Origin of the sequence: Planococcus versutus (assembly GCF_001186155.3) — a bacterium.
Taxonomy (GTDB): domain Bacteria; phylum Bacillota; class Bacilli; order Bacillales_A; family Planococcaceae; genus Planococcus; species Planococcus versutus.
In genome coordinates, this window is sequence record NZ_CP016540.2 from 1,085,343 (window position 1) to 1,546,715 (window position 461,373).

Genomic DNA, 461,373 nt, shown 5'->3' on the forward strand with positions numbered 1-461,373 from the left:
CAAATTGAAGAACAACTGAAGATGCAAAAAGAAGGCGAAGCCACACAAACCTTAATTGCTAAGCTACGTGAAAAAGCAGAAGTAACCATTAACTTATAACATCCAAAAGCCAGGTTCTTTGTGAATCTGGCTTTTTGTGTTCTTGCATTTCCAGACTCGAAGGTGATGAGAAGTCAGTTCTTATCGCATGCTACCAGTGAATAGAAGACACAGCAATCTAACGTTACTTCATGTGGAATAGTTTTCTTAGAGCGATAAAACCACGTGTTTCAAAGCCTTTTCCAAACTAGCCGTTTGACAAATAGACGGTTTTTCCGTATCCTTTACAATTGTGATAAGGATAAACTTCAATCAGCGGGGGTCTTCATCCTCTGCTGTTTTTTAGTTTATCAAATCGGACTTTGACGGATCAGCGGACTCTTACTTATAAAAGTGAGAGCTTACTGACCGTTGACACGCAAAAAAATAGAAGAGGAGAGAGGCTATATGAAAAAAGTAACCAATGTTTTTTGGATTGCACTTGCACTCGTATTAGTAGCGATTGGCTATGGCGCATTTGCACCCGATAATTTTGCAGAAGTTACAGGGAATATAGAATCATTCCTGACAACTTCATTTGGATGGTATTATTTATTGATTGTGTCTATCATCGTTTTATTTTGTTTGTTTTTCCTAATCAGTCCTGTGGGACAAATTAAATTAGGTAAAGACTCAGACAAGCCCGAATTTTCGTTTGGGACTTGGATTGCGATGCTGTTTTCAGCAGGAATGGGCATCGGTTTAGTATTCTGGGGAGCGGCAGAACCGCTATCGCATTTTGCGATTGATCCGGCAACGGCTGAACCTGGAACTGCTGAAGCGATGCGCGAGTCAATGCGTTTCAGCTTTTTCCACTGGGGAATTCATGCTTGGGCTATTTATGCAGTAGTGGCATTAGCGCTTGCATATGCTCAGTTCCGAAAAGGGGAGCCTGGATTGATCTCTGCAACGCTAAAGCCGATATTCGGAGATAAAATGAAAGGGCCGTGGGGAGTACTTGTAGACGTTATCGCTGTATTTGCTACAGTGGTCGGCGTTGCAACAACTCTTGGATTTGGAGCTATACAAATTAACGGCGGTTTGGCTTTCTTATTTGATGGAGTACCGGCAGACAATTTTACCGTCCAGTTGATCATCATTGGGATTGTTACGGTATTATTTATGATTTCTGCTTGGTCTGGACTAAGCAAAGGAATTAAATATCTGTCGAACACCAATATGGTATTAGCTGTCGTATTATTAGCAGCAGTTATTATTCTGGGTCCAACATTACTAATTATGAACATGTTCACTGATACAATCGGTACGTATTTCCAAAATATAATTGAAATGAGTTTCCGTGCAGGACCGATAGATGGTGAAAATCGTTCTTGGATCGATGGTTGGACTATCTTTTATTGGGCATGGTGGATTTCGTGGTCTCCATTTGTTGGGATCTTTATCGCACGTGTATCAAAAGGACGCACAATCCGTCAGTTCCTACTTGGTGTATTGATGATTCCAACGTTTATCAGTTTCCTATGGTTCGCGGCTTTCGGTACAACAGCAATTGATGTTCAACAAAGTGGAGTCGATTTAACCGGATTATTGACAGAAGAGAGACTGTTTGCTGTTTTCGGTGAATTGCCTCTTGGTGTTTTACTATCAGTTATAGCGGTCTTCTTGATTACGACATTCTTTGTTACATCTGCCGATTCGGCCACATTTGTGCTTGGTATGCAAACAACAGGTGGTTCGTTGTATCCGCAAAACACAGTGAAATTAACTTGGGGTGTTGCGCAATCTGCCATTGCTGTAATCTTGCTATCTACAGGTGGACTGGATACATTGCAGACGGTTCTAATCATTGCGGCGTTCCCGTTCTCGATTATTATTCTGCTCATGATGACGTCCTTCTATAAAGCAGTGACAATTGAATACAAAGCAATTAAACGCAAACGTTAAAACCGCCGCTTCGGCGGTTTTTTCAATACATACAGGCTATAATAAATACAACGCAAACAAAGATGGAGGATTTTTAGCATGGAAAAACCACATGTATTATTAATTGATGGAATGGCTCTTTTGTTCCGGTCGTTTTTTGCAACTTCAGCAGTCAACCAATATTTCCGAACAACAGAAGGACTAGCAACAAATGGCGTTCAAGGATTCACGCGACACGTGCTAGCGGCCAAAACAATGATGAAACCAACACATATGGCTGTGTGTTGGGATATGGGATCTAAAACTTTCCGAACCGATCTTTTTGATGGCTATAAAGCCAATCGACCGGCTCCACCAGAAGACATGGTGCATCAATTTGATTGGGCTCAAGAAGTATCTAAACAATTAGGATGGAAGAATTACGGAGAAGTCGGCATTGAAGCAGATGATTTTATCGGGTCATTTACGAAGCAATGGCAAGACCAAGTGGATTTCACCATTATCACCGGTGATAAAGACATGCTCCAACTGTTAAGCCCTTCTGTGAAAATTGCTTTTATGAAAAAAGGCTTTCACGTTTATGATGTGTATACAGAATCGCGTTTTATTGAAGAATACGGCATTCAGCCTTCACAGTTTGCTGACGTAAAAGCATTTATGGGCGACCCAAGCGATGGCTATCCAGGAGTTAAAGGCATTGGGCCAAAAACAGCACTACAGCTGATTCAAGCCTATGGTTCAACAGATGGAGTATTAGATGCTATTGATAAATTAAAGCCAGCGCAGAAAAAGAAAATTGAAGAACATAAGGACATGTTGCTGCTATCAAAAAAACTGGCTGTCATCAAATGTGACATCCAGTTAGACGTGTCGTTAGAAGAACTAATCGTTCCAACGTATACGAGTGATCATATTCAGTTATGTCGCGATCAACAGCTATCATTACTAGCTAAGCAGCTCGAAAAAAATGTAGAGCTTACAAATGATCCTTGGGCATAATTTGAACAAACGTTAACACATTTCGATTTTCAAGATAAGAAGCCGTCTCTATTTTACTGGGACGGTTTTTTTGTCCGTTATCATGAAAATAAAGAACCACATCATCTTCCGTTTGTTCAAAACCAATTAACGGAACCCAGTGGTAGCTATAACGGGGGGTTGAAAACCAGTGAAATGTAAAATAACGATCAAATTTCATGGCAAGTGGCCGGTCTGCCAACAGTTCTTTTTTAACTTCTTCAATCGCGTGGATTTTTTTTATGTCGTATCGTGGACCCGTCACTTTTCGGAAATTTCTCAGCAGTCTCCATGTAAACAACCCAATGCGTGTAGCCCCCAACAATCGGTATAGCTGATTGCTGCCAATTTCGAGTTTTTCGTGAAACTGGAGTATGGAAGATACGGTGACAGGACCACAGGCAGAAGCTCTGTATTTTTCTTGGATGTTGGAGTCGTATTGTGACAATCCTTGAAAAGTGATTATTTTTTTCATGGCAATGACCTCCACGTACTTACTCGTCAGCTAGACTTTTAAAATTTAATGGATGCATGTTTGTTTTCAATAAGCAAATGCTCTAAAGCGATTTTAAAGGTGGTGTAAACTTCTAATTCGACTTGAATGCCGGCGTGAACAATTTGACGTACGAACATGGGATTAAATCCTACGTATATGGCACGTAAGCCCATTAAGCCAAGTGCTGAGTTCAATTGACTCAATTCACTAGCCAAGCCGTTGTAGTCAAATTCCATTAAATTATCTGTCGTGACACCGGTAAAATCAAAGATGACGCGCTCTGTGTCCCGATGCTTTTCTGCATATTGTAAAACGGTTGTGCGGATCATGTCAAAGCGATCTGTAAAAATAAATCCAGCGATCGGTACTAAAATTGTTTTTGGCACGACTGAAGGAATGATAGGGGCTGACATATTTCGAACCAATTTTTTATAATAAATAAGTTGTTCTTGTAAGTCTTTGATTTCTTGCTGTGAATCCATCTAGTACCCTCCGTAATTTCGTAATGTGGTTTTGTATAGAAAAGTATTGCTGAGTTAAAAGTTAGCACTCTCTACAGTATAGCGAAAAAAAGAGTAGGCGTACGCCTACTCTTTTTGGTCTTCTAAAAAGTTTGTTACCGATTCAGGTGATTTCGCGTTCGCGCTATGAAGATGAGCTGTTTTTTCTCCGCCTTTAAACACCAGTAGGCTTGGTATGCCCATTACGTCATATTTTTCAGCAAGTTCTGGAAGCTCGTCACGGTTTACATCCACCCATTGATATTGATTGTATTCTTCAACGATCGGATCAATAAACATATCCATGCGTCTGCAGTCCGGACACCATCCTGCTTGGAATTTTACGATTACTGGTTGTTCACCATTAATCACTTCATTAAATTGTTCGGTTGTAGTCACTGATTTCATGTTAAGTAGCCTCCTTATAGGTTCTCTTTTAAGTTTAGCGTGCTTTAAGTAAATCGCAAATTATTTGTTTCTAAAAAAAAGAATGTTTAAACGATTAAATATTGCGAAAATAAGAAATGTAATTTACACTAAGAAGTAGAGGAGAACGTTTTATTTTTTTATTCTAAAAATGAATGAGTATTCATTCAAACATTCAAGGAGGGTTTATTAGTGGCTTATCAAATTAGAAAAGCGGCTGTACTCGGTTCAGGTGTTATGGGTTCTGGGATTGCAGCACATCTCGCAAATATAGGGATTCCGGTTGTATTACTTGATATCGTCCCGCGCGAATTGTTGAAAGAAGAACAAACAAAAGGATTAACGCTTGAAGATAAATCAGTACGCAATCGAATGGCAACAGGTTCTATTCAAAAATTACTTAAACAAAAACCAGCTCCATTAACAGCTAAAAAGAATTTACAATTGATCACACCAGGAAATCTAGAAGATGATTTAGAATCATTAAAAGACGTCGATTGGATTATCGAAGTCATTGTTGAAAATCTTGATGTGAAAAAATCCTTATACGAAAAAATTGACAAGGTTCGAAAAGAAGGCACAATTGTTTCGTCTAACACTTCGGGTATTAGCATTAATGCAATGGTCGAAGGACGTTCAGAAGACTTCGGAAAACATTTCTTAGGAACGCATTTTTTTAATCCACCGCGTTACTTAAAACTGCTTGAAATTATTCCGGCTAAAACAACTGCTTCAGAAGTATTGGAATTCATGACGGCTTTTGGGGAAGACCAATTAGGTAAAGGTGTTGTTATTGCCAAAGATACACCAAACTTTATTGCAAACCGAATCGGTACGTATGGATTGCTTGTTACGTTACGTGAAATGATGGCGGGAGGCTATTCTATCGGTGAAGTAGACTCTGTCACGGGACCGTTAATCGGTCGACCAAAATCAGCTACATTTAGGACCTTAGATGTTGTAGGACTAGATACATTTATGCACGTTTCGAAAAATGTTTACGATCAAACAACTGGAGAAGAACAGAATGTTTTTGACGCACCTGAATTTATGAAAAAAATGGTGGAAAACGGTTGGCTAGGAGCAAAAACTAGTCAAGGCTTTTTCTTGAAAAAAGACAAAGAGATTTTAGAACTAAATCCCGAAACGTTGGAATACCGTCTAGCTGGAAAACTAAAAACACCTTCACAAGAAACCGCCAAGCAACAAAAAGGCCTCGCTGCAAAAATGAAAACACTCGTTTATGCAGATGATCGCACAGGTCAATTATTATGGAAAATTCTTTCACCAACATTGCTTTATTCTGCAGAGTTGACCGGTGAAATTGCAGACGACATTGTAGCGATTGACAATGCAATGAAATGGGGCTTTGGTTGGGAACAAGGACCATTTGAAACGTGGGACGCAATTGGCGTTCAACAATCAGTTGAAAAAATGAGACAAGAAGGTCATCCGATTCCAGCATTTGTACAAGCGTTGCTAGATAGTGGAAACGATACCTTCTATAAAGAAGAAAATGGCGATCTTTATTTCTTTGATGGCACAGAGTACCAACCGGTTCCGGTTAATGAAAAAGTCATTGACTTGAAACGCTATAAGAAAAAACACGGAGTTATTAAATCAAATTCAGGCGCGAGCTTAATCGATTTAGGAGATGGCATTGCGCTACTTGAATTCCATTCACGCTCAAACGCAATTGGCTTAGACATTATGCAAATGATCAATTACGCGGTGGACGAAGTCGATAAAAATTTCAAAGGACTTGTTATCGGCAACCAAGGTAAAAACTTTTGCGTGGGTGCAAATCTAGGTATGATCTTGATGGAAGCGCAAGACGACAATATTTTTGAACTTGATTTCACAGTAAAAACATTCCAAGACGCTATGATGAAAATCAAATACAGCAATAAACCTGTTGTCGCAGCACCATTCGGCATGTCACTAGGTGGCGGTGCCGAAGTTACTTTACCTGCTGCTCATATTCAAGCATCAATGGAAACGTATATGGGACTTGTCGAAGTCGGTGTTGGGTTAATTCCTGGCGGTGGTGGAAACAAAGAACTTTACATGAAACAGTTGAAAGGATTGCCAAATGGCGTAACGATCGATTACCAAAATATCGCGACAAAAGTATTTGAATCCATTGCGATGGCAAAAGTGTCAACGTCCGCAGCAGAAGCGCGCGAAAACAACTTCTTAAATTTTGTAGATGGCATTAGTGTCAACAGTGATCATTTAATTTATGATGCTAAACAAGTTGCTTTGTCACTGTTTGAAAATAGCTATCAAGCACCCATTCGCGAAAAAATTCCTGTAGTAGGTGAGCCAGGCTATGCAACGCTTTTGTTAGGTGCAGAAGGCATGTTCAATTCGGGCTTTATCAGCGAACATGATTTAAAAATCGCAAAAAAATTAGCATTTGTTCTAGCAGGTGGCAAAGTTCCATATGGCACAAAAGTGGATGAGCAGTATTTGCTTGATCTTGAGCGTCAAGCTTTTTTAAGCCTAGTCGCAGAGCCAAAAACTCAGCAACGTATGCAACACATGCTGGTTAAAGGAAAACCATTACGAAATTAATCGTTGATCATAAAAGGAGGAACTGTACATGCGTGAAGCAGTAATTGTGGCCAGTGCTCGCACACCGGTCGGAAAAGCGGGAAAAGGTTCTTTAGTAACTGTGCGTCCAGACGATTTTGGCGCCTTGGTTGTCAAAGAAACATTACAACGGGCAGATGGCTATGATGGTCCGATAGACGATTTGATTATGGGCTGTGCAATGCCAGAAGCGGAACAAGGCATGAACATTGCACGCAACATTGGAGCACTTGCAGGACTGCCAGATACGGTATCTGCTGTAACGGTAAATCGATTTTGTTCATCAGGTCTTCAATCGATCGCTTATGCAGCAGAACGCATCATGGTCGGATCAGCTGAAGCGATTATCGCTGGCGGTGTCGAATCTATGAGCATGGTACCGATGATGGGGAACGTCATTCGACCTAACGCAAAACTGGCGGAAACAGCTCCTCAGTATTACATGAGCATGGGACATACAGCTGAGCAAGTTGCGACGAAATACGGTGTGAGCCGTGAAGACCAAGATGCATTTGCTGTTCGTTCACATGAAAAAGCTGCTGCTGCCATTGCAGCTGGACACTTTGATGAGGAAATTGTACCGGTCGAAGTAACAAAGCGTTATGTCGATGAAAACAATAAATACCAAGAGAACACCTCAATGTTTGAAATGGACGAAGGCGTTCGTCACGGGACCAATACTGTAGGACTCAGCAAATTACGTGCAGCGTTTTCAGCACGGGGCTCTGTGACAGCTGGAAACTCATCGCAAACTTCAGATGGTGCAGGTGCATTACTTGTTATGGATCGTGAAAAAGCGGAAGCACTTGGTCTCAAGCCCATCGCCAAATTCCGCTCATTTGCAACAGGAGGCGTGCCACCAGAAATTATGGGGATTGGCCCAGTGGTGGCAATTCCAAAAGCATTAAAACTAGCTGGACTGACTATTGATGACATTGATGTATGGGAACTAAACGAAGCCTTCGCTTCGCAATCACTTGGAGTTATCCGTGAACTGGGTCTTGATATCGACAAGGTCAACTTTAACGGGGGTGCCATCGCACTCGGTCACCCACTTGGTGCAACAGGCTCCATTTTAACCATTCGCATGATGAGTGAGTTAAAACGACAAGGCAAACAATTTGGTGTTGTAACCATGTGTATCGGCGGAGGAATGGGCGCAGCAGGCGTCTTTGAAATGCTATAGAGATTAGTAAAGTAAGAAATCGCTTCAGGCGGACGCTTTCCGCGGGCGAAGCGCTGAGCCTCCTCGTCGCAAGCTCCTGCGGGGTCTCATCACTCCGCTTTCCCGCTGGAGTCGCCGCCTTACGCTCTTTCTTCATGGTTATCTATTTGAAAATAAGATGAATGATATAAGCCATTCACTAAGATGTGAAGCAAATCAACGGAGACTCCCGCAGGAAAGCGTAGTTAGTTTGCGTAACATCTGAGTAAAAAACAACTCAACCTATAATACATTCTATATAAGCAAGTAAAAACTAGGAGGAATTTAACATGGAACAAGAAAAAACATTGATCAAAGGCGGAAGCTTTTTAATCGAAGATGCAGATTTATCACGTGTTTTCACGCCTGAAGATTTTACAGAAGAACAAAAGATGATCGCTAAATCTACAGAAGACTACGTGAACAATGAAGTCATGCCGGTAGTGGAGAAATTAGAAAATCACGAATTTGAGCATTCAGTACGGTTACTGAAAAAAGCTGGTGAATTAGGATTGCTGGGCGCAGATGTTCCAGAACAATACGGTGGTCTTGGGTTAGACAAAGTCGCCTCGGCATTAATAGCTGAAAAAATGTCTAAAGCAGGCGGTTTCTCCATCACTCATGGAGCTCACGTAGGAATCGGTTCATTGCCAATCGTTCTTTTTGGTAACGATGAACAAAAACAAAGCTATTTGCCACGTTTGGCAACAGGTGAAATGATCGCAGCTTACGCGTTAACTGAGCCGAGTTCAGGATCTGACGCATTGGGTGCAAAAACTGTAGCACTACTAAATGAAGCAGGTACGCATTATGTCTTAAATGGTGAAAAACAATGGATTACTAACGCTGGATTTGCAGATGTTTTCATTGTATATGCAAAAATTGATGGCGATAAATTCTCTGCCTTTATCGTTGAACGTGAATTCCCAGGTGTTTCAGTTGGGCCAGAAGAAAAGAAAATGGGCATTAAATCGTCTTCTACGCGAACATTAATTTTGCAAGACGCAGAAGTTCCTGTTGAGAATTTGTTGGGTGAAGCAGGACGCGGACATATTATTGCGTTTAACATTTTGAACATTGGTCGTTACAAATTAGGAGTAGGTACAATTGGGGCTTCTAAACGTGTAATGGAATTGACGATTCCTTACACAAACCAACGTCAGCAGTTTAAAACGCCAATTTCGTCATTCAACTTAACGCGCGAAAAATTAGCGACGATGGCTTCGAAACTGTATGCAGTTGAAAGTTCTGTGTACCGGACAGTTGGGTTGTTTGAAGATCGCATGAGTGGATTTACAGATGAGCAACAAGCAGATGGCAAATTAGTTGCGGATTCTATTGCCGAATTCGCAGTAGAGTGTTCGTTGAACAAATTCTTTGGTACAGAAACATTGGATTACATTGTAGACGAAGGTGTTCAATTGCACGGAGGCTACGGCTTTATGCAAGAATATGAAATCGAACGCATTTACCGTGATTCACGTATCAACCGTATTTTCGAAGGCACGAACGAAATCAATCGCTTGCTTGTACCCGGAACATTATTACGCAAAGCCATGAAAGGTGAATTGCCTTTATTGCAGCACGCAGAGAAACTCCAAGAAGAGCTGTTGATGATGATGCCGGAAGAAGTCGGTACAGAAGCCTTAGATCAAGAAAAATACTTGGTGAAAAATGCTAAAAAAATTGCGTTATTAGCTGCTGGATTGGCTGCACAAACATACGGTACAAAACTGGAAGCTGAGCAAGAAGTTCTTGTTAACATTGCAGACATTGTTAGTAACGTCTTCGCAATGGAATCAGTCGTTCTTCGTACGGAAAAAGCGATTGCTGCTTCAGGACAAGAAAAAGCCCACCAGAAACTTCTATATACACAAATATACTGTCAAGAAGCGTTTGACCAAATTGAAAGAGATGCAAAAGAAACATTAGTCGCTGCAATCGAAGGTGATAATCAGCGCATGATGCTTTCAGCTTTACGCAAATTAACTCGTTCAACTCCTTATAACGTGATTGCGAAAAAACGCGAAGCAGCAGTTAAACTAATTGATGTTGAGAAATACATCGTCTAAAGAAATGCGTAACTCGGCAACTCCATATATAGTGGGGTTGCTTGTTTTTTCATCGACCAAAAGAGATCGTTTTGGTAAGCTAAGAAAAACAGGAGGTTTTACTTTGATTACTTATTACGCATATCCAAAATGCACCACTTGCCGTAAAGCGAAAAGCTGGCTAGAGAAAAACAGTGTAGATTTTCAAGAAATTCACATTGCTGATAATCCACCAACAAAAGAACAACTAGCAGAAATTCATAAAGCGAGCGGTTTGGAACTAAAAAAATTTTTCAATACGAGTGGCTTAGTTTATCGCTCACTTAGTTTAAAAGACAAATTGTCGACGATGAGTGAAGATCAACAACTAGAACTGCTTTCTTCTAATGGTATGCTGATTAAACGCCCGTTAGCGTGGGATGGCAAGAAGGTCTTACTTGGCTTTAAAGAAGCCGATTATCAAAACAACTGGCTATAAGCGAATGGCGTCATCTTGTATTTCATCGCTGTTTATGTCAAACTGAATGTGAGTAGACTACATAATTTGGAGGGGTCAAGATGAGTACACCAGCAGAACTTCGTTATTCTAAAGAACACGAGTGGGTTAAAGTTGAAGGCAGCAACGCACGTATCGGTATTACTCATTTCGCACAAGCAGAACTAGGAGATATTGTTTTCGTAGAACTTCCACAAGTTGGAGATGAATTGAAAAAAGATCAACCTTTCGGCAGTGTAGAGTCTGTTAAAACAGTATCCGAATTATATGCACCAATTAGTGGAAAAGTGGTGGAGGTTAACTCTGAACTTGAAGATAGTCCAGAATTTGTTAATGAGTCTCCTTACGAACAGGCTTGGATGGTTGTCATCGAAGCTCCTTCTGAAACAGACATTAACGACTTAATGACTGCAGATCAATACAAAGAAATGACAAACGAATAGTTGTCTTAAAGCGCCAGCAACAAAGGCGCTTTTTTATTTGGAAAATTAAAGTGCACATGAAAAGTCATGACAATGGACGCCAGCCAAATTCATTGGTAGTTTAAAAGTAAGATGGCAAAAAACATATATATTAACGGCTAGTTGGATGTCTGATACTAATCTTGTGGGGTGAAGTGTATGAAAGTAATTGTTGTAGAAGGGCTAAGCGATAAGACACGTATAGCGCCACTCATTGCAGAACCCGTGACGATTCTTTGCACAAATGGTACAGTAAGTGCAACCAGACTTGAAGAGCTCTTACTGCCTTATGAACATCAAGACATCATCATATTGGTTGACGCAGACGCTTCAGGAGAAAAGCTTCGTAAGTTGATCAAGCGCGAATTTCCAGAAGCTCGCCATTTTTATATTAACCGAATTTATAAAGAAGTTGCCACAACGCCACTTAAATTATTAACGGATGTATTGATCACAGCAAATATTCAAGTTAAAAAGCTATTAATCGAGGGATGAAAAAATGAACGAATGGACACATAAAGAATGGACCAAAGAAAAAAATACACAAGAAGTTACAGCTTTTTACTTGTATACGCCGATGTGTGGAACGTGTCAAGTGGCTTCTAAAATGCTAACAGTGATTACTGAATTATTGCCGACTTTGCAAATAGGAAAAGCGAATTTGAATTATGTTCAAGAAATTGCCGATCTTTATGAAGTAGAAAGTGTACCTTGTCTATTAATTACAGAAAACGGAAAAGTTAAAGAAAAAATTTATGCTTTTCATTCCGTGCCTTATTTATACGATAAACTAAAAGCTGTTGACGAATATAGTCAGTCATGGTAAATTAGTTTTCTGATAAGAAAGCATAAGCGCTGATTACAGAAAGTAACTGGTTATTAATTTCATATCGAACTCTTATTAAGAGTGGTGGAGGGAAGTGCCCTATGAAGCCCGGCAACCGTCATGAAAATGAAATGGTGCCAAATCACACAGAGCGAAAGCTTTGGAAGATGAGAGATTGGTTTCCGTATATTATTGTACGTTTGCCCTTCTGCTTATTTATGCGCAGAAGGGTTTTTTGATTTTAAAATTTAGGGGTGCTTAACGGATGATTGAATTAAAGAAAGTAACAAAAAAATTCGATATTGGAAAATCGGTGTTAATAGCCGTCGACGAAGTCGATTTATCCATTTCAACCGGTGAAATATTTGGCATTATCGGCTATAGCGGAGCGGGGAAAAGTACGTTAATTCGTTTGTTAAACGGCTTGGAACAACCGACTTCTGGAACCGTCGAAATAAACGGCCAAGTAATTACAGCAATCAAAGGTGCAGAATTGCGTAAAGCTCGTCAAAAAGTCAGTATGATTTTCCAGCATTTTAACCTGCTTTGGTCTCGTACAGTAAAAGAAAACATCGAGTTTCCACTAGAAATTGCAGGAGTGGCCAAAGCTCAACGGGGAAAACGTGTACAGGAACTAATTGAACTCGTTGGGCTTGCAGGTCGTGAAAATGCGTATCCATCAGAGCTATCAGGCGGACAAAAGCAACGTGTTGGTATTGCTCGCGCATTAGCAAACGACCCCGAAGTCTTATTATGCGATGAAGCAACTTCAGCGCTCGATCCCGAAACAACAGATGCCATTCTCGAATTACTGGTAGATATCAACAAACGATTAGGACTCACAATTGTATTGATCACGCATGAAATGCATGTTATTCGTAAAATTTGTCATCGCGTCGCAGTAATGGAAAGTGGACGAGTAGTGGAACTTGGTGACGTTTTGCAAGTGTTCCAATCACCTAAAGAAGACATTACAAAACGTTTTGTTGAACAAGTAGCAGATAGCGGAGATACGCAGGAAACCATTAAAAAGCTTCGAGAGTTGTACCCGACAGGTGAATTGGTGAAATTGGTTTTTCTAGGTGAACAAACAGAAAAACCTGTTTTGACGAAATTGATTCGAAGCCATGCAGTAGAAGTGAATATTGTTCAAGGAGATATTTCACATACACAACGTGGCGCTTATGGAACATTGATTTTGCAACTTAAAGGTTCTGAAGAAGAAAGAGCACAAGCCTTAGCATTTCTTCGTACAGAAGATATTCAAGCGGAGGTGATGCAAAATGATTGAATCCTTATTTCCAAACGTAGATTGGGATAGCATGTTAGAAGCTACGCTAGAAACACTTTATATGACAACTTTATCAACTTTGTTTACGTTTATTCTCGGCTTGGCATTAGGCATAGTTTTGTTTCTAACGGCACCAAAGCAATTATGGGCAAACAAAATTGTTAACTGGTTAACGGGGGCATTTGTTAACATCTTCCGTTCGATTCCGTTTATCATTTTAATTATTTTGTTGATTCCATTCACGCTATTCTTAATGGGATCGATTCGTGGACCAAACGCGGCTCTACCGGCATTGATTATTGGTTCAGCTCCTTTTTATGCACGTATGGTGTTGATTGCATTAAAAGAAATTGATAAAGGCGTAATCGAAGCTGCTCGTTCAATGGGAGCGACGACAAGCACAATTATTTGGAAAGTGTTATTGCCAGAGTCAAAACCTGCATTGATATCTGGAATTACGGTTACAGCTATCGCGCTGGTCGGCTATACAGCTATGGCAGGTATCATTGGTGCGGGCGGTCTTGGAACGCTCGCTTTCCTCGACGGCTTTCAGCGCAGTCGTGAGGATGTTACATTAATGGCAACAATCTTAATTTTAATTATTGTGTTTATTATTCAGTACATTGGTGATTGGGTCACGATAAAAGCAGACAAACGATAAAAACGGATTTTCCGTTCTATAAAACAACACATAAGGGAGAGATTGAGATGAAGAAATTTGTAGTAGGAACAGCGTTAACGGCACTGGTACTCGCAGGATGTGGAAACGACGGAGCAAGCGAAGAAGAGTCTAAGACATTACGCGTAGGTGCTTCTAACGTACCGCATGCTGAAATTTTAGAACAGGCGAAGCCACTTTTAGAAGAGCAAGAAATTGAACTTGAAATTGAAACGTATCAAGATTATATTTTGCCAAACAAAGATTTAGAGTCTGGTGAAATTGATGCAAACTATTTCCAAACTATTCCTTACTTAGAGACCCAAGTAGCTGATAATGGTTATGAGTTTGAAAATGCTGGAGGAATTCACATCGAACCAATCGGTGTTTATTCACAAAAATTTGCTTCTCTTGATGAACTACCACAAGATGCAACCATTTTGATGAGCAACTCGGTATCGGAGCAAGGTCGTGTTTTATCGCTGCTTGAGGTAGAAGGCTTGATCACATTGGCGGAAGGCGTAGATAAAACATCGGCTGAAGTGAGCGATATCGTTGAAAATCCGAAAAATTTACAGCTTGAGCCAGACTATGAAGCAGCTTTACTTGTTCAATTATATGAATCAGGCGAGGGAGATGCGGTCTTGATCAACTCCAACTATGCGATTGATGCTGGCATCAGCCCTCTAGAAGATTCAATTGCAATAGAGTCATCTGATTCGCCATACGTAAATATTATTACCGTGCGTGCAGGTGATGAAGATAACGAAAATGTGAAAGCTTTAGTTGAAGCATTAAAATCTCAGGAAATTCAAGACTTTATTTTAGAAGAGTGGGGCGGCTCAGTAGTACCCGTAGATTGATCGATAAAAAGCATCCTGCGGGGTGCTTTTTTTTGTCTAAATACTTCAAATTTTTCGCGTTTTCTTATAGTGCTTACAATGTTAGAAAGTCTGTGCTATTTTTGAATAATAAAAAAGATACATATGTTCATACAAGGGGGACAGGTTCATGAAGTTCAAGTTTGGTTTATTGCCTCGTATTATTGTGGCAATTATTTTAGGTGTGCTAATTGGTTTAGTAGCACCAGAGAAAATCGTGCGTGTTTTCGCTACATTCACTTCAATTTTTGGCAATTTCTTAAACTTTGTTGTGCCACTAATTATTCTTGGATTTATCGCACCAGGGATTGCAAAACTAGGAAAAGGCTCTGGTAAGCTACTAGCTATTGCAACCGGTATTGCTTACGCCTCTACGATTGTCGCTGGTGTCTTAGCATTTTTTATAGGGATAACCGTTTTGCCTAATTTTATGGAACCGGGATCTTTAAGCAGTATGACCGATCCGGAAAAAGCATTAGCATCGTCGTTTATCAAACTTGAAATGATACCTGTTTTTGGTGTAATGTCAGCTTTGATCTTGGCATTTTTATTAGGTATTGGAATGGCATCTACAGGAGCAAAAACAATGGTGTCGTTTTTTGAAGAGTTTCAAGCAATTATCGAGAAGACAATAACGTATATCATTATTCCGTTACTGCCATTCTACATTTTTGGGATTTTTGCCAATATGGCATATGGCGGAGCAGTATTTGAAATTTTATCGTTGTTTGCGATTGTTTTTGTGATGATTATCGTTCTTCATTGGGTCATGCTTTTGCTGCAATATTCAGCGGCTGGCGCATTAAAAGGGATAAACCCTTTATCGATTTTGAAAACAATGATGCCTGCATATTTTACAGCATTAGGAACACAGTCTTCCGCAGCAACCATTCCAGTCACATTACGACAAGCGCGTAAATCAGGCGCGAATGAACGCGTCGCGGATTTTACTGTTCCATTGTTTGCAACCATTCATTTATCAGGAAGTACCATCACACTGGTATCTTGTGCAATTGGTGTCGTGTTGTTAACTGGTGGCGTACCATCATTTAGTAGTTTCTTTCCTTTCATTTTAATGTTAGGTGTGACAATGATTGCAGCGCCAGGAGTTCCTGGCGGAGCAGTTATGGCAGCGATTGGTTTACTTCAAAGTATGCTCGGATTTGATGCGACAATGGTTGCATTAATGATCGCACTTTACATGGCACAAGATAGTTTCGGTACCGCAGCAAACGTTACGGGTGATGGAGCGTTAGCACATATTGTTGACCGGTTTACAAATGGCCGTAAAAGTTTGCAATAGTTAAGAAATTCAAGCAATTATGACTATTTTTAAAGCTCTATTTTATTGGTGATTTCTATGCTACTATAACGAAGATATTATACATTAGGGGGAGCCATCATGAAGAAATTATGGGCAATCGGGTTATCAGCAGCTTTTTTATTAACTGCTTGCACAGAAGAAGAAACCACTGATTCAAAAGAATCTACGACAAGCAATGCAAGTTCTGACGACAGCCAAGATGTGAAAAAAGAGTTGATGAAGTTTTACATATCAATTCCAAATACCATCAATGCTGTTGATACAGACTTAAATACGTTTGAAATGAATCAAGCTGAAGAAACGTTGCCAGAAGGTAAAGAGTTGCAAGCGATGAAAGATGCAGCACTTGCTTCTGCAAACGAAGCAACAAAAGCAGTTGATTCATTAGAGGTTCCTGAAGTATTAAAAGAGCATGAAGAAAAAATCAAATCAGCGTTTACAGCTATGCGTGAATCGTATGACATAAAAGCTGAAGAGTTAACAAAAGAAACACCCACATTTGAAGCGGCTAATGAAAAATTTAGCGAAGCTGATGCTCAGTTAAACGAACTACTCGAAGAACAAGGTTTAGCTGCTTCAAGTATTTATAACGAAGTATCTCAATAAAAAACAAACCCCCCTGACAAACACTTGTCAGGGGGTTTCAAAATTTATATGGATAAGAAAATAGTTCTATTTTTAGATTAATTAGTTTACTTGAGTGTTTATTTTGTTTTATATGGGGTATACTTTTAAGTGTAATCTTAGAAAACACAAAGATTGAAAGGAATGGTTCATTATTGAATCGAACGGAATAGACAAGACGGAGAAAATGGAACAAGCATTTAGAAGTGCCCATGGCTTCGGAATTGATGAATACCAGCATGACACAGACAAAATTGTTGAAGTAGAACAACGCCGTGAGCAAGATTATCAACTAGGCCAAAAAGTAGCCAGTCAAATCGAGCGGCAAGTTCATAGAGATTAACTTGAGTATATAGATACTAAAAGCCAACATCCGTGGATGTTGGCTTTTTTAATGATAGAAATTCTCAATTACCATTCTTTTATTGAAAATGTAAAAGCATGACAGTTATCATGTTACGCTTTTGTAAAAAAGTTAGAAATGCAGTGTTCTAAAAAGATTTTCTCTATTTTGATAAGTAGTTTAATGATTTGCTAGTAAGGTGAATATGAGTTAAGATTAGAATGATACTAATTAAGGATGGTTCGCCATTCAACATTAACTTTATGGAGGTATATACATGTCAACTTTGGTCATTAAAGATTTACACGTTAAAATCGAAGACAAAGAGATTTTAAAGGGTGTAGACTTAACAATTAATACAGGTGAAATTCACGCAATCATGGGACCTAACGGTACTGGTAAATCTACTTTAGCATCAGCTATTATGGGTCATCCTAAATATGTAGTCACACAAGGAACAATTACGCTTGACGGCGAAGATGTTTTAGAAATGGAAGTAGACGAACGCGCACGCGCAGGTCTTTTCCTTGGTATGCAATACCCAAGTGAAATTTCTGGCGTAACGAATGCCGACTTTATGCGTTCTGCAATGAACGCACGTCGCGAAGAAGGTTCTGAAATTTCATTGATGAAATTTATTCGTGAACTGGATAGCAAAATGGAAGTTCTGGATATGGAACAAGAAATGGCGCAACGTTACTTGAACGAAGGTTTCTCAGGTGGAGAAAAGAAACGTAACGAAATTTTACAACTTATGATGATCAAACCAAAAATCGCTGTTCTAGACGAAATTGACTCTGGACTTGATATTGATGCCTTGAAAGTTGTTTCAGATGGTATTAACCAAATGAGAAGCGAAAACTTCGGTTGCTTAATTATTACGCATTACCAACGCTTACTAAACTACATTACGCCTGATCACGTTCACGTTATGATGCAAGGCCGCGTTGTGAAATCAGGTGGAGAAGAACTTTCTCTTAAACTCGAGTCTGAAGGATACGACTGGATCAAAGCTGAACTTGGGATTGAAGACGAGACTGTAGGACAAGCATAATTGAAGGGAGAGACTAGCATGACGGTTGAAACAAACTTAAAAATGACCGAGCAGGACGTGCGCTCTTTTTCAGAAATGAATGGTGAACCTTCGTGGTTTACTGAGCTTCGTCTTCGTTCGTTTAATGAAGCGCAAAACTTGCCGCTTCCAAAACCAGACAAAACAAAAATTCTAAGCTGGAACTTTACAGATTTTCCAGTACACACGGTTGAAAGTGCTAAGTTCGAATCACTTGAAGATTTAACAGAAGATGTTAAAGCTATCGTGGATTTAGAGCAAAAAAACCTTTATATCCAACACAACAACACACCCGCATTTTCACGTGTTTCTGATGAACTTGCAGCACAAGGTGTTATTTTGACGGATATTTTTACCGCTCTTCGTGAACACGGCGATTTGGTTAAGAAATACTTTATGACAAATGGCGTGAAAACGGACGAGCATAAATTGACGGCGTTAAATGCTGCATTGATGAACGGCGGAGCATTCCTTTATGTTCCTAAAAACGTTGTTGTAGACGAGCCTGTACAAGTGGTCTTTTATCACGACGATGCTGATGCATCCCTGTTTAACCACGTTATCGTTGTTGCGGACACTAGCAGTAAAGTAACTTATGTGGAAAACTATTACTCAACAGTTTCACATGCAAACGGGTTAGCAAACATCGTGTCAGAAGTGTTTGCTGAAGACAACGCGCAAATTACTTACGGTGCAGTTGATACGTTGGCAGAAGGATTTGTTACGTATGTCAATCGTCGCGGGGTTGTAGCACGTGATGCACGTATTGAATGGGCTTTAGGCATGATGAATGATAGTGATACAATTTCTGAAAACACAACGCATTTAATTGGCGATAATTCTTATGGCGATACGAAAAGTGTAGTCGTTGGGCGTGGTTCACAAAAACAGAACTTTACTACTCAAGTTGTTCATTGGGGCAAAGATTCAGAAGGCTTTATTCTGAAGCATGGTGTTATGAAAGATTCGTCTTCTGCTATCTTTAACGGCATTGGTAAAATTGAACACGGCGCAACTAGATCGAACGCGGTACAAGAATCACGTGTACTGATGTTAAGTGAAAAAGCGCGTGGCGATGCAAACCCAATCCTATTAATTGATGAAGATGATGTAACGGCGGGACATGCGGCATCAGTTGGTCGCGTAGATCCACTTCAATTGTATTACTTGATGAGTCGCGGTATCACAAAACAGGAAGCTGAACGTCTTGTTATTCACGGTTTCTTGGCACCGGTAGTACGCGTATTGCCAATCGAAGGCGTTAAAAGACAATTGACGGAGGTTATCGAAAGGAAAGTCCGCTAATGATCAGTAAAGAGATAAAAAGCTATTTTCCAATACTCAATCAAGAAATAAATGGGCACCCACTAATTTATTTGGATAGTGCTGCTACTTCACAAAAGCCGGTACAAGTAATTGAGGCATTAAAAGATTATTACGAAAAAGACAATGCAAACGTACACCGAGGCGTTCACACACTCGGAAACCGCGCTACTGAAAAGTATGAAGGTGCACGTGACAAAGTCCGTAAATTTATTCATGCAAATTCAATGGAAGAAATTATTTTCTTACGGGGAACGACAACTGCCATGAACCTCGTTGCACAAAGCTACGGTAGAGCCAATGTGCAAGAAGGCGATGAAATTGTCATTACCTATATGGAGCATCATTCTAATATTATTCCATGGCAACAATTAGCTAAAGAACGTGGAGCCATTTTAAAATATGTTGAGCTTGAAAAAGACGGCACGATTTCGTTAGAACAAGTCCGCGCAGTCGTGACGGAGCGAACTAAAATCGTTTCAATGGTTTATGTCTCAAATGTTCTTGGCACGATGAACCCGGTAAAAGAAGTTGCGCAAATTGCTCATGAAAATGGTGCAATTATGGTTGTTGACGGAGCGCAAGCAGCTCCGCATCTGAAAATAGATGTTCAAGAGTTAGACTGTGATTTCTTTGCGTTTTCAGGCCATAAAATGTGTGGCCCCACTGGAATTGGCGTTCTTTACGGTAAAAAAGCATTACTAAATAACATGGAACCTGTAGAATTTGGTGGAGAAATGATCGATTTTGTTGGATTGTACGATTCGACGTGGAAAGAACTGCCTTGGAAATTTGAAGGTGGTACACCTATTATTGCAGGCGCTATAGGATTAGGTGCGGCTATCGATTTTCTTAACGAGATCGGTTTAGATGAGATTGAAAAACATGAACATCAAATGGCTGCTTACGCAATGGAAAAAATGAACTTGATTGAAGGATTAACTATTTATGGACCAACCGATCCACAAAAACGTGCGGGTATCGTCACGTTCAACTTGAACGATGTTCATCCGCATGATGTCGCAACTGTTCTTGATATGAGCGGCATCGCGGTTCGTGCAGGTCATCACTGTGCGCAGCCTTTAATGAAATGGCTGGAAGTTTCAGCTACAGCACGCGCTAGCTTCTACTTATACAACGAAGAGTCAGACGTTGATCGTTTAGTAGAAGGGCTGCGTTCGGCAAAGGAGTATTTCAACGATGTCTTCTAATAACTTAGACCAATTATATAGACGCGTAATTATGGATCATTACAAAACGCCTCGCAATAAAGGGGCACTCGAAAATAACAGTGTTACTATTGAGATGAACAATCCGACCTGCGGAGACCGCATCCAACTGACTTTACAGGTCGAAGACGGCATCGTCAAAGATGCGAAGTTTGATGGTGAAGGATGTTCGATTTCAATGGCTTCTGCTTCTATGATGACACAAGCTGTCAAAGGACAGGAAATTGATACGGCATTAAAGCTTTCCGGCATCTTTTCTGATATGATGCTTGGTAAAGAGTACGATGATTCGATTGACCTTGGTGACATTGAAGCATTACAAGGCGTCTCTCAGTTCCCGGCCCGTATCAAATGTGCGACTCTAGCGTGGAAAGCCATGGAAAAAGGCGTACAAAACGAAGAAAAATCGTAATAGAGAACGGAGGAACGACGATGGCGAAAAAAATGCCGGAAATCGGTGATTATAAATATGGGTTCCATGACAAGGATGTTTCAGTTTTTAGATCGAAAAGAGGATTAACTGAAGATATCGTAAGAGAAATTTCAAAAATTAAAGAAGAGCCAGAATGGATGTTGAAATCCCGTCTGAAAGCATTAAAATTGTTTTACTCAATGCCAATGCCACAATGGGGCGGCGACTTGGCTTCATTAAACTTTGATGAAATTACGTACTACGTAAAACCATCAGAAGCAAGCCAAACTTCATGGGATGAAGTACCTGAAGAAATCAAACGTACGTTTGACAAATTAGGAATTCCAGAAGCAGAGCAAAAATATTTGGCGGGTGTATCTGCTCAATATGAATCTGAAGTTGTTTACCACAACATGAAAGTTGAATTGGAAGACATGGGGATCGTTTTTAAAGATACCGGTTCTGCACTTCGTGAAAACGAAGACCTGTTCAAAGAATACTGGCAGTCTGTTATTCCAGCAGCAGACAACAAGTTTGCGGCGTTGAATACAGCTGTTTGGTCTGGTGGGTCGTTCATCTATGTGCCTAAAGGCATTAAAGTGGAATCACCACTTCAAGCATACTTCCGTATCAACTCGGAAAACATGGGCCAATTTGAGCGTACGTTAATTATTGTGGATGAAGGCGCAAGCGTTCATTACGTAGAAGGCTGTACAGCTCCTGTTTACACAACGAACTCACTTCACTCAGCTGTTGTTGAAATTATTGTGAAAAAAGATGCATATTGCCGCTATACAACGATTCAAAACTGGGCAAATAACGTCTTTAACCTTGTAACGAAACGTGCATTTGTGTACGAAAACGGGACAATGGAATGGATTGATGGCAACATTGGTTCGAAATTGACGATGAAATACCCAGCGGTTTACTTAAAAGGCGAAGGCGCACGTGGCATGACTTTGTCAATCGCAATTGCTGGTAAAGGACAACACCAAGATGCTGGAGCCAAAATGATTCACTTAGCTCCAAACACTTCTTCTTCTATTGTTTCGAAATCAATTTCAAAACAAGGCGGAAAAGTTTCATACCGTGGAATCGTTCATTTTGGACGTAAAGCGGACGGTGCACGTTCAAACATTGAATGTGATACATTAATTATGGACAACCAGTCTACTTCTGATACAATTCCATACAACGAAATCTTAAACGATAACGTTTCTTTGGAACACGAAGCGAAAGTTTCGAAAGTATCTGAAGAGCAGTTATTCTACTTGATGAGCCGTGGCGTTTCTGAACAAGAAGCAACAGAAATGATCGTAATGGGCTTTATCGAGCCGTTTACAAAAGAACTTCCAATGGAATATGCGGTAGAAATGAACCGTTTAATCAAGTTTGAAATGGAAGGCTCAATCGGTTAAAATGATTTACACAAAACCTTTGGTATGGCATAACTCATATCAAAGGTTTTTTTATATGCTTAATGAGTTTAACTTAATTTTAAACGTGTATAGTAATAAAGAAGTTAATTATATAAGGAGGAATGCTAAACATGAGCCAGAAATTCGATGCACTAAAAGAAAAACTAAAAAATGCAGACTTAAGTCAAGCAAAAGAAATTATGGGACAAGCAAAAGAAGCTTACGACGATGGACAAATCGATGAAGCAGAAAAAAATGAACTAATGGAATCTGCAAAATCAATGATCGGGAGTAAAGGGTTAGGCGGATTATTCTAAAATACTGATTAGACTTTTTAAGTAAATCCAAATAAGCTTTGGCATACAACACGTATGCCAAAGCTTATTTTTTAGTTATTAGTTAGTTTTTAATTAGTGAAAAGGAGCTATAGTAGCTTCCTCTCTTTTAGCTGAGGAATGATTGTTTTTTGACTTATATGTAGTGGAACTTATAGAGGATTTTTTCTTTAAAAAAGACGTTCTATTTTTTCTATGTTATCATAAAATAATAAAGAGTAATGGAGGCGGGACAATGATCTATGTAGGATTAACGGGTTGGGGAGATCATCCGGATGTCTATAGCCCAGGCTCAAAAAAAACAGAAAAGTTAGCTGATTACAGTGCTCACTTTCCGATTGTTGAATTGGATTCATCTTTTTACGCGATTCAACCAGAACGAAATATTCGAAAGTGGATAAGTGAAACGCCTTCACAGTTTCAATTTGTGGTTAAAGCCTATCAAGGAATGACAGGTCACTTACGTGGTGAAAACCCATTTGAGACACGTGAGGATATGTTTGAGGCGTTTTGTAAATCAGTACAACCTTTAAAAGAAGAAGGCAAGCTCGCGATGGTATTGTTGCAATTTCCTCCGTGGTTTGATTGTCAGAAAGAAAATGTAGATCAGCTCCGCGATATTACGGGGAGGCTAACAGAATTCGAGTTGGCTATCGAGTTTCGTCACCAATCTTGGTATGCTGGAGATATGCGTGAAAAAACTTTGCGTTTTTTGCGTGACAACAATTTGATTCATTCGGTTTGTGACGAACCACAAGCAGGAGACGGTTCGATTCCACTCGTACCGATTTCTTCTAATCAACACAAAGTTCTATTCCGCATTCATGGACGTAACGTCCACGGTTGGTTAAATCCCGGACAAGCACAAAACTGGCGAGAAGTTCGTTACTTATATGACTATACGAAAGAAGAACTCGATGAAATTAGTCAAGCTGTAAACTCTATGGCCGGCACTACTGAGAACATCTATGTTGTTTTTAATAATAATTCGGGTGGGCATGCAGCAAGAAATGCTAAGCAGTTTCAGCAAATGAATAAGTTATCATTTGATGGACTTTCGCCAAAGCAGTTGGATTTATTTGAAGGAGGATTTTAATGGTTTTTGTCATTATGGCCCTTGTTGGCGTGATGTCTGGCATCATGGGTGCTTTAATAGGTTTAGGGGGAGGAGTCATATTAGTCCCAGCTATGCTTTTTCTTGGAACCAGTTTTGCATTTTTCCCCGAGCTTTCACCTCAAAAAATTGTGGGATTATCTGTTATTATGATGATTTTTACTGGCCTTTCTTCTACTTTAGCTTATATGAAAGTCCGGACTGTCGATTATAAAAGTGGACTTATATTCTTTGTAGGAAGTGCACCGGGGACAATTATCGGTGCTTTTGTTAATAAAAATTTGGATTTGCCTTCATTTAATTTATATTTTGGGATTCTCCTTGTTTTTCTATCATTGCTTTTGCTGATGCGTGATCATCTCAAGGCAGTGCACTGGTTTGTGGATAACGGACGCAAAACGACGTTTGTAGACAAAGAAAATAAGCAATACGTCTATGGTTATCCGATTTGGTTTGCTTTATTGCTAACATTTTTTGTTGGATTTGCTTCAGGGTTATTTGGCATAGGGGGCGGATCGATCATTGTACCAGCGATGATTTTATTGTTCTTATTTCCACCCCATGTGGCAGTTGGAACATCAATGTTTATGGTTTTTCTCTCTGCGTTAGTTAACTCAGTTACGCACATTTCTTTAGGAAATGTGCCATGGATTTATACAGTAGCTGTAGTACCTGGAGCATATATTGGAGCGCAAATAGGTGCTAAATTAAATAAGCGTCTCAATTCAGAAATGCTGGTAACAATTTTGCGAATTGTGCTTTTGGTATTAGGAGTACGTTCGATTTACGAAGGAATACTGAGTCTTTAAAGAGGTGTTTTCATGAGCGAAACCATTCATATTTATCATACTAATGATGTACACAGTCACTTTACAAACTGGCCGCGTATTAAAGCGTTTTTAGCAGAGCATAAAAGATGGCATGAAGAAGAAGGTGACGTCTGTCTGATTTTAGATATCGGTGATCATGTTGATCGTTCTCATCCATTTTCAGAAGGGACAGCTGGAAAAGGAAATGTCCAATTGTTAAATGAAGCACAATACGATGCTGTGACGATTGGCAACAACGAAGGCATTACATTGTCAAAAGATGAGCTAACTGAATTGTATGTGCAAGCTGACTTTAACGTAGTGGTGTCGAATTTGTTCGATTTGCAAGGACAGCGACCAGATTGGGCAGAACCTTATCATATCTTTCTTACAGCGAGTGGCAAGCGTATTGGGTTAGTAGGAGCTACAGCAGAGTTTACACCATTTTATCGCAAGCTAGGTTGGCAAGTTACGAATGCGAAAGAATCGATTGTTGAAGCGGTAGATCAAATAAAAAATAAGACGGATTTGATTATTTGCTTGTCACATTTAGGCATTAAAGAAGACGAGTTATTGGCAACACTTTGTCCAGATATTGATATTATTCTAGGGGCTCATACACATCATGTTTTCCATGAAGGAAAATGGCAAGACGATACATTGCTTGGTGCTGCTGGGAAATTTGGGATGTTTATTGGTCACATAACTGTAGACACTGTTTTCGGAAAATCCTCTGCACAGTTGGTTGAAGTTTCTCAATTACCTGAGATCGAATATAGGTTTGATGAGTGGCTAGTTGAACAAGGCAAACTACAAATGAACGAGTTGATTTTTACTAGTGACAAAACATTAAAAGCGGAATGGTTTAAAGATTCTACGCTTGCGACTTTATTTGGTCAAGCGCTAATAGATTTTTCAGAAGCAGATTGTGCGTTATTCAATGCAGGGATTTTTATGGAAGATATGCAACAAGGAGCTATGACACGCTATGATTTTCACAAAATGTTGCCTCATCCGATCAATCCCTGTTTAATTGAGTTGAGTGGTGCGGAGTTAAAAGAAATTTACTTGCAATCTTTAAATTCAGAATGGCCACAACTTGAACTAAAAGGGATGGGTTTTAGAGGAGTAGTATTTGGTAAGATGATTCATTTAAATATGAAAATTGTGGATCATCGGTTTTATATCAATGAACAACTTGCTGTAGCTGACCACACGTATCGACTAATAACGTTGGATATGCTAACATTCGGTTATTTTTTCCCTAGTTTAAAGAGAGCATCAAAAACATATTTTATGCCAGAATTTCTTCGTGATGTATTCAGTCAATTTTTTTATAGCAAAGCTGTTAAATAGATAGATTATTCAAGATATATAGGCTGTTGATTTTAGAGTTATTTTAGGCTATGCTAGTAAAGAATTAGATATTGATGGGTAGAGGCTGCAAGACTAATCAGTAAGGTGTGCGAGTTTGACCGCGTTGAACACATCTGAAAGGAAGTTTTGCCGAAGTTCATTTTCTGTGGTCTAAGAAAACGAATTGGGGTCATTCTGAAAAAGAATGTCACTGTCATTTAAGTAACAGCTTAAATGGAGAGCTACAGGGTTGTTTGATGTTTTAGCGCACAGACGAATTGTAGAAGGCTGACTTTATCCAACTGGAGAGGTCAGCTTTTTTGTCTCATTTTTCACCCATCAAAAATGAGGAGGAGCTTTTATGGAGAACACAATTTATTCGATTTTACCACCAATTATTGCAATCGTCATGGTGCTATTAACACGCCGTGTCTTATTGTCTCTCGGTGCAGGTATTGTAGCTGCTGCCATTATTTTAACTTGGTTTGCACCGCTTGATGCGCTGCAAGAAGTCTATACATCATTTGCAATTATTTTTTGGGCTGATGGATTCAACGCTTACAACGTTTTTATTATTCTTTTTCTTTTATTGCTGGGCATTATTACAGCATTTGTTAGTTTATCAGGGGGCAGTCATGCTTTTGCAGAATGGGCTTCTCAACACATCAAATCTCGAAGAGGAGCTAAGATTTTAACTGTCGTACTCGGGATGGTAATTTTCATTGACGACTATTTTAATGCACTAGCAGTTGGACAAGTGGCACGTCCGATAACAGACAAATACAAAGTATCGCGTGCAAAGCTTGCTTATTTTATTGATTCGACAGCTGCACCGGTTTGTGTGATTTCTCCCGTATCAAGCTGGGGTGCCGCCATTATTGGCATCATTGCAACCATTTTAGCAGGTCAAAAATTCGTTGAATATTCTGCACTTGAAGCATTTCTATGGATGGCGCCCATGAACTTCTATGTAGTAGCATCACTCGCAATCGTCTTTTTTGTTGCTGTCCGTGATGTCGATTTCGGTGAAATGAAAAAACACGAAGTACTAGCAATTACAAAAGGTCAGCTTTTTGACTCAAATAAAACCATTCCTGGTGAAATGAAAGAAGAGTTTCCAACACATTCACACGGACATGTTAGAGATTTGTTGTTGCCGATTCTACTACTGATTGTGGGTACAATTACAGCCATGATTTGGACAGGTTATCAAAATGCTGATCAAGTTTTTGACATCTGGCTGATTTTTGAAAACACAGATGTCCCTGCTTCGCTAGTGACAGGTGGATTATTAGGTGCTCTGACATCAATTGTTTTGTATATGATGCAAATGAATAAAAACAAAACAGCGACTATGGGCTGGGTAGGAAAAGGTATTTGGGCCGGCATCAAATCTATGATGGGCGCAGTCTTGATTTTAATTTTTGCTTGGTCGCTAACATCATTGATTGGCTTACTAGAAACAGGTGCTTATTTAGCAGGTGTCGTATCTGATGGGAATATTCCGACTGCTGTGTTACCCGTGCTGTTATTTATTCTTGCTGGTGTTATGGCTTTTTCTACAGGAACCTCATGGGGCTCATTTGGTATTTTGTTACCGATTGCTGGAACAATCATGATCGAAGCAGATCCTTCACTATTATTACCGGCATTATCAGCTGTTTTAGCAGGTGCAGTATTTGGAGACCATTGTTCACCTATTTCTGACACCACTATTTTGTCTTCGACAGGGGCAGGAAGTAATCACATGGATCACGTGTTGACACAAATTCCATATGCATTGACTGCTGCCGGTATTGCGGCGATAGGGTATTTAGTCATAGGTTTTACAGGATCATTAGTCATTTCATTAGTTGTCGTCTTAGTAGTACTAGCAGTACTATTTATAGTTTGGTCACAACGAACAACTATTATTGAAAAACAACAAAATAATTAATAGAAACCTGGCAGAGAAGCTCCTTCTTTGCCTTTTTACTTTTGTAGCAATAGTTTTTTGAATTATCTTTTGAAATTATCTTTACATTAAAGCAGGCTCTCGGTATACTAATTTTAGATTAACAAATAATCTGAATACATTCAAAATTCCTATTTTTATGTAAAAAGAATGGGAAAACAAAGGGGGAAGAGAGATGGAACGTTCGCAATGGGGTACACGTGCCGGCTTTATCATGGCAGCCGTCGGCTCTGCAGTAGGTCTTGGTAACATTTGGCGTTTTCCATATGTTGCCTTTGAAAATGGTGGGGGTGCCTTTTTCATACCATATTTATTTGCTCTACTAACGGCTGGTATACCAATTTTAATTTTAGAATTTACCATCGGCCATAAGTACCGAGGATCTGCACCATTATCATTTTTCAGAATGGGTGGTAAAAAATTAGAATGGCTTGGTTGGTGGGCAGTATTTGTGTCTTTTGTTATCTCTGTGTATTATGCCGTTATTATCGCTTGGGCAATGCGCTATACTATTTTTTCTTTCAATCAGGCATGGGGCGAAGATACACAAGATTTCTTATTCAATGAATTTTTACAACTTACAGTGAGTCCAGGACAAACAGGTGGAATTGTTTGGGGCGTCTTTATTCCTTTAGTACTAGTCTGGGTCATTACACTCGGAATTTTACTTGCTGGAGTTAAAAAAGGAATTGAACTGGCTAACCGGATTTTTATCCCAACACTAGTTGTTATTTTCTTAGCAGTCGTAATTCGTGCTGTAACATTAGATGGAGCATTAGTAGGTTTGGAAGCATTTTTCCAACCTGATTTTGGAGCCATTATGGATCCGTCAGTTTGGGTTGCAGCTTACGGACATATATTCTTTAGTTTATCTGTTGCATTTGCCATTATGATCACCTATTCAAGTTATCTTCCGAAAAAGTCGGATATTACAAATAATGCTTTTATCACAGGATTCGCTAACTCAAGCTTTGAGTTATTAGCGGGTATCGGTGTTTTCGCAGCACTTGGTTTTATGGCATCACAGCAAGGTGTTGAAGTGAGTGAAGTGGCTACAGCAGGCGTTGGATTGGCATTTGTGGTATTCCCACAAATTATCAATGAATTCCCAGGGTTCAACGGATTGTTCGGCGCATTGTTCTTCTTATCGTTAACACTCGCTGGATTGACATCTTTAATGTCAATTACTGAAACGTATGTCGCTGGGTTTTCTGAGAAATTTGGAATTTCCCGTGTGAAATCAGTTGTTTTTGGTGGCGGTGCAGCCGCTTTGATTTCGATCTTGTTTGCAACTCAAGGCGGTTTGTTCTTCTTAGACCTTGCAGATTACTTTATCAACCAATTTGGTGTTGCAGCAATTGGTCTAGTAGAAGTCGTACTAATCGTTTGGGTATTCCGTAAAGCAGATACACTTAAAGCTCACGCCAATGAAATTTCAGATATTCAACTAGGTGGTTGGTGGAAATTCAGCCTTGGCATCATCACACCAATCGTATTAGGTTATATGATGTTCGGTCTACTGAAGTTGAATATTTTGCAAGAGTTTGAAACTGAAACTGGAAACTACGAAGGGTATTCGAACATGTTTACTCTCTCAGGTGGTGTAGCAGTAGCTGCAGCCGCAATCATCTTTGGTATTCTGTTCTCTGCTGCAAAATGGCATAAAGAACAGGGAGAGTATGACGAGCGCAATTAAAAGGAGGAGCATAATATGTCTACAGGCTCAATTGTAGTTATGATTATTGGTATCGTTATTATTTGGGGCGGCTTAGCAGCTAGCATTATGCACGCTGTCATGAGTAGCAAAAAGAATAAAGCAAGAGACGCTGCAAATAACATTTAAAAAAAAGCCCGGAAACAAAAAGTTTCCGGGCTTTTTTGTGTTGGAGTAATATGGAAACTTGTGAGCGGATAAGCTTTATGATACATTTGGAAAGGAATTAGATTCTCATTCAGATTAACTAGATAGGAGACGACATAGAAAATAGCGATTTCGCTGTTTTTATAGAAACAATTAGAGCAATAAAACATACAATTCTTTTTACGTTAACTGACCTATGTAAAGTCTATGGAAATTTCGATATTTTGAATGGCAATATTTAAGCTTTAAGTCGTTTAATGCTAAAATTTTGCGTACCTGCTAAATGTGACCGTTCTTTGAAAGCAGTAAAAAGGTCAAAAAAATGCATCCCAATATTTCGACAAAATTTTCTTTGATGATTAGTTTAAGCGACACGAAAGAAAAAATTATTAAAGTAATGTATGATTCGCTAAAGGATTTAACGAATTCCCAACTTGTGATAACTAAAGGATTCTCAATTACCCAATCAGTCAAAAGTTATCATACGGATGAAACAATTCAATGCAGCTGCTAAAGAGCGTCACTGCCTCGGAGAAGAGCAAGCAGCTGCTATACACAGCTAATGGATGGTGAAAAACATGATTGTTTTGGATCAATGTAAGTATGATGTACTAATCGATCACCGCGAAGGATTTCAAGAAGAAGCTATTGCAGGTCGGTTTAGCGAAATTCTATCAAAATACGATTACATTTTAGGCGACTGGGGATATGGTCAACTACGCTTAAAAGGTTTTTTTGAAGATACAAACCATAAAGCAACTTACGATACAAAAATAAGTACCTTACAAGACTATCTATATGAGTATTGTAACTTTGGCTGTGCTCATTTTGTTATTAAAAAAGTTGAAAAAATTGCGCTACCAGTAGAAGAAATAGAACAGGAAACTCTCGAAGCGGATGCGTAATCTGCTAGAGGGTTTTTTTTTTACAATATGATATGATAAATGAGAGAAGAGAGATTTTCAAACGCCTATTGGAGGGTAATTTTATGTATTTTATTGATCGTAACAAAATAACTGAAACAGTTCGGTACATGAATTCATTGTTAGCATTTTACGAAAAACAACAGGAGTGGACATCATTTGGTGATCAGTTGGCGCTGGAGCGTATAGGTGCAAACGTCATTGAGTCTATCATTGATATTGGGAATTCGATGATTGATGGCTTTATTATGCGTGATCCAGGTAGTTACGATGATATTATCGACATTTTAGTAGATGAAAAAGTAATCACCAAAGAAATGGATCAACCTTTAAAACGTGTTGTGGCTTTACGTAAAATGCTCGTTCGTGAATTTATGAAAGTAGACAAGCAAGCGATTATAGTCGCATTCAACGAAAATTTAGTTGCGCTAAAAGCATTTGGACCAAAAGTTGAGCATTATTTAGTTCATGAACTCGGAGCAGTTTCAGCATTTATTCCGGAGAAAACAGATGATAAATAAAAAAACCTATAAAGCGTATTGTCTCGATTTGGACGGCACAATTTATCGTGGAAAAGATGCAGTTGAAGAAGCAGCTGAATTTGTTTCGCGATTGCAACAACAAAACATCGAACCGTTTTTTGTTACGAACAACGCTTCTATGACGCAACAACAATTAAAAGAAAAAATGACAGGTTTTGGCATAACGGCTAAAAAAGAACGGATCATTTCTTCAGCAATTGCAGCCGCAAAATACATTAAACATTGGTACCCAGGAAAAACCGTTTACATGATCGGTTCAGAAGGCTTAGACCAAGCGTTGAGACAAGAAGGACTTGTGCGAGTAGAAGAATCAGCAGATATTGTATTAATCGGACTTGACCGGGCGATTACTTATGACAAACTAGCGACTGCTTGTTTAGAAATTCGTAAAGGAGCGGTTTTTCTATCGACCAATAAAGATCTAGCTTTTCCTTCTGAAAGAGGGTTTTTACCTGCCAATGGAGCTATAACCAAGCTAGTATCTGCTTCAACAGGTATCGAGCCTGTTTTTATAGGCAAGCCAGAGATTCATATGCTCGAAGCTATTCAACTGGAGTTGGGTTTTAGCAAAAGTGAGATGGTCATGATTGGCGATAATTACGATACCGACATCCAGGCCGGAATCCGCTTTGGTATCGACACGATTCATGTAAATACCGGAATTAGTTCAACTGCGACAGTTCTCGAAAAAAAAGAACAACCCACCTTCCTTATTGAAAACTTGGGATATTGGAAGATTTAGCTACTATAAGTGAGAAAATAAGCCCAGCAATGAGACGTTGAGTCACAATGCTGGGCTGAAGTATACGTTTGTGCAGTTCTTTAAGGAAAAAGTCGCTTTTACGTACTTAAAATAGCGGGTTTTCTTCTATAAACTCATAAACTTTTTTGGTTAATTCATCTGGAGTTTCTGCTTCTACGATTTCACCGTTGACAAGGGCATATAAAGACTCGGAACATTTTGTGCAATAGCTTAAGCAACCATATTCCAACACATCGAGATTGGGATCCCGTTCAAGTTTTTCAAAAGAGTCTTGTGCGCCATTGGCGATATTACTAATGCAAAATTCAACAATTGGATTCATTCTAAGTCACCTCACTACAATAAAATCCTACCTTTTTTAGCGACTAGAGTCAATTAATTGATTTACACTGAAAGCATTGTGAAAGTTATCACAATCAGCTATACTCATATGTGAGAAATTGATCTGACAGACGACAAATAAAGGAGATTTTTATGCGAAAATTAGTCTTACTTGGAGGAGGTTATGGCAATATGCGAATTTTGCTTCGTTTATTGCCAACTAGCTTGCCACCAGATACCGAAATCATTTTGATTGACCGCACTCCGTTTCATAGCATGAAGACGGAATTTTATGCATTGGCTGCAGGAACAGAGTCCGATCATGAAGTTCGTGTGCCTTTTCCAGAGCACGAGCGCTTAATACTTGTAAATGGGGAGATAGCCGAAATCGCACTCGAGGAAAAATGTGTGATTATGGAGAATGGAAAACGAGTTGCTTATGATGACTTAGTCATTGGATTAGGCTGCGAAGATAAATATCATGACGTGCCAGGTGCTGCTGAATACACACACAGTATCCAAACTATTGGAAAGTCGCGCGCCACGTACCAAACCTTGCTTGGTTTGCCAGCAGGTGCAGTAGTGGGGGTAGTAGGTGCAGGACTAAGTGGAATTGAATTGGCCAGTGAACTTCGTGAAAGTCGAAAAGACTTAAATATTAAATTATTTGATCGAAGTCCACGAATTTTGCGTGACTTTCCTGAGCGATTGAGTAATTTTGTGAAAAAATGGTTTGACAATCACAATGTTGACGTTGTTTCAAATTCAAATATTACACAAGTGGAACCCACTTTACTTCACAACCATGAAGAAACGATTCCAGTAGATGCCGTTGTGTGGACAGCGGGCATTCAACCGGTTAAACCTGTTCGAAATCTAGGATTAGAAAGTGATGCGAGCGGACGAGTCGTGATTAACCAATATCATCAATTGCCAAATGACGAGCATGTTTACGTAGTGGGAGATTGTGCGGCCTTGCCAATGGCTCCTTCTGCACAATTAGCAGAAGAACAAGCAGAACAAATTGTCAAAGTGTTGAAATCCACATGGAAAGGAGAAGCTTTGCCAGAAACAATGCCTGAGATTAAACTGAAAGGTTTCCTTGGCTCGTTAGGAAAAAAACAAGGATTCGCTTATTTAGCAGATCGTACGGTTACTGGTCGTATTGCTCGTTTAATGAAGTCAGGTGTACTGTGGATGTACAAATGGCATAACGGGTAATTGAGAAAACGTTAGAGCCTGACCGGCACTGACCAACTTACATTCTAAAAAGCTAGACACTGAAGTTTAGACAAAGAAAAGCGCTCAGTTTTGAGCGCTTTTTTCATTTTGCTTCAGAAAATCCATGTTTTTCAAGTTCGCGGTAAACAGGTTTTAATTGGATATAACCTTCCCCTACAACTTCTCCTTCAACCAAGACCAATGGATAAAAAAATTCATCTTCCAGAATACGCTGTGCATAACTTTTTTGATGGTCGAGTAACGCCTGTTTCTCAATATCAATATAAGTAATTGAAAATGGCTGACCTTTGTACTTTCTTGAGATGGCGGCTTCTAACCATTCGTACGTATCGACCGACGAAGGTGCATTCACACAACTTGCGCAGATTACATCAGTCCCATAGACTTCAACAGATATCTTTTTTTCCATAAATTTTAGTCCTCCTATGAATTCATTAGTGGCTTTTTCCTGCTAATCACATTATAATGATTATAATGAAAGGAGTCGATATAAATGACTGAAGCTTTGCTAGAAGATCAAGTAATGGAAGTCTTAGATAAATTACGTCCATTCCTTTTGCGTGACGGTGGAGACTGTGAACTTGTTGATATAGAGGAAGGCATTGTAAAACTTCGTCTGCTCGGTGCATGCGGAAGCTGCCCAAGTTCGACAATTACATTGAAAGCAGGGATTGAACGCGCGTTAGTGGAAGAAGTTCCTGGAATAGTAGAAGTAGAACAAGTATTTTAATGACAAGGGACCTTTTGAGGTCTCTTTTTCTTTACAACTAACGATTTTCGTTTATTTTTTATAATGCTATAATGTAAGGTGAACGACTTGAAAAATGATGGAAATTATTGCTATGATATGACTAAAGGAAGGTGAATGAATTGGCAGAAGTAGTTGAAATTACAGAAGCAGCCTCATTCCAAGTAAAAGAAATGATGCGTCATAACGAAGAAGAAGGATCCTTTTTGCGTGTTGCTGTTAAAGGTGGCGGATGCAGTGGATTAACATATGGTATGGGATTTGAACAAATCCAAAGTGAAAAAGATGATCTTTATGAGCAATTTGGAATCCCGATTTTAATTGCTAAAGATGATGCACCTATTTTACAAGGTACCGTTGTTGATTATAAGCAGTCATTGATGGGTGGCGGATTCACTATAGAAAATCCTAACGCAATTGCATCATGCGGATGTGGAACTTCATTCCGTACAGCAAAAAAAGCAGGCACTCCAGAGAATTGTTAAAAGTCGGTGACAAACCGGCTTTTTTATTATGGATACGTTTAGCATAAACGCATTATTCAGTTGAAATCAGAAGGGTTTAGGTCTAGTATAGAGGATAGATGTTTATCGGTGCGCCAAGGTTTGACCACTTTGACGATATTCGATTAAAAAATGACTTGAAGGTGGTTGCGATTGTGTTGAAAAGACCGTCAATATTAGTATTAGGAGCAGGTTACGGTGGGTTAACGACTGTTGTAAACTTGCAAAAAGTTCTGGGCACAGATGCTGCAGACATTACATTAATCAACAAGAACGAATATCATTATGAAAGTACATGGCTTCATGAAGCAGCTGCGGGAACATTACTTCCAGAGCAAGTACGCTATGACATTAAAGACGTAATTGACGGTGTCAAAGTTAAATTTGTACAAGCAACTGTAGAAGCAATCGATGTAGTGGGCAAAAAAGTAAGTACAGACAATGGCGAATTTACATATGACTACATTGTTATCGCTCTTGGCTTTGAAGGAGAGACATTCGGAATCGAAGGTCTTGATAAATATGCGTTGTCAATTGCTAACGTAAAAGCTGCACGTTATATTCGTGAGCATATTGAATTCCAATTTGCTAGCTGGTCTACAGACGCTGTTAAAGACGATAGTCGTTTAACAATTATCGTTGGAGGAGCTGGGTTTACAGGAATTGAATTCCTTGGTGAATTAGCTAATCGCGTACCTGAACTTTGCAAAGAATATGATGTACCACGTGAAAAAGTCCGTGTTGTCTGTGTAGAAGCAGCTCCAATGGTATTGCCTGGTTTTGATCCAGAGCTTGTTAATTATGCTGTTGGTCATTTAGAGTCTAAAGGAATTGAATTCTCTATCGGTACACCGGTGGTAGAAGCAACTCCAGAAGGCGTTAAAATCAAAAAAGGTGATGAAGAGTTCGAATTCATTAAAGCTGGCACGGTAGTTTGGGCCGCAGGTATTCGTGGAAACAGATTAATTGAATCTACGCCAATCGAAAATATGCGCGCTCGTGTGAAAGTTGAAAAAGATCTACGTGCTCCAGGTTACGATGATGTATTCATTATCGGTGACTGTGCATTGATGATTAACCCAGAAACAAATCGTCCGTTCCCACCAACAGCGCAAATTGCGATGCAACAAGGTGAGAGCGTTGCGAAAAACTTAAAAGCATTAATGAACAATGAAACAACGATTGAATTCACTCCAGATTTAAAAGGAACAGTTTGTTCACTTGGCGATGCCGATGCAATTGGCGTGGTCTTCGGTAAAAAAGTAACAGGTAAAAGAGCTTCATTTATGAAGAAAATGATTGATAACCGTGCGTTATTAATGATTGGTGGACCAATGCTTGTTATGAAAAAAGGCAAATTTAACGTTTTGAAATAAGTAATGCAAAAGCTCTCTTAACCGAGAGCTTTTTTATTTTGTTCAAAGAAGATAAAACTTAGAAATAAATTGAATTTGCAGTTGCGCTCTGTTTTGTTCTATGTTATATTATCTGAATATTAAAAAATTATCATGAAAAGAGGAGTTTCGGATGCCCATTTTCAAAAAAATTCTCAATGTCAATCAATGTCTATATTGTTCAGGAAAAGGTTATTTTCAATTGCGACTGGGAGGTTCAGAAACGTGCTCCTGCTGTTCGGGTTCAGGTAAGAAATAATAAGGCAACAAATAGCAATAAATAGTGAATAGCTGAAAAGCTGTTCACTATTTTGAATTCTAGCGATTTTGTAAATCAGACGGCTTTTGTATAGTGTCATAAGTGACAAAGCAATGAACTCTGTCCTGCTGGATTGAAAGCCTTTGTTTTTTCGGGTAAACTGAGGAAAGGAATAACGGAGGTTAGAGTTTATGAACAGTTCATTTACAATCGTGCAATTGATTATTTCGATGTTGCTATTCTATGTTATGTTTTTCGGAATCGGCTTTTTATTAAATATGTTGCTTCGGATGACGTGGCTAATGGCTGTAGTTTATCCGGTCGTCATTTTATTAGTGGTGGATGATGTTGGCATATTTGATTATTTCACGAATCCAGGAGAGTCTTTCTCTATGCTTGGAGATACAATTAGTTCTATGACAGCCAGTGATATTGCTGTGTTGTTAGCCGGCTGGGCTGGTGCTATTACTTCTGGTTTTATTATGAAGATCTTACGCAAGATGGGGTATCAAATGTTTTAAAAAATCGCCGATCCGGGTAACGGAGTCGGCGATTTTTTATGGGGATCAATTGAGTATTCCGTAATAGACAAAAGAAATAGTGACGCCTGTTAGTGCACCCATGAATACTTCACTTGGTTTATGTCCAAGCAATGTTTAGAGTTCGTGTATTTTTTCTTCTTCTTTTTTCTGCGGCCATTTTCTTGTTTCTTCCATAAAAACGTAAATGTCTTGTCGCATTTTATTGATAGTTAAAGCTTGTTGGCCCGCTTGGAAACGAACGCCGGTGGCATCGTACATTGTGATAACAGCAAATAGTGCAGACACTGCGAAAATTGTAGAAGAAACACCGTGTTCAAAAGCGACAGCAGTGGTTAAAGATGTTACCGTAGCTGAATGTGAACTGGGCATCCCACCCGTTGACGAAAAAAACTTCCAGTCTAGTTCTCGTGTCACGGCATAGTGAATTGGAATTTTGACAAATTGAGCAAATACGATAGCGAACAACGCAATCATAAGAGGAGAATTGGAGAAAATTCCCATTTGGTGTCGCAGCCTTTCTATTCAAATATATTTTTCAAGTATAGCATAGCCAAAAAATGTGGAAATCAGTTTTTTCCTTCGTTGCCCGAACTACTCGAAATTCGAATTAAATGCTACACTTGAAAAGAACATATAAGAGGAGGAGTTTTATGCAAATCAACTTACAACAACATTCACAAGATAGCAAAGCTGAAATCCTTATTGTCGGTTTGAGTCGACATCCTGAAAACAGTAAAGGGTGGGAAGAATTTACTAAGCGTTTTGATGGTAAGTTAGAAGGATGGATTAAAGAAGATTTGTCATACGATTTAAAGTCTTTAATTACATATCCAACGCTTTCTGGAGCGATTCCACGCGTCTTGTTTGTCGGGTTGAATAATCGTAAAAAATTGACTGAAGAACAGATGCGTTCTAGCTTTGGGTTAGTTGGAAAAGAACTAGCAAAGAAAAAAATACAGCATGCTGCTATTTATACAGAGTCTTTTGAAAACGATCACATTAGCGCTGAAGATGTTGCGTTTTTAGCAGCAGAATCCATCACGATGGGTGGCTATCGTTTTGACGATTACAAAACTTCATCGAACGAAACACGAGTGGAATTAGAATCTATAACGTTCTTAGCCGAACAATTAGAAGAAGATACTGAAGCAGCTGCAACTGTGGGCGCGATTTTCGGACAGTCAGTAAATGACGCGCGGACACTCGTGAACATGCCGGCAAATATTTTGACGGCTACAGCAATGGGAGAATACGCAAGAGAACTTGGCGACGCTTATGGCTTTGAAACAGACATTTTAGGGAAAGCTGAACTAGAAGAGCTAGGCATGGGAGCAATTCTTGCAGTTAACCAAGGTTCGATTGAAGAGCCGCGTTTAATTGTCTTGAAGTACAAAGCAACAGAAGGGTTTGAAGATCCGTTAGCGCTTGTTGGAAAAGGGATTACTTTTGATACGGGTGGCTACTCAATCAAGCCGAAAGACGGTATTGTGGGAATGAAAGGCGACATGGGTGGAGCTGCTGCAGTACTCGGCGCGATGAAAATTATTGGCGAGTTACAGCCTAAACAAAATGTGATCGCAGTAATCGCTTCAACAGACAATATGATTTCTGGAAATGCTTTTAAACCTGATGATGTAATCACTTCGATGAGCGGCAAAACAATTGAAATTCTAAATACGGATGCGGAAGGTCGTTTAGTATTAGCTGATTCTGTAAGCTATGCAAAACAATTAGGAGCAACTAAAATTGTGGATGTTGCAACATTAACAGGAGGCGTTGTCGTTGCATTAGGCAAAGACAAAACGGGTGCTTTGACGAACGACGAAGCATTTTTTGAAACGTTCTTAGAAGCTTCTATGGAGAGTGGTGAATTTGTTTGGCGCTTGCCGTTAACAGAAAGCGACAAAAAGCGCATACGGACAAGTAATGTTGCAGATTTGAACAATTCACCAGGACGTGATGGCCACATGATTTTTGGTGGCGGATTTGTGGGAGAATTTGCAGGAGACACGCCGTGGATTCATTTAGATATTGCTGGCACTTCAGATGCAGACGCTGCACATGATCTTGGACCTAAAGGTGGAACAGGTGCTATGGTGCGGACACTTGCTATGCTAGTTGAAAAAATGGCAGACGAACAATAAGCAAAGATCTATACAATAAAAAAGCTGTCTTCAAACGTCATTTTCATGACAATGGAGACAGCTTTTTTTATTCTTCAGGTGCTTTACGATTTAAAATATCTTCCTTTTTCTCTTTTATTGCAGACTCCATGTCATCACGCACTGTTTCAGCAGCAACTTTAATCCCGGACATGTAGGCTGCTCGTCCAATCAAATGACCACCTACAGGAGCTGTGATAAACAAGAACACAATTGCGATAATGAGCTGCGTATTGAATATGTCTTCAATTAACCAGAAGTGGATAAAGGTTGCGAGCAATATACAAAGAACACCAAGTGTAGAGCTCTTAGAAGCTGCGTGTGTACGCGTATAGACATCTGGCAAACGAATAAGCCCGAGTGCTGTTACTAAGCTAAATAAGACGCCTGTAACCATTAATACAATAATGAGGATATTAATGATGATTGTTTCGATCGAAAATCTCTCCTCTCTCAAGGAATTTCGCAAAAGCAGTCGTTCCGATAAAAGATAAAATACTTAACAAGACAATGACCTCGAGGAAAAACTCTGTCCCAATGATCAATGACAGTAAAGCAATGATAGATACCAACGATATACCAATCGCATCTAATGCCACAACGCGATCAGCAATCGTCGGTCCTTTAACAAGTCGGAAGAGCAGTCCCGTAAATCCAGTGCTCACAAGAATTAGTGAAATCCAGTAAAACAGCATCATGGGCGGCTCACCTCCAATATAGCCCGTTCAAATGTCTCTTTTATTGAATTGACCGCATCGTCAATATCATCAAAATCGAGCGCATGAATATAAAGCCGCTTTTGATCATCAGATATACCTACAACCAATGTTCCGGGAGTTAGTGTAATTAGCGCTGATAATAGTGTGATTTCCCAATCTGCTTTTAATTCGGTCTCCATTTCAAAAATCGCAGGCTTTAAATTCATATTAGGTTTGATTACAATTAGTAAAACTTGCACACTCGACTTAAAGAGTTCTCTGAAAAACAACAAAAACAGAGAAGCAATTGCCCAGATTCTTGATGTATAAAGTCGGTGTGAAAAAAAACGGCGCATCAAGATAATAATTCCAAGTCCAACTAAAAAACCGATTGCGAATCCTGAAGGACTAAAGGAAACAGTCATGAACATCCACACAAGAGCTAAGAAGAAATTTAACAAGATTTGTAAAGCCATATGTCACCTACTCCTTTAATACCGCATCAATGTAGATGGATGGATTCAGCAGCACTTCACCCGCTCCTGAAATAAGAGGCATGAAGAGTTCCGCGCCGACCCCGAATACCACTGTAATGGCAACAAGGATGACCGTTGGGATAAACATTTGATTATAAACAGATTTTTTTAATGGAATGGTTTTAACCGGTTCACCCCAAAAAGCATAAACGAAAATACGCACAACGCTAAGTAGCACGATCAAGCTAGTAGCCAAAACAACAATGCTGCCCCAAAATTGAGGACCTTCAAAGCCACCTTGAACAATTAGTAGTTTACCAGGGAATCCGCTAAGTGGTGGAATACCAGCTAAACCAAATGCTGTTATGAGATAAACCCAACCAAGTACCGGATAGGTTTGGATCAATCCTCCCATTTTTCGAAGGTCTGTCGTACCAAATAGCACTGCAACAATTCCAACTAAGAAAAACAAAGCGGCTTTAATTAACATATCATGGATCAAGTAAAAGATGGATCCATCAATACCCGGTTGATTAAGCTGAGCTACACCAAACAAAATAACCCCAACTGCAATAATAATGTTGTAAATAATAATTTTTTTAACATCAAAATAAGCGAGAGCGCCAATACAACCGGCAAGAATGGTTAGAATAGCAATAATTCCAAGCAATTCGTGAGTAAATCCAACATTCATCGTAAAGAACAATGTGTATGTACGCATAATTGCATAAACCCCAACTTTGGTTAGCAAAGCTCCGAATAGAGCAAGAATCGGAATCGGAGGTGCGTAATAAGATCCCGGCAACCAGAAATACAATGGAAATATAGCAGCTTTAAAGCCAAAGACCATTAAAAACAGGACCGCGATAACGGTTAGAATACCGGTTTCTTTGATTTGGGGAATCTTCACTGCCAAATCTGCCATGTTCAATGTGCCTGTAACTGAATAGAGAAAGGCAACGGCAGCTACGAACAAAGCCGATGAAATAATATTCACTAACAAGTACTTAATCGACTCGCGAAGCTGTGGCTTTTCGCCTCCATGGACAATTAACGCATATGAAGCCATAAGCAGCACTTCAACAAAAACGAATAAGTTAAAGATATCACCTGTCGTAAAGGCACCATTAACACCAACCATTAAAAACAGTACAGCAGGATAATAAAACGATTGTTCGCGTTTAATGCCAATCGTTGGAAAACTATAAAAAACAACAAGTAATACAAGCGTAGAAGATGTGACCACTAGCAAAGCAGACAAAGGATCAGACACCATCGAAATGCCAAATGGCGCAGGCCAACTTCCAAGCGTGACAGCTTGAATACCATCTGTATTAACTTTAGCGAGTAGTACCACTGCAGATATTAACGCAGTTCCCGCACCAATGGCTGCTAATATGCGTTGAAGCTTTATATTTTTTGGGAAAATCATCAGGAGAGCAGCAAAAAATAACGGAATGATAATTGGGAACAACAGTAAATTACTCATAGTCTTCAGTTCCTCTCAGCAAATCCATATTGTCGGTACCGAGCTCCTGATAAGAACGGTAAGCGAGCACTAGGAAAAAAGATGTGACAGCAAACGAAATGACAATAGCTGTCAATATTAACGCTTGTGGCAATGGATCAGCATAATCGCTAATTTTTACACCGTCAGCCACAACAGGGGGCGAGTTTCCGCCAAGTCCACCCATTGTCAATAACAAAAGGTGAGCACCGTGGCTTAACAAACCAGTACCAATAATAATACGAATCAAACTTTTCGAAAGCATTAAGTACACAGCTGCCATAAAGAGAAATCCAATGGCAACCGACATAATTATTTCCATTATTCATCCTCTCCAATCGTTTGAATAATGGTCATCGTTACACCGACAACAACCAAGTAAACTCCGGCATCAAACAACATCGCTGAATGCAGAGACGTTTTGCCGAAAAGCGGTAAATCAAAATAACCAAAAGCGTGGGTGAAAAATGGAACATCAAAGATGATCGCAGCAGAAGCTGTAGCTAGTGCCAGTAACAAACCCGTTGCCGTCATCGTAACGTAATTTATCGGCAATATTTTTTTTACGGTTTCAATATCGAACGCTAGCATTAATAAAACAATTGCACTAGTCGTCAATAAACCGCCTACAAATCCGCCACCAGGTGTGTAATGTCCTGCAAAGAAGATGTGGACAGCAAACATCAAAATGATGAAGGTCACAACTTTTGTGGCCGTTTGAAGCATAACATCATTTGTTCTCATGCCGCTCCTCCTTTTTCGTTAAGCGCAGTTTAATCATTGTGATAATCCCAATGCCAGCAATTCCGAGCACAGCAATTTCGAACAAAGTATCAAATCCACGGTAATCAACCAAAATCACGTTGACAATATTTCCACCGCCTGCTTCTGAGTAGACAGTTTCTTTATAAAATTCGGAAATAGAAGGCAACGCTTTTTGCGAGTGAGAAGCAAGCGCAACCAATGTCACCATAACACCGACACCTATTGCAACAAGTGCATTTCCAAGTTTGAAACGCATACGTTCTTCTTTTCGGCTGATCTGTGGTAAGTGGTAAAACGCTAACAAGAACAAAGCAACCGAAATGGTTTCGATCACGAGTTGTGTTAATGCTAAGTCAGGCGCACGGAAAATAACAAAAAACAAGGCGACTGAATAGCCAACTGCCCCTAGTGCAATAATACCTGTAAGTCTTGACTTTGAAAGAAGAATTGTTAATGTCGAGCCGACCAAAGCGATTAAAATAACTATTTCATAAAATCCAACAGGTGCTAAATTCGTTAAATCAATAGCGAATGCATCTGTTAAAAAAAGTGTCCCAATTACGATAAAAATAACGAAACTAAACATGTACACTAAATAAGACCGAATAAAGCCAGTCATGTATATTCCAGAAAACCGATTCGCGCCCGTATCACTTAAAAACACAATATTATTATAAAGTGCATTTAACGTATCCGGGAAGCGGTCGTAACTCTTTTGCCATTTACGGAGTGTCCAAAACAACAGAAAACCAATTCCGAAAATGCCGAGTGTCATAAAGAACTCGGGTTTAAACCCATGCCACGCTTCTACGTGAATTTTAATATCATCTGGTGAGTTATATAAGAAAGGCTGCATAGCTAAGACAGCCGGTTTCACGAGCCAGTCACCAACAAGATTTGGGATAAAGAAAATCACGATTACAAGAAGTGACATAAAAACCGGCGAAATCAACATGCCAAGAGGTGCTTCGTGAGCCGGTTTTGGCAATTCTTCTGGTTGGTGTTTTCCTGCAAATGTGTGAAACACAAAATAAAAACTATAGATAAACGTAAATACCGATCCAAGCCAGGCGACGATAGGAAACAGAATGCCCCAAACATCCATCGAGAACAAATCAAACTCCATTAACGACAGCATCGCGGTCAAAAACATTTCCTTACTTAGGAATCCACCAAACGGTGGCAAGCCGGCCATTGAAAAAGCCCCAATCATTGCGACGGTAAAACTAATAGGCATCAAGCTCATTAGACCACCCAATTTACGGATGTCTCGTGTACCGGTTTCGTGATCCACAATACCTGCGATCATGAACAAACTGCCTTTAAAAACAGCATGATTAATCAAATGAAAAATCGCAGCAAATCCAGCATACTTAAATGTAGTTTCTGCAATATTGTCGATGTGGTAGCCAGCAGCTGAAGCACCAAGCAAAGACATAATCAACCCAAGTTGTGAAACGGTTGAAAACGCTAAAATTCCTTTTAAATCCTTTTGCTTTAAAGCGAAAAACGAACCCCAAAACATCGTGAACAAACCGACACCTGCGACTAGCCACATCCACGTTCCTGAAATCGCGAAAATAGGTGTCAGTCGTGCAACCAAATACAGTCCGGCTTTGACCATTGTCGCCGAGTGCAAGTAGGCACTAACAGGAGTTGGTGCTTCCATTGCATCTGGCAGCCAGATGTAAAACGGAAACTGTGCGGACTTTGTGAACGCACCGAATAATACTAATACAAGCGCCCAAATAAAAAAGTCATGTGTTACAAGTTCAGTTGCTTGTGGGATTAACTCGCGTATGGAATATGTATCTCCCATAATACTTAGTAGGATAAATCCTCCAAGCATCATCAATCCGCCGAATACCGTAATCATCATTGATTTTAATGCACCAAAACGAGAACGGTCGCGTGTATACCAATAACCAATTAACAAAAACGATGAAATCGATGTCAATTCCCAGAAAAGGTAAAGGGTGATTAAATGGTCACTTTGAACAATACCGAGCATTGCTGTCATAAACATCAATAAATATACGTAAAAATTATGTAATTGTTCACGATGCTTATCTAAATAGAAAATAGAGTAGAGGACAACTAACGCCCCAATCCCTGTAATTAGCAAAGTGAACAAAAGACTCAATCCATCGATATAAGATACGAATGAGATATCGAGCGAAGGAATCCATTGGAATTCAGAAACTAAAGTGCCACCAGTGACTGTGGTTGGCAACAACGAAACGTAGTAAATGAATAAAATAACGGGAACCACTAAAACAAACCAGCCCGTATGGATTTTTCCGAACTTCTTAAATAACAACGGAACGAACAAGGCTGCAAGTAACGGTAAAAAAATTAAAAACACAAGTGACAAATGAATCCTCCTTCCAGCATAAACGTGATGAGTTTCTAATTAGAAATTATAACTCAAATCTGATGGATTTGCACCGTCAGCCCATCAACAGCATGCAGACTGTTCTGTTTTTTATGATCTTTACAAATAGGAAGAAACACGTTTAAAATTATTTTGTAATTTTGATAATAAATATAAAAAATAGGCTTCCTAGAAAGGAAACCTACTTTCTTACGTATTTTTCAGTTCCTGCTCAAGTAGTACATCTTCAAAATCTTGTTGCGGTTTGGCCAATGTGGACCGGAGAAAGACAAAGGCGAAAATAAATAACAAGCCAGTTACGATAAAGACAGAAGAGATGCCAATAACGCCACTAATAATACCACCAAACACAGGACCTATGATGTTTCCAAGAAAGCGGAAACTGGTGTTGTAACCCATAATTTCTCCTTGAATTTCGATTGGAGCTTCACGTCGCATTAAAGCAGTTGTCGTTGGGATCATTCCGCCGACTGCCATTCCAAAGAACAAACGCAAAATAATCAATTGCCAAAGTTCAGTGACAAAGGCTTGAGGAATGATAAAGACAAAAGACAGCAACAAAAGAAAGCCGAGCACTTTTTCGTAGCCAATCGAATCGCCCAAGCGCCCCCAACGCCGAGCAAACAAGATATTCCCTACTCCAGTAGCACTGAAAGTAATACCGGCAAGAAAGGCGACTTGCACGCTACCTTCAGTTAGTTCTGCCACATACAGTGACAGTAGAGGCTGAATGCTAAAGTTACCAATTTGAATCAATGCTGTAATGATCATCACATTGAGCATTAAACGATGATTTAAAATGCCATTAATAATTGTTTTGGGAGCATACACATGTCCATCTTTTGCTTTAACTCGTTTGATTTCATGCAAACCAAAAACAACAAACAATGCTGCAATTGTGATCACAATTGCAGTGATGAGAAAAGTGTATTTAAAACCAAACGCATCTGCCATCAAACCACCAAGAACCGGACCGAATAATGTACCTGAAACACTGCCCATTTGAAGCGTTCCGAGCGTTTTACCAGCTGATTCTTTAGAGGTTTGAGAACTAACAAAAGCTAAAGAAGTAGGGATAAAACCAGTTACCACACCCATAAACAAACGAATCATAAATAATTCCGATACAGAATCAGCAGTTCCCATAAGAAAAATGCTAATAGCAATACCGAAACCATTAATAATCAAAATGGGCTTAAACCCATATTTATCAGCAATACGTCCCCAGATAGGGGACATAATTAAAGCTGCAACAAAAGTGACACCAAAAACCAGTCCAGACCAGCGTTGGACATACTCATCCGAGAAGTTACCGAGCGATTCTATATAAAGTGATAAGAATGGCATAATCATGGTGGTGCTCCCGGCAACAAGGAAGTTGGTGAACATAATAATGAAGAAATTCTTTTTTTGAGTATCCATGTGGAACCCTTCTTTCTGAAAGGAGCATCTATTGATAGTATATAATATTTCGGTATGCGAAGAAAGCAATGAAACTTATTGATTTTTTCTGAAAAAGTAAGCACTAACGATTAAAAATAACTGGTACTAAGCAATAAATTTTACATGAAGATTTTTAGTTTAGATGATGTGTGCTAAAATAAAACGGGGTGAAAAAAGATGAAAAAAACAATGATAACGTCAATTTTAATGGCATTGCTACTGGGTGCGTGCTCAGAACAAACAGAGAGCAAAACTGAAACAGAAGTAATTACAACAACGGATAGCAACGCAGTCGCAGTAGACGGGTATCCGCAATTATCTACAAAAGTCGCGGACAACGAAGCGCTTGTGGAACTCACAACTTCTATGGGCGTTATGAAAATCAAGCTGTTTCCTGACATTGCACCTAAAGCAGTAGAAAACTTTATGACTCACGCAAAAGATGGTTATTATGATGGTTTAACGTTCCACCGAGTGATGAATGATTTCATGTTGCAAACAGGTGATCCAACAGGAACTGGCGGAGGGGGAGAAAGCATTTACGGCGCTCCATTTGAAGATGAATTTAATGATCATCTTGTGAATATTCGTGGCGCATTATCGATGGCAAATGCAGGTCCTGGAACTAACGGCAGCCAATTTTTCATCGTTCAAGCACCAGAAGCAACAGCGGATATGTTTGCAACAGAATATCCTCAAGAAGTTAAAGACGCATACTTAGAACAAGGAGGCACACCATGGCTTGATGGCAAACATACGGTGTTTGGTCAAGTCATCGAAGGATTAGACGTTGTAGATGCGATTGCGGCAGTTGAAACTGAAAACGATAAGCCAGTAGAAGACGTGACAATCGACGCCATTAAAATACTGGAAGAGTAACAAAATGCAGAAATAGTGGTCACTAGCTTTCATTTCTTTGTTTATGTGCTATTATATCCCTTAATGATAGAGAAATGTTAGGTGAAACTAGATGGATCTGAACAAGATGAATAAGAATGCGAGTGCCATTATGAGACATTGGGATCCTTTTTCCATTGGCTCAGAACTTTACGGTCGAGAAGTTCTTGAAGTTGTTGCGCAATTAGAGGTGTTAGATCATCCTTCTGAACTCGCAAAAGTAATTCAGACGAGTTATGAGTGTTCATTTGGAAAATGGATTCCGTTAGAACAATGTGTAGACATTTCGTATAAGTTACTAGCTCTCAAATTTGAAGCAAAGCACATTATCTGAAACGACAAAAAGAGCCTTCGGCATGGCGCCGAGGGCTCTTTTTGCATTGTGATGGCTTATTTAGATCCTAACCCATCTACTAAGTTAGAAGCAGGTACTTCTAGAGCATTAGAAAGAATCAAAATTGTTTGATTTGATGGAACTTCTTCGCCAGTTTCAAACGCTTGCAGTTTGCCAACACCAATTCGTGTTTTCAAAGCCAGTTCGTCTAATGAGAGATTGCGCTCTTCACGAAGTAACTTTAATTGAGCGTGTAGATTATTTTTCATATTCATGCACTCCTTCTTATATATGGAACATATTCCTATCTCTATGGTATCATGCACAGAAATATTTCGATAGGATTAAGTTGTGGCGTTTTGTGGACTAATCGGATTAAAAAATCGCAATGATCCCTTGAATAAAGACAACAATTATGGCAATCGGTGCCACAAAACGTACAATAAAGCGCCACACATCCACCCATATCGTTTGTTGAGACAATTCGTTATGTGCATCTTCTTTTGTTAAGACATAGCCTGCGAACAAGGCGGTAAACAATGCGCCAAGAGGCAATCCGATTCTACTCGTTAATGTATCAACAAAGTCAAAAAACGTAAATCCAAAGAAAATCTTTTCAGGCATAACACCGAAAGACAAGGCGCTTGGAATGCCGACAATGAAAATCATTAAGCCGAAAATCAATGCAACACGACGACGTCGATCGTATTTGTTTTTGACACCAATCGAAACGGTGATTTCCAACATGGAAATAGAAGAGGTCAACGTAGCAAACAATAATAAAATAAAGAAAATAATCATCAAAAATTGACCCATGAATAATTGATCAAAAATAGCAGGTAAAATAATAAATACTAAACCTGGACCTTGGTCAGGGGTATAGCCTAAAGCAAAGACAGCGGGGAAAATAATCAATCCGGCCATAATTGAAATCACAATGTTTAAAGACACAACGCTAACAGATGAACGCGTTAAGTTTTCTGATTTTGATAAATAAGATGCATACGTCATCATGCCGGCAACACCCACGCTTAATGAGAAGAAAGCTTGTCCCAGTGCAACTAGTGCAGTTTTAAAATTAAAGTAAGACCAGTCTGGAATAAACATAAAACGAACGCCTTCCATTGCGCCATCAAGTGTTAACGAACGAATCATTAACACAACAAAGAAGATCAATAAGGCGGGCATCATAATTTTGCTTGCACGTTCAATGCCACCTTTAATTCCTCCTGCTACAATCCACACCGTGAGGCCCATGAAAGCGGCTTGCGCAATTAAAACTTCCCAAGGATTTGTAATAATGTCAACGAACAAATCGGCAAACTCATTATCCGCTAGACCTGATAATTGAAACAAAATAGAGCGTCCCAAATAAGACAACACCCACCCGCCAACAACACTGTAAAAAGACAAAATTAGAAAAGAAAAGATAAATCCAGACCATCCAATCAAATACCATGGCTTCCCAGGCGCTTGTTTTTTTAATCCACTCACAGCATCAGCTTGACCGCGACGACCGATAACAAATTCCGCAAGTAAAACCGGTAACCCAATTAATACAGTGCTAATAATAAATAGTAAGATAAAAACACTGCCACCGTTTGCCCCAGTTTCGTATGGGAATTTCCAAATGGCGCCTAAACCGATAGCACTTCCGGCTGCTGCAAGAACGAAGCCTAATTTAGAGCTCCATTGATCACGTTTTTTCAAATTCATCACTCCTCTTCCCTATAGATTTCCTCATTTTACACGACAGACACGAAAAAAAATAGCTGTATTTGAAACCTTGTTTCGTTCTAATCGTATAATAAATGAATAAACAGAATAGAAAGAGTATTCAGGCTCGAAAAGGAGTGAAACAATGTCTTCCGGAAAGGATGATTCTAGTCGAGCATCAACAAGTGATAACCCTGCATTTAAATTGTGGGTGGAAGATAAAGTTCCTAATATAGGACGCTTTGCCTATCAATTAGGTATTTCTATAAAAAAGCTTCCAAGTTTTCAACGTGCTTGTTTAGTAAAGCTCGAACAGGAACTGCATCAATGGACAACAGATCAAGCTGAAGTTCGACTATATCAAGTCGTACTCGAACAATTAACAATTCAATCACTCGAAACCACAAACCTAGATGAGCAAAATTACCTTGGTTTTCACGAAGACCAAGAACTGCATCACGCACTACAAAAATTAGAACGAGATCAACGAATTGCTGTTGTGTTGCATTATTTTCATGAGCAGTTAACAACAAGCACTACGAATATTACAGGGAAAAGTGAGTCGGAATTTATTAATTCGATGGATAAGGGATTGCGTAAACTCGAACACGACTTGCAATTGAATGAACAGCAACTTACGCAACGTTTACAGCTGCTTCATAAATCGTATCAACGACTAGTGCCACCTTCACCCATTGAAGAATATCTCGAACAAAAGAATAAAATGATTAACGAGCGTTCGATAACCTTACTAGAAACTCAACAAAGCCATAAAAAAACAATAATTGTACTAGTCGCGACAAGTATTTTCTTAGCAACAGTCATCGGTGTTAGTTTTTTGTTTAATACACATTCGACAGAAACCGCAGAACAAACACAAAAACAGCAATCAGAACTAGGAACAACTGAACAAATAGAAGAATGGCGCAATCAATACAAAAAAATAAAAGAAACCTCACCAAAACGATTAGGAATGTCTAAGCAAGAATATGAAAAGCTTTCCTATGTCAAAGAAGCAGATGCAGAAATGGAGCAATGGATTAACGATAAATCGTTGCAGTCCACAGCGACTTCTGTTATCAGTTTACAAGACGCAATGAGCCGTATTTTACAAAAAATTGAAACACCACAAGGGATGGTGGATTCACTAAGTGGAGCCGCCCCTATGCTTAGCGAAGATGTAGAAGATTTTTTGTTAAATTATGCAGCAAAGACAGATGAGCTACGCGTATTTGCTGATCGCGTATTTCAGAAATACGCCGAAGAAGTAAAGTCAACGATTGTAATGGGACAATTGTCTCCAGAAAAATTACTAGCAGAAGCTAAAAACTATCCCCAAGAACTACGTTTAGTAATAGAGGCGTTACCAGAGTACAATTTATTCGCCGTTGCGCATCCACAAAAACAACATTTCCGAACAGTTCGAAATACTACCGAGCTGTCTCAACAAAGTATAATCAATGGAAGTTGGGAAGCATTTCAATACTTAGACTTTATAACGAAAGAACCTTTTTTTGACGAGTACGGATTTTTATTTCCTCTCGAAGAAGTTCCTGACCACTTAACCATGATTGAACAGTCCTTGTTAGAAGAACGTGAAGACACGGATTTACTAGATGAGGTAGAAGTCGCTTATCATCAATTCTTTTGGCAATTGCTAAAAGGCAATGAAATAAATCCCGTTTTTAATGAACAAGGTCAAGTCAAACTAGAATATCGTAGCGTTTGGAACAATATTGCTGTCTCTAATCCTTTGGCGTATATTATGTTGCCTATATTAAAGGAAATGGAGGCAAGTGATTGGACCGACTCAAAAGCTTATGATGATTTAGAATTTCATGATCTTCAAGAGGCTGTGGCGTTGGAAAAATCAGCAAAGCTAGCTGATAAACTCCCTAATGGAAATTTAATGTTTGAAGATGAAGTGGTGGATCTAACGGACTTTGATTATAGTCGTATTCAAGATTTGTACAAATCATTTTCAGTCCGTCACGATTTACAACTGTTAGCAGGTGTGTCGCCTTTAGATGTAATGTTTATGTATCATTATGCAAATAAACTGGAAGATCCTGAGACGCAATGGCATTTGCTAGCAGAAAGCTCCTTAAAACCAACTCTTTCAGTATATAAACAACAATGGCAAAAGATTCCCGAGTTAACGGAAAAAGCGAAATGGGTAGAGATTTTTAATCAAGCGAATAAACAACGCGTAAAAGAGAAAATTTACATCAACCCGCAACTTGAAATGAATAATGTAGAAGAATTAGACGGTCGTTACGACTTGTGGTTAGTTACAGAAAAAGACGCAATTTGGCAAATAGATTATCAACTTTATCAAACTCAAGATTTATCTTTAGACGGCCAACAGTTTATCAACGCAATAGAAATCTTGTATGCGAAATTTGCTAGCGATCATCAACCACAACAGTTGAAAAAAGCGAGTCCGATTGAAATAGTGGCCGTGTTTTTCAAAGCGGTAGAAGAAAAAGACACAGAAACGATGAAAAAGTTAATGGCCAATGAAAAAGATATCAATTACGAAGTATCTTTTGACATGTTTGAGTTCGGATCGTTTTCTGACATCACACAACTGACATTCAGAACGTATTTTTCCCCAGAAGAAAGAAATGAAAATGCAGGGTCTGTAGAAATTGTGTACGAAGGCAACTCAAATAAAGGCAGTGTGAATACTCATTTTTTCTTGGATAAAACTCCTCAGGGATGGCGCTTATCCGAACTATTTTACTAGTAATTTTACTCCAGCCCCATAGTTGTGCTATAATATACAGATGCCAATAGGTGTACAGGATAATTAGATATGACTAGGAGCGGGTAAACATGACAAAAACATACCAAACAGGTGATACGGTTTCGGGTAAAGTTACAGGAATCCAGCCGTACGGTGCATTCGTAGCGTTAGATGATCAAACACAAGGATTAGTTCACATCTCAGAAATCACTCACGGGTACGTAAAAGAAGTTAGTGAGTATTTGGCAGTAGGACAAGAAGTTGACGTAAAAGTATTGGAAGTTGATACAAAATCTAAAAAAATCAGCTTATCCATTCGCGCACTTCAAGAGCAACCAGTAGCAGCTCAGAAAACTGAAAAACCAAAACAATCTCTTCAGTCACATGTAAATGAAAATGATTCTGAAGGATTTAACTCATTGAAAGAAAAAATGGAAGAGTGGATCAAGCGCTCTGGCCAACAGTAAACATGCAAAAACGTAGCGTAGACATTATGTCTGCGCTACGTTTTTTTTGATTTTTCGTAAACGGTATTGAAGATTTTGGCGACTCATACCAAGAGCAGAAGCTGCTTTTGTAACATTGTTATTATGCAAATCCATTGCTTTTTGCAAATAATACATTTCAGCTTCAAACAAATAATCCTCCAGTGGCAAAAGTTCTGACGTAGATTGAACGATAAAATCTTCAGGCTGTTGCGTTCCTTTTATATTGCTTTTCAGCTTAAAGTGATTAGGTAACATACCAACCGTAATAATTTCTTGTGTCGTTAGCATCGACGTTACTTCATCAAGCAACAATTCAAGTTCCTTTAAATTTCCTGGCCAGTCGTAAGTGTGTAGCAACTCCCTTACTTCTTGGTCCATAGCGTGAACAACTGATCCCACCATCATTCGATGACGCGAAAAATAGTCATGTACAAACGGCAAGATGTCTTCTTTTCGTGAGCGAAGCGGCTCTACTTTAATGGTCATCGATGAAAAAAAATAAAAAAGATCTTTGAGTAATTTATGAGATGTGATTAATTCGACAGGATCATCTCCTACGCTGGCTATAAAATACGTATTCCCTCTTGAACGCTCCTCCACCATCTCAAGTAATTGTTGTTGCAGCGCCAAAGGCAATAAGTCAATTCGCTCACAATAAATCGTTCCTTCATCAATTTGTTGAATGACCTCACTTAGTTGGTCAATAATTGAGCCATCAGTGCCATGACAGTACAAGGTATGCATTGATCTATCAGAAGATTTTGCCCAGTGAATGGCTTCTGCAATCAATTCTTTGCCTGTCCCCGATTCTCCGACTAACAGCACAGGTAGTTTTGCCGTTGCTGCTTTTTCGGCTGTCTCAATAACTTTTTTCATACTTTTAGAAACAGCGGAAATTGCTGAGAATGTAATGGGTTCATCGTATTTTTTTAAAGGTTGATAAATCACTTTTTCAAGCGTCGTCACATCGCGCGACAGTTCGATTGCACCAATGAGTTTGTTTTCAGCAACCACCGGATAAGTATCGTTAATCGTTGTGATTTCTTGCCCTTTTCTGTTCCAATACGTTTGTTTAACATTGTAAACAGCTGTACCGCTTTGCAGTACTTGCAATAAAGTACTTTCGTGTTGATCGAAACGAAACATCTCAAGCAGCGAATGATCTGCAAGTTCTTCAAAATCAAAACCTTCAATTTCTCGCATTTTTTTATTGTATAAAACGGTTTTTCCTTTTATATCAATGGCATGAATCCCTATAGCCACGTGCTCTCCTGCGAATTTATAGAATGGGGATAAGTCGATAGTTGGCGATTTCAAAACACTCACTCCAAAATTATTTTGATTTTTTAAACGAAAACACTTGAATTATGCAACAATCTTTTGCATTATTATAAGTGGAAACAGTTTAAAAGTGCAAATTTTTTTTGCGCTTACTTAAAACTCGAGGAGGATTTACATGATTCCCTACAAACACGAACCATTCACAGATTTTTCGCTTGAGAAAAACCGCACAGACTATCTAGAAGGCTTGAAAACGGTTGAAGCTTACCTTGGACAAGACTATCCGCTAATTATTGGTGGAGAACGTATTACTACTGAAGAAAAAATTATTTCATTCAACCCTTCAAACAAAGAAGAGTTGATTGGTCGAGTATCTAAATCAAACAAAGACCTAGCCGAGAAAGCAATGCAAGCAGCTGACGAAGCTTTTAAAACATGGAAAAAAGTAAAACCAGAAATTCGCGCTGATGTTTTGATGAGAGCAGCTGCAATTGTGCGTCGTCGCAAACACGAATTCTCAGCACTTCTAACAAAAGAAGCCGGTAAGCCTTGGAACGAAGCAGATGCTGATACAGCTGAAGCAATTGATTTCATGGAATACTATGCGCGTCAAATGCTACGTCTGAAAGACGGTATGCATGTAGAAAGTCGTCCAGGTGAAGACAACCGTTATGATTACATTCCTTTAGGTGTAGGCGTTGTTATCTCTCCTTGGAACTTTGCTTTTGCAATTATGGCCGGAACAGCTGTTGCAGCGATGGTAGCAGGTAACACGGTACTATTGAAGCCAGCATCAACAACTCCAGTGGTTGCTTACAAATTCATTGAAGTTCTTGAAGAAGCAGGCATGCCAACTGGTGTTGTTAACTTTATTCCTGGACCGGGATCTGAAGTTGGCGATTATTTAGTTGATCATCCCAACACTCGTTTTATCTCATTCACAGGTTCAAAAGAAGTGGGCCTTCGCATCGCAGAACGTTCTGCTAAAGTGAACGAAGGACAAATTTGGATGAAACGTTTGATCGCTGAAATGGGCGGAAAAAACACAATGGTTGTAGACAAAGAAGCTGATCTTGAACTTGCTGCACAATCAATTGTGAAATCAGCATTCGGCTTTAGTGGACAGAAATGTTCAGCTGGATCACGTGCAGTTATCGTAGAAGACGTTTACGATACAGTACTTGAACGCGTTATTGAATTGACGAAAGAATTGACGATTGGTGACCCAACCGATCAAACAAACTACATGGGGCCAGTTATCGACGGCAATTCGTATGATAAAATCATGAGCTATATCGAAATTGGGAAAAAAGAAGGACGTCTTGTAGCTGGTGGAGATGGAGACAATTCTAAAGGTTTCTTCGTAAATCCAACTGTCTTTGCTGACCTTGATCCACAAGCACGTATCATGCAAGAAGAAATCTTTGGCCCAGTTGTGGGTCTAACAAAAGCAAAAGATTTTGATCATGCAATTGAAATTGCAAACAACACAGAATACGGCTTGACGGGCGCAGTAATTACAAACAACCGTGCTAACCTTGAAAAAGCGCGTGAAGATTTCCATGTGGGTAACTTATACTTTAACCGCGGCTGTACAGGTGCAATCGTTGGCTATCAGTCATTTGGAGGATTCAACATGTCTGGTACTGACTCAAAAGCAGGCGGACCCGATTATATCGGTCTTCACATGCAAGCTAAAACAACTTCTGAAATGTATTAAGCCATTTTTGAATGGTACGATAATTTATCAAAAAGGCAGACATAAGTCTGTCTTTTTTTAAAAAAAGGAGGAAAAAACATGACACAAACACAAACAATTATTGAACAAACTGAAAAATTCGGTGCCAATAACTACCATCCATTGCCAATCGTTATTACAGAAGCAGAAGGGGTATGGGTAAAAGATCCAGAAGGCAATAAGTTTATGGATATGCTGTCAGCGTATTCAGCGGTAAACCAAGGTCACCGTCATCCAAAAATTATTCAAGCGTTAAAAGATCAAGCAGACCGTGTAACATTAACTTCGCGTGCATTCCATAACGACAAATTAGCCCCTTGGTACGAAATGATTTGCGATATTTCTGGTAAAGAAATGGCCTTGCCAATGAACACTGGTGCTGAAGCAGTTGAAACCGCTTTCAAAGCTGCGCGTCGATGGGCGTATGATGTAAAAGGCGTTGCAGAAAATCAAGCAGAAGTTATTGCATGCGACGGAAACTTCCATGGCCGCACAATGACAGCTGTTTCATTATCTTCAGATCCTGAATACCGTAAAGGCTTTGGACCAATGCTTCCGGGTATCAACTTAATTCCTTTTGGTGATTTGGAAGCATTGAAAAATGCCATTACACCAAACACAGCGGCTTTCTTAATTGAACCCATTCAAGGTGAAGCAGGAATTATTATGCCACCAGAAGGCTTCTTAAAAGCTGCAAGAGAACTTTGCCGAGAAAACAATGTGCTGTTTATCGCTGACGAAATTCAGTGTGGACTTGCTCGTACAGGTAAAATGTTTGCTTGTGAATGGGAAGATGTAAACCCAGACATGTATATCTTAGGCAAAGCACTAGGCGGCGGAGTGTTCCCGATTTCTTGTGTGGTTGCTGACAAAGAGATTCTTGGTGTATTCAATCCAGGATCACACGGCTCTACTTTTGGTGGGAATCCGCTTGCGTGTGCAGTTTCAGTAGCTTCTTTAGAAGTATTGCTGGATGAAAAACTTTCTGAACGTTCTCAAGAATTAGGTGAATATTTCATGGGCAAATTACGTGAAATTAAACACCCTTCTGTGAAAGAAGTTAGAGGTCGCGGATTGTTTATCGGTATGGAATTAACAGAGGCAGCAAGACCATATTGCGAACAATTAAAAGAATTAGGTCTTTTATGTAAAGAAACGCATGATACGGTTATTCGTTTTGCACCACCATTAATTATTTCAAAAGAAGAATTGGATTGGGCAATTGAACGCATCCAAAAAGTATTCGCAAATTAACTTCCGCATGCCAAAAGAATCTTGACATGTGTTACACTAGGTGCAGAGTAAATATTAAATATAAAGAGGCGAACTAATACAATGGCTGAAAATTTGAACTTGTTGACGTCTACACAAAGCGTTATTAAAACTGCATTAGATAAACTTGGATACGAGGATGCGATGTACGAGCTTCTAAAAGAACCAATGAGAATGTTAGAAGTACGCATTCCTGTACGTATGGATGATGGTAAAACGAAAGTTTTTACAGGTTTCCGTGCACAGCATAGTGATGCTGTCGGACCAACAAAAGGTGGAGTACGTTTTCACCCAGATGTAAATCGTGAAGAAGTAGTCGCTTTATCTATGTGGATGACATTAAAATGTGGGATTGTAGAACTACCTTATGGCGGAGCTAAGGGTGGCATTATTTGCGACCCACGTGAAATGTCTATGCATGAGATTGAGAAATTGAGTCGTGGCTATGTGCGCGCTATCAGTCAAATTGTTGGACCAAACAAAGACATTCCGGCACCAGACGTATTCACGAACTCACAAATTATGGCTTGGATGTACGATGAATACAGTAAAATTGATGAATACAACTCTCCTGGTTTTATTACTGGAAAGCCTATTGTTCTTGGTGGATCTCAAGGTCGCGATAAAGCAACTGCACAAGGTGTCACTATCTGCATTAATGAAGCTGCAAAAAAACGTGGAATGGATATGCAAGGAGCGCGCGTTGTCATACAAGGTTTCGGTAACGCAGGAAGCTTCCTAGCGAAATTCCTTCATGATGCTGGTGCTAAAGTAATTGGAATTTCTGATGCTTATGGTGCTCTTCACGATCCAGACGGCTTAGATATCGATTATTTATTAGACCGTCGCGATAGTTTTGGAACAGTTACTACCTTGTTCGATAACACGATTACAAACAAAGAATTATTTGAACTGGATTGTGATATTTTAGTACCTGCAGCTATCGCCAATCAAATCACAGCTGAAAACGCTAACGACATCAAAGCTTCAATCGTTGTCGAAGCAGCAAATGGTCCGACAACTGCCGAAGCTACTAAGATACTCACTGAACGTGGCATCCTTTTGGTACCTGATGTTCTAGCAAGTTCCGGTGGGGTGACGGTTTCTTACTTTGAATGGGTTCAGAATAATCAAGGTTATTATTGGACACAAGAAGAAGTGGACGAAAAACTTAACAAGAAATTAATTGATGCATTTGAAAATGTTTATAACGTTGCTACTACTCGCAATATCGACATGCGTTTGGCAGCATACATGGTCGGCGCTCGCAGAACGGCAGAAGCTTCACGCTTCCGTGGCTGGGTTTAAGACAAATGAACCGCCTGGAGAATTCCAGGCGGTTTTTCTGTCTCAATCTTTTGCTTTTTAATGTAAAAAACGACATACTATGAGTTGACTAGAGGAGGATGATTGGATGAACGCATTTTCATTTTACAACCCAGTAAAACTTATTTTTGGTAAAGAACAGCTACAAGCTGTTAAAGAAGAATTGCCGAAATTCGGTAAAAAAGTTTTACTTGTATACGGTGGAGGAAGCATTAAAAAGAATGGCCTTTATGACGAAGTCACTCAAGTGTTATCAGAAGCAGGACTTGAAGTTTTTGAATTAGCTGGAGTAGAACCAAATCCGCGAATTTCAACTGCTAGAAAAGGGATTGAAATTTGTAAAAAAGAAGGCATTGATATGCTTTTAGCAGTAGGTGGAGGTTCGGTCATTGACTGTACAAAACTGATTGCGTGTGGCGCGAAATACGATGGAGACGCATGGGACCTTGTTTCTCGTAAAGCACAGCCACAAGAAGCTCTACCATTCGGGACCGTTTTGACAATTGCAGCGACTGGATCAGAAATGAATGCAGGATCTGTTATTACAAATGAAGAAACACAAGAAAAATACGGTTGGGGAAGTCCCTTATCGTTTCCTCAATTCTCTATTTTAGATCCAACTTATACATTATCGGTTCCAGAAAATCACACGGTTTATGGAATTGTGGATATGATGTCCCACATTTTTGAACAATACTTTAACGATGCAACGAGCACACCGGTCCAAGATCGCATGTGCGAAGGCGTTTTAAAAGCTGTAATTGAAACAGCTCCAAAATTAATGGGAGATCTTGGAAGCTACGAGCACCGAGAAACCATCATGTTCGCAGGGACAATGGCGCTTAACAAATTCTTAGAGATGGGTTATAGAGGAGACTGGGGTTCACATAATATCGAACATGCAGTATCTGCAGTCTACGACATTCCTCATGCTGGAGGATTAGCCATTCTTTTCCCGCAATGGATGCGTCATAACGTAAAAGTAAATCCAACTCGTTTTGCTCAAATGGCCGTTCGTGTCTTTGATGTGAATCCAGAAGGAAAATCAGAAAACGATGTTGCTAACGAAGGTATCGATCGTTTAGTTGCTTTCTGGACTTCGTTAGGAGCGCCAACTCAATTAGCGTATTACGACATCGATAATTCAAAAATCGATGCTATGGTTGAAAAAGCAATGGTCTATGGTGAGTTTGGTAACTTTGCCAAACTAAAAAGCGAAGACGTAAAAGAAATTCTTCAAGCTTCATTATAAGAAAAAAAGGCTCAGCGCTATGCGCTGAGCCTTTTTTATGTTGCATCAGGTTGTTCTGGGCGTTTACTTAAATGCTTCCAATGTGTTTCGCCGTCGTCTGCATCGAGAGAAATAATAACATCATCAACGCTTGGTTGACTGAGGATGATTTCTGCTAAACGGTCTTGTAAGTGATCAGCTTGTGTTACGTTCAGTTGAGGATCCACTTCAATCTTCGCTTCGACATGAAGAAACTCGCCTTCTTTAACAACTTCTAATTCTCGGATGTCTCGAACATCTGGATGATCACTTAAAATATGAGCGATGTGATTAACCATTTGCTCATCGGTTTCGCCAATCGCGCCTCGTGCATTGTCTAGGAAAACCTTTCCGACTACGTACAACATCATAAAGCCAATTGCGATAGATGCAGCACCTTCAACTTGTAGAAATCCTGTGTAATGTGCGATTAAGACAGCGGCTAAAGCTAATACACCACCTGCTGTTGCGACTAAATCTTCTAAGAATACTAATTTTGTTGCAGGCTTAGCTCGATTTAGGTGAGCAAAACTAGTTGTTAAAGGTGCAAAAGCATTGCCAGTAACTCCTGCTTCATGAAGAATTTCTTTCCCTGCTTTATAGAGAACAAAAAACTCAAGAAGAATTGCAATAGCTAACACAGCAACACTAATGACGAATCCTTCTGCTTTTACTGGAGAAGCTAATTGATGCCAGCCTTCGACAATCGTTTCATAAGCCATAACTCCAACGATTAAGACTGCGCCTAGGAGGACAATATTTAGTAAGCGACCAAAACCATTTGGGAATCGCTTTGTTGGTGCTTTTTTAGAAAGTGCAGAACCGATAAAAACAAAATATTGATTTGCTGCATCTCCAATAGAGTGCATCGTTTCAGCGAACATCGCTACATTTCCTGTAAAAAAGAACGCTACGCCTTTCATTATTGCGATAAATGTATTAATGATTGCAGCCGTCAGCGACGGTTTGTTTCCTTTCTTCAATAAGGTAAAAAATTCTTTCACCTTAACTCCTCCTTCGTTAAATCATGTCGAGTTCAACTTGAGTTACATTTTCAATGCTTGAAATTTCTTGATACAAATCAAGTGTATCCGTTTCATAGGAAAAAGATACACGAATTGTTAGCTGGTGAAAAGCAGAAGTTTCATCTGTATCTGAATGAGTGACAGAAATACTCTCAACAATCGGACCTCGAGCCTTTAGCTTATTCAACACATCGCGGATCGAAGCTTGTTCAGTAACAACCACTTTCAAATTTGCTTCGACCATCTTTAATCGTTTGGGTCCAATTTTGAAAAGAAGAGGAGGGAGCAATTCAATCCCAATCAAGACAATCAAGACAGCAGTAATTGCTTCTATATAAAAACCGGCGGCTACTGCAATGCCAATTCCACCAGCTCCCCATATCATAGCTGCAGTCGTTAAGCCCGAAATAGAATCGTTGCCACGTTTTAAAATTACGCCAGCCCCTAAAAATCCAATGCCTGAAACAATTTGTGCTGCTAGACGAAGTGGATCCATCGTAATATTAACATTATCATATTCACTACCTTGAGCGATATAGGCAGATTCAATTGAAATGATGGTCAACAAACAACTAAATGTAGAAATCACAATACTAGTTTTAAACCCGACAGGCTTTCTTTTTAATTCTCGTTCAAGTCCGATTACCATACTTAAAGTAGCTGCAATTAAAAGTTTTAAAAAAGTTTCAAGTGAAGAGATTTGTAAGGCGCTGAAAAACTCCATAAAGAAAACCTCCTTTTTTTATCTTACATTGCTTCTGTATGTGGAAAGTGAGAAACTTATGAGTATGTTATTGAACAAAATTACTTAGAAGAGGAGGTGTAGGAATGGAAAAACCATCTATTCATCCGTACATCCCTATCATTATAGGAGTTTTCTCCGTAGCGTTGTCAGCTATTTTTGTGAAAATGACATCTGCAGATTCTGGGGTAACTGCTTTTTATCGTATGTTGTTTTCAGTTGTCATAATGAGTCCGATCTTCTTCTTAAAATATACCCACGAAATCAAGAAACTAAGCAAAAGAGATTGGCTCTTCGCGTCGATAGCTGGTATATTTTTAGCATTTCATTTTATATTATGGTTTGAGTCGCTCAATTATACTTCCGTAGCTAGTTCGACAGTGCTTGTAACACTCCAACCTTTGTTTGCTTTTGCGGGTACATACTTTTTCTTTAAAGAGAAACTTTCTATTAAGACGTTACTTTCCGGAGCTATTGCAATTTTAGGAAGTGTATTAATCGGGTATGGTGATTTTAAAGTAAGTGGAAATGCATTGTATGGAGATTTGCTAGCTTTAATTGCTTGTGCATTGATTACGACATATTTATTATTCGGCCAAGATGTAAGAAAGCGATTATCGTTAGTTACTTATACTTTTGTGGTATACGGTGTTAGCACAATAACATTATTCTTCTATATTTTAGTTAAAGGAGAGTCTTTTGGACCTTATCCAGCGTCCGAGTGGATGTGGTTTTTGTTATTGGCCATCATTCCAAACTTGCTTGGTCACACTTTATTTAACTGGGCTCTAAAGTGGGTAAGCACCAATGTCATATCAATTGCAATTCTTTTTGAGCCTATCGGAGCTGCTGTACTGGCGTATTTCATACTAGGTGAATATTTAAGTGCATCTCAAATTATAGGCGGAAGTGTAGTGTTGGCGGGGATTACCTTGTTTGTTGTAGACTATCAAAAAATAAAAAAATACTTTTTAAGAATAAAGGCTTGATTTTTCGCGCGTGGCGGTTTATATTTATATATGTCCTTAAGACAACTCGGAAAAATATTTTGAAATAGTATTGACATCGAGATTGAAACAAGGTATATTGATTGAGTCGCCAATGAGCGTGGCAAACAAATGAAAACAACTTGAACCTTGAAAACTGAACAGCAAAACGTCAACGAAAGACGTCACGAGCACCTCGGTGCGAGCACGGCTTTTGCGCAGGTTGCCTTTGGCAATCAGAGCAAAGTTGTTTTTCATCTCGGTGTGCGTGACGAAAATTTACTGATCAGCATTTTGTAGATCAAGCCATCTTCGGATGGTGCCAGCAACAACTAGAGCAGTCAAATGTTCTCTATAATGGAGAGTTTGATCCTGGCTCAGGACGAACGCTGGCGGCGTGCCTAATACATGCAAGTCGAGCGGAACCATTGGAGCTTGCTCCTTTGGTTTAGCGGCGGACGGGTGAGTAACACGTGGGCAACCTGCCCTGCAGATCGGGATAACTCCGGGAAACCGGTGCTAATACCGAATAGTTTGCGGCCTCTCCTGAGGCTGCACGGAAAGACGGTCTCGGCTGTCACTGCAGGATGGGCCCGCGGCGCATTAGCTAGTTGGTGGGGTAATGGCCTACCAAGGCAACGATGCGTAGCCGACCTGAGAGGGTGATCGGCCACACTGGGACTGAGACACGGCCCAGACTCCTACGGGAGGCAGCAGTAGGGAATCTTCCGCAATGGACGAAAGTCTGACGGAGCAACGCCGCGTGAGTGACGAAGGTTTTCGGATCGTAAAACTCTGTTGTGAGGGAAGAACAAGTGCCAAGTAACTACTGGCACCTTGACGGTACCTCACCAGAAAGCCACGGCTAACTACGTGCCAGCAGCCGCGGTAATACGTAGGTGGCAAGCGTTGTCCGGAATTATTGGGCGTAAAGCGCGCGCAGGCGGTTCTTTAAGTCTGATGTGAAAGCCCACGGCTCAACCGTGGAGGGTCATTGGAAACTGGAGAACTTGAGTACAGAAGAGGAAAGTGGAATTCCATGTGTAGCGGTGAAATGCGTAGAGATGTGGAGGAACACCAGTGGCGAAGGCGACTTTCTGGTCTGTAACTGACGCTGAGGCGCGAAAGCGTGGGGAGCAAACAGGATTAGATACCCTGGTAGTCCACGCCGTAAACGATGAGTGCTAAGTGTTAGGGGTTTCCGCCCCTTAGTGCTGCAGCTAACGCATTAAGCACTCCGCCTGGGGAGTACGGCCGCAAGGCTGAAACTCAAAGGAATTGACGGGGGCCCGCACAAGCGGTGGAGCATGTGGTTTAATTCGAAGCAACGCGAAGAACCTTACCAGGTCTTGACATCCCACTGCCCGGTGTAGAGATACACTTTTCCCTTCGGGGACAGTGGTGACAGGTGGTGCATGGTTGTCGTCAGCTCGTGTCGTGAGATGTTGGGTTAAGTCCCGCAACGAGCGCAACCCTTGATCTTAGTTGCCAGCATTTAGTTGGGCACTCTAAGGTGACTGCCGGTGACAAACCGGAGGAAGGTGGGGATGACGTCAAATCATCATGCCCCTTATGACCTGGGCTACACACGTGCTACAATGGACGGTACAAAGGGTTGCCAACCCGCGAGGGGGAGCTAATCCCAGAAAACCGTTCTCAGTTCGGATTGTAGGCTGCAACTCGCCTGCATGAAGCCGGAATCGCTAGTAATCGTGGATCAGCATGCCACGGTGAATACGTTCCCGGGCCTTGTACACACCGCCCGTCACACCACGAGAGTTTGTAACACCCGAAGTCGGTGAGGTAACCCTTGTGGAGCCAGCCGCCGAAGGTGGGACGGATGATTGGGGTGAAGTCGTAACAAGGTAGCCGTATCGGAAGGTGCGGCTGGATCACCTCCTTTCTAAGGATAAATTCGGAACCGGGCGCCTTAGGCGCTCCGGGGTTGACGTTTTGCGTTCAGTTTTGAAGGTTCATCTTCAGGCGGCAACGCCTTTTTTTGTGACTTTCAGACTTGTTCTTTGAAAACTGGATAAAACGACATTGAAACAAATGAAACATGGATTCAAAGTACGCGTGGCACATGTTGCCACAACTTTTTAATTAACCAGTGGTTAAGTTAGAAAGGGCGCACGGTGGATGCCTTGGCACTAGGAGCCGAAGAAGGACGGCACTAACACCGATATGCTTCGGGGAGCTGTAAGTGAGCGATGATCCGGAGATTTCCGAATGGGGGAACCCCCTGTCTTTAATGGGACAGGATCCATGTGTGAATCTATAGCACATGAGAAGGCAGACCCAGGGAACTGAAACATCTAAGTACCTGGAGGAAGAGAAAGCAAATGCGATTCCCTGAGTAGCGGCGAGCGAAACGGGATCAGCCCAAACCAAGAGGCTTGCCTCTTGGGGTTGTAGGACACTCTATACGGAGTTACAAAAGGAAGGATTAGGCGAAGCGACCTGGAACGGTCCGCCACAGCGGGTAACAGCCCCGTAGCCGAAAACCCTTCCCCTCCAGAGTGGATCCTGAGTACGGCGGAACACGTGAAATTCCGTCGGAATCTGGGAGGACCATCTCCCAAGGCTAAATACTTCCTAGTGACCGATAGTGAACCAGTACCGTGAGGGAAAGGTGAAAAGCACCCCGGAAGGGGAGTGAAATAGATCCTGAAACCGTGTGCCTACAAGTAGTCAAAGCCCGTTAATGGGTGATGGCGTGCCTTTTGTAGAATGAACCGGCGAGTTACGATTACATGCAAGGTTAAGCTGAGAAGGCGGAGCCGCAGCGAAAGCGAGTCTGAATAGGGCGATAGAGTATGTAGTTGTAGACCCGAAACCAGGTGATCTACCCATGTCCAGGGTGAAGGTAAGGTAACACTTACTGGAGGCCCGAACCCACGCACGTTGAAAAGTGCGGGGATGAGGTGTGGGTAGCGGAGAAATTCCAATCGAACCTGGAGATAGCTGGTTCTCTCCGAAATAGCTTTAGGGCTAGCCTCAAGATAGAGAATCCTGGAGGTAGAGCACTGTTTGGACTAGGGGCCCATCCCGGGTTACCGAATTCAGACAAACTCCGAATGCCAGTGATTTATGCTTGGGAGTCAGACTGCGAGTGATAAGATCCGTAGTCAAGAGGGAAACAGCCCAGACCACCAGCTAAGGTCCCCAAATATCCGTTAAGTGGAAAAGGATGTGGCGTTGCTTAGACAACCAGGATGTTGGCTTAGAAGCAGCCATCATTTAAAGAGTGCGTAATAGCTCACTGGTCGAGTGACACTGCGCCGAAAATGTACCGGGGCTAAACGGATTACCGAAGCTGTGGATGGATCTCTTCGGAGATCCGTGGTAGGAGAGCGTTCTAAGGGCGTTGAAGTCAGACCGGAAGGACTGGTGGAGCGCTTAGAAGTGAGAATGCCGGTATGAGTAACGAAAGACGGGTGAGAATCCCGTCCACCGAATGCCTAAGGTTTCCTGAGGAAGGCTCGTCCGCTCAGGGTTAGTCGGGACCTAAGTCGAGGCCGATAGGCGTAGACGATGGACAACAGGTTGATATTCCTGTACCACCTCCCCGCCGTTTGAGCAATGGGGGGACGCAGAAGGATAAGGAGAGCGTGCCGTTGGTTGTGCACGTCCAAGCAGTGAGGCGTGGAATGAGGCAAATCCCATTCCTGATACGTTGAGCTGTGATGGCAAGAGGTTTACCTCAGAGTCCCTGATTTCACACTGCCAAGAAAAGCCTCTAGCGAGGCGGGAGGTGCCCGTACCGCAAACCGACACAGGTAGGCGAGAAGAGAATTCTAAGGTGAGCGAGTGAACTCTCGTTAAGGAACTCGGCAAAATGACCCCGTAACTTCGGGAGAAGGGGTGCTCTGGTAGGGTGAATAGCCCGAGAGAGCCGCAGTGAATAGGCCCAGGCGACTGTTTAGCAAAAACACAGGTCTCTGCAAAACCGTAAGGTGACGTATAGGGGCTGACGCCTGCCCGGTGCTGGAAGGTTAAGAGGAGTGCTTAGCGCAAGCGAAGGTGCGAATTGAAGCCCCAGTAAACGGCGGCCGTAACTATAACGGTCCTAAGGTAGCGAAATTCCTTGTCGGGTAAGTTCCGACCCGCACGAAAGGCGTAACGATCTGGGCACTGTCTCAACGAGAGACTCGGTGAAATTATAGTACCTGTGAAGATGCAGGTTACCCGCGACAGGACGGAAAGACCCCGTGGAGCTTTACTGTAGCCTGATATTGAATTTTGGTGCAACTTGTACAGAATAGGTAGGAGCCTTAGATTCCGGAGCGCCAGCTTCGGCGGAGGCGTCAGTGGGATACTACCCTGGTTGTATTGAAATTCTAACCCACAAGCCTGATCGGCTTGGGAGACAGTGTCAGGCGGGCAGTTTGACTGGGGCGGTCGCCTCCTAAAGAGTAACGGAGGCGCCCAAAGGTTCCCTCAGAATGGTTGGAAATCATTCGCAGAGTGTAAAGGCAGAAGGGAGCTTGACTGCGAGACGTACATGTCGAGCAGGGTCGAAAGACGGGCTTAGTGATCCGGTGGTTCCGCATGGAAGGGCCATCGCTCAACGGATAAAAGCTACCCCGGGGATAACAGGCTTATCTCCCCCAAGAGTCCACATCGACGGGGAGGTTTGGCACCTCGATGTCGGCTCATCGCATCCTGGGGCTGTAGTCGGTCCCAAGGGTTGGGCTGTTCGCCCATTAAAGCGGTACGCGAGCTGGGTTCAGAACGTCGTGAGACAGTTCGGTCCCTATCCGTCGCGGGCGCAGGAAATTTGAGAGGAGCTGTCCTTAGTACGAGAGGACCGGGATGGACACACCGCTGGTGTACCAGTTGTTCTGCCAAGGGCATCGCTGGGTAGCTATGTGTGGCCGGGATAAGTGCTGAAAGCATCTAAGCACGAAGCCCCCCTCAAGATGAGATTTCCCATTGCGCAAGCAAGTAAGATCCCTCAAAGACGATGAGGTAGATAGGTTCGAGGTGGAAGCGTGGCGACACGTGCAGCTGACGAATACTAATCGATCGAGGACTTAACCAACAAACTGTACGCGAATCATGCACGATTTGTTTCACCTGTCGTTTATCCAGTTTTGAAAGAATAAGTACAAGTTTTTGAAAAAAAGCTTGAAAATACCAGGAGTACTGGTATACTAAACCTTGTCTTTCAAAAAAATAGTCCAGTGATGATGGCAAAGAGGCCACACCCGTTCCCATCTCGAACACGGCAGTTAAGCTCTTTTGCGCCGATGGTAGTTGGGGGTTTCCCCCTGTGAGAGTAGGACGTCGCTGGGCAATACATATTGGAGGATTAGCTCAGCTGGGAGAGCATCTGCCTTACAAGCAGAGGGTCGGCGGTTCGATCCCGTCATCCTCCACCATTTTTTTGCCGGAGTAGCTCAGTTGGTAGAGCAACTGACTTGTAATCAGTAGGTCGAGGGTTCGACTCCTTTCTCCGGCACCACTCATGTAAATGAGCCATTAGCTCAGCTGGTAGAGCATCTGACTTTTAATCAGAGGGTCGAAGGTTCGAATCCTTCATGGCTCACCATTTTAATTTAATAATTGCCACGCGGGTGTGGCGGAACTGGCAGACGCACTAGACTTAGGATCTAGCGCCTTCGGGCGTGGGGGTTCGACTCCCTTCACCCGCACCATTTTTGCGGAAGTAGTTCAGTGGTAGAACGCCACCTTGCCAAGGTGGAGGTCGCGAGTTCGAACCTCGTCTTCCGCTCCAATTTTTAATCTTTATCGACCCTAAGCCGGGGTGGCGGAACTGGCAGACGCACAGGACTTAAAATCCTGCGGTAGGTGACTACCGTACCGGTTCGATTCCGGTCCTCGGCACCATCTTTTCACAAAACAGTGAATAGCATCATATGCGCCCGTAGCTCAATTGGATAGAGTACTTGACTACGAATCAAGCGGTTAGAGGTTCGAGTCCTCTCGGGCGCACCATAATTTTTACATCCAGCATCTCAAGTTCGGGAAGTAGCTCAGCTTGGTAGAGCACTTGGTTTGGGACCAAGGGGTCGCAGGTTCGAATCCTGTCTTCCCGACCAAACAATGGGGCCTTAGCTCAGCTGGGAGAGCGCCTGCCTTGCACGCAGGAGGTCAGCGGTTCGATCCCGCTAGGCTCCACCAATTTTTTACAGTAAAGATCCCGGCGGCGTAGCTCAGCTGGCTAGAGCGTACGGTTCATACCCGTGAGGTCGGGGGTTCGATCCCCTCTGCCGCCACTTTTTTAGGACCTTTAGCTCAGTTGGTTAGAGCAGACGGCTCATAACCGTCCGGTCGCAGGTTCGAGTCCTGCAAGGTCCACCATATGTATTTTATCTCGGAGGAATACCCAAGTTTGGCTGAAGGGATCGGTCTTGAAAACCGACAGGGGAGTCAAATCCCGCGGGGGTTCGAATCCCTCTTCCTCCTCCATATTTTTAAAATGTGTGGACGATTTTCTTTAACATTATAATATTGTCGCGGGGTGGAGCAGTTCGGTAGCTCGTTGGGCTCATAACCCAAAGGTCGCAGGTTCAAATCCTGCCCCCGCAACCAATTGGTCCCGTGGTGTAGCGGTTAACATGCCTGCCTGTCACGCAGGAGATCGCCGGTTCGATCCCGGTCGGGACCGCCATTTTTAATAAATAAAGTGGGTCAGTAGCTCAGTCGGTAGAGCATTAGATTGAAGCTCTAAGTGTCGGCGGTTCGATTCCGTCCTGACCCACCATTTTATGCGGGTGTAGTTTAGTGGTAAAACCTCAGCCTTCCAAGCTGATGATGGGGTTCGATTCCCCCCACCCGCTCCATTATATACATATGGGCCTATAGCTCAGCTGGTTAGAGCGCACGCCTGATAAGCGTGAGGTCGATGGTTCGAGTCCATTTAGGCCCACCATTCCGAAGTAGCTCAGTGGTAGAGCACCGCACTGTTAATGCGATGGTCGTAGGTTCGAGTCCTACCTTCGGAGCCATACTGGGGAAGTACTCAAGTGGCTGAAGAGGCGCCCCTGCTAAGGGTGTAGGTCGGGCAACCGGCGCGAGGGTTCAAATCCCTCCTTCTCCGCCAGTATTTGGCCCCTTGGTCAAGCGGTTAAGACACCGCCCTTTCACGGCGGTAACACGGGTTCGAATCCCGTAGGGGTCATTATAAAAAGTGTTATGCATTTAATTGCATAACACTTTTTTTCGTTTTACTAGAATTAAAACTGTGAAGAATCATGCCAAGCATTACAATGAAAATCCCGATTATTGCTAGACTTGAAGGCAAGACAATTGACAAGAAAAGGACTTCTCCTGCTAATGCAAATAAAACCTCCATTGATTGGGTCGCTTCCACCGCTCCTAGTTTCTGCATGTCTTCTCTGACTAGATCAGTAGCTTTAAAGAAGAGTACTGTTGCAATTACACCGGAACTGATCGCTACAATTAAAGTTTGTAAGCTTTGTGAAGCAGTAGGTCCACCTACAGTAACAAGCCCGTATAATGATAGTACGAACCAAAAAGGTAGACTAGCTAATGTCATGCCCAAAACCCTCCGATAAGCATCTAACCTACCTCCACATATATCCATCATTTTTCTATTTCCTAATGGATATGCAAAAGCCGCGAGAATCACAGAGATAAAACCAAACCAAAGCGTTGAAGAAGAAACAGTTGCTACGTGTTCAAGTTGCATTAAACTGACACCTGTTAATATGATAAAAGAAATCATCAAGCTTTTAACAGGAATCTTTCCTCTTAGTTGAGTAGTTCCTTTATTACTATGTATGGTAATGAGAAATAAGGGAGCCAGTAATGTACCAGCGACTATGGTAATTTGCCATGTTCCTGCAATGAGCCAGCCAGGGGAATAGGCTGCTGCAAAACATAGTGGAGCATAGAATAAACCAAATCCAATAAAACTCCATAAGGTCCATGCTCTTTTGTTTTTGTTCATTTCTTGTAACAGGGGTTTTAAGTTCTTTCTTGAAATAACAATCAAAAGTAAAAAAGGAATCATGAAGAGGTATCGAAGAGAAGCACTCCAAATCCAACTTCCGCCGCCAGCTTCCATCGTGGCGTTGAGTACAAAAGTGAATGCGAAGAAAAAAGCTGCGATAATGCCAATGATGATCGGTTTCACAATATATCCTCCTCGATTGAAAATTTAGAATTGTTCATTTACTATAACTTGTAATTAACTGTTCTTCAAAGTATTATTTTAGACAAACAAAAAAGGATTTCACTTGAAATCCTTTTTTGTTTGTCTCTATTATAGAAGGTAATCAATCAGTAACCCAATTCCAAGTAAAAAAGCCACGAATGTATTTGTTTTACCAGTGTCTTTCATCGCAGGCATTACTTTTAAAGGTTCTGTAAAACGTTTAAAGATTTGAACGACTTTAATAGGTTTAATGACACTAATCAAGACTAATAAAGCCCACGGTGTCAACATCCCTACTATGATAAGAATAACAATCCATGCGTAGGATAGAATGAAAAACCACATAAGAATATTGACAGCTGCTGGTCGTTTGACCAAAATGGCAAGTGTTTTGCGTCCGCTTTCTTCGTCGCCCACAATATCGCGAATGTTATTAGCCAGCATGATAGCGGCTACTAGTAAGGTACTTGGAACTGCAAGCATCGAAGCTTCAAGTGTAACCACACCTGTTTGAATATAGAAAGCAATAATTACAATTAAATAGCCCATGACTACGCCAGAGAAAAGTTCGCCAAAAGGTGTGTAGGCAATGGGATAAGGTCCACCGGTATAAAAGTAGCCGATCCCCATTGCAACAGCACCTACAACTAGTAGCCACCAGCTTGTTTGTGAACAAATATAGATTCCGATAACTGCGGCAACTCCGTAAAACACTAACGCTAATGCTAAGACAGTTTTAGGTTTGACTCCGTTTCGTACGATAGCGCCTCCAATTCCGATAGAGTTCTCGTTGTCTAGACCTCTAGCGAAATCGTAATACTCATTGAACATATTTGTCGCTGCTTGGATTAATAAGCTTGCCACCAACATTGCTAAGAATAAAATCCAGTCAATTACGGCATAATGTAAAGCAATCATTGTTCCTAGGAATACGGGGGCAAAAGATGCCGTCAGTGTATGAGGGCGAGTTAATTGCCACCAAACTCGCCATCCGCTATCTGCTTGTAATGAATGTGTCATATCTCTCTCTCCTTTAATTCTTTCCACTCTTCATTGTACTTTAAAATAGTCTGGAATACAGCAAATGATGTGCTGATTTTAGTAGAAAAGAGTATGATAGAAGGTAGGGATGAAAAAGTGAGACAGTTGCAGCACCAAATAAAACTATTGTCATAAAACGGAGGTAATTAGGTGAATTCAGAATCGTCTTCATCGATCCAGCAATTTGCGGCAACCCAGTTTGAAGGGTATCGCTTTTATACTGAAACAATTGAAGTTACACATATGTCTGCATTAGCATTTTTTGAAGCTGGTGGAAATGACTATACAGGTAAACGTATGTTTTGGAAAAATCGTGAAAAGACATTTACACTCGTTGGAATTGGGCATGCACATGTGCTATCAACAAATGAGACAACAGGAAGATTCGATAAAATAAAAAAAGATTGGAAAAATTTGAGTCGTCAAATCGTCAATGAAGAGCAATCAGTACATCCTGTTTTATTTGGTGGATTTTCATTTGATCCATTGAATACCAAACCTAGCGAGTGGAGAAGATTTCCACAAGCTTATTTTGCAGTGCCTACTTTTCAGTTGGTTTTAAAAGGGGAACAAGCATTTATTAGTATCCACTTGATCACTAAAGCGCAAGAGAGTTTTAAAGAGTTTGACGTGTTGCGCAAAAAAAGAGATAAATTGATTCATGCTGCGCAAGTTTTAGAAGTAGATCAATACGACAAACCAGTAGTGACTGAACGGATCGAGCTGAGAAAACAAGAGTACATGGATTCGATTGAGCGCATCACCACTATTATTAACGCTAAAGAAGTTGAAAAAGTAGTCATTGCACGCACGGTGAAGCTAGGATTTGAAGAAAAATTTTCGCCAACTTCAGCTTTGTATCAAGTATCAAATGAACAGCCAGAAAGCTTTTTATTTGGGCTGGAAGCACAAGAACAATTTTTCTTTGGTGCAACACCTGAAAGACTTGTTAAAGTAGAAAACGATAGAGCCTTGTCTACTTGTTTGGCTGGGTCTACGCCTCGTGGAAAAACCATTGAAAAGGATACAGAGCTAGGCGAAGCTTTGCTGCAAGATCCTAAAAATCGAGCTGAACATCAATATGTGGTTAGTATGATTAGTGAAGTTTTCAAAGCAACTTGTAGCCAATTAATCGTGCCCAAAGTGCCAAAATTAATGAAAATAAGAGATATCCAGCATTTGTATACACCGGTTGAAGGAAATTTAAATGTCAGTTCTACCTTGTTTGATTTGGTGGAATTACTTCACCCGACGCCGGCACTTGGAGGTGAGCCGAAGTTAGAAGCTTTGGCGTTGATTCGTGAGTACGAAGCAATGAACCGAGGCTATTATGCGGCACCAATCGGGTGGATTGACACAGAAGGTAATGGGGAGTTTGCTGTGGCCATTCGTTCCGCTTTACTAGATGATGAAAAAGCATATTTATATGCAGGTGGTGGAATTGTAGCCGATTCAACACCTGAATCAGAGTATGACGAGACATGGGTTAAATTTAGACCGATGCTCCGGGCATTGGGAGGTCAATTGAGTGACGAATCTTGAAGTATTAACTGAATACGTCTCTGCATTTACTCATTCATTAGTTGAGCAAGGAGTTAAAGATGTTGTCATTAGTCCAGGTTCGCGTTCTACACCGCTTGCTTATGCTTGTATGAAGCAAGAAGGTTTAACAACTTATCGTCAAATTGATGAACGTTCAGCTGCTTATTTTGCGCTCGGCTTAACTAAAGCTTCTGGAAAACCTGTTATGCTTCTTTGCACATCAGGAACAGCCGCCGCTAATTATTTCCCGGCAATTGTTGAAGCATATTACGCACGCATGCCTTTGTTCGTTGTTACAGCGGATCGTCCACATGAGTTACGAGAAGTTGGAGCTCCCCAAGCTATCGACCAAGTCCATTTATTTGGTGGGCATGTCAAATGGTCAACGGATTTGCCAATGCCGGAAACGGAAAATCAGTTGGCATTTTTAACACGCCATTTGCATCGCGCTTTGCAAAATGCACTGACTAATCCGAAAGGACCGGTTCATGTAAACGTGCCATTTCGAGAGCCACTGCGTATTGATTTTGAACAACACTACGAAAGTAATCGAGAAATTTCTCATTTTGGGGGAGAGCTCACTTTAAGTGATGACAGTAGCTTGTTTTTACAACAACTTTTTAAAAAAGAAAAAGGGTTGTTGATTGTTGGAGAACAAACTCAAAAGTTGCCCGATGAATTCTGGACTTTTGTTGAGAAATTAGATTGGCCAGTTTTGGCAGATCCACTATCTAACTTACGCGGGAATGTGCCACAGTCAGCCAAAAAGTTCATTATCGATTCCTATGATGCATTGCTAAAAAGCACACAGTTTAAAGAAAACGTGACGCCGGATGTAGTGATACGCGTTGGTCCACAACCGGTTTCGAAACCTTTGAGTTTGTTTTTAGCAGCTATTCAACCAGAAACCTATGTGGTGTTTGACGAAAGCCCCATGTTACGTGACCCGCAATCGGTCGCAACTCATCATATCCAAGCAACTGAACATGGGTTATGGCAAGTGCCACTAGAATCAAAACCACCAAATGCATACCGCAAAAAGTGGACACAAGCATCTCGGTTATATTGGCAAGTGGTAGCGAAGCATTGCCAAAATGAACTAGATGAAGGGGTATTGGCAAAAGTCCTTTTCGACCGATTGGATCAATGTGATTTAATCGTGGGAAGCAGTATGCCAATCCGTGATGTAGATACGTATTTCCAAGCGACCGAGCGGGATATTATGCTTTATGCGAACCGTGGAGCTAATGGCATTGACGGGGTTGTCTCAACGGCGTTTGGCGTGCAAGCAGCAAAACAGCGTCCAGCTTATTTGTATATTGGCGATTTGTCATTTTTGCATGATATGAACGGATTGATTGCGTCCAAAATGCAAGAGACGGATTTGACAATTGTCATTATGAATAATGATGGTGGCGGCATCTTCTCTTATTTGCCACAGTCTCAAGAAGAACGCTATTTTGAAGAATTGTTTGGTACACCCACAGGTTTGACATTTAGCAATGCTGCGAAAATGTACGACGCGCAATATTTGGTTGCTGAAACGGTAGAACAATTTGCCTCCGCATTAGATGAACCAAAAACAGCATCAGTGAAGATAGTTGAAGTGTTCACCGATCGTAAAAACAACGTCACGACGCACCGTAAATTGTGGAGCTGTTTTGATGAGGAGCTGGCTAAGCAGTGAAACTAGAAGTCGATGGCATTTTTTATCATATCGAAGTAGAGAATCCTGAAAAAACAGAAACGGTTGTGTTTTTGCATGGCTTTACTGGAAGTACGAAAACGTGGCATTCAGTTATCGAAAAGTGGTCAGATGTAAAAATCATTTTGATTGATTTAATTGGTCACGGTAAGTCATCCAGTCCAGAAGAGTTTGAGGCTTATTCAATGGAGCGTCAGCTAAAAGATTTGAATGCATTGTTTAAGCAATTAGCATTGGATCGTTTTACGCTTGTTGGGTATTCAATGGGCGGGCGTATAGCTCTTGCTTTTGCTTGTCATTACCCAGAGCGCTTGACGAGCCTTGTGCTTGAAAGTGCGTCGCCTGGACTTGAAAATGAACAAGCAAGACAAGACCGCCGAATAAATGATGCAAGTCTTGCCAAGCGGATTGTGGCAAATGGACTCGTTCATTTCGTGGATGCTTGGGAAAACAACGCGTTGTTTGTGAGTCAAAAATCGTTGCCTGAAAGAGTGCAACAAGCCGTACGTGAAGAACGATTGGCGCAGCATCCAGTCGGACTTGCGAATAGCTTGCTCGGTATGGGGACAGGTACCCAACAGTCTTATTGGCAAAAGCTAGAAGAGTTGCCTATACCGGTTTTATTAATAACGGGGCGTTTGGATGTAAAGTTTGAAGCAATTGCACAAAAGATGTTAACGCATTTGCCTCATGCAATACATAAAACAATTGATGCGGGCCATGCAATACATGTGGAAAAATCTGCTGAGTTTGCTACAATAGTAAGAGAGTACTTAACTTTGAACTATCAAGGAGGAAAATCATGACACGCGAGTGGATTACAGAACGTACATATGAAGACATTAAGTATGAAATTTTTGACGGTATTGCTAAAATTACTATCAATCGTCCGGAAGTGCGCAACGCATTCCGTCCGAAAACGGTACACGAATTAATCGATGCATTTTCACGTGCACGCGATAATGCAGATGTTGGCGTTATTGTTTTAACGGGTGAAGGCGAAAAAGCTTTTTGTTCAGGTGGCGACCAATCTGTACGTGGACATGGCGGATATGTTGGAGAAGATGACATTCCACGTTTGAACGTTTTAGATCTACAACGTTTAATCCGTGTTATTCCAAAACCAGTTGTCGCAATGGTTGCAGGTTATGCAATTGGCGGCGGACACGTCTTGCACGTTGTTTGTGACTTGACGATTGCAGCAGACAACGCGCGCTTTGGTCAGACAGGTCCACGTGTTGGATCGTTTGACGCTGGCTACGGTTCTGGTTACTTGGCACGTATTATTGGTCACAAGAAAGCACGTGAAATTTGGTACTTATGCCGTCAATACGACGCACAAGAAGCACTTGACATGGGCTTAGTGAACACAGTAGTACCTCTTGAACAGTTAGAAGACGAAACGGTTCAATGGTGTCAGGAAATGCTTGAAATGAGCCCGACTGCACTTCGTTTTGTAAAAGCAGCGATGAATGCTGATACAGACGGTCTTGCTGGATTGCAGCAAATGGCTGGAGACGCAACGCTATTGTATTACACAACAGACGAAGCAAAAGAAGGACGCGATGCATTTAAAGAAAAACGCAAACCGGACTTTGGTCAATTCCCACGTTTTCCATGATTATAGAATAATTGAAAGCTGTCCTCTCTGGGGACAGCTTTTTTTGAAGAAAGGATTTTTAACATGACGTATCCGAATTGGTTGAGTCAGCGAAGTTATTTGAGTGGGGACCGTATGGCCTTGTCGTTTGAGCAGCAACAATGGACTTTTTCTGAGATCAACAAAATTGCACTCGATTATGCAAGTAAACTTAGCACGCTTGGCGTGAAAGAACATTCACGTGTCGCAATATTAGCAAAATCTACTCCAGAATTTGTTTTTGTCTTGTATGGCTGTATGCACCTAGGCTGTGAAATGGTCATGCTCAATGAACGCTTATCAAGCAATGAATTGACTTACCAACTAAACGATGCTGAAGTAGCGTTTATACTTGTCGCTGATGTGCTAAAAATAAAAGTAGACGATTCGCGCGTGGTTTTATTTAGTGAAATAGAAGATGTAACATCCGTTCAATTCCAACCACAGCAGCAATGGGCAAAAGACCGGACCCTTTCGATTATGTATACGTCAGGTACGACCGGACATCCAAAAGGCGTTCGTCAAACAGCGGAAAATCATTTTTCAAGTGCTGTATCTTCTGCACTTAATATTGGCATTGCACCGGAAGATGTTTGGTTGTGTGCTGTGCCATTGTTCCATATTAGCGGATTTTCAATATTGATGAGATCGTTAATTTATGGTATGGGCGTCCGATTATATGAGAAATTTGACGCAGAACGTAGTGCAGAAGAAATTTGTGACGGCAGCGTGACGCATATGTCGGTTGTGGGTGTGACGTTAGAACGCATACTAACGAGTGTCGAAAGAGGTTCCATGCAAGCTTCTGATCGTTTTAAAGCGGTTCTTGCTGGAGGTGGACCGATTCCCATTGCTTATATGAAACGTGCTGAAAAGTGTGGGATACCGGTGTTGCAAACATACGGCATGACGGAAACATCATCACAAACGACAACCTTACAAGTGACGGACGCAGAGCGGAAAATCGGATCAGCGGGTAAGCCATTATTTTTATATGAAGTCAAAACAGAACAACCTGGTGAAGTGGGAGAAATTCTAATTCGCGGTCCTCAAGTAACACCCGGCTATATCGGGGAATTTGCGGAGCGGAATGTGCTGCAAGATGGCTGGCTTCATACAGGAGACATGGGCTATATAGATAACGAAGGATTTTTATTTGTAGTGGATCGTCGTTCAGATTTAATCGTCTCTGGCGGAGAAAATGTGTATCCTGCTGAAATCGAAAAAGTGTTGTTGGGTCATTCAGCTGTTCGAGAAGTTGGTGTTTGCGGTGCACTGAGTGAACAATGGGGAGAAGTTCCTATAGCATTTGTGGTACTTCAAGATGAAGTGACTGTGGCTGAATTACTGGTATATTGTCGCGAACAATTGGCTGCTTATAAAGTACCAAAAAAAGTAACAATCGTGGAATCTTTGCCACGTAACGCTTCTAATAAGTTGCTAAGAAGAGAGCTGAGAACATGGCTATAACGATAAAGGACATTCAGTTGACAACAATACGAAGATCGCTTAAGAGCCCGTTTAAATCAGTATTGCAACAAGTGAACGAGCGAGAAGTGATTATCGTTACTGTAACTGGAGATTCAGGAATTTATGGATACGGGGAATGCGTGGCATTTGAAACACCGTGGTACACAGAAGAAACAATTAGCAGCTGTTACTTTGTTATTAAGACAGTGTTAGTACCGCTCTTAACAAAAAAAATCATTCAGCGACCAGAAGAAGTTTGGGAGTTATTTCAAGTTGTCAAAGGTAACCGAATGGCGAAGGCCGCAGTTGAAATGGCTGTTTGGGATTTGTTTGCGAAACAACAGCAACAACCTCTTTGGAAATTTGTTGGTGGGACTTCACAACCAGTGCCTGCCGGTATTGTCATAGCAGCAGATCATTCTCATATAAAAGAACTAGTAGCCCAAGCAAGCAAAGTAGGTTACCAGCGAATCAAAATTAAAATTCATCCCAATATAGATTTGTCAATGTTAAAATCGATCATTCGTGATTATCCGAGGATACAGTTTTTTGCAGATGCCAATGGCAGTTTTCACGCTGGCAATTTCAACCGACTTAAAGACTTTGATGATGTTGGATTCACATTAATCGAACAACCATTTGGCGAGAAAGAGTGGATTTTACATGCGCAAGCGAAAAGTGAACTCACTACAAAAATATGTTTGGACGAAAGTATTTCGTCTTTAGAGGATGCCCAGCAAATGATCGACAGGAAAGCTGGAGATATCGTCGTTTTAAAAATAAGTCGACTTGGTGGTTGGACAGAAACCTTGAAAGTAGTTGAGCTGTGTCACAATCATTCGATTGGTATGTGGGTCGGTGGCATGATTGAGTTTGGCGTGTCGAAAGCACATAATTTAGCGTTAGCGTCTTTGCCAGATATTCATTACACAGGTGATTTTTCTGCGTCTACTCATTTTTGGAAAAAAGATATAATTGAGCCTGAAATCATTGTGGAATACGGAAAGGTCCGGTTAAGCACTCAAATAGGAATTGGCTATGCGGTGAGTTTGAACGAGTAAAAATAGAGAGGAGGCATGTAAATGTTTTTAAAAAGAATAAGTTTATTAAAAGAAACGGTTGAAAATTTTGAACAATATCCTTTTTCGGTGCCGTCGATAAACAGTTTCGAGCAATTAGAGTTGAATAACGCAATCACTTTTTTTGTCGGAGAGAATGGTTCGGGTAAATCGACTTTACTCGAAGCCGTCGCAGATAAATGTGACTTTCATACAGCAGGTGGTAGCCGTAACAATAGTTATGAAGTACATGCATCCGAATCTGTGCTAGGTGATTATATTCGTCTTTCTTGGATGCCCAAAATAACAAATGGTTTTTTCATGCGAGCCGAATCATTTTATCATTTTGCGACGCATATAGAAGAAGTAGATGAAGATGGATTTCAGTCTTACGGAGGTCGTTCTTTGCACAAACAATCACATGGTGAGTCATTTTTGTCTTTATTTTCGAATCGTTTTAACGGTCGTGCTTTGTATTTGTTGGATGAGCCAGAAGCGGCTTTGTCTCCACAGCGACAATTGACATTTTTAAAAATCTTAAAAGACTTATCAACACAGGAAAATTGCCAATTTATCATTGCGACGCATTCACCCATTTTGCTCGGCTATCCGGATGCCCAAATTTTAAGTTTTGATGGAGGAACCATTGAAGAAATCGAGTATGAAATGACCGACCATTACCGCATTACAAAATATTTTTTGGATTATCGAGAAGAGTTTTTGAAAAAAATTTTGGAAGATTGACTAGCTGTTGTATAATACAGAAAAGTAAATTAGAGTCGGTGAACTGACTGAGCATGAGGCGGGGGACGTATGAGAAATGTTGAGAAAGCCGTTATTAAAAACTTGGCGATTGGCTTGCCTGAGAAAATAACTTATGGAAATGGCGAAGAAATGATAACAGCTATTCGAAAGCAACACGTACAAGAGGTATTGTTATCAAGGGATGGATTTCAAGGAGACGGAGTAGCTGATGTAAAGCACCATGGTGGACCAGATCGAGCCGTTTGCATATATTCGCAAGAACATTATGCGTACTGGAACGATTATTTTGATATGGTATTACCCTCTACAGCGTTTGGAGAAAATTTAACGGTGACGAATATGCTGGAGCGGGATATTTTTATTGGTGATATTTTTCAAATAGGCGAAGCTGTTGTTCAAGTAACACAAGGAAGAGTTCCTTGTAATACAATCGACAGACGACTAGAGATGAAGCCATTATTAAAAGCGATGGTTAAATCCGGCTATACGGGCTATCTTTGCCGTGTGTTAGAAGAAGGGATTGTCCGGGCCGATTCAACAATTCGTTTAGTCGCCAAAAGTCCGGAACAAGTATCTGTTCTTTATGCCAATACCGTTAATTTTCATAGGCCGAAAGATATTGATGGCATTATGAAAGTAATTGAAGTAGAAGGTTTGGCAAGTGAATGGCGACAGTTTTTGACAAAACGATTAATTAAGTTAACATCTGGCCAATAGAACAGCTATGGAAATCAATCTATAAGAAAAGCCAGAGAAAGTATACTTACTTTCTCTGGCTTTTCTTTCAGTCATTTCTATTTTGTTAGTTCAAGATTTTTTCAAGTACTTGCAAATTTTTTTCCATTAAAGTGAAGTACGTTTCTTTGTTGTCGATGTTTTCTTGAGTTAGCACACCTAGATTGTGCATTTCAATTGCTTCAGCGCCAACTTCTTTCTGAATCACTTTTGTCAAATTAGAAGAGACGTTTTGCTCAAAGACAATGTACTGTAAATCATTTTCTTTAGCCAAATCAACCATCTCTGTCAATTCTTTCTGTGACGGTTCATTTTGACTATTTAAACCGGCAATAGCCATTTGCTTAAAGCCATATGGTTCTGAAAGATAACCAAAAGCAGCGTGAGAAACAAAGAAAGTGTCTTTGCTGACACGTTCCGATAAACTAGCAAACGATTGATTTAATGTTTCTAAGTCAACAATAAGTTCTGCATAATTGCTTTCGTAAAGCTCAGTGTTCTTGGGATCAGCTTTTGTTAAAGAATCTTTGATCGACTCGGCTAATTGTTCGCTTAGTACAGGAGACATCCAGACATGCGGATCGGTAGAACCATGAGCGTGACCGTCATGGCTTTCGGTTTCTTCCGCAGGTTCTTCTTCATGATCGCCTTCGGTGTGACCAAGCGCTGCTTCCAATTCTGTATCTGAAATTCGATCGGCAGTCGCGACAAATTCAACGTTTTCATCTTTTAACGTTTTTTTTGCACTATCAATAAATCCTTCTAAACCTAGTCCGATAGAGAACAGTATATTGGCATCAGCAAGTTTGATCATGTCTTGTTGAGAAGGTTCGAAAGTATGTTCATTCGAACCCGCAGGATAAATAGATTGGACATCAACTAAATCGCCAGCAATCCGTTCAGTAAAATAAGTTAATGGGTAAACGGTAGTGTATACTTGTAGCTTAGAGCTGCTATTATCGGTGCCTTGTTCTTTCTGACTTGTTTGTCCACAAGCCGTTAACAGTAAAATAAAAGCGAAAAATAAGAATGTTTTTTTCATAATAACCTCCAAATAGTAACGATTACGTTTTGTTCACTAATAGAATATTACAGCATGCTTTTTAAAAACACAAGAAAAACCACCAATTATTTTTTTGGTGGCCATTTCTCGGGGACAAAATCAATTCCGCCTTTATGGAAAGGGTGGCAACTTAAAATTCGTTTTGTTGCTAAATATCCTCCTTTTAAAGCACCGTGCTTTTCGACCGCTTCAATGCCATAATGGGAACAAGTTGGGTAAAAGCGACAGCTTGGCGGAGACAAAGGAGAAATAAAGCGCTGATAAAAGCGAAAAATTCGTATAAGTAAAGTCTTCATAACGGTTCAACTCTTTTCATGTATTACTTCATATGTTTATTGTAAAGTCATTAGAGGTATAGTTAAAGTATAAAGAACTTATCATACGAATTGGAGAGTGGATGGAAATGTCACAAGAATTAAACCAAGAATTAAATGTACAAGTTGCTACATGGTCAGTTGCTTACACCAAGTTACATAACTTCCATTGGTATGTAAAAGGGCCGTCTTTCTTTACCTTACATGTGAAATTTGAAGAATTATACAACGAAGCTACTCTACACATGGATGAAGTTGCTGAGCGTTTGCTAGCACTTGGAGGAAAACCAGTAGCTACAATGAGAGAGCAATTAGAACTGTCAGTAATTGAAGAAGCAAGTAAAAAAGAATCTGCTGAAGACATGGTTGACGCAATTGTTAATGACTACGATAAAATTATGAAGTCACTTAAAAAAGGAATGCATTTAGCTGCAGCAGTTGATGATGACATGACAGAAGATATGTTAAATGCGATTCATCAAAATCTTGAAAAGCATTCGTGGATGTTATCAGCATTCTTAGGTGAAAAGAAGTAAAATAAGACTATACGAGCGTACACTGAAAAAAGTGTACGCTTTTTTATATATCGAGGTGAAAAAATGAAGTACTTAGATTTAAATGGAGATCACTGTGAATTGTCATTCGAAAAAAATGCATTTCCGTTCGAAAGTAAACATGTGCTTGTTATTTGTCGATATCATAAAGACTGGGTTTTGACAAGACACAACGAACGCGGATTAGAATTTCCTGGAGGCAAAGTTGAAGCAGATGAAAAGTTACAAGATGCTGCGAAACGGGAAGTATATGAAGAAACAGGTGTGGTAGTGAGTCAGTTGGAGTGGTTTGCGGAATACCTAGTTTATACGCAAAACCCATTTTGTAAAACGGTTTTTATTGGAATCGCAGATCGAGTAGATAATATTTCACTTATGGAAACACAAGGCATCGTCTTGCGAGAAAAAATAGAAGTTAATAGTGATTTTAGTTTTTTAATGAAGGACGATGGAATGAGAAAGATAATAGAGAAGGTGAAGCAACTTGAAAAATGGAACCATTAGTTTGAAAAAACATTATCCTTCTCCAAATCCACATGTTCAATTGTCGGAAATCATATATTGGTCAGAAGGACTGAGAGTAAAAGGAATGTTGGCGGAACCGAAAAAACAAGGGAACTATAGCGGTATTTTGTATTTAAGAGGAGGCATTCAATCGATTGGCATGGTACGTCCTGCAAGGATTGCTCAATTTGCAGCACAAGGATTTATTGTGTTTGCACCTTATTACAGAGGCAATCGTGGTGGTGAAGGGCGTGATGAATTTGCTGGAAGGGATCGTTGGGATGCTGTTCACGGAGTAGACGTGTTAAAAAAATTCAGCAACAAACATGTTCATTTACTCGCTTTTTCTAGAGGTGGTATTATGGCATTATGGACGACAATTTTGCGTCAAGATATAACTTCGATCGTTACATGGGCAGGTGTTACAGATACGGTATTAACGTATAAAGAACGTCCTGATATGCGTCGTATGATGAAACGACTCTATGGTGGCACACCCAATACAGCATTGATGAATTTTGAAGAACGAAATCCATTATTGCGCATCGAAGAAAATACAGCACCCGTTTTGATTATTCACGGCCTGCAGGATGTACATGTGTCTCCAAGTCAAGCTTATTTGCTAGAAGAAGCATTAAATCTAAATCGGCAAGCACATGAAACATGGTACTTTCCAGACTATACACATTTTTTTCCACCCGCAGCCAATCGAAAAACAGTAAAGGCGATTTGTCATTGGATAAAAGATAAAGAGATGTAGAAAAGCAGAAGTATTTGTGTAACTCCTAAAGCATTAGACCACTCGGCAGTGCGGTGTGTTTTGCTGTACAATTGAGATGGCTATGACCCAAAGAGCTTAAACTTTTCTATTTACGCTTTATCCTTAACAAAACCCGCTCGGATTTTACTCCGAACGGGTTTTGTGTATTTCTTATTTTTGGGCTGGACCGCCTAGCACACTGATCTCAGGTGCAACAGTACCAAACTTCTTAAAGTTTTCTTGGAATTCTTGTGATAATTCCATTGCTTTTTGGTCGTATGCGTCTTTGTCAGCCCATGCATTGCGTGGGTTTAATACTTCGCTTGGCACTCCAGGAACTTCAGTTGGAACTTCAAAGCCGAAAATAGCTTCTTTTTCAGTTGCCGTATTATTCAAATCGCCTCTAATCGCAGCGCGAACCATCGTACGTGTGTAAGAAAGCTTCATGCGACTTCCAACACCATATACTCCACCAGTCCAACCTGTGTTAACAAGAAAAACTTGAACGTCGTGCTCGTCGATTTTTTTGCCAAGCATTTCTGCGTATACCGTTGCGTGTAATGGCAAGAAAGGCGAACCAAAGCAAGTTGAGAAAGTTGCTTCAGGCGTTGTAATGCCGCGTTCTGTACCAGCCAATTTCGAAGTGTAACCACTTAGAAAATGATACATCGCTTGTTCTTTTGTTAACTTACTGATTGGAGGCAATACGCCAAACGCATCAGCTGTTAAAAAGACAATCGTCTTTGGATGTCCAGCTACTGAAGGATCAACGATGTTGTCAATCGCTTGCATCGGGTAAGCTGCACGCGTATTTTCAGTTAATGATCCATCATTATAGTCAGGAATACGTGTATCAGGATCTACCACAACGTTTTCAAGAACCGAACCGAAACGAATTGCGTCGTAAATTTGTGGTTCATTTTCACGAGACAAATTAATGGTTTTTGCGTAACAGCCACCTTCGATATTAAAGACGCCGTTATCCGACCAACCATGCTCATCATCACCAATTAGTTTGCGATCGCCATCAGCGGATAAAGTTGTTTTCCCTGTACCAGATAAGCCGAAGAACAATGTAACATCACCAGCTTGTCCAACGTTGGCTGAACAATGCATTGGCAAAATTCCTTTTTCAGGAAGTAAGTAGTTCATGATAGAGAAAATAGATTTTTTCATTTCGCCGGCGTACTCAGTTCCACCGATTAAAATAATGCCTTGTTCCATCGACACAATAATGAAGGTTTCAGAATCTGTAGCATCCACTGCAGGATCTGCTTTGAATGTCGGTGCGTAGACAACTGTGAATTCAGCTTCATGTGCATCTAGTTCTTGCGTTGTTGGACGAATAAACAATTGATGAGCAAATAGGTTATGCCAAGCGTATTCATTGATCGTTTGGATGGGTACACGTGATTCGTGATCAGCTCCAGCAAATCCTTTGAATACAAAAAGTGCATCTTTTTCTTTTAAATGCATAAGCACTTTTGCGTATAGATTTTCAAAAATTTCACTTGAAATAGGACGGTTCACATTGCCCCAGTCGACTTTGTTTTTAGAACTTTCTTCTTCCACCATGTATTTGTCTTTCGGTGAGCGGCCAGTGTATTTTCCTGTTTCCGCCGTTACAGCGCCTTCCCGAGTCAATACCGCTTCTTTGCGGGATGTTGCTGCTTCCACTAATTGTGGCACTGATAATTGAACATGCACATTTTGGCCAGCCAAAAGATTCTTCAAGTCGTTCGCAAAGTTCACTGAAGTCATATATATGTACCTTCCTTTTCTGTTATTCCCGTAATGGGGAGGATGTATATTCGTTCATTAGTATAACACATTAGGCTGATTAGTCTACACTAATCCGCTGTGGATAGTAAAAAATATTGAATTTATTGGTTGGAATAATTGAAACGGTTATTTCTTTATTTATCAAAGAGGTACTTATTATGACGATTATCCACAGTCAGATATTATTTTGTGTTCAGAGCATCATTTTTTATATGTAAACTTGTAGTTATTTTGTTCAGTAGTCGTGTATTTAAAAGATTTAGGAGGAAACAATAGAATGTTAACTCATAAAATCAATTTTTGTCTTGAAGTTGTTGACATTGCTATGCTATTTCCGTATGATGAAAAATTGAACGGATACTCTTATTCCGAGCTGGTGGAGGGGACAGGCCCTATGAAACCCGGCAACCTGCTGCTGTTGCAGTGATGGTGCCAAACCTGAACAAGGTGAACAGTCCTTGGATGATAAGAGTGAAAGGTGCGTAGGATGATTTTCCCTTTCCTCATGATGAATGAGAAAAGGGATTTTTTTGTGAAATGCCCTTAATCCTCGTGTGCAAAGGCCACATACGGCTTGAAGTTCAATCCAGATTGTCTGGAACGGACTTGACATGGGAAACGAGTACCGTATCAATTTCGAGAGCAATCTCGCAGGATATAAGGAGGAACATTTTTTGAAAAACCGTCGATTATTTACTTCAGAATCAGTAACAGAAGGACATCCAGATAAAATTTGTGACCAAATCTCAGATGCGATTTTGGATGCTATTTTAACAGAAGATCCAAACGCGCGTGTCGCTTGTGAAACAACAGTCACAACAGGACTGGTTTTAGTAGCTGGAGAAATCACTACGTCTACGTATGTGGATATTCCAAAAGTTGTCCGACAAACAGTAAGAGAGATTGGATATACGCGAGCTAAGTATGGTTTTGACTCCGAAACAAGTGCAGTTTTGACAGCAATCGATGAGCAATCACCGGATATCGCTGCCGGAGTTAATGTAGCACTTGAATCACGCGAAGGCCAAATGACAGATAAAGAGCTAGACGATATTGGAGCAGGCGACCAAGGGTTAATGTTTGGATACGCGAATAATGAAACAGAAGAATTGATGCCATTGCCAATTTCGTTGGCACATAAATTGGCACGTCGTTTAGCTGAAGTGCGTAAAGAAGATATTCTTCCATACTTGCGTCCAGACGGCAAAACACAAGTTACGGTGGAATACGATGAAAATCACAAACCTGTTCGTGTGGATACAATTGTTATCTCAACGCAGCATCATCCCGAAGTAACGTTAGAGCAAATTCAACGTAATATTAAAGAGTACGTCATTAATGAAGTGGTGCCAGCGAAATGGATCGATGAAGATACCAAGTACTTTATTAACCCCACTGGACGTTTTGTTATTGGAGGACCTCAAGGAGATGCAGGCTTGACTGGTCGTAAAATCATCGTAGATACATATGGTGGTTATGCTCGTCACGGCGGTGGAGCATTTTCAGGAAAAGACGCCACAAAAGTAGATCGTTCTGCTGCATATGCCGCTCGATATGTCGCGAAAAACATTGTAGCTGCAGGTCTTGCCGAAAAATGTGAAGTGCAATTAGCATATGCAATTGGTGTGGCTCAGCCTGTATCGATCGCTTTTGATTTGTTTGGTACTGGAGTTGTCGATGAAGATACATTAGATGATTTAGTACGTGCGAATTTCGATTTACGTCCGGCTGGTATCATTAAAATGCTTGATCTGCGCCGCCCTATTTACAAGCAAACTGCAGCATACGGACATTTCGGTCGTACGGATGTAGATTTGTCTTGGGAACGTACAGATAAAGCAGCAATATTAAAAGAACAAGCAGGCATTTAATACAGTAAGACAGCAAAAGGACGATCAGGCATTGCTTCCTGATCGTCCTTTTTTGTTAGTCTTTTTGAAGGGATTTATAGTAAGTGCCTTTTTCTGCATATTCGCGAACAATTCGTTTCATGTCTTTTTTGTCGTCTTCGCGTAGTTCGCGAACGACTTTTGCAGGCCTTCCAAGAGCTAACATGCCGGGAGGAATAACTTTGCCTGGGGGCACAAGACTGCCAGCTCCAATAAACGCACCTTCCCCGATTTCAGCTCCGTCAAGAATAATAGAACCCATGCCAACTAATGCACCTTTTCGCACCGTGCAGCTATGAAGCGTTACTTGGTGACCAATTGTTACTTCGTCTTCAAGTAACAATTTTTTTCCAGGACTTTGATGAAGCATGCAAAGATCTTGGATATTGACTTTTTTGCCAATAATAGTTGGTGAAACGTCTCCACGGATAACGGTATTAAACCATATAGAAGAATCTGCGCCAATTGTTACATCACCAGAAATCGTGACATAATCTGCGATAAATACGGATGAGTCGATTTGAGGTAATTTGTCTTTATATGGATAAATCATAGCAAAGCTCCTTTAAACAAGATAAGATATTCTATAATCGTATCAAAACAAATCGAAACGTCAAATAAGAACATGACTTAAGAAGTGATAAAGCAAGAAAGGAAGTTGAACGATGTGGAAATGGCAAGCTGAAGGAACAGCAAAAGCAGTAGTTGTTCTAGTCCATAGTGCATATGAACAACATTTGCGCTATGTGTGGCAAATTGAAAAATGGCGTTTGGCAGGATTTCATGTGTATACAGGAGACCTACCAGGACATGGCATAAATGCCAGCGGAGATAAAGTTCACAGGGAGTCATTTGAAGAATACGAACAAGCAGTAAATGAAATGCTTAACCTTGCATCGAAAAATGAATTGCCTGTATTTGTGATTGCTCACGGATTGGGAGCTACTATTGCGATGAGTGTTTTGGGTAAACGTAAATTGAATGTAGCAGGAGCCATTTTTACTTCACCGTGGTTAAAACTAAAAAAATTCCCATTAAAATCTCCACATCTGTTTTCAGGCATCACACAATGGGTTGGGCCCAAAAAAATAGAGCATGGCATCGAGCTGCGTCATCTTATGCGAGACCCACTTTCGTATAGTCATGAAACCGAAAGTAAAATCTATCATTCAGTTATGACAGCAAGATGGTTTAAGGAATTACAGAGGTATATAAAAGAAACTGCTGTGGCTGTGGAAGTTTATCCACAGATTCCAACGTGTCTATATACAGCGGAACGAGACTTGATTACAGAAAAAGAAATTGCTCGACAATGGTTATTAAAGCAACAACTAAATGAGTTTAGCTATAAAGAATGGACATGTTGTTATCATGATCTTTTTCAAGAACCGGAAAAAGAAGATATTTTTCTAGCTGGACAAGCATTTATTCATAACATCTTACGTTCACAGTAGGTAGTTCGTAAAAGAAAAAGTAAAAGGGGAGAATTTGGATGGCTTTACATTATAGCGTATTGGATCAGTCACCGATTTCAGAAGGCAGTTCGGCCGAAGAAGCGTTAAAGCAAACAGCTACGCTCGCACAACAAGCTGAAAAATGGGGATACACACGATTTTGGGTATCTGAGCATCATGATGCTCTAACGCTTGCTGGCTCATCACCTGAAGTATTAATTGCACATCTTGGCGCTGTAACAAATACCATCCGTCTTGGTTCTGGTGGCGTGATGTTGCCACACTACGCTTCTTTTAAAGTCGCAGAGAATTTCAAATTGCTCGAAGCGCTATATCCTGGCAGAATTGATGCAGGTATGGGGCGTGCACCTGGTGGGATGCCACGTGCTTCATATGCATTAAACGAAGGTAAAAAGCGAGATACCAGTCAATTTTCAACTCAAATCGACGATCTTCGCATGTATTTGACAGATTCTATTCCAGAAGATCATCCATATCATGGTATGAAAGCAACTCCGATTACCGCGAACTATCCCACCATTTGGATTTTAGGATCCAGTATAAATTCAGCATGGCTCGCTGCAGAAAAAGGGCTGCCTTATTTGTTTGCTCACTTTATCAATGGACAAGGTGGGCAAGTATTTGCTCAGGATTACCGAAAGCAATTTGTAGCCTCCGATGAGGGTAATCCCTACGTCGGCTTTGCCATTTTCGCAGTTTGCCAAGAAACACAAGAACAAGCAGAGCGAGTAGCATCATCTATAGATTTAGCCTTGTCTATGGGAGCGCAAGGAATACCTTCAAAAGGCACACCTTCACCTGACAAGGCATTTGAGTATCCGTATTCCAAGTTCGAAAAATTACTAGTCGCTGAAAATCGTCGCCGTATGGTCGTTGGAACACCGCAACAAGTGGTAGACCAATTAGAAGCACTAGCTTCTGAATACGGAGCAGACGAAGTGATGTTGGTTTCTCCTGCTTATGATTTTAAGGACAAACTAAAAACCTTAGAGTTGATTGCAAAAGAACTGCAGAAGCGTAGATAGACTGAAACTGTTCTGAAAGAGTGTTCGTAAAAGTATCGGCATTTTCGCGAACGTTCGTAAAATATTTACCCATATTTGCGAACGACTTCTTCATGTGTTTTTAATCCTTTTGAGAGTGTTCGTAAACGTGTACTTTTACGAACGCTTTTATTTCCAGAATTATCTAGCTATTCATTTGGAATTTAAGTATATTAAACCAAGGGGTTCCATTTTAGTCTTAAAGGTATTAAAAAAAGAAAGCTTTAAAAAAAGTCCGATGAAATTTTTGATGCAAAGATTAGAATTTGTATGTAACTTAAGTACAATTAAATAAAATTTAGAATCACACCATCGTCAACTAGATAAAACTTTCTGTCATTAAGGGGACTTAGAATATGAAAATGTATTTAAGGTATATTTTTTTAATAGTAGTAATTTCTATTGCTGCCATAGACACTTGGGGAGAAACAAGTAAAACTATTATGTATGTAATAGCCCTTATAAGTACACTTGCCCTAATTATTATGGAAGTAAGAGAGAAAAGTGAAAGTTAAAAGGAGGGAGGGAAGATGCGAACACTATCACATTTTTTCTCATCTTTAGTATAGGTGTGTGTTTTCGAACACTTTTATTCGAGAAAGCAATGCTGATTATTCCATCTCCATATTATGGGGATTGATGTTAATCTAAATGTAGAGAATGTTTGAAACTGAATGTAACTTAAGTGCAGTTAAGTTACATTCAGTTTAGAGAAAAACAGGAGCAACCAGAGGAGGAGCAATGATGTCTAAAATAAAAACTACTTTAGAAATCTTAAGGAAGCGCCTGGATTCAAATGGCCTGCTAGAAGTTCAACAGGAAGACGGCTATATCGGAAAAGCAGAAATGATTTTTAATCCTCCAGCAACTGAAGAAGAGTTGCAAAAGTTGCCATTTACTGTGCCGGAAGACTATAAAGAGTTTCTGCGGCTTCACCATGGTGGACTCATTTTTAACGATCCTAAATATGGAGGAGGATTTGAACTCTTCACCATAGATGAAATTTTAGAATTTAGAGCTATTCCTGGCTATGATTTTCCAGATAATTGGTTTCCAATCGCCTATGGATACGATAGTTGCTGCTTGATTATTACGGACAAAACGGTAGGCAATGGTTATCTGTATGTCATGGAGACCGGCGTTAACTTTGAAGAAGATGATATGTATATCGGTATGACCTTTGAAGACTGGCTTGAAAAGTTTATTGTGGCGCAAGGTTCGAAGTTTTGGGAATGGGGTTTCAGAATTCCACCTATGCTAAGTTTTTAAATTGACCATGTTTAGTAAACTGAATGTAACTTATTGTAAATTAAGTTACATTCAAAACCCCAATACCATTGCAACCATAAAGAAGACCCTGATACTCCAGTCGATTTTTTTGTGTTGATTATTTACATGGTTATGTAAAACGCTTTTGGTTTTTCGACTCTTAACCACCTTCGTAAGATAGCATTAAATAAAGCCATTAACACGAATAAAATGATCAGTAAGAGAAATAAATGTAACCAGAACGATGGTTCAACTCCATACATGAAATGTCCTACCTTTAAGTTTTCAATGAAATTAAAAAGCGCTGACAGTTTTCAATGGGAAGCTGTCAGCGCTTTTTAATTTTAATTAGGTTTATTCATAATTTGTTCTGTCATATCTTCATTTACATCGAAAGAGATTTTGCCAATTTTGCCCTCTTCTGGACAAATAGCTGATCCAGTAATTTCGTATTCTTTAGTTTCACTATCGTTTTGATAATTAACTTGAACGACAAAACTATAATAATCTTTATTAGTTGAGCTCTGATCAATCTCTATATTTTCAGTTTTCATCTTATAATCATTTGTTGAATGGTAATAGAAAGCAAAAGGTTTAAAACTAGAGTAACCATTTTCTGTGAAATACTCTCCATAAGTCATTTCTAGATAATCCTCATATACTGCTAATTCAGGCGCCCCATCTTCATAAGTTTGGACATCGTCTTTTATCATATTCTCTTCAATATCGTTAGTGATTCGAAGATATTCCTTATCTGGACCATTAAATTCTTTTTCAAGTACAGCGGTAATTGCAGATAAGTTTCCATCACCAGTGCTTATTTCATTTAATGTATTACTTTCTTTTTCTGAAGTTTTATTTGTACATGCAGCAAGTACAAAGCAAAGAACAAGTAAACTCAATATAGGAAATAGGCTTTTTCCTTTTAAGTTAATAATTTGGTCCATCCCCCTTTTTTATTTTATTGATAAAAAAATTATTATTTCTGATATCAGTAATAAATGTAACTTAATTAACAAATTATGTATATACTTATTTTAGAAAAAATAACAAATATTTTATAAATGCCCTATTTCAGACTCTCTACTTCCAAAACAAAGAAAACTACTGGTTGACCATATCAACTGACTTCAATTAAAGTTTTAATTTACTAGAAAATAGAAATTCAATGAAATTTTTTATTCTTTCTGAATGTAACTTAATAGCAATTAAGTTACATTCAGTTCCTTGTCTCTTTGCCTATTTTAAAAGTTTTAAAATAGACAAAGAAATAACGTATCCCACTAAAAAACCAATGTTGTATAAGAAAATATCCGAGACATCAAAAAGGCCGAAATTAAATTGGAACTGTAAATACTCAATTAAAAGAATAAATAGTTCAAAAATGAGAAGCCTGGACCAAAACCCTTTGAGAATATTAGCGTATGCTAACAAGAAATAAAAAGGGACAAAAATTGCTAGATTGATGGCCATGACGTAAAAAGAAGCCTCATCGCCTGATATATCTGAAATAAAACCAAGTGGATTTAATCCGATCTCTCCAGTGGCGTATCGGTGCTGTGGGTCAAGGCGCAATAACCCTAAAATTAAGACCAATAAATAAAGACCTAAAAGAACATATCTTTCTTTTTTGCTGTCGATTCTAAGTAAAATCAGCAGCAATATGTAGGTAGTAATAACAATGATCAAAACGGCTAAAACGTTCTTTTCGATATTTTCCATATTGCCGAAAAAACGAGGCAATAAGTTCATAAAAAAGCTTACATACAACCAGCTTCCGATTAACAAACTCACCAAAAATAATAAGATTTTTACTAACTTCTTAGATTTCAATGTCTTGAACACGATTTCCCTCTCTCTTAGTGTTTTCACACCTCTTTTTTATCTACTAACGATCTCAGATGATTATACCAATATTTTTCCAGTCAAGTTCCATTTTTTTATTAGATGCGAATGTAACATAACTCTAATTAAGTTACATTCAGTCTCCCTATTTCATTCGCTTTGCTATAAAATCCATCAAAACCAACTTCAAATGAAAATATGATACATTCAAAAATCGGTGCCATGAAGTTAAAAATTCGAATTTCGATAGGATCCAGGTTTAGCTATCAAGCATTATGAAAAGAAAAAAGCTTGTAAATACGGTATTGGAATTATTGAAATCTTTAGTAACCAGCTTTGTATTTGCTACGAATCGATTGCTGCTTATGAGATGATTTCACGGACACCACATGGTCGTGGCAGGATGTAGATAGTAGATATCACTCAAGACCATAAGGAGGAGATTATTGAATGTTATTTAGAGGCTTTAATTTTCAAGATCGTTCACCACAACATCATAAACCTAAACAAAGTCAATTTTATGTGGAAACCAACTGCATTGTTTATCTCTTTGAACAGTTCTTACCTAAACTTCATTTTGATGATGTAAGTAGTGTCCAATTTGAGTGTTATCCAAATGCTGAATTGACTTGTCAACCCGTCATCATGGACGGGTTATTGCCTGTAACGATCCCCTATGATGTAAGTAATTTTTACCAGCTATCCGATTTAGAGAAAAAGAAAAAGACACTTGACCTAATGATGGATGGATTACGGGTTATTTGTAAAGACAAGGGTTGGGATGAAGAGCCATTTTTATATGCGTATCAAAAGGTAGTAGGAAAAAAATATACATTTAAAAAAACGTATAAAAAGCCAAAATCAAGTCCCAATCGTAAATTGAAAGCGAAAATTGAAATAGAGATTGGGATATATAATTGTACGGCTTCACTAGTAGTTGAAGATAAAGAACAAAAGCACATCTATTCAGAAGTCCTTTATCAAACAGAGCCAATATTCGAATTGCTCTATCCATTATTGGGAGATATTAAATGGGTAGGTAATGATGAAGTCAGGGTTCATGAAAGAAAACCATGTGAACATCAGTTTAAAACAGTTTATTTACAGTAAAAAAAGCGCAAATTCATATGTCAGAACTTCTAGAATAATATTTTACCGATGATCGATAGAGTTCTTAATCACCAAAAGGAAAAAAGCTCAACTATGAGCTCTTTGCCTTTTTGGTTTGTCAAAGTGTACTTTTACGAACGGTTTTTTAGCGAGAAATAATTTATCAACTTCTATCTATAAAACTTAAGAATAGTAAAATAAGTATTATAGAGAAGAGACACAAAAATGAAAGTAAAGGTAAATAGCATAATGACACATCCATATGGAAAATATGAAAATACAGAGCTATGGAAAAAAGTAGATCAGGTACTAGATGAGTTAGTTGAAAATCAGGACATTGAAGAAATAACATAAGTATCGAGGAATTGAATGTAACTTATGTGCAATTAAATTACATTCGTAAAGTGAAGGATAAAGGTGGGATGAAATGAACAGAGAAAATAAAAACTTTGCAGAGAGAGCTTTAAAACAATTGCTCATTGGAAGTCAGATTGATGGGTTTCAGTTTGGCAGTAGTCCTGGGATAGTGCGCGTCTATTTTACACATTTCTCTGAACAAGAGCCGGACATGTTGTGGTTAAGCATCGAGATAAGGAAAATCGCTATCATTACCAATTATGAGAGATTAATAACGATTTCTAAAGAAAACTTAGAAGAACTAGATGATGAAGAATCTTTTCAACTGCTTTTAAGAAACAGACGAGAAAAAGTTAAAGATGTTTGGTTGGGAGACGATTCGCCACATCTGTATATTTCGCTTGAGTCCGGAAAAGTATTGTATGTGAATGGGCATGATGAAAACTATGAATGCTGGCAAGTTGGAGATAGAGACGGATATGGGGGTGGCGACTGGTTAATTGTGGCTGTTCCAGAAAATGAAATAGCAACATGGAGTCCTGAAGAATTTAAATAAGGTTACTTATTTAGAGAAACTGAATGTAACTTATTGTGAATTAAGTTACATTCAAAACATTAGAAAATGAGTATTCACACGGTAATTAATCATGCTGCTAAAAAGGATGGGATGTAGTGAATTGGAATAAGGTTAATAGCTCTACAGACATTGAAAATTTCATGTATCTCTTCGGAGGATTTCACGACAGCTGTTTGAAAGAACTTTATATGTCGACGGAGACTTTCGTTGATGAAGACCTCTCCGTGAGTATGTCAGTCAATCTAGATACATGCGTCCGTATTTTATTCCAAAGACAATACCGAGATCCCTCGGCCATCGAATTGCTCTTTAAAGGGGTCACTCACTTTCATATACAACCACGTTCAGAAGACCAGGACTCAATTATCTATGGAGCAAAACTAGTACTAGAAGAAGGACAATTCTATTGGGCAGAGGATGAAGAATGGCAAATTAATCACCCGTTTCTTCATCCTGTAAGCTGGATCTCCGCTAAAGAGCTAAAATGGCGTGATGTTAGCCAATGGATGGGCAAAGAGCAACGATATGGCGTAATTAGCAATGAAGAAAACCTGTAAGTAATGTGAATTCTGAATGTAACAGAATTATGAAATTAACTCACTTAATGATTAAAAAAGTGAACGTATATTTTTGCTCTGCAATTGGAATAGGAGAATAGAAAATGGCTAAAGAAAGAATGGACTACTACTTTGAAAATAATAAATTGAAATTAGTACCTTTGGATTTAAAGCAACAGTTTATAAGAGAAGAATGGATTAGAAATAATGAGGATAAGAATAAATGGCAAGAATTAACTATTCCTGATATTACTTTTATAGAGTTTGTTGGAAATGGAGCAAATGGTATTGTTTTAAAAGCTAGAGAAGATATAACAGACAGATTATGTGCAGTAAAAATATGGTTACCAAATGTAAAATCTAGACATTACAACATTTATTTTGAGAAGTATCAAGAAGAAATAAAAAAAATAGCTCATTTAAATAATCCCTCTATTATAGCAATCTATAAAGCAGGTATTTCTAAAAAAGGTTATTGTTATTCAATTATGGAATGGGTGGAAGGTGTAACTTTAAAAAAACATTTAGCTGCTAACAAAAGTATAGCAGCTAATATTAGATTTAAAATCTTGAATGATGTGTTACAAACTGTTAATGAGTGTCATAGAATTAATGTGTTACATGGAGACCTGCATTCAGAAAATATTTTATTAAAGGAAATGGATAATCAAAAAGGAAATTATGAAGTTAAGATTTTAGATTTTGGAACAAGTCTTTTGAATAGATCGACGTCCGAGAAATATAATAAACAACGTGAATCTGCTTTGTTACTGGAAACAGTTTTAAAGTTGCTTCCAGAAGAGAATAAGTACGGCTTATTGAATTTTAAGTATTATAGCTCGTTAAATCCTAGAAGACATAGTATTAGAAATCTTGACGATGTTAGATGTGTTGAACCTATTATTGTAAGTTCTACTTTAAAAAATATAGTTAAGATATATGAATTAGTAGGAGCTAATTATTTTAACGATGCAGTCTTAAATGATATGCTAGATTTTTTATTAGCTTCAACGTATTTAGATGTTCAGAGTATTTCAGAGTTTATTTCTCTTAAAGGAAGAAAAATGGAAAAGAAATTATTGATGACCATACTAACCACTAAAATATATGATTATCTATTCGAAACAAAACAACATGATTTAGAATTAAGGTCATTTGAGTTGACTTTAAGTTATTATGAACTTTTGAAAAAAAATGTAAACTTAACTATATTAAAAAATAATGATATTTTTAAGGATTTTAATATAATTGATTTTAATTTCGAAGAGATTCTAGAATTAAAATCTTTAGAAGATGTATTAAAATTTATTAAACTTGCTAACAAGAGTTTAGAAGAGAATGAGTATATAAGATTTTTGAATCAACTATTTACTACATTAGGTGAGAAATTCGAGAAAGAATACTCCTCTCATAATGGGTTGAAAAGGGATTTGGATTTAGTATTTAAACTTAATGAATTAAGACTAAAAAGAAACTACCTTATTGAAGAAATAATAAAATGGGAATATCGTTAAATAAATATTTTTCACCCCTTATTATTATAGTATTTAGTGGGAAGTGGTGAAGCCTTTCCAAAAGAACGGGTAACTAAAAGTGAGGAATTAGTGCTGGTGAATTTCGAAAAAACGGTCAGCTAGGAAAAGATTTAGAAGGCTGATACAAAAACGAGAGGGGGCCACTCATAACCAGATATTTTTTAAATTTTTAGTGCTTGATTAATTGATTCTATAAATAATTTTTAATATTAAAGGAAATTATAACTAAAAGAGGAGTTTTAATAATGGCTATATTTGAGGACAAGAAAATTACAATGTTAAAGGAAAAATACTTGGAGGAACAACATTATGAAGTCGATCATCATAAGTTTTCTTTAACACTCGATCCTATCGTTTGCTATTCTTCGCGTATAGTTGATTATAATTGGATTGTCAAACTGGATGATGGAAAATTTTTCAATGCTAAAATGACTCCTACTTTACTTGGCTATCCAGATACACGAGTAGCTAATATAATTCAAGATCTTAAAAAAATTGATAAGTATGAAGATGATTATTTAGCAAACGCAATAAACGATAAAATAGATGAAATATATCGAGAAAGTCTATAATAATCCAGAGCATAAGAAACAAGGGATTTTTCCAATGTACAAAATGTAGTTAACATATGACCCATTATCGGAAGAAACTCAGCAATGAGTTTCTTCTTTTTCTTTTGTTCGCGGAAGTGTATTCTTACGAACGCTTAATTGTGGGGACTATAGAGTAGGTTATTTCGTTGAGTAGTAATGAATGTTAATATGGTAGTCAATATAAAAATTTCATTTACATAGATTAAAGCCTATGGAATCAAAAAAATTAGTCCAAAAAATTTTGAGTTAAGAGACTTTAAAGACAAAGAAGATAGCTGGGAGGAATTTCACTCATGCCAATTATCACACATGAAATTTATATCCAAGCTCCAATCAGAGTTTGTTTCGATCTTGCCAGAAATGTTGATATACATACCGAAACTACTGCTAAGACAAAAGAATGAGCTATTGCAGGAGTGACTACAGGGTTAATGGAAGAAGGAGACAGCGTAACTTGGGAAGCTATTCATTTTGGTGTGAAGCAAAAACTCACAGCTAGAATCGTCGAAATGGAAAAACCTTATCGATTTACAGATCAAATGGTGAAAGGAGCATTCTATTCTTTTACTCATACGCATGAATTTATCGAAAAAGACAGTGGAACAATCATGAAAGACAGATTTGTTTATCGTTCTCCTCTTGGCCTTTTGGGAAAAATAGCCGACAAATTATTTTTAGAAAAATATATGAAACAATTTATTGTGGACCGGGCAATTGAACTAAAGAAAATAGCAGAATATTAGAAGATATAGAGTTTACATATCGCAGCTTATCGGAAGCTACTTATATTGCAAAGGAGAGAAGAGGCTGTAACCAATACATCTTTTCTCCTTTTTGTTCGTGAAAATGTACTTTTACGAATGCGTGGCTACACTTTACGTATATCTTACAGATGGAAATTAATGTTATTATAAGAATAGTAAATACTTTGCTTAAATAACAGTGCTTTTAGAAGACCCAATATATTTTATAGGGGGCCAAAATGAATAAAAAGTTAAAAGATTGGAAAGATCCAGCCATACTGCTGACTTCACTTGGCATTGCTGGCATCGGTGACTTTATTTACCTGGTCGCCATCAATATCATTGTTTATCAAATGACTGGTTCTGCTGCAGCAGTAGCCGGACTTTGGATCATTGGACCGATTGTCAACATCTTGACGAAGTTTTGGACTGGAAGCTTTATCGATTACCGCAGCAAGAGGAAAGTCATTATCGCGACTTATCTTTTGCGGGCAGGATTTATCGCATTGATTCCCTATGCTCCCAATATCGTTGGCATTTACGTGATTCTCGTTTTCCTGAGTATCGCTAAGTCTTTTTTTGGTCCTTCTTCGACCACCTATACAACCATGCTAGTGCCGAAATTAAAGAGAAAACGTTTCAACTCCATTCGTTCGGTTACTTCTTCCGGTGCATTTATCATCGGTCCCGCCATCGGCGGTACGTTAATTCTGCTTAGCTCGATTCAGGCCACCCTTTGGATCAATGCAATTTTCTTTGTGATTGCAGCACTTCTGCTTTTGGGACTTCCAGAGCAAGAAGAGATTGACCGTGAGACGATTCCTAAGATGACCGTTGCTCAAGTATGGAGTGATTTTACAGTGGTTAAGCAATTCCTTTCTGAAAACAAATACATCGCTATTATTTACCTGAGTTTTATTCTGGTCATGATTTTTTCGTTCGCCATGGATGCCCAGGAAGTCGTGTTTACCCAACAGGTAATTGGGCTTTCCGAAGTAGACTACAGCTTGTTAATCAGTATCACCGGCATTGGTTCAGTTAGTGGCGGCGTTCTGCTTACCATCTTTTCGTCAAAGTTCTCTTTACGGTTTATGATTGTGCTCGGTCTGGTGATGACGGCGGTCGGCTATGTCCTGTATGCTTTTTCTTGGTCGTTCCTCACCATTACAATCGGCTTCCTGATTTTAGGTTTTTTCAATGTCTTCATGAATACTGGCATGGCTACATTTTACCAAAACAACATTCCAGTTGCGCTGATGGGAAGAGTCACCAGCATTTTTCAATTGGTTCAAAGTGTCGTACAAGTCCTGTTCATCTTAGGAATCGGTATCTTAGCAGATGTGATTTCCTTGCGAGTTACCATTGTTGGAATGGCTAGCATTATGTTGCTGGCATCAATCGTCTTTTCCTATTTTGTATTGAAATCACAAAAAGCTGCATTTTACCAAGAAGAGGAGGAAGAGGTCAGATGAGCAAATATGATTCGAACCCACGAAATGATTTAATTGGAGACATTTTAAAGGAATATACTAAAATAGGTGGAATGGATGATTTGCCCGGTGCCGGAAAGCCTTTGTCAGCGGAATATTTTTCAGGAGATCTTTTTCAGCATTTTCAGCGCGTGGCAAATGAGGCAGGGCATAAACCCCATTGGCTAAAGCTCCAGCATGACATTCGGGATGGGATTCAAGATGCGATTCTTCAACTAAGCAAAGGAAAGAGAAGCGATGTGCAATTAAGGGTTGCGTTACTCAACGATAAAATTCATGAATTTAACCAAATTTGTCCGATACCTCTTCAAAAAGGATCAGTGAGGATAGAAAATTTGGATGCGGCCATGGAACGTTGGAGATAATGATTTAATTTTATATCTTAGGAATTATGAGGAGATGCAAAAATAAAAAGAGAGTGAAGAGGTGAACTGAACACCAGGTGATAGACATTTAAAAAAGTGATACATTTGTGGCTCAGTTCAAATTATAAGTTCCTTGTCTTTTTAATTTGCAAAAGTGTACTTTTACGAACGGGTTAGTTAAATGTGGAATTATTTGTGGTATTCACTAAGTATTAAAATGATAAAATTGATGAAAGAGAGAACGGCAAGATTTTTCTATTCATAGAAATTATTTTGACTTTTTAAATTCAGAAGGAATTAGGTGGAATATGGTTATCAATAAAAAAATCGATTCATCATTTGAAACCGTTATCGAACATGTTAAAAATACTGCTAACGTAGTGGACTGCACAGGATCTGCACTTTTAATCATGCAAAATGATGAAGTTGTAGTAGAAAAGTATTGGGGTACGCATTCTAAAGAAGAAAATGCAAAAGAAATTCAGGAAACAACTCAATTTCATATTGCTTCAGTCAGAAAGAACTACATTGGTTTTACCGCGGCATATGCTGTTAAAGAAGGATTTATAAAGTCTATAAATGATTTAGTCACGAAATACTATCAGGCAAATGAGCCTGAACTTTTCGAAGGAGTCACCATTAGGCATCTCTTAACTCATACGCATGGATTAAAAAATAATGGAGAGGAAACTCAAAGAGAATTCTTACCAGGAGAAAGTTGGGCATATAGGGGTGTAGGGATCGATACGTTAACCAAGGTCATTGAAAATGCCACTGGAAAGAGTATTGCAGAAATCTTAGCTGAACAGGTGTTTAACAAATTGAACTTTGCAGAAACTGGATGGTACACAGAAGTAAATGAAAATCTGGTAGAGGTTATAAGAGATCCGGATGATTTGAGCTGGTACAACGGAAAAAGCATTTCTGGAAATGAAAGAAATATGTATGCCTCTGTAAGAGAGTTAGCCACATGGGGAGGGCTTCATCTTAATAAGGGTCTGGTAGGGGACGAACAGGTTGTTCCGAGTGAAATTATTGAGTTAGCTACTTCCATTCACAGTCCGGAAACGATTGATGCTGATTTCCCTCAGAACGGGTTTTTATGGTTTGTCAAAGACTTGCCCGCTAAAAAGTCGGAAATAGGGGAGCTAGTTCCAAAGGGATCTTTTCAGATACTAGGTTATACAGGAGTCACACTACTTGTAATTCCTCAATTTAATCTAGTAGCCGTGAGGGCTTTTAATAGTTTTGGATCTCCTGCAGGATATGATTATTTAGAGGATGTGAGGACATTTGGAGACACAATAATCCGTTGCTTATAAAACCTCTTTATCCTATTAATAGGAATAATTTTACGAAGTATAATAGTTTACATATCATGAGTTATCGGAAGGCAAGAAGTGATTGATTTAACTTCTTGCCTTCTTTTATTCATTTAAGTGTCCTTTTGCGATTGTTTTCTAGTTATTAGACTTTCTATGAATGAAAAAACTGGTGATAAAAATTAACTCTTACCAAGAAACAAGGTGGTCAGAATGACTTTCTTATAATAAATCAACTCTAAAAGATCAACAAAAAAAGTGCCTTTTAGAAAGACACTACAAATAATATCAGTGGTTGCGCGCGGCTTTGGAGACGTAACCGATATACAAAAAGACGAATCCGGTAATTGATGTTGCAACTGCGAATAATAATCCTGCGGCACTTGCACCCATCCCAGCACCAGTAATAGCGCCTACAATATTAAGAATAAGAAAATGAACTACAAGAGGGAGTACAAAAGCGGTAAGATAGCCAGCATTGATCCATCTCTCCTTATCGTCTCCAGCAATTTTGTGAACAGCAAAGCTTAGCAAAGCGATGTAAGCAGCTAAAATTAAAATCATACTAATCCTCCTATCTCACTTTTTAGATAAATTAACAATAATTTTTCTTATAAATGATTTACTAAATATAATACTACCATATATTAGGGGGAGTGTATGGAGGCTTAAAAACTAAGACTTATGTATAACTGGAGAAGAACAGAGTTCCTGTCAGTGCTTAGTTTACATATGACACATTATCGGAAGTTACTTATAGTGAAAAGGAGAGAAGGGGCTGTACGTAGCGCATCTTTTCTCCTTTTTGTTTGTGAATTGTATTTTTACAAACAGTTGATATTCATCTTGAATTATTTTTTGATTTTAAAGCTGTTAGGATCTGATAACCATCAGAAGGACGTCCAGCATAAGGTTTCGGTTTCCACCAATTAGGATAAGTTATAGGGATGCTTGTGAAAATAAATAAGATGAGATTAAAGTATATAATTCCATTTAAAAAATTTTTGGTTCCATAATGCGTTAGATCAGCTGAAACGAGATAAGCAGCAATACATAGCAGCAAAGAGATAATTGGACCTCCTGCTGAAAACATAATACTTTTAAAGCTTGTGAAATCGCTTCTGTTTTTAACAAAACAAAAACCAAAGAATGCCCATTTGATATGAAAGTGCATTCTTCCAATTCGAAAATTTTCTTCGTTATTATCGTTTGCTGGGCCAAGATAAACATGTGCCTTTTCTTTTGTAAATAGCGTGATTCCTAAAGCATGCCCTACTTCATGCAATAGTATAGAAACGGGCACTCCTATTAAATAAAAAATAAAAAATGAAATCATTTTAATTCACCTCTGGAAATACTTACGTAATAAATCGTTGATAGTTTCAAATAACTTGGTTTACATATTCCGGATTATCGGAAGAGAAGGAGCTCAAGCGTGAGCTTCTTCTTTTTTGCTCTGAAAATTGTACTTTACAAAATTTTAAAATTGAAGTCATTAAAATTTAAAATCGGAATATAAAAAGGATTAATTAAAACGCTTTACATTCTACCTACCAGTAGGTAGAATGTAAAAGTAAGCACTCAAGCAAATAGAAAGCACAATTTAAAGGAGGAAAAATAAATGTTATTTAATGATAAAGTGGTTATTGTTACAGGAGGAGGATCAGGAATTGGGAAAGCGGCAGCTAAACGGTTCCTTGAAGAAGGCGCTAAAGTAGTTATCAACGGCAGAAGAGAAAACGTGTTGAAAGAAACTATGAAAGAGCTTGATCCATCAGGAGAAAAAGTTGATTATGTAGCTGGAGATATTAGTGTTAAAGCAACTGGGGCTGCATTGGTACAAAAAGCAGTAGATACGTTTGGCGGCGTGGATGTATTGGTCTGCAATACCGGCATTTTCAATCCTACCGGCTTTTTGGAACACGGTGAAGATGATTTGAACAATTACTTGGATGCAATTGTAAAAGGAACATTCTTTCCAGCGCAAGCAGCGATTCCGGAAATGCAGAAAAGAGGAGGAGGTGCAATCGTCAGCACAGGATCTATGTGGGCGATTCAATCAGTTGAAGCGACTCCTTCCGCTGCCTATTCGGCAGCAATGGCCGGCAGACATACGTTGACCCGAAACCTTGCAGTAGAGTTTGCCAAGGATAACATCCGCGTGAATGCTGTTGCACCTGCTGTTATCGAAACGCCGATCTACAACACCTTTATGTCTGAAGAACAAGTGGCCGAAGTGCTTCCTACGTTCAACGAGTTCCATCCGCTCGGAAGAAACGGACAGCCTGTGGATGTCGCTGAAGCGATTTTGTACTTAGCGAGCGACAAAGCTTCCTTTATCACTGGCGTGATATTGCCAGTAGACGGTGGCGTAACAGCAAGATTGAGATAATACGCTTGGCTTACCCTTTCTTTATCTTTCCAACGTACAGGTACATCTGCTGTTTTTCTGAATGAACGTCATTTTTTTCTGCAGCTGCCTATGGTATATTAGCAATCGAAGTCCCTATCCGAAACCGGTAGGGGCTTCAATTCAATTTAGCAGGTTCTTTATCGAAACAGCAGAACCTTGCTATTTGCTGGTAATATGATTAAGGATATAAGTGGAATTTATTTTAGATGGAAGGTTGAGTATATGAAAAAAAATATAGATACCATGCAGCAGATTCTGGATACTGGACAAAACCTGATTCAAGAACGCGGGTATAATGCCATTAGCTATGCGGATGTGGCGGAACAAATCGGCATCAAAAAAGCCAGCATTCATTATTACTTTCCGGCCAAGCAGGACCTTGTCCAAGCAATTCTTAAAAGATACCGGACAGAATTCATGACAGGGCTGAATCAGATTGGCCGATCCTCTGATAGTCCTGAAGAAAATCTTTATCGGTTTTTTCAATATTACCGTGACCCACTGGTAGAGAATGCCAAACTTTGCCTTTGTTCCATGATGGCAGCTGAACTTGTTTCTTTTCCAATGGAAATCCGTGATGAAATCAATGGGTTCTTTCGGGATAATGAAACCTGGCTAGAAAACGTCATCGAACAAGGAAGGGAGATGGGTATCTTGGATTCTCAAATTAGCTCAAAAGAACAGTCGCAGATCATCATGGCATTTGTACAGGGCGCCCAATTATTAGCGCGATCTTCAGGAGACCTTCAGTATTATGACATGATGGTCCGAAATCTGCTGAAAAACTTGAACATCTTAACAAGCCCATAATTCGAGTGCTAAATGCAGAAGAGCAGCAAAAATAGAAAAACGCTTTAAAATCTATAATTAATAATAAATGCACAGTCGGAAGGAGTAACGAATGTGAATCATCCTGTAGTCATTATCGGCGCTGGTTTAAGCGGCCTCTATGCAGCCTCTTTACTTGTAGAACACGGTATCAATTGCCGAGTTCTTGAAGCAAGAGATCGAATCGGGGGTAGAGTGTTGAGTATTGCCGTCTCCGACAGAGCAGAATCGAAACAATTTGATTTAGGGCCGACTTGGTTTTGGCCACAGTATGAGAAGGTGATTGCTGGGCTTGCCAGCCGCCTGAATCTGGGTACGTTTGAACAATATACTGAAGGTGCCATGGTTTCAGAGCGGAGCCTGAATGGTCCGCCACAACGTCTTGTTCTGCCGGAAGGCTCTATGGAAAAGTCCATGCGATTCACAGGAGGTGTCCAATCCCTGATTGCTGGAGTTGAGAAGACGCTTCCGCTAGGTACAGTCGAATTAGGGAAGCGAGTTACGTCAATTCGATTTGATCGAATTGGCGCTATTACCATTAAAACAAAGTTTGCGAATGGCAAAAAAGAAGAAGTTCAGGCAAGTGCTGTCATCCTAGCATTACCCCCTCGGATTATAGCCCAGCACATTGAATTCTCACCTTCGCTACCTACAGATGTGATGACGGATCTACTCAACAAGCCTACTTGGATGGCTGGTCAGGCAAAAGTAGTTGCAGTTTACGATCATCCGTTTTGGAGGGATGCAGGACTGGCGGGGTATGCTACAAGCTGGGTTGGTCCTTTGCAGGAAATTCACGATGCTTCTCCAGTGCAAGGCCCCGGTGCGCTTTTCGGTTTTTTTGGAATGCCCGCAGCAGTACGACAAGAACTGGGAGAGGACCAATTAAAAGAAATGGTAATTGACCAATTGGTTCGGCTTTTTGGACCCGAGGCAAAAAATGTGCGTTCCATCTTTTATAAGGATTGGTCCAACGATGCTGAGACCGCTGTAGAGGACGACTCCATTCCACTAATGGATTTTCCGGCATACGGCAAGCCGCCGCAGTGGGAGGAATGGCAGGACAAAATTCTCTTTGCCGGTACTGAAACGAGTACGCAGTTCGGGGGGCATCTTGAAGGCGCCCTTCAGTCAGCAGAACAAGCGGTAGCTGAAGTCGTCAACCTAAAGAACAACTTCTATAGGAAAGAAAGTGATTCAAGTGGCTGAGAAAACTGAGGTTTTTATTCAGCCTTACATAGATTCACCCGAAAAGTTGAAGGAAATATACCGACGCGTCATTTTTGTGGCAAGCCTCTCTCCAATTTTTGGCGGCGCCGGTCTTGCAGCTAAAAGTTAGTTTACATTTGACACATTACCAGAAGGAAAATAAACAGCTAGATTGATTAAAAGAGTTTATTTCGAATGTTGCCTACTTTTTAATCGAGTTCCATTATAGAAGAATCTTAAAAGAGCTATTGCATGCTGAATGTAGATACATTGTAGATGCATTGTATATACTTGTTATATAAATAGCACTCTGAGGAGTTGATTCACATGCCGCAAATCAAGCAGAAAGTTAGTCACCGAGAGGCTAAACTTCAGAATTGGGGTAACAGTAAAGCAGTTCGGCTTACAAGAGATATCCTTGAGGAAGCCGGATTCAATGCAACTGATGATGCTGTATTTGATGTAGAGGTTGAACCAAATCGAATTTCATTAGTTCGAAAAAGCCAGTTAACTCCGTTTCAAAAGTTATTTGTTGGTTATAATGGTGAAAAACCTGAGTCTGAAGCATTTTGGGATGAAGTAGAACCAGTCGGAAAAGAATATTGGTAAGCAATTAATAGGCTCAAAAATCGTTTGCCTGTACTTAATCCTCAATGGAAAAGTACAGGCACTATTTAATTGGGGGAGTAGTGATGACAAGATTTTTTAAAGTTGGGGATATTATTAAGATCGATATGTCGCCGGCAAAAGGTTATCGTCCAGCCATCGTTGTTTCAGAAGAAAATGTACATAAAGAGACCGACTTAATTTGGGTTTTGCTAATCCCCAATACGAATAAAGGTTACCCGACTCATGTACCGGTAAATGGAAGAACCAAGAATAACAAGAACAGCGTAGTAAACAATCAGACAACTGGGTATGTATTGTGTGAAAAGATAAAGGTAATTGATCCATTAGCTAGCGCTGCAAGATTAACAGACGAGGCCGATCAAGAGTTGATTGAAGATGCAAGGCTATCATCGATGCCATTACTTTTATAGGGTAAAGAAAATAAGGCCAATCATTATGATTGGTCTTTTTGAGTACTAGACTCATTTTTTGTCTGTAAACCTGTACTTTTACGAACGCTTTTTTCACGAGAAATAATTTATTGACTCTATCTATAAAAATCAAGAATGGTAAAATAAGTATTATAGAGAAGAGATACAAAAATAAAAGTGGAGGTACTAGTAGAATGACACATCCATATGAAAGATATGAAAATACAAAGCTATGGAAAAAGTTAGATCAGGTACTAGATGAGTTAGTGGAGATCAGGATATTGAAGAAATAACAAAGAGGGAATACATTGTCGGATATATCTGCAAGAAGCTCATAAAAACAGAAGAACCAAAATAACATAGAATATCAAGAAATTGAATATAACTTATGTGCAGTTAAGTTGCATTCAAATGTGCTAGAAAAGTTGATTACTAAAAGAAAGAGGTTCATTGATGAGAAACTTTTATGTGATTCTGATTAGCATCTTCTTACTAGGTACCGTTTTTTGTGTATTTGGGCAAGGACTGGCTTACTTTTTGAGTGAATACTTCGTAATGATCTACCCAGTCTATTACTTGACTGGCCTGACGGTTCTTGGCATTTTTTTATATTTGGTGGCAGGTTTTTTGGTATTTCTCCTATTTAAAAAACAAGAATTCGCTTCAAATAATAGAGAATTCTATTTGTTGATTTTATTTACAGTCGCGCCTAGCGCAACCATCTGGTCATTTTTTGTAACAGTTATGTGGTGGGGTTAGAAGTATGAGAAGCGTATGCGGTAAAATTACAAAGAGAAGTAAATGTAACTTATTGTGAATTAAGTTACATTCAAAATCCTAACAAAATCAATCTAGGAGGGATAAATTTGCATCCAGTATTTCTAGGAATTATTCTATTTTCTTTACTTGTTTCTTCTCTGGCAGCTCTTTGGATGATAAAAACAAAAGCAAATAAATGGACAAGAATTTTGGCAGTCTTTTTTGTAAATGCACTTATTCTTTCAATTGCTTCGGCTTATCTTTACAAATTGGACGTTCAAACTTTTCATAAACAGACAGAAGGTTTATTTGATTCAATGGGTATAGTGACATTACTATTTTTCATTCCGATAAACGCATTCATAAATATTCTTGTGATGGAGTTCTTTAAAAATAAAAGAGGTCGTACAGGTAATGAAGGACAAATCTGAATGTAACTTAATAGCAAATAAGTTACATTCACTTTTCTTTTTTTACAGTCTTCAGCAAGTCGTTAAAAGCCGGAATCTTATAGTACTTTGAACGTTCATTCCTTCTAAGAAAGTGATATTATTTAAAATAAAGAAATAAATAATTTTATTTTAAAGTTAGGAGTGAAACTAATGAGTGCTCCTATACCGAAAAACAGAGCGTCTGAACACGGACTGAAGCCCGGAAAAAAAGCCAAAAGACGGGTACGTGTTTCGCAGCAACGACAATTGAGCATCCCCAAAGATTTTTACTTGGCTCTTGGACTTACCGATGAAGCCGTCATGGAATTTACGGGGACGGAGATCATCATCCGACCTGCCACATTCGAAGAAGTCGATTTTTCCGCAGATATTTTGCAGGACTTAATCGCTCAAGGTTTTTCCGGACAAGAGTTGTTACAAGAATTCAAGGAAATCAAAGCAGACATTCCAGCAGCCCTTCAAACATTGGAACAGGAAACGATGGCTCAGCCTGTCATCCAGGGAAGTTTAGACGACTATTTAGACGCCCTGGAAGATGAGTGAAGACTTGTTGCCGGTTCAGCTCAGCAAATGAGCTGGAAAAGAGTTAAAAAAGATCAAGAAGTCCGACCAAGTCCTCTATCGGAAAATGGACGAAACCATTACGAGCATCCGTAAGGATCCGGCCATTGGCGAAGCGAAAAAAGGGGATTTAAAAGGCTATTCCTGTTTGAACCTTCATCAGAGATGCATCAATTATGAGCTGTGTTATGCTCTACAAGAAAATGAAGAGGGCGAACTGGTTCTGGTTGTATTGCTTGTGACACGCGAAAATTTTTATTTGGAATTAAAACGGTATCTAGGCAACTGATAAAAGCCATCCTAAGCAAAGGATGGCTTTTTGTTGGATTTTATTCAGCTTCAAAATAATTTTTTGAATGTAACTTAATACTAATTAAGTTACATTTAAAACCCAACTGCAGTAGCGAAGAGTGTCCATTAAAGATTAAGAAATAGATGAGCTCTTTGAAATATATCGGATTACATGGTACTTGAATACAAAAGGAGAGAAGAGGATCATCAACTGATCCTCTTCTCTCCTTTTGTATTCATAAACGTGTCTTTTTCCTGCTAAATTCACGTAGAAGGAATCAGTTTCGATTCCAACTTTTGGTTGTTGATTTGGTACACCTGGTCGCATAACAAGTCAATGTCTTCGCTGTTGTGACTGGTCATGATGATGGTTTTTCCGTTTTCCTTGAATTTCAACAATAACTGGCGGATGTTTTGGACACTTTCCGAATCCAACGCGTTGAAAGGCTCATCCAGTATAAGGACTTCCTGCTTTTCCATGATCGCTTGGGCCAAGGCAAGCTTTTGCTTCATTCCCAGAGAATAGTTTTTCACTTTCTGCGACGCATCTGCCTTTAATCCCACCGTTTCCATGGCTTCTTTTATTTCTGTTTCTCCGATCAGATTCTGAATGGCAGCCAATCTTTTCAGGTTTTCAAACCCCGTCTTATTCGCCAAATAGCCGGGGCGATCGATGACAATCCCAAAACCCTTGGGGAAATCAACGTTTTCAGTTCTGTACTCAGAATCAATTACGATGGTTCCGCTATCCGGTTTCAAAAATCCACAGATCAGTTTAAACAAAACCGATTTCCCGGAACCGTTCGGTCCGACAATTCCATGGATTTTCCCTTTGGCAAATGCCGCATTCGCGTTCTCAAACAAGGGAACGCCTTTAAAAGACTTGCTGATGTTCTTGACTTCAACGATCGACATGGCACTCAAACTCCTCAGTAAAATATATTTTTTCTCTTGTTGAAAATACATGCAATGATGCCAGCTCACCCAGAAGATAGACCCCTAAGATTCCCGTCCGGTAATAGATTTCGTTGGCTTCCCCAGTCAAACTTCCTAACGCATTCAACCCAAAAGGAACAGGGACCCCCTTGATGAATAAACGGAAGTCCACCTAAGATGAAAACAGCCAGGATAAGCACGCTATAAATGGGTTCTTTCCAGATGCACCTCACGATAAACGCCAAAAGGATGTAATTAAAAATCTGTAAAAATCCATTTACAAAATAGTGGTAACTCATCTCGATGACCGTAATCGGCACGTCGATGGAAAAGGTCATATTGACAGATTTCCCTTGTAAAACGCCAATGGCCAGAACGAGGGCAAAGAGGAAGAACAGGAATTTAAGCACCTTGCCGGCCATTCCCTTGAGCAGGTTCAGAAACCAGACGTTCATCGATTTATAACGGATGAGGAGATAATAAGCCTGACTGCTCAACTGTTGATTCATGAAATCTTGAAAGTAGAAAACAATCCCTAAGAAAACGAGACAAAAGAATAAATAACTCAGAAGAGTATACCCGGTTTCAGAGACGCCATAAAAACGGAGGTAAAACAAATCCCAGACGGTCTGTGGCATCAACTCAAAATCCAATGCCGACGAACTGATTCCGAGTATACACACCAGCAAGAAACTGAGGACCAGATAGTGCTCTTTCAAGCGTTTCTTCGCCTTTTCAATCCAGTGGGTTTTGAAATACACCACCACCCCAAAACATAAGCTTATCCCCAGTCCCAATACAAACAAGGCTGGAAGAAGAGAACCAAGATTGGCATACGCATATGCAGGGAAAATGTAATTTAAAACCTGCAGCCACATCCATTCAGAGGGAGGCTTTTTAAACGAGACAAGGATCCCGCTGAAGACCACGATATTTACTAAGAGAATCACCTGTTTAGAATGAAAGAATAAGTGGACAGTTGCCAACAGACAATGGATAAACAAGAAAAAGAAAAAAAGAAGAATCACTTGTGAAAAAAGGGCGGTGAATGGCAAGTCGATGTATTGCTGTAATTGATAAATCCTGTAATTTCCAGGAGTGGACTGGGTGCTGAAATCACTCCAATTGAAATCAAAAGGAATTTTAATCGTGACCAGGCTAGAAACAAGGAGACAAAGCGAAAAAAAGACGATAAGAGTGGGAATTATCTTTTTCACCGTATAAACGATCCATCCTGTGTAACTGCCTGTCCTCATGAGAACATCGTCTCTTCTTTCTGTGAGAACAATGTTACTGAAACTAAAAAGGAACAGAGGCAAGGCTAAATACAGCATTAAGAACGGGTCATTTAGGAGATCAAGTACAACATCCCATTTGTTCAATGGCAATTGATAAACGGTTGCCTCTGCCACAATGAAATTTCTGTTTTTGAAGCTGTATGGCAACAGAAAAAGGATGAAAAAGAACCATTTCCATGATGCAAACTCGTGTGCCACGTGGTTGAGAAGCTTCATAGGAGATTGTCCAAGCGTTCAGCGTTTTTCTTTATGTATAAGAACAGCAACACACACATGAAAACTAAAAAGGCAAACGGAACAAAGGGCACCCAGAAGGATTGTTGGACAAAGCCGAATGGAAAGATGGAGTAATGGAACCTGAAGATGCGTAAACCAATTGCCCCTAACATAAAACTTCCCACCAGATAAAAGATATAAGGCAAGGCCAAAGCCAAGAAACGATTGTTCAACACAAGAAGCAACAGGAAACCGATGGACGCATAAAGCGCTGCATTTATTCCCATCCAGGTGGAATAGAAAAGGCCGTAAGCCAAGGGGCCATAGGCAAAGAGTTGGGTAAACGTGTGTTGAGACAAGGTGTATGATTCCGCAGTCAGATTGTTCAGTGGAAAGAAGTTCGTTTCTGCATTGGCAAACCCAGCCTGGATGTATTCGTAGTGTGGCAACACATAGAAAGAAAGAAGAAACATAGTAAACGTAAACAAGAAAAAAATGCTGAAACACAAGAAGAAATTAGCGGAAAACTTCAAGGTTAAATAGTTCTTGATAGAAATCCTTGAACGTGTATAAAAAAGGAATCTATCGTCGATTTCCAGCGAAAAAGACCCCAAATAAATCAGCGTAACTAAAATTGGAAACGTTAGTTCCAAAATACCGCTTAATAAAAACGTAAAAATGTCATAAGAAGTTGAAAATTCGTAACTTCGGTGCACAATAAAAAAATAAATCAGCGGCAGGGATGCAAAAATCCCTACTGCGCAGAGGAATTTCCATGTGAGTTTATTGGTTACCTCTTTTGTAATTAAATACGCCACTATCATTCTCCTATCTAAGTTTTTTACAAATTTCTTTCCTTTTATTGGTCTCTAGTTATTATACCAATGTGCTTCCAGTAAATCCCCATTTTTTAAAACTAGTTTCTAGATTTTTTACTAGTTTTGAATGTAACTTAATGGTAATTATGTTACGTTCAAAAGCCCTCCACTATTGAAGGGCTTTCTTCATGACTTCTTGTTTTTTAAGGGTTTCTTAGTAAATCGTGGTGGTGACCACAATTGCGCAAAATTAGCGTTTGTTCAGCTGTCTGGCTGTATTCCCACGAAATCCGGATATTTATATTAGGAGTGGCTTCAAAGGTGGATTTCGTCCCTTCAATACGCTTGGTTCTCAGGGAAGGTTGAAAAGGTGGTGCAGTTGCCAAGAGCTTAAGGGCCTCGCTGACGGCCTTTTGCTCATTTTTGTGAAACTTTTTATAGGATTTCTTAAATTTATTCGTGATTTCTAGTTCAAACAAGCAACGGTCACCTTCATTCCTCTTCGTCTAACCAGGCAAGCGCATCTTCTACCGCAAATGGTCCACTGGTTTGCCCTTTGTCGATCTCCTGTTGGGCTTCTTTTTCGTCTTGCTGCCACGTTTCGGTCCAATACCAAGCCTGGTCTTTGGCGATTTCAATCATGGGAATGAGGACGATCCGTCCGTCTACCGCGGTCACTTTCAAATTGGTATTCGCGGTTAACTCCAGCTGTTCCAGTATTTCGTTGGGAATCGTAATCTGCCCTTTTTTCCGCAAACGGACATGCTTGGTCATTCCGTTGTCATGTGGGGGATCCTGAAGTTTTGTCATCCGATAAACTCCTTCCAATCTCGTATGATTTAATAAAATCTAACTTTCCTACTTTCTTAAATGCATACCTTTCTTCTTCTTAAATCAATTAAAATGGCTGCAATGGAAAGGGATTATATTCAGTAACGGTAATTTAAAGAAGTTAGCAGGACTACAAAGGGAAATCAATTTGTTAGAAAAAATGATACATTTAAAAGGCTGTATTCTAAGACCTTAAGATCATATTTTTGAGTTATAAGAGTTTATATATCGCAGCTTATCAGAAGCCTATAAAAGCAAACTAGAGAAGATGCTGGTCCTGAGCATCTTCTTTTTTCGTTCATGTAAGTATACTTTTGCGAACGGTTTAATTTCCAAAATTATCTAGCACCTATGTTAAGTTCGAAGTACATTAAAGACTAGAGATTCAATTATGTTTGTAAAGTTTAAAAAATGAATAAAGTCTCTGAAAAAATGGAATTTACTGGTACTAATAAAAGATTTAAACTAACATTTATGGTGTTCCCTCCTTGGCTATATTGGTTACAGATTACTATACTTGTTTATTTTACATAAAGTTTCATTTATCCTTTAAAATCACGACGTTTCAGAATCTTTTTATAGAATATGAATGTAACTTAATTAGGGTTAAGTTACATTCACATTCATTAGAAAAATCTGCTGAATTCCCATTTTATAGAAAAATGGAACTTCAATGGAATTCCGTTGGTATAGTAATTATAGGTAAGTTGAATTAAGGAGAGAAAATGAGATGTAAAAGGAAAAAGAATATAAGTTGAAATACTATGCGAGAGCATTTTCTGTTTCCTTCGCCGTCATTTTTCAGCAGCCGCAACATTTCTTAATTCTCTCGTACTACTTGTGAAAATTGAGGGCTGTATGCCCGGATTTCAGAAATTTAATGATATTATAAATTAGTTGCCTGGAACGAATCATTCGCTCAGTGATGATTGAAACGTGCATATTTTGATGGTGGTAGGATTCTGTCATCACCAGTTCATTCGTGTTAAGATGGTGTAGTTCATTCGTGATTACTCTGATGTTTTTCTTTGGTCGGAAAATACATTGTGAGGTACCACGAATGACTTTTTCGGTTGTCTAGCTTAATTTCACAATCGGTGCATTTAAAAAATGTATACACAAAGCTTTATGAATATAAGGGAGTGGATAATGGCAATTAGGTATTTAAATATAACTAATCAAAAAGATAGTTAGGAGATAAAGTGAATGACATATGCATTAGAAATAAACGACTTGAAAAAGGTCTATACTGGCGGCGTTGAGGCTTTGCGTGGCATCGATTTGAAAGTAGCAGAAGGAGACTTCTACGCTCTCTTAGGTCCTAACGGGGCTGGGAAATCTACGACTATCGGGATTGTGACATCCCTTGTCAATAAGACATCAGGAAAAGTCAAAGTCTTCGGCTATGATATGGACACGCAGTTAATGCAGGCGAAGCTGCAGATTGGTCTGGTCCCCCAGGAGTTCAACTTCAGTCCTTTTGAAACGGTCCAACAGATTGTCGTGAACCAGGCAGGTTATTACGGCGTGTCAAGGAAGGAAGCATTAGAGCGCAGCGAAAAGTACTTGAAGCAATCTGATTTATGGGAGAAAAAAAATGTTCAAGCACGGATGCTTTCCGGAGGGATGAAACGTCGACTGATGATCTCACGCGCCTTGATGCATGAACCGCGTCTACTTATTCTTGATGAGCCGACGGCGGGTGTGGACATTGAATTGAGACGAGAGATGTGGGCGTTTCTGAAAGAGTTGAATGATAATGGTACGACGATAATTTTGACAACACATTATTTGGAAGAAGCGGAGATGTTATGTCGCAATATTGGTATTATTCAAAAAGGGCAGCTAATTGAAGATACAAGTATGAAATCATTGCTTGCTAAGCTTCAGTTTGAAACCATTATTTTAGATATTGAATCTTCAGGACAAATTCCGATGATTAAAGGCTATAAGAGTGAACTTATGGATGAAGGATCTCTTTCTGTGGAAGTAGGGCGTGATCAAGGAATCAACGAACTGTTTAACCAATTGACAGAACAAGGGATTAAAGTGTTGTCGATGCGTAATAAGTCTAATCGATTAGAAGAGTTATTTTTAAAACTTACAAAAGAAACTGCTTAGTGGAGGATTCACATGTTCAAACTATATTTAGTAGCATTAAAAGGCTTGGCGGTCAAAGAAACGAACCGTTATCTTAGAATTTGGATCCAAACATTGGTTCCGCCTGTTATTACAACTTCCTTATACTTTATCATCTTTGGGAATTTGATTGGTAAAAGAATTGGCGAAATGGAAGGATTCTCCTACATGGAGTTTATTGTCCCTGGATTGATTATGATGTCAGTCATTACGAGTTCCTATTCGAATGTCTCGTCTTCATTTTTCTCACAAAAGTTTCAAAAGAATATTGAAGAACTATTGGTCGCTCCTGTCCCGACCCATATTATTATTTGGGGCTTTGTGATTGGAGGACTAGGAAGAAGTATTCTGGTAGGGGTACTGGTCACGATTATCTCGCTACTTTTTGTTCCGTTGCAAGTCTATTCTTGGAGTATTGTCATATTAACGTTTTTAATGACGTCTATTTTGTTTTCTTTAGCAGGTCTGTTGAACGGTATTTTTGCAAAATCATTTGACGATGTGTCTATTGTTCCTACTTTTATTCTTCAGCCATTGACTTACCTAGGTGGCGTATTCTTTGCCATCTCGATGTTGCCTCCATTTTGGCAGTTTGTATCAAAGTTCAACCCGATTGTTTACATGATTTCTGGATTCCGATTCGGGATTCTCGGTGTAATCGATGTACCGATTCTATTCTCTATTCTCATTTCGATTGTTTTTGTGGTTGTACTTTACGGATTCAATTGGTATCTGATTGAAAAAGGCCGTGGACTGAGAAGTTAATATCTATTGTACTTACTCAATAAACCCTTAAAAGCTAGACAATTCAAACAACCTTTCACATTGAAAATCCTGATTCGCCTAGTTTCTAAATAAAAAATCACTGAATACCGGCATACCTTTGGAAGCGTTTTTAGTCCTTTGAATCGAATTCTCAAAGATAAGTAGAAAAGAACCTCTGAGAGTAAAATAGCCCATTTCGGAATATCAACTATTAAGGTGCCGTCAACATTCGTAGAAGCAACTTGGGTTACATCAGATTCACACGATGACAACTGATCAAATGACTTTGTCATTGTCTATAAAAGAACCGCAACTGGATAGTGGTCCTTAAATTTAGAGTTCAAATCTAAATTTTGGGGTGCACTACCATATCTTTTCTCCTTTTTATTCGTGAGATTAAGATTTTGCGAACATATAGATTTAAGCTTAAGGGAAGATAACCAATATTGGCTATCTTCCTTTTTGGGAGTTCATAATTTATTAGTTTTGATAATGTGATGATATGTAAACTAGTTGAATTATTTTTAACTATAAATTTCTTTTAAAAAAGCAGATTGACTATTGAGAGCGTAAAAAGAATATATCAAAACTAATGAGACCAATTATTATATTCACTTTTTTTCTTCTCAACGAAACTTCCCAATGAATATTGGAGTGCGCTGATTGTGCTTTAGGCGATTGAGAAATCTTACGCATTCTATGCCACTGCTTACGAAGACCCGCTTTGCCACTACGAAGTTTTGGAGTTAATCAAAAAAACAACCCGGGAAAGCCCAGGTTGTGTGAGTGATCAATATTTATACGATTGGCCGCTGTCGATCGGGATGACGGTGGCGTTGATAAATTTAGCTGCATCGGACAAAAGAAAAGCGACTAAGTTGCTAACTTCTTCAGGCTTGCCGAAGCGTTTCATTGGGTTGACGCTGACAAATTCTGTGCCCGCGGCTTCCCAGTCGTCACCGGCCATTTGCTTTAATGAGCCTTCGACCATCGGCGTCATGATGGCGCCCGGTGCGATGGCGTTGATGCTGACGCCATACTGACCGTATTCAATACCAGAGTTTCGCGTCAAGCCAACAACACCATGCTTGCTGCGTAGCCAGACTGGTTGCCGACGCCGCGAATACCGCCGACAGACGCTGTATTAACGATTGATCCGTAGCCTTGTTCTTTCATAATTTTCAAGACGTACTTCATGCCGAAGAATACGCCGTTCAGGTTGACGCTAACGACTTTTTCAAACTCATCTGAGCCATAGTCTTCCGTCAAGTTCTGTTTGCCTTCGATGCCCGCGTTGTTAAAAAAACCATCGATTTTTCCGAATGTATCAACTGTAAACTAGACGAAGTTATGGACTTGTTGCTCATCGGTAACATTCGCTTCGAAAAGTTTAATAGACGCATCTGGTATTTGCGCCAAAATATCGCTTTTTCCTGCTTCAAGCGATTCTTTGTTCATATCGACGAGAACAAGTTTACCGCCTTGTGCTGCGATCGAAGGGGCGGCGGCTAGCCCGAGAACTGATCCTCCGCCTGTGATAAGGATGACTTTGTCTGTGTAATTAATCATGAAAACATCTCTCTTTTATAGGTATGATAAACTGAAAATAAGTTACTCTTTGAACTTCGTAAAGAAATGTTCCAGCAAATCAAGCGGACATGTACGGAGCGCTACGACCTTGGAGCGGACATTCCGACACCAGCGATGGGTGCGAACTCGTTTGAATTAATCAGCTTCGTTTACGATAACCGCTCATTTTTCAATTTGTATTTGCTCAAAGACACGATTCCAGGACTTCATGAAGAACTGCCGCAAGCAATTTTCGAGATGCTCGAGGAGCGATTTACATTCACTCCGCTCGGTGACCACAACATTAATTCAGCGCAATTCAAATTGCATATGGCGCACGGCACAGCAGGGGTCATACTGGCCAGCGCAAAACCGGCTATGAAAAATCACCGAAAGAAATGACTGATGTTTTAATCGGCATCGTGCTTGCTTTCGCCGCAGGATTCAAAGTAAGCTGAACGTAAAACCAGTATGCTGGCTTTTCTAACTTTTACGAGCAAAATGAAGTGGCTATAGTGCCACAAGAACAACAAGCATTTGCAGAGTGGTTCCGTCAATGCTGGGAAACCGCCGGTGGAGATTCACTGAATTTGCCTTCGTATTTTGTTTTTCACGATGAGTATAAATCCTATGATTTGAAGAATAAGCAATGGATTATGGATGATGATAAGTGGGCATAACTAGTGTTAAAGCAAGTAAATTAATATTTTTAGCTGTTTCGAAACTACTAGGAGGATCAATATGGAAGTAATATATCTTGCAGGTGGCTGTTTATGGGGAGTAGAGGCGTTTATAAAAACGTTACCTGGCATTACATTTACAGAAGCTGGAAGAGCCAACGGAACAAGCTGCATTCTCGATGGGGACTATGATGGCTATGCCGAATGTGTAAAAACAGAGTTTGATCCGTCAGTTGTGACATGTAAAGAACTAATGGGTTACTTATTTGAAATTATCGATCCGTACAGTTTGAACAAACAAGGGCAAGACGTTGGCGAGAAATACAGAACGGGTGTATATAGCGAGAAATCTGAGCATTTAGAAGAAGCAAAGGCGTTTCTTTGGAAGAGAGATGATTTTGACCTTGTTAAGGTCGAAGTGCGGCCTCTTACAAACTACTTGAAGAGCGCAAAAGAACATCAAGACCGGTTGGCCCGATGTCCAAATGATTATTGTCATATACCTGAGGACCTTTTACATAAGTATAAGAATGCATAGATACAGTAGACCATTATCTAACAAGAAGAAGCTCTAATGAGAGCTTCTTTTTTGCTAGTTAGAATTTCTAAAATATTACAAAAATATTTCATTATTAGAAGAAAAAGAAATGTCTCTGTAACAGTATGCGTATTTTAAACTGTTATACTAGGCGAGTCGCAATTTTCGAAGAAACCTATACAATTTTGACTCACACCTATATGAAATACATAGATTTAACATTTAAAGAATTGGAAGGAGATCGACTACATGATTTCAAAATGGATGATAACTAGTTTGTCTTCTGTATTAGCTTTAACAATGTTGATGCCAACAGCTAATGCAGATACATTAAGCGAATTAGAACAGAGACAGCAAAACATGCAGCAGCAGCAAAGTGAGTTAAATTCAGGCATTACTGAAAAGTCAGGACAAATCAATCGAAATGTATCCAAGCTAGAACAACTTGCAGCAAAAATTACAGATTTGAACACACAAATCAATAATACAGAAGCAAAAATTAACAGTATTCAAGCTGAAATTGATCAAACGAAAATAGAAATCGATGAGCTAAAAAAATCAATTGTAGAGCTGGAACGAAAAATTGAGGAACGTACACAATTGTTGAAAGAACGAGCGCGTGCAATCCAATTGAGTGGCGGTTCTGTAGACTATATTGATGTTCTTCTAGGTGCAAACAGTTTCGTCGATTTCATAGATCGTTTTTCTGCGGTCAATACATTAATTGAAGCTGACCGTGAAATTATGAGCCAACAAGCGGCAGATAAAGAGCTACTAGCCAAACAAAAAAAACAAGTAGAGTCTAAACTAGCAGAACAAGAATCGCACCGCGCAGAATTAGTGGAGTTAAAATCATCTTTGGATAACCAAAAAGCCAAACAAGCAGGTGTTGTGCAAAACTTAGAGACTGAGCAACAACGATTAGCAACAGAAAAAGGCGGTTTAGAAAACAAACGTACTGAGGTTATCAAAATTAGTGCAGATTTAGAAAAACAAATTATGGAAGAGCAAGCACGTTTAGCAGAAATTGCAAGAAAAGCTGAAGAAGAGCGTCAACGAAAAATAGCAGCTGAGAAAGCTGCAGCCGAAGCTCGTGCAATAGCCGAAGCACAAGCAGCCGAAGAGGCTCGTGCAATCGTTGCAAAAGAAGAAGCCAATGCAAAAGCGTTAGCAGAAGCAAAAGCACGTGCACAAGTTGCAACAGAAAAGGCACGTGAAGCAGAAGCTGAAAGTAGTGCTAGAGCTGAATCTGCACAAGTTAAACCAACTAGCAAACCAAAAGCATCAATTCCTTCTGTGAACATTCCTGAAAAAGTGGAAGCAGCGCCTTCACCTAGCGCTATGTTTATTAGACCCGTTTCTGGACGATACTCATCAGGTTTTGGCGGAAGAGATATTGGTTCAGGTGCTGAATCACATCTTGGACAAGACATTGCTAATATAACAGGCACTCCAATTTCTGCAGCGGCATCTGGCTATGTTTCTTTTGCAGGTAATATGGGTGGCTATGGTAACGTCGTAATTTTGACGCATTCAATCAATGGTCAATCGTATGCAACGGTTTACGGTCACATGAGCGCTATCAATGTTTCTGCTGGCCAAGCAGTCTCACAAGGTCAAAATGTTGGACTAGTCGGCAGCACAGGACGTTCTACCGGACCTCATCTTCACTTTGAAGTTCACATTGGTTCTTGGAATGGGGCTCGCTCAAACGCAGTGGACCCGATGAACTATTTCTAAGATAAGTGAAAAATCAACCCTCAATCAGCGAAACTTTAATTAGTGAGCAGATTCGGGTTTTTATTTTCCAAGCTTTAGTGAATGAAGCTTTCTTGAATTTTTGGGAATACATCTATAACTTCAAGCACATTAGCTACCCAATTAATTGAACTAGCTCTAATTAATTTACTTAATGTAGGGTATAGAAGTAGAGAGATGTAGTGAATATCAATCAACTGCGAATGGATGAAATAATTAAAGGAGGAGTTTTAAGTGAATGATTCAATCAAGGCTTTTGTATTCGACGTCTATGGGACATTGTTTGATGTAACGGCGATTAAAAAGGAATGCGAAGAACTATATCCTGGATATGGCGAGAAAATTAGTCAGACGTGGAGATCCAAGCAAGTGGAATATTTCATGCTTCGTCAGCTTATGGGTAATTATGCTTCATTGTATTCCATTACACATGACGCTTTAACATATGCACTTAACGAAAACGACTTGCAATCAAGTGAGCAACATGAGAAACACTTACTAGAAGCCTATCTTCAGTTGCCGCTTTACTCGGAATCAAAAGAAGTTCTTACGCAATTAAAAGATAAGAATTTAGTCGTATTTTCAAACGGCTCTCATGATATGTTAGATCCTTTGGTTAAACATGCTGGACTAGAAGAGCTATTTAACCAAGTCCTCAGCATTGATGACATAAAACAATTTAAACCGACTCCAGCTTCTTATCACTATGCGTTAGAAAAGCTTGGACTAGAAAGCTATGAAGTGTTATTCATGTCATCAAATGGCTGGGATGTTTCAGGAGCTAAAAGTTTTGGATTTCAAACCGCGTGGATTAACCGAAAAGGCTTGCCGTTAGAAGAACTTGATTTGGAGCCTGATTATGTATTTGATGACTTGAATGGATTACTAAAGTGGAAGTAGATGAAGTAGAATTTTGTTGAAAATGAAGTAGCGGGTACAAATTATCCGATGTTACTGGTGAAATAGTAGTATGCTGAAAAAAAAGCTCAATTAGGGCTTTTTTATTATAGTTGGATAATCGTAATTCTTACAGGATTGTCTCACTTTTTCTAAGGACTAGAGCAGACGTATTCAATTGCCGTATTTATTGATTATTACTGTAGAAGAATTTGAATAGAGTAGCTTGATGGTTTCTGGCATCTATTCTTCAGCAACCTTGCTGGCGGGTTTTTTGTTGTTTATATCGGCAAGATGAGTGATGTGGTTATGCACTTGGATTGGCAAAACTTGATGGCATGATTAGTTCGGCTGCGTTTCCACTGCTTAATGTGTGATTGTTCAGGCATTAGTTAATTCCGGTATGACGTTCCAATGGTTTTCTGTTTTTTCAATCGAATCACTGGTTCCAAAAAAACAGCGACTGCATTGAGCTTAATGGCAGTCATTGGCTTCTCGGTAACTTTTTTGGCCGTCTACTTGCTTGATAAAATCAATGTGCTGTGAATGTTGGTAAACGTTTTGCAGGCGAAATTGCATCTGTTTTTTGTTAAAATAAGCTGACGCATAATCTGGTGCTATTTTGTTTGAGATCGTTTGGAGATCCATACTGGGGATCAAACGAGTAACACTCAGCCTTATCTGGCCAAACTATTTGGGCTGTTTTATGATTTCTTTAGTGAGTATAAAGAAATACTACAAAAACGCAGAAAAGGATTTTGTTCCTTTCTGCGTTTTCTAATAAGTGATCTATTTTTTCTCAATTGCTAGCAAAAAAGGCGGCGAATGTTGCTGATTGATAAATTCGTATTTAAGAACGTCAAAGAATTTTTGCGGTAAAGTTGAAACAAATCCCATTACAGCGTCTCGTTCTTCATGGCCGCCTTCATGTCCACTATAAACGACAACTAGTAAAACACCGTTAATTTTTAAAAGATCTAAGCTTTGTTCGAGAGCCGATAGCGTACTTTGTGCTGTCGTGATAATGCTATGGTCGCCTTTTGGCAAATAGCCAAGATTGAAAACGGCTGCTGAAATTGGCTCCGTAACGTACTCTTTTATTTTGGCATGACTGTCGTGAATAAGAGTGACATGTTGAAATTTTTTGACGCGTTCGTTAGTGGCTTCTATTGCTTCTGCTTGGATGTCAAAAGCAAAAACCTTGCCCGTAGATCCAGTCAGCTCTGCTAGAAAATGCGTATCGTGACCGTTGCCGGCAGTGCCGTCGATGACCGAGTCTCCTAAAGAAACAGCTTGTTCAAGCAATGATTTTGTAAAAGGCAACACGCGCTTCAAAGTCATAACGTCACACTCTTTGTCACTAGTTTTCCTTGCCAGCTACTGCGTCGCTCGAGTTCTGCGTCAATGCCGTTTAAAACTTCCCATTTGTTTGCACTCCACATTGGACCAATCATCAAGTCGATTGGACCATCACCGGTAATGCGCTGTACCACCATGTCAGGTGGCAGCACTTCAAGTTGGTCAGCTACTAAATTGATATACTCTTGCTTTTCTAAAAACTCGACCATGCCTTTTTCGTATTGTTTTACCATTGGCGTGCCTTTTAATAAGTGCAAAAGATGAATTTTAATACCTTGCACATCGAGTTTGGCTACTTCACGTGCGGTTTCCATCATCATATCACGATCTTCTAGCGGCAAGCCGTTAATAATGTGTGTGCAAACACGAATGCCTCGCTTACGTAGTTTCGTGACACCTTCGATGTAGGCCTCAAAATCATGAGCTCTGTTAACTAAAAGAGCTGTTCGCTCGTGAACCGTTTGAAGTCCAAGCTCAACCCATAAATAGGTTCGTTCGTTTAATTCAGCTAAGTAATCAACAACGTCGTTGGGCAAACAGTCGGGACGCGTCGCAATGCTTAAGCCAATGACATTTTCTTGTTCGAGTGCAGCTTCAAACTTTTCTTTTATGACAGGCAGTGGTGCATGGGTATTTGTATAGGCTTGGAAATAAGCCATGTATTTGGCATCTTTCCATTTGCGGTGCATTTTTTCTTTTATATTGTCGAACTGCTTGGGAATCGAATCAACGCGATTACCCGCAAAGTCACCAGACCCAGCGACGCTACAAAATGTACAGCCTCCATGTGCAACGGTACCGTCCCGGTTAGGACAGTCAAAGCCTGCATCTAACGCGATTTTCATCACTTTAAAGCCAAAATGATCGCGTAAATGGCGATTCCATGTATAGTATCGTTTTCCATCAGATGAAAAAGGAAATTCTGTATTCACTCGTAACAACTCCTCTAATAACATTGTAGCATGTCACAGAAACCGTCAACAATGCTTGGGGTACTTGTGTTAATTTTTATGAATATTGCGTTTAGCGTAATAGTTTGTTTAAATTGGTATGGAAGCGTTTTAATAATCAGTTTTAGTTGATGAGTCAGAGGAGGCATAATGGGATGAAACCGATATACAATTCTGCAAAAGAAGCAGTGGAGCAAATTCAAGACGGTGCCACAATTATGGTAGGTGGTTTTGGGTTAGTAGGAATACCAGAACAGCTAATTTTAGCACTTGTTGATAAAGGAGTGACTGACTTGACCATTATTTCCAATAACTGTGGAGTGGACGAGTGGGGTCTTGGTTTACTGTTGAAAAACAATCAAATTAAAAAAATGATTGGTTCTTATGTTGGGGAAAACAAAGAGTTTGAACGCCAAGTGTTATCGGGTGAAATTGAAGTGGAATTGACACCACAAGGAACGCTTGCTGAAAAAATACGCGCAGGCGGAGCTGGAATTCCGGCATTCTTTACACCAGCTGGTGTTGGCACAACGGTCGCAGAAGGCAAAGAAATTCGCGAATTTGATGGGAAAGAACATGTACTAGAACATGCTTTGAGAGCTGATTTTGCATTAGTGAGAGCACATAAAGCTGATAAAATGGGCAACCTTGTTTATAATAAAACCGCCCAAAACTTCAATCCGCTTGCTGCAGCAGCTGGGAAAATTACCATTGCAGAAGTAGAAGAAATTGTAGAAACTGGTGATATTGATCCGAATCATGTTCAAACACCAAGCATTTATGTGCAAGGATTACTTCAAGCAGACCAAGAAAAACGCATTGAACGTTTAACAACACGTACTATTTAGGAAAGGATGGAGAAAATCATGGACAAACAAGCAGTGAGAGAACGCATTGCAAAACGCGCTGAAAAAGAAATTAATGATGGCGATTATGTGAATCTTGGAATCGGTATGCCAACTCTGGTTGCTAATTTTATTTCTGATAACAAAACTGTTGTACTTCAATCAGAAAACGGTCTTCTAGGAATTGGACCTTATCCAACAGAAGAAAATGTAGACCCTGATCTCATCAATGCGGGCAAAGAAACCGTAACGACGATTCCTGGATCGGCTTTTTTCACTAGTGCAGAATCGTTCGCGATGATTCGCGGGGGCATATTGACGTCGCTATTCTTGGTGGGATGGAAGTAGCTGAAAACGGCGACTTAGCCAACTGGATGATTCCCGGTAAAATGATCAAAGGCATGGGCGGTGCGATGGATTTAGTCCACGGTGCGAAAAAAGTTATTGTCATTATGGATCATGTATCAAAAGACGGATCTGCTAAAATCAAAAAACAATGCGATTTGCCGTTAACTGGCAAAGGTGTGGTTAATAAAATCATTACAGAACGTGCAGTGATTGAAGTAACAAAAAAGGGTTTAGTGTTGGTGGAGGTATTTGAAGGCTTTACTGTTCAAGATATAATCGATTCTACAGAAGCGCCTTTGAATACGGAAAACGTCAAAGTTTCTTAAGCTATTGCGAAAAAACAGTGCTTCGTCTAAACTAGAGACAATAACCAATGACAGTGAAGAGGACTAGTAGTTTGTGTATTTTTGACAGAGAGCCGGCGGTTGGTGCAAGCTGGTAAAATGCGCAAATGAACTCGCCTTGGAGTCCGTGTATGTGAAACTAAGTAAGATACACCGTTTTCCGCGTTAAGGAATCAAGTTGAGCGAGTCATCGCTAATTTGGGTGGTACCGCGGGAAAATCCCGTCCCTTATTTCAAGGGACGGGATTTTTTTATTTTGAGGAGGAATCGAAAATGACATTCAAACACAAACTAGTTGAGAAAAAATGGCAAAAATATTGGCAAGACAATAAGACGTTTAAACTGGTGGATGACCTATCAAAACCAAAATTCTACGCACTAGATATGTTCCCGTACCCATCAGGTGCTGGACTTCACGTAGGACACCCAGAAGGCTATACGGCGACGGATATTTTAAGCCGAGTCAAACGCATGCAAGGGTACAACGTTCTTCACCCAATGGGCTGGGACGCATTTGGTTTGCCAGCAGAGCAATATGCTCTGGATACTGGAAATGACCCAGCTGAATTTACAGCTAAAAACATTGAAACTTTTAAGCGTCAAATTCAAGAACTTGGATTTTCTTATGACTGGGACCGTGAAATCAGCACAACAGATCCGTCTTATTACAAATGGACACAATGGATTTTTATTCAGTTGTATAACAAAGGACTGGCGTATGTTGACGAAGTAGCAGTTAACTGGTGCCCAGCACTCGGAACAGTTTTGGCAAACGAAGAAGTCATTGATGGCAAATCAGAACGTGGAGGTCATCCGGTTGAGCGTCGTCCAATGCGTCAATGGGTATTGCGTATTACGAATTACGCAGATCGTCTTCTTGAAGATTTAGAAGACTTGGATTGGCCGGAAAGCTTGAAAGACATGCAACGCAACTGGATTGGGAAATCAGAAGGTGCAGAGCTGGAATTCCAAGTTGCGGATACCGAACATTCTTTCCGCGCATTTACAACACGTCCAGATACAATTTTTGGTGCGACATACGCGGTACTAGCTCCTGAACATAAATTGGTAGCAGCGATTACAACAACAGATCAACAAGCAGCTGTTGAAAAATACATTGATGATGTTAAAACAAAAAGTGATTTGGAACGCACCGATTTGGCGAAAGACAAATCAGGTGTCTTCACAGGCGCTTATGCAATCAATCCAGCGAGTGGCGAAAAAATGCCGATTTGGATTGCCGATTATGTATTAGCAACTTACGGAACAGGTGCGATCATGGCAGTTCCGGCTCACGACGAGCGTGATTATGAATTTGCGAAACAATTCGATTTGCCGATTGTGGAAGTTGTATCAGGTGGCAATATCAAAGAAGAAGCCTATGCCGGCGACGGTGAATTGATCAATTCTGATTACCTTAATGGATTGAACAAAAAAGAAGGCATTGAAAAAGCCATTGATTGGCTAGTGGATAAAAAAGTTGGCGACAAGAAAATCACGTATCGTTTACGTGATTGGTTGTTTAGTCGTCAGCGTTACTGGGGAGAGCCGATTCCAATTATCCACTGGGAAGATGGCACGATGACACCCGTAGAAGAAAAAGACTTGCCATTGATGCTGCCAGTAACGACGGATATTAAACCGAGTGGAACAGGTGAGTCACCACTTGCCAATATTACCGATTGGGTCAATATTGTTCATCCAGAAACGGGTATGAAAGGTCGCCGCGAAACCAATACGATGCCACAATGGGCAGGAAGCTGCTGGTATTACTTGCGTTTTATCGATCCGACAAACGATGAAATGCTAGCAGACCCTGAACTATTGAAGCGCTGGTTGCCGGTAGATGTTTATATCGGTGGCGCCGAGCATGCTGTGCTTCACTTGCTGTATGCACGTTTCTGGCATAAAGTGCTTTATGATATCGGTGTAGTTTCAACAAAAGAACCTTTCCAAAAGCTATTTAACCAAGGTATGATTTTGGGTGAAGGAAACGAAAAAATGTCGAAATCAAAAGGCAATGTCGTGAACCCTGATCAAATTATCGAAAGCCACGGTGCAGATACATTGCGCATGTACGAAATGTTCATGGGCCCACTTGAAGCGTCCATTGCATGGTCAACAAATGGCTTAGATGGCTCTCGTCGTTTCCTTGATCGCATTTGGCGCTTGTTTATGGATGAAGAGCAATTGAGTGCGAAAATAACGGATGCAAATGATGGCAAGATGGAAAAAGTCTATCACCAAACCGTTAAGAAAGTGACAAATGACTTTGAAGGATTGCGCTTTAACACAGCCATTTCTCAAATGATGGTCTTTATTAACGAAGGCTATAAAGCTGATGGGATTCCGAAAGCATACGTAGAAGGTTTTGTTAAACTATTGTCACCAATCGCACCTCATCTAGCAGAAGAGCTATGGGAAAAATTAGGACATACAGAAACTGTAACTTACGAAAACTGGCCGGAGTACGACGAGTCGAAAATGATCGATGACGTTATCGAAGTAGTCGTACAAGTAAACGGCAAAGTGAAAGCAAAACTAGCCATTGCAAAAGACTGCACAAAAGAGGAAGCAGAAATAGCAGCTCTTGCAGACGACAATGTTCAAAAAGCAACAGAAGGCAAACAAGTTCGCAAAGTCATTGTGATTCCAGGGAAACTGGTTAACATTGTTGTAGGTTAACAACGAAAAGCAGAATCTTCCGGTAGCTCCGACAGGCTTAAGACAGACCGGCGAAGTGGCGTTTTTTGCCGCACAGCAGGGCTGACTTAAGACCCGAGGAGCTGGAAGATGGAGTCTAGACAAAGAAAAGCGGAGTCTTCTGGATGCATTTTAAAACGAATAACAAAAAGAAGCAGACTGGAATTTTTCCGGTCTGCCTCTTTTTGTTATTAAAAGTAGATTTTGGGTTCTCATATATCGCTCGGAGCGAGTTGATTTGAATTTTGAAGGTAGATTTAACGCCGCCAACACTTTTAAGTGAGGCTCTCAAGTTGGTGCTCTTGTGCATAACGAGCTGCGCTTTGACCAGCGACATTGCCCGTCACTAGGGCAGAAGTTATGTTGTAGCCACCAGTATAACCGTGAATGTCTAAAATTTCACCACAAAAATATAAACCAGGTTTCTTTTTAGAAGCCATCGTTTTGGGTTCGATTTCTTTAATGGAAACACCGCCGCCAGTTACAAACGCCTTTTCAATAGATTGTGTTCCGTTAACAAACATGGCAAATGCCGTTAGCTGTTGTGCCATAGCTCGAACTTTGTCACTTGGCAGTTCTGCACCAGTGAGCAGTGGATCAACAGCAGCTCGTTCCATCAAGAACAGCAACCAACGCTCTTGCGCCAAACTTTTCCAAACGTTTTTCAATGATTTTTTGGGTTCGTCTTTCATCATATTGTTTAGCAGTTGAAAGGCAGATTCTGTATTTTCATCCGGCAAGGTGTTAATACGCATTTCCACTGGTTGTCCACCATTTTTCTTCATTTCTTTCACGACGTATTGGCTGCAACGTAACACTGCAGGACCGCTCAATCCAAAATGAGTAAACAGCATATCCATTTGATGCGTAACTAGCGCTTTGCCTTTTTTGTTTAATACGGTGACAGCAGCATCTCGCAAAGCTAAGCCTTGAAGTTCACGGCTGACGATAAACGGTTCTTTTGATAAAAGCGGTACTTCGGTTGGATAAAGTTCTGTAACTAAATGACCTGCTTTTTCTGCCCACGGATAGCCATCTCCAGTAGAGCCAGTTTGCGGAACCGCTTTGCCTCCGACAGCTACAACCACTGCTTTCGCTGTATATTCTTCACCGGTATGAAGACGAACGCCGGTCACTTTTTCATCGGTCATCAATAATTTTTTAACAGGCGAATCCAATAATATGGTGACATGGAGTCGTTCCATTTCTTTAAACATCGCGTCTGCAACGTCTTGAGCACGGTTAGAAACGGGAAACATACGACCGTGATCTTCTTCTTTCAAGGCCACACCAAGTCCTTCAAAGAAAGAAATAATGTCTTCGTTATTGAATACAGAAAAAGGGCTGTGAAGAAAACGACCATTCCCTGGAATATGTTTGACAATTTCATCAAGTGGCAACCGATTTGTTACGTTGCAGCGTCCACCGCCAGAAATAATTAATTTTTTTCCTAATTTTTTTCCTTTTTCAATCAGTAAAACTTTTTGGTTAGTAGAAGCTGCGGCAATTGATGCCATTAAGCCAGAGGAACCTCCGCCTACGATTATAACGTCATACATAGAATAAGAACTCGCTTTCGTTTTTCTTTTAAGTATACACGATGTAGTGAAACACGTTGAGTAATTTCATCTATAGGTGTAAACTATCGTGTAGATTGTTTTTATTATGAACAAGTCAGGAAGTGTAAAATGTCGTCATTAATTAAAGGTACAGCCATCTTAACATTGGGTCTATTTTTGTCAAAAATACTTGGAGTTCTTTATATCATCCCGTTTTATAGCATGGTAGGAGAAGATAACATTGGACTTTATCAATATGCCTACATCCCGTATAACTTGATGTTGGCGCTAGCCATATCAGGTGCACCGATTGCATTTTCGAAATTTACCGCGAAATACAATTCTCTAGGTGATTACGAAACCGGTAGGCGCTTATTAAAGTCGGGTCTTTTGACTATGATGATTACTGGTTTTGTGTCGTTTCTTTTACTTTATATCTTTGCAGAACCACTAGCGCGCATCACCATTTCTGAAGACGAACTTATTTATTCAGTAGGCGACATTACGGAAGCCATTCGCTGGGTCAGTTTCGCATTAATCGTCGTTCCGTTTATGAGTTTATGGAGAGGATTTTTCCAAGGCTATAATTACATGATGCCAACCGCAGTGTCACAATTGGTTGAGCAAATTGTTCGGATTGTCTTCCTTTTAGGTGGGTCTTTTGCCGTTCTGTATATTTTTGACGGGACGCCAAAAACAGCGATTCAATTTGCTGTATTATCTGCTGCAGTTGGAGCGCTTGGAGGGATAGCCACATTGGGTTATTTCTGGAAAAAGAAAAAACCCGAATACAATCTATTATTAGCAAACTCGGTAGAATCGTATGACGTGACGTTACGTGATATGTACAAAGAAATTTTGATTTATGCCGTTCCAGTTATTTTCCTTGGAATTGCCAATCCTTTATTCCAATTCGTTGATTTAATGACGTTTAACCGAGCAATGAGCTCTGGTGGCAATTTCTCTGAAATCGATCTTCTTGGAATATTGAATTTGACTGCTCACAAACTAGTGATGATACCTGTAATGCTCGCTACTGGATTTTCAATGGCATTGATTCCATTGATTACTAAACACTTTACGCGGAAAGAGTATTTGCAAGTATCACGAACACTTGACCAGTCAATTCAGTTGCTGTTGTTCTTAACTTTACCTGCTGTTATCGGCATGACCATGTTGTCTGATGAGCTATACCACGTGTTTTATGAAGTCAGTGAGGTTGGTTCTGAAATTTTGGCGCATTACTTGCCAGTAGCAATTTTGTTTGCAGCATTCCCAGTAACGGCTTCTATCTTACAAGGAATCAATAAACAAAAATGGATCATTATTAACTTGTCTACTGGTCTATTACTAAAAGCAGTATTAAATACACCGTTAATCGAACGTTTTGAAACAGATGGCGCTATTGCGGCGACGATTATTGGTTATGTAGTGGCTATTGGTATGAACATGTTAGTGATTGTTAAAACAATGAATTACCATTCGCAAATGGTTGGAAGACGCGTAATTTTGATTGTTATCTTAAATATGATTATGGCAGGAGCCGTTTTCTTATCGCTATCTGGATTAGATTTGTTTATAGGAATGGACAATAAATTCTTATCAATGCTGCGCATACTTATAGTTGGTGGAGTTGGAATAATTGTTTATGGTTATCTTGGTCTTAAGACGGGACTCGCACAAAAATTGATGGGCTCGAAAATAACAAAAATTTCGCGGAAATTAGGCTTTTAGGAGTGACACAATGCGTGTAGATAAATTTCTTTCGAATATGGGATACGGTTCTAGAAAAGAAGTCAAAATTTTACTGAAATCAAAAGCAGTTGAAGTAAACGGAGAAATCGTCCGAGATCCGAAAATACATGTTAATGAACATGATGATATTGTTTCGATCGAAGGAGACGCGATTATATACACGGAGTTTATTTATTTAATGATGAATAAACCACAAGGTGTGATTTCAGCAACAGAAGACAAACACGACAAAACCGTTCTCGATTTATTGACTGAAAGTGAACATCATTTCGAGCCGTTTCCAGTCGGACGTTTGGACAAAGATACAGAAGGTTTTTTGTTGCTAACAAACGACGGCAAGTTGGCACACGAATTGCTCTCGCCTAAGAAGCATGTGGACAAAACGTATTTTGCACATGTCGAAGGAGTTGTAACCGAAGAAGATACAGACGCTTTTAAAACAGGTGTTGCACTCGGTGATGGATACGTGACAAAGCCTGCACATTTACGGATCCTAGAAAGTGACGCAGTTTCTAAAATTGAATTAACCATCACCGAAGGCAAATTCCATCAAGTTAAACGGATGTTTGAAAGCGTCGAAAAACGCGTAATCTATTTAAAGCGGTTGTCTATGGGACCGCTTAGTCTTGACCCGGACATAAATCTCGGTGACTATCGTCATTTAACAGCAGAAGAAGTAAGCAGGTTAAAAGATAGAAAATGATTTGATTTTTTAAAAGGCAAAGCTGATGCTGAGCGACTGCTTTATCTACAGAAAGCGAATAGTAAGTTTTAAAAACGACTCTTTAAACAAAGAAAATGACCGCATAACTGCGGTCATTTTCTTTGTTTAGGAATCTTCTAGGACGTCATTTTCACTTTTCGTTGCGTCGTTGTCCATTTGCCTCGAGTTGGACTGGACACCAAATCGTTAAAGGCTAACACATTCAAATCTCTTTGAATGGTGCGAGGAGTGATGCCAAATTCGTCAACAAGATCTTGCGTCGTTACAGTCCCATTCTCGAGAATGTACTTATACATGTCTTTAATTCGAATGAGCATTCGATCGGTTGTGGGTTTCATACTTGAACCACTCCTTCATCTTTTTTCCCATTGGCAATGACTAGCGGACGAGGTGCTGATAGTAGTGCAGCAAGTTTAAAATAGATGCCAAAGACAGCCCCTTTTCCTAAAAGATATGTCAATCTTACTAATCTGACAATTTCATTATAACGGAAAAACATTATTTTTTCTAGGAATTCCCTTCTATTTACACAAAATTTACAGGTAAAGACTGAATCTTTTCATCAAATTATAGACAATATCTTTAATTTGATGAAAAAAGGTGTACAATAGCCATAACAAAAAGGAGTGTGAACCATGGATTGGCTACAAGAAGCTAAAAAACGTGAAAAGACCATATTGAGTGAATTGCAAGCGTTAATTGCGATTCCCAGTATATTGAGCGAAGAGACAACACCAACAGCTCCTTTTGGTAAAGATGTCAAACAAGCATTAGAGTGGTTTTTAGAAAAAGGAAAAACGCGAGGCTATACGGTAAAAAATGTTGGAAATGTTGCAGGTCATCTGGAAATTGGCCAAGGAGAGGAACTGCTTGGCATTTTAGGACATGTTGACGTCGTCCCTGTTGGAAGCGGATGGACGAAAGAGCCATTCGGTGGAGAAATTCAGAACGGTCGACTTTATGGACGAGGGGCAATTGACGATAAAGGTCCAACTATAGCTGCTTGGACGGCACTCAATATGTTAAAAGATGCAGGAGTGGAATTTACAAAACGCGTACGCCTGATCATTGGAACTGATGAAGAAAGTGGATTCCGCTGTATGGACCGTTATTTTGAAACAGAAGAAATGCCTTCTATTGCCTTTACACCAGATGCGGATTTTCCTATCATCAACGCCGAAAAAGGAATCGCAACATTGGTGTTTTCAACATTTTCCATGCATGAAGATGCGATTTTAGAATCTTTTATTGCAGGTCACCGAACAAACATGGTGCCAGACAAAGCGACAGCTATTTTAAATGGCCAACTGGCAGAATGGCAAGAGGAGTTTAAAGCATTTTGTAAAGAGCATAACGTGACTGGAGTAGTCGAACAGCATAACGGCTCAACTGAACTAACGTTACATGGAAAGTCAGCACACGCTATGGAACCAGATGATGGCGTTAATGCAGGTATTTTGTTAGCATTATTTTTAAAGGATCGACTAGAAGGCGATGGTCAAAAATTTGTAGCTTTTGTCGCTGATATGTTTTACAAAGATTCACGAGGTCACAAAATTGGTTTGAATTATACAGATGACCAATCTGGTGATACCACATTCAATGCAGGAATTATTCGTTTTGAGAAAAAGAAAACAGCGATGATTACAGTCAGCATGAGGTATTCAATTAGTTATCCGTTTGAAGATAAAGTCACAGCTTATAAGCTAGAAAATTTCGTCTTGGAAATTTCGTCTAATTCTAGACCTCATCATCTAGATGGAAATGATTCATTCATTAAAACGCTGCAAAACGCATATGAAAAACAAACGGGTGAAAAAGCAGAGCTCATTGCCATTGGCGGTGGTACTTATGCACGCGTGTTAGACAAAGGTGTAGCTTTTGGTATGCTATTTCCTGGTGAACCAGATGTTGCTCACCAAGCAGATGAATTTGTTGACATTGACAATTTAATTAAAGCTACTGCCATTTATGCAGAAGCAATTTATCAATTAGCTTGCAAAAAATAAGGAAAGAAGGAATGGACATGGATTTGATTTTGCACAACGGTGAGTTTATTCAAGAAGAAAATTTGGTGATTTCGAAAGAAGATCGTGGCTATCAATTTGGAGACGGTATTTACGAAGTAATTCGTGTTTATGACGGTAGTTTGTTTACAGCAAAAGAACATATTGACCGATTCTACGATAGTGCTGATAAAATTAAAATTGTCATTCCTTATACGAAAGACGTATTCCATAAAATGATGTATGATTTTGTGGAAGTGAACAAGATCGATATGGGCTACGTATATGTTCAAATCACGCGTGGCGCTGCAGAACGTCAACATCAATTTCCAACACAAGCAACTCCAGTCATTACCGGCAATACAAAGTCAGTCGCGCGTCCAGTCGCAAGTTTAGAATCAGGAGTTACTGCCAAGTTTATCGAGGATATCCGTTGGCTGCGTTGCGATATTAAAAGCTTGAACTTGCTTGGTAATGTATTGGCAAAACAAGAGGCTTATGAAGAAGGCTTTTTTGAAGCCATCCTACACCGTGGTGAAACTGTAACGGAAGGCTCTTCATCGAATATGTATGGATTGAAGAATGGTATGCTTTATACGCATCCTGCGACGAATCTCATATTAAATGGTATAACGAGACGCGTGATTCTTGAGTTATGTAAAGAGTTGGAAATTCCAGTAGAAGAAACAGCCTTTACAAAAACTCAAGCACTTCAAATGGATGAGTTTTTTATGTCTTCTACAACTAGTGAAGTAATGCCGATTATCGCAATTGGCGATCAAAAAATCGGACAGGGCGTTCCTGGAGAGTTGACCCGTAAATTACAAACCGCATTTCAAGCACGTATTCAAGTTGGCGTAAAATCATAAATAATTTAAAAATAGTGATTGGTCCTAGCCAATCACTATTTTTTTGTGTATGTTCGCGTGGTAAACTAGATTTAGGTGATGCTAAGTGAAACCACATTATGTAATAGGTATAAAAATACCTCGTGACGTAGCCGATAAATTAGCTACAGAACGAGATAGTTGGAAGCTGCAAAGTCATAAAAGGCAAACACATGCAGAAGATATGCATATAACCTTGTTGTTTATCGGAGAAGATATCCACAATGAATTGGGAAAAATCCAAAAGCTACTGGCCAATGTGAAGCAAAAAGTCTTTAAAATAGAAATTACTAGCATTAAAACGTTTGGTAATCCAACAACTCCTCGAATTGTTTATGCTGCGCTTGAAACGAGTCAAGAGCTAAATGAATTGCAGCAACAAGTACATAATTCCTTAGAAACATTAAAAGTTAAAGCAGATCCAAAGAAGTTTGTGCCTCATATTACATTGGCTAGCAAATGGGCTGGTGGCAAACCGGAAAAACTGTATTTTTCGATTGCTACAATCTCGTTTGAAGTTATGGAATTTTCATTGTTTCGTATTGCACCTAAAGAAATACCACGCTATCAAAAAGTTGTTAATTATCCATTGGAAAAGTAAATCTATATAAAGTGACGACGTGTGCGTTTCTTTATACGCTTACTTTTTTTATTTACGAGAATATGTTTAAAGAAAGAGCACAAACCGTAGAAAGTTTCCAGCTCTAGCGATTTCTTCAGTTTATATGCTGCCTAATTTATCTAACTATTACGTTTAAAGGCGAGTGCTTATGAAAACAGTGTTTATTATCAATCCTACTGCCGGTAATGGCAGAGCTTTAAAGAGATGGCATCGTTTTAGAAAAACGATTTCATTTCCATTTGAGTGCATATTAACGGAATTTCCTGGGCATGCAACAATCATTGCTGCGACATATAGCGGAGACTGTCAAGAGGTCTTGTTGATTGGTTTTGGTGGTGATGGGACCTTGCGTGAAATCATCGTAGGGGCAGCAGGTGAGAGTCGACTCCTGATTGGTTCTATAGCTGCGGGTTCAGGGAATGATTTTGCACGTGCTTACGGTACATTCAAAGACGCACAATCCATTGAGCAGTTTCTAAAAAACCCTCAATTTAAACGACAAGATCTTGGTGATTTTGTCAATGGCGAAAGTTATCAATTTGTCAGTAGCTCAGGGATTGGCTTTGATGCAGAGATTACTATCGCAGTAAATAAATCTATACTCAAGAAAAAATTAAATCTAGTCGGCTTTGGAAAAATGGCTTATTATCTTTATGTAATTAGAACTTTGTTCACGTTTAAGAAATTTAAGTTAACGATGACATGTGATGCGGACATCTTTGTTTATGAAGATGTGTGGCTGGCAACTGTCAGCAATCAGCCGTATTTTGGGGGAGGTATGAAAATTTCACCTACTTCCAAGTCCGATGACGGATTACTGGAATTAACAGTGGTTCATGGAATTTCGCGTTTGAAACTGTTACTGGTTTTTGGTACGGTATTCAGCGGAACACATACGCGTTTTAATGAAGTCAGCCAAATGAGTGGTCCAGAATTTATCCTTACGACTGATAAAGCCATTTGTCGACATGTTGACGGGGATGATGCAGGCATGAGTATTCCAAATGAAAAAATTTCTTATCGTACAAGTTTTCATGACTGGAAATCAGTTCAACTAAATTAGCAGATAGAAAGAGGATGAAACATGAGATCACGTTTTAAACCATGGGCAGCAGATTTACTGGATACTCATCCAGAAATTGTTATACCGGACCCAGAACAACAAAAAGGAAATTGGCACGAAGTTTTCGGCAATAGCTATCCGCTTCACATCGAAGCAGGCACTGGTAAAGGACGCTTTATTATTGGTATGGCAAAAGCTAATCCTGATATTAATTATATAGGCATTGAACTTTTTGACAGTGTTATTGTTACGGCTCTAGAAACCATTCTTGAAGAAGAAGACGGTGTTCCAAACTTGCGTCTTTTAAAGGTCAATGCCAAAAAAATTGACGATTATTTCGAAAAAGGCGAAGTGGATAGACTGTACTTAAATTTTTCAGATCCTTGGCCAAAAACACGTCACGCAAAGCGTCGTTTGACTCATGAATCGTTTCTTAAGTTATACGAAACCGTATTGCCAAAAAAAGGTGAAATTCACTTTAAAACTGATAATCGAAAACTTTTTGAATATTCGCTCATGAGTATTTCTAATTATGGTATGTTATTAAAAGAGGTATCACTAGATCTTCATGATAATGAACCAGAATGGAACATCATGACAGAATATGAAGAAAAATTCTCGAAAAAAGGTCAGCCGATTTACCGGTTAGAAGCCCAGTTTTTAGCAGAGTAATCATGACAAGGGGGATAAAGAAATGCAGAAATTTCAATTTCACGAGATGAACTTAACTTGGCTTGATGGAGGAACAACATTTTTAGATGGAGGTACAATGTTTGGTGTAGTACCGAAAGTCATCTGGTCTAAACGTTACCCTAGCAATGAAAAAAATCAAATCGAGTTGCCAACGCATCCAATATTGGTACAGTTTAAAGGACATAATATCTTAATTGATAGCGGTCTTGGTGATGGCAAACTAACAGATCGTCAATTGCGTAATTTAGGTGTTTCCGAACAGTCACGTGTGGAACAGAACTTGGCAGAACTTGGATTAGAGCCGGAAGATATCGATACGATTTTGATGACTCATCTTCATGGGGACCATGCAGCAGGATTAACCAAGTGGCAAGGTGATGAATTAGTTTCAACTTTTCCAAATGCCAAAATTCATGTGTCCGCAGTTGAATGGAACGAAATGCAAAATCCAAATATCCGGTCACGCAATACATACTGGAAAGAAAACTGGGAACCTATAGTCGGTCAAGTGGAAACATTTGAAGGCGAGAAGACTTTGTTTGATGTCTTTACTTTAATTCACACTGGAGGTCATTCAGATGGTCACAGTGTCATCAAAATGACTAGTGGCAACGAAACCATTTTGCATATGGCAGACATTATGCCAACACATGCTCACCAAAATCCATTATGGGTTTTAGCATTTGATGACTATCCTATGGATTCAATTTATGCAAAAGAAAAGCTAATGAAAGAAGCGTTAGAAAACGGTTACTATTTCAGCTTTTATCATGATGCTTACTACCGTATCTTAAAATGGAGTATGGATGGCAAAGAAATTGTTGAATCACTAGTACGTAAAGAAAAAAATCTATAAAAAAAGGAGCCCATGGGCTCCTTTTTTTATACTTGTTTTACTTCAATTACTGCGCCCGTATAAGCATCAGCTAAAAATTCAAATTGTTGCAATTCATCTTCTTTATGGCGCGTGATGCCGCCTTTATAAACTTCAGTCGTTACCGCATGTTGCTTGTAAGGTTCGGTTTTCATGAAGATCCATGAACCATCGATCGGTCCTTCGTCTTTAAACGCAGATTTAACTTCTTTTAAAACGTCATCTGCTGGATATAATTTTTCCGAACGATTGTATATTTCTGTTACTAAATATGCTGCAGCGATTCCTGTAGCAAATCCAATAAGTAAATCACGATTTCTCACTAAAATCCCTCCTTTGTCTACTGAATAAATTGTACCATAAATATTTTGAAGGACGAAATGAAAGCTTGAAAGTAACAAAACTTTAAAAAAAAGAGCTGAAACTGGAAATAGTCTGATAAAAGCTCTAAACTTGATAAAGGTAATTAGTTAGGAGGAATATACATATGAATGCTGAAACTCGTGAAATGTTTAAGGTGTTGACAGAACTACCGGGAGCTCCAGGAAATGAACATGCTGTCCGCAAATTTATGCGACAAGAACTAGAGAAATACTCAGATCGTTTGATCCAAGACAATTTAGGAAGTGTTTTTGGTGTAAAAGATGGTCAAGAAAATGGTCCACGTATTATGGTTGCGGGACATATGGATGAAGTTGGATTTATGGTGACCCACATTACTGATAATGGCATGCTTCGTTTTCAGCCATTAGGCGGATGGTGGAACCAAGTAATGCTAGCAACACGCGTAGACATTATTGCTGGTGAAAAAACAATACCAGGTGTTATCGGTTCGATTCCCCCTCATTTACTGAGCGAAGAATTACGTAGCAAACCAATGGAAATTAAGAATATGTTAATCGATATCGGTGCAGATAGTAAAGAAGATGCAGCGGCACTTGGCGTTCATCCAGGTCAACAAATTGTCCCTTTTAGTCCATTTACACCGATGGCAAATGATAAAAAAATTATGGCAAAAGCTTGGGATAATCGCTATGGTTGTGGCTTAGCGATTGAACTTTTGAAAGAACTTAAAGACGAAAAATTACCGAATCAGTTATTCTCTGGTGCGACAGTTATGGAAGAAGTTGGTTTACGCGGAGCTCAAACAGCAGCTTCTTTGATCCAACCGGATTTGTTCTTTGCGCTAGATGCGAGTCCAGCAAATGATGCCACAGGTGACAAAAATGAATTTGGTCAGCTTGGTGAAGGAACATTATTACGTATTCTTGATCGGAGCATGGTGACCCATCGGGGTATGCGTGAATTTATTCTCGATACCGCTGAAACACATAAAATTCCTTATCAATATTTTGTTTCACAAGGCGGAACAGATGCAGGTCGTGTGCATACAGCCAACGAAGGAATTCCCAGTTCAGTAATTGGAATATGTTCTCGTTATATTCATACATCCGCGTCAATTATTCACACAGATGATTACGCAGCAGCGAAAGAATTACTAACAAAGCTTGTAAAAGCGACAGATCGGACAACACTTGACACAATCAAAAAAAATGTTTAAAAAAGTGCCTTCGGGCTCTTTTTTTTGAAAGGATTAGCGAATATGAAAAAAATACGTGCAGCAATTGCATCTAAAAATCCTGCAAAGATCAATGCCGTATCAAGCGTTTTGAAAAACATAGAATGGTCAGTTGATTTAGCGGCAGTAGACTCAGATTCAGAAGTATCTGCACAACCATTCTCCCAACAAGAAACACGTCAAGGCGCGATCAATCGATCAAAAAACGCGCTTGGAAACTTTGACATTGCCATCGGATTAGAAGGTGGTGTTTATGAATTGGAAGGTATGCTATATTTATGTAACTGGGGCGCATTAGCAACGCAAGAAGGACAATTGTATACAGCGGCTGGCGCTCAGATTCCTTTGCCAGAGGAAATTGCAATAGAACTTCGAGCGGGAATAGAGCTTGGATCCATTATGGATGACTATGCCAATGAAAGTGGAATCCGTCAGCATAAAGGAGCTGTTGGTGTTTTTACGAGTGGTCTAGTAAATCGTGGAGAAATGTTTAGTCATATTGTGAAATTATTAATTGGGCAGTATCAACGTGACAGCGATTAAGTTGCATGTCTCTGTAAACACCTTTAAAGTAAATAGCAGTAATGTCAAGGAGGAATGAGCGTGCCTCGATCTGGAAGGATGATTTTGCTGCTTTTGTTAATTGGCATATTAGCCGGTTGCACGACAGCCCCAGAAGAACTGGTTACTCAGGGAATATCAAATGCACGAGATGCGTTTGAAGCAGAGCCAAAAACAATAAATGAAAAAATGGGACAAACGGACTTATACATACCAAACGGCTATGTGCTCCAAAAATCACAAAATGACTTTCAAGGTTTGATTACAAAAGGTGACGATACCTTTTCATTGCTTATCAATCCAAATGAACATGAGTCGAGCACAATTTTTTACGAATTGCAAAAAGTGAATCCGCAGCAGTTATGGCTAGCAGATGAAGTGTTCCAACAGAATGAGCGGTTTGGCTTTGTCACCGTATCAGAAATTGCGGAGGATAAGCTGGAGCTAGTTGTTGGGACTGGTGGTGTAAAACTATCAACCATCACAACAAATCACAAGCTTTCAGAAGACATGAATTGGATGATGAAAACAGTCTGTTCAATTAATTATACAGAATAGGAGATTGTTCAAATGAGAAACCTACAATCGACTGAAGAATTTCATGCATTAACAAAAGAGCCGGCTATAATTTTTATGTTCACAGCAGACTGGTGTCCAGATTGTCGTATTATCGATCCAGTCTTACCTAAAATTCAAAAGAAATTTGCAAATTATACATTTGTTTCGGTAGATCGTGATCAGTTTATTGATCTATGCATTGAACTGGATATCTACGGTATTCCCAGTTTTTTAGCGTACGTAAATGGTCAAGAAGCAGGTCGCTATGTGAGTAAAGACCGCAAAACACAAACAGAAATCGAAGAGTTTATTTCGAAATTGTCACAATAATAACAAAAACGGTTCGCCTAAAATAGGCTGAACCGTTTATTTATGAAAGTGAGGCAAAATAATGATGAAATCCACAGAACTTTTTAATATCTTAAGAGAGCGTATGCCAAGTCGCCAATTAGAGTGGCGTTTTGATCGTGAAAAAGATGTTGCGAATATCCAACATACAGAATTGGGCAAAGGGATGAGCATTTCGTTGCCACAAGTCATTAACCGTTTTGAAGCAAAAGGGGACGCAGCGATTCAAGAAATTGTCTATACCATCACTGAAACATTCGAAGCAATGGAAAAAGAAGCAAAAGGTGAAATGAAATCAACGGAGCATATCTTTCCGGTGATTCGCTCAACGTCATTTCCGACTGAATCGAATGAAGGACATAAATTTATTACAGCAGATCATACGGCAGAAACACGCATTTATTTTGCGTTGGATGCTGGGACTACCTATCGCTTAATTGATGAAAATGTGGTAAATTCATTAAGTCTGACAGAAGAGCAGATTAAAGAAATAGCGAAGTTTCAAGTGAGAAAACTGAAAACCGCTGTAAAAGAAGACCATGTTGCAGGAAATGTCTTTTATTTTCTAAATGAAAACGATGGATACGATGCTTCACGAATTTTAAATGAATCTTTTTTAAAAGAAATGAAATTAAAAATAACAGGAGATATGACCGTATCTGTCCCTCACCAAGACGTATTGATTATTGGTGATATCCGAAATGAAACGGGATACGATGTGCTCGCGCAAATGGCTATGCATTTCTTTACGAATGGCAAAGTGCCGATCACTTCCTTATCGTTCATTTATGAAAATGAGGAACTAGAGCCAATTTTCATCATGGCGAAAAATAGACCTAATGAGGAGAACGATAAAAAATGAATATCTTTTATAACAAACAAGGAATTGGCGACGTGTTGCTCGTCCAACTGCAAACAGAAACGCCAGAAAAAATTCACCCTGAACAATTTGGAGATGTCACATTAATTAAAGATGGTGCAGGTGAAATTGCTGGATTTAATTTATTTAATGCTTCGAGCTATGCGGAAATATCCGGAAATAAGCAAGTAGAAGTAACAGAAGAACTAGTTACAGTTATTCAACATGCGTTAGCCAAAAATAACATCGATTTTGTTCTTGAAGTGGATTTTTCACCTAAATTTGTTGTGGGCTATGTAGAAGCAAAAGAAAAGCATCCAAATGCTGACAAACTGAATGTTTGTCAAGTAGCTCTAGGCGACGAGCACTTGCAGATTGTTTGTGGTGCGCCAAACGTAGAACAAGGTCAGAAGGTTGTCATAGCAAGAGTAGGAGCTGTTATGCCTTCTGGCATGATTATTCGCGATGCGGAACTTCGGGGAGTGGCATCGTCTGGAATGATTTGTTCAGCAAAAGAATTAGCTTTGCCAGATGCACCTGAGGCAAAAGGCATTCTTGTCTTGCCTGAAGATGCAGAAATCGGCTCTGCTTTTGAAGTGAAGGCGTAATAGAGTATGAGCTGGATTAAAAACGTATGGAATCGTATGTTTACTGAAGCAGATGACGTAGAGGAAAACAATGAAGACGTCATCTATGAAACGGCCCCGACCGAAAAAAAAGAAAAAGCACCATTTCGTTTCCCACTTATTCCAGATGAAGAAAAAGATGAGTTCATTAAAGATGTGAGACGCTCTGAACCAAGTTCGAAAATGCCGATATTTGATGAGCAAGAAAGAGAAGTTTTACGAAAAAAAGCATTTCAGTCGGCACAAGGACCTCTAATGGGACCAATAGAAGCACCAATTCGTCCATCAAAAAAACGTAAAGTGATTGAAACGCCTGCTGTTAATGTGCGTCGTTTTGAACCAAGTCGTTCAGTGTCACCGGTTCACGGTTATAATGTGTCGCGACCAGAACCGATTCAAAAAAAGGTTGAAGAGCAACGTGAAAGTAAGTTAGATCGTGAAATGTATGATGAAGCTATTCAAGAAAAAGCAAGAGCTGGATTCCACAAACCACGAACAACAGTTGAACATAAAATTCGTTCTTCTGACAAAAAAGAAGCAGGGCAGCAGTCGAATACAGAGATTAAGTCAGTAACACCAGAAACGAAAGTGGTGTCGAATACAGAATCATTTGTGATAGAAGCACGTGAGCGGGAAGCAAAGACTTCGTCATTGAAAGAAGAGGCTCAAGAAAAAACAACGGATCTACAAACAACATCTCCAGAAATTGAATTGGTTTCAATAGATGACGCAGTCGTAGAGTCAGAATTAAATGTACATCAAGAACTAGATATGGAACTGATAACAGAGAAAGAGATAGAAATACAACCAGAGCTCGAATTAGAACCAGAAATACAACAAGAATCGGAAATAGACCCGGTAACAGTTCAGGAATCAAACCTGACACAAGAACCAGAGATAGAAGTGCAAGTAAAATCTATCATTAAGCCAGAAGTTGTAAAAAAACGTGAAAAAACAGTGCCTTTTAATGTGTTAATGCTTAAATCAGATAAAGAATTGTTAACTAAAAAAACCCAGTCTAGTGCACAAGTAAATGATGAAAAACCTGCACGGCAAGAGTTACAAGCGGAAAAAAAAACGATAAATACAGTTGAACAACCAGCACATTCACTGAATTCAGTATCAGAAAGTCAAGCAAAAGCCTATCGTTTTCCGTTACCAAGTTATTTGATGGCTCCAGAAAACGACCGGAAAGACGAAGAATGGATGGCAGAACAAGGCGAGCGATTAATCGAAGCGCTATCACACTTCCAAATTAAAGCTGAAATTTTGAGTACTGTTCAAGGACCTGCTGTGACACAATTTGAGTTAAAAGTTGCACAAGGCGTTAAAGTTAGTAAAATTCGCAACCTTGCAGATGATTTGAAATTAGCATTGGCAGCACGTGATATTCGGATTCAAGCACCAATTCCAGGCAAGAGCTCAATCGGTATTGAAATTCCGAATCGCACAAGTCGTGCTGTGCGTATTTCTGAGATTATTGAAAGTTCCGTATTTGAAGAATCAGATTCACCACTTGAAGCAGCACTAGGTCTAGATTTAACAGGAAAGCCTGTCACGTTAGATCTGCGCAAAATGCCACATGGTTTGATTGCTGGAGCTACTGGATCGGGAAAATCTGTTTGTATTAATTCGATATTAGTTAGTTTATTGTATAAATCGTCACCACGTGATTTGAAGTTGTTGTTAATCGATCCTAAAATGGTTGAACTGGCACCATACAACCATATTCCACATCTTGTCAGTCCGGTTATTACGGATGTTAAAGCTGCTACGGCTTCGTTAAAGTGGGCAGTAGAGGAAATGGAACGTCGTTATCAATTATTTGCACATAGCGGTGTTCGAGACATTAGTCGATACAATAAATTAGTAAAAGAAAAAGGAAATTATGCACAACATCTTCCATATATTTTAATTGTGATCGACGAGCTTGCTGATTTAATGATGATGTCACCATCTGACGTTGAAGACTCCATTTGCCGGATAGCTCAAAAAGCACGTGCATGTGGAATTCATTTAGTGATAGCCACTCAACGACCTTCTGTTGATGTCATCACTGGATTGATTAAATCCAATATCCCTACTCGTATTGCATTTTCTGTCTCTTCTCAAGTAGATAGCCGAACTATTCTAGATTCTCAGGGAGCAGAGCGACTACTTGGAAGAGGGGACATGTTGTATCTTGGAAATGGCATGTCTGCACCTAGCCGTTTACAAGGAACGTTTGTTACAGATGATGAAATTGAAAAAGTAATAGAGCATGTTCGATCGCAAGGAGAACCAGAGTACTTTTTTAAAGAAGAAGAATTGATTAAACGCAGTGAGTCTCCTTCTGAACAAGATGATTTATTTGAAGAAGTTTGTCGATTTATCATGGTGCAAGGAAGTGCTTCAACATCGCTCTTACAGCGGAAATTTCACATTGGTTATAACCGTGCAGCGCGATTGATGGACTTGATTGAACAGCATGGCTTTATCTCTGAACAAAATGGAAGCAAAGCCCGCACAGTTTTAATTACAGAAAATGATATTGAAGAAGTTTTTAGTTAACGAGGAGTCGTCTGCTGGTTTTCCGCAGACGACTTCGATTTTTGAAGAACAAGTCTCTTCCCACTTTCAATCGCTAGAAACGATACACTAAAGAATGAAGTGCTTTGAGTACAATAGCATTTTCAAGAAAGACACATTTATGATATAATCATCTACTATGTTTATCTTTACCGGCTATAGAATTCGCTTTAAGCGACTTATGTAGACTAATTTTCAACTCCCACAGGAGGTCCATTTATGACAGTTTTACATTTTACCGGGATTAAAGGTTCTGGTATGAGCCCCTTGCGCAAATCATGCATGATATGGGGAAACAAGTTCAAGGTTCAGATATCGATCAGCATTTTTTCACGGAAGATCGTTTACGTGAAAGGAACATAACGATTTTGCCGTTTGATCCAAAAAATATAGAAAAAGAGATGACCATCATTGCTGGGAATGCATTTGGTGATGACCATCCAGAATTGGTTCAAGCAAGAGAATTAGGTGCCACAATTATTCGGTATCACCAATTTTTAGGCGATTTGATGAGCCAATACGTATCTATTGCAATTACTGGTGCCCATGGAAAAACATCAACCACAGGTTTGATGGCTCATGTATTAGCTGGTTATAAACCAGTTTCTTATTTGATAGGTGATGGAACAGGCGTCGGTCAAGAAGATTCTCACTTCTTCGTAGCGGAAGCTTGTGAATATCGTCGCCATTTTCTTGCATATCATCCGGATTACGCCATCATGACCAATATTGATTACGATCACCCTGACTACTTCACGGGTGTCGATGATGTCTTTAAAGCTTTTGAAGAAATGGCACAACAAGTAAAGAAATGCATCATTGCTTGTGGTGATGATGAATATTTGCAACAAATTCAAGCACCCATTCCAGTGGTTTACTATGGTTTTGGAGAAGAAAATGATTTCCAAGCAAGAAATATTGTGAAAACAGTTGAAGGCACTACTTTCGACGTAGTCATTCGCAATGAGTTTTTCCATACTTTTCATCTTCCAATGTTTGGGGATCATGCCATATTAAATGCATTGGCTGTTATTTCTCTTTGTCATTACGAAAGCATTCCAGCAGAGATCATTCAACAGCAATTTGAAGATTTTGAAGGAGTTAAAAGACGCTTTACACAAACATCAATTGGAGATCGGATTTTAATTGACGACTATGCGCATCATCCGACAGAAATTCGTGCTACCTTGCAATCGGTCCGCCAAAAATATCCAGAGCGTGAACTTGTGGCTGTTTTCCAACCACATACATTTACGCGTACTCAAACTTTTTTACAAGAGTTTGCAGATTGTTTGGCTGAAGCAGATCAAGTTTATCTTTGTGACATTTTCGGTTCTGCACGTGAAAAAGCAGGAACAATGAAAATTCAAGATTTGGCTGAAAAAATTCAAGATAGCGAGCTTTTACAGTTAAATGAGATAGCTTCGATCACTAAACATGGTCGTGCCGTTTATTTGTTTATGGGTGCAGGAGATGTTACCAAGTTCAAAGAAGCATTTGAAATAATATTAAATGAAGAGGAAACAGTTTAACTTTTGAGTTAAACTGTTTTTTTATGCAGGAACAAAACTGTTTTTGTCGAATAATGATAAAGACAGTGTTTAACCCTACCACCCTAAGGGTAAAAAGAGGTATAACATATTTCATTTACAAGGAGGAAAAAGTATGGATTGGCAAATTTTGCTTTACATTGCCGCGATCGTAGCCGCAGTTGGATTCTTAATTCTATGCGTAGCGTTGGCAGTGACATTAAATTCGTTGAAAAACACATTAAAGGAAGTTTCAGGTACTGTTTCGGGTCTTGAAAATCAATTGCAAGGAGTAACGTTGGAAACAACAAATTTGTTACACAAAACAAATGAGCTTGCTGAAGACATTCAAGTAAAATCAGAAAAACTAAATGGTGTAGTTGATGCTGTTAAAGGTGTCGGCAACTCAGTAACTGATTTGAATTCTACAGTTCGCCACATTACGTCAAGAGTTGGGGTACAAGTAGAACAAAATGAAGATAAGATTGCACAAGTAGTTCAGTGGGGTAACGTATTTATGGGCATTCGTGATAAATGGACTGAGCGTAAAATTTATGAAGCTCGTGCAAATGCTACTCAAACTCCTGTTCCAGGACAGAAAAAACTACCACATAGCGGGCAATACTAAATTTTAGTTAACTATTTAATCCTTTGGAGGGAATATTAATGAGCAAAAATAAGAACTATTACTCACAATCCGATCAAAATGATTTTTACACACAAGGTGGACAATATAAAGACAATAACAGCAGAAGCTATCAACAAAGCGACTATGTACCTCAGTCATACGGAGCTTCAAATCGCTACGATGACCTTTACGATTACGAGGAGTCAAACGGCGGATCAAGTTTCTTGGTCGGCATTTTAGTAGGTGGCGTTATTGGCGCAGCAGCAGCACTATTTTTAGCTCCTAAATCAGGTAAAGAATTCCAAGCTGATCTTAAAACTCAAGCTACTTCATTAAAGGAAAAAGCTGCTCAACAATCAGATGCTGATGGCGATGATTCGGGTGGTTTTGCACAACAATTGAAAGAGCAGTCAACAAAAGTAGTCGATAAAGTAAAAAGCATGAAGGCTGGCAGTTCACCAATGGACGATGGCACAGCTTCATCTGAAGGTGAAGAGTCTATCGATATTCATTCGACAGTTCAAAACACACCGAGTCTAACAGATACTAAAAATTCAGATGCTTTTACGTCTACGGCTAATGCTTTAAAAGAAGCTGTTGAAGAAGTTAAAGAAGAAAAAAAATCAACGTCAAGCTCATCAGTAGTAAACAATACATCTAGCAACAACAATAGTAATACTGCAAATGCCAGCAAAGGTCCAAACACGACTAGCAGCAACAATAACAGTAATAAATCGTCATCAACTGGCTCAAATACAACTACTAGCAACAGCAGTAACAACAAAAACAAGTCATCTTCAAATTCATCAAACAACAACTATAATAAAAAGAATTAATCTGGGAGCGATTTAGATGAAGAACTTAACGCATGTAGACAGTATGGATAGTTTAAAGCAGGCAGTAGCACATAATCAGCATTACTGGCTTTTTAAACATAGCAGTACATGCCCCGTATCCGCTAATGCTTGGGATGAATACAATGAGTATGCTTCGTTGCACTCAAATCAAATTTTCTTATACCTTGTTGTGCAGGAAGATCCTGATTTTTCTAAAGCGATTGAAGAAATCACTGGAGTTAAACACGAGTCGCCTCAATTGTTTCATTTTACAAGTCAAACAGTGGACTGGCATGCTTCCCATGACGATATTAAAAGTAAATCAATGAAAGAATTTATTTTTTGAAAAGTCGGAGCCATTGTGCTCTGGCTTTTTTTTTTTTGCAAAATAACTTTAACGCGTTGAAGCGCTAAAACTTTTTTCGTGACTTTCACGAATAGTTTGCTTATAATAGTCCTATCATGATAATATGCGTCACCTGATAAGGGTTATTCGCGAAAGGGGAAGTGTTAGAATGAATAATTTAGATTTAGAGCAGCTTAGAGAAAAAGTAGATGCAGTCAACCTGCAGATTCTGTCTCTTATTAATGAGAGAGCTTCCGTAATTCAAAATATCGGAAAATTAAAAGAAAAACAAGGAGTCACTCGTTACGATCCTTTACGCGAACGCCACATGTTAGATTTGTTAAAAGATAATAATGACGGTCCATTAGATCAAAAAACTGTTGACCATATTTTTAAAGAAATTTTTAAATCGGCATTGGATATGCAAGAAGAAGATATTCGCAAAGCTTTACTTGTTTCACGCAAGAAGAAAGCGGATGACACTGTGATTACGATTAACGGTGAGCAAATAGGCGCAGGAGATCCTTCGTTTATTTTTGGACCTTGCGCAGTAGAATCCCAAGAACAAGTGATGAAAGTTGCTGAAGCAATTGGTGGAAAAGGATTGAAAATGATTCGTGGTGGAGCTTACAAGCCGCGCACATCTCCTTACGATTTCCAAGGACTTGGATTAGACGGATTGAAGATGTTGAAAAAAGCTGCAGATCAATACAAGCTAGCTGTCGTTTCGGAAATTGTTACACCGGGACATCTTGAAGCGGCTCTTGATTATGTAGACGTTGTCCAAGTTGGTGCACGCAATATGCAGAACTTTGAATTATTAAAAGCAGTAGGACAGATCAATAAACCTGTTCTTTTGAAACGTGGAATGTCAGCAACTGTCGATGAATTTATTCATGCAGCTGAATACATCATCGCTTCAGGAAATGAAAACATTATTTTATGTGAGCGTGGAATTCGTACGTACGAAAAAGCAACACGCAATACATTAGATATTTCAGCAGTGCCGATTTTAAAACAAGAAACACACCTTCCCGTTTTTGTTGACGTAACTCACTCAACGGGTCGCCGTGATTTATTGCTTCCGGCAGCGAAAGCGGCTATCGCGATTGGCGCAGATGGCGTAATGGCTGAAGTTCATCCAGACCCAGCGGTTGCATTATCAGATGCTCAACAGCAAATGGATTTAGGGCAATTCGATGAGTACTACGAGGCTTTAATGAAATTCATGAAACAATATGAAATGAAAGTATAAAAAGAAAAGCCGGAGTCACTCCGGCTTTTCTTTTTTAGTTGATATTATCGAAGTTTTTGTCGTATGATTAAAGAAAGAGTGGAAAAGGAGGGCGCACAATGACCGTTACGATATATGATGTAGCAAGAGAAGCAAACGTTTCCATGGCAACTGTGTCACGTGTAGTTAATGCCAATCAAAACGTTAAGCCGGCTACGAGAAAGAAAGTATTGAAAGTTATTGAAGAATTAGGTTATCGTCCAAATGCAGTAGCAAGGGGACTTGCCAGTAAAAAAACAACAACGGTCGGCGTCATTATACCCGATATTTCCAATAGCCTGTATGCTGAATTGGCTCGTGGAATTGAAGATATCGCGACAATGTATCGCTATAATATTATTTTGTCGAATTCAGATCAAAACGAAAACAAAGAACTTCAGTTATTGGAAACCATGCTCGGAAAGCAAGTAGATGGAATTGTATTCATGAGTGATGTCATTTCAACTGAACTGCTAAAAGAAATGAAACGTTCTCCAACGCCTATTGTGTTAGCTGGATCTATTGATGAATCTGCGACGATTGCTTCGGTTAATATTGATTATTATGGAGCCGCTTATGAAGCAATGAAGAAATTTATTGATAATGGACACAAGAAAATTGCGTTCATTTCAGGACCGTTCACTTCAATGATCAACAAAGAGTATAAACTAAAAGCTTACAAAGAAGCGTTAGCAGATGCTGAATTAGGTTACGATGAAAAACTGGTAGTTGAGTGTAACAACTCATACGACGAAGGTATAGCAGCCGCACAAAGCTTATTGGCAATGGAGCCTACTGCTTATTTTGTCAGTAATGATGAAATGTCGGTTGGTGTAATTCATGCTTTAGAAGAACAAGGCAAAAACATTCCATTAGATGTAGAAATTATTAGTTATGAAAATTCTAAGCTCGCGCGTATGGCGCGTCCAACGTTAACCTCTGTTGCGTTTCCACTGTACGACATTGGTGCTGTTTCCATGCGTTTGTTGACAAAGTACATGAACAAAGAAGAAATTGAAGAAAAGCAAGTAATTTTGCCTTACCGAATTGAAGAAAGACAATCAACTAAAAACGATTAACTTTTTTATAGCACGTAAAAAGACCAACCGGAAAATTTAGCGGTTGGTCTTTTTTTGTTGGATATATAACACTTTCTTATCTATTGCGCATCATATACAAAGCTTTGTTGAGCATTTGTGCATTTTTATCAGTAATTTCTGCTTTACGCGGAATGGGTTTGTACATATTGGGTGGGTCTTCCCACGTTTCAATTAATTTCACAGGAGATTCAGGTTGCCATTTTTTTAACCAGGATTCTGGCAATTTACCTGTAGGAGATGGAATATTATTCATTTCCATCCAAATGAGCGACCAAGCTCTTGGTACTACGCGCCAAATATCGTAGCCACCGCCTCCAACACCTATCCAGCGTCCTCCGCAATACTCATGAGCGAGTTCGTGTGCAATCTTTGGTATCTCCTTGTAAATTTCCATAGTACCGTACAAATGCGTCAGAGGATCTAAATAATGAGCATCGGCACCGTTTTGTGTTAAAATCACATCTGGTTTAAAAAATTCTGTGATTTCTCTTATCGATGTTCGATAAATTTCGAGAAAAGATTCGTCTTCTGTAAAAGCATCAATTGGAAAGTTAAAAGACGTACCATAACCTTGACCACTGCCTCGTTCATTGATATTTCCGGTTCCTGGGAAGAGATAGCGACCTGTTTCGTGAATAGACACAGTACAAACATCAGGATCGTCATAAAAACTCCATTGAACACCATCGCCGTGGTGAGCATCGGTATCGATATAAAGCACGCGCGCATTATAATTCTTCTTTAAGTAATTAATCGCAACAGAGCTGTCATTATAAATACAAAAACCTGATGCTTTGCCTTTAAAGCCATGATGAAGACCTCCGCCTAAATTTAATGCATGTTGGGCTTTTCCTTCCATAACATAATCTACAGCGGTTAAAGTACCCCCCACAAGACGCGCACTAGCTTCATGCATGTTTTCAAAAATAGGTGTATCATCTGTACCGATTCCATAGCTCTCACCAGCTTCAGGTGTTATTTCCCCACGGCTAGCTTTTTTGACGATATCAATATAACGTTCATCATGCGCTAATAATAATTCTTCATCTGTCGCAATCCGTGCAGGAACAAACAAATCGCTTGAAAGCGCGTTCATTTTTTCTAATAAATCAATCGTTAATACAAGTCTTTTCTGGTTGAATGGATGCGTTTCAGAAAATTTATACCCCAATTGATCTTCTGAAAAGACAAATACTGCGTGTCTCATTCGTTCATCTGTGGCGTGCTTGGCCATAGAACTTCAAATCCTTCTTTTCTCAGTTCGCTGATAATCGTTAATGGATTCATCGTTTGAACGCGGAAAACAAGAACTTTTTGATTGCTGTTTTTTCTATCGGGGTATACGAGTACACTTAGCACATTTACTTGTTGCTGATGAAAAACTTTAGAGACTTCATATAACACACCGGATCGATCTTCAACACGCACTTCAATTTGTGAACCAGGCTGATGCGCACCTGTCAGTTCAATAAAGGTATACAAAAGATCTGTTTCTGTTAAAAAACCGACTAGTTTTTGATTGCTAACTACAGGAATGCAGCCGATTTTGTGTTCATAAAAGATCATCGCTACTTCTTCGACAAAATCGAGCGGGTGCGTGATGACAGGATTTGCTGTCATAATTTCTGAGACTTTCTTTTTATAAGGTTCTCCTTTAGGAGATACGGTAAATCTCGAAGGAACTGCTTCTTTCAAATCACGGTCTGTTACAATACCGATTACTTTTTCATCTTCGACAACTGGTGCATGTCGAATTCGGTGTTCTTTAAACAAATTCATAACATCTTGAACGGTTTGATCGGATCTCAATGTATATACTTCAGTTTTCATAATTTCTTCAACTAACAATAGAAGCACCCCTTTAAGTTAAATCAATACATGTAGCGATTCATGAACCGCAGTTGATCAAATTGTTGAATAGATTCGTTGTCGACACGACTTCCGATTTTGGCCATTAAACAATTGGCTGGATGAGAGCTGATTTCAGGATCATCTGTTGCATAATATTCAAGTCCACCGGCCTGCATCATTTTTTCCATAATTTTTCGGTATTCCCAGACATTTAAACCCGTCCCTTTCAAGTCCCAATGCCAATAATATTCGGTTGTTATCACAATGAAATCTTCAAAAGCATCATCCATCATTGAAACTCTCAATAATGATTTACCGACACCACTGCCTCTATATTTGGGGATCACTTCAATTGCCCCAAGTTCAATAAGATTTTCCATATTGCCTTCTGACCATCGTTCTAACGGATCAGGATAAAGAAATGTTACATAACCAACAATCATTTTCTCATCGCGAACAATGAGAATCCGTCCTTCTGGTAAATCAGCAATTTCAGTAATTGCTTTATGCTGTTGGGCAGGTGGTCTAAAAGCTACTAAGTCTTCGTGGAAATCAAGTTCACTCAACTCTTTTCCATAAATAGGTCCTTCAATAACCACAACGCCGTGTTTAGTTTCTAACTCTAGAGAATTATACGTTTTTTTGTGTTCCACTTTTTCACCGCCGATCTGTAGCAATTAGCTATATTATACATGAACAGGATCAGATTTGGAAAAAAGCCTTCACCATAAGTAGTGTTTTCTAAATAATTTAAATAATTCGCATTCAATTGTGACAATGTTGTAGAATATAAGTAATCAATATGAAAGGATGGATAGTATGAGAGTAGAATCACTACCAGCAAGAGCAGGAAAACATCAATTACATAATTATGAAGAAGTAGCCGCAAATTTCGATTGGGCTGAAGTGGAGAAAGAATTTAGTTGGTATCAAAGTGGAAAAATGAATATGGCCCACGAAGCGATTGATCGTCACGCAGAATCTCACCGAAAAAACAAAGTAGCTCTTTACTATAAAGATCAAAATCGAAATGAGTCTTATACATTTTATGAGATGAAGCGCATGACAAATCGTGCTGCTAATTTACTAAAAGAAAATTCAGCTTTGGAAAAAGGAGATCGCATTTTTATTTTCATGCCGCGTTCGCCAGAACTGTATTTCTTAATGTTTGGTGCATTGAAAATGGGTCTGATTGTTGGACCGTTATTCGAAGCGTTTATGGAAGGTGCTATTTATGACCGTCTTGACGATAGTGGAGCAAAATCAATTATTACGACAACTGAGTTACTAGACCGGATTCCATATGACCGCTTGCCAAAGCTTGAAACCATTTTCATTGTTGGTGAAGATGTGGCTGAGCAAAAAGGACAGGTTGATGTGCTGAAGTATTTATCAAGCCGTTCAGATAAATTTGAACTTGAATGGTTAGATAAAGAAGATGGGTTGGTTCTTCACTACACTTCAGGTTCAACCGGCAAGCCAAAAGGCGTTTTACATGCTCAATATGCGATGGTTCAACAATATCAAACAGGTAAGTGGGTACTGGATTTCACCGAAAACGATATTTACTGGTGTACTGCTGACCCAGGATGGGTGACTGGAACGGCTTATGGCGTGTTTTCACCTTGGTTAAATGGTGTCACGACAGTCATACTCGGAGGGCGTTTTTCTCCTGATGGTTGGTATAAAGCCATTGAAGATTTTGGTGTAACCATTTGGTATAGCGCGCCAACAGCATTCCGTATGCTAATGGGCGCAGGAGATGCGTTAGTAAAAGAATATGATTTATCTACACTGCGACATGTATTATCTGTAGGAGAGCCATTAAATCCAGAAGTGGTTCGATGGGGAGCCGAAGTATTTGATAAACGAATTCACGATACGTGGTGGATGACTGAAACCGGAGCGCAAACCATCTGTAATTATCCAGCGATGGCAATTAAACCTGGCTCAATGGGTAAACCAATACCAGGCATCAAAGTCGCAATTGTAGATGACCAAGGAAACGAATTGCCACCAAACCAAATGGGCAACTTGGCGATTGAAAAAGGGTGGCCGGCGATGATGCGTCAAATTTGGAACAACCCAGCTAAATATGAATCTTATTTCTTGAAAGATAAATGGTACGTATCCGGAGACTCTGCATATATGGATGAAGAAGGCTATTTCTGGTTCCAAGGTCGTGTGGACGACGTGATTATGACTTCAGGTGAACGTGTTGGACCATTTGAAGTAGAAAGTAAATTACTTGAACACCCAGCCGTAGCAGAAGCAGGAGTGATTGGCAAACCCGATCCGATTCGTGGGGAAATCATTAAAGCGTTTGTAGCATTGAATAATGGTTACAAACCTTCAGAAGAGTTGGTCCAAGACATTCAGCAGTTTGTTAAAAAAGGACTGTCGGCTCACGCAGCGCCACGTGAAATTGAGTTTAAAGAAAAACTTCCAAAAACACGAAGCGGTAAAATTATGCGTCGTGTGTTAAAAGCATGGGAATTAGATTTACCAGCTGGTGACTTGTCTTCGATGGAAGACTAATTATTTAAAAAACCCGATTCGCTAAAACTAGCGAATCGGGTTTTTGTTATTAGGCTGCGTCGTCTTCAGCAGGTTCTTCAGGTTCTACGGGTTCTTCAGGAGCAGGTTCTTTCTCAACTGGCTCTTCAGGCTCCGCTTCAACAGGTGCTTCTTCTTGAGGAGCAGTTTCGGCTTCTTGCTCTTCAGCAGGCGCCTCTTCTTTTTCAGGTTCTTTTTCTTCTTTTTCAGGTGCTTCTTTTTTAGGTTCTTTTTCTTCAGGTTTTGGAGTTGGTTTTGGTTCCGGCTTTGGTTTTGGTTTTGGTGCGGCAATGCTGACGCTGTTGGAGGCAGCAGACTGCTTACCAGTAATATCTACGGCCACAACTACATAACTTCCAGCACCGTTTGCGGTATACGAATTGCTTCTAGATTCTGAAATCGAAGCAACGCGAGACCCGCCTTTATAAACGCGATAGCCAACTACGTCATTTGAACCAGAATTGGTCCATGAAATCGTATTACCACTAATCGAAGCACGAACACCACTTGGAGTAGAACTATCTGCGTTGAACGTAGATCCTGCCACAATAGAAGAAAATCTAGAGTTGCCAGGGAACAATTTGCTAGCGTCTCCACCAAATGGAGCCATCATGCGATCGATATATTTTTTAGAAACGCCAATACCACCGCCTGAAACGAACTCGCTTGGCGTGCTAGAGAATGCGGCATAGCGCTTACCGTTAATTGTTGTATAAGAACCACTTGTCAAACTATCATCTTTTTCCGATGGAATCATAACTTTTTCGTTAAATAAGTCTGAACGCACAAGTCCTGCACTTTGACAGGCTCCACCTGGCGCTAAACCAGAAATTCCACAAAACGACTTAGTAACAACACCTTTAGGCTGTTTGAAAGTTGACTTCGCTCCAACTAAATCAGGAACTGTTTGATAAGTTGTGTTCATTAAGCTTGCCCACAGCTGATTTACACGTACAGATGGCTGTAAATTAGTATTCGGATAAATATCTAGAGAATATTTTTCACTATCATATCCAAGCCATAGACCCATTGTAATGTTTGGATTATAACCAACTAACCAAACATCTTTTGTATCTTGAGTCGTACCAGTCTTACCAGCAAAGTCTGCACCAAAGTTCAATAAGCTATTTGCTCGGTTCGCAGTACCACGATCTGTTTTAAATACGTCTCGCAACATATCGGTTAGAATGTAAGCGGTTTGTGGCGAGTAAATTTCTTTTTCAACCACTTCGTGTTCGAAAATGATATTACCGTCTGCGTCTTCAATTCGTTGAATCATATACGGTTCTACTTTTTTTCCGCCGTTGGCAATAGTGGCATAGCCACTTGTTAGTTCTTCTACAGAGCCTTCAACACCGCCACCTAATGCAGTTGAAGGATAATCATTTGATTTTTCTTCAACACGTGAAAAGCCTGCGTTGATCAAGTAATTGATTGGCATTTGTTCTCTAATTTGTCCGAATAAACGAAGAGCCGGTAAGTTTTGAGATTGTGCTAATGCATCGCGTGCCGACATGATGCCTTGCTCACTTGTTGGAACAAAGTTTGCTGGTGTCCAAGGTTTACCGTTGTCGTTTAAAGTGAATTTAACGTCAACAACTGGGCTACCGGCACCAATTACGCCTAAGTCCAGTGCTGGTCCGTAAACCAATAATGGTTTTACAGTAGAACCGATTGAACGATAAGCTTGTGTTGCATGGTTTAATGCTTCGATTTCATGATCGCGCCCACCGACAAAACTTAAAATACGACCTGTTTTGTTTTCAATCATCATACTTCCAACTTGTACGGGAAGTTTTTTCATGATTTCTTCACCATCTTTATTGGTGGTAGGGATTGTTAATTCTGTGCCGTATCGTGTATAAGCATCTTTAGCTTTTTCATGAGCCAAGTACAAGTCTTTGTTAATGGTTGAGTGAATCCGGTAACCATTTGAACGAACTGCTCGGTCAGCTAAAATTGCATATTTTTCATAAAGTTTATTGTTTTCTTCTAGTGTTATAGGATCTAATCCGTCTTTTTCAGCGAGAACATCCATAAGAATCCGCATGGCTCGTTTTTCAAGTTCGTTTGTGACATAGGGGTTGTTATCGCGTGAACGCGATTCGTCTTTACGGAAGTTTTTCTTAATGTCAAAAGCAATGGCTTCGTCATATTCTTCTTGCGTAATGTATTCTTCTTCTTTCATACGGAAAAGTACGGTCTTCATTCGATCGAGTCCAGGTTGTAAACCAGCATCGTCTTTTACTTTGCCATATGTATTGTATGGCGTGTAATAAAAAGGTGCTTTTGGAATGCCGGCAATAAATGCAGCTTCAGGTAAACTTAAGTCTTTTGCCGACTTGTTGAATATGCCATTAGCTGCTGTTTCGATACCAGCAATATTTGCGCCTGAAGAATTACGGCCATACGGAATAATATTGAGGTATGCTTCAATAATCTCGTCTTTGGTCATAAATTTTTCAAGACGCATCGCCAACAGAATTTCTTTAGCTTTTCGTTCATAAGAAACTTCGTTTGTCAAAATTTGGTTTTTTACGAGTTGCTGCGTCAATGTAGAGCCGCCCGTCTGGCTATCAGCGTTTGAGACATCTTGCAACAATCCACGGAAAATAGCTTTTGGAACTATACCTTCGTGTTCCATAAAGTATTCATCTTCTGTGGCCAACACGGCGTTAATTGCAGTTTTTGAAATATTTTTTAGCGTGGTTTCTTTTCGCTCTAAATCTGTTTGGACTTTTCCGATATAGACATCATTATCGAAAAACATTTCAGTTGTTTCTTCATAACTATAAATTTCTGCACGCATTTCATCTTCAGAACGTAGATTTTCTTCATCTACTAATGAAGCAAAATAACCTGCACCAACAGATGCGGCAAAAACGCCACCTGTGACGAATACAATAGCGAAAATCAATGCTAAGTTCCATATAACACCTGTTGTTATACTCATTCGCTTGAACCATGAGGTTGAAGTCCATCTATTGGTGGTTTTCTCAATGTTATCTATCCAGTTTTTAATTTTTTCACGCACGTTATCGCCCTCCTAAAATCTTTTATAGTATATCATATTCTTATAAATGCCACTAAGCTTATTGACAAGTTGAGATAATAAAGTAAACTGTTACTATATTTCATATTTAAACAGTGAAAGATCCGAAGTAGAGTGTGTAATTTTGTTTAGAGAGCCGGTGTTTGGTGCAAATCGGTCAAAATGCATAAATCGAATTACAGGTCTGGAGTTTACGGAAGTGTCCCGTTTGACACATGATGAGAAGGAGAATTTATTCTCCAAGCTGGGTGGTACCGCGCAATTGCGCCCCTGCATGACTTTTTCATGCAGGGGCTTTTTATGTGGACTTTTATAGCACTCATCGGTTTTTAAAATTTGAGGAGGAATTGAAATGGCTAACAAATTAATTGAAGATTTACAATGGCGTGGATTACTATACCAACAAACGGACGAAGAAGGTATGGAAAAATTATTGAACGAACAAAAAATTTCCTTATACTGTGGAGTCGATCCAACTGCAGATAGTATGCACATTGGACACATTGTGCCGCTATTAACATTACGCCGTTTTCAGATGCATGGTCACCAGCCAATTTTGTTAGTCGGCGGGGCTACTGGGATGATTGGAGATCCTTCAGGACGAAACGAAGAACGTCAATTGCAAACGACTGAACAAATTGATCGCAATGTTGACGGAATCAAAGTCCAAATGGAACAAATTTTTGATTTTAAATCAGAAAACGGAGCAAAAATGGTCAATAACCGTGATTGGATTGGTGCGATGAGCGTTATCGAATTTTTGCGCGATTACGGCAAATTGATTTCAGTTAATTACATGCTCGCTAAAGATTCGGTTGCGTCACGGCTAGAAACAGGAATTTCATTTACAGAGTTTTCATACACGCTGATCCAAGCAATTGACTTTAACCACTTGTACAACGAACACAATTGCCGTATTCAAATTGGTGGATCAGATCAATGGGGCAATATCACTTCAGGTCTTGAAATGATTCGCAAAACACATGACGAAGAAGTAAAGGCATTTGGTATTACCATTCCGCTCGTTACAAAAGCAGACGGTACAAAATTTGGGAAATCAGCGGGTGGGGCTGTATGGTTAGATCCAAAAAAGACAACACCTTATGAGTTTTACCAGTTTTGGATCAATGCAGCTGATGCAGATGTAATCAAATACTTGAAGATTTTTACATTCATTAGCCGTGAAAACATTGAGGCGTTAGAAAAAACGGTTGAAACTGAAGCGCATTTACGCCAAGCGCAAAAAACGCTGGCAGAAGAAATGACAAAACTGATTCACGGGGAAGCTGCACTTGCAGATGCTCAGCGAATTACCAAAGCGTTGTTTAGTGGAGACTTGAAGGCTTTGTCTTCTTTAGAGATGAAAGCCGCATTTAAAGACGTTCCTTCTGTGGAAATGCCAAAAGAAGACAAGTCAATTGTGGACTTGATTGTAGAAGCTGGTATTTCCTCGTCGAAAAGACAAGCGCGTGAAGATGTTACAAATGGTGCAATTTCAGTAAATGGTGAAAAAGTGACAGATTTAGAATACATCATTGATGCGAAAGATCGCTTAGAAGATGTTTTTGCTATTATTCGTCGAGGCAAAAAGAAATACCACATGGTGCACTTTCAATAAAAAATATTCAAAAAAACAGTCAGAATTTTTCTGGCTGTTTTTTTATACTGCCAAACACAATCAATATACGTTTAAATAAGTTGAAAAAGGATAAAATAAGTGGAACGCGATTGACTTTACTAAAACTTCAAGGAGGCGTTAGAAATGTCAAGAGTAGTTGGATTTTATAAAACAGAACACGAAGCCATTCAAGCAATTGAAAATTTGCAGCAACAAGGATATAACAATAAAAAAATCTCAGTATTAAGCAAAGATAATCAAGAAACCGAAACGATTGCTAAAAACACGAAGACATGTGCAGGAAGAGAGGGAGCTACAGGTGGACTAGCTCGAACTCTTAATCGTCTTGGAGTACCAGAGAATAAAGTGGGAATGTATGAAACCCATTTTAATGAAGGTAAAATATTGGTGTTGGTTGAAGAAGATGAAAACACCATACCAAATCGCAGTGGTCAGGACATGTTTACAACAAAACAGGATCTACTTATTGAAAATGACACAGATACAACAATAAGAGCTGGTAAAAGACGGATTGATAATGATCCTTTAAACGCAAGTGGACGTGGACAAGCTGGATTATAAAAAAAGAAAGTCGAACAACAAGCCATCCAATCGAGGATGGCTTGTTGTTCGACTTGTAAGAAGCATGCAACTAGTAGCGCTAACGCTTTACTTTTTTTCTTTAATAAAGCGCGGTAATTTCATCCCTTCAAATTGTTCCGGATGAATTAGTTTCCCTAAACGAATGGCACCTTCAATTAGGCGAGGAGAAGGGCGGCAATACAAATCCTCATCCATCACATGAATGTGATGGATGGCTTTCATATCATTCCAGCCGGGACGTTTTTTAATGAGTTCAGGTTTCACTTTTGACGTTAATATACCAACCCATGCAAGTAGAATATAATCAGGCTGACGCTCTAGTACGTCTGCCCAATTTGTCTGGATATTGGCAGAATCCGTGTCATCGAACAGGTTACGGCCGCCCGTTATGCTGCTAATCTCATTTAACCAGTTAATATTGCCAGGAGTGAAAACTGGCTTTGGCCACCATTCCCAGTATAGAGAAGGACGACTGTTTGCTTTGTGTCCACGTGATTGGATATCTGCAATAACAGATAAATATTCAGCGTGGATAGCCGTTGCATCAATTCCGCAAGCTTCAGCTACTTTTAATAAGTCTTGTCCAATTTCAGTAAGTGATTGTGGATCCAAAACGAGGTGAGGGATTTTTCGTCGTACTAATTCATCAACGTTTTTCTCCATTCCTGGAACACTAAGTGAGGCTAGTACCAAATCCGGTTTTAACGCTTCTAATTCATCCATACGAATAGATAAATCGGGTCCAAGTTTTGGCAAAGTTGTAATGTTTTGTGGCCAATCTGAATAATCATCAACACCCACTAACATGTGTTCAGCGTTTAAAAATGCCAATAGTTCTGTATTACTTGGGCAAATTGAAATAATACGCATTTAGTTCCACCTCCATTTTGTTTAGTTTACCATGATACAAGAAAAGTTTTCCTGGTAATCGCTGTAATAACTTAAAAACCCTATAGTGAAAGTAAAGAGAAGGTTAATTTTGATTGTGTTAGTTGATTGATACGTGTGGTTCTAGTAGAAATGGGCACTTTATATATGAATACGAGTGAAATTGATAAGACAGCGGTGTGGGAGATTGCGAAGTCGCAGAGGAATTAGTGAATCGTAGGATCCTTGTCGATTTAAAGCAATAGCTAGTTGTGAAGAAAAGTTTATTGATTTGTCAGGTGTACTCAAAGTTGATACGATGATTGCTCAAACGGCAAGTGCAACTGGGTATTACATTTATTGATATTGAAGTATATAATACGCTTGCTCAAATATTAAAGCAAAAAAATATGAATTCTCCATAAAAACATCCAGAATTCGTGATAAGACTTTATTAGTGCGATGCGACAGCATGTTTGCAAACTGCTCGAACACTATATGAATAAAAAAAACCCATCAAAACCGTTGAATGAACAAAGGTTTGATGGGTTTTTGAAATCAATTTTAAATTAACGTGAGTAGTACTCAACGATCAACTGTTCATTGATTTCAGCAGACAATTCGCTGCGTTCTGGTAAGCGTACAAAAGTTCCTGTTTTGCTATCAGTATCGATAGTTACGTATTCAGGAATAAAGTTGTTTACTTCGATTGCTTCGTTTACTACATCAAGGTTAGTTGATTTTTCGCGGAAAGCAATTGCTTGTCCTGGTTTCACGCTGAATGACGGAATGTCAACGCGTTTGCCATCAACAAGGATGTGACCGTGGTTTACGATTTGACGAGCTTGGCGACGAGTGCGCGCAAGACCTAAACGGTAAACAACGTTATCAAGGCGAGTCTCAAGAAGGATCATGAAGTTTTCACCATGTTTGCCTTCCATTTTACCAGCTTTGTTAAACAACGTTTTGAACTGACGTTCGTTTACTCCGTACATAAAGCGTAGTTTTTGCTTTTCTTGTAGTTGCAAACCATATTCAGAAACTTTTCTGCGTTGGTTAGCACCGTGTTGACCTGGTGCGTAAGGGCGTTTTTCTAATTCTTTACCTGTACCTGTAAGTGAAATTCCTAAGCGGCGTGAAAGTTTCCATGATGGACCTGTATAACGAGACATGTAAGTCTCCTCCTCTATTTTTGGTTTTTAGAGTAAAATAAAAACCAGATGCATTCATGCTGTAAGCCATTTTATATTCTTGTACCTTCGCTCAGCAGCCAAAGAGTTACGCGATACACCTACTATGAGGAACAAAATGGACAAACACGCACATACAACTGCTGCGATTATTTTACACAAAGCATAGTATAACTGATTTTGTAAGCTTAAGTCAACAGCGAGCTAGAGAATTAAGTAGCAAAGGTAGCTTTCTTTTTTTTATCGTTCAAGGTAGAATGGTAGTGAGTATATATGTAAGCGTTTTCAATAAGAACGAAAGGATGTAGTGTACAATGAAAGAAAAAGAAATGAAGATTGAAACAGCAGTCATCCATAAAGGCTATGACAGCTCCAACCATCATGATAGTTTGGTGACACCGCTTTATCAAACTTCAACTTATTCATTTGCTAATGCAGAACAAGGAGAAGATCGTTTTGCAGGAAACAGCGAAGGCAATATTTATTCGCGACTTGGTAATCCGACAGTTCGTGTGCTTGAAGAGCGAATGACAGAAATTGAGGGAGGTCAAGGTGCATTAGCTTTTGGGTCCGGGATGGCTTCGGTTAGTGCAATTTTGATTTATTTAACAAAGGCTGGAGATCACGTTCTTTGTTCGAGAGGGATATATGGATGTACGTTTGGTTTGCTTGAAATAATGGAAGAAAAATATGGCATTACGCATGATTTAGTTTCGATGACAACAGAAGAAGAAGTAGAAAAAGCAATTCGTCCAGAAACGGTGTGTATTTATGTCGAAACACCAATAAACCCAACAATGGAGTTAGTCAATCTTGAAGCGGTAGTGGCTGTTGCGAATAAACATAATATCCGTGTCATTGTGGATAACACGTTTTGTTCACCGTATTTGCAAAATCCAATCCGAATGGGAGCCGATTTTGTTTTGCACAGCGCGACTAAATATTTGAACGGTCATGGAGATGTAGTTGGTGGTGTTTTAGTTGGAAGTGATGCAGAAGAAATGCAACATATTCGCATGACGGTACAAAAAGATGTGGGTGGCATTATGTCTCCATTTGATGCATGGCTGTTGTTAAGAGGATTAAAAACATTACATGTTCGCATGGATCGACACGTTAGCAATGCCAAAACAATAGTGGCGTTTTTAAAACAGCAAGAAATTGTTGAAAATATCTATTATCCATTTGATGAAAATCACCCGCAAGTTGACATTGCGAAACGTCAAATGCGCGAAGGTGGCGGGTTGATTTCGTTTGAAATTAGAGGCGGAAAAAAAGAAGCACAAGCTTTCTTAAACGCTTTGTCGTTGATCAAGATCGCAGTTAGTCTTGGCGATGCTGAAACATTGATTCAGCACCCAGCAACCATGACTCATGCAGTCGTGCCTCCTGAAAGCAGACAAGCAATGGGTATTAGTGATTCTTTATTGCGCTTGTCGATTGGACTGGAACACACAGATGACTTAGTCAATGATTTAAGCAAAGCATTCGAGCAAGTAAAACCAAAGCTTCAAGAAATTTAATGAAAAGACCCGAAACTCAAAAACTGAGTTTCGGGTCTTTCTTCTGTTATAGATGTTTCATTAATACGTCTACGAAAAGTTCAAGACCTTGCTGATCTTCTTTCGTAAAACGATTTGTCTCTGGACTGTCGATATCTAGCACACCGATTACTTGATCTTCTTTCATTAAAGGAATGACGATTTCTGAACGAGAAGCTGCATCACAAGCAATGTGGCCAGGGAATGCTTGAACGTCTTCAACTAACATGGTTTTTTTGTCGGAAACGGCCGTGCCACAAACACCTTTTCCGACTGCAATGCGAACACAAGCTGGAAGACCTTGGAAAGGACCAAGAACGAGTTCGCCATCTTCCATCAAATAAAACCCGACCCAGTTAATGCGTTCTAAAAATTGATTAAGTAAAGCTGAAGCATTACTCAAGTTTGCGATGCTGTTATTTTCACCTTCTAACAAAGCATCTAGTTGCTTTGAAAGCATCGTGTACTGTTCACTACTGTTACCGCTGTAACTTGTTTGTGTAAACATAAGAATTTCCCTCATTTCTATTTGTTCCTACTGTTGCTAAAAGTTTAACCTGCTCAACTTAAATAAGTATAAAATTTATCGTAATGCTTATGCAAGTCATTGACATTATGAGCATCTGATCCAAAGACGAGTGGGATGCCTAGTGATTTAGCATAGTCAATATAAGAAAGCGGTGGGTATGCTTCTTGGCAATCAGTTTTTGAAAGTCCAGCACCGTTGACATCAAGTTCGAAATTATTTGTTTTCATCAATTGCAAAGTTCGACGAATTTGTGCATCGTCATCCAGTTGTTCACCATGTGCTAACTGAAATTTATGGATCAATGTTGGGTGACCGATGCGTTTTGGTTTAAAGTGACCAAGATCTGCAGAAATTGACTTTTCAAGTGTGTCATAATAAAGTGCATAAGCAGCTTCTACAGAACCACAAGCAGCTGTGAGTTCTGCAAATACTTCTTTACTAAAGTCAGCACAAAAATAGCGGTTTGCTACTTTTAGAAAATGAACTGATAAAATGGTGTCGTCGAGTGCAGGACCAACGCCATCTAAAAAAGAACGTACTTCTTTTTCGAAACCTTCAATATAATCCACTTCTAATCCTAAACGAATATGAATTTCACGTTGATATTGTTTTTTTAAGTGTGTTATTTCATCTATATACAACGATAGCTGATCCATACTCATGCAGCTGTCTTGTGCAGGAGTTGGATCTGTGAAGTTGGAAGGAAGAGGCGCATGCTCAGTAAAAGAAATATCCGTAAATCCGGACTTTATTGCTTTTTTAATATACAATTCAGTTGAGTCTTTTGTCCCGTGCGGACAAAAGGGAGTATGAATGTGACCATCTCGTTTCATAAAGGCACCTCTTTTCTATTTATTAAAAAATATAATCGATTTTCTTCTAATTTGGCAAACAAAAGAGTAGAATACATGTTAAAATAGATGAATCATGAATACATTTACGTATAACTGGTAATGTGATTTTGGAACAGGGGGCTATGTGACTTATGATGGAGTATATCATCATTGCGGTCATCATTCTATTGGCGATAACAATCATTGGGTTTATGTTTCGTAAAAAACATTTAGCTGAAATTGAACGCTTGGAACAGTTAAAACTGCAAATACAAAACAAACCGATACTTGAAGAACTCACTAAAGTAAAACAATTAAATTTAAATGGTCAGACCGAAGAAATGTTCGAACGCTGGCGCAATGTATGGACTGAAATTATGGATGTGCATATTCCGAAAATTGATGCTTCACTATACGATGCCGAAGAGGCAATCAATCGTTTCAGGTTTAGCAAAGCATCAAAACTCGAGCAAGATACAGAAGTTAAAATCGATAATGTAGATCAAGAAATGAATACCATATTAGTGGAGCTTGAAGAATTGATTGGTAGTGAAGAAAAAAATCGAAGTGAAATCGATCTTATTCAAGAAAAATACTTACGCGCACGCAAAAATCTATTGGCTCATCAACAAACTTATGGTGCAGCGGGCCAACCACTCGAGAAAAAACTGGAATCGTTTATTCCATTATTTGATGAATACGAAAAGTTAACGGATGAAGGCAACTACTTGAAAGCGCGGGAAATCGTCATTAATTTATCTTCAGAAGGCGAAGAAGCATTTTTACTTGTCGATGATATCCCACCATTATTAGTGGAAGTTCAAACAAAAATCCCTTCCCATGTTGCTGAATTGCGCCAAGGAAAAGTGGAAATGGAAGAAAATTCATATTACCTTGGGCATTTAGAGTTAACCTTGCAATTAGATGAAATCGAAGAAGAGTTGGCAGCAATCAAGGGAAATATCGCCAACTTGGAAATCGTTCAATCAAAAATAGCGGTAGAAAAAATCAAAGATCGTATCGATTCATTTTATGAAATGCTAGAAAAAGAAGTTGAAGCGAAGCATTATGTAGACGAGTACTGCATTGAAACTGAACGCCATTTAGAAGTTGTCGCACGTGACACACAAGAAATGGAAGAAGAATCTAGATATGTTCAGCATAGCTATAAAATCAGTGAAAATGAAGCTGCGATTCCGAAGTCTTGTATGGACAAAATGGAGCAATTGGCAAAACGTTTTGAACTGCTCGTGTCACGCTTGAAAGAAGATCAATCTGCTTATTCCAGTCTGCAAGAAGAATTGATTCACATTCGTGAGGATTTATCAATTGTCGACTCGACACAAATTGATTTTATGACAGCACTCAAAAGTTTACGTATTGATGAAAATAATGCTCGTGCGACTGTCGAACAGCTCAAACGCAAACTGCAAGAAACAGACCGTCTTTTGCATAAAGCCAATATCCCTGGAATTCCAGAAGATATGGATGTTCGTTTAGAAGAAGCTGAAGAACAGTTATTTGTAACGATTCAAACGTTGCGCGAAATTCCATTAAATATTAAACTTGTGGATAATTATTTAGAACAAGCTGAAAAAAGTGTGAATGAAGGCTATGAAAAAGCAATTGAACTGGTTGAGAACGTTTTGTTAATTGAGCGAATCATTCAGTATGGTAATCGATACCGTAAATCGGATCTTCAACTAGATGCGAAACTTGAAGAAGCTGAAGAATCATTCAGACAGCTTCGTTATACAAAAGCATTAGAAGAAGCCGCAACAGCCGTTGAAAACTTTGAACCGGGTTCAATGAAACAAATTGAAGTATTGGTAAAAGAAGACGCTGCAGAAATTTAAAAAACGGAAAACCACTAGCTAATATGCTGGTGGTTTTCTTTTCGGAGGTAGAATAGTGATTTATTTGGATAATAGTGCAACAACAAAGCCCAAAAAAGAAGTGTTGGATGCATTTGTGAAAGTGAACGAACAGTTTTACGCCAACCCAGCATCTCTCCATGAAATGGGCAATCAAGCAGAAGATTTACTAGAATCAGCCCGTAGTCAATTAAAAGAATTGCTACATATGAAAAAAATTGTGTTTACTTCAGGCGGTACAGAAGCGAATAATTTGGCATTGATTGGTACAGCTCGAAACTACCAGCACCGTGGCAAACACATCATCACTTCTGAAACAGAACATCCATCAGTATTGAAGACTCTTGCTATTTTAGAACAAGAAGGGTTCGAAGTGACGAGGTTGTCTGTTGGAGACACGGGTGAAATTAGTATGGAAAAGTTGAAGAAATCTTTACGAAACGATACGATTCTAGTATCGCTTATGCATGTAAACAATGAAATCGGGACTATCCATCCAATTGCAGACATAGCTCGATTGTTACGAAAACGTCGTATTTTTTTCCATGTAGATGCTATTCAAAGCATTGGCAAACTCGAATTTGATTCTACAGCTATGCCAAATTTGTTGTCTGTATCAGGCCATAAAATACATGGGCTCAAAGGTAGTGGGTTATTAGCCTACTCAGATGTAGAAATAAAAGCAGTTCAATTTGGAGGGGGTCAAGAATTTGGCAACCGGAGTGGTACGGTTTCTGTTCCAAATGCAGTCGCTTTAGCAAAAGCGTTGCGGTTAACATCACCTCATCCGCTGATTTCCAAATGGAATCATGAACTGCGTCAGTTTTTTTCATCATTTAATGGAGTAAAAATTATTAGTCCAAAGCAAGCTGCTTCTCATATACTGGCAATTGCAGTGAAAGGGACTAAAGGCGAAATTATCGTATCGGGTTTACAAAAAGAGTTAATTATTGTCTCTACTTCAAGTGCATGCTCTTCTAAAAACAATCAAGAAAGTCCAGTTATTCAAGCAATTGGCGTGCCACGTGAGTTTAAAGATGGTGTGATACGTATTAGCTTTGGTGAATTTACAACAGAACAAGACATTATCGCATTTAAAAAAGCATTTCAACGGGTATACCGTGTGATTAAAGGAGTTTAACTTTTATGAAAACCAACCAAATTCTTGTACGCTATGGCGAATTATCAACAAAAGGCAAGAATCGCAGTTCATTTATTGGCAGACTACGTGATAATGTTAGACAAACCTTTTCTGATTTAAAGCAAATACGCATAAAAGCAGAACGTGACCGCATGTTCATTACATCAGACAATGAGCAAGAACTGGCTCAAGTGATTGAACGTTTGCCATTTGTATTCGGTATTCAGTCGTTTAGTCCAGTTACTGCTTGCAACTTAGATATGGACATGATGAAAAAAACAGCAGAAGTAGTGATTGCTAAATTAGACAATACCGATAAAAGTTTTAAAGTATCGGTGAAACGACCATTCAAAGCATTTCCTCATGACAAACTAGAAATTATGAAAGAAATCAGTACTTATGTATTAAAAGAATTTCCGAATTTAAAAGTTCAAATGAAAAATCCTGAAATTGATTTAAAAATAGAAGTGCGTGAAGAAGCTGTGTACATGATGGCAGAGGTTATTAAAGGAGCAGGTGGCTTACCCGTAGGAGCAAGTGGCAAAGCGTTGTTAATGCTATCAGGAGGACTTGATAGTCCAGTTGCAGGGTATCATATGTTAAAACGTGGCGTTCGCTTAGAACTTATTCATTTTTTTAGCCCACCATTTACGAATGACCGAGCTAAAGAAAAAGTGTATGATTTGGCAGAGCGTTTGTCGCAGTTTGGATCATCGGTTAATTTACACATCATTCCGTTCACGAATCTGCAACAAGAAGTCCACAAGCAAGTACCCGATAATATTACAATGACTTCAACACGTCGAATGATGATGCGCGTTGCTGATTTGGTGCTAGCCGAGACGAATTGTCGGGCTATTGTTACAGGAGAAAGCTTAGGACAAGTAGCAAGTCAAACGTTGGAAAGTCTACAGGCTATTAATGCTGTGACAAATACTCCTATTTTGCGTCCATTAATTGCGACTGATAAATTGGAGATTATTGAAACTGCTCAGCAAATTGACACGTATGATATTTCCATTCGACCTTTTGAAGATTGTTGCACAATTTTTACACCAGCAAACCCTAAAATTCGGCCTAAACTTGAAAAAGTCGAGTACTACGAAAATTTTGTGTCTTTTGATGAATTAATTAAAAAAGCTGTAGCAGAAAGAGAAACGATTAAATTCCCACGCACTAAAGTAGATCAGTTTGAAGGTCTTTTATAAATGTAGAGATTCCTTGTTTAAGGAGTCTTTTTTTTTATTGGGATTACAACAAAAACTGTTGGAATTGCTTTCTAGAAAAAAATAGCTCGAAATGAAAAAAGTTAAATTGTATGAATAATTAATTTTTTATTGTATGATGATACAAGAATAACAATTACATTTAAAACAAAGGGGAAATTAGCTTGAAAAGAGAAGAACTAATAGCACCCGAGTCATACAACTTAGTGGAAGAAGTTGAACGCTTTGCAACAGGAGACAGCAAGCTAGCGATTCTTTGGGAAAATGATGAAGGAAAAAAACAACAACTTACATATGATGAATTGATAAAACGTGCAAATCGTGCAGCAAATAGCTTTGAAAAAGCAGGGCTAGTCAAAGGTGACATAGTACTTGTTATGATACCGCGCCTTATTGAAGCGTATGTTGCATATATTGGTGCATTAAAAGCGGGGTTAGCGGTAATTCCAAGTTCCGAAATGCTCCGAGCAAAAGATATTGCTTATCGTCTACGTCATAGTGATGCAAAAGCTGTGATTGCGTATGAACCATTTATGGATCAATTTGAAAGCGTTAAAGAAATGGACAATGTAGTAAAATTTGTTATTGGAAATTCAGATCAATCGTGGATTTCTTTGCTAAGTGAAATGGAAAACGCATCAGATGAATACAGCACACCTGCAACTAAAAAAGACGACATGGCATTCTTGTCTTATACTTCTGGTACAACTGGTAACCCAAAGGGTGTGGTTCACAGTCATGGCTGGGCATATGCGCATCTCCGTACTTCAGCGGAGCACTGGCTTGGTGCAAAAGAAGGAGACACAGTTTGGGCAACTGCGAGTCCAGGATGGCAAAAATGGATTTGGAGTCCGTTTTTAGCAACACTTGGCAGTGGTGCAACAGGATTTGTTTACAATGGTAAATTCGATCCGGCTGTGTACTTACAACTGCTAGAAACGCGTAAAATCAATGTGCTTTGCTGTACACCCACAGAGTACAGACTAATGGCCAAACAAAAAAATTTAGAGAAATACGATTTATCTGCTTTGCACAGTGCCGTATCAGCAGGCGAGCCATTAAATGCAGAAGTGATTAATGTTTTTAAAGAATATTTTTCGCTAGAAGTACGAGACGGCTATGGCCAAACTGAAAATACATTGCTGGTGGGTGTTATGAAAGGTATGGAGTCACGTATTGGATCGATGGGCAAACCAACACCTGGCAATGACGTAGAAATTATTAATGATTCTGGCACGCCATGTAGAGTGGGCGAAGTTGGAGATATTGCAGTTCACGTTGAAACACCGGCGTTATTCAAAGAGTATTTTAAAGATCCTGAACGCACGAGTATGCAATTCCGTGGAGACTATTACATAACAGGTGATCGAGCGTCAAAAGACCAAGATGGCTATTTTTGGTTTGAAGGACGTGGAGATGATATCATTATTTCAGCAGGTTATACAATTGGACCTTTTGAAGTAGAAGATGCTTTAGTTAAACATCCGGCTGTTCAGGAATGTGCAGTAGTCGGAGCACCAGATGAAGTGCGAGGTACGATCGTTAAAGCATTTATTGTATTAGTCGAAGGCCAGACAGCTTCGGAGGAATTAGTAAAAGAGTTACAAAACCATGTAAAAAAGTTAACTGCACCTTATAAATACCCACGTGCGATTGACTTTCTAGCAGAATTGCCAAAAACGGCTTCTGGTAAAATCCGCCGTGTGGAACTCCGTCAACAAGTAGACACAAAAAAATAACTGTAGACAAAACATGGCATCTCTTTTCTGAGAAAAAGAGATGCCATGTTTTGTCTTGAATTTGAGCAAGAATTGCTAGTGAGTGTTTTTGAAATAGAGTTTATCTTTATTTACTTTCTGTAACTAGGAAGCCTATAATGAGACTATTATTTCGGAATATAAAATTTAATAAAGAATGGTGCGCGATACAGGATGGTAGATTCAAAAAAAGGTGTTTTGGTTATTGTTTTAACGTATACGATGTGGGGATTTATGCCGATTTTTTGGAAACAAATTTCTCATGTCCCTGCAGATGAAGTATTGGCTGCACGAATTATCTGGTCTTTTTTATTGACACTGGGCTTTATTCTTCTATTTAATGGAGGACGTCAATTATGGTTAGATTTAAAAGAGTTATGGTCATCGAAAAAGCAGTTTTTTTTGTTAATGCTGGCGTCGTTTTTGATTTCAATAAACTGGTTTTTATACGTTTTTGCAGTCTCTCATGACCGGATTGTCGAAACAAGCTTAGGTTATTATATCAATCCGTTAATATCTATGTTATTGGGTGCTATTTTTCTAAAAGAAAAATTGTCACCAGCTATAAAAATCGCATTCTTATTAGCTGCAACAGGCGTATTGATCTTAACAATTTCTTTTGGCTCGTTACCACTTCTTGCACTTGGTATGGCTTTTAGTTTTGCGTTTTATGGGCTAATCAAAAAAACTATTCGTTTAGATGCGCTGCGCGGATTAGCAATTGAAACTTTATTTGTTTTTCCACTTGCAATTGGATATTACTTCTACCTGATGTCGGTTGATCGTCTTTCTTTTTTGGAAGTGGGATTGTCGACAGATGTTTTTTTAATCGCTAGTGGTTTGGTTACAGCTTTCCCATTATTATTGTTTGCGATAGGTGCTCCGCTTATTCCTTTGTACATGGTTGGGTTTTTACAATATATTGCTCCTTCTTTAATGTTAGTAATAGGTGTATTTATCTACGGAGAAGCTTTTGATACAGTGAATATCATTTCCTTTTCATTAATTTGGAGTGCCTTAATCTTGTTTACCTCTTCAAAAATTATTGAAGCTCGAGGAATTCGAAAGGCGAATAAGAAAATTTCGGTTTAAACTTGATTTCATGAAACATTTTGGTGTTTATCACGTATAGTACTGAGTAGTAACTTAGGAAGGAATGGTGTACATGAATACGAAACGGTGGATCGCTTTAATAGTGGCTGCAGCTGTATTAGGAATTTCAGTCGTCATCAACTCAGCATTTGCTTTTCTTCAAGGAAGCTTTGCGGAAAGCATTGATGAAATGATGGCAACGACACAATCGAGCGTCTCTGAAGTGGTTCTAGAAAGTGGAGATATTGATTCTCGTGTTGCTGTTTTAAATGTAGAAGGTGTTATCCAAGATACGGGAAACACATCATCGCTATTTGGAACAAGTGGCTACAACCATTCATTTTTTATGGAACAGTTAGAAAATATTAAAGAAGACCCTTCTGTTAAAGCGGTCGTTCTTGCTGTCAATTCTCCAGGCGGTGGTGTTGTCGAGTCTGCAGAAATTTATGACAAAATCACTGAAATTCAAGAAGAAACAAAAAAACCATTTTACGTGTCGATGGGTGCAATGGCAGCTTCAGGAGGGTATTACATTGCAGCACCAGCAGATAAAATTTTTGTGAACGAAGAAACCTTAACAGGTTCAATTGGTGTTATTATGCAAAGCGTTAATTATGGCGAACTAGCAGAGCGGTACGGTGTAGATTTCGTCACAATCAAATCAGGTCCATATAAAGATATCATGAGTCCAACGCGTGAAATGACAGAAGACGAACGTGCGCTGCTTCAAGAAATGCTGGATGACTCGTATGAGTCATTTGTAGATGTAATTGAAGAAGGCCGTGACATGACAGAAAAAGAAGTCAAAGCTGTAGCGGATGGTCGAATCATGAATGGTCGTCAAGCAGTAGAAGCTAATTTAGCTGATGCTATTGGATTTGAAGAAGATGTGATCGAGCAAGTAAAAGCGGATTATGATTTAGGTAATGCAGAAGTATTTCAATATGGGGCTTCTGAAGGTTGGGGTTCTCTACTATCGATGAAAATGAATTCTTTTTTTGGTAACGATATCGAAACACAAATGATTTCAAAACTACTTACTGAATACAGTTCTCCACGTATGATGTATTTATACGGTGATAAATAAGGAGGGACAACGATGACAGACCATGAAACAACAAATGCTGTTGAAGTGGAAGTCACACCACTTGCTCAAGTACCCACTTATCGAGAAGTTCTTATTTATGAGCGGAAACCAGCTGGATTTTGGGTTCGATTCTGGGCTTATTTAATTGATTTGCTAGTAGTTGGAGGCTTAACGTCTATTTTAGCGAAGCCAGTCTTTGCTTTAATTGGTATGGAGACAACGGAAATTCCATGGTATGCACCGTATGCGATTGTATCGGGTGTTATTTTTTATGGCTATTTTGTAATGATGACAAAATTTCTTGGACAAACCGTCGGGAAAATGATCATCGGCATCCGTGTAATCTCTTTAAAATCGGATAATCTTTCAATTGGGACAGTGTTGTTTCGTGAATGGATTGGTCGCTTTATTTCGGTGACCATTTTACCGCTTTATTGGATTATTGGCTTTACTCCTTTAAAACAAGGCATTCACGACTTTATCGCGGATACAACAGTAGTCCATGAAGAATCATTCCGTAAAAACCAAGTAGTAAAGAAAAAACCTACAGAGGGATCTGAGTTGCAAGAGACCCAAGCCTTTTAGTATGATGAAACTATATTGAAAGGGAGGCGTATTGATTGGTACAAATTACATTTATGAAAAATCCTGTTACTTTACCTAACAAAGAAGTGAAAGTAGGAGATCAGGCTCCTGATTTTACGGTTCTATCAAACGACTTAAAGCCAGTATCATTAAAAGACACTACTGGAAAAATTCGTTTAGTTAGCGTAATGCCATCTTTGGATACAGGAGTTTGTTCAGATCAAACCAAGCGTTTCAGTGATGAAGCCACTTCTTTAGGAAGCAATGTAGACGTATTGGCCATCTCGGTCGACTTACCATTTGCACAAAAACGCTGGATGGACATCAACAAGGCAGACACCATTACGATTTTGTCAGATCATCGTGACTTATCATTTGGTGAAGCGTACGGAGTGACGATGAAAGAGCTTCGGCTTTTAGCTCGTTCAGTTTTCGTTATTGATGAAAATGATCAAGTCACATATGTTGAATATGTACCTGAAGGAACGGACCATCCCAATTATGAAAATGCATTAAACGCAGTTAAAGAGTTAACAAACTAATACAAAGAAACCCACTCGAGAGAGTGGGTTTCCTTATTGAGGACGGCGAAAGCATGAATTCAGCGATGGAAAAAACCTTTAATTTTATTGATGACCATACAACAAAAATCCAAAAAGAGCAGGAAAATGCTTATTTGGAAAGTTTGTTGACGACAACTGAAAATTGGCTAGACGGAATTATAAAGCCTGAAGTAGATGCTAGCAAAGAGGAAGTTCGGAAAGCACTTCAGCTAGCAGTACTAAAAGGCATGAAAGAACACATTCAACCACATCATCAAATGACACCCGATGCACTAGGGCTCTTGGTTGGTTACTTAGTTGAATTATTTGTTAAAAAAGAGCAAGCGGTAATTTTAGATCCTGCTGTGGGTACAGGGAATTTGTTGTTAACCGTTATGAATTATTTGGATGGTCACATGACAGGAGCCGGTGTGGAGCTGGATGATTTGTTAATACGTCTTGCTTCAAATGCTGGCAATCTAGTTGAACAACCGATTACCTTTTATTTGCAAGACGCACTTCAGCCCTTATTAATTGATCCTGTTGATGTTGTTGTTTCGGATTTGCCGGTCGGTTATTATCCTGATGACGAAACAGCAGCAACTTACGAGTTAAAAGCAGACGAAGGCATGACTTACGCTCATCATTTGTTTATTGAGCAATCGTTAAAACATACAGCTGCAGGCGGTTATTTATTCTTTATCGTTCCCAAAGCGCTGTTTGAATCTGAACATGCCAGTCAATTGCATAGCTTTTTGAAAAAACATGCATATATTCAATCGGTGATGGAATTGCCAGAAAGCCTCTTTAAAAATTCAGCACATGCAAAAGGAATTCTGGTGTTGCAGAAAAAGAAAAAAGGTATTAAAGCTCCGAAAGAAGTATTATTAGCGCGTGTACCGAACATGTCAAAACCCGAATCCATGACTAAATTCTTTTCTCAAGTAACAAATTGGTTTAAAGAAAACAAAGAATAGTCCCCGCTAATTATGGTATACTAAAGTTATTAACTAGCAGATGTATGATACTGGGACGAAAAGAGGGATGCACAATGACTGAGTCAAACGAAGCGCCAAAAAAAGTCAGCCTTCAAGAAGCAGTAAAACGCCAATTAGAAGCTAAGAAAAATCAATCTTTAGATAAACAAAGTGGTGGCAGTGGTTCACTTGCAACGAAAAAAATGAAAAGCCAACAAACAAAAAAAGTGAGTAATAATCGCCGTAAAATGGGTACGTGAGTAAGTTCAGAAAGTAGTTTTAAAGGTAGACAAGAGTTTTTTCTTGTCTTTTTTTATATCAAAAAACAAATATGCTTTCAAACTTGTGGACGATGCCATTATAAAGCGAGGTGATCTTGAATGTATGCTGGCTTTTGGTCACGGTTACGTGCTTTTGCCATTGACTATGTATTGATTTTTACCTATATGGGAGTCGTCTTTCTTTTTTCTGTGTTTATAATGCCTTCTGTACAAGAATGGTTTCAAGGGTCTCGAATTACTGCCCAATTATCAGGGTTTATGCTTATCACGCTTCCAGTATCTCTTTACTTTATTGTGGCCGATTCAAAAATAGGTAAGCAATCTTTTGGAAAACGTCAAATGCACATTAAAGTAGTTAATGACAACAATCAACTGCTTTCTATTGGACAAGCAACTGTTCGAACACTCATAAAGTTTTTGCCTTGGGAGCTGTCTCACTATATGGCTTATCGAATGATCTATTTGGGAGATGCAGACCTACACCAACTGGATTATTGGATAGGTGGTATGATTTATGTATTGATTTTCCTCTATGTATTCATGGTCGTTTTTACGAAAAATAAACAGTCTTTTTATGACCGCTTATTGAAAACTTATGTTGTAAACACACGTTTTTCATAAAAACTATTGACTCGTGCAAAAAGACTGGTAAAATCTATTTCAATATACTTTTTAAAATTATTTTTTATTTATTTTATAGATTAATCGATTGATGGTTTAGTAGACAATTTGTGAGCAGCAACTAGAGACTGAATGACAGGTGCAAATTCAGGCAGCAAATTGGATGAAATACGCCACCAGTTTTCATCGATTTGTTAAAGAGTGGATATTCGGCATGAGCTGAAAATCAAAATGGGTGGTAACGCGGAGAAAACCTTCGTCCCTTTATTGGGGCGGGGGTTTTCTCTTTTTTTATACAGAAAAGGAGTGTTTATTATGCATACCATTAAGCCAGTCATGAAACCTAAGTTTTGGGAAGCCATGATCATCACCATTTCTATTTTCTTGTTAATTAGCATTAGTATTATTCAATTCGAATCGGTTCCGCATATTCCTATCTTGCTTTCCATTTTATTGTTGATCTTGTATGGACTAATGAAAAATATTACATACCGACAATTAGAAAAAGGATTAGTCGAAGGTGCCGGAGCAGGAATGAGTGCCATCTTCTTGTTTTTCTTTATCGGCATGTTGATCAGCAGTTGGATGATTAGTGGTACGATTCCGACATTGATTTATACTGGATTTACATTGATCTCCATGACCTTCTTTTTTGCTATTGTGTTTATTGTAACGTCATTAATTGGATTGTCTGTCGGCAGCTCGTTAACCACAGTTGCAACAATAGGTGTGGCCTTTATTGGCATGGCAACTGCGATGGATTTATCACTTGCCATAACAGCTGGAGCTATCGTCTCGGGTGCGTTTTTCGGAGATAAAATGTCGCCACTTTCCGATACCACGAATTTATCGTCGTCTATTGTGGGGGTCGATTTGTTTGAGCATATTCGCAATATGGGGTGGACAACAATTCCTGCATTTGCATTGACATTGATTTTATTCTCTGTGTTGTCACCACGAGCAACAGTTGGAACGGCTCAAAGCGTTAATGAGTTTAAAGAAGGTCTGTTGGCAACCGGAATGATACATTGGTATACCGTAATTCCGTTACTTGTCTTAGTGGTGCTAACGTTTTTAAAAGTACCAGCATTGATGACATTGGCAATTAGCTCGATCTCGGCCATTGCCATTTCTTTTTTTCATCAAGTTTCTACCACCTCGGCCATTTTTAATGTACTTTTTAGCGGTTACGTATCTACTACAGGCATAGGAGAGATTGACCGGTTGCTATCAAGAGGCGGAATGGAAAGCATGATGTTTACAGTAGCACTTGTGCTATTAGCTTTGAGCATGGGAGGCTTATTATTTACATTGGGAATTGTCCAATGCCTATTAACAAAAGTGGAACGTGCCTTAAAAAAAGTATCTTCGGTTATCGCCGCATCTGCTTTAACGGCAATTGGCATTAATATTTTGATTGGCGAACAGTACTTGTCTATTTTGTTAACAGGGCAAGCTTTTAAAGAACCATACGATAAAGTAGGACTTGCTGGAAAAAACTTAAGTCGTGTCATGGAAGATGCTGGGACGGTTGTAAACCCATTAGTGCCATGGAGTGTTTGTGGAATTTTCGTCACAGGAGTCATTGGAGTGCCGACATTGGAGTATTTGCCATTTGCATTTTTCTGTTTGTTGTCTCCTGTTTTAACGGTGATATTTGGGTTTACAGGAAAGACTTTAACTTTTAACTAACAATGCAGTAACGAAGAGATGCGTTAAATCGTCGGGTTTTCTCATAAAAGAAGGTATTTTATCCGCAAAGTCGAATAGAGTAAGTGGAGATAAATTTTGCTTCTAAGCCATGGAAATCAGTTAAAGGAGTAGATGTCAATGTATCAGTCAATATTAGTCGCAACAGATGGTTCAGATAACTCCAATCGGGCAGGTTTGCAAGCTGCACAAATTGCCTCTTTAGTAAAAGGTGCACAAGTGACAGTGGTTTATGTGGCGGATTTTGATGAAGACAGCAACGAACAGCGTCACGATGGAGGTCAAATCGAATTCGAACTATCTCGTCAGAAAAAAATTCAACCGATAAGGGAAGCATTAGAAAAAAATGAAACGTTTTATAAAATTGAAATCATGCACGGAAGACCCGCGCCAGTCATTATTGAAATGGCCAATGACGGAAATTTTGATTTAGTTGTTATGGGCAGCAGAGGCTTGAATCCAATATCTAAAATTGTGCTTGGCAGTGTGAGTAGCAAAATTCTGACTCATGTGGAATGTCCAGTCTTGGTTGTAAAATAACAAACGCCTCAACAATTTGGTATACTGGTAGAAAAAGAATGGTCTCATGCATTGTGGTTTTTGAAAGACCAGGTGGAGGAAAAAATGAAAACAATCCCTAATTGTCCAAAGTGTAATTCTGAATATACGTATGCGGATGGCAACCTATTTGTATGTCCCGAATGTGCACATGAATGGAGCCTAGCGACAGAAACTGAACAAGGCGAACAAGAAAAAATCGTCAAAGATGCAAACGGAACCGTATTACAAGATGGTGATGCTGTAACTGTTATTAAAGACTTGAAAGTCAAAGGCAGTTCATCTACTCTCAAAATCGGTACAAAAGTAAAAAGCATCCGGTTAGTCGAAGGCGATCATGACATTGATTGCAAAATTGATGGCTTTGGCTCAATGAAATTGAAATCTGAATTTGTTAAAAAAGCATAAGTCAAAAACTCCGTCATCTTCTTGCAAGGTGACGGAGTTTTTTCATAAGTTTTTTAGAAGGAGAGTTTGGGAACCTCTTTCTGTGAAGAAGGTTAATCATAACAAATGATAGTTTAAAAAAAGAGTCTCAGGAGCTAAAGCGTTTAAGTGTATACTATTGTGAAAAGAGGGTATATTAAGATAACAGCGAAAGGGGATGTTCGAGATGAAAGCAATCGTTATTGACCACTATGGTGGCAAAGAAGAGCTGAAAGAAAGACAAGTTGATAAACCAACGATTAACGAAGACCAAGTATTGGTTGAAATTCACGCTACATCCATTAATCCAATTGATTGGAAATTACGTGAAGGGTATTTAAAAGAAATGTTACCTTGGGAATTTCCTATTATTTTAGGATGGGATGCTGCAGGAGTAGTTGCTGAAGTGGGAGCCAACGTCAAACATTTTAACATCGGCGATCGGGTGTTTACACGACCGGCAACAACACGCCAAGGCACTTATGCAGAATTTGTTCCAGTTGAAGCAAACTTGCTTGCACACATGCCAGAAAGCATGTCATTTGAAGAAGGGGCAGCAATCCCTTTAGCTGGTTTAACTGCGTATCAATGCTTAGTTGGATTTGCGGAAGTGAAAAAAGGCGACAAAGTGTTGATTCATGCTGGAGCAGGTGGAGTTGGTGGGATGGCGATTCAAATTGCCAATAGCATCGGGGCGTACGTAGCCACAACGGCAAGTGATAAAAACGATGAGCTGGTCAAGTCATTAGGCGCAAATCGTGTAATTAATTATAGAGAAGAAGACTTTAGTGAGCTGCTGGAAGATTTTGATGCAGTGCTTGATACGATGGGTGGAGATGTACTAGAGAAAAGTTTCAAAGTCTTGAAAAAAGGCGGCAAATTAGTTTCGATTGCCGGCCAGCCATCTGAAGAGCAAGCACAACAACACGAAGTCAAAGCCAGCAGTTTTTGGTTAGAGCCAAATGGAGAGCATTTGCAGCAATTGGCAAATTTGTTTGTTACTGGCGAGTTTAAACCAACAATTGGGCATGTCTTCGATTTTTCAGAACAAGGATTAAAAGAAGCTCACGAACTAAGTGAAACGCATCACGCACGTGGAAAAATAGTCATTAAAGTAAAACCATAAAAAAAACCCTTTCACATTTTGTGAAAGGGTTTTGTGTTGTTGTTTACAAATTATCCGGTTTCCCTGATTTGTCGGCAGAATAATATTCTGTTGGCGCATCGCTTTGCGCTTCTTCTGTTCGTACAACCAAAACGTCGCATTTGGCAGAACGGACGATATGTTCAGAAACACTACCAATTAAGAAGCGTTCTACAGCATTTAATCCTGTAGCTCCACAAATAATTAAGTCTGCTTCTACTTTTTGAGCTAAGTCTCGTGAAATCATCGATTTAGGGGAACCATAATCCACCACGATATTGACTTTTTCAACTCCAGCAGCCATCGCTTCTTTTTTATATTCTTCTAGTAAATCTTCTGCGAATTTTTGTGCACGATCCGCAATTGAGCGATCATATGCTTCAATTGCAGCAAAAGAACGAGTATCGATTACATTGACCAAGTTTAATGTAGCGTTGTTTCGACCAGCAATTCCTACTGACTTTTTAAAAGCCCATTCTGCTTCTTTTGAACCATCCACTGCTACAAGAATTTGTGTGTATTTTAATGTCATCTTACATTCCTCCTTTTATCTCTCATTAATACTTATTCGCGTTAAATGAAAAAATCCCTGCTTAATTTACGTTAATTTCATGAATCTTTGAAAAATTTTTGTGAAAATAAATGACATCAGACATTTCTGATGTCACTTGTTCACTTTAATTATTAATAATTTGAAGTTCTTTTGGGTATTTTGTTAGCACTTCATAGCCATCAGTGGTCACCGCTACGTCATCTTCAATACGTACGCCCACTTTTCCAGGCACGTAAATTCCGGGTTCAAGTGTGAAGACCATTCCTTTTTCCATCTTCATGTGGTTTTCTCCGTGAATAGACGGGAATTCATGAACATCGATTCCAAGACCGTGACCTAAACGGTGTGTGAAGTATTCGCCGTATCCTGCATCAGTGATCACTTTACGTGAAATTTGATCGAGTTCAGCTGCTGTTACACCCGGTTTGACAGCTTCAAGAGCAGCCATTTCAGAACGATAGACGATGTCATATACTTTTTTCTGTTCTTCGCCTGGTTCGCCAAGTGCTAACGTACGAGTAATATCTGAACAATAACCTTTGTGAACAACCCCAAGGTCAAACAATACTAAATCACCTGTTTTGAGTTTATAATCGCCTGTTTTACCGTGTGGAGAGGCCGCTCTTGCGCCTGTTAATACAGTGGTATCAAATGACATATGCGTGACTCCACGTTTTTTTAAGGCTAATTCAATTTCTGTCATAACTTCAACTTCCGTAATGCCTTCTTTAATCGTGCGCGCAGCTACTTCTATTGCATAGTCAGCTAATGCTGCCGCTTCGCGTAAAATTTCCAGTTCTGCATCATCTTTAATGACACGCATTGCATTTAACTGATCATCTAATTGAGCAATTGATAAAGAGCCGAAGGCAGATAACAACGATTCGTGACGTTCAACTGTCATATGAGCTTTTTCAATAGCCAAGCTTTTCAATTCAATCTCGCGTGATTGAGCTGCTTGATACAAAATATCCATCGAATTTTGAGTATCTTCATGGCCTACGATTTCACCAGTCCAGCCAGCATTTTTTGCATCTGGCATTTCCATTTTCGGACAAATTAAAAACGGTTCAGCTTCAGCGAATACCATAACACCCAGTAAACGTTCATGTGGATTGCTTTGGAAGCCACTTACGTAAAAAACGTTATAAGGGTCAGTAATAAACGCAGCATCGATTGATTGTTCTTTTAAATATTGTTGCAGTTGATTCATTTTAGTCATGTGTAAATTCCTCCTCTACAGGTGTAGCATATCAAAATTCAGGGTATAATACAGCTAAGTATGTTAAATTTGCTATTTTCAAAACTCATTGGAGGGATTTTATGCACGTTTCATATCACGGTCATTCAGTTGTAAAAATTAAAACAGGTGATTATACAATATTAATCGATCCATTTATTAACGGCAATGAACTAACAGATTTAACAGTGGCTGATGAAAAACCAGATGTTATCCTCTTGACGCATGCCCATAACGATCACGTTGGCGATACCGTTGAACTAGCGAAAAAAAATAATGCGCAAGTTATAGCTATATTTGAACTAGCTAATTATTTAGACAGTCTTGGCTTAAACGCAGTAGGTATGGGATTAGGCGGTGCACACGAATTCGATTTTGGCGTAGTGAAGTTTACAAAAGCATTTCACAGTTCTTCTTTCACAACAGCAGAAGGAGAAGTAATCTATGGTGGCATGCCAGCTGGAATCCTATTTAAAGCAGAAGGCAAAACAATTTACCATGCCGGTGATACAGAAGTTTTTGGAGACATGAAGATGTTAGGTGAGCGCAATGATATTGATGTGGCGTTTGTCCCAATTGGCGACCATTTCACAATGGGAGCAGAAGATGCAGCTTATGCGGTTGAATTGCTTAAACCAAAAGTGGTCGTACCGGTTCACTACAATACCTTTCCACCGATCGAGCAAGATCCAGCTTATTTCAAATCGTTAGTAAAAAACGCTAAAGTAAATATTTTAAAGTCAGGCGAAAGCATTAAACTATAAAAAGTAACCCCCACAAAAACTCACTTTTTGTGGGTTTTTTTGTCTAACACTTGTTAGACTTGAATTCACCTCTTTACTTTTGGTTACGTCTAGTTGCGAAGACCAGTCTCATAAGTCACCTTTGATTATATGCTACACTAGAAGGTAGAGGAACGCAGAAAGAATGGGTGAAATCATGGCAACTAAGCATGAACAGATATTGGTCTATATTGAGTCTTTAGCCGTGGGTGAGAAAATTTCAGTACGGCGTATAGCGAAAGAGTTGCAAGTAAGTGAAGGTACAGCCTACCGCGCTATTAAAGAAGCGGAAACTAAGCGATTAGTGTCTACGATTGAACGTGTTGGAACGGTTCGCATTGAACGCAAAAAAAAAGAAGATATTGAAAGACTGACTTATGCAGAAATCGTTAATATTGTTGATGGACAAGTGCTGGGTGGCAGAGCTGGACTACATAAGTATTTGAACAAATTTGTAATCGGAGCCATGCAATTAGAAGACATGATGCGTTACACAGAAGCAGGTAATTTACTGATTGTTGGAAATCGTTACAAAGCTCACGAATACGGACTTCGCGCTGGAGCAGCGGTATTGGTGACTGGAGGATTTGAGGCTTCAGATGCAGTTAAAAAAATGGCAGATGAATTCGAACTTCCGATTATTTCGACGAGCTACGATACGTTTACGGTAGCAACCATGATCAATCGCGCTATTTACGATCAATTGATCAAAAAAGAAATTTTATTGATCGAAGACATTTTGATTCCATTAGAAGAAACAGCTTATTTAAATTTAAAAGAACCGATTAGTCGTTATCACACGTTAAATAAAGAAACAACCCATGGTGGATTTCCGGTTGTTGACAATGCCAAACGATTGGTTGGCATACTAACATCTCGGGATGTCATTGGGCAATCTCTCGCTGAATCGATAGAAAAAGTAATGACGAAAGAACCGATTACGGTTTCGACGCAAACTAGCGTAGCAGCCGCGGGGCATCGAATGATTTGGGAAGGCATTGACTTGTTGCCGGTTTCCGATGATTACGGCAAGTTAAAAGGAGTTATTAGCAGGCAAGATGTCTTAAAAGCTATCCAAACAGCACAACGTCAACCTCAGCAAGGCGAAACAATTGATGACATTATTAAAAGTCAACTTCACCAGCAACTAAATGACAGACTTCTATTGGAATTTCGTGTTACTCCCCAAATGACCAATGCATATGGTTCGATTTCTCATGGCGCTTATACAATGGTTTTAACTGAAGCAGCTTCTGCGGTTCTGAAAACTAAAAACCGCAAAGATAGTGTATTAGAAAATCTTACTGTTTATTTTTTGAAGCCGGTTCAATTAGATTCGCTTATATTGGTAAGACCGTGCATTTTGGACATAAGCAGGAAGTCTGCAAAAGTGGAAGTGGAAGTTTCGTTGGACAATGAAACAGTCGGCAAAGCAATGTTAACTTTCCAATTACTAGATCGTTGACTAGAAAAAAACACGACTTAAAAAGGCAGCAGGCATACTCTCGGGTATGCCTGCTGCCTCCGTATCCTACAAGTTAAGGATTTAAATCTGCTTCTTCTTCTAAAAATGCTCGATAATGTCTTGATGCTTTGTAGTTGTAATACACTAAGGCTAAACCAAGTACAATGAACACACCAGAAACGATATACGTAATGGCAGACTGAAAAATAAATAGTTGGTTAATGCCGAAAAATGCGACAAAGCTACCTAAAGCCATAGATGCTCGTGCAGCATACCATTTTTTGCGGATTGGCAAAACGGTGCGTGTACGAAATTGCTTTGTTTTGTTATAAAAATAAATGACAAATGATACAATAATTAAAACCACAAAAATTAACATAAGGACCTCCTGAATTCCAAAACTCATTTCTAATTGTACTGAGAATTGAGCGGAATTGCGAATGGATTTCCTTATAAACGGAGGAACTTAGAAATGAACAGTCAAATCATCGACACAATTAAGCAATACAGCACAATTATTATTCATCGTCACGTACGCCCTGATCCAGATGCTTATGGATCTCAGCTTGGCTTGAAATACATATTGGAACAAAACTATCCACAGAAACGGATTTTAGCGGCAGGTGAACATGATTACACACTGGACTTTTTAGATTTTCCTGATACCGTTAAAACTCAAGATTTCGAAGATGCATTAGTTATTGTTACAGATACAGCCAATACTGAACGAGTGGATGATCAACGTTACAATACGGGGACAAAGCTTATTAAAATTGATCATCACCCAAATGATGATGCATACGGTGACATCGTTTCTGTCGACACAACGGCTAGTTCAGCATCGGAATTAGTATACGAACTATACATGGCAGGACATGAGCAAGAAGGTTGGACCTTATCAGCAAAAGCTGCTCGATTGTTATATGCAGGAATTATTGGTGACACGGGACGTTTTTTGTTTCCGAGCACAACACAAAAAACTTTTGCGATTGCAGGAGAATTGATCAAGTATGATTTTGATCGCAATGCACTACACAATGGCATGTATGAAATGGATCGTAACTTACTTCATCTACAAGGATACATTTATCAAAATTTCAAAATGGACGAAAATGGAGCTGCACATGTTAAAATTACAAAAGACATTTTGCTAGAATTTGACGTGACTGCTTCAGACACTTCTTTATTGGTCGGTTCTCTCGGAAATGTTAAAGGTATGAAGGCATGGGTTATTTTTATCGAAGAAGATAAAGAAATCCGTGTGCGTCTTCGTTCAAAAGGACCAATTATTAACACATTGGCAAAAGAATATGGCGGCGGTGGACATCCTATGGCTTCAGGAGCTACGGCTTATTCGTGGGAAGAAGCAGACCGTGTAATTAAGCGTCTCGCAGAAATCTGCGCAGCTGCAATCTGAGGAGGAGAGTCTGTTGTCAATGGTTTATCCGCATATAAGCACATCGGCTGATTTGCTGAAAAGCACGGTGCGCCTTGACGAACTTTTTCCGTTAGTAATGGAACAAGGAGCCACATCAGTCGCAATTGTTAATACAAAATTATATGGCATCCTTCCGTTCTGGGAAGCGTGTCGCCGTGCCGGCATCCATGGGGTTGTCGGCCTTTCGGCTTTTATCGAATATGAAGAACAATTCTATCCGATCGTTTTATACGCTCAAACAAATCAAGGATATGATAATTTATTGAAAATCTCGAGCGCGTTATCCACACGCGATAAACAAGCAATCCCTGAACAATGGCTAAAAGCATATCGACCAGGTTTAGTGTGTGTTGTTCCAAACAAAGCAGAATGGCTATTAACGGACCGCGCTCCGGTCGTTGATTACGTAAAGCAACTATTTGGTAGCGCAGCACTTGGCAGTATCGAACGTCCCGGTGGTGTGTTGTCTGAATACGAAGCGACCTTTATTGACCTTTGTGAGACAGCAGGTCTGCAAGTGATGGCATCACACGAAATCCGTTACTTGCGCCAAGAAGACGCATTTGCCTATGAAGTAGCTTCTGCGATTGGGCAAGGGCTAAAAATGAATGATCCCGAAAGACAAAAACCAGAACATGGAAATGCCTACGTCCCAAGTCAACAAGAACTCGAGTCGTGGTTTGAAGATCGTCCAGAATGGCTCAAACAAACGGCTGACATGTTAGAAAGTTGTCAAGTGAGCATTTTAATGAATCAACAATTGCTTCCTGTATTTCCTTTGTCCGAAAAAATTGATAAGGCGATTTTTATCGCAGATGTGTGCAAAAAAGGTCTCGAAGAACGAGTACCTGGTTTTTCGATGCGCTATCAAGAACGGTTAAACTATGAACTATCGATTATTTCTAAAATGGGCTTTATCGATTATTTTTTAATTGTCGCTGATTTTATGAAATATGCAAAAGATCAAGACATTATGACAGGTCCTGGACGAGGGTCTTCAGCCAGTTCACTTGTAGCTTACTCATTGAAAATCACAGATGTTGACCCAATTAAGCACGGCTTACTGTTTGAACGATTCTTAAATCCAGAACGAGTGACGTTGCCGGATATCGATATTGATTTTGCAGACCACCGACGTCACGAAGTCGTCGAGTATGTAGCCCGGAAATATGGAGCCCTTCGAACTGCACAGATTATTACATTTGGTACGTTATCAGCTAAAGCTGTTGCACGGGACACAGCACGTGTTTTTGGATTTGAATCAGAAGAGTTAGACGCAATCTCAAAAATGATTTCAAATCGTCCCGGAACATCTTTGCGTTCAGCGCTAAAAGAGTCTCAAACTTTAACAAACTGGATCATCGAACGAGAAGAACGAAAATCCTGGTTTAAAACAGCGTTGAAATTAGAAGGATTACCTCGCCACGCGTCGACTCATGCAGCAGGAATAATTTTAAGTCCGACGCCTTTGGTGGATCATGTGCCAATTGAAAAAGGCAGTGAAGGTATTTACTTAACGCAATGGCCCATGCAAGAACTTGAGGCCATTGGTTTGTTGAAAATGGATTTTCTTGGATTGCGGAATTTAACAATTTTAGAGCAAATACGTAGCTACGTGTATAGGGATACAAAAAAGCGAATCGACTACCGTAGTATTCCACTTGAAGATTCTGAAACTTACACGTTATTGGCAAACGGAGACACAACAGGTGTTTTCCAATTAGAGTCTGATGGCATGCGCCGGGCGCTTCAACAAATCAAACCAACCGCTTTTGGCGATATTGTCGCAGTGAACGCTTTATTCCGACCAGGACCAATGGAATTCATTCCGTTGTATGCACGAAGAAAGCATGGACAAGAAACGGTGAAATACGTACATCCAATCTTGGAGCCGATTTTAAAAGAAACTTACGGCGTTATTGTGTATCAAGAGCAAATTATGCAAATTGCAGCCAAAATGGCAGGGTTTTCTTTAGGAGAAGCCGATTTACTGAGACGTGCCGTTAGTAAGAAAAAAAGAGAAATTTTAGATGAAGAAAGAACACATTTTGTCGGTGGTGCAAAAGCAAAAGGATTTACAGAAGCCGAGGCAACAGAAGTGTATGATTTAATCGTTCGTTTTGCCGACTATGGGTTTCCAAAAAGTCACGCAGTTGCTTATAGTTTGATTTCTTATCAGCTTAGTTATATGAAAACGCATTACTCGATTTACTTTTACACGAGTCTATTAAACAATAGCGCGGGCAACGCGGAAAAAACCAAACTATTAATGCAAGAAATAAAAGAAAAAACCATTCCACTGTTACCACCGTGTATTCAAAAAAGTGGTTATTTGTATTCGGTGGAAGAAAACCAAATCCGTTTTGGATTAAACGTGGTAAAAGGCGTGCCAGGATCAACTATCAAAGCGATACTCGAAGCTCGAGAAAGAGGACCGTTTAGCAGCTTGTTTAATATTGCTGAACGTATTTCAGCACTGCATTTAAACCGGAAATCATTTGAACCGCTAATAAAAGCAGGAGCTCTTGATGACTTGGGTCATGATCGCGGTACGATGTTAGCATCACTTGACAGCGCCATTAAACATGCGGAATTGGTCAAGCCAAACGAAGATCCAGGTTTGTTTGATGACATGGGATCAAGCTTTATGAAACCAAAATACACAAAGGCTTCAGCTATACCGGAAAGTTTAAAGTTAGAATTCGAAAAAGAAGTGCTGGGCTTTTATTTATCAAAGCACCCCATTGAACGCGAAAAAGAGCATCGGAAAAAGCCTTACGATTCACTTAAATCATTGAAAACTAAACGTGATCGTGAATCTGTGAAAGTATTAGGTGTATTAGAAGACATTAAACGAATCCGGACAAAAAAAGGAGATGCAATGGCATTTCTAACTGTAATGGATGAAACAGGTCTTGCTTCGGTCACGCTATTTCCAGTTGAGTATGCTAAATATAATTTATTATTAGAACCTCAAATGATTCTTGAAATTCAAGGATTGGTTGAAAATCGCAATCAAAAAACGGCGATTATTTGTAAAATTATAGAAAATTGACTGCTTTTCTAAAAGAAAAGCAGTTTTTTCTTTACGTAGAACGATTTTTTTTGTAAGGTATAGAATATGAGTGGTCAGACCACTTTCAAAAAAATGGGAACTGAGGCAACGTCATGAATCAATCTAAACGGTATTTGGATATAGTACGAGATATTCGTGATATGGTTCGACAAGAAAAATTAAAGCCAGGTGATCGTATTCCATCTGAAAGAGAATTGGCTGAGAAGATGCAAGTAGGTCGTTCAACTTTAAGAGAAGCATTGCGTAGTCTTGAATTACTGGGATTGATTGAAACACGCAGAGGAGAAGGCACGTTTTTGTCTGATCATCGAAACCATAAATTGGTTGAAGTTTTATCCACATTTATTTTACAAGACAACCGATCACACGAAGATGTTTGGGAAACACGATTGCTCCATGAAATTGCAGCAATCCAAACAATTTGTCAAAATCGAACAACTAGCCAATTAAATATATGGGATAGCTTGCGCTCTCGATTAAAAAAAGACGGTTTTCATCGTGAAGATTTTGTGCGAGAGTTAATGGTTTTATCCGGCAACCGATTGTCATTAAAAATCTGGTTTTTATTGACGCAATATAGCGGCAATCCATACGATAAGACGGTTTCTGTTAACGAAGTTGACTATATGGACAAAACATTAGTAGCAATTGAAAAACAAGATACAACTACAGCTGTACATGAGTTTAAAGCTTGGAGTGACTGGTTAAAAAAGGAGAGAACGCGCAATGGCAATCATACGTGATATTTTTAAACGCAATAAAGATAGCAAAGAAGCAACTATGCCATCAAAATCTGCAAAAGATGTACCTGAAGGATTGATGACCAAATGTCCTACATGCAAAGAAATTACATTAACAAAAGACCTTGAAAAAAACAAAAAAGTTTGTCCGAAATGCGATCATCATTTTAAAATGACAGCTTACGAGCGGATTAATAGCTTGTTAGACGCTGATAGTTTTGAGTCGATGGATGATCATTTAAAATCTGAAAACCCACTTGGTTTTCCTGGGTATACAGAAAAAGTAGAAGCAGATAGCGAAAAAACAGGTTTAAATGAAGCTGTGTTAACAGGTTCAGGGAAATTGCAAGGTCAAGACATTGTCTTAGCTGTAATGGATTCACATTTCCGCATGGGATCAATGGGTTCAGTAGTAGGTGAAAAAATTACGCGAGCTATTGAAGTAGCTACAGATCGTAAATTACCGTTTCTTATTTTTACAGCAAGTGGCGGGGCTCGCATGCAAGAAGGTGTTTTGTCTTTGATGCAAATGGCAAAAACCAGTGTTGCCTTAAAACGACATAGCAATGAAGGATTATTGTTTGTTTCAGTTTTAACACATCCTACAACTGGCGGTGTGTCAGCAAGTTTTGCTTCTGTTGGAGATATTAATATTGCTGAACCAAAAGCATTGATCGGTTTTGCAGGACGTCGCGTAATCGAACAAACAGTTCGCGAAAAACTGCCAGAAGATTTCCAAACAGCCGAGTTTTTGCTGGCACATGGACAATTAGATGCAGTTGTACATCGCGAATCAATGCAACAGACATTGGCCACCATTGTGCGCCTTCATACGAAAGGAGCGGTCACGAATGGTTAAAAAGAATGGCAAAAAAACATTGGCATTTGAAGAACCGCTTATTCAATTACGAGCGAAGATTTCAGAGCTAAAAGAATACACAAAAAATGCCGAAGTGGATTTGAGCTCTGAAATCACTTCCTTAGAAGAGCGATTTTCAAAACTTGAAGAAGAGATTTATGAAAACATGAAACCATGGGATCGTGTTCAAGTAGCGCGCCACCCAGAACGTCCAACGACGCTTGATTACATTCCAATGATTTTTGATGATTTTATCGAATTGCATGGAGATCGACTTTATGGAGACGATGAAGCTATTGTTAGTGGTATTGGCTCTTTCCACGGACAGCCCATAACAATTATTGGTCATCAGCGTGGCAAAGATACCAAAGAAAACGTTCGACGAAATTTTGGTATGCCGCATCCAGAAGGCTACCGAAAAGCATTGCGTCTAATGAAACAAGCTGAAAAATTCAAGCGCCCAATCATTTGTTTAATTGATACGAAAGGTGCATATCCCGGTAAGGCTGCAGAAGAGCGTGGTCAAAGTGAAGCAATCGCTCGTAATTTAGTTGAAATGGCAGGACTTGAAGTTCCTGTGTTATCCATTGTAATTGGCGAAGGTGGCAGTGGCGGGGCACTCGCATTAGGTGTGGGAAATCAAATTTTAATGTTAGAAAACTCAACGTTTTCTGTCATATCTCCAGAAGGAGCTGCGTCAATTCTTTGGAAAGATCCAGCACTTGCAAAAACGGCTGCAGAAGCGATGAAAATCACAGCACCTGATTTACTAGAAATGAAGATCATCGAACACATGATTCCTGAAGTTCGTGGAGGTGCGCACCACGATCCGCAAAAACAAGCTTCTATTATTTCAGAAGCGATTAGACGTTCATTAGAAGAATTGAATGGCTTATCAGGAGAAGAATTGGTTGATCAACGCTATAGAAAATTTAAAGCAATTGGTGTATTCAGCGAATAATAAAAAACCGCCTAGGCGGTTTTTTTTGGTTTTAAAATGAACAACAAACTATTTCCCGCGAAAAAATAAATGCAAAGTTAACAAATACTTAACATGCTGACTGGCTATTTAGAACTGACAGCAATGCTTTAGCATGGTAAGGTTAAGTGAGTAAATGGACTGCAGGAGGACATAGTAAATGAAAAAAATTGGAGTGTTAACTAGTGGAGGAGATTCGCCGGGCATGAATGCAGCTGTCCGTGCAGTCGTCCGAAAAGGAATTTTTCATGGAGTCGAAGTAGCTGGAATTTATTCAGGTTACCAAGGACTGATTGAAGGCACGATCAAAACGTTAGAGGCTGGAGACGTTGGTGATATTATTCAACGTGGAGGCACTAAATTGTATTCAGCTCGCTGCGAAGAGTTTCGCACCGAAGCTGGCCAATTAAAAGCTATAGAAAATATGGAAAAAGAAGGTCTTGAAGGGCTGGTTGTTATCGGTGGAGATGGATCTTATCATGGAGCTATGGCTTTAACAAAAAGAGGCTTTCCATGTGTGGGTGTACCGGGAACTATTGATAATGATATTCCAGGAACAGACTATACAATTGGCTTTGACACGGCATTGAATACGGTCATCGAGGCAATCGATAAAATCCGTGACACAGCAACAAGCCATGAACGCACATTCATCATCGAAGTGATGGGGCGCGATGCAGGGGATTTAGCGTTATGGGCTGGTCTTGCAGGCGGAGCCGAAACTATTTTAATTCCAGAAGAAAGTTACAATATCGATGACATGATTGAACGTTTGCAAAAAGGTCGCAATCGTGGAAAACGTCACAGCATCATCATTGTTGCTGAAGGTGTTATGGGCGGAAATGAATTAAAAATGCTGATAAAAGAAAAAGCCGATATTGAAACACGCGTTTCCGTACTCGGCCACATTCAACGCGGTGGATCACCAACGGCGCGAGATCGTGTTCTAGGTAGTTTGTTTGGTGCACATGCAGTGGAAGTCCTCTTAGAAGGTCACGGAGGAAGGGCGATTGGCATGAAGAATCACCAAGTGATAGACTATGATATGACAGAGGCGTTTACAACTGAACACAAAGCAGATATGAGTTTGTATACATTGTCTAAAGAATTAGCAATTTAAAAAGAAAAATGGAGTGAGTTTATTGAGAAAAACGAAAATTGTCTGCACCATTGGGCCAGCAAGTGAATCACCTGAAATGTTAGATCGATTGATTGAAGCAGGAATGAACGTAGCCCGCTTAAACTTTTCCCATGGTAATCATGAAGAACATGCTGTACGCATCCAACGTATTCGTCAAGCGGCTGAAAAAGCGAATAAAATCGTCGGGATTTTATTAGATACAAAAGGTCCAGAAATCCGTACTCATCAAATGAAAGATGACTCGATTGAATTAGTAACGGGTCAAAGTATCGAAATTTCAATGTCAGAAGTAGAAGGAACTGCTGAGCGTTTTTCTATTACGTATGAACAACTAATCGAAGACGTCAACATAGGGTCAGTCATTCTACTAGATGATGGATTAATTGAATTGCGTGTTGAAAGTTTAGATACTGCAAATGGAATTATCAATACAATCGTTGAAAATGCTGGAACATTAAAAAGTAAAAAAGGCGTTAACGTTCCAGGGGTATCTGTTCAACTGCCTGGAATCACAGAAAAAGATGCACAGGATATTCTATTCGGAATCAAACAAAATGTTGATTTTGTAGCTGCTTCATTTGTTAGAAGAAGTTCAGATGTTATGGAGATTCGTGGTTTGCTAGAAAAAAATGAAGGTTCGCATATTCAAATTATTCCGAAAATCGAAAACCGTGAAGGTGTCGATAACATTGACGAAATTATTTTAGTATCTGATGGGTTAATGGTTGCGCGTGGCGATTTGGGTGTCGAAATTCCTCCTGAAGAAGTCCCGTTAGTTCAAAAATCATTGATCGAAAAATGCAATAGTGCGGGTAAACCGGTAATTACAGCAACTCAAATGCTCGATTCGATGCAACGCAACCCGCGTCCAACTCGTGCTGAAGCAAGCGATGTAGCGAACGCTATTTTTGATGGCACAGATGCCATTATGCTGTCGGGTGAAACAGCTGCAGGAATTTATCCAGTTGAATCTGTCAAAACGATGGACCGCATTGCTGAAACGACAGAAGCTGCATTAAACTATAAGCAAATTGTTTCCAACAGAAGAAAAGAAAAAGAGTCGAATATGACAGAAGCGATTGGTCAAGCAGTGGCTTATACAGCTTTGAATTTGAAAGTTCAAGCGATTATTGCTCCAACTGAAAGCGGAACAACTGCTAAAATGATTTCTAAATACCGTCCAGGAGCACCCATTATCGCAGTCACATCTGCAGAGCGTCCAGCACGTAAATTAACGCTAGTATGGGGAGTTCAACCGATTATTGGTGCTTCAGTTCACTCAACAGATGAATTGCTAGAAAATGCAGTAGACGAAAGTTTAAAGCATGGCTACGTAAAGCACGGAGATTTAGTTGTTATTACAGCGGGTGTTCCAGTAGGACACGCAGGTACAACAAACTTGATGAAAGTCCATGTGATTGGAGATATCTTGGCAAAAGGTCAAGGAATTGGTAAAACTGTTGCTTTTGCTGAAGCTGTGGTTGTTCGAAATGCAGAAGAGGCTTTAGCTATCGATACGGAAGGTAAAATTATCGTTACGGTTGGAACAGATCGCGAAATGATGCCAGCCATCAACAAATGCGCAGGAATTATTACAGAAGAAGGCGGACTAACGAGCCATGCTGCCGTAGTTGGCTTAAGTCTCGGAATTCCGGTCATTGTTGGTGTTAGCGAAGCTACTTCACTTATCAAAAACAATTATGAAATAACGATGGATTCAGATTCAGGCATTGTCTATCATGGCCATGCTAGCGTTCTGTAATTCATAAGAAGGAGTCTGGTCAAAATGATGAAATGGATTTTCTTGGCCTTAATTATTGTACCATCTCTTGAATTAGCTTTATTAATTTGGGCAGGGGGCAAGCTTGGATTTTTCGCGACCATGGCAATCATTGTCGCAACTGGTTTACTTGGTGCTTTTCTTGCTAAAAAACAGGGCATGAAAGCATTCCGAGATATTCAAAGTGGCATGAATAGTTTTCAGGCTCCTGGTGAACAGTTGTTAAATGCGGCTTTTGTTTTAGTCGGAGGCGTATTATTGCTAACACCTGGATTTATCACAGACGCAGTTGGTTTTACACTGTTATTTAATCCAACGCAGAAAATCTATAAGCCATTTATCTATAAGCTGATCCATAAAAAAATGAAAAACACTCGGGTTATTGTAGGATAATTCCGAGTGTTTACATCATTTTTTTAAAGAAATTTAATTTCTATAATCGTTTTCATTCACAAACTCTACAAAGTTGATTATAATGGCTTAGTAAGGGAAAACGCAGAAGTTCACAAACGCAGATGAACCATCATTCTGCTTTTTTTTGGAATGATGAATTATATGGAAAAGGAGCTAATTAAATGACATCATCAAAAGGTTTAGAAGGTGTAGTAGCAACGCAATCCGCGATCAGCTCGATCATTGATGACACACTTACATATGTTGGCTATGATATCGATGATTTAGCCGTCAATGCTAGCTTTGAAGAAGTAATTTATTTGTTGTGGCATCAACGCTTGCCAAAAGCTGAAGAATTGGCAGAACTAAAGCAACAACTAGCAGACAATATGGCGGTTCCACAAGCTGTACTTGATCACTTTAAAACATACGATATTAAAAGTGTGCATCCAATGGCAGCACTTCGCACAGCTGTTTCAATGCTTGGTTTGTTTGATGAAGAAGCAGAAGTTATGGAACCTGCAGCTAACTATCGTAAAGCCATTAAAATTCAAGCGAAAATTTCGACTTTGGTTACTGCTTTTGGACGTATTCGCAACGGCCAAGAACCAATCGCACCAAAATCAGACTTGAGCTTTGCTGCAAACTTCCTATACATGTTGTCTGGCAACGTGCCAGAAGCAATTGAAGAAGAAGCATTTAACAAAGCATTAGTACTTCACGCTGATCACGAGTTAAATGCATCAACATTCACAGCTCGTGTGGCAGTAGCGACATTGTCTGATGTCTATTCAGGCGTAACAGCTGCAATTGGCGCGTTAAAAGGACCTCTTCACGGCGGCGCAAACGAGCAAGTAATGAAAATGCTCACTGAAATCAGTTCGGTCGACAATGTAGAAAAAGTTATCAACGAAAAGTTAGCTAATAAAGAAAAAATCATGGGCTTTGGTCATCGTGTTTATCGCAAAGGCGATCCACGTGCAAAGCATTTGCGTGAAATGTCTCGAAAACTGACGAAAATCCGAGGCGAAGAAAAATGGTATGACATGTCGGTGAAAATCGATGAAATCGTTACAGGCCAGAAAGACCTTCCGCCAAACGTAGATTTCTACTCAGCTTCTGTGTACCACAGCTTAAACATCGAACATGATTTATTTACACCTGTTTTTGCATTATCGCGTACATCGGGCTGGCTGGCTCATATTCAAGAGCAGTATTCAAACAACCGCCTAATTCGTCCGCGTGCGGAATACATCGGACCTGGTTTGCAAGCTTATGTACCTGTTGAAGAAAGATAAGCAACGTTTAATACCAGCACCTTATAAAAATACAACTTATAGGGCTTGCACTCTGTGCAGCCCTATGAATTTGACTACAGGAGGAAATTAAACATGACTAACGGCGAAAAAATTTCAGTAGAAAACGGCACTTTAAACGTACCAAACAATGCAATCATTCCATACATTATCGGTGATGGGACAGGACCAGATATTTGGCATGCAGCATCTCGCGTTTTAGAAGAAGCAGTAACTAAAGCTTATAACGGAGAAAAATCAATTGTTTGGAAAGAAGTTTTAGCAGGACAAAAAGCATTTGACCAAACTGGCGAATGGTTACCTGAAGAAACTCTTGACGTAATCCGCGAATACCTAATTGCAATCAAAGGTCCTTTAACAACGCCAATCGGCGGCGGTATCCGTTCATTAAACGTAGCACTTCGTCAAGAGTTGGATCTTTACACTTGCTTGCGTCCAGTTCGTTATTTCGAAGGTGTACCTTCACCGGTTAAACGCCCAGAAGATACTGACATGGTTATTTTCCGTGAAAACACAGAAGATATCTACGCTGGTATTGAATATGCTAACGGTTCGGACGAAGTGAAAAAATTGATCGCATTTCTACAAGATGAAATGGGCGTTAAAAACATCCGTTTCCCTGAGTCTTCGGGTATTGGCATTAAACCAATTTCAGAAGAAGGAACAAAACGTTTAGTTCGTGCTGCAATCAACTACGCAATCGTTGAAGGCCGCAAGTCATTAACACTTGTTCATAAAGGGAACATCATGAAGTTCACTGAAGGAGCTTTCAAAAACTGGGGCTATGAAGTGGCTGAGCAAGAATTCGGCGATAAAGTATTTACATGGAACGAATACGATGCAATTAAAGACGATAAAGGGACAGACGCTGCAAATAAAGCACAAGAAGAAGCACTTGCTTCAGGCAAAATTCTTGTTAAAGATTCAATTGCGGACATCTTCCTGCAACAAATTCTTACACGTCCAAGCGAGTTCGATGTTGTTGCAACAATGAACTTAAATGGAGATTATATCTCTGATGCTTTAGCTGCACAAGTCGGCGGAATTGGTATTGCTCCTGGAGCAAACATCAACTATGATACTGGACATGCGATTTTCGAAGCAACTCACGGAACAGCTCCTAAATATGCAGGTCTTGATAAAGTAAATCCTTCTTCACTTATCCTTTCAGGTGTACTAATGCTTGAGCACCTTGGCTGGGCAGAAGCTGCTGCAATGATTACAAGCTCTATGGAGAAAACAATTGCTTCTAAAGTTGTAACTTACGACTTCGCACGTTTGATGGACGGCGCTACAGAAGTAAAATGCTCTGCATTTGCTGACGAATTAATCAAAAATCTATAAAACTAAAAGAGAGGAGGGATTTTTTCCCTCCCTTTTTTGTATGATTTTAAGTATCCACAAAAATCTGTATTCATTAATCTGACTGAATAGATAAAGCACAAAACAACGAAGACTTCCTGGGATCACGTCATTGTATTGTGCAATATTAGTATGCTATTAAATTGATGAAAATAATCTACCAAAAGGAGAGATATTTCATGACATTCAAACGTACAAAAATTTCAGTAATCGGTTCTGGATTTACAGGGGCTACGGCAGCCTTCTTATTGGCTCAAAAAGAATTAGGCGATGTGGTGTTAGTTGATATTCCACCAATGGAAGACCCCGCAAAAGGGAAAGCTTTGGATATGGCTGAGGCAGGTCCGGTTCTTGGATTTGATGCGCGCGTAAAGGGTACGTCTAATTACGAAGATACAAAAGACTCTGATTTAGTCATTATTACCGCAGGAATTGCACGTAAGCCTGGAATGAGCCGTGATGATTTGGTTCAAACCAATCAGAAAGTAATGAAAGCTGTCACGACAGATATTGTGAAGTATTCTCCTAATACCACGATTATTGTTTTGACAAATCCAGTAGATGCAATGACTTATACTGTTTTTCAAGCATCCGGCTTGCCTAAAGAACGAGTAATCGGACAATCAGGAGTACTAGACTCTGCACGCTTTAGAACTTTTGTAGCCGAAGAGCTAGATGTCTCAGTTAAAGACGTCACAGGCTTTGTATTGGGCGGACATGGTGATGATATGGTTCCGCTTGTACGCTATTCTTATGCAGGCGGTATTCCACTTGAATCATTAATTTCCAAAGAACGTTTAGATGAAATTGTCACGCGCACGCGTAAAGGTGGAGCGGAAATTGTCAACTTACTAGGTAATGGTTCTGCTTACTATGCACCTGCAGCTGCGTTAGTTGAAATGGCAGAAGCAATTATTAAAGACCAGCGCCGTATTCTTCCATCTATCGCTTATTTAGAGGGAGAATATGGAATGGAAGGTATTTATCTTGGTGTACCTACTGTTTTGGGCGCAGCTGGCATCGAAAAAATAATTGAAATTGATCTGAACCAAGAAGAAAAAGCATTATTAAACCAATCAGCAGAATCTGTTAAAGCAGTAATGAAAGTATTAAAGTAAGCAAGACAAAAAGTGGGCAGGGTGCGTTCCTGCTCACTTTTTTTATTCGAAGAATGCTCTCAACTTGTCTTTTGTTGGTTCTATCAGAGCTTGCACTTTCATTGACTAACTTGATACTATAAGGATATTAAGATAATGGAGGGATGTTATTTGTTGCTTGGGAAAAAGCGGGAATTAGGTCAGCGCGTGGAAGATATCAAAATCGGTGAGAACTTAAAGCTGACAGAAAAAATAGAAGACAAAGATCTTCTCTTGTATTTGGGTTTGACGAATGATAGCAATCCGCTTTACATCCAACATGATTTTGCGTTAAAGACGTCTTTTGAGAAACCTGTAGTACCAAATATTATGTTAACGGGAATTTTAACTTCTGCGATATCTAAATATATACCGGGTCCGGGATCTTATATTGTTAGTCAGCAGCTAGACTTTTTAAAGCCAGTCTATCATTACGCGACAATCGATTTTAACTTAGAAGTCGTCAAAGTAGATATTGAGCGCAATGAAGTAATCGTTCAAGTTAAAGGAATTGATGAACAAGGTGAAATCGTAGTACAAGGAAAAATTACGGCCAATCCACCGCGAATCGCTGAAGATTAACGGCTCATGCAATAAATAAAGGCTAACGCAGTTTGAAATGGGGGTTTCAAACTGAATGTGGAGGATGTAAAATGCTGAAAAAAATATTGATAATCGAAGATGAACATTCAATTGCGACATTGCTTTCCTATAACCTGATTCAAGCAGGTTTTGAAACTATCATTGCTCATGATGGCAAACAAGGCTATGAGTTGGCTTTAGAAGGTGATCCGTCATTAATCGTTTTGGATCTTATGTTGCCTTCGATGGATGGTGTAGAAGTTTGTAAGTCTTTACGACAGAAAAAAATTAATACGCCGATTATCATGTTAACTGCTAAAGGTGATGAATTTGATAAAGTGTTGGGTCTTGAACTGGGCGCTGATGATTATATGACAAAACCATTTAGTCCAAGAGAAGTTGTAGCGCGCATTAAAGCTGTGCTAAGACGTGCGAGTCAAGTCCCGAGTCCTGAGCAAGATTCTTCAATGCCGATATCACTCGGTACACTCGAAGTTTATCCTGATCAATTTGAAGTATTTCTCGATAAAAAACAGATAGAATTTACACCTAAAGAATTTGAGTTGTTGGTGTATTTGATGGAAAATAAAAATCGAGTGTTAACACGTGATCAATTGCTTAGTGCTGTCTGGAACTACGATTTTGCGGGAGACACACGCATTGTTGATGTTCATATTAGTCACTTGCGTGACAAAATAGAAGACAATAGTCGAAAACCGATATTTATCAAAACTATACGTGGATTGGGCTATAAATTTGAAGGGCCGAAAAAAGTATGAGTTCTTTACGGCATCGCCTACTCATCACGTTATTGGTATGGATAGGACTGATGTTGGCAGCTCTTTTTATCATTGTACTTCAGCTTTTGCCACTTTATGAAAATGCTACAGATAAAACCGATATTTGGTTGATCTTATTTGTTTCATTTGTAGTGGTCATGATTTTATCAGCTATTGTCGGAAGTCGCGTTATTGACGTTGCAATCAAACCAATTGAAAATGCGACTGAGACTGCTATGGAACTGGTCAAAGGCAATTATCTGGCAAGAGCGTCCGAATCGAATGCTGAAAAAACAGTCGAATTGAGTAGAACGATAAACATTTTGGCTCGAAATTTGCAAGAAATTACTGCTATACGTGTCATGGAACAAGAACGTCTAAAAACATTAATCGAAAACATGGGCAGTGCATTAATCATGATTGATAAGCAAGGTGCCGTTTCACTTGTAAACAAGCCTTTTTTAGAAGAGTTCGGATTAACGCCTGAAAGTGTAATGGGCAAGTTTTATAAAGAAATTCAAGTTCCTTCAGTAGTAGAAGGATTTATCGAAACCGTGTTTATGACAGAAACGCTCGCACGCGTTCAAATTGAATTTGTATCCGGCATAAAACTAAAAAATTTTACTGTATACGGAGCACCTGTTATTGGAGATCACCAACGTTGGCTTGGAATTGTGATTGTTTTTCAAGAAATTACAGAATTGAAAAGGCTAGAACAAATTCGTAAAGATTTTGTAGCTAATGTTTCCCACGAGTTGCGAACACCGGTAACGTCTATTAAAGGATTTTCCGAAACGTTACTAGATGGTGCTTACCAAGATACCAACACGTTGTTGTCGTTTCTGGAAATTATTTATACCGAGAGCAACCGCTTAGAAATGCTTATCAATGATTTGTTAGAGCTGTCTAAAGTTGAACAAAACGGATTTAGAGTAAATGCGCATCCAACGGACATGGAAGCTATTATTAAACGAGCGATTGAAATGATTCAATCAAAGATTACTGAAAAATTCATTCATGTAAAGCTTGAAATTCAACCGGTTTTGGTTTTAGGAGACCCCAACCGGTTAATCCAAGTGATGGTGAATTTGTTAATCAATGCGGTTACTTATTCAAGTAGTCAAACTGTTATAACTATACGGCTATTAGTAGAAGATAACCAAGCTATTATACAAGTGGTAGACCAGGGAATTGGCATTGAAGAAACAGAAATCGAGCGGTTATTTGAACGTTTTTATCGTGTCGATCGAGCCCGGAGCCGAAATTCAGGTGGCACGGGTCTTGGACTTTCTATAGTAAAACACTTAATCGAGGCGCATCATGGACGAGTAGAAGTCGACAGTACAGTGGGGATCGGCACTACCTTTACTATCTATTTGCCTTTGGCTGATTAATCTAGGAGGACAGTATGGAAACTAAATACCCATTTTTACCCATTATAATCGGAACAGATATGAATGCTTACAACATGGCGATTTCATTTCATGAAGCGTATGGCATTAAACCAATACTGGTCGGTAAAGAACCATTATCTTTTACATCGTTAAGCACTATTACAGAAACAATTGAATTGCGTTCTGGGTTGGCAGATGATGCTCAATTTGCGAATATTTTAATGGATATTGCAGATAAGTACCGATCTCCAGGACAAACACTTTTACTTGTAGGAACAAATGATTTATATGTTCGACTAATCATTGAAAATGCGAAAGTTTTACGCGAGCATTACGTGTTTAATTATATAAACGAAGATTTGATGAACCAGCTGCAGGTAAAAGCGAATTTTTATGAGCTTTGCAAAGTTCATGGTATTGAAACACCTACAACCTTCTTTTATGACTGCAATTCAAATACTCCTTTTGAAGAAGAAATGATGTTTCCGGTAATTATTAAGCCGAGTAATGGCATTGAATACACAAAAAATAAGTTTGAAGGCCAACAAAAAGTGTATAAAGTTGAAAGTCCGAAAGAAATGCACACAGTTATTCAGCAAATCAAAGCAGGAGGCTATCGTGATGAGTTAATTATTCAGGATTATATCCCTGGAGATGACACGTATATGTGGGATTCAGTAATTTATGCCAATTCTAAAGGCAAAACACAACTTGTAACGTTTGCTCAAGTAGTCTTGCAAGAACATACTGTCACGGCAATCGGCAACTATACAGCATTGATTACTCGTTTTGATAAAGACATGATGGTCAAACTGCAGAACTTCCTTGAAGCTGTAGGCTATACTGGATTTGCAAACTTCGATTTAAAATACGATTCCCGTGATAAAAAATTCAAAGTATTCGAAGTAAATATTCGTCAAGGTCGTTCAAGTTATTACGTCACAGCTCTGGGTCACAACATGGCGGAATATCTTGTAGATGATTTAATTTATCAAACAGAAAAACCCATTACTTATTTGAATGAGGACTTCTTGTTTACGGTTGTTCCAAAAGCAGTTTTACGCAATTTTGTTGACAACAAAGCGGTGCTTAAAGATATTAAGCGCTTGATCAAAAAAGGACAATATGGCAATCCGTTATTTTATAAAAAAGATAAACATTTAAAACGCAAACTTTATTTATTAGCACGACAAGTCAATTATTATAAAAAGTACAAAAACAATCAATGGTAACTTTACACTGGCTTCATACTGGCTTTACAGTTGAATGATAAGGTTTAAATGAACCCCCATTCAACTGCAAAATAAGAAAAAGAGTCCTCTCGGGGACTCTTTTTCTTATTTTAATGAAACTATTTTACAATTATTCCGTAGTAAGGATATAGAGACAATAAAGGGGGATTATTATGACAACAAAAAAATTACTAGCGGTAATTGGTTTAGCCATTGCCGGAATTCTTCTGTTGGTAGCTGTTTTTACTTCTTGGTATACAGTAGACGAGTCTGAACAAGCGGTGATCATCACGTTTGGAGTAGCCAATGAAACAAATACAGAAGCCGGCTTGCATTTTAAAATGCCTTGGCCGATCCAAAAAACAGAAATTTTATCAAAAGAAACATACAGCTTAAAGTTCGGCTACAACCAAAATGACGAAGGCGAAATTGTCGCATTTGATAAAGAAACTAAAATGATAACAGGAGACGAAAACATCGTATTGACGGATCTTGTTGTTCAGTGGAAAATTACAGATCCGAAAAAGTACTTATTCAATGCAGAAGCACCACAAGATATCTTGCACGATGCTACATCTGCATCAATTCGTTCAATCATCGGCAACTCATTAATTGATGATGCCTTAACTTCTGGGAAAGCAGAAATCGAAGCCGAAACCCGTGATTTGTTAGCATCGCTAATAGAGAAATACGATATCGGTATTACTGTTTTAGCTGTAAAACTACAAGACGTAGAGTTGCCAAACGAAGAAGTACGTGCAGCATTCACTAATGTAACAGATGCTCGTGAAACAATGAATACCAAAATCAACGAGGCTAAAAAATACGAAAATCAAAAACGCAACGAAGCATTGGGTGAAAAAGCAGCCATTAATTCACGTGCAGAAGGACAAAAAGTAACGCGTATCCAACAAGCAACAGGAGATGTCGCACTATTTAATAAGCTTTACAAAGAATATGAAAACAATCCGGAAGTAACAAAGCAACGGATTATTATGGAGACATTAGAAGCGGTATTGCCAAATGCCAAATTATACATCATGAATGATGAAGGCGGTACGATGAAATACTTACCACTTGAAGGTTTGCAAACAACGGTTCCGCCAAAAACTGAAACCGAAGAAGGGAGTGGCGATTAATGGAATCCAATAAACCTTTAGACGAAGTAAAAAAATTCAATCCATATGAAAGACCTAAAAAAAATAGAGAGCCAAAAGATACCATTGATTTCAAGAAATACTGGAAACTAATCGTCGGTCTTGTGCTTGCATTTGTCTTATTGTTAATCGTTGTGACAAATGTCTATATCGTCAAAGAAAATGAGTATCGTGTTGTTCGCCAGTTTGGGGAAGTGGTCAAAATCCAAGAACAACCCGGCATTCAAATGAAAATACCATTTATCCAAAGTGTTACGACTTTGCCAAACTATCAAATGACCTATGATGTATCTGAAGCAGAAATTAATACAAAAGACAAAAAACGCATCATTATCGACAATTATGCCATTTGGCATGTCGATAATCCACTTGAGTTGATTTCAAACGCAGGAACAATTGTCAATGCTGAATCACGTATGGAAGAGTTTATCTATTCAGTAGTCCGCACTGAACTTGGACAATTAAACTATGAAGAAATTATTAACGATGAAAATTCTTCGCGTGGTAGCGTGAACGATAGCGTTACTGCGAAAGTAAACGAGTTGTTGAAAAAAGATAAATATGGCATTCAAGTATTAGATGTCCGTATTAAACGCACAGATTTACCAGAAGAAAACGAACAATCGGTTTACACACGAATGATTTCAGAGCGTGAATCCACAGCTCAAAACTACTTATCTCAAGGAGACGCGAAAAAACGTGAAATGGAAGCGCAAGCTGACCGACAAGCACAAGAAGTAATTGCCACAGCACGTAAAGAAGCTGCGTTGATCCAAGCAGAAGGAGAGTCACAAGCTGCAAAAATTTATAACGAGTCCTTCTCGAAAGATCCAGAGTTTTACGAACTGTATCGTTCATTAGAGTCTTATAAGAAAACAATCGGTGAGGACACGGTCATTATTTTGCCATCGGACTCGCCATATGCAGATATCTTATCCGGTAATTTCGACTAAGCTTGAGGCCGTTATTTCTCTTCTATTTGCCCGCGTGGTAAAATAAAGAGAATGACGGCTTTTTTTATGGAGAGGGGTAATTTTGTGGCAAAGAAAATACTTTTATTAGATGGGAATAGTTTGGCGTATCGCGCGTTTTTCGCCTTGCCGCTATTAACCAATGAAAATGGCATTCACACAAATGCTGTATACGGATTTACCATGATGCTTCAAAAAATAATTGATGAAGAAAAACCAACGCACATGATTGTAGCTTTTGACGCTGGAAAAACAACATTCCGCCATGAAACGTTTAGCGAATACAAAGGAGGCAGACAAAAGACGCCGCCCGAGCTATCTGAACAATTTCCATACCTACGCAAATTAATCGATGCGTACGGTATAAAACGCTATGAATTAGATAATTACGAAGCAGATGATATTATCGGAACGCTAAGCTTAGAAGCAGAAAAAGAAGGCGAGGAAGTTGTCATCATTTCTGGAGATAAAGACATGACACAATTGGCTTCTCCGACGACAACTGTTTACATTACACGAAAAGGCATTACCGATATTGAAAAATACACAGTGGAACATATTCAAGAAAAATACGGCTTAACGCCAAAGCAAATCATCGACATGAAAGGCCTAATGGGCGATGCTTCTGATAACATACCGGGTGTGCCAGGCGTCGGTGAAAAAACTGCGCTAAAACTTCTAGCAGCACACGGGTCTGTCGAAGGAGTCTATGATGCAATCGAACAGCAAAAAGGCAAAATGAAAGAAAAATTAGTAGCTAATGAAGATCTTGCTTATATCAGTAAGCAATTGGCAACAATTGAACGACAAGCGCCAATTCAAGTTAAAATCAATGATTTAAGCTATGATGGGCCCAATCAAGAAGAGGTAATAAAAATATGGACAGAACTCTCGTTTAAGTCACTGCTTCAAAAAATGGACTACACAGCAGAAGAAACTGTAAAAGAAGAAGTGCATTTTGATGTATTAACGACGATTGATTCGTCGATATTACAAGATGAGATGGCTGTTCATCTGGAACTTTACGATGAACAATACCACAGTTGTGATTTGCTTGGAGTGTCACTTGCGACCGAAAGTGAAACCTATGTTATTCCGATGAACGTCGTAGAGCAGTCAAAAGAATTTCGTGCGTGGTTTAAGGATCCAACTAAGAAAAAGTTCATGGCAGACTCAAAAGCTGCAACAGCAGCATTTCTTCGTTATGGCATTGAATTAAAAGGTGTGGATTTTGATTTAATGCTGGGAGCTTATATCGTCAATCCGTCGTTAACGTATACAGATATGGCGAGTATTGTTCAAGAGTACGGCCAAACAGACGTGTCTACTAATGAACAAATTTATGGCAAAGGTGCTAAAAAGAAAGTACCAGAAGATGCCATTTTGCATGAACACATTGCTAGAAAAGCACGTACGATTTGGAAAGTTCGTCCTCTTGTAATGGAGAAGCTTGAAGAAAACGAACAATTTGACTTATACGATAAATTGGAATTGCCATTAGCTACTGTATTAGGGCAAATGGAGTCACTTGGTGTTCGTGTTGACCGCGATCAATTATCCGAAATGGGCAAAGAATTGTCTCACAAGCTTGATAAAATCGAAGCGGATATTCACAGCCTGGCTGGACAACAGTTTAATATTAATTCGCCTAAACAATTAGGCGTCATCTTATTTGAAAAACTAGGCTTGCCAGCATTAAAGAAAACCAAAACAGGTTATTCAACAGCAGCCGATGTTCTTGAAAAACTAGAAGGGCAACATGAAATTATTTCGCACATCTTAATGTATCGTCAGTTAGGAAAACTATTATCTACTTATATAGAAGGTTTACTAAAAGAAATTCACGACGATGGCAAAGTTCACACGAGATTCCAACAAGCTTTGACAACAACCGGTCGACTTAGTTCAACCAATCCAAACTTGCAAAATATTCCGGTTCGACTTGAAGAAGGGCGGAAAATCCGCAAAGCGTTTATCCCTTCAGAACCTGGATGGGTCATGGTAGCAGCGGATTATTCGCAAATCGAATTACGTGTGCTTGCAGATATGTCAGAAGATGAGCGATTAGTACAAGCTTTCAAAGATGATCGTGACATTCATACAACAACAGCAAGTGACGTTTTTCACGTGTCGGAATCAGAAGTGACGAGTGACATGCGCCGAGCAGCAAAAGCAGTAAACTTTGGAATTGTCTACGGTATTAGCGATTACGGTTTGTCTCAAAACTTAAATATTCCACGTAAAGAAGCAGCCGATTTTATTGAGCGCTACTTTGCTAGCTTTCCAGGCGTCAAGACTTATATGACAACGATTGTAGCAGATGCCAAACGTGATGGGTTTGTGACAACCTTGATGAACCGCCGACGTTATTTGCCGGATATTACGAGTTCAAACTTTAACTTGCGTAGCTTTGCAGAGCGCACAGCGATGAATACACCCATTCAAGGCAGCGCGGCAGATATTATCAAAAAAGCGATGATTGACATGGATGCAGCATTAGAACGTGAAGACATGCAAACGCGGATGTTATTGCAAGTGCATGATGAATTGATTTTTGAAGCACCACCCGAAGAATTAGATAAGCTAATGAAGCTAGTGCCTGAAGTAATGGAAAATGCAGTGAAACTAGTTGTGCCGTTAAAAGTGGATATTGCACATGGCTCTAGTTGGTACAATACGAAATGATAGGAGGGCATTAAGATGCCAGAACTTCCAGAAGTCGAAGGAGTCGTTCGGCAAATTCGCCCAGTTTCTATTGGTAAAAGAATTACAGCAGTAACGGTTTCAACTGTTATCCGTTTGTCTAAAGAAAATGGAAAAGAAGCTATTATCAAGCGGATGGAAGCAGATCGTTTTATTCATAGTTTAACGGGTGCACAAATTATTCAAGTTGAACGACGTAGTAAATACATTTATTTTACACTGCGAAAAGACAATGAGTTTTTATTGGTTAATCATTTAGGAATGTCTGGAGCCTGGTTTTATGTAGATAGACTTGAATCGATTGCCGAAGATAAATTTCGTCGTCATGTTCATGTCACTTTGACATTGAGTGATGGGAATTTTTTGGTGTTTTCAGACATTCGCCGTTTTGGAGAAATGCGTGTGTTGCAACAAGAAGGGGATTTCCCACCTTTATTACTGATGGCACCAGAACCTTTTGAAAAAAAAGCTCTCGCGCATTTTTTAGCTATGGCCGAAAGTCAAAAATATAAAAACAAAGCGATAAAAGAAATTATCATGGACGGACAAATCATTTCAGGTTGCGGCAATATATATGCAACTGAAGCACTTTTTAAAATGAAAATTCATCCGAAACGTTCAGCAAGTCGTATTAGTCAAAAGCGGAAAATAGAATTATTCGAAGTGATTGTCGCTATTTTACTCGAAAGTATTGAAGCAGGAGGCAGTACAATTTCAGATTACCGAAATGTTAACGGTGAATCAGGCAGTATGCAAAATCGTTTTGGTATGTATGGGAAAAAACAATGTGAAGTTTGTGGCGCAATGACGAAAACCTTGAAAATCGGCGGCCGGGCGTCTGTTTATTGTCCGAGCTGTCAGAAATGAGGATAAATCATGATTATTGGGTTGACGGGTAGTATTGCCAGTGGAAAAAGTACTGTATCTAAAATGTTGAAGAGTGCAGGTTATCCAGTTATCGATGCTGATCTTGTAGCGAGACTTGTTGTTGAACCAGGCTCTGCCACACTAGCAAAAATCATCCAGGCATTTGGAAAAGAAGTAATCAGCGAAAACGGTACGATGAATCGTGCGAAAGTTGGAGAAATTATTTTTAATGATCCAGCAAAACGAAAAATATTGAATGACATTATCCATCCAGCCATTCGACAAGAAATGCTCAAGCAACGTCAAGAATTTTTGTTACAAGGACATGAAACTATCATTATGGACATTCCATTATTATTTGAAAGCCGTCTTCAACGACTTGTTGATAAGATTTTGGTGGTTAGTGTGACGGAAGAAAATCAGTTTAATCGACTAGTAGAAAGAAATGGTTTTACAGAAAAAGAAGCACGTGTGCGCATTAGCTCGCAGTTGCCTATGTCTGTAAAAGAAGATGGTGCAGACGCTGTTATTTACAATAATGGAACAATCGATGAAACTGAAAAGCAATTAAAACGTATTTTAGAACGCTGGCATGGAGACCTTAAAAAGCAATAAAAGATCGCTTTTAAGGTTCTCTAAATAGATGATTGTGTTATACTATATATGAAATTAAAAAAATGAGTATAACTTAATTACAAACGGAGGATTCTTACATGACAGTTTCAATAGCAATTAACGGATTTGGCCGTATTGGCCGTATGGTTTTCAGACAGGCAATTCTGATGGATGACGTAACAATTACGGCAGTCAATGCGTCATATCCAGCTGAGACCCTTGCGCATTTGATTAAGTATGACACAAATCACGGCACCTTCTCAGGTGAGGTATCTTCAGAAGAAGATGCATTAATTGTTAATGGTAAGCGTGTTCAATTAGTAAATGAACGCAATCCTCTGAATCTCCCGTGGAAAGAAATGGGTATTGATATTGTTATCGAAGCAACTGGAAAATTTAATTCACGTGAAAAAGCGGTACTTCATTTAGAAGCCGGTGCTAAAAAAGTGATTTTAACAGCACCTGGTAAACAAGAAGACATTACGATTGTTATGGGTGTAAACGATGAAAAATTAGACATCGAACAACACGATATCATTTCGAATGCAAGCTGCACAACAAATTGTCTAGCACCTGTTGTAAAAGTACTAAATGACAAATTTGGTATTGAAAATGGCTTAATGACGACAGTTCATTCGTATACGAACGATCAACAAAATTTAGACAATCCACATAAAGACCTTCGTCGTGCACGTGCATGTGCACAATCCATTATTCCCACTTCTACGGGTGCTGCGAAAGCGCTATCACTTGTCTTGCCGGAACTGCAAGGAAAACTTCATGGTATGGCGTTGCGTGTACCGACACCTAACGTATCATTAGTAGATTTAGTAGTGGATTTGCAAATGGATGTTACGATTGAAGAAGTGAATCGTGCTTTTAAAGAAGCTTCTGAAAATGATTTAAAAGGAATCTTGAGTTTATCAATGGAACCTTTAGTTTCTGTGGACTTTAACAGCAACCCACAATCTGCAATTGTTGATGGATTAACAACGATGGTTATCGGAGGACGAAAAGTGAAAGTTTTGGCTTGGTATGATAACGAATGGGGTTATTCCGCGCGTGTCATTGATTTGACTAAAAAAGTTGCTAATGCTTTAGTGCTAGTGTCTAAATAAAAAAGCCGTCTCGCACTTCTGTTGTAAAAAGTGCGAGCTTTTTTTGTGAAAGTCTTTATTAGAAAATTCAAGCGCAATTAGCTATTTATGATTGCAATTCCAATAGATCCGTTTTATACTATGAATCGTAGTTAAAAAATAGCTACCACTTCTGACTTTCCATTGTACACTTCGGAATTAGGAGCGTAAGATTTTTTATTCACATGACTGCTTAAAGGGTTAGGACCTCTTTGGACTAACTTTCCCCCGTGGTAGTCAACTTTGAATATTTTGCGCAAAAAACAAAATGATATCAAAGGGGGAAAACGAACCATGGAAACAATGGGACGTCACGTAATTGCAGAACTTTGGCAGTGTGATTTTGACAAATTAAACGATATGGATTATATCGAACAAACTTTTGTTGATGCAGCACTCAAATCAGGAGCTGAAGTAAGAGAGGTAGCTTTTCACAAATTCGCTCCACAAGGTGTTAGCGGAGTTGTGATCATTTCCGAATCTCACTTGACCATCCACAGTTTTCCGGAACATGGCTATGCGAGTGTAGATGTCTACACTTGTGGTGATTTAGATCCTACGATTGCAGCGGAATATATCGCAGAAGCATTAGGTTCAACATCACGCGAGCTTATAGAAGTGCCACGCGGTATGGGTCCAGTAAATGTCGAAAAATCCAAAGTTTCAGTAACCATATAATCCATTTAACTAAAAACACGTAAGTAGAGGATGAAATCCTCTGCTTTTTCTATTTTTTTAACGAATATTTGTTATACTAGATACACTAGATAGAGAAGTTAGGGAGATGTCAAAATGAAATGTCCAGCTTGCCAACATAATGGGACACGCGTTGTTGATTCACGGCCAATAGACGAAATGAAATCAATCAGAAGGCGAAGAGAATGTGAATCTTGCAGTTATCGCTTTACCACGTTTGAAAAAGTAGAAGAGATGCCACTGATTGTCGTCAAAAAAGACGGGTCGCGTGAAGAATTTAGCCGTGAAAAAGTATTGCGTGGATTAATTCGCGCGTGCGAAAAACGGCCGGTATCTTTAGAAGTGCTGGAAGAAGTTGTGTTCAATATCGAAAAAGACCTTCGCCGAGCAGGGAATCCGGAAGTGAAATCGGAAGAAGTTGGAGAGTTGGTCATGAATCGATTGGCGTCAATTGATGAAGTGGCCTACGTCCGCTTTGCTTCTGTATATCGCCAATTTAAAGACATTACCGTTTTTATCGACGAGCTGAAGGATTTGCTGAATAAAAGTCCGGAAGACAAGAAAATCGATTAAGGTGGTGTAGTATGACTGCTTACTATAAAGAATTGCAACCTGCAGATGCCTACCGCATTCGGTTGCCATATCCATTTTCAAATTACGATCGCCAGCTTTTGACTATGCTGTATCAATCGATGATTGGAGCAGAAGCAATATCGCTTTACTTAACTTTATGGGCTGAAGGTGAAGCATCGACAGAAGAGTCGAGTCATTATACAGTGATGAATACTTTAGGAATTCCGATTTCAAAAATTTTTGAAGCGAGAATTCAATTAGAAGCGATTGGGTTACTGAAAACTTATAGAAACGATAGCAGTGAACGCTCTTTTATATATGAATTGTGTCCACCACTCGATCCGAAAACTTTTTTTATGGATCCATTGCTGTCGATGTTTTTGTTTAGTAAAATCGGGGAAACGTCATACCGAAAAATACGCAAACGCTTTTTAATTGAAACTGAAATTCCTGCTGACTTTAAAGAGGTATCGCGAACATTTACAGATATTTTCCAACCTGTTCACGCAAAAGTGGGATATCCCCCTGAAAAAGAAGATTTTCAAGAGCGTAAAAAGGGTAGCTATGTTACAGAGTCAGATTTTGATTTTGATCTGCTTCAGCAAGGTTTATCCGAGTCAATGGTACCGAGACGCGTATTGACAGCTAGCATTAAAGCTTATATTGCGAAATTAGCATTCTTGTATAGTTGGGGACCATTCGATATGCAACTAGTTGTCATGCGAGCAATTGAAGGCAACTATCATTTATCCATCGAAAACTTGAAAAAAGAAGCAACCGAATATTACAAAGCAAAAGTTTCTACAACAGCACCTCAGCTTGTTCAAATGTATAAAGTAGCGGAAAAAAAACCGACCATAGATGAATCTCCAAAAACAAGACAAGATGAATTACTAGTTTATTTAGAGACCGCACCACCTATTCAAATACTGCGAGACATTGCTAATGGCAGTGAGCCTTTGCCGGCGGATCTCGAACTGGCAAATCAATTAGTTACAAGCCATGGAATGGAACCGGCTGTGGTGAATGTCTTGCTTCAATACGTTTTGCTTCGCACAGATATGAAGTTAACAAAAGCTTACGTGGAAAAAATCGCTTCACATTGGTTACGCAAGAATATTACAACGGCTAAAGACGCGATGGAAATTGCCCGTGTCGAACATACGCAATATATGAAATGGAAATCTGAAGGTTCTCCAACAACTGCGGCTAAGCCATTTACAGGTAATGGGAATCATAAACCGGTGCGTGAAGAAAAGTTGCCGGAATGGTTTCATAAAAAAGATCAAGTGTCTGCTCTTAAAGCAGAGCCGAAAAACGAAAGTCTAGAAATTGAAAAGCAAAAGCTTCTTGCGAAACTGGCGCTGAAGAAAGGAAAAGGTGGTTAAATGGAACCGATTAGCGAAACCTTAAAACGCGTAGTCAATGCACCTGCTTTTTCTGAGCGTTATAGTGAAATGCGTAAAGAAGTATTGGCTCATCCAGGTGTTCAAAAATTTCTTGAAGACCATTCAGATGAAATTGATGCACCTACAATTGACAGAGGACTTCACAAGCTATACGAGTATATCGACCAGTCCCATGATTGCAATAAATGTCCAAGTCTTGACGGGTGTATCAACCATTTGAAAGGCTTTGAACCGAATCTTGTACTGGAACGTGGCACCATTGGTATTTCGTATACACAATGTCGGTTGAAAGACGTTAACGACAATAAACGTCACGCCTCATCTTTAATCCATAGCATGTATATGCCAAAAGAAGTGATGCAAGCAACACTTTCAGGATTTGAATTAGACGATAGCCGCATGGAAGCATTTCGGACAGTTGGTGAATTTCTAGATCAGGCAACCGGTCCAGACAACTTGCCTGAAAAAGGGTTATACCTTTACGGACAATTCGGAATTGGGAAGTCTTACTTATTAAGCGCAGTAGCTAACGAACTAGCTGATATCAATGTCAAAACAGTATTGGTATTTGTACCTGAATTCATGCGTGAAATGAAACAAGCGATTGGAGATCAAACTTTACAGGAAAAAGTGGATTATGTGAAAAAAGCAGATGTCTTAATGCTCGATGACATTGGAGCAGAAGCAATGTCGAGCTGGACGCGTGACGAAGTACTCGGTACAATTCTTCATTACCGGATGTCAGAAAAGCTACCGACGTTTATGTCATCAAACTTTAGTTACAGCGAGCTAGAATACCATTTAACGTATTCACAGCGTGGTGAGAAAGAAGATTTAAAAGCGGCGCGCATCATGGAACGCATTCGCGCGTTAACGACGCCCGTTATGCTTGATGGACGTAATCGACGAAATTAAGCGCTAGAACTATTGCATTTTGGAACAATTCGGTTTATAGTAATAACAATCAAATCAAGATATTACATGCAATGACGAGGACATGAGCGGAAATTACGACTTTCAGAGAGAGAAGCCTAGGCTGTAAGCTTCTTAAGTTAAGTTTTTCTTGTTTACCCCCTCCGAGCAGCAGCTGTGAACAGTTTTTTAGTAGCAGCTGACGGTACCGGCCTGTTAGCCGATGCAGAGCTTCTTTCAATACGGATTTGTCCCTATTGAAGTGAAGAAGGGTGGAACCACGAGCTAAAGCTTCGTCCCTTTTGGGATGGAGCTTTTTTGTGTGGAGAAAAAGAAAGCGCAAGCCGCTGTACAGAGGAACATAAGCTAAGTGCGCGACTTCCTGTCGCAACGCTTACGTGATCCGCATCCTGCGGACCTCCGACAGGCATAAGATGGACTTCCGAAGCGGCGTTTTGCCGCACAGGAAAGACAGCTTATGACCCGAGGAGCAGGTCATTGCAGCTAGACCGAGAAAAGCGGAAATGGCCGTTTTGCTCCGACAGGCATAAGATGGACTTCCGAAGCGGTGTTTTGCCGCGCAGGAAAGACAGCTTATGACCCGAGGAGCAGGTCATTGCAGCTAGACAAAAACCAAGACAAGAAAACTGATGAGCGTCTACCAGACCCTGTGGCATAGACAGTTGATCGAGATCTAACTAAAAGGAGAGATTGGCATGGCAGACATGATTCAACTAAAATTCCCGGATGGAGCAGTAAAAGAATTCGAACAAGGCATAACTACTGAGGAAATCGCACAATCAATTAGCCCAGGGTTGCGGAAAAAAGCATTAGCTGGAAAAATGGGCGACAACTTAGTCGATTTGCGTGCACCGTTAAAAGAAGATGGAGAGATTGCGATCATCACACCTGAATCTGAAGAAGGGTTAGAAGTACTGCGCCACAGCACTGCACATTTATTGGCACAAGCCATCAAGCGGATGTACCCAGACGCAAAACTTGGCGTGGGTCCAGTCATCGAAAACGGTTTTTATTACGATATTGATACAGAGTCAGCGATTACATCAGAAGACTTGCCATTGATTGAAAAAGAAATGAAAAAAATTATCAATGAAAACGTAGAAATCGTTCGACATGATGTGACTCGTGCAGAAGCACAAAAACGATTTGCAGCAATTGAAGATCCATATAAATTGGAACTTCTTGAAGCCATTCCTGAAGATGATCAAGTATCCATTTATGAACAAGGCGACTTTTTCGACCTTTGTCGAGGGGTTCACGTACCATCCACTGGTAAATTAAAAGAATTTAAATTATTAAGTGTTGCCGGCGCCTATTGGAGAGGGAACAGCGATAATAAAATGCTTCAACGCATTTACGGAACTGCTTTTTTCAAAAAAGAAGACTTAAAAGCCCATATTGAAATGCTTGAAGAAGCAAAAGAACGCGATCACCGCAAAATCGGAAAAGAACTAAACTTATTTATGAACTCTCAAAAAGTTGGTCAAGGTTTGCCAATGTGGCTTCCAAAAGGTGCAACCATCCGACGTATCATCGAACGTTATATTGTCGATAAAGAAGAACGATTAGGCTATGAACACGTGTATACACCTGTACTAGGTAGCGTAGAGTTGTACAAAACAAGTGGACATTGGGATCATTATCAAGATGACATGTTCCCCGTGATGAAAATGGATAATGAAGAATTGGTATTGCGTCCAATGAACTGTCCACACCACATGATGATTTTCAAACAAGGCATTCATTCGTATCGTCAAATGCCTGTTCGAATTGCTGAACTTGGATTGATGCACCGTTATGAAATGTCAGGTGCATTATCAGGACTTCAACGTGTTCGTGGAATGACATTAAATGATGCTCACTTATTTGTTCGTCCAGACCAAATTAAAGAAGAATTTAAAAAAGTTGTTAATTTAATTGTTGAAGTTTATAAGGATTTCGACATTAAGGACTATTCGTTCCGTTTGTCTTATCGTGATCCAGCAGACAAAGAAAAGTATTTTGACGATGATGCAATGTGGGACCGTGCACAAACTATGTTGAAACAAGCAATGGATGAAATGGGAATCGACTACGAAGCAGCAGAAGGCGAAGCAGCATTTTACGGACCAAAAGTAGACGTTCAAGTGAAAACAGCTCTTGGTAAACAAGAAACCCTGTCGACAGTTCAACTGGATTTCTTACTACCAGAACGTTTTGAGTTATCGTATATTGGTGAAGATGGCAAACAGCATCGTCCGGTTGTCATTCACCGCGGAGTTGTTTCTACAATGGAGCGTTTTGTCGCTTTCTTAATAGAAGAATACAAAGGAGCTTTCCCAACATGGTTAGCACCTATCCAAGTTGAGATGATTCCCGTATCGCTTGATGCTCACAGCGACTATACAAGAAAATTGCAAGAAAAACTGCAGTGTCATAAAATTCGTGTCGATATTGACGAGCGAGATGAAAAACTGGGGTATAAAATTCGCGAAGCACAAATGCAAAAAGTGCCGTATATGCTTGTCATCGGTGACAAAGAACTTGAAGATGGATCGGTTAATGTTCGTAAGTACGGGGAGCAGAAATCTGAAAGCATGCCGTTTGAAGACTTTGTTAAACTAGTTCAAAGCGAACTTCGTTAAACAGCTTGACAGTAGCATGTGTAAATGCTATTATGAATAAGGTTATAGAATACTTATATGTGCAAGCAGGAGCACCCGCTTCTCACCTGATCGACCGATTGTTGGCAGGTATACACGATTGACTTTTACACGCAGAAAGACGCGTGTCGTCATATTTGCGGGTGGACCTCTGTGGTCCATCCGCTTTTGTTTTGATCGGAAGCCTGTAAACCGGTTCGGCCGGTTCACACATTTAAGCTATTCGCGACACTATCCGGAGGTGGATTACTATTAGCAAAGACATTAATGTAAATGACGGTATTCGTGCACGTGAGTTGCGAGTTATTGATCAAAACGGTGAACAACTTGGCATCAAAACACGCATCGAAGCACTTGAAATTGCAGCTCGTGTCAACTTGGATCTTGTTCTTGTGGCTCCTCAAGCTAAGCCGCCGGTTGCTCGAATCATGGACCATGGTAAATTCAAGTTTGAGCAGCAAAAGAAAGATCGTGAAATCCGTAAAAATCAGAAAGTGATTGTCGTCAAAGAAGTACGCTTAAGCCCTTCAATTGACGATCACGATTTCAACACGAAACTTCGCAACGCGATCAAGTTCCTTGAAAAAGGTGACAAAGTGAAAGCTTCTATTCGTTTTAAAGGCCGTGCAATTACGCACAAAGAAATTGGTCAACGTGTTCTTGAACGCTTCGCAGAAGAGTGCAAAGACGTTGCGACAGTTGAACAGCGCCCGAAAATGGATGGTCGCAGCATGTTCTTGATGCTTGCACCAATCAACGAAAAAGAATAAAAGAGATCATTGTTTAGGAGGAATTCGAAATGCCGAAAATGAAAAGCCATAGCGGCGCATCAAAACGTTTCAAAAAAACGGGTACTGGTAAAGTAAGACGCCACAGCTCGCACACTAGTCACTTATTCGCAAACAAATCAACAAAGCAAAAGCGTAAACTTCGCAAAGGGAAATTAGTTTCTTCAGGCGACTTGAAACGCATCAAATCATTAATCTATAACATGAAATAAGAAAAGCGAAACAAAAAATCGAATTTTATATATTCAGCAGGAGGTAATGTGATATGCCACGCGTAAAAGGTGGAACAGTGACGCGTCAGCGTCGTAAAAAGGTCATTAAATTAGCAAAAGGTTATTATGGTGCAAAGCACATCCTTTTCAAAGTAGCAAATCAACAAGTTATGAAGTCAGGTAACTATGCTTACCGTGACCGTCGCAACAAAAAACGTGATTTCCGTAGATTGTGGATTACACGCATCAACGCAGCAGCACGTATGAACGAAATTTCATACAGCCGTCTTATGCACGGATTAAAAGTTGCGGGTATCGATATCAACCGTAAAATGCTAGCTGAAATCGCTGTATCTGATGCAGCTGCATTCACAGCATTGGTTGATCAAGCAAAAAAAGCAGTAACTAAGTAATTAAAAGCGAAAGTGCCTGTTCAGACCCGACAGGCTTAAGGCGGACCACCGAAGCGACGCTTTTTGTCACATAGAGGGTTGACTTAAGTCCCGAGGGTCTAGGCACTGTAGCTAGATAATAAAAAAGCGGAAGTGTCTGTTCATTGTGGCCAATAGACCATCACACAACTAGAAAGCTACAATGCTCAAGCATAAAGCGAACAATAAAAAAGACTGACGAATTTTCGTCAGTCTTTTCTTATGGAGGAAAATCTTATGTTTTCGATTATTTTGGGTTATATAGCAATCCTATCAGCGATGGCCATGGCCATGATGAAAATAGACAAACGCCAAGCGCAACATCATGGACAACGCATTCCTGAAAAAAACTTGTGGATTATTGCGATTGTAGGCGGTGGCATTGGCGCTTATCTCGGCATGATGTTATTTCGTCATAAAACAAAGCACACCAACTTTCGCATCGGTTTTCTTGTTCTGGCCATGCTCGATGTTGCCATAATAGGATGGAGCTATCAAAATTTCTAAACAAATTAACTACTTAGCTGTTGTGTTTCATTAATTGTTCTACTGGGTTTTGCCAGCTGATTTTAGCGTCTGGGTAATTCATGTTGATTTCTTTTTCAAGAAAGTGAAAATCTTCTTTTGTGAAGCCTTGCAGCCGATCTGGGTTTTCAACCCACACAGAAATTGAAACAACTTCAAACGCATTTTCAGTCGTGCCCAAGTATTTTTCACCTTCAAATAGCACACCGCGTAATGCAACAAAGAAGTTTTTTCGAACGTTCTTTACGTCATCTAAAAAGTAATAACTTCCAGACTCGAGAGCGGTGTCTAACTTTCTTTTTGGGTCGACAATATAGCGGATCAAGCGATAGAATAAATAGATGATCAATGCTAATACAATAAGGCGTATAAGAAAAGCCATTAAAATTACCCCCTGAGTTCCATAGTCCTATACACATTATACGATCCAAAAGCAGTTTAGTTTCAAGATATATTTGAAAAGGAGAGTTCTTTATGAAATTACAAGAATTATTCAAAATGCAAGCAGAATTAGATCATTTTATTCAATCAAATCAGAACATAACAGAAGACGTTTTTCGTAAAAAAGGTCTTTCATTACTAGTGGAACTAGCAGAACTTGCCAATGAAACACGTTGCTTTAAATTTTGGAGTTCGAAAAAAGCGTCTGAGCGTTCTGTGATTCTAGAAGAATATGTGGACTCAATCCACTTTTTACTATCACTGGGTATTGAAAAAGATTTAAATACATTAGAAAATTGGCCAGAGCCGATTTCTGAAAAAGACTTAACAGAGCTTTTTTTACAAACGCAGTATGCGATTCAAGCGTTTCTTAAAAATTACTCGATGTCGAACTACATGGAAATCTGGAGTTGTTACGGCGGAATTGCCGTTGCTTTAGAATTTAGCTACGATGAAGTGCTTGATGCATACATGAAGAAGAACAAAACCAATTACGATCGTCAAAATGAAGGATATTGATAAACGAATGTTTTGATAATTGGTAGAAATTGCTTTATACTAAGTGAGTAGTAAACTATTTAGGAGGTCGAAATAATGACTAAGTTGGATGAAACACAAGTAATGTTAAAAGAATTAACAGACGCTAATGGCATACCAGGAAATGAACGCCAATCACGTGAAGTCATGAAAAAATACATATCTCCATTTGCTGATTCAATTGAAACAGACGGACTAGGAAGCTTAATAGCTAAAAAAGAAGGGTTAGCAGATGGGCCGAAAATCATGGTAGCTGGTCACTTGGACGAAGTCGGCTTTATGATTACACAAGTAGATGAAAAAGGATTTTTGAAATTCCAACCAGTAGGTGGTTGGTGGTCGCAAGTTATGCTCGCGCAGCGTGTCACGATTACAACGCGAAGCGATAAAGAAATTATAGGTGTTATCGGATCAAAACCACCACATATTTTAACAGCAGAAGCACGTAAAAAACCTGTTGAAATTAAAGACATGTTTATTGATATCGGCGCTTCATCTCGTGAAGAAGTGAAAGAATGGGGCATCACGCCAGGCGATATGGTGACACCGTATTTTGAATTTACAGTGATGAACAACGACAAATTATTAATGGCCAAAGCATGGGATAACCGTATTGGGTGTGCCATTGCGATTGACGTTTTAAAAGGACTAAAAGGCGTTGACCACCCGAACGTCGTATACGGAGTAGGTACTGTTCAAGAAGAAATTGGTTTGCGTGGCGCGAAAACAGCCACTGCTCAAATTCAGCCAGATATCGGATTTGCAGTAGACGTTGGGATCGCAGGTGACACACCGGGAATCACAAGCAAAGAGTCTACTAGTAAAATGGGTGACGGACCACAACTATTGCTTTTCGATGCTTCTATGGTTTCTCACCGTGGATTACGCGAACTAGTTGTCGACACGGCTGACGAAGCGGGCATTCCGTATCAGTTTGAAACGATTGCTGGCGGTGGAACAGATGCCGGATCTATCCATTTAACTGCAAATGGTGTTCCTGCACTTGCAATCGGTGTAGCCACGCGGTACATCCATTCGCACGCAGGCATCTTGCACCGAGACGATTACGAAAATGCCGTAAAATTGATCATCGAAGTGATCAAAAAGCTCGATAAGGATACAGTCGCGCGCATTACATTCGAATAAAATCGAAAAACCCTTCGCTACGGCGAGGGGTTTTTTTGCTTTGCAAACAACGTGATTTTTATGCAAATAAAGACGCTCTTGCCGCAAACAAACAGAGAGGTAGCGAAAAGAAAAATGTGCATTATGCAACTAACTTTCTCTATCCCGCAAACAAACTCAATAACCAGAATGTTTTTATCTGAATGTTAACTTTAGTTGACTTAATGTTAAGTATAATGTACATTATGTTATATATACCTAACATAAATAAAGGAAGGATGAAGCAGATGCTCAAAAATCGAGTAAAAGAACTCAGAGCTCGGTACGGCTTCACACAAAGCGATCTCGGTACACAAGTGGATGTCACTCGCCAAACCATTGCTTTTATTGAAAAAGGCGAGTTTTCACCTTCGATTACTTTGTCGTTAAAATTAGCAAAAGCATTGCAAACAAACGTCAATGACTTATTTTGGTTAGAGGAGGATGTTGACCATGAAAAATGATTTTCGCATGCAGTATCCGTTGTGGATGATGGGATTTATCGTAGTGTTGGGCATATTTTTGTTTGGAGTCAATTCACCCGAAACAACTGAAATTGTCAATACAGAAGTAGAACAAAGCATACTAGTAGAATATGGTTTGGTTCAAGGATTTATTATTGTAGGATCAATTATTTTATACTTAATAATGTTGCTCATTTTTTATATAAAAATGAGACGTCATAACACTATGAATCCTACACAGAAAATCCCATCTTTTGCTATTCGTCCACCTGAGTATTTAGAGCAAGATGAAGGCATGACACACATTACGCGCATTGCTTCTCAAAAAGTCTATACCTTTATGACTTGGAGTTTGCCAGCACTTGCGGTGTTTGCAATGTTTTCTCCGCTGCCGCGTATTTATATCGTACTTTCCATATTGGCAGTCGCATTATTACAATACGTCATTTACTACAGAGAAATCCGTAAGCACTTGAAGGAGGAAGATGAATGATCTATGAATATTTTCTCGTATTTCTAGGAGCAGCTATTCCTTGGTTTGAAATTGCTTTAGTTATTCCACTCGGCATCATATGGGGGTTGTCTCCATTTTGGGTAATGCTACTAGCATTTGTCGGCAATATGGTGACAGTTCTCGCATTAATCATCGGCTTTGACCGCTTTCAGATTTGGTACAATAACCGACAAAAAGCAAAAAGCAAAACCGTCTCGAAAAAAAATGAGCGTGCCAAACGAATTTGGAACAAATACGGGTTGCCAGGACTAGCGATACTGGGACCTATTTTAATTGGTACACACATCGCGGCTTTTATCGGAATGACACTGGGTGCGACAAAAAAGAACACGACAGTTTGGCTGACCATTAGCATCGCTGCGTGGACATTAGCCTTTGGCATTTTGACGGCACTTGGCTTTGATTTTTTCACGGACAAAATCTAAGCTGTGTCCAGACTCCAGCGCCCAGTCCCTCGAGTCGCTTCAGCCTTTACAGCAATGGCAAAGGACGCCATTACTGTAAAGGCTTCCAGCGCTTGTCGGGGCTAGATGGGCGCTTCCGCTTTTCTGTATGCTATACTTGAGCTATTCTGAAATAAAGGCGTGAAGTTATAATGAAAAGAATCGAATCCAATCAAAACTCACTTGTTAAGCATTGGAAAAAGCTTAGCACAACCCGGAAAGAGCGGGACAAATTTGCAGAATTCTTGGTAGAAGGATTTCATTTAACAGAAGAAGCACTTCGTAAAAAAGACCTTGTCAAATCATTAATCGTACGCGAAGGAGTGGATATTCCAGAAGACTGGGATATTGAAGGCGTTCCTTATTATTCTGTAACAGCGGCTGTAGCAAAAGAAATTTCTGAAACAGAACACACGCAAGGGGTTTTCGCACACTGTGCACAACCGGAATTTACGGAAGATGAACAAAAATCATGGGAAAAGTTACTGATGATTGATGCAGTTCAAGATCCGGGAAATATCGGCACGATGATACGAACAGCATCAGCTAGCGGCATCGATGCAGTCGTTTTGGGCAAAGGTTGCGCAGATCCATTTAATCCGAAAACAGTTCGTTCAGCACAAGGATCGCATTTTCAAATTCCAGTTGTAAAAGGCGAATTGGTGGAATGGATTGGACAAGCAAAAGCGAGGGGTATTGAAGTTTTCGGAACAGCATTGCAAAACTCAACACCGGTTCACGAAGCTCAAACGCAAAAAAAATTTGTGTTAATTGTTGGCAATGAAGGCAGTGGAGTAGATCCAGTTCTTTTGCAGCAAGCAGATCAGAATTTAATGGTGCCACTTTACGGTAGCGCAGAATCATTGAATGTAGCAGTAGCTACAGGGATTTTATTGTACAGCTTAGTGCCTAAAAACTAAGTTTGATAAAAGTGTAGAACTTTCGTATAATGAAAAAGTAAATAAGTAAAAGCGAAGAACGGGAAAAGTACGTTGCGTCCTTACATGACAGAGATTCTGCACCTTGACTGGAAGTGCGGATATGTAAACGCCTCAGAAGTTCACCCCGCGAGCTGCCTAACGGGACCAGTAGAAATACTGTAAAGATGGGCCGGTGAAGAGCCGTTATGTAAACAAGTGATTGCGATTTGCAATAACTAGGGTGGTACCGCGAATAATGCCTCGTCCCTTTTCTGGGACGGGGCTTTTTACTGTCTAAGGAGGAGAAAAAATGGAAGCACAATTGCAGGATTTGAAAACACAAGCACTCGAAAAGATTGCTGCAGCGTCGACTGTCAAAGAACTAAACGATGTCCGTGTCGCGTATTTAGGGAAAAAAGGACCGATTACAGATTTGTTAAAAGGCATGGGCAAACTCCCAGCTGAAGAACGTCCGAAAATGGGGGCATTGGTGAACGTTGTTCGTGAAGAAGTAACGACACAACTTGATAGCCGTATGGTGCTTTTAGAAGAACGAGCAATCAACAGCAAGCTTGAAAGCGAAACAATTGATATCACGTTACCGGGACGTCCTATGAAAACAGGCAACTCGCATCCGTTAACACGTGTTGTAGAAGAAATTGAAGATTTATTTATTTCAATGGGTATGAAGTTGCCGAAGGTCCAGAAGTGGAAAAAGATTATTATAATTTCGAAGCATTAAATTTACCAAAAGGTCATCCAGCACGTGATATGCAAGATTCTTTCTATATAACAGAAGACATTTTACTGCGTACGCATACGTCACCGGTTCAAGCACGCACTATGGAAGCAAAAGGCGGAGAGCCGATTAAAATCATTTGCCCAGGCAAAGTGTATCGCCGTGATAGTGACGACGCAACGCATTCGCATCAATTTACGCAAATTGAAGGATTGGTTATCGGAGAAGACATTCGCATGAGCGATTTGAAAGGAACACTTTCAGTATTCGCTAAAAAAATGTTCGGTGAAGACCGTGAGATCCGTCTTCGTCCAAGCTTCTTTCCATTTACAGAACCATCTGTTGAAATGGACATCTCATGCTTTAAATGTGGCGGCAGTGGCTGTAATGTCTGTAAAAAAACAGGCTGGATCGAAATTCTTGGCGCTGGAATGGTGCATCCAAATGTTCTTGAAATGGCCGGCTATGATTCGAAACGCTTAACAGGATTTGCTTTTGGCATGGGCGCTGAACGAATCGCGATGTTGAAATACAACGTCGAAGATATTCGTCATTTCTACACAAACGATGTTCGCTTTATCTCTCAATTCCAACGTACAGAACTTTAAGGAGGAAATAAAACATGCTGGTATCTATTAATTGGTTGAAAGACTATGTAAATACACAACAATTCCCACCCGCAGAATTAGCAGAAAAAATAACGCGTTCTGGTATCGAAGTCGATGCAATTATCGATCGTTCGCATGGCATGACAAATATTGTCGTAGGTTATGTTGCATCTTGTGTCAAACATCCTGAAGCAGATAAATTATCAATTTGCCAAGTCGATGTCGGCGAAGAAACAGCGCAAATTATTTGTGGAGCACCCAATATTGCACAAGGCCAAAAAGTAATTGTCGCACGACCTGGAGCAAAACTTCCTGGGGGCATCAAAATCAAAAAAGCAAAACTTCGTGGAGAAGAATCCAATGGCATGATTTGTTCATTACAAGAGCTTGGCATTGAAAACAAGCTTGTTCCAAAAGCATACGCTGAAGGCATTTATGTATTGCCAGAAGACGCAGAAACTGGATCGGATGTAATTACAAACTTTCATTTAGATGATACTGTATTAGAATTTGATTTGACGCCTAACCGCGCAGACGCAATGAGCATGATTGGTGTGGCTTATGAAGTTGGAGCGATTTTATCAGAAGACGTTCAGTTGCCGGAAATTAGCTATAAAGAAGCAGTAGACAGGGCGTCATCTATGTTGACTGTAACAGTCGACGCACCTAAAGCAAATCCATTATATGTGGCTAAAGTTGTTCGCAACATTAAAGTTCAAGAGTCGCCAATGTGGCTACAACAGCGCTTGATGGCAGCAGGTATCCGTCCTCACAATAACGTAGTCGACGTGACTAACTTTGTTTTGATGGAGTACGGTCAGCCACTTCACGCGTTTGATTACGATTTATTGGAAACGGGTACCATTACGGTTCGCCAAGCAACAGAAGGCGAAACGATTACGACGTTAGATGATGTTGAACGTAAATTAGCTGCTCATCAATTGGTTATCACGAATGGTGAAAAACCAGTCGCGATTGCTGGTGTTATGGGTGGCGCAAACTCAGAAGTCAGTGACTCGACAACGACAGTTGTCATTGAATCTGCTTATTTTGAACCAGGTTCTGTTCGTCAAACATCAAGAGATCATGGGTTACGCAGTGATGCAAGTACTCGTTTTGAAAAAGGCGTAGATCCAAACCGTGTCATTCCAGCCGCAGAACGTGCAGCGCAATTGCTGTCTCAACTTGCAGGTGGGGAAGTGCTAGCTGGATCTGTCGTATTTGACGAATTAAACAAAGAAGAAAAAATCATTAACGTATCTCCAGATTTTATTAACAGTCGTTTAGGCATGAAAATTTCCTTTGAAGACATGTGGGATATTTTAAATCGCTTGAAATTTAATACGGAAGCGGCAAATGGGCAATTGGTTATTTCTGTGCCAACACGTCGTCAAGACATTCAAATTCCTGAAGATATCATTGAAGAAATTGCGCGTCTTTACGGATACGATGAAATTCCGGCAACGTTACCAAAAGCAGAAACAACACCAGGTGGATTAACACCTTATCAAGCAAAACGCCGAATCGTGCGCAACTTAATGGAAGGTGCTGGGTTGTTGCAAACAATAACGTACTCGTTAACTTCTGTAAAGTCTGCTAAGCAGTTTGCATTAGATGAAACAGAAGCCACTCGTTTGTTAATGCCGATGAGCGAAGAACGTAGCATTTTGCGTCAAAGCCTATTGCCGCATTTATTGGAATCGGTTACGTATAATACAGCGAGACGTATGGATTCAGTCGCATTGTACGAAACGGGATCTGTTTTCCTAAAAGGTGACGATGAGTTATTGAACGAACAAGAACATTTAGCAGTGGCAATCACTGGTTTATGGATCGATAATAGCTGGCAAGGTGAGAAAAAGCCAGTAGACTTTTTCGTCTTAAAAGGACTTGTGGAAAGTCTTGGGGAAAAATTAGGCGTCAACTTTACATTCGAGCGTGGTCAAATGGACGACTTACATCCAGGCAGAACGGCGTTTATTATGCTAAACGACGAACGCATTGGCGTCATTGGCCAATTGCACCCGTCAGAACAAAAAATGCGTGACTTGAAAACAACGATTGTCATGGAATTAAATCTGGCAGCCTTGTTAAATTTAGAAACAGATACATTAGTTTACACCCCCGTACCGCGTTATCCCGCTATATCACGTGATATAGCATTGGTGCTCTCAAAAGATACGGCAGCTGCAACGATTGAAACGACGATTCGTAATGCAGGCGGCAAGCTATTAAAAGACGTTCGCGTATTCGATCTGTACGAAGGCGACAAAATGCAAGAAGGCAAAAAATCAGTAGCCTTCTCGTTAACTTATTTCGATCCTGAGAAAACGTTGACGGATGAAGAAGTGACAAACGCACATGAAAAAGTAATAGCGGCTCTGACAGAAGCTGGAGCAGAGTTGAGAAGTTAAAGGAATTTGATAGTAATGCTAAAAAAAGATGAATCCACTGGATTCATCTTTTTTTTAATTGCCGTGTTTTTTCGCCAGTGCCAATACTTTCCTGGTATTCGCAAAATGTACTTTCGTCAACGTTTTCAAATACTCTTCGCCATGCTTTAATATAATCCTCGCAGCCACTTCATCCACAATTTTTCCTGCGCCTTTTGGTAAGGTGACGCCAGCGCCTAAACTCATCCGGTCCATCTCTTCAAGAAATGCAACGCGAGCGATAATAGACGCACAGGCGACTGAAACGTGAAGACCTTCCGCTTTCGTGGAAAACAAGACGTTCTCACGAATGATTTCTGGTTCGTCTTTAATATGCTTATAATAGATGCCGCGTTCTGCAAATTGATCGATTAAGAGAAAGTCTGGTTTTTCGGGTGCAATCTCGTTTAGAACATATTTAAGTGCTTGATTGTGCAACAAAGCTTTGATTTTTCCTTGTGACCAGCCTTGGCTTTGGACTTTGTTGTATTTATCGTTTTTTAAAGTCAGCGCTTTGTGAGCGAATGTTTGTGTTAAGTCAGGAGCTATTTTGCGCATCCAATCGTCTGTCAATTGTTTGGAATCTTTAACTCCGAGCTCATGAGCAAGCGCTATTTTGTCGGCCGGTACGTAACATGCCGCGACGGTAATTGGTCCGAAAAAATCGCCGGTACCTGTTTCGTCAGATCCGAGAACCGAAAGTTGGGCAAAATCGTCAGGAAGTTTGTCTCCTTTGGTTGAGACGATTTTGCCAGCTGCAGGGGGAATTCCCCATTTTGCTGCTTCTCGTGCAGCCCCATTTCCTTGAAACATGACTTTCCCAGATGTGTAAACGGTCACGACGGTATCGGATATTTTAGCGCTAAAGCGAGCATATGGATTTTTGGAAGTGACTTTGCTTTTCTGGTAGTGAGCAATCACTTGGAGAAGACTGTCTTCTGTAAGTTTTAGAACTAAATTTGACATGGGTAAGTCACCTTTCTTTGATTCACAATCGGCTTGTGTTCATGGTATGATGGGTAAAGAATTCCAAAGGGGGATATTGCATTGTCTGAGCAACATAAAATTCACACGGTCGTAGACATCTATGGCAACACCTATAAAATGGTCGGTACTGAAACTTCTGGTCATATGCGTCTGGTCGCATCGATGGTTGATAGTAGAATGCGTGAAATTAATGCGTTGAATCCATCACTCGACCAAGCAAAGCTTGCTGTGTTAACTGCGTCAAATGCGATACATGACTATCTTAAACTGAAAGAGCAAGTTGAACAATTAGAAAATGAAATAAAAAAATTAAAGGAATGACGTAAATGCTAAATATTCTTTTACTCATCTTACTAATCGGTGGCATCATCGTGGGCGCCAAAAGAGGATTTATCGTTCAGTTGATTCACATGGTTGGATTTGTTATTGCATTAGTCGCGGCTTATAATTATTATAAACCACTGTCTGAATACTTCGTACTGTGGATTCCATATCCGGCCATAAATGAAAACTCTCAGTTTACGCTTGCTGTAGACAAATTGGATTTAGATCAAACTTTCTATCAATTATTAGCATTTGCACTTATTTTCTTTGTCGTAAAATTTGCTTTGCAGTTGCTTGCATCAATGTTTGATTTTCTGAAATTTTTGCCAGTACTTGGCTTTTTCAGCAAAATACTTGGTGCTGTTCTAGGATTTGTTGAAGCATACATCCTGTTATTTATTTTCATCTATGTATTTGCGCTACTTCCGGTGGACGTTGTGCAAAACCAGTTAGAGAATTCCAGTATTGCTCAATCAATGATTGAGAACACACCTTATTTCTCTGAGAAAGTAAAAGAATGGTGGTATATTTATATGTAGTAGGAACTTCTCTCTTACGAGGGAAGTTTTTTTAATCGAAACGAGGAGGGCTTTTGGTGAATAAGAAGATTATCATCAGAACACTTGAAAAAATTGCATTGTATATGGAACTTAAAGGGGAAAACCCGTTTAAAGTATCGGCTTTTCGAAAAGCCGCTCAAGCGCTTGAACTCGATCAGCGCAGTTTAGACGAAATTGAAGATGTCACCAAACTAAAAGGTATCGGAAAAGGCACAGGAGACGTTATACTCGAATTGATAAACGACAATAAGTCAACCGTTCTCGAAGAGCTTCAAGAAGAAGTGCCAAAAGGGCTGATTCCAATGATGAAACTTCAAGGATTAGGTGGCAAGAAAATCGCCAAACTTTACAAAGAATTGGGTATTGATTCGATGGAAACTTTAAAAGCAGCTTGCTTAAATGAGGAAATCCAAAAACTTCCGGGATTTGGTCCGAAATCAGAAGAAAAGATATTGAAAGAGATCAATGACTTTGAAACCAAACCGGATCGTCAGCCGATTTGGAAAACGGAAGAAACCGTGGCGTTTATTCAAGATGTCTTAACATCAATTGCGGAAGTCACTGAGTTTTCAGTAGCTGGAAGTTTTCGACGGACGAAAGAAACGAGTAAAGATATAGACTTTATCATCGCAACTGCTGAACCTGCAAAAGTAAAAGAGCAACTTTTAGCAGCATTGCCTGTGAAAGAAACTATTGCATCTGGAGACACAAAAGTTTCTGTGACTGTAGAAGTATTAGAACCAATCGATGTGGATTTCCGTTTAGTGGCTCCTGAAGAATTTGTGACAGCGTTACACCATTTCACAGGATCAAAAGATCACAATGTGAGAATGCGTCAATTGGCAAAATCACAGAACCAAAAAATTAGTGAATACGGCGTTGAACAAGAAGATGGCAGCGTTAAAACGTTTTCAACAGAAATCGATTTTTTTGCTCATTTCGGTTTGCCGTTTATTCCACCATCGGTTCGTGAAGATGGACGAGAACTAGATCGATTAGAAGAGTTGCCAGAACTTGTGACGATAGAGGATATTAGCAGTGATTTGCACATGCATACAACTTGGTCAGATGGTGCCAATTCACTAACTGAGATGATTGAAGCTTGTGTGGCGAAATCGTATAAATATATGGTCATCACAGATCACTCTCATTACTTAAAAGTGGCTAATGGCTTAACACCTGAACGTTTAACCGACCAAAATAGTCAAATTCGAGAATTGAACAAAAAGTATGATGCGATAGAGGTATTTTCAGGAACAGAAATGGACATTTTGCCTGACGCAACATTAGACTTTGATGACGATATGCTCAAAAAATTAGACTTTGTCATTGCCAGTATCCATTCGAGTTTCCAACAGCCACAAGAACAAATTATGGACCGTATATTAACGGCTATGAAAAATCCATATGTCCACATGATTGCGCATCCGACCGGCAGAATTGTTGGCCAGCGCGATGGCTATAATCCGGATGTGGAGCAAATTTTAGACTGGGCAAAAGAATACGGCAAAATTGTCGAGTTAAACGCCAGTCCGTATCGCTTAGACCTCGCTGTGCCTTACTTAATAATGGCTCAAGAAAAAGGAGTTCCTGTCGCAATCAACACAGACGCCCATGCCATTGAAGGATTAGACGTTATGAAAACCGGCGTCAAGCATGCCCAAAAAGCATGGCTAAAAAAAGACACCATAGTAAATACATGGTCACTTGAAAAGTTCAAAGAATTTATTAACAAATCGAAATAAAAACTCATGGTTTTAACTTGCGACATCTTGTCGCCTTAGCTTTCGGATCTACATCCTGATGGCCCAAAAGCGCTGTTGACCTGCGGAATATCGATATTTTACTATATATCCAAAGTTAGGAGGTTCTTAAATGATCGCAGAACGCGCATTAAGAACACTTGAATTTTATAAAATTCGCGATGAAGTGGCACGTTACTGCACTTCGTCACTCGGAAAAGCACATGTAGATAATTTATTGCCATCTACTGATCTAAACAAAGTCAATCAGCTGTTAGAAGAAATGGATGAAGGCGCGCAAGTCTTGCGCGTCAAGAACAATGTGCCAATGGGCGGTATTTTTGATGTTCGACTTCATTCTAGAAGAGCGCAAATTGGTGGAAGCTTGAGCCCGATAGAATTAATGGAAGTATCATCGACGATTCGTGCAAGTCGTATTTTGCGTCAATTTTTTGAAACCATTCAAGAAGAAGGCGTCGTGCAGATTCCTCATTTCTTAAAGAAAAAAGAATCGATGCCAATTCTGACAGCACTAGAACACGCTATTAATATGTGTATTGATGATAACGGTGCTGTTTTAGACAGTGCAAGCACTGAATTGCGTTCGATTCGCCAACAACTACGAACACAAGAAAGTCGTGTTCGTGAGCGGTTGGAAAGTTTAGTTCGTGGCAAAAATGCTTCCAAAATGTTATCAGATTCGATTGTAACGATTCGAAATGACCGTTTTGTTATTCCAGTCAAACAAGAATACCGTAATCATTATGGCGGTATTGTTCACGATCAATCTTCTTCAGGTCAAACTTTGTTTATCGAACCAGATGCTGTCGTACAAGCGAATAACGAAGTTCGTCGTTTGAAGATGAAAGAAAAAGAAGAAATCGACCGAATTTTATTAATGCTGTCAGCGCAAGTTCAAGAAGTTGCTCATGAGCTTTTTGTATTGGTTGATGTACTTGGTGAAATTGATTTAATATTAGCAAAAGCAAAATATGGTGTAACTCATAAAGGCACAAAGCCCATAATGAATACAGAAGGTTATATTAAGTTGAAAAAAGCGCGTCACCCAATGATCTCTAAAGATGAAGTTGTGCCAAATGATATTGAGTTTGGACGAGAGATTACAGCAATCGTGATTACCGGTCCGAACACCGGAGGGAAAACCGTAACTTTAAAAACCGTAGGACTCGCAACATTAATGGCTCAGTCTGGTTTGCCAATTCCCGCACTTGACGGCTCTGAACTTGCAGTATTCGACCAAATTTTTGCGGATATTGGCGATGAACAATCGATTGAGCAAAGCTTGAGTACTTTCTCGTCGCATATGGTCAATATAGTTGATATTTTGACGAAGTTTGATGAAAACTCATTGGTTATTTTTGATGAGCTAGGAGCAGGTACTGACCCTCAAGAAGGAGCGGCTTTAGCGATTTCTCTACTAGATGAAGTTCATGGCAGAGGCGCACGTGTTATCGCAACAACACACTACCCTGAGCTTAAAGCATATGGTTACAACCGACCTGGTGTTGCAAATGCGAGTGTCGAGTTTGATGTGGAAACATTAAGTCCAACTTATCGTTTACTTATTGGAGTACCAGGCCGAAGCAATGCTTTTGAAATTTCAAAGCGTCTTGGATTGCCAGACCACATTATTAGTCATGCGAAAAGTTTTACAGGGACAGATAGCAAAGCAGTGGACTCCATGATTGCGTCTCTTGAAAAAAGTCGTCGTGAAGCTGAAGCAGATGCAGAAAGTACGTTGGAAGTACTAAAAGAATCTGAGCAATTGAAAAAAGAATTGACTCAGCAACTAGCAGAATACGAGCAGCAAAAAGAACGACTGGAAGAAAAAGCGAAAGAAAAAGCTCGAAAAATTGTGGAGCAAGCAAAAGCAGAAGCAGAAGCGGTTATTTCAGACTTACGTAAAATGCAACTAAACCAAGGATCAATGGTCAAAGAACATGAATTGATCAATGCAAAAAAACGCTTGGAAGAAGCAACGCCTCAAAACCGCATTTTGAAAAAAGCCGCAAAAGACAATGAAGTCAAGCCGTTAAAACCAAATGATGAAGTAAAAGTGATTTCATTTGGTCAAAAAGGCACATTGGTCGAAAAAGTTTCAAAAGATGAATGGATTGTTCAAATCGGTATTTTAAAAATGAAATTACCTGAATCTGACTTGTCTTATACAAAACCAGAAAAACAACAAACGCGCTCAATGACCACATTGAAAGATCGAGATAGTCATGTGAAAATGGAACTCGATTTACGCGGTGAACGATACGAAGATGCACTTGCGCGTGTTGAAAAATACCTGGATGATGCGTTATTATCAAATTACCACCAAGTATCAATCATTCACGGCAAAGGAACAGGTGCATTGCGCCAAGGGGTTCAGCAATATCTAAAAAAACATTCGCGTGTAAAGAGCTATCGCTTTGGTGAATCAGGTGAAGGTGGCTCTGGTGTGACTGTCGTTGAATTAAAGTAAGTTTTTGTAGAGGAGTATAAGAAATGACCGAATCAGGGTTTTGGACACATCCGCTGGTCGAATCGGCCGGCTATTTCAGTGTTGTAGTGTTGTGTTTAGTTGTCGCTATGGTCATTTTTGAAATTGTGACTAAATACAATAATTGGGAACAAATCAAAAAAGGAAATTTAGCTGTAGCTATGGCTACCGGTGGAAAAATTTTTGGTGTGACCAATATTTTTCGTTTTTCTATCGAACAGCATAATTCTCTATTCGAAATGGTTGCATGGGGACTATTCGGGTTTACTTTACTGATTTTCGCTTACGTATTGTTTGAATTTTTGACGCCAAAGTTTAAAGTAGATGAAGAAATCGAACAAGATAATCGATCAGTTGGGTTAATTTCAATGGTTATCTCTGTCGGATTATCGTATGTAATCGGAGCTAGTATTCAATAGGAGTTGGATGTTTTGGAAAACCTTATTAAAATCTTGTTTGTGTTTTGCGCGGTTTTTGTAATTGTAGGAATCATTTTTCTGTTCGTCTTTTGACGAAAAGGTCAGCTGTTGAGCTGACCTTTTTTTATATGATAAGAAATAGGAGAGATAAAATAATTTCTCCTAAGTTCATAAAAAAAAGTTTGAAAGCGTTATCATTCTTGTCTATACTAAAAGTAGGAATATTCGCACGATTCAATTAAAAATTAGGAGGTCAAAAGGATGACTGAGAAGCCATGGCTTGCACATTATCCGCCTGAAATACCCCATACGCTAACTTATCCAAAGATGCCCGTTCAACAATTTTTAACGAGTGCTTATGAAACGTATCCAAAAAAGACAGCGATTCACTTTATGGGGAAAGAACTTTCATACGAGGAACTTTACGAATCTTCTATGAAATTCGCAAATTATCTTCAAAAGCTAGGTATACAAAAAGGTGATAGAGTTTCTATCATGTTGCCAAACTGTCCGCAAGCTGTTATTAGTTTTTATGGTGTGTTATATGCAGGTGGAATTGTGGTAATGACCAATCCTCTTTATACAGAACGAGAAGTTGCCTACCAAATGAAGGATTCTGGAGCAAAAGCAATTATTGGACTAGACATTTTGTTTCCGAGAATTTCGAAAGTTATTAAAGAAACACAACTAGAAAATGTAATTATTACAGGGATCAAAGATTACCTGTCTTTCCCGAAAAATCTTGTTTATCCATTTATCCAGAAAAAACAATACGGCATGACAGTTAAAGTTGAACATAGAGGCATCAACCATTTGTTTACTGAAGTTATGAAAATCTCTCAGCCAACTGTTGTAGAAACACCGTTCGATTTTGAAGAAGATTTAGCATTACTGCAATATACAGGAGGCACAACAGGTTCTCCCAAAGGCGTCATGTTGACGCATAAAAACTTAATTTCCAATGCGACAATGTGTGATAGCTGGCTGTATAAATGCAAAAAAGGCGAAGAAACGATTATGGGAATTATTCCGTTATTCCATGTTTATGGCTTAACGACGGTTTTAATCCTATCTGTCATGCTTGGTGATAAAATGGTATTGTTACCAAAATTTGATCCAGAAACGGCTTTAAAGACAATCGATAAGCAAAAACCAACTCTTTTTCCAGGTGCACCAACTTTGTATATTGGATTAATGAACCATCCGGATATCGCTAAATACGACTTGTCTTCAATCGAAGCTTGCTTAAGTGGATCTGCGCCTCTGCCAGTAGAAGTACAAGAGAAATTTGAAGCGCTGACAGGCGGTAAATTAGTAGAAGGTTATGGATTGACTGAAACAGGGCCAGTAACACATTCCAACTTGGTTTGGGGAGAGCGAACAAAAGGATCAGTCGGTATGCCATACCCGGATACGAATTGTAAGATTTTCCAAACAGGTACAACAATTCCAATTCCAAATGGTGAGATTGGGGAAATCGCAATTCAAGGACCTCAAGTCATGAAGGGGTATTGGAACAAACCTGAAGAAACGGCTGCCACCATTGTTGATGGCTGGTTGTTAACAGGAGATCTTGGTTACATGGACGATGAAGGACATTTCTTTATTGTCGATCGCAAAAAAGATATGATTATTGCAGGTGGTTTTAATATTTACCCGCGAGAAATTGAAGAAGTACTATACGAACACGAGGCTATTCAAGAATGTGTAGTTGCGGGCATACCAGATCCGTATCGCGGAGAAACTGTAAAAGCGTATATTGTCTTGAAAGAAGGTTATACTGTAACTGAGGAAGAACTCAATGCGTATTGCCGAGAGCAACTGGCTTCTTTCAAAGTACCGCGTGTTTATGAATTCCGTAAAGAACTTCCGAAAACAGCAATCGGGAAAATCTTGCGTCGCTCGTTAGTAGACGAAGAAATTGCTAAACAAAAAGAATCTGTTCTTTCTTAAAAATTTCCATTAGCTAAAACTACGCAACTCAGTAAAACTTGACACTTTATAAAATAAACTATAATATAAAAATATGAATGAATCGCCATTCATATTTTTATATTTTTTTGGGTGGTGACATTATAGTGAGAAAAGACAAGCCGAAATACAAACAAATTATTGATGCTGCAGTTATTGTGATTGCCGAAAATGGCTATCATCAAGCGCAAGTTTCAAAAATAGCAAAACAAGCTGGCGTCGCCGATGGGACGATTTATTTGTATTTCAAAAACAAAGAAGATATTTTAATTTCTGTTTTTCAAGAAAAAATGGGTGTGTTCGTCAGTAAATTAGAACAAATCATTGCACGCGACTTGACGGCATCAAGCAAGTTAGGGCTTATGATTGAAAGTCATTTTGAACTGCTAGCTAGCGATATTCATTTAGCGATTGTAACGCAACTTGAATTGCGACAGTCAAATCCTGAACTTCGAACAAAGATCAATGACGTGTTGCGTGAGTATTTAAAATTGATGGATCAAATTCTTGTCAAAGGAATGGAAGATGGGGAATTTGATGCAAAAATGGATATTCGTTTAGCAAGACAGATGGTTTTTGGTACAATGGATGAGACCATTACAACCTGGGTCATGAATGATCATAAGTATGATTTAATCGAACTTGCACCAAAAGTTCAACGTTTGCTGCTAAAGGGTATGCAGGCTTAAAGAAAGGGGCTCATTAGATGGAATTTATCAGTTGGAAAAAAGAAGATGGCATAGCAATTGCGACGATTAATCGTCCACCGGCAAATGCGCTATCTCGTTCGCTTATTTTAGAAGTCAATGAATTGCTGAACCAAGTGGAAAATGACGAAGAAGTTCGTGTCATTGTTTTGCACGGAGAAGGCAGATTCTTTTCTGCAGGAGCTGACATTAAAGAATTTACGCAAGTATCTTCAGGCGAAGAATTCTCAAAGTTATCAGCGAGTGGTCAAGAAGTTTTCGAACGCGTTGAAACTTTTCATAAGCCTGTAATTGCAGCGATTCACGGAGCGGCTTTAGGTGGCGGTTTAGAATTGGCAATGAGTTGTCACATGCGATTTGTCACTGAAAATGCTAAACTAGGATTACCGGAACTTCAATTAGGTTTAATCCCCGGTTTTGCAGGAACACAGCGTTTGCCAAGATACGTAGGCGCAGCGAAAGCGGCTGAGATGTTGTTAACGAGCGATCCGATTTCTGGAACAGAAGCCGCGCATTATGGGTTGGCTAACCGCGTATTTGCAGAAGAAGAACTTCTTTCGGAAACGCTTTCAATCGCACGTAAGATCGCGAAAAAAAGTCCGGTTTCTGTAAAGGCAGCGATTCAAATGTTGCAATATGCAAAGCCCGCGTCGTATTATGAAGGCGTAAATGCTGAAGCTCAATCTTTTGGAACTGTTTTTGTTTCGGAAGATGCAAAAGAAGGAATCCAGGCATTTCTGGAAAAACGCGAAGCACAATTTAAAGGGAAATAATACTTGGGAGGTTTTCGTTCATGAACATTTATGTATTAGTAAAACGTACGTTTGACACAGAAGAAAAAATCGTAATTTCTGGTGGGCAAATCCAGGAAGACGGAGCAGAATTTATCATTAATCCTTACGATGAATACGCAATTGAAGAAGCTATCACAGTCCGCGATGCACATGGCGGCGAAGTAACAGTTATTACAATCGGTAATGAAGAAGCAGAAAAACAGCTTCGCACAGCACTTGCAATGGGTGCAGACAAAGCCGTATTGATTAATACTGAAGATGATGTTGAAGAAATGGACCAGTTTACTTCTGCATACATACTAGCTGAATATTTGAAAGACAAAGAAGCAGATTTGATTTTGGCTGGTAACGTTGCAATTGATGGTGGATCTGGACAAGTTGGACCGCGTGTGGCTGACTTGCTTGGGATCAACTACGTAACAACAATTACAAGCTTGAGCATCGAAGGCGAAACAGTTACCATCGTTCGCGACATCGAAGGAGATGCGGAAGAATTAGAAACATCGTTACCGCTTCTTGTAACAGCTCAACAAGGCTTAAACGAACCGCGCTATCCATCACTTCCAGGAATTATGAAAGCGAAGAAAAAACCGCTTGAAGAATTGGAATTGGATGATTTAGATATCGAAGAAGAAGACGTAGAAGCGAAAACAGAAACAATCGAAATCTACTTGCCAGAGAAAAAAGCAGCTGGTCGCATTCTTGAAGGTGATCTATCGAACCAAGTAACAGAACTTGTCGGCTTGCTACGCAATGAAGCAAAAGTAATTTAATTTAAAAAAGTGGAATTGTCTGTTTTGACTCTTACGGGCATAAAGTAGATCAGCAAAGCTGGGTTGCCTTATGACCCGAAGAGCTGGGCACTTCTCAATTAACTAAACATGAAGAAACATTCCATATATTTTTCACATCTACTTAGGGGGTAAACAGATTATGGCGAAGAAAGTATTAGTTTTAGGCGAAACGCGCGAAGGTGCTTTACGTAATGTTTCATTTGAAGCCATCGCGGCTGCTAAGAAAATCTCTGGCGGTGGTGAAGTAGTGGCTGTTTTGATCGGAGATACAGTGGCTGAATTTGGAGCTGAACTTGTGGCGTACGGTGCAGATCGTGTCATCACAGTTGAACATCCACATTTGAAATCGTATACATCTGATGGCTATGGTCAAGCATTTATGGCTGTTGTTGAACAAGAAAAACCTGAAGGTCTTGTTTTTGGCCATACGTCAGTTGGCAAAGACTTGGCACCCAAAATCGCTTCTAAATTACAAGCGGGCTTAATTTCAGATGTAACAGACATTGAAGGCGAAGGCGATGATGCTGTCTTTATCCGCCCAATCTTTTCTGGTAAAGCATTTGAGAAAGTAAAACTTAAAGGCGGACTTACTTTTATTACAGTTCGTTCAAACAATATTGCGCCACTTGAAAGAGAAGAACGTTCAGGTGATGTAAGTTCTTTATCTGTTGATATCACGAACTTACGTACCATCATTAAAAATGTTGTTCGCAAATCAACTGAAGGTGTCGATCTCTCAGAAGCGAAAGTGATCGTTGCTGGAGGCCGTGGTGTCAAAAGTACAGAAGGATTCGAACCATTACAAGAATTGGCGAACCTTCTCGGCGGAGCTGTAGGCGCATCACGTGGAGCGTGTGACGCAGATTATTGCGATTACTCACTCCAAATTGGGCAAACAGGTAAAGTGGTAACACCTGATCTTTATATCGCAGCTGGTATTTCTGGAGCCATTCAACATATGGCAGGTATGTCCAACTCGAAAGTCATCGTAGCGATCAACAAAGATCCAGAAGCAAACATCTTCAAAGTAGCAGATTACGGGATCGTTGGAGACTTGTTCGAAGTCATTCCAATGCTGACAGAAGAATTTAAAAAAATTATGTAATTTTTAAAACGGTTAATTGCTGAACTTAAACAGGTGGAGAGAAAAGAAAAAACTCTCTACCTGTTTTTGTGTATGAACTTTAATAGATATATACTAATTTTTTACTTGTGGTGCAAGTGACAAAGTGTAAAGAAGTAGTGCGCTGGTGTAAGCTTTATCAGAATAGCGAACAGTTTGTTGTCCATTTAATACGCGTATTTATGGGAGATCAGAAGAGTAGGCAAAAAAATAGCTAGTGTTTTTATCGCGTGATATACTTCGTATATAGTTTGGTTAATCATAAGGAGGAATTATTCATGGCAATCGTACACGGCACAGATCAGAACTTTTCAGAAGAAGTAGCAGAAGGACTCGTTTTAGTAGATTTTTGGGCAACTTGGTGTGGACCATGTAAAATGATCGCTCCAGTACTAGAAGAGTTAGATGCTGAAATGAGCGATAAAGTTAAAATTGTAAAAGTGGATGTAGACCAAAACCAGGAAACTGCTGGAAACTACGGCATTATGTCAATTCCAACATTGTTATTGTTGAAAGACGGAGAAACAGTTGATAAAGTAGTTGGTTTCCGACCAAAAGAAGCATTAGCTGAATTGGTTGAAAAACACGCATAATTCTTAACCGGGTCCAGTGATGGTGCCCGGTTTTTTAATAGGGTGAGATAAAATGGCAAATGAATTGATTCGACACAAATTGGCGATACTTCCTGATCAACCTGGCTGTTATCTGATGAAAGATCGGCAAAATACTATTATTTATGTCGGCAAGGCAAAAGTGTTAAAAAATCGTGTACGCTCTTATTTCACGGGTAGTCACGATACAAAAACACAACGATTGGTCAATGAGATCGAAGATTTTGAGTATATTATTACTTCTTCAGATAAAGAAGCATTGATTCTTGAATTGAATTTGATCAAGAAGTACGATCCTAAATACAATATTATGTTAAAAGACGATAAAACCTATCCTTACTTAAAAATTACAGGAGAGCGTCATCCAAAGCTAATCACCACAAGACAAGTAAAAAAAGATAAAGGCAAATATTTTGGACCTTATCCAAATGCTTACGCAGCAGCAGAAACAAAAAAACTACTCGACCGTTTGTACCCACTGCGGAAATGTCATACGATGCCTGACCGAGTATGTCTGTATTATCATTTAGGTCAATGTTTAGCACCGTGTGTTAAACCGGTTGAAAAAGAAACCTATCAAGAAATGATCGATGGCATTACGAAGTTTCTAAATGGTGGATTTCGTGAAGTAAAAGTACAGTTGGTTGAAAAAATGTCAGAAGCGGCTGAAAAACTGGAATTTGAACGCGCAAAAGAATATCGTGACCAAATTAATATGATTGAAACTGTCATGGAAAAACAAAAAATGGCGATGAACGATTTTACCAATCGCGATGTTTTTGCTTATGCTGTGGACAAAGGCTGGATGTGCGTGCAAGTCTTTTTTGTCAGACAAGGCAAATTGATAGAGCGAGACGTATCGCTGTTTCCACTTTATCGTGATCCAGAAGAAGAGTTTTTGACTTATCTCGGTCAGTTTTATGAAAAAGCCAATCACGTCAAACCGAGTGAAATTCTAATTCCTGAAGCAGATGATCCTGAAATGTTAAAAGAATGGCTTGGCATTCGCGTACTCGTTCCGCAACGCGGTAAGAAAAAAGAATTAGTGGCTCTTGCCAAGAAAAATGCGGAAGTAGCCATTAAAGAAAAATTCCAATTGTTAGAACGACAAGAAGAACGAACCATTGGTGCTTGTGTGGATTTAGGAGAGGCGATGAACATCGAAACGCCTTTGCGAATTGAAGCATTTGATAACTCGCATATTCAAGGTGCAGATGCAGTTTCTGCGATGATTACGTTTATTGACGGGAAACCGTCTAAAAAAGATTACCGCAAATACAAAACACGCAATGCGTCAAAGCCCGATGATTATGCGGCGATGCGAGAAGTGATTCGTCGCCGGTATTCACGCGTATTAAAAGATGGATTGCCATTGCCTGATTTGATCGTCATCGATGGTGGAAAAGGACAAATGGAATCAGCACGTGAAATTTTAGAAGATGAGCTCGGCTTATCGATTCCAATTGCAGGTCTTGCAAAAGACGCGAAGCACCAAACTTCCCAGTTACTGTACGGTTCACCAATTGAAATTGTGCCACTTAAACGAACGAGTGAAGCGTTTTATTTATTGCAGCGCATTCAAGACGAAGTCCATCGTTTTGTAATTACGTTTCATCGACAGTTACGTGGCAAAAACTCTATTCAATCAGCACTTGATGGTTTAGAAGGAGTGGGTCCAAAACGAAAACAGCAATTGCTGAAACATTTTGGATCAGTTAAAAAAATCAAAGAAGCATCCGTAGAAGAAATGAAAGAAGCAGGAATGCCTGAAGCAATTGCGCAATCGATCGAAAAGCACTTTGCTGAAGAGACGTTGCCAAGCGAATCGTAACATGGTAATGTAAGTAACTAATTAGATCACTTGGAAAAGTGATGATAGAGGCGCGAACATCAATAGTAAGCATTCGGAGATTTGCAGAATCTGTGATGAATGGTGAAAGGGATGATCGCCGAAGTGTGCGTATTTACTGCTGTTGCGTATGCTGGTTCTGCATTTAACAAATGCAGAGCTGTCAGAGTCAATCTCTGGAGGGCTATCTCACATGGGCGTTTTTCGTACATGATGAAAGAGGTAGTTTACCGCGATTGCGGTAAGCTGCCTTTTTTTGTGTTAGCGAAAGTACTAACCAATTTGAGAGCCACACACTGAATACAGGAGTGGATAGAATGAAAACAATCGTTATGAAATTTGGCGGAACATCCGTCGCAACTCCTGAAAAAATTATAGAAGTTGCGAAAAGAGCAATCCGTGAAAAAGAGCAAGGCAAGCGTGTAATCATTGTCGTATCTGCAATGGGCAAAACAACGGACACATTGCTTGGACTTGCAGCAGCCATCTCACAAGAGCCCTCTAAACGTGAAATGGATATGTTGCTCGCTACAGGTGAACAAGTCACAATTTCTTTACTAGCCATGGCTTTTAAAAAGCTAGGATACAAAGCGTTGTCTTTTACTGGCTGGCAAGCAGGAATTGCAACAGAGTCAGTGCCACGCAATGCGCGGATTGAACATATTCACACAGAACGTCTTGAACGTGTGTTAGAAAAAGGGTATTTTTGTGTTGTGGCTGGATTTCAAGGTGTTGATAAAATGGGTAACATTACAACACTAGGTAGAGGAGGATCCGATACAACAGCTGTCGCACTTGCAGCAGCATTAAATGCAGAAAAATGTGAAATATATACAGATGTCAACGGCGTTTACACAGCTGATCCGAGATGTGTGACCGGTGCACGGAAACTACAACAAATTTCTTATGACGAAATGTTAGAGCTCGCGAACTTAGGAGCAGGTGTTTTACATCCAAGAGCTGTTGAATTTGCTAAAAACAATAAAGTACCGTTATCGGTCAGAGCCAGTTATTCTGACGAGCCTGGCACAATCATACAAGAGGTGATCACTGTGGAGAAAAACTTAATCGTCCGTGGCATAGCATTTGAATCCGGAGTTGCACGAGTGACCGTTACATATAAAAAGCCTTTTAACGGATCATTGGCCAATATATTCAATACACTTGCTGAAAACCAAATTGATGTAGACATTATTGTTCAAAGTATTAGCGACGAATTTCCACCATCTGTTTCTTTTTCAATAAGCCAAGACAAGTTAAAAGAAACTCGAAGCGCATTAACAGAGGTACATGAAAAAATGGGTTTTTTATCAATCAATATAGAAGAGAATTTGGCGAAGGTATCAATTGTTGGTTCCGGAATGGTATCCAATCCAGGAGTTGCCGCGCGGATGTTCGATAGTTTAAGAGGGGAAGAAATCCCGGTTAAAATGGTCAGTACGTCTGAAATTAAAATTTCAGTTGTTGTGCCCCAGTCGAATATGGAACAAGCTGCAAATGCTTTGCATAAAGTATACGATTTAGCTGAAGTCCAGTTTTCTAAAGAAATAGTCGTTTCTGCCACAGACTGATGGATAATTTAGAGGATCGTGACAAGATTCACAAAACGTTCAAATTCTCATTCGTAAAAGAATAGTAATGCTTGTGTGTATGCTCTACACGCAATAGCAACCAAAAAGCGATTCTCAATTAGAGAATCGCTTTTTGGCGAATTCTATTAAAACGGTTACATTTTAACGCGTTTAAAGATTGATTTTGCATTTTACTTCCTTTGGAAAGATAGTAACTATCTGTTTTAAAAAGTTGAGTTGCCTTGACGCTCTTAAAGGGTGGGAGTACAATAAATATGTCATATTATTGTATCATGATGGTGTGCGGCTTCATGTGCATTCGGAATTTTTCGCTTGCTTTGATGCTGCCAAACAATGTTTGAGGGGGGTAAAATTTTGGATAACAATCGTGAATTTTTAATGCGCAGGCTGCACTCATTGTTAGGAATTATTCCTATCGGCTTATTCTTAACGCAGCACTTAATCGTTAACCATTTTGCAACACAGGGTGAAGAAGCGTTTAACAAGGCATCTTATTTTTTGGCAAATCTTCCATTCGTTATTTTCCTGGAGATCTTCGTTATTTACCTGCCGATCATGTATCACGCTTTCTATGGTCTATACATAGCGTTTACTGCGAAGAACAATCCTGGACATTATAGCTACTTGCGTAATATTTTATTTGTCGCACAACGCTATACAGGGGTCTTCCTAGTAGTCTTTATCGCTTGGCACGTCTTTGAAACAAGATTCCAAGTCGCGATCGGAGCAGCTGCTGAAGCTGATTTTAACATGATGGCCAACATCTTAGATAATCCGTGGATGATGGCATTTTACATCGCCGGTGTTTTAACAGCAACGTTCCACTTAGCAAACGGACTTTGGTCTTTCCTAGTTACGTGGGGAATTACACAATCCGCATCAGCACAGCGATATACAACTTATTTCACGCTTCTAGTATTTGTTGTATTATCAATCATTGGTATCAGAGCATTGTTTGCATTCGTTTAAGAATGTTTCAATTATTGGTGAACTAAAAGAGGAGTGAACACTAACATGGCGAAGGGCAAAATTACGATCGTCGGTGGCGGACTTGCTGGCTTAATGGCATCAATTAAAGTAGCAGAAGCAGGCGCACCGGTCGATTTATTTTCAATCGTTCCCGTTAAACGGTCCCACTCAGTATGTGCTCAAGGCGGGATTAATGGAGCGGTAAATACAAAAGGTGAAGGGGATTCTACGGATATCCACTTTGATGACACGGTGTATGGTGGCGACTTCTTAGCAAATCAACGCCCTGTAAAAGCAATGGCAGAGGCAGCACCTGGAATTATACGTATGTTCGATCGGATGGGCGTTATGTTTAACCGTACGCCGGAAGGTCTTTTAGATTTCCGACGCTTTGGTGGAACTATGTACCACAGAACAGCGTTTGCTGGTGCAACAACTGGCCAACAATTATTGTATGCATTAGATGAGCAAGTTCGTCGTCACGAAGTGGCCGGACTGATCACGAAATACGAAGGTTGGGAATTCCTTGGTCTTGTTCTTGACGAACAAGGTGTCGGTAAAGGGATCACAGCTCAAAATATGACGACAATGGAAATTAAATCGTTCCGCGCAGATGCTATTATCATGGCAACTGGTGGACCAGGGATTATTTTCGGGAAATCGACGAATTCTGTTATTAATACAGGTTCAGCGGCTTCGATCGTTTATCAACAAGGTGCATACTATGCGAACGGTGAGTTTATTCAAATTCACCCAACGGCAATTCCAGGAGACGATAAACTGCGCTTAATGTCAGAATCGGCTCGTGGAGAAGGCGGACGTATTTGGACATACAAAGACGGCAAGCCTTGGTATTTCCTTGAAGAAAAGTATCCGGCTTTCGGAAATTTAGTTCCGCGTGATATTGCAACACGTGAAATTTTTGACGTATGTGTTAACCAAAAACTCGGCATTAATGGCGAGAATATGGTGTACTTGGATCTTTCTCACAAAGACCCGAAAGAACTGGATATTAAATTAGGTGGAATCATCGAAATCTATGAGAAATTCACAGGCGATGACCCACGTAAAGTACCAATGAAAATTTTCCCTGCTGTTCATTATTCAATGGGCGGACTATGGGTGGATGATCATCAAATGACGAGCATTCCTGGTGTCTTAGCAGCAGGAGAATGTGATTACTCTCAGCACGGTGGAAACCGTTTGGGCGCAAACTCATTGCTTTCAGCTATATATGGTGGTATGGTCGCAGGACCAAATGCGCTTGAATATATCAACGGTCTCGAAGTGTTGGCAGAAGATCTTCCATCAACTATTTTCGAACAGTATGAAGCAGAAGAAAAACGCAAATGGGAAGAAATTTTAGCATTAGACGGTACAGAAAACGCATATGTTCTTCATAAAGAACTTGGCGAGTGGATGACAGATAACGTAACAGTAGTTCGCTATAACGATCGTTTAGAAAAGACGGATTTAAAAATCCAAGAACTTCTTGAGCGGTTTAATCACATTAGCATTACGGATACACAGCTTTGGAGTAACCAAGGTGCGATGTTCACACGTCAATTGCGCAATATGCTTCATTTGGCTCGAGCAATCACAATCGGCGCGCTTAACCGCAACGAGAGCCGCGGAGCTCATTACAAACCGGATTTCCCGGAACGTAATGACGAGGAATACTTGAAAACGACTATGGCTAAATTTAATGGCTTAGAGGCACCTATCTTCCATTATGAAGAAGTCGATACAGCGTTAATTCCACCGCGTAAACGTGATTATTCAGCAAAAGCATAATTATGAAGGGAGCTAATTTACATGGGTGAAGCAGCAAAAACAGTCATATTTGAAATCGAACGCAGAAACTCTACGGATGAAGATTCGTATTGGGAAAAGTTCGAATTGCCATATAAGATGAACATGAATGTCATTTCGGCATTGATGGAAATTCGTCGTAACCCTGTCAATATGGAAGGGAAAAAAACCACTCCTGTAACTTGGGACATGAACTGTCTAGAAGAAGTTTGTGGCGCATGTTCAATGGTCATCAACGGCAAAGCACGTCAATCATGTACGGCGCTAGTTGATCAGTTAGAACAGCCAATCCGTCTTCAACCGATGAAAACATTCCCTGTTGTTCGTGATTTAATCATTGACCGCAGTCGTATGTTCGACTCGTTGAAGAAAGTTAAAGCGTGGGTGCCAATCGATGGTACGCATGACCTTGGAGATGGACCACGTATGCCTGAACGTAAACGCCAATGGGCTTACGAACTATCTAAATGTATGACGTGCGGTGTATGTCTTGAAGCATGTCCGAACGTCAACGACAAATCTGACTTTATCGGGGCTGCGCCACTTTCTCAAGTTCGTTTAATGAACGCACATCCAACAGGTGCTATGAACCGTGATGCTCGTTTGAACGCTCTTATGGGCGAAGGTGGATTAGCAAGCTGTGGAAATTCTCAAAACTGTGTAGAATCTTGTCCAAAAGGAATTCCGTTGACCACGTCAATCGCAGCATTAAATCGCGATACGACTGTTCAAATGTTCCGTAACTTCTTCGGAAGTGACAGAATGGTTGACTAGTAGTTTGATAAAACCCCGCTGCTGCGGGGTTTTTATTTTTGCCTACAATTAAAACGTCTGCTCTTTCTTAAAGATTTTGATATACTAGTAAAATGAAAAAGATAAATAAGTACAGACAATGTAAATAGAACACAAAAACAAAGAACTTTTTGCAAAGCAAGAGTTGTTAGTTCCATCAAAAGTCGAGTAAGGAGAGGTACATATGAAAGCAAGTTATATTGAAGACTTTCAAAAGTGGAAACAAGAGTTCTTTTTTTCCGCGCCGGTTCAAGTGCGTTTTTCTGAAACGGATATGTTTGGTCACGTTAATAACACCGTACCTATTGCTTATTTTGAATTTGCGCGAATTGAATTTATGAAAAGCATGGGCTTGATGCAGCGGTGGCTTGAAGCAGGCAATGAGTTGTTTCCAGTTGTCGCAGATATGCAAGTAGACTTTGTGCAGCAAGTGTTTTTTGATGAAAAGTTAGAGGTGTATGTGAAAGTTGCGCGTGTTGGCACAAGCTCGGCGGATATTCATTACTGGACAGTGAATGAAAAAAAAGAAACCTGCTTTACAGGGCGAGGCGTAATTGTCCAAATTTCAAAACAAACCGGAAAAGGCCATCCTTGGTCTAAAGAAGAAATCGACATGCTTCGCACAACGCATCTAGTAGCCGTTAAAGAGTAACGGGCTCTTGCCAGATGTATAAAAAACCTTCACTATAGAACTAACATAGAGTTTCTGAGGAGTGATGACGAGTAATGAATGAAGACAAACAAGAAACAATCCATGAATTAGAACGCATCGCATTTATGGAAAAAGAACTGCGTTACATTGCTGGAATCATTAAGCAAAAAGGTCGAGAAATTTTAAGTTCTTATACCATTACACCACCTCAATTTATTGCGCTGCAATGGTTGTTTGAGCACGGGGATATGACAATTGGCGATTTATCGAATAAAATGTACTTAGCTTTTAGTACAACAACGGACTTAGTAGACCGTATGGAAAAAAATGAGCTGGTTGTTCGAATTCGTGAAGAACAAGATCGTCGCGTTGTTCGGATAAAATTGTTAAAAGAAGGCGAACGCGTCATTGAAGAAGTGATTCAAAAACGTCAAGAATACTTGCAAACTGTATTAGCAGACTTTACAAAAGATGAAGCGGGAAATTTTGCTGCGCTACTTGAAAAATTACACACAAACATGAAATAGGATAGAGGCGATGACGTTGAATGCGCCAATCGGAGTAATTGATTCGGGAGTCGGTGGACTTACCGTCGCAAAAGAAATAATGAGGCTCTTGCCAAATGAGCAAATTTACTATATCGGTGATAACGCGAGATGTCCATATGGTCCGCGTCCACTTGCCGAAGTCCGTTCTTACACATGGCAAATGGCCAATGCATTAATGAAAAAAAATATAAAAATGTTAGTCATTGCTTGCAACACAGCAACAGCTGCAGCTCTGCACTCACTTCAAAAAAACTTGCCGATTCCGGTAATTGGCGTTATTTTTCCTGGAGCACGTGCGGCTATTAAAACGTCAGCGACTAAAAAAATTGCCGTTTTAGGTACGCATGGAACGGTGCAAAGTGGAGCTTATGAAAAAGCGATTTTGTCGTTAGTGTCTTCTGCACAAGTTGTACAGCTTGCTTGCCCACGCTTTGTGCCTTTGGTTGAAAGTGACGAGTACGAAGGAGAGTTTGCTCATCGAATTGTCCATGACACATTAACGTCTATTGCTTATGAGGAATTTGATACTGCGATATTAGGTTGTACACATTACCCGTTGCTCCAAGGATTTATTGAAGAAGTTCTTGGTGATACAGTTCATGTTCTATCCTCAGCCGAGGAAACGGCTAAAGATGTCGAGCGTTTTTTAGTGTATAGAAGCCAATTAGCAACATGGAGCCAACGACCAGTCCACCGCTTTTATACATCGGGATCTACACAGATTTTCGGCTCAATTATTCAGAAGTGGTTAAGGATAGATGAACCGATTATTCATAGCATTCGATTTCCAAAAACCTGACGGCGTATGCTGTTGGGTTTTTGTTGTTACTTGCGAAATATGGTAAGCTATTTGAGCATATACAAGGAGGATTTTTATGACACGCATCGATAATAGACAAACAAACGAGCTGCGTCCTGTATCAGTGGACGTTGATTATTTGATTCATCCAGAAGGTTCGGTATTAATTACGGTAGGACAAACGAAAGTGATCTGTACGGCAACGATTGAAGACAAAGTGCCAGGGTTTTTACGTGGACAAGGTAAAGGCTGGATCACAGCAGAGTATTCCATGTTGCCACGTGCGACGAATAGCCGAAATCGCCGCGAAGCATCAGCGGGGAAAATCGGTGGACGAACAATGGAAATACAACGGTTGATCGGACGCGCATTACGTGCTGTGGTTGATCTTGAGAAGCTTGGAGAGCGAACGCTATGGATCGACTGCGACGTCATACAAGCAGACGGTGGAACGCGTACAGCGTCGATTACAGGCGCATTTATTGCGATGACCATGGCTATTGGCAAGCTAGAGCTTCCAGTATTTCCGGTAACCGATTTTCTTGCAGCAACAAGTGTAGGAGTTACTGAAGAAAACGGATCAATTTTAGATTTGAATTATGTGGAAGATTCAAGTGCTGAAGTCGATATGAACTTAGTGATGACAGGTGCTGGTCATTTTGTAGAGTTACAAGGAACGGGTGAAGAATCTACGTTCACACGCGTTCAGTTAAACGAATTGCTAGACCTTGGAGAAATGGGAATTAGTCAGTTGATTGACATGCAACGAGATGCGTTAGGCGAGTTAGCTGCGCGTATTGGTGAGAAAGGGTCTGCGGAATGATGAAAAAAATAGTAATCGCAACACAAAACAAAGGCAAAGCAAAAGATTTTGAAGCTCTCTTGTCGCCGCTTGGCTATGAGGTGTTGACTTTGCTAGATGTAGCTCAAGATATGGACGTAGAAGAAACGGGTATAACGTTTGAAGAAAACGCTATTTTAAAAGCAGAAGCAGTTTCAAAAGCACTAAACATTCCGGTTATTTCAGACGATAGCGGCTTGGAAATTGATGCATTAAACGGAGAACCCGGAGTTTACTCAGCGCGTTATGCAGGTGGAGCTAAAAGTGACGACGCCAACATCGCTAAAGTACTCGACAAACTTGCTGGCGTGCCAGAAAACAAACGCACAGCACGTTTTCGCTGTGTACTAGCAGTTGCAAATCCAGGACAACCAACTGAAACTTTCTCAGGCTCTTGCGAAGGAATGATACTCGAAGCACGTAAAGGCGAACATGGATTTGGGTACGATCCGATATTCTTTATTCCTGCGCTAAACAAAGCAATGGCTGAACTAGTGCCTAGCGAAAAAGCAGCAATTTCACACCGAGGAAATGCTTTACGTGAATTAAAACAGAGCATGCCAACATGGCTAGACGAACAAAAATAAATCGCGTTGTTTAATTTTAATGTTTTTTTAAAATAGCATTGACTTTTCTTTAAATCATTTCTATAATTAAAATTGTCTTTCAAAAGAAAAGCAAAGTCGCCCGCATTTGCAGGTGCCACCGTCTGGACTTTAAGAAAGCTTTCGTCTCAGTAGCTCAGCTGGATAGAGCAACGCCCTTCTAAGGCGTCGGTCGGGGGTTCGAATCCCTCCTGGGACATTATAGGAATGTACATAATCCCCAAAAAACTCCTTGCCGTTCATTGAACAGCATGGAGTTTTTTGTTTTCTGTTTAATTGTAATTCTGCTATTAGATGTATTGAAGAGATTTGATCATCCATCTGTTGTTGAATCCATTCATTCTGAAACCATTCCCCACACATAACGTACTATATAACTAAGGAGGCGTTCTTATGCCAACATGTCAAAAGTGCGGAACAGAGTGGACATGGAAACAATCTATTAAAGCATCCTGGAAGTTTAGTGGATCGATGCGCTGTCCTCATTGCGGAGCTAGTCAATATGCAACACCGAAATCACGGCAGCGTATGACGTTTATAAACTGGCTGGTTTTATTGCCCTTGCTTATTACGGCGATAATTGATATTCCACTCCTCTACACAATCGTGTTGATGGTAGTGCTATTTGCGATTGGCTTGTCTTTAATTCCAAAAATGATGGAACTGAGCAGCGAACGAAAACCTTTGTGGTAAACAGACTGTCTCAAGGTTTTTATTTTCTGCTTTAAGGGAATGTGGTATGATGATGAAACACAAAAGAGGTGGTAATATGCGAAAGAAATACCAGGAGTTGAAACGTAGAGGCAATGTCATTGTGTTTCCAACGACAGTTGATCGCTTGCTGACCGAAGGAATGACTTTTTTAAAGCAAGAAAACTATGAAGATGCACGAGATAGCTTGTATCAAGTACTCACTTACGAGCCTGAACACACAGCTGCTTTAGGTGGATATACGTATTGTCTGTATGAGCTAGGCGAGTTTGAAGAAGCTCTTGAAGTGTGCAGGGAACTATTACAAGTTGGTCCAATTCATTATTTGGAAACGATGGAGCTATACATAAGCATCTTGATGCAAGTCCGTGAGTTTGCAGAAGCGGAAAAAATGATTAAAGTCTTAATAGAAGAAAAAGTTTTACCTGAAGAGCGCTTAGAGCAGTTTCATCAATTACGAGAATTAAACGAACGCATTGCGGTGAACGCAGCGACTGAAAAGGTAGATGCTTCGCTTTATGCAATCGAAAACTTTCTAGCATTGCATCCATCAGAACAAGAGCAGCTCATTTTATCATTGCCACCGACTTCGTACCAAGTACTAAAAAAGAAGTTAGTCGCTATTGTTGAACATGCAGAAGCGGATTTATTGACGAAGACCTACATATTATTTATGCTGTCACAAGAAAACGTTGAAGCACAAATAAGAATTCAAAAATTTCATTATGACGGTGTATTTACTGTCACAGAGTTGCCGGATCCAGTGAATAATGAACGAATCCGCAAAATTGCTGCCATTATGTCAGAATCGTTAGCAAAAGATCCAACGCGCAACGACTTGGTGAAAGAGCTATTTGAACGGCATATTTATTTGCTTTATCCGTTCATATGGGATGAGTATAGTGAAGAACAAGTAGCAAGAGCGTATATGGATTATACGGCAGGACTTTTCGAGGGTTTGTCATCATTTGATAAAGATGAAAAGATATTAGTGTTTATCCAGCAAGCCGAACTATGGTTTGAAATGCGCAATGGGTAGAAATAGTTGAACCTGTCCACATGTGTGCTATAATATTGAAGTTGTCAAAATCGTAGTAAAACGTAAAATGACTTTTTAGAAAATGTTTGGAGGGCTTATAATATGTCAGCGAAATGGGAAAAACAAGAAGGTAACACAGGGATTTTAACAGTAGAAGTTCCTGCAGAAGAAGTAAACGCAGGTCTTGATAAAGCGTTTAAGAAAGTAGTAAAAGAAATTAACGTACCAGGTTTCCGTAAAGGGAAAATGCCACGTCAAATGTTCGAAAAACGTTTTGGCGCAGAATCACTTTACCAGGATGCATTAGATTTCATCTTACCTGACGCTTATGCAAATGCTGTTGAAGAAGCAGGAATCAACCCAGTTGATCGTCCTGAAATCGACATCGAAACAATTGAAAAAAATCAGCCGCTTGTATTCACAGCTAAAGTAATTGTGAAGCCTGAAGTTACGCTTGGCGAATACAAAGGTCTTGAAGCTTCAAAACCAGATACTGAAGTATCTGACGAAGACATCGAAAACCAGTTGAAAGAAAACCAAGAGCGTTTAGCTGAATTGACTGTTAAAGAAGACGAAGCAATCGTTGAAGGCGATACTGCAGTTATCGATTTTGAAGGATTTGTAGACGGAGAAGCATTTGAAGGCGGAGAAGGCACGGATTACTCGCTTGAAATTGGTTCAAACTCATTTATTCCTGGCTTTGAAGAGCAATTGGTTGGTGCAAAATCTGGAGAAGAAAAAGAAGTTGAAGTTACATTCCCAGAAGAATACCACGCTGCTGAACTTGCAGGAAAAGCTGCAACGTTCAAAGTAAAAGTAAACGAAGTTAAAGGAAAAGAACTTCCTGAGCTTAACGACGAGTTAGCTAAAGAAATCGATCCTGAAGTTGAAAGCTTGGATGCACTACGCACAAAAATGAAGGATAGCCTAGTGGCTGAGAAAAAATCAGCTGCAGATGCGTCACTTCGCGATGAGCTAGTTCAAAAAGCTGCCGAAAACGCAACAATCGATATTCCTCATGCAATGATCCATACTGAAATGGACCGTATGATGAGCGATTTCGAACAGCGTTTGACTCAACAAGGCATGAACCTTGACTTGTACTACCAATTCTCAGGTCAAGATGAAGCTGCACTTCGTGAGCAAATGCACGGTGATGCTGAAACACGCGTACGCGTTTCAATGACACTTGAAGCAATTGCTGAAGCTGAAAACATGCAAGTTACTTCAGAAGACATCGACAAAGAACTTGAAAAAATGGCTGGTCAGTTCAACATGGACAATGAACAGATTAAAACAGCTTTAGGTGGAACTGAAATGCTTGAAAATGATATCCGCATGCAAAACACAGTTGAGTTCCTCGTGGACAACGCTAAAATTTCTGAATAACACATAAGCAATATATAAGTTATGGGCGAAACAAGGTGCGGAAACGCACCTTGTTTTCCACTACATAGAACACAAGGTATAAGGGCTCGAAACCGCAAAATTGACGGTGAATCTAATTAGTTGCTACAATTACGTTAATCTTGTAAGATAATGGCTTGAATAGGGGTGAATACATTGTTCAAATTCAATGACGAAAAAGAACATTTAAAATGTTCGTTTTGTGGTAAACCACAAGAGCAAGTTCGTAAACTGGTCGCGGGACCAGGTGTTTATATTTGTGACGAGTGTATTGAGCTTTGTACGGAAATCGTAGAAGAAGAGCTTGGTACAAATGAAGAAGTAGAGTTTAAAGAAGTACCTAAGCCAAAAGAAATTTTAGATACTTTGAATGGCTATGTAATTGGTCAAGAAAAAGCGAAAAAATCATTGGCAGTTGCAGTGTATAATCACTATAAACGCGTCAACTCAAACAGCATCATTGATGATGTCGAGTTGTCTAAATCTAATATTGTTCTTATCGGACCAACAGGGAGCGGGAAGACGTTACTTGCGCAAACATTGGCACGTATTCTGAATGTACCTTTTGCTATTGCAGATGCTACTTCATTAACGGAAGCTGGATATGTAGGTGAAGACGTAGAAAACATTTTATTAAAGCTGATCCAAGCTGCAGACTATGACGTCGATCGAGCAGAAAAAGGGATTATCTATATTGATGAAATCGATAAAGTGGCTCGTAAATCTGAAAATGCATCGATTACACGTGATGTATCTGGTGAAGGAGTACAGCAAGCCCTTCTGAAAATTTTAGAAGGAACTACTGCAAGCGTTCCACCGCAAGGCGGACGTAAGCATCCGCATCAAGAATTTATCCAAATCGATACGACAAACGTATTGTTTATCGTAGGTGGTGCATTTGACGGCGTAGATCAAATTATTAAACGTCGTCTAGGCAACAAAATCATCGGTTTTGGTGCAGATCCAAACAAAGAAGAAATCGACGAAAAATCATTGCTTAGCCAATTGATTCCAGAAGATTTATTGAAATTTGGATTAATTCCAGAATTTATTGGTCGTTTGCCTGTATTGGCAAGTCTTGAACAATTGGATGAAAATGCGCTAGTCCAAATTTTAACTGAGCCTAAAAATGCATTGATCAAGCAATACCAGAAAATGATGGAATTAGATGGCGTCAAATTAACGTTTGAGCCTGAAGCCCTTGTAGCTATTGCAAAATTGGCCATTGAACGCAAAACTGGTGCACGTGGACTTCGTTCAATTATCGAAAACACGATGCTTGAAGTTATGTTCGACTTGCCTTCACGTGAAGACATTATTGAATGTGTCATTACAAAAGAAACAGTTGCCGACAGCGTGCCTCCTAAACTAATTCTAGAAGATGGTACAGAGTACGTTAGCGACAATGATGAGAAAACATCCGCGTAAGTGAGTGGAAGTTCACTAAGTAAATACGGTTTACTAAGTGAAAGCAAGACCAATCAATAGGATGATACGGGCTGACTCTGATCGTGCGCATCCGCACTTTCATGAGTTGGTCCGTTTTTGTTAGAAAAGCGAAAGCGACCGGTTAGCTCCGATAGGCATAAGACGAACTGGCGAAGTGGCGTTTTTTGCCACATAGGCAGAGTGGCTTATGACCCGAGGAGCTGGTCGCTTAAGCTAGACAAAGAAAAGCGAAAGCGACCGGTTAGCTCCGATAGGCATAAGACGAACTGGCGAAGTGGCGTTTTTTGCCACATAGGCAGAGTGGCTTATGACCCGAGGAGCTGGTCGCTTAAGCTAGACAAAGAAAAGCTACAGCACCTAGTTGTGTAGGTAAACTAAAGTATGGTTAAAAATTTTCCGGAGGTGACTTTCTACATGGCTAAGAAAAAAATAACAAAACAAGTACCTTTATTGCCATTGCGTGGACTTCTTGTATTCCCAACAATGGTGTTGCATATAGATGTCGGCCGTGAACGATCTATTGCGGCATTAGAACAAGCAATGCTCGATGACAACATGGTCTTTTTAGCAACACAAAAAGACATGAGTCTTGAAGATCCCAAACGAGCAGATCTTCACAAAACTGGAACATTGGCTTATGTAAAACAAATGTTGAAATTACCAAACGGTACGATTCGTGTACTAGTGGAAGGATTAGAACGTGGCCAAATAAAAAATTATGAAGAACAAGATAATTTCACGATGGTTGAAGTGACGCCTTTTGCGGATGAAGTAGAAAGAGACGCTGAACAAGATGCTTTAATGCGTTTACTATTAGAGCATTTTGAACATCACTCTAAAAATTCTAAAAAAGTAAGCAACGAAACATACAATACTGTAGCGGATATCGAAGAACCTGGCCGTCTAGCAGACATGGTCGCATCACACTTATCGATGAAAGTGGCTACAAAACAAGAAGTGTTAGAAACGTTTGATATCAGCAAACGATTAGAATTATTAATTACACGTTTGCACAGTGAACAAGAAGTAGCTGAACTTGAAAAACGCATCAATCTTCGCGTTAAAAAAGCTATGGAAAACACACAAAAAGAATTTTACTTGCGTGAGCAAATGAAAGCGATTCAGTCTGAACTTGGCGATAAAGATGGGAAATCTGCTGAAGTAGTTGATTTGAAAAAACGCATTGAAGAAGCTGAAATGCCAGAGTCTACTGAAAAAATTGCTTTGAAAGAGCTGGACCGCTATGAGAAATTACCATCTGCAGCTGCAGAAAGTGGCATTATTCGCAACTATATTGAATGGTTAGTAACGATTCCTTGGTCAAAATCAACAGAAGATCGTTTGGATATTAGCTACGCAGAAGCTGTTTTAAACCGTGACCATGATGGATTAGAGAGTGTCAAAGAGCGTGTCTTGGAATATTTAGCCGTTCAGCAAATGACAAATTCTTTGCGTGGCCCGATTCTTTGTTTAGTCGGACCTCCAGGTGTTGGTAAAACCTCGTTAGCTAAATCGATTGCTGAATCACTCAATCGTAACTTTGTTCGTGTATCGCTTGGTGGGGTTCGTGACGAATCTGAAATTCGTGGTCACCGTCGCACTTATGTGGGGGCAATGCCTGGTCGAATCATTCAAGGCATGAAAAAAGGTGGAACGATCAATCCGGTCTTTTTATTAGATGAAATTGATAAGATGTCGAATGATTTCCGTGGCGATCCGTCTTCCGCAATGCTTGAAGTGTTAGATCCTGAACAAAACAATTCATTTAGCGATCATTATATTGAAGAAACGTATGATTTATCGAATGTTCTTTTTGTAGCGACAGCAAACGATTTGGGATCAATTCCCGGACCTCTACGTGACCGTATGGAAGTCATCACAATTGCTGGATACACAGAAATCGAAAAACAAATGATTGCGAAAAACCACTTAACGCCAAAACAAGTATCAGAACACGGATTGTCAAAAGAGCAGTTAGCGTTTAAAGATGAAGCGTTTGTCAGCATTGTTCGTTATTACACACGCGAAGCAGGTGTCCGCGGGCTAGAACGCCAAATTGCTTCGATTTGCCGAAAAGTGACAAAACAAATTGTTTCTAAAGAAAAAGAACAAGTAATTGTCGGAGAAAAAGAAGTAGAAGCTTATCTTGGAAAACGTAAATTCCGCTACGGAATGGCTGAAACCGAAAACCAAATCGGTGTGGCGACGGGACTTGCATACACAACTGTTGGAGGGGACACTCTTCAAATAGAAGTTTCGCTATCCGCAGGTAAAGGCAAGTTGCAGTTGACGGGTAAACTAGGAGATGTGATGAAAGAGTCGGCGCAAACGGCATTGTCATTTGTTCGTGCACGTGCAGAATCTCTCGGCATTGATCCAAAATTCAATGAAACTCATGATATTCATATACACGTGCCAGAAGGCGCTGTTCCAAAAGACGGACCTTCTGCTGGGATTACGATTGCGACAGCTTTGGTCTCTGCATTAACGAAGCGTCCAATTCGTCGTGAAGTTGGCATGACTGGCGAAATTACACTGCGTGGTCGTGTTTTACCTATCGGTGGAATTAAAGAAAAAACCTTGAGTGCCCATCGTGCTGGATTAAAGACCATCATTTTGCCGATTGACAATGAGCGAGACCTAGAAGACATACCAGAGACAATCCGCAATGAAATGACATTTAAACTAGTGTCTCAAGCAGATGAGGCTTTGGAAATTGCTTTAGAAGGAGTAAATGAATGAAGGTTAATAAGGTAGAGTTAGTTATTAGTGCTGTTCGACCGGATCAATATCCAGAAGACGGCTTGCCGGAATTTGCGTTAGCTGGAAGATCCAATGTGGGTAAATCTTCTTTTATAAACAAAATGATTGGCCGTAAAAGCATGGCACGTATTTCGTCAAAACCGGGGAAGACACAAACATTGAATTTTTATAAAATCGAAGAGCAATTGTTTTATGTCGATGTACCGGGCTATGGCTATGCCAAAGTCTCAAAAGGAGAACGGGAAGCATGGGGCAAAATGATCGAGCGGTACATTACCAACCGTGAGCCTTTGCGAGCGGTTATTCAAATTGTTGACTTGCGACATCCGCCAAGTAGAGACGATATCGCGATGTATGAATTCATGAAGCATTTTGACATTCCATGTATTATCATTGCCACAAAAGCAGATAAAATTCCAAAAGGCAAATGGGACAAGCATAAGAAAATTGTTCGCACAACATTGGATATGGATAAAACCGATCCGCTCATTATCTTCTCGTCTGAAACTGGACTTGGCAGAGATGAAGCATGGCAGGAAATTGAAAACAGAATGTAAACAGAAAGCGTAACCTGCGGGTTACGCTTTTTTTGTATGCGCTAAAGTTTACTCATCCACGCGCTTATTAACAGCCAATTCCGACTAAGAGCGTTATACTTGTGACCGTTAAATCTGTTTGATACTATTAGATTATAATAATTATCATTAAGCATGACATTCATGTCTTGTTCACAATTTTGCAGTTCTAACAAAGCACAAAAGTGATATACTGAATAGAGATGAAATATTGAACGTGAAAGGTGTTTTGTACCCATGCACACATTAGTAGTTGGTGTGAATTACCGATCTGCACCCGTGGAAATTCGTGAAAAGTTGTCATTTATCGAATCAGACTTACCACAGGCGATGCAGGCGTTAAAACAACAAAAAAGTATATTGGAAAACGTGATTGTTTCTACTTGTAACCGGACAGAAATTTACGCAGTTGTAGATCAACTTCACACAGGAAGATATTACGTGAAGCAATTTCTTGCTGATTATTTCGAATTGCCGAAAGAAGCCATTTCTCAGTATTTATTTGTTCACGAACAAGATGCAGCAATCGAGCATTTATTTCGTGTAACCGCGGGTATTGATTCTATGGTTTTGGGTGAAACTCAAATTTTAGGCCAAGTAAAAAATAGTTTTCTTGCAGGACAAGAGCATGGCACGACAGGTACAGTATTCAATCAATTATTCAAGCAGGCTGTGACGTTAGCGAAACGCGCACATTCTGAAACAGCGATAGGTGAGAATGCAGTATCGGTATCGTATGCAGCTGTTGAACTTGGCAAGAAGATTTTTGGTACGCTTAAAAACAAACATGTTGTTATTTTAGGTGCTGGAAAAATGGGCGAATTGGCGATTAAAAACTTGCAAGGCAGTGGAGCCGACCGGGTGACAGTCATCAACCGGACATTTGAAAAAGCTGAATTGTTAGCAGATAAATTTGGTGGTAACGCAAAACCATTAAATCAATTGCAATGTGCGTTGCTAGAAGCAGATATTTTAATTTCGTCTACAGGTTCGACTGATTTTGTCATTGATCTTGAATTGATGCAGTTTGTTGAAAAACTTCGTAAAGGCAAACCATTGTTTATGGTAGATATCGCAGTTCCGCGTGATATGGACCCACGAATTGGTGATTTGCCAAACGTTTTCTTGTATGACATTGACGACATGCAAGGCATTGTAGAAGCGAACTTAGCAGAACGTGAACGCGCAGCTGGTGAAATCATGACAATGATTGATAAAGAAGCACTCGAGTTTAACGACTGGCTAACAACGCTTGGAGTTGTACCGGTAATTTCTGCGCTTCGCAAAAAAGCGCTGGGCATACAAGCTGAGACCATGGCGAGTATTGAAAACAAAATGCCAGACTTAACAGAGCGAGAGAAAAAAGTGCTAAACAAGCATACAAAATCAATCATCAATCAATTGTTGAAAGATCCGATTTTGCAAGCGAAAGAAATGGGCGGAAAGCCTAAGTCTCGCGAACAACTTGAATTGTTCATGCAAATCTTTGGTATTGAAGATGAAGTTGAAATAGAAATCGAGAAGCAGTCTAAAGCTCCACAAAAGAATACAGAAAAAACTGTTCTTCAAGCTCAAAATTCTACAACTGAAACTCCGGGTTATTCATTTTAAGCTTTTTAAAAGAGGCGTTTTCGAATCTATATGTTAAAATGTAGAGACGGGACGTCTTTAATTATGGAGATGAAGGGGAATGGGATGGCTGATTTAACAATGGCAAGGCTGCATGAAGCTATGGTTATTCTATATGCTATCAGCCTTGTTTTTTATTTTATCGATTACTTATATAAAGAAAAAAAAGCCAGTCGAATTGCAATGAGCTTGCTTGGTTTAGTTTGGGTCATGCAAACTGTATTTTTAGTACTGTATATCATTGAAACGCAGCGATTCCCGATATTGACTTTGTTTGAAGGTATTTATTTTTATGCCTGGTTGTTGGTGACGTTGTCGATCGTTTTGAGGATTTTCTATCGCTTTGACTTTGTTGTATTTTTCATCAATGTCATTGGATTTATCTTTATGACGATTCATACGTTTTCACCCGTACAAATCGAACGGTCACCTGTTGGAGATGCGTTAGTATCAGAGCTGCTGTTTATTCATGTCAGTTTTGCGATTCTATCCTATGTGGCGTTTTCGCTGTCTTTTGTGTTTGCGACACTTCACATGGTTTTATATAGAATGCTCAAGAAAAAGAAATGGACAAAGCAATGGGCAAACTTGCCGTCACTTGGACAAACACAGCAATTTATGACAATTTCCATTTTAGTCGGTATTTCGTTATTGTTTGTTTCTTTAGTTTTAGGTATGCAATGGGCGATTATTTCACTGTCGGAGTTTTCAGTGTTTGACATGAAGATTGTGGGATCGTTTATCTTGCTGGTGTTATACGGATGGATTCTTTGGCGACACCGTAAAGGTTCCTTGAATGGGATGAATTACGCAATGGCGCATACGTATATGTTTTTAGTGTTGCTTATTAATTTCTTTTTAGGCAGCCGATTATCTGAATTTCATTTTTGGTATTAAAGAGAGGTAGGATTTAGTTGAGAAAAATTATTGTAGGTTCGAGAAGAAGTAAATTAGCGATGACACAAACAAAGCAATTTATCGAAAAGTTAAAAGCGGCAGACGCACCATTTGAATTTGAAATCAAAGAAATTGTTACAAAAGGTGATCGCATTGTGGATGTTATGCTTTCGAAAATAGGCGGCAAAGGCCTGTTTGTTAAAGAAATTGAGCAAGCTCTTTTTGACCGTGAAATAGACTTTGCTGTTCACAGCATGAAAGATATGCCATCTTCGTTACCTGAAGGACTTGCAATCGGCTGTATTCCTGAACGTGAAGATCCACGCGATGCATATATTGCAAATGGTCATGTAAAGTTAATGGACTTGCCAAAAGGCGCAGTAGTTGGAACAAGTAGTTTACGCCGCAGTTCACAATTGCTTTTAATACGTCCAGACTTGGATATTCAATGGATTCGCGGAAACATTGATACGCGTCTTGCGAAATTACAAGCAGGCGATTTTGATGCAATTCTGTTAGCAGCATCAGGTTTAAAGCGGATGGGCTGGAAAGACGATTTAGTGACTGAATTTCTAGAAGTCGAAGATTGCCTTCCCGCAATCGGACAAGGTGCACTTGGAATTGAATGCCGTGAAGACGATAACGAGTTAATAGCGGAGTTGGGTAAACTAAATCATGAAGAAACGTATTTAGCTGTTAACGCAGAACGTAAATTCCTTAAAGATATGGATGGCAGTTGCCAAGTACCTATCGCTGGATATGCAACAGTAAACAAAGGTGAAATTACGTTTACAGGACTTATTTCTTCACCAGAAGCAGACCAAGTGTTTAAGGAAATGGCAATTAGTCGCGATCCAATTGAAGCAGGACGAGTAGTTGCTGAGAAAATTAGTGCACAAGGCGGCTATGAGTTGATTCAACGCGTCAAAGCTGAAAGCGATGTCTAGTTCTAATCCACTTCTTGAAGAAAAAACAATCGTTTTTACCGGTTCTAGAAAACCAGTAGAAGCGATTTCCCATGCACAATCATATGGCGCGGAAACCGTATATTTGCCACTTGTTGAAACTGCTGTTCGCCAGTCAGAAAAACCGGATTTCACGGGCTATGACTGGCTAATTTTCACTAGTCGCACAAGCGCTGAAGTATTTTGTGCATGTAACGAAAACGTATCAGCGAAAATAGCGGCAGTAGGTGACCAAACTGCTGCAGTTTTACAAAAACACGGACATCACGTCGATTTTATCCCGAAAGTTTTTAGTGCGGATCATTTTATCGAAGAATTTCCACCTGTTTCTGGAGTAGCGAAATGCTTGTTCATTAAAGGGCAAATGGCGAAAAACACCATTTCTTCTATGTCGATGCAAGTGGATGAATGGACGGTTTACGATACAGTGTTGAATATCGAAAACGCGAAAGCTGTGACCCAATTAACTGATGTCATTGTTCTTTTTGCTAGTCCTTCTGCTGTATCAGCTTATCGAAAAGCAGGCGGAAACTGGTCAAACATCCAAGTTGCAGCGATTGGCCATGTGACAAAACAAGCGATCGTAGATCATGGCGGCAAAGTCGATTTTACGCCTAAAAAATATACGTATATTGAAGTTATCAATGAAATAGCGAAAGGAAGTTTGTCTAAATGAAAAAATTGAATTTTAATCGTCACCGCCGTTTGCGTGGTTCTGCTAATCTCCGTTCAATGGTTCGCGAAACAAGCTTACATAAAGAGGATTTTATTTATCCGATTTTTGTTGTTGAAGGAGAAAATGTGAAAAACGAAATTTCATCTATGCCCGGAGTATTTCAATTTTCACTGGATAAATTAGGGGTTGAACTTGATGAAGTTGTCGATCTTGGGATTCCATCAGTGATTTTGTTTGGTGTACCAAATGAAAAAGATGCTGTTGGAACGCAAGCTTATCACGATCACGGCATTACACAAGAAGCAATCCGTTTCGCAAAAACCCGTCATCCTGAATTGGTCGTTATTGCCGACACTTGTCTTTGTCAGTATACCGACCATGGCCATTGTGGCGTCATCGAAGACGGTGTGATTTTAAATGACAAATCATTAGACTTATTGACGCGTACGGCAGTGTCTCAAGCAAAAGCGGGAGCAGATATTATTGCGCCATCAAATATGATGGACGGATTTGTCGCAGCGATTCGTTCTGGACTAGACGAAGCAGGCTTTGAAAACACACCGATTATGTCGTATGGCGTAAAATACTCATCTGCTTATTATGGACCTTTCCGCGAAGCGGCTCATAGCACACCGCAATTTGGAGATCGTAAAACCTACCAAATGGACCCAGCAAACCGTATGGAAGCTTTACGTGAAGCAACGTCAGATATTCAAGAAGGCGCAGATTTCATGATTGTAAAACCGGCATTGTCTTACTTAGACATTATTCGAGAAGTACGTGATAATTTTGATATTCCAATTGTTGCTTATAACGTATCAGGTGAATACGCCATGGTCAAAGCAGCTGCAGCAAATGGCTGGATTAATGAAGAAAAAATTGTGTTAGAAACATTATTGAGCATGAAACGCGCAGGAGCGGATATCGTCATGACGTATCACGCGAAAGACGCAGCACGCTGGTTGGAGGGGAAAAAATGACATACGAAAAATCAGTAGCCGCATTTACTGAAGCCAAAACGTTAATGCCAGGCGGCGTTAACAGCCCGGTTCGTGCTTTTAAATCAGTTAATATGGATCCGATCTTTATGCAATCAGGAAGTGGCGCAATCCTTACAGACGTTGATGGCAATACGTATATTGATTATGTCTTATCCTATGGCCCTCTTATTTTGGGTCATGCACAAGAAGATGTTGTAAAAGCGATTCAAGAAACAGCGGCACTAGGCACATCTTTCGGTGCACCCACTGAACTTGAAAACACGATGGCGAAATTAGTCATGGAACGCGTTCCATCAATTGAAATGGTCCGCATGGTTTCATCAGGAACAGAAGCGACGATGAGCGCATTACGCGTAGCACGCGGTTATACAGGACGAGACAAAATCCTGAAGTTTGAAGGTTGTTACCACGGCCATGCTGACAGCTTGTTGATCAAAGCGGGTTCAGGCGTTGCAACTTTAGGCTTGCCAGACTCACCAGGTGTACCAGCATCAATTGCTAAAAACACGATTACTGTTCCCTTCAATGACCTTGAAAGTGTTCGATTGGTGTTCCAAGAGTTTGGTGATGAACTAGCTGCAGTTATTGTAGAACCCGTTGCAGGAAACATGGGTGTGGTTCCACCAAATGACGGTTTCTTAACAGAGCTTCGCAATTTAACGCATGAAAACGGCACGGTTCTTATCTTTGATGAAGTTATGACCGGTTTCCGTGTAGGCTATAACTGTGCACAGGGCTATTATGGTGTAACACCGGATATGACGTGTTTAGGCAAAGTAATCGGTGGGGGATTACCAGTCGGTGCATTCGGTGGCAAGCGTGAAATTATGGAACAAGTTGCACCGAGCGGTTCAATATATCAAGCGGGTACTTTATCAGGGAATCCACTTGCCATGCGCGCAGGTTTTGAAACGTTGTCTCGCTTAACCAATGAAAGCTACGATGTATTTATTGAACGCGGCGATCAACTCGAAAAAGGTTTCCGTGAAGCTGCAATAAAATACAACATCCCGCATACTGTTAACCGTGCAGGTTCAATGATCGGTGTTTTCTTTACAAATGAAAAGGTAGTAGATTTCGAATCAGCCAAAACTTCAGACCTTGAGCTGTTCGCAGATTACTATCGCTTAATGGCAGCAGAAGGCATTTACTTGCCACCATCTCAGTTTGAAGGCATGTTCTTATCAACTGCTCATACAGAAGAGCACATCGCAAAAACTGTAGAAGCATTCCACACGGTATTTGCTAAATTGGCACGTTAACAAAGCCAAAAGCTGAAGCATCTGAAAATTTCAGGTGTCTCAGCTTTTTTTCATGTAAAAAAATTACTACCAATTAATATTCTAATCATTTAAAGAACGACATGAGAAGCATCACTAACTATAAACACTAGGCTACCAGTAGATGTTCTATTGTCTAAGCCATACCCAAAGCGACCCGAGCGACATGAGAAAGCCACACTAACTATAAACACAAACCATCAAGCAAATCGCTATTCTCTAAGCGAGGCGCGACCAGGGGCTAGGCGAAGCAATAAGACCGGTGTACTTCCGGTCTTATTGCGAGAGCCATGCCCAAAGCGACCCGAGCGACATAAGAAAGCCACACTAACCATCACAACCAGAAAATAAACTTGACGCTAAAACTAGATATTGAGTACAATAAGAGTAATTAGATATTTTATGCGTTGATGAGGATAGTAAATTGTGCGTACATTTCAGAGAGAAGACCATTGGGTGAGAGGTCTTTATGTGCGTCCAGTTGAATGTCACCTCGGAGCAGTTGCCGTGAAACGAGTAGCGGGAACCGGACTGAACATCCGTTATGAAACTTGAGAGCCGGGTCTGCACATAGACCTGTGTATAAAGGTGGTACCGCGAAAAACTCCTTCGTCCTTTACAGACGACGGGAGTTTTTTGCGTTCTACGAGAAATTAAAGGAGGAATTTCCATGACTGAACAAATGTCCACAAAGTACGATCCGCAATCGATTGAAAAAGGCCGTTACGATTGGTGGGTCGAACAAAAATTCTTTGAAGCCAAACCAGAAAGCGGCAAAACACCTTATACTATTGTGATTCCTCCACCAAACGTTACCGGCAGGTTGCACTTAGGGCACGCGTGGGACACAACCTTGCAAGACATTTTAACACGCATGAAACGCATGCAAGGCTTTGATGCGTTATGGCTTCCAGGAATGGACCATGCCGGAATTGCAACGCAAGCAAAAGTGGAAGGCAAGCTGAAAGAAGAAGGCCGTTCACGCTACGACTTGGGTCGTGAAGCGTTTCTTCAAGAATCGTGGAAATGGAAAGATCAATACGCAGGTCACATTCGTGAGCAATGGGCGAAATTAGGCTTAGGTCTTGATTATTCACGTGAGCGTTTTACGTTGGACGATGGTTTGTCAAAGGCAGTACGTGAAGTATTCGTAAAACTATACGAGAAAAAACTTATTTACCGCGGCAAGTACATCATCAACTGGGATCCGAATACCAAAACAGCCATTTCAGATATTGAAGTAATTCACAAAGACGTTAAAGGCGCGTTTTATCATATGCGTTATCCACTTGCAGATGGCAGTGGGCATATTGAAATTGCGACAACTCGTCCCGAAACAATGCTTGGCGATACAGCTGTGGCTGTTCACCCGAAAGACGAACGTTACCAGCATTTAATCGGTAAAAAAGTAATCTTGCCAATCATTGGTCGCGAAATTGAAATTGTAGCGGACGATTACGTAGATAGAGAATTCGGCAGTGGTGCTGTCAAAATCACACCAGCTCATGATCCGAATGACTTTGAAATTGGCAACCGACACAATTTAGAACGTGTACTCGTAATGCACGAAGATGGTTCAATGAACGAAAACGCCGGGAAATACGAAGGACTTGACCGTTTTGAATGTCGCAAGCAAATCGTTAAAGACTTACAAGACATGGATGTGTTGTTTGAAATCGAAGAGCATATGCACTCTGTGGGTCACTCTGAGCGAAGCGGTGCTGTGGTGGAACCTTATCTCTCAACACAATGGTTTGTAGATATGCAACCTCTTGCAGCAGCATCTGTAGAAGCACAAAAAAATGGCGACGGCGTTCATTTTGTGCCAGATCGCTTTGAAAAAACGTATTTGCACTGGATGGAAAATATTCGCGATTGGTGTATTTCTCGTCAACTTTGGTGGGGACATCAAATTCCAGCTTGGTACCATAACGAAACCAATGAAATTTATGTAGGTCATGAAGCACCGGCTGACGCTGAAAACTGGACGCAAGACGAAGATGTATTAGACACATGGTTCTCATCTGCTTTGTGGCCGTTTTCAACACTTGGCTGGCCAGAAGAAAACGAAGATCTTAGCCGTTACTACCCAACCGATGCATTAGTGACAGGCTATGACATTATTAACTTTTGGGTATCGCGTATGATTTTCCAAGCACTCGAATTTACGGGTGAAAAACCGTTTAAAGACGTCTTGATTCACGGACTGGTTCGCGATGCTGAAGGACGCAAAATGTCGAAGTCACTAGGTAACGGTGTCGATCCAATGGATGTGATTTCACAGTACGGAGCAGATTCGCTGCGTTACTTCCTAGCAACAGCATCGTCTCCAGGACAAGATCTTCGTTATTCAAATGACAAAGTAGAGTCAGTATGGAACTTTGCCAACAAAATCTGGAACGCATCACGTTTTGCGTTGATGAACATGGAAGGCATGACGTACGACCAAATCGACTTATCGGGCAAAAAGTCAGTGGCCGATTCATGGATTTTAACACGGTTAAATGAAACCATTGAACAAGTCACTGAACTTGCTGAACGCTATGAATTTGGTGAAGTGGGACGTTCGCTTTATAATTTCATTTGGGATGATTTCTGTGACTGGTACATTGAAATGGCTAAACTTCCACTATACGGTGAAGATGAAAACGCGAAGAAAATGACGCGTTCAGTTCTCGCGTATGTATTAGACAACACAATGCGTTTATTGCATCCGTTCATGCCGTTTATTACAGAAGAGATTTGGCAGAACTTGCCACATGAAGGCGAATCGATTACGATTGCTGCGTGGCCGACAGTAGATGACTCATTAACAAACCAAAGCCAGTCTTCTAGCATGAAGCTGTTAATGGATGTGATTCGTTCAGTTCGTACAATTCGTGCAGAAGTACAATCGCCAATGAGCAAAAAAGTGCCATTGACGATTTCTGCAAAAGACGCCAATACGCATGCGGTATTAGAAGCAAACGCCGCATACATCGAACGGTTCTGTAACCCAGAAACGTTAACGATTGGCGAAAACTTAGTTGCTCCTGAAAAATCAATGTCAGCAGTAGTGTCAGGTGCTGAATTGTTCATGCCACTTGAAGGCTTGATTGACATTGATGCAGAACTTGCTCGACTCAACAAAGAACTGGAAAAATGGGCAAAAGAAGTAAAACTGGTGAGTAGTAAATTGTCCAATGAACGTTTTGTTTCAAAAGCACCCGAAGCTGTAGTTGCTGAAGAACGTGCGAAACAAGCGGATTACCTAGAAAAACACGCAACGGTTGAAAAACGTATCGAAGAACTAAAAAACTTGTAAAACGAAAAAACCGCTTTCCCAATTGGGAAAGCGGTTTTTGGTTTAGTGTGGTCGATCTTCTCGACGGAAAGGAGCATTTTTTTCTAATTTGTGTAGATGATTCACCAACAACTCTGCGATGTTTTCTTCATGCGTTTGATAAAACGAACGAGCTCCCACTGGATCTTCAATTTCATTAAATACATGCTGGCCATCCTCGAGCAGTAAAAAGTCGATGCCAATATAATCGCTCTTTAACGCACGGGCAATGCGCACGACGTCTTTTTGTTGCGCCGCTGTTAAGACATGTTTTTCAATGGTAGCACCAAGTGAGTAGTTGGCTTTAAAGGAATCAGTAGCACTGCGTTTTACCGCGCCGACGACTTCCGTACCGATTATATAAGCACGGACGTCTGCTACGTGCGAAATAACAGGCTGGAAAACAAGTGGATTTTTCGTCTTGGGCAAGTCATCAGCCGACTCGAGCAACCATACTTCCTCACCGCCATGACCTGTTGTTGTTTTAGCGACACAAGGATAGTGTGGGACTTGGCGATAACTTGGAACGGTCGCAACTCCGAGCAGCAGAAACAACTTAAAGCTTTGCCATTTATCGTTCGCAATGCGATTGACTTCAGCGCGGTTAACTAAGTGAATGCCTTGATCTTCCAAAAAACGAGCGGCTTGAGGGCGGCGTGCACGGAAAACAACGACATCACCGGCTAAGCGCTCTGCAAGCAAAACCAAACCTTCGTCGCTCCAATCGTCCCAAGACACCACTTCGAAATCACCAACGCGTTGCAAATCATCGATAAATCCGTGGTTGCGTATAGCGTCTTGTGTTTCATACAAAAGTTTCATGACAAGTCCTCCAGTATATAAGCAATCATGGCATCGGCGACATTAATGCCCGTGACATTCAAAATATTGCGGATATGCGCAGCGGCGTTCACTTCACAAACTAAAGGCTCATCGTTTTCGCCAAACAGTAAATCCACACCTGCAAATATAGCGCCTACTGCATGAGCAGCGGTTAAAGCTAATTGCTGTTGTGATGAAGTTAAAGTGATGGGGGATGCCACACCGCCATTTGTAATATTGGCACGGAAATCCGTTTCGGAATGACGATACATCGCGGCCACAATTTTACCACCCACAATATTGACGCGAATGTCACGACCGCGACTCGTTTCAATAAATTCTTGAAAGACAAAATCCACTCCTCGTAAACTTTCCACTTTTTCATAAAATTGCGCTTTTGTTTCAATTAAATACACTTTCATGCCGAAAGAGCCGTGACCTTCTTTTATAATCATGGGCAATGTTAAACGATCAATCACTTTTTCGAAATAACCAGAATCTTTGATGGAAAAGCTCGGATATACTTTAGGGGCAACGATGGTTCGCGGCATCGGCAAGTTTTGTGCAGCCAATTGAACATATTGTGTGGCTTTGTTGTCACATAAGTCGATAACAGCAGGATCGTTGTAAACGGGTACACCTCTGCTTTTTAAAAAATAGCCAAGTAAAATATCTTTATCCAATAATACAGCAAAATCGGGTATACTTAAGTTGACTGATAAATCCATTATAGTTTCATAATTTTTCATAATTTTTACAGTGATACCAGCTCGTTCTGCTGCACCTGCAACAAGACGAGCTTGATCTGCAAACTTATCGGAAACTAAGCTTCCGTTGTAAATAACCCAACAACTCGTCATATTCACTCCACCTTCGTGCTAATATCATACTTAAAAATTGTATCATGTTTACTAAAGAAATGAGGCTACTAATGATAATCGGACTTGAGCATTATAAAAGCAAATGGAACATACATACAGATTCAGCAATTCATCCGGGACTTGAAGCGATTACAGCAGCGCTCGAAGAGTTTGGAAATCCGCATAAAGTTGGAAAGTTTATTCACTTAGCCGGAACAAATGGCAAAGGATCTACAGCAACTTTTTTGTCAGCAATTTTGCGAGCACACGGTTATCGTGTGGGTACTTTTTACTCTCCGTGTATTGAAGACCTCCATGATCAAATTCAAGTCGATGGAAAACCCATTAGCTCACAGGAACTAAATGTAGTTATGAAACAATTGAGTTGTTTACAAACACCAGTAACCGATTTTGAACTATTAACGCTGGTTGCATTTATCGTTTTTGAAAATCATGCACTTGACTTTATCCTTATTGAAGCAGGGATGGGAGGAGCGCTTGACAGCACAAACGTCATCGATTCAGAAATTGCTATTATCCCGTCGATCTCTATTGATCATACCAATTTCTTAGGAGAAACCATAGAAAAAATCGCTTGGCATAAAGCAGGGATTATAAAAAAATGGAAGCCTGTCGTCATTGGCAACTTGCCAGAAGAAGCTTTGAAACTCGTTCAGCAAACGGCGGATAACCTTCACGCTGAAGTCATTCAACCAAAAAAACAACTAACCGTGCCATTAAAATTAAAAGGATCTCATCAACTTGGAAACGCTACGTTAGCACTTGAAGCTGCTAAAGAGTTAATAAGCAAAGAATTTGATGAAGAAAAATCTTTAAACGCTTTATCTTCTGCTACGCTTGCTTATCGATTTGAAGAAATCTTTCCTGGTGTTATTTTTGACGGAGCACATAATCAGGCAGGTGCGGAAGCACTTGTTAAAACTGTGCAAGAAACTTTTCCAGATCGCCCTGTTCATATTGTTATGGGAATTTTGAAAGGAAAAGACTATAAAAACGTGTTGCGTCAGTTAGAAACGATAAGCGATCATTTTACATTTGTTGACTTTGATGATGACCGAGCATTGTCATCAAAAATATTATTTTCAGAAAATAGAAGTAAAAGGAAGACAATTCTAAAATCGTATGATATATTACCTGTATATAATAAAGAGGAAGTGACTATAGTCACTGGTTCTCTTTACCTGTTAACGCTACTAAATGATGCGGAAAAGTTGTTTTTTAGTCTTTATCGAGTCTAAACACAAATTGATTTTTGAGGTGTATGAAAGGAAAGATGTTATGGAAAATCATAAAAAACGTAAAGTTGTTCTGTGGAGTTTGTGGCTACTCATTGTTCCTGCAGGCTTATTGACCATCTATAACTTCTTTCCACCAGTCATAATGGAGCCGTGGAATTTGGTAGCTTATACATTGTTTTTTATACTCATGAGTTTTATGCCTATGAATATTAATGGAGCTTCGACATTTTTGGTGCAATGGGTCACAGTCGCAGTATTCTTGAAATATGGAATCTTTGTTGAAATTTTAATAACTCAATTAGCAATGTTTATCGTCTTGTATAGAAGTCGCACAAACGAAGAGCAATCGTTGAGAATTCCGTTTAATTCGCTTATGTTTTTTTTCGTGTCGCTCATTGCAGGTCTAACCTATATGCTAGCAGGTGGAGAATTCAATTCACTAGATTTATCAAATGTACTTGTTTTTGGTCTGATTTTCCAAGTGGTATCGGTACTTGTTAACCAAATAATTTACTATTTATACGATTATTCCATCGGCGAACATAGTAAATTCCTATCCTTAGATGCGATTTGGGATTTTGGTTTGATGTTTGTGATATTCCCTTACGCCATTGCACTGTATTTGTTTGAAGCCTATATTGGAATGGCAGCGCTCGTGTTACTCGGGGTTCCGTTTTTTACAATGACGGCAGTGATGAAAATGTACAATAACTCAGAACAGATTAATAGTGATTTAAAAAAAGCGGGCTTGATCGGACATGACCTTGCAGATCGTTTAGAAATAGAAGAAGTACTTGATCAATTTGTGGTCAAAGTGGCCGATATGTTCAAAGTCGAATACGCGTACATCATCGATTACCGAGATGAACAACAACAAATACTTCGCATTTACGAGAACAATCAATTGCAGCCACGTGAAATCGCTCCGTTTTCTTACAATCAAGGCATTGTCGGAAAAGTTATTACGACAGGTGACTCATATATATACGACAATAAAAAACAGTGGAAAGACCTCAAAATCGGAAAATTGCCAGAAGATGTTCAAAGCATTATGGCTACACCGATTGCGCGTAACAACAAAATCGAAGGCGTTCTTTTATTAGCATCAAAAAAGAAATACGCTTTCGTAAAGCATCAACTGCAAATTTTAGAAATCCTCAGCACGTATTTTGCAGTATCAGTTGAAAAAGCAGGCTATATGCAAAAAATCATCAACAAAAGCGAACGTTGCGGATTAACTAAATTGTACAATTATCGTTATTTAGACGAAAGTCTAGAAAGTTGTATCGACGAAATGAAAGCAGGTAGGCTAGATCAGTTGTCACTCGTAATGATGGACATTGATTATTTCAAGAGCGTCAACGATCGCTACGGACACCAAAGCGGAAATGACATCTTGGTTCAGCTTGCAGATATACTTAGAGCAGAAATTGGAACTGAAGGAACCATCGCACGCTACGGCGGTGAAGAATTTGTCGTACTGCTTCAAAACTACAGCAAAGAACGGGCCATGCTGCTCGCTGAAAATCTCCGCAAGCGTATCGAGAAATACGACTTCTTAATTGAAAACGACCTTGCAGAAGACCGCCAGCAACAAGTCATTCATATCACGATGAGTATCGGCGTATCAACTGCACCTGACGATAGTGACGAAGGCATGGCACTGATCCGGAATGCGGACAGGGCGTTGTATATTGGAGCGAAGCAAGCAGGTCGGAACAAAGTTGCAGCATATGTGAAATAAAGAATAAAAAGTCCAAGTTCAATTTGAACTTGGACTTTTATTTTGATTAAGGTGAATTGTAGCTTCTTTCTAATTCAATAGGAGGTGAGATATTGTTAATCCAAGGTTCTTCATCGATATCTAATTCAGAATAAGTCCTAATAATTTCTGGGTTATAAATTATTTGTAGTCTAGAATCTTTCTTTTTTTGATCACTTATATTATCTACATCTAACGAAGAATTGCAAAAAAAACATGATCGTCCTGGTTGTGTATCGCCTCTAACTGCATTTAATATAATCTTACGAGCTGATATTCCACCATTTATTATAATATTTGACCCAACACCGTACAGCTCCATGGTTTTTTCACTATAAAAATAAGCCTTAAAATCACTAGCTGTGCTTTGGTATTCTGAGTTATTCGATAACTTAATATCTCCTTTAGAAAAAATGATCAAAGATCCAATTCTGTTCTTCTTAGGCTCATTACTTGCATCTTTATAAACTATTCCTGCAATTACTGATTTTGTAATCGTTACTGTTCCATCAACATAGAAAATCGCATCGCTGTCTAAATTTGCATTAGTTATAGTTAAATTACCTTTTACATAGATTATGCCTTTTATAGCGGTATTGCCAGTAATATTTAAATTTCCTCCGACATAAGCTCCGTTGTTAAAGGTGGTGGATTCTGCAGAAATTGATAAATTACCTGAAGTAGCGAACTTTCCAGAATTTTTAATATCAGGTTTACCAAATATATTTGTGCCACTTAGCACATAATCATTATCATATTTATAAGCTACTTTCATCTCGCAATTTTTTTTACATTTTGAATCTACTTTTTCATTAGTTACATAAGTAGTAGCTAAATAAACATCTGATGAAGAAACAATATTCGAAAATTTAAAGTCATTTAATTTATTTTTATAGCTATTTAAATTATTACTATCAAAGTAAATGGCTACTTTTTTAGAAGTGAAATCAATAGGTTTTATATCAACAAATTGATTAACTCTTTTGGGTTTAATTTCATTAAAAAAAAGTTTTGTATCATCTGTATACTTGGAATAATAACTTGTATTTCCTATATCTTTTCCATCTATATAATCATCATAAGTAAATTTATAGTTCCAATTTTCTTTTGTGCGAGCAGGATGTGTGAAATGATATAAGTTACCGCCTAAAAAAAGTTTAGAATTATTTCTTGAATCGACTCCAGAAATTTCTGGGTATAAACTTTCTTCTGAAATTGCAGTTGAACCACTTTTCCAAATCCCTCGTTTTGAAACAATGAGATCATTATCTACTTTCAAATCACCTTTTATGGTCACTCCACCATTTAAATACAGATTACCTTCTCCAGGTATAGGAGGGAATCTAGTTGTATCACTTTTATCTTTTACTTTATAAGCACCTACTGCATAGTTTAATACTTCAGGATACTGTGTTGAACCAATATTGTATTTCGCATAAAGTATGTTTGATTTATCACCAGAGATACCCGTACTTTTAAAAGTGATGATTTTTCGCAAATATTTTTGAGTTGAATTTATTGTCATCATGCTCTCTGAATCATCTACTGATTTAAAAATACAAACTGTATAATTGGTTCCTGCTCCGGATGTAGCTTGTCCAGTAATTGATTTGTTGCCAGAACATTTGTATTTATCTACTACACTATTTAATTTATTTACATATTCAACTGCTGAAATGCCACTAGCTGTTACGGCTTCATTTAATTCCTTGGTAATTTGAGCATTAGCATGTTCGATACCTTTACTAGCTAAATCTGAAGACTGGACGATATCTTCTCTTATCTCATTTTTAGTTGTGCCGTTAAAAGACATAGCTATTAAACTTACTCCTAAAATCGAAAATAGAACAATAATTATTAAAGTCAGTAACAATGAATACCCTTCTTGGTTGTCACTTAAATACCTTTTCATCCTGCGTCCTCCTTAGAATTAGCAATTACCTGTACGGTGTTTTCGAATTTCATTCTGTGTTCTTTATTTCCTTTGTTTAGTTTTAAAGTAAAAACTATCGTGTATTCAGCTTCAGTGTCATTTTTAGTAATAGAGGTAGGTGAATTACTTGAACAATCTGTTGGAATAATTTTGACGTTTTGATTGTAAAAATTTATTACGTTACCGTTCACTAATACATTTTCGCCTTCAAAGCCAGTTTTAACAAATTTTCCTGATTTCATTACATTTAATAATGAGGTTTTTTTATTGTTAGTACAAAAATTTTCTACTTCAATCTGACCGTCTTTTAAGATGAATAAATCTTTAATCATACTAGCCATAATCAAATCGGCTTCATCACGTAATTGTGTTTCTACTTGGATTCGCTGGTAATTTGAATAGCCTTGAAATAGAACTGTATAAGATAGAATCCCTATAATACTAACAATGACTAATGTAGCCATAAGCTCTACTAAAGTAACACCATGATCATTTTTGAAGACATTGATTATTTTATTCATCTGCAACGTATCCTTCCACTGCGCTTGATAGCTTAGAGTTAACTGCAGTAACTTGGACAACAACATTTAATAGAGAGAGGTTACATTCAGTTGCATTCTGGGTCGGACTTATCTTAATCTGATAAGATTTTCCATTCATCTCATAAATAAAAGAATCTTTTTCTTGCCAATCCTTCTGAGGGCTTGTACAGGGCTGTTTCACTTCTTTGTAAATAATAAACTCACCTGGTTGAACTTTCACTCGCTCCAAATAAGCATCAGCCAAATTAATAACGACTAACTTCTCACTATTCGATACCGCTAACCGATTGGTATTCGCGAAGACAGCTGTAAAACTCATCAATACGATGGACAGAATAACCAGTGAAGCCAGAACCTCTACTAGTGTAAAACCTCTATCGTTCTTCATATAAAATTTTGTCAAATTTTCACCCGCTTATGTAAATAGTAGTAGTAATTTTCATGGAAAGTTAAGCTTCTCGTTATATATACCATTTTCTTTGTATCCTGACTAGCTGACTTTGGAAAAAATTATACGTTAAGTAGTAAATAAGTATTAATAACTATTTTTATTATTCGCTATTATTTATACCATTTATCTTGTATTATAGCTATATCAGATAAGATACTTTAACCTATATTATTACTTTAATTTACAAATTGAAAGGAATCTTCAATTTTGAATATTATATTATGTGCATTAACTTTACAGGAGGAGTTTAAATGGTGCGGATTTTTATCTTTATAATTTTTGTAGCGAGTGCAATGTTGGCTTTCTACTTTTTAACAACGAGTGTGAATCGGATGAAAATAATGACGTTGATCGGAGGAGGCGCATTTGCGGCTTTTGTTGGTCTTTTTATGCAGGGAGCCTTGTCGGTTTATCTGTCAATCGCGGCCATTGTTGCGATCTCGTTATTGGGCGCGCTGGTTTATGCAAAAGTTCAAGAAACCAACCAACTAAAAAGACAGCAAATTCTTCAAGAACACAAAAATAGAAAAAGCAAAATTTCAGCTAAACAAACAGCAGTTGTAAAAAAGCCCGTTCATGAACCGATAGGTGATGGAACGAGTGGTATGCAGACAATCGCAAGAGTCAGGGAGGAACAAAAGGTTGAATAATCAAGTATTTGGAAAAACGTTTCTAACCATATTAGTGGCAGGATTATTATTTTTTGGCGTTGCCAATGTAGGAGCTGCAGCTGTAGACAAATGGCTGTTCCCAACTACTAAATTTGGTGATCATACATATATTGGCACAACGGAAGTTTCCAACATGGAAATAGCTGCAGCTATGGAGCAATTTTCAGGAACCACTGAAAACTGGCGACAATCGTCTGAACTACTCGTAACCTATCAAGATGCAACAGCTAGTTATCCATTAGACAATGCAGAAATTTTGTTAGAAGAAACCGCTGAACAAGCTCAGTCGGGTGTACAGAATAGTTTTGTATATGATCTTCAAGACAAAACCACTGAACGTTTTTTCACTGAAAATTTTACAGGAGTAGAATTTTCTGAATCTGAAGTGCAAAAACTGACGAACAAACTAGAACAAGCACTTCAAGCAGGTTTAGAAAAAACACATGTCGCGATCAGCGATGATTCACTTGTGGTGGATCGTGAAAATGTTTCTGAAATGATTTTTCCGGAGTTGTCGACTAGTGAAGAAGTGGCAGCGATCGTTGAAGCTATTAATGGACTTCAAATTGCTCCTGGTGAGACATTTTCTTTTTTAGAAGTGATTGCTGAAATAGAACCTATTGGAGTAACAGATGCTGAACTTACTGAAATTGCTTCAACTATTTATTCTGTGGTACTCAAAACAAACTTCAAAATAGAAAAACGCACCATCGGAACACAAGTTCCCAAAAAAATTGCTGTAGGTCAAGAAGCAACGATTAATCGTGCACTTGGCATCGACTTGGTTTTTTCTAACCCCAATGCTAGCTCGTTTGTTTTAAATGCAGCTTCTTCAGGAAGTTCGTTGACTGCGTCATTATACGGTTTTCCGTTTGTATATGAGTATGCGGTATTAACTGGTGGCAATGAAACCGTAAATCCGCGACTGATCAAGCAATACAGTGCATTTATCACAAGTGGGAAAAAAGTTGAAGAAGAAGGCAGTAAAGGAGTTCGTGTCGAAGTAACGCGTTCTATTATGGATGAAGAAGAAGAATTAGAAGTTGAATCTATTTCAACAGATTTTTATCCGCCAATTGACCGAGTGGAACTTTATCCATTGACAGCTCCTCCTGCAGAAGTCATTCCGGAAACGGGCTCTGACGAATCTCTAGAAGAGACAGAAGACGGAAAACCGACAGAAGAAGACAGCGAAACACCAACAGATTCTACAAGTGACAACAACGGTGTTAGTTCGGGATCAGGATCGGGACAAAAGGCTGAAGATGGAAAAGAATCAACAGATTCAAAAACTGAAAAAACCGAAAAAACCGAAAAAACTGAAACAACTAAAGATAAATCAAATAGTTCGACAGATAAAGAAACGGATGGTTCAACATCTAGTTCAGACAAAGATTCTGGATCAGGAGAACCGGTATACGATAAGGGTGGAAATTTAGTAAACCCTTAATCGGTGGTGAGGAGGAAAAGAATGGCGAAAGTACGCAAGCGACTGGGCGATATTTTAGTTGACCATGGATTACTGACACAATCAGATTTAGAAGAAGCGCTCACTACTAAAAAAGCACAACAAAAAATAGGTGATGCCCTTTTACAAAGAGGATTGATTACCGAGCAGCAGCTGATTGAAACACTTGAAGTGCAGCTGGGTATTCCGCACGTCTCTCTTTTCCGATATCCTTTTGATAAAAACTTGTTCACTATGGTACCAAAAGAAATGGCAAAGCGAAATCAGTTGGTCCCATTAAAAGTAGAAGGCGATAAATTATTCGTTGCGATGACAAATCCAATGGATTACATCACCATCGATGATCTTCGGTTAACAACAGGCTTTCACATAGAGCCAGTCATTGCTTCAAAAGAAGATGTTACTAAAGCGATTTCGAAATACTATGACGAGGAATCGTTTGATGAGTTTATCGGCGACATGCCTGACAAAGAACAAGGACAACAAGAAGAAATGGGCGATATAGACGCGCCAATTGTTCGCTTAGTTAGCCAAATTCTTTCAACGGCTGTCTCGCTAAAAGCGAGTGACGTTCATATGGACCCTCAAGAAAACCGTGTATTGATTCGTTACCGGATTGATGGATCTCTCCGAACAGAACGCATATTGCCAAAAGCGATGCAAGGAATGATAACGGCACGCATTAAAATTTTAGCGAATCTCGACATAACAGAAAGCCGGATTCCACAAGATGGCCGCATTAAAACAAATGTAGACATGCGCCCGATTGACTTGCGCGTTTCTTCACTTCCTACCGTGTACGGCGAAAAAATCGTTATGCGAATTCTAGATTTGAGCGCCAATTTAACTGATATTGCTAAGCTTGGGTTTAGCGAACTAAACATGGAACGTTTTATGCACGAAATTGATAAACCCAATGGCATTATTTTAATTTCAGGTCCCACTGGTTCTGGTAAGTCATCAACGCTTTATGCCGCTTTAAATAAACTAAATTCTGAAGAAGTTAACATCATTACCGTAGAAGACCCAGTTGAGTACCAACTAGAAGGCATTAACCAAATTCAAGTAAATACCAATGTGGGCTTAACTTTTGCGGCTGGACTTCGTTCGATTCTTCGGCAAGATCCAGATATCGTCATGGTTGGAGAAATCCGAGACAAAGAAACGGCTGATATCTCGATACGTGCGTCGCTTACAGGTCACTTAGTATTAAGCACCATTCACACCAATGACTCTATTGCTTCGATTACGCGTTTAATGGACATGGGCATTGAGCCGTTTCTTGTAACAGCTTCTCTAAATGCCGTGGTTGCACAACGCTTGATTCGCAAAGTATGCCGAGATTGTCGAGAAACACATCAAGCGACTGAACGCGAAAAGTACATTTTTGAAAAAAGAGGCTTAACGATTGAAACGATCGCGCGTGGAAGTGGTTGTTCACAATGCAACATGACAGGCTATCGTGGACGTATGGCGATTCATGAAGTACTTGTTGTGAACGAAGAAATAAAAGACATTATCAACCGCAATGGAACTTCTGCAGAAATTCGCGAAATCGCAATGAAAAACAAAACAATTTTCTTGATTGACGACGGTTTATCAAAAGTGAAGGAAGGCATGACAACAACAGAAGAAGTTCTGCGCGTTGCCATGATGGATTAAAACGATGTCAATTCCATATATCGATGAAATTTTAACCGCTGCCATTAATTTGGATGCGTCCGATATCCATTTAACAGTAGGAATTCCACCCGTTTTTCGATTGAATGGCAAACTAAAGCGGTACGGTGAAGAAATTGTGACTTACGAGCAAACGAGAGAAATTAGCAAGTTGTTGATTCCGGAGAGGTTGTTTGAACGCTTTTTAGAAAAAGGAGAAATGGATTACTCTTATTCGCTACCCGGTGTAGGCAGGTTTCGTGTCAATACATTTCATCAGCGAGGATCGGATTCCCATGCGTTTCGAACGATCACTACGGGAGTGCCGACAATTGATCAGTTGAACATGCCAGATGTTTTGAAAATTCTTTCTGAATCACAACAAGGTCTCATTTTAGTCACAGGGCCTACTGGGTCTGGCAAATCAACAACTTTAGCCGCTATGATTCGCCATATAAACGATCATATGGCAAAACACATCATCACTTTAGAAGATCCGATTGAGTACTTGCATAGGCATGGCAGTTCGATTATAAACCAACGTGAAATCGGGTCGGATACCCATTCTTTTGCGAACGGCTTACGCGCAGCTTTGCGGCAAGATCCGGATGTTATTTTAGTCGGTGAAATGCGTGACTTAGAAACCATTACGACAGCTATCACAGCTGCCGAAACTGGCCATTTGGTTATGGCCACTTTGCACACATCAAGTGCTGCATCAACAATTGAACGAATTATTGATGTGTTTCCAGCAGGTCAGCAGCCTCAAGTTCGTACACAATTAGCAGGTGTCTTAAAAGCAGTCATTTCTCAGCGGTTATTGCCAACAAGTGACGGGCAAGGACGAGTGGCCGCAACGGAAATTATGATCAACAATACAGCTATTTCCAATTTAATCCGTACAGAAAAAGTGCATCAAATTCCAAACGTTATTTTAACCAATCGTGCAGCGGGGATGAATATGATGGCCACTTCTATACAAGAGCTATTAGCAACGAATAAAATTTCTCGCCATACCGCTCATCCATACTTGAAAGGAGAAGGGTGACATGGCACGTTTTAAATACGAAGGACGCGATACAAAAAAGGTAAGAACAGGCATCGTGACTTCAAGTAACCGAAGAGAAGCGGTTATTAAACTGCGCGATGAAGGCATCAAAGTTACGGAAATGTGGGAAATTGAAACCACTACACTTCAAAAAGACATAACAATAGGCAATCCAGTAAAGCAAGATCAATTTATAATGTTCTTGCGCCAGTTTTCTACATTGATGCGTGCAGGTGTAACGATCGTTGATACAATACGCATTTTGTCGCAACAAGTGGACTCAAAAGCATTGGCTAAAACGCTAGCCGCGATTGAAGATGAACTGCGCAAAGGCAATACATTATCAGACAGTCTAGCCAAGCATCCTAAAATTTTTGAACCATTGACGATCAACTTGATCAAAGCAGGAGAAATGTCCGGAAATATCGATGAGTCTCTAGAGCGTCTCGCCGATCATTACGAAAAAGCGTACCAAACGCGTCAAAAAGTAATTTCTGCCATGTCGTATCCTGCAATTGTTGGCGTGTTGGCAATCGGCGTTGTAATTTTCTTGTTAGCAACCATTGTGCCGATGTTTGTTGGCATGTTTGAAGGGTTTGGCGGAGAACTTCCGCTGCTCACTAAAGTCGTAATGATGTTAAGTGATTGGACGCTCGCTTATTGGTACTTGATCGTGCTCGCTATTTTAGTAGTACTGGGGACATTGTGGTTGATGAAACGCAATTTGCAAGGAAGAGTCATACTGGATACGTTACTGCTACGCATGCCTGTGTTTGGAAATATATTTAAGAAATCTGCGTTAGCTCGATTGACGCGGACGTTGAGTTCTTTGTTTTCAAGTTCGGTTCCTATTTTACAAGCATTAACTATGGTCGAAAAAGTAGTAGGCAATGAAGTGATGTCCAAAGTAATCTTGTCATCAAGAGATTCACTAGAGCGCGGAGGATCGCTAACCGACCCCATGCGCAATCATTGGGCGTTTCCACCGCTAATTCCGCACATGATTTCCATTGGTGAACAAACAGGGTCACTAGACCATATGTTGTTAAAAGTCGCGGAGTTTTATGAAAAAGAAGTAGACGCAGAGACCGACCGGCTAAAAGCGTTAATCGAGCCATTGATGATTGTGCTTCTTGCTGGGCTAGTAGGTACTATAGTACTATCAATTATGCTGCCGATGTTTGAGATGTTTAATAACGTAGACAATATGTAGGACGAATCATCTAGATAGTTTAAAAATATTTGCAAAAAATGCAAAAAAGCTATTGCTATAATTAATACTATTGATATAATTGAGACGTACTCAAAGTAGTATATAAAAGTAAAAAAATAGGGGGAAAAGAAATGAAGAATTATTTACAAAAGAAATTAAACAACGAAAAAGGGATGACCTTAATCGAGCTATTAGCCGTTATCGTTATTATCGCAATTATTGCCGCGATTGCTATTCCGGCAATTGGGAATATTATTGAGAATAGTCGTTATAGTGCGGTTAAGTCGGATGCTACAAATAGCATTAGTGCAGCTAATATCTACTTTACAGAAAACCCTGATAAAACAAGTGTTAGTGCAAAAGTTTTAAAGGATGATGGGTATCTTGATTCACCGGGTAAATTACCTGCAACAACAACTGGTACTGCAGCAGGGTCTGGTATTACAGTATTTACAAATAGTAATCCTATAAAAATATCGACTCCAGCTATCACATATTCTACTGGTAAGACCTTAACCTTTACAAATGCTTCAATTGAATTAATCAATGCTGATGATAAAAAGGGTAGCGAAGATCCTGCTGCTAAAACAATACCTGCACAATAGTAATCTAACTATTTGAATATACTCAAGATTTGTAGGAGCTGAAAAAATGGCCTTATCGTTTTTATCGAAAAAAGCGCGTGTGGTGACAATGACTATAGAAGAAGATGCCATTCGGTATGTGGAGTTAAAATCCACAGATCCGCTCTTCATCAGCCAGGCCGAAGAGATCGCTCTTCCGGCCGGGGTTATCAAAGATGGCGAAATTGTCGACTTAAAGGCGCTTGGTTCGTTACTCGATGAGGCTGTCCATCAGTGGGGTCTCTCTAAGAAGTCAGTCCGATTCCTCGCCCCTGACGAATTCGTTATCATCCGCAAAGTTGCATTTCCTCAAGGTGTCAAAGTCGATGAGCTAAAAGGCCATTTCTTTATCGAAATTGGTTCGACGCTGTATTTGCCTTTTGAAGATCCGGTATTTGATGTTGTGCCTTACAACGACAATGCCGAAGTATTGATCATCGCTTCTAAAGAATCTGTTGTTCACTCGTATGAGCAAGTGTTTGACGAAGCGAAATTAAAAGCAACAGTAGCGGACATTACGCCACTCGCTTTGTACCGGTTAGCTTTTTTACAACACGATTTCGCTGAAGAAGAACACATCATGATGATCGATCTGCATTCAAAAAAAATGACTGTGTCTATTTTTTATGAGCATTATCCATTGTTCATGCGACCAGTCGAATTGAATTTGGCTGAAGAAGATTTCTTGGATTCTGCCATTGTACTAGAAGAAATTGAATCAGAAGTGGAAAAGTTAAGCAATTTTTATCGCTACAGTATGAACGCGGGTGGAGCGGGTATTACAAAAGTTGTTTTCAACGGACTAGACAATTGGCCGGAACTTCAGTCGCGTCTAGAAGGCCGCTTGTCAGTTCCTGTGTATCCACTTGTGATGAAACCCATTCCAAGTGAATTAAACGATAGCGTTCCTGAACGTTTTAACCGTGCCATCGGTTTAGCCCTGAAAGAGGTGTAAGCATGTTAGTAGATATTAACTTATTGCCGCAAAAAGAACGAGAACGACCTGTCGTGCTTGTTGCGGTGCTTGGCGTTTTAGGGGTGGCCGTTTTACTCTGGGCAATTTTTTTCTTTATGGCACAGTCACAAAATAACCAACAAGCCGCAACGGATGCGGAATATGCACAAGTAGCGATTCAAAGTGAAGCGGTACGCGCGCAACTAGAAGCATCAATTGGACTAAATGACGAACAGCAATTACAAGCAACGGTTGTTTGGGCAGAAGCTTATCAATTTGATACGGTGCCTCTCCTAGGAGATCTTGTTTCTCGGTTACCTAAACGTGGATTTTTTGATTCGTTTTCATTTGTAAAACCCAATTTGGGTACTTTGACCATTCAATTCGATACGTCTCGTGAAGCGGCTTATTATTTGGCTCAGTTAAAAGCTTCTGAAATGCTGGCATCGGCATCGCTTGACTCGGTCACGAACGAAGAACTGGATTTAATTGAAGAAGAAGATCCAAACAAAGTTGAGACAAATGAATTAATAAAAAACCCGCGTTATTTGGCTACATACAGTTTGGTTTATGTTGATGAACGGTTGCCAGCTGAAGAAGGCACCGTCAACGCAGATGGTACAGTAACAGAAGCACCGGTAACAGAAGAAACACAAGCGCCTGCCACAGAAACACCAGCAGAAGAAACGGTTCCTGCAGAATCTGAGGTGGATGTTCAATGAGTAGCTTAACGAAACGCCAAAAAGAAATCGCTTTGGTAGCACTAGCTGTACTTTTGTTACTTGGTAGTGCTGCGTACTCTTACTTTTCTTTGTATACGCCAGCTAAAGAAGCACGTCTACAATCTGAACAATTACTAACTTCAGAAAAAGAAGTGCTCATGGCATTAGAAGCACAACAAAAAGCAGCTCCACCGACTGAAAAAATCAGTGTTGGCGATTTGCAACAACAAGTTTCTGTCGAACCTTTAACAGATTTGATCTTATTGCAAATTGAACAAGCTGAGCTAATTTCACAGACCTTTGTGACTTCCGTGAATTTTACAGAAGCGCCATTGACGTTACTGCAGCCAGTTGAAGGAATGGAAAACCTACAAGAAATCGTCGCAGCAGTCGAGTTTAATGCTAGAGATTATAACGGCATCGCGACTTTTATAGACGAAATTGAACAAATGGAACGAATCATGGTAGTGGATACTATTGATTTTACTGCAAACCCGGAACTGACAAAAGCTGATCAACTAAACGAACCTTTACTCGTTTCGGTTTCTTTTTCTGCATTTTATCGTCCGGATTTAGTGGGCCTTGCGGATGATTTGTTAAAAGTCGATTCGCCGGCGCCTGCTAAAAAAGTAAATCCATTGCCTCAAAACGATGGAACCAACTTGGTAATGCCAGAAGTGATAGCTCCAGAAACGACACAAGAAGAAATTGAGATTTTAACTACCGATCCTGAAACAGACGTAAAAGTCGATGTGACTGTTGAAGAAGACGCTGAGACGGTAGACCGGTAAAGAAGACAAAAGAGAAATCACTGCGATTTCTCTTTTTTTGGTAGAGCTGGTTTGAAGATTTGTGTATAAGTCGAGTTATGAAGTTTCACTTCTAGATATTCCGCAAAGCAACTTCGCTATCCCGCGGCCTTGTGGGAGTCTACGCTGTTTTGCTGCATATCTCCAATGTGGACTCTTAAATATAAGTTTGTATCTACTCTAAGAAAAATTTATGATCAGCCAAATTCAAGCTGTCTTTTTTGTAGCGTGGAATACGAACTTTTAATGAAAACCTTAGAAGAAAGAACGTAAGGCGGCGACTCCTGCGGAAAAACGGAGTGGTGAGACCCCGCAGGAGCCTGCGACGAGGAGGCTCAGCGCTTCGTCCGCGGAAAGCGTCCGCCTGCAGTGACTTCTTCAACTCTATCACTAACTATTCCACAAAAAACTACAGCAAAGAGGGTTTCTATGGTATTAACTTATTCTGTTTTTATTGGCTTGTTTGGCCTTGTTTTTGGTTCGTTTTTTAATGTTGTTGGTTTACGTGTGCCCAAAAAGGAATCGATTGCTTACCCGCCTTCACATTGCACCAATTGCGACCGACGCTTGACGGCGATTGATTTGGTGCCAGTGTTTTCTTACTTGTTTTTGAAAGGTCAGTGCCGAACATGTGGCTCGAAAATCCATTGGGTGTATCCGTTAATAGAAGCCATCACGGCGATTTTATTCGTCGCATCGTATTTAGTGTTTGGTTTTACACCCGAACTTGTCGTTGCGATTTTGTTTGTGTCGCTATTGGTCATCATCACCGTATCAGACATTGCGTACATGCTCATTCCAGATAAAGTGCTACTGCCGTTTGCGGTCGTGCTGCTCGGACTTCGTTTGTTTGTTCCACTGGATCCGTGGTGGGATAGTTTAGTTGGAGCCGTTGTTGGATTTGGCTTGTTGTTTTTGATTGCGGTTGTTTCAAAAGGCGGCATGGGCGGCGGCGACATCAAACTATTTTTCGTCATCGGTTTGGTACTCGGTTCAGTCGGAATTTTAATGACTTTGTTTTTCGCATCGTTTATTGGTGCGATTGTAGGCATTATTCAATTACGTGTGACAAAAAAAGGTCGGAAAACACCGATTCCGTTTGGGCCATCGATCGCGGTCGCAGCTGTTATCGTTTACTTCTGGGGTGACGGGCTGCTTGCATGGTATATGAATTTTCTAGGATGAAGCGGAGGCTTCATCTTTTTTTTGTTTTACAAATCGCACCGTTTGTTTCTTCTTTCTAGTTGCAGAACGTTTTGTGTGCAGGAAAGCACATTGGTTTTGGAGCCGGTCATCTTGATTCTCGTAAAACCTAATTATAAACAGCAACACACAGCGCTTCCCGCAAATCAAAGCGATCAAATCTCATTTTTCAATACTTCAATCCGACCAAAAATCATTTTTGGCTATTTGTTTAGTGTTTTTGCAGGTGGTATGATTCTTGAAAAAGGAGAGATTCCCTCTATGAAATTTGTTTCCGATTTCCCAATCATTCTCGCATCTCAATCGCCTCGTCGCCAAGAACTTCTCGGCATGCTCGGCATTGATTTTACTATTGTTCCAAGTACAAAAGACGAACCCAATCCGCAGCAATTCCAAACTGCTCTCGGCTTTGTGTTAGCCTGTGCTGCACAAAAAGCACGAGAAGTAGCTACGGTTCATGCAGATGCCATCGTTATCGGCTCAGATACCATAGTTGCGCTAGACGATGAGATTTTACTTAAGCCCAAAAGCAAAGATCAAGCAAGAAGCTATTTGCAGAAATTATCAGGTCAAACGCATCACGTCATTACGGCAGTGACTGTTTTGCAAAAAAATAGCGAATTGTCTTTTCATGAAACGGTAAAAGTGACGTTTTTTGAATTGCCAGAAGCGTGGATTGAAGCATATATCAATACAGCAGATCCGTATGACAAAGCAGGAGCTTATGGCATTCAAACTTTATCAGGACTTTTTGTAAAAGAAATTACTGGCGATTACAATGCGGTAGTGGGATTACCGATTGCTTTGTTAACACAGAAACTGGTCAGTGCTGGATTTGTTTCACTAGCAGGGAGTGGTGTCAGATGCTAAACGAAGCACAGTTAATGATTCGTGATGTACATATATCCGACCGGCCGCGTGAGCGCTTGATTCATCAAGGAGCCACCGCTTTGTCGAATCAAGAACTAATCGCGATTTTACTCCGTACAGGCAGTCGTCAAGAGTCGGTATTGCATTTGGCAAACCGCGTATTGACTCATTTCGAACAAATTCAAGAATTGAAAAACGCCACAATCGAAGAAATGGTAGCGATCAATGGCATTGGACAAGCAAAAGCGGTTCAATTACTTGCGGCTGTTGAATTGGGACGACGCTTATCTTCAAAGCAAACCGACACAAAGTTTACCATTCGTTCTCCTAAAGACGCGGCTTCTTACTTAATGGCAGACATGACTTCACTCAAGCAAGAACATTTTGTGGTGTTGTTCCTCAATATTAAAAACCAAGTTATGCACCGGCAAACTATTTTTGTGGGCAACTTGAATGCCTCTATTGTTCATCCACGCGAAATTTTCCGTGAAGCGGTGCGCCGTTCGTCTGCTTCCATTGTTTGTGCTCACAACCATCCGTCTGGTAATCCAGCGCCATCACCAGAAGATATCGATGTGACCAAGCGACTGGTTGAAGCGGGCAGTATTATTGGAATCGAACTGCTCGATCACGTGATCATTGGTGACCATCAATTCATATCGTTGAAAGAAAAGGGGTTCATGTAGCACTGTTTATTTTTTTCTTTTTCGTCTATAATAAGTGGTATTGTGTCAACGCACTTAGCAACATAGCGGCGTGTTAAAGAAGGGACGAAAAATGGTGTTTGGATTTGGTCTAAAAGATGTAGGAATTGATTTAGGTACAGCCAATACGTTGGTATATATTAAAGGCAAAGGAATTGTTCTTCGTGAACCTTCTGTTGTCGTTAAAAATAAACGAACAGAGGAAATTGTCGCGGTCGGTAGTCAAGCAAAAAACATGATGGGGCGAACAGCCGAATCGATTATTGCGATTCGTCCAATGACTGATGGTGTTATTGCTGATTACGATACGACTTTGATTATGATAAAGCATTATTTAGAAGAAGCGTTTAAAGCCGTCGGCAGCAAATGGAAAAGTGGCACGGTTATGATTTGTGTTCCTTTTGGCATAACTTCTGTCGAACAACGCGCTGTGTTAAATGCTGCACGTAGCGCTGGAGCTCGCGAAGCATTCACAATTGAAGAACCGTTCGCAGCAGCAATTGGTGCAGGGTTACCGGTTTGGGAACCTGTGGGCAGTATGGTCGTCGATATTGGGGGCGGTACCACAGAAGTAGCGATTATTTCTCTAGGTGGAATCGTTTCAAGCGAATCGATTCGTGTAGCTGGAGATGCATTTGATGTAGAAATTATTCACTATATCCGCAAAACTTATAATGTGTTAATCGGTGAGAGAACCGCAGAAGCGTTAAAACTTGGCATTGGATCCGCTGCGGTTTTAGAAGAATCTCAAAAAACGATTTCGATGGACATACGCGGTCGCGACTTGGTTACGGGATTTCCAAAAACAGTGCAAGTGACAGCTGGCGAAATTGTCGAAGCCGTTAAAGAGCCAATCGCTGAGATTATCGCTGGGATTAAAACAGCATTAGAAAAAACACCACCTGAACTTAGCTCAGATGTGTTGGAAAATGGCATTGTGTTAACGGGTGGAGGAGCGCTACTAAAAAACCTCGACCGCGTTATCTCGAATGAAACGTCGATGCCTGTGTCGATTGCCGATCACCCACTGGATTGTGTTGCACTTGGCACAGGCAAGGCGCTGGAGAATATGGATAAATTCCGACGTCAGTTATCAATTAAATAAGGAGGATGGCGATATGCCAAAGCTTTTTACAAACAAGCGGCTAATTTTGCTGCTGTTGGGTGTCATCCTGCTGGTTGCACTGATTTCTTTTTCGCTCCGCGATCGTGACAATGTGTCACTTCCGGAACAAATTATAAAAGATGCTGTGGGAGCCGGGCAGTCGGCATTTTCACGACCTGCTCATGTTGTCACTGGTATTTTTGAAAATATCGATTCGTTGCTAAAGACATTTGAAGAAAACCAGCATTTGAAAACGCGTTTAGAAGAATTTGCAGGTGTGCAGGCTGAAGTCAAAGACTTGCGAACTGAAAACAAAGAACTCAAAGAAATCGTTGGAAAAGAAGAGGATTTACGTGAATTCAATCCCATTCAAGCAACGGTGATTGCCCGAAACCCCGATCAATGGGAAGAAAAAATTATTTTAAACCAAGGCACCAATCAAGGTGTCGCAAAAAATATGGCGGTTATGACAGCGAGCGGGTTGATTGGAAAAATTACGTTAACAACGCCTACAACGTCAACCGTTGAATTGATTTCGACGTTCAATCCTAATTACCGCATTTCAGCAATGGTCGTCGATGGCAAGAAAGATGTCTTTGGATTAATTGAAGGCTACGATGCAGAACGTCGCGAATTGCTGTTAAAACGAATTGACGCAAATATTGAACTCAAAAAAGGCGATCAAGTTATGTCTAGTGGACTTGGTGGGATTTTCCCGAAAGGTATTTTAATTGGGACAATCACAGAAGTCACCATCGATGAATTTGGGTTAACCAAACTTGCTTATGTAAAACCAGCAGCTAATTTCTCTCTTTTAGATCATGTGATTATTGCGGATCGTGTGATGGAAGAAGTGGACGGTGAAGACAATGGCGTGACGGGAGACGATGAATCATGATTCGTTTTCTTATCCCACTGATCTGTCTCGTCTTGTTTTTCATGGAACCGGTTTTTGGACTTTTTTCACCACTTGTTATTAATGGAGAACTGAATTATATTGTGCCCCGTTTTTTGATTATGTTCTTAATTTTTGTCACGCTTTATTACGATGTTAAACACGCCGTGTTTTACGGATTGTTTTTCGGGCTCTTGTATGATGTCTTTTACATTGATATTATTGGGTTATATTCTTTCTTGTATCCAGCTATTTGTTTAGTTGCCGCGTCTGTGTTTAAACGAATCCCGCAAAATTTAGTGACAGCGACTTTACTAACGCTTGTTTTATTGGCACTGTTTGAATTTTTGCTTTACCAATTCTTCCTGCTCATTTCATTAACAGGTATGCCGCTTGATTTATTTGTTACCATGCGGTTATGGCCAACGATGGTTGCCAACTCAATCTTTTTGGTGATGCTCGGATGGGTTTTTAAATCGGTAATGGTCACGCAATTATCAGAGCGTGATCATAAAATAGGGTTATATTAATGAAAGTGCAGGTGACATTTTGTTGAAAAATCTCGTTAATATTAAAGGGAAAAATAAAGGGCTTGTGCTTTATCTTGATGATCAATGCGCATATTCCGAGTTATTGCCCGCACTAAAAGCAAAGGTTTCAGAACCCGCGCTTGATAGCGATACGGAAGTAACGATTCATTTGAACAAACGCTATTGTACAGAAAGTCAAATTGCAGAATTGAGCGAAATCATTGCAACCAATCCTCATTTGAAGGTAGTCGGAGCAACCAGTGATATCCTAACAGTAAAAGAAAGTGATCAACTGATTCTCGAGCGCCAGTCAGAAACCTATGTGGGAATTGTCCGGTCTGGTCAAATTGTTAAAGCAGAAGGTGACTTAGTGGTTATTGGTGATGTAAACCCGAACGGCCGTGTAGAAGCGGGTGGAAGTGTTTATGTGCTAGGTCGTTTAAAAGGCGCGGCTCACGCCGGAACTAAAGGCAATCGCGACGCAGTTATTGCAGCGTCGTGGCTCGAAGCAACACAATTAAAGATTCACGACGAATTGGAAACCATGACAGACGAATTGTCTAGTTTATCGGAACAACCGGAAATGGAATGTGCATATTTACATACAAATGGTACGATCATCATTGACCGGTTGCAGGAATTGCGTTTTATCCGTCCGCAAATTTCAACGTTTAAAGGAGGAAGCTAGTGTGGGAGAAGCTATCGTAATTACATCAGGTAAGGGAGGCGTCGGTAAAACGACGACAACCGCCAACCTCGGCACTGCATTGGCTCTTCAAGGAAAGAAAGTTTGTTTGATTGATACCGATATTGGATTGCGTAACCTTGATGTAATTTTAGGACTTGAAAATCGCATCATTTATGATTTGATTGATGTACTCGAAGGTCGCTGCAAAGTGCATCAAGCGCTTGTTAAAGACAAACGGTTTGAAGACATGCTGTATTTATTGCCAGCTGCACAAACGGCTGACAAAAATGACGTCAATCCCGAACAAATGAAAGAATTAGTAACTGAATTGAAAAGCGATTACGATTTCGTCATTATTGATTGCCCAGCTGGAATTGAGCAAGGCTATAAAAATGCGGTCGCTGGAGCTGATCATGCAATTGTCGTGACCACACCTGAAATTTCAGCTGTTCGTGACGCAGATCGCATCATCGGCTTGTTGGAACTTGAAGAAAACATTGATGCGCCGCGGCTAATTATCAACCGAATTCGTCCACATTTGATGAAAGCGGGAGAAGCACTGGATATTAATGAAATAACAACTCATTTGTCAATCGATTTGTTGGGCATTGTAGCAGACGACGAACGCGTCATCTCGAGTTCGAACAAAGGCGAGCCCATCGTTATGGACCCATCTAATCCTGCAGCGCTCGGCTACCGCAACATTGCGCGTCGCTTGCTTGGAGAATCAGTTCCATTGATGAGCATGGAAAAAGCACCGCCTAGTTTGTTTACTAAAATCAAAGCCGTTTTTACAAAATAACATTTCCAAAGCCTTCGCTCATGCAGCGAAGGCTTTTTTAAAACTACAGGAAGTATCGAATGACCGATTTTTTATTGCTGCAACTGGTTGCAGTAGAACGTTTACTGCCTAGTCACGAATCAAAGGAAGTTGTTTTGTCTGCACTAAAAAATGCTTTAGCAGGCTGGATTTCTCGGCGTTTCGGTCGTATCACTCGGTTTTTTGCCGTTTCATTTAGAACAGGTAGTGCGAGAAACAAAACTGTTTAATGTCACGACACTGACGACGAAGTTATGCATTTTTTCAATGCGCAATTCGTGGTGCTAGCTGGTCATAAACTCAATACGCGTGTTGCGTACCAGTTGCTCGGTGTCAAAGACCAATGCGTGTTATACCGATTACTCAAAAAGTCAGCACCAAAGAGTAATATACGAAACGCACGGCTGACCGCATCTTGCACTGAAATAACCGCACTTCATATAAGTCAAAACCTTGCACCATTCAACCAATTTCACGAAACATTACATTGTCTATTGACGTGAGAAGGCGTGACATGGTATTATTCTACTGTTATGTTTGTAGCGTACCGTTGCTACAACCGCTCGAATCAGGTTATTTTAAGAAGATGCTTTGGCAGATCACCTGAATAGGCGAGTCTTAATCTAAGAGGAGGTGCAAGGATATGTACGCAATTATTGAAACTGGTGGAAAACAAATCAAAGTTGAAGCAGGCCAAGAAATCTACGTTGAGAAATTGACTGGAGAAGCTGGTGATGTTATCACTTTTGACAAAGTTCTATTTGTAGGTGGAGATGATACGAAAGTGGGTGTTCCTTTTGTTGAAGGAGCTACTGTTACGGCTAAAGTTGTAAAAAGCGGCCGCGCTAAAAAGATCACAGTTTTCACTTATAAAGCGAAAAAGAACTACCATAGAAAAAAAGGTCACCGTCAGCCATACACGAAATTGACTGTCGATGCTATTAACCTGTAAGCATGATACTTGTAACTGTAACGGAAATATCAAAACGCATTTCGTCTTTTGAAATGTCAGGTCATGCGGATTACGCTGAACACGGGCAAGACCTCGTATGTGCTGGAGCATCTGCTGTCTCTTTTGGAGCGGTGAATGCCGTCATGGAGCTGACGGGAGTCGAACCAGACATTCAGCAAGCGACTAGCGGCTTTTTAAAAGTCAGTTTTCCAGATAACCTGAATGACAAGACGGATGAGCAGGTACAACTGTTAGTGCGTGCAATGATTGTTTCTTTAAAAACGATTGAACAAGACTATGAAGAATATATTAAAATAACCTTCACAGCCTAGGAGGTGGGACAGAATGTTAAGATTAGATCTTCAGTTTTTTGCATCTAAAAAAGGTGTAGGTTCAACGAGAAACGGACGTGACTCTGAATCTAAACGCCTTGGCGCAAAACGTGCAGACGGCCAAGAAGTTACTGGTGGTTCAATTTTATATCGTCAACGCGGTACTAGAATTTATCCAGGTGAGAACGTTGGACGTGGCGGAGACGATACACTTTTTGCTAAAATCGACGGAGTTGTTCGTTTTGAACGTTTCGGACGCGATAAGAAAAAAGTTAGCGTATATCCAGTTGCACAAGAAGCTTAATACAAAACGAAAAGGGCTGCTTTCGCAGTCCTTTTTCTTTTGAACACAATAGCTCTAGCTCACGGAACACATTCGGTAAATTATTTAAGGAATTTGCCAAGCATTATTGGTATACTGGAATAAGAGTCTGAATCGGGGTGTGACGTATGGCAAACCCAATCACAGTAGCACAATCGCTTCGGCATGCGCGCCATGATTTTTTAAATGAGCTGCAATTAATCAAAATGAATTTAGACCTTGGCCGTCTTCAAGAGGCGCAAGCAATAATTCGTTCGCATGCCGAAGCGTCTATGCATGTCAGTCGGCTAGCCGACATCGGGCTACCGCTGACAGAAGAGTGGTTGCTGACAGTCAATTGGTCTTATACTGGATTTCGTTTTAACATCGCGTGTTATGCGACTGCAGCACCATCTCATTTGGATGGCGCATTTCGGCGTTTTTTAGAGGATTTTGTGAAACAGGCAAACCAACACGTGGATCCGGATCAAGTGTTTGAGGGTGTGATTTCACTAACATCCAATGCCTCATTTTTTGAAATGAACATCACGTATCCGGAAAATTGGCCGGATTTGAACATAGTGGAAACAGATGGTTTCACGGTAGCAAAAGAGTGCAATGAAGACAGTGCAACAATTTCTGTTCGTGCACAGATGGAGGGATAGTATGTTTGTCGATCACGTAAAAGTTTATGTTAGAGGTGGCGACGGCGGAGATGGCATGGTTGCTTTCCGTCGCGAAAAATATGTACCAAACGGCGGACCTGCTGGCGGAGATGGCGGTAAAGGCGGAAATATCGTCTTTATCGTTGAAGAAGGATTGCGTACGTTAATGGATTTCCGTTACAAACGGATTTTTAAAGCCGAACGTGGAACACACGGCATGAGTGCCAACAAACACGGTGCAAAAGCAGAAGATACATTGATCAAAGTTCCGCCGGGCACAGTCGTTAAAGACGTTGACACAGGAGAAACCATTGCTGATTTAGTGGAGCACGGTCAAACAGCGGTTATTGCGAAAGGTGGACGTGGAGGACGCGGAAACTCGCGTTTTGCAACGCCAGCTAATCCTGCACCGGAGCTTTCTGAAAAAGGCGAACCAGGTTTCGAACGCAATGTTATTTTGGAATTGAAAGTATTAGCAGATGCTGGACTTGTAGGATTTCCAAGTGTTGGTAAATCGACGTTATTGTCAGTCGTATCAGCAGCAAAACCTAAAATTGCGGAATATCATTTTACCACGATTGTACCAAACTTGGGCATGGTCGAAACAGAAGACCAACGCAGTTTTGTTATGGCCGATTTGCCTGGATTGATTGAAGGTGCTCACGAAGGAATCGGCCTTGGCCATCAATTCCTACGTCATATTGAACGCACACGTGTCATTATCCACGTAATCGACATGTCGGCTCTTGAAGGTCGCGATCCTTATGAAGATTATGTAACAATCAATGAAGAGTTAAAACAATACAATATGCGTTTAACGGAACGGCCACAATTGATTGTTGCAAACAAAATGGATATGCCAGATTCTGAAGAGAATTTGAAAAAATTCCGTGAAAAATTACCAGAAGATGCACGAATTTTCCCGATTTCTGCATTATCACGTAAAGGCTTGAGCAATTTATTGTTTGCGATTGCGGATATTATTGAAGTCACACCGGAATTCCCAATGATTGACGAAGAAGAAGCTTCAGAAAGCACAGTTCTTTACAAACACGAAAGCGATGCAGATGGCTTTGATATTTCGCGTGGTCCGGACGGCGCCTTTATTTTGACTGGTTATGCGATTGAACGGATGTTCAAGATGACGGATTTCTCTCGTGAAGATTCGATTCGCCGATTTGCTCGTCAAATGCGCGGCATGGGAATTGATGACGCTCTTCGTGACCGCGGAGCAGAAAATGGCGATACGGTTCGCTTGCTTGAATTCGAATTCGAATTTATGGATTGATGCGGAGGTTGCTTGGATGAAGGACATTTCGGAACAACGGTATTATTTAGTGCGTGAAGATGTTTTGACAGAAGCGATGCAAAAAACGCTTGAAGTGAAAAAAATGCTACAAAAAGATCGGATTACGATTTTGGAAGCAGTCAACAAAACAGGACTTTCACGCTCTGCGTTTTATAAATATCGGGACGCTGTATTTCCGTTCCATTCGATTGTCAAAGAGCGGATCCTGACAGTTTTTCTTCAATTAGAAGACCGCTCAGGAACGCTTGCGACACTCTTGCAAACAGTTGCTGAAAACGGCTGTAATATTTTAACGATTCATCAAACCATTCCGATCCAAGGACGCGCGAATGTCACGTTGTCTCTTGATGTGACGGCAATGGGCGGAAATTTAGACTTGTTTTTGCAACAACTGAAAAAACTCGATTTTGTCGAGTCAGCTGATATTGTATCAAGTGGATCATTTTAATGGAGGAATGTTTAAATGACTGGACAAGCTGTAAGTAAACGAATTTCATATTTAGGGCCGGAAGCGTCATTTACTCATCTTGCGGCAACAAAAGTGTTTCCTAATAGCACACTTGTACCTTTTACAACCATTCCTGAATGCATAGAAGCAGTGGCAGAAGGCAGCGTAGATTACGCTGTTGTGCCATTGGAAAATGCCTTAGAAGGCTCGGTTCCATTAACCGTGGATTACTTGTTTCACGAAGCACAACTGTACGTTACTGCTGAAGTGTTGTCTTCAATTCAACAGCATTTGCTCGTACATCCTGAAAATCGTGACGCGGAATCATTTGAAGCCATTTATTCGCATCCGCATGCATTGGCACAATGCCATAAATTTCTTTACTATACATACAAAAACACGCCTCTAGAACAATATAGCTCAACAGCTGCAGCGGCTAAAATGGTTTCGGAACTTCCAGAGCGCAATATTGCCGCAATTGGAAATGAATTTTCAGCTCATAAATATGGACTGGACATTTTGCAACGCGATATTCACGATTTCCATTTTAATCACACCCGCTTTTTTGTGTTGTCAAAGTCTGATCACAAGTTGACAGATCCGTCACATGACGATCAAATCAAAACGACGTTGATGATTACGCCGCCAGATGATGACCGTTCAGGGGTTTTGCATCAAATGTTATCCGTTTTTGCATGGAGACGTTTAAACTTAAGTAAAATTGAGTCGCGTCCATTAAAAACCGGGTTAGGCGATTATTTCTTTATTGCAGATGTGTTAGCTGATGAAAATGAGACAATGATGCGTGGTGCGTTCGAAGAGCTTGCCGCTCTTGGTTGTACGGTGAAAACACTCGGATCGTATTACACTTATAAATCCTAAAAAAGTCCCGCAGCGCTTTGGCTGTGGGACTTTTCTTATGAAACGTAGCTCAAAGCGTGTTATGAATAATCCATTTTAAGGTGAGTTACCGAACTCTTCTAAACTGACTACTTTATTCGTTGTGCTCTAGCAAATAACCGTGATCGCGCATTTCGCTTACAGCTTTTTCGAGTGTTGCGTTATCATGAGCAGTAATGGTATGCAAATGCGTACCTTCTGTCAATTCGAGCAAATAACTAGCACCTGTATCACGGACACGTTTCATAAAGGCATCGACTTCTTCTGCAGTGGATACGTGAATACCAGCTGTTAGTTCGCCATATACAGGATGTTCAATCGATACATCTTTTACAGTGACGCCTGCTTGAACCAATAGTTTTAGTTCTTGCTCGGTGTCTTTTCCTTCGTGGCGACACGCAATGCGTCGGCTAGCAACTTCAGTGATGCGGTCTGCTAAATACAAATAGCCTTGGCTTGTCGCGATGATGGGCTCGCCTTTTGCTTTTAATAAGGTCATATCACCGACAATCACTTGGCGAGATACATTTGCCAAACCAGCTAATTCGCTACCGGTTAACGGTTTATCAGAAGTTTTTATTTTTTTTAGCAGAAATTGACGTCGCTGTTCGCCTAATAATTTTTTCATGAAATCCCTCACTTATCGACTCGTTACTGTTATCTTAACATGTGACGTTTGTCAGTGGGATTATTTCGTTTAACACATTAGAATATGCTATAATTAGTGAGTTGAATTGGAGGAGAGACTGTTTATGTACGATTACATAAAAGGCACGGTGACGCGCGTAACGCCTGAATACTTAGTAATAGAACAGCAAGGAATTGGCTGGCAAATTTTTGCGCCTAATCCGTATTCATTTGGCACAGAAGATTTACAGGTGTTCTTGCATCACCATGTGCGAGAAGATGCGCAGTTGTTGTTCGGCTTTCCGACATTTGAGCAACGCGAATTGTTCCGTAAGCTAATTTCAGTTTCAGGCATCGGACCTAAAGGCGCGCTAGCTATTTTAGCGAGTGGACAACCCCAACACGTTATCGAAGCTATTGAACGAGAAGATGAAACTTTTTTAGTGAAATTCCCTGGAGTTGGCAAAAAAACGGCTCGTCAAATGATTTTAGATTTAAAAGGCAAGTTAACCGAGTTTTTTGGCGATTCTTTAGGAATCGAAGACACAACTAATTTGCTATCAAATGATCAAATAGAACTCGAAGAAGCGATGTTGGCACTTGGTGCACTTGGTTATTCAGAACGTGAAATCACAAAAGTCAAACCACAATTGCGTGATTTGGATTTAGATACAGAAGGCTTTATGAAAAAAGCGTTACAACTATTACTTAAGCAAAGTTGATGAAAGGAGGCGAACGGCATGGAAGACCGCATCATAGATGGTGAGATTTCTGAGTTTGATGATCGCTTTGAACAATCACTGCGTCCACAAACACTGTCTCAATATATCGGACAACATACCGTCAAACACAATTTGCAAATTTTTATCGAAGCTGCAAAAATGCGCCAAGAAAGCTTAGACCATGTCTTGTTGTACGGGCCTCCTGGACTCGGGAAAACGACGTTGGCAGCTGTTATCGCTAACGAAATGGAAGTTAATGTGAAAATGACCAGTGGTCCTGCCATTGAACGTCCTGGTGATTTAGCCGCAATTGTGTCTTCGCTTGAACCTGGCGATGTGCTATTTATCGATGAAATTCATCGGTTAAACCGTGCAATCGAAGAAGTGTTGTATCCGGCAATGGAAGATTTTTGTTTGGATATCGTTGTCGGCAAAGGACCCACAGCAAGGTCGGTAAGACTGGATTTGCCACCATTTACGTTAATTGGCGCTACGACGCGAGCAGGCGCTTTATCAGCACCTCTTCGCGACCGGTTTGGTGTGTTATCACGACTCGATTATTACGATACCGAAGCGTTGACAGAAATCGTCATTCGCTCATCAAAACTGTTCGAAGCTGACATTGATCCAAATGCCGCCGTTGAAATCGCACGTCGCTCTCGTGGCACGCCACGCATTGCGAATCGATTATTGAAACGTGTTCGTGATTATGCACAAGTTCGTGGAACTGGCACAATTACAATGGATATGGCAGAACAAGCACTGGAAATGCTGCAAGTTGACCCGCTTGGACTTGATCACATTGATCACAAATTATTGACGGGCATGATTGATCGTTTCCGCGGCGGACCGGTTGGACTGGATACCATCGCTGCAAGTATCGGAGAAGAGTCGACAACTATTGAAGACGTCTACGAACCGTATTTGCTGCAAATTGGTTTTATTCAACGGACACCAAGAGGACGCACGGTTACGCAACTTGCTTATGAACACTTTAAACTGGAGATGCCTGAATGACAAAACAAACTACACCAAACACCACATTAAATATACAAGATTATGATTTTGACTTGCCTGAAGAATTGATTGCACAAACGCCGTTACTTGATCGGACGTCAAGCCGTCTGTTGGTGATGAATAAAGAAACAGGAGAGACGTCGCATCGCCATTTCCGCGACATTATCGACTATTTGCATAAAGGCGATACACTCGTGTTAAATGATACGCGCGTGTTGCCTGCGCGGTTAATGGGTGTAAAAGAAGACACAGGTGCCAACATCGAACTGTTGCTATTAAAGCAAGTTGAGGACGACGTGTGGGAAACACTTGCCAAGCCTGCGAAAAAAGTGAAAGTCGGAACGATTGTTTCTTTTGGCGACGGCTTATTGCGTGCCGAATGTACGGGCATACTAGACCATGGCGGCCGTCATTTTAAAATGATTTACGACGGTATTTTTTATGAGCTACTAGATCAATTGGGTGAAATGCCGTTGCCTCCATATATTCGTGGAAAACTAGAAGACCAAAACCGTTATCAAACCGTTTTTGCAAAAGAGCGGGGAAGTGCCGCAGCTCCAACTGCGGGACTTCATTTTACCGATGAGTTACTCACACAAATTCGTGACAAAGGTGTCAACATTGCTTTTATCACGCTTCACGTAGGTCTTGGAACATTTCGTCCGGTGTCGGTCGAGTCGATCGAAGACCACGACATGCATTCGGAATTTTACCGAATTACACAAGAAACCGCCGAGTTAATTAATGGAACCAAACAGAATGGTGGTCGAATTGTGTCGGTTGGTACTACTTCGACACGTACGCTTGAATCGGTGGCTCAGAAATTTAACGGCAAATTACAAGAAGACAGTGGCTGGACCGATATTTTTATTTTTCCAGGCTATGAATTCAAAGCGGTAGACGGCTTGATCACTAATTTCCATTTGCCAAAATCGACTTTGGTCATGCTCGTTAGTGCTTTGTCGAGCCGCGAACGTATTTTAAATGCTTATACACAAGCAGTAGATGAACAATACCGCTTTTTTAGTTTTGGAGATGCAATGTTTATTGAACCACAGAAAAAGGAGACTCACCCATGACACCAGCAGTTACGTACGAACACATCAAAACCTGTAAACAAACAGGCGCGCGACTCGGAATCGTTCACACGCCACACGGATCTTTTGAAACACCGGCATTTATGCCAGTCGGCACGCAAGCGACTGTTAAAACCATGTCACCAGAAGAGTTAAAAGCGATGAACGCTGGCATTATTTTAAGCAACACCTATCATTTATGGTTGCGTCCAGGCAATGACGTCATTAAAGAAGCGGGTGGCTTGCATAAATTTATGAACTGGGATCGTCCGATTTTAACAGATTCGGGTGGCTTCCAAGTGTTTTCACTAAGTGAATTCCGCAACATTAAAGAAGAAGGCGTTCACTTCCGCAATCACATGAATGGCGACAAATTGTTTTTAAGTCCAGAAAAAGCGATGCATATTCAAAATGATTTGGGATCTGACATCATGATGGCATTTGATGAATGTCCGCCATTCCCTGCCACACACGAATACATGAAGTCTAGTGTTGAACGCACGTCGCGCTGGGCAGAACGTTGCCTAAAAGCACATCAGCGCCCACAAGACCAAGGATTATTTGGCATTATCCAAGGCGGTGAATTTGAAGATTTGCGTAAGCAAAGTGCACAAGATCTTGTGTCTCTGGATTTCCCAGGATATGCTATTGGTGGATTGTCAGTTGGTGAGCCAAAAGACGTTATGAACCGCGCGTTAGAATTTACGACGCCATTGATGCCAGCAGACAAACCGCGTTACTTGATGGGTGTGGGTTCTCCCGATTCGTTAATTGACGGAGCGATTCGCGGCATTGATATGTTCGATTGTGTCTTACCGACACGTATTGCACGCAACGGCACATTGATGACGAGTACGGGCCGTTTAAATATTAAAAACGCTGCTTTTAAACGTGATTTTGGTCCAATTGATGACAAATGCGATTGCTATACGTGCAAAAATTACTCGCGGGCTTACGTTCATCACTTGATCCGCGCAGATGAAACATTCGGAATTCGACTTACTAGTTATCATAACCTGCAGTTTCTGTTAAACTTAATGGGACAGGTGCGTCAAGCAATTCGAGAAGACCGCCTGGGAGATTTTCGCGAAGAATTTTTTGAAGCGTATGGTTTCAATAAGCCCAATGCTAAAAATTTCTGAGTTTGTACGAGAATAGAGAAAGTGAAAGGGGGAAATTGAATAATGGAAACGTTAATTGCGTTATCACCTTTACTATTAATGTTCTTGCTAATGTGGTTTTTCATCATCCGTCCTGCTCAAAAGCGTCAGAAGGCAACGAAAAACATGCAGTCTGAACTAAGACGTGGCGATCGTATCGTGACAATCGGTGGCTTACACGGACTTGTGGATGCTGTAGACGATGCAACAGTTTACATCACTGTAGCTGATGGCACGCGCATGCAGTTTGAGCGTCAAGCAATCGCACGCATACTAGATGCTGCAAAAGTGGCAATCTAAAAAAAGCGCGCCTTCAAATGAGAAGGCGCTTTTTTAATGAAAAAATAATGTCCTTATTCTAAAATTTCCATAATAACGTTACAATAGATTCAGCACGATAGAAAGGAGTATTTGCATGGCGAGTTATCCAGAGAAATTTAGCTTGGTTTTGCCAGCGCTCGAAAGTAAATGCAGTGAATTTCACCATTTTCAATACGATACGTTTACAGAAACAGATCTTTGGGAGTTTTGTGTAAAGAAAAAATGGCGAAAAAAAGAAATTGAGACGATGCATCTTTACGAAATGATCAACGACATCATGGATATGACGGCTTCTGATTTTTTAGCTTATCACCAAGTAGAAGCGTTAAAAAAAGCGCGGTGGAATGATGACAGCACACTCGAGAACATCGAACATCTCCTAAGACCGTCTCCGAAAAGATGAGCCAAGTATAGCAATTAAAATCAATAGTTCCACGTCGCATTTTTCGATTTGGATACAAACGCATGATGTTGAAAATGGATAATTGTTTTTAGAAAAAAAGCGATGCAGTGTTTCCAAAAAGCGTTTATCTTAAACAATTTTCACAACTCTTAACAACATAGATTATCTTCAACTTATCAAGTCTAATTTGACAGCATTCAGCAGCTGTTTCATAATGATAGTGCTGTGTTTTTCACGACGAGGGGGAAAGTTACATATGAAAGCAAGAGGTCGCATTATTGCCTTTTTTTTACTGGTTATTGTACTGATAGGGATTATCGGTAGCACAAGTTTACCAATCGCAAAAGACATTAAATTAGGATTAGATTTGCAAGGCGGTTTTGAAGTGCTTTACGAAGTGACAGCACTTGATAAAGGTCAAGAAATTACAGAAGATGTGTTAACGGATACAACAGACGCGTTAATGAACCGAATTAACGTACTCGGTGTCAGCGAGCCCGTTATCCAAATTGAAGGAGACGACCGCATACGTGTTCAATTAGCGGGAGTCGAAGACCAAGCCTCGGCACGTGAATTATTATCGACTGAAGCAAACTTAACGTTTCGCGACGCAGAAGATAATTTATTGCTGTCGGGTAACGACTTAAAACAAGGTGGCGCAACGGGAACTTTCGATTCGAACGGGAACCCAATTGTTACGTTGGAGTTAAATGACCCAGGAAAATTTGCAGAAATTACAGAACAAGTTTCGCAAATTCCTGCACCAAACAATGTGCTCGCGATTTGGCTTGATTTTGAAGAAGGTGTAGATTCGTTTGCTGAAGAGCGTTTAAAAGCTGATCCGAAATTTGTTTCAGCGCCAAGTGTTAGTCAACGGATTTCATCTCCTTCTGTTGAAATTTCAGGATCGTTCTCAGTAGAAGAAACACAAAATCTTGCAGGTATTTTAAACGCTGGTGCTTTACCAGTAAGCCTGGAAGAAATATACTCAACTTCTGTTGGTGCTCAGTTTGGTGAACAAGCTCTCGACCAAACCATGGTGGCAGCAGCAGTGGGGATCGCGTTAGTATTGATCTTCATGTTAGTGTATTACCGTTTACCAGGTATGGTAGCAGTTGTTACTTTGTCAACGTATGTTTACTTAATCTTGCTAGTATTTGAATGGATAGGTGGCGTGTTAACGTTGCCAGGGATCGCAGCAATCATGCTCGGTGTCGGAATGGCAGTAGATGCCAACATCATCACGTATGAGCGAATTCGTGAAGAAATGCGTGTTGGCAAATCAGTCAAAGAATCGTTCAAAGTAGGCGCACGTTCTTCGTTTTCTGCTATCGTAGATGCGAATGTAACAACTTTACTGGCAGCAATCGTGTTGTTTTACTTTGGAACAAGTTCAGTTAAAGGCTTTGCAACATTATTAATCATTTCGATTCTAGTAAGTTTCTTAACAGCCGTTTGGGGCTCGCGTTTGCTGCTCGGCTTATGGGTCCATAGCGGTGCGCTTGACAACAAGCCCGGTTTGTTTGGACTAAAGAAATCTGTTATTCATTCAGCAGATGAAGGATTGGAAATTACCGATCTTTCAACACGCTTTGACCGCTTTGATTTTGCGCATCACCGCAATAAATTCTTTTTAGCTTCAATTATCTTGATTGTTTCAGGAATGGCTATTCTCGGCGTGTTCCGTTTGAATCTCGGCATCGACTTTTCTAGTGGTACACGCGTTGAAGTTGCTTCAGAAGCCGCTTTAACGAAAGAAGAAGTGCAAACGTTCTTAGACGGTGCTGGATTTGAAACGGACGATATTGTCATTTCGGGTGATGATTCCACTATCGGTGTAGCTCGTTTCAACGAGGAGTTTAGCCAAGAAGAGATCAATAGCTTGAAATCTGCTGCCAAAGAACAGTATGGGGCAGAGCCAAACGTTTCGACAGTGTCGGCTACGGTTGGTAAAGAACTGGCAAAAAATGCTTTATACGCATTATCGATTGCGGCGCTCGGCATTATTATTTATGTCGCTTTCCGATTTGAATGGCGCATGGGTGTGGCTTCTATTGTTGCGTTAATCCACGATGCGTTCTTTATCGTAGCCGCTTTTAGTTTACTGCGGCTTGAAGTAGACATCACGTTTATCGCAGCGGTACTGACCATCATCGGTTATTCGATTAATGACACCATCGTGACATTTGACCGAATTCGTGAAAATATGAGACGCCTGAAGAAAATCGACACGGTCGAACAATTGGAAAAAGTGGTCAATGTATCACTTCGTCAAACACTCGGTCGTTCGGTGAACACCGTATTAACAGTATTACTAGTCGTGATTGCGCTGTTAATCTTTGGTGCACCATCGATTACAAACTTCTCAATTGCGTTATTAATCGGTTTGATTGCCGGTACGTATTCTTCCATCTTTATTGCAGCTCAGCTATGGCTAGTGTTGAAAAAAGGAGAATTGAATAAAAAAGGACCAATCGATATCGAGAAAAAAGAACAAGAATCAAAGTGGGGTTCTGATGAGCCTGTAGTTTAAGTTTAAACAAGCAATGGAACAGGGTATAATGACAATGACCTTGTTCCATTTTTTTAATTTGAAGGAGGAATTGCAATGAAACTACAATGGCTGCTGTTAATCGGACTTATTTTCGCAGTAATTATTGCTGTATTTGCCGTTGTTAACGTGGATGATGTACCTGTCAACTATGTATTCGGTGAAGCTGAATGGCCGTTGATCTTGGTTATTTTAGCATCTGCATTGCTCGGATTTTTACTCAGCAGTGTGTTGGCCATTATGCGCAACTATCAACTGCAACGTAAAATTAAAACCTTGCAAAAAGAAATCGCAGTAAAAGAATCATTGATCGCGACACAACAAAATGAAATTGGTGCTTATCAAAAAGTAGGCATACAGCCAGAACCTCAAATTGTGACTAGTGAAAAACTGGTAGAAGAACCGGTAGACACCTCACTTGAGCAGCCAGAAGTTGAAACAAGAAAAGATGAATTCTGAAAAAACGGACCTTTCGGGTAAGACACCGAAAGGTTTTTGTCTGTGATCGTTTACTGTATAATGAATCGATGAGGAAGTGAATACAATGATTGAATCTAAAAAAAGATGGCGATTAACAACGCCAGATGAACAACTAGTTCAAGACATCCAGAAAGAACTGAATATATCATCGGTATTAGCTAAAATTTTGGTGACGCGTGGATTAACTACGACCGAATCTGCTCGAACATTTATGGAAATGGACGTAAAAGGATTTCATGATCCGTATTTGATGAAAGATATGAACATCGCGGTTGAACGAATTCGTACAGCAATCGACAAACAAGAAAACATTGTTGTCTATGGTGATTACGATGCAGACGGTGTTACGAGTACCACGGTTATGATGACCGTTCTAGAAGATTTAGGAGCCAAAGTGTCGTTTATGATTCCCAATCGCTTTAAACACGGTTATGGTCCGAATACAGAGCTTTTTCAACAGGCGTTTGATAACGGTACTAAACTCATTGTGACAGTCGATAACGGCATTTCGGGAATCGAACAAGTTGAATTTGCAAACCGTTTAGGAATGGACGTGATCATCAGTGATCACCATGACATTGGCGAACAGTTGCCGGATGCACTAGCTGTTGTTCATCCGCGTCATCCTGAAGGAAATTATCCGTTTGGTGAATTGGCGGGCGTTGGTGTAGCATTTAAAATAGCGCATGCACTTTACGAAGAACTGCCCGATCACTTGATCGAACTAACAGCCATTGGAACGGTGGCTGACTTGGTACCACTTCACGGAGAAAACCGGTTATTTGTTAAAGAAGGACTGGCAGCTTTAGTTGACTCGCCGCGTCCAGCTATTTCGGCACTGTGCGAAGTGTCGGGCATTAAACAACAAGACATTACGGAAGAAACGCTTGGCTTTATGTTTGGACCGCGTATTAATGCTATTGGCCGCTTACAAGACGCAGCTCCTGCCGTTCAGCTGTTCTTGACGGATGACTCTGTAGAAGCGCGTTCATTAGCTTCCGGACTCGATGTATTAAATAAAGAACGTCAAGCAATTGTGAAACAAATTACAGAAGAAGCGATGCAACAAGTTGAACAACGTTATCCTAACGGTGTGCCACGCGTACTCGTTGTTGCACAAGAAGGATGGAATCCTGGTGTTGTCGGGATCGTAGCATCCAAACTAACAGAAAAATTTTATCGACCATCAATTGTTTTGTCGTTAAATCCAGAAACGGGCAAAGCAAAAGGTTCTGCACGCAGCATTGATGGTTTTCACTTATATAATGAATTGGCTAAAAACCGTAACATTTTGCCTCATTTCGGAGGGCATCCAATGGCAGCGGGAATGACGCTTGAAGCGAATGATGTGGATGAGTTGCGCGAGCGATTGATCGAGCAAGCAGCAAATTTAACAGAAGAAGATTTACTGCCTGTTGTAGACATTGACATTCCACTTCAATTAGACGAAATCGATATTACAGCGATTGAATCGATGCGTTTGCTTGCACCATTTGGTATGGGCTTTGCCAAACCAAAGTTTTATCTAGAAGGCGTGCATGTATCATCCATTCGAAAAATTGGCGCTGCTCAAAATCACTTGAAAATGGAACTCACGCAACATGCGGCAACATTAGATGCTGTTGGTTTTGGTCTCGGTTCTGTTGGTGATGAATTAACGCCTAATGTTAAAATTGATGTTATTGGTGATTTGCAAGTGAACGAATGGAACGGTCGGAAAAAACCTCAATTGATGGTAGAAGATGTTCGCACTGATCAATGGCAATTATTCGATATTCGTGGCATTCGTCAAGTTTCACGCTGGTCAAAACTAATCCCAAATGAACACCAAGTGTTCTTAGCGTTCAAAGAAGAAACGCCCGCTTTGTTCCAATCGTTCTTGCCAGAGAAAATTTGTACTCTCGATCAGTTGGATAACTTGACAGAAAATGTTTATCACCTAGTCTTGTTAGACTTGCCTGAGTCAGAAGAACAATTGGCGGAAGTGTTAGGAAAGCTACAACCAAAACGAATTTACGCTCATTTTCATGCGAAAGATTCGCAGTATTTCGAGCAAATTCCAACGCGCGAACAATTTAAATGGTTGTTTGGATTTATTAAAAAACGCGGATCTTTTGACTTTACTAAAAATTGTGACGAGTTGGCGAAACATAAAGGGTGGACACGCGAATCATTATTTTTCATGCTGCAGGTGTTTTTTGAACTTGGTTTTGTTACACTTAACAATGGCATTACTGAGATTGCACAATCGCCTAGCAAACAAGATCTGTCAGAAGCGCCTATTTATAAACAACGCGAACAACAAGTGGCGCTTGAACAAAAGCTTTTGTATGCATCTTTCAAAGATTTAAAAGAGTGGTTCGATGCTAAGGTGTCTGCCAAGGAGGAAGAAATATGGATTTGAAAAAGTACATTACCATTGTTGAAGATTGGCCAAAACCCGGAATTCAGTTTAAAGACATCACTTCGTTGATGGACGATGGAACTGCCTATAAATACGCAACAGATCAAATCGTTGAGTATGCAAAAACGGTTCATGCCGAAATTATTGTTGGACCTGAAGCGCGTGGATTTATCATCGGCTGTCCGGTAGCTTACGCACTTGAACTTGGGTTTGCGCCTGTCCGTAAAGCAGGTAAATTGCCGCGTGAAGTAATCAGTGCTGAGTACGGACTTGAATATGGTACAGATGTGTTAACCATGCACAAAGACGCAATCAAAAAAGGTCAGCGTGTCTTAATCACAGATGATTTGCTAGCAACAGGTGGCACAATTGGAGCGACGATCAAATTAGTAGAACAGCTAGGCGGAATTGTCGTTGGTTGCGCATTTTTAATTGAATTGACTTATTTGGATGGACGTAAGCATTTGAACGGCTACGATGTGGCGACATTAATGAAGTACTAAAGATAAATCTCTTTGCCTTTTAGGTGAAGGGATTTTTTTCTGTTATCAAGGGTATAATGACAGTAATGATTATAAAACGAGGTGACAGGATGATGAGACTCGAAAAACAACACGACCCCCGATTAAATGCTGCATGGATTGACCACTATTTGGAAAATCGCATTCCCCTAAAAGAAATTACCTACGAAACAGAACAATTTTTTAATGAAATCAAAAAAGACTTTGCTGTCAGCAAATATACCCGTCAGAAAAAAACAATTACGCAACGGCTATGGTCACTAATAGCGGAACAATTTAATCCTGAAGATGAATACCACTACAAAAGTAAAGTGTCTGAAAATCAATTGGTTCCTTCGTGGAAAGATCAACTTGACCGCGAGTACCGAAAATTAAAGTCAACGATTGACGATAGCGTGAGTGTCAGTGATTTTGGTGCTATTGGAGACGGCCAAACAGATTGCAGCGCTGCTTTTAAAAAAGCATTGGCTAACGGGAATAGAGAAGTTAACATTCCGGCAGGGGTTTTTATTGTAGATGGTTTACGGTTGCCTTCATGGACTCGTCTAGTCGGAGCAGGAAAAGGACGCACCATCTTAAAGTTGCATCCAAAGGCTTCTCGAAAAAAGCGATTAATAACTAATCGTAATTATGTTGCAGGCAATCGCAATATTTCAGTTGAAAACCTTACTTTAGATTGGAATATAGAGCGACTTGGCGATATTGAAAATACCAGTTCAGGTGGAAATTACTCTAGTTGCTTAACATATGCTAATCTTCTATACGGATGGGTTATAAATGTAGAAGCGCTAAATCCAGGTCTGCATTGCTTTGATATTACAGCGCCTCTTTATAACTATGCAGGAGATGGTTTACGAGCCAAAGGCGGCAGTCGTTTTGTGTGGCTCGATGGCGTAAATGGCTCTGGGTTTGGTGATGATGGTGTAACTACACATCATAGCGATTATGTATTTATCTCTAATTGTCATTTTAGTGACCCAAGCGGACGTTCACATGAGAAAGGTTTTTCTAATTCCAACGGATTTGAAGTAGACGATGGCTCAAGGCATGTTTGGTTAGTTAACAATTCGAGTACACGTTGTTTTGGAGGAATTGAAATTAAAGCGCATGCAGATTCCTCAGCCGCATCAGGAGTTTATATATCAGGCCATTTATCGGTACATGACAATCGCTCATTCAATTTCCGTCATATTGGCCATCACAAAAAAGACGAACCGGAATCGCGATCTGCTTTTAATATTCGTGCGCAAAAATTGGTATCCATTGAGCCAACTGAAACAGCTCTTTACAAAAATTCGTCTCCGCGTTCATTAGTTGTGTCAGGGTATCGCAACGTCGCAATAAATCGATTTTTATTTGTTGGAGATCCAGAATATGATTATCAACGTCAAACGGCAGTTGCTATTCAATATCGTGCTGCTTTCGTTTCGTTAACCAATGGTGTAATTGAAGGCTTTACAACGGCTGATTCAGATATCACAGTTTTTGGTGGAGAGCAAAGCGCCAATAGTGTCAGGATTCAAACGATCCTAAGTCTTGGGTCGGCCAAACAAGTAGTAATGGTTGGCAAAGAAAGTAAACTAGTTCGCTTAAAAGATGTGCGCAGGCGAAGTCGTTATCTATTATAAATTTGACTAAATTTCTACTGATTGCTATTTATATGTGTTTAGACCATCAACAAAGCTTTACAATTAGCTATATTGTTTTTTATAATAGATAGATATACTTTTGGAAAATTTTAAAACAAGGTGGGCAATTATGTCGAAAGATCAAGTGAGAACAGCTGAAGATGTATTCGAAATGGTTGCGTCTTATATGAATGCCGATCATGTACAAACAATAAAAAAGGCATATCAAGTTGCCTATGATGCACACATGGGACAATTCCGGAAATCGGGAGAACCCTATATTGTGCATCCGGTTCAAGTTGCCGGGATTTTAGCCGATTTACAGATGGATCCAGCAACAGTTGCAGCAGGCTTTTTGCATGACGTAGTTGAAGATACGGAAGTTAGCCGTGAAGACATCGTCCGTGATTTTGATGAAGAAGTTGCGATGCTTGTTGATGGTGTGACAAAATTGAGCAAAATCAAGTATTTGTCAAAAGAAGAGCAACAAGCAGAAAATCACCGCAAAATGTTTGTGGCCATGGCACAAGACATTCGCGTGATTTTGATTAAACTGGCGGATCGTCTACACAACCTTCGTACGTTAAAATACCAAACTATCGAAAAGCAACGCATTAAAGCCAATGAAACATTGGAGATTTTTGCGCCAATTGCACATCGTCTTGGGATAAATACCATCAAATGGGAATTGGAAGATACTGCATTACGTTATTTAAACCCACAACAGTATTACCGTATCGTCAATTTGATGAAAAAGAAACGAACAGAACGAGAAGAATATTTGAATAATGTCATGAATGAGGTTCGCACACAACTTGATGAAGTTGATATAAAAGCGGATCTTTTTGGTAGACCCAAACATATTTACAGCATTTACCGAAAAATGGCGATGCAAAACAAGCAGTTTAATGAGATTTATGATTTATTAGCTGTACGGATTACTGTTGAAAGCATTAAAGATTGCTACGCAGTATTAGGGATTATTCACTCTACATGGAAACCAATGCCAGGTCGTTTTAAAGATTACATTGCAATGCCTAAACAAAACTTATATCAATCACTTCATACAACGGTGATTGGGCCACAAGGCGATCCGCTTGAAGTGCAAATTCGCACAGAAGAAATGCACCGCATTGCTGAATATGGTGTCGCTGCGCACTGGGCGTATAAAGAAGGCAAAGTTCTCGAAAAAACAAAAAATTCGGTTGATTCGCGTCTTTCGTGGTTCCGAGAAATTTTGGATTTCCAGAACGACTCCGATAATGCCGAAGAGTTTATGGAGTCTTTAAAATACGATTTGTTTTCAGATATGGTTTACGTTTTTTCACCAAAAGGCGATGTAATCGAAATGCCTGCTGGTTCGTGTCCCATTGATTTTGCGTATCGCGTTCACTCAGAAATTGGCAACAAAACCATAGGTGCTAAAGTCAATGGCAAAATGGCACCACTGGATACGGAATTGCATACGGGAGATATTGTTGAAATTCTGACTTCTAAGCAATCATTTGGTCCAAGTCGCGATTGGCTAAAAATCGCCAAATCAACACAAACGAAAAACAAGATCAAGCAATTTTTCAAAAAACAACTGCGTGAAGACAATGTTGTTAAAGGTCGAGAATTGATTGAAAAAGAAATTAAAAATCAAGACTTTGTAATAAAAGAAGTTTTAACGAATGAAAACATTAAACGTGTATGTGAAAAATTTAATTTTGCAGGCGAAGATGACATGTATGCGGCTGTTGGATTTAACGGCATTACTGCTCAACAAGTCGTTAATCGGTTGGCTGAAAAAATGCGAAAAAAACGTGAGCAAGAAGAGGCAATCGAGAAAATTACCGTTGAAATGAAATCAGCTGTACCGAAAAAGCAAACCGATTCAGGTGTCATTGTTAGAGGAATCGACAACATGATGATTCGCTTATCAAAATGCTGCAATCCGGTACCAGGCGATGACATCATTGGGTTTATTACAAAAGGACGTGGCGTTTCTGTTCATCGTACCGACTGTCCGAATATCCACTCTGAAGACAACGACCGACTGATTCCAGTAGAATGGGAAAATGCAGGAACTCCTGATAACAAGTCCTATCAAATCGATATCGAAGTGCAAGCATACGACCGCACAGGATTGATCAACGAAGTAATGCATTTGGTTAGTGAAACCAAAACGACAATTACTGCAGTTAGTGCGCGGGCAGATAAAGACAAAATTGCCACGATCAATTTGTCCATTATGATTCCACACATTTCGCATTTTAACCGTGTCGTAGAACGCATTAAATCGATTCCAGATGTTTACTCGGTTACGCGTGTAACGAACTAAGGAGGCCACATGAGAGTTATCTTGCAACGCTCTAAAAAAGCATCCGTCACAGTCGATGAGAACATTACTGGCGCTATTGGCTCAGGCTATGTGTTACTTGTTGGTATCACTCATGAAGACACAGAAAAAGACGCAACATATTTAGCGCGTAAAATTGCGCAAATGCGTTTGTTCGAAGACGAAGAAGGAAAGATGAACCGCTCGATTTTAGATCGAGGTGGAGACATCTTATCAATATCTCAATTTACGTTGTATGGTGATGTTAAAAAAGGAAGACGTCCAAGTTTTATCGAAGCGGCTCGACCAGACGTAGCTGAACCGCTGTGGCACTCTTTTAACGAAGCGTTGCGAAGTCATGGTCTCAAAGTTGAAACCGGTGTGTTCGGCGCTATGATGGACGTCCAATTGGTCAATGATGGCCCCGTAACAATTTTAGTAGAGTCTCAATAGAACGTGGAGAAGAAGTACAGGCAAATTAGCTTGTGCTTCTTTTTGTTTTGTCTGCTTGAACATATTTATGAGCGTTATGCACGTTCAGGAAAAAATACGCACGTTCGTGACCGGATACGCACGTTCAACGAGAAATATGCACGTTCAACGGAAAATACGCACAAAAGCCCAAATTGCACATAAAAAAGCACGGAGAAAAGTTCTCCATGCTGATTTTTAGTCGCTTAATTTTTCATCAAAATAATTGATTATACCGGTATAAAGACCGAGTGCCGCTTGTTCGCGAAATTGATTGCTTGTCAAAATGCGTTCTTCATTGAAGTTGCTGAGAAAGCCAAGTTCGACAAGGACAGCAGGCTGTTTGTTTTCGCGAAGCACTAAGTAATTGCCATGTTGAACGCCGCGATCACTTAAAGTCAACTTGCGATTTAGCTCTGAATTGAGGTGTTCTGCCAATTCTTTTTGAAAATCGTGTTGATAATAAGAAGTAAATCCTGACACGGAGCTATCATCTGTAGCATCATAATGAATGCTAATGAACGCATCTGCGCTTGCTTGGTGGCTACTGGCAACACGTTTGCGAAGATCAACGTATGTATCAGATTGACGCGTCATGACCACTTCAGCTCCTGCTGCGTTCAAATGCTGAGACAAAATTTCTGCAGTTTTTAACGTCAACTCTTTTTCCAACGTTTTTCGAACGCCTACCGTACCGCCATCGTTACCGCCATGACCTGGGTCAAGGACAATTGTTACCCCGTTTAAGGTGCCTTTTTTACGTTCTGGCTGGTCGGTTTGTTGTTTTTCAGAAATGGTTTCTTCTGTAGAAACAACCCACTCTGCAACAAACGCTGTTTGGCCATCCGGCAATGAAACTTGATACCAATCGTTTTGTTTTTTAGTGACCGCTAATTTATCTCCAGCATCTGCACGGCTAACAACTTCAGAAGCAGTAGAAGCCATACTTCGAAGATTTGTGCCATCTGTTAAAATAGTGACCGATTTTTTCGCTTCACTTGTTACCGTTTCTGCTGTTAGATCAGACAGTTGGCCGTGAAATGAATAAACCCAGCCTTGTTTGCCTTTAGTCAATTCGATTTCTACCCAATTGCCTTCCATGGATAAGACAGGAAAGACTTGACCTTTAGTGACTGTGTCTTGAATTTTGGAGCGAAGATCTGGTTTTGAGCGAACATTCAATGCATTCACAGCAACTTCAAAAGATGAAACTTTAGAAATTGCCGTTTGCTGTTGGTCTTTTTTATCGGCAGTTGATTGATCTTTTTTTGGAGACGTTTCGGCAAAATTGATGTATTGCTTTGATACAAATCCACGAGTGTTACGAAAATCAATTTCAATCCAATCACCTGCGACTCGGACAACCTGTGCTTCGTCACCAGCGCTCATTTTCGTCAAAACGGCTGCTGATAAATCGGGTTGTGCACGAACATTTAAACCATTCACAGATGAAATAGCGGTTTCGCCACTAGATTTTTGTTCTTCACCTGTTGCAGTTGTCAACCAAGAAGCAATCCAGCCTTCTTTGCCGTCTATCCGTACTTCAAGCCACTCACCTTTTGTGGAAATTACAGTGGCGATTTGTCCTTGTTTCAAGTCATCCGTCACAGCATAAGAAAGTCCTGGACCTGAGCGGACATTAACAGTTGTACCCGAAATTTCAACGCTATCGGTATCAGCCAGTACATGATTGCTATAGAACAATGGGGTGTTGTTGGCGATCAGTAAAAAAAATAAAATAAATGCGGTAAATCCTTTGTATTTCATGCAATACCTCCTATAAAAACTACTCTTCCATAGTATCAAATATTCTACTGTTTGTGTCAAAAAGGTTGACAAGCTTTCATGTAGTTATTAAGATTGATTTATTATCTTTATATATTTGCTGATGACGAAGAAAGTAATTGCAAAATTGAACTGAAAAGAGAGGGAAAGTCTCGGGCTGTAAACTTTCCTACAGACACTTGCGATGAATAACACTTTTGAGGCTTTTTTCTGAAAAGCATTTGCTGCTTAATAGGAAAAAACGGAACCGGCCGTTACCCGGAATGAGAGGGTGCATTTTTTGCATCAACTAGGGTGGAACCGCGGAAGCTAATACAAGCTCTCGTCCCTTGCGTAAAGCAAGGGGCGGGAGCTTTTTTGTATGGAAAAAATAAAGGAGTGAAGAGATGATGAACATTCAAGCGCCACGTGGCACATACGATGTGCTGCCAGACCAATCCGCCAAATGGCAAGAAGTCGAACAAAAAATAAACAACTTATGTCGACTTTACCAATACAAAGAAATCCGTACTCCTATTTTCGAACACACAGAATTATTCCAACGTGGTGTCGGTGACACGACAGATATTGTTCAAAAAGAAATGTATACATTCCAAGATCGTGGCAACCGTTCATTAACGTTGCGCCCCGAAGGCACGGCTTCAGTCGTTCGTTCTTATGTAGAAAATAAATTATTTGGTATGCCGGATCAGCCCGTAAAACTATTCTATACAGGCCCTATGTTCCGCTACGAGCGTCCACAAGCTGGTCGCACACGTCAGTTTGTGCAATTTGGTGTGGAAGCAATTGGTTCAAAAGATCCAGCAATTGATGCAGAAGTGATTTCACTCGCAATGGAAGTTTATCGTTCAGTTGGTCTCAAACAATTGCGTTTAGTCATCAACTCACTCGGTGATACAGAAAGTCGAGTAGCTCACAAAAAAGCTTTGATCCATCATTTTCAACCAAGTATTAATGAATTCTGTAGCGATTGCCAGATACGCTTAGAAAAAAACCCTTTACGTATTCTAGATTGCAAAGTAGATCGTGACCACCCGTTGATGGCAACTGCTCCTTCACTAGCAGACTATTTAAACACAGAATCACAAGCTTATTTTGATAAAGTGCAAGCTTATCTTTCGAGCATGGACATTGAATTTGTTGTCGATCCGAATTTAGTGCGCGGACTTGATTATTATAACCACACTGCTTTTGAAATTATGAGCGACGCTGAAGGTTTTGGCGCAATCACTACGTTAGCTGGTGGAGGGCGTTATAACGGTCTTGTTGAAGACCTTGGTGGACCTGAATCACCAGGAATTGGTTTTGCAATGAGTATCGAGCGGTTGTTATTAGCGCTTGAAATGGAAAAAATCGAAATTGGCCAATCAAACAATTTGGAAGTATATGTTGTGGCAATGGACGAAAAGACAAAGAAAAAGGCCTTTTCAGTCGTTCGCGATTTGCGCATGAACGGCATCTCTGCGGATATGGATTTTACGGATCGTAAAGTAAAAGCACAAATGAAATCGGCTGATCGTAAGGGAGCTGGTTTTGTTATTGTTATTGGCGAAACAGAACTGGAAAGCGGCAAAATCGCATTAAAAGAAATGGCGACGGGCGAACAGCAAGAAGTGGCATTCGAAGAAATCGCTACAGCCATATTGAAAAAGAAATCACTGGGGAATAGACATGTCAAGAACGCATTATTGTGGGGAAGTTAATGAACTGGTTATTGGACAACGTGTTACATTAAAAGGATGGGTGCAAAAACGTCGTGACTTAGGCGGATTAATCTTTGTTGATGTTCGTGACCGTTCTGGAATTGTTCAAGTTGTGTTTAATCCTGAAATTTCAACAGCCGCCGCTGCTATTGGCGAAACGCTTCGCAATGAATTTGTGATTCATATCGATGGATTGGTTGTCGAACGAGCACATGGCCAAATCAACGCAACGATGAAAACCGGTAAAATTGAAGTGCAAGTTGATCACGCTGCAATCATTAATGCTGCCAAAAACCCACCTTTCGCAATCGAAGACAATATGGAAGTCAGTGAAGATTTACGATTGAAATACCGTTATCTAGACTTGCGTCGTCCATCGATGTACGAAACGTTCAAAATGCGTTCAGATGTTACCAAATCAATCCGCCGCTTCTTAGACGAAGAAGGGTTTATTGAAGTAGAAACACCAATTCTGACAAAGTCGACTCCTGAAGGCGCACGTGATTATTTAGTGCCAAGTCGTGTTCACGATGGTGAATTTTATGCATTACCTCAATCTCCTCAATTGTTTAAACAAATGTTGATGGTTTCTGGATTTGATAAATATTACCAGATTGCACGTTGTTTCCGCGACGAGGATCTTCGTGCAGACCGTCAGCCAGAGTTTACGCAAATTGATATAGAAATGAGCTTTCAAACGATGGAAGGTATTATCGATTTGAACGAACGATTAATGGGTCAAATGATGAAAGATGTGAAAAAAATCGATATCGAACCTACTTTTCAGCGTATGAGTTATACAGAAGCGATAGATCGTTATGGCTCAGATAAACCAGATGTTCGCTTTGGTTTGGAACTGGTGAACGTTTCAGATCTAGTAGAAGATTCAGCATTTAAAGTGTTTACTGGCGCAATCGAAAACGGTGGTCAAGTAAAAATGATCAATGTTAAGGGTCAAGCTGCTAATTATTCACGCAAAGATATTGATGCACTAGGCGCATTTGCCGCGGTTTATGGAGCAAAAGGACTTGCATGGCTGAAAGTTGAAGAAGAAGGCATAAAAGGCCCGATTGCTAAATTTTTTGAAGGCGAAGTAGCAACAGCTTTAACAAAACGAGCTCAAGCAGAAGAGGGCGACTTGTTATTGTTTGTGGCAGACAAAAAAACGGTAGTAGCAGACGCACTAGGCGCACTGCGGTTGAAGTTTGGAAAAGAGCTTGGCTTGATTGACAACTCGGTTTATAAATTCCTGTGGATTACAGACTGGCCACTACTCGAGTATGATGAAAAAGATGGTCGTTACTATGCAGCTCACCATCCATTTACAATGCCGTTTGAAGAAGATTTAGAAAAACTTACTACCGAGCCACAAAACGTTCGTGCACAAGCATATGACTTGGTATTAAATGGTTACGAGCTTGGTGGAGGGTCTTCTCGTATTTATCGTCGTGAAATTCAAGAGAAAATGTTCGAAGTTCTCGGCTTTAGTAAAGAAGAAGCGAACCAACAATTTGGGTTCTTAATGGAAGCATTTGAGTACGGAACCCCTCCTCATGGAGGCATCGCGTTTGGTTTAGACCGTCTTGTCATGTTACTTGCAGGTCGTACGAATTTACGTGATACCATCGCTTTTCCGAAAACGGCTAGTGCAAGTGACTTATTAACAGCTGCGCCAAGTCCTGTTTCTAGTTCACAACTTGAGGAATTGAGCCTATCGTTGAACATTCAGAATAATAAAAAAGTATCAGAGTAAAAAGCTTGTTTAAATAAAAAAGGTGTGCTAACATAAGTTTATAGAGAATCCTGATGTGTTCGTTTTAAGCAATTCGATTTTGACCCAACATTATGTCGTCGGGAGATTGAATTTTACCATGGCTAACATGCCTTAACGGGAAGTTATAAGTGGTAAAGAGATCACCCACCTGCTTTCAGCGGGTTCAAACGATGCGCAACAACAAAGACGGCACGATTGGGATTCTTAATTAAAAAATCATTTTTATCCCTTAGACAATTTATTGTTTAAGGGATTTTTAACGTGTATAATTCCTATTATGCGTATCTACTTTGAAAGGCAGTGGCTTTAATGTTGCATCAATTTTCAAGAAATGAATTAGCGGTAGGAAAAGAAGGCATTGATTTACTAAAAAATGCAACGGTCGCCATACTTGGTGTAGGTGGTGTTGGCTCATTTGCTGCAGAAGCTTGTGCACGCAGCGGTGTGGGGACAATTATTCTTGTAGACAAAGATAATGTGGACATTACGAATATTAATCGTCAACTTGTTGCAAATCTATCGACTGTGGGACAGTCAAAAACGGCCGTGATGAAAGACCGTATCGCTGACATTAATGCAGATTGTAACGTGATTTCGTTGCATATGTTTTATACAGAAGAAACTTGCGTTGAGTTTTTTAGCTACAATCCTGATTATGTCATCGATGCCTCCGACACGATGATTTACAAAGTTCATTTGATGGAAGAATGTTACCGTCGTGATATAAAAATCATTGCGAGTATGGGAGCGGCTAATAAAACCGATCCGACGCGCTTTAAAATAGCGGATTTTTCTGAAACACATACAGATCCGTTAGCAAAAATTATTCGTAAAAAATTGCGCAAAAATGGAATTTACAAAGGCATTCCAGTAATTTTTTCAGATGAAAGTCCAATCGTTGTGCGTGAAGACGTGGTCGACACAGTTGGAAAGCCAGATGCTGCAATCCGAAAAGCACAAATGCCACCATCGTCCAATGCATTTACTCCGTCAACTGTCGGGTTGATTGCTGCGAGTTGGGTAGTGAATGACATCACGAAATCAATTCCCATGACGCGTGTCCGCATGAATTAATTTATAACCGGCTTTTTTATGAGCTGGTTTTTTTATGTAATTTTGACGAATGAATTCATCGAAAAAGCCATTTCCGAATTCAGAAATGGCTTTGTATTGTGTTGTAGATGATTACTTTTCGTTATAGCTCCACTTTTTTTATTTTTTGGTTTTGCGGAAGCTTTTTAGTTTTTCGTAAATACCCGCAAACTTTTTTTCTTCACCGGCAATAACGGGTTTGTAAAACTCAGCTTTTTGTACTTCTTTTGGCAAATAATCTTGATCAGCCCATCCACCAAACGAGCCAACGGGGGTATCGTGTGGATATTGATAACCACTGTGGCCAAGTTCAGCGCTACCGGCGTAATGGGTATCCCGTAAATGCATTGGAATATCACCTACTTCGCCTTTATGGATTGCGCTTGTTGCGGCATCAATCGCTTTATAGGCAGAGTTGGATTTTTCAGACAAACACATTTCAGCAACTGCTTGAGCAAGGGGAATGCGCGCTTCGGGTAACCCAAGGCGATCAGCTGCTTGGCAAGCTGCTAAAACATGACCACCGACAGCTGGGTTTGCTAGCCCAATGTCTTCGTAAGCCATCACAAGCAATCGGCGAGTGACTGCTGTTAAATCTCCATTTTCCAATAAATGCGCCAAATAATACATAGCAGCATTTACATCACTGCCTCGCACTGATTTTTGTAAAGCAGAAAGTAGATTAAAAAAATGTGATCCTTTTTTATCACCAAATACACCCACACGTTTGATCATTTGTTCCACCATTTGATCTTCTACTATGTATTTGCCGTCGATTTCGTCAGAAGCAATAACGATTGATTCTAGCATCGTCAATGCTTTTCTGGCATCACCGTTTGTACCTTCTGCAATTCGTTCGACTTGTTTTTCAGAAATCTCGATTTGTTCATTTCCAAGTCCACGCTTTGGTTCTGTCAAAGCACTGTTTATTAGTTGGACGATGTCTTCGTGTGACAACCTTTTTAATTGTTTGATTTCACCGCAACGTGAGCGGATAGCTGGGTTTACATCGTGAAAAGGATTTTCTGTTGTTGCACCTATTAAGACAATAGATCCACTTTCAACATGTGGCAACAAAGCATCTTGTTGCAATTTATTAAAGCGATGGATTTCATCTAAGAACAGTAACACTTTCCCAGTCATCCGCGATTCCGTGACAACTTCTTCGACATCTTTCTTGCCGGAAGTCGTAGCATTCAATGCGATAAATGGTAAATTTGACGTGCCCGCGATAGCGTGAGCAATAGAAGTTTTGCCAATACCAGGTTCGCCGTACAACAACATTGACGGAACATGGCCGTTTTTGATCATTTTATATAAAGCAGTATGCGGTCCGATGACATCTTTTTGTCCAACAACTTCATCAATCGTTCGTGGACGCATACGAAAAGCTAAAGGTTCGTTATGCATAAAAAAACTCCTTTCGTACATTCGTTCTATCAGTATAGCGTTTGAAGTTTCAAAAGTCATTGCAAGTCCATTTGTGTCGAATTATGCTATACTGATTTGAAGAATATACGTTGGTGTATAGGTAGATTTGTAATTTATTAGTAGCATTATTCTGTTATTAATTCGCTGCAAATCTGTTGCGTGTTCAAGCGCTCTCTATCGTTTAAGTTCTTGGTCGACGCGCTAGACCAGAGAAGACGCACATAAGAAACGAAAAAGTGAACAGCTACTCGTTTAAATTATCAAACTTAGAGGTGTAATGATGAAAATATCAACTAAAGGCCGTTACGGGCTGACAATTATGATCGATCTTGGAAAACATTACGGAGAAGGCCCGTTGCCATTGCGCAAAATCGCAACAGAAAATGATCTTTCTGAAGCGTATTTAGAACAACTTGTTGGTCCATTGCGTAATTCAGGACTGGTGAAAAGTGTTCGCGGTGCATATGGTGGCTATATGTTAACGCGTCATCCAAAAGAAATTTCAGCAGGAGACGTAATTCGTGTATTAGAAGGCCCAATACAACCTGTAGAAGGCATCGAAGACGAAAAACAACCCCAGCGTGAGCTTTGGGTGCGCATTCGTGATGCAGTAAAAAATGTATTGGATACTACAACCATCGAAGATTTGGCAAATGCCGAAAATGGCGAAACTGAAAACTATATGTATTATATATAAGGGAGTAAATCTATATGAATCGAATTTATTTAGACCATGCGGCAACTTCGCCTATGCATCCTGAAGTGGTAGCAACTTTTTCTGAGGCACTTGGAGCGGTTTATGGCAATCCATCAAGTATTCATGGGACAGGAAGAGCAGCACGAAAAGCATTAGACCATGCACGCAAAACACTCGCGACAAGCATTCACGCAGATGACAACGAGCTTATTTTCACCAGCGGTGGAACAGAAGCGGATAATTTAGCGGTTTTCGGAACAGCGGGTAAAAAAGATGGCAAACACATTATCACAACGGTCATTGAACATCATGCGGTGTTGCATGCCTGTGAAAAACTAGAACGTGATGGGTATGACGTCACTTATTTGCCTGTTGGGGAAAATGGCTGTGTGCGAGCAGAAGACGTGAAAAATGCACTGCGTGACGATACAATTCTAGTATCGGTGATGATGGGTAATAACGAAGTTGGCTCAATTCAACCCATTGCTGAAATCGGTGAACTATTAAAAGGAACAAATGTTACATTTCACACCGATGCTGTTCAAGCATTCGGTGTCTTGCCAATGGATGTGGACAATTTACATGTTGATTTATTGTCCGTGTCTGCACATAAGTTAAACGGTCCTAAAGGAATAGGTTTTTTATACCAGCGCAAAGGAACAGACATAGCGCCGCTTCTTTACGGTGGCGAACAAGAACGAAAACGTCGTGCAGGAACTGAAAACGTACCGGCGATTTCAGCATTTGCGAAAGCGGTAGAAATTTCAACGACTACGATGCAAGAAAAAACTACAGTTTATAAGCAATACAAAACCATTTTCAAAACGGTTTTAACTAAGTGTGGCGTTGACTACAAAGAAAACGGTAGCAATTCCATGCCGCATATTTTAAATCTCAGCATACCAGGCATTGAAATCGAATCGTTTTTGATTAATTTGGATTTAGCGGGGATTTCAGCTTCAAGTGGTTCAGCTTGTACAGCGGGTTCTATTGACCCTTCTCATGTACTTGTTGCAATGTACGGAGAACATGCTGCTGAAAGTCGTAATTCCATTCGTTTCAGTTTCGGTCTTGGGTTAACGCCTGAAGATATTGAACAAGCTGCCGAAAAGACAGCGCAAATCAGCCAGCGTTTGGCATTAAAATGAAAAGGTGAATTAAATGACAAAAGCACCACAAGATACACGAGTCGTAGTTGGGATGTCCGGTGGAGTTGACTCTTCAGTTGCTGCTCATTTACTGAAAGAGCAAGGCTATGAAGTGATTGGCATCTTCATGAAAAATTGGGATGATACGGATGCTAATGGCGTATGTACAGCAACAGAAGATTACGAAGATGTTATTCGTGTTTGTAACCAAATTGGTATTCCTTACTACGCAGTTAATTTTGAAAAGCAATACTGGGACAAAGTTTTCACATATTTCTTAGAAGAATACAAAGCAGGTCGTACGCCAAATCCAGATGTCATGTGCAACAAAGAAATTAAATTCAAGGCCTTTTTAGAGCATGCTTTAAGTTTAGGGGCAGACTATTTAGCAACAGGACATTATGCACAAGTTGAGCACGCAGAAAATGGCGAAACAAAAATGCTGCGTGGAAAAGACAACAACAAAGACCAAACGTACTTTTTAAATCAACTAGACCAACATCAATTATCGAAAGTAATGTTCCCAATTGGCCATATGGAGAAAAAGAAAGTTCGTGAAATCGCACTAGAAGCTGGACTTGCAACAGCTACAAAAAAAGATTCTACCGGTATTTGTTTTATCGGCGAACGTAATTTCAAAGAATTTTTAGGTCAATATTTGCCGGCACAGCCCGGTCAAATGGAAACACTAGAAGGCGTCAAAATGGGCTCACATGATGGATTAATGTATTACACAATTGGTCAACGTCAAGGACTGGGTATTGGTGGCGCAGGTGACCCATGGTTTGTCATTGGTAAAGACTTGGATCGTAATGTTTTATTCGTTGGGCAAAATATTCATCATGATGCTCTTTTCTCAGATAGCTTAACTGCTGTAAACTTAAGTTTTACATCTAACACACCACCAAGTGGTATTTTGGAATGTACAGCTAAATTCCGGTATCGTCAGCAAGATGTCGGTGTTACGGTAGAATTTAACGGAAAAGAAGCCGTCGTCACGTTTGCAGAACCGGTACGTGCAATTACACCTGGTCAAGCAGTAGTCTTTTATGACGGCGAAGAATGTTTAGGTGGCGGAACCATCGATCACGTTTTCAAAAACGGAGCACGATTGGAATATGTAGGGTAAATGGGAGAGACAGCAATGAATTATAACGAAATCGGTATACAAGCCTTGCAAGAAGGCAATACAGAAAAAGCAGTCGAAGCTTTTACACAAGCAATCGAACAACAACCAGAAAATCCGCTAGGCTATATCAATTTTGGGCATGTCTTAACGTCGATGGACGAAATTGACCGTGCGGAACGATTTTTCCAAAAAGCCATTACACTGGATGAAACGTCCGCAACTGCCTTTTACGGTTTGGCTAATTTGTACTTTAATGCAGAGCGCTATTCTGAAGCATTAAAGCTTTATGAAAAAGCATTGCAATACGAAATTGAAGGTGCAGACGCTCACTTCATGATCGGCAAATGCTTCGAGAAACTAGATCAACCAAAATTAGCGTTACCTTATCTTCAACGCGCAGTGGAGTTAGATGCAAACGATGTTCAAGCTCGTTTAAGCTACGGCATCACTTTGGCATCTATGGAATTGTTTGAACTCGCAGAACCTCAATTTCTTCAAGTCATCAAACAGCAACAAAATCATTCAGACGCACATTATAATTTAGGCGTCCTTTATGCGGTTTCGACAAATCGTACAGAAGATGCTATGTATCATTTGAAACAAGCGTATACGTTAGACGAGCACAACGAAATGGCGCGCTATGCATACGATATGATTGCAACAACATTACAATAGCTATGTGAAGAGGAGACGACAGAAATGACCGGACAAATCGATTTATTTCAAGAAGAAAAGCAATTTGTATTAGGGCGTCCTGTCGTCTCGATTTTTCACAATCCCCAAAACTTATTCTCCATAGCCAAAGTGAAAATCCAAGAAACCAACACCCCTTATACTGAAAAAGAAATTATTGTATCTGGCTATTTTCCGGCGTTGACGCTTGAAGAACAGTACCGTTTTACAGGAGTCGTAAAAAATCATCCGCGTTACGGCGTTCAATTTCAAGTGGAAACTTTTACAAAAGAAGTACCTGAAACCGAACAAGGCATCATTCATTATTTATCAAGTGATATGTTTAACGGCATTGGCCGGAAAACGGCGGAAACTATCGTTAAAAAACTAGGCAAAGACGCGATCAAAAAGATTTTAGAAGACCCTGATTCACTCGATAAAGTTCCGAGGTTATCTGCTGACAAAAAAGACACAATTCGCGCAACTTTACAAATGAACCTAGGTCTTGAACGCGTAATGATTCAACTAAATGATTGGGGCTTTGGTCCACAAGTTGGCATGCGTATTTATCAAGCATACCGTGAAGAAACTATCGACATTTTGACCAAAAATCCATTTCAGCTTATTGAAGAAATCGAAGGAATTGGTTTTCAACGTGCCGATGAATTAGGGATGAAACTCGGCATTACGGGTAGTCACCCTGACCGCATCAAAGCCTCGATTTTGCATATTCTCAATCAAGCTTCTTTGTCTGATGGACACGTGTTTGTAGATGCCCAAACGTTAATTCCAGTAGTTAAAGAAATGCTTGAAGCACGGCAACAAGAAGAAATTTCAATTGATGCGATTTCAAAAGCGGCAATTGAATTAAATGAAGAAGGCAAAGTGGCTGGAGAAGAAACACGGCTCTACTTGCCATCACTTTATTATTCGGAAGTGGGCATTGCGACAAAATTAGAAACATTGCTGGCTGAACAAGAAAATCGCGCAAAATTTCCGAGTTCAGAAGTGCGAAAAGCACTTGGCGAAGCTGAAGAACGTCTTGGAGTAAATTATGCTGAGACGCAAGTTGAAGCAATCGAAAATAGCATTAACTCATCTGTTATGATTTTAACAGGAGGACCAGGTACTGGGAAAACAACCGTTGTTCGTGGACTTGTAGAAATTTACGCCGAGCTTCACGGATTATCACTCGACCCTAAAGAATACGCAAAGAAAAAAGAACCTTTTCCGATTATTCTTGCAGCACCAACTGGACGGGCGGCTAAACGGTTGAGTGAATCTACTGATTTGCCAGCTATGACCATTCACCGTTTGCTTGGATTTAATGGTCAAGAAAAAGACGAAGAAACAGAAAAAGAAATTGAAGGCAAATTGATTATTATCGATGAAATGTCGATGGTTGATACGTGGCTCGCACATCAATTGTTAAAAGCTGTACCGGAAGACGCCCAATTGATTTTTGTTGGCGACCAAGATCAATTGCCGCCAGTCGGACCTGGTCAAGTATTGCGCGATTTACTAGAATCAAAACGAATTCCAACTGTTGAATTAACGGATATTTATCGACAGTCGTCAGGCTCATCAATTATCGAACTGGCACATCAAATGAAAAAAGGGCAATTGCCAGAAGACATTACCGCAAAAACAGCGGATCGTTCTTTCATTAAAGCAGGTATAGACCAGATTCCGACAGTAGTTGAAAAAGTAGTTAAAAGCGCTTTATCAAAAGGTCATTCGATAAAAGATATTCAAGTACTAGCACCCATGTACAAAGGACCAGCAGGAATTGACGCTTTAAATCGATTGATCCAAGAATTGGTCAATTCAAATCCTGACGGCAAACGTAAAGAACTGGTATTTGGCGATATTACATATCGCATTGGTGATAAAATTTTGCAACTGGTCAACCAGCCTGAAAGCAATGTCTTTAACGGAGATATGGGCGAAGTTGTGGCTATTATGCGAGCAAAAGAAACCGTCGAAAAGCAAGATATGTTAGTCGCTTCATTTGATGGAATTGAAGTAACTTATGAACGCAGCGACTTAAACCAATTAACGTTAGCGTATTGCTGCTCGATTCACAAATCACAAGGCTCTGAATTTCCAACTGTCATCATGCCAATTGTGCGTGGCTACATGAAAATGCTACGTCGCAATTTACTATACACGGGCATCACGCGAAGTAAAGATTTTCTCATTTTATGCGGCGACCCAGGTGTTTTTCGTTATGGTGTCGAACGTACAGACGACGCGCAACGCATGACTACATTGAAAAGTCGCTTAGCGGTCGCGACTGACGAACCAAAAACCGAAGAACAAACAAAACAACTTGCACAGACAAAACAAAGCGGACCTATTAGCCTAACCGTTGAAAACGTTCACACTGTTCACCCAATGATCGGTATGGAAGGCATCACGCCACAAAATTTTATGGAAGCATAAAAGTTAGTTGTGAAGAAGGTATTCCACAAAATAGCTTCGCTTTCCCGCAGGAGTCTGCGCTATTTTGCTACATACCTTAAGATTTAACTTTTAGAAGAAAGAGTGTAAGGCGGCGACTCCTGGGGAGACAGCACGAGCTGAAGAGCCTGGACTGAGCGCGGCGAGGGAAGTGGCTGAAGCAGTGCCCCCGGAAAGCGTCCGCCTGGAGCGATTTCTTCACGTCGCTATTGACATCACGCAAAGCTTTTTCTATAATTCAAATTAGACTGATAGACAAACACATTGATGGAGACAGTATAAAATCGCATTCGAAAAGAAATGGAATCCTAGGCTGAAAGACTCCGACGACATTCGATTTTAGAAAGCTACTCTGGAGTGCAGCTAATTCCTGCCGTTGAACCGCGTTAAGGTGTTCGAGAGACACAGAGCGTTCTGCTTTGTGTAACTAGGGTGGTACCGCGAAATAAAGCCTTCGTCCCTTTTTTGGGATGAGGGCTTTTTATTATGTTGAGGAGGAAAAACACATGAAACATTTAAAAGCTGAAGATATTAGACAAATGTATATCGATTTCTTTAAAGAAAAAGGTCACGATCAGGAGCCAAGTGCACCGCTTGTGCCTTTTGAAGATCCTTCTTTGTTATGGATTAACAGTGGTGTTGCTACATTGAAGAAATACTTTGATGGTCGCGTCATTCCAAATAATCCACGAATCGTAAACGCACAGAAATCTATTCGCACAAATGATATTGAAAACGTCGGGAAAACAGCGCGTCATCATACGTTTTTCGAAATGCTTGGGAACTTTTCAATTGGCGAATACTTTAAAACCGAAGCGATTCACTGGGCTTGGGAATTTTTAACGGACGACAAATGGATCGGTTTTGATGCTGAAAAACTTTCTGTAACAGTTCATCCAGAAGACGAAGAAGCATATGCGATTTGGTTAAATGAAGTGGGTGTACCTGCGGAGCGCATCATTCGTTTAGAAGGGAATTTTTGGGATATCGGCGAAGGCCCAAGTGGTCCGAACTCTGAAATTTTCTACGATCGCGGCGAAAGCTATGGCAACGATTTGACTGATCCTGAACTTTATCCAGGTGGCGAAAATAATCGTTATTTGGAAATTTGGAACTTGGTGTTCTCGCAATTCAACCACAACTCAGATCACACCTACACATTGCTGCCTAAACAAAATATCGATACAGGAATGGGCTTAGAGCGCATGGCTTGTGTGGCTCAAGACGTACCAACCAACTACGACACGGATTTATTCGTACCGATTATCCGAAAAACAGAAGAAATTTCAGGGAAAACGTACGGCGAAGATGCGGATATGGATATGGCGTTTAAAGTGATTGCCGACCACATCCGTACGGTTGCATTTGCGATTGGTGACGGAGCACTTCCATCTAACGAGGGACGCGGTTATGTGTTACGTCGTTTATTACGTCGCGCAGTTCGTTATGCGAAAAAATTAGGCGTTGAAAAACCATTCTTGTTTGAACTAGTACCAGTGGTTGGAGACATTATGAAGAGCTTCTACCCCGAAGTAAACGACAAACAAGACTTTATCGTTCGTGTGATGAAACTAGAAGAACAACGTTTCCACGAAACGCTTCATGACGGCTTAGCGATTTTGTCTTCGGTAGTAGAAAAACAAAAAGCAGACGGGCAAACTGAAATCCCGGGTGAAGATGCATTTCGTTTGTACGACACGTATGGCTTTCCAGTTGAATTGACTGAGGAATATGCAGAAGAAGAAGGCATGAGCATCGACCATGAAGGCTTTGAAGCAGCGATGCAAGCTCAGCGTGATCGTGCAAGAAACGCGCGTCAAGACGTCAACTCTATGCAAACGCAATCGGAAGTACTTGGCAATTTGAAAGAAACGAGTGAATTTATTGGCTATAGCCAAACCGTTGCAAATGCGGAAGTTTTGGTTATGATCAAAGACGGAAAACTAGCTGAATATGCTCACGAAGGCGAAGAAGTAGACGTGATATTAGATCAAACTCCGTTTTACGCAGAAAGTGGCGGACAAATTGCTGACCGCGGAGTTTTGAGCAATGATTTGGTTCAAGCAACCGTTTTAACTGTTAAAAAAGCACCAAACGGCCAAAACTTGCATACGGTTCGTGTTGAAAGTGGAGAACTGACAAAATCGACTGTAGTGGCTCAAGTAGATGCAGCATTGCGTCGTCATACAGTGAAAAACCATACAGCAACACACCTTCTTCACCAAGCGTTAAAAGATACACTGGGAACGCATGTAAACCAAGCGGGGTCTTATGTAGGACCAGATCGTTTACGATTTGACTTTTCTCACTTTGGCCAAGTGACAAAAGAAGAGTTAAAAAAAATCGAGCACATCGTAAACGAAAAAGTATGGGAAGGCATCGCAGTGCAAACAGGCTATCACAATTTACAAGAAGCAAAAGAGATGGGCGCAATGGCCTTGTTTGGTGAGAAATATGGAGAAGTTGTTCGTGTTGTTGAAATTGGCGACTATTCTTTAGAATTATGTGGTGGTGTTCATGTATTCAATACATCGGAAATCGGCTTGTTTAAAATTGTTTCAGAAAGCGGAATTGGTGCTGGAGTACGCAGAATTGAAGCCTTAACAGGGAAAGGCGCATATGAAAGCTTTAAAGACAGCGAACACGTATTAGAGCAGGCAGCAGGTCTATTGAAATCTTCTCCGCGCGACATGATTCAAAAAGTCCAGTCGGTTCAAGTAGAAATAAAATCTATGCAACGTGAAAACGAATCCTTGTTGGCGAAAATTTCAAATGCACAATCAGCTGGAATTTTAGACGCAGCTCAAAAAGTGGGCGACATTACCGTGTTATCTGTGAAAGTAGAAGCAAAAGACAATAACCAATTGCGCCAAATGATGGACGACTTAAAGTCGAAAATGAACAAAGCTGTAATCGTACTAGGGGCAGTAGATGGTGACAAAGTCATGCTTGCTGCAGGTGTAACAAAAGATTTAGCAGGTGGCGATTACCACGCGGGACAAATCGTTAAATATGTAGCGGAACAATGTGGTGGTAAAGGCGGAGGGCGACCTGACATGGCAATGGCAGGCGCAAAAGATGCTAATCAATTAGAAGCGGCACTCGAATCTGTTTATAACCTAGTTAAATAGGTTTAATAAATCTACACTATCGGTTATAATGAGAATCAGACAGCAGGAGCAATAATTGCTATTTAAAATCCGAAAGCGAGGTGCTTGTCGTGAGTTCATTTGATCGTACTATGAAATTCGATTCTTCTGATGAGTCGATGGAACAAGAAGTCAAGCAAGTAATGCTTCAAGTTCATTCAGCACTTGAAGAAAAAGGTTATAACCCAATCAATCAGATTGTTGGATATTTATTATCAGGTGATCCGGCTTATATTCCTCGCCATCAGGATGCGCGAAACATGATACGCAAACTGGAACGAGATGAAATACTAGAAGAACTTGTAAAGTTCTATATTAAAAAGAATAACGAGGAATAAACATGCGCATAATGGGACTTGATGTCGGTTCGAAAACAGTTGGAGTTGCAATCAGTGACCCCATGGGGTGGACAGCGCAAGGAATCGAAACCGTCAAAATAAATGAAGCGATTGAAGAATTCGGCATGGCTCGACTTGGTGAACTTATCAAGCAATATGAAGTAACTGAAGCAGTTGTTGGCTATCCGAAAAACATGAACAACTCAATTGGACCGCGCGCTGAAGCATCTGAAAGATTTGCAGAGTTGTTAAAAGAAGCGTATAGTATACCGGTAGTCCTATGGGATGAACGGTTGACGACGTCGGCTGCAGAGAAGATGTTAATATCTGCAGATGTTAGCCGGAAAAATCGCAAAAAAGTGATCGACAAGATGGCAGCAGTTATGATTTTGCAAGGCTATCTTGATTTTAAAAAATAATGAGGTGACGTAAATGGAACACGGACAAGAACACATTACGGTCGTAGATGAAAACGGCAACGAACAATTATTTGAAGTACTATTTACATTTGAATCAGCAGATTTCGGAAAATCTTACGTATTGTATTTCCCGCTTGGTGCTGAAGAAGACGATGAAGGCGAGATTGAAATTCATGCATCTTCTTTCACAGAAAACCCTGAATCAGATGAAACTGTAGGTGGCGGAGAGCTTCGCCCAGTAGAAACTGACGCAGAGTGGGATATGATCGAAGAAATGTTAAACACGTTTCTTGACGAAGAAGAAGAAAACGAAGAGCTTTAAAAAGAAAAAGGTGGAATTGATTGCTGATTCCACCTTTTTCTTTTGTATACTTTTCTTGTATACTGTACAGAGTTGAATAAACGCTGTTCAACTTCCGTAGAACAGAAAAGCTAGGGGGAAAACCCGTGGGGAAAAAGTCGAAAAGAGAAGTCATGTTTGAACGCATGAAAGAAAAAAAGAAGGAAGTGAGAATCGTCCGACGCATCGTATTTATCATTGCGCTAGTCTTATTGATTGTCATTGGGATTGCAGGATTTCGAACTTATAGTTACATTAGCAATGCTTTAGATCCAGTAGATCCTGATTCAGAAAAAATCATCACAGTTGAAGTACCGATTGGTTCCAATTTGGATAGCATTTCAGCATTGCTTGAAGAAAACAAAGTGATTGAAGATGCGCGTGTATACAAATACTATGTTAAATTCAAAAACGAATCAGAATTTCAAGCAGGAACATATGATTTGTTGCCATCTATGACTTTAGATGAAATTACTGAAAGCTTAAAAAGTGGCAAAGTTTATCGCGAACCACTCTACACCATTAACGTTCCAGAAGGCATAACGCTTGTAGAGATTGCAGAAAATGTAATTGCAAAAAATACCGATTATACAGCTGAAGAATTTCTAGAAAAAGTAAACAACCCAGAGTACGTTGCAGAATTGATGGTTAAATATCCAGAGTTGCTGACAGATGAGATTCTGGCAGAAGATGTGAAATTTCCACTTGAAGGCTATTTGTTCCCAGCGACATACCCGATTTTTGATGAAGATCCTTCGTTAACTGTCTTAATTGAACAAATGCTTAATACAACGCAAGCAAATGTGTTGCAGTACCAAAGCGTTTTAGAAGAATTGGAAAAATCACCTCATTGGCTAGTAACTTTTGCTTCCTTATTAGAAGAAGAAGCAACAGCACAATCAGATCGCGAAACAATTGCTAGTGTTTTTTACAATCGTCTAGCTGATGAGATGCCATTGCAAACAGATCCAACTGTCATTTATGCAATGGGTAAACACAAAGAGCGGTTATTTAATAAAGATTATGAATATGAAGATCCTTACAGTACTTACCAAAATAAAGGGTTGCCACCAGGACCTATCGCAAATGCTGGACTTTCCTCGATTCAAGCAGTGCTCGATCCTGCCGATACTCAGTATTTCTATTTCTTAGCTGATAAAGAAGGCATAAACCATTTTGCTAAAACATATGATGAACATTTGAAAAATCGAGACAAGTATATTGGCCAATAAGCACCACGAGAAGGAAGCGTCCTCGCTTTCCTTCTCTTTTTATGATAAGATGTGAATTGATTTTTGTGGAGTCGAAAAGGAGCTTTTTTCATGGTGGACAATCAACTATCAAAGACGTTTAAAGCGATCAAAGACTATGCTAAGACGTATCATGTACCAATTATGGAAGATCAAGGAATAGACGAATTGCTTGAGCTTTTAAAGGTTCAACAACCTCAAGCTATTTTAGAAATTGGTGCAGCGATTGGGTTTTCTGCGATTAAAATGTCGGAAGCTTTACCAACATGTACAGTAGATACGATAGAACGTGATGAACCTCGTTACCAACAAGCCTTGGTGTTTATTGCACAGGCGGATATGGAAGAGCGTATTCGAATCTTTCATGCGGATGCACTAGTACTTTCGTTAAGTGAGTTAAAACCACAATATGATGCCATCTTTATAGATGCTGCAAAAGGTCAGTATGAACGTTTTTTTGAAAAGTATGAATCTTTATTAACAACAGGTGGCATTATCTATTGTGACAATATGGCGATGCACGGACTTGCAGATTTACCTCTTTCAGAAGTGCCAAAAAGAAAGCGGACAATGATACGGAATTTGTCGATTTTTAAAGAACGTATGTTTAGTCATTCGGAATACGAAACAGAATTATTATCTTCAGGAGATGGCATTATGGTTTGCCGTAAAAAGTAAAACTGCACACAAAAAAGAAGGTTCAAGGAGCTAAATGATATGTCTAATAAACAGCCGGTCGTCATTGGGATCGCAGGAGGTTCGGGCTCGGGGAAAACGAGTGTAACGAATTCAATCTATGAAGTGTTTAAAGAAAACTCGGTGGTCGTCATCGAGCAAGACTATTATTATAAAGATCAAAGTCATTTGGCTTTTGAAGAACGATTGGAAACAAACTATGACCATCCTTTAGCATTTGATACGGACTTGCTAATTGAGCATATTAATGACTTGCTTGAACGCCGACCGATTGAAAAACCTGTTTATAATTACGCATTACATACGCGTGCTGAAGAATCAATATTGATCGAACCAAAAGATGTTATCATCCTAGAAGGCATATTGGTACTTGAAGATCCGCGTTTACGTGAATTGATGAATATCAAATTATTTGTCGATACAGACGGCGACTTGCGCATCATACGTCGCTTATTGCGTGACATCAATGAACGTGGCCGTACAATCGATTCGGTTATTGAACAATATTTAACAGTTGTTCGTCCAATGCACAATCAATTTATTGAACCGACAAAACGCTACGCCGATGTGATTATTCCAGAAGGCGGACAAAATGAAGTGGCAATCGATTTAATGGTTACAAAAATTAAAACTATTCTTGAATAGATTGTGAAACTATAATATGATGATACGAGACTGACGGATAAAGGCATCGGGGTCAGCATTTGAAGGAGTGGGAAGAATGGCTAACGAAAAACAATTTCCAATGACAGCCGCAGGAAAGCAGAAGTTGGAAGATGAATTAGACTTTTTGAAAACGATTAAACGTAAAGAAGTAGTAGAACGAATTAAAATCGCACGTGATTTTGGAGATTTGTCTGAGAATGCTGAGTACGACTCAGCGAAAGAAGACCAAGCTTTCGTAGAAGGTCGCATCTCAACACTTGAATCGATGGTCCGCAACGCGGTTATTATAAATGAAAATGAATTAAATAAAGACGTCGTTCGTTTAGGAACAACAGTTACATTTGTTGAAGTTCCAGACGGTGACAAAGAGTCCTACACAATTGTAGGGTCAGCAGAAGCAGATCCACTAGAAGGGCGTATTTCGAATGATTCACCTATTGCTAAAAGCATGATTGGCCGCACTATTGGTGAAGTTGTTAGAGTGCTAACACCGGGTGGAGAAATGGAAATTAAAATTATTTCAATCACGTAATAAGACGGCCATTCTGTAAAAAGAATGGCTGTTTCTCATTAAGTGAACTATAATTGAAACGAAAGTATTCTTAAAACGTCAAATTTGTCATACTGATTTAATGCTAAACTAAAGAGAAAGGAGGAACATTCAATGACTAACGAAGAAAAGCCTTATCCTTCTCGTTTAAAAAAGAAAAACAAAAAAAATCGTTCAAATCGGATTTTAAATATCATGATCGGTTTGGTGTTTGCTTTGATTTTAATCATTGGAGTTTCTATGTTATTTAACGGAGGAGACGATCAAGCTCAAAAACCGGAAGTAACAGTTTCGTCTGAAACTAATGAACAAACGAGTGACTCTGATGAAGGTGGAGACGCTGGCGAAGAGAATGAGGCAACTGAAGAAGAAAAAGAATCTGCTAAAAAAGCTGAAGAAAAAGCCGAAAAAGAAAAAGCTGAAAAAGAAAAAGAAGAATCTGCTATAAAAGGTGGAACCATTACGCGCGAAGATTCAAATGATCCAATCGTAGAAGAAACTGTGATTAACACAAGCTGGGAACCAATTGGTACTAAGCAAAAAGGAAATCACGTGTCAGTATATCAAAAAAATTCTACAGACTGGAATGAAAAAGTCAACGCTGTTTCTTATGCTACAGGACTCGATGTAAACAATATGTATGTCATGATGATTAAGAATGGTGGAGGACCGCAAAAGTCAATTGCGACTGTGCAGTCTAAAGACGAATCTGAAAAATACCGTGTCCATATGGAATGGATTGACGGTGAAGGCTGGAAACCAGTAAAAATGGACGTCCTAAAAACATTGAACGGCGCCTACTAATCGAGGCGTCTTTTCTTTTGCATAAACATCATTATAGACTGTTGCGGGTTTGCGATAAGACACAAAATTGATTTATACTAGATAGAGGAAATTGAAGAAGAAATGAGGAATCAACAAATGAAAATCGGCATAATTGGTGCGATGGAAGAAGAAGTTCAATTACTAAGAAGTAGATTACAGAATGCACAAACAGAAGAAACCGCAAGATGTGAATTCACATTAGGTACATACGAAAAACAAGAGATCGTCTTATTGAAAAGTGGTATTGGTAAAGTAAATGCAGCCATGGCGACCACGATATTGCTTCAGCATTACCAGCCTGACATTGTCATCAATATTGGTTCAGCTGGCGGATTTGATGAAGAACTTGAAGTGGGAACAGTCATTATTTCGGATGAAGTTCGTCATCACGATGTAGACGTAACGGTTTTTGGTTATGAAATCGGTCAAGTGCCACAATTACCAGCAGCGTTTGTATCTAATGAAGAGCTAATTGAGCTCGCTATTAAAGCAGTACAAGAAATTGCTCAGCATGAATATGCTGTTGGTTTGATTGCGACTGGAGATTCGTTTATGAATGACCCGCAGCGCGTGTTAAAAGTGCGTACAGACTTTCCTGCGATGAAAGCAGCTGATATGGAAGCTGCTGCAGTTGCGCAAGTGTGCTACCAATTTGACGTAGCATTTGTAGTTATTCGTGCGTTGTCTGATATTGCTGGAAAAGAATCATCTGTTTCTTTTGAAGAATTTTTACCTCTAGCCGCTAAACATTCTACAGAAATCGTTCTTAATGTGATTGGCCAGTTAGCAGCACGTATTTAACTCGTTGAAAATTAGAAAACAAAAAAAGCTGTGACGTTTACTCAACGTCCACAGCTTTTTAAACTTTTTTCAATGTGAATGTGCTAACCATTAAAATAGCACAGATGATAAATAAGAACATGTAAACAACGGGTGAAAAGACCGAAAGTCCGAAATAAGACAAAGTAACGACTGTGCCAGCAGCTGTAATTGGCAAGCCAATAAAGTATCCAGCAGACTCCGAGATATTAAATCGTGCCAGTCGAAAAGCACCAGCTGAGATGTAAAGTACGGTAAAAGCCATACCTGCAATTCCAAAGTCTGATAGCACAAGTTGATAAATTAAAATTGCAGGTGCGACACCAAAAGAAAGAATATCACTCATCGAATCGAGCTGTTTTCCTAAATCAGATTCTTGGTTGAGTTTTCTTGCCACCATACCGTCAAAGCGGTCCAAAAAAGCCGCAATAAATATAAATAGTACACTATAGCTATAAGCTCCATTTAAAGTTGCCATAAGTGAAGCTCCGCCAAACAGCATATTGCCGACCGTAATCGTATTAGCGGTCTGCGATCTTAGTTTTTTAATGGTGTGATCCATTCTTTCTATTATCAACAATGGAAAACACTCCTTCTTTTTTGTAAACTTGTTCAATCTATTATACTGTCAAAGGTAAAAAAATGGTAGACTAATTTAACAACGGAGGCATCTCGATGAAAAAATATTTGTACCAACGTTTGATTGAACTCACGAACGGAGCTTTTACTTCAAGTTTGATTCGTCAATTTGCTAGTTCTCCTAAAAGTGGAAAATTTATTCCGAGTTATATTAAAACTTATCAGATTGAAACAACTGATATTATACAATCAGTAGAAAGTTTTCCAACACTCCATGACTTTTTTGTCCGTAAATTAACTGTCGAAAGTCGCCAAGTAGCTTTATCTACTATTATCTCACCAGTAGATGGCAAAGTTGAAATTGCAGGAGATGTCCAAAAAGACAGTCAGTTTTTGGTGAAAGGACAACAATACTCTTTAGCAGATCTATTAGGAGAAAAAAAAATGGCTGATCGATACGAAGGCGGAAAATATGCTGTACTGTATTTATCACCAGCAGATTATCACCGTATCCACAGCCCAGCTACAGGAAATGTGACAAAACAGTATGTTTTAGGGAAGAAATCATATCCCGTCAATGCAGTTGGTTTACACTATGGAAAAACACCAATCAGTGGCAATTACCGAATGATTACAGAACTTGAAACTGAATTTGGCAAGATGTTAGTAGTGAAAGTCGGCGCGATGTTCGTTAACTCGATCAAATTGACTGAAACTGGAAGTGTTTGGGTAAAAGGCAGAGAAGTGGGTTATTTCAGTTTTGGTTCGACAGTAGTGCTATTTTTTGAAAAAGACTGCATTGAATTTGTCGAAGATGTGTCTAATAGACAACAGATCAAGATGGGAGAAGCACTAGGAAATATGGTATAATCAATAGAATTAAGTTCGGGAAACAGGAGTGAGTCGCATTGTATCAAAATTTTGTACCAAGTGAGTATGTAAAAGAAGTTTTTGATATTAAACCAGAAACGTTAATTGAAAAAAACATTAAAGGCATTATTACGGATTTAGACAATACTCTTGTAGAGTGGGATCGTCCAGAGGCAACACCTCAATTGATTGATTGGTTAAAATCAATGAAAGACGCCGGCATACAAGTGGTCATCGTTTCAAACAATAAAGAATTGCGTGTTAAATCGTTTGCGGATCCTTTAGGCATTCCGTTTATTTTCCAAGCGCGTAAACCAATGGGCCATGCTTTTCGTAAGGCACTCCGTATCATGGAAGCCAAAAGAGGACAAGTAGTGGTTATTGGAGATCAAATGCTAACGGATATTTTCGGAGGCAATCGAAATAAGATGCATACGATTCTTGTCTTGCCGGTAGCTCAGTCAGATGGGTTTTTTACTCGCTTTAATCGAAGAATGGAACGTCGAATTATGAAGAAATTAAAAGAAAAAGGACAATTGATGTGGGAGGAAAAAAATGAGTGAAATGCCAACTTGCATCGGATGCGGTGTACAGATTCAAACTGAAAACAAAAACGCGGTAGGGTATGCACCTCCGTCTTCTTTAGAAAAAGATGAAATTATTTGCCAACGTTGTTTCCGCTTAAAAAATTACAACGAGCTTCAACCGGTTTCGTTAACAGACGATGATTTTTTACGCATTTTAAACGGCTTGGGCGAACGCGATGGTCTGATTGTGAAAATTGTTGATATTTTTGACTTTAATGGAAGCTGGCTTCCGGGTCTTCACCGTTTTGTTGGAAATAATGATATTTTGCTAATTGCTAACAAATCAGACTTGCTGCCCAAATCGGTTAAGCAACCTAAATTGATTCACTGGATGAAACAAGAAGCCAAAAAATTAGGATTGCAGCCGATTGATGTGTTAACGGTGAGTGCACATCGTGGAACCGGCGTTTCAGAAGCAATGGAAGCAATCGAGAAATATCGTAAAGGCAAAGATGTTTATGTCGTGGGCTGTACAAATGTGGGGAAATCAACATTTATTAACCGCGTTATTAAACAAGCGACAGGACAAGCGGATGTCATTACGACTTCACATTTTCCTGGAACGACTTTAGATATGATTGAAATTCCATTAGACGATAAACGGTCATTGTATGATACGCCGGGAATCATCAATCATCATCAATTAGCTCATCACTTAAAAACGGCAGATCTTAAACAAATTATGCCGAAAAAAGAAATCAAGCCACGCGTATTTCAATTAAATGCAGAACAAACTTTATTCATTGGTGGTTTGGCACGTTTTGACTTTATTCAAGGTGAGCGTTCGTCGTTTACGGTTCATATTGCGAACGATTTGCCAATTCACCGGACGAAACTGGACAATGCAGACGCTTTATATGAACAACATTTAGGCGATATGTTAGCACCACCTTCAGCTGAATATAAAGACGATTTTCCAGAATTGGTGCGTCACGAATTTAGCATTAAAGATGCAAAAATGGATATTGTATTTTCAGGACTTGGTTGGATCACAATTCAACATGGCAATGCTGTCGTAGCAGCTCATGCACCTAAAGGTGTAGAAGTGCTATTGCGTCCATCGTTAATCTAGGAGGTTTTCTGATGAAAAAATGGTACGCGGTAATCGGAGATCCGATTACTCACTCCTTATCTCCATTTATGCACGAAGCATGGTTTGATGAACATGAGATTGATGCTGCTTATTTACCCATTCATGTGGAACCATCGCAGCTTGAAAAATCATTCGAAGCGATGAAAACGTTAGGAATTAGTGGCTTTAACATTACGCTTCCGCATAAACGATCGATTGTTCCGTTACTTGGAAAGTTAGAGAAAAGTGCGATGCAAATGAACGCTGTGAATACAGTAAGTTTTGACGGCGCTGAATATAGTGGTCTAAATACCGACGGAGACGGTTTTGTGCGGTCGTTGTTAGTTCATGACGTTGATAAGACGGCTAAAGTGTTATTAATTGGAGCGGGCGGTGCTGCTAGAGGAATTGCATATGCTTTAAAGCGCGCAGGGTTTATGGACATTACGATTACTAATCGGACCTACCGGCGAGCAGAAGAACTAGCTACAGAAATACAAAGTTCTGCAATTACACTCACTGAATCTGAAGAACGTTTAGTCGAATTTGAAGTTCTGGTTCAAACAACCTCTGTCGGTTTGACGACAAGTGAAGCACTGCCGATTTCATTAAATGGCGTAAAGGCAGGAACTTTGGTTGCGGATATTATTTACACGCCACTAGAAACACCTTTTTTGAAAAAAGCAGCAGAAAAAAATTGCGTGACATTAAATGGCGTAGGCATGTTTGTTTATCAAGGAGCGATTGCTTTTGAACAATGGACAGGCGTACAGCCAAATACTGAAAAAATGATCCAATTGATCACAGAAAAACTAGGAGGCACTTATGTTAACAACTAAACAAAAAAGCTTTTTGAAAAGCGAAGCACATCATCTTGCACCTATTTTCCAAGTAGGCAAAGGTGGCGTTAGTGATGCTATGCTCGTTCAAATCAAAGAAGCATTAGAAAAACGTGAATTAGTAAAAATCAGTATTCTGCAAAACAATGAAGATGGCAAAGACGAAGTGGCAAAAGCTTTGGCTAAAGGAACAAAATCACAATTGGTTCAATTAATTGGTCATACGGTTGTTCTCTACAAACAATCAGTCAACAATAAACGAATTGAGTTGCCTGTCAAAAGATGAAAAAAGTAGGGATATTAGGTGGGACATTTAACCCACCTCATCTCGGCCATTTAATCATGGCTAGTGAAGCGCTCTATGCAGCTGAACTAGACGAAGTTCGTTTTATGCCCAATTACATTGCGCCTCATAAAGAAGTTGCGGGAGCAAGTGCCACAGAGCGTCTTGCCATGACTAAACTAGCAGTTTCCAATCATGCTCAATTCAAAGTAGAAGACCTTGAAATTAAAAATGGTGGGGTATCCTATTCTTTTGATACATTAACGAAATTATCGGAACGTGAACCCGATGTCGAATTCTATTTTATTATCGGTGGCGACATGGTAGAGGGATTGTCTTCTTGGTATCGAATAGATGAATTAGTCGAGTTGGTTTGCTTTATAGGTGTTCAACGACCGGGGTATAATGCACAGACAACTTATCCAGTGATGATGATTGACTCACCCGAATTGTCACTGTCTTCAACAATGTTAAGAGAACGTGCTGCTACTAATCACCCGTTAACATACTTAGTTCCTGAAAAAGTAGAAGCTTTTATTCGAAAGGAGCGTTTATATGGATCACAACCAAATGCTTGAAATCGTGAAAGAGCGTCTTCCAGAAAATCGCTATAATCATGTGCTTGGTGTTATGGAAACCGCTACTGAACTTGCAAAAAAATTCCGAATTTCTGAAGCCAATGCCAAAACCGCTGCGATTTTGCACGACATTGCGAAGTTTTCAGATCGAGACTGGATGAAATCCATTATTGAATCTGAGAAATTGGATCCCTTGTTACTCGAGTATCATTCTGAACTTTGGCATGCACCTGTAGGAGCGTACGTAGCGAAAACAGAATTTGGAGTCGAAGATGAAGATGTGCTTAATGCAATTCGTTTTCACACAACAGGGCGTGATGGAATGTCGAGCCTAGAAAAAGTTGTATATATTGCAGACTTGGTTGAACCTCATCGCAAATTTTCGGGTGTTGAAGAATTGCGACAATTAAAAGATCAAGGATTGGATGTTATGATGGAAGCCGCAGTTAAACATTCTATCGAATTTTTAAAATCAAAAAATCAACCGGTGTTTCCGGATTCACTGAAGTGTTATGAAGGCTTCGTGCAACAGAAAGGGAAAGTGAAAGAATGACTAAAGAAACTTTACTACAAGTAGCGTATAACGCAGCAGAAGATAAAAAGGCAGAAGACATCGTTGTGTTAAATATGGAGGGTATTTCGTTATTGGCTGACTACTTTGTCATCTGTACAGGAAATTCAGATCGTCAAGTTCAATCAATCGCAAAAGAGATTATGGACAAAGCTCACGAAGAAGGACACGAAGTGAAAAGCATGGAAGGTTTTGATTCGGCACGTTGGATTCTTGTTGACCTTGGTGATGTGGTCGCACATGTCTTCCATAAAGACGAACGCTCGTATTACAACCTTGAACGTCTGTGGAGAGAAGCTCCGCAAATGGAAATATGAAATACGGAAAATTTGCCGCAGTCTATGATGGACTGATGGAAGATATTCCTTATGAAGAGTATGTGGAGTGGGTCGCTTCTCACGTTTCATCTGGCAAATTGCTGGATGTCGCGTGTGGAACTGGCACATTGTCACAGCTTTTTGCTGAAATGGGCTATGACGTAACTGCGAGTGATTTGTCTGATGACATGCTAACAATTGCCAATCAACGGTTTCAAGAAGCAAACCAGTCGATTCCAGTCTTGCAATTGTCAATGGATAACTTAGAAGGTTTAACTGGTTTTGACCTCGTGACACTTGCAATTGATTCGCTAAATTATTTGCAAACGGAACAGCAAGTTCAACAAACTTTTAAAGAAGTTTATAAAGCCTTAAATCAAGGAGGCTATTTCTTTTTTGATGTGCATTCCATTTTTAAAGTAGACACGGTTTACATGAACAGTCCATTTGTTTACGATGCGGAAGAAATTGCGTATATTTGGCATACAGAATCTGGTGAATTTACGCACAGTGTTGTTCACGACATAACTTTTTTTGTTCAACAAGGTAACTTGTTTGAACGATTTGAAGAAACGCATGAACAACGGACGTTTCCGATCGCTGTTTATACAAATTGGCTGGAAGCCGCTGGATTTTCGCTTGAGTCAGTGACGGCAGATTTTTCAACTCACTTACCAGACAATGCAAGTGAACGTATTTTCTTTTGTGCTAGAAAATAAGTCTAAGCCATCTACCTCGAGTAGATGGTTTTTTCTTAGAAAAAAATAGACAACCATATTCAAATTATTGTATAATTCAAACAGCTTCTATTTAATTGCCTCCTCCAGAAACGAGGAATGCTGGTGAATCTTTCTCAACTTCAGAACAAGTTTGTATGGCTGCTGATCCCCGCGGTCGCCATCATGGCGCTTTTGATTTATTTGGTTTTTTCTCAAGGAGCACAAGAGACAACTACTTCAACTTCACTCGAACTGATCAACGCTGAATCCCCTCAGCAGACAGAAACCCCAGAAAACGAAACAATTGAAACTCAATTACCTTTAATGATTGATGTAAAAGGTCAAGTAGTTAAACCCGGAGTTTATGAACTTCCTGCAGGTTCTCGCATGCAAGATGCGATTCAAGCAGCTGGAGGATTTACAGCCGAAGCCGATAGTCGCGCGATCAATTTAGCGTTAATCGTTATCGATGAAACCAGCCTTTATGTACCGGCTACTGGTGAAGAAATTGTTGTTTCCACAATACCTCAAGCTGCTACAGGTGATGCAGGTGGCCTTATTAATATAAATCGGGCAACAGAAACTGAATTGATGGAACTGCCTGGTATAGGGCCTTCCAAAGCCGCTGCAATTCTTGCCTACCGTGACGAAATTGGACATTTTCAAGCACCTGAAGAATTAACAGAAGTTACCGGTATCGGTGACAAAACTTTTGAACAATTAAAAGAGTTGATCACTGCAAAATAGAAACCTTGTATACCAAAAGACGGTTGACGAAACTGTCGCCTCTGCTACACTTATTTTAACTACACAAGCAGGAGGCAATTAAATGAAGCGAATAACGTGGGACCAATTTTTTATGGCACAAAGCCATTTACTCGCACTTAGAAGTACTTGTACACGATTAGCAGTTGGAGCAACAATTGTTCGTGATCGAAGAATTATGGCTGGTGGCTATAATGGATCTATTTCAGGTGGAGACCATTGCATCGATAAAGGATGTTATGTGGTAGATGGCCATTGTGTGCGAACAATCCATGCAGAAATGAATGCATTGTTGCAATGTGCAAAATACGGCGTCAGTGTTAATGGAGCTGACATGTATGTGAGCCATTTTCCTTGTCTTCAATGTACGAAATCAATTATTCAATCAGGCATTGCGCGATTGTATTATGCAACCGACTATAAAAATCATGAATACGCGATAGAGTTATTAGAACAAGCAGGCGTTGAAGTGGTACAAGTTGTATTTGATGAGCGAAAAATCGACTTTTTAAGTGTCGAAAAATCAGCTCTCTACATCGAATTGCTCGAAAAGTTGCGTGAAAAAGGTGGAAGCGAAGAAGAGTTGGCCCATTATAATGAACGGGTGAACCAATTATTCGGAGAAATCGAAGTATAACAGCGACGACTTTTCTTTATTTAGCAACGGCTACTATCTTAACTACATATGCAGCACATGAAACAGCGGATAAACTCGTGTTCATGGTGCTGCTTTTTAGTTGGATGTGCTGGAAAAAAGAAAGTTTGAAACTGATGTGTGTGGTTTTTTTAGTTGCTTGTGCTCTTTATGCAATTCAAGATTTTCGCAGTCAAGATAATTTTGAGTATACACAACCGTATTCTGGGGAACTTCTCTTTCGTCCGGGTGCTATAATCGACGGTGATAGTTTAAGAGGATTTGCAGTTTTAGAAGACGACACAGTTGTCTATGCACGTTATCGAGTGAATTCCATGGAACAAAAAGACCAATTGGAAAGTTTGGTAGATCATTCTCATTTTCAAGTGAGGGGGATTTTTGAAGCACCTTCTGAGCCGTCGCATCGTTATTCGTTTAATATGAATAATTACTTACAGCATAATGGTGCAGCAAAACTCCTGATCATTCAGTCTTTGGACGGTACAGCAAAAAGTAGTACGTGGATTACCAAATTATTAAAGCAAAGAGATTTGATACAATTCCATATACGTGAACACTTTCCTAAAAGTTTAGCGACAGAAGCGGAAGCATTATTAATCGGAGAGCGTGAAAATATGGACTCCGAAGATCAAAGAATGTACCAAACGCTTGGTATTTCTCATTTGTTTGCAATTTCAGGACTTCATGTGGGGATTGCTTCGGGATTGTTGTATTTTTTACTCATTCGTTTGCATGTTCGAAAAGAAAATGCATTAATTGCGTTACTGATCGTTTTGCCTTTGTATGCCATTATTGCAGGTGGTGCGCCTTCTGTTTGGCGAGCTGTTAGCATGGTATCAGTTGTTCTTCTGGGGAAGTTGTTTAATTTTAAGTTTCCACTTGCAAATATTATGTTAACTAGTATGATTGTTTTTATTTTATGGAATCCATATATTATGTACAAAATTGGCTTTCAGTTATCGTATGGTGCCACTTTCGGCATTGTTTACTCTAGGAAGCTACTAGAAAAAATTCATTCTCCTCTAAAAATGGGTTTTGTTATTACTTTTATCTCTCAAGTAACGTTATATCCATTGTTACTGGTTTACTTTTATGAATTATCGTTGTCAGCCTTTGTAGTTAATAGCTTGTTTGTTCCATTGTTTACATTATTGATTTTACCGGCAAATTTTTTATTACTGTTTTTGACTGTTATATTCCCACCAGCAGCAGACGTTTTGTTTTATTTTTATGAACCGTTGCGTGATTGGATTGATCAGTTGATGAAATGGCTAGCGAGTTTGCCTCATCAGCTATGGACACCTGGAAAGCCGGGAGTTCGTTCATTTATTTTATTAATAAGTAGTGTATATGTATTTTATTGTTTAGCAGAACGCCGATTTAAGTTATCGCAGTTGCTTATTTTAGTGATACCAGCTTTACTAATTACAGCATTCCCGTATTTAGATGGACGCTTAAAAGTAACATTTTTAGATGTTGGACAAGGCGATAGCGCGCTAATTGAACTACCTTATCGACAAGCGGTTTATTTAGTGGACAGTGGAGGATTGTTGCGTTTTGATACAGAAGCGTTTAAAGAAAAAAAGCGACCGTACGAGATTGGACGACAAGTTGTTGCGCCTTATTTAAAAGGAAATGGTATTTCTTCAATTGATGCTTTTATTCTTTCACATCCTGATGCAGACCACGCAGAAGGAGCAGATGAGATTTTTGATTTGTTTCCAGTGGATAAACTGCATGTAACGCCAGGTTCTGCAACAAATCCTTTGATGGTTCAATTAGCACCGCACATTAAAAAGACAGAAGTAGTTTTTCCAGGCGCGGATTCAACTTGGCATGTGGATAATACACAGTTCACGTATTTGTCACCCACAGATGCCAATTATGAAGGCAATAATGACTCACTTGTTTTATTGATGGAAACGGGAGACTACCGAATTTTATTTATAGGAGACTTAGAAGCTAAAGGTGAGAACGAATTGCTTGAATCGTACAGCAAAGAACTTGCTGGACTGACGGTGTTAAAAGTTGGACACCACGGCAGCAAAACGTCCAGTAGTGTCAAATTTTTATCAGTATTGAATCCAGCCTTATCTATTTTTTCAACGGGCAAAGACAATCGCTATGGACATCCTAGTCCAGAAGTTGTTGAGCGATTTAACGAAGCAGATTTGACTACTATGAATACCGCAGAAAACGGAACCATCCAACTACTTTACAACGGTAAAGTAGTAGAAATTAAAACAATGCGCTAAAAAAAAGTGAACATATCTGTTAGATTGGATTTTCCAAGCACATAAAAAAGACGCCGGTTACAAAAACCAGCGTCTTTTTTATGGGTTAATTACCGCGCTGCGAATTGTACAACTCCAGCAATGATAAAGATAAGGGCGAAAAATCCAAAGGATACGACGAAGCCCATTCCAGCGTCGATTGCATCGTTACGTTTGGACTGTACATTCTGTTCAAATTCATTCATTGAAATCCCTCCTAATTCCTTCTAATTATAAGCGAAGACTTCAGAAAAATCTAGATTGAAGTAAGCTTTAATTGGCGAATTTCAATGATGACACATAACTGTCAAATACACAAAGTGTTAAAAATCAGATATAGTAGAAGAAGGGGAGGCTGATAAAATGATTACTTCCGTGTGGAAGTCGATACGCAGCGGACAAATAGACCCTGTTTATCTCATTGTAGGGACAGAAAGCTATTTTATTGAAAAAACCTTAGACTTGTTAAAAGATAAATTAACGGCTGGTGGCGAATTGGAACTATCTTTTTTTGATTTAGACGAAATGCCGGTTGAACATGTTATTGATGAAGCAGACACCATTCCTTTTTTTAGTGACCGCAAGTTGATTATTGCACGCAATGCGTCGTTTTTAAAAGCAGCAGAGCGTGGCAAAGAAAAAATCAATCACGATATAAAAGTGTTAGAAACGTGGCTTGAACATCCACCGAGTAGTTCAGTAACAATTTTTGTTGCACCTTATGAAAAACTAGACGAACGAAAAAAAGTGACCAAGCTAATGAAACAGCACACTGTGCTGATTGAAGCTAAATCACTGCAAGCTAATGATTTAGAAACGTGGTTAATGCATGAAGCGAAAAATTTTGGCAAAAGCATTCAATTAAAAGCTGCGCAACGATTGATGGAAATGGCTGGGACAAACCTTACACAATTATCTTCGGAAATTGAAAAGATGTCATTGTACTTAGGTGAAAATGATGAAGAAATCACGGTAGATCTTGTAGAACAAATGACGGCGAGAACACTCGAACAAGATGCATTTAAAATGTTGCAATCCTATTTAGATGGCAATGTGAGTGGAGCGCTTAGTGTTTATTATGATTTATTGCGACAAAAAGAAGAACCAGTAGCGCTAACAGCGTTACTGGCTTCTCAAATCCGTTTTATGATACAAGTTTATTATTTGCAGAAAAAAGGGTATCACGCACAGCAAATTTCTAAGCAGTTAAAAGCGCATCCGTACCGAGTGAAATTGCTTGTAGAGAAACGTCAGCAAATATCGGAAAAACGCTTGTTGCAAGTGTTAGGTGATTTAGCCGATATTGATTTGCAACTAAAAACACTGAATGGCAACCGTGAGCGCATTCTCGAATTTTTCTTAATGAAGCGAGCAAGACAAACCAAACAATAAAAAAGCCGGTTCCTTTTTCGAGGAACCGGCTTTTTTATGTTTTACGCTTGTAATTTCATCAAGCGAGATTTTTTACGAGCTGCAGTGTTTTTGTGGATCAAGCCTTTAGAAGCTGCTTTTTCTACTTGTTGAATCGCCACTTTTACAGAATCGCTAGCGTTTTCTTCTTTATTAGTCAAAGCTGTGTCAGCTTTTTTAACAGAAGAACGCATTGCTGATTTTACATGTGAGTTTTGAGCATTTTTGCTTTCGTTTGTGCGCACACGTTTAATTGCAGATTTAATGTTCGGCATATCTTTCACCTCCTAGACAATATGAAAGAGCGAGAATCCTCCCGACACTTTAATGTCTCTATACAACATCAGTTATTTTATCAAATCAGCGACTAGAATGCAATAGTTACGTGCAAAGAAGTTTCCCTTGACAGTGAAATGAATTCGCGGGCTTTCATTGCTCAATGCTTGCTGTACTGCTATAATTCATAGTAGTTTATATAGGAGTGAAGAGAATGAATAATGAGGAAAGACTATCCCGGCAAAGTAAAATCCGCAATTTCTCGATTATTGCACATATTGACCACGGTAAATCTACGCTGGCGGACCGAATTTTAGAAAAAACAGAAGCACTGACTACCCGTGAAATGAAAGCACAATCTCTTGATTCTATGGATCTTGAACGAGAACGTGGGATTACGATTAAATTGAATGCTGTTCAGCTTAATTATAAAGCAAAAGATGGAGAAATTTATATTATGCATTTGATTGACACTCCAGGACATGTGGATTTTACTTATGAAGTATCACGCAGTCTAGCAGCTTGCGAAGGAGCAGTCCTTGTTGTCGATGCAGCACAAGGAATTGAAGCACAAACTTTAGCGAACGTTTATTTGGCGCTAGATAATGATTTGGAAATTCTACCGGTTATCAACAAAATTGACTTACCTGCTGCTGATCCAGAGCGCGTACGTCAAGAAATTGAAGAAGTAATTGGCTTGGATGCTTCTGAAGCAGTATTGGCTTCAGCAAAAGCAGGAATTGGAATTGAAGAAATTCTCGAACAAATCGTGGAGAAAGTCCCTGCACCGACGGGAAATCCCGATGCGCCATTACAAGCTTTGATTTTTGATTCTCTTTATGATCCTTATCGCGGCGTTGTAGCGTATATTCGGATTGTTCAAGGAACCGTAAAACCTGGAGACCGCATTAAGATGATGGCTTCTGGAAAAGAATTTGAAGTAATAGAAGCAGGCGTATTCACTCCTCATGCGACTCTTCGCGAGGAACTGACGGTTGGCGATGTTGGGTTTTTGACTGCTGCTATTAAAAACGTTGGCGATTCGACAGTTGGTGATACCATTACGCTTGCCAATAATCCAGCAACAACAGCATTACCTGGCTATCGCCGATTAAATCCAATGGTTTATTGTGGTCTGTATCCAATTGATACGTCAAAATATAATGACTTACGCGATGCACTAGAAAAATTGGAATTGAACGATGCCGCTCTGCAGTTTGAGCCTGAGTCTTCTCAAGCACTTGGTTTTGGTTATCGCTGTGGGTTCCTAGGTCTTTTGCATATGGAAATTATTCAAGAACGCATTGAGCGTGAGTTTAAGATTGATTTGATTACTACTGCGCCAAGTGTAATTTACGATGTTCATATGACAGACGGAGAAGTTTTGAAAATTGATAATCCTGCGATGATGCCGAATGCACAAAAAATTCAACTAGTTGAAGAACCTTATGTCAAAGCAACGGTCATGGTGCCCAATGATTATGTGGGTGCTGTTATGGAAATTTGTCAGCGAAAGCGTGGTAACTTCTTAACGATGGATTATGTTGACGACATTCGTGTCAGTATTATTTATGAATTGCCTCTTGCTGAAATTGTTTATGATTTTTTTGATCAGTTGAAATCGGGGACAAAAGGATACGCTTCTTTCGATTACGAATTGATCGGCTATAAAGAATCCAAGCTTGTTAAAATGGATATTCTTCTGAACTCCGAGCATGTGGATGCACTAAGCTTTATTGTTCACAGTGACTTCGCTTACGAACGTGGCAAAATTATCGTCGATAAGTTGAGAAATCTAATTCCTCGTCAGCAATTCGAGGTGCCAATTCAAGCGGCTATCGGTCAAAAAATCGTAGCTCGTCAAACGATCAGTGCAATTCGTAAAAACGTTCTTGCTAAATGTTACGGTGGAGACATTTCCCGCAAACGGAAACTTTTAGACAAGCAAAAAGAAGGTAAAAAACGCATGAAGCAAGTTGGATCTGTGGAAGTGCCACAAGAAGCATTTATGGCGATCCTCAAAATGGACGACCAATCCAAATAAAACGAAAAAAGGAGGCGAGAATTTTCAGCCTCCTTTTGTTATTAGAAAAGAGGAAATAAAATGGTAAAAGGATTATACATCCATATTCCATTCTGCCACCAAATTTGTTTTTACTGCGATTTCAATAAAGTTTATTTTAAGGATCAGCCAGTAGATGCTTACATTGATTCCGTAGGAAAAGAACTGGCTTTATGGAAACAACAAGGTGCTCTTAACACACCACTCGAGACGATTTTCTTAGGCGGTGGAACACCAACTTCACTGACACCTGCACAATTAGAGAAATTATTGTCTTATATTCACCAATACGTGCCAATGGCTGCAAACTTAGAATGGACTTCAGAAGCCAATCCTGACGAATTAACGAAGGATAAAATACAAGTACTATTCGACGGAGGCGTCAATCGATTGAGTATGGGTGTGCAGTCATTCGACGATGATTTGTTAAAACGCCTTGGCCGAACACATAGCAACTCAGATGTTAAACGAGCAGTCGATTCTGCTCGTCAAGTGGGTTTCAAAAACTTAAGTTTTGATTTGATGTACGGATTACCAGGACAAACCATGGAGCAATGGGATGATACACTCAAGCGAGCGTTTGCTTTTGACTTGCCACATTTTTCTGCGTATTCGTTAATCATTGAACCGAAAACAGTTTTCTATAACTTAATGACAAAAGGCAAGCTCAATACCATAACTGAAGATTTAGAAGCGGATATGTACGAAAAATTAATGAACGAAATGGATCAGCATGGATTAAAGCAATATGAAATTTCCAACTTTGCGCGTCCCGGTCATGAGTCACATCATAATTTATTGTATTGGAACAATGTGGAATATATTGGCGTTGGAGCGGGAGCCCATGGTTACGTCGATGGCGTTCGGTATTCCAATGCAGGACCATTAAAAAAATACATGTCTCCATTAGACTCGAATGAGCGACCAATACTAGATACACATATAGTTCCAATTCATGAAAAGATGGAAGAAGAAATGTTTTTAGGTCTGCGTAAAACCAATGGAGTTTCTTTGTCTCATTTTCAAACAAAATTCCAAAAACCAATTCAAGACGTTTACGGAGAAATTTTAAAAAAAGAAGTGGCCAAAGGAAATTTAGAAATTGCTAGTGATTTTGTAAGGTTGACTCGCAAAGGTCGATTTGTTGGCAATGAGGTTTTTGAACAATTTTTATTAGCTTAAAGCTCTTACGTTGACATTATCGATTTTATTTGTTAATTTTAATGTAGTATTAGCACTCGGGTACGTAGAGTGCTAACAGAGGTGATGATCATGTTAACAAAACGGCAACTGCTCATCTTAAAGGTGACAGTAGATGATTACATTCAATCAGCTCAGCCGGTAGGATCGAACCAACTCTCTAAAAAGCCTGAAATTCCTTTTAGCCCCGCAACGATTCGTAATGAAATGGCGGAGTTAGAAAGAATCGGCTTTTTGGAAAAAACGCATACGTCTTCTGGACGCATTCCTTCTCAAAAAGGATATCGTTATTATGTCGACTATTTGTTGACACCGCGACCGTTGCCGAAAGAAGACATTGTGCAATTGCGCTCGATTTTTGAAGAAAGATTGACAGAAACAGAAGAGGTCATTAAACGATCTGCGATGATGCTGTCAGAACTAACCAATTATACGTCCATTTTACTTGGGCCAGATGTGCGCAGACATATTGTTAAAAAGCTGTCGATTGTTCCTTTAACGTCTGATACTGCAGTCGCGATTATTGTCACGGATACCGGTCATGTAGAAAATCGAATCTTTCCAATTCCACTTGGGCTCGACCCATCGGATATTGAAAAAATGACGAATATCTTAAATGAACGTTTAGTCGGTGTATCGCTTAACAATTTACATCTTCGGTTAGAACAAGAAACATTAACGGTACTAAAACAACATCTTGAGCGTTATGGTGAGTTGTTTCACACGTTCAGGCAAGCTGTCTTGTTGCCACATGAAGACGAAAATGTTTATTATGCAGGCAAGTTGAACATTTTGAAACAACCTGATTTTCATGATCTTCAAAAAATCAGGAACTTGATGGATGTTATGGAAGAAGCAAAGCACATTCCAATGATACTGCCAGTAGGTAGTCAAGGTCTTCACATTCGCATTGGGTCAGAAAACATGCTGACAGCAATGGAAGACTGTAGTGTTATAACGGTTTCGTATGATGCAGGTGAAGAACAAACCGGTTCAATCGCCATAATCGGTCCGAAACGCATGGACTACAAGCGGATTGTTTCGATACTAGATTTATTAAGTGGAGATTTATCGAAAGAGTTGAACCGGATGTTTAAAGGAACGTGAACAAAGGAGGAACAAAATTGCCGAAAAAAAAGGAAACACTAAAAACAAAAGAACAGGCAATGCCTGAAGAAGTTGATGTTAAAGCAACTGAAACAGAAGAACAATCAGAGGCAGTAGCTACAGAAACACTTGATACAGAAGTTTCTACTGAAGAAGAGACTGAGCCAGTTGACGAATTACAAGAGCTTCGTGATCAACTTGAAGCTGAGCAAAATAAATATTTGCGCCTGTTAGCTGATTATGATAATTTCAAAAGGCGTACTCAAAAAGACAAAGAACTTGCCAATAAATTTAGAGCTCAGTCGTTACTAACAGATATTCTGCCAGTATTAGACAATTTCGAAAGAGCGCTCTCTGTTCCAACCAAAAGTGAAGAATCGGCATCCTTGTTAAAAGGAGTCGAAATGGTACAAAAATCACTCGTTGAAGCAGTTAAAAGCGAAGGCTTAGAAAAAATTGAAGCTTTAGGGCAACCATTTGACCCGAATTTCCATCAAGCGGTTATGCAAGAAAAAGACGACAACGCTGAAGCGGGAACAGTATTACAAGAATTACAAACAGGTTATCTTTTAAAAGACCGTGTTCTACGTCCAGCAATGGTAAAAGTAAACGAATAAAATTAATGGAGGAATTCAAAAATGAGCAAAATTATCGGTATTGACTTAGGAACAACAAACTCAGCAGTCGCAGTATTAGAAGGCGGCGAACCAAAAATTATTCCAAATCCAGAAGGTAACCGTACAACTCCTTCTGTTGTAGCTTTCAAAAACGGCGAGCGCCAAGTCGGCGAAGTAGCAAAACGCCAATCTATTACAAACCCAAACACTATTCAATCAGTTAAGCGGTTAATGGGTACACAAGAAAAAGTAACTGCAGAAGGCAAAGAATATACAGCTCAAGAAGTTTCTGCAATGATCTTACAATACCTTAAAGGGTATGCTGAAGAATATTTAGGCGAAAAAGTAACAAAAGCGGTTATTACGGTACCTGCTTACTTTAACGATGCAGAACGTCAAGCAACTAAAGACGCAGGGCGCATTGCTGGTCTTGAAGTAGAACGTATTATTAACGAGCCAACTGCAGCAGCATTAGCATATGGTCTTGATAAAACGGATACAGACGAAACAATCCTTGTCTATGACCTTGGTGGCGGTACGTTCGATGTATCTATCCTTGAACTTGGCGATGGGGTTTTCGAAGTAAAATCAACTGCCGGCGATAACCGCCTTGGTGGAGATGACTTTGACAAATTGATCATTGATTATTTGGTATCAGAATTTAAAAAAGAAAACGGTGTCGACTTATCGAAAGACAAAATGGCAACTCAGCGCTTAAAAGATGCTGCTGAGAAAGCGAAAAAAGATTTGTCTGGTGTGTCTTCAACTCAAATTTCACTGCCATTTATTACTGCTGGAGCAGAAGGCCCGCTTCATATGGAAATCACTATGAGCCGTGCGAAATTTGACGAGCTGACTTCTTCACTAGTTGAACGTACAATGGGACCTACTCGCCAAGCGTTGAAAGATGCTGGAATTGCAGCTTCAGAACTTGACCGTGTTATTTTAGTAGGTGGGTCTACTCGTATTCCAGCTGTACAAGAAGCAGTGAAAAAAGAAACTGGCAAAGATCCACATAAAGGCGTTAACCCAGATGAAGTTGTTGCAATGGGCGCGGCTGTACAAGGTGGCGTATTAACTGGAGATGTAAAAGATGTTGTGTTATTAGATGTAACGCCATTATCTCTTGGTATTGAAACTATGGGCGGCGTGTTCACAAAATTGATCGAGCGCAACACGACAATTCCAACTTCGAAATCTCAAACTTTCTCAACTGCTGCTGATAACCAGCCAGCTGTAGATATTCACGTATTGCAAGGTGAGCGTCCGATGGCAGCAGCCAACAAAACACTTGGTCGCTTCCAATTAGCAGATATTCCACCAGCACAACGTGGCGTTCCACAAATCGAAGTAAGTTTTGATATCGATAAAAATGGAATTGTAAGTGTTAAAGCAAAAGACCTTGGCACACAAAAAGAACAAACAATTACGATTCAATCGAATACGTCATTATCAGATGATGAAATCGAACGCATGATCAAAGAAGCTGAAGAAAATGCTGAAGCAGATGCGAAAGTGAAAGAAGAAGTAGAACTTCGCAATGAAGCGGACCAAGCTGTTTTCCAAACTGATAAAACAATCACTGATCTTGGTGAAGTTGTTACAGAAGAAGAGAAAAAACAAGCAGAAGATGCTCGCGATGAACTAAAAGCGGCATTAGAGTCTGACAACATTGAAGATGTTCGTGAGAAAAAAGATAAACTTCAAGAAATTTTACAAGGCCTTTCAATGAAAGCTTACGAGCAAGCAGCACAGCAAGCAGAGCAAGAAGGAAATACAACTTCAGGCAACGATGATGTAGTTGATGCTGATTTTGAAGAAGTAAACGACGATAATAAGTAAGTCAGTGAAAAGTCAAAGCAAAGCAACATGCTTTGGCTTTTTCATTGCTTTGCAACAGAGATTTAAACCGTGTACAATTACTAATGATTGCTAAGGGAGAGTGACTTATGAACAAGCGAGATTATTATGAAGTACTGGGCGTAACCAAGTCTGCTTCCAAAGAAGAGATCAAAAAAGCCTATCGAACTTTATCAAAGAAATTTCATCCGGATATCAATAAAGATGATAATGCTTCTGAAAAATTTCAAGAAGTAAAAGATGCCTATGAAGTATTGAGTGACGACCAAAAACGTGCACAATACGATCAATTTGGACATCAAGATCCGAACCAAGGATTTGGTGGCGGCGGAGCAGATGGATTTGGTTTCGACGACATCTTCAGCACGTTCTTTGGTGGTGGCGGAAGACGTCGCGACCCGAATGCACCACGAAAAGGTGACGATTTGCAGTATTCCATGACGATTGACTTTATGGATGCTGTATTCGGGAAAGAAACCGAAATTGAAATTCCAAAAGACGAAACGTGTGAAACGTGTGATGGATCAGGTGCTAAGCCTGGAACAAAGAAAAAAACATGTCCATATTGTGAAGGTTCTGGTCAACTTAATGTCACACAAGACACACCTTTTGGCCGTATGGTCAATCGCCGTGCATGTCATCATTGTGAAGGGTCAGGACAAATTATCGAAGAAAAGTGCCCTACTTGTCGCGGACAAGGAAAAGTCCGTAAAGTAAACAAAATCAAAGTGACAATTCCAGCTGGCGTCGATGACGGTCAGCAATTGCGTGTTACCGGTCAAGGTGGACCCGGAATCAACGGAGGGCCTGCAGGAGATTTATATGTTGTTTTCCGTGTGAAATCACATAAAGATTTTCAACGTGAAGGCGATGATATTTACTTAGACATGTCAATTACTTATCCGCAAGCAGCCTTAGGTGATGAAATTGAAGTGCCAACAACTTCTGGTAAAGTGAAATTGAAAATTCCCGCCGGTACTCAAAGTGGAGCTCGTTTCCGTTTGAAAGGAAAAGGAGTCAAAAATGTTCATGGCTACGGAACAGGTGATCAGCATGTAATCATTCGAGTGAAAACACAAACAAAACTTAGTGAGAAACAAAAACAATTATTACGTGAATTTGCTGAAATTAGTGGCGATATTCCAGAAGAGCACAGCAGTTCACTTTTTGAAAAAATCAAACGTACAATTAAAGGGGACTAAACCAACTGAAAATGACAGAGGCTTCCTTCTTCATGGGTGGCTAAAGTAATTCGATTTTACACAAGTAAGACTCTTGCAAAAGCAAGAGTCTTACTGACTGTAGAAGTGAAAAAGGAGCTGGGCAAAATTGAAATGGTCAGAACTGTCGATTCATACAACAAATGAAGCAATTGAAGCAGTTTCCAACATTATGCATGAAGCGGGAGCAAGTGGTGTGGTCATTGAAGATTCAGAGGACTTGATAAAAGAACGGGAAGATCGTTTTGGTGAAATTTATTCATTAGATCCAAGTGACTTTCCTGCGGATGGTGTCATTTTAAAAGCTTACCTTCCTGTAAATAGCTTTTTAGGAGAAACGATTGAAGCAATTAAAGTATCAATCAATAATTTAGTCGCGTTTGACATTGATTTAGGAAAAAATAAAGTGTCAATCAATGAAGTGGATGAAGAAGATTGGGCCACTTCGTGGAAAAAATACTATCATCCTGTGAAAATCTCACAGCGTTTTACCATTGTTCCAACGTGGGAAACGTATCATCCGGTTTCGAGTGACGAGTTAATCATTGAATTAGACCCTGGAATGGCGTTTGGTACGGGAACTCATCCGACGACAGTAATGAGTCTTCAGGCTTTAGAGAAAATGGTCAAACCGCAAGACCGTGTTATTGATATTGGTACTGGATCAGGTGTATTAGCAATTGGAGCAGCTTTGTTGTCTGCGAAAAAAGTGTATGCCTTAGATTTAGATGAAGTGGCTGTCGAATCTGCCAAAAGTAATATCGAATTAAACAAGGTTCAAGATATTGTCACTGTGGAAGAAGGCAATTTAACTGATAAAGTGAGCGAAGCTGGAGATGTAGTGGTTGCAAATATCCTCGCAGAAGTCATTGTATCATTTACAGACGATGCCTTTAAAATCGTCAAACCAGGTGGCTGGTACATTACGTCAGGTATTATTGAGTCGAAGAAAAACGATGTTAAAGCAGCTTTAGAAGCATCTGGCTTTATCATTGAAGACGTTATGATGATGGAAGACTGGGTCACCATCATTTCAAAAAAACCTGAATAACGAGGTGTCACAATGCAACGATATTTTATAGCAGGTAAAATGCCTGAGGACCGAAGAGTGACAATAACTGGCGATGATGCAAAGCACATCGCTAAAGTGATGCGTCAAACTGTGGGTGACGAGTTAATTGCAGTTATAGACAATAAAGCTTACAAAGCGGAGATTTTAATGGCGGACGTTGATATTAAAATCAAAGTGGGCGACAAAGTAGAAGCTACAGTTGAACTACCGAAAAAAATCACGATCGCATGTGGGTTGCCAAAAGGTGATAAATTGGATTTAATTACGCAAAAATCAACAGAACTAGGCATGCACGCATTGCTGCCTTTTTCCGCTGAGCGTTCAATTGTAAAATGGGACCATGCTAAAGGTGAGAAAAAGATGGCGCGGCTTCAAAAAATAGCGAAAGAGGCTGCTGAGCAATCCCATCGTACACATGTTCCAGAAATTCTCCCATTACATAACTTTAAACAATTGCTAATAAGTGCTAAATGCTATGATGTGGTTATTGTAGCTTATGAAGAAGAAGCACGACAAGAAGACAGAAAGCGGTTTGCTGAAATTTTAAAATCACTGTATGATAAAGATTCGGTGCTTATTGTTTTTGGCCCGGAAGGTGGAATTTCTGAATCTGAAGTAACAGATCTAAAAAAATCTGGAGCTCTTTTCACATCGCTTGGTCCAAGGATTTTACGAACAGAAACGGCACCTTTGTATGCACTGGCTGCCATTTCGTATGAGTTCGAATAAGTGAAAATGTTATTTTGAGATAAGGAATTGCATCTGCAAAAAACAACTTTTAAATGAAATGGAGATTTTAATTATGACGAACATAGCAACAACTATTGACCACACGCTATTAAAACCTGAATCAACAGAAAGTCAAGTTGTTCAACTTTGTAAAGAAGCAGCCGAATACAAATTTGCTTCTGTTTGCATAAATCCTACTTGGGTTGAAACGGCTGTAGCACAATTAGCAAACAGCGAAGTAAAAGTTTGCACAGTAATTGGATTCCCATTAGGCGCATCAACTTTAGAAACAAAAGCATTTGAAACGACAGATGCAATTTCAAAAGGTGCTAGTGAAATTGATATGGTAATCAACATTAGCGCATTAAAAAGTGGTAACACAGCGCTTGTTAAGAAAGACATTGAAGCAGTTGTCAATGCGGCAAAAGGCAAAGCAATCGTCAAAGTAATTTTAGAAACGTGCTTGCTGACAAACGAAGAAAAAGAAACGGCTTCACGTTTATCAAAAGAAGCTGGAGCTGATTTTGTTAAAACTTCTACTGGATTTTCAACTGGCGGAGCTACTATTGAAGATGTAAAACTAATGCGCAAAACTGTTGGTGACGAGTTAGGTGTCAAAGCTTCAGGGGGCATTCGTAGTTTAGAAGACGTAGAAGCAATGATCGAAGCAGGAGCTACTCGTATTGGTGCAAGCTCTGGCGTCAAAATTATGCAAGGTCTATCTTCGGATTCTGATTATTAACTATTGACCTTTCAATGATAATACGATATAATTTTTGAGTATATAACACTTGTTGTTCTTCGCTTCAACGTGTGTTCGGAGGGAGGGAAAAAGAGATGTCAAAAACTACAGTTCGTAAAAACGAATCGATTGAAGATGCTCTTCGCCGCTTCAAACGCACTGTTTCTAAATCTGGAACAATGCAAGAGGTAAGAAAGCGCGAGTACTATGATAAGCCGAGCGTGAAACGTAAACTAAAATCAGAAGCTGCGCGTAAACGTAAATTTTAATTGACTTTAAGCAGTATAATGACTTTTAAAAAATATGAACGACCAGCCTGAACCACTAACATGATCTTTGTGTTAGTGGTTTTTGATTTGCTATCTTTGTAAGCGCATTCTGTCGTTATTACAGCACACTTGCTTTATACTAGAAAGACATACATTGAAACTTATTTCCATTTCATCCGTATATAGATAACTAGTGAATTTACTATGTGAAAGGAGAGATCCTGTTGAGCAAAGTCAAAGTCTGTTTAGGTTTTGTACTGTTGCTGTTATCCTTTTTGCTCATGCTTCCGGCAATCCAAGCAGATACTTCGACAGTGTATGTGATTCCTATCGAAGATGAAGTTGAAAGAGGATTGCAATCTTTTATTGAACGAGGAATTCAAGAAGCAGAAGACGCATCCGCCGAAGCCATTATATTTGAAATCGATACACCAGGTGGATTTGTCAACGCAGCAGATGGTATTGCACGTCTATTGGATAAAACATCAGTGACAACGATAGCCTTTATCAATCAAGATGCTTTGTCTGCTGGTGCATTTCTCGCATTGCACAACAGCGAAATTTATATGCATCCAAATGGACGCATTGGAGCAGCACAAGTAATAAACCAATCCGGAAACGCAGCAGCTGACAAAGCCAATAGCGCATGGCTATCTTCTATGAAAAGTGCTGCTCAAACAGCCAAACGTAATCCTCAATATGCTTTAGCGATGGCGGATACTTCAATAGATCTGCCAGAAGTAGGAGCTGCCAAAGGGAAATTATTAACTTTAAATGCTGAAGAAGCTAAAAAGGTCGGTTACTCTGAAGGAACAGTTTCTTCTTTGGATGAGCTTCTTGTGTTAAAGGGCTATGAAGACGCGACCATTGTGACTGTCGACGAGACATTTTCAGAAAGTTTGGCTCGATTTTTAACCAATCCGATAGTTGTGCCAATTCTTCTGTCAATCGCAGCTTTGGGGTTGCTGCTTGAGTTGTTTACACCAGGAGTTGGTGTTCCGGGATTTATCGGACTTTCATTTTTGCTGCTGTTTTTTTACGGTCATTTAGTGGCGGGTCTAGCGGGATACGAATCTATTATTTTGCTAGTCATCGGATTCGCATTGTTGATGGCGGAATTTGTTATACCGGGTGGTGTAGTAGGGCTCTTGGGCGTTGCAGCGATTCTCGGTAGTGTTTTATTGGCGGGAGGAGACTTGAAAACCACCGCCATAGCAGTGCTTATTGCAATGATAGTAGCAACAGTAGGGATGGTGATTGTAGTGAAATTCTTTGGCAAGCGACTTGATTTATTTAAACGAATTATTTTGACAGATTCCACTGATACAAAAAGTGGGTATGTTTCAACTACCAATCGTCCGGAACTTGTCGGCAAAATTGCTCAGACAGTCACGGCGCTTCGCCCATCGGGTACCATTAAGTTAGAAGATGAGCGAATCGACGCTGTTTCTGAAGGAAGGTTTATCGACAATGGGAAAGATGTTAAGATAATCAAGGTAGAAGGTTCGCGTATTGTAGTTCGCGAGCTTGAAAAACAAGAGGAGGAATAGAAGAATGGGAATCGAAACACTTGGTTTAGGTGCAGCGATAATTGGGATTATCGTTCTGTTAGCAATTTTCTTCACATTCGTGCCCATTACGCTTTGGGTATCGGCGATAGCAGCAGGAGTTAAAATTAGTATTTTCACACTAATTGGAATGAGATTACGTCGTGTTATCCCATCGCGTATTGTGAATCCATTGATCAAAGCATCAAAAGCAGGTTTAACAGTAACAATCAATCAACTAGAAAGTCATTATTTAGCTGGTGGTAACGTTGACCGTGTCGTTAATGCGTTGATTGCGGCACATCGTGCAAATATCGAATTGCCGTTTGAACGTGCAGCAGCGATTGACCTTGCGGGTCGTGACGTATTAGAAGCAGTTCAAATGTCGGTTAATCCGAAAGTTATTGAAACACCATTTATTGCAGGTGTGGCGATGGACGGAATCGAAGTTAAAGCAAAAGCTCGAATCACGGTTCGTGCAAATATTGACCGTTTAGTCGGGGGTGCAGGAGAAGAAACAATCGTTGCCCGTGTAGGTGAAGGGATTGTCTCTACTTTAGGTTCGAGCACTAGTCATAAAAAAGTTCTAGAAAATCCGGACTTGATTTCTCAAACCGTTTTATCTAAAGGCCTAGATTCTGGAACAGCGTTTGAAATTCTGTCGATTGATATTGCAGACGTTGATATTGGTAAAAACATTGGCGCAGAGTTGCAGACAGAGCAAGCAGAAGCAGACAAGAAAATTGCTCAAGCGAAAGCAGAAGAGCGTCGTGCAATGGCTGTAGCAAGTGAACAAGAAATGAAAGCCAAAGTTGTTGAAATGAGAGCGAAAGTTGTTGAAGCGGAAGCAGCTGTTCCTTTAGCAATGTCTGAAGCACTTCGCAGCGGAAACATTGGCGTTATGGATTACGTGAATTATAAAAACGTTCAGGCGGATACGGGTATGCGCGAGTCCATCTCAAAATCAAGTACAGAAAAATCCAACGATAACTAATGAGCGTTGACCATAAGGGAGGTTTGTCGTATGGAGGCTCTCATATTTGGACTTGTTATCATGGCGGTAGGTGCTTTTTTCAATAAAGAAAAGAAAAAGACGACTAATGATGACAATCTTCCTGCAAAACCAGTCTCGGCAAATACATCAACTTCTAGAGATGGGCGATCGGGACAATACACGTTTAAACGAGTAGAGGACTATGCACGTGAAATTTATGGTGAACTGCAAACTCAAAAAACTCAAGGATCAGGACGTGTAGAACAAGTAAAACAAAAAGCCGAAGAAGTAATAGAACGTGCACCTCTACGTGAAGCAAGAGAAGAAGTGGCGCGTCGAGTATCGACAAGAGAATCGCGACATGAAATTCAAGATGAAATTCAAGACCGCTTTTCGTCGAGCAAACCAAGATCGATTCGAAATCAACCAGTTGTTCAAAATATGGAAGAAAGTTCAGATGAATTGTTGCCACTAGAGACTGAAGACATTCGAAGAGGAATCATCATGGCGGAAATTCTATTGCCTCCAAAGTCAAAACGATAAAAAATCAGTCAGTTTAAACTGACTGATTTTTTGTATTGATATTTTTATTATGTAAACTAATACCGATTTTCTTAAAGCTGTAAAAATTTTGAGCAGCGTTGTAAGCAGAAATCGTAATGACCTACCACAGTGTGGACTTGTAGCAGGCAAATATTTTACAAGTGAATCTCTTTAATGATAAAGTGAAATTAGTAGCAAATACTCGATCCTAAGGAGCGTCCACATGACAGAAAATAACCTGCTAGAATTACATGTGAAAGACCCCAATGAAGCGGTTCAGCTACTTGGGATCTCAGATAATCATTTAACATTAATTGAAGAAGCTTTTGATATTCAAATTATTACTCGTGGTGATGTCATCAAATTATCTGGCTTTGAAGAAGGCAAGCAGATGGGGAAACTATTAATAGAACAATTACTGCAAGTAATCCGCAAAAAAATCAATATCGATCAACGGGATATTATTTCGGCTATTGAAATGGCCAAAAATGGTACCATTGAATACTTTGCTGAACTATATGATGAAGAAGTTTCACGGACCGCGAACGGCAAATCTATCCGTGCAAAAACAATTGGTCAGCGCTACTACATTCAAGCGATGCGTAGTAAAGATTTGATTTTCGGAATTGGTCCTGCTGGAACCGGAAAAACCTACCTTGCTGTCGTTATGGCAGTTCAAGCACTTAAAAATGGCCAAGTAAAGAAAATTATTTTGACACGTCCTGCAGTAGAAGCGGGCGAAAGCCTTGGGTTTCTACCAGGAGACTTAAAAGAAAAAGTAGATCCTTACTTGCGTCCTTTATATGACTCTCTACACGATGTGTTAGGACTTGAACAGACCAATCGCTTTATAGAACGCGGCACGATTGAAATCGCACCTCTCGCTTACATGAGAGGTCGCACATTAGATGAAGCATTTGTTATACTTGATGAAGCACAAAACACGACTAAAGCACAAATGAAAATGTTTTTAACACGTCTTGGGTTTGGTTCAAAAATGATTATTACCGGAGACAAAACTCAAATCGATTTGCCTCGTGGTGCGGAATCTGGATTAATCGCAGCAGAATCTATTTTGAAAGATGTTCGCAATATTCATTTTCAATATCTTGAAAGTGGAGACGTTGTGCGTCACCCATTAGTGGCTAAAATTATTGAAGCTTACGAAAATCAACCAACGTAAACAATTTATAAAAGGTGCAAGGATAACTTCCTTGTACCTTTTTTCTATACCATTAGAAATTTGCTGAAAATTTTTCAATTATCCTAATAAATCTGGAGAAAATTTCTAAATAAAAGAAATACACGGTGAAATCTATTTCTTTAGTTGTTATGATAGGGATAGAAATGTGGGGTGTAGACATGCGTCAAAAAGCGCAAACTCTTTTTGAGAAACTAGGGTATCGAAAAATTATGGTAGCTGGCATTTTGTTGACTGGTATTATTTTATACGCGTTTCTAGCGGACTCAGTCCAAAGTGATACATATGATATACAATTATTTCAATTATCAACTGATACTATTCGTTCTGAAAAAACAGTAGAAGATCCAGTTAAAACCGAGCAAGAAAAACAACGACTCGCGGAAGAAGTCACACCTAGTTATCAATTTATGGAGGAGTTTGTAGATAATCAAGCAGCTTTAGTAGCATCGCTTTTTGGTTACATTTCAGAAGTTAAAGCGATACCTGAAAAAGCACAAGCCCCACTTACTGAAAAAGAAATGATCGAGCAACTGCGAGAAGATTTGCGTTTGCTTGAGACAAGTGAAAATGGATTGCGTTTAACAGACGATATGCTGAAGTCTCTACTAGCTCTTTCTGACGAGCGCCTTTTGAATGTAGAAGAACAGTTAAATAAAACCATTCAATCTTATTTAACTAAACCGATTCGCACCGAAGAAGTAGCGAGAATACGGACAGAAATTGAACAAGAAATTCGGCGTAATGAACAAATACCCAACGATATTATTCAAGCGGCTGTAACGATCGGTCGTTTTGGTATTATTGCAACAGAACTGGTCAATGAAGAATTAACTGCCAACCAACTAGAACAAGTGCGCGATAGTGTCGAACCCACGCGTATCTTGCAAGGACAAGTACTTGTTCAAGAAGGTCAGTTGATTGACCGAGAAGTGTACCGACAATTAGAATTAGCAGGAATGACAGAAGACCAGCTTAGTTACCAACCGTTACTTGGCTTGTTCGTATTTGTGCTAATTGCAATAGGACTGTTATTGGTAGTGATTACTCGATCACATAAAGACGATAAACATAAAGTAATAGAACTACTGGTCGTATTAGTAACGGTCAGTATTTCACTCGTCTTGATGAAATTGATTGCTGAAGTTAGTGAGAATTTTGATATGGTTATCTCTTTTATTTTTCCCACAGCTTTAACTGGAATAATCGTTCGTTTGTTAGTCAACGAACGCGCAGCTGTTTTTGTGACAATTTTAGTCAGTGCAGCAGCAGGTATGATGTTACCAAGTGGTTATTCGTCATCGTTACAAGTTGATGTTGCTTTTTACATTTTGTTTGGTGGATTAACGGCAATTTACTTGATCGAACAAGATGGAAGTCGTGGGCGTCTGTTGCAAATTAGTTTAGCTGTAGCTGGAGCGAACACATTATTTATCGCTTTTTATCTATTGCTTGGACAAACACAGTATAATTGGACGGAAATTGGATTTTACTTTACAGCAGCTATTGTATCAGGGCTTTTATCAGGAGCACTGGCAATTGGTTTCTTGCCATTTTTTGAGTCAGCATTTGGTATGTTGTCGACTATGCGCTTGATTGAGTTATCTAATCCGAACCATCCTTTACTTAAGAAAATACTTACGGAGACACCTGGTACGTATCATCATAGTTTGATGGTTGCCAATCTAGCTGATGCTTCGTGTGAAGCGATTGGAGCAAATGGACTTTTGGCAAGAGTCGGATGTTATTATCACGATATTGGCAAAACTAAGTATCCACAATACTTCATCGAAAACCAAGTGAATATTGACAATCCACACGATCGCTTGCCACCAGAAAAAAGTCGAGATATTATTTTAGCGCATGGTATAGATGGTGCCCGGCTGTTGAAAAAGCACAAAATGCCAAAAGAAATTATTGATGTCGCCGCACAACATCATGGCACCAGCTTATTGAAGTTCTTTTATTATAAAGCAAAAGAACTCGATCCAACTCTCGTTGAGGATTCTTATCGTTACCAAGGTCCAAAGCCGCAAACAAAAGAAATTGCGATTATTTGTATAGCAGACAGTTTAGAGGCAGCTGTACGTTCGATGAAAAAACCAACATCAGAAAAGATAAAAAAATTGGTCGATTCGATTGTAGAGGATAAACTAAAAGATGGACAATTTGAAGAATGTGACTTATCGCTAAAAGAACTAAAGACCGTCAAAGACATTATGTGTGAAACGTTGAATGGTATTTTCCATTCTCGTATTGAATACCCAAAAGAGCCACAATGATAGGAGGATTTTTATGATAGCTATTGATTTTATGGATGAAACAGAAACGTTAGAACAAAAAGAGCTAGATTTTGTGCGAAAATTATTAGAACATGCTGCCAAAAAAGAAGAAGTCTCTGATTCTGAAGTATCGGTAACATTTGTTACAGATGCAATGATTCGGGATATTAACCGCGAATATAGGAGCAAAGATCAACCGACCGACGTAATATCATTTGCGATGGAGGAATTAGGCGAAGGGGAAACAGCAATTGTTGGCTCAACTGAACCTCGTATGCTTGGAGATATTGTTATTTCGCTTGATCGCACAAAAGAACAAGCGAATGATTATGGTCATTCGTTCGAAAGAGAACTTGGTTTTCTTGCAGTACATGGTTTTTTGCATCTTTTAGGATATGATCACATGACAGCAGTAGACGAAAAAAAAATGTCTGCTCGTCAAGAAGAAATTTTACTGTCACTAGGTATTACACGTGATCAGCATGAAGACGCGTAAATTTTTTCGCTCATTTCGATTTGCTGCTGAAGGAATAGGAATTGCTTTAAAGCGAGAACAAAATATTAGATTCCATGTTGCGTCAGCAATTATTGTAAGCCTTGCAGGATGGGTTACAGGTTTATCTCAAATAGAATGGTTTATTGTTATTTTATTAATCGGCGGTATGATTGCTTTAGAGCTAGTTAATTCAGCCATTGAACGTGTTGTAGATTTAGCAACCACTGAAATTCAGCCACTTGCAAAGCAGGCAAAAGATATGGCAGCAGGCGCTGTTTTGGTATTTGCAACGGCAAGTGTTATAATTGGATTAATCATATTTCTACCCAAATGGGTTTAACTTACAGAGGTGAAAAAAATGGAAAAAGAACAATTATTGAAGCAAGCAATAGAAGCACGTGGAAATGCGTATGTGCCCTATTCAAAATTTCCTGTTGGAGCAGCATTACTAACAGCTAATGGTAAAGTCTATCTCGGTTGCAATATAGAAAATGCAGGCTACTCGCTCGCAAATTGTGCAGAGCGCACAGCCATGTTTAAAGCAGTCTCTGAAGGTGAAAAAGATTTTGTGGCGTTGGCAGTATCAGCCGATACTCCAGGACCTGTATCGCCTTGTGGAGCGTGTAGACAAGTGTTAGCAGAATTTTGTGCACCAGACATGCCTGTATACTTAACAAACTTAAAAGGGGACGTGCAGGAAACGACAATCAGCGAATTGCTTCCCGGCGCATTTACAACGGAGGATTTAAACTATGCAGCCAGACAATGAAGGATTTAAATCAGGATTTATTTCAATTATCGGACGACCAAACGTTGGTAAATCAACGTTTCTTAACCGAGTAGTGGGCCAGAAAATTGCCATTATGAGCGATAAGCCACAAACAACACGAAATAAAGTTCAAGGTGTTGTCACAACAACTGATAGCCAAATGGTTTTCATTGATACACCGGGTATTAATGAGCCCCGTCACAAACTAGGAGATTTTATGCTAAAAGTAGCCAAAAATACATTCCGCGAAGTGGATGTATTATTATTTGTTGCGAGTGGCATTGATCGTGTTGGAAAAGAAGATCGCTATGTACTTGAAATGCTAAAAGGCATTGATGTGCCTGTATTTTTGGTCATCAATAAAATTGACCAAGTGCATCCTGATAACTTACCCAAAATCATTGAATCTTACCGCAACGAGTTTGATTTTGCAGAAGCGATTCCAATTTCTGCACTAGAAGGCAATAACGTCGAGACTTTATTAACAAAAATCAATCAGCGTCTGCCAGAAGGACCTCAATATTACCCAGCTGATCAAATTACGGATCACCCAGAACGTTTTATCATTTCAGAATTGATTCGTGAAAAAGCATTGCATTTAACACGCGAAGAAATTCCGCATTCTATTGCTGTAGTAATTGAAAAAATTGCTCCTGATTCAGAAAACAAAGAGATGATTCGTATTCAAGCAACCATTATGGTCGAGCGTGATTCTCAAAAAGGTATTGTTATCGGTAAAAAAGGAGTATTGCTTAAACAAATTGGCACACGTGCGCGTCAAGACATCGAAAACTTGCTTGGCTCGAAAGTCTATTTAGAATTATGGGTAAAAGTGCAAAAAGATTGGCGCAACAAAGCGATGCATTTACGTGATTTCGGCTTCAGAGAAGACGAATACTAAGGAGACCTTCGCATGCAAAGCCAAGTAGAAGGAATTGTCGTTCGCACAATGCCTTATGGTGAAAATAATAAAATTGTCACGTTATTTACAAGAGAAGCAGGGAAAATTACTTGTATGGCAAGAGGAGCAAAAAAACCTGTTAGTCGATTAGCGGCCATTACTCAAGTGTTTACACATGGTACATTTTCGATTTATAAAGGAAAAGGCATGGGTACTTTACAAGCAGGAGACCCGCTCGAATCGCTTCGACATATTCGCGAAGATATCATGTCTACTGCTTATGCAAGTTATGTTACAGAGTTGATTGATCGACTCACTGAACAAGACGAGCCACAACCTGCTATTTTTGACATTTTGTACCAGGCTCTTCACGCGATAGACGACGGTTATGATCCAGAAGCAATTACGCTTTTTGTAGAATGGAAGATGTTGCAAGTGGCTGGCCTTACGCCGACGCTTCACGAATGTGCAAATTGTGGATCGACTGAAGGGGAATTCGCTTTTTCTTTTCAAGAACTTGGTTTTTTATGTCATCGATGTTTTCATATCGATCCATACATCATTCGGTTAAGCCCAGCTTTAGTGAAATTGATTCGTACTTTTTATTTTGTACCAATCGAGCGTGTAGGTTCGTTGACCTTAAAAAAAGAATCTAAAAGCTTGCTTAAACAAATCGTTCGAACTATTTACGAAGAAAAAGCGGGAATTCGTTTAAAGTCACGAAAATTCCTTGAACAATTAGAACGGACACCCGAATTTTTACCGAAAAAAGAAGAGTTGCCAAAAGACGAGTAGTCTTTTGGCAACTCTTTTTTCATGTCTAGATTTTAGTGCTTGTCGAAGCTAAGCAGTTGTTTCCGCTTTTTCGACTTAAAACTGGATGTGTTTTTCGATGTAAGCTTGGACCTCTGCAATCGGCATACGTGTTTGTTCCATTGAATCACGGTGGCGTACAGTTACTTGACCGTCTTCTACTGAATCAAAATCGTACGTGATACAGAATGGCGTACCGATTTCGTCTTGGCGACGGTAACGTTTACCAATTGATTGTGACTCGTCGTAATCGACCATAAAGTGCTTAGCTAGGTCAGCGAATACGCCAGTTGCGCCTTCTGCTAACTTTTTCGACAAAGGAAGAATAGCTGCTTTGTAAGGGGCTAAAGCAGGATGGAATTTTAAAACTGTGCGTTTTTCATCGTTTTCAAGTGCTTCTTCAGTGAACGCATCTACTAGAAATGCTAATGTGACTCGGTCAGCTCCAAGAGAAGGCTCGATGCAATAAGGAACGAAGCGTTCGTTTGTTGTTGGGTCGATATAGTGGAAATCTTCTCCTGAATGTTCCATATGACGTTTTAAGTCGAAATCTGTACGATCTGCAATACCCCAAAGTTCGCCCCAGCCGAATGGGAATTTGTATTCGATATCAACTGTCGCGTTTGAGTAATGGGAAAGTTCATCTGCGTCATGTTCACGCAAGCGCATATTGCCTTCTGTTAGGTTTAAATCTAACAACCAGTTTTTACAGAAATCGCGCCAGTAAGCATACCATTCCAAATCTTCACCAGGTTTGCAGAAAAACTCAAGTTCCATTTGTTCGAACTCACGCGTGCGGAAGGTAAAGTTACCTGGTGTGATTTCGTTACGGAAACTTTTACCGATTTGAGCAATTCCAAAAGGCATTTTTTTGCGCATGGAACGTTGAACATTTTTATAGTTAACAAAAATCCCTTGTGCTGTTTCTGGACGTAGAAAAATTTCGTTTGTTGAAGCTTCCGTAACGCCTTGGAACGTTTTAAACATTAAGTTAAACTGACGAATTTCTGTAAAATCTTTCGCACCGCACGTTGGACATTTTACATCATGTTCTTGAATCAATTCTGCCATGCGTTCGAATGATAACCCGTCAACGATTAATTCAATGCCTTTCGCATCGAGTGCATCTTCAATTAGTTTATCTGCGCGGTGACGAGTTTTACAGCTCTTACAGTCGATCATGGGATCGTTAAAGTTGCCGACATGCCCTGAGGCTACCCAAGTTTTCGGGTTCATCAAAATCGCAGCATCGAGACCCACGTTATAAGGAGACTCTTGAACAAATTTTTTCCACCAGGCTTTTTTAATATTGTTTTTTAGTTCGACGCCAAGCGGACCATAATCCCACGTATTCGCTAATCCTCCGTAAATTTCAGAGCCTGGGAATACAAAGCCTCTGTGTTTTGCTAATGCTACTACATCTTCCATTGACATAAAATTACCTCCATAAAATAAAAAATCGCACGCGTCCTCGGACATGTAGACATGTCCGAGGACGAGTACGTTAAGACCCGCGGTTCCACCTCGATTGACTGCAAAAGCAGCCCACTTTAACACAAAAATAGCTCTGGATCCCCGTTTCCTGTAGGTGCAGACTCTCACTATCACTGCTCGCTTTAAGTTACAGTACTTATCTATCCGTCGTTGCCTCTGTTCAGTTCGTTAATATTATACCATGCTAATGTTTTCTTCGCAATATCGTGTTTAGTAGTATATAATAATCGATATTGAGTATAACATATATATATATTTTGAGGCGGTGAGTCCAATCGAACTCAATAAACGACAAGAGGAAATTTTGCAAATTGTTAAAGGGAATGGTCCGATTACTGGTGAGCAAATAGCTGATCGCTTAAACTTAACAAGATCCACGTTACGACCTGATTTAGCCATCCTGACAATGGCAGGATTTTTAGATGCCCGTCCGCGTGTTGGCTATTTTTATTCGGGCAAAAAGCCGGGACAAGACGTTACAGATACGATGAACAATATGAAAGTTAAGGATTTCCAGTCAATTCCAGTTGTCGTTAGAGAAGATGTTAGTGTATATGACGCTATCAGCCAAATGTTCTTGGATGATGTCGGAACACTTTTTGTTGTTGATAAAAAGTCACATTTAACGGGAGTGCTGTCTAGAAAAGACTTGTTGCGTGCAAGTTTGGGCAGTCAAGACCTAATGAGTATTCCAGTACATATCATTATGACGCGTATGCCAAACGTTACGTACTGTGTGAAAAATGAATCGCTCATTCAAGCGGCGCATCGCTTAATCAATCAACAAATCGATGCGTTGCCCGTAGTAGAAGAACAACCCGATGGTTTTAAAGTTGTCGGTAGATTAACAAAAACGAATATTACTCGTGCGTTTTTATCGCTATCTGAAAACCACGATTTGTGAGGTGTCAATTATGAATTCACTCCGATTATTTATTGTCTCTGACTCGGTCGGTGAAACAGGTGAGCTCGTTGCGAAAGCGGCAATTAGCCAATATTTAAATGCAGATCAAAACGCAGTGCTTAAAAGATTTCCTTATATTGATTCAATCGATCATTTGCAAGAAGTCGTTAAATTAGCTGTCACACAAAATGCCTTTATTGTTTATACCTTAGTATCTCAAAAACTTAGAGATTACATAAAAGCAGAAACTGCTAAATTCCATGTAACCGCAGTAGATTTAATGGGACCGCTTCTAGATGCGCTCGCAAAAGAATTACATGCACCTCCCCTGCAAGAAGCAGGGCTAGTACGAAAACTAGATGATGATTATTTTAAAAAAGTAGAAGCTATTGAATTTGCAGTGAAATACGACGATGGGCGAGACCCGCGAGGTATTTTGATGGCAGACATTGTTTTAGTAGGAATATCGAGAACATCCAAAACGCCTTTATCGCAATACTTAGCGCATAAACGACTGAAAGTCGCAAATGTACCACTTGTACCAGAAGTTGACCCTCCTGAGGAACTTTACCTTGTCGATCCCAAAAAATGTTTTGGTTTAGTTATTTCACCGGACAAACTCAATCATATTCGGAAAGAACGGTTGATTGCTCTTGGTTTAAATGATGACGCAAATTATGCAAAAGTAACTCGCATCCACGAAGAAATTGAACATTTTCATAAAGTAGTAGACCGAATTGGTTGCGAAATTGTGGATGTAACAAATCGAGCTGTTGAAGAAACAGCTAATCTTATATTGAGCAAACACCAAAAATAATGTGGAAAAACCACCTACTTGGGCGGTTTTTCTTTCTTTTTGGTGGATTTTTTACTGAAAAAGTACTATAATTAAGAATCGTGGCTAAAGCTTACTAGTGGAAAAATAGTTTGCTTTATCTTTTTGTCGAAAATTGAAGGATTTTGTCTTTTTATCACGAATTAAACTAGATAAGCAAACAAAGATGGTGAGAATAATGTCCAATCGAGTTTCTGAAGAAGTGATTGAAAAAATTCGTTCCAGCACAGATATCGTGGATGTGGTGGGGGAATATGTCCAGTTAACAAAGAGAGGGCGCAATTGGTTTGGCCTTTGTCCATTCCACGGGGAAAGCACACCATCTTTTTCTGTTACTGCCGATAAGCAAATTTTTCATTGCTTTGGCTGTGGAGCTGGTGGTAATGTGATCACTTTCTTGATGGATATTGAAAATATAACGTTTCAAGATGCCCTATCGAGATTAGGTAGTCGTTCTGGCATCGATGTTGATATACAAAGTCCTGTCGATTCAGGTCCGGTGCAATCAAAGAGCGATCATCAATTAGTTTTGATGCACGAGTTTGCTGCGGACATGTATCACCATATTCTATTGAATACAGAAGAAGGCCAAGCAGCATTGGACTATCTGGAAAATAGAGGCTTTACGCGTGAAATTATTGAAAAAAATAAAATTGGTTGGTCGCTTCCAGAATGGAATTACATGGCATCTGCGCTCAAGCGTAAAGGTTTTAGCGAAGAGGAACTTGAAGCAAGTGGATTAGGTATTCCACGCGAGCAATCAAGTGGCTATTTTGATCGATTTCGCGGTAGAATTATGTTCCCGATTATGAATGAGACAGGCAAAGTAATCGCCTTTTCGGGTCGTGTCCTTGAGCATACGAAACAAGAAGCAAAATATATGAACAGCCCGGAGTCTCCAATTTTTCAAAAAAGCCAAGTGCTTTATAATGTACACCATGCCAGAAGCGCAATACGCAAAAACAGACAAATCATTTTGTTTGAAGGGTTTATGGATGTTATTGCAGCGGGTAAAGCAGGGGTTGATAATGCTTTAGCAACTATGGGCACTTCGCTCACTGCTCAGCATATTCGTCAGATGAAGCGTTTTGCGCAAGAAGTGGTCATTTGCTTTGATGGCGATAATGCAGGTTGGGAAGCCGCCAAACGAGCAGCTATTGCATTAAATGAAGAAAATTTCAAAGTAGAAGTAGCTGTACTACCAGGTAAAATGGATCCAGATGATTATGTGAAGGAAAATGGTGCGGAAGCCTTTAAAGATCAAATTATTGGCAAACCGCACGCATTTATTGCATTTGCGATGATGCATGCTAAACGAAACAAAAACTTTCAGTATGAAAATGACTTGTTGCAATACATTCAAGAGGTATTACAACTTTTGGCTGGAAGGTCTTCGCCCTTGGAGCGAGACTTGTATATAAAACAGTTATCAGGAGAAACTGGATTGTCTCAAGAAGCGATTTTACAGCATTATCGTAAATTAGAAAACAAGACAATTGAACGAAACCGCCCTGAACCAACAATGGTCAAAGCTTCTAAAAAAGAACCAAAGCAAGTTACTTCTTTGCATAGAGCAGAACGAATGCTTCTATCTCATGCATTAGCAGACCCATCGGTTATGGAAAAATTAGAAGTTGAAGATAACGGAATTCTTTTTGTTACTGAAGAATTTCAAGCGCTCTACGTTCAGTTACTTGGATTTTATGAAGAATGGGATAAAGCAGACTTTCATAAATTTTTAGAGACTTTACGAGACAATGAACTACGTAAACTTGTGATGGAAACGGCATTAACTGAACGTGATCCAGAACACACAGATGAGGAAATCGCTGACTGTTTAAAGCACTTGCAAAAATATCGTATCGAACAGCAAATTAAGTTAAAAATCCAGCAATCAAAAGAAGCGGAAAAACAGCATGACTTAAAGCGCGCTTTACTTCTTGCACAAGAAGTGATTGCTTTACGAAAATCATTGTAAGTTAATTCCGGTTTTTTTAAAGGAGGAAGTCACATGGCTGAGAAATCTAATCGCCAAACTGAAGTTGAAGCAAGTAATGTTCCATTGACTACTGAAGGTCCGGAAGCGACTGTGGAAGAAGCGAAAAAACAGCTCATTGAAACAGGTAAAAAAACCGGAGAGCTTAATTATGAACAAATTGCTGACAAATTGGCTGTTTTCGAAATGGAATCCGATGCAGTAGAAGAATTTATTGACCAATTAGAAGGTCACGGCATTGAATTGGAACGCAAGTCTGATGACGAAGAACATCTGGATCGTTTAATGAAATCAACTGAAGATAAATTCGATTTAAATGACTTGAGTGTTCCGCCGGGTATTAAAATTAATGACCCCGTCCGCATGTACTTGAAAGAAATCGGACGCGTTGATTTGTTAAAAGCAGAAGAAGAAGTCCGTTTGGCAAAATTGATTGAACAAGGCGACGAAGAAGCGAAAAAGCGCCTTGCTGAGGCTAACTTACGTTTAGTAGTAAGTATTGCGAAGCGATATGTCGGTCGTGGCATGTTGTTCTTGGACTTGATTCAAGAAGGAAATATGGGTTTGATCAAAGCAGTAGAAAAATTTGACTATTCTAAAGGATTTAAGTTTAGTACGTATGCAACTTGGTGGATTCGCCAAGCCATTACTCGTGCAATTGCGGATCAGGCGCGGACGATTCGGATTCCCGTGCATATGGTCGAAACGATTAACAAATTGATTCGTGTTCAACGTCAATTGCTACAAGACCTTGGCCGCGATCCTTCACCGGAAGAAATCGGAGAAGAAATGGATTTATTACCTGAAAAAGTACGTGAAATCTTGAAAATCGCTCAAGAACCTGTTTCACTTGAAACACCAATCGGTGAAGAAGATGATTCGCATTTAGGTGATTTTATCGAAGATTCAGATGCGCAGTCGCCTTCTGATCATGCCGCTTATGAACTGTTAAAAGAACAGTTAGAAGATGTATTGGATACATTGACTGACCGCGAAGAAAATGTCTTACGCTTGCGCTTTGGTTTAGATGACGGACGAACACGCACGTTAGAAGAAGTAGGGAAAGTATTTGGCGTAACGCGTGAGCGGATTCGTCAAATTGAAGCAAAAGCATTGCGCAAACTGCGTCATCCATCACGCAGCAAACGTCTTAAAGATTTTCTAGAATAAAAACAAATTACCTACCGCATTCTAGTTTTGGAATGCGGTTTTTTGATGCTTGCATCTTTATAATTTAGTTAAAGATTAGAGATAAAACTTGAACTTGTCTTGATTTTGCCTATATAATGATACATGAAAGCGTATTCACGACAAAGGGGATGTAAAAAATGAACTTCGATTTGACACAAGAACAACAAATGATTAAAAAAACCATCAAGGAATTTTCTGATAAGGTGGTGGCACCTGGTGCCATCGACCGTGACCGTTCAAAAGCATTTCCAACTGAAATTTTTAAACAGCTATCTGACATGGGGATGATGGGTCTACCGTTTGATGAAAAGTATGGTGGTTCGGGAGCAGATACAACGAGTTTTGCTATTGTGACAGAAGAGTTGAGCCGTGTTTGTGCTTCGACAGGCATTACATACTCTGCACATATTTCACTGGGTGGGGCGCCGTTAAATTTATTTGGTACTGAAGAGCAAAAGCAAGAATACTTAACGCCAATTTGTATGGGTGAATCATTTGGTGCTTTCGGTTTAACAGAGCCGAATGCAGGATCAGATGCAGGAGGAACTGAAACTCGAGCAGTAGAAGACGGTGACGATTGGGTAATTAACGGCTCAAAAGTATACATTACAAACGCCAGTCATGCCAAATATTTGGCAATTACGGCGATTACAGGCATGCACGATGGCAAAAAAGAAATTAGTGCCATCATCGTACCAACAGATGCAGAGGGCTTTACTGTAATTGACAATTATGAAAAAATGGGACTGCATTCATCGAATACAACAGAATTGGTATTGGAAAATGTGCGTGTACCAAAAGACAACTTATTAGGCAAGCGTGGAGATGGCTTTAAACAGTTTCTAGTCACGTTAGACGGCGGTCGTATTGGCATTGCTGCAATGGCTGTAGGAATCGCTCAAGGAGCGTTTAACAAAGCATTAGCGTATTCAAAAGAACGTAAACAGTTTGGTAAAGCATTATCCGAATTTCAAGTAACACAATTTAAGCTTGCCGATATGGCAATGAAAATCGAATTAGCTCGTAATATGGTCTATAAAGCTGCTTGGTTGAAAGATCAAGGTCGTCCATTTACAAAAGAAGCATCAATGGCGAAATTATATGCTTCTGAAATCTCAATGGAAGTAGCAGATGAAGCCATTCAAATCCATGGTGGATATGGCTACATGAAAGAATACGAAGTTGAACGGTATATGCGGGATGCCAAATTACTAGAAATTGGTGAAGGAACTTCTGAAATACAGCGCATGGTTATTGCGCGTCAAATCGGTTGTTAATGAATCGAGAAATAAGCCCTGCTGATGCAGGGCTTTCAATTTTTTTAAAAATCACTGGTTATGTTTAAAGAACTAAAATTAGTTGAGTCGTTTTAAGTAGAAAGTGAAATTTAATTACCGATTTTGTCACAAAGAAGGAAAAGTTATCTGTTAGGACTTTTCGTTTTGGTGATAATACAGTACAATAATGAATGTTACGATAAATATTTTTAAGCAGAAATTAGTAGAGGGAGGGGTAACGGATGCAAAAAAATGCAATTGTACCTTATATCTTAATCATGGCGTTCGGTATTGGTTTAATTTTCTTCTTATCTGTACAAGGAGTTAATAACGAAGCTGAAATCGCAGAAGAACAAGCAACAGAAGAAGGTGGCGGAGAAGAAGCTGCAGGAGGCGGAGAAGAAGCAGCTGGAGATTTCGATCCAGAAGCTACGGCTCAAGCAAACTGTATTTCTTGTCACGGTTCAAGCTATGAAGGCGGAGTAGGTCCATCATTAGTGGCTACAGAACTTCCACAAGAAGATATTGAAAACATTTTAGTTAACGGTAAAGGCGGTATGCCAGCTGGACTCGTTGAAGAAGCAAACGCAGCGGCAATGGCTGAATGGGTATTATCACTCGAATAGCATCTGAAAACCCTTAGTTCTTTTAGAGCTAAGGGTTTTTCTGTTGAATTAGGAGGACTAGAATGAATGCTCAACTATTATCACATCGACTAACAAGAGTCGCTCATTATGTACCTAAAGATTCAGTGGTAGCTGATATTGGTAGCGATCACGCATATTTACCTTGTTTTTTGGTATTAACTGGTGTTATCAACAAAGCAATTGCTGGAGAAGTTGTTAGGGGACCGTTTGAATCGGCACAGAAACAAGTTCAACGAGAATTATTGACAAATCAAATTGACGTTCGACTAGCAAGTGGATTAGATGCCATTGAACTAAATGATGGAATTACCACTGTCACAATAGCAGGTATGGGCGGTCCATTGATTTGTTCAATCTTGGAACAAGGCAAAGAAAAACTAACTAATGTGGAGCGGTTGATTTTACAACCTAACGTTCATTCCAAAGCTATCCGCGATTGGGCTGTATTAAATCAATGGCGAATAGTAGAAGAAGAAATATTGAAAGAAAACGACAAAATTTATGAAATTATTGTACTTGAAAAATCCCCAACTTCCGTTTCATGGTCTTCACAACAATTATTGATGGGACCTGAATTATTGAAAAAGCAAAATGGAATTTTTCAAGAAAAATGGATGCGGGAAAGTTCGCAGTGGAAAAAAATTGTTGCATCAATGGAATCGACTGTACAAACAATCGAAATTATTGAAAAAAAACAAGAATTGGTTAAAAAAATACAATTAGTAGAAGAGGTGTTGCAACGTGAAAATTCCTAATGGACACCAAATTATTGAGGAGTTTGAGAAATGGTCTCCCAAATATTTGGCCATGGAAAACGATCCGATTGGTTTGCATGTGGGAACGTTAAACAAGAAAATCAAGCGTGTGTTAGTAACATTGGATGTGAATGAAAAAGTTGTAGACGAGGCAATTGCTAAAGAGGCGGAATTGATTATTGCACACCATCCTCCCATATTCCGACCAATGAAAAACTTGCAGACAGATTTTCCACAAGGACGTTTAATGGAAAAATTGATAAAGTCAGATATTGCCGTGTACGCAGCACATACAAATTTGGATGTGGCTACTGGCGGCGTTAATGATTTATTGGCGGCGTCACTTGGTATACAAGACACGAAAGTGTTGGTACCAACTTACGAAGAAGAATTAGTGAAAATTGCAGTGTTTGTTCCGGAAACTCATGAAGAAGCCGTTCGCGAGGCCTTTATTAAAGTGGGGGCTGGAACCATTGGCGATTACGAAGGATGCAGTTATACCTTATCTGGGACAGGGCGCTTCCGTCCGGCTGCCCAAGCAAATCCATATATTGGAAAAAAGGATGAAATAGAAGTAACCGCTGAATCAAAAATAGAAGTCGTGGTTCGCAAAAATGAAGAAGACCGCGTCATCAAAGCAATGCTTTCCGCACATCCATATGAAGAAGTGGCATATGATGTTTTTGTTTTAGAAAACAAAATAGCTACAATGGGTCTTGGGCGTGTAGGAATGCTTGAAACACCTATGACTTTAATAGAATTTGCCAATTGGACAAAACAGCAATTGGATGTTCCGACTCTACGCATCGTGGGAGACCCAGATGCTGTTATTAAAAAGGTAGCGGTACTCGGAGGAGATGGCAATAAATACTTTCAACAAGCTAAGCGTGCCGGAGCGGATGTCTACGTCACAGGTGATATGTATTTCCATACGGCTCAAGATGCACAAGCCATCGGGCTAAACATTGTCGATCCTGGTCATCACGTAGAAAAAGTGATGATTCAAGGTGTCGTTGACCATATGTCTAAACAGCAGCCTACATGGCAATGTGAATTTTTGCCGTCACAAATAAATACAGAACCTTTTCGATTCATCTAAAAAGTAGTGGCTGCGGCCACTGCTTTTTTATGTATACAGAGTTTCTTTTAAATATACTTGAAAAACGTTCGTAAACGTATGTGTAAATTCGCGAACGTTCGTAAAGTATTTATGCATATTTGCGAACAATTTCTTTATGTGTTTTTAATCCTTTTGAGGATGTTCGTAAACGTGTACTTTTACGAACGGTTTTTTCTAGAATTCACTAGCTTTCTTTTTTTCTTATATGGATAGTCTACACTTAGTTGGACAGAAAAAATAAGGGGGCGTAGAATAGTCCACTATACGTGAGGAGAATCTACCATGCCACAAAAAAGACGAACATTTTCCCCAGAATTCAAAAAACAGGTCGTCGCGCTGCACGCAGGCGGAAAAAGCCGACCGGATATTGTCCGGGAATACGACCTGACGGCTTCCGCCCTCGATCGGTGGATTGCCCAATCCAATCAAACTGGCTCGTTCGAGGAAAAAGATAACCGAAGCCCTTTGGAAACGGAATTGCTTGCCTACAAAAAACGAAATAAGCAGTTGGAGATGGAAGTGGATATTTTAAAGCAAGCGGCGCTGATCATGGGACGAAAATAGAGATTATCCAACAGAATCAACACCTCTATTCAGTATCAGCAATGTGCACTGTCCTCCAAATTGCCCGCAGCACCTTTTACTATGAGACTTCCGTTTCGGTAGAAAAAGCACACCAAAAAGCCCAAGCAGAACAGGAGTTGAAAGACGAAATCTGGGCGATCTTTCACGAGAATCGCCGCGTCTATGGCACACGCAAGCTGAAAAAAGAGTTGGCGAACAGAAAGAAATGGGTGATCTCGAGACGCCGTATTGGACGCCTCATGGCGTCACTTGGCATCCAATCGAAATACGCGCTGCCATCCTACAAACCGATGGTCACGCCTCCCAATGAAGCGACATACCGGAATGTGCTGAACCGCCAATTCAATCCGGCAGCGAAAAACGCCGTGTTGGTCAGCGACCTGACGTATGTAAAGGTTGGCGGCCGCTGGAACTATATTTGTTTCCTTCTCGATTTATACAACCGTGAAATTGTGGGGTACAGTCTGGGCGAGCGTAAAGACGCTGCCCTGGTTCAACGTGCCTTCGCATCGGTCAAAGGCGACTTGGGAGCCGTGAAGCTGTTCCATACGGACCGCGGATCTGAATTCAAGAACACCGGCATCGATGCGCTATTAAAGACGCACCAAATCGAACGGTCGCTGAGCCAAAAAGGAACCCCTTACGATAATGCGGTGGCGGAAGCCACGTTCAAGATTTTGAAGACGGAACTCATCAACGGAATGTGCTTTGACACGCTTAACCAGCTAGCGCTTGAACTGTTTGATTACGTGAATTGGTACAACCATGTCCGTCTACACAGCAGTCTGGGCTATACCAGCCCTGTCACTTATCGAAACGCAGCCCTTAAAAAAGTTGTTTGATTTAGTGTTGACGTACCAATAAGTATATTAAGGAGAAGATAAATTAAATGAGGGATGAAAAGGTTTTAACGAATTCAAAGGAGTGAGGGAAGTGTGGAATTTTATGTCTCTTTTCAAATCCAAGAAGCAATCTTTTGATACTCAATATGTTGAAATTCCTGATACAGCCTTTGATGAAAATTTAAAAAGAGAAATACAAAAATTAGAGAGTTACGCAGAAGAATTAGCAAGGTCTCTCCAAAAAAAATACTCGAAAGAATTTGAAAAGAAAAACAGAAAAAATCTAAAGGTTTATTTGGAGCGCAATATTGATGGGGATGAAATAGAAGGTATATCAAGCGACAACGCTTTTGAGAAAGAATATCGTTCAGTCCTTGCCATGGAATATGACGGCTTCGAAGATGATGAACAATACGAAGATATAGATATTTCATTGTGGTATTACTTTGGGGGATATCGGCATGGAACTGGCGGACTTTATAAATTAGCTCAAGATAATTTGGAAATAGAAATGGAAGAAGCTTTAAAAGAGTTACTGGAACGATTTCAAAAGTGAGAGAAAGACTTAGAAAGAAAAGTGATTTTGATAATGTCTTAGTTTACATATCAGCATTTTATAGGAAGGAAAATATGAAGAAGTGACAATCGAAGAACAAGGGCAGCTGAATAATTAAGTAAATAGTTCTTTGGAAAGGTGTGGTTCAAATAGAAACAACGCTCATTATCTTACGTGGAAATTCTGGGAGTGGCAAAACAACTATAGCGAAAAGGCTGCAAAATCATTTTGGAGAAGGGACTCTTCTGGTTTCTCAAGACACGGTCCGACGGGAAATGTTGATGGTACGGGATCAGGAAGGAAACATTTCGCAAGATTTAATCAGGCAAATCACCGAATACGGCAAAGGGAAATGTAAGTTTGTCATTTTGGAAGGAATTTTTGTGAAACAGCGTTACAAGAAGATGCTGGAAGACTTGATCCATTTTTATGAGGGAAATGCCTATATCTATTATTTTGATTTATCTTTTAAGAATACAGTCGAACGCCATAATTCGCGCCCTCAAGCAGAGGAATTTGGGGAAGAGTCGTTGCGTTCCTGGTGGAGCCCCAACGATCAGCTTGGCGTAGAATACGAAAAGATGCTAACTGAAGAGATGACACAAAAAGATATACTCGACTTGATTTGTACTCATCTAGAAGTGTGAATCTCAACTTTTTGTTATCTAACTTTTCCAGAACCATGAAGTTGTCTTTTAGAACTTGCTATCGGACCGAATTTGGCCAACTACCTATGAAGGATTTTAGGTTTACATATGACACCTTATCGGAAGCTGAATAAATAGAAAGGGAGAGTAGCTGAGTTTTTAATTCGCATCTACTCTCCCTTTTGTCTGTAAAAGTGTACTTTTACGAACGCTTTTATTTCCAAAATTATCTAGCTATTAATTTTAGTTCTGAGTATATTTAAATGAGAGCATAGATTCTATTTAGAAGAATTAAAAATGAAAAAGCCCTGACGAAATCCAAGTGGAAGTTTTGGGGCAAAGACTAGGTTTTGAATGTAATTCAAGTGCAGAAAAGTTACATTCAATTTCCATGCGATACTGTGGTATTTGAAAATTAGAACAAGATTCGATAAAAAGAGGGGGAAAGCCAGTGGATTATTACAATAAGCTAAATCCATTTGAAGCAGCAAAACAGTTTGTAAACAAGCAATTCCCTCATTGTGAAGACGCTTTATTAGCTGGAAGTGTGGTTCGTGGCGAAGCAACTGAAACATCTGATCTTGATATTGTGATATTCGATCAACAACATCACTCTTCTTACAGGGAATCCCTTATCGATTTTGGATGGAGTATTGAAGTATTTGTACATAATTTAACCTCGTACAAAGAATATTTTTCAGATGATTATGAGAGGGCTAGACCTTCTATGCCCAGAATGGTAGCAGAAGGTCTAGTTTTGAAAGATAAGGGAGCAATTGGCGCGATAAAAAAAGAAGCAAAAGAATTGCTAGACAAGGGACCAAAGGAATGGTCACCAGGAATAATAACTACAAAACGATACTTCATTACCGACACACTAGATGACTTCATCGGCTGCAATAACCGAGCAGAAGAGATTTTTATAGCTAATGCTTTAGCAGAACTGGTAAGTGAGTTTGTATTGAGAACAAATAAGCGATGGATTGGTGCTTCCAAGTGGGTAATCCGATCATTGAGGCATTATGATGTTGAGTTTACCAATTGTTTTGTAGAAGCTTTTGATGATTTTTATAAAAATGGTGACAAACAAAAAATTATCCAACTTGTTGATGGGGTATTACAGCTATACGGAGGACGTTTATTCGAAGGTTTTTCTCTCGGTAAAAGTTAACTTATAGATTTTTATTGATTTTGAATGTAACTTATTGTGAATTAAGTTACATTCACTTTGAGGATTTCTGTAATAAATGGAGCTATCTAAAAAAGAGAGTAGGGGGAAAAGTATGATGGAAAAGAAAGTGGAAATTGTCTTGGTAGGTACCCATCATTTTGCTTACCAAAAGGACGTTTTGATGGACAAGCAGAATGAAATTATAGAATTAGTGGATTTTCTCGCAGCATTTAACCCAGGCAAAATTGCTTTGGAATGGGAAAAAAGCGAGCAAGAGGAGTTAGACAAAGGCTTTACCAAGAGCGAAGAAGATTATGAGATGCACGAAATCGAACAAGTAGGATTCAGATTAGCCACTAAACTGGACCGTAAAGCAGTTTTTGCGGTTAATTGGGCTGGGCCATTAACTCAAGAGGAAATGGTGACACTTAATCAATCAATCCAAGAAGATTATCCTAACATTTGGCAAGCGGTAGAGGCATTTGGCAAAAAAAGTGGTGGAATTAATCCTGACCAGACATTACTTGAGTCGTATCGCAAACTCAATAACCCAGAATTGACCAAGGACTTGGAAGAGATGTATCTCTCTTTCTTAGCCGTTGAAAAAAATGGACAGAATATCGGTGTATCTTTCTTAAGCAAATGGATGGAAAGAGAACTGACCATTGTCAAAAACATTATTGAGATTTTAGAGAAACCAAAAGAGCGAATTTTACTAATTGTAGGCGGCGATCATGTTTGGATGCTGAAAAAACTATTCGAAGGGAAAGGATGGACGGTAATCAATCCATTTGAGAAATAAATTTTCGCTTGTTCGAATGTAACTTAATAGCAAATAAGTTACATTCAAAACCAAAGATAACCCCCATCAGCCGTCTGGCCAATCGGGGGTTATTCCATGCGCTATTGTTAACTTTTCACGAGATCGGAACTGGTTTTTTTCTCGTCTTGTTTCTCGTCATGTTCTTGCATCAAGGAAGGAACATCCGTCTGAAGGGCTGCAGCTAACGATTTCAAGCTTTTCAAGGTCACATTCTGGCTGCCATTTTCAATACGAGATACCACGTTTTGCTTGGTGTGCATACGTGAAGCAACTTCGCTTTGCGTAAGACCTAAACGATTTCTGCGTTGAATGATATTCCGAGCGATTGTATATTCCAATCCACTGTCCGCCCACTCCTTAGCAAATCCCGGGTCTTTTAAGTTTTCTGCTACGTAGCTTTCCAAAAAACTCATGTTGAATCCCTCCATTTTTGTCGCAAATAATCATCTCGATAGCGCTTGGCACGATCGATTTCACTCTGCGGTGTTTTTTGAGTTTTCTTTCGAAAACCATTTAACAAGATAAATTCGCCATTTTCGTAATGAAAATGGAACACGCGAAAGATATTATTGCCTAAAACCGTTCGAAGTTCATAGATGTCCTGATCGATCGGCCTTCGGTGTGGCATCCGCAGCATCGGACCAAATTCGCCCAATAATTGAATAGTGCGTAACACCTTTGCTCTTTCCTTTGCAGGAAGCGAGTTTAGAAACTCGGCAGCAGGTTCCTCACCATTGTCTTTTTTATATGCATTGACTGTCCATTTCGACTTTTCCATACACTAAATATAACATATAAGTAATAAAATATCGAGTATGCTAAACGATTTTTGAATGTAACATAAGTGTAATTAAGTTACATTCAAACTCCGCATTCTATGAGCTTCACCAGAAAACCGGCCACAACTGATATCATTAGAAAAAATGATATATTCAAAAGGCTATATTCTAAAGCTTTAAGGTCGTGTTTTTAAGTGAAAAAGAGTTTACATATCGTAGCTTCTTTTTTTAAGTACACGTTGTTTTAACAAGAGAAGTTTAATAGTAGAGGAGAAAAAATATTGAATTACACATTTCAATCAATGACCCAAGAACAGGCAGAAGAAATCGCAACTACGTGGCATTACAAGGACGAGTATTCTTTTTACGATATGGATGCAGATCAAGAAGATTTAAAGGAATTTCTTGATGCAGAAAAGCGAAATGATTCTTATTTTATAGTCACTAAAAATCAAGAACTGATAGGATTTTATAGTTTTAATCAAATCACTGAAGATACGATAGATATAGGATTAGGTATGAAGCCCAATCTAACAGGGAGTGGACAAGGTTTGGATTTCTTGAAAGCTGGACTAAAATTTATTGAATCAAATTACAACCCCAAAAAAATTACATTATCCGTAGCGACTTTTAACCAAAGAGCGATAAAAGTTTACAAAAAAATCGGATTTAAAGAAGTGGAAGTTTTTGTGCAAGCTACTAATGGCAGCAGATTTGAATTTTTAAAAATGGCTCTTCTTTTCTAATCTCTAAATTTTCTCAATCAATTGTATAGAATAAGAAAAATATCTAGATGACTAATTCATATAGAACTAGTTTACATATCGCAGCTTATCGGAAGTTAGGTGTATTTCAAAGGGGGAAAGAGGCTGTAGACAGCACTTCTTTTCTCCTTTTTGTTCGTGAAACTGCACTTTTAAGAACGGAGTGTCCTTCCAAGAGAGTGAAGGATCTTTGAATTTATATCTCAAGTATTCTGTGTTAATTAATATGAAAAAAGAATGTGTAAAAAACTCTTTACATAAATATGATATGTAATACAATTAAAATGTAAAAAACTTTTGACATAAAAGGAGTGAGTACATTGTTATCTTGGTTAGTAATAATAGTAGTATCTTTATTGCTCTTTCTAATATTAGGGAAAATAACCGGAAGTGAAGAACATGGATATAAAACAAATGACGATGAGCGAAAGAAACACATTAAACAGCAGGCAATCGTAAGCAGTTGGATTATGCTCTTAGTATTCTTCGTAATCAACTTTTTCAATGATTTCTTCAATTTAAGCGATATACGATTAGATAATGTGCCACTAATTTATCCGGAATTGCTGTACTTGCTTATTGCTGTTAGTAGTTACTTCATTTTTTATGTGATGTACCGTAAAAGACTAGGTGGTTGAAGCGAATGAAGAATCAAATTCAAGAATTGCGTAAAATGCAAGGGTTTTCCCAAGAAGAATTAGCCAGAAGATGCTCGGTAACAAGACAAACAATCAATGCGATTGAAAACAATAAGTATGATCCAACATTAGCGTTGGCATTTAAACTGTCTAAAAATCTTAACGTGAAAGTTGACGAATTATTTATTTTCGAGGAGGAAATTAAATAAGCATAGCAAATTGGAGCGAAATGAGGATTGAAAAGAAAGTGAGCTTAATTTGCTCGATCATTTTAATCGTTGTCATTGGCGGATTTGGTATTTTTGAATGGTTGAGGAAAGATTTGATAACAGCTTCAAAAATTTTCTTTCTATTTTTGGGCATTGGTTTTTTCTTTCAGTCTTTGACTTGGGGAGATATGGATGGAAAGCATGAAGGTAAAAAAGATGAGTTAGAGAAACACATCACTTTGACCAGCTCTAAAATTAGCTATTATCTGTTGCTTGTATTGATGGTGGTGGTGCTAATTCTTACAGAAAGAGTAACGGCATTAAATGATATTCAAAACATCCCTCTTGTTATTGTAATTGGACTGGCATTCGTTACACTCCCTATTACGGAGTTTGTTGTTTCAAAGAAGTTCCAGTGAGTTTTTGTGTCAGAGCCTAGTTTACATATCATCAGTTATGGGAAGTTGTATGAATAAAATAAAGGAAGAAAAGATGCTTCACAAGCCATCTTTTCTTCCTTTTTAATATCTTTTGGCCAGAACCACCATAGAGATAAAGAGTGTGCTGATCATGAGAGCAATTAATACGTTAATTGCTTCGATTGCAGTCAAAAAAATAAGATCCAAACTAAGAGTAGTTGTAAGAAGAAAAGAATAAATTAAGAAAGCAAGACCTGAAAAAAACATTCCCTTTTCACGGATCATTCTTATTCGCTCATCCTTTTGGCCATATTGTGGAGCCAAGTAACTTAAACAAAAAGACATCACAGCCAAAGAAAGTAGAGTATAAGTTTCAGAATTTGGAGCGCTTTTCGTCATGATGGCTGCAATCAGTAAAAAGCCGCCTATCAATGTAAAAAAGGAACCGAAGATTGTAAATAAAGCTCGATTTTCGATAATATCTCCTCCGTAAGTTCAAGTAGTTTGTTCATTTGTCAGTTTCATCTAAAAAGAAAATATTCTCGATATAGGTATCAAATATTTTACCTATCTGCAAGGCGAGTGGAAGGGATGGATTGTATCTCCCTTTCTCAATCGAAATAATCGTTTGCCTGGAGACACCCAACTCTTTTGCCAAACCGTCCTGTGAATAATTATTTTTTTCCCGAAATTCCTTCAGTTTATTATTCACTTAATCACTTCCTCATTTAATAAATCTAGCATACATGTAAAGGAGACTTAACGTCAAGTGAGCTTTACATAAATAGTTAACATATGACACATTACCGGAAGCTATTAGTAATAAAAAAGGAGAAAAGAGGCTGTAAGCAACACATCTTTTCTCCTTTTCTTATTAATGAATTGTCCTCTTACGAACGGTTACTTATATGGGTTTTTTCTAGTTATAAGAAATTATTGAAATGAAATTTATGATAAACTTTGTACAAATAAGTTTTAACAGAATCTGTCAGTTGAAAAACCTTGTTAAGGAGGAATGGAAGTAGTGGAAAAGGAAAGTGAAAGTGAAAGTGATGAAATTTATTTATCGACAGGTAAATTATCAAAAATTTTGAATGTCTCGGTGCGGACGATTCGCTATTACGATCAAATTGGGTTGGTGCACCCTTCGAAGAAGGGAACTGGTGGGAAACGGCACTATTCCAAAGAAGATATTCTAAAGTTGCAGAAAATACTCTTACTCAAGTCATTGAACCTATCGCTCGAAGACAGTCGGAGTATCCTGTTGGAACAATCGATGTCCGCAATTCTGCTTGCCCATCAGTCTTTGCTGAGTGAAGAGATCGAACACCTGACAAATTCTCTGAAGCACACCCAATCCCTATTGAATCTGCTAGACTTACAAACTAGCCTTCACTGGGAAGATTTAATTTCCTTGGTGGCGAATGCTGAGAAGGAAAAAGAATGGAATCAATATTTCTCTGTCGAGCAGCAGTCGCACCTTAAAAGTCAGTTGCCTAAACTTGAAAACCGAGATAAGACGACTAAAAAGTGGATTAACATTATCAAAAGGATTGAGCTTTGTCTTGAGAATGGGGTTTCCCCAGCCTCTGTAGAAGGTCAACTCATTCTTGAGGATGTTGACATTCTATCGGAAGAAACGTTTGGCGACGATCCGGAACTGGTTGAGGCTTTTTGGGAAGTCCGCAAATCTTCCGAAGCTTCTGCTGAGCTGGGTCTTTATCCAATCTCACCAGCTATAATCGGTTTTCTGGAGATGGCCACTGAAAAGAAATGTACTCCAACTGACCATTAAAGTACATCTATGCGTTGAGAAGATGGTTAAGCGATAGCAGTCAGTATGACGGCAATCCCATTAAAAATTCCATGAATCAGAATGCTGGGAATGATGGAACCAGTTTTCTGATAAACCCATGAAAAAACAAGACCTGAGACAAAATTCACCGGCAACGTATTGAATGTAGGAATATGGACAACCGTAAAGATTAGGGAACTGATGATCATGCCGCTTAACACACCATAGCGACTGCTGAAAAAACGATAAAGAAAGCCGCGATAAAAAATTTCTTCATAGATAGGAGAAATGATCGCAGCCGAAACAAACCCTATTGCAAAGTTCAACAAAGTCATTTGTGACTGGAGACTTTCCGTTTTACTGTTTTCGGTTCCAATTCCTATAAAAGACATAGCAACTACCAATGCAATGCTCACGATGATTAGGATGACGGTCCAAACGGTAATCCGTTTCCACTCACTTAACGGGAATGACTTTAGTCCAACAGTGCTCCAAGACTGCCTATTAGGTTTCAAAACAATAAAATAAAGCGCCGCTGTAAAAACAATCGCCATGATAAAGCCGTTTAATGTACCGGCATATAACTCGTTTTGAAAAACGCTCAATAGATAAGTAAATAATATAGTTTCAATGAAGATCGGAACTAATACCAATACAAGAAACAACATATAAGTTAAATCGCGCCATTTCCACATTTCATTTCGTTCAATAGATTTCTTCATTAACTTTATCCCTCCAGATAGTTACCTTACTGAGACAAGCATACGTGGTGACGTAAGGTAACCTGCAAGGGTTTTCTGAATAGAACTGGTTCCGACATAAGAGTTTACATATTCCGGATTATCGGAAGCTGGAAAATTGGAACACCTATTTTAAGAAAAAGATGAAAGGCTCAAACTAGAGCCTCTCATCTTTTAAATATTCTATGCGATTGAAATCAGGAAAGAATAAATCATTTCTGTCTTTATTTTTATATACAAACATAAATCATTTCGATGCTTGAAATTTTTAGGGCTTCTTTTTTTTCATGAATTGTAGGTTTCAGGTATGGCAAAACATTTTGAATGAGTAACCTCTCCATTTCAAGAGAAAATACTGGTACGTCAACACTAAATCAAACAACTTTTTTAAGGGCTGCGTTTCGATAAGTGACAGGGCTGGTATAGCCCAGACTGCTGTGTAGACGGACATGGTTGTACCAATTCACGTAATCAAACAGTTCAAGCGCTAGCTGGTTAAGCGTGTCAAAGCACATTCCGTTGATGAGTTCCGTCTTCAAAATCTTGAACGTGGCTTCCGCCACCGCATTATCGTAAGGGGTTCCTTTTTGGCTCAGCGACCGTTCGATTTGGTGCGTCTTTAATAGCGCATCGATGCCGGTGTTCTTGAATTCAGATCCGCGGTCCGTATGGAACAGCTTCACGGCTCCCAAGTCGCCTTTGACCGATGCGAAGGCACGTTGAACCAGGGCAGCGTCTTTACGCTCGCCCAGACTGTACCCCACAATTTCACGGTTGTATAAATCGAGAAGGAAACAAATATAGTTCCAGCGGCCGCCAACCTTTACATACGTCAGGTCGCTGACCAACACGGCGTTTTTCGCTGCCGGATTGAATTGGCGGTTCAGCACATTCCGGTATGTCGCTTCATTGGGAGGCGTGACCATCGGTTTGTAGGATGGCAGCGCGTATTTCGATTGGATGCCAAGTGACGCCATGAGGCGTCCAATACGGCGTCTCGAGATCACCCATTTCTTTCTGTTCGCCAACTCTTTTTTCAGCTTGCGTGTGCCATAGACGCGGCGATTCTCGTGAAAGATCGCCCAGATTTCGTCTTTCAACTCCTGTTCTGCTTGGGCTTTTTGGTGTGCTTTTTCTACCGAAACGGAAGTCTCATAGTAAAAGGTGCTGCGGGCAATTTGGAGGACAGTGCACATTGCTGATACTGAATAGAGGTGTTGATTCTGTTGGATAATCTCTATTTTCGTCCCATGATCAGCGCCGCTTGCTTTAAAATATCCACTTCCATCTCCAACTGCTTATTTCGTTTTTTGTAGGCAAGCAATTCCGTTTCCAAAGGGCTTCGGTTATCTTTTTCCTCGAACGAGCCAGTTTGATTGGATTGGGCAATCCACCGATCGAGGGCGGAAGCCGTCAGGTCGTATTCCCGGACAATATCCGGTCGGCTTTTTCCGCCTGCGTGCAGCGCGACGACCTGTTTTTTGAATTCTGGGGAAAATGTTCGTCTTTTTTGTGGCATGGTAGATTCTCCTCACGTATAGTGGACTATTCTACGCCCCCTTATTTTTTCTGTCCAACTAAGTGTAGACTATCCATACATACCATAGAGTATTGCTATCTTGTTCTATTGGGTTCCTCAAGTATTTCTCGGGCTGATGTCCAGTGCAAAATTTGAGTTAACGGATGATACGTTTCTATTTATGTAAAAATCTTTATATGAATAATAGCTAATTTGAAGGTCTCGTTGGATAACATAAAATATATAGTAACCCATTTAATGTGACTTCATGCCTCATAGAGCTCTTTTCATTTCAGTAAACCTTTTTCCAATGCTAGATATTTTAGAGGTTTTTTGCAATCGTATTTTGAAATGACTGATTTGGTTATCCCTTAGTATGGAGCTTTATCAAACCAATGCTCTGTACTTTTGAATTCTTTTGTCAATCATATTCATCAGTACTACAAAAGCCACTTTTCTTACCAAGTGCCATTTTTAAAATTCTTCTGTTTTCTGTTATGTATAAAGATGGACTTTGTACATTTTTTAATAGGTAAAATGTTTCAAATATATAAAATAGTCTGTTTTCTTATTGCTTATGAAATTTTCCTTCGCTATACTAAACATATTATAGTCGAGGAGGAAGAAATTTGAAAAGAAAATATATTGTACCTGTTCTTTTATCATCTGCGCTCGTCGCAAGTTCTTTTACCGCCAGCGCAACTTTGGCGAATACCCAGAATAGTCACGAAAAAGTAGAGAAAACCTGGAATGAGAAAGCAAATGTACCGGTTTTTGTGAAAGAGAAAATCGCAGAAAAACGCGCTGCTAGCAACGCTTCGAATGCGCTGGATTACTTAGCAAATAATGAAAACAAGACAGGCTTGAAAAATGCGAGGAAAAATTTAAAGCAAAAAAATACGGAAAAAGATTCACTTGGGATGACCCATGTAAGCTTTAGCCAATCCGTTAATGATGTTCCGGTGGAAGGGGCGGAAGTGGTCGTCCATTACAGTAAAAACGATGAACTGGTCTCTGTAACCGGTAGCCATTTCCCTGAAGCGGTAGCCAAGTCAATCGACACTACGCCAACTGTTAGCATGATCAAAGCGGTGCAAAGTGCTAAAAACTCAGTGGATGCACCAGATGAGCTAGAGTATAATCCGACTTCAGAATTGGTGGTTTATCCATTTGACGGTAAAAATCACCTTACCTACAAAGTGAATGTCAACTTTCTTGGAGAAAAGCCAGGCAATTGGTTTGTCTTCATCGATGCCAAAAGTGGTGAAGTGATTGATCAATACAATGCCATCATGCATGCTAATAAAATCCATCAATCTGTGGGTACCGGTGTATTAGGTGGGCAACGTAAAATTCATACAACTAAAGTTAAACAGCCAAAAAGTGGTACAGTGTTCAGTTTATCCGATGAATCGCATGAAGGATTGAAAGGAATATATACTCTTGATGCAAATGACGGAGAAATTATGATAAATAATAGTGCGTCGTGGAAAGATGAATATTTACGCCCTGGAGTAGACGCTCATTATAATTCTGAACAAGTTTACGAATATTTTAATGAGCAACACGATCGTAACTCATTAGATGATAATGGTATGGCCATCATTTCTTATGTGCACTTTGGTGAAAACTATAACAACGCATTTTGGAACGGACGCCAAATGACTTACGGTGACGGAGATGGGTTGTTCATGGTTCCATTATCTGCAGGATTAGACGTTGCAGCGCATGAAATGACACATGGCGTAATTTCAAATTCAGCGAATTTGCAATATCGTTTTGAGTCAGGTGCCTTGAATGAATCATTTGCAGATATTTTTGGTACTTTAGTTGATGCAGATGATTGGGAAATCGGTGAAGATATTATGGGACCAGAAGCGAAAGAAGATGGAAGAGTATCTCTACGTAGCTTAAGTGACCCAAGTAAATACAAGGTAAAAGTAGATTACGTGCCTTACGGAAACGGTGAAGGCAATTATCCTTCCCATATGGACGAATTTTATGACTTACCAAGATCTTTGGATAATGGTGGAGTCCATATCAACTCATCTATCACGAACCATGCTGCTTACTTGATCGGTGAAGAAATTGGCAAAGAAAAATTAGGCAAGATCTTCTACCGTGCACTGACCATTTACTTGACTCCAACTTCAAACTTTAGTGAAGCGCGCAAACTAATCGTACAGTCGGCAGTTGATATTTATGGAGAAGGTAGCGCAGAAGTAGTAGCCACTGCAAACGGATTCGACAGTGTAGGTATTTACGAATAAGTCATCAATCAAACGCCTTTCAGTTGTCTATTAAAGACAGCCGGAAGGCGCTTTTAAATTGCCAAAAGTGATATTATTTGGTGGGAGTTAAAAAATTGCTGAGCATCACTTTTCTTGCATCTTTAAAGCTGTTCTAATTAATGATAGAGGGTTTTAAACTTACTTTTAAATGGATACGTGTTTACATATCATGAGTTATCGGAAGAGAAGAAGCTTACCCATGAGTTTCTTCTTTTTCTTGTGTATGGGAAAGTGTACTTTTACGAACGCTTACTTATCAGAGAGATAACTAATTTTATGAAGTATTTTGAAAAAAATATTTAAAAGAGTTGACTAAAGAAAATACGTGTAATAAAATACTTACATATGATATATTTTAATTCAGGAGATCACTTACTTACCATGCTTGAAGCTTTATCAAATCCCCACAGACTCAGAATTATTTCCGTTCTTTCAGAAGGGAAACAATATGTGAGTCAGCTTGCAAGAGAATTAGGTATTAGTAGACCATTGTTATATCTTCACTTACAAAAGCTGGAGGAGGCAGAATTAGTTAAGAGCGATATGGAAATTTTAGAAAGTGGAAAAGCAGCCAAATACTATATACTTAATTCATTCCAATTCGAATTGAACGAACATTTGATTCATGATCTAACAAATTCTTTGACGATAAAAAAGAAAAGTAATATTAAAGGGGAGAAAGAGAGTGACTGAGACAACAAGCCTGAATATAGGGGATATTTTATCGACAATTTTTATATTGGGTTTTTCGATTATAATACCGGTAATCCTCATTTTTATAATATATAAAATTGTTAAGCGAAGTGAAAAGAGGGCAATTGAAAGACTATCTTTAGAACGAGAAAACACAGTATTGTTAAAGAAACAAATGAATGATTTGAATGAGCGAGTTATTATCATAGAAAAAATGTTAAGAGAAGTTGAGTAACTATAAAACGGAACACCTATAAATTTTAGGTGTTCCGTTTTATTTACTGAATATAAAGGAAGATAATTTGTTAGTTTTCATATCTTCGTTTTATTTTTACGAACGATTTAACTTCCAAAATTATCTAGCTATTGTTTTAAATTTTAAGTATATTTAATGTATGAACCTAGATTTTAATTACATAAGCTAAAACATGACATCAGCCAAAGCCGTATAGAAAAGAAGTGAGTGAAGACTAAGATTCGAATGTAACTTATGTGCAGTTAAGTTACATTCACTATGAATAAAAATTTAAAGTCATTGAGATTTGGTATTAGAAAATATAGGGGGGGAAATTCATGAAAAAAATATTACTTTTAATTTTGGTGTCTGTTTTTTTATCAGCCTGTAACTCAAATGACTCCGAACTCAGTTTTAGCGAGATAGAGACGGTACCAGACAATATACAAGCACTGATTGAACCAACTTTTACTTTGCAATTGATTAACGAAGGAGAAAGTGTCGCTTATATTGTTTATCAAACCAAAGGGACAGTGGCTACAGATCTTGAAACACAAGAGGATACCGTAAATGTGAAATTAGATGTGTCAAATAGTGATAACGATGATATTAAGCAGCATGTCTATAAATTAACATTGGAACCCAACCACGAAATAATTGATGTTTATATAAACGGTGAATCTACTTCATTCGATAATATTTCAGGTTTATGAAAATAGTGAAAGAACCATTTTGAAAAGGGGTGAAACAGGTGGAGCGTTTTGATATGAGCTTTCAAAATAAAAGAGTGAGGATTTGGTTTGCTCTTGTATTACCTTCGGTTTTACTGGCCGTGCTGCTATATATTTTTCTTCCAAACGAGTTTCAGTTCATTCCAACCCTTGTATTAATTGTTGGATTGGCCATCTATTATGCTTGGGTTGTGCTCGATAAGAGAAAACAAAGATCTAATAAGTAGTTCTATTTTTAAATTTGAATGTAACTTAATAGCAAGTAAGTTACATTCAATCTTCATTGTTTACAATCGATGTTCCAACTGGAAAATAGCTGGCCAACTTTTCAATTGTCGAGAAACGGGGTTCGGTTGTATAGAGGTTAAACCCATCCCCGTCATGCCAAATCTCGATAACTGTCGATGCACCATTCATATCAAAGTGAGGCCATATCCAGGTCTTCTCACGTCCAAACCAGCTCTTCCCTATCACGGATTTATACACGATATTATCCGAGAAAGAAAAGGTGTAGAAGTTATTACAAGTTGCTATCCAAAAAGTTTCTTGTAAAACAAAAGTCAGTGAAGAAGGTTTTTCGATTGTAAGTTTAAAAACAGGAAAACATTTGTTTTTCAAACCCTCAAATTTTAAAGAGTATTCAATGTTTTTGCTTTGGAAAAGACCTTCCAAATTATCTTCCATTCCAGTAAACGGTTCAAATGTAAGATAGATTGGAAACAGGAATTTTGCACAAATGAACTCAACGAGTAGTTCACCTGTAGAAGTAGGATCAGCAATAGAGTCAAAAGGAGCCAGATGAAACTTCTCAACAGTTTGACCATCCTCACACAAAAGCATTTCTCCATCCGATCCTATAGTTTCAGGAATGATAAAAACCTTATCCATAAGTTTCGCCTCCTTTACATTGAAGAATATCTCTTGTTCTTAGTATTACACTTTTATTTAGAAGTTGCAGTTTACATAACGATGTTTGAATGTAACTTATTAGTAATTAAGTTACATTCAAAAGCCCTCCAATAATGGAGGACCTACAATTTCTACATTGTTTTTTCTTAAATATTTTTCTAAATAGAAAAATTAATCCAATCAAAACGATAACAGTAATAACCATTCCTGGCACGCCAATATTTGTTAACATATAGTCCCTCCTTTTTGTATCTACTATTTTTATTTCTAGTTAAATTTTTAGGAATCCACTTTATTAAAAAATAATCAGATAACTATACTCATTTATTTCTAATAAGGTTTCGTTTTTCTTAAATTAAAAATTTTCAATAAATTTTCTATTGTTTTTGAATATAACATAAGTCTAATTAAGTTACGTTCAAATTCAGCATTGCATTGACTTGATTGGAAGATGCAGAAAAAGTGATCTTACTGGAAAAAAGATACATTAAAAGTTTCGGTTTACTGGTGCTTTGTTACGTTATGCCTGTTTATTTCTATTTACCAAAATTCACATAATTTATTTTGAAAAATCACATTCTTAACAAATAGACAGAGGTTGAAGATTTTGAGGAAATATGGAATTGGTCTTATTTTATCTCTGATTGTTTTGCTTCTTCTTTTGATTGTAAATGCGCAAGTTTATCACAATGTGATGCCCTTGAATGTCCCCATCATCTTTTTGACGCTACGTGTCATGATCTATAGATATCTTATACCTGAGCAGAGATATGGGGCCTATTTCTTTTTTGTCCTAATGGTGGGAGTATCCATCATCTTTTCGCTACCAGAATTCACGCATCAGCAAGCCCAAGAAAAAATTCTGACTACTTACGGGTCAGAAATGGAACTGACCACACAGGGAAACTTACCACTCGATCGGAACGAGGTCTGGAATCCCTTTGCTCCCAATTGGGGGTACGCTTTTTTAGGGATCATTCCGTCAATCGAAGAGCACACCTCACTTCTCTTTATTCCAGACACAGGCAGGATTCTCGAAATTGCGCCTTGATAAAGCGTTGTTACTCCATAGTTTACATGTCATAACTTATCGGAAGCCAAATAGAAAGGGAGGAAACAGGCTGATTAAAGCTCGTTCTCTCTCTTTTTTTATATGGAAACCATACTTTTACAAACGGATCTCTTAAGCATCTAAGACAATGTTTCTTATATTTATAGCTGTATGAAAAGAGGGTGAATATGGTATATTGATGTAATGCTTAAAAACAGAAACGTTGGGAGGAATGGAATTGTCACAACAAGAATTGGCAGTGGGAAAAATATGTGCAAGCTTAAAAAAGGATAATTTGGTAAAAGCTATTTTCTTAAAAGGCTCGATGGGAAGAGATGAGCACGATGATATTCATATTATCGCTCCTCAAATAATAGTAGTATTTGATAACTTACTGCACCTTGATTTGTTTACAGTAATGGAACAAAACTTCACTGAAAAAAGATTACTTTAAAGTCTTGCATGACCCTAACAATTTATTAGAGCAATTTAATGAAACACAGAGTCTGGAAGTCAGTGAAAGTGAATTCAGCGATAGTACTACGGATATTGCCTGGTTTTTATTCCAGTATAAAAAAGCGATCGAAAGGGGCAACGATATTTGGGCTGTTAGAATGTTAACCAACGTGATGGAACATCTGACAAGAGTGCTTCTGTATAAGTATTATCCAGAAAGAGCGCAATTAGGATTAAAAACGCTTACTCAATCGTTGCCGAAACATATCTTAAATGAAGTAGAAGCTATTTTCGAACAAATAACTCCGAGGAATCATGCGATTGCCTCTTCAAAAATCCGTCAATTACTAGCAAAAGAGTATGAATGGATACTTTCGCAGGTAAGTAATCTTTCTCTTGTAAAAGCACTTTTAAAAGAGATGGTCAGATCTCAGACTATAGACTATGGTTCTGACTATCTTTTTTGATTTGAGTCGAATTGCTTCAATGGGTGCTATCTTATACTTAGTGATGGATATGATTATTCATTGGGGAGTGTTCAAGCACTTACGTGAAAAAATCGAAGCTAATTCGGTTATTGTGCTAACTGCGCTACTACTAGATGCTGTCATACTAACTGCGTTCGTTTGGGTGAAGATAAGCTCTGACTTATTTGTTGTCGGTGTATCTTTTGTGTTTATACTGTTAATTTTTATAGGCGAGCGTTTCTTTTTAAAGCGCACAGCTTAAAACAGGGATAGTCATTTTAAAAAAAGCGCAAAAACACCTCAAAAAGTAAAGAAGTCACTTTACTTTTTGGGGTGTTTTTTGATTGGTTAATACACTTCAATTTGTCCCATCATGCCACCATCTTCGTGTTCTAAAATGTGGCAATGAAATACGTACACACCTTTTTCAGGAAAAGTGACGAGCAATTTCACTTTTTCCCCAGGATTAACTAATACACTGTCTTTCAACCCTTGTTCACGTGGAGTCACTTCTTTGCCATCACGAGAAATCACTTTAAATTGGGTCCCGTGAACGTGGAACGGATGAATCATGCCACCCATCATATCCTTTTTATTGTACACTTCCCACACTTCAGTAACGCCTTGTTTTTGGCGTAAGTCAATGCGATTTGGATCGAATTTCTTGCCGTTAATGGTCACCATGTCCATCATGCCAAATAATTCGATATTTTTTTCAACGGGCATTTCTTTTTCTTCTTGCGACAGGAACGGCTCTTCTGTTGTCCACATTTCAGTTGAATCTGCGGTAGAAGCGTCAAGCTCAACATCAAATGGCAACAATTCAACACCTTCATCATTCACAAGAGCAAGTGATTCTTCAGACGTGAGTTTTGAAAAATCAATCAGAATTTCTGCGCGCTCTGAAGCTGCGAGTATTAATTCTTCGACTTCTACGGGTTCATCGAGCAAACTTCCATCAGAAGCAATTTGGGTAAAGCTAGCACCATTACTCAAACTGAATGTGTAGTTTCGTGCGTTCGATCCATTTAATAATCGAAAACGCATAATCGGTTCTGTAATGGTCAGTTTTGAGTTTAGCGTTCCGTTAATCATCGAGATATCACCGAGAGTTCCATCTTCATCCATGAGATTGTCATAATCTAGTTGCTTATCTTCGTCAAAAAGGCGATCTTGAAAGATAAGTGGGATATCGTTAACGCCATATTTGTTCGGAATAGTTGAATCTTCACTGTTTGAGCTATCAATGAGCAACATTCCAGAAAGCCCTCTATATACTTGTTCGGCAGTCATTTCATGAACGTGCGGATGATACCACAGTGTTGCAGCTGGTTGATCGGCTTGTAACGTAACAATTCGACTTTCACCTGGCTGAATTTCATCACTGGGTCCGCCATCTATTTCACTAGCCACTTCAAGGCCGTGCCAATGAAAAGTGGTGGATTCATCCAGCTCGTTTGTAATTTTAACATCAACGCTTTTTCCTTCTTCGATTTTAAGTGTAGGACCGAGTAAATCCCCGTTATATCCATACGTTTCAGTTGAGATTCCTTTAAAAAATTCGGTAATGCCTTCTTGAGCGATTACTTCATAATCGTAGTCTTGTCCTTGTTGCTTTTCCAATAAAGGAGGGATTGGGAGTTCGTTTGTCCCTTCAGAAGATAAGAGAGAAGGTACATTTCCATGATCCATCATGTCTCCCATTCCACCTTGATTCATGTCTTCTCCTGATTCCATACTTGCTTCATGGTGCATCCTGTTTGAGTCCATGCCTTCGTTATTACTAGCACATGCAGTTAAAGTAAGTGCCGCTGAAAGTGACAAGGCCCCTAATAAAAATCTCTTTTGCATTCTATTTACGCCTTCCTTCTGTTGTAATTCCTTCTACTTTACCTAATAGTTATGCACAATAAGTGCAGAGATCATGACAGTTAGTTGTCTATAAATTTAACTTATTAGAGAAATAAAGAAATCTGCACAAAAAGTCAAGATTCGTTAGGTAAACTTGTAAGTAGCTATACCAATAACCGAACCAAAATGATGGGAGCATAAAAAATGAATAGAAAAAAACGAGTCCTAAGTATAATTTTAAGTGGAATGATTCTAACAGGCTGTAGCAATACCGGAGATGAAAACGGGAAATCTCTTTTGAAGGTGAATTAAATCACGTTCACGGGATGGGGTATGCGGGAAATGATGGAGGCCTATATTTTGCTTCGCATACAGGTCCCAAGATTTATAGAGAAGAGGAGTGGTTTGCCATCTCCGATAACTTTTTCGATTATATGGGATTTAATGCCGTAGAAGAGGGTTTTTATACATCAGGACATCCGAGTGCGGATTCTGATATGCTGAATCCACTTGGGATTCAAAAAAGTACGGACGGAGGAAAGTCGTTAGAACACATTGCTTTTGAAGGTGAAACGGACTTTCACGCAATGGCTGTAGGCTATACGAGTCAAGATATCTTTCTGTTAAATCCAGAAGAGAATTCATTATTAAAGCCAGGTTTTTACAAGAGCAATGACAAAGGAGAGACATGGGAGGCCGTGAATGTGAATGGGTTAGAAGGTGAGGTTTCTGGACTTGCTCTTCATCCACAAGATTCTAGCTTGGTTGCGGCAGCTACTTCTACAGGGATATATGTGTCGGAAGACGGCGGGAAAAACTTTGGTCGTGTGACAGATGAAACTGATCAAGGAACAGCTGTTTTTTATAGTGAAGATTCCTTGTTTTATGCAAGTTACGGCACCAGCGCTTCATTGATTAAATATACAATTGAAAGCAAAAAAGAAGAAGTTGTCACTTTACCAGAACTTCCACAAGATAGTGTTGCTTTTATTTTTCAAAATCCAAATAATAGTAAAGAAATTGCGCTGTACACTTTAAAAGGGAAAGCTTTTCTCACAAAAGATAATGCGAAAACGTGGTTACCCTTGCTCAATGAAAGAAATGTTCAATAACAACGAAGCCAATTTTTAATTTCTTACCATGAAACTATTATATGAAAATAAACAGGGAGTCCGTTTTTTGTATAGAGTGAAAAAGATTTTAATTGAGTAAGGAGAGCTTGCTATGAGGTGTAAAGAGAAGAATTTCATTAAACGCTTAAAACAGCAAAAGGAAGAAACAATGGAATTTGTTATTGACGAACATATACTATGTCAAAGCCAGCGTCAATAAGGTTTTTCGACGTGTTGGTTTAGTCGAAGACTGTATTAGCAATGTATTTTTAGTCGTATGGTAAAATAGCCATTCGGAAAACCAGAAACCAGTAGCTGAAACTGAATTGCAAGAAAAAGTGTTAAAACGTGAAGAGAAGAATGAATTGCTGCGGGCTTTAAGCAAGCTTGGTAAAGTTGAAAGTATTGAACCAATGGAAGTAGTGGATATAGAAAAAATGAAGGTAAAAAAGCGGGTCATCGGAAATCAGCGAAGAAAATCAATCAACTCTATTTGGTGAAATGCGGGGGCTGCTGTACTCATCACGAGAACTAGTGTGGCGACACTTGACACCGCTTTTCCGGAAGTGGCAGCTCAAATTCCATTAGAGGCAAATGATTTTTCTCTTGAATTTTTGCTAAAAGACAAAAAAAAATTGCCGGATAAAAAACACTTGGCCATTGTAAGTTGCAAAGAAGGAATTCACTCCTTTAAAATGAGTTGCCGAATCTATGATCGTACAGGAATCTTAAGAGCTCAGCAGACCTTGGTAGAAACCATGCCAACTCTTTTTGAATATGCAAGGTTTTTAGGGAAACCGAGTTGGAATAATAACCAGGTATTGTAGATTAATACTGAAATTAGAAATGCTAAATAATTTATCCGTATTTGAAAAAGAGAAAGAGAGATAAACTCATGTTTCGTCACTAATAATCGACGCAATTAAGCGATGATTTACTGAATTCGAATGTAACTTAGTGTAAAGTAAGTTGCATTCAAATTCATGATTCTTTTCAGAAAAAGAAATTTCTATTATACTAAGAGAATCTAAGTTCATCGCCTCTTGTTTTATTTTCTTCGTCCGAAGAATTGAGCGAAGGCAGCTAATTCTAATAATGCAATGGAGGAAAATAAATAGCATGCTAAAAGATCAAGGTCTGCACACTTATTTATGCAATAATGCCGAACGATTAACTGAAGAGTGGTATGAGTCAGTAAATAAAACTCGAAAAGGGATGTATTCTTCTACCGACCCAGCTGTTATTCAACGATTTAAAAGTCAAAACTTAGCGTTCCATAAACAGTTTTGCGTCATCTTTGAACCAGGAAAAGAGGATGTGTCGGAGGAGTTTCAACAATTCATCCAAAGTCTTGCGGTCGATGAAGGCCATCAACAAACACCAATCGAAGAAATCATTGAAGAATTCTTCAGAACGCAAAAGCAGTATGCGGGATTGATTGAGGAATATGTTTTTGAATGTGTAGAAGATGTCACGATGCAACAACTGAATGCCTGGAATCAGGGAGTCGTGGATTCCATCCATTCTATTATTTTAGAGTTCACGAAACAGTATTCCGAAGCAGCTACCAGACGGTTATATGCTCAACAGGAAATGATTGTAGAAATGAGTGCACCTGTTATTTCCTTGACCCACAACATCGGATTTTTGCCTTTGGTAGGGGAAATTAGTACGTACCGAGCACAAACTATTTTTGAAAAAGCGTTGGCGCAGAGTATTGAGAAGCAATTGAAAAAGCTATTTATTGATTTGTCAGGAGTTCCAATCATCGATACCATGGTGGCTCATCAAATCTTTCAGGTTATCAGCGGATTGAAGATCATTGGGGTTGAAACGGCCTTGTCCGGAATCAGTCCACAAATTGCTCAGACAGCAATTCAATTAGGCTTAAACTTCTCAGACATCAAGGTATACAGTACACTGAAACAGGCTATGCAGACGGAAACTCTTAGTCTTTCCTAAGAAAGATGTTTCGCTTCATCTTTAATATGTAGCGGTTAACGTCGGTATAGCACTGGGATCCTACACTTGGTGGATATGTCGTAGCAAATGGCAGCCTCGTTTAGCTTTCATTGGTCGGTGCATTTTCCGCACTGATTGCCTCCACATTGGCATTTGCCAGCTATCAATTGGATCGGAAAGCTAGATTTTCAGGTTCTGAAGTATATGAAGGATCAAAGTGAAAAAGATATTGGACATCCTGTTAGTAGCAGGGTGTTTTTTTAGTTTTAATAAAGAAAAACCATTTAACAAATGAGGGATTATCGGCAGGAAAGAGACTTGATAGGAAGTCTTTTCTTTTTGTCCGTGTAAGTGTGCTTTTAAGAATGTTCACTCCAAAGATATAACCTTTACAAATGATGTTAAATTTGATAAATCGATTTTAAAAGTAATGGCAGTACTAAAAGTTTAGGGAAAGAGTAAAAAGCTATGTAAGTTGAAGAGTTAAGTACTTAACCGTCTTGCAGTTTATTACTTATTTCATTCTTATTGTAGAACTCCAGCTAACGATTTCAAGCTTTTCGAGTTTATAGAAACTACCAGTTTTGAACTATCCCTAACAATGATTTTGATGAAGAGGAAGAAGTCCTACAAAACATAACACATCATCAGTTAGACAATCATTAGCTAGAGGAGTTTTTTTACTTTTATGAGCAAAATAAAGAAACATGCGTTTAACAAAAACTACAAGTAGTTGTAGAATGGTTTTATTACTACTGGAAATTGGCAGATGAAGCTTCTTTGAGTTTGCCATCGTTTACTAAGCAAGTGACATCCAAAACCCCTAATCTTATGTATTTCAAATAGGCTGTGTGTCCTTTAAAGCCATTGACTTTTTTAGTCGATATCAATATAGGCTATTGTAAAAAAACTGAGTAAAAAGCCAAATGAGTGGAGAGAGTTCATCATGTTGTCAGTGGATGTCATATTTTCTTTCGACATACGCCATGCATTTAAGTAAATTTCGACAAAGAAAGAAGTTGAAAATGGAAAATAAAATACCAGAAGTTATATCGAAAATACAAACAACACAAGGAGCTCATGTCTTCTATCTGACAGAACAAACAGCTGCTTATATTAACAATGCACTTACGGTTCACTTTTTTGATAATTTTCATCTCTATTGGCAAAAAGGAGATTTTTTACCAAGTACCATTATTGACTATTTTCAGGAAACAGTTGACCACTTGCCTTCGGGAGGTCAATGCTACCGGACATGGGGTCATATTGAATGGGGGACTCAGCAAGGACTGGAAAAAGAACTTCTGTCGTACGAAAAGAAAATAAAACAACTAGTATCGAAACATCACTTAATTGCCGTATGCGCATATGACGCCTTTAGAGTGGAACAGCACTTGCAAGAAAAACTGGGTGTATGATCCACTTTTACTTCGACAATGACTAAATTTGGATCGATAAAATGCTTGCCGTAGGTACCATGCTCTAGTTGCAAATCTTCTTTACGGCACCTTAAATTAAAATCAAACGTAATATGGAGGTTTTCATCCTCTGTTCCGTGCATTGCATGACGATCGTAGCTGACAATCATTTTAGGAAATAGCTGATAATTGTTGATAAAGTAGTCGATTTCTTTTAGTACTTGTTGGTTCGATACATGAAATTGGCTTAAGTCACTTTGTTTACCTTTTCTTAAATAACGGTACGCTTCAGTAAGAGGTATCGTTAGGCGGCGTTTGTTGATAACGTTTTGATGTTTTTGTTTTACTTCAAAAAATGCAATTCCATCTAAATCTGTCTTCCATCTCCTTTTTTACTTTGATAATTGCTATTGCCTTTCAGTGTAATTGCTATTTCTGAGAATGCTGTGAGACAATCATTAAGATTTACTGAGAGAAGAACAAAGCTACATCATTGATGAAAATTAGTTGGGTTTTTTTACAGGAAAAATCAATTAGAAAGTGATCTTCCAAAAAAGTACTAATGAGAGTTGCTGTTTCACTTTTGAGCAAGGCTCGCACTATGGAACCCGTTGAACGAGAACTTTAAAAAGCAGGTGCTATTGTGGAAATTATTTTGTTTATTGTTATTATTGTAGGGGCTTCGACATTGCAGACGAGCACGGGATTTGGATTCTCGATAATAGCGACGCCTTTTCTTTTGCTGCTATTTAATGTTACTGATGCCATTCAAATCAATTTAATTCTTTCGCTCGTTATTTCAGGCGTGTTAATTTGGAACATTCACTCTGACATTGATATGGACCTCTTAAAAAGGCTGATTATAGGGAGCGTCTTTGGTATGCCAGTCGGAATTGTTATTTTTATGGTGATTGATTTGGTGAAATTAAAGTTCGTCATCAGTCTCATTATTTTATTGCTGACGGTGCTGTTGATTTTATCTTTCCGGATGAACCAAACAAATAGAAAAGACACATTTTTTGGTGGATTATCTGGAAGTTTGACGACAAGCATTGGTATGCCAGGACCACCCCTTTTGCTGTATTTTTCGGGAACGAACATACAAAAAGAGAAATTGCGGGGAACAACGCTCGCTTTTTATCTGTTTATCTATTCGATTAGTCTCTTACTGCAACTTTATTTTTCTGGTACAAACAAAACGGTTTGGATTTCAAGTGGCTTGGCCATACCATTTGTGTTCGCTGGGTTGTATTGGGGGCAGCTTTTGTTCAAGCGGATTGATCAACGTACATTTCGTTTTGTAACTTATGGAATTTTACTGTTTACAGGATTGTTTTTGCTGTTTGATAATTTAAAATAACAGATAAATAGTGTCATTAGTTTTTTTAGTGCGTCACCTTCGTTATACTGGAAATAGTATGACAAAAGGAGGCCATTTAATGAGTACCATTTCTCTTAAAAAGAAAACAGCCAGTATTGTCTTAGAAAAGAAAAAATTAACAGGTGTCGTAGCGAAAGTTGGTATTGTGCTCGACATTTCAGGCTCAATGCGAAAACTATATCGTGAAGGCGTTGTGCAGGAAGTGGTGGAACGAGTACTTGCTGTAGCAAGCCAATTTGATGATGATGGAGCTTTAGACGTATGGGTATATGACAATGAATTTTCGCGGTTGCCAGCAGCTACGGAAGAAATTTTCATGGGCTATGTAGAGAAGAATATTTTGTCTAATGACAAAATTCATAAATTTGGTCGGAATGATGAACCGCAAGTGATGGAAGACGTTATACGGAAATATACAAAAGAAGAACCGAGTGAAGAACCCATTTTCTTAGTCTTTATTAACGATGGTGGATGTAAGCCAGGAATCAAAAAATTCATTGTGGAATCTTCTGTCCAGCCAATTTTTTGGCAATTTGTCGGAATCGGTAACTCGAACTTTGATGTTTTGAGAAAGCTGGATACGATGGAAGGTCGTTTTGTAGACAATGCAAATTTTTTTCATGTTCCGGATATCGATCAAGTAACAGATGAAGAATTATACAACCAATTGCTAGATGAATTTCCGATGTGGTTAAAAGAAGCAAAAGAAAAGAAGATTTTACGTTAATCAAAATAAAAACGAAAAGCTCCTTAGGAAATCGACTGATTTCCTAAGGAGCTTTCTTTTACTTGAATAAGCATTGTTTATTTTTGCTCGAAATTTGCTTTAAAATTTTGCTTAACAGTGGGTTCAATATGGCGTTTGATAGCAGGACGTGTTAGTGAAAATACGGCACAGCCAAGAGCGATAACAACAATAACAGCGCCGACCCACGGCATACTTGAGACTGAGCCGGTTTGAGTCAAAGCGATTCCGCCGATTGCTGAACCAAGTGCAATGCCCACTTGAAGGGCAGAGTTATTAAAACTTTGCTGAACGTCAGAGGTTGCAGGATCGGTTTCAATTAAATAGCTTTGTTGAGCAGGTGCAAGAGTCCAGCTGAGCGCTGCCCAAATGATCATCACTGGCAAGAAGACAATCAATGAAAATGTGGTAAACGGCAGGATAAATAATACGACTGCAAACGCAGAGATTACCAGAATAATGCTCTTTTTCGAACCAATCGAATCAGATAATGCGCCGCCAATTGCACCACCGCTAACTGCTGCAATACCAAACAGCAAATAACAAATACTAACCCATGTCGAGCTTAGCTGTAAATTCGTTTCGAGATACGGCGTGAAATAAGCATAAACGGTATAATGTCCCGCTAGCATAAATAAGGTTGCAAGGTGGGCAGTGCCAATTTTTGCACTAGCGACTGCTTTTAACTGCTGTTTAATTGGAACCGCAGTGCCACCAGGAATTGGCTGGATGTAAAGTGCAATTAGCACCATTGAACCGATCGACAACAAAGCGATACCGAGGAAAATAAAACGCCATCCAAAAGCGTCTGAAATGAGAATCCCAAGCGGCACACCAAGGACCAGTGAAGAACTGATTCCCATGAAAATAAAGCCGATTGCTTTCGCGCGGTAAGGTGGCTCTACAAGTTTTGCAACGATGGTAAGAGACAAGACCACAATAAGTGCTGTACTCGCTGCAGTAATCACACGTGCAATCATCATCCACGTAAAGTCGGGACTAAAATAAGTCATAAGGTTGCCGAGAAAAAAGACAAACATGGAAATCAAGTAAACTTTTTTCCGTTCAAACTTGCTAGTAGCAACAAGTAAGACAGGACCAGCAATAGCAATAATCATGGCGAATACCGTGATTAGCTGTCCAGCAGTTGCCAAAGATACGTCAAATTCTTCAGCAATTGTTGGCAAAATCCCCCCAACAATTAGTTCGACAAGTCCAACAGCAACGGTGGACAAGGCTAAAATATACACTTTTAAATTCATTTTCGTACGCTTCCTTTCTTGAGTACATTAATCAAACTTCCAAAGATTTTTATAAGAAAACATAAAAAAATCCTAATTACAAAAAACGAACAAGTCGTTTTCTGTAATCAGGATTTTTCGGCTCCTGGTAGAGACCCCTAAGCCATACCCTTAAGGTTATACAGATGCATATAATAAGTACGTTAAAATATTACTACAGTTTAGAAGTTTCTGCAAGTATGCTAATCAAAAGCTCAAAATCTATAATGAAAATAATTGTTCAACTATATATGTTGAACTAATAAACCTATAGGAGTCGATATTCCGCAAAACAGCTCGCTTGCCGGGGACTCGCGCTGAAATCCAAGGCGTCTTCGCTATTTGCTCCATCTCTTCAGAGACACTTCCCAGCAAAGGCTTGTCCCTAGCGTCGAAGCGGCATATTTATTGGATTCTTTAATTCAACAAATATAATTTATAATTACATTCTCCAAATGGGCACTATGTGCTATTATATGTAAGATATTCCAATTTGAAAGGAAGTATACGATGAATCAGACAAGTATTCAGTCAAACAGAGAAACCGCGTATTTTATTATTAGTTTAGTTTTTAGCATTGTTATTTACGCACTAGCAGCTGTATCGATTATCGGTATTGCCATTGCCTTAACCATTTTTATCATTTTACTTTTCACAAACGCAATTATGCTTGGTTCGATTCGCGGTAATGGTGTCCGGATTCATGAGCGGCAGTTTCCAGACGTTTACGAGCGTGTCCAAGTTTTAGCGAAACAAATGGAACTGAAAAAAGTGCCGGATGTTTTTGTCATTCAATCGGAAGGAGCACTTAATGCTTTCGCAACTCGTTTCTTCGGTCGCGACATGGTCGTTTTGTATTCTGAAGTGTTTGAACTGGCACGTGAGCAGGGGCAAGAAGAGCTAGACTTTATCATTGCTCACGAACTGGCTCATATTAAACGCCGCCATGTTTGGAAAAACTTATTGATTTTACCAGCTGGATTTATTCCGTTTTTAGGCGAAGCGTACAGCCGGTCTTGTGAATACACGTGTGATCGCCACGCTGCGTTTACAATTCAAAACGCGTCAGCTGCAAAACGTGCATTAACGCTTCTTGGAATTGGCAAAAAGACATATGTAGAAGTAAACGAAGACGCTTATTGTGAACAAATCGCTACAGAATCAAACGCTGTTGTGTGGTTAAGTGAAGTGTTATCGACGCATCCTCGCTTACCAAAACGTATTCAGGCTATCAGCCAATTTGATAATAAGGATGCCAAGTTTTACGAGCCTGCTCACGGCAAAATCGTTGTGGGTGCCATAGCAATACTAGGTGTGCTCGGTGCTGCTTACTTGCTGACGGTTGCTCTTTTTGCAGGAAGCGCATTTGCATTTTCACAGTTCTTACCGGATTTTGAGGATGCTCTTTATGAAGAGGATTACGCAGTAGAAGGCCAAACCGCTTTAATGTCTGCTGTTTCGATGGGTGACCTTCCAGCAGTTGAAGAAGCAATTGCAAACGGTGAAGAGTTGAATGCAAAGGATTCTGAAGGAGCAGATGCCTTGATGTACGCCACTTATTCTGGAGATTTGGCGATGATGGCGTATTTATTAGATGCCGGAGCAGATGCCAATACGGCCGATGACTACTCAACAGCACTTGGAACAGCTGTGATCTATGGTGAAAATGAAAGCGCATTGCTGTTAATGGAAAACGGAGCAGATCCTGCATTGCCTGGACCGGACGGCTTGAATGCAATCGATCATTCGGGGCTGAGAGTAGAGCAGAGTTTTTGGAGATGTTGGAAGAAGGAAATTGATCTTACTTGATCTTCAATGATTACTTGAATAGTGTCGTTTCTTAACCTACATCCCAATTAATAAAGAAACCAAAAGAGTGGAAAATCTCTTGGTTTCTTTATTTTTTTATGTAGAATGAACTTGTGATACACGTAAACGTTATTAGAAGGGGAGAAAGTTTTGATCATCATGCCTATAGAGAAAACTGCAAAGCACCAGTAATACGATCGGTTTTTTAAGTATGCAATAATTGTTCCTCAAAAATGATTCGGTGCTTTTAGATCAATTATTCTTTACGAAATACCCAAGCACGCTGAGCCACAAAGCCAACGATAAAGAGAATGGCATCCACACCGACTTTCAAAATCATTTCTCCACGTCCGAGCCACTCGGCATAAAGCAAATGAACTGAACCGGCAGAAGTTAGCATGATAAACGCAGCCAGTATATAATAACGAACAAGCGACTTGCTGGATCCTTGTTTAAAGACTTTATTGCGGTTGACGTAATAATTAAACAATGAAGACAAAATGCGTGCCGCAATGGTTGCTAAAATAATGAACAGCTCTGGAGCTGGATCTTTAAGCAGTTGGATAAATACCCAATAAAGTCCGATGTCCAGTGCAAAAGATGCTCCTCCCGACAACCCATAAAAGATAAATACTTTATAAATATGGTAGGAATCTCTCAACGGGTGGAAATGGGAGGTTTGGTTGTCATCCAAATAGATGGTGTCAATTGTCACTTCTCCTACACCCATCTTATTTTTTCCTAAATACGCCAACACATTCATTTCATATTCAAATCGCTCACCGATTACCGTAAGCATTTGGGGGAGATACTTAACCGGAATGCCTCTTAATCCGGTCTGCGTGTCAGAGAGGACAACGCCGGTTGAAAGTCTAAACAGCAACCGCGTAAAGCGATTGCCAAATCGACTTCTAAGTGGAATGTTTTTTCCAGTGAAGTCTCGAACACCAAGCACAACTTGATCAGGTGTCTTGAGTAAATGTTGCGCTAATTTCACCATGTCATTAGCTGAATGCTGACCATCTGCATCCGCTGTGATGACGGCTTTAAATGGAAGTTTGTTTGTGAGTATGTAGTGAAACGCGGTTTTTAAAGCGCGCCCTTTTCCTTGGTTAACGGCATGGCTCACTACCGTTATTTCTTTATGTAATTCCAGTGACTTAAATATAGTCGAATATTCTTTGCCGCTACCATCATCAACAACGATAATGTTTTGGAAACCAGCTTCGATTATTTGTTGGACTACATTCAAGCATTTTTGATCTGGTTTATATGCTGGAATAATAATAGCGAATTGTTCCACATAGGGCCTCCTTTCTGTTTTTGCTAGCTCGTGAAGTTTGTCATCAAGCGATTAACTAAATGCTTTGACAGTAGAGTCTTCATTATAAGAATACCCTCGTGTCATTGACTTCACACAGTATTTAAAAAGTTAGTAAAAATTTTATCTGAATGTTAAAAAGTGATTAGTAAAAAAAGAGGAACTTTAATAATATCTAAGAAGTAGAGCCTTATTTTTAAAGGTAAAATCAATAAGAGTGTTGAATGACTTTTAAAAAATTAAGTCATCAAACTACAGTTTTCCAAATAGCGGTAAGTTACAAGTATGTTCAGTAAAAAGGAGAGCAATATCCATGTCAATCGCCAACTATGCTAAGTTCCAGCAATACAAAAAAAGGATTCAATCGATTCCACCATCATATACAAAAGAAGAACTAATTAACGAAGAATTTCTACTAGCAAGAGACGACAAGAAAAAGTTAGAGATTTATTATGCGCCTTTTGAGTATGTGAATAAAGATGCGAAAATTGTGATTGTGGGCATCACACCTGGATTTCATCAAATGAAAAAATCGTTTTCAACGGTAATAGGTGCAGTCGAGACAGAACACGATGATGAAGAAATTCTTCGGCAAGTGAAAAACAACTCTAGTTTTGAAGGACCTATGCGAAAAAATTTAGTAAAGATGTTAGATGAGTTGGAGTTGAATGAGTATTTGGGGTTGTGTTCTAGTTTAGAGTTATTCGAGGAAGCTAGCCACTTGGTACATACAACATCCGTAATTGCTTATCCGGTATTCTATAATGGCAAAAATTACAGCGGCTCAACTCCGAATTTAGTGAAAAACAAGCTGTTGAAAAAATACATGACAGAGAATTTTGCAGAAGAATTAAAGGATTTAAGTGAATCTTTGATTATTCCTTTAGGTGTAAACGTTTCGAATGCCTTGAATTATTTAGTAGAGCAACGAGTGATTTCAAGCGCGCAAATTCTTGTAGGTTTTCCACACCCTTCAGGAGGTAACGGACACCGCCATAAGCAATTTGCAGACAATAAAGACGCGATGAAAAATAAACTGAAAGATCATTTTGCGAAAGTGAAATTCATCAACTAATTTAACGAAAAGGAGATGTCCGCATGCCACTAGAAATCGTACGAAATGATATTACGAAGATGACGACGGATGCTGTTGTCAATGCCGCCAACACCCATTTAAAAAGGGGTGGCGGTGTGTGTGGTGCTGTATTTAATGCGGCAGGAGCTCAGGCGTTACAAAAGGCATGCGACCAGATTGGTTATTGCGCTGTGGGAAGAGCGGTGCATACAAATGCTTTTGCACTGGATGCCAAATACATTATCCATACGGTTGGACCTGTTTGGCAAGGGGGTAGCCACAACGAAGAAGTATTGCTTCGAGATTGTTATACAAGTTCACTTGAACTTGCTCACGAGCTTGGCTGTGAGTCGATTTCTTTTCCGCTCATTTCCACTGGAATATTTGGCTATCCAAAAGAACTGGCTTTGCAGATTGCTGTTTCTGCAATTGATAAATTTTTAAAGACGCATGAAATGCATGTGTCTGTTGTGGTGTTCGACAACCAATCTTTCGGAATTAGTAAAAAACTTTATCAATCAATTGCGGCTTTTATGGATGATAATGAAGTAAGTGCACTGGAGAAGAAGGATGCTCGCTATCGCAAGAAAACTAGTTCAGAAACTGCGTTGTCTAGTGTAGAAGAAGAAGTGAAAATTGAATCCAATTTAAAGGATATTTTTAAAGATATGAATGAATCTTTTTCACAACGACTACTCCGATTTATTGACGAAAAAGAAATGACAGATACCGAAACCTATAAAAAAGCGAATATTGATCGCAAGCTGTTTTCCAAGATTCGGAACAATACAGACTACACCCCTTTAAAAAAGACCATTATCGCTTTTGCGATAGCTCTTGAACTGGATCTAGCTGAAACAGAGGATTTGCTTGAAACAGCAGGGTATCGATTATCGCGTAGCCATAAATTTGATTTAATCATTTTGTATTTTATTAAACAGAAAAATTATAACATTCATGAAATCAACGAAGCGTTGTTCGCGTTTGATCAAATGCTTCTAGGTGCGTGAAATGTCGCTTTAAAAGCGACCCATTCGATTGTTGAAAATCATATCCTTAAGTTGTAAAGAAAACTTGAGGAGGAATAGATAATGAAAAAAAAAACGACAGAATTGGTGTTTATTCTCGATAAAAGTGGTTCAATGGCTGGACTAGAGCAGGATACCATTGGTGGCTTTAACGCATTGATCGAAAAGCAGCGGAAGCTTTCGGGCGACGTCCGTGTCACAACTGTATTGTTCAATCAAGGCTACGAACTCTTGCATGACAGAATTTCGCTAAAAAGTGTTTCTCCACTAGCTGAAAAAGACTACCAAGTAGGAGGAATGACGGCGCTATTGGATGCAATCGGTTCGACAATACAGAAAACGAGCAATGTGCAAAAAAGCACGATGCAAGAACATCGAGCAGATAAAGTGATGATTGTGATTACGACAGATGGCTTAGAAAATGCCAGTTGTGAATATACGTATAAAAAAATCCATGAACTGATTGCGATGCAGAAAAAACAAGCTCACTGGGAATTTATCTTTCTTGGTGCGAATATTGACGCAGTCGCGACTGCAAAACAATTCGGAGTAGGAGAAGATTTTGCAGTTAACTACCATGCGGATGCAATGGGAACTCAGTTGAACTATGACGTATTGAGTGAAGCCATTACTTCTTTTAGAACTGGTAAAAAAATTGATCGTAGCTGGAAAAAAGACATCGAGAAAGATTTTATCACTCGTTTGAAAAAATAATACGAAAAACAAGAGCTCGCTGGCTTATTGCCAACGAGTTTTTTCGTTCAGCGAGAGTAATTGTTAGCAGTTTCTCTATGAGTTCGAAAGAAAAAATTCAACTACATGAACGATTGTGCTTAAATAAATGATTATAGGAAAAATTATGAAATTAATAATAAAAATTTCTTGTTATAACCACTATTTATCTATAACATAAGAATTTACTAGTACTCATTTTAAAACATAAATCGAACAAATCATTTTTATCATTAAAGGATGTGTGTGTTGTTTGAAAGTATTACCATTGTCATATGATCTTACATTAATCTTTTTTTCTATCGCTGTGGTTTTAATTTCTTCATTTATAGCTTTGACTATTAGTGGCACTTTATATAAAACCGTGGGAAAAGCCAGATTAAAGTGGATCGTTTTTGGTGCGTTTGTTATGGGGCTTGGGATTTGGTCAATGCATTTTATCGGTATGTTGGCTTCTCATCTTTCAGTCACGATTACATATAGTACACCACTTGTTATTGTTTCGATTCTTCCCGCTTTGTTTGCGAGCGGACTTGCATTTGCAATCATCAGCAGACCACAGGTTCGGAAACATGAAATTATAACAGGATCAGTATTAATTTCATCTGGTATTATAGCTATGCATTACATAGGTATGGCGGCAATGAAAATGCAAGCAACCATTGAATATGATCTTTTTTTATGGGTATTGTCAGTTGTGATCGCTCTAGTTGCATCGTTGTTAGCGATGGTACTGTTGGTTTACTCTAGAAATCGCCAAGGATATTTTTGGCTTAAAATGACGAGTGCTATTTTTATCACCATGGGTGTTTCAGGCATGCATTATGTTGGCATGGCAGCCGCACGCTTTACAGCAAGTAATCATCATGTTTTGGTTTCTTCTAATTCGATAAGTAGTGTGTACATCGCTTATAATGTTGGACTTGGCATGGTATTAATTTTGTTAATTGCTGTATTGAGTCTGCGAAGTGATAACAAAGTAAAGTCCATATTGGACGAATACAATCTTCAATTTCATTCGGTCATTGAATCGGCTACTGATGGAATTGTCGTTACTGATGCAAATAGAGGTATTTTACAGTGGAATCAAGGAGCACAATCTCTTTTTGGCTACACCAAAGATGAAGTGGAACACAAGGATGTTCAATTGATTTTTCCAGAAGCATATCCAAATTTCCATCTAAAAAAAACTGTTATTGCATCAGAAAAAACGATTGAAATGGTAGGTCGAAAAAAAGATGGAAACCAATTTCCGGTAGAATTGTCTTCAGGCTCATGGGAAACACCGCATGGGAATTATTATAGTTTAATTATCCGAGATATTACTGAACGTCGTAAAAGTGAAAAGAAAATAAGGGATCTTGTTTACTTGGATTCTCTGACGGGACTTCCTAACAGACGATTGTTTAATGACAGACTTGAAACAGCAATAGAGCAGTCAAAAGAAAATCAGTCAGTGTTAACTGTTTTTTACTTGGATTTAGATCAGTTTAAATTAGTGAATGACACGTTTGGTCATCAAATCGGTGATCAATTGCTGATTGACGTGGCAACGCGTATTAAAACATGTATTGGCAAAACTGATACATTAGCAAGACTTGGTGGAGATGAATTCGTACTCCTCCTACCGAATACAGAATACGCAGCGGCTAAAATTATTGGGGAACACATTTTAAAAGAGTTGAATCAAGAGTTCTTTTTAAATGATGAGACTATTTTTATTACACCTTCTATTGGAGCCAGTTTGTTTCCAGCAGATGGTACAGAGTCTGAACAACTTATGAAAAACGCAGATATTGCTATGTATCGTGTCAAAGAAGAAGGAAAGAACAGTTTACAGTTTTTTACTTTTGAGATGAACGAATTGATTTCCCGTAAGTCAAAAATTGCTATGAGCATTCGGAAAGGATTAGAACTTGGGGAATTTTCAGTTCATTATCAACCACAAATTGATATTGAAACTGAAAAAATCATTGGAGTTGAAGCATTGGTTCGGTGGAATCATTCAAAGTTAGGTGTGATCTCCCCTGCTGAATTTATTCCAATTGCAGAAGAAAACGGAATGATTCTTTATATTGGAGAATTTGTATTGCGTACTGCTTGCCAGCAAAACAAAAATTGGCAAGATGCTGGAGTTGAGCCTTTCCGCGTTGCTGTAAACATGTCAGCCAAACAGTTTTCGCAAAGCAATATTGCAGAAGTAATTACTCGTGCGTTAAAGGATGCTGACCTAGCACCTGAATTTCTTGAATTAGAATTGACGGAAAGTATTATTCAAAAAGCAACAGCTGCTATATCCAAAATGCATGAGCTAAAGAAAATGGGGATCCATTTATCAATTGATGATTTCGGTACAGGTTATTCTTCTCTAAGTTATTTAAAACTTTTTCCGATAGATACTTTAAAGATCGACCAACATTTTACGCGTAATATTCATAGTGATGCAAAAGACGCAGCTTTAGTAGATACCATTATTCAAATGGCTCGTAATTTAGAATTAAACGTTATTGCAGAAGGGGTAGAAACGGTAGAGCAATTAGCTTTTTTGAAAAACAAACGTTGTCATCAAGCACAAGGGTACTATTTCCATAAACCTTTGATGCCTGAACAAATTGAAGAACTTTACTTAAAGATTTGATACCTGTAAACAGCAGTATAATGTTTGAAACAATTTAAAAAGATGACTTAGGGATTTTGCCCAAGTCATCTTTTTTACATTTATCGCTAACATGACGGTTTAAAGATCATGATTCAGTAACAACAAAATTAGCTTTGTTGAGCTTGATAGACTTCTTCAAAAGGCTGGACAACGACAAATCCATTACCTGAAAATTTCATCTGTACCGATTCTCCGCTGCCTCTGCCAAACAAACTTTTCAATTGAATATCTGTTACGAAATCAGGTTCTAAGCTACCAGACCATGCGACAGTTGCGTTTGGATCAGTAAAAATAGGTTTGTCTGGTGTGACAAGTAAAGTTAATGGCTCGTAATGGGAAGTAAACGCGACCAGGCCTTTTCCTTCTAACCGGATATTAAACAAACCTCCAGCCATCATACCCGCGACACGGCGCATGAGCTTAATATCCCACTCAAGACCATCTTGAAAAGCGAGCAAGTCATTGCCATTAATAAAAATACTTTCACCTTCTAAATCTAGAACAGTAATTTTCTTGCCATTATCAGCGACATAAAGTTTTCCATTGCCTTTTGCCTTCATCAATTGTGCACCTTCACCACTAAATGCCTTTTTGACAAATTTTCCAAGTCCATGCTCAAGCATTCCTTCACGTTCAAATTTAATATTTCCTTCATAAGAAATCATGGAACCGGCTTTTGCCCAGACTAAACCGTTTAAATTTACTTCTAATAGACGATCGGTTTCAAGTTCGAAAAATTCACGTGCGTTTTCGTCTTGCTTTGTTTGTTGAACAAACTGATGGATAGAGTATTTTGACATACATAATTCCTCCTTTAAGTGTGTAGTAGATTATACGTTTGACTTGTGAGATGGTTCCGTCCCGTTAAAGTAAAACTTACGTGTGCTAAAAGGGAATTCGTTATCTAGAAGAGAATTAGTTACATGGGCAGCTTACCCATAAAAGGAGGAAATCTAAATGAGTCATGTTACAAAAGGATTTATTCCTGTTACCGGAGGAAATGTTTGGTATCAAATCACTGGTGATGGTCCAGGAACACCGCTTTTAGTTTTGCACGGAGGACCTGGCGGGAAAAGTAGCGACAGCGATCCGCTCCGTCAATTAGCAACAGAACGACCAGTAATTCATTATGATCAGTTGGGATGCGGAAAATCAGATCGCCCCACGGATATAAAACTTTTGACAGTCGAACGTTACGTAGAAGAGTTAGGGCAAGTGATTGATTTCTTGAAACTAAAAGAAGTTCATATTCTAGGTCATTCTTGGGGACGATGCTCGTCGCTAGTTATTTGTTTGAAAAACCAGAAGGTGTTCGTAGTATTATTTTCTCTGGACCCGCTTTAGATGCACAAAGATGGGAACGCGATCAGCGGAATTACTTGAAACAACTTCCACAAGAGGTCCAAAATACGATTGAACAAAGCGAGCAAGAAGAGACAACAGACTCTGCAGAATACAACAAAGCAATGATGGATTTTTACAAACGTCATATGTGTCGTATTGATCCATGGCCAAAAGAAATGGAAAAAGACATGGAAGAGATGAACCAACAAGTTTATAATTTTATGTGGGGAGCTTCGGAATTTACCGTAACCGGCACATTAAAAAACTTTGATGCGACTGGACAGTTACATGAAATCAACATTCCTACTCTTTTCACATGCGGACGTTTTGACGAAGCCACACCTGAAGCAACTAGCTATTATGCAGGGCTCGTTTTGGACGCAGAAATCCATGTATTTGAAAACAGCTCTCATATGCCCGGTGTAGAAGAACCAGAGGCTTATGTAGAAATAGTTCGTGAATGGTTAAATCGTCAAGACTAAAAAAATGATCAAAAATAAAAAACGCTTTGCCAATTTGGCAAAGCGTTTTTTATTTCGTCGATTCTAGTTGAACTTCATTAGAGCGCCCACGGTACCAATGGTGAAAAGTGACCACCAATTGATCTGGCACATCTTCAAGATAAGAGGTATGAATGGGTCTGGCACGCGTTACGGTTTGAAGAGAAGAAAGCCCACATGCACGTTGTATTCGATTTTGACTCATTTCAACTTCAACAATTTTTTCGCGTTTCGTCACAAATAAAGTTGAAGTAAAGCCGCCATTTTTTAACTGAATCAACTCTTCGTTCAAACAATACCGTGTGTGCAGAAAATCCAGTACGCGAGAGAGCACAATCAGTATGAGAAGGATACTTGAGCCGATCCACCAAGTCTCTTCAATACTGAGAAATTTCGGTTTAAAATAAAATAAAATGGCAGTGGCGATCAACCAAATCCAACTAGGTTTGAGAATGCGAATCCAAAGCGAGCGACGTGGTAAGCGCTGCATGTCCATTTGAATGCGGTAGCCTGGTAGAAGTTCGGATACGAGTGCATAAGCCTGATCTACCGGAAGAAATGGATAAAGTGAATTGATGTTCAATTCTTCTGAATCCAATGATAAGCTACCAGCGCTAATTAGTTTTACTTCTGCTAGTCCGAGAATTCGTTTCGTGAAAGTCTGTGTAATTTCAATGGCTTGTACGCGTTCTTTAGCGATGGAAAATGAAGCTTCTGAGAAGATGCCTTTTTTGATATAGATGCGCTGACTATCTGAAGATATTTCGTATTTTCCATATTTAATAAAAGAGTGAATGATGCCAAATGTGAAAGAAGCGACGACAAGAACTGTGACAGCGATAGCGATAAGCCACGGTGAACTTAATATACTAGCTCCAACATATTCTAAACGTTCGTCAAGATTAATAAATTCAGAGATATTATAAAACACTGAACCAAGTAACGGAATAAGTAGTAAAAAACTAAACGATGTCATTGATGCTTTTAACAAATCTCGCCGCGTTGGTTGGAAATGAAGAATTCGTTCATTAGTTGTTTTTTTAATGAAAACAGTGGGTTTAGCAACTGAAAAATCTTTAGTTTCATCTAAAATTGTCGGATTTTCTGTATTGATAATATCTTTTTGTTGTTGCACAATGGCTTCTAACTGTGATGCTTCTTTTTTTGTTGTTACGTCAAATTTTACTGAGGCATCATCTCCGGCAATGCCTGTTTCAAAACTTATAGATGTCAGTCTCAAAATACGATGAAAAAAAGAAGTGTGTCGATTGATATTTTGAACTTTAGAAAAAGGAATCGCCTGTTCTGTTTTACTGAAAATGCCGTGACGTAAATAGAAACCTTGGTCGTCTAACGCATAAGTAGTTGTTAGCCAATTTAACATAGCAGACACAATGGACCAGCTAATATAGGCGATAAACGCATAACGGCCGTAAACCACTAAAGTAGAGTTACTACCGGCTTGAAAAACGAATAGGATCAAGAAAATAAAAAGTGAATTTCGAATTATGCTACCAATTTTAAACAATAAAGAAGCTGGATGATGACGACGGTTAGCAATCATTGTTCCACTTCCTTAATTTTAGCAAAATGACCGATTTGTTCTCGCAGTTCTGTTGCTACTTCTTTTGGCAGTGCTGGAATTGAATGACTTGAACCCATGGTTTCAACTGATAATGAAGCTAAGTCAAATTTACGCATTAATGGTCCTTGTGTAAGTGAAACTGCTTGGATTTTTGTCATTGGCACCAATTGCTGAGTGCGGTTCCAAATACCAAACTGAAGGTATAAAAACTCTTTATCTAAATCGTAACGCCAACTTTTAAAGGTTAATGGAGGACTAATAATCGACCAAATGATTCCTAGTAAAAAGAATGCAGTGATCGCGACCAAGACCCAAAAAATCCATTCGTACCAATTAAAGCGCCAATCTAAGTAAAATAAAACGCCAATTACGATAAAAGCAATAAGATTAGAAATAAGTTCATCCATGCGCCAATACTTTACGGCATTCGGTGATAAGGAATGCCGCGGAGCAGTATATTGATCATTCATTACGTAACACCACCATTTTCATAAGATACTTTATTATACGGAAAGCTTGATAGAAAGTTTCAAAGAAAATGGAATAGTTAAGAAAAGCAGAAAGAAAGTGCAAAGTAGCATACTGTATTGACGAATGTTGCAGCATTGCATGACAGGTAGTAGAGAGTTAATTACTGTTTCGAAGTACAAGTTACTGTTTTAACTAACTCAACGTAGCCTATTTTACTAAATTTACTTTTAAAGCTTTGTTGTATAATGACTCAACTCATTGTGTGTTAAAAAGTTAAATTTTTTCTTATTCTTACAATAGCTTTATTTGCTAAAGGAGGAGCAGTAAGTTAAGCATCTTTTTTAAATTTCAGAAAATCTTATTTACTAAATTTCACTAGAACAAAGTATATTGCTTATAAGAATCGAAACATTGGTGGACATTGTACTCGTAAAAGTAGTGTAGCGATTTGCTGAAAACTATATAAATATATTTAAATATTTTCTGAATAAAAAGAATATTAAAAATCACTTTACATATTATAAAACAAATACTAGTCTTAATGTATTAGTAAATAAACATTTTAGTAGTAAGGATGATTTAAAAATATTTTTTTGACAAATAATCGTTGTTAATGTGAATCAGTTATTCAAATTTAAAAATCTGAATAATTTAATATTTTTAACTTATAATGTGTATATTTCAAGTAGCAAGGAGTAGTTAACGTGATTAGAACGAACGAATTTACATCTACAGCAGAAAAAGTAAGCAATTTCTTAAATGGAGAGCTAGAACGACATGAAGATTTTTGGCGTCTTGAGAAAAAAAGAGCAGTTAAATGGCAACATAACGCAACAAGCTATATTAATCTTTCATTAGATTTGTATGTTTCTTTTAGTTCTCTTCGTGATAAAGAAAAGGCAGTAAACATGGCTGAAGTTTTCTTGATGCCTGAAGAAATGCCGCTCTTTACGAAAGCTTTGATTGATCATGTTATTCCATTTCCGACCATTTATTCACAGCAGTTATCAAAAAAGCGAGGGATGTATTGCGTTCGTTTAACTGCTCAAGAGTTGCCAGAAGAGTTTGCTGAACGGCTTTCTGCAGCACTCGACTTGCTTGTCTAAAATAGTTCTGGATTTCAAAGGAGTGAAGTAGAAATGGGGCAGCCAAAAGATATGCTTCAAACGGTAGTCAATTATTTTTTCTTGAGATCGAAAGATGTGCACTTTGAAAATGGATGCGCGTTTATAACATTTTTTGCAAGGTTATCTCGTGAAATTTCTTTTATGACGGATGGAATAGAAGAGACGCAAATTCAAACTTTATGGGTTGAAATAGAAGAATTGAGACACGATCAGGCTACTAAAAAACAAAAAAATATGCCCAATTGTGTTTGGCGATATGAGCTTTCAAAAGATGTGTTTGATAGTTTAACTCAAATAGCAAACAGCAATCCCAAAGACATGTATTATGTGACACCATATCACCGAAAATCTTCTTGTCAAAAATTCACTTCATAAACCTGAGCGAAATATGCTTTTATCTAGTGAAAATGAGAACTAACCACACTTAGGAGGACGATTAGAATGACTTCCGTAATCAAAGAAGAAAAAGAAGTGGAATTGACTCCGCTTTATTTGAAAAAGTACACTGATCATATTGATGGTTATAAGCAACACAAACAAAGTAAAGTGTTAACGTATACAGAAAAAAGTAAAACCAAAAAAACCTAATCATTCAGTACTAAACGGTTATAAAGAAAAGCGCTTCCCATAATTATGATGGGGGAAGCGCTTTTTATTTGCTGCGAATTTTAGAAAGTAAACGAAGAATTTCCAAATACAACCAAACTAACGTCACAAGCAAGCCAAAAGCACCATACCATTCAAAGTATTTCGGAACTTGTTTTTGAGCTGCACTTTCAATAAAGTCAAAATCCAATACTAAGTTCAACGCAGCAATAATAACAATAACTACACTAATTCCAATGCCTATTGGAGACGATTCGTGTAGAAAAGGAATTTCAAAACCAAAAAAGCCTCCGATAAATGAAATCACATAAACTAAGAAAATAGCACCTGTTGCAGCGGCTACACCTAGTCTGAAGTTTTGTGTGACTTTGATAAGCCCAGACTTGTAAACGAGCAACAAACTAAACAAGACACCGATTGTGATTAGTACTGCTTGGAATACAATACCTCCATACTGAACTTCATACTGCGCAGAAATAGCACCAAGAAATAATCCTTCAAGCAGTGCATAAATAGGTGCTGTAAAAGGTGAGATTTTTGGCACGAAAATTGTAATTAAGCCTGCAATGAGGCCACCAATTGCACCTACAAGAATTAACGGCAAGACACTGTTTGGACTGGTAACAAACTGGTTCCACGAATAAATAAATGTCACCAGCACTAACAAGAGCAAAATAAATGTTTTATTAACTGTGCCTCGTATGGTCATTTTGCGACCTGTATCGGCCTTATTGAAATTTTCAAACGCTTCAGTTTTTAAACTTGGATTCCCACTTCTCAACTCAATCACTCCTAAACAAATTTTAACACAGTTTATTATATCCTTTTATGTAGTAGAAATACACGAAGAAGCTAAGCTATTATGCCAAATTGGAGAAAACTAGAGTTGTCCTTCTTGTACATGGGACGTATCAATCTCTGTTTACTGAATTCGTTAATAAAGTAAGTCTAAAAATAAGTTTATGTCACATTTATATTAGTACCTAATACTAATAGTTGGTGGTAGAATAGTGTTAAGACACCAAGAGGGGGCGCTTTAACTGAACACATCAAAAGCTAGAATTACAGCTATCGGCTCATATGTACCTGAAACGAAGCTGACAAATCACGAATTGGAAAAATTAGTAGAAACTAATGATGAATGGATTGTCCAAAGGACTGGTATAAAAGAACGTCGCATTGCATTGTCTACTGAATTCACTAGTGATATTAGCACGAAAGCTGTAGAGAACTTGATGGAACGCTTTGACAAATCTTTAGATGATGTAGATATGATTATCGTGTGTACAATGACTCCTGACTTTAAAACACCAAGTGTTTCTGCATTAGTTCAAGCAAAGCTTGGCTTAAAAAATACTGGAGCTATTGATTTGAATGCTGCATGTTCTGGATTTGCATACGGCTTGCACATTGCGAATGGCTTGATCACTTCTGGATTAAACAAAAAGATTTTAGTCATTGGTGCAGAAACCTTCTCTAAAATTTTAGATTATAGTGATCGTTCAACTTGTATTTTATTTGGTGATGGAGGTGGCGCAGTTTTAGTTGAATATGATGAAGATCATCCGAGTTTTATCGAAACTCATATGGGTACGAACGGAGAACTTGCACATAATCTTTACTGTACCGACCTTTCAAATCAAATGTTTGGAAATGAATTGGCAGTAAATGGTTTTGTCAATCAAAATGGGCGTGAAGTTTATAAATGGGCTGTTAACACAGTTCCTAAAGGAGTAACAGCACTGCTCGACAAAGCAGATTATGAGACGAATGATGTAGACTGGTTTGTGCCGCATAGTGCGAACTTGCGAATCATCGAGTCAATTTGTAACAGAACAGGTCTTCCGCTTGAAAAAACTATTTATAGTTTGGAGTATCTTGGTAATACGTCCGCCGCTTCCATTCCATTATCGTTAGACAAAGGCTTAAGAGAAGGTAAACTCAAACCTGATGACAAATTACTTCTTTATGGATTTGGTGGTGGACTAACACATGCTGGCATGTTAATCCACTGGTCGATTTAATAAACTACATAAATAGCTTAGCAATTTCTTAACTTCCGAAAAAGAAATGGAAATTGCTTTTTTCCATTTTTTGTTGAAAAAGTAGATATCTCGAAGCTGAGGCAAAAAAATTGTGTTCAAGTGCAGAGAATCGTAGAATTAGAGTTAGCAACAAATGCTATTTGGACAGGCTCTACCTAAAAACAGGGATAGCTTTTCGGTTTTGTAAAATCAGTTTGAGTTACGAAAGAACATGTTTGTATGTGAATGATTAGGGAAATGATATGTGTGAGCTAGGTAGTTTAGTAGTGTTCCCTACTTTGTGAACGATCAATAATGTAAAGAAGGTGCATAGATATGGGTACGAATAAAACGATTTTAAAAATAAGTGATTGGGTAAAAGGGAAATCTCGACACGATGAACTGATTATCGGTTTCGTCGATTCTATGGACGTCCTTAAAGAAGCTGTGAATGTAACAATTGTCGAAAGTGACAACGAAGAAATGATTGGCATGACTATACCGATGTCTATACATCAAGTAGAAACTATTCCAGAGTCTGTTAATAAAGACGTTGCACAACTAAGCTTCTTAATCGATTTAGCACTAGCGACAGACGATAAAGAATGGTTCCAAGAGTTATCTGCTCAGTTGACTGACAAAAAACAGGCTATAAACTAACACAACCGATCAATCTTAGTACGTTAATTCGCCAAGCTTTCTTGTTGGAAGAATTAACGTGCTTTTTTGAGTCGTTAATCTCACATGCGTTTAATCGAACATTTTTAGTTGAATTGCGTTCTATTAATGAGGTGATTTGCATGAAAACGGCTTTAAAAATAGGCAGTATAATTTTTTTACTGGCAGTGGCTTGTATGGGTTACGGAATTTATTGGGCGTTTTTCGATATGAAGCGTTTGCCTGAAGGTGAATTTTTGACAGAGTCAATTTCTCCGAACGGAACATATACTGTTCGAGCGTATATAACCAACGGTGGAGCAACAGTGGCTTACTCTGTGAGAGGTGAACTAGTTTTCAATGACGAAAACAAAAAAGCTAAAAATATCTATTGGAATTATAGAGAAGATTCTGCAACAGTAAATTGGATCGATGATGATACAGTGAATATTAACGGACATGTACTCAACATGCCAAGTGAAATATATGATTTCAGAAATACTGATTAAGACAAGACTTCTATAATTTGATGATTTCCATATACAAACAGAATTGTATCTCAAATTATATTTGACCTCACTCGCTTGTCAATTTATAGTTGCTTTATACGGTATTTAATAAAAGTGCTTTATAAAAAAATATTCGAGGTTTACCATAATAATTTTTAATAGTAGCTTAACAATCGCTTCACAAAAGAACGGTATACTAATAAAGAAACTATACATATTAACTATACGTTTACGCATTAAACTAGAGGAGGAAACAAAATGAAAAAAATTTTTTATGGATCAGCAGCATTGTGTTTAACAACTTTTCTCGCAGCTTGTGGCAACGATGAAGCGGAGACAAATTCATCGACAAAAACAGAAGGCGTATCGGGGACAATTGATTTTTATACATCTCAGCCAGATGCTGATGCACAAGGTTTAGTGGATGCGTTTAAAAAACAAAATCCAGAAGTTGAAATTAGTATTTTCCGCTCTGGAACCGAAGAAGTCGTTTCTAAAATACAAGCGGAGAACCAAGGCGGGGATATACAAGCGGATGTTTTACTAGTAGCTGATTCAGTTACTTTTGAAAATTTTAAAGCAGAAGAACTTTTGTTATCCTATGAATCACCTGAAGCAGAATCGATTGACGATGCATTTGTAGATCCGGATGGTACTTATGCGGGTACAAAGATTATGGCAACAGGGATGATTGTCAATACCAATAAAGTAACAGAGATGCCAGACAGCTGGATGGCGTTAACTGACTCATCGACAAAAGGACAAGCAGTGATGCCAAGTCCTTTGTATTCAGGTGCTGCGGCTTATAATTTAGGAGTCATGACGCGACAAGAAAGTCTGGGGTGGGAATTTTACGAATCACTTAAAGCTAATGACATTACCATTACACAAGGAAATGGAGCAGTACTTGAAAGCGTAGCTACTGGTGAACAAAACTACGGCATGATCGTTGACTTTTTAGCAGCGCGCGCAATTAATGACGGTTCTCCTGTAGAGTTGATCTACCCTAAAGAAGGTGTTCCGGTGATTACAGAACCTGTAGGCATATTAGCGAATACAGAAAATGAAGAAGCTTCAAAAGCATTTGTTGACTTTATTCTTTCAGAAGAAGGACAACAACTGGCTTCTGAGCAAGGCTATACGCCCATTCGCGAAGGAGTAGAAGCACCAGAAGGTCTTAAAACATTAGATGAAATGACAATTTTAGATGCTGAAGCTGTTGAGCTTTTAGAAACAAGAAATGATGATAAAGCGAGATTCGGCAAGATTTTTGGAGAATAAAAAAGTCGAATTTTGATGTGAGGAGTTAGTTAGATGACAGCAAAACAGCCGGAGGATAGAGAGAGAAAAAAGAGGGATTCCTCTTTTTCTCTCTTTTTTCAAAGTAAGAATTTGTATAAAGTAATTGGATTGCTGGTTATTTTTGTTTTTTTTCTTTTACCAGTACTGCGTCTTGTTTGGTTGAGTTTTGTCGATGACGGATCGTTAACAATGCAATATTACACAGAAGTACTAAACGAACCGGCCACGTGGAAGACCGTGAAAAACACATTAATTGTTGTATTTGGTTCGACAATACTAGCTTTAGTACTGGGCATATTGTTTTCGTGGCTAGTAGCATATGTTGAGTTGAGTGGTAAAAAAGCCATGCAACTTTTTATTTTTCTGCCATTTGTTATTCCTTCATACATAACCACGCTTGCATGGACACAGTTTTTTAGCGCATCAGGTCCCGTAACAGCGATGTTGTCATGGCTACCAGGAGATTTGAAAGCGCCGAACTTATACAGCATCGGCGGAATTATATTATTGCTGGGAATATCGCATTATCCGCTCGTGTATTTGTTCACTGTAAACGTCTTCCGGAAAATTCCACGTGAATTAGAAGAAGCGGCTGCAACAAGCGGTTTGTCGAAAAAGCGTACATTCTGGAAAATCGTGATGCCTCTTGCGTTGCCTGGTATTGCTAGTGGCGGATTGATTGCTTTTTTATCAAATCTTGATAATTTTGGAATCCCTGCATTTTTAGGAACTCCTGCAAATATTCGCGTGTTGAGTACGTATATTTATGAACAAGTTGTCGGATTCGGACCATCTGCTTTTTCACGTGCGGCTGTTTTGTCGGTCATACTTGGTGTGATTGCGTTAGCGGGTACTATATTACAATGGTTCTTATTGCGCCGCAGTCGTGTAAACGAAACGAATAGAAGTGATTCAACGCCACGCATTTATTTATCAGCTGGCAAAAAAAAGCTACTTGAAGCATCATTGTGGGTATTTTTATTAGTGACGAGCTTAATGCCGCTCATTACGATGGGGGCATTATCGCTCATCTCGGCTTATGGTGTGCCATTTAAGCTTGAAAATTTATCATTGCGTAATTATGAATATGTTTTTTTAACAGACTCAAAACCATTAACAGCTTTATCTAATAGTTTGCAATTAGCTTTTTTTACAATGATCATATGTTTGATTGTCGGTACAGCTGTTGCGTATTTACGCTTTAAGTATCCGGACTGGAGTACAAAAACAGTCGAATTATTTATGACCATTCCATATGCATTGCCTGGTACGGTATTTGCACTTTGTATGATTTTTATGTGGCTTGAGCCTATCCCCGGATGGAATCCTGGCATATACGGAACAGTGTGGATTTTGTTTATTGCGTATGTCACGCGTTTTCTTGTGCTACAAGTGCGAGGCAGCTATACAGCATTTTTACAAATTGATCCTTCTATGGAAGAAGCAGCACGAACTTCTGGTGCTTCGGGTTGGATAAAGTGGAGACAAATTTTATTGCCACTGCTATTCCCAGGGATTTTTAGTGGTGCGCTTTTAGTATTTTTAATGGCTCTTACAGAGTTGACCGTATCTAGTTTACTTTGGTCATCAGGCTCTGAAACAGTAGGTGTGGTAATATTTGGATACGAACAAGCTGGGTATTCAACTTATTCAACCGCGTTTTCTACGGTTCTTGTATTAGGCATATTATTTGGTGGGGGAATGTTTCTGCTGCTTAGTAGGTTGTGGGACAGAAAGGTGCTGAAAAAAAATGATTAAAGTCAATAATGTATCAAAAAAGTATGGATCATTTACAGCCTTGCATTCGATTGACTTGGAGATCGGCGAAGGGGAATTTATTGCTGTTCTCGGTCCATCGGGGTGCGGAAAAACGACTTTGCTTAAATTATTGGCAGGGTTTATGGGACCAACAGATGGTACTATTGAAATGGACAATCTAGTTTTGGCTTCAAAAAAACGAGTCTTACCACCAGAAAAACGCAATATTGGAATGGTGTTTCAATCATTCGCATTATGGCCGCATATGACGGTTGCAGAACACGTCAAATTTCCGCTCAACTATCATCCCAATAAAATTAAAGAAAACAAGAAAGAAATGCAAGAACGAATGAATGAAGTGCTTAAATTGGTTGGATTAGATGCTTTAGCAGAGCGCTATCCTTCAGAGTTGTCAGGTGGGCAAAAACAGCGTGTAGCACTCGCGCGAGCTATTGCACCTTTACCGAACTTATTATTGATGGATGAGCCTTTGAGTGCATTAGACGTTGAGTTGCGCATGGAAATGCGCAAAGAAATTCAAAAGCTACACAGAGAAACAAAAGCTTCAATCGTTTTTGTTACACACGACCAAGGAGAAGCACTGGCTATTGCGGATAAAATTGTGGTAATGAATAAAGGACGCATTGAACAAATTGCACCGCCTGAAGTTCTTTACACACGCCCAGAAACGGAATTTGTAGCGACTTTTGTAGGGAAGTGTAATTTAGTAAAAGGACAATGGCGAAACGAACAGTTTGTGCCTGCTATTGATTCTAAAAATACGTGGCCAGATCTTGGTGTTACAGCGGGTTTTAAAGAAAATGGGATTTATCCGGTTCGTCCAGAACAATTCCAACTCATGTCACCAGAAAGTGCTGGATTGCAAGGGGTTGTATCATTTGTTCAATATCAAGGTCATGAAATTCACTATACAGTAGAAGTAGAAGAGGCAACGTGGACAATTCACGAATCAGTATTCAGCAAGCGCTTTGAAACGGGAGATTTTGTTAGTATTTCGTTGAAAAATTCTTTAGTACAAAAAGAGATATTGATTTCAACTTAAGAAAATAGCAAACGTTCGCAAAGTGTCTATTCACTTTACGAACGTTTTTCTTTTTGACATAATAAACAACATCTCAAATGAATAATTACTAAACGTAATTGCTGAAACTATATAATAGGATTAAGATAGAGATATAAGATAACTTTTTATTTTGATAATTTTACAAATCAATTGAAAAATGAACTAAAAAAAGACTGTAATTTTTCTATGTCAAAGTCATTTGAGCGGAGATTATTGCGAATATCACAACCTCTGAACTGTTATACCGATTAGCTATTGTCGATTTTTAAGTGTGTTTGCATTAGATATTCTTACCACTCTGGCTCTTAGTTAAAAAATGAAAAACTGCTAGTAAAAGCATGAAATGGAATAAATTGAGTGAAAGAAGAATGACTATTGAAAATCGCTGTGTTGTCAGATATTCACGAAGGAATTAACAGGAAGAAAACGGAAACAGATATTTTTGCGATTTTAAAAGAAAGTTTACTCGAACAAGTTCCAGACGTTTTTATACTTAGTGGCGACATAACGGCAGGTCCAGATAAAAGCTTGAATTTGTTAAAGCGACTACAAAGTGAATTGCCAAAGATTCAAATTCTATACGTACATGGCAACCACGATGTCTATCATGAGGATTCGCGTGTTGCGTATCATACATTGATGAAGTTTCAAGGGAATCTTGGACATGGGCCAGTCCATTTAAACAGCGAGTGGGTCGTGATTGGTGATGGTGGATGGTATGACTACTCATTTGGCGAAAAAGAGTTTACGAACGAAGAGTTTACCAACGGGCGATTTGATGACTTTACATGGCCTGATAAAATACATGCCAACTGGTTTGAAAAAGACGAAATGGTTGCAGAAAAATATGTGGCTAAGTTAGATGCTTGGCTAGCAGAACATCAGCATAAAAATATCATTATGGTTAGCCATTTTGTGCCGTTTAAATATTTTGTTCATGTAAAAAACGAGCCCGCATGGGATTTTTTTAACGCCATGATGGGAAGTTCAGGTTTTGGTGCATTGGCTGAAAAGTATAGGGTAAAAAAACTGGTTTTCGGACATATTCATACGCGTTACCACGAAGAGTATAGAGGAATTGACTGCATTTGTAATCCACTTGGTTATTTTCCTCATGAATGGACAAGTGAATTACCGCAACAAGAAATTAGTTCGACGATGAAAATAATTGAAATTTAACTAACTAAGTTTATATAGAAAAACCTTCAAGTTCAAAAAACTTGAAGGTTTTCTTATTCATTTTTTACTTGTTAACCGACCAAGTAAAAATGCACCAGCAACTACACCAAGCGCAGTATTGGTTTTTTTCGTAAACACTTGTTTCACGACCAAGTTTAAGTTTTGTGGACGTTCAGCCAGTCTGCGCATAAAATAGCCATACCAGTCAGTGCCGAAAGGAATATACGTACAGAAATTATAACCTTGTGCTGCAAGCTCTACCTGCATTTCTTTGCGGAAGCCGTACAACATTTGGAATTCAAACTTATCGTATGAAATATCGTGTTCTACGACAAATTGTTTTACATGATTGATAACATTGTGATCATGTGTCGCAATCGATGTGAACTTGCCGTGTAACAAATGATACTCAATTAATTTGATGAAATTAGCATCGATTTCTTCTTTTGTTTGGTACGCTACAGTATCAGGTTCTTTGTATGCCCCTTTAACAATGCGCAAACGAAAGTTGCTGTACTTCTTAATATCATCTTGTGCTCTTAAGAAATAAGATTGAATAACAGTTCCAACGTTGTCATAGTCTTTCGCTAATTCTTCCATTAAATCAAACGACGGTTGAAGACGCGCAAAGTTTTCCATATCAATATTGATGAAAATATTATACTTAGCTGCTCTTTCAACGATTTCTGTAATATTGTCTTTACAGAAATCATAATCGATATCAAGACCAATTTGTGAAGGTTTTAATGAAATATGTGCATCTACTTTATGTTTTTGAATAGCATCTACAACGCCTAAAATTTGCTTTTTAGCTGCTAAAGCTTCTGCTTTGTCATGCACAAATTCTCCAAGGTTATCAACAGTACAGCTAATGCCTTGTGCATTTAATTCTTTAATACTTTTGATAGCTTCTTCTATATTAGTTCCGGCAACGACGCTATGTGCGCCAAGCTTGAAACCATAGTTTTGAGCTGCTTTGTTTAAAAATTGGTTTTCTGAAAGATGGATAAAGAAGTTTTTTACGATCATTTTTTATTGCCCCAATCTTCTCTGTATTTTATAACGGAACAAATTGTTGAAGAAATAAATCTTCAACATATATAGAATAAAATGTTACCGCAAAAAAATTTTGCATTAATAATTATCCCTATCTCTAATAATGCAAAAAAATAATGCATATTGCAATCTTTATTTTTGGTATTTCAAAATTAGTAATTGATTTTTGCTTACAATGCTCTAGAAAGTGACAATCAAGTGTACAGCTAGCTACATAAATAAACTTTGATAAAAAAAGATACGTATTCTGCATCAAGCTACGTCCTTGTATCAAAATCTAGAAAGAGCAGTTCGCTTGAACAATACTTATTATAAAAAAATGAATAGGAGTTGGCATATGAAAAAGCAAGTAATAGAAGTATTCAATGAGTTGGCAAGCATTTATAGAGAAACGGATGATGCGAAAAATCTATATAATACACAATATGAAAGACCCGCAATGTTGCAGCAAATACCACTCGATTTGTCAGGAGTGCAACTACTCGATGCGGGTTGTTCAGCAGGATGGTATTCCGAGCAACTGGATAATAGAGGAGCAGATGTAACGTCGGTGGATATTAGTCCCGAAATGGTCAAGTACACAAAAAAGTTACTTGGTGACGACGCAAAGGTGTTGAATTTAGATTTAGAACAAGCCCTGCCTTTTAACGATAATAGCTTCGATTGGATTGTTAGTTCACTGACCTTGCATTATTTAGAGGATTGGAGATTGGTTTTTAAAGAATTTCATCGTGTATTAAAACCAGGTGGCCGTTTTTTAATGTCTATTCATCACCCATTAACAGATCTTAAATTGCTGGACGATATCGATTATTTTTCAACAGAATTAATTGTTGACTCGTGGCATAAAGAAGGGAAGGTGTATAGCGTGCCATTTTTCCGTAGATCTTTGAGTGAAATTTTTGACAGATTGCACCCTTATTTTTCGATTGAACGAGTCATTGAACCAAAACCTACAGAAAGGTTTAACAGCTTAGAACCTGAAAAATACAATAAATTAATGCAAAGTCCAAATTTCTTAATTTTAGAAGTTGTAAAAGACCTTTAAACATCAAAAGCTCAAGCCACTCAGGAAAGACCGAGTAGCTTGAGCTTTATTCGTATTGTTTACTCATGCATCGTTCATATTCATAAAGGATTGATAGCTCGCGGGAATCTATCTCATTTCATAGCAAGGAAGAAAAAATTTTTAAATAATCTGTGTTTTTTATTGTCCTTTTATTCGCTGCTCAAAAGCATTGCTTTAAATAGATAAATGAAGTGAGTAGCTATATTAGATAGCTTTGGAGTAGAGATTGTTCTTTGGTTCTTTATTTATTCTGATGTATTTGCATTGTTATCCCATTCTACTTAAAAAATCACTGTTGTTTGCGCAATTGGAGGTTTCAGCTTTTGGGATCGATTCAATCACTCTCAGAACAAAATTACTGGCTTATCTTTTGCAGTTCCTTCTATATAACAGAACGCTCTAAAACCTCTTGAATAGTTAAAAGAGATAATCGCTCAATTATAGTCGTCATAGCGGACAAACTCTACCTAACATAAAAAAACAGGTGCGGCTATAAAACAAGCCGCCCCTGTATATGAAATTCACCTATTTATGGAAACTATTTATCTAATCCTTTTCCCATACCTTTCAGGAAATTGAGTCCAAACTTGATCGCGCGGTTAACATCAGGATCTCTGAATGCTTTAACCATTTGAAACACTCCTAGTTTCTTGCCATTGTGATTTTGCGACTCAGCTTCTTTTAGTCCATGAACAGCACTTGAAGCTAGTTTTTCTGTAGATGATGGATCAATCGCAGTTAAAGCACCCGCTGCGCTCATCATATTGTTAATAAGATTTGTTACAGGTTTACGTGTAGCTTGTTCCATGACGATTTCAGCGATGCCTTCTTTTGCTTTGACCATTGCGACGACAGCATCGAGAACGCCTGCCTTATCTAAATCTCCGGTAATAGCCAATAATTTATTGAGTGCTTGATTTTGTTCAGCAATCATCGTTTCTAGTTCATAAAGATTTTGCTGACGAATTTCTTCAGTTGTCCATTGTCTTTTTGTGATTTGCGTTATTGGACTTGCCATAGGCCATCACCTTTCTATCGTTGATCTGTCAAATGCACATAGCCTTCACGTGCCCATTTTCGTTCGACTTCAATGCCAGATTGTGGCGTGCGTTTTTTATCACGCGGATTAGATTTTGGTAACGGGCTCTTGACGTGATCTTTTAATACTTCCATACGAACTTTCGTCTGCTTATAGGCAGGCGTATTTGTCCGTTGGTCAACAGCAGGTCCTGTCAAGAAGTTGATTGCTGTTTCTTTTTTCGTCGAGTTCATTGGTAAGAATAATTCATTTCCTTTAACTCGTCCAGTGACAATGACTGGCAATTTTAAAGCACCATAAGGAGAGACTAAACGAACTGTCGAGCCATCTTCAAGACCTCGTTCTTTTGCTAATTCTGGAGACACTTCAACAAATGTTTTTGGTAATTTAGAAAGAATGCCTTCCGATTTATCGGTCATGTTGCCTTCGTGGAAATGCTCCAACAAACGACCGTTGTTAATATGAAGATCGTATTCTTCTGGGAATACTACCGGCTCAACCCAATCAGATAAAGCAAACCGTGCTTTTTTGTCAGGAAAGTTAAAGCCGTCTACATAAAGTAGTGGCGTACTTTCGCCTTCTAAGCTACCCCACAAAAAGCTGTCCCATCCTTCCATGTTTGAATAATCTGCTTTTGCAAACAGGGGAGACAAGCTCGCCATTTCAGCAAAGATTTCACTTGGATGGCTATAGTTCCAGCCTGCACCTAGACGGTTTGCGATTTCTTGAACAATCCACCAATCAGCTTTTGACTGGCCAAGTTCTGGCAACGCTTTGTACAAACGCTGAACGCGACGCTCAGTATTGGTAAACGTGCCGTCTTTTTCAAGTGATGGTGCAGCAGGTAAAATAACATCTGCGTATTGCGCCGTACGAGAGAAGAAGATGTCTTGTACTACGAAAAAGTCGAGTTTTGCTAATACTTCATCGACATGATTAGCATTTGAGTCAACCAAAGCCATATCTTCACCAACGACGTACATGGCCTTCATAATGCCTTCGTCAACAGCTTGTAACATTTTGATGTTGTCCATACCTGGTTTGCTATCGATTTTCACACCGTAAGCTTGTTCAAATTTTTCGCGAGCATTGTCATCAGATACATGTTGATAACCTGGCAACCAGCCGGGTAATGAGCCCATATCACAAGCGCCTTGAACATTGTTATGACCACGAAGCGGGTAAGCGCCAGCACCTGGGCGACGATAATTGCCTGTTGCGAGCAACAAGTTAGAAATTGCAGCAGATGTATCTGATCCACCAGTATTTTGTGTAACGCCCATACCCCAAAGAATACACGTTCCATCAGCATCACGAATCATTTCAGCTGTGCGAATAATTGTCTCTTTTGAAACGCCGCTCAGCTTTTCGGCATATTCTAATGTGTATTGTTCTAGTACATCTTTAAAGTCAGTAAAATAGTTTACATTGTCATCGATGAATTGTTGATCATGCCAACCTTGGTCGATCATGTACTTTGTAACAGCCATTAACCACACTTGGTCAGTGCCTTGTTTGGGCGTGATGAAAATATCTGAGCGTTCAGCCATTTCGTTTTTTCGCATATCAGCTACTATCAACTTTTGTCCGTGCAATTTGTGAGCGCGTTTGACGCGAGTTGCTAAAACCGGATGACCTTCTGCAGGGTTGGCGCCAACAATGATGACAAGTCCAGCGCTACCGATGTCTTTGATGGTTCCAGCATCTCCACCCATTCCGACTGTGCGGAACAAACCATCTGTCGCTGGAGATTGGCAATAACGTGAGCAGTTGTCAACGTTATTTGTTTCAAATACTTGACGGCTAAGTTTTTGGATGACGTAATTGTCTTCGTTGGTGATTTTAGAAGAAGAAATGACGCCAATTGAATCTTTGCCATTGTCTTTTTTAATCGCTTTAAATTTTGATGCAACTAAATCAAGTGCTTCTTCCCAGCTAGCTTCGACGAATTCACCATTTTTACGAATCAAAGGAGTGGTGATGCGCTCTTCGCTGTTTATAAAGTCCCATCCAAATTTGCCTTTTACGCACGTGGAGATTTGATTTGCGGGCGCTTCTGAAACCGGTTGAATTTTCAGGATTTCACGATCTTTTGTCCATACTTCGAATGAACAGCCAACACCGCAAAACGTACAAACCGTTTTGGTTTTTTTCGTGCGCGTTTCACGCATTGTTGCTTCGGCATCAGAAATAGCTAGAATGCCACTATATCCCGGTTCTACGTCTTTAACCAAATCAATCATCGGCGTTAGAACTTTTTCTGGAATGGCTGTCATAAATCCAGCTTCACCAAGCATAGATGTTTCCATCAACGCATTACACGGACAAGCTGTTACACATTGCCCACAGCTAACACATGAAGAGTCATTGATTTTTGCGCCGCCATCCCAAAGGACGATTGGTCGGTCAAGTGACCAGTCCATCGTTAACGTCTCGTTAACCTGCAAGTTCTGACATACCTCTACGCACTGACCACAGGCAATACACTGGTTTGGATCATAGCGGTAAAATGGATTTGTTAAATCGACTTCGTCGACAGAGCATTTTGGTTCGAAAGGATATTTTTGATGTTCAACTTCCATTAGGTCTACGGTATTGTGAATTTTACAGTTACCGTTGTTATTGTCGCAAACCGTGCAGTAAAGCAAATGATTTTCAAGTATTCGATCCATTGCTTCTGTTTGTGCTTCTTTTGCACGTGGAGATGCTAGTTGAATATCCATTCCTGCAACTGCAGCGGTTGAACAAGAGCGAACAAGTTGTCCATCTACTTCAACGATACATGTATCACACGTTTCGATTGGATCGACTTCGGGCATATAACAAATCTGCGGATGAAGAATTTTTTGTTCGTTTAGCACTTGTAATATAGTTTTACCTTGTTCAAATTCAGTAGGGGAACCATTAATTTTTATAGGCATGCAAAAACCTCCTTTTTGATATAAAAAAATCCACCATGAAGAACACACTTGACAAGTGTATCTGTTTCATAGTGGAATAGTGTTTTAACAGGACTTGTTAAATGACCAATCCAAGCATATAGAGTAGAGTGAGAGCACTATCGCAATGACTTACGACAGGACCAACGTATGCTATTATTATAAACAGTAAAAATGAGTTACACAACAAAAATATCAAATAATCAATAAATAATTAATAACCTAAGGGGAGTCTATGCAAATGTCCAGACAGATTCACGAATTTAACGACATCATACGAAAATTGCGAAAAAATCTGTTCGGCAAAGGACCTGAGCGTATTCACACGGTATTTGTCAACAATATGGCTATCGCCACATTGTATGGAAACTTAAGCCCGTCCGAGCAATTTATCGCACGAACTCCTGAAGGAAGAGAAATGGTTCATGCAGCACGAACCAGAATGATACAAACTGTTTACGCATCGGCTGCACCCGAAGGCATGGAAGAGCTAGTCGGCGCAAAGTTCGTGCATTTGTTTTCGGATATTAAAGTAGAAGATGATATTGCTGTCTCCGTTTTTCTTTTTGACCAAGTGATAGATCAACAAAGCATGGGTGGAGGTAAACCTGATGAAGCAAGATAACACGCGTAAAATTATCCGCTTCGAAAAAGGCGTATTTACCGAAAAAGAAGATTGTGTAGTGGTAGAACAGCCAGCTACGATTAAAATCAATGGCAAAGAATTTATCACAATTGTTTGCTCTCCAGAAAAAATGGATGAAATGGCTATTGGCTTTTTAGTGTCTGAGCGTATTATTCCCAATTACAAGGATATAAAAGATGTACAAGTAGACGAAAAAACAGGAACGGTCCATGTTACAGCTGAGAAAGTGTATCCATTTTTTGAGCAATTGCAAAACAAGCGATTTATTAGTTCGTGCTGTGGCATGAGTCGACAAGGATTTGTCTTTGCACATGATGCAATGATTGCTAAAGAAATGACTGAAGTTCGGGTAACGCTATCACCAGAAAATTGTTTTCAATTGATGTCGGCTATGGCTGATTCTGCAAAAATGTTCAAGCAGACAGGAGGCGTTCATAATGCTGCTCTATGCGATGCAAATGGCATTATCATTTCGCGGATGGACATTGGAAGACACAATGCTTTAGATAAAATATATGGATACTGCTTGCTAAACAATATTGATGTTCGTGACAAAGTCATCGTTTTTAGCGGCAGAATTTCTTCTGAAATTTTATTGAAAGTAGCAAAAATCGGCTGTGAAATTGTCTTGTCAAAATCGGCTCCAACTGAATTAGCACTAAGTTTAGCTGATCAACTTGGCATTACGACCGTCGGCTTTATTCGTGGAGATTCATTCAACTTGTATACACATGCCAAACGAATTATCGATACCACGTAAATAAACCTATCCAAAAAAAAATGGTGACAAATAAAAAAAAGGATGCTATGATTCGAATCGTCTAATTATTCTCAAATTGCAAGCAATAAGTAAAAAGGTTGTTTAAGTTATATGGTAATAGTTTTTTTCTGAAAATTAGTAGCTTCGATACTCGAAAAATTGATGATTTAGCTTTAAGAAATCATTTCACATAGCTCATACCAATTTTAACAGGAGGTCAAAGAATATGAAAAAGAAGCCGAAAAACAGATGGTTAATAGCATTATCCGCAGTGGGGATACATATTTCGATTGGATCTGTTTATGCATGGAGTAATTTTACAAACCCCTTGATCGATCAATTTGGATGGTCGACTAGCCAAGTACAATTAACGTTTAGTATTGCCATCTTATTTTTAGGGTTGTCCGCTGCGTTTTTCGGAAGTTTTGTGGAAAAGTATGGTCCGCGAAAATCTGGAATTGTTGCAGCTTTGTTTTTCGGAACGGGTATTATTGGCTCAGGATTTGCTGTAAGCGCTTCATCATTACCAATGCTTTATGTATTTTACGGAGCACTCGGTGGAATCGGACTCGGAATTGGTTATATTGCACCAGTTTCAACTTTGGTCAAATGGTTTCCTGACCGCCGCGGTCTTGCTACTGGCCTTGCAATTATGGGTTTCGGATTTGCAGCAGCGATTAGCAGTCCAATCATGGAAAAACTCATCACTTCAGTCGGAGTCGAACAAACTTTTTATATTCTAGGTAGTGCCTATTTAGTGATTATGTTGTTATCTTCTCTGTATCTTGAAAAGCCAGAAGAAGGATGGTCACCAGTTGGATTTGATGAAAAGATAAATAGCGGAAAAGTTGAACGGAAAGTAGACTTGTCTCAATTAACTGCCAACGAAGCCATTAAAACAAAACGATTTTATTATTTATGGTTTATGCTGTTTATTAATGTCACGTGCGGAATTGCTATTTTATCTGCTGCAAAACCCATGGCAATTGACAGTATTGGAATGACGACCGTACAAGCAGCGGCGCTAGTTGGTGTTCTTGGAATCTTTAACGGACTAGGGCGTCTTGGCTGGGCTACCATTTCTGATTACATTGGTCGTCCAAACACCTATACCGCATTTTTTGTTATCCAAATTGCGTTATTTGCATTCTTGCCATTTACAACAAACGCAATATTCTTCCAAATCATGTTAGCTATTATTTACACATGCTATGGTGGTGGATTTGCTTCAATTCCTGCTTATATTGCAGATATTTTCGGGACGAAACAACTAGGTGCAATTCACGGCTATATTTTGACAGCATGGGCAGCAGCAGGGTTAGTGGGTCCTTTATTTGCAGCTTTCATGAAGGATAAAACAGGAAGCTACGAAAGTAGTCTTGTGTTCTTTGCGGGCCTATTTGTTGTCGCACTCGTGATCTCACTCGTCATTCGCTTAGATATACGGAGATTGCGAGCTAAAAACGAAAAAATAGAAGTGTCAGGTAACCCTGAAGTCGTCAGTGATTAGCATCTATCATCAACAACTAATTTTCTAAAAACCTTGAGAGCTTTTGTTTTCAAGGTTTTTTCTTATTTTTCTGAAATGTCAATTTGACAGTCTGCATTACTTTGTATAAGTTTAGTACGATAAGAACTATAAATTAACTGAGAAAATACATAACTACTCTGAAGTATGGTGACAATTTAATTTCTTAAAGGAGCTGTTTAAAATGGTCGAGAAACGAACACCACTACCCGTTGCAGATGCAGTAAGAAGAGTAGTAGAACAAGTTCGTTCAATCGGAACGGAACTAGTCTATTTACAAGAAAGCTACGGACGTATTTTAGCAGAACCAATCGTTGCGTCAAATGATGTCCCGCCTTTCGATCGTTCTCCTTACGATGGATTTGCTATTCGGTCGATAGATTCCAAAGGGGCATCAGGTGACAATCGTATTGCGTTTAAAGTGATTGATCACATTGGTGCGGGAGAAGTGTCGGCAAAAAAATTGCAAGCATTTGAAGCAATCCGGATTATGACAGGTGCGCAACTGCCAGAAGCAGCAGACGCTGTAGTAATGTTTGAACAAACCTTAGAAACCGCTAGAGACATTACAATTCGGAAGCCGTTCATACCATTAGAAAACATATCTCTGCAAGGAGAAGACCTTCAAAAAGGAGAAGTGGTGATTGAACAGGGCAGTTTTATTAATCCAGGAACAATCGCCTTACTGGCGACTTTTGGCTACTCTCAAGTATTGGTCTCAAAACAGCCGATTGTAGGCATTCTTTCGACTGGAACTGAATTATTAGCAGTTGAAGATGAGTTAGAACCGGGGAAAATACGAAATAGCAACGGTCCGATGATTGTAGCACAACTCAAAAGAATGGGTTTGCGCTGTAAAATGTATGGCATATCGGTTGATAAGTTAGAAGAAAGTTACCAAGTTGTTAAAAAAGCGGCAGAAGAAACAGATTGTCTCATTACTACAGGTGGTGTTTCGGTGGGAGATTTCGATTTTCTTCCTGCAATCTATAAAAAACTTGGAGCGCATGTGTTATTTAATAAAGTTTCCATGCGCCCAGGAAGCGTAACAACAGTCGCCATCGCAAATGGACGATTATTATTTGGTTTGTCCGGTAATCCATCTGCTTGTTTTACTGGTTTCGAATTATTTACACGTCCAGCACTGTTGAAAATGATGAGTGCAACAAAACTTTATATGCCCCACACGAAAGCGATACTTGGAGAAGACTTTACAAAAGCCAACCCATTTACTCGTTTTGTTCGCGCAGTTTATGATGGTGAAATCGTAACACCGGCCGGATTTAATAAATCGAATGCTGTGTCGTCTATTGCACGGGGCAATGCATTGATGGTCTTACCAGGTGGTTCACGAGGATACACGATTGGTGACTCTGTAGATGTCTTGCTTCTTGGTGTAGAAGAAGGATCTGACACGTGGCAGCTGTGAAAGTGCTTCAAATCGTCGGGTATAAAAATAGCGGAAAAACAACATTACTGCTAACTTTACTCAAACAAGCAAAACATGAAGGAAAAACTGTTTCGACGATCAAGCATCATGGACACGGTGGGGTTCTTGATATGCCGAACAATAAAACCGACAGCGTTCGTCAGTTTTCTGCTGGAGCAAATTGTTCTGTTGCTTATGGTGGTGGAATCATTCAGCTGCATCAACGAAAACAAAACGCAACACTTAATGAATTGATCACGCTTGCTTCTAGTGAAAATCCAGAACTGGTTTTAATTGAAGGGTTTAAAGAAGGAGCGTATGAAAAAATAGTTTTACTCAATTGTAAAGAGGACTGGATAACGCTTCAAAAGCTAGAGAATGTTCGATTAGTTATTTCATCAGAAGCAGTAGAACTGGACAAGATCCCAGTCATTCTTCAGAATGATTATAAGCAATTACATTCTTGGTTTATAAATTGGATGGATGGTGACAAACATGAAAGCATTTGAAATCGTAACAACCGCAATTGAACCTCAACTTTATGCAGACTATGTTTTGAGACCAGAAGCCGGAGCAGTCACGTTGTTTACAGGACACGTGCGCGAATGGACAAAAGGTGTGCGGACTTTGCATTTATCTTATGAAGCATATATACCAATGGCTGAGAAAAAATTAGCACAAATTGGTCAAGAAATTGAACAGCGCTGGGAAGGCACAAATGTAGCTATTGCTCACCGCATTGGTGAGTTGCAAATTAGTGACATCGCTGTTGTCATTGCAGTTTCTTCACCGCATCGAAAAACGGCTTATGAAGCAAATGAATATGCGATAGAACGAATTAAGGAAATTGTCCCAATTTGGAAAAAAGAAATTTGGGAAGATGGCGAAGAGTGGATTGGCAACCAAAAGAAAAAGCCAGAAGGAGGGTTCGCATGATTAACTTGCGTTATTTTGCAGGGCTCAAAGAACAAACAGGTGTTTCTGAAGAACAAGTAGATATGGCCGGTCATACAGTAGAAGAATTATGGCAATGGGCAACTGAAAAATATCCAGATTTCCAGTCGGGTGCAGCGCGTTTAGCTGTCAACGAAGAATATGCATTGCCAACAGACGTACTCGAGTCTGGAGATATTGTTGCTTTTATTCCACCGGTAAGCGGTGGGTGACATTGACTATTGGAATATTGCTGGCAGGTGGATTGTCTCGTCGGTTTGGTTCGCCAAAAGCCTTTGCTAAAATAGATGGAGAATTTTTTTATGAACATGCATATCGTGCTCTCGATCGCGTATGCGACGACATCATCATTGTTTCTAGACCGGAATTGCTGTCTCGTTTTCCTACTGAGTACGATGTCATCACAGATCTTGACTGGATTGCAGGAAAAGGTCCGCTTGCTGGTATTTTCTCAGGAATGACTGCCAAAAAAGCAGACAAATATGTGGTGTTGCCATGCGATATGCCATTTATTGGACCTACAGAAACAACAAAATTTGTTGCTTTAGCGGATAAAAAAGCAGATATTACAACTGTTTGGAATAGAAATGAAAGGATTCCGTTGTTTAGTATTTGGGACGGTTGCATCAAAGATTTGCTGCAAAACGAGCTAGAAGTTGGGCAATTGAGGGTTATGAAATTTATGGAAAAAGTGACAACTGAATGGATTGATACATCTGAAATTCATAAAGATCAACATGTTTTTCGCAACGTAAACTATCCGGATGACTAAAAAAGGAGATGGCATCATGACTTTAAACCCAGTACAGGATCAATTTCAACGTCCAATACGGGATTTGCGAATCTCGGTCACCGATCGTTGCAATTTCCGATGCTCATATTGTATGCCCAAAGAAGTTTTTGGGGATGATTATGCATTTTTGCCAAAGCAAGAATTATTATCATTTGAAGAAATTCATCGCCTAACCAAAGTTTTTGTGGCGATGGGCGTTAAAAAAATTCGATTAACCGGCGGAGAGCCGTTGATGCGCAGAGGCTTGCCAGAATTGGTTGAAAAAATTTTTTCCGTTGAAGGAGTCGAAGACATTGGTTTGACGACCAATGGATTGCTTCTTGGCAATCAGGCACAAGCTCTTTACGATGCAGGACTGCGACGTTTGAATATTAGTTTGGACGCATTAGATCCGGAGTTGTTTGGACAATTAAATGGTCGAGGAGTCGATCCTTCACATATTTTGAAACAAATCGATTTTGCGCAAAGAGTCGGATTTGAAATTAAGATCAATATGGTTGTTCAAAAAGATGTCAACGAACAAGAAATATTACCTATGACTGCTTATTTCAAAGAACGAGGCATAACGCTGCGCTTTATCGAGTTTATGGATGTTGGCAATGATAATGGTTGGAGCTTTAAAAAAGTAGTTACTAAAAAACAGATTTTAGAGAAGTTGCAAACCGTTTATCAATTAGAACCAGTGGATAAAGATTATTACGGAGAAGTAGCTAAGCGCTATCGCTTTGAAGAAGGAGAAGGTCAAGTCGGATTTATTACATCTGTTTCAGAATCTTTCTGTTCTTCTTGCACACGTGCGCGCCTTTCTTCTGATGGCAAGTTTTACACATGTTTGTTCGCAACCGGCCATTTTGACATTCGCGAATTGATTCGCGATGGCTTGAGTGATGAAGAACTATTTGAGAAAATATCTGCAGTTTGGGAACGTCGAGACGATCGTTACTCGGACGAGCGAACAGAGCTAACAGCGAAAAATCGAAACAAAATCGGTATGTCTTATATTGGTGGTTAAGTTATAGAAGAATAATAAAAAGGCGATTTCTAAAAAACTAGAAATCGCCTTTTTATACTAACTAAGTCTTTGGTTAACATCTTTTTTAGTTATAAAAATTAAATGTCTTCCGCATTTTTTATTTTCTCGAAACGAAAATCCGGAAATATCAGAAAACGTACACGTTGTGTCCATTTGGATTTGTAGAGAAGAAACTCCAGCAAGTAGGCATTGTTTTTTAACGATTTCTTGATTGTCAATATGGTACTTGTTTGTACGAGAGTTAAGATACATAAATTCATCGGCATAGCCTAAGTTTTCAAATCTTAAAAAGACGTCTCGATCGACTTCAAATTTTTGTTGGCTAATGGATGCGCCAAGTTGAATTTCCAAGTCAGTTGGATTGCATTTTTCGACTTGGATCAAGTGTTGGAGTAATTTTAACGTAATTTCTTTTACTGTGCCTTGCCATCCAGAATGAATAATTCCAATTAAACCTGTTTTTTTGTCATGGACAATGACAGGGACACAATCGGCTGAAAAGCTACATAAGATAATTCCAGAATCAAAGGTGTATAAGGCATCGGTGTCTGCAAAAGCTGAATTCCAGTCAAGAGCTCCGCATCCTTTATCAGCTGCTGCTACACGACGAAAATTCGCGCTATGTGTTTGTTGTGTACAAATGAAATCAGTAAGTAAAACGCCTAAAGAAGCTGCTAAATTCTCGCGGTTTTTTATAATCATTTGTGAATTTTCGCAAGCATGTAGCGCCATATTATTGTCTTCGGGCATGGTGCTGTTTTTTTGCGTCATTCCAGAAATAAATAGTTGATTGTTTGTATAAAATTTCGTTGTCATTTTTTATCACCTTTACTAAATATAAAACAAGCAAATCCGGATGTATAGCAATAGTCGAACAGTTAAATAAAAAAACAGTCCTAGCGCTGAAAAAGCGAAGGACTGTAAGTAAACAAATTTACGATTGTGTTGTAGATCGAGCAAGTGCTTCGTCAACTGCAACATATTCATAGCCGAGGTCTTTTGCAACAGCTTCATAAGTTACGTGACCGTTTGCTGTATTCACGCCAAGTTTTAATGCAGCATTTTCTGCTACTGCTTTTTGAATGCCTTTAGTAGCAATTTGAAGAGCATAGCCAACAGTAACATTTGTTAATGCAATTGTTGAAGTGCGTGGAACAGCGCCAGGCATATTCGCAACGGCATAATGAACCACATCGTGTTTTACATAAGTTGGGTTATCATGCGTTGTAATTTTGTCGCTTGTTTCAAAAATACCACCTTGGTCAATTGCGATGTCTACAATGACAGATCCAGGATTCATTGCTTTGACCATATCTTCTTTTACTAATTTAGGGGCTTTAGATCCTGGGATTAAAACAGCACCAATTACTAAATCAGAATCTTTCACAGATTCGGCAATATTCAACGGATTGGAGATCAACGTTGTTACATCAGTTCCAAAAATATCATCTAGTTGACGAAGGCGTTCTGGGCTTAAATCAATAATTGTTACTTGTGCACCAAGACCAATTGCCATTTTTGCTGCGTTTGTTCCCGCAACACCGCCACCAATAATTGTAACTTTGCCGCGTTGTACGCCAGGTACGCCTGATAATAATACGCCTTTTCCGCCATAAATTTTTTCAAGAAATTGTGCACCTACTTGAGTGGCCATTCGTCCAGCAACTTCACTCATTGGTGTTAGCAAGGGAAGTGTGCGGTTGATTGAAACGGTTTCATAAGCAAGCGCTGTCACTTTGTTATTAACAAGTGCTTGTGTTAATGCAGGTTCTGCTGCAAGGTGCAAATAAGTAAATAATAATAAGTCTTCACGGAAGTACTGATATTCTGAAGAAACAGGCTCTTTTACTTTCAAAACCATTTCAGCTGCCCAAGCTTCTGTAGCTGTCTCAACGATTTTAGCGCCAGTTGCTGTATAGTCAGCGTCTGTAAAGCTAGAACCTAGACCTGCAGTTGTTTCAATTAAAACTTCGTGACCTGCTCTTACAAAAGAATCGACACCGGCAGGCGTAATTGCTACACGATTTTCGTTATTTTTGATTTCTTTTGGAACTCCAATAATCATTATTATTTCCTCCTTAAAGCGAATGGTGTAGATATCCACAAGTATAGCGTAAAGCCTATTAGACTGCTTTGTACTAAATGCAGAAAATTAACTAAATCCTTTGTGGAAATATACAAAGAGTCACTTTTGAGTTAGTTTACGTACTTTCAAATCCAAGTAAATACTCAGTTTTTCATGGACATTAGTCAACTGAATTCCACCAATTTCTGATATGCGTTTGATGCGATAATGCAAAGTATTCGTATGAACATATAATTGTTTTGCTGCCTCGTTCATATTGCTATCATGTTGAATGTAAACTTCGAGTGTTTTTAGTAAATTGGCTTTGTGTAGCTGATCATAGGATTCGAGTTTTTCAATAGCTGGATGTTCGTTTCGTTTGTCGTGCCATTCGTGTTGGAGAAGATCCAAATAACGAAATGGGCCTAAACGATTAAAGTGAAAAACGGATTCAAGTTCTTGAGGGAAAAATTTTTTCATATCGAGTACTTTTCGAGCTTCTTTGTAACTCGCTTGTGCTTTGCTAAAATCAGAATAACTTGTGCCAGCACTTCCTTTGACACCTAAAATCGAAAAACGATTAGCAATTTCAGAAGTGAAATATACAATAAATTCTTCGAATGCGTTATTATTAATTTGAGAAAAGTGTGGAGAAGCAATTAAAATTAACGCGTTATCCATAACAACGAGAAAATGATTTGTGATTTTCTGGCTAGTTGTAATGAGATAAGCAATTTGTTCTTCCATTTTCCGTGATATGTCTTGCTCAAATTGAAAAACGAGAACAGTGAAACAATCTGGTATTTTCAATTTCAACTCGTGAAATTTCCCATGAATTTCATCTCGGTTTTGATAGTCTCCAGTCAATAACTGCCATAGAAAGTCTTGATAATCCTCTTCTTTTCGCTTTCGGTTTTGATAGAGTTTTGCCATCAACGGTGCCGCAGCAGAAGCTGCGTCTTTCAACATCTCTAATTGTTTATCGTTCAATTTTTTAGGTCCTTCAACAATCCAAATATATCCTAATATTTCAGTGTTTTTCCGAATAGCAATAGCCACACGATCGCGTAGTCCAATATCTTCAATATGTGGAATACGCACTGCGTGTTCTGCTTTCATCAATTTTGGAATAATGTCTTCTTTCCATAAACGATTGATGACGTTTTCAGGAACACGTTGTGAAACAATGGTACCGATTCGTGCAAGATCTGCATCTACTCCATGAGAACTATAGGCATGCAAGCGATGATTAGTATCTTCAATGGTCGTAGGACAATGCAAACACTCTTGAATACTATCCACTAACTCTTTCAAATCAAAAAATGGTTTTTTAAATAGATTTTCAAGTGACAGTTCTTCCATAGAGCAACTCCTTAAGCAATTCGATTTATCTTAATATGATTTAGTAGGTTTATCATTAAGTATAACGAAAGTTGGGAACTTACTCTAGAAAAGTCAACTGTGAAATTGTTTTAAAAGCGTGGTAAATATGGATTTCAGTCCAATACAGATAAACTAAGAGCTTAACAAAAATACCTGTAACAACAGTTAGTAAAAGGAGAGGATAAATTTATGAATAAGCAACAAAAGATAGCATTGCCTCGTTCCGTATGGGAGCGTTTTTTTGATAAAATATCTCTTATTCTTTTCTTAAGCGCCGTATTGTATGTAATAACAAAGTTCGGATCAACACCAGCCCAAGTCCCAGTACATTATGATGGGACCGGAAAAGTCGACAGCTGGGGAAGTAAAAGTGAACTCTTCATTTTGCCACTAGTGGGAGTCTTCTTATGGATAGGGATGACAATACTTGAAAAATATCCTCATACCTATAATTATTTAAATTTAAAAGAAGATAACAGGGAAACGCAATACAAAAACGGACGATTAATGGTCAATGTTTTGAAAAATGAAATTGTGATCTTGTTTAGTTTTATTATCGTCCAAGATATTCGCATTGCCATCGGAACGGCTGAAGGATTAGGGATTTTCTTTGTGCCAATATATCTTGTTATTATTTTCTCTACGGTGTTGTTTTTTATAATTCGAATGCTTCGTAATTAAACTAAACTTTGAAAGAAATTCGATTTGGTAATAGTTTGTTCACATTTGCTTTGTATACTAAATGTATAAAAGTCGTTGGAGGATGATGAAGATGAGTAGAAACTTATGTTGTGCAATCCGAAAAATCCGAACAGCTAGTGAAATCGTTGAAAGTTTAAAGAAAAAAGGAATCGATGCAGAGCTGTGTAAAAAAATAGCAATTTAATACTAACTACTAAACCCCCGTTAGTTAAATTAACTAACGGGGGTTTAGTAGTTTAATTAATAGCTTAATGCTTTTTCATACATCCATCTTTTTAAGTTACCGATCGAGTGAAAAGAGATGGCTTCTCCAGTTTCTCTATGTTCTGCTTTAACGATGACGTCAAATTCATTGGGAGTAAACAACCAGCCGTCCTCCACTAATGCACGCGCCATTTTTATAATCATACTCGAGCCTCTAATCGATTCTAGATTCATATTGACCATCTCCTTTGTCAGTAGTTACATTCTATTGTATGTTATTTACCGGAATATTTGAATTATTTTCTTGTTTTATGATAGCATTCTTCATTTCAATTCTATTCCCAGTCTTTGAAAAATCCAAACAATTTGTTTTTACTAGTTAAAAAAGAGCTGTCACAGAATGTGACAGCTCTAAAACGAATCATCGACTATTTTTGCGAGCGGAAATTTTCTTGTTTTTGCTAAGTTGTTCGACGATGACTCTAACAGCTTTGTCGATATACGGATCTTTTCCGGGATCGATTGAAGGTTTGGTAAAACAACGATATTTCATAATTTCATAATAATCGTACATACTGTTTTCCAATAAGATGCCTTTATCGACTAAAAAAGTAGAGTTAAGAATGCTTTCTAATGCAGCTTCGTCTTGTTCAATAATGAGCAATGAATTTAATGAAGTGAAATCTCCATCACTCATGCCATTTTCGTAAAACGCATGAAGTGTAGCCATTCGCTTTTTTGTTAAGTTGAGAATTTGTTCATAGAGTTCTGGACAAGTGCATTTTAGTTGACTTAAATAAATTTCAGAAGAATACACAGCACAAAAAACCGTTTGTTCAAAAACAGCAGGTAGTCGTTGTTTATATGAATAACGAGGATTACTAATAAATTCATTGGTTCTTGTTATATATTCAATATAAATTTCTGTAAGTTCAAGAATGATGTCTTCTTTAGATGCGAAAAAATTATACAAAGATGCTCGGCTAATGCCCATTAAATAAGCTAAGTCTTGAATAGTTAACGTAAGAAATCCTTCGATACGAATTGTATCAATAATTTTTACAGTATAAGAGCGTCGCATAATCCGTCGTTCCCCAGGTGAGATTTTTCGCATTTAAAACACCTCCATCTTTGTGAAAATTATAACACAAGAAATTGCATAGTTATGACTATTTTTTTGCATGTTTAACATAAGATATTTTGTGGGTAAACAAAGTAGATGTGATATGCACAATAGGCAATGATTTTTTAGGGGAAAACAATCCATAAATAGAAAGGAAGTTTTTTTAACATGACAAAAACAGCAGTAGTTACTGGAGCTAGCAGTGGAATTGGTCAAGCAACAGCAAAAGAGTTAGCAGCAAAAGGTTATCATGTCGTTCTTGCAGCCAGACGCGAAAAACGTTTAATGGAATTGCAGAAAGAAATTGAAACTGCTGGAGGCACAGCAGAATATAAAGTAACCGATGTGACATCAGCAGATGAAATGGATTCATTAATCCAGGCTAGCTTGAAAAAAAATGGAACAATTGATGTACTGGTAAATAATGCAGGTCTTATGCCACTATCGTTTATGAATAAATTGAAAATAGATGAATGGGACCGTATGGTTGATGTCAACGTTAAAGGCGTTCTTTACGGAATAGCAGCTGTTCTTCCAGTTATGGAAAAGCAAAAATCTGGTCACATTTTAACTATTTCTTCAGTCGCAGGACACAGCGTAACTAAAGGAAGTGCAGTTTATAGTGGCACCAAGTTTGCAGTGCGCGCAATTTCAGAAGGATTGCGTCAAGAAATCGATCCCTCACATGAAATTCGCGTGACAATCGTGTCACCAGGTGCAGTAGAAACTGAGTTAACAACTACTATTACAGATGATGATATTTTAACAGCTTTTAAAGAAGGTCCACAAATGGAAATGCTCAAAGCGCAAGACATTGCAAACGCTATTGCATATGCCGTGGAGCAACCTGCTTATGTGGATGTTAATGAAATTCTAATACGTCCAAGACAACAACCGTAAACAAAAACGAATGGAGACGATATTGTATGAAAACCGATTTTTCAAAAATTTATATAAATGGTGAATGGATCCAAGGATCGAGCGACAACCAAATGAAAAATACCAATCCATTTACTGGGAAAGAAATTGTCACAACACAAGCAGCAGATAAAAGCGATTTAGATGCAGCTTACAAAGCGGCCGCCGAGGCACAAGTAGCTTGGTCAAAAGAACTGCCACAAACAAAACGTGCTGTAATCGAAAAAGCAATGGAAGTTATGTTAGAAAATAAAGAAATGATTATCGACTTACTTATTGAAGAAGCTGGCAGCACAGTTATTAAAGCGACTGTTGAATTTGGCGCATCAATTAATATCTTAAAAGAAGCGGCAACTTTCCCTTACCGTATGGAAGGGAAAATTTTACCGTCACAACAAGCCGGCAAAGAAAATCGTGTATACCGCAATTCCTTAGGCGTCATTGGCATCATTAGTCCGTGGAACTTCCCGCTACATTTAGCCATTCGTTCGATAGCACCTGCATTAGCTACAGGTAACGCAGTCGTCATTAAACCTGCAACAGATACACCTATTACAGGAGGATTGTTATTCGCAAGTATCTTCGAAGCAGCAGGACTGCCAAAAGGCTTATTAAACGTTATTGTTGGCCGTGGATCTGAAATTGGAGACGAAATTGTTACTCATCCAACACCTCGGTTAATTTCTTTTACAGGATCAACACCTGTCGGAAAGCACATTGGTGAACTAGCAGGTGGTGCATTGAAGAAAACAGCATTAGAACTTGGTGGAAACAACAACTTTATCGTGTTGAACGATGCCAATATCGACCAAGCAGTAGATTCTTCGTTATTTGGTAAATTTTATCACCAAGGTCAAATTTGTATGTCCATTAATCGAATTTTTGTTCATAAAGACATCTACGATGAATTCGCTGAACAATTTATTGAACGTGCTAAAAAATTGAAATTTGGAGATCCAACAGATAAAGATACACAAGTTGGACCGCTGATTAACCGCGATCAAGTAGATCGTATCCTTACAGACGTTAAAGCAAGTGTCGAACAAGGTGCGAAAATTCGTCTTGGCGGAAAAGCCGATGGCAACGTTCTTGAACCAACAGTATTGACAAATGTGACAAATGAAATGCCACTCGCAAAAAATGAGATTTTCGGACCTGTGGCAATTTTGATTCCTTTTGAAAGTGATGAAGAAGTAGTGAAAATGGCAAACTTTTATCCGTTTGGATTGAGTGGGGCTGTTCACTCTTCAAACATTGAGCGTGGTACGAACATTGCGCATCAAATTCATACAGGAATGATTCATGTGAATGATCAATCGGTTAACGACGAAGCACACATGCCATTCGGTGGCGAAAAAGATTCGGGTCTTGGACGCTTTAACGGTCAATGGGTATTAGAAGAGTTTACAACGTTAAAATGGTTGTCCGTTCAACATGAACGTCGTGAATATGGACCATTCGTAAACAATACAAAAAAATAATAACGTTAAATTCGGCATCCTCGCTTTGAGGGTGCTTTTTTTAAAAGACGAATAATTTTATACAATTGCAAATGTTCTCAACGACATGCAAAATTAAAAAAGTAGATGAATAAGAGACAGGAGTTGTAAGCAATGGCTAAATGGTTTCCTTACCTATATGTTTGCAATGAAGCCACTAGAAAAGTTGCGTTTTGAAAAAATTCGTTCAAACCTTGTTGAAAAAGCAAGCGGGCATGTATTGAAATCGGTTTTGGCACTGGCGCAAACTTTCGCTATTACACGAATGTTAAACAAGTAGATGCTATTGAACCAATCTCGAAATGAGCAAACAAGCGACGAACAGATTAATCAAGCGCGAGCTGCTATTTGTATATACCAAGCAAAAGCAGAAAGCTGCCTTTTGAAGAAAATCGGTTTGATTCGGTTGTTGCGACGTTGGTTTTTTGTACGATTCCTAACCAGAACGGGCACTTCAAGAAATAATTAGAACAAGTAAACCAGGCGCAAGAATATTGTTATTCGAACACGTGAAAATGGATCGAAATTTGATGGCGAAAACGCAACAAGCACTAACTCCAATGTGGAAAAAAGTATGTGATGGTTGTCATTTGGATCGTGATACACTCATGTTAGTAGAACAATCAGGATTAGAAGTGCAAAACATAACATCATACTACGGAGGGCTTTTTTTAACAATTGAATGTCAAAACCCACTTGTTTTCAGCGGCTTACAAATAATTGGTTTATGCATAGAAAAAGAGTAAACTATTAAAAATGAACTATTTTTTAGGAGTGAAAGAATGAATGGTATAATGGTATTTTTTATTGTCATCATTACAATAGGACTTTTATTAGTGGCTTATGGCATTAAAAATAAAGCATTAGCAGCACTTCTTTTCGGTGGTGGGGCATTACTAGCACCTTTACTTTACCTTACAGAATTGAGGTTTTGATGCCGATGATACCCGCAGTGGTTATGTTAATTCTTTATTTCGTAGAGAAAAAATCAATACTACCTAAAAATAAATAATTTATTGTACCTTTAGAAGAAAATACGTTGATCCATTAAAAAAGGTTTTATCGCTGTTTCACTTCTGAATTTCTAGAAGTGGTTTTTTTATGAGAAATAGTTTGTAAACACATAAAAGACACAAATCGCAATCCATCATGTAAAAAGTGAACTAATTACCGGTTACTTACGTAGTATAGGTAAGAGAAATAAATGGAAAGCTGTTTATTATTTCTTGAAATAAGATTTTAAGAAACAGAATAAAAAGAAAAGTTTTTCCTGTAGCGGGAAGTATAGTAAGCTAGTAATATGAAATACGTGAAAAAGGAGATACAGAATGGAGAATAGTACCGATACAAGCTTATATTTGCGAGTTAGTAAACAGACAAAGACGCACTCGAACAATTATACGACCGCTACGAAAAAATCCTTTTTTCTTTTTTATATAAGATGGTTGAAGATCGTGGGTTAGCAGAAGAAGCCTTGCAAGAAGTCTTCATCAAAATCTGGCGTGGCAAAGGGATTTATGACGAAAGTAAGGGAAATTTACTTCTTGGTTATTCCGAATGGCACAGAATACAGCAATTGACTTAATACGTAAACGAAAAAACCAACGGTTCCAATTGAAGAAGCAGCACAAATGGTCAGTAATGATACCCAGTTGAAGAACAAATGGTTTGGCAAGAAAAGAAAACACAAATAGAAATGGCCGTACAACATTTATCGGCAGAGCAGCAAAAAATGGTTGATTTATTTTATTTTAAAGGACATACACATGAAGTCATCGCAGAAATGTGTGATATTCCACTAGGAACTGTAAAGAGTCGGATTCGACTAGCTTTAAAAAAATTAAAAACATCACTGCACGAGATGCAGGAAAGGGGGGCTTACGATGACTAATATAGATTGCGAGTATTTAGTAGATTATTTGAACGGCACATTGCCTAAAGAAGAAACTGTGCAATTTGAGCAACACTTGAAAACTTGTACCGAATGCCAAGAAATAGTAGAAGCTACAAGCGAGCTCCCTTATCTTGCGGATCCAGTGGAACCACCGACAGATATGAAAGCGCGAATTTTGTCTAACGTCTTTGAAGAAGATGTAGAAAAAGACAAACAACCTGGAGCATTAAAACCTGCCATGTCTCCAATACCTATTCACAAAAATAAACGCAAAGAAAATGGTTGGAAACCACTTCTTGCAGCAGTATTTACTGTTGTCGCTTGTGGGCAATGCTTATGCATTTTTTCAGCTGTCAGACCAAGAGAGTGAGACTGAAACGGCTATCCAGTCGATTCAATTACAGTCAAATGAGACATTTACGGGAACTGCCACAGCAGCAATGATCGAAGAAGAAGTGCTGTAAATTTGGTTGTACAAGCAGATCAATTAACCGAACTTGAAGCCAGTCAAGTTTATCAAGTTTGGCTGATCAAAGATGGTAAGCCAGTTCCAGCTGGAGCATTTTCACCTAATCCTAACGGAGAAGGCGCAAGTTATTACCAGATTGAAGATGCAGCGAAAGATTGGGATACGATTGCTATTACATTAGAACCGAATACAGGGAATGTTTCTCCTAAAGGTGAAATCGTCTTAAGTTCCGAGATTTAACTGATCGCTAAAGCGATCAGTTTTTTTATTTTATTTACTAAGTAAATTATACTTTGACATTTTCCTTGAAATTTAGTACATTATCATATGGACGAACAATAATGAGGTATATAGATATATCATTCGTGTATAGGAGTGTAAATAATGGAAAATGTATTTGATTACGAAGATATTCAATTAGTTCCTGCAAAAGCAATAGTGAACAGTCGCTCAGAGTGTGATGCGACAGTCGAATTTGGTGGACGTACGTTTAAATTACCAGTTGTTCCAGCCAATATGCAAACCATTGTAGACGAAAAACTTGCAGGGTATTTAGCGGAAAACAATTATTTTTATATTATGCATAGATTTGAGCCGGAAAAACGTTTGGCTTTCGCAAAAGACATGCAACAACGTGGGCTTTTCGCGTCAATAAGTGTCGGTATCAAACCAGAAGAATATGATTTTGTTCAATTATTAGCTGATGAACAGGTTATACCTGAATATATCACGATTGATGTGGCTCATGGTCATTCGAATGCCGTGATCGATATGATTCATCATGTGAAGAAACTGATCCCGAACAGTTTTTTAATCGCGGGGAACGTTGGAACTCCAGAAGCAGTTCGTGAATTAGAGCATGCAGGAGCAGATGCTACAAAAGTTGGGATTGGACCAGGAAAAGTTTGTATTACCAAAATCAAAACTGGATTTGGCACTGGCGGCTGGCAATTGGCGGCACTTCGATGGTGTGCAAAAGCTGCAAGCAAGCCAATTATTGCAGATGGTGGCATTCGAACGCACGGCGACATTGCCAAATCAGTTCGTTTTGGCGCTTCAATGGTAATGATTGGTTCTCTATTTGCCGGACACGAAGAATCACCTGGTGAGACAATTGAACAAGACGGCAAACTATTAAAAGAATATTTTGGATCAGCTTCAGAGTTCCAAAAAGGGGAAAAGAAAAACGTCGAAGGCAAGAAAATGTTTGTCGAGTATAAAGGTTCGTTAAAAGATACATTAGTTGAAATGGAACAAGATCTTCAATCAGCTATTTCATATGCAGGTGGAGATAAACTAATGGCAATCCGAAATGTGGACTATGTTATCGTAAAAAACTCCATTTTCAATGGTGATAAAGTTTATTAATGACAAAAATCCCTCATCTAATTGATTGAGGGATTTTTTTTGACTTTATCCATATATACAAAGCAGTGATTAAAACGATACTAAAAAAACTACATTGAACGATTTTTGGAACAAACTGAATAATGCCATAGACAGTTGCTAGTTCCACTATTACCGCAGGAATTTTGCCGAGTGAACTGGCAATCCAAAATGATCTTGCGCGGATTAAAGTTAAAGCGGCACCAGCAGTTACAAAACCTGAAGGCACAAAAGGCAGTAAACGCAATAATATCACAAGACTGAATACTTGTTTAGTAGATTGTAGTTGGAATTTTGTCCAAAACCTGTGATGGAGCCATTTAGGATTTGCTTTTGAAAATCCGTATCGATATAAGTGAAACCCAAGCAAAGCACTAGCTATTTCACCAATCAATGTTAAAATAGCACCGCCATAAAGACCAAAAAATTGGATGTTAACTGCAGTGATTAATACACTCGGTACAAAGCCCAGCGCGCCTACGGCTAAATTGACGGGTAAAAGTAAGAAGAATTCCAGTAAAACAGATCCATTTACGATAGCAGTACTTCCTTTCTTGTTTGTTGTTTTGCAGACAATAAACAATTGTGCTGTTATTTTACCATGTTGAGCTCGACTTAAGGATGCTCTATATTTAAACTAAAAAAGACTATATTAAGCCTATTTTGACTTGTATGATAAGTGAGACAGTCAAATACTGACAAAATTCGAAGATGAGGAGTGAAGATTTGCTGAACCAAAAACGCATTCGAGATTTTGGAATAGAAATTGGCAACTTGAAAACAGGAAAGCTCAACGCGATTACCGATGTAGCAGGTGTTTCAGTTGGTCATGTCACATTAAGCGAAGGCAATATGCAAACAGGTGTAACTGCGATTATTCCGCATACGGGAGATTTGTTCCATGAAAAATTGATTGCTTCGAGCCATGTGATTAATGGTTTTGGAAAAACCACAGGAACTATTCAGTTGGGAGAACTTGGAACACTTGAAACACCGATTGTTTTGACGAATACATTAAATGTTGGCACAGCAACAAATGCTGTGATTGACTATATGTTGGAGAAAAACCCAGAGATCGGCACTACAACCGGAACCGTTAATGCCGTTATTGGAGAATGCAATGACATGTTTTTAAACGATGTGAGAGCTCGCTTTGTCAAAGAAGCAGATGTACACAAAGCACTGAACGAGACAAGTATGGAATTTGAAGAAGGAGCGGTCGGAGCAGGTCGTGGCATGCTTTGTTACTCTTTAAAAGGCGGCATTGGCTCAGCTTCTCGAGTCATCACAGCAACAAATGTAGACTACACGATTGGTGTGCTAGTGCTATCAAACTTTGGCATGCTTAGTGATTTGATCATTGATGGCAATCCTATAGGTAAAAAATTAAAGAAAAAGATTTTACAATCGCTCGAAGAACAAGATAAAGGTTCTGTGATGATTGTTGTGGCGACAGACCTTCCAGTGTCTGAGCGCCAATTGAATCGTATATTAAAGCGCTCAGTAACAGGTCTGTCGCGTACAGGTTCGATTATTACTAATGGCAGTGGTGAAATCGTACTGGGTTTTTCAACTGCAACTAAAATTCCGCATATGAAACCAGCACAATGTTTGACTATCAAAACCATTCACGAAGAAGATATCGATCAAGCATTTAGAGCGGTAGGCGAAGCGACAGAAGAAGCTGTGTTAAATTCAATGATAACCGCTGAAGTGGTGGTAGGTCGAGATGGCAACAGCAGACCTACATTAAAAAACTTACTTGAAAAGTACGATATAATATTTAGTCCACGTTAAGCTATGGGTACTTCAGGTTAAATGCAATGAATTTATTAAAAAAATAGTTTTTTGTTTACAATTTACAGAATTGTCTGTAGTCTAATAGTGATAACATAAGTAGTTTTTTAATGAAAAAGTAAAGTTAGTAGGTGCAAAGACTTTTTCATGCTTTTGATTGGTTATGCAAAGTTTAGGATGCAGCTATGCGAACGAACAGTAAAAGGTGGTGTTCTAATGAGCAGGAAATATTGCTCGTATATTTCAGCTACTCTCTGTTTCTTAACTTTATTGCCTTTGACGTTAGCGGCGATTCATTGGTTACAGGGACCGCTTGAATTTCTTTTAAGTGTTCATCCGCATTTACCGTGCCTGCTTAGTGGGTTAGGCGTAATTGCAGCGTTGTTTGGTAAAAAAGGAGATTGGAAATTCAATCTTATTTTGTTCAATACGTTGAGTTTAAGCTTGCATCTTATTTTGATAACTAATTTGAGCATTTTTTAAGTAAAGATGAGGCATGCATAGATGTTGCTGTCTCATCTTTTGCGATTTATACTAAAAGTGAAATTTTTTTATGTGAGTAAAATAAAACATTAGGAGAATACTGATGGTTTTTAGAGAAGCTACACCAGCGGATGCTGAACAATTAAATCAATTGATGAAACACGTAGAGGAGTCGAATATGATGATGTTCGACCCAGGTGAAAGAAAAACCACTAAAGGAATTTTAGAAAAATTGCTTGCTCAACAAACTAGAACTTCAGTGATCTTAGTAGTAGAACTGGAATGCAAGTTAGTTGGTTATTTGTTTGCGATAGGAGAAGAAATAAATCGAAAGCGTCATGCTGTGTATATTGCAATGAGTATTCATGAAAGACAGCGTGGCAAAAGAATTGGTTTAAAACTACTTAAGAAAGTAGAGTTTTGGGCGTGTGAGAAGAATATTCGCCGTATGGAACTGACAGTGATTGAATCTAATCTAGCAGCTATTTCTTTGTATGAAAAAACAGGATTCGAAATCGAAGGAATCAAACGTCATTCGTTGAAGATTAATGGAGAGTTTGTAAATGAACTATACATGTCAAAATTAGTATAAAAAAGATCGTTGAGCAAAGAATAGTTGAAATTGACCAAAATTCATCCTTGTTGCCATGCTGTTTTTTACAGGAGTTGATTTTTTAGCGATGGGCTTAATCGCAAATAAAGAAAGTCATCAAATAGCGCTTTATCTTTTTGTGTAAAAAGAATTACAGCCAGGGGATAAACTGACGGTGTCAATGAGGATTAGTATAAGTACAAGGTATAAAAGTCTAGAGCAGTTGATTGGCGAGGCGGCTAGTTCAATGTATGAATTTAAGCACAATGTAAGAAATCATGTGACCGCTTATTTTGAAATAAGTGAACGGGTCTTTAGTAAATCGTATATGAGGAATATAGGGAAATGGTAAAACAGTCGCTGAAGTGTAGTGGCTGTTTTTGTGTGACGGCGCTTGTCGGATCTACACGGGCGCTTACGCTTTTGAGTGTCCAGCTTCAGCGCCCAGGTCCTCGAGTCGCTTCAGCTTTACCACAATGGCTGAAAAACGCCATTGCCGGTAAAGCTTCCAGCGCTTGTCGGACCTACACGGGCGCTTGTGCTTTTGAGTGTCCAGCTTCAGCGCCTAGGTCCTCGAGTCGCTTCAGCTTTACCACAATGGCTGAAAAACGCCATTGCCGGTAAAGCTTCCAGCGCTTGTCGGACCTACACGGGCGCTTACGCTTTTCTTAAACCCAACAAAAGCTTTGAAATTGAGTTAAAATAGAAGAAGAGGTTTGGGTTTGATTAAATTGTTTTACTACATAGGAGTCATTAGATTGGATCAACATTATTATTAGGAGGCCATTCATGAATAGTTTCATTGTTATGCAAGGAGAGACGTACCACGAAGAGCGAAATGCAGGACTTCTTTGGACACCGCAGATGGATAAATCGGGAATGGTGCCACATTCTTGGAACCGTATGCAAGAAGTTAAAAAAGGAGATATCGTTTTTCATTATGTGAAAGGATTTGTAGTGGCTATTAGTCGTGTTCAAGAAGATTGTACGAAAAGTATAATACCCAAAAAGTTCAACGAACATCAAGGTGAAGAAGCGGCGTTTATCAGTTATGTTGCTTACCGAGAATTGGAATACCCATTGCACGTAAAGAATTTCTTCCAAGAAATTGAACCGTTATTGCCAATGAAGTATTCAGCATTTCAAGAAGATGCAGGTGGCAACTCTGGTTATTTGTATCCGTGTAATGAAGAATTAGCGATAAAGTTGTTAGAATTGATAAGTTCATTAAATATTTTCACGCTCGAAGTCGAACAATTGGAATTATCAATGGAAGTCATCAAGAAAACCGGACATGATCCATTGCTTAGTTTAATTGCAGAAGCAGAGCTGGAAATCAAAACGAAGATGCGTCGGGGGAAAGCGCAATTTAGAGAAAGTTTATTGCCACTTTGGAATGGAGAATGTCCACTTTGCGGAATTGCGATTGGAGAAGTGCTAAGAGCAACACATGCCAAACCTTGGAAAGACAGTTCAACATCAGAGCGATTAGATCCCTATAATGGTGTGTTGCTATGTGCCAATCATTGTGCATTGTATTTGGCTGGATATATCGCATTTACTGGGGGAGGACGTCTCCATATCTCAAGCCAAATTCCCGAGGAAGATTACTCGATTTATCGGTTGAAAAAAAACTTAAAAATAACTGTATCACCAGAACATGCATCTTATTTAAGATGGCACAAACGAGTCGTATTTGCCGAACCGCGCAAAGTGAAACTACGAAAAAATGAAAACGGAATGATTTGAATGCATCTTTTGTCTTGTAGGATGTGCTACACTAAAACAAAGTGAATAATCATGCAGAAAAAAGGTGCTGATTCGTCAGCATAACAGGGAACTCGGTTACATTCCGAGGCTGTTTCCGCAACTGTAAGTGCGTATGAAATAAGAAAACACCACTGTTTAGATTGAACAGCTAAACGGGAAGGTTCTTAAAGTAAATCGATGCACAAGCCAGGAGACCTACCTTTTTTTGAACGTATTTTTACTCTTCGGAAGATAAGGGAATCATACGGCACGTCTCTATTTTTGACTGCTCGAGTATGTCTTTAAATAGTTATGCCGCCGTCCTCTTTTGAGGGCGGCTTTTTGCTGTTTGGAGAGCGTTCAATGCAGTGATTTTCACCAACTAAAAGTGAGGTGAGAAGATGAAAAAAGATATGCGGTTTCTTTGTTATCCATTTATGCGTGAATCTGCAGCAACTGTAGATTTTGAAATTCGAACCGACTCGTTAACTACACGGATTGGGGAAGCTTTGTCATTAACAAAGGATATTGAAGTGATTCAACGAGACTTGCAGATACTACAACCCATGGCGTATCATTTGAACGGCTCTGTTCGCGGGAAAGTGGCTATACAGGATGAAGATTTGCAAATGTTAAGTAATATGTATGATTATTATGTAAACTTCACAAGAGACAAAATTGGCAATTTTGTTTTGCCACAAGGAACGCATGCTGCTTGTGTTTTGCACGTCTGTCGCAGTGAAGCGAAAAAATCCGTTCGTGCTCTACATAAAGTAAGCGTAGAACGAGACGTGCCTGAAATTCTTTTCAATTATGCGCATCTGCTAGCCAATGTTTTGTTTACAATGGCTGTGTATGTTAATCAACATCATGGCGTGGAAGAAATTCCATTTGTCAGCAAGTCTTATCCAACGAGACCAAAAAAGAAAGAAGTGACCAAAAGCTAATGAAAATATCTTTATTTAAGTTCGCATCCATCGGTGTAATGGCATTAACTCTTAGTGCGTGTCAGTCTGACACAACAGAAAAATCAGAAACCGAAACTAAACCAAAAGAACAAACAAGTTATACAGTTACTGACGACTTAGACAATGCATTAACATTTGAAACAGTTCCTGCTACTGTGGTTTCTTTAATTCCAAGCAACACGGAAATATTGTATGAAATTGGAGCTGGTGATAAATTAATTGGCGCAACTGATTATGACACATATCCAGCTGAAGCTGCAGAAGTTGAACGAGTTTCTGACTCAGTTGTTTTTAATGCAGAGCGTATTATCGAATTAGATCCAGATGTCGTGATTGGTTATTCGACAGGTGCACCAACAGGTTATGAAGAATTAGAAGCTGCGGGTATTCAAGTGTTTGTTATTGAATCTGCCGAATCTTTTGAAGATGTTTATGGAGATATTGAACAAATTTCAACGGTTATGGGGCTTGAAGATAAAGGTGAAGAAGTAAACGACTCAATCAAAGAACAAATTGAAAAAGTACAAGAAAAAGTTGAATCGATCGATGCAACAAAACAACTATATTTTGAAATTAGTCCTTCTCCGGAACTTTATACGGCAGGAGAAAAAACTTTCCAACAAGAAATATTAAATCATGCAAATGTTGAAAACATTTTTGGTGATCTTGAAGGATGGCCGAAAATTTCTGAAGAAGAAGTAATTAAGCGCAATCCCAAAATCATTACAACAACGGTTTCGTATACAGACGATCCAATAGAAGAGATTAAAGCGCGTCAAGGGTGGAGCGACATCGAAGCTATTCAAAATGACCAAGTCTTTTTCTTAGATGCAGACATCACTTCACGTCCTGGACCAAGAATTGGAGAAGCTGTTGAGTTAGTTGCTGAAACTGTTTATCCTGAAGCATTTAAATAAAAACGATAAAAGCGGCTGTTTCATAAGGCTATAAAAAAACAAACGGAGAAAAAGAGTTTCTTTTTCTCCGTTTGTTTTTTAAAACTTCAAGAAGACTGATGAGAGTGAAGACAACAACTCCTCAATAGAGCGATTCTGGGTTAATCCCAAAATCAGTCTTTAGCACAAGTTGTTTCTCTTCAAAAGTTAAATCCGATTTTTGTTTTTCACCATTGTCAGAACGTGTTAATTGAGTGCCAGATAACGTGATTCGTCCATCTTGAGTTGCACGTGTAACCAAGTCAGCGTGTGTGAAAGAAGAATTTTTGGAGACTTGATTGAATACACACCCTTCATGAAAGTCTACGAGTTGTTTTGCAACAGTTGAAAATCGGTACAAAGTCTTTTCATCATCTCGAGTTTGACGAATCAAGTCATAACAATCATCTTCGCGTGATTCAACACGATATAAACCACTGTGATCTTTATGAGGTCGACCGTTTAGTGAAATTGGATGGAGTGTCGAGTCCCCAAACCCCACATCTACTAAGTAAGATTGATCAAGTTCTACAATGATAGCAGCATGCGTATCAGATTTTGCCCATGTCCCATTCGGTCTACGAACTGTAGCAGCTATCAATTTTGCGTCATAGCCCAACTCGCTCAAAAGCCAGTGAAATAAGCCATTCAACTCGTAGCAATAGCCTCCACGTTGTCTGCCAACAACTTTTTCGTATATGCTTTCAAGATTTAAGTAAATAGGTATTCGACGGATCACATCTAGGTTTTCAAACGGAATATGTTGCATGTGCATAAATTGTAATTCATCAAGTTGCTCGAAAGTAATTTCTTTTTTTGCTCTAGCGTGAAAACGAGCCAAGTATTTTTCTTTATTCATGAATAACGTCTCCTTTTATTTGAATAAATTTTATATTTAATATGAAAAATTATTCATTTATCTATTCATGAATAATTATGATACAATGAATAAAATAATGGTTAGTGCAGACTACTGACTTAATGAATAACTCTATTTATGACAGCAAGAAAGCAGGGTGGAGCAAAATGGTATCAACAACAGATGTGGCAAAATATGCAGGCGTTTCGCAAACTACTGTTTCACGTGTTTTAAACAAACCGGACCAAGTAAAGCGAACAACTTACGATCAAGTAATGCGTGCGGTACGTGAACTGAATTATGATGCAGTTGAAATCGAGAAAAAAGTTGCTCCTTTAGTCAAATTAACAACTATTGCCTTGATTGTTGATTCATTGGGTGATTCAGTTTATTTGAATGCAATGCCGTCAATCATTACCACAACGCAACAACAAGGTTATCAAGTAACCATCCATTTCACTACAAAAAAAGATGAACTTGACATGTATGAATTGATCTTGTCTAACAATCCTGCTGGGATTATTGTAATTTCTACTTTGCTTCAACAAGTATCTCACGAGAAATTAATGCAATCAACAGTTCCATTTGTCTTATTAAATTCATCAAGCATAACGAGTCGTCATTCGATAAGTTTGAATAATATCGAAGCAGGCTATTTAGCCACAAAATATTTAATTGACGCAAGACACGAAGAAATTTTTTGGGTAGGCGGGACTTTAAGCAGTCCATCTACAAAAGACGGATTACTTGGTTTTGTTCAAGCGTTTCAAGAAGCTCAGTTTA

Annotated in this window: 462 protein-coding genes, 21 tRNA genes, 3 rRNA genes, 1 other RNA gene, 8 pseudogenes, 6 riboswitches and 7 other annotated features (2 of these 508 running past the window's edge); of the genes and pseudogenes, 401 read left to right on the top strand and 94 right to left on the bottom strand. The window is 39.4% G+C overall.

Features of this window, described 5'->3' with window-relative positions; all coding sequences use genetic code 11:
• The 3 genes from I858_RS05460 to I858_RS05470 all read left to right on the top strand — a co-directional run.
• Nucleotides 1-99: the 3' end of a SurA N-terminal domain-containing protein gene (locus I858_RS05460; RefSeq protein ID WP_049694329.1), read on the top strand. 663 nt of this gene lie to the left of the window's left edge; the window shows 99 of its 762 coding nt (coding positions 664-762); the start codon falls outside the window, past its left edge; its stop codon occupies nucleotides 97-99.
• Between the two features lie 387 nt (nucleotides 100-486).
• The gene (locus I858_RS05465; RefSeq protein ID WP_049694330.1) at nucleotides 487-1,983 is read left to right on the top strand and encodes a glycine betaine uptake BCCT transporter; all 1,497 of its coding nucleotides are present in this window, start codon (nucleotides 487-489) and stop codon (nucleotides 1,981-1,983) included.
• A 78-nt stretch (nucleotides 1,984-2,061) separates the two neighbouring features.
• On the top strand, nucleotides 2,062-2,961 hold the full coding sequence (locus tag I858_RS05470) for a 5'-3' exonuclease (protein ID WP_049694331.1): 900 nt from the start codon (nucleotides 2,062-2,064) through the stop codon (nucleotides 2,959-2,961).
• Here I858_RS05470 and I858_RS05475 read toward each other — a convergent pair.
• From I858_RS05475 to I858_RS05485, 3 genes are all read right to left on the bottom strand, one after another.
• On the bottom strand, nucleotides 2,939-3,454 hold the full coding sequence (locus I858_RS05475; RefSeq protein WP_049694332.1) for a hypothetical protein: 516 nt from the start codon (nucleotides 3,452-3,454) through the stop codon (nucleotides 2,939-2,941). The two genes, I858_RS05470 and I858_RS05475, sit on opposite strands and share 23 nt — an antisense overlap.
• A gap of 38 nt (nucleotides 3,455-3,492) precedes the next feature.
• Complete coding sequence (locus I858_RS05480) at nucleotides 3,493-3,957, bottom strand: STAS domain-containing protein (protein ID WP_049694333.1); 465 nt, start codon at nucleotides 3,955-3,957, stop codon at nucleotides 3,493-3,495.
• Nucleotides 3,958-4,062: 105 nt separating this feature from the next.
• On the bottom strand, nucleotides 4,063-4,383 hold the full coding sequence (locus I858_RS05485; RefSeq protein ID WP_049694334.1) for a thioredoxin family protein: 321 nt from the start codon (nucleotides 4,381-4,383) through the stop codon (nucleotides 4,063-4,065).
• A gap of 210 nt (nucleotides 4,384-4,593) precedes the next feature.
• Between I858_RS05485 and I858_RS05490 the strand changes: the two genes are divergently transcribed.
• From I858_RS05490 to I858_RS05620, 28 genes are all read left to right on the top strand, one after another.
• Nucleotides 4,594-6,978 (top strand): 3-hydroxyacyl-CoA dehydrogenase/enoyl-CoA hydratase family protein, encoded by a 2,385-nt coding sequence (locus tag I858_RS05490; RefSeq protein WP_049694335.1) that lies wholly within the window; start codon nucleotides 4,594-4,596, stop codon nucleotides 6,976-6,978.
• Nucleotides 6,979-7,006: 28 nt separating this feature from the next.
• On the top strand, nucleotides 7,007-8,182 hold the full coding sequence (locus I858_RS05495) for an acetyl-CoA C-acetyltransferase (protein WP_049694336.1): 1,176 nt from the start codon (nucleotides 7,007-7,009) through the stop codon (nucleotides 8,180-8,182).
• A 308-nt stretch (nucleotides 8,183-8,490) separates the two neighbouring features.
• Nucleotides 8,491-10,272, top strand: a complete 1,782-nt coding sequence (locus I858_RS05500; RefSeq protein WP_049694337.1) for an acyl-CoA dehydrogenase family protein — start codon at nucleotides 8,491-8,493, stop codon at nucleotides 10,270-10,272.
• A gap of 103 nt (nucleotides 10,273-10,375) precedes the next feature.
• Nucleotides 10,376-10,729, top strand: a complete 354-nt coding sequence (locus tag I858_RS05505; RefSeq protein WP_049694338.1) for an arsenate reductase family protein — start codon at nucleotides 10,376-10,378, stop codon at nucleotides 10,727-10,729.
• Nucleotides 10,730-10,809: 80 nt separating this feature from the next.
• Complete coding sequence (gcvH, locus tag I858_RS05510; protein WP_049694339.1) at nucleotides 10,810-11,190, top strand: glycine cleavage system protein GcvH; 381 nt, start codon at nucleotides 10,810-10,812, stop codon at nucleotides 11,188-11,190.
• A 177-nt stretch (nucleotides 11,191-11,367) separates the two neighbouring features.
• On the top strand, nucleotides 11,368-11,703 hold the full coding sequence (locus I858_RS05515) for a toprim domain-containing protein (RefSeq protein ID WP_049694340.1): 336 nt from the start codon (nucleotides 11,368-11,370) through the stop codon (nucleotides 11,701-11,703).
• A 4-nt stretch (nucleotides 11,704-11,707) separates the two neighbouring features.
• Complete coding sequence (locus tag I858_RS05520) at nucleotides 11,708-12,034, top strand: thioredoxin family protein (RefSeq protein ID WP_049694341.1); 327 nt, start codon at nucleotides 11,708-11,710, stop codon at nucleotides 12,032-12,034.
• Between the two features lie 69 nt (nucleotides 12,035-12,103).
• Nucleotides 12,104-12,208, top strand: a riboswitch (SAM riboswitch).
• A gap of 91 nt (nucleotides 12,209-12,299) precedes the next feature.
• Nucleotides 12,300-13,325, top strand: coding sequence for a methionine ABC transporter ATP-binding protein (locus I858_RS05525; protein ID WP_049694342.1), 1,026 nt, complete (start codon nucleotides 12,300-12,302; stop codon nucleotides 13,323-13,325).
• On the top strand, nucleotides 13,318-13,986 hold the full coding sequence (locus I858_RS05530; RefSeq protein WP_049694343.1) for a methionine ABC transporter permease: 669 nt from the start codon (nucleotides 13,318-13,320) through the stop codon (nucleotides 13,984-13,986). The genes I858_RS05525 and I858_RS05530 overlap by 8 nt, the downstream gene beginning before the upstream one ends.
• A gap of 47 nt (nucleotides 13,987-14,033) precedes the next feature.
• A complete protein-coding gene (locus tag I858_RS05535; RefSeq protein WP_049694344.1) occupies nucleotides 14,034-14,846 on the top strand; it encodes a MetQ/NlpA family ABC transporter substrate-binding protein in 813 nt (270 codons plus the stop codon).
• 148 nt (nucleotides 14,847-14,994) lie between these two features.
• Nucleotides 14,995-16,167, top strand: a complete 1,173-nt coding sequence (locus I858_RS05540; RefSeq protein WP_049694345.1) for a dicarboxylate/amino acid:cation symporter — start codon at nucleotides 14,995-14,997, stop codon at nucleotides 16,165-16,167.
• Nucleotides 16,168-16,266: 99 nt separating this feature from the next.
• Complete coding sequence (locus I858_RS05545) at nucleotides 16,267-16,794, top strand: hypothetical protein (protein ID WP_049694346.1); 528 nt, start codon at nucleotides 16,267-16,269, stop codon at nucleotides 16,792-16,794.
• Nucleotides 16,795-16,999: 205 nt separating this feature from the next.
• Complete coding sequence (locus I858_RS17205) at nucleotides 17,000-17,155, top strand: YuzK family famiily protein (RefSeq protein WP_204249447.1); 156 nt, start codon at nucleotides 17,000-17,002, stop codon at nucleotides 17,153-17,155.
• Nucleotides 17,156-17,426: 271 nt separating this feature from the next.
• The gene (gene sufC / locus I858_RS05550; RefSeq protein ID WP_338046088.1) at nucleotides 17,427-18,209 is read left to right on the top strand and encodes a Fe-S cluster assembly ATPase SufC; all 783 of its coding nucleotides are present in this window, start codon (nucleotides 17,427-17,429) and stop codon (nucleotides 18,207-18,209) included.
• A gap of 18 nt (nucleotides 18,210-18,227) precedes the next feature.
• A complete protein-coding gene (gene sufD / locus I858_RS05555; protein WP_049694348.1) occupies nucleotides 18,228-19,532 on the top strand; it encodes a Fe-S cluster assembly protein SufD in 1,305 nt (434 codons plus the stop codon).
• On the top strand, nucleotides 19,532-20,761 hold the full coding sequence (locus tag I858_RS05560) for a cysteine desulfurase (RefSeq protein ID WP_049694349.1): 1,230 nt from the start codon (nucleotides 19,532-19,534) through the stop codon (nucleotides 20,759-20,761). The genes sufD and I858_RS05560 overlap by 1 nt, the downstream gene beginning before the upstream one ends.
• On the top strand, nucleotides 20,751-21,191 hold the full coding sequence (gene sufU, locus I858_RS05565; protein ID WP_049694350.1) for a Fe-S cluster assembly sulfur transfer protein SufU: 441 nt from the start codon (nucleotides 20,751-20,753) through the stop codon (nucleotides 21,189-21,191). The genes I858_RS05560 and sufU overlap by 11 nt, the downstream gene beginning before the upstream one ends.
• Nucleotides 21,192-21,211: 20 nt before the next feature.
• On the top strand, nucleotides 21,212-22,609 hold the full coding sequence (gene sufB / locus I858_RS05570; RefSeq protein ID WP_049694351.1) for a Fe-S cluster assembly protein SufB: 1,398 nt from the start codon (nucleotides 21,212-21,214) through the stop codon (nucleotides 22,607-22,609).
• Nucleotides 22,610-22,740: 131 nt separating this feature from the next.
• Nucleotides 22,741-22,926 carry a hypothetical protein gene (locus I858_RS05575; protein WP_049694352.1) on the top strand — a complete coding sequence of 62 codons (186 nt, stop codon included), beginning with the start codon at nucleotides 22,741-22,743 and terminating at the stop codon, nucleotides 22,924-22,926.
• A gap of 253 nt (nucleotides 22,927-23,179) precedes the next feature.
• On the top strand, nucleotides 23,180-24,040 hold the full coding sequence (locus I858_RS05580; protein WP_049694353.1) for a DUF72 domain-containing protein: 861 nt from the start codon (nucleotides 23,180-23,182) through the stop codon (nucleotides 24,038-24,040).
• Nucleotides 24,040-24,867: a sulfite exporter TauE/SafE family protein gene (locus I858_RS05585; RefSeq protein ID WP_049694354.1), complete on the top strand. Its 828-nt coding sequence runs from the start codon at nucleotides 24,040-24,042 to the stop codon at nucleotides 24,865-24,867. Before I858_RS05580 ends, I858_RS05585 begins: the two co-directional genes overlap by 1 nt.
• 12 nt (nucleotides 24,868-24,879) lie before the next feature.
• The gene (locus tag I858_RS05590) at nucleotides 24,880-26,223 is read left to right on the top strand and encodes a bifunctional metallophosphatase/5'-nucleotidase (RefSeq protein WP_049694355.1); all 1,344 of its coding nucleotides are present in this window, start codon (nucleotides 24,880-24,882) and stop codon (nucleotides 26,221-26,223) included.
• Between the two features lie 71 nt (nucleotides 26,224-26,294).
• Nucleotides 26,295-26,476, top strand: a riboswitch (Lysine riboswitch).
• Nucleotides 26,477-26,584: 108 nt separating this feature from the next.
• Nucleotides 26,585-28,159 carry a Na+/H+ antiporter NhaC family protein gene (locus I858_RS05595; protein ID WP_049694356.1) on the top strand — a complete coding sequence of 525 codons (1,575 nt, stop codon included), beginning with the start codon at nucleotides 26,585-26,587 and terminating at the stop codon, nucleotides 28,157-28,159.
• A 193-nt stretch (nucleotides 28,160-28,352) separates the two neighbouring features.
• Nucleotides 28,353-29,873, top strand: a complete 1,521-nt coding sequence (locus I858_RS05600; RefSeq protein WP_049694357.1) for a sodium-dependent transporter — start codon at nucleotides 28,353-28,355, stop codon at nucleotides 29,871-29,873.
• Between the two features lie 15 nt (nucleotides 29,874-29,888).
• Nucleotides 29,889-30,020: a methionine/alanine import family NSS transporter small subunit gene (locus tag I858_RS16925; RefSeq protein ID WP_071645350.1), complete on the top strand. Its 132-nt coding sequence runs from the start codon at nucleotides 29,889-29,891 to the stop codon at nucleotides 30,018-30,020.
• A gap of 596 nt (nucleotides 30,021-30,616) precedes the next feature.
• Nucleotides 30,617-30,943, top strand: a complete 327-nt coding sequence (locus I858_RS05610) for a YutD family protein (RefSeq protein WP_049694358.1) — start codon at nucleotides 30,617-30,619, stop codon at nucleotides 30,941-30,943.
• A gap of 83 nt (nucleotides 30,944-31,026) precedes the next feature.
• The gene (locus I858_RS05615; protein ID WP_049694359.1) at nucleotides 31,027-31,482 is read left to right on the top strand and encodes a DUF86 domain-containing protein; all 456 of its coding nucleotides are present in this window, start codon (nucleotides 31,027-31,029) and stop codon (nucleotides 31,480-31,482) included.
• The gene (locus I858_RS05620; protein ID WP_049694360.1) at nucleotides 31,472-32,245 is read left to right on the top strand and encodes a TIGR01457 family HAD-type hydrolase; all 774 of its coding nucleotides are present in this window, start codon (nucleotides 31,472-31,474) and stop codon (nucleotides 32,243-32,245) included. The genes I858_RS05615 and I858_RS05620 overlap by 11 nt, the downstream gene beginning before the upstream one ends.
• A 106-nt stretch (nucleotides 32,246-32,351) precedes the next feature.
• Here I858_RS05620 and I858_RS05625 read toward each other — a convergent pair whose 3' ends face one another.
• Complete coding sequence (locus tag I858_RS05625) at nucleotides 32,352-32,588, bottom strand: YuzB family protein (protein WP_049694361.1); 237 nt, start codon at nucleotides 32,586-32,588, stop codon at nucleotides 32,352-32,354.
• Nucleotides 32,589-32,740: 152 nt separating this feature from the next.
• On the opposite strand from I858_RS05625, the gene I858_RS05630 reads away from it, so the two are divergent.
• Nucleotides 32,741-33,808: an NAD(P)/FAD-dependent oxidoreductase gene (locus I858_RS05630; RefSeq protein WP_049694362.1), complete on the top strand. Its 1,068-nt coding sequence runs from the start codon at nucleotides 32,741-32,743 to the stop codon at nucleotides 33,806-33,808.
• 103 nt (nucleotides 33,809-33,911) lie between these two features.
• Here I858_RS05630 and I858_RS05635 read toward each other — a convergent pair whose 3' ends face one another.
• The gene (locus I858_RS05635) at nucleotides 33,912-34,238 is read right to left on the bottom strand and encodes a YuzD family protein (protein WP_049694363.1); all 327 of its coding nucleotides are present in this window, start codon (nucleotides 34,236-34,238) and stop codon (nucleotides 33,912-33,914) included.
• Nucleotides 34,239-34,322: 84 nt separating this feature from the next.
• Here I858_RS05635 and I858_RS05640 point away from each other — a divergent pair, with 84 nt between their 5' ends.
• The 5 genes from I858_RS05640 (at nucleotide 34,323) to I858_RS05655 (ending at nucleotide 37,254) form a co-directional block, all read left to right on the top strand.
• The gene (locus I858_RS05640; protein WP_049694364.1) at nucleotides 34,323-34,559 is read left to right on the top strand and encodes a NifU family protein; all 237 of its coding nucleotides are present in this window, start codon (nucleotides 34,323-34,325) and stop codon (nucleotides 34,557-34,559) included.
• Nucleotides 34,560-34,699: 140 nt separating this feature from the next.
• Nucleotides 34,700-35,062: a HesB/IscA family protein gene (locus I858_RS05645; protein ID WP_049694365.1), complete on the top strand. Its 363-nt coding sequence runs from the start codon at nucleotides 34,700-34,702 to the stop codon at nucleotides 35,060-35,062.
• A 176-nt stretch (nucleotides 35,063-35,238) separates the two neighbouring features.
• Nucleotides 35,239-36,456, top strand: a complete 1,218-nt coding sequence (locus I858_RS05650; RefSeq protein ID WP_049694398.1) for an NAD(P)/FAD-dependent oxidoreductase — start codon at nucleotides 35,239-35,241, stop codon at nucleotides 36,454-36,456.
• 151 nt (nucleotides 36,457-36,607) lie between these two features.
• On the top strand, nucleotides 36,608-36,733 hold the full coding sequence (locus I858_RS16930) for a YuiA family protein (protein ID WP_157886482.1): 126 nt from the start codon (nucleotides 36,608-36,610) through the stop codon (nucleotides 36,731-36,733).
• A gap of 191 nt (nucleotides 36,734-36,924) precedes the next feature.
• On the top strand, nucleotides 36,925-37,254 hold the full coding sequence (locus I858_RS05655; RefSeq protein WP_049694366.1) for a YuiB family protein: 330 nt from the start codon (nucleotides 36,925-36,927) through the stop codon (nucleotides 37,252-37,254).
• 45 nt (nucleotides 37,255-37,299) lie between these two features.
• Here the strand turns inward: I858_RS05655 and I858_RS05660 are convergent.
• Nucleotides 37,300-37,776: pseudogene (locus I858_RS05660) on the bottom strand (divergent PAP2 family protein).
• A 149-nt stretch (nucleotides 37,777-37,925) separates the two neighbouring features.
• Between I858_RS05660 and I858_RS05665 the strand changes: the two are divergent.
• Nucleotides 37,926-39,419 (top strand): leucyl aminopeptidase, encoded by a 1,494-nt coding sequence (locus I858_RS05665; RefSeq protein ID WP_049694367.1) that lies wholly within the window; start codon nucleotides 37,926-37,928, stop codon nucleotides 39,417-39,419.
• A 67-nt stretch (nucleotides 39,420-39,486) separates the two neighbouring features.
• Here I858_RS05665 and mnhG read toward each other — a convergent pair whose 3' ends face one another.
• The 8 genes from mnhG to I858_RS05705 form a co-directional block, all read right to left on the bottom strand.
• A complete protein-coding gene (mnhG, locus tag I858_RS05670) occupies nucleotides 39,487-39,834 on the bottom strand; it encodes a monovalent cation/H(+) antiporter subunit G (protein WP_049694368.1) in 348 nt (115 codons plus the stop codon).
• Between the two features lie 19 nt (nucleotides 39,835-39,853).
• A complete protein-coding gene (locus I858_RS05675) occupies nucleotides 39,854-40,135 on the bottom strand; it encodes a Na(+)/H(+) antiporter subunit F1 (RefSeq protein WP_049694369.1) in 282 nt (93 codons plus the stop codon).
• Nucleotides 40,132-40,611, bottom strand: a complete 480-nt coding sequence (locus tag I858_RS05680; RefSeq protein WP_049694370.1) for a Na+/H+ antiporter subunit E — start codon at nucleotides 40,609-40,611, stop codon at nucleotides 40,132-40,134. The genes I858_RS05675 and I858_RS05680 overlap by 4 nt, the downstream gene beginning before the upstream one ends.
• 7 nt (nucleotides 40,612-40,618) lie before the next feature.
• Complete coding sequence (locus I858_RS05685) at nucleotides 40,619-42,100, bottom strand: Na+/H+ antiporter subunit D (RefSeq protein ID WP_049694371.1); 1,482 nt, start codon at nucleotides 42,098-42,100, stop codon at nucleotides 40,619-40,621.
• Nucleotides 42,093-42,440 (bottom strand): Na(+)/H(+) antiporter subunit C, encoded by a 348-nt coding sequence (locus tag I858_RS05690; RefSeq protein WP_049694372.1) that lies wholly within the window; start codon nucleotides 42,438-42,440, stop codon nucleotides 42,093-42,095. The genes I858_RS05685 and I858_RS05690 overlap by 8 nt, the downstream gene beginning before the upstream one ends.
• Entirely contained in the window at nucleotides 42,440-42,862 is a 423-nt protein-coding gene (locus I858_RS05695) for a Na(+)/H(+) antiporter subunit B (protein WP_049694373.1), read from the bottom strand. Before I858_RS05695 ends, I858_RS05690 begins: the two co-directional genes overlap by 1 nt.
• A complete protein-coding gene (locus I858_RS05700; RefSeq protein ID WP_049694374.1) occupies nucleotides 42,849-45,257 on the bottom strand; it encodes a Na+/H+ antiporter subunit A in 2,409 nt (802 codons plus the stop codon). The genes I858_RS05695 and I858_RS05700 overlap by 14 nt, the downstream gene beginning before the upstream one ends.
• Before the next feature lie 210 nt (nucleotides 45,258-45,467).
• Nucleotides 45,468-46,700: an MFS transporter gene (locus I858_RS05705; protein ID WP_049694375.1), complete on the bottom strand. Its 1,233-nt coding sequence runs from the start codon at nucleotides 46,698-46,700 to the stop codon at nucleotides 45,468-45,470.
• Nucleotides 46,701-46,898: 198 nt separating this feature from the next.
• Here I858_RS05705 and I858_RS05710 point away from each other — a divergent pair, with 198 nt between their 5' ends.
• Together I858_RS05710 and I858_RS05715 are read left to right on the top strand one after the other, a co-directional pair.
• Entirely contained in the window at nucleotides 46,899-47,600 is a 702-nt protein-coding gene (locus I858_RS05710) for a peptidylprolyl isomerase (RefSeq protein ID WP_049694376.1), read from the top strand.
• A 91-nt stretch (nucleotides 47,601-47,691) separates the two neighbouring features.
• Nucleotides 47,692-47,952, top strand: a complete 261-nt coding sequence (locus I858_RS05715) for a DUF1871 family protein (protein WP_049694377.1) — start codon at nucleotides 47,692-47,694, stop codon at nucleotides 47,950-47,952.
• Nucleotides 47,953-48,008: 56 nt separating this feature from the next.
• Here the strand turns inward: I858_RS05715 and I858_RS05720 are convergent, their stop codons facing one another.
• The gene (locus I858_RS05720; protein WP_049694378.1) at nucleotides 48,009-48,221 is read right to left on the bottom strand and encodes a helix-turn-helix domain-containing protein; all 213 of its coding nucleotides are present in this window, start codon (nucleotides 48,219-48,221) and stop codon (nucleotides 48,009-48,011) included.
• A 106-nt stretch (nucleotides 48,222-48,327) separates the two neighbouring features.
• Complete coding sequence (locus tag I858_RS05725) at nucleotides 48,328-49,662, bottom strand: sodium-dependent transporter (RefSeq protein WP_157886483.1); 1,335 nt, start codon at nucleotides 49,660-49,662, stop codon at nucleotides 48,328-48,330.
• 151 nt (nucleotides 49,663-49,813) lie between these two features.
• On the opposite strand from I858_RS05725, the gene I858_RS05730 reads away from it, so the two are divergent.
• Nucleotides 49,814-52,417, top strand: coding sequence for an RNA polymerase sigma factor (locus I858_RS05730; RefSeq protein WP_049694380.1), 2,604 nt, complete (start codon nucleotides 49,814-49,816; stop codon nucleotides 52,415-52,417).
• 89 nt (nucleotides 52,418-52,506) lie between these two features.
• On the top strand, nucleotides 52,507-52,884 hold the full coding sequence (gene yugI / locus I858_RS05735) for a S1 domain-containing post-transcriptional regulator GSP13 (RefSeq protein WP_049694381.1): 378 nt from the start codon (nucleotides 52,507-52,509) through the stop codon (nucleotides 52,882-52,884).
• A gap of 24 nt (nucleotides 52,885-52,908) precedes the next feature.
• Here yugI and I858_RS05740 read toward each other — a convergent pair whose 3' ends face one another.
• Nucleotides 52,909-54,222 (bottom strand): sigma-54-dependent Fis family transcriptional regulator, encoded by a 1,314-nt coding sequence (locus I858_RS05740; RefSeq protein ID WP_049694382.1) that lies wholly within the window; start codon nucleotides 54,220-54,222, stop codon nucleotides 52,909-52,911.
• A gap of 139 nt (nucleotides 54,223-54,361) precedes the next feature.
• Here I858_RS05740 and pruA point away from each other — a divergent pair, with 139 nt between their 5' ends.
• From pruA to I858_RS05760, 4 genes are all read left to right on the top strand, one after another.
• Nucleotides 54,362-55,906 (top strand): L-glutamate gamma-semialdehyde dehydrogenase, encoded by a 1,545-nt coding sequence (pruA, locus tag I858_RS05745; protein WP_049694383.1) that lies wholly within the window; start codon nucleotides 54,362-54,364, stop codon nucleotides 55,904-55,906.
• A gap of 78 nt (nucleotides 55,907-55,984) precedes the next feature.
• Nucleotides 55,985-57,178 carry an ornithine--oxo-acid transaminase gene (locus tag I858_RS05750; RefSeq protein WP_049694384.1) on the top strand — a complete coding sequence of 398 codons (1,194 nt, stop codon included), beginning with the start codon at nucleotides 55,985-55,987 and terminating at the stop codon, nucleotides 57,176-57,178.
• Nucleotides 57,179-57,259: 81 nt separating this feature from the next.
• A complete protein-coding gene (locus tag I858_RS05755; protein WP_049694385.1) occupies nucleotides 57,260-58,504 on the top strand; it encodes a Glu/Leu/Phe/Val family dehydrogenase in 1,245 nt (414 codons plus the stop codon).
• Nucleotides 58,505-58,610: 106 nt separating this feature from the next.
• Nucleotides 58,611-59,774 (top strand): iron-containing alcohol dehydrogenase, encoded by a 1,164-nt coding sequence (locus I858_RS05760; protein WP_049694386.1) that lies wholly within the window; start codon nucleotides 58,611-58,613, stop codon nucleotides 59,772-59,774.
• Nucleotides 59,775-59,809: 35 nt separating this feature from the next.
• Here I858_RS05760 and I858_RS05765 read toward each other — a convergent pair whose 3' ends face one another.
• Both I858_RS05765 and I858_RS05770 read right to left on the bottom strand, forming a co-directional pair.
• Complete coding sequence (locus I858_RS05765; protein WP_049694387.1) at nucleotides 59,810-60,796, bottom strand: cation diffusion facilitator family transporter; 987 nt, start codon at nucleotides 60,794-60,796, stop codon at nucleotides 59,810-59,812.
• Between the two features lie 16 nt (nucleotides 60,797-60,812).
• A complete protein-coding gene (locus I858_RS05770; protein ID WP_049694388.1) occupies nucleotides 60,813-61,541 on the bottom strand; it encodes an MgtC/SapB family protein in 729 nt (242 codons plus the stop codon).
• Nucleotides 61,542-61,645: 104 nt separating this feature from the next.
• On the opposite strand from I858_RS05770, the gene I858_RS05775 reads away from it, so the two are divergent.
• Entirely contained in the window at nucleotides 61,646-62,548 is a 903-nt protein-coding gene (locus tag I858_RS05775) for a DMT family transporter (protein WP_049694389.1), read from the top strand.
• Nucleotides 62,549-62,584: 36 nt separating this feature from the next.
• Here the strand turns inward: I858_RS05775 and I858_RS17210 are convergent, their stop codons facing one another.
• A complete protein-coding gene (locus I858_RS17210) occupies nucleotides 62,585-62,803 on the bottom strand; it encodes a hypothetical protein (RefSeq protein WP_204249448.1) in 219 nt (72 codons plus the stop codon).
• Nucleotides 62,804-62,899: 96 nt separating this feature from the next.
• On the opposite strand from I858_RS17210, the gene I858_RS05780 reads away from it, so the two are divergent.
• The 23 genes from I858_RS05780 (at nucleotide 62,900) to I858_RS05890 (ending at nucleotide 69,692) form a co-directional block, all read left to right on the top strand.
• A 16S ribosomal RNA gene (locus I858_RS05780) occupies nucleotides 62,900-64,448 on the top strand.
• Between the two features lie 209 nt (nucleotides 64,449-64,657).
• A 23S ribosomal RNA gene (locus tag I858_RS05785) occupies nucleotides 64,658-67,589 on the top strand.
• Nucleotides 67,590-67,727: 138 nt separating this feature from the next.
• Nucleotides 67,728-67,843, top strand: a 5S ribosomal RNA gene (gene rrf / locus I858_RS05790).
• The 16S, 23S and 5S rRNA genes sit together here with 20 tRNA genes alongside, the layout of an rRNA operon.
• Nucleotides 67,844-67,853: 10 nt before the next feature.
• Nucleotides 67,854-67,929 (top strand) — tRNA-Val (locus I858_RS05795).
• 7 nt (nucleotides 67,930-67,936) lie between these two features.
• Nucleotides 67,937-68,012 (top strand) — tRNA-Thr (locus tag I858_RS05800).
• Nucleotides 68,013-68,023: 11 nt separating this feature from the next.
• A tRNA-Lys gene (locus tag I858_RS05805) sits at nucleotides 68,024-68,099 on the top strand.
• Between the two features lie 21 nt (nucleotides 68,100-68,120).
• Nucleotides 68,121-68,205: transfer RNA gene (locus I858_RS05810), tRNA-Leu, on the top strand.
• Nucleotides 68,206-68,210: 5 nt separating this feature from the next.
• Nucleotides 68,211-68,285, top strand: a tRNA-Gly gene (locus tag I858_RS05815).
• A gap of 24 nt (nucleotides 68,286-68,309) precedes the next feature.
• A tRNA-Leu gene (locus tag I858_RS05820) sits at nucleotides 68,310-68,398 on the top strand.
• Between the two features lie 31 nt (nucleotides 68,399-68,429).
• A tRNA-Arg gene (locus I858_RS05825) sits at nucleotides 68,430-68,506 on the top strand.
• 27 nt (nucleotides 68,507-68,533) lie between these two features.
• A tRNA-Pro gene (locus I858_RS05830) sits at nucleotides 68,534-68,610 on the top strand.
• 6 nt (nucleotides 68,611-68,616) lie between these two features.
• Nucleotides 68,617-68,692, top strand: a tRNA-Ala gene (locus I858_RS05835).
• Nucleotides 68,693-68,713: 21 nt separating this feature from the next.
• Nucleotides 68,714-68,787: transfer RNA gene (locus I858_RS05840), tRNA-Met, on the top strand.
• 8 nt (nucleotides 68,788-68,795) lie between these two features.
• A tRNA-Ile gene (locus I858_RS05845) sits at nucleotides 68,796-68,872 on the top strand.
• A 15-nt stretch (nucleotides 68,873-68,887) separates the two neighbouring features.
• Nucleotides 68,888-68,980: transfer RNA gene (locus I858_RS05850), tRNA-Ser, on the top strand.
• Nucleotides 68,981-69,026: 46 nt separating this feature from the next.
• Nucleotides 69,027-69,103, top strand: a tRNA-Met gene (locus I858_RS05855).
• Between the two features lie 3 nt (nucleotides 69,104-69,106).
• Nucleotides 69,107-69,182 (top strand) — tRNA-Asp (locus I858_RS05860).
• Between the two features lie 17 nt (nucleotides 69,183-69,199).
• Nucleotides 69,200-69,275 (top strand) — tRNA-Phe (locus tag I858_RS05865).
• Nucleotides 69,276-69,281: 6 nt separating this feature from the next.
• Nucleotides 69,282-69,354: transfer RNA gene (locus tag I858_RS05870), tRNA-Gly, on the top strand.
• Nucleotides 69,355-69,366: 12 nt separating this feature from the next.
• Nucleotides 69,367-69,443 (top strand) — tRNA-Ile (locus I858_RS05875).
• 1 nt (nucleotide 69,444) lies between these two features.
• A tRNA-Asn gene (locus I858_RS05880) sits at nucleotides 69,445-69,519 on the top strand.
• A gap of 4 nt (nucleotides 69,520-69,523) precedes the next feature.
• Nucleotides 69,524-69,614, top strand: a tRNA-Ser gene (locus tag I858_RS05885).
• 6 nt (nucleotides 69,615-69,620) lie between these two features.
• Nucleotides 69,621-69,692: transfer RNA gene (locus I858_RS05890), tRNA-Glu, on the top strand.
• A gap of 12 nt (nucleotides 69,693-69,704) precedes the next feature.
• On the opposite strand, the gene I858_RS05895 is transcribed toward I858_RS05890, so the two are convergent.
• Nucleotides 69,705-70,670 (bottom strand): DMT family transporter, encoded by a 966-nt coding sequence (locus I858_RS05895; protein WP_065524404.1) that lies wholly within the window; start codon nucleotides 70,668-70,670, stop codon nucleotides 69,705-69,707.
• 129 nt (nucleotides 70,671-70,799) lie between these two features.
• Nucleotides 70,800-71,711, bottom strand: coding sequence for a 1,4-dihydroxy-2-naphthoate polyprenyltransferase (locus I858_RS05900; RefSeq protein ID WP_065524403.1), 912 nt, complete (start codon nucleotides 71,709-71,711; stop codon nucleotides 70,800-70,802).
• A gap of 171 nt (nucleotides 71,712-71,882) precedes the next feature.
• Here I858_RS05900 and I858_RS05905 point away from each other — a divergent pair, with 171 nt between their 5' ends.
• The 8 genes from I858_RS05905 to I858_RS05940 all read left to right on the top strand — a co-directional run bounded on the left by I858_RS05905 (nucleotide 71,883) and on the right by I858_RS05940 (nucleotide 80,628).
• On the top strand, nucleotides 71,883-73,274 hold the full coding sequence (locus I858_RS05905) for an isochorismate synthase (RefSeq protein ID WP_065524402.1): 1,392 nt from the start codon (nucleotides 71,883-71,885) through the stop codon (nucleotides 73,272-73,274).
• Entirely contained in the window at nucleotides 73,261-74,961 is a 1,701-nt protein-coding gene (gene menD, locus I858_RS05910) for a 2-succinyl-5-enolpyruvyl-6-hydroxy-3-cyclohexene-1-carboxylic-acid synthase (RefSeq protein ID WP_065524401.1), read from the top strand. The genes I858_RS05905 and menD overlap by 14 nt, the downstream gene beginning before the upstream one ends.
• Nucleotides 74,958-75,785, top strand: coding sequence for a 2-succinyl-6-hydroxy-2,4-cyclohexadiene-1-carboxylate synthase (menH, locus tag I858_RS05915; protein ID WP_065524400.1), 828 nt, complete (start codon nucleotides 74,958-74,960; stop codon nucleotides 75,783-75,785). The genes menD and menH overlap by 4 nt, the downstream gene beginning before the upstream one ends.
• Nucleotides 75,782-76,600 (top strand): 1,4-dihydroxy-2-naphthoyl-CoA synthase, encoded by an 819-nt coding sequence (gene menB / locus I858_RS05920; RefSeq protein WP_065524399.1) that lies wholly within the window; start codon nucleotides 75,782-75,784, stop codon nucleotides 76,598-76,600. Before menH ends, menB begins: the two co-directional genes overlap by 4 nt.
• Nucleotides 76,601-76,663: 63 nt before the next feature.
• Complete coding sequence (locus I858_RS05925; RefSeq protein WP_065524398.1) at nucleotides 76,664-78,088, top strand: o-succinylbenzoate--CoA ligase; 1,425 nt, start codon at nucleotides 76,664-76,666, stop codon at nucleotides 78,086-78,088.
• Nucleotides 78,079-79,149, top strand: a complete 1,071-nt coding sequence (gene menC, locus I858_RS05930) for an o-succinylbenzoate synthase (protein ID WP_065524397.1) — start codon at nucleotides 78,079-78,081, stop codon at nucleotides 79,147-79,149. Before I858_RS05925 ends, menC begins: the two co-directional genes overlap by 10 nt.
• Nucleotides 79,150-79,170: 21 nt before the next feature.
• A complete protein-coding gene (locus tag I858_RS05935; RefSeq protein ID WP_065524396.1) occupies nucleotides 79,171-79,890 on the top strand; it encodes an AAA family ATPase in 720 nt (239 codons plus the stop codon).
• A gap of 69 nt (nucleotides 79,891-79,959) precedes the next feature.
• Entirely contained in the window at nucleotides 79,960-80,628 is a 669-nt protein-coding gene (locus I858_RS05940) for an MOSC domain-containing protein (RefSeq protein ID WP_065524395.1), read from the top strand.
• An 85-nt stretch (nucleotides 80,629-80,713) separates the two neighbouring features.
• Here I858_RS05940 and I858_RS05945 read toward each other — a convergent pair whose 3' ends face one another.
• Nucleotides 80,714-81,688, bottom strand: coding sequence for a metal ABC transporter solute-binding protein, Zn/Mn family (locus I858_RS05945; RefSeq protein ID WP_065524394.1), 975 nt, complete (start codon nucleotides 81,686-81,688; stop codon nucleotides 80,714-80,716).
• 86 nt (nucleotides 81,689-81,774) lie between these two features.
• Complete coding sequence (gene yidD, locus I858_RS05950; RefSeq protein ID WP_065524393.1) at nucleotides 81,775-82,005, bottom strand: membrane protein insertion efficiency factor YidD; 231 nt, start codon at nucleotides 82,003-82,005, stop codon at nucleotides 81,775-81,777.
• A 107-nt stretch (nucleotides 82,006-82,112) separates the two neighbouring features.
• Here yidD and I858_RS05955 point away from each other — a divergent pair, with 107 nt between their 5' ends.
• The 3 genes from I858_RS05955 to I858_RS05965 all read left to right on the top strand — a co-directional run bounded on the left by I858_RS05955 (nucleotide 82,113) and on the right by I858_RS05965 (nucleotide 83,841).
• Nucleotides 82,113-82,559, top strand: coding sequence for a Dps family protein (locus I858_RS05955; RefSeq protein ID WP_065524897.1), 447 nt, complete (start codon nucleotides 82,113-82,115; stop codon nucleotides 82,557-82,559).
• A 63-nt stretch (nucleotides 82,560-82,622) separates the two neighbouring features.
• The gene (locus I858_RS05960; protein ID WP_065524392.1) at nucleotides 82,623-83,081 is read left to right on the top strand and encodes an NUDIX domain-containing protein; all 459 of its coding nucleotides are present in this window, start codon (nucleotides 82,623-82,625) and stop codon (nucleotides 83,079-83,081) included.
• Nucleotides 83,062-83,841 carry an alpha/beta hydrolase family protein gene (locus I858_RS05965; RefSeq protein ID WP_065524391.1) on the top strand — a complete coding sequence of 260 codons (780 nt, stop codon included), beginning with the start codon at nucleotides 83,062-83,064 and terminating at the stop codon, nucleotides 83,839-83,841. Before I858_RS05960 ends, I858_RS05965 begins: the two co-directional genes overlap by 20 nt.
• A gap of 171 nt (nucleotides 83,842-84,012) precedes the next feature.
• Here the strand turns inward: I858_RS05965 and pckA are convergent, their stop codons facing one another.
• Complete coding sequence (pckA, locus tag I858_RS05970; RefSeq protein WP_065524390.1) at nucleotides 84,013-85,602, bottom strand: phosphoenolpyruvate carboxykinase (ATP); 1,590 nt, start codon at nucleotides 85,600-85,602, stop codon at nucleotides 84,013-84,015.
• 381 nt (nucleotides 85,603-85,983) lie between these two features.
• Nucleotides 85,984-86,095, top strand: a riboswitch (SAM riboswitch).
• 202 nt (nucleotides 86,096-86,297) lie between these two features.
• Here pckA and metK point away from each other — a divergent pair.
• On the top strand, nucleotides 86,298-87,494 hold the full coding sequence (gene metK / locus I858_RS05975; RefSeq protein ID WP_065524389.1) for a methionine adenosyltransferase: 1,197 nt from the start codon (nucleotides 86,298-86,300) through the stop codon (nucleotides 87,492-87,494).
• 55 nt (nucleotides 87,495-87,549) lie between these two features.
• On the opposite strand, the gene I858_RS05980 is transcribed toward metK, so the two are convergent.
• On the bottom strand, nucleotides 87,550-88,065 hold the full coding sequence (locus I858_RS05980) for a gamma carbonic anhydrase (RefSeq protein ID WP_065524388.1): 516 nt from the start codon (nucleotides 88,063-88,065) through the stop codon (nucleotides 87,550-87,552).
• A 112-nt stretch (nucleotides 88,066-88,177) separates the two neighbouring features.
• Between I858_RS05980 and I858_RS05985 the strand changes: the two genes are divergently transcribed.
• The 4 genes from I858_RS05985 to I858_RS05995 all read left to right on the top strand — a co-directional run bounded on the left by I858_RS05985 (nucleotide 88,178) and on the right by I858_RS05995 (nucleotide 91,299).
• Nucleotides 88,178-88,966 carry an alpha/beta hydrolase gene (locus I858_RS05985; RefSeq protein ID WP_065524387.1) on the top strand — a complete coding sequence of 263 codons (789 nt, stop codon included), beginning with the start codon at nucleotides 88,178-88,180 and terminating at the stop codon, nucleotides 88,964-88,966.
• A 38-nt stretch (nucleotides 88,967-89,004) separates the two neighbouring features.
• Nucleotides 89,005-90,012, top strand: a complete 1,008-nt coding sequence (locus tag I858_RS05990) for an LLM class flavin-dependent oxidoreductase (protein WP_065524386.1) — start codon at nucleotides 89,005-89,007, stop codon at nucleotides 90,010-90,012.
• A gap of 374 nt (nucleotides 90,013-90,386) precedes the next feature.
• Nucleotides 90,387-90,545, top strand: coding sequence for a hypothetical protein (locus I858_RS16935; protein WP_156108887.1), 159 nt, complete (start codon nucleotides 90,387-90,389; stop codon nucleotides 90,543-90,545).
• A 229-nt stretch (nucleotides 90,546-90,774) separates the two neighbouring features.
• Nucleotides 90,775-91,299 carry an SMI1/KNR4 family protein gene (locus tag I858_RS05995; protein WP_065524385.1) on the top strand — a complete coding sequence of 175 codons (525 nt, stop codon included), beginning with the start codon at nucleotides 90,775-90,777 and terminating at the stop codon, nucleotides 91,297-91,299.
• 51 nt (nucleotides 91,300-91,350) lie between these two features.
• Here the strand turns inward: I858_RS05995 and I858_RS17675 are convergent, their stop codons facing one another.
• The 3 genes from I858_RS17675 to I858_RS06010 all read right to left on the bottom strand — a co-directional run bounded on the left by I858_RS17675 (nucleotide 91,351) and on the right by I858_RS06010 (nucleotide 93,144).
• On the bottom strand, nucleotides 91,351-91,467 hold the full coding sequence (locus tag I858_RS17675; protein ID WP_071645351.1) for a DUF4181 domain-containing protein: 117 nt from the start codon (nucleotides 91,465-91,467) through the stop codon (nucleotides 91,351-91,353).
• 176 nt (nucleotides 91,468-91,643) lie between these two features.
• Nucleotides 91,644-92,246: a hypothetical protein gene (locus I858_RS06005; protein ID WP_065524384.1), complete on the bottom strand. Its 603-nt coding sequence runs from the start codon at nucleotides 92,244-92,246 to the stop codon at nucleotides 91,644-91,646.
• A 292-nt stretch (nucleotides 92,247-92,538) separates the two neighbouring features.
• On the bottom strand, nucleotides 92,539-93,144 hold the full coding sequence (locus tag I858_RS06010) for a VanZ family protein (RefSeq protein ID WP_083553661.1): 606 nt from the start codon (nucleotides 93,142-93,144) through the stop codon (nucleotides 92,539-92,541).
• Between the two features lie 450 nt (nucleotides 93,145-93,594).
• On the opposite strand from I858_RS06010, the gene I858_RS06015 reads away from it, so the two are divergent.
• From I858_RS06015 to I858_RS06055, 9 genes and pseudogenes are all read left to right on the top strand, one after another.
• Complete coding sequence (locus tag I858_RS06015; RefSeq protein ID WP_065524383.1) at nucleotides 93,595-94,254, top strand: hypothetical protein; 660 nt, start codon at nucleotides 93,595-93,597, stop codon at nucleotides 94,252-94,254.
• A 427-nt stretch (nucleotides 94,255-94,681) separates the two neighbouring features.
• Entirely contained in the window at nucleotides 94,682-95,167 is a 486-nt protein-coding gene (locus I858_RS06020; protein WP_065524382.1) for a hypothetical protein, read from the top strand.
• 116 nt (nucleotides 95,168-95,283) lie between these two features.
• Complete coding sequence (locus tag I858_RS06025) at nucleotides 95,284-95,745, top strand: hypothetical protein (RefSeq protein ID WP_065524381.1); 462 nt, start codon at nucleotides 95,284-95,286, stop codon at nucleotides 95,743-95,745.
• Between the two features lie 104 nt (nucleotides 95,746-95,849).
• A complete protein-coding gene (locus I858_RS06030; RefSeq protein ID WP_065524380.1) occupies nucleotides 95,850-97,259 on the top strand; it encodes a protein kinase domain-containing protein in 1,410 nt (469 codons plus the stop codon).
• Between the two features lie 266 nt (nucleotides 97,260-97,525).
• Nucleotides 97,526-97,852 (top strand): hypothetical protein, encoded by a 327-nt coding sequence (locus I858_RS06035; RefSeq protein ID WP_065524379.1) that lies wholly within the window; start codon nucleotides 97,526-97,528, stop codon nucleotides 97,850-97,852.
• A 314-nt stretch (nucleotides 97,853-98,166) separates the two neighbouring features.
• Nucleotides 98,167-98,616: pseudogene (locus tag I858_RS06040) on the top strand (SRPBCC family protein).
• Nucleotides 98,617-98,855: 239 nt separating this feature from the next.
• Nucleotides 98,856-100,088 carry an MFS transporter gene (locus I858_RS06045; RefSeq protein WP_065524378.1) on the top strand — a complete coding sequence of 411 codons (1,233 nt, stop codon included), beginning with the start codon at nucleotides 98,856-98,858 and terminating at the stop codon, nucleotides 100,086-100,088.
• Entirely contained in the window at nucleotides 100,085-100,471 is a 387-nt protein-coding gene (locus tag I858_RS06050; RefSeq protein ID WP_065524377.1) for a DnaJ family domain-containing protein, read from the top strand. Before I858_RS06045 ends, I858_RS06050 begins: the two co-directional genes overlap by 4 nt.
• 308 nt (nucleotides 100,472-100,779) lie before the next feature.
• Nucleotides 100,780-101,793 carry a serine hydrolase domain-containing protein gene (locus I858_RS06055; protein ID WP_065524376.1) on the top strand — a complete coding sequence of 338 codons (1,014 nt, stop codon included), beginning with the start codon at nucleotides 100,780-100,782 and terminating at the stop codon, nucleotides 101,791-101,793.
• Between the two features lie 288 nt (nucleotides 101,794-102,081).
• On the opposite strand, the gene I858_RS06060 is transcribed toward I858_RS06055, so the two are convergent.
• Both I858_RS06060 and I858_RS06065 read right to left on the bottom strand, forming a co-directional pair.
• Nucleotides 102,082-102,357 (bottom strand): hypothetical protein, encoded by a 276-nt coding sequence (locus tag I858_RS06060; RefSeq protein ID WP_065524375.1) that lies wholly within the window; start codon nucleotides 102,355-102,357, stop codon nucleotides 102,082-102,084.
• Nucleotides 102,358-102,634: 277 nt separating this feature from the next.
• On the bottom strand, nucleotides 102,635-103,129 hold the full coding sequence (locus I858_RS06065) for a zinc metalloprotease (protein WP_065524374.1): 495 nt from the start codon (nucleotides 103,127-103,129) through the stop codon (nucleotides 102,635-102,637).
• Between the two features lie 285 nt (nucleotides 103,130-103,414).
• Between I858_RS06065 and I858_RS06070 the strand changes: the two genes are divergently transcribed.
• The 10 genes and pseudogenes from I858_RS06070 (at nucleotide 103,415) to I858_RS06110 (ending at nucleotide 109,344) form a co-directional block, all read left to right on the top strand.
• Entirely contained in the window at nucleotides 103,415-104,185 is a 771-nt protein-coding gene (locus I858_RS06070) for an SDR family NAD(P)-dependent oxidoreductase (protein WP_065524373.1), read from the top strand.
• 243 nt (nucleotides 104,186-104,428) lie between these two features.
• Complete coding sequence (locus I858_RS06075; RefSeq protein ID WP_065524895.1) at nucleotides 104,429-105,016, top strand: TetR/AcrR family transcriptional regulator; 588 nt, start codon at nucleotides 104,429-104,431, stop codon at nucleotides 105,014-105,016.
• Nucleotides 105,017-105,109: 93 nt separating this feature from the next.
• Nucleotides 105,110-106,243, top strand: coding sequence for a flavin monoamine oxidase family protein (locus I858_RS06080; protein WP_065524372.1), 1,134 nt, complete (start codon nucleotides 105,110-105,112; stop codon nucleotides 106,241-106,243).
• A pseudogene (locus I858_RS17325) lies at nucleotides 106,236-106,364 on the top strand (MFS transporter); the annotation flags it as partial. The gene I858_RS06080 and the pseudogene I858_RS17325, both read left to right, overlap by 8 nt.
• 206 nt (nucleotides 106,365-106,570) lie before the next feature.
• Nucleotides 106,571-106,852 (top strand): AbrB/MazE/SpoVT family DNA-binding domain-containing protein, encoded by a 282-nt coding sequence (locus I858_RS06085; RefSeq protein ID WP_065524371.1) that lies wholly within the window; start codon nucleotides 106,571-106,573, stop codon nucleotides 106,850-106,852.
• Between the two features lie 83 nt (nucleotides 106,853-106,935).
• Entirely contained in the window at nucleotides 106,936-107,283 is a 348-nt protein-coding gene (locus I858_RS06090) for a type II toxin-antitoxin system PemK/MazF family toxin (protein ID WP_065524370.1), read from the top strand.
• A 453-nt stretch (nucleotides 107,284-107,736) separates the two neighbouring features.
• A complete protein-coding gene (locus tag I858_RS06095) occupies nucleotides 107,737-108,042 on the top strand; it encodes a hypothetical protein (RefSeq protein ID WP_065524369.1) in 306 nt (101 codons plus the stop codon).
• 107 nt (nucleotides 108,043-108,149) lie between these two features.
• Nucleotides 108,150-108,473, top strand: coding sequence for a hypothetical protein (locus tag I858_RS06100; protein WP_065524368.1), 324 nt, complete (start codon nucleotides 108,150-108,152; stop codon nucleotides 108,471-108,473).
• A gap of 171 nt (nucleotides 108,474-108,644) precedes the next feature.
• Entirely contained in the window at nucleotides 108,645-109,037 is a 393-nt protein-coding gene (locus tag I858_RS06105; protein ID WP_083553663.1) for an AbrB/MazE/SpoVT family DNA-binding domain-containing protein, read from the top strand.
• 52 nt (nucleotides 109,038-109,089) lie between these two features.
• Nucleotides 109,090-109,344, top strand: a complete 255-nt coding sequence (locus tag I858_RS06110) for a type II toxin-antitoxin system RelE/ParE family toxin (protein WP_065524367.1) — start codon at nucleotides 109,090-109,092, stop codon at nucleotides 109,342-109,344.
• A 266-nt stretch (nucleotides 109,345-109,610) separates the two neighbouring features.
• Here the strand turns inward: I858_RS06110 and I858_RS06115 are convergent, their stop codons facing one another.
• The 5 genes from I858_RS06115 to I858_RS06135 form a co-directional block, all read right to left on the bottom strand.
• Complete coding sequence (locus I858_RS06115) at nucleotides 109,611-110,261, bottom strand: ABC transporter ATP-binding protein (protein WP_065524366.1); 651 nt, start codon at nucleotides 110,259-110,261, stop codon at nucleotides 109,611-109,613.
• 65 nt (nucleotides 110,262-110,326) lie between these two features.
• Nucleotides 110,327-111,670: a hypothetical protein gene (locus tag I858_RS06120; RefSeq protein ID WP_204249449.1), complete on the bottom strand. Its 1,344-nt coding sequence runs from the start codon at nucleotides 111,668-111,670 to the stop codon at nucleotides 110,327-110,329.
• Nucleotides 111,671-111,792: 122 nt separating this feature from the next.
• Nucleotides 111,793-112,614 carry a hypothetical protein gene (locus I858_RS06125; RefSeq protein WP_065524364.1) on the bottom strand — a complete coding sequence of 274 codons (822 nt, stop codon included), beginning with the start codon at nucleotides 112,612-112,614 and terminating at the stop codon, nucleotides 111,793-111,795.
• A 203-nt stretch (nucleotides 112,615-112,817) separates the two neighbouring features.
• The gene (locus tag I858_RS06130) at nucleotides 112,818-113,093 is read right to left on the bottom strand and encodes a type II toxin-antitoxin system RelE/ParE family toxin (RefSeq protein ID WP_065524363.1); all 276 of its coding nucleotides are present in this window, start codon (nucleotides 113,091-113,093) and stop codon (nucleotides 112,818-112,820) included.
• Between the two features lie 13 nt (nucleotides 113,094-113,106).
• Nucleotides 113,107-113,424, bottom strand: a complete 318-nt coding sequence (locus I858_RS06135; RefSeq protein ID WP_083553665.1) for an AbrB/MazE/SpoVT family DNA-binding domain-containing protein — start codon at nucleotides 113,422-113,424, stop codon at nucleotides 113,107-113,109.
• A gap of 1,227 nt (nucleotides 113,425-114,651) precedes the next feature.
• Between I858_RS06135 and I858_RS06140 the strand changes: the two genes are divergently transcribed.
• Both I858_RS06140 and I858_RS06145 read left to right on the top strand, forming a co-directional pair.
• The gene (locus tag I858_RS06140; RefSeq protein WP_065524362.1) at nucleotides 114,652-115,566 is read left to right on the top strand and encodes an ABC transporter ATP-binding protein; all 915 of its coding nucleotides are present in this window, start codon (nucleotides 114,652-114,654) and stop codon (nucleotides 115,564-115,566) included.
• A 12-nt stretch (nucleotides 115,567-115,578) separates the two neighbouring features.
• Nucleotides 115,579-116,349, top strand: a complete 771-nt coding sequence (locus tag I858_RS06145; RefSeq protein WP_065524361.1) for an ABC transporter permease — start codon at nucleotides 115,579-115,581, stop codon at nucleotides 116,347-116,349.
• A gap of 790 nt (nucleotides 116,350-117,139) precedes the next feature.
• On the opposite strand, the pseudogene I858_RS06150 reads toward I858_RS06145, so the two are convergent.
• Nucleotides 117,140-117,918, bottom strand: a pseudogene (locus tag I858_RS06150) (SDR family oxidoreductase).
• Between the two features lie 66 nt (nucleotides 117,919-117,984).
• Here I858_RS06150 and I858_RS06155 point away from each other — a divergent pair.
• The 5 genes from I858_RS06155 (at nucleotide 117,985) to I858_RS06170 (ending at nucleotide 121,794) form a co-directional block, all read left to right on the top strand.
• Nucleotides 117,985-118,320 (top strand): hypothetical protein, encoded by a 336-nt coding sequence (locus I858_RS06155; protein WP_157886484.1) that lies wholly within the window; start codon nucleotides 117,985-117,987, stop codon nucleotides 118,318-118,320.
• 104 nt (nucleotides 118,321-118,424) lie between these two features.
• Nucleotides 118,425-118,598 carry a hypothetical protein gene (locus I858_RS16940; RefSeq protein ID WP_157886485.1) on the top strand — a complete coding sequence of 58 codons (174 nt, stop codon included), beginning with the start codon at nucleotides 118,425-118,427 and terminating at the stop codon, nucleotides 118,596-118,598.
• Between the two features lie 61 nt (nucleotides 118,599-118,659).
• Nucleotides 118,660-119,136, top strand: a complete 477-nt coding sequence (locus I858_RS06160; protein WP_065524359.1) for a peptide-methionine (S)-S-oxide reductase — start codon at nucleotides 118,660-118,662, stop codon at nucleotides 119,134-119,136.
• Between the two features lie 249 nt (nucleotides 119,137-119,385).
• Complete coding sequence (locus I858_RS06165; protein WP_065524358.1) at nucleotides 119,386-120,876, top strand: murein hydrolase activator EnvC family protein; 1,491 nt, start codon at nucleotides 119,386-119,388, stop codon at nucleotides 120,874-120,876.
• Nucleotides 120,877-121,128: 252 nt separating this feature from the next.
• Complete coding sequence (locus I858_RS06170; protein ID WP_065524357.1) at nucleotides 121,129-121,794, top strand: haloacid dehalogenase type II; 666 nt, start codon at nucleotides 121,129-121,131, stop codon at nucleotides 121,792-121,794.
• A gap of 786 nt (nucleotides 121,795-122,580) precedes the next feature.
• Here I858_RS06170 and mnmM read toward each other — a convergent pair.
• Together mnmM and mnmL are read right to left on the bottom strand one after the other, a co-directional pair.
• Nucleotides 122,581-123,132 carry a tRNA 5-(aminomethyl)-2-thiouridylate-methyltransferase MnmM gene (gene mnmM / locus I858_RS06175; RefSeq protein WP_065524356.1) on the bottom strand — a complete coding sequence of 184 codons (552 nt, stop codon included), beginning with the start codon at nucleotides 123,130-123,132 and terminating at the stop codon, nucleotides 122,581-122,583.
• Entirely contained in the window at nucleotides 123,129-124,082 is a 954-nt protein-coding gene (mnmL, locus tag I858_RS06180; protein ID WP_083553666.1) for a tRNA modification radical SAM protein MnmL/YtqA, read from the bottom strand. Before mnmL ends, mnmM begins: the two co-directional genes overlap by 4 nt.
• A 173-nt stretch (nucleotides 124,083-124,255) precedes the next feature.
• On the opposite strand from mnmL, the gene I858_RS06185 reads away from it, so the two are divergent.
• The 3 genes and pseudogenes from I858_RS06185 to leuS all read left to right on the top strand — a co-directional run bounded on the left by I858_RS06185 (nucleotide 124,256) and on the right by leuS (nucleotide 128,322).
• Nucleotides 124,256-124,948 carry a CoA transferase subunit A gene (locus tag I858_RS06185; RefSeq protein ID WP_065524354.1) on the top strand — a complete coding sequence of 231 codons (693 nt, stop codon included), beginning with the start codon at nucleotides 124,256-124,258 and terminating at the stop codon, nucleotides 124,946-124,948.
• Between the two features lie 18 nt (nucleotides 124,949-124,966).
• Nucleotides 124,967-125,619 (top strand): annotated as a pseudogene (locus tag I858_RS06190) (3-oxoacid CoA-transferase subunit B).
• 44 nt (nucleotides 125,620-125,663) lie between these two features.
• Nucleotides 125,664-125,869: a binding site (T-box leader), on the top strand.
• A 41-nt stretch (nucleotides 125,870-125,910) separates the two neighbouring features.
• Nucleotides 125,911-128,322 carry a leucine--tRNA ligase gene (gene leuS, locus I858_RS06195; protein ID WP_065524353.1) on the top strand — a complete coding sequence of 804 codons (2,412 nt, stop codon included), beginning with the start codon at nucleotides 125,911-125,913 and terminating at the stop codon, nucleotides 128,320-128,322.
• Between the two features lie 293 nt (nucleotides 128,323-128,615).
• Here leuS and I858_RS06200 read toward each other — a convergent pair whose 3' ends face one another.
• Nucleotides 128,616-129,899, bottom strand: a complete 1,284-nt coding sequence (locus I858_RS06200) for a BaiN/RdsA family NAD(P)/FAD-dependent oxidoreductase (protein ID WP_065524352.1) — start codon at nucleotides 129,897-129,899, stop codon at nucleotides 128,616-128,618.
• A gap of 129 nt (nucleotides 129,900-130,028) precedes the next feature.
• Here I858_RS06200 and I858_RS06205 point away from each other — a divergent pair, with 129 nt between their 5' ends.
• Both I858_RS06205 and I858_RS06210 read left to right on the top strand, forming a co-directional pair.
• The gene (locus I858_RS06205; RefSeq protein WP_065524351.1) at nucleotides 130,029-131,633 is read left to right on the top strand and encodes a putative polysaccharide biosynthesis protein; all 1,605 of its coding nucleotides are present in this window, start codon (nucleotides 130,029-130,031) and stop codon (nucleotides 131,631-131,633) included.
• Nucleotides 131,634-131,643: 10 nt separating this feature from the next.
• A complete protein-coding gene (locus I858_RS06210; protein WP_065524350.1) occupies nucleotides 131,644-132,357 on the top strand; it encodes a pseudouridine synthase in 714 nt (237 codons plus the stop codon).
• Nucleotides 132,358-132,494: 137 nt separating this feature from the next.
• Here the strand turns inward: I858_RS06210 and I858_RS06215 are convergent, their stop codons facing one another.
• Both I858_RS06215 and I858_RS17490 read right to left on the bottom strand, forming a co-directional pair.
• Nucleotides 132,495-132,716: a DeoR family transcriptional regulator gene (locus tag I858_RS06215; RefSeq protein WP_008497225.1), complete on the bottom strand. Its 222-nt coding sequence runs from the start codon at nucleotides 132,714-132,716 to the stop codon at nucleotides 132,495-132,497.
• Nucleotides 132,713-132,838: a hypothetical protein gene (locus I858_RS17490; protein ID WP_275425620.1), complete on the bottom strand. Its 126-nt coding sequence runs from the start codon at nucleotides 132,836-132,838 to the stop codon at nucleotides 132,713-132,715. Before I858_RS17490 ends, I858_RS06215 begins: the two co-directional genes overlap by 4 nt.
• 175 nt (nucleotides 132,839-133,013) lie before the next feature.
• Between I858_RS17490 and pepV the strand changes: the two genes are divergently transcribed.
• From pepV to I858_RS06245, 6 genes are all read left to right on the top strand, one after another.
• Entirely contained in the window at nucleotides 133,014-134,387 is a 1,374-nt protein-coding gene (gene pepV / locus I858_RS06220) for a dipeptidase PepV (protein ID WP_065524349.1), read from the top strand.
• A 17-nt stretch (nucleotides 134,388-134,404) separates the two neighbouring features.
• Nucleotides 134,405-135,253, top strand: coding sequence for a D-amino-acid transaminase (gene dat / locus I858_RS06225; RefSeq protein WP_065524348.1), 849 nt, complete (start codon nucleotides 134,405-134,407; stop codon nucleotides 135,251-135,253).
• A gap of 85 nt (nucleotides 135,254-135,338) precedes the next feature.
• A complete protein-coding gene (thpR, locus tag I858_RS06230) occupies nucleotides 135,339-135,872 on the top strand; it encodes an RNA 2',3'-cyclic phosphodiesterase (protein WP_065524347.1) in 534 nt (177 codons plus the stop codon).
• A gap of 169 nt (nucleotides 135,873-136,041) precedes the next feature.
• The gene (locus I858_RS06235) at nucleotides 136,042-136,956 is read left to right on the top strand and encodes a diacylglycerol/lipid kinase family protein (protein ID WP_065524346.1); all 915 of its coding nucleotides are present in this window, start codon (nucleotides 136,042-136,044) and stop codon (nucleotides 136,954-136,956) included.
• Nucleotides 136,957-136,977: 21 nt separating this feature from the next.
• A complete protein-coding gene (gene trmB, locus I858_RS06240; protein ID WP_065524345.1) occupies nucleotides 136,978-137,628 on the top strand; it encodes a tRNA (guanosine(46)-N7)-methyltransferase TrmB in 651 nt (216 codons plus the stop codon).
• Nucleotides 137,629-137,650: 22 nt separating this feature from the next.
• Nucleotides 137,651-138,505, top strand: coding sequence for a YtnP family quorum-quenching lactonase (locus I858_RS06245; protein WP_065524344.1), 855 nt, complete (start codon nucleotides 137,651-137,653; stop codon nucleotides 138,503-138,505).
• A gap of 26 nt (nucleotides 138,506-138,531) precedes the next feature.
• Here I858_RS06245 and I858_RS06250 read toward each other — a convergent pair whose 3' ends face one another.
• A complete protein-coding gene (locus I858_RS06250; protein WP_065524343.1) occupies nucleotides 138,532-138,846 on the bottom strand; it encodes a PepSY domain-containing protein in 315 nt (104 codons plus the stop codon).
• A gap of 164 nt (nucleotides 138,847-139,010) precedes the next feature.
• Between I858_RS06250 and I858_RS06255 the strand changes: the two genes are divergently transcribed.
• From I858_RS06255 to ccpA, 13 genes and pseudogenes are all read left to right on the top strand, one after another.
• Nucleotides 139,011-140,084, top strand: a complete 1,074-nt coding sequence (locus I858_RS06255) for a M42 family metallopeptidase (RefSeq protein ID WP_065524342.1) — start codon at nucleotides 139,011-139,013, stop codon at nucleotides 140,082-140,084.
• A 42-nt stretch (nucleotides 140,085-140,126) separates the two neighbouring features.
• Nucleotides 140,127-140,645 (top strand): DUF84 family protein, encoded by a 519-nt coding sequence (locus tag I858_RS06260; RefSeq protein WP_065524341.1) that lies wholly within the window; start codon nucleotides 140,127-140,129, stop codon nucleotides 140,643-140,645.
• 54 nt (nucleotides 140,646-140,699) lie between these two features.
• The gene (locus tag I858_RS06265) at nucleotides 140,700-141,221 is read left to right on the top strand and encodes a hypothetical protein (protein ID WP_239457223.1); all 522 of its coding nucleotides are present in this window, start codon (nucleotides 140,700-140,702) and stop codon (nucleotides 141,219-141,221) included.
• A 12-nt stretch (nucleotides 141,222-141,233) separates the two neighbouring features.
• Nucleotides 141,234-141,551 (top strand): thioredoxin family protein, encoded by a 318-nt coding sequence (locus tag I858_RS06270; RefSeq protein WP_065524339.1) that lies wholly within the window; start codon nucleotides 141,234-141,236, stop codon nucleotides 141,549-141,551.
• Nucleotides 141,552-141,615: 64 nt separating this feature from the next.
• Nucleotides 141,616-142,431, top strand: a complete 816-nt coding sequence (locus I858_RS06275) for a DUF1444 family protein (protein ID WP_065524892.1) — start codon at nucleotides 141,616-141,618, stop codon at nucleotides 142,429-142,431.
• The gene (ytpR, locus tag I858_RS06280; protein WP_065524338.1) at nucleotides 142,428-143,036 is read left to right on the top strand and encodes a YtpR family tRNA-binding protein; all 609 of its coding nucleotides are present in this window, start codon (nucleotides 142,428-142,430) and stop codon (nucleotides 143,034-143,036) included. Before I858_RS06275 ends, ytpR begins: the two co-directional genes overlap by 4 nt.
• A gap of 6 nt (nucleotides 143,037-143,042) precedes the next feature.
• Nucleotides 143,043-145,604 (top strand): DNA translocase FtsK, encoded by a 2,562-nt coding sequence (locus I858_RS06285; protein WP_065524337.1) that lies wholly within the window; start codon nucleotides 143,043-143,045, stop codon nucleotides 145,602-145,604.
• 237 nt (nucleotides 145,605-145,841) lie between these two features.
• Nucleotides 145,842-147,154: pseudogene (gene murC / locus I858_RS06290) on the top strand (UDP-N-acetylmuramate--L-alanine ligase).
• Nucleotides 147,155-147,287: 133 nt separating this feature from the next.
• The gene (locus tag I858_RS06295; RefSeq protein ID WP_065524336.1) at nucleotides 147,288-147,779 is read left to right on the top strand and encodes a DUF948 domain-containing protein; all 492 of its coding nucleotides are present in this window, start codon (nucleotides 147,288-147,290) and stop codon (nucleotides 147,777-147,779) included.
• 38 nt (nucleotides 147,780-147,817) lie between these two features.
• Entirely contained in the window at nucleotides 147,818-148,615 is a 798-nt protein-coding gene (locus I858_RS06300) for a YtxH domain-containing protein (RefSeq protein ID WP_065524335.1), read from the top strand.
• Between the two features lie 16 nt (nucleotides 148,616-148,631).
• Complete coding sequence (ytxJ, locus tag I858_RS06305) at nucleotides 148,632-148,961, top strand: bacillithiol system redox-active protein YtxJ (protein WP_065524334.1); 330 nt, start codon at nucleotides 148,632-148,634, stop codon at nucleotides 148,959-148,961.
• 169 nt (nucleotides 148,962-149,130) lie between these two features.
• Complete coding sequence (locus I858_RS06310) at nucleotides 149,131-150,216, top strand: bifunctional 3-deoxy-7-phosphoheptulonate synthase/chorismate mutase (RefSeq protein ID WP_065524333.1); 1,086 nt, start codon at nucleotides 149,131-149,133, stop codon at nucleotides 150,214-150,216.
• A 98-nt stretch (nucleotides 150,217-150,314) separates the two neighbouring features.
• Nucleotides 150,315-151,313 carry a catabolite control protein A gene (ccpA, locus tag I858_RS06315; RefSeq protein ID WP_065524332.1) on the top strand — a complete coding sequence of 333 codons (999 nt, stop codon included), beginning with the start codon at nucleotides 150,315-150,317 and terminating at the stop codon, nucleotides 151,311-151,313.
• 76 nt (nucleotides 151,314-151,389) lie between these two features.
• On the opposite strand, the gene I858_RS06320 is transcribed toward ccpA, so the two are convergent.
• The 3 genes from I858_RS06320 to I858_RS06330 are packed head-to-tail and all read right to left on the bottom strand — an operon-like array spanning nucleotide 151,390 to nucleotide 153,838.
• A complete protein-coding gene (locus I858_RS06320; protein WP_420812634.1) occupies nucleotides 151,390-152,568 on the bottom strand; it encodes an acetoin utilization protein AcuC in 1,179 nt (392 codons plus the stop codon).
• Entirely contained in the window at nucleotides 152,538-153,182 is a 645-nt protein-coding gene (locus tag I858_RS06325) for an acetoin utilization AcuB family protein (protein ID WP_065524331.1), read from the bottom strand. The genes I858_RS06320 and I858_RS06325 overlap by 31 nt, the downstream gene beginning before the upstream one ends.
• Nucleotides 153,183-153,205: 23 nt before the next feature.
• Nucleotides 153,206-153,838 (bottom strand): GNAT family N-acetyltransferase, encoded by a 633-nt coding sequence (locus I858_RS06330; RefSeq protein WP_065524330.1) that lies wholly within the window; start codon nucleotides 153,836-153,838, stop codon nucleotides 153,206-153,208.
• A gap of 166 nt (nucleotides 153,839-154,004) precedes the next feature.
• Between I858_RS06330 and acsA the strand changes: the two genes are divergently transcribed.
• The gene (gene acsA, locus I858_RS06335; protein WP_065524329.1) at nucleotides 154,005-155,723 is read left to right on the top strand and encodes an acetate--CoA ligase; all 1,719 of its coding nucleotides are present in this window, start codon (nucleotides 154,005-154,007) and stop codon (nucleotides 155,721-155,723) included.
• A 49-nt stretch (nucleotides 155,724-155,772) separates the two neighbouring features.
• Here acsA and I858_RS06340 read toward each other — a convergent pair whose 3' ends face one another.
• A complete protein-coding gene (locus I858_RS06340) occupies nucleotides 155,773-158,775 on the bottom strand; it encodes a transglycosylase domain-containing protein (RefSeq protein WP_065524328.1) in 3,003 nt (1,000 codons plus the stop codon).
• 104 nt (nucleotides 158,776-158,879) lie between these two features.
• Nucleotides 158,880-159,068, top strand: a binding site (T-box leader).
• A gap of 77 nt (nucleotides 159,069-159,145) precedes the next feature.
• Between I858_RS06340 and tyrS the strand changes: the two genes are divergently transcribed.
• Together tyrS and I858_RS06350 are read left to right on the top strand one after the other, a co-directional pair.
• Nucleotides 159,146-160,411, top strand: a complete 1,266-nt coding sequence (gene tyrS, locus I858_RS06345; protein WP_065524327.1) for a tyrosine--tRNA ligase — start codon at nucleotides 159,146-159,148, stop codon at nucleotides 160,409-160,411.
• Between the two features lie 144 nt (nucleotides 160,412-160,555).
• Complete coding sequence (locus I858_RS06350) at nucleotides 160,556-160,993, top strand: YflT domain-containing protein (RefSeq protein ID WP_065524326.1); 438 nt, start codon at nucleotides 160,556-160,558, stop codon at nucleotides 160,991-160,993.
• Nucleotides 160,994-161,080: 87 nt separating this feature from the next.
• On the opposite strand, the gene I858_RS06355 is transcribed toward I858_RS06350, so the two are convergent.
• Both I858_RS06355 and rpsD read right to left on the bottom strand, forming a co-directional pair.
• Nucleotides 161,081-161,884, bottom strand: a complete 804-nt coding sequence (locus tag I858_RS06355; protein ID WP_065524325.1) for a cobalamin-binding protein — start codon at nucleotides 161,882-161,884, stop codon at nucleotides 161,081-161,083.
• A gap of 566 nt (nucleotides 161,885-162,450) precedes the next feature.
• Nucleotides 162,451-163,053 carry a 30S ribosomal protein S4 gene (gene rpsD / locus I858_RS06360; RefSeq protein WP_065524324.1) on the bottom strand — a complete coding sequence of 201 codons (603 nt, stop codon included), beginning with the start codon at nucleotides 163,051-163,053 and terminating at the stop codon, nucleotides 162,451-162,453.
• A gap of 332 nt (nucleotides 163,054-163,385) precedes the next feature.
• Between rpsD and megL the strand changes: the two genes are divergently transcribed.
• Complete coding sequence (megL, locus tag I858_RS06365) at nucleotides 163,386-164,594, top strand: methionine gamma-lyase (RefSeq protein WP_065524323.1); 1,209 nt, start codon at nucleotides 163,386-163,388, stop codon at nucleotides 164,592-164,594.
• Between the two features lie 46 nt (nucleotides 164,595-164,640).
• On the opposite strand, the gene I858_RS06370 is transcribed toward megL, so the two are convergent.
• Both I858_RS06370 and hisJ read right to left on the bottom strand, forming a co-directional pair.
• A complete protein-coding gene (locus tag I858_RS06370) occupies nucleotides 164,641-165,120 on the bottom strand; it encodes a GAF domain-containing protein (RefSeq protein WP_065524322.1) in 480 nt (159 codons plus the stop codon).
• 53 nt (nucleotides 165,121-165,173) lie between these two features.
• Nucleotides 165,174-165,974: a histidinol-phosphatase HisJ gene (hisJ, locus tag I858_RS06375; protein WP_065524321.1), complete on the bottom strand. Its 801-nt coding sequence runs from the start codon at nucleotides 165,972-165,974 to the stop codon at nucleotides 165,174-165,176.
• Between the two features lie 152 nt (nucleotides 165,975-166,126).
• Between hisJ and ezrA the strand changes: the two genes are divergently transcribed.
• From ezrA to I858_RS06450, 15 genes are all read left to right on the top strand, one after another.
• Nucleotides 166,127-167,830 (top strand): septation ring formation regulator EzrA, encoded by a 1,704-nt coding sequence (ezrA, locus tag I858_RS06380; RefSeq protein WP_065524320.1) that lies wholly within the window; start codon nucleotides 166,127-166,129, stop codon nucleotides 167,828-167,830.
• Between the two features lie 55 nt (nucleotides 167,831-167,885).
• Nucleotides 167,886-168,989, top strand: a complete 1,104-nt coding sequence (locus I858_RS06385; protein ID WP_065524319.1) for a cysteine desulfurase family protein — start codon at nucleotides 167,886-167,888, stop codon at nucleotides 168,987-168,989.
• A 5-nt stretch (nucleotides 168,990-168,994) separates the two neighbouring features.
• Nucleotides 168,995-170,197 carry a tRNA uracil 4-sulfurtransferase ThiI gene (gene thiI / locus I858_RS06390; protein WP_065524318.1) on the top strand — a complete coding sequence of 401 codons (1,203 nt, stop codon included), beginning with the start codon at nucleotides 168,995-168,997 and terminating at the stop codon, nucleotides 170,195-170,197.
• A 182-nt stretch (nucleotides 170,198-170,379) separates the two neighbouring features.
• Nucleotides 170,380-171,954: an acyl-CoA synthetase MbcS gene (gene mbcS / locus I858_RS06395; protein ID WP_065524317.1), complete on the top strand. Its 1,575-nt coding sequence runs from the start codon at nucleotides 170,380-170,382 to the stop codon at nucleotides 171,952-171,954.
• A 192-nt stretch (nucleotides 171,955-172,146) separates the two neighbouring features.
• Nucleotides 172,147-173,064 (top strand): EamA family transporter RarD, encoded by a 918-nt coding sequence (rarD, locus tag I858_RS06400; protein WP_065524316.1) that lies wholly within the window; start codon nucleotides 172,147-172,149, stop codon nucleotides 173,062-173,064.
• 73 nt (nucleotides 173,065-173,137) lie between these two features.
• Entirely contained in the window at nucleotides 173,138-174,151 is a 1,014-nt protein-coding gene (gene sppA, locus I858_RS06405) for a signal peptide peptidase SppA (protein ID WP_065524315.1), read from the top strand.
• A 12-nt stretch (nucleotides 174,152-174,163) separates the two neighbouring features.
• Nucleotides 174,164-174,736 carry an RDD family protein gene (locus I858_RS06410; protein WP_065524314.1) on the top strand — a complete coding sequence of 191 codons (573 nt, stop codon included), beginning with the start codon at nucleotides 174,164-174,166 and terminating at the stop codon, nucleotides 174,734-174,736.
• A 35-nt stretch (nucleotides 174,737-174,771) separates the two neighbouring features.
• Nucleotides 174,772-175,278: a thiol peroxidase gene (gene tpx / locus I858_RS06415; RefSeq protein WP_065524313.1), complete on the top strand. Its 507-nt coding sequence runs from the start codon at nucleotides 174,772-174,774 to the stop codon at nucleotides 175,276-175,278.
• Nucleotides 175,279-175,331: 53 nt separating this feature from the next.
• Nucleotides 175,332-176,255 carry a class I SAM-dependent methyltransferase gene (locus I858_RS06420; RefSeq protein ID WP_065524312.1) on the top strand — a complete coding sequence of 308 codons (924 nt, stop codon included), beginning with the start codon at nucleotides 175,332-175,334 and terminating at the stop codon, nucleotides 176,253-176,255.
• A gap of 74 nt (nucleotides 176,256-176,329) precedes the next feature.
• The gene (locus I858_RS06425; RefSeq protein WP_065524311.1) at nucleotides 176,330-176,515 is read left to right on the top strand and encodes a hypothetical protein; all 186 of its coding nucleotides are present in this window, start codon (nucleotides 176,330-176,332) and stop codon (nucleotides 176,513-176,515) included.
• Nucleotides 176,516-176,635: 120 nt separating this feature from the next.
• On the top strand, nucleotides 176,636-177,157 hold the full coding sequence (locus I858_RS06430; RefSeq protein ID WP_065524310.1) for an RDD family protein: 522 nt from the start codon (nucleotides 176,636-176,638) through the stop codon (nucleotides 177,155-177,157).
• A gap of 315 nt (nucleotides 177,158-177,472) precedes the next feature.
• Nucleotides 177,473-178,849 (top strand): Na+/H+ antiporter NhaC, encoded by a 1,377-nt coding sequence (gene nhaC, locus I858_RS06435; RefSeq protein ID WP_065524309.1) that lies wholly within the window; start codon nucleotides 177,473-177,475, stop codon nucleotides 178,847-178,849.
• Nucleotides 178,850-178,987: 138 nt separating this feature from the next.
• Nucleotides 178,988-179,407 (top strand): universal stress protein, encoded by a 420-nt coding sequence (locus I858_RS06440; RefSeq protein ID WP_065524308.1) that lies wholly within the window; start codon nucleotides 178,988-178,990, stop codon nucleotides 179,405-179,407.
• An 84-nt stretch (nucleotides 179,408-179,491) separates the two neighbouring features.
• Nucleotides 179,492-179,833 (top strand): zinc ribbon domain-containing protein YjdM, encoded by a 342-nt coding sequence (locus I858_RS06445; protein WP_065524307.1) that lies wholly within the window; start codon nucleotides 179,492-179,494, stop codon nucleotides 179,831-179,833.
• A 205-nt stretch (nucleotides 179,834-180,038) separates the two neighbouring features.
• Nucleotides 180,039-180,977 (top strand): NADP-dependent oxidoreductase, encoded by a 939-nt coding sequence (locus tag I858_RS06450; protein ID WP_065524306.1) that lies wholly within the window; start codon nucleotides 180,039-180,041, stop codon nucleotides 180,975-180,977.
• A 43-nt stretch (nucleotides 180,978-181,020) separates the two neighbouring features.
• On the opposite strand, the gene I858_RS06455 is transcribed toward I858_RS06450, so the two are convergent.
• Nucleotides 181,021-181,527, bottom strand: coding sequence for a universal stress protein (locus tag I858_RS06455; protein ID WP_065524305.1), 507 nt, complete (start codon nucleotides 181,525-181,527; stop codon nucleotides 181,021-181,023).
• Nucleotides 181,528-181,672: 145 nt separating this feature from the next.
• Nucleotides 181,673-182,770: a M24 family metallopeptidase gene (locus tag I858_RS06460; RefSeq protein WP_065524304.1), complete on the bottom strand. Its 1,098-nt coding sequence runs from the start codon at nucleotides 182,768-182,770 to the stop codon at nucleotides 181,673-181,675.
• A 101-nt stretch (nucleotides 182,771-182,871) separates the two neighbouring features.
• Between I858_RS06460 and I858_RS06465 the strand changes: the two genes are divergently transcribed.
• Both I858_RS06465 and I858_RS06470 read left to right on the top strand, forming a co-directional pair.
• Nucleotides 182,872-183,552 carry a metal-dependent hydrolase gene (locus I858_RS06465; protein WP_065524303.1) on the top strand — a complete coding sequence of 227 codons (681 nt, stop codon included), beginning with the start codon at nucleotides 182,872-182,874 and terminating at the stop codon, nucleotides 183,550-183,552.
• 175 nt (nucleotides 183,553-183,727) lie between these two features.
• Nucleotides 183,728-185,035 (top strand): DRTGG domain-containing protein, encoded by a 1,308-nt coding sequence (locus tag I858_RS06470; RefSeq protein ID WP_065524890.1) that lies wholly within the window; start codon nucleotides 183,728-183,730, stop codon nucleotides 185,033-185,035.
• Nucleotides 185,036-185,108: 73 nt separating this feature from the next.
• Here I858_RS06470 and I858_RS06475 read toward each other — a convergent pair whose 3' ends face one another.
• A complete protein-coding gene (locus I858_RS06475; protein WP_065524302.1) occupies nucleotides 185,109-185,414 on the bottom strand; it encodes a YtpI family protein in 306 nt (101 codons plus the stop codon).
• A 93-nt stretch (nucleotides 185,415-185,507) separates the two neighbouring features.
• Between I858_RS06475 and I858_RS06480 the strand changes: the two genes are divergently transcribed.
• From I858_RS06480 to I858_RS06625, 30 genes are all read left to right on the top strand, one after another.
• Complete coding sequence (locus I858_RS06480) at nucleotides 185,508-186,452, top strand: DHH family phosphoesterase (RefSeq protein ID WP_065524301.1); 945 nt, start codon at nucleotides 185,508-185,510, stop codon at nucleotides 186,450-186,452.
• Nucleotides 186,453-186,471: 19 nt separating this feature from the next.
• Nucleotides 186,472-189,528: a DNA polymerase III subunit alpha gene (dnaE, locus tag I858_RS06485; RefSeq protein ID WP_239457256.1), complete on the top strand. Its 3,057-nt coding sequence runs from the start codon at nucleotides 186,472-186,474 to the stop codon at nucleotides 189,526-189,528.
• A 113-nt stretch (nucleotides 189,529-189,641) separates the two neighbouring features.
• The gene (locus tag I858_RS06490; protein WP_065524299.1) at nucleotides 189,642-190,292 is read left to right on the top strand and encodes a FadR/GntR family transcriptional regulator; all 651 of its coding nucleotides are present in this window, start codon (nucleotides 189,642-189,644) and stop codon (nucleotides 190,290-190,292) included.
• Nucleotides 190,276-191,148: an acetyl-CoA carboxylase, carboxyltransferase subunit beta gene (gene accD, locus I858_RS06495; RefSeq protein ID WP_065524298.1), complete on the top strand. Its 873-nt coding sequence runs from the start codon at nucleotides 190,276-190,278 to the stop codon at nucleotides 191,146-191,148. Before I858_RS06490 ends, accD begins: the two co-directional genes overlap by 17 nt.
• Complete coding sequence (gene accA, locus I858_RS06500) at nucleotides 191,141-192,109, top strand: acetyl-CoA carboxylase carboxyl transferase subunit alpha (RefSeq protein WP_065524297.1); 969 nt, start codon at nucleotides 191,141-191,143, stop codon at nucleotides 192,107-192,109. Before accD ends, accA begins: the two co-directional genes overlap by 8 nt.
• Nucleotides 192,110-192,287: 178 nt before the next feature.
• On the top strand, nucleotides 192,288-193,247 hold the full coding sequence (pfkA, locus tag I858_RS06505; protein WP_065524296.1) for a 6-phosphofructokinase: 960 nt from the start codon (nucleotides 192,288-192,290) through the stop codon (nucleotides 193,245-193,247).
• Between the two features lie 22 nt (nucleotides 193,248-193,269).
• A complete protein-coding gene (gene pyk, locus I858_RS06510; protein ID WP_065524295.1) occupies nucleotides 193,270-195,030 on the top strand; it encodes a pyruvate kinase in 1,761 nt (586 codons plus the stop codon).
• A 24-nt stretch (nucleotides 195,031-195,054) separates the two neighbouring features.
• Nucleotides 195,055-195,441: an FxsA family protein gene (locus I858_RS06515; protein WP_065524294.1), complete on the top strand. Its 387-nt coding sequence runs from the start codon at nucleotides 195,055-195,057 to the stop codon at nucleotides 195,439-195,441.
• Nucleotides 195,442-195,623: 182 nt separating this feature from the next.
• Nucleotides 195,624-196,739 carry a citrate synthase gene (gene citZ, locus I858_RS06520; protein WP_065524293.1) on the top strand — a complete coding sequence of 372 codons (1,116 nt, stop codon included), beginning with the start codon at nucleotides 195,624-195,626 and terminating at the stop codon, nucleotides 196,737-196,739.
• 93 nt (nucleotides 196,740-196,832) lie between these two features.
• A complete protein-coding gene (icd, locus tag I858_RS06525; RefSeq protein WP_065524292.1) occupies nucleotides 196,833-198,101 on the top strand; it encodes an NADP-dependent isocitrate dehydrogenase in 1,269 nt (422 codons plus the stop codon).
• Nucleotides 198,102-198,298: 197 nt separating this feature from the next.
• Nucleotides 198,299-199,237: a malate dehydrogenase gene (gene mdh / locus I858_RS06530; protein WP_065524291.1), complete on the top strand. Its 939-nt coding sequence runs from the start codon at nucleotides 198,299-198,301 to the stop codon at nucleotides 199,235-199,237.
• A gap of 150 nt (nucleotides 199,238-199,387) precedes the next feature.
• Nucleotides 199,388-199,837, top strand: a complete 450-nt coding sequence (locus I858_RS06535; RefSeq protein WP_065524290.1) for a MaoC/PaaZ C-terminal domain-containing protein — start codon at nucleotides 199,388-199,390, stop codon at nucleotides 199,835-199,837.
• Nucleotides 199,838-199,908: 71 nt separating this feature from the next.
• Nucleotides 199,909-200,616: a response regulator transcription factor gene (locus tag I858_RS06540; protein WP_065524289.1), complete on the top strand. Its 708-nt coding sequence runs from the start codon at nucleotides 199,909-199,911 to the stop codon at nucleotides 200,614-200,616.
• The gene (gene pnpS / locus I858_RS06545) at nucleotides 200,613-202,010 is read left to right on the top strand and encodes a two-component system histidine kinase PnpS (protein ID WP_065524288.1); all 1,398 of its coding nucleotides are present in this window, start codon (nucleotides 200,613-200,615) and stop codon (nucleotides 202,008-202,010) included. The genes I858_RS06540 and pnpS overlap by 4 nt, the downstream gene beginning before the upstream one ends.
• Nucleotides 202,011-202,024: 14 nt before the next feature.
• A complete protein-coding gene (locus I858_RS06550; protein WP_065524287.1) occupies nucleotides 202,025-203,242 on the top strand; it encodes a carboxylate--amine ligase in 1,218 nt (405 codons plus the stop codon).
• 173 nt (nucleotides 203,243-203,415) lie between these two features.
• Complete coding sequence (gene hflK / locus I858_RS06555; protein ID WP_204249450.1) at nucleotides 203,416-204,381, top strand: FtsH protease activity modulator HflK; 966 nt, start codon at nucleotides 203,416-203,418, stop codon at nucleotides 204,379-204,381.
• The gene (hflC, locus tag I858_RS06560; RefSeq protein ID WP_065524285.1) at nucleotides 204,381-205,352 is read left to right on the top strand and encodes a protease modulator HflC; all 972 of its coding nucleotides are present in this window, start codon (nucleotides 204,381-204,383) and stop codon (nucleotides 205,350-205,352) included. The genes hflK and hflC overlap by 1 nt, the downstream gene beginning before the upstream one ends.
• Before the next feature lie 66 nt (nucleotides 205,353-205,418).
• Entirely contained in the window at nucleotides 205,419-208,055 is a 2,637-nt protein-coding gene (polA, locus tag I858_RS06565; protein ID WP_065524889.1) for a DNA polymerase I, read from the top strand.
• 15 nt (nucleotides 208,056-208,070) lie between these two features.
• Entirely contained in the window at nucleotides 208,071-208,940 is an 870-nt protein-coding gene (gene mutM, locus I858_RS06570) for a bifunctional DNA-formamidopyrimidine glycosylase/DNA-(apurinic or apyrimidinic site) lyase (protein WP_065524284.1), read from the top strand.
• Between the two features lie 9 nt (nucleotides 208,941-208,949).
• Nucleotides 208,950-209,555, top strand: a complete 606-nt coding sequence (gene coaE / locus I858_RS06575) for a dephospho-CoA kinase (RefSeq protein WP_065524283.1) — start codon at nucleotides 208,950-208,952, stop codon at nucleotides 209,553-209,555.
• Between the two features lie 98 nt (nucleotides 209,556-209,653).
• The gene (locus I858_RS06580; RefSeq protein WP_065524282.1) at nucleotides 209,654-210,673 is read left to right on the top strand and encodes a glyceraldehyde-3-phosphate dehydrogenase; all 1,020 of its coding nucleotides are present in this window, start codon (nucleotides 209,654-209,656) and stop codon (nucleotides 210,671-210,673) included.
• 312 nt (nucleotides 210,674-210,985) lie between these two features.
• On the top strand, nucleotides 210,986-211,369 hold the full coding sequence (speD, locus tag I858_RS06585) for an adenosylmethionine decarboxylase (RefSeq protein WP_065524281.1): 384 nt from the start codon (nucleotides 210,986-210,988) through the stop codon (nucleotides 211,367-211,369).
• A gap of 114 nt (nucleotides 211,370-211,483) precedes the next feature.
• Complete coding sequence (nrdR, locus tag I858_RS06590; RefSeq protein WP_065524280.1) at nucleotides 211,484-211,960, top strand: transcriptional regulator NrdR; 477 nt, start codon at nucleotides 211,484-211,486, stop codon at nucleotides 211,958-211,960.
• A gap of 11 nt (nucleotides 211,961-211,971) precedes the next feature.
• A complete protein-coding gene (locus I858_RS06595) occupies nucleotides 211,972-213,348 on the top strand; it encodes a replication initiation and membrane attachment family protein (protein WP_065524279.1) in 1,377 nt (458 codons plus the stop codon).
• Complete coding sequence (gene dnaI / locus I858_RS06600) at nucleotides 213,349-214,284, top strand: primosomal protein DnaI (RefSeq protein ID WP_065524278.1); 936 nt, start codon at nucleotides 213,349-213,351, stop codon at nucleotides 214,282-214,284.
• 713 nt (nucleotides 214,285-214,997) lie between these two features.
• Nucleotides 214,998-216,926 (top strand): threonine--tRNA ligase, encoded by a 1,929-nt coding sequence (gene thrS, locus I858_RS06605; protein WP_065524277.1) that lies wholly within the window; start codon nucleotides 214,998-215,000, stop codon nucleotides 216,924-216,926.
• 281 nt (nucleotides 216,927-217,207) lie between these two features.
• Entirely contained in the window at nucleotides 217,208-217,714 is a 507-nt protein-coding gene (infC, locus tag I858_RS06610) for a translation initiation factor IF-3 (RefSeq protein WP_065524276.1), read from the top strand.
• 29 nt (nucleotides 217,715-217,743) lie between these two features.
• On the top strand, nucleotides 217,744-217,944 hold the full coding sequence (gene rpmI, locus I858_RS06615; RefSeq protein ID WP_008432253.1) for a 50S ribosomal protein L35: 201 nt from the start codon (nucleotides 217,744-217,746) through the stop codon (nucleotides 217,942-217,944).
• Nucleotides 217,945-217,997: 53 nt separating this feature from the next.
• Nucleotides 217,998-218,357: a 50S ribosomal protein L20 gene (gene rplT / locus I858_RS06620; RefSeq protein ID WP_006831130.1), complete on the top strand. Its 360-nt coding sequence runs from the start codon at nucleotides 217,998-218,000 to the stop codon at nucleotides 218,355-218,357.
• Nucleotides 218,358-218,612: 255 nt separating this feature from the next.
• Nucleotides 218,613-218,882, top strand: a complete 270-nt coding sequence (locus I858_RS06625) for a DUF1294 domain-containing protein (protein WP_083553667.1) — start codon at nucleotides 218,613-218,615, stop codon at nucleotides 218,880-218,882.
• A 13-nt stretch (nucleotides 218,883-218,895) separates the two neighbouring features.
• Here I858_RS06625 and I858_RS06630 read toward each other — a convergent pair whose 3' ends face one another.
• Nucleotides 218,896-219,282, bottom strand: a complete 387-nt coding sequence (locus I858_RS06630; RefSeq protein ID WP_065524274.1) for a sigma-w pathway protein ysdB — start codon at nucleotides 219,280-219,282, stop codon at nucleotides 218,896-218,898.
• Nucleotides 219,283-219,374: 92 nt separating this feature from the next.
• Between I858_RS06630 and I858_RS06635 the strand changes: the two genes are divergently transcribed.
• The 8 genes and pseudogenes from I858_RS06635 to pheT all read left to right on the top strand — a co-directional run bounded on the left by I858_RS06635 (nucleotide 219,375) and on the right by pheT (nucleotide 227,144).
• Nucleotides 219,375-219,860 (top strand): dUTP diphosphatase, encoded by a 486-nt coding sequence (locus I858_RS06635; RefSeq protein WP_065524273.1) that lies wholly within the window; start codon nucleotides 219,375-219,377, stop codon nucleotides 219,858-219,860.
• A 75-nt stretch (nucleotides 219,861-219,935) separates the two neighbouring features.
• Entirely contained in the window at nucleotides 219,936-221,024 is a 1,089-nt protein-coding gene (locus tag I858_RS06640; protein WP_065524272.1) for a M42 family metallopeptidase, read from the top strand.
• 266 nt (nucleotides 221,025-221,290) lie between these two features.
• Nucleotides 221,291-221,506 (top strand): helix-turn-helix transcriptional regulator, encoded by a 216-nt coding sequence (locus I858_RS06645; RefSeq protein WP_065524271.1) that lies wholly within the window; start codon nucleotides 221,291-221,293, stop codon nucleotides 221,504-221,506.
• Nucleotides 221,496-221,999, top strand: coding sequence for a hypothetical protein (locus I858_RS06650; protein WP_065524270.1), 504 nt, complete (start codon nucleotides 221,496-221,498; stop codon nucleotides 221,997-221,999). Before I858_RS06645 ends, I858_RS06650 begins: the two co-directional genes overlap by 11 nt.
• Entirely contained in the window at nucleotides 221,996-222,445 is a 450-nt protein-coding gene (locus tag I858_RS06655; RefSeq protein WP_065524269.1) for a small multi-drug export protein, read from the top strand. The genes I858_RS06650 and I858_RS06655 overlap by 4 nt, the downstream gene beginning before the upstream one ends.
• Before the next feature lie 170 nt (nucleotides 222,446-222,615).
• A complete protein-coding gene (locus tag I858_RS06660) occupies nucleotides 222,616-223,383 on the top strand; it encodes a TrmH family RNA methyltransferase (protein WP_065524268.1) in 768 nt (255 codons plus the stop codon).
• 45 nt (nucleotides 223,384-223,428) lie between these two features.
• Nucleotides 223,429-223,655: a binding site (T-box leader), on the top strand.
• Nucleotides 223,656-223,693: 38 nt separating this feature from the next.
• A pseudogene (gene pheS / locus I858_RS06665) lies at nucleotides 223,694-224,730 on the top strand (phenylalanine--tRNA ligase subunit alpha).
• Nucleotides 224,731-224,744: 14 nt separating this feature from the next.
• Nucleotides 224,745-227,144 (top strand): phenylalanine--tRNA ligase subunit beta, encoded by a 2,400-nt coding sequence (gene pheT, locus I858_RS06670; RefSeq protein ID WP_065524267.1) that lies wholly within the window; start codon nucleotides 224,745-224,747, stop codon nucleotides 227,142-227,144.
• 54 nt (nucleotides 227,145-227,198) lie between these two features.
• On the opposite strand, the gene rnhC is transcribed toward pheT, so the two are convergent.
• Nucleotides 227,199-228,128 carry a ribonuclease HIII gene (gene rnhC, locus I858_RS06675; protein WP_065524266.1) on the bottom strand — a complete coding sequence of 310 codons (930 nt, stop codon included), beginning with the start codon at nucleotides 228,126-228,128 and terminating at the stop codon, nucleotides 227,199-227,201.
• Nucleotides 228,129-228,209: 81 nt separating this feature from the next.
• On the opposite strand from rnhC, the gene zapA reads away from it, so the two are divergent.
• The 35 genes from zapA (at nucleotide 228,210) to I858_RS06850 (ending at nucleotide 267,858) form a co-directional block, all read left to right on the top strand.
• Nucleotides 228,210-228,470, top strand: coding sequence for a cell division protein ZapA (gene zapA, locus I858_RS06680; RefSeq protein ID WP_065524265.1), 261 nt, complete (start codon nucleotides 228,210-228,212; stop codon nucleotides 228,468-228,470).
• Between the two features lie 5 nt (nucleotides 228,471-228,475).
• Nucleotides 228,476-229,012, top strand: a complete 537-nt coding sequence (locus I858_RS06685; protein WP_065524264.1) for a CvpA family protein — start codon at nucleotides 228,476-228,478, stop codon at nucleotides 229,010-229,012.
• 56 nt (nucleotides 229,013-229,068) lie between these two features.
• Nucleotides 229,069-230,778 (top strand): DNA polymerase/3'-5' exonuclease PolX, encoded by a 1,710-nt coding sequence (gene polX, locus I858_RS06690; RefSeq protein WP_065524263.1) that lies wholly within the window; start codon nucleotides 229,069-229,071, stop codon nucleotides 230,776-230,778.
• Nucleotides 230,779-230,908: 130 nt separating this feature from the next.
• A complete protein-coding gene (locus tag I858_RS06695) occupies nucleotides 230,909-233,266 on the top strand; it encodes an endonuclease MutS2 (protein WP_065524262.1) in 2,358 nt (785 codons plus the stop codon).
• 23 nt (nucleotides 233,267-233,289) lie between these two features.
• Nucleotides 233,290-233,703 (top strand): DUF350 domain-containing protein, encoded by a 414-nt coding sequence (locus I858_RS06700; RefSeq protein WP_065524261.1) that lies wholly within the window; start codon nucleotides 233,290-233,292, stop codon nucleotides 233,701-233,703.
• A 261-nt stretch (nucleotides 233,704-233,964) separates the two neighbouring features.
• Nucleotides 233,965-235,656, top strand: a complete 1,692-nt coding sequence (locus tag I858_RS06705; RefSeq protein ID WP_065524260.1) for an AMP-binding protein — start codon at nucleotides 233,965-233,967, stop codon at nucleotides 235,654-235,656.
• A gap of 125 nt (nucleotides 235,657-235,781) precedes the next feature.
• On the top strand, nucleotides 235,782-236,363 hold the full coding sequence (locus tag I858_RS06710) for a fatty acid metabolism transcriptional regulator FadR (RefSeq protein WP_065524259.1): 582 nt from the start codon (nucleotides 235,782-235,784) through the stop codon (nucleotides 236,361-236,363).
• A gap of 17 nt (nucleotides 236,364-236,380) precedes the next feature.
• Nucleotides 236,381-237,154 (top strand): enoyl-CoA hydratase, encoded by a 774-nt coding sequence (locus I858_RS06715; RefSeq protein WP_065524258.1) that lies wholly within the window; start codon nucleotides 236,381-236,383, stop codon nucleotides 237,152-237,154.
• A gap of 20 nt (nucleotides 237,155-237,174) precedes the next feature.
• Nucleotides 237,175-237,948: an electron transfer flavoprotein subunit beta/FixA family protein gene (locus I858_RS06720; RefSeq protein WP_065524257.1), complete on the top strand. Its 774-nt coding sequence runs from the start codon at nucleotides 237,175-237,177 to the stop codon at nucleotides 237,946-237,948.
• Between the two features lie 160 nt (nucleotides 237,949-238,108).
• Nucleotides 238,109-239,074 carry an electron transfer flavoprotein subunit alpha/FixB family protein gene (locus I858_RS06725; RefSeq protein WP_065524256.1) on the top strand — a complete coding sequence of 322 codons (966 nt, stop codon included), beginning with the start codon at nucleotides 238,109-238,111 and terminating at the stop codon, nucleotides 239,072-239,074.
• A 296-nt stretch (nucleotides 239,075-239,370) separates the two neighbouring features.
• A complete protein-coding gene (gene trxA, locus I858_RS06730; protein ID WP_065524255.1) occupies nucleotides 239,371-239,685 on the top strand; it encodes a thioredoxin in 315 nt (104 codons plus the stop codon).
• 52 nt (nucleotides 239,686-239,737) lie between these two features.
• Nucleotides 239,738-241,534, top strand: a complete 1,797-nt coding sequence (gene uvrC, locus I858_RS06735) for an excinuclease ABC subunit UvrC (protein ID WP_065524254.1) — start codon at nucleotides 239,738-239,740, stop codon at nucleotides 241,532-241,534.
• Between the two features lie 37 nt (nucleotides 241,535-241,571).
• Nucleotides 241,572-241,747: riboswitch (Lysine riboswitch) on the top strand.
• A gap of 122 nt (nucleotides 241,748-241,869) precedes the next feature.
• A complete protein-coding gene (locus tag I858_RS06740; RefSeq protein ID WP_065524253.1) occupies nucleotides 241,870-243,123 on the top strand; it encodes an aspartate kinase in 1,254 nt (417 codons plus the stop codon).
• Nucleotides 243,124-243,498: 375 nt separating this feature from the next.
• Entirely contained in the window at nucleotides 243,499-244,113 is a 615-nt protein-coding gene (locus I858_RS06745; protein WP_083553668.1) for a succinate dehydrogenase cytochrome b558 subunit, read from the top strand.
• A 45-nt stretch (nucleotides 244,114-244,158) separates the two neighbouring features.
• Nucleotides 244,159-245,907 (top strand): succinate dehydrogenase flavoprotein subunit, encoded by a 1,749-nt coding sequence (gene sdhA / locus I858_RS06750; RefSeq protein ID WP_065524251.1) that lies wholly within the window; start codon nucleotides 244,159-244,161, stop codon nucleotides 245,905-245,907.
• Between the two features lie 21 nt (nucleotides 245,908-245,928).
• Nucleotides 245,929-246,699 (top strand): succinate dehydrogenase iron-sulfur subunit, encoded by a 771-nt coding sequence (gene sdhB, locus I858_RS06755; protein WP_065524250.1) that lies wholly within the window; start codon nucleotides 245,929-245,931, stop codon nucleotides 246,697-246,699.
• Between the two features lie 202 nt (nucleotides 246,700-246,901).
• Nucleotides 246,902-247,369 carry an acyl-CoA thioesterase gene (locus tag I858_RS06760; RefSeq protein WP_065524249.1) on the top strand — a complete coding sequence of 156 codons (468 nt, stop codon included), beginning with the start codon at nucleotides 246,902-246,904 and terminating at the stop codon, nucleotides 247,367-247,369.
• A 74-nt stretch (nucleotides 247,370-247,443) separates the two neighbouring features.
• Nucleotides 247,444-247,896 (top strand): MarR family winged helix-turn-helix transcriptional regulator, encoded by a 453-nt coding sequence (locus I858_RS06765; protein ID WP_065524248.1) that lies wholly within the window; start codon nucleotides 247,444-247,446, stop codon nucleotides 247,894-247,896.
• A 16-nt stretch (nucleotides 247,897-247,912) separates the two neighbouring features.
• The gene (gene racE / locus I858_RS06770; RefSeq protein ID WP_065524888.1) at nucleotides 247,913-248,716 is read left to right on the top strand and encodes a glutamate racemase; all 804 of its coding nucleotides are present in this window, start codon (nucleotides 247,913-247,915) and stop codon (nucleotides 248,714-248,716) included.
• A 76-nt stretch (nucleotides 248,717-248,792) separates the two neighbouring features.
• Nucleotides 248,793-249,539, top strand: a complete 747-nt coding sequence (gene rph / locus I858_RS06775) for a ribonuclease PH (RefSeq protein ID WP_065524247.1) — start codon at nucleotides 248,793-248,795, stop codon at nucleotides 249,537-249,539.
• Nucleotides 249,539-250,144: an XTP/dITP diphosphatase gene (locus I858_RS06780; protein ID WP_065524887.1), complete on the top strand. Its 606-nt coding sequence runs from the start codon at nucleotides 249,539-249,541 to the stop codon at nucleotides 250,142-250,144. Before rph ends, I858_RS06780 begins: the two co-directional genes overlap by 1 nt.
• A 143-nt stretch (nucleotides 250,145-250,287) precedes the next feature.
• Nucleotides 250,288-250,361 (top strand) — tRNA-Arg (locus I858_RS06785).
• Between the two features lie 194 nt (nucleotides 250,362-250,555).
• The gene (locus I858_RS06790; protein WP_065524246.1) at nucleotides 250,556-250,855 is read left to right on the top strand and encodes a TIGR04104 family putative zinc finger protein; all 300 of its coding nucleotides are present in this window, start codon (nucleotides 250,556-250,558) and stop codon (nucleotides 250,853-250,855) included.
• Between the two features lie 76 nt (nucleotides 250,856-250,931).
• Complete coding sequence (locus I858_RS06795) at nucleotides 250,932-251,912, top strand: tetratricopeptide repeat protein (protein WP_065524245.1); 981 nt, start codon at nucleotides 250,932-250,934, stop codon at nucleotides 251,910-251,912.
• Nucleotides 251,913-252,014: 102 nt separating this feature from the next.
• Nucleotides 252,015-253,301 carry a trigger factor gene (gene tig / locus I858_RS06800; protein ID WP_065524244.1) on the top strand — a complete coding sequence of 429 codons (1,287 nt, stop codon included), beginning with the start codon at nucleotides 252,015-252,017 and terminating at the stop codon, nucleotides 253,299-253,301.
• 174 nt (nucleotides 253,302-253,475) lie between these two features.
• Nucleotides 253,476-254,747, top strand: coding sequence for an ATP-dependent protease ATP-binding subunit ClpX (gene clpX, locus I858_RS06805; RefSeq protein ID WP_065524243.1), 1,272 nt, complete (start codon nucleotides 253,476-253,478; stop codon nucleotides 254,745-254,747).
• Nucleotides 254,748-255,182: 435 nt separating this feature from the next.
• Nucleotides 255,183-257,510 (top strand): endopeptidase La, encoded by a 2,328-nt coding sequence (gene lon / locus I858_RS06810; protein WP_065524242.1) that lies wholly within the window; start codon nucleotides 255,183-255,185, stop codon nucleotides 257,508-257,510.
• Nucleotides 257,507-258,088 carry a ribosome biogenesis GTP-binding protein YihA/YsxC gene (gene yihA / locus I858_RS06815; RefSeq protein WP_065524241.1) on the top strand — a complete coding sequence of 194 codons (582 nt, stop codon included), beginning with the start codon at nucleotides 257,507-257,509 and terminating at the stop codon, nucleotides 258,086-258,088. Before lon ends, yihA begins: the two co-directional genes overlap by 4 nt.
• A 255-nt stretch (nucleotides 258,089-258,343) precedes the next feature.
• Entirely contained in the window at nucleotides 258,344-259,717 is a 1,374-nt protein-coding gene (gene hemA, locus I858_RS06820; protein ID WP_065524240.1) for a glutamyl-tRNA reductase, read from the top strand.
• Between the two features lie 84 nt (nucleotides 259,718-259,801).
• Nucleotides 259,802-260,632, top strand: a complete 831-nt coding sequence (locus I858_RS06825; protein ID WP_065524239.1) for a cytochrome C assembly family protein — start codon at nucleotides 259,802-259,804, stop codon at nucleotides 260,630-260,632.
• Between the two features lie 17 nt (nucleotides 260,633-260,649).
• Nucleotides 260,650-261,579: a hydroxymethylbilane synthase gene (hemC, locus tag I858_RS06830; protein WP_065524238.1), complete on the top strand. Its 930-nt coding sequence runs from the start codon at nucleotides 260,650-260,652 to the stop codon at nucleotides 261,577-261,579.
• On the top strand, nucleotides 261,572-262,273 hold the full coding sequence (locus I858_RS06835; protein ID WP_065524237.1) for a uroporphyrinogen-III synthase: 702 nt from the start codon (nucleotides 261,572-261,574) through the stop codon (nucleotides 262,271-262,273). The genes hemC and I858_RS06835 overlap by 8 nt, the downstream gene beginning before the upstream one ends.
• The gene (gene hemB / locus I858_RS06840) at nucleotides 262,270-263,253 is read left to right on the top strand and encodes a porphobilinogen synthase (RefSeq protein ID WP_065524236.1); all 984 of its coding nucleotides are present in this window, start codon (nucleotides 262,270-262,272) and stop codon (nucleotides 263,251-263,253) included. Before I858_RS06835 ends, hemB begins: the two co-directional genes overlap by 4 nt.
• On the top strand, nucleotides 263,250-264,536 hold the full coding sequence (hemL, locus tag I858_RS06845; RefSeq protein ID WP_065524235.1) for a glutamate-1-semialdehyde 2,1-aminomutase: 1,287 nt from the start codon (nucleotides 263,250-263,252) through the stop codon (nucleotides 264,534-264,536). The genes hemB and hemL overlap by 4 nt, the downstream gene beginning before the upstream one ends.
• Before the next feature lie 416 nt (nucleotides 264,537-264,952).
• Nucleotides 264,953-265,174, top strand: a binding site (T-box leader).
• Nucleotides 265,175-265,224: 50 nt separating this feature from the next.
• Nucleotides 265,225-267,858 (top strand): valine--tRNA ligase, encoded by a 2,634-nt coding sequence (locus I858_RS06850; RefSeq protein ID WP_065524234.1) that lies wholly within the window; start codon nucleotides 265,225-265,227, stop codon nucleotides 267,856-267,858.
• A gap of 42 nt (nucleotides 267,859-267,900) precedes the next feature.
• On the opposite strand, the gene I858_RS06855 is transcribed toward I858_RS06850, so the two are convergent.
• A complete protein-coding gene (locus I858_RS06855) occupies nucleotides 267,901-268,698 on the bottom strand; it encodes an ATP-grasp domain-containing protein (RefSeq protein ID WP_065524233.1) in 798 nt (265 codons plus the stop codon).
• Nucleotides 268,695-269,558, bottom strand: a complete 864-nt coding sequence (locus I858_RS06860) for an ATP-grasp domain-containing protein (protein WP_065524232.1) — start codon at nucleotides 269,556-269,558, stop codon at nucleotides 268,695-268,697. Before I858_RS06860 ends, I858_RS06855 begins: the two co-directional genes overlap by 4 nt.
• A gap of 71 nt (nucleotides 269,559-269,629) precedes the next feature.
• On the opposite strand from I858_RS06860, the gene I858_RS06865 reads away from it, so the two are divergent.
• The gene (locus I858_RS06865; RefSeq protein WP_065524231.1) at nucleotides 269,630-270,817 is read left to right on the top strand and encodes a bifunctional folylpolyglutamate synthase/dihydrofolate synthase; all 1,188 of its coding nucleotides are present in this window, start codon (nucleotides 269,630-269,632) and stop codon (nucleotides 270,815-270,817) included.
• Nucleotides 270,818-270,857: 40 nt separating this feature from the next.
• The gene (locus I858_RS06870; RefSeq protein WP_065524230.1) at nucleotides 270,858-272,561 is read left to right on the top strand and encodes a sensor domain-containing diguanylate cyclase; all 1,704 of its coding nucleotides are present in this window, start codon (nucleotides 270,858-270,860) and stop codon (nucleotides 272,559-272,561) included.
• 46 nt (nucleotides 272,562-272,607) lie between these two features.
• Here I858_RS06870 and I858_RS06875 read toward each other — a convergent pair whose 3' ends face one another.
• The 3 genes from I858_RS06875 to I858_RS06885 are packed head-to-tail and all read right to left on the bottom strand — an operon-like array spanning nucleotide 272,608 to nucleotide 275,442.
• On the bottom strand, nucleotides 272,608-274,491 hold the full coding sequence (locus tag I858_RS06875; protein ID WP_065524229.1) for a hypothetical protein: 1,884 nt from the start codon (nucleotides 274,489-274,491) through the stop codon (nucleotides 272,608-272,610).
• Nucleotides 274,488-275,033, bottom strand: coding sequence for a PulJ/GspJ family protein (locus I858_RS06880; protein ID WP_065524228.1), 546 nt, complete (start codon nucleotides 275,031-275,033; stop codon nucleotides 274,488-274,490). Before I858_RS06880 ends, I858_RS06875 begins: the two co-directional genes overlap by 4 nt.
• Nucleotides 275,026-275,442 carry a type IV pilus modification PilV family protein gene (locus I858_RS06885; protein WP_065524886.1) on the bottom strand — a complete coding sequence of 139 codons (417 nt, stop codon included), beginning with the start codon at nucleotides 275,440-275,442 and terminating at the stop codon, nucleotides 275,026-275,028. Before I858_RS06885 ends, I858_RS06880 begins: the two co-directional genes overlap by 8 nt.
• 314 nt (nucleotides 275,443-275,756) lie before the next feature.
• Here I858_RS06885 and I858_RS06890 point away from each other — a divergent pair, with 314 nt between their 5' ends.
• The 25 genes from I858_RS06890 (at nucleotide 275,757) to pheA (ending at nucleotide 296,377) form a co-directional block, all read left to right on the top strand.
• Nucleotides 275,757-276,155 carry a hypothetical protein gene (locus I858_RS06890; RefSeq protein WP_065524227.1) on the top strand — a complete coding sequence of 133 codons (399 nt, stop codon included), beginning with the start codon at nucleotides 275,757-275,759 and terminating at the stop codon, nucleotides 276,153-276,155.
• Nucleotides 276,148-277,626: a VanW family protein gene (locus I858_RS06895; RefSeq protein WP_065524226.1), complete on the top strand. Its 1,479-nt coding sequence runs from the start codon at nucleotides 276,148-276,150 to the stop codon at nucleotides 277,624-277,626. Before I858_RS06890 ends, I858_RS06895 begins: the two co-directional genes overlap by 8 nt.
• A 21-nt stretch (nucleotides 277,627-277,647) precedes the next feature.
• Nucleotides 277,648-279,306 (top strand): GspE/PulE family protein, encoded by a 1,659-nt coding sequence (locus tag I858_RS06900; protein WP_065524225.1) that lies wholly within the window; start codon nucleotides 277,648-277,650, stop codon nucleotides 279,304-279,306.
• 4 nt (nucleotides 279,307-279,310) lie between these two features.
• Entirely contained in the window at nucleotides 279,311-280,351 is a 1,041-nt protein-coding gene (locus I858_RS06905; RefSeq protein WP_065524224.1) for a type IV pilus twitching motility protein PilT, read from the top strand.
• Between the two features lies 1 nt (nucleotide 280,352).
• The gene (locus tag I858_RS06910; protein WP_065524223.1) at nucleotides 280,353-281,564 is read left to right on the top strand and encodes a type II secretion system F family protein; all 1,212 of its coding nucleotides are present in this window, start codon (nucleotides 280,353-280,355) and stop codon (nucleotides 281,562-281,564) included.
• Nucleotides 281,565-281,695: 131 nt separating this feature from the next.
• Complete coding sequence (locus I858_RS06915; RefSeq protein WP_065524222.1) at nucleotides 281,696-282,169, top strand: prepilin-type N-terminal cleavage/methylation domain-containing protein; 474 nt, start codon at nucleotides 281,696-281,698, stop codon at nucleotides 282,167-282,169.
• A 46-nt stretch (nucleotides 282,170-282,215) separates the two neighbouring features.
• The gene (pilM, locus tag I858_RS06920) at nucleotides 282,216-283,142 is read left to right on the top strand and encodes a type IV pilus biogenesis protein PilM (protein WP_065524221.1); all 927 of its coding nucleotides are present in this window, start codon (nucleotides 282,216-282,218) and stop codon (nucleotides 283,140-283,142) included.
• Nucleotides 283,143-283,144: 2 nt separating this feature from the next.
• Nucleotides 283,145-283,864 (top strand): fimbrial assembly protein, encoded by a 720-nt coding sequence (locus I858_RS06925; RefSeq protein WP_065524220.1) that lies wholly within the window; start codon nucleotides 283,145-283,147, stop codon nucleotides 283,862-283,864.
• Entirely contained in the window at nucleotides 283,861-284,655 is a 795-nt protein-coding gene (locus tag I858_RS06930; protein WP_065524219.1) for a pilus assembly protein PilO, read from the top strand. The genes I858_RS06925 and I858_RS06930 overlap by 4 nt, the downstream gene beginning before the upstream one ends.
• Nucleotides 284,656-285,102: 447 nt before the next feature.
• Nucleotides 285,103-285,858, top strand: a complete 756-nt coding sequence (locus I858_RS06935) for a prepilin peptidase (RefSeq protein WP_065524218.1) — start codon at nucleotides 285,103-285,105, stop codon at nucleotides 285,856-285,858.
• A gap of 111 nt (nucleotides 285,859-285,969) precedes the next feature.
• On the top strand, nucleotides 285,970-286,746 hold the full coding sequence (locus tag I858_RS06940) for a Maf family protein (RefSeq protein WP_239457224.1): 777 nt from the start codon (nucleotides 285,970-285,972) through the stop codon (nucleotides 286,744-286,746).
• Nucleotides 286,740-287,432, top strand: a complete 693-nt coding sequence (radC, locus tag I858_RS06945) for a RadC family protein (protein ID WP_065524217.1) — start codon at nucleotides 286,740-286,742, stop codon at nucleotides 287,430-287,432. The genes I858_RS06940 and radC overlap by 7 nt, the downstream gene beginning before the upstream one ends.
• Before the next feature lie 94 nt (nucleotides 287,433-287,526).
• Entirely contained in the window at nucleotides 287,527-288,555 is a 1,029-nt protein-coding gene (locus I858_RS06950) for a rod shape-determining protein (RefSeq protein ID WP_065524884.1), read from the top strand.
• 13 nt (nucleotides 288,556-288,568) lie between these two features.
• The gene (gene mreC / locus I858_RS06955) at nucleotides 288,569-289,453 is read left to right on the top strand and encodes a rod shape-determining protein MreC (RefSeq protein WP_065524216.1); all 885 of its coding nucleotides are present in this window, start codon (nucleotides 288,569-288,571) and stop codon (nucleotides 289,451-289,453) included.
• Nucleotides 289,450-289,980, top strand: coding sequence for a rod shape-determining protein MreD (gene mreD / locus I858_RS06960; protein WP_065524215.1), 531 nt, complete (start codon nucleotides 289,450-289,452; stop codon nucleotides 289,978-289,980). Before mreC ends, mreD begins: the two co-directional genes overlap by 4 nt.
• Before the next feature lie 16 nt (nucleotides 289,981-289,996).
• Nucleotides 289,997-290,668 (top strand): septum site-determining protein MinC, encoded by a 672-nt coding sequence (gene minC, locus I858_RS06965; RefSeq protein WP_157886540.1) that lies wholly within the window; start codon nucleotides 289,997-289,999, stop codon nucleotides 290,666-290,668.
• A 1-nt stretch (nucleotide 290,669) separates the two neighbouring features.
• Nucleotides 290,670-291,470 carry a septum site-determining protein MinD gene (gene minD, locus I858_RS06970; RefSeq protein WP_065524213.1) on the top strand — a complete coding sequence of 267 codons (801 nt, stop codon included), beginning with the start codon at nucleotides 290,670-290,672 and terminating at the stop codon, nucleotides 291,468-291,470.
• Between the two features lie 59 nt (nucleotides 291,471-291,529).
• Entirely contained in the window at nucleotides 291,530-291,718 is a 189-nt protein-coding gene (locus tag I858_RS06975; RefSeq protein WP_065524212.1) for a hypothetical protein, read from the top strand.
• 317 nt (nucleotides 291,719-292,035) lie between these two features.
• Nucleotides 292,036-292,117: a sequence feature (ribosomal protein L21 leader region), on the top strand.
• Nucleotides 292,118-292,131: 14 nt separating this feature from the next.
• Nucleotides 292,132-292,440 (top strand): 50S ribosomal protein L21, encoded by a 309-nt coding sequence (gene rplU / locus I858_RS06980; protein ID WP_008498928.1) that lies wholly within the window; start codon nucleotides 292,132-292,134, stop codon nucleotides 292,438-292,440.
• Nucleotides 292,441-292,442: 2 nt separating this feature from the next.
• Nucleotides 292,443-292,772, top strand: coding sequence for a ribosomal-processing cysteine protease Prp (locus tag I858_RS06985; protein ID WP_065524211.1), 330 nt, complete (start codon nucleotides 292,443-292,445; stop codon nucleotides 292,770-292,772).
• A 13-nt stretch (nucleotides 292,773-292,785) separates the two neighbouring features.
• Nucleotides 292,786-293,076 carry a 50S ribosomal protein L27 gene (rpmA, locus tag I858_RS06990; protein WP_008498930.1) on the top strand — a complete coding sequence of 97 codons (291 nt, stop codon included), beginning with the start codon at nucleotides 292,786-292,788 and terminating at the stop codon, nucleotides 293,074-293,076.
• A gap of 146 nt (nucleotides 293,077-293,222) precedes the next feature.
• On the top strand, nucleotides 293,223-293,738 hold the full coding sequence (locus I858_RS06995) for a Spo0B domain-containing protein (RefSeq protein WP_065524210.1): 516 nt from the start codon (nucleotides 293,223-293,225) through the stop codon (nucleotides 293,736-293,738).
• Nucleotide 293,739: 1 nt separating this feature from the next.
• Complete coding sequence (gene obgE, locus I858_RS07000; RefSeq protein ID WP_065524209.1) at nucleotides 293,740-295,026, top strand: GTPase ObgE; 1,287 nt, start codon at nucleotides 293,740-293,742, stop codon at nucleotides 295,024-295,026.
• Between the two features lie 16 nt (nucleotides 295,027-295,042).
• A complete protein-coding gene (locus tag I858_RS07005; protein WP_065524208.1) occupies nucleotides 295,043-295,495 on the top strand; it encodes an ACT domain-containing protein in 453 nt (150 codons plus the stop codon).
• A gap of 15 nt (nucleotides 295,496-295,510) precedes the next feature.
• The gene (gene pheA, locus I858_RS07010) at nucleotides 295,511-296,377 is read left to right on the top strand and encodes a prephenate dehydratase (protein ID WP_065524207.1); all 867 of its coding nucleotides are present in this window, start codon (nucleotides 295,511-295,513) and stop codon (nucleotides 296,375-296,377) included.
• A gap of 112 nt (nucleotides 296,378-296,489) precedes the next feature.
• Here the strand turns inward: pheA and I858_RS07015 are convergent, their stop codons facing one another.
• Entirely contained in the window at nucleotides 296,490-297,023 is a 534-nt protein-coding gene (locus I858_RS07015) for a transcription repressor NadR (protein WP_065524206.1), read from the bottom strand.
• Between the two features lie 124 nt (nucleotides 297,024-297,147).
• Between I858_RS07015 and ruvA the strand changes: the two genes are divergently transcribed.
• From ruvA to dtd, 13 genes are all read left to right on the top strand, one after another.
• On the top strand, nucleotides 297,148-297,744 hold the full coding sequence (gene ruvA, locus I858_RS07020) for a Holliday junction branch migration protein RuvA (protein ID WP_065524205.1): 597 nt from the start codon (nucleotides 297,148-297,150) through the stop codon (nucleotides 297,742-297,744).
• An 18-nt stretch (nucleotides 297,745-297,762) separates the two neighbouring features.
• Nucleotides 297,763-298,761, top strand: coding sequence for a Holliday junction branch migration DNA helicase RuvB (gene ruvB / locus I858_RS07025; protein ID WP_065524204.1), 999 nt, complete (start codon nucleotides 297,763-297,765; stop codon nucleotides 298,759-298,761).
• Complete coding sequence (gene queA, locus I858_RS07030; protein ID WP_065524203.1) at nucleotides 298,758-299,840, top strand: tRNA preQ1(34) S-adenosylmethionine ribosyltransferase-isomerase QueA; 1,083 nt, start codon at nucleotides 298,758-298,760, stop codon at nucleotides 299,838-299,840. The genes ruvB and queA overlap by 4 nt, the downstream gene beginning before the upstream one ends.
• Nucleotides 299,837-300,979 carry a tRNA guanosine(34) transglycosylase Tgt gene (gene tgt, locus I858_RS07035; RefSeq protein ID WP_065524202.1) on the top strand — a complete coding sequence of 381 codons (1,143 nt, stop codon included), beginning with the start codon at nucleotides 299,837-299,839 and terminating at the stop codon, nucleotides 300,977-300,979. The genes queA and tgt overlap by 4 nt, the downstream gene beginning before the upstream one ends.
• Before the next feature lie 42 nt (nucleotides 300,980-301,021).
• Nucleotides 301,022-301,297 (top strand): preprotein translocase subunit YajC, encoded by a 276-nt coding sequence (yajC, locus tag I858_RS07040; protein ID WP_065524201.1) that lies wholly within the window; start codon nucleotides 301,022-301,024, stop codon nucleotides 301,295-301,297.
• Between the two features lie 115 nt (nucleotides 301,298-301,412).
• Nucleotides 301,413-301,721: a post-transcriptional regulator gene (locus tag I858_RS07045; RefSeq protein ID WP_065524200.1), complete on the top strand. Its 309-nt coding sequence runs from the start codon at nucleotides 301,413-301,415 to the stop codon at nucleotides 301,719-301,721.
• 256 nt (nucleotides 301,722-301,977) lie between these two features.
• Nucleotides 301,978-304,254, top strand: coding sequence for a protein translocase subunit SecDF (gene secDF / locus I858_RS07050; RefSeq protein WP_065524199.1), 2,277 nt, complete (start codon nucleotides 301,978-301,980; stop codon nucleotides 304,252-304,254).
• A gap of 75 nt (nucleotides 304,255-304,329) precedes the next feature.
• Complete coding sequence (locus I858_RS07055) at nucleotides 304,330-304,731, top strand: LapA family protein (protein ID WP_065524198.1); 402 nt, start codon at nucleotides 304,330-304,332, stop codon at nucleotides 304,729-304,731.
• Nucleotides 304,732-304,816: 85 nt separating this feature from the next.
• Nucleotides 304,817-307,156, top strand: coding sequence for a single-stranded-DNA-specific exonuclease RecJ (gene recJ, locus I858_RS07060; protein WP_065524197.1), 2,340 nt, complete (start codon nucleotides 304,817-304,819; stop codon nucleotides 307,154-307,156).
• Nucleotides 307,147-307,659, top strand: coding sequence for an adenine phosphoribosyltransferase (locus I858_RS07065; RefSeq protein ID WP_065524196.1), 513 nt, complete (start codon nucleotides 307,147-307,149; stop codon nucleotides 307,657-307,659). The genes recJ and I858_RS07065 overlap by 10 nt, the downstream gene beginning before the upstream one ends.
• A gap of 92 nt (nucleotides 307,660-307,751) precedes the next feature.
• Nucleotides 307,752-309,305 (top strand): glycosyl hydrolase family 28-related protein, encoded by a 1,554-nt coding sequence (locus I858_RS07070; protein ID WP_065524883.1) that lies wholly within the window; start codon nucleotides 307,752-307,754, stop codon nucleotides 309,303-309,305.
• A gap of 130 nt (nucleotides 309,306-309,435) precedes the next feature.
• Complete coding sequence (locus tag I858_RS07075; protein ID WP_065524195.1) at nucleotides 309,436-311,628, top strand: RelA/SpoT family protein; 2,193 nt, start codon at nucleotides 309,436-309,438, stop codon at nucleotides 311,626-311,628.
• Between the two features lie 9 nt (nucleotides 311,629-311,637).
• Nucleotides 311,638-312,078 (top strand): D-aminoacyl-tRNA deacylase, encoded by a 441-nt coding sequence (dtd, locus tag I858_RS07080; RefSeq protein WP_065524194.1) that lies wholly within the window; start codon nucleotides 311,638-311,640, stop codon nucleotides 312,076-312,078.
• 216 nt (nucleotides 312,079-312,294) lie between these two features.
• Here the strand turns inward: dtd and I858_RS07085 are convergent, their stop codons facing one another.
• The gene (locus I858_RS07085; protein ID WP_065524193.1) at nucleotides 312,295-313,863 is read right to left on the bottom strand and encodes an N-acetylmuramoyl-L-alanine amidase family protein; all 1,569 of its coding nucleotides are present in this window, start codon (nucleotides 313,861-313,863) and stop codon (nucleotides 312,295-312,297) included.
• A gap of 112 nt (nucleotides 313,864-313,975) precedes the next feature.
• Nucleotides 313,976-314,214: a binding site (T-box leader), on the top strand.
• Nucleotides 314,215-314,270: 56 nt separating this feature from the next.
• Here I858_RS07085 and hisS point away from each other — a divergent pair.
• The 4 genes from hisS (at nucleotide 314,271) to I858_RS07105 (ending at nucleotide 318,432) form a co-directional block, all read left to right on the top strand.
• Entirely contained in the window at nucleotides 314,271-315,584 is a 1,314-nt protein-coding gene (gene hisS, locus I858_RS07090; protein WP_065524882.1) for a histidine--tRNA ligase, read from the top strand.
• Complete coding sequence (aspS, locus tag I858_RS07095; RefSeq protein WP_065524192.1) at nucleotides 315,553-317,337, top strand: aspartate--tRNA ligase; 1,785 nt, start codon at nucleotides 315,553-315,555, stop codon at nucleotides 317,335-317,337. Before hisS ends, aspS begins: the two co-directional genes overlap by 32 nt.
• Nucleotides 317,338-317,381: 44 nt before the next feature.
• Nucleotides 317,382-317,564: non-coding RNA, 6S RNA (gene ssrS, locus I858_RS07100), on the top strand.
• Nucleotides 317,565-317,667: 103 nt separating this feature from the next.
• On the top strand, nucleotides 317,668-318,432 hold the full coding sequence (locus tag I858_RS07105; RefSeq protein ID WP_065524191.1) for a tRNA threonylcarbamoyladenosine dehydratase: 765 nt from the start codon (nucleotides 317,668-317,670) through the stop codon (nucleotides 318,430-318,432).
• 138 nt (nucleotides 318,433-318,570) lie between these two features.
• Here the strand turns inward: I858_RS07105 and I858_RS07110 are convergent, their stop codons facing one another.
• Nucleotides 318,571-319,860, bottom strand: coding sequence for a replication-associated recombination protein A (locus I858_RS07110; RefSeq protein WP_065524190.1), 1,290 nt, complete (start codon nucleotides 319,858-319,860; stop codon nucleotides 318,571-318,573).
• A 301-nt stretch (nucleotides 319,861-320,161) separates the two neighbouring features.
• Here I858_RS07110 and cymR point away from each other — a divergent pair, with 301 nt between their 5' ends.
• The 15 genes from cymR (at nucleotide 320,162) to mtnN (ending at nucleotide 335,024) form a co-directional block, all read left to right on the top strand.
• Nucleotides 320,162-320,578 carry a cysteine metabolism transcriptional regulator CymR gene (gene cymR / locus I858_RS07115; protein WP_065524189.1) on the top strand — a complete coding sequence of 139 codons (417 nt, stop codon included), beginning with the start codon at nucleotides 320,162-320,164 and terminating at the stop codon, nucleotides 320,576-320,578.
• Between the two features lie 14 nt (nucleotides 320,579-320,592).
• Nucleotides 320,593-321,726, top strand: coding sequence for a cysteine desulfurase family protein (locus I858_RS07120; RefSeq protein ID WP_065524188.1), 1,134 nt, complete (start codon nucleotides 320,593-320,595; stop codon nucleotides 321,724-321,726).
• 13 nt (nucleotides 321,727-321,739) lie between these two features.
• Nucleotides 321,740-322,855: a tRNA 2-thiouridine(34) synthase MnmA gene (mnmA, locus tag I858_RS07125; RefSeq protein ID WP_065524187.1), complete on the top strand. Its 1,116-nt coding sequence runs from the start codon at nucleotides 321,740-321,742 to the stop codon at nucleotides 322,853-322,855.
• Nucleotides 322,856-322,870: 15 nt separating this feature from the next.
• On the top strand, nucleotides 322,871-323,530 hold the full coding sequence (locus tag I858_RS07130) for a tetratricopeptide repeat protein (protein WP_065524186.1): 660 nt from the start codon (nucleotides 322,871-322,873) through the stop codon (nucleotides 323,528-323,530).
• 24 nt (nucleotides 323,531-323,554) lie between these two features.
• On the top strand, nucleotides 323,555-325,972 hold the full coding sequence (gene recD2 / locus I858_RS07135) for an SF1B family DNA helicase RecD2 (protein ID WP_065524185.1): 2,418 nt from the start codon (nucleotides 323,555-323,557) through the stop codon (nucleotides 325,970-325,972).
• Nucleotides 325,973-326,245: 273 nt separating this feature from the next.
• Nucleotides 326,246-326,455 (top strand) — a binding site (T-box leader).
• A gap of 41 nt (nucleotides 326,456-326,496) precedes the next feature.
• Complete coding sequence (gene alaS, locus I858_RS07140) at nucleotides 326,497-329,121, top strand: alanine--tRNA ligase (protein ID WP_065524184.1); 2,625 nt, start codon at nucleotides 326,497-326,499, stop codon at nucleotides 329,119-329,121.
• A gap of 89 nt (nucleotides 329,122-329,210) precedes the next feature.
• Nucleotides 329,211-329,477, top strand: a complete 267-nt coding sequence (locus tag I858_RS07145; protein ID WP_006828732.1) for an IreB family regulatory phosphoprotein — start codon at nucleotides 329,211-329,213, stop codon at nucleotides 329,475-329,477.
• Between the two features lie 2 nt (nucleotides 329,478-329,479).
• On the top strand, nucleotides 329,480-329,896 hold the full coding sequence (gene ruvX, locus I858_RS07150; protein WP_065524183.1) for a Holliday junction resolvase RuvX: 417 nt from the start codon (nucleotides 329,480-329,482) through the stop codon (nucleotides 329,894-329,896).
• A 13-nt stretch (nucleotides 329,897-329,909) separates the two neighbouring features.
• Entirely contained in the window at nucleotides 329,910-330,218 is a 309-nt protein-coding gene (locus I858_RS07155; protein ID WP_065524182.1) for a DUF1292 domain-containing protein, read from the top strand.
• Nucleotides 330,219-330,343: 125 nt separating this feature from the next.
• Nucleotides 330,344-331,468 carry an endolytic transglycosylase MltG gene (gene mltG / locus I858_RS07160; RefSeq protein ID WP_157886486.1) on the top strand — a complete coding sequence of 375 codons (1,125 nt, stop codon included), beginning with the start codon at nucleotides 330,344-330,346 and terminating at the stop codon, nucleotides 331,466-331,468.
• A gap of 90 nt (nucleotides 331,469-331,558) precedes the next feature.
• Nucleotides 331,559-332,164 (top strand): O-methyltransferase, encoded by a 606-nt coding sequence (locus I858_RS07165; RefSeq protein WP_065524181.1) that lies wholly within the window; start codon nucleotides 331,559-331,561, stop codon nucleotides 332,162-332,164.
• Between the two features lie 39 nt (nucleotides 332,165-332,203).
• The gene (gene udk, locus I858_RS07170) at nucleotides 332,204-332,827 is read left to right on the top strand and encodes a uridine kinase (RefSeq protein WP_065524180.1); all 624 of its coding nucleotides are present in this window, start codon (nucleotides 332,204-332,206) and stop codon (nucleotides 332,825-332,827) included.
• 76 nt (nucleotides 332,828-332,903) lie between these two features.
• On the top strand, nucleotides 332,904-333,380 hold the full coding sequence (gene greA / locus I858_RS07175) for a transcription elongation factor GreA (RefSeq protein WP_065524179.1): 477 nt from the start codon (nucleotides 332,904-332,906) through the stop codon (nucleotides 333,378-333,380).
• A gap of 132 nt (nucleotides 333,381-333,512) precedes the next feature.
• A complete protein-coding gene (locus I858_RS07180) occupies nucleotides 333,513-334,202 on the top strand; it encodes a YrrS family protein (protein WP_065524178.1) in 690 nt (229 codons plus the stop codon).
• 117 nt (nucleotides 334,203-334,319) lie between these two features.
• Nucleotides 334,320-335,024, top strand: a complete 705-nt coding sequence (gene mtnN, locus I858_RS07185) for a 5'-methylthioadenosine/S-adenosylhomocysteine nucleosidase (protein ID WP_065524177.1) — start codon at nucleotides 334,320-334,322, stop codon at nucleotides 335,022-335,024.
• A 58-nt stretch (nucleotides 335,025-335,082) separates the two neighbouring features.
• On the opposite strand, the gene pssA is transcribed toward mtnN, so the two are convergent.
• Nucleotides 335,083-335,622, bottom strand: a complete 540-nt coding sequence (gene pssA, locus I858_RS07190) for a CDP-diacylglycerol--serine O-phosphatidyltransferase (protein WP_065524176.1) — start codon at nucleotides 335,620-335,622, stop codon at nucleotides 335,083-335,085.
• Between the two features lie 95 nt (nucleotides 335,623-335,717).
• On the opposite strand from pssA, the gene I858_RS07195 reads away from it, so the two are divergent.
• The 12 genes from I858_RS07195 to I858_RS07250 all read left to right on the top strand — a co-directional run bounded on the left by I858_RS07195 (nucleotide 335,718) and on the right by I858_RS07250 (nucleotide 345,132).
• The gene (locus tag I858_RS07195) at nucleotides 335,718-336,491 is read left to right on the top strand and encodes a phosphatidylserine decarboxylase (RefSeq protein WP_065524175.1); all 774 of its coding nucleotides are present in this window, start codon (nucleotides 335,718-335,720) and stop codon (nucleotides 336,489-336,491) included.
• Between the two features lie 38 nt (nucleotides 336,492-336,529).
• Nucleotides 336,530-337,054 carry a YqeG family HAD IIIA-type phosphatase gene (locus tag I858_RS07200; protein WP_065524174.1) on the top strand — a complete coding sequence of 175 codons (525 nt, stop codon included), beginning with the start codon at nucleotides 336,530-336,532 and terminating at the stop codon, nucleotides 337,052-337,054.
• Nucleotides 337,047-338,150: a ribosome biogenesis GTPase YqeH gene (yqeH, locus tag I858_RS07205; RefSeq protein WP_065524173.1), complete on the top strand. Its 1,104-nt coding sequence runs from the start codon at nucleotides 337,047-337,049 to the stop codon at nucleotides 338,148-338,150. Before I858_RS07200 ends, yqeH begins: the two co-directional genes overlap by 8 nt.
• A gap of 11 nt (nucleotides 338,151-338,161) precedes the next feature.
• Nucleotides 338,162-338,989: a shikimate dehydrogenase gene (gene aroE, locus I858_RS07210; RefSeq protein WP_065524172.1), complete on the top strand. Its 828-nt coding sequence runs from the start codon at nucleotides 338,162-338,164 to the stop codon at nucleotides 338,987-338,989.
• Nucleotides 338,976-339,275: a ribosome assembly RNA-binding protein YhbY gene (gene yhbY, locus I858_RS07215; RefSeq protein WP_038703661.1), complete on the top strand. Its 300-nt coding sequence runs from the start codon at nucleotides 338,976-338,978 to the stop codon at nucleotides 339,273-339,275. Before aroE ends, yhbY begins: the two co-directional genes overlap by 14 nt.
• Nucleotides 339,272-339,850, top strand: coding sequence for a nicotinate-nucleotide adenylyltransferase (locus tag I858_RS07220; RefSeq protein ID WP_065524171.1), 579 nt, complete (start codon nucleotides 339,272-339,274; stop codon nucleotides 339,848-339,850). The genes yhbY and I858_RS07220 overlap by 4 nt, the downstream gene beginning before the upstream one ends.
• Complete coding sequence (gene yqeK, locus I858_RS07225; RefSeq protein WP_065524170.1) at nucleotides 339,828-340,403, top strand: bis(5'-nucleosyl)-tetraphosphatase (symmetrical) YqeK; 576 nt, start codon at nucleotides 339,828-339,830, stop codon at nucleotides 340,401-340,403. The genes I858_RS07220 and yqeK overlap by 23 nt, the downstream gene beginning before the upstream one ends.
• Nucleotides 340,400-340,738, top strand: coding sequence for a ribosome silencing factor (gene rsfS / locus I858_RS07230; RefSeq protein ID WP_065524169.1), 339 nt, complete (start codon nucleotides 340,400-340,402; stop codon nucleotides 340,736-340,738). Before yqeK ends, rsfS begins: the two co-directional genes overlap by 4 nt.
• Nucleotides 340,735-341,457 carry a class I SAM-dependent DNA methyltransferase gene (locus I858_RS07235; RefSeq protein WP_065524168.1) on the top strand — a complete coding sequence of 241 codons (723 nt, stop codon included), beginning with the start codon at nucleotides 340,735-340,737 and terminating at the stop codon, nucleotides 341,455-341,457. Before rsfS ends, I858_RS07235 begins: the two co-directional genes overlap by 4 nt.
• 117 nt (nucleotides 341,458-341,574) lie before the next feature.
• Entirely contained in the window at nucleotides 341,575-342,204 is a 630-nt protein-coding gene (locus tag I858_RS07240; protein ID WP_065524167.1) for a helix-hairpin-helix domain-containing protein, read from the top strand.
• 82 nt (nucleotides 342,205-342,286) lie between these two features.
• The gene (locus tag I858_RS07245) at nucleotides 342,287-342,859 is read left to right on the top strand and encodes a ComE operon protein 2 (protein ID WP_065524166.1); all 573 of its coding nucleotides are present in this window, start codon (nucleotides 342,287-342,289) and stop codon (nucleotides 342,857-342,859) included.
• A 104-nt stretch (nucleotides 342,860-342,963) separates the two neighbouring features.
• Nucleotides 342,964-345,132 (top strand): DNA internalization-related competence protein ComEC/Rec2, encoded by a 2,169-nt coding sequence (locus tag I858_RS07250; RefSeq protein ID WP_239457225.1) that lies wholly within the window; start codon nucleotides 342,964-342,966, stop codon nucleotides 345,130-345,132.
• A gap of 89 nt (nucleotides 345,133-345,221) precedes the next feature.
• On the opposite strand, the gene I858_RS07255 is transcribed toward I858_RS07250, so the two are convergent.
• Nucleotides 345,222-345,356 carry a YqzM family protein gene (locus tag I858_RS07255; RefSeq protein WP_006828710.1) on the bottom strand — a complete coding sequence of 45 codons (135 nt, stop codon included), beginning with the start codon at nucleotides 345,354-345,356 and terminating at the stop codon, nucleotides 345,222-345,224.
• Nucleotides 345,357-345,513: 157 nt separating this feature from the next.
• On the opposite strand from I858_RS07255, the gene holA reads away from it, so the two are divergent.
• Nucleotides 345,514-346,542 (top strand): DNA polymerase III subunit delta, encoded by a 1,029-nt coding sequence (gene holA, locus I858_RS07260; protein ID WP_065524164.1) that lies wholly within the window; start codon nucleotides 345,514-345,516, stop codon nucleotides 346,540-346,542.
• A gap of 41 nt (nucleotides 346,543-346,583) precedes the next feature.
• Here the strand turns inward: holA and rpsT are convergent, their stop codons facing one another.
• A complete protein-coding gene (gene rpsT / locus I858_RS07265) occupies nucleotides 346,584-346,835 on the bottom strand; it encodes a 30S ribosomal protein S20 (RefSeq protein WP_065524163.1) in 252 nt (83 codons plus the stop codon).
• 215 nt (nucleotides 346,836-347,050) lie between these two features.
• Between rpsT and lepA the strand changes: the two genes are divergently transcribed.
• The 20 genes from lepA (at nucleotide 347,051) to recO (ending at nucleotide 367,242) form a co-directional block, all read left to right on the top strand.
• Nucleotides 347,051-348,880, top strand: coding sequence for a translation elongation factor 4 (gene lepA / locus I858_RS07270; protein WP_065524162.1), 1,830 nt, complete (start codon nucleotides 347,051-347,053; stop codon nucleotides 348,878-348,880).
• A gap of 60 nt (nucleotides 348,881-348,940) precedes the next feature.
• Nucleotides 348,941-350,080: a radical SAM family heme chaperone HemW gene (hemW, locus tag I858_RS07275; RefSeq protein ID WP_065524161.1), complete on the top strand. Its 1,140-nt coding sequence runs from the start codon at nucleotides 348,941-348,943 to the stop codon at nucleotides 350,078-350,080.
• 90 nt (nucleotides 350,081-350,170) lie between these two features.
• Entirely contained in the window at nucleotides 350,171-351,205 is a 1,035-nt protein-coding gene (gene hrcA, locus I858_RS07280) for a heat-inducible transcriptional repressor HrcA (protein ID WP_065524160.1), read from the top strand.
• Between the two features lie 17 nt (nucleotides 351,206-351,222).
• Complete coding sequence (gene grpE, locus I858_RS07285; RefSeq protein ID WP_065524159.1) at nucleotides 351,223-351,822, top strand: nucleotide exchange factor GrpE; 600 nt, start codon at nucleotides 351,223-351,225, stop codon at nucleotides 351,820-351,822.
• A 21-nt stretch (nucleotides 351,823-351,843) separates the two neighbouring features.
• Nucleotides 351,844-353,664 carry a molecular chaperone DnaK gene (gene dnaK, locus I858_RS07290; RefSeq protein ID WP_065524158.1) on the top strand — a complete coding sequence of 607 codons (1,821 nt, stop codon included), beginning with the start codon at nucleotides 351,844-351,846 and terminating at the stop codon, nucleotides 353,662-353,664.
• Nucleotides 353,665-353,771: 107 nt separating this feature from the next.
• Complete coding sequence (gene dnaJ / locus I858_RS07295; protein ID WP_065524157.1) at nucleotides 353,772-354,884, top strand: molecular chaperone DnaJ; 1,113 nt, start codon at nucleotides 353,772-353,774, stop codon at nucleotides 354,882-354,884.
• Nucleotides 354,885-355,011: 127 nt separating this feature from the next.
• Nucleotides 355,012-355,953 carry a 50S ribosomal protein L11 methyltransferase gene (prmA, locus tag I858_RS07300; RefSeq protein WP_065524156.1) on the top strand — a complete coding sequence of 314 codons (942 nt, stop codon included), beginning with the start codon at nucleotides 355,012-355,014 and terminating at the stop codon, nucleotides 355,951-355,953.
• A gap of 12 nt (nucleotides 355,954-355,965) precedes the next feature.
• Nucleotides 355,966-356,703, top strand: coding sequence for a 16S rRNA (uracil(1498)-N(3))-methyltransferase (locus I858_RS07305; protein WP_065524155.1), 738 nt, complete (start codon nucleotides 355,966-355,968; stop codon nucleotides 356,701-356,703).
• Nucleotides 356,704-356,776: 73 nt separating this feature from the next.
• Complete coding sequence (deoC, locus tag I858_RS07310; RefSeq protein ID WP_065524154.1) at nucleotides 356,777-357,445, top strand: deoxyribose-phosphate aldolase; 669 nt, start codon at nucleotides 356,777-356,779, stop codon at nucleotides 357,443-357,445.
• Nucleotides 357,446-357,540: 95 nt separating this feature from the next.
• Nucleotides 357,541-357,714, top strand: coding sequence for a 30S ribosomal protein S21 (gene rpsU, locus I858_RS07315; protein WP_006828698.1), 174 nt, complete (start codon nucleotides 357,541-357,543; stop codon nucleotides 357,712-357,714).
• Between the two features lie 224 nt (nucleotides 357,715-357,938).
• Nucleotides 357,939-359,264: an NfeD family protein gene (locus I858_RS07320; RefSeq protein WP_065524153.1), complete on the top strand. Its 1,326-nt coding sequence runs from the start codon at nucleotides 357,939-357,941 to the stop codon at nucleotides 359,262-359,264.
• A 4-nt stretch (nucleotides 359,265-359,268) separates the two neighbouring features.
• Nucleotides 359,269-360,255 (top strand): flotillin-like protein FloA, encoded by a 987-nt coding sequence (gene floA, locus I858_RS07325; RefSeq protein ID WP_065524152.1) that lies wholly within the window; start codon nucleotides 359,269-359,271, stop codon nucleotides 360,253-360,255.
• A 30-nt stretch (nucleotides 360,256-360,285) separates the two neighbouring features.
• Nucleotides 360,286-360,798: a hypothetical protein gene (locus I858_RS07330; RefSeq protein WP_065524151.1), complete on the top strand. Its 513-nt coding sequence runs from the start codon at nucleotides 360,286-360,288 to the stop codon at nucleotides 360,796-360,798.
• Between the two features lie 223 nt (nucleotides 360,799-361,021).
• On the top strand, nucleotides 361,022-361,981 hold the full coding sequence (locus I858_RS07335) for a PhoH family protein (protein WP_065524150.1): 960 nt from the start codon (nucleotides 361,022-361,024) through the stop codon (nucleotides 361,979-361,981).
• 179 nt (nucleotides 361,982-362,160) lie between these two features.
• A complete protein-coding gene (locus I858_RS07340; RefSeq protein WP_065524149.1) occupies nucleotides 362,161-364,281 on the top strand; it encodes an HD family phosphohydrolase in 2,121 nt (706 codons plus the stop codon).
• A gap of 13 nt (nucleotides 364,282-364,294) precedes the next feature.
• Entirely contained in the window at nucleotides 364,295-364,777 is a 483-nt protein-coding gene (gene ybeY / locus I858_RS07345; RefSeq protein ID WP_065524148.1) for an rRNA maturation RNase YbeY, read from the top strand.
• Complete coding sequence (locus I858_RS07350) at nucleotides 364,764-365,117, top strand: diacylglycerol kinase family protein (RefSeq protein ID WP_065524147.1); 354 nt, start codon at nucleotides 364,764-364,766, stop codon at nucleotides 365,115-365,117. The genes ybeY and I858_RS07350 overlap by 14 nt, the downstream gene beginning before the upstream one ends.
• An 18-nt stretch (nucleotides 365,118-365,135) precedes the next feature.
• Nucleotides 365,136-365,546 carry a cytidine deaminase gene (locus tag I858_RS07355; protein WP_065524146.1) on the top strand — a complete coding sequence of 137 codons (411 nt, stop codon included), beginning with the start codon at nucleotides 365,136-365,138 and terminating at the stop codon, nucleotides 365,544-365,546.
• Nucleotides 365,530-366,447 carry a GTPase Era gene (gene era / locus I858_RS07360; RefSeq protein ID WP_065524145.1) on the top strand — a complete coding sequence of 306 codons (918 nt, stop codon included), beginning with the start codon at nucleotides 365,530-365,532 and terminating at the stop codon, nucleotides 366,445-366,447. The genes I858_RS07355 and era overlap by 17 nt, the downstream gene beginning before the upstream one ends.
• A gap of 12 nt (nucleotides 366,448-366,459) precedes the next feature.
• Entirely contained in the window at nucleotides 366,460-367,242 is a 783-nt protein-coding gene (gene recO, locus I858_RS07365) for a DNA repair protein RecO (RefSeq protein ID WP_065524144.1), read from the top strand.
• Nucleotides 367,243-367,317: 75 nt separating this feature from the next.
• Here the strand turns inward: recO and I858_RS07370 are convergent, their stop codons facing one another.
• Complete coding sequence (locus I858_RS07370; RefSeq protein ID WP_065524143.1) at nucleotides 367,318-368,694, bottom strand: glycine--tRNA ligase; 1,377 nt, start codon at nucleotides 368,692-368,694, stop codon at nucleotides 367,318-367,320.
• A 325-nt stretch (nucleotides 368,695-369,019) separates the two neighbouring features.
• Between I858_RS07370 and ccpN the strand changes: the two genes are divergently transcribed.
• From ccpN to I858_RS07440, 13 genes are all read left to right on the top strand, one after another.
• Entirely contained in the window at nucleotides 369,020-369,658 is a 639-nt protein-coding gene (ccpN, locus tag I858_RS07375) for a transcriptional regulator CcpN (RefSeq protein ID WP_065524142.1), read from the top strand.
• A gap of 10 nt (nucleotides 369,659-369,668) precedes the next feature.
• Nucleotides 369,669-370,475, top strand: coding sequence for a pyruvate, water dikinase regulatory protein (locus I858_RS07380; RefSeq protein ID WP_065524141.1), 807 nt, complete (start codon nucleotides 369,669-369,671; stop codon nucleotides 370,473-370,475).
• Nucleotides 370,476-370,671: 196 nt separating this feature from the next.
• A complete protein-coding gene (dnaG, locus tag I858_RS07385; protein ID WP_065524140.1) occupies nucleotides 370,672-372,471 on the top strand; it encodes a DNA primase in 1,800 nt (599 codons plus the stop codon).
• Nucleotides 372,472-372,504: 33 nt separating this feature from the next.
• On the top strand, nucleotides 372,505-373,659 hold the full coding sequence (rpoD, locus tag I858_RS07390; RefSeq protein WP_065524139.1) for an RNA polymerase sigma factor RpoD: 1,155 nt from the start codon (nucleotides 372,505-372,507) through the stop codon (nucleotides 373,657-373,659).
• A gap of 158 nt (nucleotides 373,660-373,817) precedes the next feature.
• A complete protein-coding gene (locus I858_RS07395) occupies nucleotides 373,818-374,957 on the top strand; it encodes an acyl-CoA dehydrogenase (RefSeq protein ID WP_065524138.1) in 1,140 nt (379 codons plus the stop codon).
• A 242-nt stretch (nucleotides 374,958-375,199) separates the two neighbouring features.
• Nucleotides 375,200-375,583, top strand: a complete 384-nt coding sequence (gene cccA, locus I858_RS07400; RefSeq protein WP_065524137.1) for a cytochrome c550 — start codon at nucleotides 375,200-375,202, stop codon at nucleotides 375,581-375,583.
• 62 nt (nucleotides 375,584-375,645) lie between these two features.
• A complete protein-coding gene (locus I858_RS07405; protein WP_065524136.1) occupies nucleotides 375,646-376,359 on the top strand; it encodes a tRNA (adenine(22)-N(1))-methyltransferase in 714 nt (237 codons plus the stop codon).
• A complete protein-coding gene (locus I858_RS07410; protein ID WP_065524135.1) occupies nucleotides 376,346-377,458 on the top strand; it encodes a Nif3-like dinuclear metal center hexameric protein in 1,113 nt (370 codons plus the stop codon). The genes I858_RS07405 and I858_RS07410 overlap by 14 nt, the downstream gene beginning before the upstream one ends.
• 303 nt (nucleotides 377,459-377,761) lie before the next feature.
• Nucleotides 377,762-378,906 (top strand): IS3 family transposase gene (locus I858_RS07420; RefSeq protein WP_157886468.1). Its coding sequence is split into 2 segments (ribosomal slippage): nucleotides 377,762-378,008 and nucleotides 378,008-378,906, totalling 1,146 coding nucleotides; the frame shifts between segments, so codons are not numbered across the junction.
• A 91-nt stretch (nucleotides 378,907-378,997) separates the two neighbouring features.
• Nucleotides 378,998-379,462: a hypothetical protein gene (locus I858_RS07425; protein ID WP_083553676.1), complete on the top strand. Its 465-nt coding sequence runs from the start codon at nucleotides 378,998-379,000 to the stop codon at nucleotides 379,460-379,462.
• Nucleotides 379,463-379,611: 149 nt separating this feature from the next.
• Nucleotides 379,612-380,109 carry a kinase gene (locus I858_RS07430; protein WP_204249470.1) on the top strand — a complete coding sequence of 166 codons (498 nt, stop codon included), beginning with the start codon at nucleotides 379,612-379,614 and terminating at the stop codon, nucleotides 380,107-380,109.
• A gap of 451 nt (nucleotides 380,110-380,560) precedes the next feature.
• On the top strand, nucleotides 380,561-381,280 hold the full coding sequence (locus I858_RS07435) for a nucleotidyltransferase domain-containing protein (protein WP_065524133.1): 720 nt from the start codon (nucleotides 380,561-380,563) through the stop codon (nucleotides 381,278-381,280).
• Between the two features lie 112 nt (nucleotides 381,281-381,392).
• Nucleotides 381,393-382,082 carry a DUF5694 domain-containing protein gene (locus I858_RS07440; RefSeq protein WP_065524132.1) on the top strand — a complete coding sequence of 230 codons (690 nt, stop codon included), beginning with the start codon at nucleotides 381,393-381,395 and terminating at the stop codon, nucleotides 382,080-382,082.
• A gap of 107 nt (nucleotides 382,083-382,189) precedes the next feature.
• Here the strand turns inward: I858_RS07440 and I858_RS07445 are convergent, their stop codons facing one another.
• Both I858_RS07445 and I858_RS07450 read right to left on the bottom strand, forming a co-directional pair.
• The gene (locus I858_RS07445; protein WP_065524131.1) at nucleotides 382,190-382,516 is read right to left on the bottom strand and encodes a helix-turn-helix domain-containing protein; all 327 of its coding nucleotides are present in this window, start codon (nucleotides 382,514-382,516) and stop codon (nucleotides 382,190-382,192) included.
• The gene (locus I858_RS07450) at nucleotides 382,513-382,881 is read right to left on the bottom strand and encodes a type II toxin-antitoxin system RelE/ParE family toxin (RefSeq protein WP_065524130.1); all 369 of its coding nucleotides are present in this window, start codon (nucleotides 382,879-382,881) and stop codon (nucleotides 382,513-382,515) included. Before I858_RS07450 ends, I858_RS07445 begins: the two co-directional genes overlap by 4 nt.
• Nucleotides 382,882-383,163: 282 nt before the next feature.
• Between I858_RS07450 and I858_RS07455 the strand changes: the two genes are divergently transcribed.
• From I858_RS07455 to I858_RS07470, 4 genes are all read left to right on the top strand, one after another.
• The gene (locus I858_RS07455) at nucleotides 383,164-383,628 is read left to right on the top strand and encodes a GNAT family N-acetyltransferase (protein ID WP_065524129.1); all 465 of its coding nucleotides are present in this window, start codon (nucleotides 383,164-383,166) and stop codon (nucleotides 383,626-383,628) included.
• Nucleotides 383,629-383,957: 329 nt separating this feature from the next.
• Nucleotides 383,958-384,284, top strand: coding sequence for a hypothetical protein (locus I858_RS07460; RefSeq protein WP_239457226.1), 327 nt, complete (start codon nucleotides 383,958-383,960; stop codon nucleotides 384,282-384,284).
• 5 nt (nucleotides 384,285-384,289) lie between these two features.
• Entirely contained in the window at nucleotides 384,290-384,493 is a 204-nt protein-coding gene (locus tag I858_RS07465; protein ID WP_065524127.1) for a helix-turn-helix transcriptional regulator, read from the top strand.
• 38 nt (nucleotides 384,494-384,531) lie between these two features.
• Nucleotides 384,532-384,912, top strand: a complete 381-nt coding sequence (locus I858_RS07470) for a hypothetical protein (protein WP_239457227.1) — start codon at nucleotides 384,532-384,534, stop codon at nucleotides 384,910-384,912.
• Nucleotides 384,913-385,014: 102 nt separating this feature from the next.
• On the opposite strand, the gene I858_RS17130 is transcribed toward I858_RS07470, so the two are convergent.
• Both I858_RS17130 and I858_RS07480 read right to left on the bottom strand, forming a co-directional pair.
• Nucleotides 385,015-385,311, bottom strand: a complete 297-nt coding sequence (locus tag I858_RS17130) for a permease (RefSeq protein ID WP_239457259.1) — start codon at nucleotides 385,309-385,311, stop codon at nucleotides 385,015-385,017.
• A 109-nt stretch (nucleotides 385,312-385,420) separates the two neighbouring features.
• Nucleotides 385,421-385,624 carry a helix-turn-helix transcriptional regulator gene (locus tag I858_RS07480; protein WP_065524124.1) on the bottom strand — a complete coding sequence of 68 codons (204 nt, stop codon included), beginning with the start codon at nucleotides 385,622-385,624 and terminating at the stop codon, nucleotides 385,421-385,423.
• A gap of 303 nt (nucleotides 385,625-385,927) precedes the next feature.
• On the opposite strand from I858_RS07480, the gene I858_RS07485 reads away from it, so the two are divergent.
• Nucleotides 385,928-386,707, top strand: coding sequence for a MerR family transcriptional regulator (locus I858_RS07485; protein ID WP_065524123.1), 780 nt, complete (start codon nucleotides 385,928-385,930; stop codon nucleotides 386,705-386,707).
• Nucleotides 386,708-386,733: 26 nt separating this feature from the next.
• Here I858_RS07485 and I858_RS07490 read toward each other — a convergent pair whose 3' ends face one another.
• Nucleotides 386,734-387,429 carry a CPBP family intramembrane glutamic endopeptidase gene (locus tag I858_RS07490; protein WP_420812635.1) on the bottom strand — a complete coding sequence of 232 codons (696 nt, stop codon included), beginning with the start codon at nucleotides 387,427-387,429 and terminating at the stop codon, nucleotides 386,734-386,736.
• 392 nt (nucleotides 387,430-387,821) lie between these two features.
• Nucleotides 387,822-388,966 (bottom strand): IS3 family transposase gene (locus tag I858_RS07495; RefSeq protein ID WP_157886468.1). Its coding sequence is split into 2 segments (ribosomal slippage): nucleotides 387,822-388,720 and nucleotides 388,720-388,966, totalling 1,146 coding nucleotides; the frame shifts between segments, so codons are not numbered across the junction.
• A gap of 629 nt (nucleotides 388,967-389,595) precedes the next feature.
• Between I858_RS07495 and I858_RS07505 the strand changes: the two genes are divergently transcribed.
• The 5 genes from I858_RS07505 (at nucleotide 389,596) to I858_RS07525 (ending at nucleotide 393,143) form a co-directional block, all read left to right on the top strand.
• Entirely contained in the window at nucleotides 389,596-391,236 is a 1,641-nt protein-coding gene (locus tag I858_RS07505) for a M4 family metallopeptidase (RefSeq protein WP_065524121.1), read from the top strand.
• A 402-nt stretch (nucleotides 391,237-391,638) separates the two neighbouring features.
• A complete protein-coding gene (locus I858_RS07510; RefSeq protein WP_239457228.1) occupies nucleotides 391,639-391,950 on the top strand; it encodes an ArsR/SmtB family transcription factor in 312 nt (103 codons plus the stop codon).
• Nucleotides 391,943-392,185, top strand: a complete 243-nt coding sequence (locus I858_RS07515; protein ID WP_065524119.1) for a hypothetical protein — start codon at nucleotides 391,943-391,945, stop codon at nucleotides 392,183-392,185. Before I858_RS07510 ends, I858_RS07515 begins: the two co-directional genes overlap by 8 nt.
• Nucleotides 392,186-392,523: 338 nt before the next feature.
• Nucleotides 392,524-392,898 (top strand): hypothetical protein, encoded by a 375-nt coding sequence (locus I858_RS07520; protein ID WP_065524118.1) that lies wholly within the window; start codon nucleotides 392,524-392,526, stop codon nucleotides 392,896-392,898.
• A 38-nt stretch (nucleotides 392,899-392,936) separates the two neighbouring features.
• Nucleotides 392,937-393,143: a hypothetical protein gene (locus tag I858_RS07525; RefSeq protein ID WP_065524117.1), complete on the top strand. Its 207-nt coding sequence runs from the start codon at nucleotides 392,937-392,939 to the stop codon at nucleotides 393,141-393,143.
• A 46-nt stretch (nucleotides 393,144-393,189) separates the two neighbouring features.
• Here the strand turns inward: I858_RS07525 and I858_RS07530 are convergent, their stop codons facing one another.
• Together I858_RS07530 and I858_RS16945 are read right to left on the bottom strand one after the other, a co-directional pair.
• Nucleotides 393,190-393,804, bottom strand: coding sequence for a hypothetical protein (locus tag I858_RS07530; RefSeq protein ID WP_065524116.1), 615 nt, complete (start codon nucleotides 393,802-393,804; stop codon nucleotides 393,190-393,192).
• A 106-nt stretch (nucleotides 393,805-393,910) separates the two neighbouring features.
• Entirely contained in the window at nucleotides 393,911-394,057 is a 147-nt protein-coding gene (locus tag I858_RS16945) for a hypothetical protein (protein ID WP_157886487.1), read from the bottom strand.
• A gap of 375 nt (nucleotides 394,058-394,432) precedes the next feature.
• Between I858_RS16945 and I858_RS07535 the strand changes: the two genes are divergently transcribed.
• The 4 genes from I858_RS07535 (at nucleotide 394,433) to I858_RS17135 (ending at nucleotide 396,061) form a co-directional block, all read left to right on the top strand.
• Complete coding sequence (locus I858_RS07535) at nucleotides 394,433-394,876, top strand: hypothetical protein (RefSeq protein ID WP_065524115.1); 444 nt, start codon at nucleotides 394,433-394,435, stop codon at nucleotides 394,874-394,876.
• 238 nt (nucleotides 394,877-395,114) lie between these two features.
• Nucleotides 395,115-395,330, top strand: coding sequence for a hypothetical protein (locus tag I858_RS17330; RefSeq protein WP_239457229.1), 216 nt, complete (start codon nucleotides 395,115-395,117; stop codon nucleotides 395,328-395,330).
• Between the two features lie 4 nt (nucleotides 395,331-395,334).
• Entirely contained in the window at nucleotides 395,335-395,799 is a 465-nt protein-coding gene (locus I858_RS07540; protein WP_239457230.1) for a hypothetical protein, read from the top strand.
• A 1-nt stretch (nucleotide 395,800) separates the two neighbouring features.
• A complete protein-coding gene (locus I858_RS17135) occupies nucleotides 395,801-396,061 on the top strand; it encodes a hypothetical protein (RefSeq protein ID WP_162273614.1) in 261 nt (86 codons plus the stop codon).
• Between the two features lie 86 nt (nucleotides 396,062-396,147).
• Here I858_RS17135 and I858_RS07550 read toward each other — a convergent pair whose 3' ends face one another.
• Nucleotides 396,148-397,650, bottom strand: coding sequence for a multicopper oxidase family protein (locus tag I858_RS07550; RefSeq protein WP_065524113.1), 1,503 nt, complete (start codon nucleotides 397,648-397,650; stop codon nucleotides 396,148-396,150).
• A gap of 326 nt (nucleotides 397,651-397,976) precedes the next feature.
• Between I858_RS07550 and I858_RS07555 the strand changes: the two genes are divergently transcribed.
• The 5 genes from I858_RS07555 to I858_RS07570 all read left to right on the top strand — a co-directional run bounded on the left by I858_RS07555 (nucleotide 397,977) and on the right by I858_RS07570 (nucleotide 402,142).
• Entirely contained in the window at nucleotides 397,977-398,762 is a 786-nt protein-coding gene (locus I858_RS07555) for a F510_1955 family glycosylhydrolase (protein WP_083553679.1), read from the top strand.
• Nucleotides 398,763-399,088: 326 nt separating this feature from the next.
• Nucleotides 399,089-399,262: a hypothetical protein gene (locus I858_RS16950; RefSeq protein WP_157886488.1), complete on the top strand. Its 174-nt coding sequence runs from the start codon at nucleotides 399,089-399,091 to the stop codon at nucleotides 399,260-399,262.
• A 66-nt stretch (nucleotides 399,263-399,328) separates the two neighbouring features.
• Complete coding sequence (locus I858_RS07560) at nucleotides 399,329-399,589, top strand: hypothetical protein (RefSeq protein WP_162273620.1); 261 nt, start codon at nucleotides 399,329-399,331, stop codon at nucleotides 399,587-399,589.
• Nucleotides 399,590-399,881: 292 nt separating this feature from the next.
• Nucleotides 399,882-400,724 (top strand): STAS domain-containing protein, encoded by an 843-nt coding sequence (locus I858_RS07565; RefSeq protein WP_065524111.1) that lies wholly within the window; start codon nucleotides 399,882-399,884, stop codon nucleotides 400,722-400,724.
• A 1,025-nt stretch (nucleotides 400,725-401,749) separates the two neighbouring features.
• Complete coding sequence (locus I858_RS07570; protein ID WP_065524110.1) at nucleotides 401,750-402,142, top strand: MEDS domain-containing protein; 393 nt, start codon at nucleotides 401,750-401,752, stop codon at nucleotides 402,140-402,142.
• Here I858_RS07570 and I858_RS16795 read toward each other — a convergent pair.
• Nucleotides 402,070-402,504 carry a VTC domain-containing protein gene (locus I858_RS16795; protein WP_083553681.1) on the bottom strand — a complete coding sequence of 145 codons (435 nt, stop codon included), beginning with the start codon at nucleotides 402,502-402,504 and terminating at the stop codon, nucleotides 402,070-402,072. The genes I858_RS07570 and I858_RS16795 overlap by 73 nt on opposite strands.
• A 281-nt stretch (nucleotides 402,505-402,785) precedes the next feature.
• Between I858_RS16795 and I858_RS07580 the strand changes: the two genes are divergently transcribed.
• Together I858_RS07580 and I858_RS07585 are read left to right on the top strand one after the other, a co-directional pair.
• Nucleotides 402,786-403,502 (top strand): sulfite exporter TauE/SafE family protein, encoded by a 717-nt coding sequence (locus I858_RS07580; RefSeq protein WP_065524109.1) that lies wholly within the window; start codon nucleotides 402,786-402,788, stop codon nucleotides 403,500-403,502.
• A gap of 79 nt (nucleotides 403,503-403,581) precedes the next feature.
• The gene (locus tag I858_RS07585; protein WP_065524108.1) at nucleotides 403,582-404,250 is read left to right on the top strand and encodes a vWA domain-containing protein; all 669 of its coding nucleotides are present in this window, start codon (nucleotides 403,582-403,584) and stop codon (nucleotides 404,248-404,250) included.
• A gap of 77 nt (nucleotides 404,251-404,327) precedes the next feature.
• Here the strand turns inward: I858_RS07585 and I858_RS07590 are convergent, their stop codons facing one another.
• Entirely contained in the window at nucleotides 404,328-405,530 is a 1,203-nt protein-coding gene (locus I858_RS07590) for an MFS transporter (RefSeq protein WP_065524107.1), read from the bottom strand.
• Between the two features lie 84 nt (nucleotides 405,531-405,614).
• Nucleotides 405,615-405,714, bottom strand: a riboswitch (purine riboswitch).
• A gap of 344 nt (nucleotides 405,715-406,058) precedes the next feature.
• On the opposite strand from I858_RS07590, the gene I858_RS07595 reads away from it, so the two are divergent.
• Nucleotides 406,059-407,357 carry a M48 family metallopeptidase gene (locus I858_RS07595; RefSeq protein ID WP_065524106.1) on the top strand — a complete coding sequence of 433 codons (1,299 nt, stop codon included), beginning with the start codon at nucleotides 406,059-406,061 and terminating at the stop codon, nucleotides 407,355-407,357.
• Between the two features lie 256 nt (nucleotides 407,358-407,613).
• Here the strand turns inward: I858_RS07595 and I858_RS07600 are convergent, their stop codons facing one another.
• Complete coding sequence (locus I858_RS07600) at nucleotides 407,614-408,660, bottom strand: bifunctional glycosyltransferase family 2/GtrA family protein (RefSeq protein ID WP_065524105.1); 1,047 nt, start codon at nucleotides 408,658-408,660, stop codon at nucleotides 407,614-407,616.
• 331 nt (nucleotides 408,661-408,991) lie between these two features.
• Between I858_RS07600 and I858_RS07605 the strand changes: the two genes are divergently transcribed.
• The 4 genes from I858_RS07605 to I858_RS07620 all read left to right on the top strand — a co-directional run bounded on the left by I858_RS07605 (nucleotide 408,992) and on the right by I858_RS07620 (nucleotide 414,151).
• Nucleotides 408,992-409,753, top strand: a complete 762-nt coding sequence (locus I858_RS07605) for a uracil-DNA glycosylase family protein (protein WP_065524104.1) — start codon at nucleotides 408,992-408,994, stop codon at nucleotides 409,751-409,753.
• Nucleotides 409,754-409,776: 23 nt separating this feature from the next.
• Nucleotides 409,777-410,763 (top strand): macro domain-containing protein, encoded by a 987-nt coding sequence (locus tag I858_RS07610; protein ID WP_065524103.1) that lies wholly within the window; start codon nucleotides 409,777-409,779, stop codon nucleotides 410,761-410,763.
• 81 nt (nucleotides 410,764-410,844) lie between these two features.
• Nucleotides 410,845-411,495, top strand: a complete 651-nt coding sequence (locus tag I858_RS07615) for a vWA domain-containing protein (RefSeq protein WP_065524102.1) — start codon at nucleotides 410,845-410,847, stop codon at nucleotides 411,493-411,495.
• Nucleotides 411,496-411,766: 271 nt separating this feature from the next.
• Nucleotides 411,767-414,151, top strand: a complete 2,385-nt coding sequence (locus I858_RS07620; RefSeq protein WP_065524101.1) for a bifunctional diguanylate cyclase/phosphodiesterase — start codon at nucleotides 411,767-411,769, stop codon at nucleotides 414,149-414,151.
• 128 nt (nucleotides 414,152-414,279) lie between these two features.
• Here the strand turns inward: I858_RS07620 and I858_RS07625 are convergent, their stop codons facing one another.
• On the bottom strand, nucleotides 414,280-414,972 hold the full coding sequence (locus tag I858_RS07625) for an AIM24 family protein (protein WP_065524100.1): 693 nt from the start codon (nucleotides 414,970-414,972) through the stop codon (nucleotides 414,280-414,282).
• 157 nt (nucleotides 414,973-415,129) lie between these two features.
• Here I858_RS07625 and I858_RS07630 point away from each other — a divergent pair.
• Nucleotides 415,130-415,998 (top strand): annotated as a pseudogene (locus I858_RS07630) (proline iminopeptidase-family hydrolase).
• 49 nt (nucleotides 415,999-416,047) lie between these two features.
• Here the strand turns inward: I858_RS07630 and I858_RS07635 are convergent.
• On the bottom strand, nucleotides 416,048-417,580 hold the full coding sequence (locus tag I858_RS07635) for a PH domain-containing protein (RefSeq protein ID WP_065524099.1): 1,533 nt from the start codon (nucleotides 417,578-417,580) through the stop codon (nucleotides 416,048-416,050).
• Nucleotides 417,577-418,071 carry a PH domain-containing protein gene (locus I858_RS07640; protein ID WP_065524098.1) on the bottom strand — a complete coding sequence of 165 codons (495 nt, stop codon included), beginning with the start codon at nucleotides 418,069-418,071 and terminating at the stop codon, nucleotides 417,577-417,579. Before I858_RS07640 ends, I858_RS07635 begins: the two co-directional genes overlap by 4 nt.
• A 705-nt stretch (nucleotides 418,072-418,776) precedes the next feature.
• Between I858_RS07640 and I858_RS07645 the strand changes: the two genes are divergently transcribed.
• From I858_RS07645 to I858_RS16955, 3 genes are all read left to right on the top strand, one after another.
• The gene (locus tag I858_RS07645) at nucleotides 418,777-419,178 is read left to right on the top strand and encodes a DUF1259 domain-containing protein (RefSeq protein ID WP_065524097.1); all 402 of its coding nucleotides are present in this window, start codon (nucleotides 418,777-418,779) and stop codon (nucleotides 419,176-419,178) included.
• A gap of 33 nt (nucleotides 419,179-419,211) precedes the next feature.
• Nucleotides 419,212-419,574 carry a hypothetical protein gene (locus tag I858_RS07650; RefSeq protein ID WP_065524096.1) on the top strand — a complete coding sequence of 121 codons (363 nt, stop codon included), beginning with the start codon at nucleotides 419,212-419,214 and terminating at the stop codon, nucleotides 419,572-419,574.
• Between the two features lie 66 nt (nucleotides 419,575-419,640).
• Complete coding sequence (locus I858_RS16955) at nucleotides 419,641-419,787, top strand: hypothetical protein (RefSeq protein ID WP_157886489.1); 147 nt, start codon at nucleotides 419,641-419,643, stop codon at nucleotides 419,785-419,787.
• Between the two features lie 64 nt (nucleotides 419,788-419,851).
• On the opposite strand, the gene I858_RS07655 is transcribed toward I858_RS16955, so the two are convergent.
• The gene (locus tag I858_RS07655) at nucleotides 419,852-420,586 is read right to left on the bottom strand and encodes a Bax inhibitor-1/YccA family protein (RefSeq protein WP_065524095.1); all 735 of its coding nucleotides are present in this window, start codon (nucleotides 420,584-420,586) and stop codon (nucleotides 419,852-419,854) included.
• Nucleotides 420,587-420,845: 259 nt separating this feature from the next.
• Between I858_RS07655 and I858_RS07660 the strand changes: the two genes are divergently transcribed.
• The 7 genes from I858_RS07660 to I858_RS07690 all read left to right on the top strand — a co-directional run bounded on the left by I858_RS07660 (nucleotide 420,846) and on the right by I858_RS07690 (nucleotide 428,318).
• Entirely contained in the window at nucleotides 420,846-421,829 is a 984-nt protein-coding gene (locus I858_RS07660) for a ketoacyl-ACP synthase III (protein ID WP_065524094.1), read from the top strand.
• 336 nt (nucleotides 421,830-422,165) lie between these two features.
• Entirely contained in the window at nucleotides 422,166-422,489 is a 324-nt protein-coding gene (locus tag I858_RS07665) for an IDEAL domain-containing protein (protein ID WP_065524093.1), read from the top strand.
• Nucleotides 422,490-422,629: 140 nt separating this feature from the next.
• Nucleotides 422,630-422,995: a DUF5412 domain-containing protein gene (locus tag I858_RS07670; protein WP_065524092.1), complete on the top strand. Its 366-nt coding sequence runs from the start codon at nucleotides 422,630-422,632 to the stop codon at nucleotides 422,993-422,995.
• A 258-nt stretch (nucleotides 422,996-423,253) separates the two neighbouring features.
• Nucleotides 423,254-424,276, top strand: a complete 1,023-nt coding sequence (locus I858_RS07675) for an extracellular solute-binding protein (RefSeq protein WP_065524091.1) — start codon at nucleotides 423,254-423,256, stop codon at nucleotides 424,274-424,276.
• A gap of 33 nt (nucleotides 424,277-424,309) precedes the next feature.
• Nucleotides 424,310-426,055 carry an ABC transporter permease gene (locus I858_RS07680; protein ID WP_065524090.1) on the top strand — a complete coding sequence of 582 codons (1,746 nt, stop codon included), beginning with the start codon at nucleotides 424,310-424,312 and terminating at the stop codon, nucleotides 426,053-426,055.
• Nucleotides 426,048-427,118, top strand: coding sequence for an ABC transporter ATP-binding protein (locus I858_RS07685; RefSeq protein WP_065524089.1), 1,071 nt, complete (start codon nucleotides 426,048-426,050; stop codon nucleotides 427,116-427,118). The genes I858_RS07680 and I858_RS07685 overlap by 8 nt, the downstream gene beginning before the upstream one ends.
• Nucleotides 427,119-427,514: 396 nt before the next feature.
• A complete protein-coding gene (locus I858_RS07690) occupies nucleotides 427,515-428,318 on the top strand; it encodes a metallophosphoesterase (protein WP_065524088.1) in 804 nt (267 codons plus the stop codon).
• Nucleotides 428,319-428,375: 57 nt separating this feature from the next.
• Here the strand turns inward: I858_RS07690 and I858_RS07695 are convergent, their stop codons facing one another.
• Nucleotides 428,376-429,347 (bottom strand): proline dehydrogenase family protein, encoded by a 972-nt coding sequence (locus I858_RS07695; protein WP_065524087.1) that lies wholly within the window; start codon nucleotides 429,345-429,347, stop codon nucleotides 428,376-428,378.
• A gap of 364 nt (nucleotides 429,348-429,711) precedes the next feature.
• On the opposite strand from I858_RS07695, the gene I858_RS07700 reads away from it, so the two are divergent.
• Entirely contained in the window at nucleotides 429,712-430,422 is a 711-nt protein-coding gene (locus tag I858_RS07700) for a class I SAM-dependent methyltransferase (RefSeq protein WP_065524086.1), read from the top strand.
• Nucleotides 430,423-430,981: 559 nt separating this feature from the next.
• Here I858_RS07700 and I858_RS07705 read toward each other — a convergent pair.
• Both I858_RS07705 and fdhF read right to left on the bottom strand, forming a co-directional pair.
• Nucleotides 430,982-431,461, bottom strand: a complete 480-nt coding sequence (locus I858_RS07705) for a helical membrane plugin domain-containing protein (protein ID WP_065524085.1) — start codon at nucleotides 431,459-431,461, stop codon at nucleotides 430,982-430,984.
• A gap of 14 nt (nucleotides 431,462-431,475) precedes the next feature.
• A complete protein-coding gene (fdhF, locus tag I858_RS07710) occupies nucleotides 431,476-434,403 on the bottom strand; it encodes a formate dehydrogenase subunit alpha (protein WP_065524084.1) in 2,928 nt (975 codons plus the stop codon).
• Between the two features lie 259 nt (nucleotides 434,404-434,662).
• Here fdhF and I858_RS07715 point away from each other — a divergent pair, with 259 nt between their 5' ends.
• The 9 genes from I858_RS07715 (at nucleotide 434,663) to moaA (ending at nucleotide 441,543) form a co-directional block, all read left to right on the top strand.
• Nucleotides 434,663-435,046 carry a Na-translocating system protein MpsC family protein gene (locus I858_RS07715; protein ID WP_065524083.1) on the top strand — a complete coding sequence of 128 codons (384 nt, stop codon included), beginning with the start codon at nucleotides 434,663-434,665 and terminating at the stop codon, nucleotides 435,044-435,046.
• Nucleotides 435,033-435,827: a formate dehydrogenase accessory sulfurtransferase FdhD gene (gene fdhD / locus I858_RS07720; protein ID WP_065524082.1), complete on the top strand. Its 795-nt coding sequence runs from the start codon at nucleotides 435,033-435,035 to the stop codon at nucleotides 435,825-435,827. Before I858_RS07715 ends, fdhD begins: the two co-directional genes overlap by 14 nt.
• A 226-nt stretch (nucleotides 435,828-436,053) precedes the next feature.
• A complete protein-coding gene (locus I858_RS07725) occupies nucleotides 436,054-437,337 on the top strand; it encodes an L-lactate MFS transporter (RefSeq protein ID WP_065524081.1) in 1,284 nt (427 codons plus the stop codon).
• A gap of 202 nt (nucleotides 437,338-437,539) precedes the next feature.
• Nucleotides 437,540-438,784 (top strand): molybdopterin molybdotransferase MoeA, encoded by a 1,245-nt coding sequence (locus I858_RS07730; RefSeq protein ID WP_065524080.1) that lies wholly within the window; start codon nucleotides 437,540-437,542, stop codon nucleotides 438,782-438,784.
• A complete protein-coding gene (gene mobB, locus I858_RS07735) occupies nucleotides 438,772-439,293 on the top strand; it encodes a molybdopterin-guanine dinucleotide biosynthesis protein B (protein WP_065524079.1) in 522 nt (173 codons plus the stop codon). The genes I858_RS07730 and mobB overlap by 13 nt, the downstream gene beginning before the upstream one ends.
• Nucleotides 439,280-439,720 carry a molybdenum cofactor biosynthesis protein MoaE gene (locus tag I858_RS07740; RefSeq protein ID WP_065524078.1) on the top strand — a complete coding sequence of 147 codons (441 nt, stop codon included), beginning with the start codon at nucleotides 439,280-439,282 and terminating at the stop codon, nucleotides 439,718-439,720. The genes mobB and I858_RS07740 overlap by 14 nt, the downstream gene beginning before the upstream one ends.
• Nucleotides 439,717-439,950, top strand: a complete 234-nt coding sequence (gene moaD / locus I858_RS07745; RefSeq protein WP_065524077.1) for a molybdopterin converting factor subunit 1 — start codon at nucleotides 439,717-439,719, stop codon at nucleotides 439,948-439,950. The genes I858_RS07740 and moaD overlap by 4 nt, the downstream gene beginning before the upstream one ends.
• The gene (gene mobA / locus I858_RS07750; protein WP_239457232.1) at nucleotides 439,947-440,510 is read left to right on the top strand and encodes a molybdenum cofactor guanylyltransferase; all 564 of its coding nucleotides are present in this window, start codon (nucleotides 439,947-439,949) and stop codon (nucleotides 440,508-440,510) included. The genes moaD and mobA overlap by 4 nt, the downstream gene beginning before the upstream one ends.
• A gap of 16 nt (nucleotides 440,511-440,526) precedes the next feature.
• Nucleotides 440,527-441,543, top strand: a complete 1,017-nt coding sequence (gene moaA / locus I858_RS07755; protein WP_065524075.1) for a GTP 3',8-cyclase MoaA — start codon at nucleotides 440,527-440,529, stop codon at nucleotides 441,541-441,543.
• A gap of 57 nt (nucleotides 441,544-441,600) precedes the next feature.
• Here the strand turns inward: moaA and I858_RS07760 are convergent, their stop codons facing one another.
• The 3 genes from I858_RS07760 to I858_RS07770 form a co-directional block, all read right to left on the bottom strand.
• Nucleotides 441,601-442,380, bottom strand: a complete 780-nt coding sequence (locus I858_RS07760) for a purine nucleoside phosphorylase YfiH/LACC1 family protein (RefSeq protein ID WP_065524074.1) — start codon at nucleotides 442,378-442,380, stop codon at nucleotides 441,601-441,603.
• Nucleotides 442,381-442,498: 118 nt separating this feature from the next.
• The gene (gene ald / locus I858_RS07765; RefSeq protein WP_065524073.1) at nucleotides 442,499-443,629 is read right to left on the bottom strand and encodes an alanine dehydrogenase; all 1,131 of its coding nucleotides are present in this window, start codon (nucleotides 443,627-443,629) and stop codon (nucleotides 442,499-442,501) included.
• A gap of 120 nt (nucleotides 443,630-443,749) precedes the next feature.
• A complete protein-coding gene (locus tag I858_RS07770) occupies nucleotides 443,750-444,991 on the bottom strand; it encodes a PucR family transcriptional regulator (protein ID WP_065524072.1) in 1,242 nt (413 codons plus the stop codon).
• A gap of 210 nt (nucleotides 444,992-445,201) precedes the next feature.
• Between I858_RS07770 and I858_RS07775 the strand changes: the two genes are divergently transcribed.
• Nucleotides 445,202-445,693, top strand: coding sequence for a DUF1648 domain-containing protein (locus I858_RS07775; RefSeq protein ID WP_065524071.1), 492 nt, complete (start codon nucleotides 445,202-445,204; stop codon nucleotides 445,691-445,693).
• A 261-nt stretch (nucleotides 445,694-445,954) separates the two neighbouring features.
• Here I858_RS07775 and I858_RS07780 read toward each other — a convergent pair whose 3' ends face one another.
• Both I858_RS07780 and I858_RS07785 read right to left on the bottom strand, forming a co-directional pair.
• Nucleotides 445,955-446,152: a hypothetical protein gene (locus I858_RS07780; RefSeq protein WP_065524070.1), complete on the bottom strand. Its 198-nt coding sequence runs from the start codon at nucleotides 446,150-446,152 to the stop codon at nucleotides 445,955-445,957.
• A gap of 187 nt (nucleotides 446,153-446,339) precedes the next feature.
• On the bottom strand, nucleotides 446,340-447,032 hold the full coding sequence (locus tag I858_RS07785; RefSeq protein ID WP_065524069.1) for a TetR/AcrR family transcriptional regulator: 693 nt from the start codon (nucleotides 447,030-447,032) through the stop codon (nucleotides 446,340-446,342).
• 177 nt (nucleotides 447,033-447,209) lie between these two features.
• On the opposite strand from I858_RS07785, the gene I858_RS07790 reads away from it, so the two are divergent.
• The 11 genes from I858_RS07790 to guaC all read left to right on the top strand — a co-directional run bounded on the left by I858_RS07790 (nucleotide 447,210) and on the right by guaC (nucleotide 453,189).
• Nucleotides 447,210-447,941, top strand: coding sequence for an SDR family oxidoreductase (locus I858_RS07790; RefSeq protein WP_065524068.1), 732 nt, complete (start codon nucleotides 447,210-447,212; stop codon nucleotides 447,939-447,941).
• A gap of 26 nt (nucleotides 447,942-447,967) precedes the next feature.
• Nucleotides 447,968-449,440, top strand: coding sequence for an aldehyde dehydrogenase family protein (locus I858_RS07795; protein ID WP_065524067.1), 1,473 nt, complete (start codon nucleotides 447,968-447,970; stop codon nucleotides 449,438-449,440).
• A 166-nt stretch (nucleotides 449,441-449,606) separates the two neighbouring features.
• Nucleotides 449,607-449,738, top strand: a complete 132-nt coding sequence (locus I858_RS17590) for a hypothetical protein (protein WP_338046078.1) — start codon at nucleotides 449,607-449,609, stop codon at nucleotides 449,736-449,738.
• Nucleotides 449,739-449,806: 68 nt separating this feature from the next.
• Nucleotides 449,807-449,923, top strand: a complete 117-nt coding sequence (locus tag I858_RS17595) for a methyltransferase domain-containing protein (RefSeq protein ID WP_338046079.1) — start codon at nucleotides 449,807-449,809, stop codon at nucleotides 449,921-449,923.
• A 50-nt stretch (nucleotides 449,924-449,973) separates the two neighbouring features.
• On the top strand, nucleotides 449,974-450,204 hold the full coding sequence (locus I858_RS17600; protein ID WP_338046080.1) for a hypothetical protein: 231 nt from the start codon (nucleotides 449,974-449,976) through the stop codon (nucleotides 450,202-450,204).
• A gap of 36 nt (nucleotides 450,205-450,240) precedes the next feature.
• Nucleotides 450,241-450,393 (top strand): hypothetical protein, encoded by a 153-nt coding sequence (locus tag I858_RS16960; RefSeq protein WP_157886490.1) that lies wholly within the window; start codon nucleotides 450,241-450,243, stop codon nucleotides 450,391-450,393.
• A 506-nt stretch (nucleotides 450,394-450,899) separates the two neighbouring features.
• Nucleotides 450,900-451,043, top strand: a complete 144-nt coding sequence (locus I858_RS17605) for a hypothetical protein (protein WP_338046081.1) — start codon at nucleotides 450,900-450,902, stop codon at nucleotides 451,041-451,043.
• A gap of 78 nt (nucleotides 451,044-451,121) precedes the next feature.
• The gene (locus tag I858_RS17610; protein WP_338046082.1) at nucleotides 451,122-451,349 is read left to right on the top strand and encodes a sigma factor-like helix-turn-helix DNA-binding protein; all 228 of its coding nucleotides are present in this window, start codon (nucleotides 451,122-451,124) and stop codon (nucleotides 451,347-451,349) included.
• Nucleotides 451,342-451,722, top strand: a complete 381-nt coding sequence (locus I858_RS17335; protein WP_239457233.1) for an anti-sigma factor family protein — start codon at nucleotides 451,342-451,344, stop codon at nucleotides 451,720-451,722. The genes I858_RS17610 and I858_RS17335 overlap by 8 nt, the downstream gene beginning before the upstream one ends.
• A 96-nt stretch (nucleotides 451,723-451,818) precedes the next feature.
• A complete protein-coding gene (locus tag I858_RS17340; protein ID WP_239457235.1) occupies nucleotides 451,819-452,061 on the top strand; it encodes an anti-sigma factor in 243 nt (80 codons plus the stop codon).
• 144 nt (nucleotides 452,062-452,205) lie between these two features.
• Nucleotides 452,206-453,189, top strand: a complete 984-nt coding sequence (gene guaC, locus I858_RS07815) for a GMP reductase (RefSeq protein WP_065524062.1) — start codon at nucleotides 452,206-452,208, stop codon at nucleotides 453,187-453,189.
• A gap of 13 nt (nucleotides 453,190-453,202) precedes the next feature.
• On the opposite strand, the gene I858_RS07820 is transcribed toward guaC, so the two are convergent.
• Complete coding sequence (locus I858_RS07820) at nucleotides 453,203-453,790, bottom strand: TVP38/TMEM64 family protein (protein WP_157886491.1); 588 nt, start codon at nucleotides 453,788-453,790, stop codon at nucleotides 453,203-453,205.
• 143 nt (nucleotides 453,791-453,933) lie between these two features.
• Between I858_RS07820 and I858_RS07825 the strand changes: the two genes are divergently transcribed.
• The 6 genes from I858_RS07825 (at nucleotide 453,934) to I858_RS07850 (ending at nucleotide 459,713) form a co-directional block, all read left to right on the top strand.
• On the top strand, nucleotides 453,934-455,004 hold the full coding sequence (locus I858_RS07825) for a DmpA family aminopeptidase (RefSeq protein WP_083553683.1): 1,071 nt from the start codon (nucleotides 453,934-453,936) through the stop codon (nucleotides 455,002-455,004).
• Between the two features lie 216 nt (nucleotides 455,005-455,220).
• Nucleotides 455,221-455,487: a hypothetical protein gene (locus tag I858_RS07830; RefSeq protein ID WP_065524060.1), complete on the top strand. Its 267-nt coding sequence runs from the start codon at nucleotides 455,221-455,223 to the stop codon at nucleotides 455,485-455,487.
• Between the two features lie 103 nt (nucleotides 455,488-455,590).
• Nucleotides 455,591-456,079 carry a GNAT family N-acetyltransferase gene (locus I858_RS07835; RefSeq protein ID WP_065524059.1) on the top strand — a complete coding sequence of 163 codons (489 nt, stop codon included), beginning with the start codon at nucleotides 455,591-455,593 and terminating at the stop codon, nucleotides 456,077-456,079.
• Between the two features lie 789 nt (nucleotides 456,080-456,868).
• Nucleotides 456,869-457,828: an HNH endonuclease gene (locus tag I858_RS07840; protein WP_065524058.1), complete on the top strand. Its 960-nt coding sequence runs from the start codon at nucleotides 456,869-456,871 to the stop codon at nucleotides 457,826-457,828.
• A gap of 44 nt (nucleotides 457,829-457,872) precedes the next feature.
• A riboswitch (cobalamin riboswitch) is annotated at nucleotides 457,873-458,066 on the top strand.
• Nucleotides 458,067-458,229: 163 nt separating this feature from the next.
• On the top strand, nucleotides 458,230-458,775 hold the full coding sequence (locus tag I858_RS07845; protein ID WP_065524877.1) for a hypothetical protein: 546 nt from the start codon (nucleotides 458,230-458,232) through the stop codon (nucleotides 458,773-458,775).
• Nucleotides 458,775-459,713, top strand: a complete 939-nt coding sequence (locus tag I858_RS07850) for an ABC transporter substrate-binding protein (protein WP_065524876.1) — start codon at nucleotides 458,775-458,777, stop codon at nucleotides 459,711-459,713. Before I858_RS07845 ends, I858_RS07850 begins: the two co-directional genes overlap by 1 nt.
• A gap of 121 nt (nucleotides 459,714-459,834) precedes the next feature.
• Here I858_RS07850 and I858_RS07855 read toward each other — a convergent pair whose 3' ends face one another.
• Nucleotides 459,835-460,590, bottom strand: a complete 756-nt coding sequence (locus I858_RS07855; protein WP_065524875.1) for an arylamine N-acetyltransferase family protein — start codon at nucleotides 460,588-460,590, stop codon at nucleotides 459,835-459,837.
• A 167-nt stretch (nucleotides 460,591-460,757) separates the two neighbouring features.
• Between I858_RS07855 and I858_RS07860 the strand changes: the two genes are divergently transcribed.
• Nucleotides 460,758-461,373: the 5' portion of a LacI family DNA-binding transcriptional regulator gene (locus I858_RS07860; protein ID WP_065524874.1), read on the top strand. It continues 383 nt past the right edge of the window; 616 of the gene's 999 nt are visible here — the first part of the coding sequence; its start codon is at nucleotides 460,758-460,760; its stop codon lies off the right edge, out of view.

Excerpts from the sequence above, each read along its gene's own strand:
- nrdR (WP_065524280.1), top strand. The coding sequence starts at position 211,484 with ATGAAATGTCCAGCTTGCCAACATAATGGGACACGCGTTGTTGATTCA.
- I858_RS06255 (WP_065524342.1), top strand. The coding sequence starts at position 139,011 with ATGAATGCTGAAACTCGTGAAATGTTTAAGGTGTTGACAGAACTACCG.
- I858_RS06205 (WP_065524351.1), top strand. The coding sequence starts at position 130,029 with ATGTCGTCATTAATTAAAGGTACAGCCATCTTAACATTGGGTCTATTT.
- I858_RS16930 (WP_157886482.1), top strand. The coding sequence starts at position 36,608 with ATGCCCATTTTCAAAAAAATTCTCAATGTCAATCAATGTCTATATTGT.
- I858_RS06900 (WP_065524225.1), top strand. The coding sequence starts at position 277,648 with ATGGCGAAAGTACGCAAGCGACTGGGCGATATTTTAGTTGACCATGGA.
- I858_RS07785 (WP_065524069.1), bottom strand. The coding sequence starts at position 447,032 with ATGCGAAAAATCTCACCTGGGGAACGACGGATTATGCGACGCTCTTAT.
- I858_RS07730 (WP_065524080.1), top strand. The coding sequence starts at position 437,540 with ATGGTCGAGAAACGAACACCACTACCCGTTGCAGATGCAGTAAGAAGA.
- greA (WP_065524179.1), top strand. The coding sequence starts at position 332,904 with ATGGCTAACGAAAAACAATTTCCAATGACAGCCGCAGGAAAGCAGAAG.
- I858_RS06860 (WP_065524232.1), bottom strand. The coding sequence starts at position 269,558 with ATGACGAGTTGTTGGGTTATTTACAACGGAAGCTTAGTTTCCGATAAG.
- lon (WP_065524242.1), top strand. The coding sequence starts at position 255,183 with ATGGCTAAGAAAAAAATAACAAAACAAGTACCTTTATTGCCATTGCGT.
- I858_RS06160 (WP_065524359.1), top strand. The coding sequence starts at position 118,660 with ATGGAAGTAATATATCTTGCAGGTGGCTGTTTATGGGGAGTAGAGGCG.
- icd (WP_065524292.1), top strand. The coding sequence starts at position 196,833 with ATGACTAACGGCGAAAAAATTTCAGTAGAAAACGGCACTTTAAACGTA.
- I858_RS06165 (WP_065524358.1), top strand. The coding sequence starts at position 119,386 with ATGATTTCAAAATGGATGATAACTAGTTTGTCTTCTGTATTAGCTTTA.
- I858_RS05695 (WP_049694373.1), bottom strand. The coding sequence starts at position 42,862 with ATGAGAACAAATGATGTTATGCTTCAAACGGCCACAAAAGTTGTGACC.
- I858_RS07335 (WP_065524150.1), top strand. The coding sequence starts at position 361,022 with ATGACAGAAAATAACCTGCTAGAATTACATGTGAAAGACCCCAATGAA.
- trxA (WP_065524255.1), top strand. The coding sequence starts at position 239,371 with ATGGCAATCGTACACGGCACAGATCAGAACTTTTCAGAAGAAGTAGCA.
- I858_RS06985 (WP_065524211.1), top strand. The coding sequence starts at position 292,443 with ATGATACTTGTAACTGTAACGGAAATATCAAAACGCATTTCGTCTTTT.
- ezrA (WP_065524320.1), top strand. The coding sequence starts at position 166,127 with ATGATGGAGTATATCATCATTGCGGTCATCATTCTATTGGCGATAACA.
- I858_RS07120 (WP_065524188.1), top strand. The coding sequence starts at position 320,593 with ATGAATCGAATTTATTTAGACCATGCGGCAACTTCGCCTATGCATCCT.
- I858_RS07695 (WP_065524087.1), bottom strand. The coding sequence starts at position 429,347 with ATGATCGTAAAAAACTTCTTTATCCATCTTTCAGAAAACCAATTTTTA.
- I858_RS07680 (WP_065524090.1), top strand. The coding sequence starts at position 424,310 with ATGACAGCAAAACAGCCGGAGGATAGAGAGAGAAAAAAGAGGGATTCC.
- I858_RS07065 (WP_065524196.1), top strand. The coding sequence starts at position 307,147 with ATGGATTTGAAAAAGTACATTACCATTGTTGAAGATTGGCCAAAACCC.
- mreC (WP_065524216.1), top strand. The coding sequence starts at position 288,569 with ATGCCAAAGCTTTTTACAAACAAGCGGCTAATTTTGCTGCTGTTGGGT.
- I858_RS05575 (WP_049694352.1), top strand. The coding sequence starts at position 22,741 with ATGAGCCAGAAATTCGATGCACTAAAAGAAAAACTAAAAAATGCAGAC.
- I858_RS07165 (WP_065524181.1), top strand. The coding sequence starts at position 331,559 with ATGGTGGACAATCAACTATCAAAGACGTTTAAAGCGATCAAAGACTAT.
- I858_RS06235 (WP_065524346.1), top strand. The coding sequence starts at position 136,042 with ATGAAAACAGTGTTTATTATCAATCCTACTGCCGGTAATGGCAGAGCT.
- I858_RS06630 (WP_065524274.1), bottom strand. The coding sequence starts at position 219,282 with ATGGCTTTTCTTATACGCCTTATTGTATTAGCATTGATCATCTATTTA.
- I858_RS07110 (WP_065524190.1), bottom strand. The coding sequence starts at position 319,860 with ATGCATAACGAACCTTTAGCTTTTCGTATGCGTCCACGAACGATTGAT.
- I858_RS06060 (WP_065524375.1), bottom strand. The coding sequence starts at position 102,357 with ATGATTTTAATTTTAGCTGCTTACATCGCTTTGCTAAGCTTTGCTGTT.
- I858_RS17600 (WP_338046080.1), top strand. The coding sequence starts at position 449,974 with ATGGATCGAAATTTGATGGCGAAAACGCAACAAGCACTAACTCCAATG.
- I858_RS07725 (WP_065524081.1), top strand. The coding sequence starts at position 436,054 with ATGAAAAAGAAGCCGAAAAACAGATGGTTAATAGCATTATCCGCAGTG.
- I858_RS06450 (WP_065524306.1), top strand. The coding sequence starts at position 180,039 with ATGAAAGCAATCGTTATTGACCACTATGGTGGCAAAGAAGAGCTGAAA.
- rpoD (WP_065524139.1), top strand. The coding sequence starts at position 372,505 with ATGGCTGAGAAATCTAATCGCCAAACTGAAGTTGAAGCAAGTAATGTT.
- I858_RS05585 (WP_049694354.1), top strand. The coding sequence starts at position 24,040 with ATGGTTTTTGTCATTATGGCCCTTGTTGGCGTGATGTCTGGCATCATG.
- I858_RS05750 (WP_049694384.1), top strand. The coding sequence starts at position 55,985 with ATGACACAAACACAAACAATTATTGAACAAACTGAAAAATTCGGTGCC.
- I858_RS07485 (WP_065524123.1), top strand. The coding sequence starts at position 385,928 with ATGGAAGTAGTGGAAAAGGAAAGTGAAAGTGAAAGTGATGAAATTTAT.
- I858_RS07700 (WP_065524086.1), top strand. The coding sequence starts at position 429,712 with ATGAAAAAGCAAGTAATAGAAGTATTCAATGAGTTGGCAAGCATTTAT.
- I858_RS06880 (WP_065524228.1), bottom strand. The coding sequence starts at position 275,033 with ATGAATAAAATAATCAATGTCTTCAAAAATGATCATGGTGTTACTTTA.
- I858_RS17130 (WP_239457259.1), bottom strand. The coding sequence starts at position 385,311 with ATGACGAAAAGCGCTCCAAATTCTGAAACTTATACTCTACTTTCTTTG.
- I858_RS05540 (WP_049694345.1), top strand. The coding sequence starts at position 14,995 with ATGAAGTTCAAGTTTGGTTTATTGCCTCGTATTATTGTGGCAATTATT.
- dat (WP_065524348.1), top strand. The coding sequence starts at position 134,405 with ATGGATTTGATTTTGCACAACGGTGAGTTTATTCAAGAAGAAAATTTG.
- I858_RS06050 (WP_065524377.1), top strand. The coding sequence starts at position 100,085 with ATGAGCAAATATGATTCGAACCCACGAAATGATTTAATTGGAGACATT.
- rpmI (WP_008432253.1), top strand. The coding sequence starts at position 217,744 with ATGCCGAAAATGAAAAGCCATAGCGGCGCATCAAAACGTTTCAAAAAA.
- I858_RS17335 (WP_239457233.1), top strand. The coding sequence starts at position 451,342 with ATGACTAATATAGATTGCGAGTATTTAGTAGATTATTTGAACGGCACA.
- I858_RS05520 (WP_049694341.1), top strand. The coding sequence starts at position 11,708 with ATGAACGAATGGACACATAAAGAATGGACCAAAGAAAAAAATACACAA.
- I858_RS05635 (WP_049694363.1), bottom strand. The coding sequence starts at position 34,238 with ATGGAAAAAAAGATATCTGTTGAAGTCTATGGGACTGATGTAATCTGC.
- I858_RS06140 (WP_065524362.1), top strand. The coding sequence starts at position 114,652 with ATGACATATGCATTAGAAATAAACGACTTGAAAAAGGTCTATACTGGC.
- I858_RS16955 (WP_157886489.1), top strand. The coding sequence starts at position 419,641 with ATGACTTCCGTAATCAAAGAAGAAAAAGAAGTGGAATTGACTCCGCTT.
- rarD (WP_065524316.1), top strand. The coding sequence starts at position 172,147 with ATGGTAGATTCAAAAAAAGGTGTTTTGGTTATTGTTTTAACGTATACG.
- I858_RS06650 (WP_065524270.1), top strand. The coding sequence starts at position 221,496 with ATGAAAAATGATTTTCGCATGCAGTATCCGTTGTGGATGATGGGATTT.
- I858_RS05955 (WP_065524897.1), top strand. The coding sequence starts at position 82,113 with ATGTCACAAGAATTAAACCAAGAATTAAATGTACAAGTTGCTACATGG.
- I858_RS05675 (WP_049694369.1), bottom strand. The coding sequence starts at position 40,135 with ATGATGCTGTTTTACTGGATTTCACTAATTCTTGTGAGCACTGGATTT.
- mnmA (WP_065524187.1), top strand. The coding sequence starts at position 321,740 with ATGACAAAAGCACCACAAGATACACGAGTCGTAGTTGGGATGTCCGGT.
- hflC (WP_065524285.1), top strand. The coding sequence starts at position 204,381 with ATGGAATCCAATAAACCTTTAGACGAAGTAAAAAAATTCAATCCATAT.
- rpmA (WP_008498930.1), top strand. The coding sequence starts at position 292,786 with ATGTTAAGATTAGATCTTCAGTTTTTTGCATCTAAAAAAGGTGTAGGT.
- ruvB (WP_065524204.1), top strand. The coding sequence starts at position 297,763 with ATGGAAGACCGCATCATAGATGGTGAGATTTCTGAGTTTGATGATCGC.
- I858_RS07650 (WP_065524096.1), top strand. The coding sequence starts at position 419,212 with ATGGGGCAGCCAAAAGATATGCTTCAAACGGTAGTCAATTATTTTTTC.
- recD2 (WP_065524185.1), top strand. The coding sequence starts at position 323,555 with ATGACCGGACAAATCGATTTATTTCAAGAAGAAAAGCAATTTGTATTA.
- I858_RS06915 (WP_065524222.1), top strand. The coding sequence starts at position 281,696 with ATGAAGAATTATTTACAAAAGAAATTAAACAACGAAAAAGGGATGACC.
- ruvX (WP_065524183.1), top strand. The coding sequence starts at position 329,480 with ATGCGCATAATGGGACTTGATGTCGGTTCGAAAACAGTTGGAGTTGCA.
- I858_RS17605 (WP_338046081.1), top strand. The coding sequence starts at position 450,900 with ATGGTTGAAGATCGTGGGTTAGCAGAAGAAGCCTTGCAAGAAGTCTTC.
- I858_RS07510 (WP_239457228.1), top strand. The coding sequence starts at position 391,639 with ATGCTTGAAGCTTTATCAAATCCCCACAGACTCAGAATTATTTCCGTT.
- ytpR (WP_065524338.1), top strand. The coding sequence starts at position 142,428 with ATGAATATCTTTTATAACAAACAAGGAATTGGCGACGTGTTGCTCGTC.
- pepV (WP_065524349.1), top strand. The coding sequence starts at position 133,014 with ATGGATTGGCTACAAGAAGCTAAAAAACGTGAAAAGACCATATTGAGT.
- I858_RS07355 (WP_065524146.1), top strand. The coding sequence starts at position 365,136 with ATGGAAAAAGAACAATTATTGAAGCAAGCAATAGAAGCACGTGGAAAT.
- I858_RS05580 (WP_049694353.1), top strand. The coding sequence starts at position 23,180 with ATGATCTATGTAGGATTAACGGGTTGGGGAGATCATCCGGATGTCTAT.
- lepA (WP_065524162.1), top strand. The coding sequence starts at position 347,051 with ATGAATAATGAGGAAAGACTATCCCGGCAAAGTAAAATCCGCAATTTC.
- holA (WP_065524164.1), top strand. The coding sequence starts at position 345,514 with ATGATTACTTCCGTGTGGAAGTCGATACGCAGCGGACAAATAGACCCT.
- I858_RS05755 (WP_049694385.1), top strand. The coding sequence starts at position 57,260 with ATGGCTGAAAATTTGAACTTGTTGACGTCTACACAAAGCGTTATTAAA.
- I858_RS06145 (WP_065524361.1), top strand. The coding sequence starts at position 115,579 with ATGTTCAAACTATATTTAGTAGCATTAAAAGGCTTGGCGGTCAAAGAA.
- yajC (WP_065524201.1), top strand. The coding sequence starts at position 301,022 with ATGGAAACGTTAATTGCGTTATCACCTTTACTATTAATGTTCTTGCTA.
- I858_RS05525 (WP_049694342.1), top strand. The coding sequence starts at position 12,300 with ATGATTGAATTAAAGAAAGTAACAAAAAAATTCGATATTGGAAAATCG.
- pruA (WP_049694383.1), top strand. The coding sequence starts at position 54,362 with ATGATTCCCTACAAACACGAACCATTCACAGATTTTTCGCTTGAGAAA.
- hrcA (WP_065524160.1), top strand. The coding sequence starts at position 350,171 with ATGTTAACAAAACGGCAACTGCTCATCTTAAAGGTGACAGTAGATGAT.
- deoC (WP_065524154.1), top strand. The coding sequence starts at position 356,777 with ATGACGAACATAGCAACAACTATTGACCACACGCTATTAAAACCTGAA.
- hflK (WP_204249450.1), top strand. The coding sequence starts at position 203,416 with ATGACAACAAAAAAATTACTAGCGGTAATTGGTTTAGCCATTGCCGGA.
- I858_RS07255 (WP_006828710.1), bottom strand. The coding sequence starts at position 345,356 with ATGAATGAATTTGAACAGAATGTACAGTCCAAACGTAACGATGCAATC.
- I858_RS05480 (WP_049694333.1), bottom strand. The coding sequence starts at position 3,957 with ATGGATTCACAGCAAGAAATCAAAGACTTACAAGAACAACTTATTTAT.
- I858_RS07855 (WP_065524875.1), bottom strand. The coding sequence starts at position 460,590 with ATGAATAAAGAAAAATACTTGGCTCGTTTTCACGCTAGAGCAAAAAAA.
- I858_RS06135 (WP_083553665.1), bottom strand. The coding sequence starts at position 113,424 with ATGACAAAACTTCAGGATCCCCCACATGACAACGGAATGACCAAGCAT.
- I858_RS05655 (WP_049694366.1), top strand. The coding sequence starts at position 36,925 with ATGAACAGTTCATTTACAATCGTGCAATTGATTATTTCGATGTTGCTA.
- recJ (WP_065524197.1), top strand. The coding sequence starts at position 304,817 with ATGATTGAATCTAAAAAAAGATGGCGATTAACAACGCCAGATGAACAA.
- hemB (WP_065524236.1), top strand. The coding sequence starts at position 262,270 with ATGAAAAAATTGAATTTTAATCGTCACCGCCGTTTGCGTGGTTCTGCT.
- dnaG (WP_065524140.1), top strand. The coding sequence starts at position 370,672 with ATGTCCAATCGAGTTTCTGAAGAAGTGATTGAAAAAATTCGTTCCAGC.
- I858_RS06645 (WP_065524271.1), top strand. The coding sequence starts at position 221,291 with ATGCTCAAAAATCGAGTAAAAGAACTCAGAGCTCGGTACGGCTTCACA.
- I858_RS06275 (WP_065524892.1), top strand. The coding sequence starts at position 141,616 with ATGAAATCCACAGAACTTTTTAATATCTTAAGAGAGCGTATGCCAAGT.
- I858_RS06625 (WP_083553667.1), top strand. The coding sequence starts at position 218,613 with ATGTTTTCGATTATTTTGGGTTATATAGCAATCCTATCAGCGATGGCC.
- I858_RS07625 (WP_065524100.1), bottom strand. The coding sequence starts at position 414,972 with ATGTCAAAATACTCTATCCATCAGTTTGTTCAACAAACAAAGCAAGAC.
- citZ (WP_065524293.1), top strand. The coding sequence starts at position 195,624 with ATGACATCATCAAAAGGTTTAGAAGGTGTAGTAGCAACGCAATCCGCG.
- I858_RS07615 (WP_065524102.1), top strand. The coding sequence starts at position 410,845 with ATGAAAAAAAAAACGACAGAATTGGTGTTTATTCTCGATAAAAGTGGT.
- rpsU (WP_006828698.1), top strand. The coding sequence starts at position 357,541 with ATGTCAAAAACTACAGTTCGTAAAAACGAATCGATTGAAGATGCTCTT.
- I858_RS06005 (WP_065524384.1), bottom strand. The coding sequence starts at position 92,246 with ATGGACCAAATTATTAACTTAAAAGGAAAAAGCCTATTTCCTATATTG.
- I858_RS07005 (WP_065524208.1), top strand. The coding sequence starts at position 295,043 with ATGAAGGACATTTCGGAACAACGGTATTATTTAGTGCGTGAAGATGTT.
- fdhF (WP_065524084.1), bottom strand. The coding sequence starts at position 434,403 with ATGCCTATAAAAATTAATGGTTCCCCTACTGAATTTGAACAAGGTAAA.
- I858_RS06855 (WP_065524233.1), bottom strand. The coding sequence starts at position 268,698 with ATGAAACTTTTGTATGAAACACAAGACGCTATACGCAACCACGGATTT.
- hemA (WP_065524240.1), top strand. The coding sequence starts at position 258,344 with ATGCACACATTAGTAGTTGGTGTGAATTACCGATCTGCACCCGTGGAA.
- rplT (WP_006831130.1), top strand. The coding sequence starts at position 217,998 with ATGCCACGCGTAAAAGGTGGAACAGTGACGCGTCAGCGTCGTAAAAAG.
- I858_RS07370 (WP_065524143.1), bottom strand. The coding sequence starts at position 368,694 with ATGTCAATGGAAGATGTAGTAGCATTAGCAAAACACAGAGGCTTTGTA.
- I858_RS05535 (WP_049694344.1), top strand. The coding sequence starts at position 14,034 with ATGAAGAAATTTGTAGTAGGAACAGCGTTAACGGCACTGGTACTCGCA.
- I858_RS06705 (WP_065524260.1), top strand. The coding sequence starts at position 233,965 with ATGACTGAGAAGCCATGGCTTGCACATTATCCGCCTGAAATACCCCAT.
- I858_RS06430 (WP_065524310.1), top strand. The coding sequence starts at position 176,636 with ATGTATGCTGGCTTTTGGTCACGGTTACGTGCTTTTGCCATTGACTAT.
- I858_RS06300 (WP_065524335.1), top strand. The coding sequence starts at position 147,818 with ATGAGCAAAAATAAGAACTATTACTCACAATCCGATCAAAATGATTTT.
- I858_RS06370 (WP_065524322.1), bottom strand. The coding sequence starts at position 165,120 with ATGTTTACACAAACAAGTTACAGCGGTAACAGTAGTGAACAGTACACG.
- I858_RS07760 (WP_065524074.1), bottom strand. The coding sequence starts at position 442,380 with ATGACAACGAAATTTTATACAAACAATCAACTATTTATTTCTGGAATG.
- pfkA (WP_065524296.1), top strand. The coding sequence starts at position 192,288 with ATGAAAAAAATTGGAGTGTTAACTAGTGGAGGAGATTCGCCGGGCATG.
- I858_RS05545 (WP_049694346.1), top strand. The coding sequence starts at position 16,267 with ATGAAGAAATTATGGGCAATCGGGTTATCAGCAGCTTTTTTATTAACT.
- dnaJ (WP_065524157.1), top strand. The coding sequence starts at position 353,772 with ATGAACAAGCGAGATTATTATGAAGTACTGGGCGTAACCAAGTCTGCT.
- I858_RS05760 (WP_049694386.1), top strand. The coding sequence starts at position 58,611 with ATGAACGCATTTTCATTTTACAACCCAGTAAAACTTATTTTTGGTAAA.
- sufD (WP_049694348.1), top strand. The coding sequence starts at position 18,228 with ATGACGGTTGAAACAAACTTAAAAATGACCGAGCAGGACGTGCGCTCT.
- I858_RS05515 (WP_049694340.1), top strand. The coding sequence starts at position 11,368 with ATGAAAGTAATTGTTGTAGAAGGGCTAAGCGATAAGACACGTATAGCG.
- accD (WP_065524298.1), top strand. The coding sequence starts at position 190,276 with ATGGCAATCATACGTGATATTTTTAAACGCAATAAAGATAGCAAAGAA.
- I858_RS06055 (WP_065524376.1), top strand. The coding sequence starts at position 100,780 with ATGGTTATCAATAAAAAAATCGATTCATCATTTGAAACCGTTATCGAA.
- I858_RS06075 (WP_065524895.1), top strand. The coding sequence starts at position 104,429 with ATGAAAAAAAATATAGATACCATGCAGCAGATTCTGGATACTGGACAA.
- I858_RS05500 (WP_049694337.1), top strand. The coding sequence starts at position 8,491 with ATGGAACAAGAAAAAACATTGATCAAAGGCGGAAGCTTTTTAATCGAA.
- I858_RS07795 (WP_065524067.1), top strand. The coding sequence starts at position 447,968 with ATGAAAACCGATTTTTCAAAAATTTATATAAATGGTGAATGGATCCAA.
- I858_RS07440 (WP_065524132.1), top strand. The coding sequence starts at position 381,393 with ATGATGGAAAAGAAAGTGGAAATTGTCTTGGTAGGTACCCATCATTTT.
- yihA (WP_065524241.1), top strand. The coding sequence starts at position 257,507 with ATGAAGGTTAATAAGGTAGAGTTAGTTATTAGTGCTGTTCGACCGGAT.
- I858_RS17205 (WP_204249447.1), top strand. The coding sequence starts at position 17,000 with ATGGAACAAGCATTTAGAAGTGCCCATGGCTTCGGAATTGATGAATAC.
- I858_RS05685 (WP_049694371.1), bottom strand. The coding sequence starts at position 42,100 with ATGAGTAATTTACTGTTGTTCCCAATTATCATTCCGTTATTTTTTGCT.
- ytxJ (WP_065524334.1), top strand. The coding sequence starts at position 148,632 with ATGAAGAACTTAACGCATGTAGACAGTATGGATAGTTTAAAGCAGGCA.
- I858_RS07070 (WP_065524883.1), top strand. The coding sequence starts at position 307,752 with ATGAGACTCGAAAAACAACACGACCCCCGATTAAATGCTGCATGGATT.
- guaC (WP_065524062.1), top strand. The coding sequence starts at position 452,206 with ATGGAAAATGTATTTGATTACGAAGATATTCAATTAGTTCCTGCAAAA.
- leuS (WP_065524353.1), top strand. The coding sequence starts at position 125,911 with ATGACATTCAAACACAAACTAGTTGAGAAAAAATGGCAAAAATATTGG.
- I858_RS06295 (WP_065524336.1), top strand. The coding sequence starts at position 147,288 with ATGGATTGGCAAATTTTGCTTTACATTGCCGCGATCGTAGCCGCAGTT.
- I858_RS07790 (WP_065524068.1), top strand. The coding sequence starts at position 447,210 with ATGACAAAAACAGCAGTAGTTACTGGAGCTAGCAGTGGAATTGGTCAA.
- hemW (WP_065524161.1), top strand. The coding sequence starts at position 348,941 with ATGGTAAAAGGATTATACATCCATATTCCATTCTGCCACCAAATTTGT.
- I858_RS05560 (WP_049694349.1), top strand. The coding sequence starts at position 19,532 with ATGATCAGTAAAGAGATAAAAAGCTATTTTCCAATACTCAATCAAGAA.
- I858_RS06460 (WP_065524304.1), bottom strand. The coding sequence starts at position 182,770 with ATGACTAAAATGAATCAACTGCAACAATATTTAAAAGAACAATCAATC.
- I858_RS07340 (WP_065524149.1), top strand. The coding sequence starts at position 362,161 with ATGCGTCAAAAAGCGCAAACTCTTTTTGAGAAACTAGGGTATCGAAAA.
- I858_RS06090 (WP_065524370.1), top strand. The coding sequence starts at position 106,936 with ATGACAAGATTTTTTAAAGTTGGGGATATTATTAAGATCGATATGTCG.
- I858_RS07705 (WP_065524085.1), bottom strand. The coding sequence starts at position 431,461 with ATGGCAAGTCCAATAACGCAAATCACAAAAAGACAATGGACAACTGAA.
- I858_RS05710 (WP_049694376.1), top strand. The coding sequence starts at position 46,899 with ATGAAAAAAACAATGATAACGTCAATTTTAATGGCATTGCTACTGGGT.
- I858_RS05940 (WP_065524395.1), top strand. The coding sequence starts at position 79,960 with ATGAGAAATGTTGAGAAAGCCGTTATTAAAAACTTGGCGATTGGCTTG.
- I858_RS07675 (WP_065524091.1), top strand. The coding sequence starts at position 423,254 with ATGAAAAAAATTTTTTATGGATCAGCAGCATTGTGTTTAACAACTTTT.
- I858_RS06105 (WP_083553663.1), top strand. The coding sequence starts at position 108,645 with ATGAGTGCTCCTATACCGAAAAACAGAGCGTCTGAACACGGACTGAAG.
- I858_RS07045 (WP_065524200.1), top strand. The coding sequence starts at position 301,413 with ATGGCGAGTTATCCAGAGAAATTTAGCTTGGTTTTGCCAGCGCTCGAA.
- I858_RS06910 (WP_065524223.1), top strand. The coding sequence starts at position 280,353 with ATGGCACGTTTTAAATACGAAGGACGCGATACAAAAAAGGTAAGAACA.
- I858_RS07075 (WP_065524195.1), top strand. The coding sequence starts at position 309,436 with ATGTCGAAAGATCAAGTGAGAACAGCTGAAGATGTATTCGAAATGGTT.
- mreD (WP_065524215.1), top strand. The coding sequence starts at position 289,450 with ATGATTCGTTTTCTTATCCCACTGATCTGTCTCGTCTTGTTTTTCATG.
- accA (WP_065524297.1), top strand. The coding sequence starts at position 191,141 with ATGGTTAAAAAGAATGGCAAAAAAACATTGGCATTTGAAGAACCGCTT.
- I858_RS07665 (WP_065524093.1), top strand. The coding sequence starts at position 422,166 with ATGGGTACGAATAAAACGATTTTAAAAATAAGTGATTGGGTAAAAGGG.
- I858_RS07715 (WP_065524083.1), top strand. The coding sequence starts at position 434,663 with ATGTCCAGACAGATTCACGAATTTAACGACATCATACGAAAATTGCGA.
- I858_RS05680 (WP_049694370.1), bottom strand. The coding sequence starts at position 40,611 with ATGGCTTTACAAATCTTGTTAAATTTCTTCTTAGCTCTTGTGTGGATG.
- yugI (WP_049694381.1), top strand. The coding sequence starts at position 52,507 with ATGACAAAAACATACCAAACAGGTGATACGGTTTCGGGTAAAGTTACA.
- I858_RS06790 (WP_065524246.1), top strand. The coding sequence starts at position 250,556 with ATGCCAACATGTCAAAAGTGCGGAACAGAGTGGACATGGAAACAATCT.
- I858_RS05475 (WP_049694332.1), bottom strand. The coding sequence starts at position 3,454 with ATGAAAAAAATAATCACTTTTCAAGGATTGTCACAATACGACTCCAAC.
- I858_RS06310 (WP_065524333.1), top strand. The coding sequence starts at position 149,131 with ATGAATAATTTAGATTTAGAGCAGCTTAGAGAAAAAGTAGATGCAGTC.
- I858_RS06930 (WP_065524219.1), top strand. The coding sequence starts at position 283,861 with ATGAGTAGCTTAACGAAACGCCAAAAAGAAATCGCTTTGGTAGCACTA.
- dnaI (WP_065524278.1), top strand. The coding sequence starts at position 213,349 with ATGGAACCGATTAGCGAAACCTTAAAACGCGTAGTCAATGCACCTGCT.
- menB (WP_065524399.1), top strand. The coding sequence starts at position 75,782 with ATGACACGCGAGTGGATTACAGAACGTACATATGAAGACATTAAGTAT.
- mutM (WP_065524284.1), top strand. The coding sequence starts at position 208,071 with ATGCCAGAACTTCCAGAAGTCGAAGGAGTCGTTCGGCAAATTCGCCCA.
- I858_RS06890 (WP_065524227.1), top strand. The coding sequence starts at position 275,757 with ATGGTGCGGATTTTTATCTTTATAATTTTTGTAGCGAGTGCAATGTTG.
- I858_RS05985 (WP_065524387.1), top strand. The coding sequence starts at position 88,178 with ATGTGGAAATGGCAAGCTGAAGGAACAGCAAAAGCAGTAGTTGTTCTA.
- polA (WP_065524889.1), top strand. The coding sequence starts at position 205,419 with ATGGAGAGGGGTAATTTTGTGGCAAAGAAAATACTTTTATTAGATGGG.
- I858_RS17590 (WP_338046078.1), top strand. The coding sequence starts at position 449,607 with ATGAAGCCACTAGAAAAGTTGCGTTTTGAAAAAATTCGTTCAAACCTT.
- I858_RS05465 (WP_049694330.1), top strand. The coding sequence starts at position 487 with ATGAAAAAAGTAACCAATGTTTTTTGGATTGCACTTGCACTCGTATTA.
- I858_RS06020 (WP_065524382.1), top strand. The coding sequence starts at position 94,682 with ATGAACAGAGAAAATAAAAACTTTGCAGAGAGAGCTTTAAAACAATTG.
- I858_RS06640 (WP_065524272.1), top strand. The coding sequence starts at position 219,936 with ATGACTAAGTTGGATGAAACACAAGTAATGTTAAAAGAATTAACAGAC.
- I858_RS07850 (WP_065524876.1), top strand. The coding sequence starts at position 458,775 with ATGAAAATATCTTTATTTAAGTTCGCATCCATCGGTGTAATGGCATTA.
- I858_RS07155 (WP_065524182.1), top strand. The coding sequence starts at position 329,910 with ATGGAACACGGACAAGAACACATTACGGTCGTAGATGAAAACGGCAAC.
- menC (WP_065524397.1), top strand. The coding sequence starts at position 78,079 with ATGGCTATAACGATAAAGGACATTCAGTTGACAACAATACGAAGATCG.
- nhaC (WP_065524309.1), top strand. The coding sequence starts at position 177,473 with ATGCATACCATTAAGCCAGTCATGAAACCTAAGTTTTGGGAAGCCATG.
- I858_RS17610 (WP_338046082.1), top strand. The coding sequence starts at position 451,122 with ATGGTTTGGCAAGAAAAGAAAACACAAATAGAAATGGCCGTACAACAT.
- I858_RS05595 (WP_049694356.1), top strand. The coding sequence starts at position 26,585 with ATGGAGAACACAATTTATTCGATTTTACCACCAATTATTGCAATCGTC.
- mnhG (WP_049694368.1), bottom strand. The coding sequence starts at position 39,834 with ATGGTTACAGGCGTCTTATTTAGCTTAGTAACAGCACTCGGGCTTATT.
- I858_RS16935 (WP_156108887.1), top strand. The coding sequence starts at position 90,387 with ATGAAAATGTATTTAAGGTATATTTTTTTAATAGTAGTAATTTCTATT.
- dtd (WP_065524194.1), top strand. The coding sequence starts at position 311,638 with ATGAGAGTTATCTTGCAACGCTCTAAAAAAGCATCCGTCACAGTCGAT.
- I858_RS05485 (WP_049694334.1), bottom strand. The coding sequence starts at position 4,383 with ATGAAATCAGTGACTACAACCGAACAATTTAATGAAGTGATTAATGGT.
- I858_RS05640 (WP_049694364.1), top strand. The coding sequence starts at position 34,323 with ATGACTGAAGCTTTGCTAGAAGATCAAGTAATGGAAGTCTTAGATAAA.
- mtnN (WP_065524177.1), top strand. The coding sequence starts at position 334,320 with ATGAAAATCGGCATAATTGGTGCGATGGAAGAAGAAGTTCAATTACTA.
- I858_RS07590 (WP_065524107.1), bottom strand. The coding sequence starts at position 405,530 with ATGAATTTAAAAGTGTATATTTTAGCCTTGTCCACCGTTGCTGTTGGA.
- I858_RS07740 (WP_065524078.1), top strand. The coding sequence starts at position 439,280 with ATGAAAGCATTTGAAATCGTAACAACCGCAATTGAACCTCAACTTTAT.
- hisS (WP_065524882.1), top strand. The coding sequence starts at position 314,271 with ATGAACATTCAAGCGCCACGTGGCACATACGATGTGCTGCCAGACCAA.
- queA (WP_065524203.1), top strand. The coding sequence starts at position 298,758 with ATGACAAAACAAACTACACCAAACACCACATTAAATATACAAGATTAT.
- recO (WP_065524144.1), top strand. The coding sequence starts at position 366,460 with ATGCAAAGCCAAGTAGAAGGAATTGTCGTTCGCACAATGCCTTATGGT.
- I858_RS17210 (WP_204249448.1), bottom strand. The coding sequence starts at position 62,803 with ATGAAAAACAACTTTGCTCTGATTGCCAAAGGCAACCTGCGCAAAAGC.
- I858_RS06725 (WP_065524256.1), top strand. The coding sequence starts at position 238,109 with ATGGCGAAGAAAGTATTAGTTTTAGGCGAAACGCGCGAAGGTGCTTTA.
- I858_RS06045 (WP_065524378.1), top strand. The coding sequence starts at position 98,856 with ATGAATAAAAAGTTAAAAGATTGGAAAGATCCAGCCATACTGCTGACT.
- rph (WP_065524247.1), top strand. The coding sequence starts at position 248,793 with ATGACACGCATCGATAATAGACAAACAAACGAGCTGCGTCCTGTATCA.
- megL (WP_065524323.1), top strand. The coding sequence starts at position 163,386 with ATGAAAGAAAAAGAAATGAAGATTGAAACAGCAGTCATCCATAAAGGC.
- I858_RS07605 (WP_065524104.1), top strand. The coding sequence starts at position 408,992 with ATGTCAATCGCCAACTATGCTAAGTTCCAGCAATACAAAAAAAGGATT.
- I858_RS06695 (WP_065524262.1), top strand. The coding sequence starts at position 230,909 with ATGATCGCAGAACGCGCATTAAGAACACTTGAATTTTATAAAATTCGC.
- I858_RS05630 (WP_049694362.1), top strand. The coding sequence starts at position 32,741 with ATGCGAAAATTAGTCTTACTTGGAGGAGGTTATGGCAATATGCGAATT.
- hisJ (WP_065524321.1), bottom strand. The coding sequence starts at position 165,974 with ATGAAACGAGATGGTCACATTCATACTCCCTTTTGTCCGCACGGGACA.
- I858_RS06265 (WP_239457223.1), top strand. The coding sequence starts at position 140,700 with ATGAGCGTGCCTCGATCTGGAAGGATGATTTTGCTGCTTTTGTTAATT.
- I858_RS07130 (WP_065524186.1), top strand. The coding sequence starts at position 322,871 with ATGAATTATAACGAAATCGGTATACAAGCCTTGCAAGAAGGCAATACA.
- I858_RS06425 (WP_065524311.1), top strand. The coding sequence starts at position 176,330 with ATGACTGAGTCAAACGAAGCGCCAAAAAAAGTCAGCCTTCAAGAAGCA.
- pheT (WP_065524267.1), top strand. The coding sequence starts at position 224,745 with ATGCTGGTATCTATTAATTGGTTGAAAGACTATGTAAATACACAACAA.
- I858_RS06070 (WP_065524373.1), top strand. The coding sequence starts at position 103,415 with ATGTTATTTAATGATAAAGTGGTTATTGTTACAGGAGGAGGATCAGGA.
- I858_RS07240 (WP_065524167.1), top strand. The coding sequence starts at position 341,575 with ATGCTGGTGAATCTTTCTCAACTTCAGAACAAGTTTGTATGGCTGCTG.
- I858_RS05625 (WP_049694361.1), bottom strand. The coding sequence starts at position 32,588 with ATGAATCCAATTGTTGAATTTTGCATTAGTAATATCGCCAATGGCGCA.
- secDF (WP_065524199.1), top strand. The coding sequence starts at position 301,978 with ATGAAAGCAAGAGGTCGCATTATTGCCTTTTTTTTACTGGTTATTGTA.
- yqeK (WP_065524170.1), top strand. The coding sequence starts at position 339,828 with ATGGATCACAACCAAATGCTTGAAATCGTGAAAGAGCGTCTTCCAGAA.
- I858_RS06850 (WP_065524234.1), top strand. The coding sequence starts at position 265,225 with ATGACTGAACAAATGTCCACAAAGTACGATCCGCAATCGATTGAAAAA.
- I858_RS06685 (WP_065524264.1), top strand. The coding sequence starts at position 228,476 with ATGCTAAATATTCTTTTACTCATCTTACTAATCGGTGGCATCATCGTG.
- I858_RS16925 (WP_071645350.1), top strand. The coding sequence starts at position 29,889 with ATGTCTACAGGCTCAATTGTAGTTATGATTATTGGTATCGTTATTATT.
- I858_RS06270 (WP_065524339.1), top strand. The coding sequence starts at position 141,234 with ATGAGAAACCTACAATCGACTGAAGAATTTCATGCATTAACAAAAGAG.
- pheA (WP_065524207.1), top strand. The coding sequence starts at position 295,511 with ATGACTGGACAAGCTGTAAGTAAACGAATTTCATATTTAGGGCCGGAA.
- tyrS (WP_065524327.1), top strand. The coding sequence starts at position 159,146 with ATGGCTAACAAATTAATTGAAGATTTACAATGGCGTGGATTACTATAC.
- I858_RS05990 (WP_065524386.1), top strand. The coding sequence starts at position 89,005 with ATGGCTTTACATTATAGCGTATTGGATCAGTCACCGATTTCAGAAGGC.
- I858_RS05935 (WP_065524396.1), top strand. The coding sequence starts at position 79,171 with ATGTTTTTAAAAAGAATAAGTTTATTAAAAGAAACGGTTGAAAATTTT.
- rpsT (WP_065524163.1), bottom strand. The coding sequence starts at position 346,835 with ATGCCGAACATTAAATCTGCAATTAAACGTGTGCGCACAAACGAAAGC.
- yidD (WP_065524393.1), bottom strand. The coding sequence starts at position 82,005 with ATGAAGACTTTACTTATACGAATTTTTCGCTTTTATCAGCGCTTTATT.
- I858_RS06580 (WP_065524282.1), top strand. The coding sequence starts at position 209,654 with ATGACAGTTTCAATAGCAATTAACGGATTTGGCCGTATTGGCCGTATG.
- I858_RS07395 (WP_065524138.1), top strand. The coding sequence starts at position 373,818 with ATGAACTTCGATTTGACACAAGAACAACAAATGATTAAAAAAACCATC.
- I858_RS06935 (WP_065524218.1), top strand. The coding sequence starts at position 285,103 with ATGGTATTAACTTATTCTGTTTTTATTGGCTTGTTTGGCCTTGTTTTT.
- rplU (WP_008498928.1), top strand. The coding sequence starts at position 292,132 with ATGTACGCAATTATTGAAACTGGTGGAAAACAAATCAAAGTTGAAGCA.
- I858_RS06065 (WP_065524374.1), bottom strand. The coding sequence starts at position 103,129 with ATGATTTCATTTTTTATTTTTTATTTAATAGGAGTGCCCGTTTCTATA.
- I858_RS06925 (WP_065524220.1), top strand. The coding sequence starts at position 283,145 with ATGTTAGTAGATATTAACTTATTGCCGCAAAAAGAACGAGAACGACCT.
- I858_RS06445 (WP_065524307.1), top strand. The coding sequence starts at position 179,492 with ATGAAAACAATCCCTAATTGTCCAAAGTGTAATTCTGAATATACGTAT.
- fdhD (WP_065524082.1), top strand. The coding sequence starts at position 435,033 with ATGAAGCAAGATAACACGCGTAAAATTATCCGCTTCGAAAAAGGCGTA.
- I858_RS06185 (WP_065524354.1), top strand. The coding sequence starts at position 124,256 with ATGAAACCGATATACAATTCTGCAAAAGAAGCAGTGGAGCAAATTCAA.
- I858_RS07405 (WP_065524136.1), top strand. The coding sequence starts at position 375,646 with ATGAATGCTCAACTATTATCACATCGACTAACAAGAGTCGCTCATTAT.
- I858_RS06835 (WP_065524237.1), top strand. The coding sequence starts at position 261,572 with ATGTCTAGTTCTAATCCACTTCTTGAAGAAAAAACAATCGTTTTTACC.
- yqeH (WP_065524173.1), top strand. The coding sequence starts at position 337,047 with ATGAGTGAAATGCCAACTTGCATCGGATGCGGTGTACAGATTCAAACT.
- pnpS (WP_065524288.1), top strand. The coding sequence starts at position 200,613 with ATGAGTTCTTTACGGCATCGCCTACTCATCACGTTATTGGTATGGATA.
- I858_RS06410 (WP_065524314.1), top strand. The coding sequence starts at position 174,164 with ATGACAGACCATGAAACAACAAATGCTGTTGAAGTGGAAGTCACACCA.
- dnaK (WP_065524158.1), top strand. The coding sequence starts at position 351,844 with ATGAGCAAAATTATCGGTATTGACTTAGGAACAACAAACTCAGCAGTC.
- sppA (WP_065524315.1), top strand. The coding sequence starts at position 173,138 with ATGAATACGAAACGGTGGATCGCTTTAATAGTGGCTGCAGCTGTATTA.
- hemL (WP_065524235.1), top strand. The coding sequence starts at position 263,250 with ATGACATACGAAAAATCAGTAGCCGCATTTACTGAAGCCAAAACGTTA.
- I858_RS06515 (WP_065524294.1), top strand. The coding sequence starts at position 195,055 with ATGATGAAATGGATTTTCTTGGCCTTAATTATTGTACCATCTCTTGAA.
- I858_RS06660 (WP_065524268.1), top strand. The coding sequence starts at position 222,616 with ATGAAAAGAATCGAATCCAATCAAAACTCACTTGTTAAGCATTGGAAA.
- I858_RS07845 (WP_065524877.1), top strand. The coding sequence starts at position 458,230 with ATGAAAAAAGATATGCGGTTTCTTTGTTATCCATTTATGCGTGAATCT.
- rpsD (WP_065524324.1), bottom strand. The coding sequence starts at position 163,053 with ATGTCTCGTTATACAGGTCCATCATGGAAACTTTCACGCCGCTTAGGA.
- yhbY (WP_038703661.1), top strand. The coding sequence starts at position 338,976 with ATGTTAACAACTAAACAAAAAAGCTTTTTGAAAAGCGAAGCACATCAT.
- I858_RS07555 (WP_083553679.1), top strand. The coding sequence starts at position 397,977 with ATGGGGTATGCGGGAAATGATGGAGGCCTATATTTTGCTTCGCATACA.
- I858_RS06905 (WP_065524224.1), top strand. The coding sequence starts at position 279,311 with ATGTCAATTCCATATATCGATGAAATTTTAACCGCTGCCATTAATTTG.
- I858_RS05705 (WP_049694375.1), bottom strand. The coding sequence starts at position 46,700 with ATGGATACTCAAAAAAAGAATTTCTTCATTATTATGTTCACCAACTTC.
- I858_RS07105 (WP_065524191.1), top strand. The coding sequence starts at position 317,668 with ATGTTGCATCAATTTTCAAGAAATGAATTAGCGGTAGGAAAAGAAGGC.
- I858_RS06875 (WP_065524229.1), bottom strand. The coding sequence starts at position 274,491 with ATGAAAAGGTATTTAAGTGACAACCAAGAAGGGTATTCATTGTTACTG.
- I858_RS07180 (WP_065524178.1), top strand. The coding sequence starts at position 333,513 with ATGACTAACGAAGAAAAGCCTTATCCTTCTCGTTTAAAAAAGAAAAAC.
- I858_RS05960 (WP_065524392.1), top strand. The coding sequence starts at position 82,623 with ATGAAGTACTTAGATTTAAATGGAGATCACTGTGAATTGTCATTCGAA.
- I858_RS07245 (WP_065524166.1), top strand. The coding sequence starts at position 342,287 with ATGAAGCGAATAACGTGGGACCAATTTTTTATGGCACAAAGCCATTTA.
- I858_RS07465 (WP_065524127.1), top strand. The coding sequence starts at position 384,290 with ATGAAGAATCAAATTCAAGAATTGCGTAAAATGCAAGGGTTTTCCCAA.
- aroE (WP_065524172.1), top strand. The coding sequence starts at position 338,162 with ATGAAAAAATGGTACGCGGTAATCGGAGATCCGATTACTCACTCCTTA.
- I858_RS06655 (WP_065524269.1), top strand. The coding sequence starts at position 221,996 with ATGATCTATGAATATTTTCTCGTATTTCTAGGAGCAGCTATTCCTTGG.
- I858_RS05620 (WP_049694360.1), top strand. The coding sequence starts at position 31,472 with ATGATAAATAAAAAAACCTATAAAGCGTATTGTCTCGATTTGGACGGC.
- radC (WP_065524217.1), top strand. The coding sequence starts at position 286,740 with ATGCTAAACGAAGCACAGTTAATGATTCGTGATGTACATATATCCGAC.
- I858_RS06760 (WP_065524249.1), top strand. The coding sequence starts at position 246,902 with ATGAAAGCAAGTTATATTGAAGACTTTCAAAAGTGGAAACAAGAGTTC.
- I858_RS06470 (WP_065524890.1), top strand. The coding sequence starts at position 183,728 with ATGGCAACTAAGCATGAACAGATATTGGTCTATATTGAGTCTTTAGCC.
- I858_RS07235 (WP_065524168.1), top strand. The coding sequence starts at position 340,735 with ATGAAATACGGAAAATTTGCCGCAGTCTATGATGGACTGATGGAAGAT.
- uvrC (WP_065524254.1), top strand. The coding sequence starts at position 239,738 with ATGGCAAATGAATTGATTCGACACAAATTGGCGATACTTCCTGATCAA.
- I858_RS07085 (WP_065524193.1), bottom strand. The coding sequence starts at position 313,863 with ATGAAATACAAAGGATTTACCGCATTTATTTTATTTTTTTTACTGATC.
- I858_RS07195 (WP_065524175.1), top strand. The coding sequence starts at position 335,718 with ATGAAAAAATATTTGTACCAACGTTTGATTGAACTCACGAACGGAGCT.
- I858_RS06700 (WP_065524261.1), top strand. The coding sequence starts at position 233,290 with ATGACCGAATCAGGGTTTTGGACACATCCGCTGGTCGAATCGGCCGGC.
- thrS (WP_065524277.1), top strand. The coding sequence starts at position 214,998 with ATGGCAGACATGATTCAACTAAAATTCCCGGATGGAGCAGTAAAAGAA.
- I858_RS06320 (WP_420812634.1), bottom strand. The coding sequence starts at position 152,568 with ATGGCCAAGCACGCCACAGATGAACGAATGAGACACGCAGTATTTGTC.
- mdh (WP_065524291.1), top strand. The coding sequence starts at position 198,299 with ATGACATTCAAACGTACAAAAATTTCAGTAATCGGTTCTGGATTTACA.
- I858_RS06285 (WP_065524337.1), top strand. The coding sequence starts at position 143,043 with ATGAGCTGGATTAAAAACGTATGGAATCGTATGTTTACTGAAGCAGAT.
- I858_RS05600 (WP_049694357.1), top strand. The coding sequence starts at position 28,353 with ATGGAACGTTCGCAATGGGGTACACGTGCCGGCTTTATCATGGCAGCC.
- I858_RS07015 (WP_065524206.1), bottom strand. The coding sequence starts at position 297,023 with ATGAAAAAATTATTAGGCGAACAGCGACGTCAATTTCTGCTAAAAAAA.
- I858_RS07685 (WP_065524089.1), top strand. The coding sequence starts at position 426,048 with ATGATTAAAGTCAATAATGTATCAAAAAAGTATGGATCATTTACAGCC.
- I858_RS07530 (WP_065524116.1), bottom strand. The coding sequence starts at position 393,804 with ATGGATAAGGTTTTTATCATTCCTGAAACTATAGGATCGGATGGAGAA.
- thiI (WP_065524318.1), top strand. The coding sequence starts at position 168,995 with ATGAAAACCAACCAAATTCTTGTACGCTATGGCGAATTATCAACAAAA.
- I858_RS05770 (WP_049694388.1), bottom strand. The coding sequence starts at position 61,541 with ATGGAGTTTTTCAGCGCCTTACAAATCTCTTCACTTGAAACTTTTTTA.
- I858_RS07635 (WP_065524099.1), bottom strand. The coding sequence starts at position 417,580 with ATGATTGCTAACCGTCGTCATCATCCAGCTTCTTTATTGTTTAAAATT.
- udk (WP_065524180.1), top strand. The coding sequence starts at position 332,204 with ATGTCTAATAAACAGCCGGTCGTCATTGGGATCGCAGGAGGTTCGGGC.
- cccA (WP_065524137.1), top strand. The coding sequence starts at position 375,200 with ATGCAAAAAAATGCAATTGTACCTTATATCTTAATCATGGCGTTCGGT.
- I858_RS06015 (WP_065524383.1), top strand. The coding sequence starts at position 93,595 with ATGTTATTTAGAGGCTTTAATTTTCAAGATCGTTCACCACAACATCAT.
- coaE (WP_065524283.1), top strand. The coding sequence starts at position 208,950 with ATGATTATTGGGTTGACGGGTAGTATTGCCAGTGGAAAAAGTACTGTA.
- sufU (WP_049694350.1), top strand. The coding sequence starts at position 20,751 with ATGTCTTCTAATAACTTAGACCAATTATATAGACGCGTAATTATGGAT.
- gcvH (WP_049694339.1), top strand. The coding sequence starts at position 10,810 with ATGAGTACACCAGCAGAACTTCGTTATTCTAAAGAACACGAGTGGGTT.
- cymR (WP_065524189.1), top strand. The coding sequence starts at position 320,162 with ATGAAAATATCAACTAAAGGCCGTTACGGGCTGACAATTATGATCGAT.
- I858_RS06215 (WP_008497225.1), bottom strand. The coding sequence starts at position 132,716 with ATGAAACCCACAACCGATCGAATGCTCATTCGAATTAAAGACATGTAT.
- ruvA (WP_065524205.1), top strand. The coding sequence starts at position 297,148 with ATGTACGATTACATAAAAGGCACGGTGACGCGCGTAACGCCTGAATAC.
- I858_RS06720 (WP_065524257.1), top strand. The coding sequence starts at position 237,175 with ATGAACATTTATGTATTAGTAAAACGTACGTTTGACACAGAAGAAAAA.
- I858_RS05715 (WP_049694377.1), top strand. The coding sequence starts at position 47,692 with ATGGATCTGAACAAGATGAATAAGAATGCGAGTGCCATTATGAGACAT.
- I858_RS05945 (WP_065524394.1), bottom strand. The coding sequence starts at position 81,688 with ATGAAAAAAACATTCTTATTTTTCGCTTTTATTTTACTGTTAACGGCT.
- pckA (WP_065524390.1), bottom strand. The coding sequence starts at position 85,602 with ATGACTTCAGTGAACTTTGCGAACGACTTGAAGAATCTTTTGGCTGGC.
- I858_RS06455 (WP_065524305.1), bottom strand. The coding sequence starts at position 181,527 with ATGACATTAAAATACACACAAATTCTTGTAGCAGTGGATGGTTCAAAA.
- I858_RS06095 (WP_065524369.1), top strand. The coding sequence starts at position 107,737 with ATGAGAAACTTTTATGTGATTCTGATTAGCATCTTCTTACTAGGTACC.
- I858_RS16960 (WP_157886490.1), top strand. The coding sequence starts at position 450,241 with ATGAATGGTATAATGGTATTTTTTATTGTCATCATTACAATAGGACTT.
- I858_RS07055 (WP_065524198.1), top strand. The coding sequence starts at position 304,330 with ATGAAACTACAATGGCTGCTGTTAATCGGACTTATTTTCGCAGTAATT.
- dnaE (WP_239457256.1), top strand. The coding sequence starts at position 186,472 with ATGGTTTATCCGCATATAAGCACATCGGCTGATTTGCTGAAAAGCACG.
- I858_RS06480 (WP_065524301.1), top strand. The coding sequence starts at position 185,508 with ATGAACAGTCAAATCATCGACACAATTAAGCAATACAGCACAATTATT.
- I858_RS06155 (WP_157886484.1), top strand. The coding sequence starts at position 117,985 with ATGTTCCAGCAAATCAAGCGGACATGTACGGAGCGCTACGACCTTGGA.
- I858_RS06715 (WP_065524258.1), top strand. The coding sequence starts at position 236,381 with ATGGAATTTATCAGTTGGAAAAAAGAAGATGGCATAGCAATTGCGACG.
- I858_RS07775 (WP_065524071.1), top strand. The coding sequence starts at position 445,202 with ATGAATAAGCAACAAAAGATAGCATTGCCTCGTTCCGTATGGGAGCGT.
- I858_RS06475 (WP_065524302.1), bottom strand. The coding sequence starts at position 185,414 with ATGTTAATTTTTGTGGTTTTAATTATTGTATCATTTGTCATTTATTTT.
- I858_RS06765 (WP_065524248.1), top strand. The coding sequence starts at position 247,444 with ATGAATGAAGACAAACAAGAAACAATCCATGAATTAGAACGCATCGCA.
- I858_RS07835 (WP_065524059.1), top strand. The coding sequence starts at position 455,591 with ATGGTTTTTAGAGAAGCTACACCAGCGGATGCTGAACAATTAAATCAA.
- I858_RS05730 (WP_049694380.1), top strand. The coding sequence starts at position 49,814 with ATGTCTTCCGGAAAGGATGATTCTAGTCGAGCATCAACAAGTGATAAC.
- I858_RS05925 (WP_065524398.1), top strand. The coding sequence starts at position 76,664 with ATGACGTATCCGAATTGGTTGAGTCAGCGAAGTTATTTGAGTGGGGAC.
- I858_RS06210 (WP_065524350.1), top strand. The coding sequence starts at position 131,644 with ATGCGTGTAGATAAATTTCTTTCGAATATGGGATACGGTTCTAGAAAA.
- I858_RS07305 (WP_065524155.1), top strand. The coding sequence starts at position 355,966 with ATGCAACGATATTTTATAGCAGGTAAAATGCCTGAGGACCGAAGAGTG.
- I858_RS07380 (WP_065524141.1), top strand. The coding sequence starts at position 369,669 with ATGAATTCACTCCGATTATTTATTGTCTCTGACTCGGTCGGTGAAACA.
- I858_RS06035 (WP_065524379.1), top strand. The coding sequence starts at position 97,526 with ATGGCTATATTTGAGGACAAGAAAATTACAATGTTAAAGGAAAAATAC.
- I858_RS05495 (WP_049694336.1), top strand. The coding sequence starts at position 7,007 with ATGCGTGAAGCAGTAATTGTGGCCAGTGCTCGCACACCGGTCGGAAAA.
- moaD (WP_065524077.1), top strand. The coding sequence starts at position 439,717 with ATGATTAACTTGCGTTATTTTGCAGGGCTCAAAGAACAAACAGGTGTT.
- I858_RS06540 (WP_065524289.1), top strand. The coding sequence starts at position 199,909 with ATGCTGAAAAAAATATTGATAATCGAAGATGAACATTCAATTGCGACA.
- I858_RS06865 (WP_065524231.1), top strand. The coding sequence starts at position 269,630 with ATGATAATCGGACTTGAGCATTATAAAAGCAAATGGAACATACATACA.
- I858_RS05470 (WP_049694331.1), top strand. The coding sequence starts at position 2,062 with ATGGAAAAACCACATGTATTATTAATTGATGGAATGGCTCTTTTGTTC.
- I858_RS06085 (WP_065524371.1), top strand. The coding sequence starts at position 106,571 with ATGCCGCAAATCAAGCAGAAAGTTAGTCACCGAGAGGCTAAACTTCAG.
- I858_RS07330 (WP_065524151.1), top strand. The coding sequence starts at position 360,286 with ATGGAGGCTCTCATATTTGGACTTGTTATCATGGCGGTAGGTGCTTTT.
- I858_RS05665 (WP_049694367.1), top strand. The coding sequence starts at position 37,926 with ATGCAAATCAACTTACAACAACATTCACAAGATAGCAAAGCTGAAATC.
- era (WP_065524145.1), top strand. The coding sequence starts at position 365,530 with ATGCAGCCAGACAATGAAGGATTTAAATCAGGATTTATTTCAATTATC.
- acsA (WP_065524329.1), top strand. The coding sequence starts at position 154,005 with ATGAGAGTAGAATCACTACCAGCAAGAGCAGGAAAACATCAATTACAT.
- I858_RS06780 (WP_065524887.1), top strand. The coding sequence starts at position 249,539 with ATGAAAAAAATAGTAATCGCAACACAAAACAAAGGCAAAGCAAAAGAT.
- floA (WP_065524152.1), top strand. The coding sequence starts at position 359,269 with ATGGGAATCGAAACACTTGGTTTAGGTGCAGCGATAATTGGGATTATC.
- I858_RS05995 (WP_065524385.1), top strand. The coding sequence starts at position 90,775 with ATGTCTAAAATAAAAACTACTTTAGAAATCTTAAGGAAGCGCCTGGAT.
- I858_RS06825 (WP_065524239.1), top strand. The coding sequence starts at position 259,802 with ATGGCTGATTTAACAATGGCAAGGCTGCATGAAGCTATGGTTATTCTA.
- I858_RS07640 (WP_065524098.1), bottom strand. The coding sequence starts at position 418,071 with ATGAATGATCAATATACTGCTCCGCGGCATTCCTTATCACCGAATGCC.
- I858_RS07585 (WP_065524108.1), top strand. The coding sequence starts at position 403,582 with ATGAGTACCATTTCTCTTAAAAAGAAAACAGCCAGTATTGTCTTAGAA.
- I858_RS07770 (WP_065524072.1), bottom strand. The coding sequence starts at position 444,991 with ATGGAAGAACTGTCACTTGAAAATCTATTTAAAAAACCATTTTTTGAT.
- I858_RS06995 (WP_065524210.1), top strand. The coding sequence starts at position 293,223 with ATGGCAAACCCAATCACAGTAGCACAATCGCTTCGGCATGCGCGCCAT.
- I858_RS05610 (WP_049694358.1), top strand. The coding sequence starts at position 30,617 with ATGATTGTTTTGGATCAATGTAAGTATGATGTACTAATCGATCACCGC.
- sufB (WP_049694351.1), top strand. The coding sequence starts at position 21,212 with ATGGCGAAAAAAATGCCGGAAATCGGTGATTATAAATATGGGTTCCAT.
- I858_RS07830 (WP_065524060.1), top strand. The coding sequence starts at position 455,221 with ATGAGCAGGAAATATTGCTCGTATATTTCAGCTACTCTCTGTTTCTTA.
- I858_RS05720 (WP_049694378.1), bottom strand. The coding sequence starts at position 48,221 with ATGAAAAATAATCTACACGCTCAATTAAAGTTACTTCGTGAAGAGCGC.
- tig (WP_065524244.1), top strand. The coding sequence starts at position 252,015 with ATGTCAGCGAAATGGGAAAAACAAGAAGGTAACACAGGGATTTTAACA.
- I858_RS07520 (WP_065524118.1), top strand. The coding sequence starts at position 392,524 with ATGAAAAAAATATTACTTTTAATTTTGGTGTCTGTTTTTTTATCAGCC.
- I858_RS06870 (WP_065524230.1), top strand. The coding sequence starts at position 270,858 with ATGGAAAATCATAAAAAACGTAAAGTTGTTCTGTGGAGTTTGTGGCTA.
- I858_RS06885 (WP_065524886.1), bottom strand. The coding sequence starts at position 275,442 with ATGAAGAACGATAGAGGTTTTACACTAGTAGAGGTTCTGGCTTCACTG.
- I858_RS07450 (WP_065524130.1), bottom strand. The coding sequence starts at position 382,881 with ATGGAAAAGTCGAAATGGACAGTCAATGCATATAAAAAAGACAATGGT.
- I858_RS06355 (WP_065524325.1), bottom strand. The coding sequence starts at position 161,884 with ATGCGTATTATTTCAATTTGCCCAAGTAATACAGAACTATTGGCATTT.
- I858_RS07490 (WP_420812635.1), bottom strand. The coding sequence starts at position 387,429 with ATGAAGAAATCTATTGAACGAAATGAAATGTGGAAATGGCGCGATTTA.
- trmB (WP_065524345.1), top strand. The coding sequence starts at position 136,978 with ATGAGATCACGTTTTAAACCATGGGCAGCAGATTTACTGGATACTCAT.
- aspS (WP_065524192.1), top strand. The coding sequence starts at position 315,553 with ATGTCAAGAACGCATTATTGTGGGGAAGTTAATGAACTGGTTATTGGA.
- tgt (WP_065524202.1), top strand. The coding sequence starts at position 299,837 with ATGACACCAGCAGTTACGTACGAACACATCAAAACCTGTAAACAAACA.
- I858_RS07670 (WP_065524092.1), top strand. The coding sequence starts at position 422,630 with ATGAAAACGGCTTTAAAAATAGGCAGTATAATTTTTTTACTGGCAGTG.
- moaA (WP_065524075.1), top strand. The coding sequence starts at position 440,527 with ATGACTTTAAACCCAGTACAGGATCAATTTCAACGTCCAATACGGGAT.
- I858_RS07220 (WP_065524171.1), top strand. The coding sequence starts at position 339,272 with ATGAAAAAAGTAGGGATATTAGGTGGGACATTTAACCCACCTCATCTC.
- I858_RS07595 (WP_065524106.1), top strand. The coding sequence starts at position 406,059 with ATGAATCAGACAAGTATTCAGTCAAACAGAGAAACCGCGTATTTTATT.
- I858_RS06200 (WP_065524352.1), bottom strand. The coding sequence starts at position 129,899 with ATGTATGACGTTATAATCGTAGGCGGAGGTTCCTCTGGCTTAATGGCA.
- sdhA (WP_065524251.1), top strand. The coding sequence starts at position 244,159 with ATGGCGAAGGGCAAAATTACGATCGTCGGTGGCGGACTTGCTGGCTTA.
- mnmM (WP_065524356.1), bottom strand. The coding sequence starts at position 123,132 with ATGACTTTGAAGCGCGTGTTGCCTTTTACAAAATCATTGCTTGAACAA.
- I858_RS05900 (WP_065524403.1), bottom strand. The coding sequence starts at position 71,711 with ATGACACATTCATTACAAGCAGATAGCGGATGGCGAGTTTGGTGGCAA.
- I858_RS05590 (WP_049694355.1), top strand. The coding sequence starts at position 24,880 with ATGAGCGAAACCATTCATATTTATCATACTAATGATGTACACAGTCAC.
- pilM (WP_065524221.1), top strand. The coding sequence starts at position 282,216 with ATGGCCTTATCGTTTTTATCGAAAAAAGCGCGTGTGGTGACAATGACT.
- I858_RS06740 (WP_065524253.1), top strand. The coding sequence starts at position 241,870 with ATGAAAACAATCGTTATGAAATTTGGCGGAACATCCGTCGCAACTCCT.
- I858_RS06550 (WP_065524287.1), top strand. The coding sequence starts at position 202,025 with ATGGAAACTAAATACCCATTTTTACCCATTATAATCGGAACAGATATG.
- I858_RS07445 (WP_065524131.1), bottom strand. The coding sequence starts at position 382,516 with ATGAGTTTTTTGGAAAGCTACGTAGCAGAAAACTTAAAAGACCCGGGA.
- ybeY (WP_065524148.1), top strand. The coding sequence starts at position 364,295 with ATGATAGCTATTGATTTTATGGATGAAACAGAAACGTTAGAACAAAAA.
- speD (WP_065524281.1), top strand. The coding sequence starts at position 210,986 with ATGGAAACAATGGGACGTCACGTAATTGCAGAACTTTGGCAGTGTGAT.
- I858_RS06350 (WP_065524326.1), top strand. The coding sequence starts at position 160,556 with ATGTCAAGAGTAGTTGGATTTTATAAAACAGAACACGAAGCCATTCAA.
- I858_RS07610 (WP_065524103.1), top strand. The coding sequence starts at position 409,777 with ATGCCACTAGAAATCGTACGAAATGATATTACGAAGATGACGACGGAT.
- I858_RS06635 (WP_065524273.1), top strand. The coding sequence starts at position 219,375 with ATGAAATTACAAGAATTATTCAAAATGCAAGCAGAATTAGATCATTTT.
- I858_RS06115 (WP_065524366.1), bottom strand. The coding sequence starts at position 110,261 with ATGTCGATCGTTGAAGTCAAGAACATCAGCAAGTCTTTTAAAGGCGTT.
- ald (WP_065524073.1), bottom strand. The coding sequence starts at position 443,629 with ATGATTATTGGAGTTCCAAAAGAAATCAAAAATAACGAAAATCGTGTA.
- I858_RS07565 (WP_065524111.1), top strand. The coding sequence starts at position 399,882 with ATGCTAAAAGATCAAGGTCTGCACACTTATTTATGCAATAATGCCGAA.
- I858_RS06975 (WP_065524212.1), top strand. The coding sequence starts at position 291,530 with ATGACCGATTTTTTATTGCTGCAACTGGTTGCAGTAGAACGTTTACTG.
- I858_RS07780 (WP_065524070.1), bottom strand. The coding sequence starts at position 446,152 with ATGAATCTAGAATCGATTAGAGGCTCGAGTATGATTATAAAAATGGCG.
- rnhC (WP_065524266.1), bottom strand. The coding sequence starts at position 228,128 with ATGTCAAATTTAGTTCTAAAACTTACAGAAGACAGTCTTCTCCAAGTG.
- I858_RS07840 (WP_065524058.1), top strand. The coding sequence starts at position 456,869 with ATGAATAGTTTCATTGTTATGCAAGGAGAGACGTACCACGAAGAGCGA.
- rsfS (WP_065524169.1), top strand. The coding sequence starts at position 340,400 with ATGACTAAAGAAACTTTACTACAAGTAGCGTATAACGCAGCAGAAGAT.
- I858_RS05530 (WP_049694343.1), top strand. The coding sequence starts at position 13,318 with ATGATTGAATCCTTATTTCCAAACGTAGATTGGGATAGCATGTTAGAA.
- alaS (WP_065524184.1), top strand. The coding sequence starts at position 326,497 with ATGAAACATTTAAAAGCTGAAGATATTAGACAAATGTATATCGATTTC.
- I858_RS07350 (WP_065524147.1), top strand. The coding sequence starts at position 364,764 with ATGAAGACGCGTAAATTTTTTCGCTCATTTCGATTTGCTGCTGAAGGA.
- I858_RS06490 (WP_065524299.1), top strand. The coding sequence starts at position 189,642 with ATGAATCAATCTAAACGGTATTTGGATATAGTACGAGATATTCGTGAT.
- I858_RS05980 (WP_065524388.1), bottom strand. The coding sequence starts at position 88,065 with ATGATTTATCCATATAAAGACAAATTACCTCAAATCGACTCATCCGTA.
- I858_RS05690 (WP_049694372.1), bottom strand. The coding sequence starts at position 42,440 with ATGGAAATAATTATGTCGGTTGCCATTGGATTTCTCTTTATGGCAGCT.
- I858_RS07250 (WP_239457225.1), top strand. The coding sequence starts at position 342,964 with ATGTGCTGGAAAAAAGAAAGTTTGAAACTGATGTGTGTGGTTTTTTTA.
- I858_RS16945 (WP_157886487.1), bottom strand. The coding sequence starts at position 394,057 with ATGTTAACAAATATTGGCGTGCCAGGAATGGTTATTACTGTTATCGTT.
- I858_RS06420 (WP_065524312.1), top strand. The coding sequence starts at position 175,332 with ATGAATTCAGCGATGGAAAAAACCTTTAATTTTATTGATGACCATACA.
- ccpA (WP_065524332.1), top strand. The coding sequence starts at position 150,315 with ATGACCGTTACGATATATGATGTAGCAAGAGAAGCAAACGTTTCCATG.
- I858_RS06465 (WP_065524303.1), top strand. The coding sequence starts at position 182,872 with ATGCACGTTTCATATCACGGTCATTCAGTTGTAAAAATTAAAACAGGT.
- I858_RS06260 (WP_065524341.1), top strand. The coding sequence starts at position 140,127 with ATGAAAAAAATACGTGCAGCAATTGCATCTAAAAATCCTGCAAAGATC.
- sdhB (WP_065524250.1), top strand. The coding sequence starts at position 245,929 with ATGGGTGAAGCAGCAAAAACAGTCATATTTGAAATCGAACGCAGAAAC.
- I858_RS06245 (WP_065524344.1), top strand. The coding sequence starts at position 137,651 with ATGCAGAAATTTCAATTTCACGAGATGAACTTAACTTGGCTTGATGGA.
- I858_RS06595 (WP_065524279.1), top strand. The coding sequence starts at position 211,972 with ATGACTGCTTACTATAAAGAATTGCAACCTGCAGATGCCTACCGCATT.
- I858_RS05615 (WP_049694359.1), top strand. The coding sequence starts at position 31,027 with ATGTATTTTATTGATCGTAACAAAATAACTGAAACAGTTCGGTACATG.
- I858_RS07550 (WP_065524113.1), bottom strand. The coding sequence starts at position 397,650 with ATGCAAAAGAGATTTTTATTAGGGGCCTTGTCACTTTCAGCGGCACTT.
- I858_RS06440 (WP_065524308.1), top strand. The coding sequence starts at position 178,988 with ATGTATCAGTCAATATTAGTCGCAACAGATGGTTCAGATAACTCCAAT.
- I858_RS05775 (WP_049694389.1), top strand. The coding sequence starts at position 61,646 with ATGGAAAAACCATCTATTCATCCGTACATCCCTATCATTATAGGAGTT.
- I858_RS06795 (WP_065524245.1), top strand. The coding sequence starts at position 250,932 with ATGCGAAAGAAATACCAGGAGTTGAAACGTAGAGGCAATGTCATTGTG.
- I858_RS06030 (WP_065524380.1), top strand. The coding sequence starts at position 95,850 with ATGGCTAAAGAAAGAATGGACTACTACTTTGAAAATAATAAATTGAAA.
- obgE (WP_065524209.1), top strand. The coding sequence starts at position 293,740 with ATGTTTGTCGATCACGTAAAAGTTTATGTTAGAGGTGGCGACGGCGGA.
- I858_RS07570 (WP_065524110.1), top strand. The coding sequence starts at position 401,750 with ATGGAAAATAAAATACCAGAAGTTATATCGAAAATACAAACAACACAA.